387 protein-coding genes, 7 pseudogenes and 1 riboswitch (2 of these 395 running past the window's edge) are annotated in these 461,373 nt (G+C 70.3%); of the genes and pseudogenes, 189 read left to right on the top strand and 205 right to left on the bottom strand.

The window, feature by feature from the left end; all coding sequences use genetic code 11:
- Positions 1-723, top strand: the final stretch of a protein-coding gene (locus tag ACIBH4_RS02445) for a tetratricopeptide repeat protein (RefSeq protein WP_362763355.1). The gene continues 1,263 nt to the left of window position 1, outside the view; 723 of the gene's 1,986 nt are visible here — the last part of the coding sequence; the start codon falls outside the window, past its left edge; its stop codon occupies positions 721-723.
- Here ACIBH4_RS02445 and ACIBH4_RS02440 read toward each other — a convergent pair.
- On the bottom strand, positions 659-1,477 hold the full coding sequence (locus ACIBH4_RS02440; RefSeq protein ID WP_362763358.1) for a hypothetical protein: 819 nt from the start codon (positions 1,475-1,477) through the stop codon (positions 659-661). The genes ACIBH4_RS02445 and ACIBH4_RS02440 overlap by 65 nt on opposite strands.
- A gap of 267 nt (positions 1,478-1,744) precedes the next feature.
- Positions 1,745-2,167, bottom strand: coding sequence for a DoxX family protein (locus tag ACIBH4_RS02435; protein ID WP_362512084.1), 423 nt, complete (start codon positions 2,165-2,167; stop codon positions 1,745-1,747).
- A 77-nt stretch (positions 2,168-2,244) separates the two neighbouring features.
- Between ACIBH4_RS02435 and ACIBH4_RS02430 the strand changes: the two genes are divergently transcribed.
- Positions 2,245-2,739: a MarR family transcriptional regulator gene (locus ACIBH4_RS02430; protein ID WP_362512081.1), complete on the top strand. Its 495-nt coding sequence runs from the start codon at positions 2,245-2,247 to the stop codon at positions 2,737-2,739.
- A gap of 132 nt (positions 2,740-2,871) precedes the next feature.
- On the opposite strand, the gene ACIBH4_RS02425 is transcribed toward ACIBH4_RS02430, so the two are convergent.
- The 6 genes from ACIBH4_RS02425 to gntD form a co-directional block, all read right to left on the bottom strand.
- Positions 2,872-4,197: a glycoside hydrolase family 6 protein gene (locus ACIBH4_RS02425; protein WP_362512078.1), complete on the bottom strand. Its 1,326-nt coding sequence runs from the start codon at positions 4,195-4,197 to the stop codon at positions 2,872-2,874.
- Positions 4,198-4,334: 137 nt separating this feature from the next.
- A complete protein-coding gene (locus tag ACIBH4_RS02420) occupies positions 4,335-5,585 on the bottom strand; it encodes an MFS transporter (RefSeq protein ID WP_362512075.1) in 1,251 nt (416 codons plus the stop codon).
- Positions 5,586-5,593: 8 nt separating this feature from the next.
- Complete coding sequence (locus ACIBH4_RS02415) at positions 5,594-6,967, bottom strand: serine hydrolase domain-containing protein (RefSeq protein WP_362512067.1); 1,374 nt, start codon at positions 6,965-6,967, stop codon at positions 5,594-5,596.
- 2 nt (positions 6,968-6,969) lie between these two features.
- Positions 6,970-19,593, bottom strand: a complete 12,624-nt coding sequence (locus ACIBH4_RS02410; protein ID WP_362763361.1) for an amino acid adenylation domain-containing protein — start codon at positions 19,591-19,593, stop codon at positions 6,970-6,972.
- Positions 19,594-19,625: 32 nt separating this feature from the next.
- Positions 19,626-29,477, bottom strand: coding sequence for an amino acid adenylation domain-containing protein (locus tag ACIBH4_RS02405; RefSeq protein ID WP_362763365.1), 9,852 nt, complete (start codon positions 29,475-29,477; stop codon positions 19,626-19,628).
- Positions 29,478-29,641: 164 nt separating this feature from the next.
- Positions 29,642-30,670, bottom strand: coding sequence for a guanitoxin biosynthesis L-enduracididine beta-hydroxylase GntD (gntD, locus tag ACIBH4_RS02400; RefSeq protein ID WP_362512058.1), 1,029 nt, complete (start codon positions 30,668-30,670; stop codon positions 29,642-29,644).
- Between the two features lie 324 nt (positions 30,671-30,994).
- Here gntD and ACIBH4_RS02395 point away from each other — a divergent pair, with 324 nt between their 5' ends.
- Positions 30,995-31,987, top strand: coding sequence for a hypothetical protein (locus ACIBH4_RS02395; RefSeq protein WP_362763368.1), 993 nt, complete (start codon positions 30,995-30,997; stop codon positions 31,985-31,987).
- Positions 31,988-32,096: 109 nt separating this feature from the next.
- On the opposite strand, the gene ACIBH4_RS02390 is transcribed toward ACIBH4_RS02395, so the two are convergent.
- The 3 genes from ACIBH4_RS02390 to ACIBH4_RS02380 form a co-directional block, all read right to left on the bottom strand.
- Positions 32,097-33,026 (bottom strand): TauD/TfdA family dioxygenase, encoded by a 930-nt coding sequence (locus tag ACIBH4_RS02390; RefSeq protein WP_362763370.1) that lies wholly within the window; start codon positions 33,024-33,026, stop codon positions 32,097-32,099.
- Positions 33,023-33,241 (bottom strand): MbtH family protein, encoded by a 219-nt coding sequence (locus tag ACIBH4_RS02385; protein ID WP_362512049.1) that lies wholly within the window; start codon positions 33,239-33,241, stop codon positions 33,023-33,025. Before ACIBH4_RS02385 ends, ACIBH4_RS02390 begins: the two co-directional genes overlap by 4 nt.
- A gap of 81 nt (positions 33,242-33,322) precedes the next feature.
- Positions 33,323-34,240, bottom strand: coding sequence for a winged helix-turn-helix domain-containing protein (locus tag ACIBH4_RS02380; protein ID WP_362763373.1), 918 nt, complete (start codon positions 34,238-34,240; stop codon positions 33,323-33,325).
- A 636-nt stretch (positions 34,241-34,876) separates the two neighbouring features.
- Between ACIBH4_RS02380 and ACIBH4_RS02375 the strand changes: the two genes are divergently transcribed.
- Together ACIBH4_RS02375 and ACIBH4_RS02370 are read left to right on the top strand one after the other, a co-directional pair.
- The gene (locus tag ACIBH4_RS02375; RefSeq protein WP_362512043.1) at positions 34,877-36,463 is read left to right on the top strand and encodes a tryptophan halogenase family protein; all 1,587 of its coding nucleotides are present in this window, start codon (positions 34,877-34,879) and stop codon (positions 36,461-36,463) included.
- Positions 36,464-36,665: 202 nt separating this feature from the next.
- A complete protein-coding gene (locus ACIBH4_RS02370; RefSeq protein WP_362512040.1) occupies positions 36,666-37,283 on the top strand; it encodes a flavin reductase family protein in 618 nt (205 codons plus the stop codon).
- On the opposite strand, the gene ACIBH4_RS02365 is transcribed toward ACIBH4_RS02370, so the two are convergent.
- The 3 genes from ACIBH4_RS02365 to ACIBH4_RS02355 all read right to left on the bottom strand — a co-directional run bounded on the left by ACIBH4_RS02365 (position 37,276) and on the right by ACIBH4_RS02355 (position 40,747).
- Entirely contained in the window at positions 37,276-38,523 is a 1,248-nt protein-coding gene (locus tag ACIBH4_RS02365) for an MAB_1171c family putative transporter (RefSeq protein WP_362763376.1), read from the bottom strand. The genes ACIBH4_RS02370 and ACIBH4_RS02365 overlap by 8 nt on opposite strands.
- 21 nt (positions 38,524-38,544) lie before the next feature.
- Positions 38,545-39,075, bottom strand: coding sequence for a hypothetical protein (locus tag ACIBH4_RS02360; protein WP_362512034.1), 531 nt, complete (start codon positions 39,073-39,075; stop codon positions 38,545-38,547).
- Between the two features lie 148 nt (positions 39,076-39,223).
- Positions 39,224-40,747 carry a glycosyltransferase family 39 protein gene (locus ACIBH4_RS02355; protein ID WP_362512031.1) on the bottom strand — a complete coding sequence of 508 codons (1,524 nt, stop codon included), beginning with the start codon at positions 40,745-40,747 and terminating at the stop codon, positions 39,224-39,226.
- Positions 40,748-41,164: 417 nt separating this feature from the next.
- Between ACIBH4_RS02355 and mppP the strand changes: the two genes are divergently transcribed.
- The 5 genes from mppP to ACIBH4_RS02330 all read left to right on the top strand — a co-directional run bounded on the left by mppP (position 41,165) and on the right by ACIBH4_RS02330 (position 45,404).
- Entirely contained in the window at positions 41,165-42,298 is a 1,134-nt protein-coding gene (mppP, locus tag ACIBH4_RS02350) for an enduracididine biosynthesis enzyme MppP (RefSeq protein WP_362512028.1), read from the top strand.
- Entirely contained in the window at positions 42,295-43,530 is a 1,236-nt protein-coding gene (locus ACIBH4_RS02345) for an aminotransferase class I/II-fold pyridoxal phosphate-dependent enzyme (RefSeq protein WP_362512024.1), read from the top strand. The genes mppP and ACIBH4_RS02345 overlap by 4 nt, the downstream gene beginning before the upstream one ends.
- Before the next feature lie 3 nt (positions 43,531-43,533).
- On the top strand, positions 43,534-44,376 hold the full coding sequence (gene mppR / locus ACIBH4_RS02340; protein WP_362512021.1) for an enduracididine biosynthesis enzyme MppR: 843 nt from the start codon (positions 43,534-43,536) through the stop codon (positions 44,374-44,376).
- A gap of 348 nt (positions 44,377-44,724) precedes the next feature.
- The gene (locus ACIBH4_RS02335; protein ID WP_362512018.1) at positions 44,725-45,162 is read left to right on the top strand and encodes a helix-turn-helix domain-containing protein; all 438 of its coding nucleotides are present in this window, start codon (positions 44,725-44,727) and stop codon (positions 45,160-45,162) included.
- Positions 45,159-45,404, top strand: a complete 246-nt coding sequence (locus ACIBH4_RS02330; protein ID WP_362512014.1) for a hypothetical protein — start codon at positions 45,159-45,161, stop codon at positions 45,402-45,404. Before ACIBH4_RS02335 ends, ACIBH4_RS02330 begins: the two co-directional genes overlap by 4 nt.
- A 149-nt stretch (positions 45,405-45,553) precedes the next feature.
- Here the strand turns inward: ACIBH4_RS02330 and ACIBH4_RS02325 are convergent, their stop codons facing one another.
- The 8 genes from ACIBH4_RS02325 to ACIBH4_RS02290 all read right to left on the bottom strand — a co-directional run bounded on the left by ACIBH4_RS02325 (position 45,554) and on the right by ACIBH4_RS02290 (position 53,999).
- Positions 45,554-45,691, bottom strand: coding sequence for a hypothetical protein (locus ACIBH4_RS02325; protein ID WP_362512011.1), 138 nt, complete (start codon positions 45,689-45,691; stop codon positions 45,554-45,556).
- A 308-nt stretch (positions 45,692-45,999) separates the two neighbouring features.
- Complete coding sequence (locus tag ACIBH4_RS02320) at positions 46,000-46,779, bottom strand: hypothetical protein (RefSeq protein ID WP_362512008.1); 780 nt, start codon at positions 46,777-46,779, stop codon at positions 46,000-46,002.
- Positions 46,779-47,696: a DUF692 domain-containing protein gene (locus tag ACIBH4_RS02315; RefSeq protein ID WP_362512005.1), complete on the bottom strand. Its 918-nt coding sequence runs from the start codon at positions 47,694-47,696 to the stop codon at positions 46,779-46,781. Before ACIBH4_RS02315 ends, ACIBH4_RS02320 begins: the two co-directional genes overlap by 1 nt.
- A 397-nt stretch (positions 47,697-48,093) precedes the next feature.
- Positions 48,094-49,251: an acyl-CoA dehydrogenase family protein gene (locus tag ACIBH4_RS02310; protein ID WP_399171357.1), complete on the bottom strand. Its 1,158-nt coding sequence runs from the start codon at positions 49,249-49,251 to the stop codon at positions 48,094-48,096.
- A 2-nt stretch (positions 49,252-49,253) separates the two neighbouring features.
- Complete coding sequence (locus tag ACIBH4_RS02305; RefSeq protein WP_362511999.1) at positions 49,254-50,204, bottom strand: hydroxymethylglutaryl-CoA lyase; 951 nt, start codon at positions 50,202-50,204, stop codon at positions 49,254-49,256.
- Positions 50,204-50,377: a hypothetical protein gene (locus ACIBH4_RS02300; RefSeq protein WP_362511996.1), complete on the bottom strand. Its 174-nt coding sequence runs from the start codon at positions 50,375-50,377 to the stop codon at positions 50,204-50,206. Before ACIBH4_RS02300 ends, ACIBH4_RS02305 begins: the two co-directional genes overlap by 1 nt.
- Positions 50,374-52,344, bottom strand: a complete 1,971-nt coding sequence (locus tag ACIBH4_RS02295) for a biotin carboxylase N-terminal domain-containing protein (protein WP_362512329.1) — start codon at positions 52,342-52,344, stop codon at positions 50,374-50,376. Before ACIBH4_RS02295 ends, ACIBH4_RS02300 begins: the two co-directional genes overlap by 4 nt.
- Before the next feature lie 86 nt (positions 52,345-52,430).
- Entirely contained in the window at positions 52,431-53,999 is a 1,569-nt protein-coding gene (locus tag ACIBH4_RS02290; protein WP_362511993.1) for a carboxyl transferase domain-containing protein, read from the bottom strand.
- Positions 54,000-54,117: 118 nt separating this feature from the next.
- On the opposite strand from ACIBH4_RS02290, the gene ACIBH4_RS02285 reads away from it, so the two are divergent.
- Positions 54,118-54,732, top strand: a complete 615-nt coding sequence (locus tag ACIBH4_RS02285) for a TetR/AcrR family transcriptional regulator (RefSeq protein WP_362511989.1) — start codon at positions 54,118-54,120, stop codon at positions 54,730-54,732.
- On the opposite strand, the gene ACIBH4_RS02280 is transcribed toward ACIBH4_RS02285, so the two are convergent.
- Both ACIBH4_RS02280 and ACIBH4_RS02275 read right to left on the bottom strand, forming a co-directional pair.
- Complete coding sequence (locus tag ACIBH4_RS02280) at positions 54,722-55,588, bottom strand: universal stress protein (RefSeq protein WP_362511986.1); 867 nt, start codon at positions 55,586-55,588, stop codon at positions 54,722-54,724. The genes ACIBH4_RS02285 and ACIBH4_RS02280 overlap by 11 nt on opposite strands.
- Before the next feature lie 385 nt (positions 55,589-55,973).
- On the bottom strand, positions 55,974-56,585 hold the full coding sequence (locus ACIBH4_RS02275) for a hypothetical protein (protein WP_362763379.1): 612 nt from the start codon (positions 56,583-56,585) through the stop codon (positions 55,974-55,976).
- A gap of 482 nt (positions 56,586-57,067) precedes the next feature.
- Here ACIBH4_RS02275 and ACIBH4_RS02270 point away from each other — a divergent pair, with 482 nt between their 5' ends.
- Both ACIBH4_RS02270 and ACIBH4_RS02265 read left to right on the top strand, forming a co-directional pair.
- Positions 57,068-59,284 (top strand): thiamine pyrophosphate-dependent enzyme, encoded by a 2,217-nt coding sequence (locus ACIBH4_RS02270; RefSeq protein WP_362511980.1) that lies wholly within the window; start codon positions 57,068-57,070, stop codon positions 59,282-59,284.
- A gap of 144 nt (positions 59,285-59,428) precedes the next feature.
- Positions 59,429-59,896, top strand: a complete 468-nt coding sequence (locus ACIBH4_RS02265) for a DUF16 domain-containing protein (protein WP_362511977.1) — start codon at positions 59,429-59,431, stop codon at positions 59,894-59,896.
- 47 nt (positions 59,897-59,943) lie between these two features.
- Here the strand turns inward: ACIBH4_RS02265 and ACIBH4_RS02260 are convergent, their stop codons facing one another.
- Together ACIBH4_RS02260 and ACIBH4_RS02255 are read right to left on the bottom strand one after the other, a co-directional pair.
- Positions 59,944-61,089: a magnesium and cobalt transport protein CorA gene (locus ACIBH4_RS02260; RefSeq protein WP_362511974.1), complete on the bottom strand. Its 1,146-nt coding sequence runs from the start codon at positions 61,087-61,089 to the stop codon at positions 59,944-59,946.
- Between the two features lie 10 nt (positions 61,090-61,099).
- Positions 61,100-61,576, bottom strand: coding sequence for a nuclear transport factor 2 family protein (locus ACIBH4_RS02255; RefSeq protein WP_362511971.1), 477 nt, complete (start codon positions 61,574-61,576; stop codon positions 61,100-61,102).
- A 326-nt stretch (positions 61,577-61,902) separates the two neighbouring features.
- On the opposite strand from ACIBH4_RS02255, the gene ACIBH4_RS02250 reads away from it, so the two are divergent.
- From ACIBH4_RS02250 to ACIBH4_RS02210, 9 genes are all read left to right on the top strand, one after another.
- A complete protein-coding gene (locus ACIBH4_RS02250; protein ID WP_362511968.1) occupies positions 61,903-62,616 on the top strand; it encodes a M50 family metallopeptidase in 714 nt (237 codons plus the stop codon).
- 230 nt (positions 62,617-62,846) lie between these two features.
- The gene (locus tag ACIBH4_RS02245; RefSeq protein ID WP_362763382.1) at positions 62,847-63,602 is read left to right on the top strand and encodes a histidine kinase; all 756 of its coding nucleotides are present in this window, start codon (positions 62,847-62,849) and stop codon (positions 63,600-63,602) included.
- Positions 63,603-63,720: 118 nt separating this feature from the next.
- Positions 63,721-66,369, top strand: coding sequence for a class III lanthionine synthetase LanKC (lanKC, locus tag ACIBH4_RS02240; RefSeq protein ID WP_362763385.1), 2,649 nt, complete (start codon positions 63,721-63,723; stop codon positions 66,367-66,369).
- 4 nt (positions 66,370-66,373) lie between these two features.
- Positions 66,374-66,505 carry a SapB/AmfS family lanthipeptide gene (locus ACIBH4_RS02235; protein WP_362511959.1) on the top strand — a complete coding sequence of 44 codons (132 nt, stop codon included), beginning with the start codon at positions 66,374-66,376 and terminating at the stop codon, positions 66,503-66,505.
- Positions 66,506-66,559: 54 nt separating this feature from the next.
- Entirely contained in the window at positions 66,560-66,694 is a 135-nt protein-coding gene (locus tag ACIBH4_RS02230) for a SapB/AmfS family lanthipeptide (protein WP_350944088.1), read from the top strand.
- 51 nt (positions 66,695-66,745) lie between these two features.
- Positions 66,746-66,880, top strand: coding sequence for a SapB/AmfS family lanthipeptide (locus ACIBH4_RS02225; protein ID WP_350944088.1), 135 nt, complete (start codon positions 66,746-66,748; stop codon positions 66,878-66,880).
- A gap of 133 nt (positions 66,881-67,013) precedes the next feature.
- Positions 67,014-68,732, top strand: a complete 1,719-nt coding sequence (locus ACIBH4_RS02220; protein WP_362763388.1) for an ABC transporter ATP-binding protein — start codon at positions 67,014-67,016, stop codon at positions 68,730-68,732.
- Entirely contained in the window at positions 68,729-70,444 is a 1,716-nt protein-coding gene (locus ACIBH4_RS02215) for an ABC transporter ATP-binding protein (RefSeq protein WP_362511952.1), read from the top strand. Before ACIBH4_RS02220 ends, ACIBH4_RS02215 begins: the two co-directional genes overlap by 4 nt.
- Before the next feature lie 106 nt (positions 70,445-70,550).
- Positions 70,551-72,551, top strand: coding sequence for a prolyl oligopeptidase family serine peptidase (locus ACIBH4_RS02210; protein WP_362511949.1), 2,001 nt, complete (start codon positions 70,551-70,553; stop codon positions 72,549-72,551).
- 63 nt (positions 72,552-72,614) lie between these two features.
- Here ACIBH4_RS02210 and ACIBH4_RS02205 read toward each other — a convergent pair whose 3' ends face one another.
- Positions 72,615-73,658 carry a hypothetical protein gene (locus ACIBH4_RS02205; protein WP_362763391.1) on the bottom strand — a complete coding sequence of 348 codons (1,044 nt, stop codon included), beginning with the start codon at positions 73,656-73,658 and terminating at the stop codon, positions 72,615-72,617.
- Positions 73,659-73,799: 141 nt separating this feature from the next.
- On the opposite strand from ACIBH4_RS02205, the gene ACIBH4_RS02200 reads away from it, so the two are divergent.
- Entirely contained in the window at positions 73,800-74,423 is a 624-nt protein-coding gene (locus tag ACIBH4_RS02200) for a TetR/AcrR family transcriptional regulator (protein ID WP_362511943.1), read from the top strand.
- A 72-nt stretch (positions 74,424-74,495) separates the two neighbouring features.
- On the opposite strand, the gene ACIBH4_RS02195 is transcribed toward ACIBH4_RS02200, so the two are convergent.
- The 4 genes from ACIBH4_RS02195 to ACIBH4_RS02180 form a co-directional block, all read right to left on the bottom strand.
- Complete coding sequence (locus ACIBH4_RS02195; protein WP_362763394.1) at positions 74,496-75,407, bottom strand: oxidoreductase; 912 nt, start codon at positions 75,405-75,407, stop codon at positions 74,496-74,498.
- Between the two features lie 145 nt (positions 75,408-75,552).
- A complete protein-coding gene (locus ACIBH4_RS02190) occupies positions 75,553-76,992 on the bottom strand; it encodes a carboxylesterase family protein (protein WP_362511937.1) in 1,440 nt (479 codons plus the stop codon).
- A 65-nt stretch (positions 76,993-77,057) separates the two neighbouring features.
- Positions 77,058-77,543 (bottom strand): MarR family winged helix-turn-helix transcriptional regulator, encoded by a 486-nt coding sequence (locus ACIBH4_RS02185; protein ID WP_362763396.1) that lies wholly within the window; start codon positions 77,541-77,543, stop codon positions 77,058-77,060.
- A 51-nt stretch (positions 77,544-77,594) separates the two neighbouring features.
- On the bottom strand, positions 77,595-77,963 hold the full coding sequence (locus tag ACIBH4_RS02180; RefSeq protein WP_362512323.1) for a MerR family transcriptional regulator: 369 nt from the start codon (positions 77,961-77,963) through the stop codon (positions 77,595-77,597).
- Positions 77,964-78,089: 126 nt separating this feature from the next.
- On the opposite strand from ACIBH4_RS02180, the gene ACIBH4_RS02175 reads away from it, so the two are divergent.
- The 6 genes from ACIBH4_RS02175 to ACIBH4_RS02150 all read left to right on the top strand — a co-directional run bounded on the left by ACIBH4_RS02175 (position 78,090) and on the right by ACIBH4_RS02150 (position 84,372).
- Positions 78,090-79,163, top strand: coding sequence for an alkene reductase (locus tag ACIBH4_RS02175; RefSeq protein WP_362763399.1), 1,074 nt, complete (start codon positions 78,090-78,092; stop codon positions 79,161-79,163).
- A 374-nt stretch (positions 79,164-79,537) separates the two neighbouring features.
- A complete protein-coding gene (locus ACIBH4_RS02170) occupies positions 79,538-80,068 on the top strand; it encodes an EF-hand domain-containing protein (protein ID WP_362763402.1) in 531 nt (176 codons plus the stop codon).
- Positions 80,069-80,405: 337 nt separating this feature from the next.
- Positions 80,406-81,809 carry an RNA-guided endonuclease IscB gene (iscB, locus tag ACIBH4_RS02165; protein ID WP_362763405.1) on the top strand — a complete coding sequence of 468 codons (1,404 nt, stop codon included), beginning with the start codon at positions 80,406-80,408 and terminating at the stop codon, positions 81,807-81,809.
- Between the two features lie 27 nt (positions 81,810-81,836).
- Positions 81,837-82,907: an isocitrate/isopropylmalate family dehydrogenase gene (locus ACIBH4_RS02160; RefSeq protein ID WP_362763408.1), complete on the top strand. Its 1,071-nt coding sequence runs from the start codon at positions 81,837-81,839 to the stop codon at positions 82,905-82,907.
- On the top strand, positions 82,904-83,527 hold the full coding sequence (locus ACIBH4_RS02155) for a cysteine hydrolase (RefSeq protein ID WP_362763411.1): 624 nt from the start codon (positions 82,904-82,906) through the stop codon (positions 83,525-83,527). Before ACIBH4_RS02160 ends, ACIBH4_RS02155 begins: the two co-directional genes overlap by 4 nt.
- Positions 83,497-84,372, top strand: coding sequence for a class I SAM-dependent methyltransferase (locus ACIBH4_RS02150; RefSeq protein ID WP_362763414.1), 876 nt, complete (start codon positions 83,497-83,499; stop codon positions 84,370-84,372). The genes ACIBH4_RS02155 and ACIBH4_RS02150 overlap by 31 nt, the downstream gene beginning before the upstream one ends.
- Here the strand turns inward: ACIBH4_RS02150 and ACIBH4_RS02145 are convergent.
- Positions 84,307-86,733, bottom strand: a complete 2,427-nt coding sequence (locus ACIBH4_RS02145) for an AAA family ATPase (protein ID WP_362763417.1) — start codon at positions 86,731-86,733, stop codon at positions 84,307-84,309. The genes ACIBH4_RS02150 and ACIBH4_RS02145 overlap by 66 nt on opposite strands.
- A 932-nt stretch (positions 86,734-87,665) precedes the next feature.
- On the opposite strand from ACIBH4_RS02145, the gene ACIBH4_RS02140 reads away from it, so the two are divergent.
- From ACIBH4_RS02140 to ACIBH4_RS02120, 5 genes are all read left to right on the top strand, one after another.
- On the top strand, positions 87,666-88,508 hold the full coding sequence (locus ACIBH4_RS02140) for a sugar ABC transporter permease (protein ID WP_362511909.1): 843 nt from the start codon (positions 87,666-87,668) through the stop codon (positions 88,506-88,508).
- On the top strand, positions 88,505-89,365 hold the full coding sequence (locus ACIBH4_RS02135) for a carbohydrate ABC transporter permease (RefSeq protein ID WP_362763420.1): 861 nt from the start codon (positions 88,505-88,507) through the stop codon (positions 89,363-89,365). The genes ACIBH4_RS02140 and ACIBH4_RS02135 overlap by 4 nt, the downstream gene beginning before the upstream one ends.
- Before the next feature lie 55 nt (positions 89,366-89,420).
- The gene (locus ACIBH4_RS02130) at positions 89,421-90,770 is read left to right on the top strand and encodes an extracellular solute-binding protein (RefSeq protein WP_362763423.1); all 1,350 of its coding nucleotides are present in this window, start codon (positions 89,421-89,423) and stop codon (positions 90,768-90,770) included.
- 49 nt (positions 90,771-90,819) lie between these two features.
- Positions 90,820-92,016, top strand: a complete 1,197-nt coding sequence (locus ACIBH4_RS02125; protein ID WP_362511901.1) for a glycoside hydrolase family 43 protein — start codon at positions 90,820-90,822, stop codon at positions 92,014-92,016.
- Between the two features lie 127 nt (positions 92,017-92,143).
- Entirely contained in the window at positions 92,144-94,171 is a 2,028-nt protein-coding gene (locus ACIBH4_RS02120) for a beta-galactosidase (protein WP_362511898.1), read from the top strand.
- 43 nt (positions 94,172-94,214) lie between these two features.
- On the opposite strand, the gene ACIBH4_RS02115 is transcribed toward ACIBH4_RS02120, so the two are convergent.
- The 3 genes from ACIBH4_RS02115 to rhaI are packed head-to-tail and all read right to left on the bottom strand — an operon-like array spanning position 94,215 to position 98,921.
- Positions 94,215-95,681, bottom strand: coding sequence for a rhamnulokinase family protein (locus tag ACIBH4_RS02115; protein WP_362512320.1), 1,467 nt, complete (start codon positions 95,679-95,681; stop codon positions 94,215-94,217).
- 8 nt (positions 95,682-95,689) lie between these two features.
- Entirely contained in the window at positions 95,690-97,738 is a 2,049-nt protein-coding gene (locus tag ACIBH4_RS02110) for a bifunctional aldolase/short-chain dehydrogenase (RefSeq protein ID WP_362763426.1), read from the bottom strand.
- Between the two features lies 1 nt (position 97,739).
- Positions 97,740-98,921, bottom strand: coding sequence for an L-rhamnose isomerase (gene rhaI / locus ACIBH4_RS02105; protein WP_362763428.1), 1,182 nt, complete (start codon positions 98,919-98,921; stop codon positions 97,740-97,742).
- A 448-nt stretch (positions 98,922-99,369) separates the two neighbouring features.
- On the opposite strand from rhaI, the gene ACIBH4_RS02100 reads away from it, so the two are divergent.
- From ACIBH4_RS02100 to ACIBH4_RS02085, 4 genes are all read left to right on the top strand, one after another.
- Positions 99,370-100,401, top strand: coding sequence for a LacI family DNA-binding transcriptional regulator (locus ACIBH4_RS02100; RefSeq protein ID WP_362511889.1), 1,032 nt, complete (start codon positions 99,370-99,372; stop codon positions 100,399-100,401).
- 517 nt (positions 100,402-100,918) lie between these two features.
- A complete protein-coding gene (locus ACIBH4_RS02095; protein ID WP_362763430.1) occupies positions 100,919-101,488 on the top strand; it encodes a GNAT family N-acetyltransferase in 570 nt (189 codons plus the stop codon).
- A 378-nt stretch (positions 101,489-101,866) separates the two neighbouring features.
- Positions 101,867-102,415, top strand: coding sequence for a hypothetical protein (locus ACIBH4_RS02090; protein WP_362511883.1), 549 nt, complete (start codon positions 101,867-101,869; stop codon positions 102,413-102,415).
- A 114-nt stretch (positions 102,416-102,529) separates the two neighbouring features.
- Positions 102,530-103,450 (top strand): endonuclease/exonuclease/phosphatase family protein, encoded by a 921-nt coding sequence (locus tag ACIBH4_RS02085; RefSeq protein ID WP_362763433.1) that lies wholly within the window; start codon positions 102,530-102,532, stop codon positions 103,448-103,450.
- A 165-nt stretch (positions 103,451-103,615) separates the two neighbouring features.
- Here ACIBH4_RS02085 and ACIBH4_RS02080 read toward each other — a convergent pair whose 3' ends face one another.
- Complete coding sequence (locus tag ACIBH4_RS02080) at positions 103,616-103,798, bottom strand: hypothetical protein (protein WP_362763439.1); 183 nt, start codon at positions 103,796-103,798, stop codon at positions 103,616-103,618.
- 42 nt (positions 103,799-103,840) lie between these two features.
- Positions 103,841-104,473 (bottom strand): hypothetical protein, encoded by a 633-nt coding sequence (locus ACIBH4_RS02075; RefSeq protein ID WP_362763442.1) that lies wholly within the window; start codon positions 104,471-104,473, stop codon positions 103,841-103,843.
- Here ACIBH4_RS02075 and ACIBH4_RS02070 point away from each other — a divergent pair.
- Entirely contained in the window at positions 104,448-105,053 is a 606-nt protein-coding gene (locus tag ACIBH4_RS02070; RefSeq protein WP_362511871.1) for a helix-turn-helix domain-containing protein, read from the top strand. The genes ACIBH4_RS02075 and ACIBH4_RS02070 overlap by 26 nt on opposite strands.
- Positions 105,054-105,060: 7 nt before the next feature.
- Here the strand turns inward: ACIBH4_RS02070 and ACIBH4_RS02065 are convergent, their stop codons facing one another.
- From ACIBH4_RS02065 to ACIBH4_RS02055, 3 genes are all read right to left on the bottom strand, one after another.
- Complete coding sequence (locus ACIBH4_RS02065; protein ID WP_350944124.1) at positions 105,061-105,738, bottom strand: response regulator transcription factor; 678 nt, start codon at positions 105,736-105,738, stop codon at positions 105,061-105,063.
- Positions 105,739-106,155: 417 nt separating this feature from the next.
- Complete coding sequence (locus ACIBH4_RS02060; RefSeq protein WP_362763444.1) at positions 106,156-106,539, bottom strand: hypothetical protein; 384 nt, start codon at positions 106,537-106,539, stop codon at positions 106,156-106,158.
- A gap of 174 nt (positions 106,540-106,713) precedes the next feature.
- On the bottom strand, positions 106,714-107,568 hold the full coding sequence (locus ACIBH4_RS02055) for a helix-turn-helix transcriptional regulator (protein WP_362511864.1): 855 nt from the start codon (positions 107,566-107,568) through the stop codon (positions 106,714-106,716).
- A gap of 549 nt (positions 107,569-108,117) precedes the next feature.
- Between ACIBH4_RS02055 and ACIBH4_RS02050 the strand changes: the two genes are divergently transcribed.
- The 5 genes from ACIBH4_RS02050 to ACIBH4_RS02030 all read left to right on the top strand — a co-directional run bounded on the left by ACIBH4_RS02050 (position 108,118) and on the right by ACIBH4_RS02030 (position 116,493).
- Positions 108,118-108,459, top strand: a complete 342-nt coding sequence (locus ACIBH4_RS02050) for a metalloregulator ArsR/SmtB family transcription factor (RefSeq protein ID WP_362511861.1) — start codon at positions 108,118-108,120, stop codon at positions 108,457-108,459.
- 68 nt (positions 108,460-108,527) lie between these two features.
- Positions 108,528-110,153: a SulP family inorganic anion transporter gene (locus tag ACIBH4_RS02045; protein WP_362512318.1), complete on the top strand. Its 1,626-nt coding sequence runs from the start codon at positions 108,528-108,530 to the stop codon at positions 110,151-110,153.
- A 149-nt stretch (positions 110,154-110,302) separates the two neighbouring features.
- On the top strand, positions 110,303-111,520 hold the full coding sequence (locus tag ACIBH4_RS02040) for a hypothetical protein (protein WP_362511858.1): 1,218 nt from the start codon (positions 110,303-110,305) through the stop codon (positions 111,518-111,520).
- On the top strand, positions 111,510-112,850 hold the full coding sequence (locus ACIBH4_RS02035) for a hypothetical protein (protein ID WP_362763447.1): 1,341 nt from the start codon (positions 111,510-111,512) through the stop codon (positions 112,848-112,850). Before ACIBH4_RS02040 ends, ACIBH4_RS02035 begins: the two co-directional genes overlap by 11 nt.
- 508 nt (positions 112,851-113,358) lie before the next feature.
- Positions 113,359-116,493 (top strand): chromosome partitioning protein ParA, encoded by a 3,135-nt coding sequence (locus ACIBH4_RS02030; protein WP_362763449.1) that lies wholly within the window; start codon positions 113,359-113,361, stop codon positions 116,491-116,493.
- A 114-nt stretch (positions 116,494-116,607) separates the two neighbouring features.
- On the opposite strand, the gene ACIBH4_RS02025 is transcribed toward ACIBH4_RS02030, so the two are convergent.
- Positions 116,608-117,534, bottom strand: coding sequence for an NmrA family NAD(P)-binding protein (locus ACIBH4_RS02025; protein ID WP_362763452.1), 927 nt, complete (start codon positions 117,532-117,534; stop codon positions 116,608-116,610).
- Between the two features lie 104 nt (positions 117,535-117,638).
- Here ACIBH4_RS02025 and ACIBH4_RS02020 point away from each other — a divergent pair, with 104 nt between their 5' ends.
- The 4 genes from ACIBH4_RS02020 to ACIBH4_RS02005 all read left to right on the top strand — a co-directional run bounded on the left by ACIBH4_RS02020 (position 117,639) and on the right by ACIBH4_RS02005 (position 121,273).
- A complete protein-coding gene (locus tag ACIBH4_RS02020; RefSeq protein ID WP_362511846.1) occupies positions 117,639-118,208 on the top strand; it encodes a TetR/AcrR family transcriptional regulator in 570 nt (189 codons plus the stop codon).
- A 271-nt stretch (positions 118,209-118,479) separates the two neighbouring features.
- A complete protein-coding gene (locus ACIBH4_RS02015) occupies positions 118,480-119,271 on the top strand; it encodes a carboxypeptidase regulatory-like domain-containing protein (RefSeq protein ID WP_362511843.1) in 792 nt (263 codons plus the stop codon).
- A gap of 290 nt (positions 119,272-119,561) precedes the next feature.
- A complete protein-coding gene (locus tag ACIBH4_RS02010; protein WP_362763455.1) occupies positions 119,562-120,725 on the top strand; it encodes a cytochrome P450 in 1,164 nt (387 codons plus the stop codon).
- Positions 120,726-120,928: 203 nt separating this feature from the next.
- Positions 120,929-121,273, top strand: coding sequence for a VOC family protein (locus ACIBH4_RS02005; protein WP_362763458.1), 345 nt, complete (start codon positions 120,929-120,931; stop codon positions 121,271-121,273).
- A gap of 153 nt (positions 121,274-121,426) precedes the next feature.
- Here ACIBH4_RS02005 and ACIBH4_RS02000 read toward each other — a convergent pair whose 3' ends face one another.
- The 3 genes from ACIBH4_RS02000 to ACIBH4_RS01990 all read right to left on the bottom strand — a co-directional run bounded on the left by ACIBH4_RS02000 (position 121,427) and on the right by ACIBH4_RS01990 (position 124,564).
- Positions 121,427-122,932 (bottom strand): serine/threonine-protein kinase, encoded by a 1,506-nt coding sequence (locus tag ACIBH4_RS02000; protein ID WP_362763461.1) that lies wholly within the window; start codon positions 122,930-122,932, stop codon positions 121,427-121,429.
- 104 nt (positions 122,933-123,036) lie between these two features.
- Positions 123,037-123,684 carry a response regulator transcription factor gene (locus tag ACIBH4_RS01995; RefSeq protein WP_362511828.1) on the bottom strand — a complete coding sequence of 216 codons (648 nt, stop codon included), beginning with the start codon at positions 123,682-123,684 and terminating at the stop codon, positions 123,037-123,039.
- Positions 123,685-123,799: 115 nt separating this feature from the next.
- On the bottom strand, positions 123,800-124,564 hold the full coding sequence (locus ACIBH4_RS01990) for a histidine kinase dimerization/phosphoacceptor domain-containing protein (protein WP_362763464.1): 765 nt from the start codon (positions 124,562-124,564) through the stop codon (positions 123,800-123,802).
- 111 nt (positions 124,565-124,675) lie between these two features.
- Here ACIBH4_RS01990 and ACIBH4_RS01985 point away from each other — a divergent pair, with 111 nt between their 5' ends.
- Positions 124,676-125,737, top strand: coding sequence for a DUF418 domain-containing protein (locus tag ACIBH4_RS01985; RefSeq protein ID WP_364230377.1), 1,062 nt, complete (start codon positions 124,676-124,678; stop codon positions 125,735-125,737).
- A 141-nt stretch (positions 125,738-125,878) separates the two neighbouring features.
- Here the strand turns inward: ACIBH4_RS01985 and ACIBH4_RS01980 are convergent.
- Positions 125,879-126,610, bottom strand: a pseudogene (locus ACIBH4_RS01980) (EamA family transporter); the annotation flags it as partial.
- Positions 126,611-126,685: 75 nt separating this feature from the next.
- Between ACIBH4_RS01980 and ACIBH4_RS01975 the strand changes: the two are divergent.
- The gene (locus tag ACIBH4_RS01975) at positions 126,686-127,201 is read left to right on the top strand and encodes a MarR family transcriptional regulator (protein ID WP_362763469.1); all 516 of its coding nucleotides are present in this window, start codon (positions 126,686-126,688) and stop codon (positions 127,199-127,201) included.
- Between the two features lie 200 nt (positions 127,202-127,401).
- On the opposite strand, the gene ACIBH4_RS01970 is transcribed toward ACIBH4_RS01975, so the two are convergent.
- Complete coding sequence (locus ACIBH4_RS01970; RefSeq protein ID WP_362763472.1) at positions 127,402-131,628, bottom strand: AAA family ATPase; 4,227 nt, start codon at positions 131,626-131,628, stop codon at positions 127,402-127,404.
- Positions 131,629-132,756, bottom strand: coding sequence for an exonuclease SbcCD subunit D (locus tag ACIBH4_RS01965; RefSeq protein ID WP_362763475.1), 1,128 nt, complete (start codon positions 132,754-132,756; stop codon positions 131,629-131,631).
- A gap of 83 nt (positions 132,757-132,839) precedes the next feature.
- On the opposite strand from ACIBH4_RS01965, the gene ACIBH4_RS01960 reads away from it, so the two are divergent.
- The gene (locus ACIBH4_RS01960; RefSeq protein WP_362511812.1) at positions 132,840-134,417 is read left to right on the top strand and encodes a prolyl oligopeptidase family serine peptidase; all 1,578 of its coding nucleotides are present in this window, start codon (positions 132,840-132,842) and stop codon (positions 134,415-134,417) included.
- 1,480 nt (positions 134,418-135,897) lie between these two features.
- Here the strand turns inward: ACIBH4_RS01960 and ACIBH4_RS01955 are convergent.
- The 6 genes and pseudogenes from ACIBH4_RS01955 to ACIBH4_RS01930 form a co-directional block, all read right to left on the bottom strand.
- Positions 135,898-136,866 (bottom strand): annotated as a pseudogene (locus ACIBH4_RS01955) (S8 family serine peptidase); the annotation flags it as partial.
- Positions 136,867-137,481: 615 nt separating this feature from the next.
- Positions 137,482-137,811 (bottom strand): hypothetical protein, encoded by a 330-nt coding sequence (locus ACIBH4_RS01950; protein WP_362763478.1) that lies wholly within the window; start codon positions 137,809-137,811, stop codon positions 137,482-137,484.
- A 16-nt stretch (positions 137,812-137,827) separates the two neighbouring features.
- Positions 137,828-138,118 carry a hypothetical protein gene (locus ACIBH4_RS01945; protein WP_362763481.1) on the bottom strand — a complete coding sequence of 97 codons (291 nt, stop codon included), beginning with the start codon at positions 138,116-138,118 and terminating at the stop codon, positions 137,828-137,830.
- Positions 138,115-139,170, bottom strand: coding sequence for a CU044_5270 family protein (locus ACIBH4_RS01940; RefSeq protein WP_362763484.1), 1,056 nt, complete (start codon positions 139,168-139,170; stop codon positions 138,115-138,117). Before ACIBH4_RS01940 ends, ACIBH4_RS01945 begins: the two co-directional genes overlap by 4 nt.
- Entirely contained in the window at positions 139,163-139,783 is a 621-nt protein-coding gene (locus ACIBH4_RS01935) for an RNA polymerase sigma factor (RefSeq protein ID WP_362511806.1), read from the bottom strand. The genes ACIBH4_RS01940 and ACIBH4_RS01935 overlap by 8 nt, the downstream gene beginning before the upstream one ends.
- Positions 139,784-139,847: 64 nt before the next feature.
- Positions 139,848-140,786: an alpha/beta hydrolase gene (locus ACIBH4_RS01930; RefSeq protein WP_362763487.1), complete on the bottom strand. Its 939-nt coding sequence runs from the start codon at positions 140,784-140,786 to the stop codon at positions 139,848-139,850.
- 369 nt (positions 140,787-141,155) lie between these two features.
- Here ACIBH4_RS01930 and ACIBH4_RS01925 point away from each other — a divergent pair, with 369 nt between their 5' ends.
- Positions 141,156-142,664, top strand: coding sequence for an LCP family protein (locus ACIBH4_RS01925; RefSeq protein ID WP_362763490.1), 1,509 nt, complete (start codon positions 141,156-141,158; stop codon positions 142,662-142,664).
- A gap of 181 nt (positions 142,665-142,845) precedes the next feature.
- Here ACIBH4_RS01925 and ACIBH4_RS01920 read toward each other — a convergent pair whose 3' ends face one another.
- On the bottom strand, positions 142,846-143,859 hold the full coding sequence (locus ACIBH4_RS01920) for an enolase C-terminal domain-like protein (protein ID WP_362511797.1): 1,014 nt from the start codon (positions 143,857-143,859) through the stop codon (positions 142,846-142,848).
- A gap of 267 nt (positions 143,860-144,126) precedes the next feature.
- Positions 144,127-145,668 (bottom strand): MFS transporter, encoded by a 1,542-nt coding sequence (locus tag ACIBH4_RS01915; RefSeq protein ID WP_362763493.1) that lies wholly within the window; start codon positions 145,666-145,668, stop codon positions 144,127-144,129.
- A gap of 223 nt (positions 145,669-145,891) precedes the next feature.
- Here ACIBH4_RS01915 and ACIBH4_RS01910 point away from each other — a divergent pair, with 223 nt between their 5' ends.
- Both ACIBH4_RS01910 and ACIBH4_RS01905 read left to right on the top strand, forming a co-directional pair.
- Positions 145,892-146,521: a TetR/AcrR family transcriptional regulator gene (locus tag ACIBH4_RS01910; protein ID WP_362511792.1), complete on the top strand. Its 630-nt coding sequence runs from the start codon at positions 145,892-145,894 to the stop codon at positions 146,519-146,521.
- Positions 146,522-146,962, top strand: a complete 441-nt coding sequence (locus tag ACIBH4_RS01905; protein WP_362511789.1) for a thioesterase family protein — start codon at positions 146,522-146,524, stop codon at positions 146,960-146,962.
- A gap of 198 nt (positions 146,963-147,160) precedes the next feature.
- Here ACIBH4_RS01905 and ACIBH4_RS01900 read toward each other — a convergent pair whose 3' ends face one another.
- From ACIBH4_RS01900 to ACIBH4_RS01880, 5 genes are all read right to left on the bottom strand, one after another.
- On the bottom strand, positions 147,161-148,312 hold the full coding sequence (locus ACIBH4_RS01900) for a VWA domain-containing protein (protein WP_350944177.1): 1,152 nt from the start codon (positions 148,310-148,312) through the stop codon (positions 147,161-147,163).
- On the bottom strand, positions 148,305-150,857 hold the full coding sequence (locus ACIBH4_RS01895; protein WP_362763496.1) for a DUF5682 family protein: 2,553 nt from the start codon (positions 150,855-150,857) through the stop codon (positions 148,305-148,307). The genes ACIBH4_RS01900 and ACIBH4_RS01895 overlap by 8 nt, the downstream gene beginning before the upstream one ends.
- Before the next feature lie 87 nt (positions 150,858-150,944).
- The gene (locus tag ACIBH4_RS01890) at positions 150,945-152,012 is read right to left on the bottom strand and encodes an AAA family ATPase (protein ID WP_362763499.1); all 1,068 of its coding nucleotides are present in this window, start codon (positions 152,010-152,012) and stop codon (positions 150,945-150,947) included.
- Entirely contained in the window at positions 152,012-153,424 is a 1,413-nt protein-coding gene (locus tag ACIBH4_RS01885; RefSeq protein WP_362763502.1) for a DUF5691 domain-containing protein, read from the bottom strand. Before ACIBH4_RS01885 ends, ACIBH4_RS01890 begins: the two co-directional genes overlap by 1 nt.
- Positions 153,421-154,953: an SWIM zinc finger family protein gene (locus ACIBH4_RS01880; protein WP_362763505.1), complete on the bottom strand. Its 1,533-nt coding sequence runs from the start codon at positions 154,951-154,953 to the stop codon at positions 153,421-153,423. The genes ACIBH4_RS01885 and ACIBH4_RS01880 overlap by 4 nt, the downstream gene beginning before the upstream one ends.
- Positions 154,954-155,172: 219 nt before the next feature.
- Between ACIBH4_RS01880 and ACIBH4_RS01875 the strand changes: the two genes are divergently transcribed.
- Positions 155,173-155,604 (top strand): cupin domain-containing protein, encoded by a 432-nt coding sequence (locus ACIBH4_RS01875; protein ID WP_362763508.1) that lies wholly within the window; start codon positions 155,173-155,175, stop codon positions 155,602-155,604.
- Between the two features lie 225 nt (positions 155,605-155,829).
- Positions 155,830-157,371, top strand: coding sequence for an aldehyde dehydrogenase family protein (locus tag ACIBH4_RS01870; RefSeq protein ID WP_362763511.1), 1,542 nt, complete (start codon positions 155,830-155,832; stop codon positions 157,369-157,371).
- Between the two features lie 5 nt (positions 157,372-157,376).
- Here the strand turns inward: ACIBH4_RS01870 and ACIBH4_RS01865 are convergent, their stop codons facing one another.
- On the bottom strand, positions 157,377-157,811 hold the full coding sequence (locus tag ACIBH4_RS01865) for a hypothetical protein (RefSeq protein ID WP_362511767.1): 435 nt from the start codon (positions 157,809-157,811) through the stop codon (positions 157,377-157,379).
- 175 nt (positions 157,812-157,986) lie between these two features.
- Here ACIBH4_RS01865 and ACIBH4_RS01860 point away from each other — a divergent pair, with 175 nt between their 5' ends.
- Positions 157,987-158,796, top strand: a complete 810-nt coding sequence (locus ACIBH4_RS01860; protein ID WP_362511764.1) for a methyltransferase domain-containing protein — start codon at positions 157,987-157,989, stop codon at positions 158,794-158,796.
- A gap of 158 nt (positions 158,797-158,954) precedes the next feature.
- Here ACIBH4_RS01860 and ACIBH4_RS01855 read toward each other — a convergent pair whose 3' ends face one another.
- Together ACIBH4_RS01855 and ACIBH4_RS01850 are read right to left on the bottom strand one after the other, a co-directional pair.
- A complete protein-coding gene (locus tag ACIBH4_RS01855; protein ID WP_362511761.1) occupies positions 158,955-160,790 on the bottom strand; it encodes a M14 family zinc carboxypeptidase in 1,836 nt (611 codons plus the stop codon).
- 158 nt (positions 160,791-160,948) lie between these two features.
- Positions 160,949-161,317 (bottom strand): ATP-binding protein, encoded by a 369-nt coding sequence (locus tag ACIBH4_RS01850; protein ID WP_362511758.1) that lies wholly within the window; start codon positions 161,315-161,317, stop codon positions 160,949-160,951.
- 231 nt (positions 161,318-161,548) lie between these two features.
- Here ACIBH4_RS01850 and ACIBH4_RS01845 point away from each other — a divergent pair, with 231 nt between their 5' ends.
- Positions 161,549-162,373 (top strand): helix-turn-helix transcriptional regulator, encoded by an 825-nt coding sequence (locus tag ACIBH4_RS01845; protein ID WP_362763516.1) that lies wholly within the window; start codon positions 161,549-161,551, stop codon positions 162,371-162,373.
- An 18-nt stretch (positions 162,374-162,391) separates the two neighbouring features.
- A complete protein-coding gene (locus ACIBH4_RS01840) occupies positions 162,392-162,637 on the top strand; it encodes a DUF397 domain-containing protein (protein ID WP_386208349.1) in 246 nt (81 codons plus the stop codon).
- Between the two features lie 217 nt (positions 162,638-162,854).
- Here the strand turns inward: ACIBH4_RS01840 and ACIBH4_RS01835 are convergent, their stop codons facing one another.
- Both ACIBH4_RS01835 and ACIBH4_RS01830 read right to left on the bottom strand, forming a co-directional pair.
- On the bottom strand, positions 162,855-165,821 hold the full coding sequence (locus tag ACIBH4_RS01835; RefSeq protein WP_362511752.1) for an AAA family ATPase: 2,967 nt from the start codon (positions 165,819-165,821) through the stop codon (positions 162,855-162,857).
- A 14-nt stretch (positions 165,822-165,835) separates the two neighbouring features.
- A complete protein-coding gene (locus tag ACIBH4_RS01830; RefSeq protein WP_362511750.1) occupies positions 165,836-166,528 on the bottom strand; it encodes a hypothetical protein in 693 nt (230 codons plus the stop codon).
- Positions 166,529-166,986: 458 nt separating this feature from the next.
- On the opposite strand from ACIBH4_RS01830, the gene ACIBH4_RS01825 reads away from it, so the two are divergent.
- Genes ACIBH4_RS01825 through ACIBH4_RS01780 form a run of 10 tightly spaced genes read left to right on the top strand, consistent with a single transcriptional unit; the run spans position 166,987 to position 172,950 of the window.
- Positions 166,987-167,688, top strand: coding sequence for a hypothetical protein (locus ACIBH4_RS01825; protein ID WP_362763519.1), 702 nt, complete (start codon positions 166,987-166,989; stop codon positions 167,686-167,688).
- Positions 167,689-167,693: 5 nt separating this feature from the next.
- The gene (locus tag ACIBH4_RS01820) at positions 167,694-168,878 is read left to right on the top strand and encodes an SRPBCC family protein (RefSeq protein WP_362763522.1); all 1,185 of its coding nucleotides are present in this window, start codon (positions 167,694-167,696) and stop codon (positions 168,876-168,878) included.
- 36 nt (positions 168,879-168,914) lie between these two features.
- Positions 168,915-169,346 (top strand): gas vesicle protein GvpJ, encoded by a 432-nt coding sequence (gvpJ, locus tag ACIBH4_RS01815; RefSeq protein WP_362763525.1) that lies wholly within the window; start codon positions 168,915-168,917, stop codon positions 169,344-169,346.
- 1 nt (position 169,347) lies between these two features.
- Positions 169,348-170,238: a GvpL/GvpF family gas vesicle protein gene (locus ACIBH4_RS01810; RefSeq protein WP_362511739.1), complete on the top strand. Its 891-nt coding sequence runs from the start codon at positions 169,348-169,350 to the stop codon at positions 170,236-170,238.
- Between the two features lie 31 nt (positions 170,239-170,269).
- The gene (locus tag ACIBH4_RS01805; protein WP_362511736.1) at positions 170,270-170,491 is read left to right on the top strand and encodes a gas vesicle protein GvpG; all 222 of its coding nucleotides are present in this window, start codon (positions 170,270-170,272) and stop codon (positions 170,489-170,491) included.
- A 45-nt stretch (positions 170,492-170,536) separates the two neighbouring features.
- Positions 170,537-171,007, top strand: coding sequence for a gas vesicle protein GvpO (gvpO, locus tag ACIBH4_RS01800; RefSeq protein WP_362763528.1), 471 nt, complete (start codon positions 170,537-170,539; stop codon positions 171,005-171,007).
- 13 nt (positions 171,008-171,020) lie between these two features.
- Positions 171,021-171,425, top strand: a complete 405-nt coding sequence (locus ACIBH4_RS01795) for a gas vesicle protein (RefSeq protein WP_362512314.1) — start codon at positions 171,021-171,023, stop codon at positions 171,423-171,425.
- Positions 171,418-172,212: a GvpL/GvpF family gas vesicle protein gene (locus ACIBH4_RS01790; RefSeq protein WP_362511730.1), complete on the top strand. Its 795-nt coding sequence runs from the start codon at positions 171,418-171,420 to the stop codon at positions 172,210-172,212. The genes ACIBH4_RS01795 and ACIBH4_RS01790 overlap by 8 nt, the downstream gene beginning before the upstream one ends.
- Positions 172,202-172,477: a gas vesicle protein gene (locus tag ACIBH4_RS01785; RefSeq protein ID WP_362511727.1), complete on the top strand. Its 276-nt coding sequence runs from the start codon at positions 172,202-172,204 to the stop codon at positions 172,475-172,477. Before ACIBH4_RS01790 ends, ACIBH4_RS01785 begins: the two co-directional genes overlap by 11 nt.
- Positions 172,474-172,950 (top strand): gas vesicle protein K, encoded by a 477-nt coding sequence (locus tag ACIBH4_RS01780; RefSeq protein WP_362763530.1) that lies wholly within the window; start codon positions 172,474-172,476, stop codon positions 172,948-172,950. The genes ACIBH4_RS01785 and ACIBH4_RS01780 overlap by 4 nt, the downstream gene beginning before the upstream one ends.
- A gap of 127 nt (positions 172,951-173,077) precedes the next feature.
- On the opposite strand, the gene ACIBH4_RS01775 is transcribed toward ACIBH4_RS01780, so the two are convergent.
- Together ACIBH4_RS01775 and ACIBH4_RS01770 are read right to left on the bottom strand one after the other, a co-directional pair.
- Entirely contained in the window at positions 173,078-175,741 is a 2,664-nt protein-coding gene (locus ACIBH4_RS01775; RefSeq protein ID WP_362511721.1) for an exo 1,3/1,4-beta-D-glucan glucohydrolase, read from the bottom strand.
- A gap of 470 nt (positions 175,742-176,211) precedes the next feature.
- Positions 176,212-177,060, bottom strand: coding sequence for an MFS transporter (locus tag ACIBH4_RS01770; RefSeq protein ID WP_362763533.1), 849 nt, complete (start codon positions 177,058-177,060; stop codon positions 176,212-176,214).
- Here ACIBH4_RS01770 and ACIBH4_RS01765 point away from each other — a divergent pair.
- Positions 177,029-177,274, top strand: coding sequence for a hypothetical protein (locus ACIBH4_RS01765; protein ID WP_362763536.1), 246 nt, complete (start codon positions 177,029-177,031; stop codon positions 177,272-177,274). The genes ACIBH4_RS01770 and ACIBH4_RS01765 overlap by 32 nt on opposite strands.
- 27 nt (positions 177,275-177,301) lie before the next feature.
- Here ACIBH4_RS01765 and ACIBH4_RS01760 read toward each other — a convergent pair.
- From ACIBH4_RS01760 to ACIBH4_RS01750, 3 genes and pseudogenes are all read right to left on the bottom strand, one after another.
- A pseudogene (locus ACIBH4_RS01760) lies at positions 177,302-178,336 on the bottom strand (RNA-guided endonuclease InsQ/TnpB family protein); the annotation flags it as partial.
- A 35-nt stretch (positions 178,337-178,371) separates the two neighbouring features.
- Positions 178,372-178,539, bottom strand: coding sequence for a helix-turn-helix domain-containing protein (locus ACIBH4_RS01755; protein WP_399171416.1), 168 nt, complete (start codon positions 178,537-178,539; stop codon positions 178,372-178,374).
- A 586-nt stretch (positions 178,540-179,125) separates the two neighbouring features.
- Positions 179,126-179,791, bottom strand: a pseudogene (locus tag ACIBH4_RS01750) (BTAD domain-containing putative transcriptional regulator); the annotation flags it as partial.
- A gap of 238 nt (positions 179,792-180,029) precedes the next feature.
- On the opposite strand from ACIBH4_RS01750, the gene ACIBH4_RS01745 reads away from it, so the two are divergent.
- Positions 180,030-180,356 carry a carboxymuconolactone decarboxylase family protein gene (locus ACIBH4_RS01745; protein WP_362511712.1) on the top strand — a complete coding sequence of 109 codons (327 nt, stop codon included), beginning with the start codon at positions 180,030-180,032 and terminating at the stop codon, positions 180,354-180,356.
- A 189-nt stretch (positions 180,357-180,545) separates the two neighbouring features.
- Here the strand turns inward: ACIBH4_RS01745 and ACIBH4_RS01740 are convergent, their stop codons facing one another.
- The gene (locus ACIBH4_RS01740; protein ID WP_362766033.1) at positions 180,546-181,805 is read right to left on the bottom strand and encodes a nucleotide sugar dehydrogenase; all 1,260 of its coding nucleotides are present in this window, start codon (positions 181,803-181,805) and stop codon (positions 180,546-180,548) included.
- 645 nt (positions 181,806-182,450) lie between these two features.
- Between ACIBH4_RS01740 and ACIBH4_RS01735 the strand changes: the two genes are divergently transcribed.
- Complete coding sequence (locus ACIBH4_RS01735) at positions 182,451-184,556, top strand: DUF4082 domain-containing protein (protein ID WP_362511706.1); 2,106 nt, start codon at positions 182,451-182,453, stop codon at positions 184,554-184,556.
- Positions 184,557-184,600: 44 nt separating this feature from the next.
- Here ACIBH4_RS01735 and rfbB read toward each other — a convergent pair whose 3' ends face one another.
- The 3 genes from rfbB to ACIBH4_RS01720 all read right to left on the bottom strand — a co-directional run bounded on the left by rfbB (position 184,601) and on the right by ACIBH4_RS01720 (position 187,240).
- Positions 184,601-185,578, bottom strand: a complete 978-nt coding sequence (rfbB, locus tag ACIBH4_RS01730) for a dTDP-glucose 4,6-dehydratase (protein ID WP_362766036.1) — start codon at positions 185,576-185,578, stop codon at positions 184,601-184,603.
- Positions 185,575-186,642: a glucose-1-phosphate thymidylyltransferase gene (locus tag ACIBH4_RS01725; RefSeq protein ID WP_362511700.1), complete on the bottom strand. Its 1,068-nt coding sequence runs from the start codon at positions 186,640-186,642 to the stop codon at positions 185,575-185,577. Before ACIBH4_RS01725 ends, rfbB begins: the two co-directional genes overlap by 4 nt.
- A gap of 133 nt (positions 186,643-186,775) precedes the next feature.
- Entirely contained in the window at positions 186,776-187,240 is a 465-nt protein-coding gene (locus ACIBH4_RS01720; protein WP_362511697.1) for a GtrA family protein, read from the bottom strand.
- A gap of 35 nt (positions 187,241-187,275) precedes the next feature.
- Between ACIBH4_RS01720 and ACIBH4_RS01715 the strand changes: the two genes are divergently transcribed.
- On the top strand, positions 187,276-188,325 hold the full coding sequence (locus ACIBH4_RS01715) for a glycosyltransferase family 2 protein (protein WP_399171354.1): 1,050 nt from the start codon (positions 187,276-187,278) through the stop codon (positions 188,323-188,325).
- Between the two features lie 31 nt (positions 188,326-188,356).
- Here the strand turns inward: ACIBH4_RS01715 and ACIBH4_RS01710 are convergent.
- The 3 genes and pseudogenes from ACIBH4_RS01710 to ACIBH4_RS01700 form a co-directional block, all read right to left on the bottom strand.
- Positions 188,357-189,067, bottom strand: a pseudogene (locus ACIBH4_RS01710) (GNAT family N-acetyltransferase); the annotation flags it as partial.
- Positions 189,067-190,221, bottom strand: a complete 1,155-nt coding sequence (gene rffA, locus ACIBH4_RS01705) for a dTDP-4-amino-4,6-dideoxygalactose transaminase (protein WP_362766042.1) — start codon at positions 190,219-190,221, stop codon at positions 189,067-189,069. The gene rffA and the pseudogene ACIBH4_RS01710, both read right to left, overlap by 1 nt.
- Before the next feature lie 79 nt (positions 190,222-190,300).
- Entirely contained in the window at positions 190,301-192,637 is a 2,337-nt protein-coding gene (locus ACIBH4_RS01700; protein ID WP_362766045.1) for a hypothetical protein, read from the bottom strand.
- 373 nt (positions 192,638-193,010) lie between these two features.
- Here ACIBH4_RS01700 and ACIBH4_RS01695 point away from each other — a divergent pair, with 373 nt between their 5' ends.
- Complete coding sequence (locus tag ACIBH4_RS01695; RefSeq protein WP_362766048.1) at positions 193,011-194,303, top strand: hypothetical protein; 1,293 nt, start codon at positions 193,011-193,013, stop codon at positions 194,301-194,303.
- A gap of 2 nt (positions 194,304-194,305) precedes the next feature.
- Here ACIBH4_RS01695 and ACIBH4_RS01690 read toward each other — a convergent pair whose 3' ends face one another.
- Positions 194,306-198,016 carry a DUF4082 domain-containing protein gene (locus ACIBH4_RS01690; protein ID WP_362766050.1) on the bottom strand — a complete coding sequence of 1,237 codons (3,711 nt, stop codon included), beginning with the start codon at positions 198,014-198,016 and terminating at the stop codon, positions 194,306-194,308.
- A 383-nt stretch (positions 198,017-198,399) separates the two neighbouring features.
- Here ACIBH4_RS01690 and ACIBH4_RS01685 point away from each other — a divergent pair, with 383 nt between their 5' ends.
- The 8 genes from ACIBH4_RS01685 (at position 198,400) to ACIBH4_RS01650 (ending at position 207,788) form a co-directional block, all read left to right on the top strand.
- Complete coding sequence (locus ACIBH4_RS01685) at positions 198,400-199,515, top strand: glycosyltransferase family 4 protein (RefSeq protein ID WP_362766052.1); 1,116 nt, start codon at positions 198,400-198,402, stop codon at positions 199,513-199,515.
- Positions 199,512-200,600 carry a glycosyltransferase gene (locus ACIBH4_RS01680; RefSeq protein WP_362766055.1) on the top strand — a complete coding sequence of 363 codons (1,089 nt, stop codon included), beginning with the start codon at positions 199,512-199,514 and terminating at the stop codon, positions 200,598-200,600. The genes ACIBH4_RS01685 and ACIBH4_RS01680 overlap by 4 nt, the downstream gene beginning before the upstream one ends.
- 3 nt (positions 200,601-200,603) lie before the next feature.
- On the top strand, positions 200,604-201,935 hold the full coding sequence (locus ACIBH4_RS01675) for a hypothetical protein (RefSeq protein ID WP_362766058.1): 1,332 nt from the start codon (positions 200,604-200,606) through the stop codon (positions 201,933-201,935).
- A 251-nt stretch (positions 201,936-202,186) separates the two neighbouring features.
- The gene (locus ACIBH4_RS01670; protein WP_362508306.1) at positions 202,187-203,368 is read left to right on the top strand and encodes a glycosyltransferase; all 1,182 of its coding nucleotides are present in this window, start codon (positions 202,187-202,189) and stop codon (positions 203,366-203,368) included.
- On the top strand, positions 203,365-204,330 hold the full coding sequence (locus tag ACIBH4_RS01665; protein ID WP_362508308.1) for an NAD-dependent epimerase/dehydratase family protein: 966 nt from the start codon (positions 203,365-203,367) through the stop codon (positions 204,328-204,330). The genes ACIBH4_RS01670 and ACIBH4_RS01665 overlap by 4 nt, the downstream gene beginning before the upstream one ends.
- Positions 204,331-204,389: 59 nt before the next feature.
- The gene (locus ACIBH4_RS01660) at positions 204,390-205,379 is read left to right on the top strand and encodes an NAD-dependent epimerase/dehydratase family protein (protein ID WP_362508311.1); all 990 of its coding nucleotides are present in this window, start codon (positions 204,390-204,392) and stop codon (positions 205,377-205,379) included.
- Entirely contained in the window at positions 205,376-206,413 is a 1,038-nt protein-coding gene (locus ACIBH4_RS01655) for an MraY family glycosyltransferase (protein ID WP_362508314.1), read from the top strand. Before ACIBH4_RS01660 ends, ACIBH4_RS01655 begins: the two co-directional genes overlap by 4 nt.
- A 4-nt stretch (positions 206,414-206,417) precedes the next feature.
- Positions 206,418-207,788, top strand: coding sequence for a polysaccharide biosynthesis tyrosine autokinase (locus ACIBH4_RS01650; RefSeq protein WP_362508317.1), 1,371 nt, complete (start codon positions 206,418-206,420; stop codon positions 207,786-207,788).
- Here the strand turns inward: ACIBH4_RS01650 and ACIBH4_RS01645 are convergent.
- The 5 genes from ACIBH4_RS01645 to ACIBH4_RS01625 all read right to left on the bottom strand — a co-directional run bounded on the left by ACIBH4_RS01645 (position 207,766) and on the right by ACIBH4_RS01625 (position 213,199).
- On the bottom strand, positions 207,766-208,458 hold the full coding sequence (locus ACIBH4_RS01645) for a hypothetical protein (protein ID WP_362766061.1): 693 nt from the start codon (positions 208,456-208,458) through the stop codon (positions 207,766-207,768). The two genes, ACIBH4_RS01650 and ACIBH4_RS01645, sit on opposite strands and share 23 nt — an antisense overlap.
- Positions 208,459-208,595: 137 nt before the next feature.
- The gene (locus tag ACIBH4_RS01640) at positions 208,596-210,323 is read right to left on the bottom strand and encodes a DUF4012 domain-containing protein (RefSeq protein WP_362766064.1); all 1,728 of its coding nucleotides are present in this window, start codon (positions 210,321-210,323) and stop codon (positions 208,596-208,598) included.
- 22 nt (positions 210,324-210,345) lie between these two features.
- Entirely contained in the window at positions 210,346-210,741 is a 396-nt protein-coding gene (locus ACIBH4_RS01635) for a hypothetical protein (protein ID WP_362508325.1), read from the bottom strand.
- Between the two features lie 309 nt (positions 210,742-211,050).
- Positions 211,051-212,250: a PQQ-dependent sugar dehydrogenase gene (locus ACIBH4_RS01630; RefSeq protein WP_362766067.1), complete on the bottom strand. Its 1,200-nt coding sequence runs from the start codon at positions 212,248-212,250 to the stop codon at positions 211,051-211,053.
- A gap of 313 nt (positions 212,251-212,563) precedes the next feature.
- The gene (locus ACIBH4_RS01625; protein WP_362508330.1) at positions 212,564-213,199 is read right to left on the bottom strand and encodes a TetR/AcrR family transcriptional regulator; all 636 of its coding nucleotides are present in this window, start codon (positions 213,197-213,199) and stop codon (positions 212,564-212,566) included.
- 58 nt (positions 213,200-213,257) lie between these two features.
- Between ACIBH4_RS01625 and ACIBH4_RS01620 the strand changes: the two genes are divergently transcribed.
- From ACIBH4_RS01620 to ACIBH4_RS01605, 4 genes are all read left to right on the top strand, one after another.
- Entirely contained in the window at positions 213,258-213,554 is a 297-nt protein-coding gene (locus ACIBH4_RS01620) for a hypothetical protein (protein WP_362508333.1), read from the top strand.
- Positions 213,551-214,414, top strand: coding sequence for a methyltransferase domain-containing protein (locus ACIBH4_RS01615; RefSeq protein WP_362508336.1), 864 nt, complete (start codon positions 213,551-213,553; stop codon positions 214,412-214,414). The genes ACIBH4_RS01620 and ACIBH4_RS01615 overlap by 4 nt, the downstream gene beginning before the upstream one ends.
- Before the next feature lie 55 nt (positions 214,415-214,469).
- Positions 214,470-214,868, top strand: a complete 399-nt coding sequence (locus ACIBH4_RS01610; protein WP_362508339.1) for a hypothetical protein — start codon at positions 214,470-214,472, stop codon at positions 214,866-214,868.
- Between the two features lie 185 nt (positions 214,869-215,053).
- A complete protein-coding gene (locus ACIBH4_RS01605; protein ID WP_362508342.1) occupies positions 215,054-215,785 on the top strand; it encodes an HAD family hydrolase in 732 nt (243 codons plus the stop codon).
- 124 nt (positions 215,786-215,909) lie between these two features.
- Here ACIBH4_RS01605 and ACIBH4_RS01600 read toward each other — a convergent pair whose 3' ends face one another.
- Both ACIBH4_RS01600 and ACIBH4_RS01595 read right to left on the bottom strand, forming a co-directional pair.
- Entirely contained in the window at positions 215,910-216,122 is a 213-nt protein-coding gene (locus tag ACIBH4_RS01600; protein WP_362508345.1) for a DUF397 domain-containing protein, read from the bottom strand.
- Positions 216,101-216,931 (bottom strand): helix-turn-helix transcriptional regulator, encoded by an 831-nt coding sequence (locus ACIBH4_RS01595; RefSeq protein WP_362508348.1) that lies wholly within the window; start codon positions 216,929-216,931, stop codon positions 216,101-216,103. The genes ACIBH4_RS01600 and ACIBH4_RS01595 overlap by 22 nt, the downstream gene beginning before the upstream one ends.
- Before the next feature lie 313 nt (positions 216,932-217,244).
- Here ACIBH4_RS01595 and ACIBH4_RS01590 point away from each other — a divergent pair, with 313 nt between their 5' ends.
- Both ACIBH4_RS01590 and ACIBH4_RS01585 read left to right on the top strand, forming a co-directional pair.
- Positions 217,245-217,649 carry a hypothetical protein gene (locus ACIBH4_RS01590; RefSeq protein ID WP_362766070.1) on the top strand — a complete coding sequence of 135 codons (405 nt, stop codon included), beginning with the start codon at positions 217,245-217,247 and terminating at the stop codon, positions 217,647-217,649.
- Positions 217,646-218,302: a hypothetical protein gene (locus ACIBH4_RS01585; RefSeq protein WP_362508354.1), complete on the top strand. Its 657-nt coding sequence runs from the start codon at positions 217,646-217,648 to the stop codon at positions 218,300-218,302. The genes ACIBH4_RS01590 and ACIBH4_RS01585 overlap by 4 nt, the downstream gene beginning before the upstream one ends.
- Before the next feature lie 382 nt (positions 218,303-218,684).
- Here ACIBH4_RS01585 and ltrA read toward each other — a convergent pair whose 3' ends face one another.
- The 3 genes from ltrA to ACIBH4_RS01570 form a co-directional block, all read right to left on the bottom strand.
- Positions 218,685-219,932 carry a group II intron reverse transcriptase/maturase gene (ltrA, locus tag ACIBH4_RS01580; protein ID WP_362509216.1) on the bottom strand — a complete coding sequence of 416 codons (1,248 nt, stop codon included), beginning with the start codon at positions 219,930-219,932 and terminating at the stop codon, positions 218,685-218,687.
- Between the two features lie 101 nt (positions 219,933-220,033).
- Complete coding sequence (locus tag ACIBH4_RS01575) at positions 220,034-220,327, bottom strand: hypothetical protein (protein ID WP_362766073.1); 294 nt, start codon at positions 220,325-220,327, stop codon at positions 220,034-220,036.
- A gap of 10 nt (positions 220,328-220,337) precedes the next feature.
- Positions 220,338-221,303 (bottom strand): DNRLRE domain-containing protein, encoded by a 966-nt coding sequence (locus ACIBH4_RS01570; protein ID WP_362766075.1) that lies wholly within the window; start codon positions 221,301-221,303, stop codon positions 220,338-220,340.
- A gap of 631 nt (positions 221,304-221,934) precedes the next feature.
- On the opposite strand from ACIBH4_RS01570, the gene ACIBH4_RS01565 reads away from it, so the two are divergent.
- On the top strand, positions 221,935-222,690 hold the full coding sequence (locus ACIBH4_RS01565; RefSeq protein WP_362508363.1) for an SDR family oxidoreductase: 756 nt from the start codon (positions 221,935-221,937) through the stop codon (positions 222,688-222,690).
- 130 nt (positions 222,691-222,820) lie between these two features.
- On the opposite strand, the gene ACIBH4_RS01560 is transcribed toward ACIBH4_RS01565, so the two are convergent.
- Positions 222,821-224,041 (bottom strand): sn-glycerol-3-phosphate ABC transporter ATP-binding protein UgpC, encoded by a 1,221-nt coding sequence (locus ACIBH4_RS01560; RefSeq protein ID WP_362766078.1) that lies wholly within the window; start codon positions 224,039-224,041, stop codon positions 222,821-222,823.
- A gap of 177 nt (positions 224,042-224,218) precedes the next feature.
- On the opposite strand from ACIBH4_RS01560, the gene ACIBH4_RS01555 reads away from it, so the two are divergent.
- Complete coding sequence (locus ACIBH4_RS01555; RefSeq protein ID WP_362508369.1) at positions 224,219-225,217, top strand: substrate-binding domain-containing protein; 999 nt, start codon at positions 224,219-224,221, stop codon at positions 225,215-225,217.
- Here the strand turns inward: ACIBH4_RS01555 and ACIBH4_RS01550 are convergent.
- Complete coding sequence (locus ACIBH4_RS01550) at positions 225,189-225,674, bottom strand: glutathione peroxidase (protein WP_362508372.1); 486 nt, start codon at positions 225,672-225,674, stop codon at positions 225,189-225,191. The two genes, ACIBH4_RS01555 and ACIBH4_RS01550, sit on opposite strands and share 29 nt — an antisense overlap.
- A 221-nt stretch (positions 225,675-225,895) precedes the next feature.
- On the opposite strand from ACIBH4_RS01550, the gene ACIBH4_RS01545 reads away from it, so the two are divergent.
- Positions 225,896-226,288 (top strand): transglycosylase SLT domain-containing protein, encoded by a 393-nt coding sequence (locus ACIBH4_RS01545; RefSeq protein ID WP_362508375.1) that lies wholly within the window; start codon positions 225,896-225,898, stop codon positions 226,286-226,288.
- Positions 226,289-226,628: 340 nt separating this feature from the next.
- Complete coding sequence (locus ACIBH4_RS01540; RefSeq protein WP_362508378.1) at positions 226,629-227,123, top strand: transglycosylase SLT domain-containing protein; 495 nt, start codon at positions 226,629-226,631, stop codon at positions 227,121-227,123.
- A 107-nt stretch (positions 227,124-227,230) separates the two neighbouring features.
- Here ACIBH4_RS01540 and ACIBH4_RS01535 read toward each other — a convergent pair whose 3' ends face one another.
- From ACIBH4_RS01535 to ACIBH4_RS01525, 3 genes are all read right to left on the bottom strand, one after another.
- A complete protein-coding gene (locus ACIBH4_RS01535; RefSeq protein ID WP_362508381.1) occupies positions 227,231-227,563 on the bottom strand; it encodes a DUF202 domain-containing protein in 333 nt (110 codons plus the stop codon).
- Positions 227,564-227,570: 7 nt separating this feature from the next.
- Positions 227,571-227,912, bottom strand: coding sequence for a DUF202 domain-containing protein (locus ACIBH4_RS01530; protein WP_362766081.1), 342 nt, complete (start codon positions 227,910-227,912; stop codon positions 227,571-227,573).
- 163 nt (positions 227,913-228,075) lie between these two features.
- Positions 228,076-228,477 carry a hypothetical protein gene (locus ACIBH4_RS01525; RefSeq protein WP_362508387.1) on the bottom strand — a complete coding sequence of 134 codons (402 nt, stop codon included), beginning with the start codon at positions 228,475-228,477 and terminating at the stop codon, positions 228,076-228,078.
- A gap of 200 nt (positions 228,478-228,677) precedes the next feature.
- On the opposite strand from ACIBH4_RS01525, the gene ACIBH4_RS01520 reads away from it, so the two are divergent.
- Positions 228,678-228,953, top strand: a complete 276-nt coding sequence (locus ACIBH4_RS01520; RefSeq protein WP_362508390.1) for a UBP-type zinc finger domain-containing protein — start codon at positions 228,678-228,680, stop codon at positions 228,951-228,953.
- Positions 228,954-229,058: 105 nt separating this feature from the next.
- Here ACIBH4_RS01520 and ACIBH4_RS01515 read toward each other — a convergent pair whose 3' ends face one another.
- Together ACIBH4_RS01515 and ACIBH4_RS01510 are read right to left on the bottom strand one after the other, a co-directional pair.
- Positions 229,059-230,642: a Na+/H+ antiporter gene (locus ACIBH4_RS01515; RefSeq protein WP_362508393.1), complete on the bottom strand. Its 1,584-nt coding sequence runs from the start codon at positions 230,640-230,642 to the stop codon at positions 229,059-229,061.
- 267 nt (positions 230,643-230,909) lie between these two features.
- Entirely contained in the window at positions 230,910-232,358 is a 1,449-nt protein-coding gene (locus ACIBH4_RS01510) for a hypothetical protein (RefSeq protein WP_362766084.1), read from the bottom strand.
- Positions 232,359-232,623: 265 nt separating this feature from the next.
- Between ACIBH4_RS01510 and ACIBH4_RS01505 the strand changes: the two are divergent.
- Positions 232,624-234,708: pseudogene (locus ACIBH4_RS01505) on the top strand (ATP-dependent DNA helicase); the annotation flags it as partial.
- Positions 234,709-234,767: 59 nt separating this feature from the next.
- Here ACIBH4_RS01505 and aroQ read toward each other — a convergent pair.
- The 5 genes from aroQ to ACIBH4_RS01480 all read right to left on the bottom strand — a co-directional run bounded on the left by aroQ (position 234,768) and on the right by ACIBH4_RS01480 (position 239,094).
- A complete protein-coding gene (aroQ, locus tag ACIBH4_RS01500) occupies positions 234,768-235,202 on the bottom strand; it encodes a type II 3-dehydroquinate dehydratase (protein ID WP_362509219.1) in 435 nt (144 codons plus the stop codon).
- A gap of 64 nt (positions 235,203-235,266) precedes the next feature.
- A complete protein-coding gene (aroB, locus tag ACIBH4_RS01495; protein ID WP_362508399.1) occupies positions 235,267-236,343 on the bottom strand; it encodes a 3-dehydroquinate synthase in 1,077 nt (358 codons plus the stop codon).
- Positions 236,340-236,843, bottom strand: a complete 504-nt coding sequence (locus ACIBH4_RS01490) for a shikimate kinase (protein ID WP_362508402.1) — start codon at positions 236,841-236,843, stop codon at positions 236,340-236,342. The genes aroB and ACIBH4_RS01490 overlap by 4 nt, the downstream gene beginning before the upstream one ends.
- Before the next feature lie 64 nt (positions 236,844-236,907).
- Positions 236,908-238,086: a chorismate synthase gene (gene aroC / locus ACIBH4_RS01485; RefSeq protein WP_362508405.1), complete on the bottom strand. Its 1,179-nt coding sequence runs from the start codon at positions 238,084-238,086 to the stop codon at positions 236,908-236,910.
- A 258-nt stretch (positions 238,087-238,344) separates the two neighbouring features.
- Positions 238,345-239,094 carry an A24 family peptidase gene (locus tag ACIBH4_RS01480; RefSeq protein ID WP_362766087.1) on the bottom strand — a complete coding sequence of 250 codons (750 nt, stop codon included), beginning with the start codon at positions 239,092-239,094 and terminating at the stop codon, positions 238,345-238,347.
- Positions 239,095-239,481: 387 nt separating this feature from the next.
- Between ACIBH4_RS01480 and ACIBH4_RS01475 the strand changes: the two genes are divergently transcribed.
- The gene (locus ACIBH4_RS01475; protein ID WP_362766089.1) at positions 239,482-240,030 is read left to right on the top strand and encodes a hypothetical protein; all 549 of its coding nucleotides are present in this window, start codon (positions 239,482-239,484) and stop codon (positions 240,028-240,030) included.
- A 123-nt stretch (positions 240,031-240,153) separates the two neighbouring features.
- On the opposite strand, the gene ACIBH4_RS01470 is transcribed toward ACIBH4_RS01475, so the two are convergent.
- Positions 240,154-240,549 (bottom strand): MerR family transcriptional regulator, encoded by a 396-nt coding sequence (locus tag ACIBH4_RS01470; RefSeq protein WP_362766176.1) that lies wholly within the window; start codon positions 240,547-240,549, stop codon positions 240,154-240,156.
- A 443-nt stretch (positions 240,550-240,992) separates the two neighbouring features.
- Between ACIBH4_RS01470 and ACIBH4_RS01465 the strand changes: the two genes are divergently transcribed.
- Positions 240,993-242,474: a SulP family inorganic anion transporter gene (locus ACIBH4_RS01465; RefSeq protein ID WP_399171413.1), complete on the top strand. Its 1,482-nt coding sequence runs from the start codon at positions 240,993-240,995 to the stop codon at positions 242,472-242,474.
- 37 nt (positions 242,475-242,511) lie between these two features.
- Here the strand turns inward: ACIBH4_RS01465 and ACIBH4_RS01460 are convergent, their stop codons facing one another.
- Genes ACIBH4_RS01460 through ACIBH4_RS01450 form a run of 3 tightly spaced genes read right to left on the bottom strand, consistent with a single transcriptional unit; the run spans position 242,512 to position 246,327 of the window.
- Positions 242,512-242,907 carry a DUF6262 family protein gene (locus tag ACIBH4_RS01460; protein ID WP_362766092.1) on the bottom strand — a complete coding sequence of 132 codons (396 nt, stop codon included), beginning with the start codon at positions 242,905-242,907 and terminating at the stop codon, positions 242,512-242,514.
- Positions 242,897-245,221, bottom strand: a complete 2,325-nt coding sequence (locus ACIBH4_RS01455; protein WP_362766095.1) for a tyrosine-type recombinase/integrase — start codon at positions 245,219-245,221, stop codon at positions 242,897-242,899. The genes ACIBH4_RS01460 and ACIBH4_RS01455 overlap by 11 nt, the downstream gene beginning before the upstream one ends.
- On the bottom strand, positions 245,218-246,327 hold the full coding sequence (locus tag ACIBH4_RS01450) for a tyrosine-type recombinase/integrase (RefSeq protein ID WP_362766098.1): 1,110 nt from the start codon (positions 246,325-246,327) through the stop codon (positions 245,218-245,220). Before ACIBH4_RS01450 ends, ACIBH4_RS01455 begins: the two co-directional genes overlap by 4 nt.
- Positions 246,328-246,420: 93 nt before the next feature.
- On the opposite strand from ACIBH4_RS01450, the gene ACIBH4_RS01445 reads away from it, so the two are divergent.
- Both ACIBH4_RS01445 and ACIBH4_RS01440 read left to right on the top strand, forming a co-directional pair.
- Positions 246,421-246,984 carry a hypothetical protein gene (locus ACIBH4_RS01445; RefSeq protein WP_362766101.1) on the top strand — a complete coding sequence of 188 codons (564 nt, stop codon included), beginning with the start codon at positions 246,421-246,423 and terminating at the stop codon, positions 246,982-246,984.
- Positions 246,963-247,982, top strand: coding sequence for a cation:proton antiporter (locus tag ACIBH4_RS01440; RefSeq protein ID WP_362508414.1), 1,020 nt, complete (start codon positions 246,963-246,965; stop codon positions 247,980-247,982). Before ACIBH4_RS01445 ends, ACIBH4_RS01440 begins: the two co-directional genes overlap by 22 nt.
- On the opposite strand, the gene ACIBH4_RS01435 is transcribed toward ACIBH4_RS01440, so the two are convergent.
- From ACIBH4_RS01435 to ACIBH4_RS01415, 5 genes are all read right to left on the bottom strand, one after another.
- Positions 247,903-248,466, bottom strand: a complete 564-nt coding sequence (locus ACIBH4_RS01435; protein ID WP_362508416.1) for an SseB family protein — start codon at positions 248,464-248,466, stop codon at positions 247,903-247,905. The genes ACIBH4_RS01440 and ACIBH4_RS01435 overlap by 80 nt on opposite strands.
- Positions 248,467-248,677: 211 nt before the next feature.
- Positions 248,678-249,769, bottom strand: a complete 1,092-nt coding sequence (locus ACIBH4_RS01430) for a ring-opening amidohydrolase (RefSeq protein WP_362508419.1) — start codon at positions 249,767-249,769, stop codon at positions 248,678-248,680.
- 27 nt (positions 249,770-249,796) lie between these two features.
- Positions 249,797-250,705: a carbamate kinase gene (locus tag ACIBH4_RS01425; RefSeq protein ID WP_362508422.1), complete on the bottom strand. Its 909-nt coding sequence runs from the start codon at positions 250,703-250,705 to the stop codon at positions 249,797-249,799.
- An 88-nt stretch (positions 250,706-250,793) separates the two neighbouring features.
- Positions 250,794-251,522, bottom strand: a complete 729-nt coding sequence (locus ACIBH4_RS01420) for an alpha/beta fold hydrolase (protein WP_362508425.1) — start codon at positions 251,520-251,522, stop codon at positions 250,794-250,796.
- A gap of 33 nt (positions 251,523-251,555) precedes the next feature.
- Complete coding sequence (locus ACIBH4_RS01415) at positions 251,556-252,116, bottom strand: TetR family transcriptional regulator (RefSeq protein ID WP_362508428.1); 561 nt, start codon at positions 252,114-252,116, stop codon at positions 251,556-251,558.
- An 80-nt stretch (positions 252,117-252,196) separates the two neighbouring features.
- On the opposite strand from ACIBH4_RS01415, the gene ACIBH4_RS01410 reads away from it, so the two are divergent.
- Complete coding sequence (locus ACIBH4_RS01410; protein WP_362508431.1) at positions 252,197-253,783, top strand: MDR family MFS transporter; 1,587 nt, start codon at positions 252,197-252,199, stop codon at positions 253,781-253,783.
- 205 nt (positions 253,784-253,988) lie between these two features.
- Here ACIBH4_RS01410 and ACIBH4_RS01405 read toward each other — a convergent pair whose 3' ends face one another.
- From ACIBH4_RS01405 to ACIBH4_RS01395, 3 genes are all read right to left on the bottom strand, one after another.
- On the bottom strand, positions 253,989-254,489 hold the full coding sequence (locus ACIBH4_RS01405) for an RICIN domain-containing protein (RefSeq protein ID WP_362508434.1): 501 nt from the start codon (positions 254,487-254,489) through the stop codon (positions 253,989-253,991).
- 226 nt (positions 254,490-254,715) lie between these two features.
- The gene (locus tag ACIBH4_RS01400) at positions 254,716-255,633 is read right to left on the bottom strand and encodes a tetrahydrofolate dehydrogenase/cyclohydrolase catalytic domain-containing protein (RefSeq protein ID WP_362508437.1); all 918 of its coding nucleotides are present in this window, start codon (positions 255,631-255,633) and stop codon (positions 254,716-254,718) included.
- Between the two features lie 161 nt (positions 255,634-255,794).
- Positions 255,795-256,991: a pyridoxal phosphate-dependent aminotransferase gene (locus ACIBH4_RS01395; RefSeq protein WP_362508440.1), complete on the bottom strand. Its 1,197-nt coding sequence runs from the start codon at positions 256,989-256,991 to the stop codon at positions 255,795-255,797.
- Between the two features lie 219 nt (positions 256,992-257,210).
- Here ACIBH4_RS01395 and ACIBH4_RS01390 point away from each other — a divergent pair, with 219 nt between their 5' ends.
- From ACIBH4_RS01390 to ACIBH4_RS01365, 6 genes are all read left to right on the top strand, one after another.
- A complete protein-coding gene (locus ACIBH4_RS01390; protein ID WP_362508443.1) occupies positions 257,211-259,226 on the top strand; it encodes a VWA domain-containing protein in 2,016 nt (671 codons plus the stop codon).
- 167 nt (positions 259,227-259,393) lie between these two features.
- The gene (locus ACIBH4_RS01385) at positions 259,394-260,725 is read left to right on the top strand and encodes an extracellular solute-binding protein (protein WP_362508446.1); all 1,332 of its coding nucleotides are present in this window, start codon (positions 259,394-259,396) and stop codon (positions 260,723-260,725) included.
- A gap of 88 nt (positions 260,726-260,813) precedes the next feature.
- Positions 260,814-261,803, top strand: a complete 990-nt coding sequence (locus ACIBH4_RS01380) for a DUF418 domain-containing protein (protein ID WP_362508449.1) — start codon at positions 260,814-260,816, stop codon at positions 261,801-261,803.
- The gene (locus tag ACIBH4_RS01375; RefSeq protein ID WP_362508452.1) at positions 261,800-262,594 is read left to right on the top strand and encodes a carbon-nitrogen hydrolase family protein; all 795 of its coding nucleotides are present in this window, start codon (positions 261,800-261,802) and stop codon (positions 262,592-262,594) included. The genes ACIBH4_RS01380 and ACIBH4_RS01375 overlap by 4 nt, the downstream gene beginning before the upstream one ends.
- 10 nt (positions 262,595-262,604) lie before the next feature.
- A complete protein-coding gene (locus tag ACIBH4_RS01370) occupies positions 262,605-263,066 on the top strand; it encodes a hypothetical protein (RefSeq protein ID WP_362508454.1) in 462 nt (153 codons plus the stop codon).
- On the top strand, positions 263,063-263,494 hold the full coding sequence (locus tag ACIBH4_RS01365; RefSeq protein ID WP_362508457.1) for a hypothetical protein: 432 nt from the start codon (positions 263,063-263,065) through the stop codon (positions 263,492-263,494). The genes ACIBH4_RS01370 and ACIBH4_RS01365 overlap by 4 nt, the downstream gene beginning before the upstream one ends.
- Positions 263,495-263,587: 93 nt before the next feature.
- Here ACIBH4_RS01365 and ACIBH4_RS01360 read toward each other — a convergent pair whose 3' ends face one another.
- The 3 genes from ACIBH4_RS01360 to ACIBH4_RS01350 form a co-directional block, all read right to left on the bottom strand.
- Positions 263,588-265,084: a carboxyl transferase domain-containing protein gene (locus ACIBH4_RS01360; RefSeq protein WP_362766104.1), complete on the bottom strand. Its 1,497-nt coding sequence runs from the start codon at positions 265,082-265,084 to the stop codon at positions 263,588-263,590.
- A 49-nt stretch (positions 265,085-265,133) separates the two neighbouring features.
- Positions 265,134-266,291: a CoA transferase gene (locus ACIBH4_RS01355; protein ID WP_362766107.1), complete on the bottom strand. Its 1,158-nt coding sequence runs from the start codon at positions 266,289-266,291 to the stop codon at positions 265,134-265,136.
- Between the two features lie 731 nt (positions 266,292-267,022).
- Positions 267,023-268,621, bottom strand: coding sequence for a hypothetical protein (locus ACIBH4_RS01350; RefSeq protein ID WP_362766110.1), 1,599 nt, complete (start codon positions 268,619-268,621; stop codon positions 267,023-267,025).
- 217 nt (positions 268,622-268,838) lie between these two features.
- Between ACIBH4_RS01350 and ACIBH4_RS01345 the strand changes: the two genes are divergently transcribed.
- Positions 268,839-269,411, top strand: a complete 573-nt coding sequence (locus ACIBH4_RS01345) for an ATP-binding protein (RefSeq protein WP_362508469.1) — start codon at positions 268,839-268,841, stop codon at positions 269,409-269,411.
- A 77-nt stretch (positions 269,412-269,488) separates the two neighbouring features.
- Here ACIBH4_RS01345 and ACIBH4_RS01340 read toward each other — a convergent pair whose 3' ends face one another.
- The 5 genes from ACIBH4_RS01340 to ACIBH4_RS01320 form a co-directional block, all read right to left on the bottom strand.
- Positions 269,489-270,136 (bottom strand): histidine phosphatase family protein, encoded by a 648-nt coding sequence (locus tag ACIBH4_RS01340; protein ID WP_362766112.1) that lies wholly within the window; start codon positions 270,134-270,136, stop codon positions 269,489-269,491.
- A gap of 112 nt (positions 270,137-270,248) precedes the next feature.
- On the bottom strand, positions 270,249-270,452 hold the full coding sequence (locus ACIBH4_RS01335; protein WP_068904148.1) for a cold-shock protein: 204 nt from the start codon (positions 270,450-270,452) through the stop codon (positions 270,249-270,251).
- Positions 270,453-270,779: 327 nt separating this feature from the next.
- Positions 270,780-272,849 carry a hydantoinase B/oxoprolinase family protein gene (locus tag ACIBH4_RS01330; RefSeq protein ID WP_399171353.1) on the bottom strand — a complete coding sequence of 690 codons (2,070 nt, stop codon included), beginning with the start codon at positions 272,847-272,849 and terminating at the stop codon, positions 270,780-270,782.
- A complete protein-coding gene (locus ACIBH4_RS01325) occupies positions 272,842-274,989 on the bottom strand; it encodes a hydantoinase/oxoprolinase family protein (RefSeq protein WP_362766115.1) in 2,148 nt (715 codons plus the stop codon). The genes ACIBH4_RS01330 and ACIBH4_RS01325 overlap by 8 nt, the downstream gene beginning before the upstream one ends.
- 209 nt (positions 274,990-275,198) lie before the next feature.
- On the bottom strand, positions 275,199-275,645 hold the full coding sequence (locus tag ACIBH4_RS01320; protein ID WP_362508479.1) for a hypothetical protein: 447 nt from the start codon (positions 275,643-275,645) through the stop codon (positions 275,199-275,201).
- 335 nt (positions 275,646-275,980) lie between these two features.
- On the opposite strand from ACIBH4_RS01320, the gene ACIBH4_RS01315 reads away from it, so the two are divergent.
- A complete protein-coding gene (locus tag ACIBH4_RS01315) occupies positions 275,981-276,619 on the top strand; it encodes an SRPBCC family protein (RefSeq protein WP_362508482.1) in 639 nt (212 codons plus the stop codon).
- A 285-nt stretch (positions 276,620-276,904) separates the two neighbouring features.
- Positions 276,905-277,537: a thymidine kinase gene (locus tag ACIBH4_RS01310; protein ID WP_362508485.1), complete on the top strand. Its 633-nt coding sequence runs from the start codon at positions 276,905-276,907 to the stop codon at positions 277,535-277,537.
- A gap of 37 nt (positions 277,538-277,574) precedes the next feature.
- Here the strand turns inward: ACIBH4_RS01310 and ACIBH4_RS01305 are convergent, their stop codons facing one another.
- The 3 genes from ACIBH4_RS01305 to ACIBH4_RS01295 form a co-directional block, all read right to left on the bottom strand.
- Positions 277,575-278,273, bottom strand: a complete 699-nt coding sequence (locus ACIBH4_RS01305) for a DsbA family oxidoreductase (protein ID WP_362508488.1) — start codon at positions 278,271-278,273, stop codon at positions 277,575-277,577.
- Between the two features lie 373 nt (positions 278,274-278,646).
- Positions 278,647-279,099, bottom strand: a complete 453-nt coding sequence (locus ACIBH4_RS01300) for an ATP-binding protein (protein ID WP_362766117.1) — start codon at positions 279,097-279,099, stop codon at positions 278,647-278,649.
- A gap of 404 nt (positions 279,100-279,503) precedes the next feature.
- Complete coding sequence (locus ACIBH4_RS01295; protein WP_362508494.1) at positions 279,504-280,823, bottom strand: LysR substrate-binding domain-containing protein; 1,320 nt, start codon at positions 280,821-280,823, stop codon at positions 279,504-279,506.
- Here ACIBH4_RS01295 and ACIBH4_RS01290 point away from each other — a divergent pair.
- Both ACIBH4_RS01290 and ACIBH4_RS01285 read left to right on the top strand, forming a co-directional pair.
- Positions 280,822-281,703 carry a serine hydrolase gene (locus tag ACIBH4_RS01290; RefSeq protein WP_362508496.1) on the top strand — a complete coding sequence of 294 codons (882 nt, stop codon included), beginning with the start codon at positions 280,822-280,824 and terminating at the stop codon, positions 281,701-281,703. The genes ACIBH4_RS01295 and ACIBH4_RS01290 overlap by 2 nt on opposite strands.
- Before the next feature lie 307 nt (positions 281,704-282,010).
- Positions 282,011-282,976: an MBL fold metallo-hydrolase gene (locus tag ACIBH4_RS01285; protein WP_362766119.1), complete on the top strand. Its 966-nt coding sequence runs from the start codon at positions 282,011-282,013 to the stop codon at positions 282,974-282,976.
- Between the two features lie 8 nt (positions 282,977-282,984).
- Here the strand turns inward: ACIBH4_RS01285 and ACIBH4_RS01280 are convergent, their stop codons facing one another.
- From ACIBH4_RS01280 to ACIBH4_RS01240, 9 genes are all read right to left on the bottom strand, one after another.
- Positions 282,985-283,884: a hypothetical protein gene (locus ACIBH4_RS01280; protein WP_362508502.1), complete on the bottom strand. Its 900-nt coding sequence runs from the start codon at positions 283,882-283,884 to the stop codon at positions 282,985-282,987.
- A gap of 25 nt (positions 283,885-283,909) precedes the next feature.
- Entirely contained in the window at positions 283,910-284,242 is a 333-nt protein-coding gene (mnhG, locus tag ACIBH4_RS01275) for a monovalent cation/H(+) antiporter subunit G (protein ID WP_362508505.1), read from the bottom strand.
- Positions 284,239-284,499: a monovalent cation/H+ antiporter complex subunit F gene (locus ACIBH4_RS01270; protein WP_362508508.1), complete on the bottom strand. Its 261-nt coding sequence runs from the start codon at positions 284,497-284,499 to the stop codon at positions 284,239-284,241. Before ACIBH4_RS01270 ends, mnhG begins: the two co-directional genes overlap by 4 nt.
- Positions 284,496-285,056: a Na+/H+ antiporter subunit E gene (locus ACIBH4_RS01265; protein ID WP_362508511.1), complete on the bottom strand. Its 561-nt coding sequence runs from the start codon at positions 285,054-285,056 to the stop codon at positions 284,496-284,498. Before ACIBH4_RS01265 ends, ACIBH4_RS01270 begins: the two co-directional genes overlap by 4 nt.
- A complete protein-coding gene (locus ACIBH4_RS01260) occupies positions 285,053-286,660 on the bottom strand; it encodes a Na+/H+ antiporter subunit D (RefSeq protein ID WP_362766122.1) in 1,608 nt (535 codons plus the stop codon). The genes ACIBH4_RS01265 and ACIBH4_RS01260 overlap by 4 nt, the downstream gene beginning before the upstream one ends.
- Positions 286,660-287,481, bottom strand: coding sequence for a Na(+)/H(+) antiporter subunit C (locus tag ACIBH4_RS01255; protein WP_362508517.1), 822 nt, complete (start codon positions 287,479-287,481; stop codon positions 286,660-286,662). Before ACIBH4_RS01255 ends, ACIBH4_RS01260 begins: the two co-directional genes overlap by 1 nt.
- The gene (locus tag ACIBH4_RS01250) at positions 287,478-290,270 is read right to left on the bottom strand and encodes a Na+/H+ antiporter subunit A (protein ID WP_362766124.1); all 2,793 of its coding nucleotides are present in this window, start codon (positions 290,268-290,270) and stop codon (positions 287,478-287,480) included. The genes ACIBH4_RS01255 and ACIBH4_RS01250 overlap by 4 nt, the downstream gene beginning before the upstream one ends.
- 209 nt (positions 290,271-290,479) lie before the next feature.
- Positions 290,480-291,196 (bottom strand): carbon monoxide dehydrogenase subunit G, encoded by a 717-nt coding sequence (locus ACIBH4_RS01245; protein WP_362508523.1) that lies wholly within the window; start codon positions 291,194-291,196, stop codon positions 290,480-290,482.
- Between the two features lie 223 nt (positions 291,197-291,419).
- Positions 291,420-292,487, bottom strand: a complete 1,068-nt coding sequence (locus ACIBH4_RS01240) for a fatty acid desaturase family protein (RefSeq protein ID WP_399171352.1) — start codon at positions 292,485-292,487, stop codon at positions 291,420-291,422.
- 290 nt (positions 292,488-292,777) lie between these two features.
- On the opposite strand from ACIBH4_RS01240, the gene ACIBH4_RS01235 reads away from it, so the two are divergent.
- The 3 genes from ACIBH4_RS01235 to cydB all read left to right on the top strand — a co-directional run bounded on the left by ACIBH4_RS01235 (position 292,778) and on the right by cydB (position 296,569).
- Positions 292,778-293,650 carry a polysaccharide deacetylase family protein gene (locus ACIBH4_RS01235; protein WP_362508526.1) on the top strand — a complete coding sequence of 291 codons (873 nt, stop codon included), beginning with the start codon at positions 292,778-292,780 and terminating at the stop codon, positions 293,648-293,650.
- 490 nt (positions 293,651-294,140) lie between these two features.
- Positions 294,141-295,616, top strand: coding sequence for a cytochrome ubiquinol oxidase subunit I (locus tag ACIBH4_RS01230; protein ID WP_362766127.1), 1,476 nt, complete (start codon positions 294,141-294,143; stop codon positions 295,614-295,616).
- An 11-nt stretch (positions 295,617-295,627) separates the two neighbouring features.
- Positions 295,628-296,569, top strand: a complete 942-nt coding sequence (gene cydB / locus ACIBH4_RS01225) for a cytochrome d ubiquinol oxidase subunit II (RefSeq protein WP_362508531.1) — start codon at positions 295,628-295,630, stop codon at positions 296,567-296,569.
- Between the two features lie 40 nt (positions 296,570-296,609).
- On the opposite strand, the gene ACIBH4_RS01220 is transcribed toward cydB, so the two are convergent.
- Positions 296,610-298,217: an LLM class flavin-dependent oxidoreductase gene (locus ACIBH4_RS01220; protein WP_362766130.1), complete on the bottom strand. Its 1,608-nt coding sequence runs from the start codon at positions 298,215-298,217 to the stop codon at positions 296,610-296,612.
- Positions 298,218-298,368: 151 nt separating this feature from the next.
- On the opposite strand from ACIBH4_RS01220, the gene ACIBH4_RS01215 reads away from it, so the two are divergent.
- A complete protein-coding gene (locus ACIBH4_RS01215) occupies positions 298,369-298,923 on the top strand; it encodes a MarR family winged helix-turn-helix transcriptional regulator (RefSeq protein ID WP_362766133.1) in 555 nt (184 codons plus the stop codon).
- Between the two features lie 160 nt (positions 298,924-299,083).
- On the opposite strand, the gene ACIBH4_RS01210 is transcribed toward ACIBH4_RS01215, so the two are convergent.
- Entirely contained in the window at positions 299,084-299,617 is a 534-nt protein-coding gene (locus tag ACIBH4_RS01210; RefSeq protein ID WP_362508540.1) for a hypothetical protein, read from the bottom strand.
- Between the two features lie 430 nt (positions 299,618-300,047).
- Between ACIBH4_RS01210 and ACIBH4_RS01205 the strand changes: the two genes are divergently transcribed.
- The 3 genes from ACIBH4_RS01205 to ACIBH4_RS01195 all read left to right on the top strand — a co-directional run bounded on the left by ACIBH4_RS01205 (position 300,048) and on the right by ACIBH4_RS01195 (position 301,848).
- On the top strand, positions 300,048-300,947 hold the full coding sequence (locus tag ACIBH4_RS01205) for an LLM class flavin-dependent oxidoreductase (RefSeq protein WP_362766136.1): 900 nt from the start codon (positions 300,048-300,050) through the stop codon (positions 300,945-300,947).
- Positions 300,948-301,159: 212 nt separating this feature from the next.
- On the top strand, positions 301,160-301,543 hold the full coding sequence (locus ACIBH4_RS01200; protein WP_362508546.1) for a type II toxin-antitoxin system RelE/ParE family toxin: 384 nt from the start codon (positions 301,160-301,162) through the stop codon (positions 301,541-301,543).
- Positions 301,540-301,848, top strand: a complete 309-nt coding sequence (locus ACIBH4_RS01195) for a helix-turn-helix domain-containing protein (protein ID WP_362508549.1) — start codon at positions 301,540-301,542, stop codon at positions 301,846-301,848. Before ACIBH4_RS01200 ends, ACIBH4_RS01195 begins: the two co-directional genes overlap by 4 nt.
- A 164-nt stretch (positions 301,849-302,012) precedes the next feature.
- Here ACIBH4_RS01195 and ACIBH4_RS01190 read toward each other — a convergent pair whose 3' ends face one another.
- Positions 302,013-302,432, bottom strand: a complete 420-nt coding sequence (locus tag ACIBH4_RS01190; protein WP_362766139.1) for a PPOX class F420-dependent oxidoreductase — start codon at positions 302,430-302,432, stop codon at positions 302,013-302,015.
- Positions 302,433-302,601: 169 nt separating this feature from the next.
- Here ACIBH4_RS01190 and ACIBH4_RS01185 point away from each other — a divergent pair, with 169 nt between their 5' ends.
- Complete coding sequence (locus ACIBH4_RS01185; RefSeq protein WP_362766142.1) at positions 302,602-303,237, top strand: PadR family transcriptional regulator; 636 nt, start codon at positions 302,602-302,604, stop codon at positions 303,235-303,237.
- A complete protein-coding gene (locus ACIBH4_RS01180; RefSeq protein ID WP_362766145.1) occupies positions 303,234-304,025 on the top strand; it encodes a hypothetical protein in 792 nt (263 codons plus the stop codon). Before ACIBH4_RS01185 ends, ACIBH4_RS01180 begins: the two co-directional genes overlap by 4 nt.
- A 581-nt stretch (positions 304,026-304,606) precedes the next feature.
- Here the strand turns inward: ACIBH4_RS01180 and ACIBH4_RS01175 are convergent.
- The 7 genes from ACIBH4_RS01175 to ACIBH4_RS01145 form a co-directional block, all read right to left on the bottom strand.
- Positions 304,607-304,822 (bottom strand): hypothetical protein, encoded by a 216-nt coding sequence (locus ACIBH4_RS01175; RefSeq protein WP_362766148.1) that lies wholly within the window; start codon positions 304,820-304,822, stop codon positions 304,607-304,609.
- A 32-nt stretch (positions 304,823-304,854) separates the two neighbouring features.
- Positions 304,855-307,245: an aerobic carbon-monoxide dehydrogenase large subunit gene (cutA, locus tag ACIBH4_RS01170; RefSeq protein ID WP_362508600.1), complete on the bottom strand. Its 2,391-nt coding sequence runs from the start codon at positions 307,243-307,245 to the stop codon at positions 304,855-304,857.
- Complete coding sequence (locus tag ACIBH4_RS01165) at positions 307,242-307,718, bottom strand: (2Fe-2S)-binding protein (RefSeq protein WP_362508603.1); 477 nt, start codon at positions 307,716-307,718, stop codon at positions 307,242-307,244. Before ACIBH4_RS01165 ends, cutA begins: the two co-directional genes overlap by 4 nt.
- The gene (locus ACIBH4_RS01160) at positions 307,711-308,580 is read right to left on the bottom strand and encodes an FAD binding domain-containing protein (RefSeq protein ID WP_362766151.1); all 870 of its coding nucleotides are present in this window, start codon (positions 308,578-308,580) and stop codon (positions 307,711-307,713) included. Before ACIBH4_RS01160 ends, ACIBH4_RS01165 begins: the two co-directional genes overlap by 8 nt.
- A complete protein-coding gene (locus ACIBH4_RS01155) occupies positions 308,577-309,965 on the bottom strand; it encodes a solute carrier family 23 protein (protein ID WP_362508608.1) in 1,389 nt (462 codons plus the stop codon). Before ACIBH4_RS01155 ends, ACIBH4_RS01160 begins: the two co-directional genes overlap by 4 nt.
- Positions 309,966-310,176: 211 nt before the next feature.
- Complete coding sequence (locus ACIBH4_RS01150) at positions 310,177-310,458, bottom strand: RNA-binding S4 domain-containing protein (protein WP_362508611.1); 282 nt, start codon at positions 310,456-310,458, stop codon at positions 310,177-310,179.
- Between the two features lie 15 nt (positions 310,459-310,473).
- The gene (locus tag ACIBH4_RS01145) at positions 310,474-312,045 is read right to left on the bottom strand and encodes a PucR family transcriptional regulator ligand-binding domain-containing protein (RefSeq protein ID WP_362508614.1); all 1,572 of its coding nucleotides are present in this window, start codon (positions 312,043-312,045) and stop codon (positions 310,474-310,476) included.
- Between the two features lie 189 nt (positions 312,046-312,234).
- Here ACIBH4_RS01145 and ACIBH4_RS01140 point away from each other — a divergent pair, with 189 nt between their 5' ends.
- From ACIBH4_RS01140 to ACIBH4_RS01120, 5 genes are all read left to right on the top strand, one after another.
- Positions 312,235-313,146 carry a DUF2877 domain-containing protein gene (locus ACIBH4_RS01140; protein ID WP_362508617.1) on the top strand — a complete coding sequence of 304 codons (912 nt, stop codon included), beginning with the start codon at positions 312,235-312,237 and terminating at the stop codon, positions 313,144-313,146.
- Entirely contained in the window at positions 313,133-314,590 is a 1,458-nt protein-coding gene (locus tag ACIBH4_RS01135; RefSeq protein WP_362766154.1) for an FdrA family protein, read from the top strand. Before ACIBH4_RS01140 ends, ACIBH4_RS01135 begins: the two co-directional genes overlap by 14 nt.
- A 130-nt stretch (positions 314,591-314,720) precedes the next feature.
- Positions 314,721-316,130, top strand: coding sequence for a DUF1116 domain-containing protein (locus ACIBH4_RS01130; protein WP_362766157.1), 1,410 nt, complete (start codon positions 314,721-314,723; stop codon positions 316,128-316,130).
- Positions 316,131-316,345: 215 nt separating this feature from the next.
- Positions 316,346-318,433, top strand: a complete 2,088-nt coding sequence (locus tag ACIBH4_RS01125; RefSeq protein WP_362766159.1) for a protein kinase — start codon at positions 316,346-316,348, stop codon at positions 318,431-318,433.
- 243 nt (positions 318,434-318,676) lie between these two features.
- Entirely contained in the window at positions 318,677-319,984 is a 1,308-nt protein-coding gene (locus tag ACIBH4_RS01120; protein ID WP_362508629.1) for an MFS transporter, read from the top strand.
- A gap of 82 nt (positions 319,985-320,066) precedes the next feature.
- On the opposite strand, the gene ACIBH4_RS01115 is transcribed toward ACIBH4_RS01120, so the two are convergent.
- The 3 genes from ACIBH4_RS01115 to ACIBH4_RS01105 form a co-directional block, all read right to left on the bottom strand.
- Positions 320,067-321,662, bottom strand: a complete 1,596-nt coding sequence (locus tag ACIBH4_RS01115) for a bifunctional 3'-5' exonuclease/DNA polymerase (RefSeq protein WP_362508632.1) — start codon at positions 321,660-321,662, stop codon at positions 320,067-320,069.
- Positions 321,663-321,697: 35 nt separating this feature from the next.
- Positions 321,698-323,206: a metallophosphoesterase gene (locus ACIBH4_RS01110; protein ID WP_362766162.1), complete on the bottom strand. Its 1,509-nt coding sequence runs from the start codon at positions 323,204-323,206 to the stop codon at positions 321,698-321,700.
- Positions 323,207-323,423: 217 nt separating this feature from the next.
- Positions 323,424-324,998: an FAD-binding oxidoreductase gene (locus tag ACIBH4_RS01105; protein WP_362766182.1), complete on the bottom strand. Its 1,575-nt coding sequence runs from the start codon at positions 324,996-324,998 to the stop codon at positions 323,424-323,426.
- Between the two features lie 46 nt (positions 324,999-325,044).
- Between ACIBH4_RS01105 and ACIBH4_RS01100 the strand changes: the two genes are divergently transcribed.
- The 4 genes from ACIBH4_RS01100 to ACIBH4_RS01085 all read left to right on the top strand — a co-directional run bounded on the left by ACIBH4_RS01100 (position 325,045) and on the right by ACIBH4_RS01085 (position 328,673).
- Positions 325,045-325,647, top strand: coding sequence for a TetR/AcrR family transcriptional regulator (locus ACIBH4_RS01100; RefSeq protein ID WP_362508638.1), 603 nt, complete (start codon positions 325,045-325,047; stop codon positions 325,645-325,647).
- Complete coding sequence (locus ACIBH4_RS01095) at positions 325,644-327,179, top strand: glycerol-3-phosphate dehydrogenase/oxidase (RefSeq protein ID WP_362508641.1); 1,536 nt, start codon at positions 325,644-325,646, stop codon at positions 327,177-327,179. Before ACIBH4_RS01100 ends, ACIBH4_RS01095 begins: the two co-directional genes overlap by 4 nt.
- Before the next feature lie 126 nt (positions 327,180-327,305).
- On the top strand, positions 327,306-328,253 hold the full coding sequence (locus tag ACIBH4_RS01090) for a sucrase ferredoxin (RefSeq protein WP_362508644.1): 948 nt from the start codon (positions 327,306-327,308) through the stop codon (positions 328,251-328,253).
- Between the two features lie 105 nt (positions 328,254-328,358).
- Positions 328,359-328,673, top strand: a complete 315-nt coding sequence (locus ACIBH4_RS01085; protein ID WP_012893126.1) for a WhiB family transcriptional regulator — start codon at positions 328,359-328,361, stop codon at positions 328,671-328,673.
- Between the two features lie 182 nt (positions 328,674-328,855).
- On the opposite strand, the gene rsgA is transcribed toward ACIBH4_RS01085, so the two are convergent.
- The 6 genes and pseudogenes from rsgA to ACIBH4_RS01055 all read right to left on the bottom strand — a co-directional run.
- Positions 328,856-329,983 carry a ribosome small subunit-dependent GTPase A gene (gene rsgA, locus ACIBH4_RS01080; protein ID WP_364230188.1) on the bottom strand — a complete coding sequence of 376 codons (1,128 nt, stop codon included), beginning with the start codon at positions 329,981-329,983 and terminating at the stop codon, positions 328,856-328,858.
- A gap of 346 nt (positions 329,984-330,329) precedes the next feature.
- The gene (gene glyA / locus ACIBH4_RS01075; protein ID WP_362508652.1) at positions 330,330-331,586 is read right to left on the bottom strand and encodes a serine hydroxymethyltransferase; all 1,257 of its coding nucleotides are present in this window, start codon (positions 331,584-331,586) and stop codon (positions 330,330-330,332) included.
- 32 nt (positions 331,587-331,618) lie between these two features.
- A riboswitch (ZMP/ZTP riboswitch) is annotated at positions 331,619-331,697 on the bottom strand.
- A 200-nt stretch (positions 331,698-331,897) separates the two neighbouring features.
- Positions 331,898-333,445, bottom strand: a complete 1,548-nt coding sequence (locus ACIBH4_RS01070) for an MFS transporter (protein ID WP_362508655.1) — start codon at positions 333,443-333,445, stop codon at positions 331,898-331,900.
- On the bottom strand, positions 333,442-334,143 hold the full coding sequence (locus ACIBH4_RS01065; RefSeq protein WP_362766165.1) for a hypothetical protein: 702 nt from the start codon (positions 334,141-334,143) through the stop codon (positions 333,442-333,444). Before ACIBH4_RS01065 ends, ACIBH4_RS01070 begins: the two co-directional genes overlap by 4 nt.
- Positions 334,140-334,427 (bottom strand): hypothetical protein, encoded by a 288-nt coding sequence (locus ACIBH4_RS01060; RefSeq protein ID WP_362766185.1) that lies wholly within the window; start codon positions 334,425-334,427, stop codon positions 334,140-334,142. Before ACIBH4_RS01060 ends, ACIBH4_RS01065 begins: the two co-directional genes overlap by 4 nt.
- A gap of 185 nt (positions 334,428-334,612) precedes the next feature.
- A pseudogene (locus ACIBH4_RS01055) lies at positions 334,613-334,681 on the bottom strand (winged helix-turn-helix transcriptional regulator); the annotation flags it as partial.
- A 186-nt stretch (positions 334,682-334,867) separates the two neighbouring features.
- Here ACIBH4_RS01055 and ACIBH4_RS01050 point away from each other — a divergent pair.
- A complete protein-coding gene (locus ACIBH4_RS01050; RefSeq protein ID WP_364230182.1) occupies positions 334,868-335,551 on the top strand; it encodes a DUF998 domain-containing protein in 684 nt (227 codons plus the stop codon).
- 77 nt (positions 335,552-335,628) lie between these two features.
- Here ACIBH4_RS01050 and ACIBH4_RS01045 read toward each other — a convergent pair whose 3' ends face one another.
- From ACIBH4_RS01045 to ACIBH4_RS01035, 3 genes are all read right to left on the bottom strand, one after another.
- Positions 335,629-335,928, bottom strand: coding sequence for a hypothetical protein (locus ACIBH4_RS01045; RefSeq protein WP_362766167.1), 300 nt, complete (start codon positions 335,926-335,928; stop codon positions 335,629-335,631).
- 74 nt (positions 335,929-336,002) lie between these two features.
- Entirely contained in the window at positions 336,003-337,013 is a 1,011-nt protein-coding gene (locus ACIBH4_RS01040) for a YihY/virulence factor BrkB family protein (RefSeq protein ID WP_362508670.1), read from the bottom strand.
- Between the two features lie 92 nt (positions 337,014-337,105).
- Positions 337,106-337,504: a YccF domain-containing protein gene (locus tag ACIBH4_RS01035; RefSeq protein WP_350946724.1), complete on the bottom strand. Its 399-nt coding sequence runs from the start codon at positions 337,502-337,504 to the stop codon at positions 337,106-337,108.
- Positions 337,505-337,693: 189 nt separating this feature from the next.
- Between ACIBH4_RS01035 and ACIBH4_RS01030 the strand changes: the two genes are divergently transcribed.
- From ACIBH4_RS01030 to ACIBH4_RS00995, 8 genes are all read left to right on the top strand, one after another.
- Positions 337,694-337,819 (top strand): hypothetical protein, encoded by a 126-nt coding sequence (locus tag ACIBH4_RS01030; protein ID WP_350946723.1) that lies wholly within the window; start codon positions 337,694-337,696, stop codon positions 337,817-337,819.
- Positions 337,820-337,930: 111 nt separating this feature from the next.
- Positions 337,931-338,065: a putative leader peptide gene (locus tag ACIBH4_RS01025; protein WP_399171351.1), complete on the top strand. Its 135-nt coding sequence runs from the start codon at positions 337,931-337,933 to the stop codon at positions 338,063-338,065.
- A gap of 148 nt (positions 338,066-338,213) precedes the next feature.
- On the top strand, positions 338,214-339,896 hold the full coding sequence (locus tag ACIBH4_RS01020) for a nitrite/sulfite reductase (protein WP_362770364.1): 1,683 nt from the start codon (positions 338,214-338,216) through the stop codon (positions 339,894-339,896).
- A 58-nt stretch (positions 339,897-339,954) separates the two neighbouring features.
- Entirely contained in the window at positions 339,955-340,098 is a 144-nt protein-coding gene (locus tag ACIBH4_RS01015) for a hypothetical protein (RefSeq protein ID WP_012893136.1), read from the top strand.
- Positions 340,095-340,271, top strand: coding sequence for a hypothetical protein (locus tag ACIBH4_RS01010; protein ID WP_362508679.1), 177 nt, complete (start codon positions 340,095-340,097; stop codon positions 340,269-340,271). The genes ACIBH4_RS01015 and ACIBH4_RS01010 overlap by 4 nt, the downstream gene beginning before the upstream one ends.
- Positions 340,268-340,996 carry a phosphoadenylyl-sulfate reductase gene (locus ACIBH4_RS01005; RefSeq protein WP_350946719.1) on the top strand — a complete coding sequence of 243 codons (729 nt, stop codon included), beginning with the start codon at positions 340,268-340,270 and terminating at the stop codon, positions 340,994-340,996. Before ACIBH4_RS01010 ends, ACIBH4_RS01005 begins: the two co-directional genes overlap by 4 nt.
- Positions 340,993-341,796: a sirohydrochlorin chelatase gene (locus ACIBH4_RS01000; RefSeq protein WP_362770366.1), complete on the top strand. Its 804-nt coding sequence runs from the start codon at positions 340,993-340,995 to the stop codon at positions 341,794-341,796. Before ACIBH4_RS01005 ends, ACIBH4_RS01000 begins: the two co-directional genes overlap by 4 nt.
- 164 nt (positions 341,797-341,960) lie before the next feature.
- Positions 341,961-343,202, top strand: coding sequence for an RNA-guided endonuclease InsQ/TnpB family protein (locus ACIBH4_RS00995; protein WP_399171411.1), 1,242 nt, complete (start codon positions 341,961-341,963; stop codon positions 343,200-343,202).
- 115 nt (positions 343,203-343,317) lie between these two features.
- Here ACIBH4_RS00995 and ACIBH4_RS00990 read toward each other — a convergent pair whose 3' ends face one another.
- From ACIBH4_RS00990 to ACIBH4_RS00980, 3 genes are all read right to left on the bottom strand, one after another.
- Entirely contained in the window at positions 343,318-344,112 is a 795-nt protein-coding gene (locus ACIBH4_RS00990; RefSeq protein WP_362770360.1) for a hypothetical protein, read from the bottom strand.
- 1 nt (position 344,113) lies between these two features.
- Entirely contained in the window at positions 344,114-344,611 is a 498-nt protein-coding gene (locus ACIBH4_RS00985; protein WP_362508687.1) for a SigE family RNA polymerase sigma factor, read from the bottom strand.
- 107 nt (positions 344,612-344,718) lie between these two features.
- Positions 344,719-345,477, bottom strand: coding sequence for a DUF1707 domain-containing protein (locus ACIBH4_RS00980; protein WP_362770362.1), 759 nt, complete (start codon positions 345,475-345,477; stop codon positions 344,719-344,721).
- Between the two features lie 162 nt (positions 345,478-345,639).
- Between ACIBH4_RS00980 and ACIBH4_RS00975 the strand changes: the two genes are divergently transcribed.
- From ACIBH4_RS00975 to glgX, 4 genes are all read left to right on the top strand, one after another.
- Positions 345,640-347,097, top strand: a complete 1,458-nt coding sequence (locus ACIBH4_RS00975; protein WP_362508693.1) for an ankyrin repeat domain-containing protein — start codon at positions 345,640-345,642, stop codon at positions 347,095-347,097.
- Between the two features lie 293 nt (positions 347,098-347,390).
- On the top strand, positions 347,391-349,010 hold the full coding sequence (locus ACIBH4_RS00970; protein WP_362508697.1) for an isovaleryl-CoA dehydrogenase: 1,620 nt from the start codon (positions 347,391-347,393) through the stop codon (positions 349,008-349,010).
- A 106-nt stretch (positions 349,011-349,116) separates the two neighbouring features.
- Positions 349,117-349,545, top strand: coding sequence for an OsmC family protein (locus tag ACIBH4_RS00965; RefSeq protein WP_329083919.1), 429 nt, complete (start codon positions 349,117-349,119; stop codon positions 349,543-349,545).
- 339 nt (positions 349,546-349,884) lie between these two features.
- Positions 349,885-352,005: a glycogen debranching protein GlgX gene (gene glgX, locus ACIBH4_RS00960; RefSeq protein WP_362508700.1), complete on the top strand. Its 2,121-nt coding sequence runs from the start codon at positions 349,885-349,887 to the stop codon at positions 352,003-352,005.
- 112 nt (positions 352,006-352,117) lie between these two features.
- Here the strand turns inward: glgX and ACIBH4_RS00955 are convergent, their stop codons facing one another.
- Positions 352,118-352,504, bottom strand: coding sequence for a hypothetical protein (locus tag ACIBH4_RS00955; RefSeq protein WP_362508703.1), 387 nt, complete (start codon positions 352,502-352,504; stop codon positions 352,118-352,120).
- Between the two features lie 145 nt (positions 352,505-352,649).
- On the opposite strand from ACIBH4_RS00955, the gene ACIBH4_RS00950 reads away from it, so the two are divergent.
- The 4 genes from ACIBH4_RS00950 (at position 352,650) to ACIBH4_RS00935 (ending at position 355,399) form a co-directional block, all read left to right on the top strand.
- Positions 352,650-353,390: a pyrimidine reductase family protein gene (locus ACIBH4_RS00950; protein WP_362508706.1), complete on the top strand. Its 741-nt coding sequence runs from the start codon at positions 352,650-352,652 to the stop codon at positions 353,388-353,390.
- Between the two features lie 215 nt (positions 353,391-353,605).
- Positions 353,606-353,977, top strand: coding sequence for a hypothetical protein (locus ACIBH4_RS00945; protein WP_362508709.1), 372 nt, complete (start codon positions 353,606-353,608; stop codon positions 353,975-353,977).
- Between the two features lie 206 nt (positions 353,978-354,183).
- Complete coding sequence (locus ACIBH4_RS00940) at positions 354,184-354,573, top strand: hypothetical protein (RefSeq protein ID WP_362508711.1); 390 nt, start codon at positions 354,184-354,186, stop codon at positions 354,571-354,573.
- Positions 354,574-354,589: 16 nt separating this feature from the next.
- Complete coding sequence (locus ACIBH4_RS00935) at positions 354,590-355,399, top strand: hypothetical protein (protein ID WP_362508714.1); 810 nt, start codon at positions 354,590-354,592, stop codon at positions 355,397-355,399.
- Positions 355,400-355,561: 162 nt separating this feature from the next.
- Here ACIBH4_RS00935 and ACIBH4_RS00930 read toward each other — a convergent pair whose 3' ends face one another.
- Both ACIBH4_RS00930 and ACIBH4_RS00925 read right to left on the bottom strand, forming a co-directional pair.
- Positions 355,562-356,014 (bottom strand): YbaB/EbfC family nucleoid-associated protein, encoded by a 453-nt coding sequence (locus ACIBH4_RS00930; protein WP_362767751.1) that lies wholly within the window; start codon positions 356,012-356,014, stop codon positions 355,562-355,564.
- A 153-nt stretch (positions 356,015-356,167) separates the two neighbouring features.
- Positions 356,168-356,656, bottom strand: coding sequence for an NUDIX domain-containing protein (locus tag ACIBH4_RS00925; protein ID WP_362508717.1), 489 nt, complete (start codon positions 356,654-356,656; stop codon positions 356,168-356,170).
- Positions 356,657-357,159: 503 nt separating this feature from the next.
- Between ACIBH4_RS00925 and msrB the strand changes: the two genes are divergently transcribed.
- Positions 357,160-357,561 (top strand): peptide-methionine (R)-S-oxide reductase MsrB, encoded by a 402-nt coding sequence (gene msrB / locus ACIBH4_RS00920; RefSeq protein WP_362508721.1) that lies wholly within the window; start codon positions 357,160-357,162, stop codon positions 357,559-357,561.
- A 175-nt stretch (positions 357,562-357,736) separates the two neighbouring features.
- Complete coding sequence (locus tag ACIBH4_RS00915) at positions 357,737-357,871, top strand: hypothetical protein (protein ID WP_362508724.1); 135 nt, start codon at positions 357,737-357,739, stop codon at positions 357,869-357,871.
- Here the strand turns inward: ACIBH4_RS00915 and ACIBH4_RS00910 are convergent.
- The 3 genes from ACIBH4_RS00910 to hemG form a co-directional block, all read right to left on the bottom strand.
- A complete protein-coding gene (locus tag ACIBH4_RS00910) occupies positions 357,853-358,386 on the bottom strand; it encodes a hypothetical protein (RefSeq protein ID WP_362508727.1) in 534 nt (177 codons plus the stop codon). The two genes, ACIBH4_RS00915 and ACIBH4_RS00910, sit on opposite strands and share 19 nt — an antisense overlap.
- Positions 358,387-358,737: 351 nt before the next feature.
- Positions 358,738-359,439 (bottom strand): hydrogen peroxide-dependent heme synthase, encoded by a 702-nt coding sequence (gene hemQ, locus ACIBH4_RS00905; RefSeq protein ID WP_362508730.1) that lies wholly within the window; start codon positions 359,437-359,439, stop codon positions 358,738-358,740.
- A 2-nt stretch (positions 359,440-359,441) separates the two neighbouring features.
- The gene (gene hemG / locus ACIBH4_RS00900) at positions 359,442-360,884 is read right to left on the bottom strand and encodes a protoporphyrinogen oxidase (RefSeq protein WP_362767748.1); all 1,443 of its coding nucleotides are present in this window, start codon (positions 360,882-360,884) and stop codon (positions 359,442-359,444) included.
- A 154-nt stretch (positions 360,885-361,038) separates the two neighbouring features.
- Between hemG and ACIBH4_RS00895 the strand changes: the two genes are divergently transcribed.
- A complete protein-coding gene (locus ACIBH4_RS00895; protein WP_362508736.1) occupies positions 361,039-362,091 on the top strand; it encodes a DUF4349 domain-containing protein in 1,053 nt (350 codons plus the stop codon).
- Positions 362,092-362,163: 72 nt separating this feature from the next.
- On the opposite strand, the gene hemE is transcribed toward ACIBH4_RS00895, so the two are convergent.
- Positions 362,164-363,201 (bottom strand): uroporphyrinogen decarboxylase, encoded by a 1,038-nt coding sequence (gene hemE / locus ACIBH4_RS00890; protein WP_362767745.1) that lies wholly within the window; start codon positions 363,199-363,201, stop codon positions 362,164-362,166.
- Between the two features lie 699 nt (positions 363,202-363,900).
- Between hemE and ACIBH4_RS00885 the strand changes: the two genes are divergently transcribed.
- Both ACIBH4_RS00885 and ACIBH4_RS00880 read left to right on the top strand, forming a co-directional pair.
- Entirely contained in the window at positions 363,901-364,494 is a 594-nt protein-coding gene (locus ACIBH4_RS00885; RefSeq protein ID WP_362508742.1) for a DUF3000 domain-containing protein, read from the top strand.
- Complete coding sequence (locus ACIBH4_RS00880) at positions 364,491-365,717, top strand: HRDC domain-containing protein (RefSeq protein WP_362508745.1); 1,227 nt, start codon at positions 364,491-364,493, stop codon at positions 365,715-365,717. Before ACIBH4_RS00885 ends, ACIBH4_RS00880 begins: the two co-directional genes overlap by 4 nt.
- Positions 365,718-365,833: 116 nt before the next feature.
- On the opposite strand, the gene ACIBH4_RS00875 is transcribed toward ACIBH4_RS00880, so the two are convergent.
- Positions 365,834-366,304 carry an ATP-binding protein gene (locus tag ACIBH4_RS00875; RefSeq protein WP_362508748.1) on the bottom strand — a complete coding sequence of 157 codons (471 nt, stop codon included), beginning with the start codon at positions 366,302-366,304 and terminating at the stop codon, positions 365,834-365,836.
- Positions 366,305-366,702: 398 nt separating this feature from the next.
- Positions 366,703-367,347, bottom strand: a complete 645-nt coding sequence (locus ACIBH4_RS00870; protein ID WP_362508751.1) for an HNH endonuclease family protein — start codon at positions 367,345-367,347, stop codon at positions 366,703-366,705.
- A gap of 471 nt (positions 367,348-367,818) precedes the next feature.
- Between ACIBH4_RS00870 and ACIBH4_RS00865 the strand changes: the two genes are divergently transcribed.
- The 4 genes from ACIBH4_RS00865 (at position 367,819) to ACIBH4_RS00850 (ending at position 371,814) form a co-directional block, all read left to right on the top strand.
- Positions 367,819-368,961, top strand: a complete 1,143-nt coding sequence (locus tag ACIBH4_RS00865) for a Gfo/Idh/MocA family oxidoreductase (protein WP_362508754.1) — start codon at positions 367,819-367,821, stop codon at positions 368,959-368,961.
- Positions 368,961-370,100 carry a dihydrodipicolinate synthase family protein gene (locus tag ACIBH4_RS00860; RefSeq protein ID WP_362767742.1) on the top strand — a complete coding sequence of 380 codons (1,140 nt, stop codon included), beginning with the start codon at positions 368,961-368,963 and terminating at the stop codon, positions 370,098-370,100. Before ACIBH4_RS00865 ends, ACIBH4_RS00860 begins: the two co-directional genes overlap by 1 nt.
- On the top strand, positions 370,097-370,942 hold the full coding sequence (locus tag ACIBH4_RS00855; protein WP_362508760.1) for a sugar phosphate isomerase/epimerase: 846 nt from the start codon (positions 370,097-370,099) through the stop codon (positions 370,940-370,942). Before ACIBH4_RS00860 ends, ACIBH4_RS00855 begins: the two co-directional genes overlap by 4 nt.
- 125 nt (positions 370,943-371,067) lie before the next feature.
- On the top strand, positions 371,068-371,814 hold the full coding sequence (locus ACIBH4_RS00850; protein ID WP_362508763.1) for a hypothetical protein: 747 nt from the start codon (positions 371,068-371,070) through the stop codon (positions 371,812-371,814).
- 147 nt (positions 371,815-371,961) lie between these two features.
- Here the strand turns inward: ACIBH4_RS00850 and ACIBH4_RS00845 are convergent, their stop codons facing one another.
- Entirely contained in the window at positions 371,962-372,954 is a 993-nt protein-coding gene (locus tag ACIBH4_RS00845; RefSeq protein WP_362508766.1) for a LacI family DNA-binding transcriptional regulator, read from the bottom strand.
- 201 nt (positions 372,955-373,155) lie between these two features.
- Between ACIBH4_RS00845 and ACIBH4_RS00840 the strand changes: the two genes are divergently transcribed.
- Complete coding sequence (locus ACIBH4_RS00840) at positions 373,156-374,355, top strand: thiolase family protein (protein ID WP_362508769.1); 1,200 nt, start codon at positions 373,156-373,158, stop codon at positions 374,353-374,355.
- Positions 374,352-376,436 carry a 3-hydroxyacyl-CoA dehydrogenase NAD-binding domain-containing protein gene (locus tag ACIBH4_RS00835; protein WP_362767738.1) on the top strand — a complete coding sequence of 695 codons (2,085 nt, stop codon included), beginning with the start codon at positions 374,352-374,354 and terminating at the stop codon, positions 376,434-376,436. The genes ACIBH4_RS00840 and ACIBH4_RS00835 overlap by 4 nt, the downstream gene beginning before the upstream one ends.
- 55 nt (positions 376,437-376,491) lie before the next feature.
- On the opposite strand, the gene ACIBH4_RS00830 is transcribed toward ACIBH4_RS00835, so the two are convergent.
- Positions 376,492-377,952, bottom strand: coding sequence for an amino acid permease (locus ACIBH4_RS00830; RefSeq protein ID WP_362508774.1), 1,461 nt, complete (start codon positions 377,950-377,952; stop codon positions 376,492-376,494).
- Positions 377,953-378,102: 150 nt separating this feature from the next.
- Here ACIBH4_RS00830 and ACIBH4_RS00825 point away from each other — a divergent pair, with 150 nt between their 5' ends.
- Positions 378,103-378,765: a VTT domain-containing protein gene (locus ACIBH4_RS00825; protein WP_362767735.1), complete on the top strand. Its 663-nt coding sequence runs from the start codon at positions 378,103-378,105 to the stop codon at positions 378,763-378,765.
- Positions 378,766-378,885: 120 nt separating this feature from the next.
- Here the strand turns inward: ACIBH4_RS00825 and dxs are convergent, their stop codons facing one another.
- Positions 378,886-380,805, bottom strand: a complete 1,920-nt coding sequence (gene dxs / locus ACIBH4_RS00820) for a 1-deoxy-D-xylulose-5-phosphate synthase (protein ID WP_362508780.1) — start codon at positions 380,803-380,805, stop codon at positions 378,886-378,888.
- A 185-nt stretch (positions 380,806-380,990) separates the two neighbouring features.
- Here dxs and ACIBH4_RS00815 point away from each other — a divergent pair, with 185 nt between their 5' ends.
- The 4 genes from ACIBH4_RS00815 (at position 380,991) to ACIBH4_RS00800 (ending at position 383,468) form a co-directional block, all read left to right on the top strand.
- The gene (locus ACIBH4_RS00815) at positions 380,991-381,818 is read left to right on the top strand and encodes a neutral zinc metallopeptidase (protein WP_362508783.1); all 828 of its coding nucleotides are present in this window, start codon (positions 380,991-380,993) and stop codon (positions 381,816-381,818) included.
- Between the two features lie 146 nt (positions 381,819-381,964).
- The gene (locus ACIBH4_RS00810; protein ID WP_362767732.1) at positions 381,965-382,222 is read left to right on the top strand and encodes a hypothetical protein; all 258 of its coding nucleotides are present in this window, start codon (positions 381,965-381,967) and stop codon (positions 382,220-382,222) included.
- A gap of 15 nt (positions 382,223-382,237) precedes the next feature.
- Entirely contained in the window at positions 382,238-382,747 is a 510-nt protein-coding gene (locus ACIBH4_RS00805) for a neutral zinc metallopeptidase (RefSeq protein ID WP_362767729.1), read from the top strand.
- A gap of 283 nt (positions 382,748-383,030) precedes the next feature.
- Positions 383,031-383,468, top strand: coding sequence for a hypothetical protein (locus ACIBH4_RS00800; RefSeq protein WP_362767727.1), 438 nt, complete (start codon positions 383,031-383,033; stop codon positions 383,466-383,468).
- Here ACIBH4_RS00800 and ACIBH4_RS00795 read toward each other — a convergent pair.
- Positions 383,411-384,058 (bottom strand): methyltransferase domain-containing protein, encoded by a 648-nt coding sequence (locus ACIBH4_RS00795; protein ID WP_362767724.1) that lies wholly within the window; start codon positions 384,056-384,058, stop codon positions 383,411-383,413. The two genes, ACIBH4_RS00800 and ACIBH4_RS00795, sit on opposite strands and share 58 nt — an antisense overlap.
- A 366-nt stretch (positions 384,059-384,424) precedes the next feature.
- Here ACIBH4_RS00795 and ACIBH4_RS00790 point away from each other — a divergent pair, with 366 nt between their 5' ends.
- Entirely contained in the window at positions 384,425-386,479 is a 2,055-nt protein-coding gene (locus ACIBH4_RS00790; protein ID WP_362767721.1) for a glycoside hydrolase family 44 protein, read from the top strand.
- A 377-nt stretch (positions 386,480-386,856) separates the two neighbouring features.
- Here ACIBH4_RS00790 and ACIBH4_RS00785 read toward each other — a convergent pair whose 3' ends face one another.
- The 6 genes from ACIBH4_RS00785 to ACIBH4_RS00760 form a co-directional block, all read right to left on the bottom strand.
- Positions 386,857-388,065 (bottom strand): ROK family transcriptional regulator, encoded by a 1,209-nt coding sequence (locus ACIBH4_RS00785; protein WP_362767719.1) that lies wholly within the window; start codon positions 388,063-388,065, stop codon positions 386,857-386,859.
- Positions 388,066-388,100: 35 nt separating this feature from the next.
- Complete coding sequence (locus ACIBH4_RS00780; RefSeq protein WP_362508798.1) at positions 388,101-389,348, bottom strand: ABC transporter permease; 1,248 nt, start codon at positions 389,346-389,348, stop codon at positions 388,101-388,103.
- Positions 389,345-390,109 carry an ATP-binding cassette domain-containing protein gene (locus ACIBH4_RS00775; RefSeq protein WP_350946676.1) on the bottom strand — a complete coding sequence of 255 codons (765 nt, stop codon included), beginning with the start codon at positions 390,107-390,109 and terminating at the stop codon, positions 389,345-389,347. Before ACIBH4_RS00775 ends, ACIBH4_RS00780 begins: the two co-directional genes overlap by 4 nt.
- 198 nt (positions 390,110-390,307) lie before the next feature.
- Positions 390,308-391,417, bottom strand: a complete 1,110-nt coding sequence (locus ACIBH4_RS00770; protein ID WP_362508801.1) for a substrate-binding domain-containing protein — start codon at positions 391,415-391,417, stop codon at positions 390,308-390,310.
- 673 nt (positions 391,418-392,090) lie between these two features.
- Positions 392,091-394,886 (bottom strand): aconitate hydratase AcnA, encoded by a 2,796-nt coding sequence (acnA, locus tag ACIBH4_RS00765; protein ID WP_362508804.1) that lies wholly within the window; start codon positions 394,884-394,886, stop codon positions 392,091-392,093.
- Between the two features lie 190 nt (positions 394,887-395,076).
- Entirely contained in the window at positions 395,077-395,802 is a 726-nt protein-coding gene (locus ACIBH4_RS00760) for a metal-dependent hydrolase (RefSeq protein WP_362767716.1), read from the bottom strand.
- A 688-nt stretch (positions 395,803-396,490) separates the two neighbouring features.
- Between ACIBH4_RS00760 and ACIBH4_RS00755 the strand changes: the two genes are divergently transcribed.
- Positions 396,491-397,273 carry a PadR family transcriptional regulator gene (locus ACIBH4_RS00755; RefSeq protein WP_362767714.1) on the top strand — a complete coding sequence of 261 codons (783 nt, stop codon included), beginning with the start codon at positions 396,491-396,493 and terminating at the stop codon, positions 397,271-397,273.
- A 7-nt stretch (positions 397,274-397,280) separates the two neighbouring features.
- The gene (locus tag ACIBH4_RS00750) at positions 397,281-397,874 is read left to right on the top strand and encodes a DUF1707 domain-containing protein (protein WP_362767711.1); all 594 of its coding nucleotides are present in this window, start codon (positions 397,281-397,283) and stop codon (positions 397,872-397,874) included.
- A gap of 108 nt (positions 397,875-397,982) precedes the next feature.
- On the opposite strand, the gene mug is transcribed toward ACIBH4_RS00750, so the two are convergent.
- From mug to ACIBH4_RS00730, 4 genes are all read right to left on the bottom strand, one after another.
- The gene (gene mug / locus ACIBH4_RS00745; RefSeq protein WP_362509234.1) at positions 397,983-398,534 is read right to left on the bottom strand and encodes a G/U mismatch-specific DNA glycosylase; all 552 of its coding nucleotides are present in this window, start codon (positions 398,532-398,534) and stop codon (positions 397,983-397,985) included.
- A 247-nt stretch (positions 398,535-398,781) separates the two neighbouring features.
- Entirely contained in the window at positions 398,782-401,280 is a 2,499-nt protein-coding gene (locus tag ACIBH4_RS00740; RefSeq protein WP_362767708.1) for a polynucleotide kinase-phosphatase, read from the bottom strand.
- Positions 401,273-402,988: a 3' terminal RNA ribose 2'-O-methyltransferase Hen1 gene (locus ACIBH4_RS00735; protein WP_362767705.1), complete on the bottom strand. Its 1,716-nt coding sequence runs from the start codon at positions 402,986-402,988 to the stop codon at positions 401,273-401,275. Before ACIBH4_RS00735 ends, ACIBH4_RS00740 begins: the two co-directional genes overlap by 8 nt.
- Positions 402,989-403,205: 217 nt before the next feature.
- The gene (locus tag ACIBH4_RS00730) at positions 403,206-404,129 is read right to left on the bottom strand and encodes an LLM class F420-dependent oxidoreductase (protein ID WP_362508823.1); all 924 of its coding nucleotides are present in this window, start codon (positions 404,127-404,129) and stop codon (positions 403,206-403,208) included.
- Positions 404,130-404,280: 151 nt separating this feature from the next.
- On the opposite strand from ACIBH4_RS00730, the gene ACIBH4_RS00725 reads away from it, so the two are divergent.
- From ACIBH4_RS00725 to ACIBH4_RS00715, 3 genes are all read left to right on the top strand, one after another.
- Entirely contained in the window at positions 404,281-405,342 is a 1,062-nt protein-coding gene (locus tag ACIBH4_RS00725) for a hypothetical protein (protein WP_362767703.1), read from the top strand.
- Between the two features lie 65 nt (positions 405,343-405,407).
- Positions 405,408-406,199, top strand: a complete 792-nt coding sequence (locus ACIBH4_RS00720) for a Clp protease N-terminal domain-containing protein (protein WP_362767700.1) — start codon at positions 405,408-405,410, stop codon at positions 406,197-406,199.
- A 2-nt stretch (positions 406,200-406,201) separates the two neighbouring features.
- Positions 406,202-406,444: a hypothetical protein gene (locus tag ACIBH4_RS00715; RefSeq protein ID WP_362508831.1), complete on the top strand. Its 243-nt coding sequence runs from the start codon at positions 406,202-406,204 to the stop codon at positions 406,442-406,444.
- 144 nt (positions 406,445-406,588) lie between these two features.
- On the opposite strand, the gene ACIBH4_RS00710 is transcribed toward ACIBH4_RS00715, so the two are convergent.
- From ACIBH4_RS00710 to ACIBH4_RS00700, 3 genes are all read right to left on the bottom strand, one after another.
- Complete coding sequence (locus tag ACIBH4_RS00710) at positions 406,589-407,947, bottom strand: HAMP domain-containing sensor histidine kinase (RefSeq protein WP_362767757.1); 1,359 nt, start codon at positions 407,945-407,947, stop codon at positions 406,589-406,591.
- A gap of 204 nt (positions 407,948-408,151) precedes the next feature.
- On the bottom strand, positions 408,152-409,189 hold the full coding sequence (locus ACIBH4_RS00705) for a TerC family protein (protein ID WP_362508834.1): 1,038 nt from the start codon (positions 409,187-409,189) through the stop codon (positions 408,152-408,154).
- A gap of 283 nt (positions 409,190-409,472) precedes the next feature.
- Complete coding sequence (locus ACIBH4_RS00700; protein ID WP_362508837.1) at positions 409,473-409,715, bottom strand: hypothetical protein; 243 nt, start codon at positions 409,713-409,715, stop codon at positions 409,473-409,475.
- 159 nt (positions 409,716-409,874) lie between these two features.
- On the opposite strand from ACIBH4_RS00700, the gene ACIBH4_RS00695 reads away from it, so the two are divergent.
- Both ACIBH4_RS00695 and ACIBH4_RS00690 read left to right on the top strand, forming a co-directional pair.
- Positions 409,875-411,131: a histidine kinase gene (locus ACIBH4_RS00695; RefSeq protein WP_362508840.1), complete on the top strand. Its 1,257-nt coding sequence runs from the start codon at positions 409,875-409,877 to the stop codon at positions 411,129-411,131.
- 1 nt (position 411,132) lies between these two features.
- Positions 411,133-411,795: a response regulator transcription factor gene (locus tag ACIBH4_RS00690; protein ID WP_362508843.1), complete on the top strand. Its 663-nt coding sequence runs from the start codon at positions 411,133-411,135 to the stop codon at positions 411,793-411,795.
- Positions 411,796-411,814: 19 nt separating this feature from the next.
- Here the strand turns inward: ACIBH4_RS00690 and ACIBH4_RS00685 are convergent, their stop codons facing one another.
- Positions 411,815-413,062: a class I SAM-dependent RNA methyltransferase gene (locus ACIBH4_RS00685; RefSeq protein WP_362767698.1), complete on the bottom strand. Its 1,248-nt coding sequence runs from the start codon at positions 413,060-413,062 to the stop codon at positions 411,815-411,817.
- A 67-nt stretch (positions 413,063-413,129) separates the two neighbouring features.
- On the bottom strand, positions 413,130-415,172 hold the full coding sequence (locus tag ACIBH4_RS00680; protein WP_362508849.1) for an APC family permease: 2,043 nt from the start codon (positions 415,170-415,172) through the stop codon (positions 413,130-413,132).
- Between the two features lie 116 nt (positions 415,173-415,288).
- On the opposite strand from ACIBH4_RS00680, the gene ACIBH4_RS00675 reads away from it, so the two are divergent.
- Positions 415,289-415,954, top strand: a complete 666-nt coding sequence (locus tag ACIBH4_RS00675) for a TrkA family potassium uptake protein (protein WP_362508852.1) — start codon at positions 415,289-415,291, stop codon at positions 415,952-415,954.
- On the top strand, positions 415,954-416,625 hold the full coding sequence (locus ACIBH4_RS00670) for a TrkA family potassium uptake protein (protein WP_350946653.1): 672 nt from the start codon (positions 415,954-415,956) through the stop codon (positions 416,623-416,625). The genes ACIBH4_RS00675 and ACIBH4_RS00670 overlap by 1 nt, the downstream gene beginning before the upstream one ends.
- Positions 416,626-416,790: 165 nt before the next feature.
- Here ACIBH4_RS00670 and ACIBH4_RS00665 read toward each other — a convergent pair whose 3' ends face one another.
- From ACIBH4_RS00665 to valS, 7 genes are all read right to left on the bottom strand, one after another.
- Positions 416,791-417,453, bottom strand: coding sequence for a DUF3159 domain-containing protein (locus tag ACIBH4_RS00665; RefSeq protein WP_362509240.1), 663 nt, complete (start codon positions 417,451-417,453; stop codon positions 416,791-416,793).
- Positions 417,454-417,486: 33 nt separating this feature from the next.
- Positions 417,487-417,879: an OB-fold nucleic acid binding domain-containing protein gene (locus tag ACIBH4_RS00660; RefSeq protein ID WP_362508855.1), complete on the bottom strand. Its 393-nt coding sequence runs from the start codon at positions 417,877-417,879 to the stop codon at positions 417,487-417,489.
- Between the two features lie 49 nt (positions 417,880-417,928).
- Positions 417,929-418,603 carry a DUF3710 domain-containing protein gene (locus ACIBH4_RS00655; RefSeq protein ID WP_362508858.1) on the bottom strand — a complete coding sequence of 225 codons (675 nt, stop codon included), beginning with the start codon at positions 418,601-418,603 and terminating at the stop codon, positions 417,929-417,931.
- A 133-nt stretch (positions 418,604-418,736) separates the two neighbouring features.
- Positions 418,737-419,180: a dUTP diphosphatase gene (gene dut, locus ACIBH4_RS00650; protein ID WP_362508861.1), complete on the bottom strand. Its 444-nt coding sequence runs from the start codon at positions 419,178-419,180 to the stop codon at positions 418,737-418,739.
- Positions 419,177-419,731, bottom strand: coding sequence for a PaaI family thioesterase (locus ACIBH4_RS00645; protein ID WP_362767695.1), 555 nt, complete (start codon positions 419,729-419,731; stop codon positions 419,177-419,179). Before ACIBH4_RS00645 ends, dut begins: the two co-directional genes overlap by 4 nt.
- A gap of 11 nt (positions 419,732-419,742) precedes the next feature.
- Positions 419,743-421,026 (bottom strand): AI-2E family transporter, encoded by a 1,284-nt coding sequence (locus ACIBH4_RS00640; RefSeq protein WP_362767692.1) that lies wholly within the window; start codon positions 421,024-421,026, stop codon positions 419,743-419,745.
- Positions 421,027-421,565: 539 nt separating this feature from the next.
- Positions 421,566-424,166 carry a valine--tRNA ligase gene (gene valS, locus ACIBH4_RS00635; protein ID WP_362767690.1) on the bottom strand — a complete coding sequence of 867 codons (2,601 nt, stop codon included), beginning with the start codon at positions 424,164-424,166 and terminating at the stop codon, positions 421,566-421,568.
- A gap of 83 nt (positions 424,167-424,249) precedes the next feature.
- On the opposite strand from valS, the gene ACIBH4_RS00630 reads away from it, so the two are divergent.
- A complete protein-coding gene (locus ACIBH4_RS00630) occupies positions 424,250-424,546 on the top strand; it encodes a DUF4235 domain-containing protein (protein ID WP_362508873.1) in 297 nt (98 codons plus the stop codon).
- A gap of 135 nt (positions 424,547-424,681) precedes the next feature.
- On the opposite strand, the gene ACIBH4_RS00625 is transcribed toward ACIBH4_RS00630, so the two are convergent.
- From ACIBH4_RS00625 to ACIBH4_RS00605, 5 genes are all read right to left on the bottom strand, one after another.
- Positions 424,682-426,112: a trehalose-6-phosphate synthase gene (locus ACIBH4_RS00625; protein WP_362508876.1), complete on the bottom strand. Its 1,431-nt coding sequence runs from the start codon at positions 426,110-426,112 to the stop codon at positions 424,682-424,684.
- 55 nt (positions 426,113-426,167) lie between these two features.
- Entirely contained in the window at positions 426,168-427,088 is a 921-nt protein-coding gene (locus ACIBH4_RS00620; protein ID WP_362508879.1) for a hypothetical protein, read from the bottom strand.
- Positions 427,089-427,169: 81 nt separating this feature from the next.
- Positions 427,170-427,469, bottom strand: a complete 300-nt coding sequence (locus tag ACIBH4_RS00615) for a DUF4193 domain-containing protein (RefSeq protein WP_030914836.1) — start codon at positions 427,467-427,469, stop codon at positions 427,170-427,172.
- Between the two features lie 272 nt (positions 427,470-427,741).
- Positions 427,742-429,142, bottom strand: a complete 1,401-nt coding sequence (locus tag ACIBH4_RS00610) for a HAMP domain-containing sensor histidine kinase (protein ID WP_362508883.1) — start codon at positions 429,140-429,142, stop codon at positions 427,742-427,744.
- The gene (locus ACIBH4_RS00605; protein WP_350946642.1) at positions 429,139-429,792 is read right to left on the bottom strand and encodes a response regulator transcription factor; all 654 of its coding nucleotides are present in this window, start codon (positions 429,790-429,792) and stop codon (positions 429,139-429,141) included. Before ACIBH4_RS00605 ends, ACIBH4_RS00610 begins: the two co-directional genes overlap by 4 nt.
- Positions 429,793-429,999: 207 nt before the next feature.
- On the opposite strand from ACIBH4_RS00605, the gene ACIBH4_RS00600 reads away from it, so the two are divergent.
- Positions 430,000-430,182 carry a hypothetical protein gene (locus tag ACIBH4_RS00600; protein ID WP_350946858.1) on the top strand — a complete coding sequence of 61 codons (183 nt, stop codon included), beginning with the start codon at positions 430,000-430,002 and terminating at the stop codon, positions 430,180-430,182.
- A 100-nt stretch (positions 430,183-430,282) separates the two neighbouring features.
- Here ACIBH4_RS00600 and ACIBH4_RS00595 read toward each other — a convergent pair whose 3' ends face one another.
- Both ACIBH4_RS00595 and ACIBH4_RS00590 read right to left on the bottom strand, forming a co-directional pair.
- Complete coding sequence (locus tag ACIBH4_RS00595; RefSeq protein ID WP_362508887.1) at positions 430,283-431,101, bottom strand: inositol monophosphatase family protein; 819 nt, start codon at positions 431,099-431,101, stop codon at positions 430,283-430,285.
- 161 nt (positions 431,102-431,262) lie between these two features.
- Positions 431,263-433,296, bottom strand: coding sequence for a prolyl oligopeptidase family serine peptidase (locus ACIBH4_RS00590; protein WP_362767687.1), 2,034 nt, complete (start codon positions 433,294-433,296; stop codon positions 431,263-431,265).
- Positions 433,297-433,377: 81 nt separating this feature from the next.
- Between ACIBH4_RS00590 and ACIBH4_RS00585 the strand changes: the two genes are divergently transcribed.
- A complete protein-coding gene (locus ACIBH4_RS00585) occupies positions 433,378-434,340 on the top strand; it encodes a ferrochelatase (protein WP_362508893.1) in 963 nt (320 codons plus the stop codon).
- Positions 434,341-434,482: 142 nt separating this feature from the next.
- Here the strand turns inward: ACIBH4_RS00585 and ACIBH4_RS00580 are convergent, their stop codons facing one another.
- Positions 434,483-435,838: a lytic murein transglycosylase gene (locus ACIBH4_RS00580; RefSeq protein WP_362508896.1), complete on the bottom strand. Its 1,356-nt coding sequence runs from the start codon at positions 435,836-435,838 to the stop codon at positions 434,483-434,485.
- A 125-nt stretch (positions 435,839-435,963) separates the two neighbouring features.
- On the opposite strand from ACIBH4_RS00580, the gene ACIBH4_RS00575 reads away from it, so the two are divergent.
- From ACIBH4_RS00575 to sepH, 3 genes are all read left to right on the top strand, one after another.
- On the top strand, positions 435,964-437,160 hold the full coding sequence (locus ACIBH4_RS00575; RefSeq protein ID WP_362508899.1) for an MFS transporter: 1,197 nt from the start codon (positions 435,964-435,966) through the stop codon (positions 437,158-437,160).
- Between the two features lie 136 nt (positions 437,161-437,296).
- A complete protein-coding gene (locus ACIBH4_RS00570; protein ID WP_362767684.1) occupies positions 437,297-438,610 on the top strand; it encodes a D-arabinono-1,4-lactone oxidase in 1,314 nt (437 codons plus the stop codon).
- A gap of 593 nt (positions 438,611-439,203) precedes the next feature.
- Positions 439,204-441,099, top strand: a complete 1,896-nt coding sequence (gene sepH / locus ACIBH4_RS00565; protein WP_362508905.1) for a septation protein SepH — start codon at positions 439,204-439,206, stop codon at positions 441,097-441,099.
- 252 nt (positions 441,100-441,351) lie between these two features.
- Here the strand turns inward: sepH and ACIBH4_RS00560 are convergent, their stop codons facing one another.
- Positions 441,352-443,187: a PH domain-containing protein gene (locus ACIBH4_RS00560; protein ID WP_362508908.1), complete on the bottom strand. Its 1,836-nt coding sequence runs from the start codon at positions 443,185-443,187 to the stop codon at positions 441,352-441,354.
- A 188-nt stretch (positions 443,188-443,375) separates the two neighbouring features.
- On the bottom strand, positions 443,376-443,975 hold the full coding sequence (locus ACIBH4_RS00555; protein WP_362508911.1) for a PH domain-containing protein: 600 nt from the start codon (positions 443,973-443,975) through the stop codon (positions 443,376-443,378).
- 177 nt (positions 443,976-444,152) lie between these two features.
- On the opposite strand from ACIBH4_RS00555, the gene ACIBH4_RS00550 reads away from it, so the two are divergent.
- The 9 genes from ACIBH4_RS00550 (at position 444,153) to ACIBH4_RS00510 (ending at position 455,897) form a co-directional block, all read left to right on the top strand.
- Entirely contained in the window at positions 444,153-445,139 is a 987-nt protein-coding gene (locus ACIBH4_RS00550; protein WP_362508914.1) for an ATP-binding cassette domain-containing protein, read from the top strand.
- The gene (locus tag ACIBH4_RS00545; protein WP_362508917.1) at positions 445,136-445,945 is read left to right on the top strand and encodes an ABC transporter permease; all 810 of its coding nucleotides are present in this window, start codon (positions 445,136-445,138) and stop codon (positions 445,943-445,945) included. Before ACIBH4_RS00550 ends, ACIBH4_RS00545 begins: the two co-directional genes overlap by 4 nt.
- An 85-nt stretch (positions 445,946-446,030) precedes the next feature.
- Positions 446,031-449,273 carry a DEAD/DEAH box helicase gene (locus tag ACIBH4_RS00540; protein WP_362767681.1) on the top strand — a complete coding sequence of 1,081 codons (3,243 nt, stop codon included), beginning with the start codon at positions 446,031-446,033 and terminating at the stop codon, positions 449,271-449,273.
- Position 449,274: 1 nt separating this feature from the next.
- A complete protein-coding gene (locus ACIBH4_RS00535; RefSeq protein WP_362767678.1) occupies positions 449,275-449,508 on the top strand; it encodes a hypothetical protein in 234 nt (77 codons plus the stop codon).
- A gap of 203 nt (positions 449,509-449,711) precedes the next feature.
- Positions 449,712-450,266, top strand: coding sequence for a YbhB/YbcL family Raf kinase inhibitor-like protein (locus ACIBH4_RS00530; RefSeq protein ID WP_362508926.1), 555 nt, complete (start codon positions 449,712-449,714; stop codon positions 450,264-450,266).
- A 183-nt stretch (positions 450,267-450,449) separates the two neighbouring features.
- Entirely contained in the window at positions 450,450-452,078 is a 1,629-nt protein-coding gene (locus tag ACIBH4_RS00525; RefSeq protein WP_362508929.1) for a hypothetical protein, read from the top strand.
- Positions 452,079-452,150: 72 nt separating this feature from the next.
- Positions 452,151-454,400 (top strand): bifunctional SulP family inorganic anion transporter/carbonic anhydrase, encoded by a 2,250-nt coding sequence (locus ACIBH4_RS00520; RefSeq protein WP_362767675.1) that lies wholly within the window; start codon positions 452,151-452,153, stop codon positions 454,398-454,400.
- A 67-nt stretch (positions 454,401-454,467) separates the two neighbouring features.
- Entirely contained in the window at positions 454,468-455,460 is a 993-nt protein-coding gene (locus ACIBH4_RS00515) for an NAD-dependent epimerase/dehydratase family protein (protein ID WP_362508935.1), read from the top strand.
- Positions 455,451-455,897 (top strand): VOC family protein, encoded by a 447-nt coding sequence (locus ACIBH4_RS00510; RefSeq protein ID WP_362508938.1) that lies wholly within the window; start codon positions 455,451-455,453, stop codon positions 455,895-455,897. Before ACIBH4_RS00515 ends, ACIBH4_RS00510 begins: the two co-directional genes overlap by 10 nt.
- Positions 455,898-456,052: 155 nt before the next feature.
- Here ACIBH4_RS00510 and ACIBH4_RS00505 read toward each other — a convergent pair whose 3' ends face one another.
- The gene (locus ACIBH4_RS00505; RefSeq protein ID WP_362508941.1) at positions 456,053-456,508 is read right to left on the bottom strand and encodes a hypothetical protein; all 456 of its coding nucleotides are present in this window, start codon (positions 456,506-456,508) and stop codon (positions 456,053-456,055) included.
- Positions 456,509-456,719: 211 nt separating this feature from the next.
- Between ACIBH4_RS00505 and fxlM the strand changes: the two genes are divergently transcribed.
- The 3 genes from fxlM (at position 456,720) to ACIBH4_RS00490 (ending at position 460,222) form a co-directional block, all read left to right on the top strand.
- On the top strand, positions 456,720-457,892 hold the full coding sequence (fxlM, locus tag ACIBH4_RS00500; protein WP_362767672.1) for a methyltransferase, FxLD system: 1,173 nt from the start codon (positions 456,720-456,722) through the stop codon (positions 457,890-457,892).
- Positions 457,893-458,305: 413 nt separating this feature from the next.
- Positions 458,306-459,298: an ATP-binding cassette domain-containing protein gene (locus ACIBH4_RS00495; RefSeq protein WP_362509243.1), complete on the top strand. Its 993-nt coding sequence runs from the start codon at positions 458,306-458,308 to the stop codon at positions 459,296-459,298.
- A 165-nt stretch (positions 459,299-459,463) separates the two neighbouring features.
- On the top strand, positions 459,464-460,222 hold the full coding sequence (locus tag ACIBH4_RS00490; RefSeq protein ID WP_386198043.1) for an ABC transporter permease: 759 nt from the start codon (positions 459,464-459,466) through the stop codon (positions 460,220-460,222).
- 144 nt (positions 460,223-460,366) lie between these two features.
- Here ACIBH4_RS00490 and ACIBH4_RS00485 read toward each other — a convergent pair whose 3' ends face one another.
- Together ACIBH4_RS00485 and ACIBH4_RS00480 are read right to left on the bottom strand one after the other, a co-directional pair.
- Complete coding sequence (locus ACIBH4_RS00485; RefSeq protein WP_362508947.1) at positions 460,367-460,969, bottom strand: hypothetical protein; 603 nt, start codon at positions 460,967-460,969, stop codon at positions 460,367-460,369.
- Positions 460,970-461,357: 388 nt separating this feature from the next.
- Positions 461,358-461,373 carry the 3' portion of a glycosyl hydrolase family 28-related protein gene (locus tag ACIBH4_RS00480; RefSeq protein WP_362767666.1) on the bottom strand. 2,048 nt of this gene lie beyond the right edge of the window, so only the last 16 of its 2,064 coding nucleotides appear in the window; its start codon lies beyond the right edge, outside the window; it ends in the stop codon at positions 461,358-461,360.

Raw genomic sequence — 461,373 nt, 5'->3', positions numbered from 1 at the left:
GAGGCGGTCCGCGCCTCGGGGAACGGCGAGACGTGGGTGCGTGCCGAAGCCCTGTTGATCCTGGGAGAGGTGGCGTCGGCGGAAGGTGAGGTGGAGAGCGCACGCGGCCGGTTCGAGGAGGCGGCCGACCTGTTCGCGACGCTGCAGCGGTTCAACGGGGTGGCCTCCGCGCTGACCGGGGAAGGACGGCTCCTGCTGGCGCTGGGACACTACGACAGCGCCGTCGAGCGGCTGCGCGCCGCCCTCTCCTGGGTTCCCAACGACCTGCCGGCGCATCTGGCGCTCGGGCAGGCCCTGTGGCATCTGGGACAGCCGCGCGCCGCCCTCGCCCTGCTCAACGGGGCCTTGGCGCTCGCGGACAAGCCTCCCGCCGAGGCACTCGCGCTGCGCGGCGAGATCCTGGCCGACCTCGGAAAGCCCGCGGAGGCCCTGCGCGACCTGGATCGGGTACGCAGGCACCAGCGACCCGGCACGATCGCCGCCAGGGCGCTCGCCCTCGCCCTGGAGCAGCGGTTCGACGCCGCCCAGCAGGAGATCCTCGACGCCCTCGCCGGCGACTCCGACAGCGGCCCCCTCCTGGTGCGGGCCGCACGCGTCCACGCCCTGCTGGGGCGGCCCGCCCTGTCGGAGGAGTTCGCCTCGCGGGCGCTCGGCGCGGTCACTCCCGGGCTTCCCGCGCATCTGCGGGCGCAGGCCGAGGAGCTTCTACGGAGGACGGCGTGACGTCGTCCGCTCTCGCCGCCTCCCACATGTGGTCGAACTGGCTCACCCAGTAGGTGTACCAGCGTTCGTCGCGGCCACGGGTCAGCTCCAGGTGCATGCGTGAGGAGGTGGACGCGTTGTGGAAGCCGTGAATCTCCACGATGACACGGCCCCTGGGGGTTTCCGGGTCGACAAGGACGAGGCTGAATCCCGGGCTGTAGGAAAGAAGGCGGTATTCGAACCGGCCCGCCGTTTTCCAGCCGCTCATCAACCGTAGGCGTTCCATCGTGCTCTCCAGCGCGGCGGGAAGCCGCTGGACGGGAAACTCGACCGAATCGTCCAGCTGTTTCGCGGCCTGCCGGACCGCCGCCTTCTCCGTGGGGTCGAGAACGACGATCCTGGCGGTTCCCCGCTCCCTCGCGAGGACCGTGTTGCGTATCAGCTCGCAGGTCTGCGCCGACAGCAGGTTGACCGCGGAGGGCGCGAACACGCGCACGTCACGGGCCTGGGCGAGCAGCGAGGAGAGCGGCACCCTGTCGTACACGGAACGGTCGTGCAGAAGGTCGGTGCGCGATTCCGCGGGCTCATCGGTCAGGGTGAGCCGGTAGAGGAGCAGCCCGACCCCGGAGAACAGGGCCGCCCATCTGAGGTCGTCTTCCAGCTTGTCGGCGAATATCGAGAGAAAGGCGAAACCGAAGAGGACGACGGTGAGGGCATACGCGTCGATATGCTGCCGGGCCTTGAAATCCCTGCCGATTCTCTGGATCAGACGCACACCGACCCCCAACTCTTGGGCGCTGTCGAGAACAGCTATGCCCATTGTCCGGGATCGGGACCTCGTAATGTTCGATGTCGTTGGTTCCGGTCGGCCGGGCCTTCCCGCTGGGGAAAGACCCGGCATCCGTAATTCCGGCGACCGGCCGAACCACCCGGAGCGGTGACCGCTCCAGGAGCCGGCTCCGTACGACGGCCGGTCGGATGTGACGGCGGTGTCGGACAGGGTCCGACGGTGTCCTACAGGGTCCTACAGGGTCCTACAGGGTCAGACGGTGGCCGGCTGGCGGCGGCGCTGCCAGAGGGCGTCGACGGCGAGGGCTCCGCCGCCGCTGAGGGCGATGACCATGGTGCCCGCGGTGAGGGCGAGCACGTACTCGTAGCCGCCCTCGCTCACCGAGAAGCCGTTGGAGAGGTGAACGAAGACGAGGGCACCGAGCATGACGAGCGTGAGCAGGAAGCCGAACACGGGCAGGGCCGCGCCCAGGATGAGCGCGATGCCACCCACGACCTCGATGATGGCGACCGCCGGTGCGGAGACGACCGCGAGGGGGATCCCCATGGCGTCGAAGGCCGCGGTGGTCTGGGCCAGTCCCGAGGTCAGGAATTTCTGCGAGCCGTGAAACACGAAGATTACGCCGAGAGCGATCCTCGCCACTAACAGGACATACGGTCTTAGCTGGTCAAGCATTCTGACTCCTCCTGTCATTCGAATTTGTACAAACCATAGCGGTTAGTTCAAATTTGAACAAGCAGTAGAATGTTCCGGTGAGCGACGTGAAATGGCTCAACGAGAGCGAGATGGCCGCATGGATGGCTTATGTGGCCGCGACACACCTCCTGGAGCGACGCGTCGAGGACCAGCTGAAAGTCGATGCCGATCTGACCCACGCCCAGTACGAGATCCTGGCGAAACTCTCCCAGGACCCCGGCGGGCGGATGCGGATGACCGAGCTGGCCAACCGGTTGATCGTTTCGAAGAGCGGCCTCACCTATCAGATCGGCCAGCTGGAGCGGAGAGGGCTCGTCACCAGGGAGGCCTGTCCCTCCGACGAGCGGGGCGTGCTCGCCGTGCTCACCGAGGAGGGCAAGCGTTGCCTGAAGCGGACCGCGCCGGGGCACGTGGCCGTCGTGCGCGCCTTCCTGATCGACCAGCTCACTCCCGAGGAGGTCGAGAGCATGCGACAGATCATGACGAAGGCCGCCGCGGCCATGCGGGCGGCCCCTGCGGGCCCGCTCCGGCCGGGCAAAATCCCAGGGTAAGGCGCGGAACGGACCCATGAGACCGGTTCTCCCTTTCGGCTACGCGGTCGGAGGGAAGACGGAAGAATCCGGTACGGCTCGCGCGGGGGGCATACCGCGCGAGCCGTACCGGATCAGGGCCGCATCACCGGGTCAGGCGGCGGTGCAGCTGACCGAGGAGGGAGCACCGTTACTTCCTGACCAGTTGCCGGTGAACCCGAAGTTCGCCGTGGCCCCCGCGGAGAGGTTGCCGTTGTGGGACACGTTCCGCACCGAGACGCTCGCGCCGCTCTGGGTGTGCTGCCCGTTCCAGAGCTGGGTGATGCTCTGGTTGTTGGGGAAGGACCAGTTCACCGTCCAGCCCGTGAGGGCCGCGCCGCCCGAGTTCCGCACGATCACCTCGGCCTGGAAGCCGCCCTGCCAGGAACTGACCAGCTGGTAGGTGGCCGTGCAGGCCTTGCCGCCGCCCGGAGTGGGAGTCGGCGTCGGCGTCACCGTGGGGGTCGGTGTGGGATCCGGGCCGGGCGGAGCGGCCATGGCCAGGTCGTAGGCGCGCTGCGCGACGAACTGCCCGGCCGCGGCGATACAGCCGTCGGCCTCGCCCGGCAGCTTGATCCACAGGAAGGCGTCGATCATCGAGTCGCCGGTGGCGTTGGTGCTCGGCGTGCCGATCGCCCGTCCCGGCGGGTCACACCACTCGCTGCCCTGCGGGCCGTTGCCGTTGCGGCTGGTGTCGATCACCGCGCGGAGCCTGGAGATCCCGGTGGCGGAGATGATGTTCTTGGCGTAGGGGACCTCGGTGGAGCTCCACCGGTAGTTGGAGACGTTCAGCGAGATACCGTCCGCGCTGTTCGCGATGTCCGCGGCCCTCAGGCGGTTGGCGGCCTCCGACGCCGACAGCCATCCCGAGTGCCCGATGTCGAAGTAGACCTTCGCCGAGGACGAGCCCGCCTTCAGCTTCTTGCCCGCGTACGCCATGGAGGCGTTCGTCTCCTGCTGCTGGGAGGAGTTCATGCAGCTGGTCATGATCGGGAGGACGTCGGGCTCCAGGATGATCGTCGCCGGGCGTCCCTGCAGACCCGCGGCCACCTCGTCGACCCACTGACGGTAGGCCGTGTGGTTGGGCGCGCCACCTGTACTGGCGCCGCTGCAGTCTCGGTTGGGGATGTTGTAGACGACGAGGATGGGGATCTTGCCCGCCGACGCCGCCGCTCCGACGAACGACGACACCTGACCGCGCACGGTGGAGGTGTTGGTGGTGGTGAACCACCGGGCCTGCGGCACGGAGGCGATCCGGGTCCGGATCACCTGCGCCTTGGAGTCGTTGGGATTGGCCGCGACCCACTTGGCGGCACCGGTGTCCGGGTCGACGTAGAACGGGGAATCGGCGGCGGACGCGCCGGAGGCGCCGGCGATCGCCGCACCTGACGCGATCACCAAAGCCGCGCAGAGCGTGGCCAGGATTGATCTTCTTGGCATGGATCGGCTCCTTCGAGGGAGGCATGGGAGCGCTCCCACCATAGGTGGCGCGCCCGTCCCGCTGTAGTCCCCGTCACCGACGCCTCACTTCCCGAGGCGCTGACCTGTGCGAACACCTGTCGTACCGGATGAAAATTTCAGCGCTTCCCCGCCGGGAACCGGCGCAGCGTCGGGCTGAGCACCGTACCCGCCGCGACGAGAGCCAGGCCGATCGCGCAGACCAGTACGGCGGTCGAGCCACCGGCCGTCATGAGGAGGCCTCCGACCATCGGTCCCAGGGCTGCGGCCCCCCCGGAGAAGAGCCCCGCGATGCCGGAGAGACGGCCGCGCAGGTGGTCGGGGGTGACCGTGAGCTGGTAGGTGAGAACCGTGGTGTTCGCGACCGGGGCGAGGAACGCGGCACCGCCGAGGAGCACCCCGAGAAGGATGCCGTTCGGCACGACCGCCATCAGTGCGGTCATCACGGCGGCGACGAGCGGAAACCCGATGATGGTCACGGGCGCCGGGAGTGCCGCGTGCAGGCGGGCCGCGGACAGGGCTCCCAGCAGGCCGCCCGCGCCGATGCACGCCATCGTCAGGCCCACCTCTCCCGCGCTCACCCCCTCACCCGTCATCGCCAGGACGATGATGACGAGCGCGCCGAAGACGAGGTTGGACAGGCCCATCCACACCAGCGTCATCCTGATGACCCGGTGTCCCAGCACCCAGCGGAACCCCTCGGCGACACCGCTCCCGGCCCCCCATCCGCTCGGCGGACCCGCCGCGACCGCCTGTCGCGGCAGGCGCAGGAACAGCAGTGTGAAGAAGGAGGCTCCGAGCATGATCGCATCGACGCCGAAGGGCACCGTGTGGTGCAGGGCGAACAGGAAGCCCGCCAGGGCGGGACCGAGCAGGGTGGCGATGAAGGGCCGCGCGGTGTTGCGGGCGATCGCCAGCGACAGCTGTGACTCGGGCACCACCTGGGGGAGCGCGGCCTGCTCGGCCGGCTGGAAAACCGAGCTGAAGAAGCCCTCCACGGCGGCGACCAGCAGGATGTGCGGGAAACTGTACGTGCCCAGCAGCAGCGTCACGGCCACGCTGCCCATCGCGAGGGCACGGACGCCGTGGCACAGCAGCATGACCTTCTTGCGATCCCACCGGTCGGCGACCACCCCGGCAGGCACGTTCGCCACCATGTGCGCCGTCGCGAGCACCGACGACGCCAGGCCCATGTCCAGCGGCGAGCCCGACATGGCCAGGATGAGCAGCGGGAAGGAGACGAAGGTGATCTCGCTGCCCAGCTCGGAGAACAGCTGACTGGTCCACAGGATGTTGTAGTTCCGGTTGCGGGACAGGCGGACCGGCCCGCCACCGCCCACGTTCCCCGCCGGTACCCGTACGGTCCCCATCTGCGGTGTCAGCCCCCCTCGCCGGGGGCGGCGAGGGCGGCGAGAGCGCTGCCGTCGTCACGCGCCCGCCTGGCCAGCCGACCGGCGACCTGGACGAGATCGACCCCTCCCGTCTCCGGGTCGCGCAGGAACCGGCCGGTGTAGGTGGTGCGCCCGCCCGTGGGTTCTCGCATCGTGAAGCGCAGTCCCTCGAAGCAGGTCAGCTCGAACCGCTCCGCCGCGTTCGTCGTCAGACCGAGCCCGCCCGCGCCGTCCGCGACGACCGTGAACTCCATCTCCCCGTTGACGTACCGGCCCGCGCACTCCGGCGACCCCGGCGTCCGCGGCCCCGGCTCCGGAGGCCGAGACAGGCCACGGCCTCCCACGGCCCGTCCTGCCGGACGCAGCTCTTCCAGCAGGTCCTCCCAGAGCGCCACTCCGGTGGCCGCGTTCGTCGTCAGCGCGACCACGGTCCCAGCGGCCTCTTCGAACCGCAGGTGGCAGGAGGTTCCCTCACCCGTGCCGTCGTGTCCGAACCAGTCGGTCCCGGCGTCGCGGTATATCGCCCAGCCGAGCCCCCAGGAGTCGGCCATGCCGAACGGCCCCGCTTTCACGTCCGTGAGCTGGTCGCGGCGCATCTCGCGGGCGCAGTCACGGTCGATCGCCGCTTGGAGCGAGAGGGCGCCGAGATGCGAACGTGCGAACGTGACCAGGTCGGCGGCGCCGAGGGCGAGCCCCGCGCTCGGCGCCGCCACCTTCGGCAGGGTCTGCCCGGTGACCGGCAGTGGCCGGTCGCGCCCCTGCCGCACGGTGTGCCCGGTCGCCTGCGGCCGGAACCCCGAGGGCGGGCCGACGACGAACGCCGGCGCGATGTCCAACGGCTTCAGAAGGATCGCCTCCGTCGCCTCCCACCAGCTCATCCCGGTGACCACCTCGACGAGGTGTCCCGCCAGGATGTAGCCGATGTTGGAGTAGGAGAAGACGGTCCCCGGCGGATGCACGGCAGCGGACTCGCGGCAGTGCCGGGCCACCCAGCGGCGCCGGACCTCGGAGTGCTCCCCGCCCTCGTCGATGTTGGAGGCCAGCCCGCCGGTGTGGCTGAGCAGTCCCCGCGGCGTCATCCTCCCGCCGGGTCCCACCTCGGGGACGTATTCGGCCAGCGGCGCGTCGAGGTCGATGTCCCCGCCGCCCGCCAGCGCCATCACCAGCGTCGCGGTGAAGGGCTTGGTCAGCGAGCCGAGCGGGAAGGCCGACCTGCGGGTGACCGGTTCGCCGGACCCGTACGTCTCCTCGCCGATCTCGGCGGTGACGGTCTCGCCCGCGTGGTGCACGGCGAGTTGCGCCCCCGGTACGCGATGCTCGCGGGCCAGTCCCGCCAGCAGCGCGGGAAGGTCGATGTCCATGTTCACTCCCCTTCCATCTGGCCGGCGACCCGGTCGAGATGTACGGCGACGGCGCGCAGCGCGGCCACGAGGTCCTCCGCCAGTCCCGTGACCGTGGCATCGTCGTACGCGCCGGCCGCGTGGCTCCAGTCGAACCTCAGCCTGCCGTCCGCCACCGAGGCGGCGACCTCCAGCGGTCGGGCACCCGGCCCGTCGGCGGGCGACGCCGAAAGAAACGAGCGATACAGGACGCTCTCGCCGGGATCGGGCTGCTCGTGAAAGGCGAAGGCCACCCCTCGCCGGTTCCCCCCGGAAGGTTCGGGGGCCGGTGATCCCGCCGGGGTGAGATGGCGCAGCGCTCCATAGCCCAGGCCGTCGCCGGGAACGGCGCGGAGCCGTGCGCGGACGGCCCTGACGATCGCCGGCCAGTCGGGGCTGCCCTCGCCGGCGACACCGGGGACGTCCCTGCGGCCGGAGCCGCCGGGAGAGTCCGGGACCGCGGAGGCTGCGGGAACGCCGCGCGCGCCGAGCACGACGGGGAAGGTGGTGGCGAACCGGCCTGCGGTGCGGGACAGGTCGGCCTCGTCGAAGATCTCCCCTCTGCCGTGGCCCTCCAGCTCGATCAGCACACTGTCACCGCCCGTCCAGCGGCACAGCACCCACGTCAGCGCGCCGAGCAGCACCTCCCCGATCCCCGCGCGGAACGCCGAGGGCGCCGTGCGCAGGAGCAACCGGGTCTCATGCTCCTCCAGGGAGACGGACACGCGCCCGGAGGCCGCGGGCGGCGACGTGGGGACGGGCAGCGGCACGGCCTCGGGCAACGTCGTCCAGTACGTCATCTCCTCGGTGAATCCTCCCTCGGAGGTGTATCCGGCCAGCAGGCCGGCCCAGCGATGGAAGGGGAAGGGCTCCGGCCCCAGGTCCACCGGCGTTCCGGCCGCCCACTGCCGGTAGGCCCGCTCCAGGTCGTCGAGCAGGATCCGCCAGGATCGCGCGTCGACCGCCAGCGGGTGGACCGTGAGGCACAGCCACGGCCGCCTTCCCGGCCCGAGATCGAGCAGCGAGGCCCGTAGCGGCGACCCGCCCGGATCGAGGCCGCGAGCGGTCTCACCGGCCGCGAACCGGTCCACGACCTCTCGCGCGTCCACACCCCGTCCCCCGTCCGCCGCCATCCGCCCACCGGACCTCGTGACCGCGCGCGCACCGGGCCTCTCCGCCTCCCGTGTTCCGGGTCCCGCGACGTCGGAGAGGTCGAACCGGCGTAGCGGGTCGCCGCCGGCCTCCGGTGGCGCGGCGTGCTGCCACCAGGAACCGTCCGCGTACCCGAAGCGCGAGCGCAGCGCGTCGTGCCGTGCCACCAGCGCGGCCAGGGCCGCGCGCAGTCCCTCCTCCGCGGTGTCCTCGGCCAGTTCGACGAGCAGGGGCCGGGCGAGGCGGTGCGGGGACGGCCCGTGCGTCTGGACGAACTCGCGCTGGCCGGGGGTGAGGGGAGCCGGGCCCGACACCCGCGCGCCGGCCGCCTCCCCCGGTCCCGTCGCGGTCGCGAGCCGCGCCACGGTCTGGTTCAGGAACAGGTCCCTCGGTGAGACGCGCAGCCCGGCTCGTCTGGCCCTGTGGATGACCTGCATGGTCAGCAGCGAGTCACCGCCGAGGTCGAAGAAGTTGTCCTCCACTCCGATCCGGTCCACCTCGACACCGAGGACCTCGGCCCAGATCCCGGCCAGCGACAGCTCGGTCGCGTCGCGCGGGGCGACGCGGCCGGCGCTTGAGGCCACCTCCTCGGGAGCGGGCAGCGCGCGCCGGTCGGCCTTCCCGCTCGACGTCAGCGGAAGCTCCTCCAGCGGGACGAAGAAGGCGGGCACCATGTAACCCGGCAGGGACCGACCGGTGTGTTCGCGCAGTTCAGCGGCGGTCGGCGGCGTCTCCCCCGCGGGCACCAGGTACGCCGCCAGCCGCCGGTCGCCCGGTCTGTCCTCCCTGACCACCACCACCGCGGACGCGACGCCCGGGTGTGCGAGCAGGACGCTCTCGATCTCACCGAGCTCGATCCGGAACCCGCGGATCTTCACCTGGTCGTCGACCCTGCCCACGAACACCAGCACGCCGTCGGCCCGCCACCGGACCACGTCGCCCGTGCGGTACATCCGCGCGCCGGCGGGGCCGAACGGGTCGGCCACGAACCGCTCCGCGGTCAGCGCGGGGCGACCCAGGTAGCCGCGGGCCACACCGTCCCCCGCGATGTACAGCTCCCCGGGCACGCCGGGAGGCACCGGCTGGCAGAAGCGGTCCAGCACGTACACCCTGGTGTTGGCGATCGGCACGCCGATGGCCGCCGCCGCGTCCCCGGCCTCGACCGCCGCCGCGGTGGACCAGATCGTGGTCTCCGTCGGCCCGTACAGGTTGGTCACCGACCGCGCCGACCCCGCCAGCGCCCTCGCCAGGTCCGGCGGCAGCGCCTCCCCGCCGACGAGGACGCGCACGTCCCCGAGGACCTGACCGGCCTCTTCGACGGCCGCCCGCCACAGGCTGGGCGTGGCCTGGATGACCGTCACGGACTCCTCCGCGACGACCCGCCGCAGCCGCCGCGGGTCGTGGACCAGGTCGCGCCCGGCCAGGACCACGGCCGCACCGCTGATCAGCGGCACGAACAGTTCCAGGCCCGCGATGTCGAACCCGACCGTCGTCATCGCCAGCAGGCGGTCGCGGGAGCCGAGACCGAACCGATCCCGCATGTCCACCAGGAAGTTGCGCAGGTTGCCCCGGGAGACCACCACTCCCTTGGGCCTGCCGGTGGAGCCGGAGGTGTAGATGGTGTAGGCCGCGCTGTCCGGGTGGAACTCGGGGCGGAACCCGCCGGTGGGGCGGGTGTCCGGCGCGGCGAGGACCTCGGGGTCGTCGAGGGAGACCCGGGGCACCGCCTCGAAGATGTCCGCCAGGGCCTCGGGCTCCGGGCCGCCGGTCAGCAGCAGCGCCGGAGCGGCGTCGCCGAGCACGAACGCCACACGCTCACGTGGGTGTTCCAGGTCGAGAGGCAGGTAGGCCGCGCCCGACTTGAGCACCGCGAGCATCGCCACCACCAGGTCCGCCGTCCGGGGTAACGCCAGCCCCACCAGGGTCTCGGGGCCGGCGCCCCGCGAGCGCAGCAGGTGGGCGAGCCGGTCGGCGCGCTCGTCCAGATCCGCGTACGTGAGCGTGACGTCCTCGCAGACCAGCGCGGTCGCGTCCGGGGTGGCCGCCGCCTGGTCCTCGAAGAGGCGGGACAGGTCGGCGAAAGGCATCTCGCGGTCGGTGTCGTTCCACTTCACCAGCGATCGCTCGCGCTCGGCGCTGGTCAGCAGACGCACCTCGGAAAGCCGGCGTCCAGGGTCGGCCGCGACGGCGTCGAGGAGCATCGCCAGGTGCCTGGTCATGCGCTCGATCGTGGTCTCGTCGAACAGGCCCGTGCTGTAGGCGACGGCCACGGTCAGCGCGCCCCGCTGCTCGTAGAAGTTCACGATCAGGTCGTGGCTGACCTCCCCGCTCGTGACGGGCAGCGCCTCGACGTGGATTCCCGGCAGGTCCGTCTCCCCCGTCGGGGTGTTCTCCAGCACCACCATGACCTCGACCAGAGGGGTGCGGCTGGGGTCCCGCTCGGGCCGCATGACCTCCACGAGCCGCTCGAACGGGACGTCGTCGTGGGTGAACGCCTCCAGCACCGTCGCGCGGACCTGCGAGAGCAGCTCGCCGAAGGAGGAGGACTCCTCCACCCGGGACCTCAGCACCACGGTGTTGACGAAGAACCCGACCAGTCCCTCCAGCTCGGTCCTGTTACGGCCGGAGGTCGCCGTTCCCACCGCGACGTCCTGCTGGCCGCAGTAACGGGCGAGCAGCACCTGTGTGGCGGCGGTCAGGACCATGAACAGGGTGGCGTCGTGCCCGCGCGCGACGGCCCGCAGCCGGTCCACGACCTCGGGCGGTATCTCCATCGTGTGCGTCGCGCCCGCGGAGGCGCGTACGGCGGGCCGCGGCCGGTCCACGGGCAGCGCCGGCGAGACCATCCCGTCGAGCCGCCGCCTCCAGTAGCCGAGGTGCTCGTCGAGTGCCGGCCCCTCCAGCCGTTCCCGCTGCCAGGCGGCGAAGTCGGCGTACCGTACGGGAAGCGGTGCCGGCTCCCTTCGCTCGCCACCGGATCCGGCGGAGCCGTTCGTCTCGATGGAGTAGAAGGCGGCGAAGTCCTCGGCGAGCACTCCCATCGACCAGCCGTCGGTCACGATGTGGTGCATGAGCAGCGCCAGTACCTGGTCGGCGTCGTCGAGACGGATCAGCACGGCACGGAACAGCGGACCCCGCCGCAGGTCGAAGGGGCGTGACGCCTCCTCCTCCAGGCGCCGCCACATCCCGGCCTCGCGCTGCCCCGTCGGCGTCCCCCGCAGATCGACCGATTCGAGGACCGCCCCCGAGGCCGCCCTGGAAACGGGTTCGGAGAGCGGGTGGATCGTCTGGAAGCCCCGGCCCTCGACGTCGCCGAACGTGGTGCGCAGCGACTCGTGCCGCCGCACCAGCCTCCGCAGGGCGGCCGACGCCGCGTCGAGGTCCAGCTCGCCGCGGAGCCGCAGCGCGAGGACCGTGTTGTATCCGGTGCCCTCTGGATCGAACGCGTCGAGGAACCACAGGCGCTGCTGGGCGAACGAGAGCGGGAGGTCGTCGTCGCGGTCCACCACCCCGATCGTGTCCGGCCCGTCGCCGGGGACCCCGGCACGGAGCAGCGGGGCGAGCGTCGCGACGGTCGGCGTGTCGAAGAGCTGCCGGGGTGGCGGCGCCGAGCCGAAGGCGGCCCGGACCCGCGAGATGATCTGGATGCTGAGGATCGAGTCGCCGCCGAGGTCGAAGAAGTTGTCGTCCACCCCGACCCGGGCGAGGTCCACCTGGAGCACCTCGGCCCAGATGGCGGCCAGCGTGCGTTCGGTCGCGTCGCGCGGGGCGACGTACACCGTGCCGGTGTCGGCGGCCCTGCCGGGGTCGGGCAGCGCCCGGCGGTTCACCGTCCCGCTCGGGTTCAGCGGCAGCGCCTTCAGGGTCACGAACGCGGACGGCACGGCGTGCCCGGGAAGGATTCCGGTGAGGAAGGCCTTGAGCTCCGCCGCGTCCACCTCCTCCCCCGAGGGCACCGCGTAGCCGACCAGTCGGAGACGTCCCGGGGCGTCCTCCCAGGCGGCGACCGCCGCGGCGGCGACGCGGGGGTGACGGGCCAGGGCCGACTCGATCTCGCCCAGTTCCACACGGAAGCCCCTGATCTTGACCTGGTCGTCGACCCGGCCCAGGAACTCCAGGTTCCCGTCCGCGCGGCGGCGCACCAGGTCTCCGGTGCGGTACATCCGGCCCTGGCCGCCGGGGGCGAACGGGTCCTTCGTGAACCGCTCCGCGGACAGCTCCGCGCGGTTCCAGTAACCCCGCGCCACCCCGTCGCCGCCGATGTGGAGCTCTCCGGCGACACCGAGCGGCACCGGACGCATCTCCCCGTCCAGCACGTAAACGGGGGTGTTGACCAGCGGGCGCCCGATGGGCACGAAGGCGGCGTCTCCCACGGGGTCGCCGCCGAGCTGGAAGACCGTGGAGTCCACGGTCGTCTCGGTGGCGCCGTAGGCGTTGACGACCACGGTGTCCCGCCCCACCCCGCGCAGCACCTCCTCGGCGTCTCCCGCGGGCCAGCCTTCGGAGCCGACCATGAGGACGCGCAGCGAGTCGAGCCGCACTCCGCGCCGCCCGGCCTCCTGGACGAGGGCTCTGGCCAGCGACGGGACCGTCACCAGGATCTCCGCGCCGGTGCGGGCCAGGATCTCCAGCAGGACGGGCGGGTCCGCCACCGCCTCGGCCGGGCACACTTCCATCGTCCCGCCGAACAGGGCGGACAGCAGGAAGTCGCCGAAGAACAGGTCCACCGACAGGCTCGACACCGACAGGGAGCGTGGCCGCGTACCGGACAGGCCGTAGCGGGCGTCCCAGGCGCGCACCATGTGGTGGACGTTGCGGTGCTCGACCATCACGCCCTTCGGGCGGCCGGTGGATCCCGAGGTGTAGACGACGTAGGCCAGGTCGGCCGGTGTCACGGCGACGTCCGGCGGCGACGCGGGCAGCCGGTCGAGGGCGGCCCGGTCCCGGTCCAGGCACACGACGGACATCGGGTGCGTCTCAGCTGCGAACGAGGACGAGGTGGACGGCGCGAGCCGCTCCAACAGCCGCTCCTGGGTCACCACCACCGGCGCCGACGCGTCCCGCAGCATCGTCGCCAGCATCGCGGGCGGGTATCCGGGATCGAGCGGCACGAACGCGCCCCCCGCCTTCAGCACCCCCAGCAGCGCGACCATCGCGTCCACGCCGCGCTCGACGCACACCCCCACCAACATGCCGGGAGCCACCCCCGTCTCCACCAGGCGGTGGGCCAGCCGGTTGGCCCGCCCCTCCAGATCGGCGAAGGTCAGCGCGTCCTCACCGCAGCTGACGGCGACGGCGTCCGGGGTGAGAGCGGCCCTCTCGGTGAACAGTTCGTGGACGCACCCGGCGGGCGGGAACTCCACGACGGGGCCGTTCCACTCCCCCAGGAACCGCTCCCTCTCGGACGCGGTGAGCAGGGGCAGGTCCGCCACCGGGCTCGCCGGGTCCGCGGCGATCGCGCCGAGGACCGTCTCCAGGTGACCGGCCATGCGTTCCACGGTGGGCTCGTCGAACGAGGCGGGGTCGTACCCCAGTGCCAGGGTCAGCTCCTCCGCCGCGTGGGCGGTGAGGGTGAGCGGGTAGTTGGTCTGCTCGTCACCCCGGTGGTCACGCACGCGCAGCCCGTGCCTGGCCGCCGCGTCGGGGTCGTACGGGTAGTTCTCGAACACCACGACGCTGTCGAACAGGTTGGTGCCCCTGGGCACGTCGGCGCACGCGTGGATCTGCGCCATCGACAGGTACTCGTACTCGCGGGATCCGGCCTGCGCGTCCTGGAGACGCCGCAGCCAGGACGTCACCCGTTCGGCGCCGTCCACGTCGATCCTGACGGGTATGACGCCGACGAACAGCCCGATGATCGACTCCGAGCCGGGGAGCCCGGCGGGGCGGCCGGAGACCGTCGCCCCGAAGCAGACGTCCCGACCTCCGCCGTAGCGGGACAGCAACAGCGCCCACGCGCCCTGCACCAGGGTGTTGACGGTCAGCCGGGCGTGCCTGGCGCACTCGTACAGTCTGCCGGACAGTTCCCTCGGCAGCCGCAGCCGGATCTCCCTGGAGGAGCGCGCTCCGTGTGCCCGCGCCACCGGCCGGTCGAACGGCAGCGGGGTCGGCGCGGTCATGCCCGCGAGCACCTCCCGCCAGTGCCCCTCCGCCTCGGCCCGGTCCTGGCGCGCCAGCCACCCGACGTAGTCCCGGTACGGCGGGCGGGACGTCACCGCCCTCGCGTGCCCGCCGACGAGGGCCGCGTACTGCTCGAACACCTCCGACAGCACGTGCGAGGAGCTCCAGCCGTCCAGCGTCATGTGGTGCGCGGCCCACAGGACCTGCACCTCGGTGCCCGACAGCCGTACGAGGTCCAGCCGGGTCAGCGGAGCGACGCCCAGGTCCAGCCGCCGCTCGGCACGGCTTTCCCACAGCCTCCGCACCGCTTCCCGCCGCTCGGGTTCCGGCAGGTCGCGAAGGTCGTGATGGGTGACGGGGACCCGCACACCCCGGCGGACGACCTGCACGGGCTCGGGGACACCCTCCCAGATCACCGCCGTACGCAGGGCGGGCGTGCGGTCGACGACCCGCTGCCAGGCCTCGGCCAGCCTCTCCGGGTCGGTGACCCCCTCCAGCACCATCGAGAAGTGACCGGCGTAGATGTCGGCGTCGGGCTCGGCCAGCGAGTGGAAGAGCATGCCGCTCTGCATGGGGGTCAGCGGGTAGACGTCCTCCACGAACCGGCCGTCCCCGGCCAGCCTGTCCACCGTGGCCTGGTCGAGCGCGGCGAGCGGGAAGTCGGAGGGAGTGCAGCCGCCCGCGCCCGGCTCCGCGCAGTGTCCGACGATCCCTTCCAGGGCGGACGTCATCCGCGCCGCCAGCGCCTCGACGGTCTCCTCGTGGTGGACGGCGGCGGAGTAGGTCCAGCGGAACTCCAGCTCGTCGCCGTCGACGAACCCGGTGATCTCCAGCAGATGCCGCCTGACCTGCTCGGGGCTCCGCTCGGCGCCAGGGTGGGGAAGCCGCCCGGCGACAAGCCCTCCACGCCCGCCGGACCCGGTGTCGAGCCGCCCAAGGTAGTTGAACCCCACCTCGGGGCCGCGGCCCGCGCCCGGCACGCGGCCGGGCGCGCCGAGGTGGCGCAGCGCGCCGTACCCCAGTCCGTGGCCCGGCACCGCGCGAAGCTGCTCCTTGACCGACTTGAGCGTCTCCCCCCAGCCGGGCTCCGCGGGGAGGCTCAACGCGACGGGGAAGACGGTGGTGAACCAACCGACGGTCCGTGAGAGATCGACGTCGGGGAACAGATCGGCGCGGCCGTGCCCCTCCACCTCGACCAGGGCGGTGTCCTCGCCGGTCCACTCGCACAGCACCCTGCCCAGCGCCGCGAGCAGCACGTCGTTGATCTGGGTCCGGTAGACCTCGGGAACGTCGCGCAGCAGGGCCCGGGTGCTCTCCGCGCCCAGGCGCGCGGTCACGGTGCGCATGGACGCGACAGTGTTTTCAGCGTGCCCGGCGTGCCCGGCGTGCCCGGCGTGCCCGGTGTTCCGGTCGGCGATGTCCACCGGCAGCGCGGCGCCCCCGGTCGCGGCCTCGTCCAGGCGGGTCCAGTGGTCCAGCTCGTGGTCGAGGCCACCCGCCGCCACGTGGTCGGCGAGACGCCGTGCCCACTCCTGGAAGGAGGTCGTCTTGGCGGGGAGCCGGACGTCGTGGCCCGCCTCGGCCTGCCGGTAGGCGTCCTCCAGGTCGGGCAGCAGGATCTGCCAGGAGACGGCGTCGACCACGAGATGGTGGGCCACCAGGAACAGCCGGGGACGGCGCCCCTCGCCGAGCACGAAGAGCAGCGCCCTGAACAGGGGGCCGGTGTCCAGCCGGAATCCCTCCTGCGCGGCCAGCACGGCCTCGCGCATCCGCGCCTCCCGGTCGGCGTCGCCGATTCCCGACAGGTCGATCCGCCGCAGCGGGTCGCCGTCCTGCGCGGTGGCGTTGTACTGCCGCCACCGGCCGCCCTCGCGCACGACGCGCAGGCGCAGGGCGTCGTGGTGGGCGAGCAGCGCGGTCAGGGCCGCGCGCAGCGCCTCCTCGTCGGGTTCCTCGGCGAGTTCGAGGAACACCGCCTGGTTGAACCGGTCCACACTCTCGGTGAGGTTCTCGAAGAACCAGTGCTGGACGGGGGTGAGCGGTACCTCCCCCGACACCGTTCGCCGCTCGGCGCGCCGCGGTTCCTCCGCGACCGCCTCCGCGGCCAGCTCGGCGACGGTCTGGCGCAGGAAGGTCTGCTTGGCCGTCACGCGCAGCCCGGCCTCGCGGGCGCGGGCCACGACCCGCAGGCCCAGGATGGAGTCGCCGCCGAGGTCGAAGAAGTTGTCCTCCACACCCACCCGGTCCACACCGAGCAGTTCGGACCAGACCTCGGCGAGGATCCTCTCGGCGGGCGTGCGGGGCTCGACGTAGCGGGTCCCGGCCTCGCGATCCCCGGTCGGCGCGGGCAGCGCCCGCCGGTCCACCTTGCCGTTGACGGTCACCGGCAGGCGTTCCAGTACGACGAACGCCGAGGGCACCATGTGCTCGGGCAGCGTGGCACGCAGGAAGGCGCGCAGCTCCGCCAGGTCGGGGGCGCCGGAGGGGGCGGGAACGAGGTAGGCGACCAGACGCCGGTCGTCCCGGGCGCCGGACCTGACCGCCACCGCCGCCTCCTCCACGCCGGGGTGCCCGGCGAGGACGGCCTCGACCTCGCCGAGTTCGACCCGGAAGCCTCTGATCTTGACCTGGTCGTCGGTGCGGCCCGCGTACTCCAACTCGCCGCCGGGCAGTCGGCGCGCACGGTCGCCGGTGCGGTACATGCGGGTGCCCGGCGGGCCGTACGGGTCGGCGACGAAACGTTCGCCGGTCAGCCCGGGGCGGCGCAGGTACCCGCGGGCCAGGCGGGGCCCGGCGAGGTACAGCTCGCCGGGGACCCCCACGGGCACCGGCCGCAGCCGCTCGTCCAGCACGTAGGCGCGGACGCTGCGAAACGGGCGGCCGATGGGCACCGTCCCCGTGCGGCCGTCACCGGGGGTGAGCGCCTGGGTCATGGTGGCGCCGATCGTGGACTCGGTCGGTCCGTAGCCGTTGAACATCCGCCGTCCGGCCGACCAGGTCCGCACCAGCCCCGGAGGACAGGCCTCGCCCGCGACGACCAGGACCGTACCGTCGGGGACGGCGTCGCCGGGCAGCACGGTCAGCGCGGTCGGGGGCAGGGTGAGGTGGGTGAGCCCCTCCCTGGCGATCAGCTCGGCGAGCGGAGGCCCGGGCGCCCGCTCCTCGGAGGTGGCGACGACCAGCGTGCCACCGGACAGGAGAGCGAACATCAGCTCCCAGAAGGCCCCGTCGAAACTGAAGGAGGCGAACTGCAACACCCGCGTCCCCGGGCCCGCGCCCAGTCGCTCGCGCTGGGTGAGCACCATGTCGTACAGGCCGGTGTGGGGGACCGCGACCGCCTTGGGGCGGCCGGTGGAGCCGGAGGTGTAGATCACATAGGCGGGATGCGCGGGGTTCTGGCGGATCTCCCCCGTCCGGTCCGGAGGAGCCGCGTGCGCCAGGGCGAGGGCGGTCTCCGGCGCGTCCAGCACGAGAAGGGGAGTCCCCGCCGGCAGCCGGTCCACCTCCTCCGCGGTGGTCAGGGTGAGGATCGGCTCGGCGTCCTCCACCATCGTCCGGACGCGTTCCGCGGGGTAGTCCAGGTCGAGCGGCAGGTACGCGGCACCGCTCTTCAGGACGGCGAGGATCGCGACGACGGTCTCGGCCGACCGGGGAACGGCGACCCCGACGATGCGTTCCGGCCCGGCGCCCCGGCTCGCCAGCAGCCGGGCCAGCCGGTCCGCCCGTTCGTCCAGTTCGCCGTAGGTGAGGCTCCGCCCGGCGTGGACGACGGCGACGGCCGAGGGGTGAGCCGTGACCTGCTCGGCGAACATCTCGGAGACCGTACGCGGCTCGGGACCGCCGCCCTCGCCGCACCACGTGTCGGTCAGCAGGCGGTACTCGGCGGCGTCCAGGAGGGGAAGGTCGGCGATCGGCCGCTCGGGAGCGTCCGCGATCGCCGACAGGAGCGTCAGCAGATGAGCGGCCATCCGCTCGGCGGTCTCCGCCTCGAACAGGTCCGTACCGTACCCGAGGTGGGTGACGAGCGCGCCGTCGCGCTCGTAGAAGTCGAACGAGAGGTCCATGGGCGCCACCAGCACCGGCGGGCGGATCTCCTCGACCTGTACGCCCGGCAGCTCGACCCTCCCCCCGGGCGCGTTCTGCAGGTTGACCGCGACCTCGGCGAGCGGGAGCCGGCTGGGGTCGCGCTCGGGCCGCAGGGCCTCCACGAGTCGCTGGAAGGGCACCTCGTCGTTGTCGAAGGCGTCCAGCACGGTGGAACGGGCCGTACCGAGGAAGGTGGTGAACGGCACGGACTCGTCGACCTGGCAGCGCAGCACCAGGGTGTTGACGAAGAAGCCGATCAACTTCTCCAGTTCGACCCGGTTACGGCCGCTGGTCGCGGTGGCGACCGCGACGTCCCGCTGCCCCGAGTAGCGCGCGAGCAGGATCTGCACCCCGGCGACCAGGGTCATGAACAGGGTGGCGCCGTGCCCGCGGCCCACCTCCCGCAGCCGCGACACCACGTCGGAGGGCACCTCGAAGACGTGGGCCGCGCCCGCGGAGGACCTGACCGGCGGCCGCGGCCGGTCGGTGGGCAGGTCGAGCGGGGCGAGCCCGTCGAGCCGCTCGCGCCAGTGGGCGATCCGGCCGTCGAGCGCCGTGCCGGACACGCGGTCCCGCTGCCAGGAGGCGAAGTCGGCGTAGCGCAGCGGCAGCGGCGGCAACGGCGACGGCTCGCCCCTGATCTCGGCCGCGTACAGCGCGTTCAGCTCGTCGGCGAAGACGCCCATGGACCAGCCGTCGGTGGCGATGTGGTGCGTGCTGAGGGCGAGCACGTGCTCGTCGGGGCCGAACCTGAGCAGGCCGGCCCGGAACACCGGCCCCCGGCGCAGGTCGAAGGGGCGCCCCGCCTCCCGCAGCAGCCACTCGCGCAGCGGGGCCTCGCGGTCGCCCCCGTGAGGTACGCGCGCCTCGGTGACCTGGATCGGCACCGGCGCGGCGGGACGCACGGTCTGCACGCCCAGGCCGTTCACCGAGTCGAAGGTGGTGCGCAGCGACTCGTGCCGCTCCACCAGGCGGTCGACGGCGAGCCTGAGCACGCCGACGTCCAGGTCGCCGGTGAGCCGGAGCACCAGAGGGACGATGTACTCGGCGCTCTCCGGCTCCATCTCGTACCTGAACCAGAGCCGCTGCTGGGCGGGTGACTGCGGCGACGTCCCTCCGGGCGGGGTGCGCGGGATCTCCTCAACCTCCGGGGAGGCCGGGCTCTCACCGGCCAGCCGCCGTCGCATCGCCTCGCGCAGGTGCGCGGGCAGGGCGGCCACGCGGCCGTCGCGCGAAGAAGGGGCGTTCATGGCGTTCTCCCTTTCGGGGTCGGCTGGCCTGGTCACGAGTTCCGGCTCTGGGCGATCTGTTCGAAGGACGCCAGGATCCTGTCCTGAAGGACCTCCGCCAGGGCGGCGACGGTCGGGGCGGCGAAGAGCTCCCTCGGGGAGATCTCGACGTCGAACGCGCGCCGCGCCCTGGAGGCCACCCGCAGGCTGGTGATGGAGTCACCGCCCAGGTCGAAGAAGTCGTCGTGCACCCCGACCCGCTCGACCGCCAGCACTTCCGCCCAGATTCGGACAAGGGCCTCCTCGGTCGGGTCGCGCGGAGCCACGTAGCCGGCGCTCGCGCCCCCCCTCGCCTCCGGCTCCGGCAGCGCCCGGCGGTCCACCTTGCCGTTGGCGTTCAGCGGCAGCCGCTCCAGGGAGACGAACGCGGAGGGGACCGCGTAGGAGGGGAGCCGCTCGGCCAGCGCCCCTGCCAACTCGGCCGGGGAGGGCGGGGTGTGTCCTGCGGCCGGCACCACGTAGCCCACGAGGTACCTGCGCCCGGCGGCCTCCTCACGGGCGACGACCACCGCCTCGGCCACGTCGGGGCGGGCGTGCAGCGCGGCCTCGACCTCGCCCGTCTCGATGCGGAACCCGCGGATCTTCACCTGGTCGTCGGCCCGGCCGAGGAACTCGATGTCCCAGCCGTCACCGCCGTCCCCTCCCCCGCCGTTCGCGCTCCAGCGGACCCTGTCGCCGGTGCGGTACAGGCGGCCCCCCGTACCGAACGGGTCGGCGACGAACCGTTCCGCGGTGAGCGCGGGCCGGCCGAGATATCCCCTGGCCAGGCCGCTTCCCGCGAGATACAGCTCGCCGGGAGCGCCGGGCGGCACGGGCGCGAGGTCGTGGTCCAGCACGTAGACGCGCATACCGTCCATCGGGCGGCCGATCGGCGCGGCACCCGCGCCGGCGAGCCTCGGCGTCATCTCGCGGCAGGTGGCGAAGGTCGTGGTCTCCGTGGGGCCGTAGACGTGGTGGACCGCCGTCTCCGGGCAGTGCTCCATCACCCGCAGGAACGCCGCCGGCGAAGCGGCCTCACCTCCCGTCCACACCTCACGCAGCCCGGCGAAGCATCCGGGCAGCTCCTCGGCGAAGAGGTTGAACAGCGCCGTGGTGAGGAACATCCCGGTGACCCCGTGCGCGGCGACCAGCCGCGACACGCTCCTCGCGTCCAGTTCGCCCTCGGCGACCACCACCCGGCCACCGGCCAGCAGCGGTACCCACATCTCGTAGGTGGCGGCGTCGAAGGCGTGCGGGGAGTGGAACAGGACACGCTCGTGCCCTCCCGAGCGCCACCGGCGGTCCGCGGCCAGGCTCACGATGTTGCGGTGGGTGACCGCCACGCCCTTGGGCACCCCGGTCGAGCCGGAGGTGTACATCACGTATGCCAGCCGGTCGGGGTCCCCGACGGCCCGTTCCCCGAGCGGGGGTCCGTCCAGGACCTCGTCGCCGTCCACCACGACCACCGGGGGAACCTTGTGGATCGTGTCGCCGCCCGCGGACCCCGGCCCGGTGATCCCGGCGGTCTGCGAGACCGTCGCCCGGTCCGTCAGCACCGCCACCGCCTCGGTGTCCCGCAGGATCCAGCGCAGCCGGTCGGGCGGGTAGCTCGGGTGCAGCGGGACGTAGGCGCCCCCGGCCTTGAGCACGGCGAGCATCGAGACCAACGCGTCGGCCGAGCGGACCTGGAACACCGCCACCCGCGACTCCTCGGCCACCCCCAGGGACGCCAGGTGACGCGCCAGCCTGTCGGAGCGCTCGTCCAGGTCCGCGTACGTGAGAGTCTCGCTCTCCGACACCACGGCCACCTCGTCGGGGACCGCGCGCGCCCGGTCGGCGAACAGCCGGTGAACGCACGATCCGGGGACGTCTCCGGCCGTGTCGTTCCACTCCACCAGCATCCGGCGGCGCTCGCGCGGCGACTGCGAGGGCAGCGACCGGATGTTCCGCTCCGGGTCGGCCGCGATCTCCTCCAGCAACGCGGCCAGGTTCTCCCCGAGGCGCCGCACCGTGGCGGGGTCGAACAGTGCCTCGTCGTGGAGCAGCACGAAGGACAGCTCCTCCCCCGGGTAGACGACCAGGTTGAGGGGGTGGCCGTTCACCTCGGCGGCGTCGACGTCGCGCAGCCGCACTCCGGCGGCGGTGGCCGGGGCGTGGTCGACCGGGTAGTTCTCGAAGACCACGATGCTGTCGAAGAGTCGCGCGCCGGGCGGCAACTCACTCCAGGAGCGCACCTGGGGCAGCGACACGGCGTCGTGCTCGCGCGCCCGCGCCTGTTCCTCCTGCAGCTCGCGCAGCCACGGCACGAGGGGCGCCCTCTCGTCCACGACGACCCGGACCGGCAGCGTCTCGATGAAGATGCCGATCATTGACTCCGCGCCCGCCAGGTCCGCGGGACGGCCGGAGACCGTCGCGCCGAAGCAGATGTCGGGGGCGCCGCCGTAGCGGGACAGCAGGATCCCCCAGGCGCCCTGCACGAGGGTGTTCAGCGTGATCCCCCCGTGCCTGGCGTGTTCGGCGAGCCTCCGCGAGACCGCGGCCGGCAGCCTCACGTTCACCCGCCCGGCCGCGCGGGGCCGGTGGTCCGGGGTGGGCGGGCGGTCGTACGGCAGGGGTGTCGGCTCGGTGAACCCGGCGAGCGTCCCGCGCCAGTACGTCTCGGCGGCCGCCTCGTCCCGGCCGAGTAGCCACTCGACGTGGTCGCGGAAGGGCCGGCGCGCCTCGGGCCGCCAGTCACGTCCCTCGACGCGCGCGGCGTAGCAGGAGAGCACGTCCGCGAGCAGCCGGTGGACGCTCCACCCGTCCAGCAGGATGTGGTGCAGGGTCCACAGGACCCGTACCCGGGTGTCGTCGAGCCGGATGATCGCCAGCCGGGTGAGCGGGGGCGCGGTGAGGTCCAGCCCGGCCTCCCTGTCCCGGGTGAGCAGCCGCTCCAGTTCGAGCCGCCGCTCCGCCTCCGGCAGGTCGCGCCAGTCGTGGTGGGCCACCGGAGGCCGCGCCCGCCGGTGGACGATCTGTAGCGGATGGTCGAGCCCCTCCCACGCGACGGAGGTGCGCAGGACCGGGGTCCGCTTCGCGACGAGCCGCCATGCCTCGCCGAGCGCCTCGGGGTCGGTGACCCCCTCGACCACCATCTCGAACCGGGCCGTGTAGACGTCCGAGCCCGGTGCCATCAGACCGTCGAAGAGCATGCCGCTCTGGGTGGGGGTCAGGGGGTAGACGTCCGTCACGGTCCGGCCGGTGCCGACCAGCGCGTCGAGGCTCGCCTGGTCGAGCCGGGCCAGCGGGAAGTCCGAGGGGGTGCGTCCGCCCGCGCCCGGCTCGGCGCAGTGCCGGACGATCCGTTCCACGGTCGCGGCGAACTCGTGGGCCAGCCGCTCGACGGTGGCGGGCCGGTGCAGATCGGGCGAGTAATACCAGGTGACCTGGAGTCGCCCGGATCTGACGGAGCCGACGACGTCGAGTACGTGCGGGCGGTTGTCGCGCGGGTCCTGGAACAGCTCGATACCGGAGATCTCGCGGTAGAGGTCGTCTTCCGCGGCCTCGGTGTCGAACCGGCCGAGGTAGTTGAGGCAGATCTGGGGGACCGGGTCTCCCGCGAGCGGGGAACCGTCCCGGTAGCGCAACGCGCCGTACCCCAGCCCGCGCCGGGGGACCGCCCGCACCTGCTCCTTGATCGCCTTGAGGAGAACGCCCGGTTCGTCGTCGCCGGGGACCTCCAGAGCCAGGGGGAAGTAGCTGGTGAACCACCCGACCGTGCGCGTGAGGTCCACGTCGGGGAGGATCTCCTCGCGTCCGTGGCCCTCCAGCCCGAGCAGGAGGCGGTCGCGCCCGGTCCATCCGGAGACGACGCGGGCGAGGGCCGCCAGCAGCACGTCGGTGATCTCGGTGCGGTAGACGTCGGGGACCTCGCGCAGCAGGGCCCGGGTGGTGGCCTCGTCCAGCTCGACGGAGACCTCACGGGTGCTCTCCACGGTGTTGAGCCCGCGCCCGCCCCCGGGAGGCGCCTGCCGCGCCTCGCCGAGTTGTCCTGCGGAGGGCGTCTCGGAAGGGCTGCCGCCGGAGGGACGGGCGAGGAGTTCGCGGAAGGACCCGCCGAGGGGCCCGTCGAGAGGCAGGTCCGCGGCGGTGCCCTCGCGGCTCACCTCGGCCCAGTGGTCCAGTTCGTCGTCGAATCCACCGGCCCGGACATGCTCGGCCAGTCGCAGGCTCCAGTCCTGGAACGAGGTCGTGACGGGGCCCAGGTCGACGCTCTCTCCCCGGAGCACCTGGCCGTACGCGGTGCGCAGGTCCTCCAGCAGGATGCGCCACGACACACCGTCCACCACGAGGTGGTGGACGGTCAGCAGCAGCCGCGGCCCGCGCCCGGTCCTGAACAGCACGGCGGCGACCAGCGGTCCTGCGCCGAAGTCGACGCGGGCCTGCGCGGACGCCGTCTCCCGCTCCACCGCGGCGTCCAGCTCCGCGCCGGTGAGGCCGGACAGGTCCGCCAGGCGCAGGATCTCCCCGTCCTCGGCGGGGACGACCCGCTGTGACCAGCCGCCCCCGCCTCCTGTGGAGGTCTCGAAGCGTGCCCGCAGCGCGTCGTGCCGCTCGACCAACGCCGCGACCGCCGCCCGCAGCGCCGTCTCGTCGACGTCGCCGGCGAGTTCCACGGTGACGAACTGGTTGAACACCTCGGGGACGGTGAATCTCTCGAAGAGGAAGTGCTGGATGGGCGTCAGCGGTGCCCTACCGCCCGCGGTGGCGCCCGCCGCGTTCCCAGGCCCGCCGATGGTCGTGGTGCCGCGCGCCTCGGTCACGTGCGGGCTCAGCGCGGCGATCGTCTGCCGGCGGAACAGGTCCCTGGAGGTGAATCGCAGCCCGGCCGCGCGGGCCCTGGACACGAGCTGGATGGCGAGGATGGAGTCGCCGCCGAGGGCGAAGAAACCGTCCTCGACACCGACCCGGTCGACGCCCAGCACCTCGGCCCAGATCACGGCAAGTTCCCGCTGCACGGGGTCGCCCGGCGGGACGTAGCCACCGTTCTGGCGCCCGGCGGCGCCGGGCTCCGGCAGTGCCGCGCGGTCCACCTTGCCCCGCGCGGTCAGCGGGAACTCCTCAAGGACGACGATCGCGGCGGGCACCATGTGGTCCGGCAGGATCGAGGCCGCGAAGGCGCGCAGCCCGTCCGGGTCGGGCCGGGCGTCTCCCGCGGGGACCACGTATCCCGTCAGCGCCAGACGATCGTGGCCCGGCCTGGCCGTGGTGGCCACGACGACGGCCTCGGCCACGCCGGGGTGACCCTGCAGCGCGCTCTCGATCTCCCCGGGCTCCACCCGGAAGCCCCGGATCTTCACCTGCTGGTCGGTGCGGCCGAGATACTCCAGGTCGCCTCCGGGCAACCGGCGGACGAGGTCCCCGGTACGGTACATCCGGCCGCCGGGGGCCCCGAAGGGATCGGCGACGAACCGCTCGGCGGTCAGGTCCGGCCTGTTCAGATAGCCCCTGGCCAGTCCCGCACCCGCGAGATAGAGCTCCCCCGCGACCCCCACGGGCACCGGGTTGGCGTAGTCGTCCAGGACGTACGCCGCGGTGTTGGCGACGGGCGAGCCGATGGGGGGCAGCGCCCCGGCTCGCCCGGCGTCGCGGTGCGCGACCTCACCCGCGGTGGCCACGACCGTGGCCTCGGTGGGACCGTAGTTGTTGACCAGCCGGTACGTCGTCCCGTGACGCGGGCGGCGGCGGAGAACGTCCCCGCCGGTCAGGATCGTGCGCAGCCGGGTGCCCGTGAGGGCGGTCTCGTCCAGGACCGCGTCCAGTCTGGGGGTCGGCAGGAAGCAGATCGTGGTGCCCATCCGGGCGAACCACTCCACCAGTGCGGCCGAGTCGTCCAGCGTCTCCCGGTCCGGCAGCGCCACCCTGGCACCGGCGCAGAGGTAGGGCCACAGTTCCCACACGGCGGCGTCGAATCCCAGCGACGCGACCTGGGAGGCCCGGTCGCCGGGGACCACCTCGAACGCCTCGTTGTGCCAGGCGCACAGGTCCGCCAGGTTCCGGTGTTCGACCATCACGCCCTTGGGACGGCCGGAGGAGCCGGAGGTGTAGACGATGTAGGCCAGGTCCGCGCCGTCCACCACGGTGTCGGGCTCGGTTGGCGGCTCGGTGACCGGCCGGTGGGCGTCACCCGGCCCTCCGGTGTCCGGCCGCGCCGCGACGACGTCCAGCGGCACGGTCACGGCGTCGAGGGCGTCCAGGTCACGGGCCGTGGCCGCCGTCGCGCGGTCGACCAGTATGACCCGCGCGCCGGTGTCCGCCACCACGTAGCCGAGCCGACCGGCCGGAGTCTCGGGGTCGAGCGGCACGTACGCGCCACCGGCCTTCAGCACGCCGAGGAGGCCGGCGACCAGTTCCGGGCCGCGCTCCGCGCACACCACGACGGGCACTCCGGGACCGACCCCGAGCGCGCGCAGGCGGCGGGCCACCCGGTTGGCACGTCCGTCCAGTTCGGCGTAGGTCAGCGTCCCGCTCCCGTGCTCCAACGCGACGGCGTCCGGCGCCAGCCGCACCCGCTCGGCGAACGCGCGGTGGACGGGGAGGTCCGCGCCGCGCTCCCTGAGCACGCCTTTCCACCCGGCCGCGGACCGCCGCTCGGCCTCGGTCAGCAGCGGCAGCCGGGCGAGTGGCCGGTCGGGATCCTCGGTCACGGCGGTCAGCAGGACCTGCAGGTGGCCGGCCATGCGCTCGACGGTCGCGCGGTCGAACAGGTCGGTGCTGTACTCGATCATCACGTCGAGCGCGCCGTCGCGCTCGACGAACTCCAGTGTGAGGTCGAAGATCGACGACACGTGGGGGAGCCGGAAGCCCTCGGTGCGCACGCCGGTGAACTCCAGCCGCCTCTCCGGTACGTTCTGCAGCGCCACCATCGCCTGCACCAGCGGGGTACGGCTCGGGTCACGCCCGTCGCTCAGCTCGTCCACCAGGCGCTCGAACGGGACGTCCTGGTTGCCGAAGGCACCGAGCACCGTCTCACGCACCCGGCCGAGGAACTCGGTGAAGGACACCCGCCCGTCGACCGCCGACCGGAGCACCAGGGTGTTGATGAAGCATCCGATGAGCGGTTCCAGTTCGGGGCGGTCGCGTCCGGAGATGGGGGTGCCGACCGCGATGTCCCGCTGGGAGGAGTGGCGGGCGAGCAGCACCTTGCAGACCGCGGTCAACGTCATGAACAGCGTGGCGTCGTTGCGCGCGCCGAGCCCGTTGAGCGCGGCGGTGAGCTCGCGGGACAGGGTGAAGCGGTGGGCCGCCCCGGCGGAGGATCGCACCGCCGGACGTGGCCGGTCGGTGGGCAGTTCGAGGGGCGACAGCCCCGCGAGTTGCTCCCTCCAGTAGCCGAGTTGCCCCTCAAGGGCCTCGTCGGTCCACCGCTCCCGCTGCCAGACGGCGTAGTCGGCGTACTGGACGGCCAGCGGCGCCGGCCCGGCCCGGCCCGCATCCGCGGCATCGTCCGCGGCGGCACTTCCGGCACCTTCACCTGCGGCGTTTCCTGCGGCCTCGTACAGCGCGCTCAGCTCGTCGGCGAGCACGCCCATCGACCAGGCGTCGATCACCGAATGGTGCACGGTCAGCACCAGCAGGTGCTCGCGCTCGGCCCTGCGCAGCAGGACCATCCGGAGCACGGGTCCGCGTGCCAGGTCGAAGGGCCGGCTCACCTCGCGACGCAGCAGGCGATCCAGTTCCTCCTCCCCCAACCCTGAGGCGTCCATCGTGACCAGCGGGACCGCGAGACGCCCGGCGGGGTGTACCACCTGCAACGGCTCGCCGCCGGTCGAGGAGATGGTCGTGCGCAGCGACTCGTGCCGCGCGACGAGCCCGCGCAGGGCCGCCTCCAGCGCGGAGGGATCCAGCTCGCCGAGCAGCCGGTAGCCGAACCGGACGTTGTACTCGGTGGCGTCGGGGTCGAACTCGTGGAAGAACCAGAACCGTCGCTGGGGGAAGGACAGCGGCAGGTCCCGGTCGCGGGACACCGGCACGACGGAGCCCTCCGTCGTGCCCAGGCCACCCGCCTCTCCCCCGCCCGAGGTGACCGACGCCGCCAGCGCGGCGATCGTCCGCGACTTGAAGACGGCGCGGGCGGGAAGCTCCGCGCCGAGGGCCGCCCTGATCCGCGGGAGCACCCGGAAGGCGAGCAGGGAGTTGCCGCCGAGTTCGAAGAAGTCGTCCTCCACTCCGACCCGGTCGAGGCCGAGCACCTCGGCCCAGATCTCGGCGATCGCCCTCTCCTTGTCGTCGCGCGGTGCGCCGTAGCCGGCGTCGGTGCCGTCCTGCCGTGTCGGCGCCGGCAGCGCCGCGCGGTCGAGCTTGCCGCCGGCCGCCAGCGGCAGCCGTTCCAGGGCGAGGAACACCGAGGGGATCATGTGCTCGGGAAGGGTCCGTGCCAGGAACTCGCGCAGTTCCGCCGCGGGAACCGTCTCACCCGCCGGGACGAAGTAGGCAAGCAGGCGCGTGTCCGGCGAGCCCTCCCCCGAGGGCACCACGGCGACCTGGGCGACCCCGGGGTGCCCGGCCAGCGCCGACTCGACCTCACCGGGCTCGACACGGTGCCCCCGGATCTTGACCTGGTCGTCGGTGCGCCCCAGGTACTCCAGGTCCTCTCCGCGCAGGCGCCGCACCAGGTCGCCGGTGCGGTACATCCGCTCGCCGGGCCCGCCGTACGGGTCGGCGACGAACCGCTCGGCGGTCGCGTCCGGCCTGCCGTGGTAGCCGCGGGCCAGCCCGGCACCGGCCACGTACAGCTCTCCGGGCACACCCTCGGGAACGGGCCTCAGGAAGCGGTCGAGCGCGTAGGCACGCGTGCCGCGCATCGGCCTGCCGATCGCGACGGGTCCGGACAGCGGCCCGGCCCCCGGTTCGACCCTGAAGGAGACGCAGCCGACGGTCGCCTCGGTCGGGCCGTACTCGTTGACCACCGTCACGCCGGGATGCCGCGTCCGCCACCGGTCGAGCACCTCGCCCCACAGCGCCTCCCCGCCGATCACCAGTTCCGCGACCGGTGAGCGGTCCTCGGGCAGGCTCTCCAGGATCGGCAGGTGGCTGGGGGTGATCTTCAGGAAGGACGGCCGCTCCCGGACCTCGCCGGGACGACCGCCGTCCAGCTCGCCCACCTCGACCCTGCCTCCGGCCGCGAGAGGCCCCCACAGCGTGGTCACCGTCAGGTCGAACGACGTCGACGTGTGCAACAGCGCCGTTCCCGCCAGTCCCGGGTAGTCGCGCTCGCAGCATGCCAGGTAGCTCGCGAGCTGGCGGCGCTCGACCAGCACACCCTTGGGACGGCCGGTGGAACCGGAGGTGTAGATCGCGTACGCCAGGTTCGCCGGACCCGCCTCGCAGCCGGGAGCGGTGACCGGCTGCGACGCGATCAGTGGCCCGTCGCCGTCCAGGCAGACCACTCGCGCGGACGTCGTGGGCAGCCGCTCCCGCAGGTGCGCCTGGGTCACGACGGCGGCGGCGCCCGCGTCGGCGAGGGCGAACGCCAGGCGACCTGGCGGGTTGTCCGGGTCCAGCGGCAGGTAGGCGCCACCCGCCTTGAGCACGCCCAGCAGCGCCACGACGAGCTCCACGCCACGCTCCGCGAAGACACCGACGAGCGTGTCAGGGCCGACACCGCGGGCACGGAGGTGGTGCGCGAGCTGGTTGGCGCGGGCGTCGAGCCGCCCGTAGGCGAGCGACTCCCCGCCCGAGGCGACGGCCGTCGCCTCGGGGGCGCGGCGCACCCGCTCGGCGAACAACTCCAGCAGGTCCCGGTCTCCCGGCTGCCCGGCGGTGTCCGGGAACGGCTGTGCGGCGGCGCCCTCGGGCGCGCGTACGGACGATGCGTCGTGAGTCACGCTGACTCCTGCCTTCGAAGACGTGTCCGGTGGCGGTCCGGCGGTGGATCGACGTTGGATCGAGGGTGGGGCGAGGGCGTCCGGTGACGGTCCCGCGGCGGATCGGCGGTGGTCCGGCCGCGACCGGGTGGCGCCCTCGGCGGCCCGGTGACGGAGCCGACGGGCTAGTAGATGACTCGGGAGGAGGCGCTCAGCCTGAACTCCCGCGATTTGCGCAGGTCCCTCGTCACGTTCAGCCGGCGCAGCCAGCGGTCCGTCCCGTCGAAGCGCGCACTGAAGGGCTTACGACCGTGGACGGCCTTGTAGTTGTCGATGAGGCAGATGTCACCGGGCTTGAGGACGACACCGGTCATCGTGGAATCGATCGCCGCGCCGAACGCCTCGAGCGCTTTCCCCGCGTCCTCGTCCTGAATCCCGTCCATATAGTGCGGGTCGACGCGGATATACGGCTCGTCGGGGTCGCCGAAAAGAACCGCCACCGGCTCCGGATTATCCAGGGCCCGATCGACCTGACGATAACTGCGTTTCCGCAGATCCGCGACTTTCGCGTCGTCGTCGGTCACCGGAGCTCGATTGGCGGGACGGTGGGAGTCGTCCGGAAGAATATAGAAGCGTTCCTGCGCGAGAACGGTGCGGACATCATCGTCGATACGCACGTCGGAAACGTCGGCATAGGTCGTCTCGACCCCGTCGGGATTGCGCAGGCACATCAGTGCGAGATAGTCGGTGCGCAGCGGGTGGAAGGCGTCCTCGGTGTGCCACACGAGCGTTTCCTCGCTGCTCCAGCCGATCTGCTCGTGCTCGTACCCCTTGATGGGGAAGACATCGTGCATGATGTATCCGCCCTGCTGCGTCGCCCACCCGATGGGGTCCCCCAGCAGGGACGCGATGAGGAAGAACGCGATGTCCTGCCCGATGGTGGGCGAGGGCACCGGCTTGTTCTTCCAGTCGGCGGGGGTCGGGCCGATCCCCGCGTCGTCCACGGGAAGCCCGGAGATCACCAGGATTCCCGACGGCTCGGTGAGGCGGAAATCGTTGAGCGCGGCGCGAAGACGCCGGGGAAGCTCGTCGGCGTACGTCCGGCTCTCTCGCTGGAAATCGACGGACTCGACCGTCTCGTAACGCCGGGAGAGCTCGCGGACGACTTCTTCGATCGCCATTACGTCGTCGTTTCGCAGGTGTAGTGCCAGCACAAGTAACTCCCTCTGCCAACGGCAATCGCTTGTTGAGAATCACCGCGCCCGGCGACGGCTATTCGTCCCCGGCCCTAATCGAGCCTCCATCACCGTGAGGGCCGGGTTCAACGTCTTTGACTTGGAGGCTAAACAGCACAGTCAGCGCGGTCCTCGTGCTACGGTCATGGGAGGTTCTATTCTCCGGATCGGCCTTCCCCCACGTCGCCGTGCTTTCCATCCGCCGACGCGGAGCAGCGGAGGTCATATCTCTCCGGGTATGAGGCCGTCACCTTTTCGGCCAGCCGTTTCCAGAACGTCACCGGCACGACGAGGAGATTCACAGTGCGCCTGTCAGGTTTGACGCGGGTGACCAGCGCCGCCGCACATCTGCAGGTATTCGCGATATCCGGGATCAGCGCGGTGCTGGTCACCAGGGCCTATCTCCAACAGGCCGGATATCCCCAGCTCGGCGGCGGGAACCTGCACATCGCACACGTCCTGTGGGGCGGCCTGCTGATGATGGTGGGCCTGGGCGTCACGCTCGCGTTCCTCGGTCAGGCCGCGCGGACATGGGGCGCGGTCCTCGGCGGGGTCGGGTTCGGGCTGTTCGTCGACGAGGTCGGCAAGTTCGTCACCCAGACCACCGACTACTTCTACCGGCCGGCCGCGGGCATCATCTACCTGGTCTTCGCCACGCTGGTCACGCTCTCCCAGTGGTTGAAGGGCCGGACCGACTACTCCCGGCAGGAGCGCACGGCCAACGCCGTCTACGCGGCGCTCATCGGGGTGACCTCGGGGCTGACCGTGGAGCAGCGGCACGCCGCCGTGCGACTGGTCCAGGGTTCCGACGACGCGCTTGACGCGGCGGCGGTCCGGCTGCTCGGCATGGTGCCGGCCCGAGAGGCGGCTCCCGGGCGGATCCGGACCTGGTGGGCCCGAGCCCGCGCCACCCTCGACGGCTTGACCCGCCGTCCCCTGCTCGTCGCCCTCGTAGTGGTCTACCTCGTCGTCCAGGCGCTCCTCCCCCTGGTGGGCCTCGCCCTGGAGAACGCCCACGACTCACTCGACGGCGAGCAGGAGTGGGGGGCGGTGATCGGTATGGCGGCCTCGGCGACGGCCACGGTGGTGCTGGCACTGTGGGGAGCGGTGCGGCTGCGCGGGGACCGCGCGGCCGCCTTCCGGCTGTTCGGCACCGCGATGCTGATCGACATCCTCTTCGGCCAGGCTTTCGCGTTCGTCGTGAACCAGTTCTCCGCGCTCCCCGGCCTTGGAGCCGACCTGCTGATCCTGGCGGTCGTCTCCGCCGAGTCGCGGCGGCTGCGCACACTGGACTGACGAAAAAGCCCGGTCCCGGTCCGGTTGAACCGGACCGGGACCGGGCTCGGAGATACGAGGCTCCGGTCGGGGGACGTGACAGGGGATCGAACGACAGCAGGCGCGGGCATCAGGCCGAGGACGGCTCCGCCATCGCCACGGCGATCTTCCGCGGTCCCGTGAACGGCTCACGGCCGTGCGAGGCCAGCATGTTGTCGACGACCAGCAGATCGTCACGACGGTAGTCGAACCGTACGGAAGCCGCCCGGTAGCGCTCCCTCAGGTGGTCGGTGACGTCGTCGGGAATCGTCCCGCCGTCGCCGTAGTAGGTGTTGCTCGGCAGGTTCTCCTCCCCGCACATCTCCAGCAGTCCCAGCCTGACTCCCTCGGGGAGGGTGCTGATGTGGAAGAAGGTGGCGTGGTTGAACCAGACCGGGGCCCCGGTGACCGGGTGGTGGTGCACGGCCCGGCGAACGGCCCTGGTCCGCAGCCGGTCGCCGTCGAGCCACTCGGTCTCCACGCCGTTGCGCCGGCAGTAGTCCGTGACCTCGTCCCGGCTGTCGGTGTTGAACACCTGGCGCCACGACATGCCGAGCTCGTCACCGTAGTTGCGGACCACCATCCACCCACGCCGCTCGAACTCCTCGCGGACCTGCGGGTCCATCGTGTCGTGGACGGCACGGGTGGAGGCCAGCGGCGTGGCCCCCTGGGTCGACGGCGGCTCCAGGCAGTAGAAGTAGAGCACCATCGGCCAGACCGCCTGATAGGAGTTCTCGTTGTGCAGGAAGATCTCCTCCTGCGGCGGGTAGTCGGTCGAGGTGTAGACGTTGCCCTTGATCACGCTGCGCGGGGACGAACGTTCCTCGTAGGTCAGCGGCGCCCCGGACAGCTCGCGCACGACCTCGTCGAAGCCGTCGACACCGCCGACCTCGAAGTCGCGGAACAGCACGGCTCCGTGCACGGTGAGGCTCTTGCGGATCTGCTGCCGGTCGCTCCTCACCCGGTCGGTGATCCGGGTACCGCCCCCCTCGATGACGAGGGGCAGTTCGTGGCCGGTCATGCCTGGTTCCGCATCGCCTCGGCCAGGGTCTTCGGGCGCATGTCGGTCCAGTTCGCGGTGATGTGGTCCAGTGCCGCCTGCCGGTCCGTCTCAGGCAGGACGATGGTCCATCCGTCGGGCACGTCGATGAACGAGGGCCACAGGGAGTGCTGCCCCTCGTCGTTGACCAGCACGAGGTAGGTGCCTTCGGGATCTTCAAAGGGGTTCGAGCTCATGTTGCTCTCCTTTCCGGGATTCTGCGTCCGCGAGGTGTTGTCAGGAAGCGACGCGAAAGGGCGCGGGAGACGGCACCGAGGTCAGTTGCGCTGGGGCTGGGGGGCTGTGAAGGGCTCCCCGTGCAGCAGCGCCATGCCCAGGGACGTGAGAGTGTGCAGGGCCGTGTTGCGGTTGCGCGCGGTGGTGATCAGACCTGCCTTGCGCAGTACGGTGGCGTGTTTGCTGGCCCCGGCCAGGGAGATCCCGAGCCGCTCGGAAAGCCCTCCCGTGGTGCAGCTCTCGGTGAGTGCCTGGAGCGCGGCGGCCCTGGTGTGCCCGACCAGTGCGCCGAGCGCCTCGTCGTCGGGCGCCGGCGTCTCCATCAGGTCGGACATGACGGCCGAGGTGCACGGCGCCGAGACCACCAGGGCGGGCAGCCCTGTCTCGTTCTCCCTGTCGAGGAATAGGTGGTTCCTGCCCTGCAGGAACAGCGAGGGACTCAGCAGCAGGCCGCGCCCGTTCAGGTGGACGTCGCGGTCCTCCGCGTCGGGGATCTCCAGCACCGGAGGGTTCCAGCACAGCCTGGGATGCAGCGTCTCGAGCAGGCACTCGACACCGTTGGTGATCGCTATCCGGCCGTACACCTCGCGTTCCGACTCCAGGTGCCCGCGCACCCTGCTCCAGTACGGCAGGACGGCCACCTGGCAGAACCCCAGCATGGTGGCGGTCACCCGCCTGCTGGTCCACTCCTCGGCAGGAGAGCGCGGTGCGGCGCGGTCCGGCGAGCGTCCGGCCATTTCCAGCAGTTCCGCCGACGCCCGGCGTTCGCGGATCAACTGCTCCACGTTGCGGACGCCCTCTCCCAACCGGTCGCGTACGTGCCTGCGCCACACGTTGAAGAACGCGCCACCGGTGCGGCCGAAGAGGTCGAGCGCGAACACGCTCTCGGCCACCGGTCCGAGACTCGCGACCATGCGCAGGCGCGCCAGATCCTCAACAGTGAAATGAATCCTCAACACCGCGCCCCCAGCGTTGTAGAAAGATTAGTTGTTCTTCCTGTTGGAAGTGGTCGGCGCCTCCAAGGGGAAGGCGCCATCGAATAATGGTCCCCTACGCCCCGGAACCTGGCCCGTTTTGATCTCGTCGAGCGCCGGCCGACACTCGAGGCCACCCGAGAGAATCCAATCGGAAACCGAGAGTGACATTCTCACCACTCCGAAATGGCCCGTTAACAACCTAACTGCGACGTCGAGCGGAAGTCAACTCTCGTTAGAGGAGAGGGGAAACTCCATACACGCCAGCTTATGCACCTCAACCGAATAGCCCCTGACCTGCGACATTGCCCCTAAGTTTCGGGCCCCTCCTCGGCCACGGGCTTCGGGTCGGATGGGTGAGCACACCGGAAGGCGGGCGGGCAAGCGGCGGCAGGCCCCTTACCGGTTCGGCCGCCGACCCGCCGCACAGCGCACGGAACGCGCGCCTGACCCCACTGTTTAGCTACCGAGTCAATGATGTGGAATCTACCCGCTCTTTCGGTGCAGGCTTTTCGAAAGGCTGGGGCGGGTAACGCCATCGGGCCAAATCTTCCGCACTCCCCGGCGTCTCGCGGTCTTCTCCCGATGTTCCATTCTCACGCGCAGGGATAAGGGTTCAGAATGGTCAAAAGCGTAGTTATCGTCGGAGGTGGCACGGCGGGCTGGATGACCGCCTCGTACCTGCGGGCGGCCTTCGGCGACCGGATCAGCGTGACGCTGGTCGAGTCGAAGAACGTCCCCACCATCGGGGTCGGTGAGGCGACCTTCAGCACGATCCGCCACTTCTTCGACTATCTGGGCTTGGACGAACGCGAGTGGATGCCGGAGTGCCAAGCCACCTACAAGCTGGCGATCCGGTTCGAGAACTGGCGTGCCCAGGGCCACCACTTCTACCACCCGTTCGAGCGTCTGCGCACGGTGAACGGCTTCCCGATCACCGACTGGTGGCTGAACGAGCGTTCCGGCGACCGGTTCGACAAGGACTGCTTCGTCATCGCCTCGCTCTGCGACGCGAAGAAGTCTCCCCGCTATCTCTCCGGCGCCCTGTTCGAGCAGGACTTCACCGAAGCCGGCGGCGAGCGCGGCTACCGCACCACGCTGACCGAGCAGGACACCCAGTTCCCCTACGCCTATCACTTCGACGCCGCGCTGCTGGCGAGGTATCTCACGAAGTACGGCACCGACCGCGGCGTCCATCACGTCCTCGACGACGTCGTGGACGTGAACCTCGACGAGCGCGGCTGGATCGCCGACGTCGTCACCAAGGAGAGCGGCACGCTGCGGGGCGATCTGTTCATCGACTGCACCGGCTTCCGCGGAATGCTGCTGAACAAGGCGCTCTCCGTGCCCTTCAGGTCCTACCAGGACGCACTGCCCAACGACAGGGCGGTGGCACTGCGGGTGCCGGTGAACATGGCCGAGCGGGGTATCCGTCCCTGCACCACGGCCACGGCGCAGGACGCGGGATGGATCTGGACGATCCCGCTGTTCGGCCGTGTCGGCACCGGCTACGTCTACGCCGGCGACTACTGCACACCTGACGAGGCCGAGCGGACCCTCCGCGAGTTCGTCGGCCCGGCCGCGGACGACCTGGAGGCCAACCACATCCGAATGCGGATCGGCCGGAGCGAGAACTCCTGGATGAACAACTGCGTCGCCATCGGACTGTCGAGCGGGTTCGTCGAGCCGCTGGAGTCGACCGGCATCTTCTTCATCCAGAACGCCGTCGAGCAGCTGGTCAAGCACTTCCCCGGCGAACAGTGGGACGACCGCTTGCGCGAGTCGTACAACCGCCAGGTCGCCAACGTGATGGACGGCGTACGCGAGTTCCTGGTGTTGCATTACCATACCGCGGCGCGCGCCGACAACGACTACTGGAAGGACGCCACGACCCGGCCGGTCCCCGACGGGCTGGCCGAACGCCTGGAGCAGTGGCAGGTCAAACTGCCCGACTCCGAGACGATCTTCCCCCATTACCACGGGTTCGAGCCCTACTCCTACACCGCCATGCTCCTCGGGCTGGGTGGCCTCCCCGTACAGGCCCCCCCGGCGCTGAAGCTCTTCGACGGCACCGCCGCCGCCAGGGAGCTGCGCCTGGTCCGCGAGCAGGCCAGGGAACTCGTCGAGAAACTGCCCAGCCAGTACGAGTACTTCGCGCACCTGCACGACCTGTCCTCCGAAGGGCGAAACGCGTTCAGCACGGCGTGACGAACCACGCCGCGGCGACGGGCCGGGCGGCGGACGGCGGGGCACGCCGGTCCTGCGCCGACGCCGCCCGGTCCGGGCCCATGAGCCGCGGCCACACCGCAAGCGACGCCGGTGACCGCGACCAGCCCGTCGTAAGCCCCGATCGAGCGAACTACGAGGCGCCGGGTCCCGAGGGCACGGCCGCCGGAAAAGGAGCGCCGCGGTGAAGGACCCACTCCTCGGCCTTTCTCCCTTTGACACCCCTTTCGAGCCCCCCTTCGGCGCCCCCTTCGAACCTCCCCCCACGACGCCGCCGGTCGAGCCCGCGCTGTTCAGGTCACTGATGTCGGCCTTCCCCAGCGGGGTCGCCATCGTGACGACGGCGGAACCCGACGGCCGGCCGTGGGGGATGACCTGCTCCTCGGTGTGCAGTGTCGCGCTGGACCCGCCGACGCTGCTCCTGTGCGTCCGCAGGCGCAGTCCGACACTGCAGGCGATGCTGAAGCTGTCCACCTTCACCGTGAACCTCCTGCACGACCGCGCGCGGTACGCCGCGGAACTTTTCGCCTCGGGAGCGGAGGACCGCTTCGAACGGGTCCGATGGCACGTGGAGCCCTCCTTCGGCGGGCCACACCTCGTGGAGGAGGCCCACGCGTTCGCGGACTGCCAGGTCACCCGCACGGTCGAGGTGGGCGACCACACGGTGGTGTTCGGTGAGGTGTTCCGGGTGGAACAGCGCACGCGGGCGGTGCCCCTGCTGTACGGGCTCAGGCAGTACTCCTCCTGGTCGCCCGCCCCCCGGCCCGAGGAACCGCGACCGGCCGGCGGCATGCTCACCTGAGGCGCCGCGGGAGGCGCGCGCCTGGCAGCCGGGACAACCTCCACGCCCACAGCGAGCGGCGGTAGGCACGGGCGACGTCGCACAGGAAGGCGATGTCGCTGGCCAGGTCGTCGCCGCCGGGTACGGCAACCGAGGGCGGCTCCCCGGCCCGCGCCTCGCCATCGCCGGCGTCGCCGGCCGCGTCGGCGTTGCCGACGGCGCGCAGCGCGGCCGACAGCGTCGCCGCCTCCACGACGGCGTCCAGCATGCGGCCGGTGACCCCCACCCGCACGGCCCGCTCTCGCGCCGCGGCCGCGACGTCCGGATCGAGGCGGTGCCGGAGGATCATCCGGCCGTCCCGGATCTCGATGACCCGCCGGTACAGGCGCAGGCCGAGGTCGCGCGGCGTCAGCAGGTCCGCCAGGAGATGCGGCGGCCGCACGAGGGCGATCTGGGGGTTGGCCCGGTACAGCCCTCTCCACAGCGGGCGGAGCACGAGGTAGACGCGGTAGCGCCGCAGCCACTCCAGCAGCGCGGGCAGCCGCAGAAAGGGTGCCCACGCCGACATGGTGGCGCCCAGCAGGATGAGAACGGGAACCGCGAGAGGCAGCAACGCGTCCAGCAGGCGTCCGACCCCCGGGGCCCGGTCATACCCCAGGCGGTCCACGGCGAGCAGCAACGCCTTGTTGACGTGGTGGACCAGGGCCGCGATCACCCCGGCGGCGACCAGTCGCAGCCCGACCCGGACGAAGACGTTGCCGCTCAGGCGGGAGTAACGCCACGCCATCCTGCCCATGCTGTGGAAAGCCGGCACGAGGTACGCGCCGAGGATGACCCAGTACTCCAGAACCCAGAGTTCGCCCCCGTAGCGGCCGGTGAACGACCGGTCGTTCACCGGCGTGTCGGCGAGCGCGAAGGCGAGGGCCATCGCCGCCAGGACACCCGCCGCCCACCACCCCTGGCGTCTGAACCGCGCCCGGGGATCATCCACCGCCGGGTCCAGATACAGCAGGAACACCTGCCCCATCAGGGCGGCCTCCAGCAGCGCCGCGTGCCCGAGGAACCTGGCCAGGTTCGGCACGCCCGTGAACCGCGCGACGGCGTCGTAGGGGGCGGGAGCGAGCACCGTGAAGGAGAGTGCCAGGGCGAGCAGGACCCTCAGAATCGCCCGCCTCGCCGGGTCGCGGGCGCGCAGGTCCGACTTGAGCAGCGCGAACACCAGGCAGATCCACGCCAGCAGCGGCGGGACGTACAGACCCATGCGACCACCTCGGCCGGCGGGCTATCGGGGAGAGTCCTCTGGCGTCCAGCCGAACGCGGCGTCTATTCGGCCGGCCGCCACCCCGCCGAGTCGCACGGGAGCGGTTGCCCGGCTGAACCGCTGCAGGATGAGCGAGGCGAGGAGTTCCGCCTCCTGTTCCTCGGCGGCGGAGTAGGAGGTACGTCCCAGAACCGTGCGCACCATCCGCGGGTCCAGGCCGGGCATGAGCGGCAGCGCGTACTCGGCGACCGGCAGCTGTGCCTTGTCGTGCCCGCACAGCAGGTGGCCCAGCTCGTGGAGGATGATGTGCTCCTGGTGCGGCGGCGTGGTCGCCTCCTCATAGAAGATCATGTCGACGTCGCCCACGGCCGCCCACAGGCCCATCACACCGAACCCGTTCCTCATCGGCGCCAGCCGGATGGCCCTGCCGCGCCTTCGCGCCACCGTTTCGCACAGTTCCACGGCGTCGAACGGCGTGGGCAGCGGGAGATCGCGCAGTATCTCGTCGCAGCGACGGCGTATCCGCTTGAAACTCGCCCCCGGACGGGTCATCGGGAGGCTCCAAGCCATTCACGCGGTCGAATATGGTTTCCGGGAAAAGTCCGGCCACCGCGCGTGAACATCTCCATCGACCCACCCCCGTGAGGTCTTGGTATTGTCTCCGCACCGAGCCTAGCAGGCCGGAGATCAAGTCGCGGTGTCAGAATGTCCCCAGCCAGCGCAATTCAGCCCAGGTCCGCGACCACGGTTCGTGAGGGTCACGGCACACCAGGATCTCCCTCCCCTGCTCGAAATGGGGAAACTCGAAAGTGAGCTCGCCGCGGGGCTCGCATTGGCCGAACAGCCTGGAGAACGAGGACCGGTCCACACCGACGGCCACCATGACCGTTTTATCATTTGCCGGAAGACCGAAATCGGCGTAGGAATTGTGGGCGCTGTATTCTCGCGGCAGCCCGTAACCGGGCCCGTACAGATTGAGAGCTCCCGCCTCACCGTAGTTGTGGCCGTAGACGACGGCTCGCGCCCGGTCCGCCTCGGGCAGAGACCGATAGACCTCGGCCACCTGGGCCGCCAGGCCGTCCCAGCCCGTCTGGCCGAACTGCTCCTCACCGAGCGCCGCCAGCACGGGGTCGCGGGCGTAGACCTCGGCGGGCAGGACCGGCAGCACCATCACCATGGCCAGCAGCGCGTTTCCGGCCAGCGCCGCCCAGACCAGGACCCGGCGCGAGATCGTCGCCGCCCAGCCGTCGGCCCTGACGCACCCGGCCACCAGCAGCACGGTCAGCAGGCCCTCGGTGTAGCGGGGGGCGCCACCGGCAAGGAGCAGGACGGGAACCATGACCAGGTAGGCCACGCCGAGCGAGCGGTAGGCGCGCCACTCGGGCCGGCGCATCAGTGCCAGCAGTCCCACGACCCACACCGGGGTCAGGAACGGGCCGATCATCAGCACCTGCCCCACGACGAAGTTGATCACGCTCGCGACCCCGAACGGCTCCGACAGGGTCCCGGTCATCGCGATCTGGGGCCAGCCGTTCAGCGCCTGCCAGATCAGGCCAGGCGCGGCGACCAGCGCGGCGACCGCGACGCCCGCCAGGAGGTGCCGGTCACGCAGCACCCGTCTGGGCCCCGCGACCAGCAGTCCCGCCACGAGACAGATCACGAGCAGCACCACGAGGTACTTGGCGAGCAGACCGACCCCGGCCACCAGTCCGGCGATCGGCCACCACCTTCGCTCGCCGCTGCGGATGACACGAATCACCGCCCAGCACACCGTCACCCAGACGAGGTGGTCCACGGCGGTGGGGTGGAGCACGTGTCCGGCGGCGAACGACGCCAGCGAACCGGCCGTCGCGCACGCCGCGAGCACCTGGGCTCTGCCGCCCCCGCCCAGTTCGCGGGCGATGAGCCCGGCGACCAGCACGGCGAGCCCGGCCAGCAGCGCGGGCACGACGCGAATCGCGACCAGGTTGTCCCCGAACAGCGCGATCTGCACGCGTGCCAGCAGCGGAATGAGGGGCGGCTGGTCCGCGTACCCCCAGTCGAGATGTCCCGCGGCGACCCGGAAATACAACTCGTCGACGTAGTACCCCTGTCCGCCGGAAAGCAGCAGGAACAGGGCCGTCACCCCGCCGGACACGGCCGCCAGTGGCCCTCGGCGCACCGGCGTGACCGGTGCCGCGCCTTTTTCCGAATACGGTTCTTGAATGGCCGTCACGGTCGACATGGAAGGGCACCTCTCATTCTCGATCCGCGACCCGCCACGACAGGAAGAACCTGCTTATGCTTTAAATAGGCGTTCCGCGTGAAATCACCGAGCCGGCAGGACGGCCGCTGGTGACAGCATGACGGCGGGTGCCCGAGAGGGCAACGACATTGAATCCTCGGGAAAATATGCAGCTCGCGTATTGAGCAACAAGGCGCTTGCGCCCATTCTTTTTTTGCATTATTTTTCCATCAATGCCCTGTCGTTGTCGCGTTACCCGATCCCGTATTTCGACGGAGCCGGCGCACCGGCGGTTCACAAACCGCTACCCCCGCATTCGACAGGGAGTTTTCGAATGCCGGAAAACAGGTTGACCCGGCCGCCCCCACACGATCGAACCACCCATGCGAGGTGAACGGAATGCAGGAAACCCGGACGATGCCTGCCAGTTCTGGCCTGGACGTCGGCAATCTCACCCAATTCGAGTATCTGGCCCTGAACAGCCCGCTGAACATCGCCGACGCGCACGCCCGCCAGGCGCTCACCGCAGGACAGGCCCGGATCATCGACGACCTGCCCAACCTGTTCGCCAAGGCCGCCGAACTCCCGATCGACGAGGTGGAGCGAGAGTCGCACCGCGCCTACTTCGGGCTTCTCGGCCAGCACAGTTACCCGGGTGACGACAACGGCCGCGTGCTGGCCTGCTACTCCTCCTCCGTGGCCATGGAGATCCTCGCCCGCTCCCTGGCCGGCGCGATGGACTCGGTCGCGCTGATCCACCCCACCTTCGACAACATCCCGGACATCCTCCGCGGTGTCGGGCTCACCCTGGTCCCGGTGGCCGAGGAACGGCTCGGCGAGGACGAGCTCGATGACGTCCTGGGCTCGGTGGGCTGCGTCTTCGTCACCACGCCGAACAACCCGACAGGCCGGGTGCTGTCGGAGGAGGGCCTGCGCAGGCTCGCCGGGCAGTGCGCGGAGCGTGATCTGGTCCTGGCTCTGGACACGTCGTTCCGCGGGTTCGACCCCGCCGCCCACTACGACCACTACCGGGTGCTGCGGGACAGCGGGTGCCGCTGGGTCGTCATCGAGGACACCGGCAAGCTGTGGCCGACACTCGATCTCAAGATCGGCTGGCTGGTGACGGCCGCCGACCTCGGCCTTCCCGTGGCCAAGGTCTACTCCGACATCCTGCTCGGCGTGTCCCCGCTGGTCCTCGCGCTGGTCCAGAGATTCTCCGAGGACGCGGCCGACGGTGGTCTCGCCGACCTGCACCGCTTCGTCGCGAGCAACCGCGCCCTGGTGAGGGAAGGTCTGGCCGGAGTGCCGGGAATCCACTTCCCCGACACGCTCAGCAGGGGAAGCGTGGAACGGGTGAACGTCGGCGAGCGATCGTCGCTGGAGGTGTGGTCCAAGCTGCGCGACCACAACGTCTACGTGCTGCCCTGTCACAAGTTCCACTGGGCGAACCCGCAGGAGGGCGACGACACCCTCAGGATCGCCCTGGCCAGATCCGTCGCCCCCCTCGAAGAGGCGACGCGCGCGCTGCGTTCCGTACTGCTCGGACGATGAGAAGCGCCCCGGGCGAGACCACGTCGATCGAGGCGGGACCGGCGAAGGCCGCCGGTCCCCTGTCGCACGCGCGGCTCTGGCGGGCGGGAATCGTGCAGTCGGTCTCCGCTCCCGGCGTGTTCGACCTCGGACCCGGCTACCTGGAACCCGGCCTGCTCCCGGTCGACCTGCTGAAAGCGGCCTACGCGCGGGCGATGGAGGAGTACGGCTCGGCCGCCCTCGGCTACGGCGACGACCGGGGCGCGCTCGACCTGCGCGCCGCACTGGCGGACCGGGCCGCCGTGGCCGACGGCATCGCCTGCGAGCCCGGCAACGTGCTCGTCACCGCGGGCATCTCACACGCCCTTCAGTTGATCGCCACCACCCTGGCGGCCCCGGGGAGCCTCGTCCTCGTCGAGGAGACCTGCTACGACCTGGGACGCCTGATCCTCACCGACTGCGGGCTGCGACCGCGCGAGGTGCGCTCGGACTCCGAGGGCATGGACCCGGACGCGTTGCGCGACGCTCTGGCCGAAGAGCAGGCGGCGTTCGTCTACCTGAATCCCACCTTCCACAACCCGACGGGCCGGGTCGTCCCCGTCGAGCGGCGGCGCGAACTGCTCGCCGTCACCGCCCGCCACGGGACACCGGTCATCGAGGACGACGCCTACGCCGAACTGAACCTCGACGGGAAACCCACTCCGCCCTCCATGGCGGGGCTCGCGGGCTACCACGGAGTGATCCGGTTGCGGACGTTCTCCAAGACGCTCGCCCCCGGGCTGCGCCTGGGCTGGTTACTCGCCGGGACCCCGATGATCGACCGGCTCGCCGGGCACGGGCTGTTCCGCAGCGGCGGCTGCCTGAACCACACCTCGGCGCTCGCGATGGCCGCCCTGTTGCGGGCAGGCGACTACGACAGACACCTGGGCTGGTTACGGGAGCGGCTGCGGGAGCGGCGGGACACACTCGTCGACTCCCTGCTGGCCGGCCTGGGCGACGACTTCGAGCTCGACCGGCCGGACGGCGGCTTCTTCGTCTGGCTCCGCGCCCTTCGCCGATACCGCGAGTGCGACCTGCTCGCCGCGGCGAGCGGGGCGGGGGTCGAGGTCGCGGCGGGCTCCCGCTTCGGCGGCACGGTGCGTCCGGCCGTCCGGATGGCCTACAGCTTCAACTCCCCCCCGCGGCTGGCCGCCGCCGCCCAGCGGCTGACCACGGCCTGGCACGCGGTACCGGCGCACACGGATCGGACCTAGCTCATGCGATCAACCGTCACGACGGGCGAGACGCCCGCTGCCTCCACACGGGCGGCGGGCCCTTCCGGTTACTCCCTGCCGCTGTCCCCCTCCGGTAACTCGGCGATGGTCACTCCCCCACCCTGGCACTTCTCTGGCGACGTCATCATGGTCGACTACCGCGTGGACCCGGCCTCGGCCGGGCGCTTCCTGCCACCCGAGCTGGATCTGGGGCCCGACCCCGGTGCGGCCGCGGCCATCTTCGCCGAGTGGCAGTGGTGCTCGGACTCCGGAGCCGAGCTGGCAGACCCGGCACGGTGCCGGTTCTCCGAGTTCCTGATCCTGATCGCCTGCCGGTACGAGGGGCGGCAGCTGGCGCGCTGCCCGTACGCCTGGGTGGACAGCCCGGTCCCGCTGATGCGCGGCTGGATCCAGGGGATGCCCAAGCAGTTCGGCGCCGTCCACCAGATCCGGCCGGCGAAGGTCGGCCGGGCCGGTCCCCGGCTGGCGGGCGGGGGGCGGTTCGGCGGGGTGTTGTCGGTGGACGGCCGGCGTACCGCCGAGGCGACCGTCACGCTGGAAGGACGGATCGATCGGCCGCCGTTCCTGCACACCGTCCCGCTCGTGCACACCCGGCTGTTCCCCTCCTGGGTACCGTCGGAGCCGCCGCTGAACCAGCTCGTCGTCTCGGAGGTCACCGACATCGAGTTCTCCGACATCTGGACGGGCTCGGCCGACCTCCGCCTCCTCGAGGGACCGGACGTCGACCTGGCCGGCCTCGCCCCCGTCGAGGTGGGCGCGGGCTACGTGTTCTCCTACGCAGAGACGCTGCACCACGGCCGACCGCTGATCGGTGACACCATGTGACGACGGCTCCGCGCTCCCGCGGCGCCGAGGCCCGGCAGGCGGCAGGCGGCAGGCGGCAGGCGGCAGGCGAGGGGGCCTCTCCACGTTCCAGGTTTCCCGCCCCCACCGACACGAAGAATATTTCCCAGACAACCACCGTCCTGCGGGAAAATATGGCGGCATTTCACTCGACGCCTCACCCGGAAGATCATTCACCCTCTCGCCTGACATGCCTCCCAACAACCAATTCGCGAAGGTGATAAACTGGTATTGATACAAAAAAACACCGCCAGCCATCCCAGTTGACGCTCTGGTATTCTGCGACCAGTGATCCGATCACGCCCGGGCCGGTTCACATGGGAAGGACACATGCCAGACACCCCGCCGGATGCGAAGCGGACCCTCGCGGCGAAACTGGATCATCTCTTTCGCACCGTCCATCCGCGAGACGGCGGTGAGTACAGCTTCGAGGAGGTCGCCGAAGCCCTCCGCGCATCCGGCAAGCCGACCATCTCGGCCACCTACATCTGGCAGTTGCGAAAGGGTATTCGCGACAACCCGACTAAACGCCACCTTGAAGCCCTGGCGGAATTCTTCGGCGTCCCACCGGCCTACTTCTTCGACGACACCGCCGCCGAGCGGATCGACGCCGAGCTCGCACTGCTGACCGCCATCCGGGACTCCTCCGTCCGGCAGCTCGCACTCCGCGCCGCCGGACTCTCGCCCAAGAGCCTGAACGCCATCACCGAGATGATCGAGCGGGTACGCGAGCTGGAAGGACTTCCCGACACCACGGAAAGACCGTGAGCGCCCGCCCCGAGCCCGGGACACCGGTCAGGGCGCGAAGACCGCGAGACGTCCGCTTCGTCGGCGACCTCACCGTGAACGGCGAGGTCCGCCTGAGCGGCGGCGACGCCACCGCCCGGCTCACCGTCGCCGGTGGCGACGGCGGATCCCGCGCGTGGAAGCCCTTCCTCACCGAGGACGACACCGCCGTCTCCGGCACCTTCGCGGGGCGCGGCTTCACCACGACGATCCCCTCGCGCTGACACCCCGGTCGGACCCGGCGATCTCGCGAGGCCGAGACGCCCTGCGGCGGGATCGCCGCAGCCGGTGTCCGCGAAGAGGGCGGGAGGCGAGGGAGGGCCACGAGAGGCCGTACTCCCCCGCCTCCCACCGTCCGTCTCAGACGGCCGGCTCACACCTCGGGGTCGTCGTGGCCGCAGCGACCACCGCCGCAGCACGAGCGGCCCGTGCTCTCCCGGTCGTCGGGTCCGGTGACGGCCTCGAACACGAACTCGGGTCCCCTGTCCTCGCGAGTGGTGTCATCGTTCACGATGTTCCTCCGTTCGCCGACGCCTGCCGGAAGCAGGCCGGGATGACGACCCGATGCCGGGCCGACTTCTCCGCGATCCGGCACATCGGGTGCCCGGACGCGGAGGATCGATGGCGGCCGCCCGCGGGCGGCCGCGCCCCGAGGTCGGGGCGGAGACCGGTATCGGCGGAACGGGAAGCGGGATCCGCACGCGCATCTCGTCCAGCCCGGTCGGTCACGACCGGCACCGCCTTCCACCTCGCGGTGACGACCCGTCGCGATCCCGCGAGAGTGGATACGAACCCTCCCGCCGGGCGACGCGTGAGGAGTCAGGATCGCGGCCATACCAGACCGGCCACTACCAGCTCGGCGAGCGTTTCCGCGGCTCGGCCGCGGTCGCCGCCCACCGCCGCCGCCGCGATCACCTGAACGGCGTCGCGGCTGCCGTCGCAGCGGGCGAGCAGCGTGGCGGTGCCGTCCCCGATCCGGTAGGCACGTAAGAAGGGCGCCCGCCATCGGCGCTGCAACAGCACCCGCGTCGCCGCGGCGGGCAGCTCACCGATCGGTGGCCCCGCGGTGACGTCATGGGTGTACGTCCCGATCCGGACAGCGGCCGACAGCCGCAGCGCCCCGGTCACGGCCCGGCCGCCGGGTTCCGCCATGGTGGCGGCCTCACGGGCGGCCAGCGCCGCGTCGCGGTCGTGGACCAGTGCGGCGCGCGCCAGCTCGTAACGGGCGTACGCGGTCAGCCGCGGTGTCGCGTGGATCGCGAGCCAGGCCGCGAGCCGTTCGGACTCCCAGATGCCGAACGGCCGCTCCACCGGCTGCGGGTGGCGTACGACACCTCGGGCGAACTCCTCCCACAGGGCGCGGTGACCGCCGACGAGCTCGGCGACCGTTTCCGGCAGGCAGGTGGCGATCGCCGACCGCAGCTTGCCCAGCACGCCGGCGCGCGTCACCCGGTAGCCGCCCGCCGCGGCACCGGCCAGCATGGCCAGCTCGGCCTCGCTCAGCCCGTAACGGAGCCGCAGCCTCTCGGGGTCCTCGCGCAGCAGCGCGGCCTCACCCTCGCGGGTCAGCATCGCCGCGAGCGCGTCCTGCACGCCCATCAGGCGCCTCCCGCCGGTTGTGCCGCCCCTCGGGCGATCCGTCGTCGGCCGGCCGGATCGCCGGCGGGGCGGGAGCGCAGGACGGTTCGCGCGCGGTCGATCTCGGCGAGCAGGTCATCGAAGTCGTCGGGGAAGTTCTGGTCGCGTTCGACCAGGGTGGCGTTGACGTGCGTGCGTGACACCAGCTCCGCCAGCAGCCCCCACACCCGGGCCGGGATCGCGGCGCCGTGACTGTCAAGGGACAGCCGGCCCCCGTCATTGTCGACGTCATTGTCGACGTCCTCGTCGACGCCTCCGGCCAGATGCACCTGGACGACCCGTTCGACCGGGATGGCGTCGAGGAACTCCAGCGGGTCGAAGCCGTGGTTGCGCGCGTTGATGTCGAGGTTGGCCAGATCCAGCAGCAGGCCGCACTCGCAGTGCTCCATCACCTCGGTGATGAACTGCGCCTCGGTCAGCGGGGTCGCCATGTCCACGTAGTAGGTGATGTTCTCCAGCAGGAACGGCCGCCCCACCGCCTCCCGCACCCGCTCCGCCCTGCGTCCCAGCCGCCGGGCGACCTCCCTCGTCCTCGGCAGCGGCACCAGCAGCCCCACGTCGACGCTGTCGGTGCGGGTGAAGGACAGGTGGTCGCTGAACCACGGCGCGTCGACGTCGGCCACCAGCGCGGCCAACGCCTCCACGTACGCCGCGTCCGGCTCCCGCTCCGAGCCGATGGACAGCTCCAGCCCGTGCGGCACGACCGGGAACCGGTCGGTCAGCCCTCTCAGCCACTCACGCTCGTCGGCCGGGGCGAACAGAAAGCGCTCAGTGATCACTTCCAGCCAGTCGATCCGGCCGGCGTGCGCCTCGATCGCCTCGGCCAGCTCCACGCGATGTCCCAGCCCTGATCCCAGTGCGGGCAACCCTGTCAGCATGTGGTTCTCCCATCACTTCGCAGTGATGTTCACGAACACTTCACAACCGCTGTACCCGCAGCGTGCCCGACGGGATCCGGAGCCACGCCGGGCCGCCTCGTCAAACTTCCGCAAAGCGACGGCCGGTCCCCCACACCGACGAAATCCGCGAGGCGACGGCCCGGCCCCCTGCACCGGTGAAACCGGTGGACCCGGCAGTGGGGCGTCTCCCATCCCTGGCCGGGTTTCCCTCGGCGACGGCTGCTCCCCGCCGAGGCTTTCCCGGTCGACGTTCGGTGCGGGGCCACAAGACCTGCCCCCGGCGCGGCCCAGTCGGGGCGACCCCCTGCTCACCTCACGTCACTTCGCCGGGTGCGGTCGCGGTCTCCCTCCGTGGGCCCGTGCGACGCCAACGGGGTCAGAGGCCGGAAAGCCCCATCTCCCGCGCGATCAGCATCCGCTGGACCTCGCTGGTGCCCTCGCCGATCTCCAGAATCTTGGCGTCGCGGTAGAAACGGCCGACCGGGTACTCGTTCATGAACCCGTAGCCGCCGAAGATCTGGGTGGCGTCGCGGGCGTTGTCCATCGCGGCGTCGCCGGCGACGAGCTTGGCGATCGCGGCCTCCTTCTTGAACGGCTCGCCCGCGAGCATCTTCTCGGCCGCGTGGTAGTAGGCGAGGCGGGCGGTGTGGGTGCGGACCTCCATGTCAGCGATCTTGAACTGGATCGCCTGGTAGTGGCCGATGGGGTGACCGAACGCCTCGCGCTCGCGGACGTAGCGCAGCGACTCGTCCACGCAGCCCTGGGCCAGGCCGGTGGACAGGGCGGCGATCGCGACGCGACCCTCGTCGAGCGTCTGCAGGAACTGCGCGTAACCGCGTCCGCGCTCGCCGAGCAGGTTGCCCGCGGGGACGCGGCAGTTTTCGAAGGAGAGCTCACGGGTGTCGGAGCAGTTCCAGCCCACCTTGGAGTACTTCTTCGAGACGGTGAGGCCCGGCGTGCCGGACGGCACCAGGATCGTGGAGATCTCCTTCTTCCCTCCGGCGCGCTCGCCGGTGATCGCGGCCACGCCGATCACCCCGGTGATGTCGGTGCCGGAGTTGGTGATGAACGCCTTCGTACCGTTGATCACCCATTCGTCGCCGTCCAGCACCGCGGTGGTCCGCATGCCGCCGGGCACGTCGGAGCCGCCACCGGGCTCGGTGAGGCCGAAGGCGCCGAGCATCTCGCCCGACGCCAGCCGGGGCAGCCACTGGGCGCGCTGCTCGGGCGTGCCGAACCGGTAGATCGGCATCGCGCCCAGCGACACCGCGGCCTCGACGGTGATCGACACGCTGGAGTCGACCCTGGCCAGCTCCTCCAGAGCCAGGCAGAGCGCGAAGTAGTCGCCGCCCATGCCGCCGTGCTCCTCGGGGATCGGCAGCCCGAACAGGCCCATCGCGCCCATCTGCCGCACGATGTCGTAGGGGAACTGCTCACGCTCGTAGAGGTCCCCGATCACCGGGGCCACCACGTCGCGGGCGAACGCCTCGACGGTCTTGCGAAGCTCCTCGTACTCCTCGGTCAGCTTGGGCATGATCACTCCTCGGCGTTCTCTGCGGTGGTGCGGGACGGGTTCTCGCCCAGGGCCTGGACGACCCGCGACGGGCTGGGGCGGCCGAGCCTCGCGGCGAGCCAGGTGCTGGTCTCCACCAGCGCGGCGAGGTCAAGGCCTGTCTCGACGCCGAGGCCGTGCAGCATCCAGACCAGGTCCTCGGTGGCGAGGTTGCCGGTGGCGCTCTCGGCGTACGGGCAGCCGCCGATGCCTCCGGTGGAGGCGTCGACGACGGTTACGCCCTCGCGCAGGGCGGTGAGGGTGTTGGCGAGGGCCTGGCCGTAGGTGTCGTGGAAGTGCACCGCGAGCCGGTCGGGGCCGCCGAACGCCTCGATCAGCGCGGCGACGTGACCGGGGGTGCCGACACCGATGGTGTCGCCGAGCGACAGCTCGAAACAGCCCAGATCGAGGAGCCTGCGCCCGACGGAGACGACCTGGGCGACGGGCGTCGGCCCCTCCCACGGGTCGCCGAAGCACATCGAGACGTACGCCCTCACCTTCAGGCCGTGCTCCAGCGCCCGCGCGACGACCGGCTCGAACATCGCGAACTGCGACTCCAGCGTCCGGTTGAGGTTCCTGCCCGCGAAGGTCTCGGTGCCGCTGGCGAAGATCGCGATCTCCTCGACGCCGTGTTCGAGCGCGCGGTCGAGGCCGCGCTCGTTGGGGACGAGCACCGGGTAGCGCACGCCGGGAACCCGTTTCATGCCCGCCAGCAGCTCCGAGGCGTCGGCGAGCTGGGGCACCCACTTGGGGTGGACGAAGCTGGTGGCCTCGATCACGCGGTGCCCGGCGGCGGCGAGCCGGGCGATGAACTCGGCCTTGACCTCGACGGGAATCACCGCGGCCTCGTTCTGCAACCCGTCGCGCGGCCCGACCTCGTAGATCGTGACCCGTTCCGGCAGCCCTTCGGCCTTGACCCTCTGTGGCTCGCGCATCACGCCCTCCTCACCGGTTCGTGCCTCGCGGTCCCCGTAGCCGGTGGCCCGATCTCGGCGACCCATCCGGCCGTGACTCCGCCGTCGTCGTGCGTCACGACCCATCTGGCCGCCTGTGTCGCGATCTTCCCGCGTTCCCGTGCGGCCTCCGCGACCGGAGCGGAGATTGTCACGGCTCCTCCTCGCGGACCACGGCGAGCACGGCGTCCATCGCGACCGCCTGGCCCGCACGGACCCGCAGCTCGGCGACGACCCCGCCGATCGGGGCGGTCACGGTGTGCTCCATCTTCATCGCCTCCACGATGAGAAGCGGCTGCCCTTCGGCGACCCGCTCCCGCAGGCCCGCCTTCACCACGAGGACGGTGCCCGGCATCGGGCTGCGGACCAGCCCGTCACCCGGGCCGCCCGCGCCGGCCCGGTCACCGGGGTCTCCCAGGTGGTGGCGGGTGAGCGCCCAGGCGTCGCCGTCGCGGCCGAGCCAGACGACGTCGCCGTCCCTCGCGACCGCGTAGCGTCTCGCGGTCTCGCCGAGGGTGACGAGCAGGTCGCCGCCCTCGCCGCCGCTCTCTTCGGTGAGCCGCGCCCGCACGGCCTCCGCGCCGGGCAGGCGGACCTCGGCTCCCGAGGCGGGCAGGCCGCGGACCCTGATCTCGCAGACCTCGTCGCGGCTCTCCAGCCGGTAGACGGTCCAGGCCGCCTCGCCCAGCCGCCAGCCGTCGGTGACGTCCCACGGATCGGCGGGCGTGCTCGCGGGCGCGTGCTCGCGGTGCAGGACCAGGGCGGCGGCGGCGAGGACGTCGGCGGGGGCGTCCTCGCGGGAGACGAGCTCGCCGAGGTGGCGCTCCACGAGACCGGTGTCGAGGTCTCCGGCGAGGACGGCGGGGTGACCGACCAGGGCCCTCAGGAAGGCGATGTTGGTGGGCACCCCGAGCACGGCCGTCGCCGCGAGCGCGCCGTCGAGCCGCCGCAGGGCGGCCGTCCTGTCCTTGCCCCAGGCGATGACCTTCGACAGCATCGGGTCGTAGTCGCTGCCGACCAGGCCCCCGGCCATCAGTCCCGAGTCGACCCGCACCCCCGGCGGCTCGCGCAGCGCGAGGACCCGGCCGCCGGTCGGCAGGAAACCACGGGAGGGGTCCTCGGCGTAGACGCGGGCCTCGACGGCGTGGCCGACGAGGCGCACCTCGTCCTGGGTGAGCGGGAGGGGCTCACCGGCGGCGACCCTGAGCTGGAGCTCGACGAGGTCCAGTCCGGTGACCAGCTCGGTGACGGGGTGCTCGACCTGCAGGCGGGTGTTCATCTCCATGAAGTAGTAGTCGCCGGTCGCGCCCTGGACGATGAACTCGACCGTCCCCGCGCCGGTGTAGCCGACGGACCTGGCGGCCTCGACCGCCGCCGCGCCCATCGCGGCCCTGGTCTCGGCGTCGAGGAGCGGCGACGGCGCCTCCTCGACGATCTTCTGGTGGCGGCGCTGGAGGCTGCACTCGCGCTCGCCCAGGTGGATGACGCCGCCGTGGGCGTCGGCCATCACCTGGATCTCGATGTGCCGGGGGTTCTCCACGAACCGCTCGATCAGCAGGGTCGCGTCGCCGAACGCGGCGGCGGCCGTGCGGCGGGCGGACTCCAGTGCCTCCGGCAGTTCCGCCGCGGAGCGCACGAGCACCATGCCCTTGCCTCCGCCGCCCGCCGAGGGCTTGATCAGCGCGGGGAAGCCGACCCGCCCGGCCGCCTCGGCCAGGTCGTCGCCGGGCTCGGCGCCGCCGGGGACGACCGGCACCCCGGCCGCCGAGACGGTGGCCTTGGCTCGGATCTTGTCGCCCATCGCCTCCACGGCCTCCGGCGGCGGGCCGACGAAGACGAGCCCGGCCTCCGCGCAGCGCCGGGCGAAGTCCGCGTTCTCGGCGAGGAAGCCGTATCCGGGATGCACCGCCTGGGCGCCGGTCGCTGCGGCGGCGGCGAGAATGCCGTCGGCGTCGAGGTAACCGCCGGCGAGCCGCACCGCGACGTCGGCCTCGCGGACGTGCCGCGCCCCGACGTCGGCGTCGCTGTGGACGGCGACCGAACGGATGCCCAGCCTCCGGAGGGTGCGGGTGATCCGCAGGGCGATCTCGCCGCGGTTGGCGACGAGGACGGTGTCGAACATCCGTCCCTCGCGCGGTGGCGACATGTGCGCCGAGGAGACCGGACGGCTCGAGTGGGCCGGGTGGGTTGAGTGGGTCATGGGTGCGGTCACATCCGGAAGACGCCGTAGCCGACGGGTTCGAGGGGGGCGTTGGCCGAGGCCGAAAGGGCCAGGCCCAGGACGGTACGGGTGTCGAGGGGGTCGATGACCCCGTCGTCCCAGAGGCGGGCGGTGGAGTAGTAGGGGTTGCCCTGCTCCTCGTACTGCGCGCGGATGGCGTCGGGGTCGGCGTCGCCCACGGTGGACAGGACGTTGGCGGCCTGCTCGCCGCCCATCACCGAGATGCGTGCCCCCGGCCACATCCACAGGAACCGGGGCGAGTAGGCACGCCCGGCCATCGCGTAGTTGCCGGCCCCGAACGAGCCGCCGACGACCACGGTGAACTTGGGCACCCGGGCGCAGGCGACGGCGGTGACCATCTTCGCACCGTGCTTGGCGATGCCCCCCGCCTCGTACGCCCTGCCGACCATGAAGCCGCTGATGTTCTGCAGGAACACCAGCGGGGTGTTGCGCCGGTCGCACAGCTCGATGAAGTGGGCGCCCTTGAGCGCCGACTCGCCGAACAGGATGCCGTTGTTGGCGACGATCCCGACGGGGTGGCCGTGGATGCGGGCGAACCCGGTGACGAGCGTGGCGCCGTACTCGGCCTTGAACTCGCCGAACCTGCTGCCGTCGACGATCCTGGCGACGATCTCGCGGACGTCGTACGGGGTGCGGGTGTCGGCGGGGACGATGCCGTACAGGTCGCGGGGGTCGTGCACGGGCTCCTCGGAGGGCACGCGCTCCCAGGGGGCGGGCGTGCGCGGCGCGAGGGTGGAGACGATGTCGCGGACGATCCGCAGCGCGTGGCGGTCGTCGTCGGCGAGGTGGTCGGTGACGCCGCTGACGCGGGCGTGCAGGTCGCCGCCGCCCAGTTCCTCGGCGGTGACCTCCTCGCCGGTGGCGGCCTTCACCAGCGGCGGGCCGCCGAGGAAGATCGTGCCCTGGTTGCGGACGATCACCGCCTCGTCGCTCATCGCCGGGACGTACGCTCCGCCCGCGGTGCAGGAGCCGAGGACCGCGGCGATCTGCGGGATGCCGCGCGCGGACATGGTCGCCTGGTTGTAGAAGATCCGGCCGAAGTGCTCGCGGTCGGGGAAGACCTCGTCCTGTTTGGGCAGGAACGCACCCCCCGAGTCGACGAGATAGACGCACGGCAGGTTGTTGTGGAGGGCGACCTCCTGGGCCCGCAGATGCTTCTTGACGGTGATCGGATAGTAGGTGCCGCCCTTGACGGTGGCGTCGTTGGCGACGACCACGCACTCGCGCCCCGAGACACGGCCCACCCCGGTGATGATCCCTGCGGCGGGGGCCACGTCGCCGTACATCCCTCCCGCGGCCAGCTGGGAGAGCTCCAGGAAGCGCGAACCGGGGTCGAGCAGCGAGTCGACGCGGTCGCGGGGCAGCAGCTTGCCCCGGGAGACGTGCCGGGCGCGCGACTTCTCGGGGCCGCCCAGCCCCGCCACGGCGAGGCGCTCCCGGAGGTCGGCGACCAGGCGCTCGTTCACCTCGGCGTTGCGCTTGAAGCCCTCGCCGCCCGGATCACAGGCACTCCGCAGCACCGGCCAGCCACTCATACGAGCCTCCCCGTCCGCTCCGCCCGGACCATCCGATCTGCCCCGGCGCTGCCACCGCCGGGGCACCGATGCCCGACTTCACCGCAGATGTTAGTCATTATTAACGTTACCGTCTACCATGCGAGAGGTGACGACTGCTCAGTCCCCTGCACGCACCCGTGGCTCCCGGCGCGCGGAGATCCTGGACGCCGCGGCGGAGCTGTTCGCCGCCCGCGGCTTCCACGGCGTCTCGATCGAGGAGATCGGCGGCGCGGTCGGTACCTCGGGCCCGGCCCTGTACCGCCACTTCAGCGGCAAGGACGCCCTGCTCGCGGAGATGCTGCTGGATGTCAGCGAGCGCCTGCACACCTCGGGCGCGCGCCGCGTGACCGAGGCCGCCGACGCCGAGCAGGCACTGGACGCCCTGCTCAGCTGTCAGATCGAGTTCGCGCTCAGCCACCCCGCACTGATCACCGTGCACGACAGGGAGCTCGGCAACGTGCCCGAGCCCGCGCGCCGGCGGATCCGCCGGCTGCAGCGGCTGTACGTCGAGGAATGGGTCACCGTGCTGAGCGAGCTCTACCCCGCGCGTTCCCAGGCCGGGCTGCGCGCCGCGACCCACGCCGTCTTCGGACTGCTCAACTCCACCCCGCACAGCGCGGGCGAACTGTCGCCCGCGGCGATGGCCGACCTGCTGCGCGGTATGGCACGCGCGGCGCTGGCCGCCCCAGAGTTAGGGATCGCTAACCCCTGACGTACAGTTCCGATCGGGTGGACGGGCTCCACGCCTGCGAGGGGGTCACCACGACCGTGCACGGCGCCTCGCTCAGCATCACCCGGCAGACCGGGCCGATCGCGGGATCCAGCGGATCGTGGTGCTCCCGGTCGGCGACGACCAGAAGGTCCGAACGGTCGGCCGCGCGACGGAGCACCTCGACATGAGGGCGTGTCTCGATCATGGTCTCCACCACGACCGTGGGATACCTCTCCTCCCACACCGCGACGCTGGTGTTGAAGTGGACGGCCACCGACCTGAGATCGCCGGTGTCCTCGGAGCAGAGGCAGATGATGAGCAGCGCCGCCCTGCGCAGCCTCGCCTCCTCGAAGGCGATGGCCAGCTCCTGCGAGTCGACGGCGGCGTCCTCCACCGCGATCGCCACGCGGCCGGCGCGCGGGTGGCCCGGTCTCCTGACGACGGCCACCGGGCAGCGGGCGTGCGCGGCGACCTCGACGGTCGAGCCGATCCGCAGTTCCTCGGAGTCGCCCGCGCCACGCGGGCCGATCGCGATCAGATCCGCGTCGTTCGACAGGCCCACCAGGGCGACGGCCGGAGTCCCCTCCACCAGTCGCCCGTGTACGGGCACCTTGGGCGCCAGTTCACGCGCGGTCATCAGCCCGCTCTCCAGGACGCGCCTGCCCATCCGCCGTACGACCTCGGTGGTCTCGGGGGCGAGGGAGAGCCTGGGGTAGGGCCACTGCCAGGCGTGGCAGACGAGCAGCGGGAGAAATCTCAGGCGGGCGTCCTCGATGGCCCAACGCAGGGCCAACCGGCTCTCCGCCGAGCCGTCGTATCCGACGACCACCGATCGCCCTTCGTCCCTTACCGGCATGGCGGCTCCTCTCCCGCGTCGCTCCTTTCCATCCTTCTCCGAGTCCGTCCGCTAAAAGGGGAGCGCTTTCACAAGACTCTTCCTGTTTTGCGGCGCGCATCGGCAAAGATGCCTTCTCCCGCCCAGGGGCGGGAGGGCGCTTGAAGACCGGCCGGGGCCGGGAGGGGTTTCGCGCGGGCCGCACGGCCGCGCGAATCTGCCGGAGTGGCGCGACGGCCGGTCACCGGCACGGTCGTCGAGGCGATCATCCGTAACGTCGCCGTGTCTTATCCGCCTCTCATCCGCGTCTCCCTCGCGCGGGACGGTCACGGGCATGGGACCGTCGCCGGCGCGAGCCGATCACAGGTGCGGGCACGGGACGGTCACGAGCACCGGCGCGAACCGGTTACAGACACGAACCGGCCACCGCCACGACGCCGGTCGGCGCACAGAACGTTCCCGCCCATGCGGCGACGGCCGACGTGACCGCGAGCGGCGTGCCCGGCGCGGCGAAGATCACCGGCGTCGATACGACCTGGACCGGCGGGGCGGTCACGGGCGGGACGGTCACGGGCGGCGCGACGCCGACCGGCGGGGTGGTGCCGGGCGGGGTCGTGTCGACCGGCGGAGTCGTGCCGGGCGGGGACGTGCCGACCGGCGGAGTGGAACCGGGCGGGACGACACCGGGCGGGGTCGTCCCGGGCGTGAGCGACTCGTCGGGCGGAGGCGGAGTCCCGGGCACCGCGGCCGCGGGCACCGGAGCGGTTCCCTGCGCCGGTGCGGGCGGAGGCGGCGTCGCGACCGAGGGCGACAGCGCGGACACCGGTGCGGACACCGGCACCGACGGGTTTCCGTACGCCGACGCGCTCCCGATGGCCGTTATCCCGGAAACCGGCGTGTCACCGGAAAGCGCCGTGACGGACCGCGCCGTATCCGGAAACGGTCCGGCGGCGTGGGCGGCGGCCGGCAGCATGACGACCGCCCCCACCGCCCCGGTGAGAATCAATTTTCCAAGCATGCGCGTCTCCACTCATGTCACTGATGCGATGGACGTGAACTCCGAAGATGCTGGCAGCCGCAGTACCCGCCGATGGCAAAGAGACCCTCCGCGAGAAGTCCGCAGGAGGAACGGCTTGTGGCAACAGGTGCGCGAGATACCCATGGATCGGAACACAAGGCCGGAAACGAATACGCTCACACCGTTCGGGGCTTCCGCCCTTCTGACCCGACTCATCCTGCCTGGGAGGTCCGGCGTCGAATTCCCGTGTCAGAGCCCTGCGCCGGAGTGTCGCGCCGGGGTTCCGGCACCAAGGCCTCGACTTGGGGACCGGCGTGGAGTACCCGGCCCTGACGTTCCTGTTCATTCGTCGAACGGGCCGTGAAATCACACCTGACAAGCTGTCATGAATACTGGTTAAGGGTGATCGGTCCGCCATCTCGCACCCATCAAAGATGTCAAGGTTGGGGACGGCGTCCGTCGATGGGGGACATAATCGGGCTGTGGCGCGCGAAACTGTTGAGACCCATTTCACCGACGCCGTGAGTGCCCTTTCCCCCGGCGCACCGCGCGACCCCGGCCTGCCCGTGCGGGAGGACACCACCCTGACCGGGGCCAGGTGCCGCGAGCTGTTTCAGTTCCAGCTCGGCAGCAGGCTGCTGGACGTCACCGCCCGCTGGCTGCGCGAGCAGGGCGAGGGGTTCTACACGATCGGCTCGGCCGGGCACGAGGGCAACGCCGCGGTCGCCGCCGCGTTGCGCGTCACCGACCCGGCCCTCCTGCACTACCGGTCAGGCGCCTTCTACCTGACCAGGTCGGCGATGGCGGGACGGCTGCCCGAGGAGGGGCTGCGCGACGTGCTGCTCGGCCTGACCGCCTCGGTCGAGGAGCCGATCGCGGGCGGGCGGCACAAGGTCTTCGGCCACCCGGACCTCGCGGTGATCCCCCAGACCTCCACGATCGCCAGCCACCTGCCCCGTGCGGTGGGCGTGGCCTTCGCCATCGAGCGCGCCCGCCAGCTCGGCGTGCCGGGGCCGTGGCCGAGCGACGCGATCGTGACCTGCAGCTTCGGCGACGCCTCGACAAACCACGCCAGCGCCCTGTCGGGCCTCAACACGGCCGCCTACGGCTCATACCAGAAGCTGCCGCTGCCGATCCTCTTCGTCTGCGAGGACAACGGCCTGGGCATCAGCGTGCGCACCCCCGACGGCTGGGTCAAGGCCGCCCGCCACCCGCTGATGAGGTATTTCGAGGCCGACGGCTGTGATCTGGCCGACGTCCACGACATGGCACTGGCCGCCACCGACCACGTCCGCACGCACCGCGCACCCGCCCTGCTGCGGGTAAGCACCGTCCGGCTGATGGGCCACGCGGGCTCGGACGTGGAGCTGTCATACCGGACCAAGCGGGAGATCGACGCGGACCTGGCGCGCGACCCGCTCGTGGCGACCGCCAGGCTGCTCGTCGAGGCCGGCCTGACCACTCCCGACGAGCTGCTGCTCCGGTACGAGACGACGCGCGAGCACCTGTTCAAGATGGCGATGGAGAGTTCGCGGCGCCCCAGGCTGATCTCCGCCTTCGACATCGTGGAGCCGCTCGCCCCGCGCACCCCCGCGGCCGTCGCCGCGGCCTGCACCAAAGTGGCGGCCCCCGACGTCAGGTCGAGGTCCTTCGCCGGCAGGCTCCCCGAGCGGGAGGGCCCGCTGACCTTCTCCCAGGCCGTCAACCGCACCCTCGCCGACTCCCTGGCCGCCCACCCCGACGTGCTCGTCTTCGGCGAGGACGTGGCACGCAAGGGCGGCGTCTACGGCGTCACGCGCGGCCTGCAGAAGCGCTTCGGCTCCGGCCGGGTGTTCGACGCCCTCCTCGACGAGCAGTCCGTGCTCGGCCTCGCGCTCGGATCGGGGATCTCCGGCCTGCTGCCGGTGCCCGAGATCCAGTATCTGGCGTACCTGCACAATGCCCTGGACCAGATCCGGGGCGAGGCCGCGACGCTCCAGTTCTTCTCCCAGGGGGCCTTTCGCAACCCGATGGTGGTGCGCGTCGCCTCCTACGCCTATCAGAAGGGCTTCGGCGGCCACTTCCACAACGACAACTCCATCGCCGCCCTGCGCGACATACCCGGCCTGGTCGTGGCCTCTCCCGCCCGGCCCGACGACGCCGCCTCGATGCTGCGCACCTGCCTCGCCGCCGCACGCGTCGACGGCAGCGTCTGCGTCTTCCTTGAGCCCATCGCCCTGTACAACACCCGTGACATGTTCGAGGAAGGTGACAACGGCTGGCTCGCCCCGTACGCCCCTCCGGCGCGATGGGCGGAGACGCACATCCCGATCGGACGCGCCCGCAGCTACGGCGACGGCCGCGACCTGACCATCGTGACCTTCGGCAACGGGCTGCGGATGAGCCTGCGTGCCGCGGTGAGGCTCACCGCGGAGGGACACAGCTGCCGGGTCCTGGACCTGCGCTGGCTCTCCCCCCTCCCGGTCGAGGACCTGATGCGAGCCGCGGAGCTGACCGGCCGGGTGCTGATCGCCGACGAGACCCGCCGCACCGGGGGCGTCTCGGAGAGCATCGTCGCCGAGCTGCTCGACGCGGGTTTCACCGGCAGGATCGCCCGGGTGACCTCCTCGGACAGCTTCATCCCACTGGGCGAGGCGGCGAGGCACGTGCTGCTGTCGGAGGCCGAGATCGAGGCGGCCGCCCGCAAGCTGCTCGGCTGACCGCCCTCGTTTTCGAAATCCCGGAATCGACCCCACCACTCCAGCGGAGCGTGTTCAATTGGTCGCACGCCGTCACAGATCGCGCCTCTGGTTCGTCGGCAGGTCAGCCCCTCGTTCCCCCGACCAGGAGATAACATGCCCGACGTGGCGACGAAGAGCACCGGTCAGCGCGTGGTGGACCTGGAGGCCTGGGCCTTCAGGACAGGCGCGGACCTGGCGGACATCAAGGGGACCTTGAACGATCTCCCCAGGCTCATCCGCGAGGAGGTCATGACCTACACCACGCCGATGTTCGAAGAGATCATGAACCGGATGGCCACGAAGGATGATCTCTCCGCCCTCGCCGTCAAGGTCGACATCTTGGAAACCAAGGTCGACAACCTCGACACCAAGGTCAACGCCCTGGACACCAAAGTCGACAACCTGGAAGCCAAGGTCGACAACCTGGACACCAAAGTCGACAACCTCGACACCAAGGTCAATGCCCTGGACACCCGGATGGAGTCCTTCGAAAGCCGGATGAAGTCCATGGAAGGCCGCATGGACTCGTTTGAGGGCCGGATGGATTCCATGGACGGCAAGCTGGACCTGATTCTGACCAAGCTCGGCTGAGCCTCGCCGATGAGCCTCGGGCCGATGGTCCGGGGCTCACGACGGGTTCACAGCCAGTCTCGGCGTTTGAACACCAGATAGAGGGTGAGGCAGACGCCCGCCATGAGCATGACCGCGAAGGGATAGCCCCACGCCCAGTGGATCTCGGGCATCACGTCGAAGTTCATGCCGTAGATGGTGCCGACGAGGGTGGGGGCGAACAGGATCGCGGCCCACGCGGAGATCCGCTTGACCTCCTCGTTCTGGGCGTTGCTCGCCTCGGTGAGGTTGGTCATGTGCTCGTTCTGGGCCTGGGCGACCATGGTCGAGTTGACCACGAGGATGTCGTGAAGCATCTGGCGGAAGCCGCTCACCCGCTCGGCGACGGTGATCACGTGGTCGGCCACGTCCCGCAAATATCTCTGCAGCTCCTGGTCCACCCCGTACTTGTCCGCGCCCGCGATGAAACCCTCGATCATGCCCAGGAGCGGCTGGGTGGCCCGCTGGAACTCGATCACCTCGCGCGACAGCTCGTAGATGCGGCGGGAGACCCCGGGCTCGTTGCCGAAGACCTGGACCTCGATCTCGTCGATGTCGTTCTGCAGGCCGGCGACCACGGGGGCATAGCCGTCCACGACCGCGTCGAGGATGGCGTAGAGCACCGCCTGCGGCCCCTGGCCGAGCAGTTCGGGGTCGTGCTGCATGCGTCGGCGGACCTGGGACAGGTCGGGCGCCTCACTGTGCCGTACGGTGATCACGAAGTTCTTGCCGACGAAGACGTGCAGCTCGCCGAAGTCGACCTCCTCGGCCTCGTCGAGGTAGCGGGCCGGGCGCAGCACCACGAACAGGGTGTCGCCGTAGCGGTCGGCCTTGGGGCGCTGGTGGGCGACGATGGCGTCCTCGACCGCCAGCTCGTGCAGGTCGAACTCCTCGGCGACGTTGAGGATGACGCCGTCCTCCGGCCGGTAGAAGCCGATCCAGGCCATGCCGTCCGGGGTGTTCTTCAGGCGTTCGAACGCCTCGGGCAGCGACTCGGGGGTGGCCGCCCGATGACCGTTGACGTAGATCGCGTTGTCGATGACGCGCGAGCGGGGTGGGGCCGGCCGCTCCTCGCCAACGGATCTGGGGTCCATCGATCGCTCGGGCGACTCCCGACCGGTGCCGGAACGCCCGCGCATCAGGCTCCGCAGGCCTCGCATTCGCCGGTCGGTCACACGTCTCTCCTCATCGGGCGCTCATGAACTCCTGCAGCGACCGCATCGCGGTGGCACGGATCTTCGCCCTCAGCATCGGGGTCCAGCCGAGGACGATTCCGACCGGCCGGCCCATCGCCATCTTGGACCAGCGCCTGAGGTCGAAGTCGTCGTGGTGGCGGACGATCAGTCCGTCCTCGAAGCGGAAGAGGGCGTCGACCTCGTTGACGACCCTCCTGCCCCTCTCGCCGAAGGTGTAACGACCGGTCCAGTGCGCCGTGCCCTCGTACGGGCGCGCGGTGATGTCGCGTACGGTCACGGCGAGGTCGGGGCTGCGGCTCAGCAGCATCCGCCACATGCCCATGACCTTGTCTCGTCCTTCGAGGTCCTGGAAGACGGGGTCACCGAAGGTGACGTCAGGGTGGTAGCAGAGCTCCATCGCGTCGGCGTCGCGGCGCGCGAATGCCTCGTAGAACGTCTTGATGAGCTCGGCGTTCCGATCGTTCACGAGTTTCTCCCGACCATCAATATCCTGCCGACCGAGTGTAGTGCGCGGAGGAGCCAAGGAGATTGTCCGCGTTTTGCCAGTACAGCGCGTGGATCCGGTCGTCGCCGGGCCCACCGGGTGTGCGGGGCCGACGGGCGTACGGATGGGGATGTTCGGGAGGTCGCCGACGAGCGGGATCTCGCCGGTCCGGCCCGGTCCTCGTCGGCGGGCGAAACCGCCCGCGTTCGCGAATTCCGGCATCATATTCGGCACGGTTCCGACTTTATCCCCAGCACACCGGCAGTCGTGGGACGCTTTACTCTCACGCCGCGAAGGAGAAACGAGCGTTGTCCGACCTCTGGGTGACCCTGACCACGTCCCGTTCCGGGCCGCCCCTGTGGGTTGTGCTGCTGTCCGCTCTGGCCGCCCTGGGCGTGGTGTCGTGGTCCACCTCGTGGCAGCTGTCGCGAGGGCTGATCACCATCGCCCACGAGGGCGGGCACGCGCTGGTGGCGCTGCTCACCCGGCGCAAACTGGAGGGCATCCGGCTGCACTCCGACACCTCGGGTGTCACCCTGACCAGGGGAAAGCCCCGAGGGTTCGGCATGATTCTGACCGCCGCCGCCGGATACGTCACCCCGTCCCTGCTCGGACTGGGCGGAGCGTGGCTCACCTCCTCCGGCTATGTGGCGGTGCTGATCACGATGGTGATCGGGTTGCTGTTCTGCATGCTGCTGCTGATCCGCAACCTGTTCGGTGTGGTGAGCCTGCTCGCCACCGGGGGCGCGATCTTCGCCTTCACCTGGTACGCGGCGCCCGACATGGACGCGGTCCTGGCCTACCTGGCCGTGTGGTTCCTGCTGCTGGGCGGTATCCGGCCGATCGTGGAGCTCCAGCGCAAGCGGCGCCGCCACCAGGCGCCCGACTCCGACGCCGACCAGCTCGCCAGGCTCACCTTCCTGCCCGGCGGATTCTGGGTCTTTCTGTTCCTCGTGGTGGCGGGCGCGTGCCTGGTGGCCGGAGCGTACCTGCTGCTGCCCTCGGCGCTCGGGCTCATCTGAGCGATCCCGCGCGACACTCCGTGCCCGTCGTCCGCCCCCGCGCGGGGAAGCACGGCGATCACGATTCACCGATGAAGCATTAGACGGGCTATATCGCCGCATTTCATGCTGATTTTACGGCGGCCCTCCGCCTGCCGCATCGCGTCGCGGGACCACGCCTCTTGATTGACATTTAACAACTTTTTTGAGTTTATTAGCGGGAATATCATTTCTCCTGCGAGAGGCGCTCCATGCCCCACCCCGCTTACCTCGTCGGAGCGGTCGGAACGGGCATCCTGCTGGCCTCACTGGGCGTGACACTCGTCCTCGCCCTGCGGATCAGACGGCTCCACGCCGAGCGGGAGCGGGCACTCAGCAGAGCGTACGAGAGATTCGCCCGCGACATGCACGACATCGTGGGGCACTGGCTCTGGCTGGCGTCCATCAAGGGAGAGCTGGCCCACAGGAAGGCGAACGGCGACGCGCGCCTGCGCGAGGAGCTGGAAGAGGTGCTGCAGGCGGTGCGGCAGGCCGCGCACGCCGTACGGAACGTGTCGGAGGCCGTCCACCGGCTGTCGTTCTCCGGCGAGGTCACGCGGGCCAGGACCCTGATGGAGGGCTTCGGGGCCTACTGCTCGGTCCGGGTCGACGTGGACGAGCTTCCCAAGGTCGTGAGCACCGCGCTGGGCGCCGTGGTCCGCGAGGGCGTGACGAACATGCTGCGGCACAGCCGGGTGAAGCGGTGCGCGATCGAGCTGGTCGAGTACGACGGCCGGCTACGCCTCACCGTCGTCAACGACGGGGCTCCCCGGCAGGAGACATCCTCCGGAGGCACCTTCGGGACCGCCTCCACCGGCAACGGCGTGGACAACCTGGGTCACCGCGTGGGCGAGCTGGGCGGCACGGTGCGGGCGGTCGGCGGCACGGACGGGTGGTTCACCCTGATGGCCGAGGTTCCCACCAATTTTCCCGAATCATATTCACGTTTACCGCGAAAGCGCAGGTAGCGCACATCGTCATGGTTGACACTGTGAGTTTCGCATATACGACTGGTTTAGTTTGTAACTAGTGGTTTCTCGGGTTATCCGTAATTCTCTCTTCTGGAAGACAGCAGGGGAGAATGTGGTGGATGACCAGTATGAGCTTTATTGCCTGGCCGACCCGCTTTTTTATGACACGCTTGACGGCCGCCGGGGTGATCATCCCGATTTCGCGCTCGCTGCCCGGAATGTCCCGGACGGCTGGCAGCACCAGGCGACCGACACCTGGATGCACTACGCGCCGCTCGGCGGTCGCACACCCGCCCAGGGCTGGAAGATCCACGTCTCCGCTCGCACCGAGGACGCCGACCGCGCCATAGAGGCGGTCTGGGACTACTGCGTCCCCCGCGACATCGCGTTCAAGTTCCTGCGCAGCCTGCCGGTCATGACCATGCTGAACTCCAAGGCCGCCCCTCGTGGCTCCAGCGGGAAGCTCGTGACGATCTACCCGGTGGACGAGGCGCAGCTGGAGCTCACGCTCAAGGAGCTCGACGAGCTGCTCACGGGCATCGAGGGGCCCTACATCCTCAGCGACCTCCGCTACGGCCAGGGACCGCTCTTCGTACGGTACGGCGGCTTCGCCGGACGGCGCTGCCTGGCCGACAACGGCGAGCTGGTGCTGGCCATCGAGGACGGCGAGGGACGGCTCGTCCCCGACGTGCGGGAGCCCGCCTTCGGCGTGCCGTCCTGGGTGACGCTGCCCGCCTTCCTCGAACCCCACCTCGCGGCCCGCAACGCGGTCACCACCGAGGGGCTGCCGTACCGGGTCGAGAGCGTGATGCAGTTCTCCAACGGCGGCGGCGTCTACCTGGGAGAAGACCTGCGCACCGGGGAGCGGGTCGTGCTGAAGGAGGCCCGCCCGCACGCCGGCCTGGACGCCGCCGGCCGGGACGCGGTGGCGCGGCTGGCGCACGAGCGCGACATGCTGGAGCGCCTGTCCGGGCTGGACGCGGTACCCGCACTGATCGACTACTTCACTCTGGGCGGGCACCATTTCCTGGTCGAGGAGTTCGTCGACGGCAACCCGCTCCAGCGCCAACTCGTGCACAAATACCCGCTCACCAGGGCGACCTGCGACGACGCGGCCATCGCCGAGTACACCGCCTGGGTGCTCGACATACTTCCCAAGGTGCGCCGGGCGGTCGAGTCCCTGCACGAGCGCGGGGTGGTCTTCGGTGACCTGCACCCGAACAACATCCTCCTGACCGAGGACGGCCGCCTGGTCCTGATCGACTACGAGGTGGCGACCCTCACCGAGGACCGCGGCCGCGCGGCGCTCGCCCACCCGGCGTTCGGCGCGCCGGCCGACCGGCAGGGCGTCGACGTCGACCTGTACGCCCTGTCCTGCCTCTGCCTCGGGCTCTTCGCCCCCCAGCTCACGATCATGCTGTCGCTCGACCGTGCCAAGGTGACCGAACTGGCCAGGCTCATCGGCGAGACCTTCCCCGTGCCGCGCGAGATGCTCGACGAGGCGGTCCGCACCGTCGCGGGCCCCGAACCCGCGGCGGCCACGCCCTACCCGAAACCGGGACGCGACAGCTGGCCCCGGCTCAAGGAGGCGATGACCCGGGCCATCCTGGCGAGCGCCACCCCCGAGCGCGAGGACCGGCTCTTCCCCGGCGACGTCGCCCAGTTCCAGCCCGGCGGCGGCGTCAACCTCGCGTACGGCGCGGCCGGCGTGCTCTACGCGCTGGCGAGCACCGGAGCCGAGCGCCGTCCCGAGCACGAGGACTGGCTGCGCGCGAAGGCGCTCGCCCCCGCCCCGGGGACGGGGATCGGGTTCTACGACGGCCTGCACGGTGTGGCCTACGTCCTCGACCTGCTCGGGCACCGCCAGGACGCGATCGACACCGCCGACCTGTGCCTGCGCCAGAAATGGGAGGCGCTGGAGCTCGGGCTGTTCAGCGGCCTGGCCGGCATGGGCCTGAACCTTCTCCACCTGGGCCGGACCACCGGCGAGCGAACCTTCACCGAGGTGGCCCTGCAGATCACCGGCATCTGCTCCGACAGGCTGGGCGGGCCCGAGGACGTACCCGAGGTCAGCGGCGGCGTCCACCCCCGGGCCGGGCTGATGTACGGCTCCTCCGGGCCCGCTCTTCTCTTCCTGCACGCCTACGAGCAGACCGGCGACACGTCGCTGCTCGACAGGGCGGCCGTGGCGCTCCGGCAGGACCTGCGGCGCTGCGTAACCGGCGAGGACGGAACCCTCCAGGTCGACCAGGGCTGGCGCACGCTGCCCTACCTGGACGAGGGATCGGTGGGCATCGGCATCGTCCTCGCCCGCTACCTGGCCCACCGGGAGGACGAGGAGCTGCGCGCCGCGCTCGACGGCTGCCGGCGCGTCACCCGGGGACGCTACTTCGTGCAGTCCGGCCTGTTCACCGGCCGGAGCGGCATGATCGGCGCCCTCGGCTGGGGTCTGGGACCCGAGCCGAACGCCTCCCTTACCGACCACACCGACGTGGCCGAGCAGCTCCGCGGGCTGGCCTGGCACGCGCTGCCCCACGGCGGCGGGCTCGCCTTCCCCGGGAACCAGCTGCTCAGGCTCTCCATGGACTTCGCGACCGGCACGGCCGGAGTCCTGTTCGCGATGAGCGCCGTGCTGCACGACCGGCCGGTGTTCCTCCCCTTCATCGAGCCGCCCGGCGGCACGAGCACCCCGTCAGGGGTGTCCGCGCACGAACCCGCCGGGCGGTTTGGCCCCCACGACACATCGACATCGAAGGAGGTGTAACGACATGGTTCTTCTCGACCTGCAGTCCCTGGAGGCCCCCACCGGCGGTGGTGGCGGTGGCGGCGGCAGCACGCTGACGGTCCTGGGCTGCGAGTCCGGCAAGCCCAGCAACCTGAGCGTCGTCCTCTGCCACTAGGCATCCCGGTTTTCCCGATATCGGTTCGGTTCCCACCAGAAGTGAGGAAATTCCATGGTCCTTCTCGACCTGCAGTCCCTGGAGACCCCCGGCGGCGGCCACGGCGGCGGCGGTGGCGGCAGCACCCTCACCGTCCTGGGCTGCGAGTCCGGCAAGCCCAGCAACCTGAGCCTCCTGCTCTGCCACTAGTCCTCCCCGTTCCACACAACCCGTAGAACCCGTAGAAACGGAGCAACTTCGATGGTCCTTCTCGACCTGCAGTCCCTGGAGACCCCCGGCGGCGGCCACGGCGGCGGCGGTGGCGGCAGCACCCTCACGGTCCTGGGCTGCGAGTCCGGCAAGCCCAGCAACCTGAGCCTCCTGCTCTGCCACTAGTGAGACCCGTGCCCGGGACGGCCAGCGACGGCGGCCGTCCCGGGCACTCCCGTTCCGGGAGGGGCCGGAACACCGAGAAAGCCCGGGACCTCAAGGAAACCCGGGAAGCCGGGCGGTTCAGGAAGGTGCGAACGTGCGAGCAGCGGATCGGCTGGTGGCCGACACCGTACGGCGTGGCGGACCCTGGCTCGCCGTCCTCGTGGCCACCTCCGTCCTGGGCGCCTTCGCGCAGCTCGCGCTCCCGCTCGTGCTGGGCAGGACGGTCGACGAGCTCGTCACCGACACGCCCGGCGGCACCGGAGCGGCGACCTGGCTCGGTGCCTGCGCCGCCGCCGTGACCCTCACCGTGCTCTGCGACGCCCTCGGCGTCTGGGCCTCGGGATCGAGCGGCGCGCGCTCCTCGGCCTGGCTCAGGAACCGGGTCGTGCGGAACGTGCTCGGCGTCGGGCCGATGATCACCCACCGGTTCCCCGAGGGAGACCTGGTCACCCGGATGGGCCTGAACACCGAGGAGATCGGACGCGCCCCCGAGTCGATCGTCACCGGGGCCGCGCTGGTCATCCCCACCGCGGGCGGCATCGTGGCCCTCACCCTCATCGACCCCCTGCTGACCGTGACACTGGTCGCCGGGATCGTCCTCATCGCCCTCGTCCTACGGGCCTTCCTCACCGTGAGCACCTCGATAGCGGGCGACTACCAGGCGGCACAGAGCGACATCGCCGCCCGCCTCGTCGACGCCCTCGCCGGGGCCCGTACGATCGCCGCGGCCGGTACCGCCGACCAGGAGCGGGCACGGGTGCTGACCGCCCTGCCCAGGCTGCGCGGCCACGCCATGGACATGTGGCGGGCCAACGCGCGGGCCGGCGTACAGGCGGGAGCGGTGGTCCCGCTGCTGGAGGTGGCCGTGCTCGGGGTGGGCGGGCTGCGCCTGGCCGCCGGGGACCTCACGGCCGGAGAGCTGTACGCCGCCGCCCGCTACGTCGTGCTCGGCGCGGGTCTCGGCTCGGCGCTGGGCTACGTCGGCCGCCTGGCCAGGGCGCGGGCCGCCGCGGCCAGGGTGGAGGAGCTGGTCTCCGAGAGCCCGCGGGCCTACGGCAGCCGCCCGCTGCCCGCCGGCCCCGGCACGCTTGAGCTTCGCGGAGTCGACGCGGACGGCCTGCACGATATCGATCTCGTCATCCCCGGCGGGCAGGCGGTGGCCGTGGTCGGCCGCTCGGGGGCGGGAAAGTCCCTGCTCGCCGCGGTCGCCGGACGGCTGGTGGACCCGCGCCACGGCACGGTACTCCTCGACGGCGTCCCGCTGCCCGACCTCTCCCGCGAGGCGCTGCGCCGCGCCGTCGGGTACGCGTTCGAACGCCCGGCGCTGCTCGGCGAGACCGTCGGCGCCGCCGTCGCCCTGGGGCTCGACGCTCCCACCCCCGGCACCGGGTGCGACGGCCGGCCGGGCGAGAAAGGCGAGGTCGTGCGGGCGGCGGCGCGGGCGGCCCGCGCGGACGCCTTCGTCAGGCGGCTCCCCGGGGGGTACGACACGCCGCTGGAGGAGGCGCCCATGTCCGGCGGCGAGCGGCAACGGCTCGGCCTGGCCCGCGCCTTCGCGCAGGGAGGGCGCCTGCTCATCCTGGACGACGCCACCTCCAGCCTCGACACCGTCACCGAGCGCCAGGTCGCCCGCGCGCTGTCGCGGGAACTGCGCGACCGTACGCGGCTGATCGTGACCCACCGGGTGGCGACCGCGGCGGCGGCCGACCGGGTGATCTGGCTGGACGAGGGCCGGGTACGGGCGTGCGGCGGTCATCGCGCGCTCTGGGCCGACCCCGCCTACCGCGCCGTCTTCCAGGCGGACGCGTCGTGAATCCCACGGACGGACACGTCGCCGGCAGGCCCCTGCGGCGGGCGCTCAGGAGGGACCCGTACCAGCTGGTCAGGCTCGCGGGCTGGTCCGTCGCGGAGACGGCGCCCTCGCTCGTCATCGGCCTGGCCATCGCGCGGGCGATCGACGACGGCTTCGGCACGGGACGTCCCGCGACCGGGTTCGCCTGGCTCGCGCTGCTCGGCGGCGCGTGGCTGCTCGCCGCGGTCGGCGCCCGGCAGGTGGTGATGGCCGTCGCCTCGATCGTGGAGCCGTTCCGCGAGGAACTGCTCGCGCACGTCGTCGACGACGCGCTGCGCCACTCGGTCATGTCCGGGCAGGGGCCGGGAGCGGCTGCGGTGGCCCGCTCCAACCTCCAGGTCGAGCTGGCCCGCGACGCCTTCGCCTCGGTCATCACGGTGGTGAGGTCGTTCGCGTTCACCGTGGTGAGCGTCGTCCTCGGGCTCGCGACCCTCGTGCCCGAGGTGCTCGCGCTGGTGCTCCCCCCCTTCGTCGTGGGCCTTGTCGTCTTCCTGCTGTCGCTGCGCGCCCTGGCCAGGCGGCAGCGGGACTTCATCCTCGCCGACGAGCGCACCGCCGAGGCGCTGGCCACCACGGTGGGCGGGCTGCGCGACATCACCGCCTGCCGGGCCGAGGAGCGGGTGGCGGACGATGTCGGCCTGCGGGTGGCGGAGCAGGCCCGCGCGGCCCGGTCGCTGGCGCGGGTGACCGCGCTGCGCACGCTGTCGCTCGCGGTGGGCGGCTGGTTGCCGGTCCTGCTGGTGCTGTTCGCGACCCCCCGGCTCGTGGGCGAGGGCGCGGGCGCCGGGGTGATCCTGGGCGCCCTCGCCTACGTCACGCAGTCGCTCGCGCCCGCGCTCGGCAACCTCGTGGAAGGGCTGGGCATCAACGGGGTCCGGCTGCGGGTGGCGCTGGGCAGGCTCCTGCGCGACGGCGAGCCGCCCGCGCGGGCGCGCGGGCGGCTCGCGGCGCGGGGCGGAGGGGCCGAACTACGCGGCGTGACGTTCGCGTACGGCCCGCACGCGGAGCCGGTGATCGACGGTCTGGACCTGGTGATCCCGGAGGGGGACCACATCGCCGTCGTGGGTCCCAGCGGCATCGGCAAGTCCACACTCGCCGCGCTCCTGACCGGTGTGCTCCCGCCGGGGGCGGGCGAGGTCCTGGTGCGCGGGGTACCCGCGGACCGGCTCGACCCCGCCGACCGGGTACTCATCCCGCAGGAGGCGTACGTCTTCCGCGGCTCCCTGCTGGAGAACCTGACCTACCTCGCCGACGCCTCGCGGGAGGCGGTGGACGACGCCGTGACCGCGGTCGGCCTGACGAACCTGGTGGCGCGGCTGGGCGGATACTCCGCCGAGATCCACTCGGGGTCGCTCTCCCCCGCGGAACGGCAGCTGATCGCCCTGGCCCGCGCCTATCTCGCCCCGGCCCGGCTGGTGATCCTCGACGAGGCGACGTGCCACCTGGACCCGGCCGCCGAGGCCCGCGCGGAGGAGGCGTTCGCCCGCCGTGGCGGCACGCTCCTCGTCATCGCCCATCGGCTCACCTCCGCCCTGCGCGCCCGGCGGATCCTCGTCATGGACGGCACCAGCGTCCGGCTGGGCACGCACGAGGAGATGCTCGCCACCTCCCCGCTGTACGCGGACCTGGCCGGACAGTGGGACCCGTCGAACACACAGGAGCTGGTGCCTTGACCTCCCCGCCCTCCTTGACCTCCCCGCCCCTCGCGACCTACTCCCCCTGCTCACCGTGTTCCCCGCCCAGGGCCGAGGCCCGGGGACCTCGCACCGGAGGAATTCGATGATCTACCCTCCCGCGGAACGGCACCCGGTCGTCGACCACCTGCACGGTCACGCGGTTCCCGACCCGTACCGGTGGCTGGAGGACCCCGACAGCCCCGCGACGCGAAGTTGGACGGCCGCCCAGGGGGAACTGTGGCGCGAACACGCCGGCACGCTGCCGGGACGCGACCTGTGGCACTCGCGGGTGGCCGCGCTGACCGGGGCCGGAACGGTCGGCACGCCGATGTGGCGCGGCGGGAGCCGGTTCTTTCTGCGTCGTACGGCCTCCCAGGAGCACGCGGTCCTCTACCGCACCGCCCCCGACGGGGCGGAGGAGGCACTGATCGACCCGATGGAGCTCGACCCGAGCGGGCTCACCACGCTCGACCACTGGCAGCCCGACCTGGACGGCAGGCTGGTGGCGTACCAGCTGTCCAGGAGCGGGGACGAGCGGTCGGAACTGCGGGTCATGGACGTCGCCACCCGCCGGGTGGTGGACGGTCCGATCGACCGCTGCCGGTACGCGCCCGTGGCGTGGCTGCCCGACGGCAAGGCGTTCTTCTACGTCCGTTCCCGCCAGGTCCGCCTGCACCGGCTCGGCACCCCCGCCGAGGACGACGCGGTGATCATGGGTGAGGAGCGCTCGTACGGCCTGGGGATCAGCTACAACGGGCGCTGGCTCACGGTCTCGGCGATGGCGGACGGCGGCAACGACCTCTGGCTCGCCGACCTGTCGTCCTCCTCCCCCGAGCGCCCCGACCTGCGGGTGATCCAGCGAGCGGCGGGCGCGATGACGGCGCCCGCCGTCGGCCGCGACGGGCGCCTGTACCTGCTCACCACCCTGGACGCGCCACGGGGACGACTGTGCGTGGCCGACCCGGCCCGACCGGGCCCCGAGCACTGGGTCGACCTGGTCGAAGAGGACCCCGAGGCGGTGATCGGCGAGTTCGCGATCGCCGACCAGACGCTCCTCGTGAGCTGGACCCGGCACGCGGTCAGCGAGGTCAGCGTCCACGACGTGGTGACAGGAAACCGGCGCGGCCTGGTGCCGCTGCCCGGCCTCGGCTCGGCGAGGGAGATGACCACCCGCCCCGAGGGCGGCCACGAGGTCTGGTTCACCTACACCGACAGCGTCACGCCCCTGGGAGTGCACCGCTACGACACGCGCACCGGGCGGACGTCGCTGTGGAGCCCCGCACCCGGCGCCGTGGAGGTGTCCGAGCTCGAAGCCCGCCAGGTGGTCTGCGTCTCCGCGGACGGCACACCGGTGCGGATGGTCGTGCTGGCCCGCCCAGGCTCGGGTCCCAGGCCGACGATCCTGTACGGCTACGGCGGTTTCGGGCTCTCGCTCACGCCGTCGTACTCCAGCTACATCCTGCCCTGGGTCGAGGCGGGCGGGGTCTTCGTCCTCGCCCAGCTGCGCGGCGGCGGCGAGGAGGGCGCGGCCTGGCACCGCGACGGCATGCTGGAGCGCAAGCAGAACACCTTCGACGACTTCGCGGCGGCGGCCGAGAAGCTCGTCTCCGACGGCTGGACCACCCCCGCGCAGCTGGCCGCCTGCGGCGAGTCCAACGGCGGGCTGCTGGTGGGCGCCGCGCTGACGCAGCGCCCCGACCTGTTCGCCGCCGCCGTCTGCTCGGCGGCGCTACTCGACATGGTCAGGTACGAGCGCTCGGGCCTCGGCCCCGTCTGGAGGTCGGAGTACGGCTCGGCCGACGATCCCGAGCAGCTGGGATGGCTGCTCGGCTACTCCCCCTACCACCGGGTCACCGACGGCGTCGACTACCCCGCGACGCTGCTGACCACGTTCGGCGGTGACTCCCGGGTGGACCCCATGCACGCGCGCAAGATGTGCGCGGCGCTGCAGGCGGCGACGTCGGGGACGCGGCCGATCCTGTTGCGCCACGAGGGCGACGTCGGCCACGGCCCCCGCTCGGCGGGCCGCGCCGTCGACCTCGCCGCCGACATGCTCACCTTCCTCGCCGCCCACACCGGCCTGGAGGTTTTCGAGACGCGGTAGACGATCCCGTCCCCCTCCGATCCGGTGTCGTGCGAAGACCGGATCGCCTCGGTATCGGCGCCCTCAGTCGCGGTAACAGTCGGCGAGGGCGGCGAACGCCGCCTTGGGCTCCCACGGCATGTCGGGGTAGGTCCGGCCGGGACGGTCTTCGAGCACCTTGACCAGGCCGTAGCTCGCCATGTCGAAGTCCTCGCGAGGGTCGTCGCGGTGCGGCAGGTTGTAGGACGCGAAGGTGCACCAGAACGCGGTGTCGACACCCTCGGCGGCGAAGACCTCCAGTGACTCCCTCAGGTATGTGACCTGCTCGGCCTCATCACGGATGTAGTCGCCCTTCAGGCCGATCGCCTTCGCGCCGTCCCATTCGACCATGAACATGCCACGCGCGCCCAGGTCGGCCGCGCCCCGGTGGGTCGTGCACCCGAACTCGGTGATCGCGACGGGCTTCCCCCGCGCGACGAGGGAACGGATCGCCTCGGCATACTGATCGGCCACCTCGATCGACGTGTAGGCGTCGACCGAGACGATGTCGAAGGGCGTCCAGTCGATCTGCTCGGACGGCAGCGCGGCGTAGGTGACCTTTCCTCCGAACCGGTCGCGGACCACGCTCACCGTCTTGGCGAGGAAGTCGTTGAGGAGGGCGGGGACCGGCGCCATCACCTCGCGCAGGCGATGCGGCTCGGCCAGCAGGGTGAGCCGGTCGGCGAGGGTGTCGCCGGGCAGGAACCCCTTGGTGAACAGGGTGAGTTCGGCGCCGGTGACGAGGACGACCTCGGCTCCCCGCCCGCGTAGCCGCTCGGCGCGTTCGGCGCAGTCGGCGAGGAAGGTGAGCAGTTCGTCGGTGGTCAGGTCGCAGGTGAACGGCGAGAACCAAACCTCCAGTCCGGCGTCGGCGGCGTGGACGGCGGCGATCTCCAGCCGGTCCGGGTCACCGCCGGTGATCCGGACCGCGTTGCAGTGCAGGTCCTCGCGGATGACCCACATCTCCCGCTTCACGACGTCGGGGTCGAACGGTTCGCGGGTGCTCGGTCCCGCGTCGGCGAGACCGGTGTCGATGAAGCCGGTGTCGTAGGTGATGCCCTTGCCTCGCATGACTCGTACCCTTCTCAATGCCGATTGGATACCGCCGCACGTCAGAGCACGGACTCTCCAACGGGGAGGTATTTACGGTACTCATCGTACCTTAATCGAATGTCAGCGCCGTGTTTCACGAAAAAACAAGGTACGCAGAGTACCTACCAAGGAGGGAAGATGGCCGAGGACCCCGCGGAGCGACAGGTCGCCGCCCCGACCAGGCGGCGCGGCACCGCACTGGAGCAGGCGATACTCCGTGCCGCGGTCGACGAACTCCTCGAATCCGGATATTCGGGTCTAAATATGGATAAAGTCGCCGCCCGGGCCGGTACCAACAAGAACGCGATCTACCGCCGCTGGCCGAACCGGGCCGCGCTCAGCATCGCCGCCTACCGGCAGCTGAGCGCGGCCTCCGCGCCACTGCCCGACACCGGCGAACTGCGCGGCGACGTGCTTGAGCTGCTGCGTGGCGCGAACCGCCACTGGTCCTCGCCCACCGGCGACATCCTGCGCAGCCTGCTGTCGGGCGTCGCCGACGATCCGGAGCTACTCGCGCAACTCCACGAACAGTCCGGCGACGCCGGGTCCGGCATGTGGCTGACGATTCTCGGGCGTGCGGTGGCCCGCGGCGAGGCTCCGCCCGAGGTCCTCCACCCCCGGGTGGCCACCGTCGCCGTCGTCCTGCTGCGCAACGAGTTCGTCACGCGCGGAGTCCCCACCGTGCCCGACAGCGTCCTCGTCGAGATCGTCGACGAGGTGTACCTGCCCCTGATACGCGGACATCGCCGGCCCCCGGACTGACCTTTCGTCACCTCACCCCCCGTCGCGGGGCCGTACCGGATCCAGGCCGTCGCGGACCCCGGCGAGGGTGCTTCAACGTCCACTCCTCTGGACAGAGTCGAGACGGGTCATCTCCTCCGCCGAGAGCCGCAGGGCGCCGGCGGCCACGTTCTCGGCCAGGTGGTCGGGGTTGCCGGTGCCGGGGATGGCCAGCACGTGCGGCCCGCGCTGCAACGTCCAGGCCAGCCGGACCTGCGCGGCCGTCACGCCGTGCGCGCGTGCGACGGCGAGCACCTCCTCGCTCTCGGCGACACTCGCCCCCGCCTCGCGCCCGGTCCCGGCGATCGCGAAGAAGGGGACGAACGCGATGCCCTGTTCCCCGCAGGAGCGCAGGAACTCGTGGTCCTCGGGCCGTGCGCCGATGCCGTAGGCGTTCTGCACGCAGACCACCGGCGCGATGGCCTGGGCCTCGGCGAGGTGCGCGGGCGTGACGTTGGAGATGCCCAGATGCCGGATCATCCCGGCGTCGCGCAGGTCGGCCAGCGCACCGAAATGCCCGGCGATCGAGCTGGACGCCATGTTCTGCGGGATGCGCAGGTTCACCACGTCGAGGTGGTCCCGGCCGAGCTGGCGCAGGTTCTCCTCGACCTGGCCGCGCAGCTGCTCCGGCCTGGCCCACAGCCACTCACCCGACGGATCCCGGCCAAATCCGACCTTGGTGACGATGACCAGGTCATCGGGGTAGGGCGCGAGCGCGCTGTTGATCAGCTCGTTCGCCGAGCGCAGCGCGGAGAAGTAGAAGGCCGCGGTGTCGATGTGGTTCACCCCGAGCTCGACCGCGCGGCGCAGCACGCCGATCGCCCGGCCCCGGTCACTCGGGACGCCGTTCCCGAACGCCGCACCGCTCTGCGTCAGGCGCATCGTGCCGAACCCGATCCGGTTGACCGGCAGGTCGCCGAGCTCGAAAACGCCCGCGGCCGAAGCGGTGATCGTCTTTGTGGTCATCGAATCTCCTCGCGTGTGAAGACCCCGCCTTCGAGTGTGAAGGAGGTGGGGTCGAAGTCCGCCGGTTCCATGGCGACGGTACGGAACTTCAATGATCTACCTCAGGCTCGATGAGCCGGCTGGCGAGAAGGTCCTCTTCGCCCCCTCACCTCGACGGTGCGGGAGACGACTGTGTCCGGCTCCAGATGCGGTGGGAGTCCGGCACGGGATAAGAGGTGGTGGTGGGGGTGATGTCCCAGACGCGGGTGGAGCCGAGCCGGGTGTCGAAGGCCGACCAGCCGGGGTTGCCGGTGGCGGCGAAGGAGGTCCACGCGGTGCGGACCTGATGGGACAGGGCGGCGAAGTCGGCGGGAGGCGGGGAGCCGAGGAAACGGGCGGCGTAGCGGGTGTGCGGCAGGCCGAAAACGAACGGAACGTCGATGCCGTGAGCGGCGCCGAGCGGCCCGCGCCAGGCGAAGTCGTACAGCCAGGTGCGCCCACCCGTCCTGGCGTGCGCTTCGGCGGTGAAGGTGGTCGGCATGCGCACCAGGGCGTCGGACATCAGCGTGGTGAACAGTTCGGTGACGGTGCTGTCGGGGTAGGCAGCCCGGTAGGCCGTATCGGCGTCGGGGGCGAGGCCGAAGCGGGTGGCAACGACCGCCAGATCGATCCGCTCCGGATCCGCCTGAGGTGGGAAGCCGCGGTATTCCTCGTGAGTGAAACCGCAGAGCAGGTCGATGTGGCGAGCACACCCGTCGGCGAGAGCCTGCCAGGGAGGTGCGGTGACCAGGTCGCCGTCGATGACGGGAGCGAACGCGCCACCGGGACGCCCACCGGTCAGCCGGGCGTCCGGCACCTCCAGGAGCGCTTGAGCGGGCAGCGCGGCCAGACCGTCCCAGGTAGGGGCGGTGCCGACGGCTGCCGCAAGCCGTTCGGTGACCCGCTGGGCCTCGGGGACTTCGAGATGGCCCGCGGGGAGGCTCTGGACGACGCACCGCCGAAACAGGCTGGCGGCCGACGGTGCCGCGGCGAGCAGGGCTGCGGACGCACCGCCGGCGGACTGGCCGAAAACGGTGACGTTTCCGGGGTCACCGCCGAAAGCGGCGATGTTGTCCTGCACCCAGGCGAGCGCGGCGAGCTGATCCAGCAGGCCGCGGTTGTCCGGTATACCGGGCAGGTGACCGAAGCCCTCGAAGCCGGTGCGATAGTCGAAGGTCACGACGACCACTCCGGAGCCGGCCAGGACCGAGCCGTCGTAGTGCGGCATCGACGCGGCGCCGTGAGTCCACCGGCCACCGTAGATCCACACCATCACCGGCAGGCGCGTACCCCCGGGGGCGGGGGTCCAGACGTTCACTTTCAGGCAGTCCAGGCCGTCGCCGGGCTGCCACACCGCCGGAACCCCTGGCGCCGGCGGTCGTTGCGGCGGCGCGCCACCGAAAGCGTCGGCCTCCCGCACCCCGTTCCAGGACGCCGCCGGTCGCGGCGGCAGGAAACGCCGCGCGCCATCGGGTGCGGCGGCGTACGGGATGCCCTTGAACGAGACGACGCCCTCGCGGGTACGGCCGCGGACCAGACCCTGTTGGGTCCGCACCGTGTCGTGCATGTGTTCCTCCTGACGAAATCCCAGGCGTCGATCGGCTCTGAGGGGTCGGTATCGAGGTGCTTTTGTCAGCGCGGGGACTGCCAGGCATCGGCGGGGCCGTCCTTGGCGAGCTTGGCGAGCAGGCCGTGCAGAGTCTGTTGCTCCTCGAAGGTGAGCGGGCCGAAGAACTCCGCCGAGGCCTGCTCGCTGAGCCGCTCGACCTCCCTGACCTTGTCCAGGCCCGCGGAGAGGATGTGTACCTCCGTCGCGCGGCGATCGCCGATGTGCGGCCGCCGCTCCGCCAGATGCATCGCCTCCAGCTCGTTCACCAGGGTGACCATGACGGGCTTGAACACCTTCAGCCGATCGCTCAGCCGAGCCTGGATCATCGGACCGTGCTGAATCTGGATGAGGACCCCCAGATGCTGTGGTTTCAGCCCGACCTGCGCCACGACCTGCTCATAAGCCTCGCGGGCATGGGCTGCGACCCAGTTCAGCAGGAAGCCGGTCCACTTGGTCAGAGCTTCGGGCGGCCCGTCCGCGGCTTCACCCATGGATTCGTTAACGTTCATAACGTTAACGACTTTAACGGTTTTGCCGGGGGGAGGAAAACCGCACCGAGGTCAGCGAGTCGTCAGTCGATCGCGGTGCGCTCGATTGGCGTCGATGAGCCGGTCGAGGGCGTCGCGGGCACTGAGGATCTCCTTGATGTGCTGGTCGATCCGGCCTCGCTCGTGCACCAGCCGCTCGAACGCCTCCTCGGAGTTCTGCTCGCTGGGCGAGTCGACGCACGGCAGCAACTCGACGATCGTACGGCTGGAGAGCCCGGCGGCGTACAGGCGCTGGATGAACACCACCCGCTCGACCTCGTTGTCGGTGTAGTGGCGCTGGCCGCTGGAACTGCGCGTGCTGGTGAGCAGGCCCTGCTCCTCGTAGTAGCGCAGAGAACGGACGCTCACCCCGGCCTTCGACGCCAACTCGCCGATCCGCATCGCGCCTCCCATCGAAAATCCTCGGCCGAACACTTGCCTCTGACGTCAGTGTCAGGTTCTAGCGTAATGGTCGCGTCCAGCCGACGGACGCGACCATTCGCAGGAACCTCGGAAAGGCGTACGCAGATGACGACCCTGTTCGACCGCTACCGGTTCGGTGCGCTGACCCTGCCCAACCGCGTGGTGATGGCCCCGATGACGCGGGTCCGCGCGGGTGCGGGCGGCCTGGCGACACCCTCGATGGCGACCTACTACGCCCAGCGCGCCACCGCCGGGCTCATCGTGACCGAAGGAGTGCAGCCGAGCCTGGTCGGGCAGTCCAATCCGGGCACCCCAGGGCTGTACACCGACGCGCAGGTCGCGGCCTGGCTACCGGTCACCGACGCGGTCCACACCAACGGCGGGCGCATCTTCGCCCAGATCATGCACGGCGGCCGGGTCTCCCACCCCGACACCACGGGGACGCGGCCGGTGGGACCCTCGGCCGTTCCCGCCACCGGGGAGGTGTTCACCCCGACAGGCCCCAAACCGGCGCCCGTGCCGCGGGCGCTGGAGACCGCCGAGGTGTCCGAGCACGCCCGGTCCTACGCCGAAGCCGCCCTCCGGGCCGTCGACGCCGGCTTCGACGGCGTGGAACTGCACGGCGCGAACGGCTACCTCATCGCCCAGTTCCTCTCCAGCAACGCCAACCTGCGCACCGACGCCTACGGCGGACCGATCGCCAACCGGATCCGATTCGCCGTGGAGGCGGTGTCCGCGACCGTCGACGCGGTCGGAGCGCACCGGACAGGCATCCGGCTCTCCCCCGGCGCGGGCATCTGGGGCGCGCAGGACACCGACGTCCCCGCCCTGTACGGCGCGCTGCTCGCCGAACTCGCCGCCCTGGATCTGGCGTACGTCCACCTCGAGGCCAGCACCGACGAGGACGTGCTCGTCGGGCTGCGCAAGGCCTGGCCCGCCACGCTCATCGTCAACCCGGTCTTCCCGCTGGGCCCCCGGCAGACGGACAGGGCCGCCGCCGACCACTGGCTCGGCCTCGGCGCCGACCTGATCAGCTTCGGCCGCGCCTTCATCGCCAACCCCGACCTGGTGGAGCGGCTGCGCCAGGGGCTCCCGATCGCGCCGCACGACGAGTCCACCTGGTACCAGGGCGGCGATGCCGGCTACCTCACCTACCCCGCCTACCGGCACACGGCCTGAACCGAGCCGCCTCAGTCCTGCGCGAACAGCCACGCCCGCAGCGCACGCGGCACGGCCTGCGTTCGGCCGCCTCGTCCAGCAGCGGCACATCGGCGGGAGACCAGTCGCCGCCGGACAGCACTTCTTGCCCGCGCCCGCACCGCCACCACGCGAGGCCGAACAGCGGGCGGCCAACCAGAACGACCCAAAAAAATGACTGAAACAATTAGGCTATTTAATGCCTTGGCGGCATTCGTTCCATTATCAACATTTGACTTCTTTTGGTCGCAAATCACGACGTAAAAGCGCGAGTCACGGCCCCACATAATCGTGTACAGTCGGGGCCACGATTTCATCCTCCGTTTCGAGTGACGACCAAAGAAAGGTCACGGAATATGCAGAAAGCAGCCATTGATCGAGTAGGTCTTGTCTTCACCCTGCTCGACGCCGACGGCACCGGCTTCCTGGAGGCCGACGACTTCGAGCTCATGGCGAACCGGGTCATCGCGGCGGCCTCCGACTCCGACGACGCGGCCAAAGCCGCCATGCTGGCCGCCTTCCGGGGCTACTGGGCGGCCCTGTCCTCCGAACTGGACGCCAACGACGACGGCCGCATCAGCTTCGAGGAGTACGCCGCGTGCGTCCTCTCCCCGGAGCGTTTCGACGCGGCGATCAGCGACTTCGCCGAGGCGCTGGCCGAGCTGGGCGATCCGGACGGCGACGGGCTCATCGAACGGCACGTCTTCATGGCGCTCATGACGGCCATCGGCTTCGAGCGCGCGAACATCGACGCGCTCTTCGACGCGTTCGGGCCCTCGGAGACCGACCAGATCACGGTCTCGGTCTGGGCCGCCGGCATCAAGGATTACTACCGCCCGGAGAAGGCCGGAATTCCGGGCGACCATCTGGTCGGAGGACTGATCTGATCGAGACAACGGCAGCCTGACACCTCTGGCCTTCGGTCAACGACCCCCTCCTGAAGGAGGGGGCTTGAGGTGCCGCCTGGTGCCTTGAGCCCGTATTGACCAGCCCCAGCCATCACGAACAGGAGGTGCATCCTCGATGGCTACGTTCACCGCAAGACAGCAGACCCACCAGCCCGTGCTTCCTCAGCGGGCTGCTCTGGAATCCGTGGGAGCAGACAACCCGGGTCAGGACGAAACGGCTCACGGACGCGGCTTCGCCGCACCTGGCGGTGGACATGGGCGAGGGGAGACCGTACGGCACGCACCGGCCGTTCGGCGTCACCCCCAGGACACCGCGGTGTCCGAGGGAGCGAACCGTGAGGTTCACCCGGCCGTGTTCGTCCTGGACGCTCACGGCCACCCGCTCGACCCGTGCCACCCCGCCCGTGCCCGCCGCCTGCTGGCGGCCGGTCGGGCGGTGGTGGTGCGCCGCACACCGTTCGTTATCCGCCTCAAAGACCGGCTCGTCGCCGACTCCACCCTAAAAGGCGTGCACGTCGGTATCGACCCCGGCTCCCAGCACACCGGCATCAGTGTGTTCGCCGACCATGACGGGAGCCGCACCGGCCTGTTCGGCATTCAGCTCGACCATCGGGGCGGGCGGATCCGCGACAGGCTCAGCACGCGGGCCGCGTTGCGCCGTGGCCGCAGGTCGCGGAACCTGCGCTACCGCGTCCCCCGCTTCAACAACCGCACGAAACCTCAAGGGTGGCTGGCGCCGTCGCTGCGCCACCGCGTGGACACGACGATGTCGCAGGTGGCGCGGCTGGCCCGGTGGGCGCCCATCACCGCCGTCCACGTGGAGAAGGTCTCCTTCGACACCCACGCCCTGTCGGCCGGGAGGCCGCTCGAAGGAGCCGAATACCAGCGGGGCACCCTCGCCGGGTACGAGGTCCGCGAATACCTGCTCGCCAAGTGGGGGCGCACCTGCGCCTACTGCGGCGCGAGCGGTGTGCCGCTGAACCTCGACCACATCCATCCCCGCAGCCGGGGCGGCTCCGACCGCGTCAGCAACCTCACCCTGGCCTGCATCCCGTGTAACCAGGCCAAGAACGCCACCCCGATCGAAGAGTTCCTCCAGGCCAAGCCCGCACTCCTGGCGAAGATCCTCAAGCAGGCGAAAGCGCCGCTGCGCGACGCCGCCGCCGTCAACGCCACCCGCTGGGCGCTGTGGCGGGCACTGCAGGCGACCGGCCTGCCGGTCGCGACGGCCTCGGGCGGGCGCACCAGGTGGAACCGGTCGCGTACCGGCGCCGCCAAGTCGCACACGTTGGACGCCCTGCACGTCGGCCACCTGGAGACCGTGACCGCCTGGCCGTCCACGATCCTGGTGGTCACGGCGACCGGGCGCGGCACCTACGCCCGCACCACCCCCGACCGCTACGGCTTCCCCCGCCTGGTGCGGCCACGAATCAAACGCCACCACGGCTTCCAAACCGGCGACCTGGTCCGCGCGGCCGTCCCGACGGGCAAGAAGGCCGGAGCTCACACCGGGCGAGTCCTGGTCCGCTCTTCCGGCTCGTTCGACATCACCACCCGGCACGGCCGCATCACCGGGATCAACCACCGCCATGTCCGCCATCTTCAACGCGCGGACGGCTACGGCTACACGACCAAGAAAGAAGCCGATCTCAATGACCGACCGATCAGGACACGCTCGGGCCTCGGCGGCACTCCCGCCCCCGATTCCTCCCCAGCCTGAAGGCCGGAGCATCCCCGGGAGGTTCTGGTGAAACTCGTTGTCGGACTTTCCGTCGGCCGGGGAACGGGCCCCGAGCTCGCGACCGTCTTCGAGCGGGTGCTGGCCGGAATCGCCGATGCGTATTCGGTTGAAATCGGTGTCACCCGGTCACAAAGGCTCTACCACTCCTACTCATCACTGAGGGCCGGTGCCGACATCGAGCGGGTCCGTGAACTCACCGGGGAGGACGCCGATCACTACACGGACTTCTGCCGCACGCTGGCCGCTCTCGGCGTTCCCGCCGTCTTCCGCACGGCTGTCAACGCCCAGTCGCTCTACCTGGTCCGCCGACGCCTGCAGGCGGTGAAGGTCGACGTCATGACTACCCCGGACGCGTCACTGCTGCTGGTCCGGGACGAGGCCCAGGGCTTCTACACCGGGGAGAACACCCACGTCCCGGGCGCGCTGATCCGCACCATGGCGTTCAGCCGGGAGATCACCGAGAAGGTCATCGCCTTCGCCGTGCGGCGTGCGCGGCAGGAGTGGCCGGACGGCGGAATCGGCCAGATCGTCATGGCGTACAAGTTCCACCTGCTCGACGGGGCCCTCGACGAGTGGGTCGCCGAGAGCGCCGCGCGGCACGGCGTCGAGATCCGTCTGTTCCAGCCGGACACGGTGAACCGCAACCTGATCGAGCACGGCCCGCACCCCCGCACGCTGATCATCGCGAGCAACGAATGGGCCGACATCATGCACGTGGTCCTGCTGGACCGCTTCGGCTCCGAACGCCAGGAGAACCGCTGCACCGAGAACGTCTATCTACATCCCGACGCGGCCGGACTGGTCGAGTACCAGACCGTGCACGGCTCCGCCGACGACCTGGCCGGAACGGACACGGTCAACCCGGTGGCGACCGTACGCGCCGCGGCGGCGATCGCCGAGCGGCACGCGGGCTGCGCCGGGGCGGTTCAGCTGGTAGAACGCGGTCTCGAATCACTCGGCCGCCGAGGCATCGGCACCCCCGACCTCGGCGGACGGCACTCGACCACCGCCATGGTGGACGCACTGCTCGACGCGCTGGAGCCCGCGGGGCGGCCGACCGTGGCGGTGGACTCATGACCACCGCGCTGGTCGTCGTAGACCTGCAGAACGACTTCTGCGTCGGGCCGACCGCTCACGCCCGATACTCCGGCGACCCCGCGACCCTGGAGGCCGTCGCGACGAACACCGCGCTGGCCGTCGACCGGGCCCGTGCCCGCGACATGGAGGTGATCTTCGTCCGGTTCGTCGGCGATGCCGAACATCAGGGTCCGAGCTGGCGGCGCCGGGATCGCACGCAGAACAAGCCGCTCAAGTGTCTGGAAGGTTCGTGGGGCGCGGAGTTCCACCGGGTGTCACCCCTGCCGGGAGAGCGTGTCTTCACCAAGCGAGCGTGCTTCGACGCCTTTCTCAGCACCGGGTTCGAGCAGCACCTCGTCCACCGGGGCGTCGAACGGCTCGTGTTCGCGGGCCTGTACACCGACGTCTGCGTGGACTCCACCGCCCGGACCGCGTTCCAGAAGGGCTTCCACATCACGGTGCTGACCGACTGCACCACCGGCCGGCACCTACCGGACGCGGACGTCCTGCGCTTCATGGCCCGTCTCTATGGCGCTCACCTCAGCACCCACGACCATCCGTGGGTGCCCCCAACCGGAGGGGAGGACGCGTGCCGGGTGTCGAAGACGGCGTCGGCCTGACCGCCCTCATGGTCGCCGCCGCGCGGGCGATCGAGACCCACCGGCCCGACGCTCTGGCCGCCGACACCTACGCCGAGCACTTCGTACGCGCCGCCGAGGCGTCCGCGGCCTGGCCGGTCCGCCCGGCACAGGTTCCGGACGGGGACGCCAACCCCCTGTGGGGCAGGCTGGGGCGCTACTTCGGCCTGCGCACCCGAGTCCTCGACGACTTCCTCATCCGCTCGGTCCACGAAGGCGCCCGGCAGGTCGTGCTGCTCGGCGCGGGCCTCGACACGCGGGCCTTCCGGTTCGGCTGGCCACCGGGCCGAGTCGTCTACGAGATCGACCGCGACGGCGTCCTGGCGTTCAAACACCACGTGCTCGACGACCTCGCCGCCGTCCCGGCGACCACCCGCCACCCGATCGCGGCCGACCTGCGCGAGGACTGGGCCCGGCCGCTGCTGAAGACCGGCTTCGACCCGGCCGTGCCGACCGCGTGGCTGGCCGAGGGCCTGCTGCTCTATCTCCCATCGGCCGCCGAGCGGCGTCTCATCGACACCGTGGACCGCCTGAGCGCCGGGGGAAGCACGCTGGGCTTCGAGGTCAAGCTCTGGACGGAGTCTCCGCAGGTCCGTGCCGGCCCCGTCTACGTCGCGACCAGGCAACAGATCGGCGTCGACCTGCTCGCCCTGTTCGACGGGGAGCCGCGCCCCGACTCCGTCGGCCGCCTGCGGGAGCTGGGCTGGTCCACCGCGATCCACACGCCCTTCGACTTCACCCGCCACCACGGTCGCGGCCCGCTACCCGAACCGAACGACGCCCTGGCGAGCAACCGCTGGGTGTTCGCCGACAAACCCGGCGCGTAGGTCTGACGCGAACAGCCACGCCCGCAGCGCACGCGGCACGGGCCCCGACGGCGTGTGCAACACGCCCAGCCGTTGGGTGGCGCGGGTCAGGGCGACGTAGAGGTTGTTGAGCCCGCGCGGCGACTCGGCCACGATCAGGCCGGGCTCGACCACCAGCACCTCGTCGAACTCCAGGCCCTTGGCCTGCCTCACGTTCAACACGACGACGGGCCGGGGCGCATCGGGGTTCTCGCCGACCGACGCCTCCGGCACGCTCGCCGCGATCGCGAGGCCGAGCGGCTCCAGCAGCGAGTCCGGCGTGATGACCGCGAGCCGCCGATCGACCAGGCCCGCGGCCTCGGCCGCGACGGCCTCGACCAGCCGGTCGGTGAACTCCTCCGGCGACACGCGAAGTGCCCACGGCTCCACCCCGCTCTCCCTTACCGAGACGGGTGCTTCAAGGTCGGCGTCGATCTCCGTCAGCACCTCGGCGGCGACGGCCATGATCTCCGCGGGCACCCGGTAGTTCCTGGTGAGGTTCGCAAGCCGCCAGCGCCCCTTGACGTAGGGGTCGAGCACCCGCCCCCACGACAGGGTGCCGCCCGGATCGCCGCTCTGCGCCGTGTCCCCGACGACGGTCATCGACCTGGCGGGGCATCTGCGCATCAGCAGCCGCCAGGCCATCTCCGACAACTCCTGCGCCTCGTCGACGATCACGTGCCCGAACGTCCAGGTCCGGTCGGCCGCCGCGCGCTCGGCCGAGGTGCGGTGGTCCTCCTCCTCGTGCCGCCCGGCGAGCGTGTCCGCGTCGATCAGGTCGTTGACCGTGAGTATCTCGGCCTCCTGGTCGTCCTCCAGGTCGGTGGCCCGCGACCCCATCGCGACGTCCAGCACTCCCTGGGCGTAGCGGACCCGCTCACGCCGTTCGCGCTCCTGCCGGATCCGCTCCGCCCTGGTGTCCTCCCCGAGCAGTTCGGCCGCCTCGTCCAGCAGCGGCACATCGGCGGGCGACCAGCCTCCGCCGGGCTCCCGCAGCAACACTGCCCGATCCTCGGGGGTGAACCCCGGCGTCGCCGAGGCGATGCGCTCCGGCGAGCCGAACAGATCCGTGAGCAGTCGCTGTGGCGTCAGGTCGGGCCAGAGCTCGTCGAGTGCCGCGAGGACCGCCCCGTCGGTGAGCATCTCCCTGCGGATGCCCTCCACCTGGTCGTCGTCCAGCAGGAGCTCACCGTCGAACGGATCGGTGCCGACGCGTTCGGCGTACTGCTCGGCGAGGGCTTCGCTGATCTCCCGGACCACGATCGGCCTGGCCGGGTTGTGCTGGAGCAGGGAGGACCGCGCCAGGTCGCGTACCCGCTCGCAGGTCCGCCGGTCCAGGCGCAGCGTCTGTCCCTCGTACTCCACCTCAAGGTGGTCCTCGGGCACCCACTCGCGGTCGCGTACCGCGGCGGCGACCACCTCGGCCATCGCCGACCGGCCCTTCACCTCGACGGTCTCCGGCCTTTCCTCCCGTTCCGCGGTCACCCCGGGATACAGCTCGCCGATCGTCGACAGCAGCACGCTCGTCTCCCCCAGCGCGGGAAGCACGTTTCCGACGTAGCGCAGGAACGTGGCGTTCGGTCCGATGACCAGCACCACCCGCCGCGCCAGCTGTCGCCGCCGGGTGTAGAGCAGATAGGCCGCGCGGTGCAGCGCCACCGCGGTCTTTCCCGTCCCCGGTCCTCCCTGCACGACGAGCACTCCGGTGTGCTCGGAGCGGATGACGCGGTCCTGCTCGGCCTGGATCGTCTGGACGATGTCGGTCATCCGGCCGGTCCTGCCTGCGTTCAGTGCCGCCAGCAGGGTGGCCTCGCCCGCCAACCCCTCGTGCCCGGCCTCCGCTGCGGATTCGAGGTCGAGCACCTCGTCGTGGACCTCGACCACCGTGCGGTCGCGGTCCTTGATGTGCCGGCGCCGCCGGACGCCCTCCGAGGTGACCGCGGTGGCGAGGTAGAACGGGCGGGCGGCCGGTGCCCGCCAGTCGATGAGCAGCGGGGCTGTGTCGTCGGCGTCCTCAGCGTCTTCGGCGTCCTCGGTGCCTTTGGCAACGGATGCGGTGGTGACGTCGTCGGCGAGCAGGCCCATCCTGCCGATGTAACGGCGCTCGCCGTCGAGCATGTCGAGCCGCCCGAAGCACAGGCCGTGTTCGGCCGCGTTGAGCTGGGCGAGGCGTTCGGCGTGGGCGGCGTGGGCGGCCTCCCTCTCGACGCGCGCCTGGGCGTTGCCGCCGGTCGTCGCGAGCACCCGGGTCAGCCGCTCGGTGACGTGTTCGCGGAGCTCGTCGAGCCGCCCGTACAGCATCGACACGTACTCCTGCTCCTCGCGCAACGCCTCGATTGACAACAGCACTCCTCATGATATAATTAACCAGTAGACGTGTTTGTTTTTACTTTTCGAGCGGCCAGTAGTGTAGCTTCCGCCGACGCGCCCGTCTACCTTCCTCGCCCCATGCCGGGCAGTGCCCCTTTTTGCGGGCCGATGCCCCAGGGCTGAAAGAGTTCTCCCCTCATGGGACCGAGGATGATCAGCGGTTTGCGGAAGTCGTCGCGCGCCATCGAGTCGGGCAGCCCGGGGAAATTTCACCTCTGGGCTACCCGACTCGATCTCACTACCGCTTCAAGATCGGCTCATGGTCGGTTTTGCCGGCATCTCGGCTGGACGTCGGCACCGTCGCCGGCCGCCGCAGCCGCCCCAGCACCGCGGCCACCGCCGGCAGATCCGGGACCGCACCGATGATCGCCCCCCTCCCGGACAGACCGGCGAACAGGGCGACAGTCAGGTAAGACGCACGCGGTCCGGGGGTGCTTCGGGGCTCCCCTCACCAGGCGGCGGCATGCAAGTGATCCCCTAGCGCAATTGAAACGTTACATTAAGGGGTTTCGGCTTGAACCTTCCAGGGCCGAAACCACTCCAGGTCGTGCCGAATATCCGGCAAACGCCCCTGCTCCAGCCCGCTGGCCTCGAGGTTGAAGATCGACACTCGAACGGCTCGCACGCTCGGTACCGGCGGGAAAACCTCGCGTTAACAAGGCGTCCCTATTTCCGCCGGGCCGAAAGTCCGTTTTGTGATGTCTTGACATGCGGTTGTAGCGCAGAAGATACTCGCACCCTAAGTGAAACGATTCATGGACACGGGAAGAGCGGATGGCGCGGTGGACATGACCGAGGTAGGGAGACCGACCCGAGCTCCGCTACCGGCGGGGCGGGAAGGTGGCGAGGCAGGCACGGACACGCCCCGCACGCCCGCAAGGGGCGGGCACCGGCCGCTCGGCGCGGTGGCCCTGCTGCTCCTGCCCTTCCTCCTGCTGTTCCTGCTCGTCTATATCGCGCCCATCGCCTACGCGGTCTACCAGTCCTTCTTCAAGGTGCAACGGGAGGGCACGTTCGGCCGGCCGAACATCGTCTTCGGCGGCTTCGAGCAGTATGTCAGGGTCTTCGAGAACGAGGCCTTCCGCGACAGCATCGGGCGGGTCCTGCTCTTCGGGGCCGTCCAGGTGCCGGTCATGCTGGGTCTGGCCCTGCTCTTCGCCCTGCTGCTGGACTCCGGCGTGCTGCCCCTGAAGCGCTTCTTCCGGCTCGCCTACTTCGCGCCGTACGCGGTGCCCGGCGTGATCGCGGCGATCATCTGGGGTTTCCTCTACTCGCCGTCCCTGTCACCCTTCGACTGGATCACCGAGCGGATCGCGTTCATGTCGGGACCGATGATCCTCTGGTCCCTGGCCAACGTGACCACCTGGATGTTCACCGGCTACAACATGCTGATCATCTACGCCGCCCTGAAGGCGATCCCGCAGGAGATCTACGAAGCCGCGCGTCTGGACGGCGCGAGCCGGATCCGCATCGCCCTGTCCATCAAGGTGCCCATGGTCCGCCCTGCCATCGTGCTGACGGGTGTCTTCTCGATCATTGGAACGCTTCAACTGTTCACCGAACCGCAAGTCTTCCGGTCGCTGACCACGGCGGTCACCGGAAGCTACACCCCGAACCTGGTCGTCTACAGCACCTCCGTGGTGCCCAACTTCCACCTCGCCGCCGCCTTCTCGGTGGTCCTGGCCCTCACCACGTTCGCCCTCTCGTTCGGCTTCCTCCGGATCACCCAGAGGGGATCGTCGTCATGACCTCGCCCACCCGATCTCCCGCCCGGACGCACGAGAAGCTGCTGCCGCTGCTGATCATGGTGGCGTTCACCGCGTACATGCTGGTGCCGCTCTGGTGGCTGCTGGTCGCGGCGAGCAAGAGCAGGGCCGACCTCAACTCCACCAACCCGCTCTGGTTCGCCGACTTCCGGCTCCTGGACAACCTGGGCGTCCTGTTCACCTTCAAGGACGGGCTCTTCCTGCGCTGGATCCTGAACAGCCTGCTCTACGCCGGGGTCGGGGCGCTCGGCGCGACCGCCATCGCGGGGATGGCCGGGTACGCCCTGGCCAAGTTCAGCTTCCCGGGCCGGGAGCTCATCTTCAACATGGTGCTCGGCGGGGTGCTGCTCCCGGTGACCACCCTCGCGCTGCCGCTGTTCCTCCTGATCAGCGAGGTCGGCATGGCCGACACCTACTACGCGGTGCTGGTGCCCAGCCTGGTCAGCCCGTTCGGGGTCTACCTCAGCCGGGTCTACGCGGCCGGCAGCGTGCCCGAGGAACTTCTGGAGGCGGCCCGGGTGGACGGGCACGGCGAGCTGCGCATCTTCTTCCGGGTCGCGGCGCCGCTCATGACGCCCGGCCTGGTCACCGTGTTCCTGTTCCAGTTCGTACAGATCTGGAACAACTTCTTCCTGCCCCTGATCATGCTGCGCGACGAGTCGTACTTCCCCGTGACGCTTGGCCTGTTCGCGTGGAACAGCCAGGCGACCCAGCAGGCCCCCGAGCTCCGGACGCTGGTCATCGTCGGTGCCGCGGTCTCGGTCGTGCCGCTCATCATCGCCTTCCTCTCTCTCCAGCGCTTCTGGCGGTCGGGCCTGACCGCGGGCGGCCTGAAGTGAGCGGCCGCGGGCCTCGTGTGAAGCCTCGCAAGGAAAGAAAGAAAGAGGATCTCCCGTGAAACCCTGGATCAGACGAGGCGTCGTCGGCGCCGTGACAGCCATACTCGCCCTCGCCTCGGCCGCCTGCGGCAGCGGCGGAAGCACCGGTGAGGCGTCGCAGGCGGCGGCGCCGCCGTCCAAGTGCGCGCCCACCGAGGGCCCGGTCACGCTGGAGTACTACTCCTGGGTGCCGGGGATCGACAAGGTCATCGACATCTGGAACGCCAAGAACCCCGACATCCAGGTGAAGTTCGTGACCGGCCCCGCCGGTCCGGACGGCGCGTACCAGAACTTCTTCAACGGCATCAAGGCCGGCAACGCGCCGGACCTCACCCAGATCGAGTACGACTCCCTGTCCAGCTTCCGCCTCCAGGACGGCCTGCTGAACCTGGCCGACTGCGCGGGCGTGCCGGAGGTCAAGGACAAGTTCGTCCCGTGGACCTGGCAGCAGGTGACCTTCGGGGAGTCCGACGGCATCTACGCGATCCCGCAGGACATCGGCCCGATCGGCATGTACTACCGGGCCGACCTGTTCGAGAAGGCCGGGATCAAGCCGCCCACCACCTGGGAGGAGTACTACGAGGCGGCCAAGGTGATCAGCAAGGAGGGCGGCCACATCCACCACTTCGCCTCCGGCGACGTGAACTGGTTCCTGGGCCAGATCTGGCAGGCCGGGGGCCGCTGGTTCTCGGTGTCGGGCGACCAGTGGACCGTCAGCCTGACCGGTGCGGAGTCACAGCAGGTGGCCACGTACTGGCAGCGGATGCTGGACGAGAAACTGGCCCGGCCGATGGCCACCTGGTCCGACGAGTGGTGGAAGGCGCTGGAGACCGGGGACATCTGGACCTGGGTCAGCCCGTACTGGGCCAACGCCCTCATCGCGCAGAACGCCCCCAAGAGCGCCGGCAAGTGGGCGGTGGCGACGATGCCGCAGTGGACGGCCGGCCAGAAGGCGGCGGGTAACTGGGGCGGCTCCACCACGGCGGTGCTCAGCTCGGCCAAGCACCCGTTCGAGGCGGCCAAGTTCGCGACCTGGCTCAACAGCGACCTGGAGGCCCTGCAGGCCCTCAACGAGAACGGCGGTCTCTACCCGGCCACCGCCGAGGGCCAGCAGATGCCGGCCCTGTCCAAGCCGCTGGACTTCTACGGCGGCCAGGACATCTCCGGCATCTTCTCCGAGGCGGCCGCGAACGTGGACCCCGACTTCCCGTGGGGCCCGACCATGACCCAGACCTACAGCGACGTGCGGGACGGCTTCGCCGCCGCCATCGAAGGCAAGGGCAACCTCGCCGACGCGCTCGGCTCCGCACAGCGGTCCACCATCGACGCCCTCAAGTCCCAGTCGATCCCCGTCGCGGGGGGCTGACGTGAACACCCCCCACCCGCAAGAAGTCAGTAGAAGGAGATCCGAGTCAGTGATCAGACGCATCATCCACGGTAAGTTCCCCCGCGTGCTGGCCAGCGCCCTGGTCGTCATCGGGCTCGCGGTGGCGGCGCCCGGCGCCGCCTCGGCGGTCAGCCCCACCAAGACCGACCTCGTCGCCGGCGCCCCCGGCGCGAAGGTCGCCAAGAGCCTGCCCTGCACGCCCAGCCAGGAGCTGAAGAACATCCGGGTCCACGACCCGTTCATCATGCCCGACCCGGTCAGCGGCATCTACTACCTCTACCAGGGCACCACGGTCCGCCGGAGCATCGACCTGGTGAACTGGTGTCCGGCGGTCACCGTGTTCACCAACCCGACGGGCTCGTGGGCCAACACCTCCGAGGGCGCCTGGGCGCCCGAGGCCTGGTACTACAACGGCAAGTACTACTGGTTCGCCACCCTGCACAACCGCAACCGGGTGCTGGCCACCGCCTCGACCCAGGGTCAGGCCTGTGGCGACTGCGGCCAGATCTGGCAGAACCAGCAGTGGCGGGGCACGGTCATCGCGTCCGCCGACTCCCCGATGGGACCGTTCCAGCTGCTCAACCTGGACTCGCCGGTCGCCCCGTCGAACTTCATGACGCTGGACGGGACCCTGTACGTCGACCCGCAGGGCCAGCCGTGGATGGTCTACGCCCACGAGTGGATCCAGAAGATCGACGGCACCATCGAGGCCATCCGCCTGGAGCGGGACGCGAACGGCAACCTCACCGGCCGCGGCGAGGGTGACCCGATCTACCTGTTCAAGGGCTCGGACGCCCCGTGGTACTACCAGGAGGGCACGGTCAACGCCGTCCAGCTGCCCCCGTACGTGACCGACGGCCCGTCGTTCTTCCGCACCAACAACGGCGAACTGCTGATGTTCTGGACGAGCTACCGCAAGCACAACAACGAGTACGTGGTGACGCTCGCCCGTTCCAAGTCCGGTGACCTCAAGGGCCCCTGGGCACAGGAGGACGTCGTGATCACCGAGAACAAGGGGCACTCCATGCTGTTCCGCACCTTCGCCGACCACCCGGGCGCGCAGGGCGCGATCATGATGGCCCTGCACAACAACATGAACCGCGGCGCCAGCATCCGCACCGAGATCTACGAGATGAAGGCGACCGGCCGCACCCTCGACGTGGCGCGGCAGCGGACCGACATCGACGGCAACCCCGCGTCGTCCTGGGTCTGGCCCCCTTCCTAGCCTGTCCCGACCGGTGACGGCAGAATCTGCCGGACACCGGGACCCATGAGACTCCCGGACCCGGCCGCCCACAGGCGGCCGGGTTCGAGCCGTCTTCCGACACGACGCACCATGAAGGGCCCACACAGTGACTGGATGGTTCCGCTGGCCGACGGATTCCGACCGGCCCCGGCTGGCGTACGGCGCCGACTACAACCCGGAGCAGTGGCCGCGCGAGGTCTGGCTGGACGATGTCGCGGCGATGCGCGAGGCAGGAGTCACCATCGTCTCCCTCGCGATCTTCTCCTGGTCCCGTCTCCAGCCCGCCGCGGACGAATGGGACTTCGGCTGGCTGGACGAGGTCATGGACCTGATGGCCGAGAACGGCATCGCGGTCGACCTCGCCACCGCCACCGCCTCGCCGCCCCCCTGGCTCACCGCCGCGCACCCGGAGATCCTGCCGGTCGACCGGCTCGGCCGGACCGTGTGGCCGGGCGCCAGGCAGCACTGGCGGCCGACCTCCCCGGTCTTCCGCGAGCACGCGCTGCGCCTGGTCCGCGTCATGGCGGACCGGTACGCGCGGCATCCCGCCCTGGTGGCCTGGCACGTGTCGAACGAGCTCGGCTGCCACAACGCCTACGACTACTCCGCGGACGCCGCGCACGCCTTCCGCGCCTGGCTCCAGCGCCGTTACGCCACCCTGGACCGCCTCAACCAGGCGTGGGGCACCGCGTTCTGGTCCCAGCGGTACGGCGACTGGGACCAGATCCTGCCGCCGCGGCTGGCCGCCGCCCACCTCAACCCGACGCAGCAACTGGACTTCAAACGGTTCTCCTCCGACGCGCTCAGGGACTATCTGCGGGCCGAGCGGGACGTGCTGCGCGAGGTCACGCCGGACGTGCCGGTGACCACCAACTTCATGGTCACCGGCCAGGTGAGCGCGCTGGACTACGCCGGCTGGGCGGCCGAGGTGGACTTCGTCGCCAACGACCACTACCGCAGGCCCGGCCCGCAGGACTTCGACGAGCTGTCCTTCTCCGCCAACCTGATCGGCAACATCGCAGGCGGGCGGCCCTGGTTCCTGATGGAGCACTCCACCAGCGCCGTCAACTGGCAGCACGTGAACGTGACCAAGCGCCCCGGCGAGCTGGCCCGCGACGCCCTCACGCACGTGGCGCACGGGGCCGACGCGGTGTGCTTCTTCCAGTGGCGGCAGTCCGGCGCCGGGGCGGAGAAGTACCATTCGGCGATGCTGCCCCAGGCGGGGCGCGACAGCGAGCTGTTCCGGGCGGTCACCGCGCTCGGCCGCACGCTGGAGACGCTCGCCCCCGTGGCCGGGTCCGACCGGCTGCCCGCCCGGGTGGCCGTCCTCTACGACTGGGAGTCCTGGTGGGTGAGCGAGCTCGACTCCCATCCGAGTTCCCTGCTGGACTACCGGCAGGAGGCGCTGGACTGGTACTCCGCCTTCCTGGCGGCCGGCACCCGGGTGGACGTGCTCCCCGTCCACCGCGACTTCGGCGGGTACGACCTGGTGATCGCGCCGGTCCTGCACGTCGTCCCCGCCGGGCTGGCCGAGCGGCTGACGGCGTACGTGGCCGGTGGGGGTCACCTGGTCACCACGTACTTCTCCGGCATCGTCGACGAGCACGACCACTTCTGGCCGGGCCCCTTCCCCGGCGCGCTGCGCGACCTGCTCGGCATCCGGGTGGAGGAGTTCGCGCCGCTGCTGGAGGAGGAGGCCGTGGCGCTGGACGGCGGTCTCACCGGAACCCTCTGGACCGACCACATCGAGGTGTCCGACCCGGCCGTGGCGGTGCTGGCCCGCTATCTCGACGGCGAGCAGGCGGGGCGGCCCGCGATCACCCGGCGGACCTCCGGGGGCGGTTCCGCGACCTACGTCTCGACCCGGCTCGGCGTGGGCGGGCTCCGGCGGCTCCTGGACCCGATCCTCGCGCATGCCGGGGTGCGCGGCGAGGTGGCCGACCTCGACGGCCGGGTCGAGCTGGCGGTGCGCGGTGACGGCGACCACCGGTTCTGGTTCCTGGTCAACCGGACCGACCAGGACGTGACGGCGGCCGGCCTCGACGGAGAGGTGCTCGTCGGGGGGACGACGCCGGGCGGGGCCCCGATCGTGCCCGGCCGCGGGGTTCTGGTGCTGCGCCGACCGGCGAGCTAGCCGCGGCCCGGGCTCGGCCGCCGGTCGGGCGCGGGCCGGCCGGTCAGCCGGCCAGCCCGCGCTCGGCCGCCGCCCAGGCCGCCTCGTGGCCGCGCGGCTCGTACCGGACGATGTCGGCCTTGCGGGCGACCAGCGACCGCAGCTCGGCCAGGCCGCCGTCGATCGCGCCGACGGCCCGCGCCTGTACCAGGACGTTGCCCAGCGCCGTCGCCTCCACCGGTCCCGCCAGTACGGGCAGCCCGCAGGCGTCGGCGGTCAGCTGGCAGAGCAGGGCGTTGCGGGCGCCACCCCCGACCACGTGGATCACGTCGACCTCCTGCCCGGACAGCTCGCAGGCCTGGCGGGCGGTACGCCGGTAGGCCAGCGCCAGGCTGTCGAGGACGCAACGGACGAATTCGGCCGGAGTGCCGGGAACCGGCTGGCCGGTGCGGCGGCAGATCTCGGCGATCCGGGCCGGCATGTCGCCGGGCGGGAGGAACGCGGGGTCGTCGCAGTCGACCACCGAGACGAAGGGCGGCACGTCCGCCGCGGCGGCCAGGAGCGCCGTCAGGTCCTGCCCCGAACCGGCCGCCGCCCAGGTCCGCATCGACTCCTGGAGCAGCCACAGGCCCATGACGTTGCGCAGGTAGCGGATCGTGCCGTCCACGCCGGACTCGTTGCTGAAGTTGGCCAGGCGGCTGGCCTCGGTGAGCACCGGCCGCCGCAGTTCCACGCCCACCAGCGACCAGGTGCCGCAGGAGATGTACAGGAACCGCTCGTCCCGGGCCGGCACCCCGGCGACGGCCGAGGCGGTGTCGTGCGAGCCGACCACGGTGACCGGGATCGGCCGCCCGGGCCCGGCGCCGCCCAGCACCTCCGGCGGCAGCGTCCCTGCGGGCTCGCCCGGCTCCCGCAGGCGGGGGAGCAGGCGGCCCGGCAGCCCCAGCCGTTCCACGAGGTCGCGCGCCCAGCCACGTTGGCGCACGTCCAGGAGCTGGGTGGTGGAGGCGTTGGTGACCTCGGCCCCGATCTCGCCGGTGAGCCAGTAGGCCAGCAGGTCGGGAATGAGCAGCATGGTCCGCGCGGCGTCGAGCAGGCCCAGCCGCTGGGCCGCCACCAGCTGGTAGACGGTGTTGAACGGCAACATCTGCAACCCGGTCACCTGGTACAGGTGGTCCGGGCCGAGTCGCTCGGTCACCTCCGCCATGACGCCGTCGGTGCGCCGGTCCCGGTAGTGCACCGGGCTGCCGAGCAGGCGGCCGTCCCGGCCGAGCAGGCCGAAGTCGCAGCCCCACGAGTCGATGCCCACGCCGACCAGGCCGGGATGGGCGTCCAGGGCGGCGCGCAGGCCCGCGAGCACCTCGCCGTACAGACCCAGGATGTTCCAGTGCAGGGTGCCCCGCACGTCCACCGGTTCGTTCGCGAACCGGTGGACGGCGGTGAGGCCGAGGTCGTTCCTGCCCACCCTGCCCACCATCACCCGGCCGCTGGAGGCGCCCAGGTCCACGGCGGCGACCACGGCCGGCTGCACGACGGCCACTACCGGAGGAACGCGGCGGCGACGCCGGCGTCGACCGGGATGTGCAGCCCGGTGGTGTGGGAGAGTTCCCCGGCGGTCAGGACGAAGACGGCGCCTGCCACGTGCTCCGGCAGGACCTCCCGCTTGAGCAGGGTGCGCTGGGCGTAGTAGGCGCCCAGTTCCGACTCGGGCACGCCGTACACGGCCGCCCGCCTGGCGCCCCAGCCGCCCGCGAAGATTCCCGAGCCGCGCACCACCCCGTCGGGGTTGACGCCGTTGACCCGGATGCCGTGCGCGCCCAGTTCGGCGGCGAGCAGCCGTACCTGGTGGGCCTGGTCCGCCTTGGCGGCGCCGTAGGCCACGTTGTTCGGACCGGCGAAGACGGCGTTCTTGCTGGAGATGTAGACGATGTCCCCGCCCATGTCCTGCGCGACCATGACCCGCGCCGCCTCCCGGGAGACCAGGAAGGAGCCCTTGGCCATCACGTCGTGCTGCAGGTCCCAGTCGTGCTCGGTGGTGTCGAGCAGCGGCTTGGAGATGGACAGACCGGCGTTGTTGACCACCAGGTCCACCCCGCCGAAAGCCAGCACCGCCTCGCGCAGCGCCGCCGTCACCGCCTCGGCGTCGGTGACATCGGCCGCCACGGCGACCGCGACGTCGGTCCCGCCGATCTCCCGCGCCGCCGCCTGGGCGGCGGCGCCGTCGCGGTCGGCGACCACCACGCAGGCACCCTCGGCGGCCAGGCGGCGGGCGGTCGCCCGGCCGATGCCGGACCCGCCGCCGGTCACGAACGCCACCCGCGCGGCCAGCGGCCGGGGCGGGGGCATCCGGCGCAGCTTGGCCTCTTCCAGGGCCCAGTACTCGATCCGGAACTTCTCCCGCTCGTCGATCGGCGCGTACGTGGAGACGGCCTCGGCGCCGCGCATGACGTTGATCGCGTTGACGTAGAACTCGCCCGCCACCCGGGCGGTCTGCTTGTCTGCGCCGAAGCTGAACATGCCGACACCGGGGACCAGCACGATCGCCGGGTCGGCGCCGCGCATCGGCGGCGATTCCGGGTCGGCGTACCGCTGGTAGTAGTCCTGGTAGTCGCGGCGGTAGGCGGCGTGCAGCTCCCGGAGCCGGGCCACCGCCTCCGCCGGCGGGGCGTCCGGGGGCAGGTCGAGCACCAGCGGCCGGACCTTGGTCCGCAGGAAGTGGTCGGGACAGGACGTGCCGAGCGCGGCGAGCCGGGGGTGTGCCTCGCGGGCGAGGAAGTCCAGGACCACGTCGGCGTCGGTGAAGTGGCCGACCTGGGGCCGGTCGGTGGAGGCCAGGCCGCGGATCACCGGCGCGAGCGCCGCCGCCCGCGCCCGCCGCTCCCCGTCGGGCAGCGCGGCGAAGCCGGGCAGCGCCGGCCCGAACGGCTCCGGCCGCCCTCGTTCGGCGAGGAAGTCGCCCGCCCGCTGGATGATCTCCAGCGAGTGCGCCGCGCACTCCTCGGCGGTGGCCCCCCACGCGGTGATGCCGTGCCCGCCGAGGATGACACCGATGGCCTGCGGGTGGGCGCGGGCCGTGGCGGCGATGTCCAGGCCGAGCTGGAACCCGGGCCGCCGCCACGGCACCCAGACCACCCGGTCGCCGAAGATCTCCTTGGTGAGCGCCGGGCCGTCGGCGGCGGTCGCGATCGCGATGCCCGAGTCGGGGTGCAGGTGGTCGACGTGCGCCGCGTCGAGCAGGCCGTGCATCGCGGTGTCGATCGACGGGGCGGCCCCGCCGTGACCGTGCCGGCAGTAGTCGAGCGCGGCGACGCACTCGTCCTCGCGCTCGACGCCGGGATAGTTGCCGGCCAGCGCGCGCAGCCGGTCCAGCCGGAGCACCGCGAGCCCCGCCGGGGTCAGTGTGCCGAGGTCGCCGCCGGAACCCTTCACCCACAGCAGTTCGACCGGATCGCCCGTCACGGGGTCGTCCGCCGAGCCCTTGGCCGAGGTGTTGCCCCCGGCGTAGTTGGTGTTGCGCGGATCGGCGCCGAGCCGGTTCGACCGGGCGATGAGGTCCGCTACCGGTGTCGTCTCAGGCGATGTCGACATGTCAGGCCCCCCAGCCCGCTTGTTCGCCGCCGACCCGCTCGGCCCGCACCTTCTCCAGGTAGCCCGACCGCCGGTAGGCGGCGACCGGGTCGGGGTCCAGGCCCATCTCGGCGCGCAGGTCGCGCAGGAGCGGCCGGACGTCGGTGTGGTAGGCGTCCATCAGCACCGCGTTGGCGTCCAGTACGTCACCGGCCCGCTGCGCCGTGGTCAGCGCGTCGACGTCGACCAGGAGCGCCTTCGCGGTCGCCTCCTGCACGTTCAGCACGGACCGGATGACCGCCTCCACCTTCGGCTCGATGTTGTGGCACTGGTCCAGCATGTACGCGATGCCGTACGACGGGCGGAGCGCGTCCGCCTGCACGATCTCGTGCATGATGCGGAACAGCTCGAACGGGTTGGCGGCGCCCGCCATCAGGTCGTCGTCGGCGTAGAACCGCGAGTTGAAGTCGAACCCGCCCAGCCGCCCGGCCCGGAGCAGGAACGCCACGATGAACTCGACGTTCACGCCCGGCGCGTGGTGGCCGGTGTCGATCACCACCTGGGCCCGGTCGCCCAGCTCCAGGCAGTGCGCGTAGGCGGTGCCCCAGTCGGGGACGTCGGTCAGGTAGAAGGCCGGTTCGAAGAGCTTGTACTCCAGCAGCAGGCGCTGGTCGGCGGCCAGCCGGTCGTAGGCCGCCCGCAGCGCCGCCGCGAGCCTGTCCTGCCGGTCCCGGGCGCTGTCCTGCCCCGGGTAGTTGGTGCCGTCGGAGAACCACAACTTGAGATCCCGCGATCCGGTCGCGTCCATCACGTCGACGCACTCGATGAGGTGGCCGATCGCCTTGCGCCGTATGGCCGGGTCCGGGTTGGTGACCGATCCCAGGCGGTAGTCGTCGTCCTGGAAGACGTTGGCGTTGATCGTGCCGATTCCGACGCCGAGGTCCTTGGCGTACCCGGCCAGGGCCGGGTAGTCGGCGACCTTGTCCCAGGGGATGTGCAGGGCGACGCTCGGAGCCACCCCGGTGAAACGATGCACCGTCGCCGCGTCGGCGATCTTCTCGTACGGATCCCGGGGAACGCCCTGCGGCGTGAACACCTTGAAACGGGTCCCGGAGTTGCCGAAAGCCCAGGAGGGCGTCTCGATACGCTGCGCGCGCAGCGCGGCCAGGACCCGCGCACGCGTGGCGGGGGCGATCTCGGTCATGGTCGGCCTTCCAGTTGGTCGTCGAGGTGGTCATGCCGGCCGGCCGCGTTGAGCGGGGCCCGGGTCCCGGGCCGGATGGCTGCGTGTCGGCGTCGGTCCGCGTCCGGGCGGTTCTCGCCCTGAGGGCGCGGTGGGTCCAGCCCACGCCACCTCTCACACCTGGGTTCATGAAACGTTTCACACAGCATGCTGGGAGAATATGCCGCGCGTTCCGCGGGGTCAAGGACACGCCGCCCTCGCTACCCTTCTCACGAGGGGGAATGGGCGATTAGTCGGCACTCGGACCCGCCATGCCGCATACTCGTACTGTCACTCACCGGAGGCCGTACGGCACCCGCGGCGCCGGTAGGTGCGCGGCCACTGCACTGGTACGTTTCATTTACTGGACCGGCCGGGCAGAGCCATCACTGTCGGCGCGCCAGATTGACGCTTACCGGTTGAGGGGAAAATGGCATCCGCCAACATCAAGGAAGTGGCGAAGTACGCGAGCGTGTCACTCGGGACGGTCAGCAACGTGCTCAACCGGCCCGACATGGTCTCACCCGCTACCCGTCAGCGAGTGCTCGACGCGATCGAGAAGCTGGGCTACGTGCGCAACGACTCCGCCCGTCAGCTGCGGGTCGGGCGTAGCCGTACCATCGCGATCGTCGTCCTCGACGTGTCCAACCCCTTCTTCACCGATGTGATCCGAGGCGCGGAGGAGGTGGTGGAGAACGCGGGCGGGATGCTCATCGTCTGCAACAGCGGGGAGGACGCCGAGCGCGAGGGCCGCCACCTCGACATGCTCAAGGAGCAGCGGGTGCAGGGACTGCTCATCACACCGGTCCCCGACGGCCGACACCCCCGCCTGGACGCCTTCGTGGACCACCGCATCCCCGTGGTGCTGGTCGACCGCGGGTCCGGCCATCCGAGCCGCTGCTCGGTCTCCGTCGACGACATCACGGGGGGCCGGGTGGCCGCCGACCACCTGGCCGACCGCGGCCACCGGCGGATCGTGTACGTCGGCGGCCCGCTCTCGATCCGGCAGGTGGCCGACCGGCGGGCCGGCGCCGCCGCCGCCCTCGCGGAACGGGGCCAGGACGTGAAGCTGGAGACCTACGAGACCCTCAGCCTGTCGGTCGCCGCAGGACGCCAGGCCGCCAACGATCTCGCCGCGCGGCCGGTGGGCGAGCGGCCGACCGCCATCTTCTGCGCCAACGACCTGGTCGCGCTCGGCGTGCTGCAGGGCCTGACCGCGCACGGCATCCGGGTGCCCGAGGACATCGCGCTGGTGGGCTACGACGACATAGAGTTCGCCGCCGCGGCCGCCGTGCCGCTGAGTTCGGTACGCCAGCCGCGCGCCCAGCTCGGCCGCACGGCCGCCGAACTGCTCCTGGAGGAGGCGGAGTCGCTCGACGGGGGGCGGCACAGCCACCGGCACGTCGTCTTCCAGCCGGAATTGGTGATCCGGGCGTCCAGCGACCACGACCGTTCCGTATGAACCACTGAGGCGGAAATATCGCTAGCCGGGCGATGGCACGACCCCGGCACGGATCTTCCAGTCCCCTGGACATGCGAAAAGCTTCGGTGACTTACAGGGCTCGAAGCCATTGATCGAGGGCTGCGAAGTCTTCGCCGGTGAGCCCCCGGTATGACTCCACACGGTGGAGGAGAGCCCGGCCGCCATGGTGCCTGGAGACCCACTCCCTGTCGGCGTCGGTGATCTCGTCGTCGACCCAGGCGAAGGGACGTCCGTTCGCCCAGTCCACCAGGGTCCGGGTCTTCCAGCAGAGCCCGAACCACTGGTCTTCACGTTCATGCCGACCGCTTGACTCCGCCAGTTCACGACGGGCAGCCGTGGCAGCCCGACTCGGGGCGCTATCTCGGCATTCGCCGCGTCTTCCCAGGTCGTCGCCCAGACGAGTTCACAGGGCAGCGCCGCCACCCGCCAAACGTCCGGAAATCCGCGCCGCCTCTCGTCGACCCGCCGCATGATCTCCGGTGGTTAGGATCGCGGCATGCCCGCCTTCCTTGAGACCGAGCGGCTCGTGCTGCGGCCGTTCACCGAGGCCGACACCGAGCACCTTCTCGCGCTGGACAACGATCCCGACGTCATGCGCTTCATCAACGGCGGCCGGCCGACGAGTCTAGAGACGATCCAGACGCGAAGCCTGCCACGGCTCCTGCATGTTCACCCGTGCTTCGGGACCCGTGGCTACTGGGCCGCGGAGGAGAAGATTGGCGGCGTCTTTCTGGGCTGGTTCGAGTTCAGGCCCCTGGTCGACCACAGCCCCGCCGTGGTCGAACTCGGCTACCGTCTGCACAAGGCCGCCTGGGGCGACGGCTATGCCACGGAAGGGTCGCGAGCCCTGATCCACAGGGGGTTCACCGGCCTCGGGGTGGAACGGGTGACCGCGAACACCATGGCGGTCAATACGGGATCCCGGCGAGTGATGGAGAAGGCGGGCCTGTCGTTCGTCCGAAGCTTCACCGGAGACTGGCCGGAGGCCATCGAAGGTTCCGAACACGGTGAGGTCGAGTACGAACTCACCCGGGCCGAGTGGGAGCGACGAGGCCAGGACAAGTAATCATGTGAGCCGTCTTGCCGGTCGCATGATGGATGAACAGGTCGTACCTCGAGGTTTTTCCTCTCGGGTCTGTTCGCGGCAGCTGCTCCTCAGCTGACGGGCGGCTTCCGCCATAGGACCTCCGGAACCGGGGTCGGCGCCATGGCCATCGCCTCGACCCCGGTGCGCGTCTGATCAGCGTCGATCTTCAGGAACGTCGATCTTCAGGAACACGGCACTGATCCGCGGAGCGGAACCTCGCAAGCGGGCGCCTTGTGATCGCGGTCCGCAAGCCTCCGTAGGCGGCGCTCAAGCCTCCGGTAAGCGGGGCGCCGTATCACTGGAGGCACGACGCCCGCAGCGAGCAGAACGGCGGGTCTCACCTTCCAGGAGTCCACCATGAACCGTCGCGCGATCCTCTCGGTGACCACCGCCCTCGCCTCGGCCGCGGCCCTGTCCGTCGCCCTCCCCGCCCACGCCGAGACCACCCGGGCGAGCGGCTGCGGCATCCAGCCGTACGGTCTCATCGGTGCCCGCTGGGCACAGCTCGGCGGCGAGAACGGCAAGCTCGGCTGCCCGACCACGTCAGAACGCGACATCTACCAGAACAACGTCGGCTGGGCAGGCCGCCGCCAGACGTTCGCCCGCGGTCAGATGGCCTGGTCCCCCAAGAACGGCCCCAACCTGGTGGTGGCCGCCTGGTCGAACAACGGCTACGCCTACTTCGACTGGCGCACGACCGATCGTGCCTTCGACAAGTTCCTTGTGCGCTGGACCAGTGCCGCCGACCCGAACGGCGCCCAGGAGGACTTCATCGGCGGCACCCGGGGACGCTCCTACACGCGTATCCGTACCAACAGCGGCTACCGCTGGAACGTCAAGGGCTGCGACACCGGTGTGTTCGGCTCCAGCTGCCAGAAGACCTGGACCATCTCCGTCACCGGCTGACCTCTGAGGGGGATCCTTCGCATCCGCCTGCCGTCGGGGCGGTTTGGTCTCCCACCTCCGTACGGGTGCTGGAATTCCCCAGGTATCCGTCCAAAAGTGCTTCAATGGACAGTCATGATCACAAGGAAGTCGATGGCGACGGCCACCGCTCTGGTGGTCGCGACGATCCCTCTCCACGCGGGGCGGGCGGAGGCTCGCGCGCCGTCCTCCGTCATCTCGGTGATGAGCTGGAACGTCTGCGCGGGTACCAATGCCGGTTGTCCCCTCTACGGCAGGAGCATGAGGGAGGTGGCCGCGCAGGTCGGCCGGTACGCGACCACCCAGCCGATCAAGCCGGATGTGATCTTCCTTCAGGAGTTCTGCTCGGGTGGGACGGCGGTGCTGGAGAGCCTGCTTGAGCAACAGACCGGGCGCGCCTGGACCGTACGGTCGTCGATTCTCACCTTGAGGGACGGCTCATCGAAGGGCTGCGTGCCTGACCGGCAAGGGCTTTCTCGGGGCGATATATCCGTCACCGTCGCGGTCGCCGATCACGCAGCCACCTTCCAGGAGCACGGGCTGACCTCCCCGCCGTGGTACGCCAAGCGCATGGCGCTCTGCGCCATGGTCCCGGCCAGGAGAGTCAACCTCTGCGGCACCCACCTCAGCTCCAGCCTGTCCTACGACGACGCGAAGCCCGAAGCTCCCTTCCGGACCAGGCAGGTCAAGGAGTTGCTGGCGGTGGTGTCCAAGCCCGGTTACCGTACCGTCTTCGGCGGGGATCTCAACCTGGCCCCGCCGGACAGCGGTCAGAGCACCGCTGCGAAGAGACGCGTCCTGGTTCCCGTCTACGCGGCCTACGCCGAGTGCGACCAGCGCGGTCGCCGCGACGGACGGTGGACCGAGAAGCACGTGCGCGAGGACGGCGGCGTCGTGAAGCGCAAGCTCGACTACCTTTTCGCCCCCAAGGGAAGCGTGACCCGGTGTCATGTGGCGCAGGATGCCGCCGTCTCCGACCACAAGCCCATCTATGTCAAGGTGCACCTCGGCCGCTGAGGCCGAAGCCCGGGAGCCGGATCATGACGGGCAGGACCCGTGCGTGTGCGCGGCCGTACGTACGCGGGTGCCGGGTTTCTCTCGTGACCGACTCGTCCGCACGCCAGACGTCCGTACCCGCTCCGTCTCTCGACCACGTCGTCGGTGATCGCGCCTAGTGCCGCGTCAGGCCACATTTGTCCTCTTGACGATCCTGCGTAGCCGCTCGTCGTTGGTGTGGCGGTTGCGCCAGGCGATGTAGCGGCGGATCATGCTGCCCTGCTCGCGGTGGCTGTCGTTGTCGGTGCCGTTGAGGGTGAACTCGCGCGAGCGGACCGGACCGGCGCCCCGTCGGCCGCCCAGAAGCACGCCGTGTGACGCACCTCCTTGAGACCGGCGGGGCTCCGGTGCTCAGTCCGCGTACTCGAGGCCCGTCTGACGCTCGGCGGTGACCTCCAGGCCGACCACGCCCTCACGCGTAGATATGACCTTGAACACGATCCAGTCGCCGCCCACCTGATCCGCGGCCAGTGGTTCGACCGTGTACCCGCCCTCATGGACCACGACGCGGCGGAACTCCGCACTCAGGCCGTGCTTGCCGACCTCGGCCAGCACATCGTCGACGATCCGGCCGCTCACCTTGACGCCGGCCAGCGGCTCTCCGGGACGGGTGGCCGACTGCCGGCTGTTCTCGTAGGGCTCCCCCGGCTTGGCCGGCCTGCCCAGCTCGAAGTGCACCACGTCGGGCGTACCCTTGATCGCCGCCGGGACGGTCACCACCATGAAGCAGCCGCTGTCGGCCAGATCGCAGTCCGCCGGCTCCTTGCGGGCTCCGATGGGCACGTTCACCGGGGCGTTGCCGCCACCCAGGCCCACGATCTCGCCGGCCGCGCTGGGCGAGACCGGGATCACCCTGAGCTCGACGTCGAGGCCGAGGGAACGGAATGCCTCGGAGAACTTCCGCTGGTCCGCGTAGGGGTCCTTGATCCGGGCGACGTAGGTGTCGGCCTCCTCGTGGATGGTGCTGTGGTCGGCGCAAGGCATGACCGTCCAGAAGATCGCGGAGCTGGCCTTCACCAGCAAAGACCGGGTTCGCGATGTGATCCACAACTTCAACGCCGACGGGTTCGACTCGTTGTATCCCAAATACAAGGGCGGGCGACAGCCGAAGTTCACCCTGCCCCAGCGGGTGGAGATCAAGAAGATCGCCAAGTCCGAGCCTGCCGAGCACGGCCTGCCGTTTTCCCGGTGGAGCCTGGTCAAGCTGGCCGACTTCCTGGTGGCAGAGGAGGTGGTCGAGGACATCAGCCATGAGGGCCTGCGCGAGCTTCTACGTGCGGAAATGGTGTCATTTCAAGCCATGAAGACGTGGAAGGGCTCTCGCGATCCGGATTACGCGGTCAAGAAGGCCCGCATCGAGCATCTGTACGCGATCGCTGACGGTCAGGTCATCCCCGACGACGGCGAACCCTCGGTCATCTTCTGTGTGGACGAGTTCGGGCCGCTCAACCTGCAACCGCGCTCGGGCAAGCAGTGGACCGACGTCGGCGGAATCGCCTGGCGCAACCGCCACACCAACGACGAGCGGCTACGCAGGATCGTCAAGAAGGCAAACGTGGCCTGACGCGGCACTAGTTCATCCGGCTGGACGAACCTCCCGTGTCCCGGCAGCGGAGCAGGCCGAGTTCGGTCAGGTCGTCGAACCACAGCCAGCCCGCCTCCCTGGCGATCCTCACCGCCTCGACGCGCGTACGGGCGTCGACCTTGTTGAGGATCCGTGCCAGGTAGTTGCGAACCGTCCCGCCGGACAGGCAGAGACGGTCGGCGATCTCCCCGACCGGCGCCCCCTCGGCCGCGGCCTGCAGGACCTCCAGTTCGCGTGCGGTGAGCGGGTTTCTCTTCGCGTTGAGTGCGGCGACGGCCAGCTCGGGGTCGACGACCCGCTCACCGGCGGCCACGCGGCGTACGCAGTCGGCGAGCTGGTCCGCCGGGGCGTCCTTGACGACGAAGCCGCGCGCCCCGGCGTCCAGTGCCCGGCACAGCGCGGCCGGGGTCGCGAGCCCGGTCAGGATCACCGTCCCGCATTCGGGAAGCCTGCGGTGCAACTCCGCCGTCGCGGTGAGACCGTCGGTGCCCGGCAGTCCGATGTCGACGAGCGCGATGTCCGGGCGGTGGAGCAGGCAGGAGCGGACCACCTCGTCACCGTGACCGACCTCGGCGACGACTTTGATGTCACTCTCCGTGGAGAGCAGGGCGACCATGGCTCCGCGGACGAGATGCATGTCCTCGGCGATCAGGACGCTGATCATGAATCGTCTCCCCTTGCTGCATCACGCGCTCTCACCCGGCCCGGGGACACTACCCAAGGAAGTCGGGTGACTACCGCAAGTCCGAGTTAAACACGAAACACTGGGCGTTGAACCGTGATTCGCGCAGGTAGGAGACTTCAGCGCGCGGAAAATAGGGGTCGGCGGTCATCGGGCGCGCTCTCAAAAAGTACGCGCTACCCGTATGAAACGGCCTAAACGGCCGTGAAGATCAGGGACGGAAAGTGGTACACCTCCTTCCCCGGAGCGGTCGGTTTCGTGTTCGCCGGACACCGGACGCCCACTCCGGGGAAGGGCTTTCGGCTGCGGTCCGTTACCGGAACACCGCCGTGCCGGACACGGTCGGACCGAGACGCCCCCGATGGACGCGGTCAGACCGGTGCACCCCACCGGACGCGCTCAGACCGGCGCCGCGGCCTCGTGATGTTCCAGCAGGACGTCGGTCAGCAGGTAACCGCCGTGGATCAGGTGGGACAGCGGGCGGGTGCGCAGTTCCCGGTAGTGATCGGCGATCCGGACCGCCGCCGCGGCCGGAGTGGCGGCACTCGTCCACAGTGGCCTGTCCCGTTCCTCGGAGACGGGGACGATCCACCAGAAACGGCACGCGTCGTCCAGGCGGGCGACCAGGCCGTAGTAGACGGAGATGACGATCTTTCCGGACGGCAGGCGATGGACGTCCGCCGGAATGTTGTGGGATCGGGCCAGCAGGGCCGCCAGCTCACGAGCCCGGAGTTCGACTGAGGGGCACTCAATGTCTTCTGGGGTTCTGTGATCAACGGTCACGCTGGCGAGGGTAAAGATCCAGAGGCTCCCGCCTCAACGATGTTGCGCGATGTTGCGAGTCCGCTCCTCGCGAAGGATCGCCTCTCACGAGACCTCACTTCTCAAAAGGGTGTATCACAGGGCATCGTTCTCGCGAGACCTCACTTCTCACGAGACTCCGCTCCTCATCGCGCTTCACCTCTCGCGGAACGCACTCGCCGCGGTTCGCAGCAGTTCGCGGGCCTCTTTCCCGTACACCGCGGCGCCGCTCAGCGCCTGGAACGCCTTCTCGTACACGACCACGTCGCCCGGCGCCTTGTGCTGGATCTGGCCCGGCACGGTGTCGACGCGGACGCGGTTGGCGTCGTATATCCAGAAGTTCTCCGGTGGCATAAGGGGCGGCCTGATCGTCGCGGGGACGATGCCGAAGGACACGTTCGCGGTGCCGGAGGTCAGCTCCGCCAGCCGGTCGAGTTGGGCGACCATCTGCTCGGGGCCGACCAGTGGCATGCGGAGCGCCTGTTCCCCGACGACGAACGCGAACCGCTTGCTCCCGTTGCGCATGACCTCCTGCTGTTTCAGCCTCGCCGCGACCGCGGCGTCGATGTCGTCGGGGATGCCTCGGAAGTCGATGACGGCGCGCAGGTGACCGCGGGCGTAGTCGCCGGTCTGGAGCAGGCCGGGGACGGCCGAGTGCTGCCAGACGCGGAACTGGTGGGTCTTGTCGTACAACGGCTGGAACGAGCGCTGGACATGGCCGAGGCCGCTCTCCTCCAGGCGGCGCCACTCGGTGTACATCGCGTCGATGTTCTGGGCGGCCGCGATGAGGTCGACCACCTGCTCGTCCGCGTCGCAGGCCTCACACCAGGTGCGGATGTCCGCCTGGTTGGGCATCTGGACCGCGTTCTCGATCTTGGAGATCTTGGTGTGGTCCAGGCCGGTCTTCGCCGCCAGCGCTCGCCCCGTCAGCCCGGCGTCGGCGCGGAGCGCCCTGAGCCTGGCGGCGAGAATGCCTTTGGCCTCGTCGATGCGTGCTGTGGAGGTCGCCATCTCCATCACCTCGTCACCGCGAAGGGTTGGTGCTCCGACAGTACGGCGGATGTTGCGATCTGTCTCAAATGTTGCAAATAGTTGCGAAAAATCGTGGGCACGCTCCCATCACCCCCCCGGCTCGCCGCCCCCTCCTGCCCCGCCTGTTTCGCCCGGCGACATCGCCGACGGAACGAGCCTCGACCGGGCGGGCCGGTGACGGGCGCAGACCGGCCTGGGCGGTGAGCCAGGTGAGGCGGCGGGACCGTAACCGCGTGCCTGGGGTACCCTGTATCCGTTTCCATGAATTGCGAACTTACGCAATTGGTTACATGATGGTGCCATCAGGTGAGACCGAGATCAGGAGTGTGCCGTGAACGGGTCCTTCGCCGCCACGCTCAGGAAGAGAGCACGCCGGGCGGCCGCGGTGTCGGAGGCGGCCCGCCGCGGCGATGACGTCGACGAGCCGAGGCCGGCCGCAGCGAAGTGGGAGCATGTGCCGCGAATGACCCGTGCACACGGTGTGCCGATCGGGCCGGACGAGACCGGGCCGGACGGGGCCGTTCTGTGATGTCGGTTCCGCTGTACGAGGCCAAGGCGGAGCTGTTCCGGCTGCTGGGCCACCCTGTCCGTATCCGGGTGCTGGAGCTGCTCCAGGAAGGGCCGATGCCGGTACGGGACCTGCTGGCGGCCATCGAGGTGGAGCCGACGGGGTTGTCGCAGCATCTGGCCGTGCTACGTCGTTCAGGGATGGTCACCGCGCACCGTGACGGCTCCACCGTGGTCTACGCTCTGGCCGGCGGTGATGTGGCGGAGCTGCTTCGCGCGGCGCGCAAACTGTTGACGCAGTTGCTCACCGGGCAGCGCGAGCTGTTGAGCGAACTGATCAAGACCGAGACCGGCACCCCGTGATCCCCTTGCTCTCCTCGGGCTGGGGCCGCCTGCGCGACGTGCTGCCCGAGGGCGGAGATTGGGCCGCGATGGGCCGCCGTCCCCGCCGTGACCTGCTGGCCGGTCTCACCGTGGCGATCGTGGCGTTGCCGCTGGCTCTGGGGTTCGGCATCTCCTCGGGCATGGGCGCCGCGGCGGGTCTGGCCACCGCGGTGGTCGCCGGGATTCTGGCGGCGCTGTTCGGCGGTTCGAGCCTGCAGGTGTCCGGTCCGACCGGGGCGATGACAGTGGTGCTGGTGCCGATCATGCATGCTCACGGCGCCTCCGGTGTGCTGATGGTCGGTGTGCTGGCGGGGCTGATGCTGATCGCGCTGGCGTTGAGCCGCGCGGGCAAGTACATGGCACTGGTGCCGGCCCCCGTGGTGGAGGGCTTCACCATCGGCATCGCCTGTGTGATCGGCCTGCAGCAGGTTCCGTCCGCCTTGGGCGTGCCGATCCCGGAGGGGGACAAGGTCCTCGCCGTGGCCTGGCAGGCCGCGCGGGATTTCCTCGTCCGGCCGCTGTGGTGGGCCCCTGCCATCGCCCTGGCGGTGGCCGCGGTGATGCTGTTGGGGGCGCGATGGCGGCCCGCCGTACCCTTCTCCCTCGTCGCCGTGGCCGCCGCCACCCTGTTCACGCAGGTGGTCGATCCGCCGGTGGCGCGCATCGGAGAACTGCCCGCCGGGTTGCCCACTCCCTCGCTGGCCTTCATGGACATGGGCGCGCTGAGCTCGCTGCTCGCTCCGGCGGTCGCGGTCGCGGCCCTGGCCGCGCTGGAGTCGCTGCTGTCGGCCGCCGTGGCCGACGGCATGAGCGTCAACCACAGGCACGACCCCGACCGGGAACTTTTCGGCCAGGGTCTGGCCAACCTCGTCGTCCCGCTGTTCGGCGGCGTCCCGGCCACCGGCGCCATCGCCCGTACCGCGGTCAATGTCCGCTCCGGCGCCCAGTCACGGCTGGCCGCGCTGGCCCACGCGGGCATCCTGACCGTGATCGTGCTCCTCGCCGCCGACCTGGTCTCCCGGATCCCGCTCGCCGCGCTGGCCGGCGTGCTGCTGGCCACCTCGGTGCGGATGGTGGAGGTCGGCTCGGTCAAAGCCATGATCCGCTCTACCCGCCGCGACGCCGTCGTCCTGGTGCTGACCGCGATCGCCACCTTGGCGCTTGACCTGGTCCAAGCCGTCATTCTCGGCCTGATCGTGGCCGGTGCGCTGGCGTTGCGCTCCATCGCGCGCGACGTCCGCCTGGACATGACGCCGATTCATCCCGAGTCGCCCGGCGATCACAGCGAGCAGGAACACGCCCTGCTCTCCGAGCACATCGTCGCCTACCGCCTGGACGGTCCGCTGTTCTTCGCCGCGGCCCACCGTTTCCTGCTGGAGCTTTCCGAGGTCGCCACCGTCTCCGTCGTGATCCTGCGCATGTCCCGCGTCACCACCATCGACGCCAGTGGCGCCCTGGTCCTCGGCGACGCCATAGAACGGCTCCAACGCCGTGGCATCACCGTCTACGTCTCCGGTATCCGCCAGGGGCACCACCAGCCCCTGCACGCTCTCGGCGTCATCGCCCACCTCGACCAGGCCGGCCGCGTCTTCGCCACCACCCCCGAAGCCATCGAGGCCGCTCGTGACCGGCTCCGGCAGGCCGGGGTCCTACCCGCGACCGCCACTCCCTGACCTCGGACCTGGGTGGTCACGGCAGCGGAAGGCCAGAGCGGGCCACCGACACCGGACCGGGACGGCCCGTGTTCGGCCGCGTCTCTCCGTGGAGCACTTCTCGGCGGTCCGGGTCAGGATTGTCGGGCACAAGCCTTACGGTAGGGCGCGTGCCAGAGACGAACCACGAGATCACGCTCGACTCGGCCCTCACCGAGGAGGCCGTGCTCTCGACCTACCGCCGCATGTTCGCGGCGCTCGCCCGCGACAGCGGCGCGGTGGTGGACGACCCCGCGCTGGTCGACATCGCCGAGACGCTGTTCGCGGCGTTCGCCGAGGCGGGCGAGGAGTGGCTGACCCACGAGCAGATGCGCCACGTCTGCCGGGCCTACCCGCTCGACCGGTTCGAGAACCGGCTCAGGGTCCTGCGCGGCCTCGGTGCGATCCGGGAGGTGTTCCCCAAACCCAACCAGCTCCGCTACCGCGCGTCGTTCACCAGCGTGGTGGGGCTGATGTTCATCCGCCGGATGATGGACGACGGCGGCCAGTCGGAGATGCACCGCCTGCTCGCTCTCGAAGACCTCAACGTGGCCGACCCCCGCACGACGATGGAGGAGGCTCGCGCCAGCGCGCAGAACCTGTCGCGCGCCTTCCGGCTGTGGGCGCTGGAGCTGATCACGCTGACCGGCGGCACCATCGAGGAGCTGCGCGAGCAGGCGCCCAAGCTGTGGGGCACCGAGGAGATCGCCAGGCGGGCGCAGAGCCTGCACGGCACCATCCTCACCCGCTGGCCCGACCTCGACCGCACCTGCACCGAACTGCGCGCCGCGATCTACTCCTACAGTGACGCCTCGCGCCGCGCCGCCGGGCGCCTGGCCGACTCGGCGGGCACGACGAGAAACCTGACGCTGCTTCCCGCGGAGACCTGGCGCACCTTCGCGCAGACCGCGAGCAAGGAGCGTCTGGCCTCCGTGCTCGACGGCTTCGTCTTCGACGCCCCCGCCCCCTGGCACGACCCGGCGGCGATCGTCAGAGCCGTGGACGAGAGCCCTCGCCCGGCACCCGCCCAGCCCACTCCCCCGCGTTCGGCCCTGCCCGACCCCGGCACCGCCGACGCCCACGACCCCGGCGTCGACGGCCTCGACCACCTGACCGCGGTGGCCGAGGCCGCGCTCGCCGGGCGCCCCACCGCCCGTCTGGAGGAGTTGCTCACCGCCGACGGCGAGTGGGTCTCCGCTCGCAGGCTGCTCGCAGACCTCGTCTCGGCCGACCTGCGTCCCGACTCCCCGTACCGCCTGCGCTGGTCCGACGGCCTCACCGCCGACCCCGGCGGTGAGCCCGCCTGGCTCTCCCACGGCCATCTCGAAAGGACCGGCGGTGCCGGCTGACCCGCGACACACGTCGCCCCCGACGTCTCCCGCGCACGACCGGGTGGTCGCCACGGGGGCGGCGCACGAGCGGGCGGCGAGACCGGCCGACGTCGAGCCGTCCCGGATGGCGCATGTCCGTGCCAGGGCGGGCGGACCTCTCACGCTCGCGGCAGGCGAGGCGGCTCCCGCCGGGATGGCGCGGCTGGGGCGCGGCGACGGCACAGGGCTCGCGCTGCCGGTCTGGCCCGACGGGGCAACCCCGTCGCTCCTGGAGGAATACCAGGTCGCGCCGGTCGCGGTGGAACGATCCGGGGAGACCCGGCGGGTGCTGGCCGCGGCCCTGCGATGCTGCTGGACCGATCTCGCCTCCGACCCCTGGCCGGGCACCCCGGCCAGGGTGGACGACGTGCTGTCGGCATACCGGGCACTGATCGGGCGCGGCGACGACCTCATGCGTAACTGGGCGGTCGGCGCGCTGCGCCGCCTGCACGACTCGGCCTGGCTGGAGGTCGCCGACGGGCTGGTACGGCTCGGCCCCCGGTGCGCCTCCTGGCCCGCGACGTCTCACGCCCAGTTGCGGGAGCTGATGCGCCGCCTGCCCACGGGTGAGGAGGTTCCCGGCGGTCCGGAGGTGCTCCCTGTCGTCGCGGAGGCTCTCGACGACGCGGAAACGGGAGCCGCTGTCACGATCCCCGAGGAGGTCGACGAGGATCTGCTCGGTCCGTTCGACGAGCGGCGCAGGGCCGAGGTAGTGGCGGCGTTCATGGCGGTGGAGCACGCGGCCGAACCGGTGCACGAGGCCCGTTTTCCCGCGCTGCGCGACCCGGTGCTGCGCCGTACGCTCGCCGAGATGCTGGAGCGTCGCGGCCGGGTCCTGATCCACGACCGCGACGCGTGGATCTCGGGTTACGCGCCCGAGACGCTCGCGGGCCCGTTCCCGGGAGCGGGAGCAGAAGCGAGAACAGGCTCGGGAACGGGAGCGGGCTCGGCTCTGGGTGAGTCCGAGCGGGCGGTTCTGGTCCTCGTGCTGATCCACTCGGTGGCGATCCCTCGGGCCGACGGCCTGCTGCCCGCCGACAGCTGGCTCTCGCCGTTCCCCGCCCAGGTCGACGAGCTTCGGCGGCACACCAGGTTGCCGATCGGTGAGCTGGACGCCGCGCTGCGCACCCTGCGCCACGCGGGTCTGGTGACCCAGGTGAAGGCGGGCGAGGAGGCGGGGGGTTACGTGCCGGGGCCGCAGTTCCACCGGCTCACCCCGCAGGCCAGGCGTCACCTGCAGGAGGAGCTGATCCTCGCGGCGGGACCGCACACCCCGCTGGCGGCGGCCGTACGGGCCAACCGGCGGTGAGCGGACCCGATGACGGGGTGCCGGGGTCCCGCCGGCCCGACCGCCTGGCGGGCGCGAGGAGGCCCTCCCTCATGACGAGCCGAAGCCGGGACGGGGTGCCGGAGATCCGGCGCTCCGGGTGCCGGAAGCCGGATGGAAGAAAGGAACGACGGGGTTGACCGAGCAGCGGAACCAGGCCGCGAAGAGCTCGCGCGAAAGCCGAGCCGGGGGCGCGGAAACCCGCGCCGACACGGCCGGGGCCGAAAACGCCCAGGCTGCAACCTCCCAGGGCGAGGTCACCGGAGCCGCTCGCGTCAGGAAGGTCCGGGCGCAGGGCACTCGGAGCGAGGACGTAAAGGACTCCCGGGGGGAGAGCGGCGGGAAGACCCGGACGCAGAGCACTCGGAGCGGGGAGGCCGCGGTCTCCCAAGGGGAGGGCGGCAGGAGGGCCCGGACGCAGGGCACTCGGGGCGGGGAGATCGGAGGTTCCCGGGACGCGGGCGGGGGGACGCAGGCGACCTTGGTCCCCGTGGAGCCGACTCGCGCCACCGCCCCGAGCGAGAACGTGGTGGGCGACCGGGTGCTGATCGCCGTGCAGCCGGTCAACATCTCGCGGCTCTCGACCCATCCGGTGCCGACCGTTCCCGGCACGCTGATCGTGGTCGCGGGCGCGGGGCCGAAGGACTCCAACGGCGCGGGCAAGTCGTCGTTCATCGCGATGATCACCGCGCTGCTCGGGGACGAGCAGTGGCGTTTCGCCTCGGGCGCGAAGGCGGTCTCCGAGCTGCTGTTCAACGCCGAGCTGGCGGCGGGCGGGGGCGGCCGCACGTGGGCCAGCGCCGACCACGGCTACATCGTCGGCGTTTTCGCACCGGCCGACTCCGTCTCCGTGCACATCGGACGCGACGGCTCCCCGCAGACCGGTTCCGTCCGTACCGGCTCCGGCCACACCGTTGCCGAGAGCGCCGACCCCGTGGACGACACCGCTCTCGTGAACGGCGGCTCCCCGGGCATCGGGCACCCGAACGCCGGCTCCCCCGACGACGCCTCCCTGGACGACGCGGTGACCGTGTGGCTGCGGGTCAACCAGGAGGCCCCGCACCTGGAGATCCGCTGGATCCAGGGGGTGCACCTGGCGGTGGCGGCCTCGGAGGCGGAGCGGGTGACGCGGGCCGACGCACTGTGGGCGGCGCTGCCCCGCTCGGCGGGGCGCCGCGACGTGGTGGCGCGTGACCTGACCAGGTTCCTGTACGGCGACCGCGTCAGGTGCGTGTCGTTCCTGTCGACCTCGGTACGCAGCAAGGTCGCCACCAACCTGCTCTCCCAGCCGCTCAACGAGATCTCCCCCGAGCGGGTCTTCGAGGCGATCGCCGCGCTGACCGGCCTGGACGCCGAGCTCGACCAGGAGCGGGAGGCCCGCCGCGACGAGCACGCCAGGCGGGTGCGGGCGACGCGGGCCGTGGAGCTGCTGCGGGAGTTCGAGGCCGAGTCCCACACGCTCCTGGAGACCTTCGACAGGCGTGACCGTGCCCGCGTCCGGCTGGCCGGCGCGCTGCGCTGCTGGCGGGGGCGGCTGGCGCGCAGGCTCACCGACGCCGGGCAGCGGGACGAGGCGCTCGCGGCCGAGCTGGACCGGGTCCACGCGGCGGGCGCGCGTGCCACCGAGGCGATCGGCGAGGTGAGGGCCGAGATCGCCACGCTCAAGGACGACACGCTGGAGCGCGGGCTGGCCGAGGCCCGCAGGGAGCTGAGCGCACTGCAGGCGCGCGCGGCGAAGCTGGACGCCGACCGGGCGGTGGCGGAGAACTCGGTCGACGAGCTGCGCGGCTGGATCCCCGGTCTTGAGGAGCAGCGCCGCCTGGCCGACGGGCGCGACGTGACGACGGCCGGTGCGGAGCTGACCGCAGCGAGGACGCGGCTGAACGAGGCGCTGAAAGCGCTGGGCGTGGCCGACCGGGAGGCCGAGGGGGCGAAGACCGCGCTGGACGACGCCGAGGGCGGCCCGGCGGCGGCCCAGCTCAACGCGCTCGCCGAGGCGGGTGTCGGCGCGACCGGCCTGCTCGACGCGATCGACGTCGCCGAGCAGGCGCGCGACGACGAGAGCGCGCCGGGTCGGGACGGCCGGGCGGCGCCCGCGCTGGGAGCCCGCGGATGGCCGCACGAGCACACGGTCGTCGTCGACGCGGCCGACCTGGAGGCGGCGGCGCGGGCGCTGGACGCGCTGCCGGGGTCCGTGCTGGTCAGCGCGGCGGGCGTCACCGTGGTGGGATCGTTCGAGGTGGCCGTCACCGGCAGGGAGGCCCGCATCAAGGCGGCCGAGCAGCGGCTGCACCGGGCGCGCGACGCGCAGGAGAGCGCGGCGGCGGTGGTACGGGCCGCCGAGGACGCCGTGGCCGAGGCAGGCAGGAGGCTTGAGGGGGCGAAGGCGTCCGTGCAGCTGGCCGACATCGAGCGGCGGCTCGCCGAGCGCCGAGGCGCGCTCACCGAGCTGTCCGAGGCGCTGGCCAAGATCGCGCCGAAGGTCGACGAGGCCGAGCGCCGGGCGAGCACCCTGGACTTCCGCGCCCGTACGAGAAGCATGGAGATCGAGCGTCTGGAGGGGCGCAGGGCCAGGTACGAGTCCGACCGCGACCAGGCCGCGGCACAGGCGGCGAGGATCGCCGCCGACCGCGACGCGCTCGGGCTGGACGCGCTGGCCGGCGACTGGGGCGGCACCCTCGACGGAGCCCGCGAGTGGCTGGGTGCCCTGGAGGAGCAGGAGCGTCCGCTCACGTCCGAGGAGTGGTGGCGGGCCGCCGAACGCCACCTGGACGAGGCGCTGCGCGACACCTTCCCCACCTTCCCGGGCGAGGACGAGGAGATGCCCGAGGAGCTGCGCTTCCTGGTCGGCGAACGGACCGCGCCCGGTGCCGGGCGCACCGCCCGCGAGCAGGCGACGTTCCCCGGCGTGTGCTCCACACTCGCCTCCTACCTGCGTGGTCAGGAGGAGTACGAGCGGCATCGGCGCCGCCAGATCGAGACGCAGATCGTCACCCGGCAGCGCGACCTGACGGCCGCTGCCAGGGGTGCCGAGGAGGCCGCCCAGTCCACCGCCGTGCACCGGGCCGCGCTGACCGCCGCGATCAAGGCGCGGCTGACCCGGGTGGCCGAGGAGTTCGACAAACTCGACACCTCCTACGGTGGTTACGGCGCGACGCTGGAGTTTCCCGTCCCGCCCGCGCCCGCCGACCCCGAGCAGCGCTGGGCGTGGCGGGTGACGCCCAAGTGGCGCAGGGGCGAGGGGCAGGGCTTTGTGCCGTACAACCGGCGGGCCAACACCGCGCTGATGGACGAGAAGGCGGTGAAGCTGGTCTGCGCGGCGGCGATCGCGTCCTCGGGGGGCGGGCACCTGTGCCTGGTCCTCGACGAGCTGGGTCGCAACCTCGGCAAGGAGCATCGCAGGGAGGCGGTGGCGCTGTTCCGCAGGATCGGCGAGACGTACGGGATCACGGTGATCGGCGCGCTGCAGGACGACATGGAGCCGTACGCCGTCGACGCCTGCGGGCAGTACGTCAAGCTGCGCCGCTCCTCCGACGCCATGCCGTACAACGAGCCGCCGGTCGTCATCGGCCACGACCTGCACGCCGAACGGGTGCGTGCCCTGGCCTCCGCGGTGAGCCGGTGAGCGTCCCGCGGTCGCGGCGCGGACGCGCGCCGCGACCGGGGACCACCCGCCGGAGACCAGGGCCTCCGAGCGGGGACGGTCAGAGCGGCCGTCTCCGGGCGGCGTCAGACGGTGTCAGGCCGCGAGCCGCATGTGTTCGTACGCCCATTTCTCGAAGGTCGTGAGCGGGATGCCGAAGGCCCGCGCGTACTCCGGACGGGCGAGCTGACCGGCCGCGTTGAGGAACTCGTGGGAGGCGACGCCCGCCCACGGCATTCCTGCGGCGACCGCCTCCTCCATGGTCATGTCGGGCGCGGTCACCTCGGTGCCCAGGGTGCGGGAGAGGACCTCGGCGATGTCTGCCATCGTCAGACATTCGCCGGCCAGTTCCAGCTCGACCTCGTGGAAGCGTTCCGGCTCGGCGATGGCCGCGGCGGCGGCCGTGCCGACGTCGGCGGTCGCGACAAGGGAGAGCCGGGTGCCGGGCTTCAGCACGGTCGCGAGGCCGCCCTCGATGCCGCGCGGGAACAGGTACGCCAGGGACGGGAGGAAGTTCTCCATGAAGAAGCCCGGTTTGATGATCGTCCAGTGCGTGAAGCCCGCCTCACGCACCCGGTCCTGTGCGCCGGACTTGGCGGCGAGGCCGGGCTCAAGCGCCGCCCAGCGGCCCTCGGCCCAGCCGGGGGTCTCGACGTGCTGCCCCGCGCCGGTGACGGAGGTGTGCACGAACTGCGGCACGTCCGCGGCCAGCGCCCCTTCGACCAGGTTGACGGCCTGGGTCAGCTCGCCTTCGAAGTCGAAGGCGTCTCCCTTCAGCGCGGGCATCTGCATCGAGAAGACGGCTCGGGCTCCTCGCGCGGCTCTGACCACGGAGTCTCGGTCGTCGAGGTCGCCGGTGACCAGTTCGGCGCCGAGCGCTTCGACCGCCCGTGCCCGGTCGGTCGTGGGGTCGCGGACCAGAGCCCGGACGGGGACGCCGTTCGCGAGCAGGGCGCGGGCGGTGGCGCCCCCCTGCCGTCCGGTGGCGCCGGTGACCAGGACGGGTGCGGGATTGGTGGGCATGAAGCCTCTCCTCGGGTGTGCGTTCACTAAACGGCGGACCCCGCCGTTTATATTCGAGTAAGATACGGCGGACCCCGCCACTTAGCAAATGTTGAGGTGAGACCATGCCCGTCAAGCGGGCGGACGCCCGGCGCAACTACGCGCGCCTGCTCGCCGTGGCCGAGGAGGCGATCGCCGCGTACGGCGCCGACGCGTCCCTGGAGGAGATCGCCCGCACCGCGGGAGTCGGATCCGCCACCGTGCGCCGTCACTTCCCCAGCCGCCACGCACTGCTGCAGGCGGTCTTCCGCGAGCGGGTCGAGGCCCTGTGCGCCCGTGCCCGCGAGTTGACCGAGAGGGCCGACACCCGGGCCGCACTGCTGGAGTGGCTGCGCGCCGTCACCGCGGACGCCGCGACCATCCGGGGGCTGGCCATCGCACTGACCCGCGAGCGGGCGGCCGGCCCCGACGTGGCGCCCGAGAACTGCTGCTCGGCGCAACTCACCGAGGCGGGCGCCCCCCTGGCACGCCGCGCCGCGGACGACGGCGCCCTCGCACCGGGCGTGACCATCACCGACCTGCTCAACCTGATCACCGGCATCGCCCTGGCCACGGAGCACCACCCGGACCCCGCCACCGAGGCGGACCGGCTGTTCGCCCTCACCGTGGCGGGGGTGAGCCCTCCCCGACGGTAAGTGCCACGCTCTGGAGTGAACGCCGGCGCGTGGTCACGGGCGGAAGTCGGCGACGCGTGCGGCCCACGGGCGTTCATGTTGTTTTCTCCGGACCGCGAGGACCGCGAGGACCGCGCCGGACACGACAGGGCCTCGTGGTCCCCTCGATTCGGGCTCCGAGCGTCAGACGATCTTCGCGGCGGCGGCGCGGACGAGGCGGGCGGCGCGCGGACGATCCGCCGGACCGTCACTTCCAAGTGAATTACAAGATCGTGCGCCTAGGGTCACCGGCGTGCGAGAAGTGGTTGTCGTGGGTGTTCTCATCGCGGCCCTGAGCGGCTGCGCGTTCGAAGGCGGGGAGCGGATGACGGGTACGGCCGATGCAGGGCGAGAGACCACCGCGGAGCGGCAGGCCGGGGCGGCGCAGGTTGAGGCCGGAGTGCTCAAGGGACGGGTCGTCGACGCGGCGGGCAGGCCCGTCGCGGGCGCGGAGATCGTCGCCGACAACCGGCTGCTGTACAACAGCAACCTGGTCGTGACGACCGACGAGGACGGCCGCTATCGGGTGAGCAGCGACGTCGCCGCGGCCACCTTCCGGGTGACCGGCATCGTGACCCGCCGCTTCGAGGGCCGCGCCTACACGATGGACCTGACCCCTCACGACGACGCCTCCTTCGTCGGTGCGGACGGTGCGATCCGCGACTTCACCTGGCGGCTCACCGGTGAGCGCTCCGACGGACTGGGTTTCTACGGCAGCATGGTCCTCTTCCACCTGGAGTCCTACGACCCGCAGGACCCGCAGACCTTCCTGCAGGACGAGGACGTCACGCTCACCCTGACTCCGCAGGGACCGTTGATCGACGGCTCGGCCGGCGAGGTCATCACCCGCCGGGCCGAGCGCAGCGGCGACGGCTCGGGGGTGCTGGACGTGCCCATCGGCCGCTACCGGATCACCGCCGAGCATCTCGGACGCCCTCTGAAGATCCGGATTCGCGACACCGGCGAGTACGGCGAGGCCGTCGTCGCCGACTTCGAGCGCTTCCTGACCACCGTCCACCGCATCCAGCTCGACCTCAAGCCTTGACGAGGCGCTCAAGGCGCTGGGCCATGGCCGACCGGGAGACCGAAGGGCGAAGGTCGCGCTGGAGGACGCCGAGGGTGGCCCGGCGGCCCGGCCCGACGCGCTCGCCGAGGCGGCCCGGCTGTCCGCCCTCACCGTGGTGGGGGCGAGCCCTCCTCAGCGGTGAGTACCACGCTCCGGCGGCGGGTGCCCTTGCCCCTCTCGACGACCACGAAGGACACCATCGGCTGGGATTGCACGCTCGTTCCATTGACGAGATCTTGTGGGGGTAGCCGATCCCCTCAGGAGACGACATGCTGCCCCTTCACATGCGCCGCCAGGAGTTTCACCCCGATCCCGAACTCGCCACCGCCCGCGAGGAACCCGGCCTGCGACGCGTTGCCACGCCCTACGGCCAGGATGCCTGGCTGGTCACCCGTTACGACGACGTGCGCACCGTACTCAGGAACGCCGAACTGTTCAGCTACGCCAGCGGCATCAACCTGCCGCCCATGAGTGAGGAGCAGACCAAACGTATCCGCGCGGGCGCGCTGCTGATGATGGATCCACCCGATCACACCCGGTTACGCCGCATGCTGACCCCCGAGTTCACGATGCGCCGCATCCGTCGTCTGGAGCCCCGGGTCCGCGAGATCGTCGCCGACCATCTGGACGCGATGGAACGTACCGGCGCGCCGGCCGATCTCGTCTCCCAGTTCGCCACCCCGATCCCTTCGCTGGTCATCTGCGAACTGCTCGGGGTGCCCTACGAGGACCGAGACGCCTTCCAGGCCAGCAGCGTCGCGGTCCTCGACTTCAACCGCTCGCCCGAGGAGCGCGGGAGGGCTCAGATGGAGTTGATCGCCTACATGACCGGGCTGGTCGGGCGGGCGCGGGCCGAGCCGGGTGAGGACCTGATCGGCATGCTGGTCCGCGAGCACGGCGATGACCTCACGACCGACGAACTGGTCGGCATCGGCGGGTTGTTGCTGGTCGCCGGGCACGAGACGACGGCCAACATGATCGGCCTGGGCACTCTGGCGTTGCTGCGACACCCCGAACAGCTCGGCCTGTTCCGCGAGGACCCCGGCAGGGCCGGCGGCCTGGTCGAGGAGCTGCTGCGGTGGCTGACGATCGTCCACCAGGGCGCCACCAAGGTGGCCATGGCCGACACCGAGATCAGCGGCGTGCCGATCGCGAAGGGCGACGTCGTGGTGGTCTCCCTCCCCGCCGCCAACCGCGACCCGGCACTGACCGAGGACCCGGAGCGACTCGACATCGAACGGCCCGACCTGGCCCACGTCGCGTTCGGTTACGGCGCGCACCACTGCATCGGGGCGCCGCTGGCCCGGATGGAGATGCGCATCGCGTTCTCCGCCCTGTTCGAACGTTTCCCCGGGCTGCGTGAGGCGGGCGAGCCGGAGTTTCGTTCTTTCAACGTCGTGTACGGCCTGTCGGCGTTCCCCGTCGCCTGGTGATCCACCGCCCCGGGGGCCCCGGTGACGGCTGACCCGCCGGGCGGCACAGAGCGCGGGCGACACGAACACCCGCCGGGCGGCACGGGACGCGGGCAGCACGGACACCCGTCGCCCGCGCTCCGTGTCATCAGGGGTTATCCGAACGTCTTTCCGGGCAGCACGCGGCCATGCGTGGACGATCGATTGCTCACAGATGGAGTGTGGTGCTCGACGCACCCGACGCACAGGCACTCGCGCGGTTCTACGCGCGCCTTCTCGACTGGAGGATCACCAAGGACGAAGTCGACTGGGTCACGGTCGCGCCGGCCGACGAGGGGGCGTATCTGGCGTTCCAGACATCCACCGACTACGTACGCCCCGTCTGGCCGTCCGCCGACGGCTCGCAGCAGATGATGATGCACCTCGACCTGGAGGTCGGCGACCTTCACGACGCGGTCGCCCACGCGCTCGGGGAGGGCGCGACACTCGCCGCCTACCAGCCGCAGGACGACGTCCGGGTCCTTCTCGATCCCGCCGGGCACCCGTTCTGTCTCTACACGGACGGGTGACGAACCGCCCGGGGAACAATGCCGGGTGAACACCGGCATGCCGGTGTTCACCCGGGAACCTCCGGCACGGAACGGACGGGCAGGCTCTCTCCGGGAAGCGAACGGGGCGGCGCCTTCGCCTCGTCCGCGAAACGGCCCGCCCGGGGTGCCCGGCTAGTTGCTCTTGCCGTTCCCCCGGTTGCCCTGGTTGCCCTGGTTGTTCCCCTGACCGTTGCCGCGCTGCGCCGGATTCCGGTACTTGTTCGGGTTCGCCTTCTTCGCGACAGGCCCGGACGTGCCGATCCTGGGAGCCCCGGTGGCAGTCCTGGGGGCGACCTCGGTCCGTCCTGCGCGGCGAGACATGACGGTGGAATGCCGTTCGTCGAGCACCTGCCGTGTCTTCGAGGGCTCCGGGGTCTCCGAGGGATCCGGAGTACGGGAGGGTTGCGGCGTCGTGACGGAGGCGGCGCTGGAGGGAGTGACCCGCTCAGGTCCGCCCGCCCCGCTCGTCCCCGAACCGCGCCATTCGGCGGTGACGGCGGCGGCGACGATAATGCCGACGGCCAGGGCCGCGACACCCGCCGACAGGCGCCGACGTTCGGTGTTCCGCTGACGCGCCGGGGTGTGCCGGGCATCCTCACGGGCGCGGTCCCCCGTGGAACGGCGACCGGCGTCCTCGCGAAGGTGCCGACCCGTGTGACGGTCGGCGTCCTCGCGAAGGTGCTGCCCCGTGGAACGGAGGTCGGCCTTGGACTGGCCGGTAGGCCCCTGGTCGAGGGTCGGCTCCGCGACGCGAGCGGCGAGGAGAGGTGCGGCGGCGCTGCCCGCCTCCCACTCCCACAGCGTGGCCACCCCCTCCAGCTGCGTCCTGGCACGGGCGAGGTCGGTGCGCCGGGCGGGATCCTTTTCGAGCAGGCCGGTGATGACGGGTGCCAGGGGGCCGGCGTTCCGGAACGGTTCGGGGTCGGCCGTCAGTACGGCGGCGAGGGTGGCGAGTGCGGTGCCTCGTCCGAACGCGGAACGCCCCTCCACGGCGGCGTACAGGGTGGCCCCGAAGGACCACAGGTCGCTTTCCGCGTTCGATTCGAGGCCGGCGGCACGCTCGGGGGCGATGTAGGCGGGCGTCCCCACCACCATTCCCACACTGGTGAGCGACACATCCTCGTCGACGGCGATGGCGAGCCCGAAGTCGGTCAGGATCGCGTGCCCGTCATCGGTGAACAGGATGTTGGCGGGTTTGACGTCGCGGTGTGTGATGCCGACCTCGTGGGCGGCCTCCAGCGCCGACAGCACCTCCAGCCCGATGCGCGCGGCGGTGGGGGCGAGCAGTGGTCCCTCCTCCGCGAGGATCTCGGCGAGGTTGCGTGAGCGCACGAGTTGCATCACGATCCACAAGCAGTCGTCGTCGGCCCGCACCACGTCGTACACCGCGGCGATGTTGGGGTGGTTCAGCCGCGCGGCGAGGCGAGCCTCCCGCATGGTGCGCTCCAGCAGGACCTCGCGCTCCGGCCCGGTCAGGTGGTCCGGGATCGTGACCTCCTTGACCGCGACCTCACGATCGAGGAGCTCGTCGTGGGCCTGCCACACCGTGGCCATACCGCCTTTGCCCAGGCCTGCCACGAGGCGGTACCGCCCGGCCAGTAACCACCCCTCGTGCCGTGAGGAAGATGAAGAAGCCATGGGGCATGCCTACCCGATGATTGATCCCGCATGTCGCGGTTATCACCGCATCCGATGCCGACCGGTTACCGGATCGTCCTTCAAGGCGCCCCCGGCATTCCGTGTCATCTCGCGTTCATCAGGCGGCTCTCCCAGGCCCAGGCCACGATCTCGACCCGGTTGCGCACACCGAGCTTGACCATGATGCCCGAGACGTACCCCTTGACCGTGCTCAGCGAGATGAACAGCCCGTCGGCGATCTCCTGGTTGGTGCGTCCCCTGCCGATCGCCCGGACGATCTCGGTCTCCCGTGCGGTCAGGGGCTGCGCGGGCACGCGGATCTCGGTCCGGGCTCCGCGGTCGGCGAGGTGGTGCAGCAGTCGCAGTGTGATGGACGGTGAGATGAGCGCGTCGCCGGTGTACGCGGCCCGTACGGCCTCGACCAGCAGGCGGGGGCCCGCGTCCTTCAGCACGAATCCGGCCGCGCCGCAGCGCAGCGCGCCGTGGACGTACTCGTCCAGGTCGAACGTGGTGACCATCACCACCTTGGTCGGGGCCTCCGCCAGGGCGCGGGCGACCTCGATCCCGTCGAGGCGGGGCATCTGGATGTCCACCAGGCACACGTCCGGACGCGTCCTGCGGGCCTGCTCGATCGTTTCGACACCGTCGCCGGCCTCGGCGACCACGGTGATGTCCGGCTGGTCTTCGAGAATGGTCCGCAGACTGGCCCGGATCATCGCCTGGTCGTCGGCGAGCAGCACCCGGATGGTCATCCGTGCCCCCTGCCGGGCTCGGGCGGTGTCGTCTGACGCCGAGGTGCCCTGACGGACACGAACGGCACCGTACGACATCGACGGCACCGACGCCCCCCGGCAGGCAGGGGCGGTGTCATCGGTGCTCGCCGAGCCGTTCGCGGCCCTCGGCGGCGGCGGGAGCGTCGGTAAGAGCGGCGTCGCGCAGGAGACCGACCGCGCGACGGGTGGCGGCCAGGGCCTCCGAGCCCGCCGTTTCGATGTCGGCGAGGGAACCGGTCGCCTTCTCCGGGTGCCTGGCGGTGACGAGCTGGGCGGCCTGGGCCTGGAGCACGATGCTGGTGACATGGTGGGCGACGACGTCGTGCAGCTCTCTGGCCAGCTCAAGGCGTTCGGCACGCCGTATCCGCCCGGCGACGGTACGCCGCCGGGCGGCGAGCGACCGGAGACCGGTCCCGGCCGCCACGGCGACGAGCCAGAGCAGACCGCTCAGCACCGGCACGGCCGAGCCGGGGTTGGCGAGGAGGCCGCTCGCCACCACGGCCAGGCCCCCGGCGCCCACCGCGCAGGCCGCGCGGACGGGCAGCGTCCTGACCGCGGAGCCGACGAGCACCGCGAGCCCCAGGGAGGCGGCGGGGCTGGGTTCCGCGGGCAGGTGGACGAGACGGGTGGCGAGGACGGCGAGCGCGGCCACGGCCAGGCCTGCGACGGCGGTCCACAGCGGGTCGCGGCGGCGCATCAGGGCGAGCGCGCACACCGAGGCCGCGACCACCGCGCCGAACGGCGAGTGCTCGACGCCCCAGCTGTCGGCGACCTGGTACGCCTGGAAGGCCACGGCGACCGCGAACACGACGCCGAGCCCGGCGTCGGCCGCCGTCTTGGACAGATCGGGAACACGCACGGCGTTCAGGCTAGGTGAGGCACCCCATCGGCGAGTACCGGCCGAAAGTACGGTCCTTTCCCTGCTTTCCGCCGATATGGAAGCGAGCCCGGGTCCGCAGGATGAGGTCCCATGCCACACGAAACGCTTCCCCCGACGCCGGAGGCCACCGGGTCGGGACACCCCATGACGACCTCCACCGGCCGGTCGCGGGTCGTCGCGCTCGACGTGCTGCGCGGGTTCGCCCTGTGCGGAATCCTGCTCGCCAACGTCAGGCCGATCGCCCACATGATCCAGACCACAGATGTCATGCGGCCTGTGGTGACGGCGGGTCAGGACGACTCCTGGCTGGGGCTGGGCCTCTTCGTCGACCAACGCTTCTTTCCGATCTTCTCCGTGCTGTTCGGCGTCGGCTTCTCGCTGCTGCTGGACTCCGCGGGGCGCCATGCCCCGCGCCCTCGGGTGCTCCTGCTGCGTCGGCTCCTGGTCCTGCTCGCCGTGGGCCTGGCTCACATGTTCCTGCTGTGGCGGGGCGACATCCTCACCGTCTACGCCGTCGTCGGCCTGGTGGTGCTGCTGCCCTCGACCTGGCTGCCGCGCCGGGCCGTCGCCGGGCTCGCCGCCGTCCTCGTCGCGACGCCGCTGATCCTGGGCGGTAACGGGGTGCCGCTGGTGCCGGGACTGTTCCTGCTGGGCTCGGCGCTGACCCGGTACGGCGTGATCGACCGGATGGAGCGCTCGGTGCGTGTCCCGGCCGCGCTCGCCGTGCTCTTCGCGGCGGGGGCGGTGCCCGCCGTGTGGCTGCAGGTCGGGACACGGGCCGATGAGGCGTACTTCAACACCTGGTTCGGCCTCGCCGGGTTGCTGATGGCGGGTGTCTACGTGTGTGTCCTGCTGCTCGCGCTCAAGACGCCGCTCGGGGCGGCGTTGCGGAAGGTCTTCTCGCCGCTGGGCCGGATGGCGCTGACCAACTACCTGTCGGCCACGCTCCTCGTTTTGGGGGCCGCCCACCTCGTCGGCGGCTCACCGGAGGACTGGTCATCGGCGACGGTGCTCCTGATCTCGGGAGCCGTTCTCGTCCCCCAGTGGCTGGTGTCCACGCTCTGGCTGCGCCGCTACCGCCAGGGCCCGCTGGAATGGCTCTGGCGCTGGGCCACCTGGGCCCGACGTCCGCCCCTGCGCCGCACCCCCTGACCGGCCCGCCCGCGCCGGGCGCGTCCGGTGTTTCCTGCCGGCCGGGACGAACGCGACGAGGCGTGCCGCGACGGGCTGTCCGAGGAGGATCCCGAGGAGGGCCAGCACCAGCCCGCAGAGCTGTTGCGCGGTGAGCACCTCTCGGGCGATCATCGTGCCGAGCAGCACCCCGGTCACCGGGTTCAGCAGCCCGACGAGTCCCACCGTTCCCGCCGACAGGTGCCGCAGTCCGGCGAACCAGGCGACGAAGGCGAGAGCCGTCGCGATGACGCTGAGATAGACGAACCCGAGGATCTCGGGTCCGTCCAGGCTCGGCGGAGCGCCCTCCACCGCGACGGCGAAGGGCAGCAGGACGAGACCTCCGGCGACGAGCTGCCACGAGGTCGAGGAAAGCACGTCGACCTCGGTGCTCCACCTCTTGGCCAGCACGTATCCGAACGACGACATCACCAGGGCCGCGACGGACGCGAGCACACCGAGGGGGGCGACGGCGGCCGCACCGGTGAGCAGCATGAGGCAGACCCCCGCGATACCGACGCCGGCTCCGGCCAGGTGCGGGATCCGCGGGCGCTCCGAGAGCAGTGCCCAGGCCAGGAGCATCATCACGATGGGCGACGTCGCCATGATCGTCGAGGCGACGCTCGTCGGAAGCAGTTGGGCCGCCAGGTAGACGAGCGCGAAGAACGCGCTCATGTTGAGAGTCCCGAGGACCAGGGACTTCCACCACCACGTCCCCCGGGGAAGCCTCCTGCCGATGAGGAGGAGCAGCAGTCCCGCGGGCAGCGCCCTGATGACCGCCCCGTACAGCGGGTAGCCGGGCGGGAGGAACTGGTGGGTGACGAAGTAGGTCGTCCCCCACGCGATCGGCGCCATCGCCGTGACCGACGCCCAGCGAAAATTAGCTTCCATGGAAGACAATATAGCTTCCCTGGAAGCTACACTCCAGACATGAGCGAACCCCTGGACCACGTGGCCCGCATCCAGCAGGAATGGGCTCGCGAACGGCCGGACCTGGATGTGAGCCCGCAGGGTGTGATCGGGCGCCTGCACCGCCTCGCCGGACACCTCACCGAACAACTCTGCGTCGTCTACCGGCGCTACGGGCTCGGCGAGGGAGAGTTCGACGTCCTCGCCACCCTGCGACGCGGCGGCCCGCCTTTCGAGCGCGCCCCCGGAGAGCTCGCCGCCTTCACCATGGTCACCACCGGCGCGATGACCAAACGCATCGACCGGCTCGAACGTGACGGGCTGGTCACCCGCCGCCCGAGCGAGAGCGACGGCCGCGGGCGGGTGGTCGCGCTCACCGGCGCGGGCAGGGAACTGATCGACCGGGCGTTCGCCGAGCACATGCGCAACGAACGCCGCCTCCTCGACGAGCTGACCCCCGAGGAGGCCGCACACCTCGAATCACTCCTCACCACCTGGCTGACCCGCTTCGAAGCCCCTCTCCGGACGGACATCTGAACCGATCGCGGGCGGACGAGAACGGGCCCCCGCTCGAAGAGCGAGGGCCCGGTCGTCGTCCGAGGTCGTTCGGACGGTGGACACGTCCGAGGTCGTTCGGACGGCGGACACGTCCGAGGTCGTTCGGACGGCGGACACGTCCGAGGTCGTTCGGACGGACGACCTCACCGGCCTCCCCCGGGCCATGTCGTCGTCGGGCGTCACTGACGGACCGTCGAGCCCCGGCGTTCCTTGCGGATGTGCAGCTGCGCGGGCACCCGGGTGCGCAACTCGGCGACATGGCTGACGATGCCGACCGCACGACCGCCGTCGCGCAGGCCGTCGAGGATGTCGAGCACCCCGTCGAGGGTGTCCTCGTCCAGGGTGCCGAAGCCCTCGTCGACGAAGAGCGTGCCGATCTCCACTCCCCCGGCCTCCGCGCTCACCACGTCGGCGAGGCCGAGGGCGAGGGCGAGCGAGGTGATGAAGCTCTCGCCGCCGGAGAGGGTCGCCGGGTCGCGGCCCACGCCGGTCCAGCTGTCCAGGATGTGCAGGCCGAGCCCGCCGCCGGACCTGCTCCGGTCTCCGGCGGAACGGTCACGGTTGTGCTCCAGGAGATAACGCCCGCCCGACATGTGGTCGAGCCGTTCGTTCGCCGACGCGACCACCTGGCCGAGGCGCTCGCCGAGCACGTACGACGACAGCCGCATCTTCCACCGGTTGTCGGCGGAGTTACCGCCGGTCAGGGTGGCGAGCCGTTCTGTCAGGCGGTGCCGCTCGTCGGCGGGCTCCCAGCGTCGCAGGCATTCGGCCAGCTCGGTGCGGAGCGCGGCCAGCCGGGCGAGGCGGGCCTCGCCCCGGTCCCGTTCGGACAGCAGGCGGGCGTGGGCGGCGTCGGCCGCGTCCCGCGCGTCGCGCAGCCCGGCGAGGTCGGGTTCCGGCTCGGCCGCCGCGGCGACCAGCTCGGGGTCGGCGAGCATCGCGGCGACCGCGGCGCCCTCCTGGGCGAGCTCGCGGAGCCGGGCGGTCTTCTCCCCCCGCTCGCCGGAAGAGCGGAGGGCCGCGCGGGCGTCGTCGAGCCCGAGGAAACCCACCTCGACGACGGCGCCCAGCGCCTGGTTACGGGCCGTCACAAGCTCCTCGGCGGCGATCCGCTCGTCCCTGACCGCCTCGACGGCCTCCCGCAGCAACTCGGCCTCGTCGGCGAGCCGGTCCAGCCTGGCGACCAGCGTCGGGTCCTCGCCTCGCGCCTCGTCGAGGCGCCCGGCCAGCCGCTCGGCCTCGGCGGCGAGCCTTTCCGCGTTCGTACGACGGGAGGCCAGCCCGACGGCGAGCTCGCGTGAACGCTCCCCGAGCCGTTCGGACTCGGCGGCGACCCGCTCGGCCTCGGCCGCCAGCACCGTCTCGGCCCGCGCCGACTCGCGCAGCGCGGCCAGTGCCCGCTCCGCCCCGGCGAGCTCGTCCGCGGCGTCCCGTACGGCCAGGCCGGTCCTGTCGCTCGCCTCGCGGTGGGCGGCGGCGAGCTCGATCACGCGGGTCGCGGCGGCGAGCGCGGCGGACAGGTGCACGACCTCCCGTGCCAGGCGGTCGCGGCGGGCCCGCACCGTGGGGTCGGCGCCCCGGGCGTCGTCCAGGCGGGCGGTGAGACGCTCGCGCTCGGTCTGCCGGCTCATGCGGTGGGCGTGACCCTCGGCGAGCCGCCTGGCGATCTCCGCCGCCCGGGTCCTCGCGTCCTCCAGCTCGGCGGTGATCCGCTCCACCTCGGCGGCGAAAGTCTCTTCGCCGCTCGCCGCCGAGGTCAGCGCCTCAAGCTTCCTGCCGGTCTCGGCGAGGATCTCCCCAGCTTCCTCCCCGGTCGTCTCACCCGCGACGGCCAGGGCCTCGTCGAGGCGCAAGACCAGCGTCGTGACGGTGTTTCCCGCGGCCTGGCGGCGTTCCATGGCCGCCTCGTAGGCGCTCTGGGCCACGCGCTCGTCGTCGGCGGTGGGTGCCTCGTCGGCCGGGGCTGCGGGAGCGGGGTGTTCGGGTGAGCCGCAGACCGCGCAGGGGTGGCCTGGGGTGAGCTTCGCGGCGAGTTCCGCGGCCATGCCGTCGATCCTGGACTGCCGGATGTCCAGGTGCCGGTCGCGGAGCGTCTGGGCGAAGTCGGCGGCGTCCGTCTGCGCGGCGCGGGCGGACTCCAGTTCGGCGCGGAGAATCTCGCGGCGCCGTGCCGCGGTGAGCACCGCGGTGGCGGTGTCGACGCTCGCCCGCGCCGCCGGGACCCCCGCCGCGGCGGCCCTGGCCTCGCCGAGCCTGGCCGACGCCTCCGCCGACGCGGCGGGCAGCCTCTTCAGGATCTCGCGGACCTCGGCCTCCTCCCGGACCACCTCAGGGAGCTCCGCGTCGAACGCGGCGATCAGCCCGTCGAGCTCGGCCAGCCGGGCCTCCTCGGCCCGCAGTCCCTCCAGCGCGGCCAACTCCCGCCCGCACTCCCTCTCCTGGACGGTGAGAACCTCACGAACCTTCCCGGGGTCGAGGTGTTCACGTATCTCCTTGAGGTCGGGAGCCTTACGGACCTCGTCGGGGTCGAGAGACCCACCGGGCTCCAGGGCTTCACGGACGTCCTCGAGGCCGAGGGCCTCGCCAACCTCGTCGAGGCCCAAGGGTTCGCGAACCTCGGGAGAGAGGGCGGCCAAGCCGGCGGCGAGGTCGGTGCGGGCCGCGGACAGGTCGGCGGCGAGGCGGTCGCGCTGCTCGGCCGCCCGGAGACGGGTGGCGGCGGTCTCCACCGCCGACTCGGCCGCGGGGACGCGGGCCGCGTCCAGGCGTGCGGCGGTGAGGCGTTCGTCCAGTTCACGGCGGAGGCCGGGGAGGACCTCCAGGCGGGCGTCGGCCTCCGCCTGCGCGGCGGCCAGCTCGGCGATCTCGCGAGCGGCCCTCTCACGCTCCTGAACGATTCCCGCCAGGCGTGACTCCTCCGCTCGTAGCTCGCCCAGGCGGGTGATCTCGCTCTGGCGGTCGCGTTCCAGCGCGACCAGGCGGCCGAGCACCGCATGGCGGCGGTCCGCACCGGCATCCGTATGGTCACGGACATCACCGTGAGCGCCTATACCCGCGTGATCACGAGTCTCGCCGTAAACATCGGCGCCCATGTCGGCACGGGTGTCGCCATGAGCGCCACCGCCCGCATGGGCGCGGGTCTCGTCGCCATGGCCCGCACCCGCCGCACCGTCACCGTCGTGAGCGGTGCCGGTGCGGTCGCGGACGACGCCCCACCGGTCGACGGGAGCACCGAGGAGGGGAAGGGCGCGGGCGACGGCGTCGGCGGCCAGCCGATGGGCCTTGGACGCGGCCTCGGCGCGCTGCTCGGCGCTCTGGATCAGCGGCAGCACCCGGTCGGCGGCCGCCGCCTCCTCCAGGATGATCTCCAGGTCCGCGCGTTCCTCGGCCGTCTCCTCCAGCGCCCGGCTCCGGGTCAGCGCCTCGGTGTGACGCCGTCGCCGGTCGGCCAGCGCGGCACCGCGCTCCAGGCTCTCGCGCGCCCGCCGTACGGCGGCCTCACCCTCGGCTCCCTGCCCGTCCAGCCGCGCGGCCTCCAGGCGCGCGAGGTCCTCAAGCGCGCGGGCCCACCCCAGCGGGTCGTCCTCCACGGACTTCGCAGGGATCGCGGAGTCCACGGGGTTCCCGGAGTCCACGAGGTTCGCGGAGTCCGTGAACCCCGCCGATCCCGCCGGCTCCATCGACTCCGCGGGGAGCTCCGAGCCGGGGAGGGCGTCCAGCGCGGCCAGCAGGGCGGGACCCGCGGCCTCCTCCAGTCGCTTGACGGCGAAGTCGACCTCCTTGCGGAGGGCCTGCTGCTCGCGGTACGCCTCGGTGCGCTGCTCGGCGAGCCAGGACTCGGCGGTGGCGTAGACCTTCACCGAGAACAGGCGCTCCAGGACCCTGCGGCGTTCCTCACCGTCGGCGCGCAGGAACTTGGCGAAGTCTCCCTGGGGCAGCATCGCGACCTGGAGAAACTGCTCGGCGTTCATGCCGAGCAGGGTGCCGACGAACTCCCCGGCCTCGTCGACCCTGGTCGTGAGCCCCACCCACTCCCCGGATGGCGCGAGCTCCTGGAGCAGTGCCTTCTCGTTCTCCCTGGTCGTGCCGGTGCCCCTGAGCTTGGGGCGCTGCCAGGCCGGTGACCGGGTGATCTTCAGCCTGCGGCCCCGCACCGTGACCTCCAATGCCACGCTGGGCCCACGCCCGGGGGGCGCGTGGTCGCAGCGCAGGCTCTTGGCGCTGTCGCGCCTGCCGGGCACCCTGCCGTACAGGGCGTAGCAGAGCGCGTCCAGCACGGTGGTCTTACCCGCGCCGGTGGGGCCGTGGATCAGGAACAGCCCCGCCTCGGCGAGAGCGTCGAAGTCGACCTGCTCCTCACCGGGAAAGGAGCCGAAAGCGGTGATCCACAGACGGTGCGGGCGCATCTACGCCTTCGCCTCCTTCATACGGGAGAACTCCACGGCCTCCCGCAGCAGCCGGGTCTCAGCGGGGTCGGCGGCCTCACCGCGCACCTCGCGGACGAAGTCGAGGGCGACGTCGATCTCGGGGCGCCCGGCCGCCCTGACACGGGTCACGATCTCCTCGCCACCGCCCTCGGGCTCGAAGGACAGGGCGAGCGTGTGCGGGAAGCGGGCCCTGAGCCGCTCCATCGCGCCCTTGGGCCTGATCCGGTCGACGAGCGTCACCTGAAGCCAGTGCTCCTCGTGACGGGCGTGCTCGGGAGCGGTCAGCAGGTCGTCGATGCGGCCGGTGAGGCGGCTGACCGGCCGGGGCACCGGGGCCTCGACGAACTCGGCGCCCTCGTACCCGCCGGGGCCGATGTCGACCACCCAGGAGCCCTTCGTCTGACCGGCCTCGGAGAAGGAGTAGGCGATCGGGGAGCCGGAGTAGCGGGCGGTCTCGCTCATCCGCTGGCGGCCGTGCAGGTGGCCGAGCGCGACGTAGTCGACGCCGTCGAAGGCGCGCACCGGAACGTGCGCGACGCCTCCCACGCTGATGTCGCGCTCGCTGTCGCTGCCCCGCCCTCCGGTCACGAACGCGTGGGCGAGGACCACCGACCGGGGACCGCGCCGGGCGAGGTCTGCGCGGACCAGGGACATCGCGTGCTCGATCGCGGCGGTGTGGGTGCGCTCGGACAGCTCCCAGGGGGCGCGTACCAGCTCGGGCTCCAGGTAGGGGATGCCGTAGAAGGCGACGTCGCCGACGACGACCGGCTCGCCGACCCGCCCCGGGTCGGTGCGCAGGTGAACGCCCGCCGCGTCGATGAGGTCGGCGCCGAAGCCGAGGCGGCGGGCCGAGTCGTGGTTGCCGCTGATCAGCACGGTGCGCACGCGGGCGTCGACCAGCCGTCGCAGCGCCTGGTTGCACAGGTCGACCGCGTCGACCGAGGGCAGGGCCCGGTCGTAGACGTCACCGGAGACCGCGACCACGTCGATCCGCTCCGACCTGACCGTCTCGATCAGGTGGTCGACGAAGACGCCCTGGGCCGCCAGGAGGCTCTCCCGGTGGAACGATCGGCCCAGGTGCCAGTCCGATGTGTGCAACACCCGCATGTCGCACGAAGCTAACAGGACTCAGCGACAAATGTGGCCACTCACGTCACGCCGATCCCCCGCTCTGTTCGAGGCTCCCGGCGATGAGTACGCTTGAAGATCGGAAGGAACGATACCGGAGCCAACGACGAGCACGGAGGCGGATCGCCATCGGGGATCGCGGTGACATCCAGGTGGGCCGCGGCGTCCTGAGCGTCGCATCCGGCCTGATCCTGGTGATTCTCGCGACGGTGGGCTACACGCTGCCGCCGCCGTTCGACCCGACCCCTCTGCACGCCGATCCGGTCTTCCAGACCCTTCCCCCCCAGCCGCCGTCCGAGCTCCGGCCGGTCGCCGCGAACAGGCAGATCACCACGCAGGACATCACCGTCACGGCCGAGGACGGTACGCCGCTGGGGGCGACGATCCGCGCGCCGGTCGCCCCGGGGCGGCACCCTGCGCTGGTCTTCGTACAGGGGGCGGGCCCCGGGGTCAGGGGCGAGTTCACCACCCAGGCCGAGTGGCTGGCCAGGTCCGGGATCGTCACCCTCGTCTACGACAAGCGGACCGTGGGCTACGACTTCCTCAAGCGCGACTTCGGCCTCCTCGCCCGCGATGCCCTGCGCGTGCTGAAGGAGCTGCGCTCGCGCGAGGACGTCGACCCGGCCAGGGTGGGACTCTGGGGGGTGAGCGAGGGCAGCTGGGTGGTGCCCATCGCGGCCAACGAGAGCACCGCCGTCGGGTTCACCGTGCTGGTGTCGTCCCCCAACGTCTCCCCCATGCGACAGGTGACGTGGGCGCTGGGCGAGCAACTCCAGCGGCTGTACGCGCCCAGCGGGGTGCGCGAACTGCTCATCCGCGCGATCGGCGCCGTCGACGCGGACTTCCTGCGCTACGACGGCCTGCCCGCGCTGCGCGAGATGCGGCAGCCGGTCCTGGCCCTGTACGGCACGCGAGATCCCTCGATCCCGTTCGTGGAGAGCAGCAAGGCGCTGACCGACGCCCTCACCGAGGGCGGCAACGACGACTACACGATCCGCTACCTCGACCGCGCCGACCACGGCATGCGTTTCCACGGCGGTCCCCTCGTCCCCGACTACCTGCGGACGCTGTCCAACTGGGTGACGGGCCTGCCGGACACGGCCCAGCCCTCGGTGCACATCGCCGGCGCCACACCGGTCCAGCGCCTGGAGGCGAGCGATGTCCCCGCCGCCCCCTGGTACGCCGGGGGCACGATGATCGGCCTGACGCTCTGCCTCGCCGTGGTCGGCTACGTGGTCGGGCCGGTGGCGGAGATGGCCGCGCGACTGCGGGGCCGCGCCACCGCGGCGCAGGCCGACGCCCTGATCTGGCCGCCGATCCGGCGGCGGTTCCGCCGGATGGCGTGGACCGGGGTGGGGCTGCTCGTCTCGGTGGTGGCGTTCATCACGCTGCTCGTGCTGTTCTCGGTCAACCAGGCCGGGGCGTGGCCCGCGGTGCTCGCCGGGTGGCTGGTCATCAGGATCCTGGCACTGCTGATGCTGCTGCAGGAGGTCACGGGCGTGGCGGCCGTCGTGTCGGGACTGCGCGAGGGCTGGCAGCCCTCGCGCCCGCAGAGCTTCGCGGTCGCCGGGGTGCTGGGCGGCACCGGCCTGCTGCTGGTGGCCGCCGCCTACTACGGCCTGTTCTCCTTCCCCTGGTAGGGCCGCTCACCTTTGAGGCCGGGGATCGCGGTCGGGGGACATCGAGGGAAATCGGGGGACGTCGGGGGACGTCAAGAGCGATGCGCGCCTTGGTGGTCGCCGCCCAGCCGACCCGACCGGCCCCGTCGCCGTACGGCGGCACGTTCGCCCAGATCAGGTCGCCGGTGCGGGACATGCCCGCGGAGTCATCGCCCACCGGAGACAGGGCGGGGCCGAAGACGCCCCGGTTCCACGACTCCCGGTAGGTGCGGCCGGGGGTGTAGCTCGTGAGCGGCGACTCGAACCGGGTCTCCCTCCCTTCGGGGCCGTACTCGGCGAGGTAACGCATCCAGCGAGCCCCCGCGTCGGTGTTGACGTGGTGCGTGGAAACCGACGGTGTCGCGATCCTGACGTCCATCAGGTAGACGTTAAGACTTATACCGGCCGGCCGGGCGCCGCTGGCGGCCCTGCCGTAGACGCCGGTCAGGTGGGCGGCGTAGTCGGTGTGAAGGGTGGCGAGGTCACTCCGGGCGACATCGCGCCGAAACCCGGTGACCATTCCGCCCTTGTGGAACCACGCGAGACCGTAGGTGCGGGGACTGTTGTCGGTGCTGCCGCCGGCGTCCGCCTGTGCCCACAGACCGGTGACTCTGGTGAGCGCTCCGTCGTAGGTCCGGTCGGGTCCGAGTTGCGCGGTCGCCATGTTCTCGAACCGGTCGCTCATGTAGGTCCTGCTCGCCATCCACCCGGTAATGGGAGCCGCGTAGGTCACCTGTGCCACGAGCTGCACGGCGGCCGCGTTCGGCACGGTGGCCGAGAGCGGCCGGCCCAGCCGGGCGTCCAACTCCACGGTCTGGTCCCCGGTCAGGTCCAGACCCGGATGGATCAGATGGGTCACGTGGCTGTTCCCCTGGCTTCTGTCGAGAAGGCTGCTCGACAGAAGCCACCTGCCCTTCGGCAGCCGCAAGGTGACGGTCTCCTCACCTTTCTCAAGGAAGATCAGTTCCCGGGTCGGGTCGTCCACACTTTCGAGGACGGTGAAGTAGGAGGCGGTCGGCCTGCCGTCGCGAGCGGTGTGCCGCAGGGTGAGGTCGTAGCTCTCGGCCTCGTTCTCCACTGCGAGCGGGGTGCTGATCCGCAGGTCGTCGTCGCCGGTGGCGACGAGGTGGCCGCCGACGCCGCCTTCCGGGGTCCGGGTGCCGGTGGTGGCGGTGACCGAGACGTCGGCCTGGCCGCCCGCGGGCACCGTGACGGTCGCCGGGCTCGCCGTGAACACGCCGTGCCCGTCCTGCCCCTCGACGGACAGCGCGAGGTTCACCGGCGAGGTGCCCGGGTTGCGGTAGGTGACCTTTCCGGTGATCGGCGTGTCATCCCCGTGTGGCCATTTCTGCAGGCCGAAACTCACCCCGCCGGGTTCGGCGGTCACCGACATCGTCGTGGCCCGCGCCACGTCGACCCGGCCGGCGCCCTGCTCGAAGATCCCCAGCGCCGGGTTGGGGCGTGCCGACCCCATCAGCGCCGCCTTCAGCGTCCCCGGCGTCCAGCCGGGGTGCTGACCTGCCAGGATCGCCGCGGCGCCCGCCACGTGCGGGGTGGCCATCGAGGTGCCCGACATGACGGTGTAGGAGCCACTGCCCGGCGAATCCTTGGAACGGGCAGCGGTGATGTCCACCCCCGGCGCGGTGATCTCCGGCTTGAGCGCGGAGTCACCGACACGCGGACCCCGGCTGGAGAACTCCGCCAGCGCCTCGGCCCCGGTGACGGCGCCGACGGCCAGGGCCGCGTCAGCGCTGGCCGGCGAGCCCACCGACCGCTCGGCGCCGTCGTTGCCCGCGGCGACCACGAAGAGCGTTCCGTAGCGTTCGGTCACCTCGGCCACCGCCAGCTCCAGCGGGTCGGTCTCGGGGGTGTCGGAACCGCCCAGGCTCAGGTTCGCCACCTTGGCGCCCTGCTCACCGGCCCACTGCATGCCTGCCAGGATCGCCGACTCCTCACACCAGACCCTCTCGCAGACCCGGCCGTTGAGGATCTGCGCGCCGGGGGCGACCCCCCGGTATTTTCCGTCGGAGGCGGCGCCACTGCCGGCGATGGTGGAGGCCACGTGGGTGCCGTGTCCGACCGGGTCACCGGTGCCGGGCTCGGCGGTGAAGTTCGCCTGCGCGCCCATCCGGCCGGCCAGGTCGGGGTGGGTGGCGTCCACTCCGCTGTCCAGCACCGCCACCTTCACACCGGTGCCGGTGTGGCCCTTCTCCCAGGCGGCGGGTGCGCCGATCTGCGCGACGCTGGTGTCCAGCGACAGCTTGCGCAGCCCGTCCAGCCATACCTTCGTCTTCGTCGCGCCGCCGGAGCGGGCGCGGGCGCCACTCACCACGTCGTCCCAGAACCGGGCGCGCTCCTTTCGCGGCGCCCGTACGGCCACCCCGTCCACGGCGGCCAGGTCGCGCGTCACCTTCGCACCGCTCGCGGACATCTCGGTGCGCAACGCGTTCCGCGCCCCCGCCCCCCGGCCGGTCACGATGAGCGGCAGGTCGTCCCTGCGGTCGTCGTAGCCGAACTCGGTGAGCGCGCTCACGTCGAACAGCCGGGGATCCAGACGGCCCTCGCGCAGCGGCGCGAACGCGTCACTGGGGAAGACCCTCAGCCGCCCGTCGCGCTCGTTGGTGGTGAAGGAGACGCCCTCCCGGCCCTCGCCCCGTTCCACCAGGACCGCTCCGGAGCCGGTCACCGTCACCCGGTCACCGGTGATCAGCGTCACGGTGACCGGCGCGGCGGACGCCGGGGAGGTCCGGCTCACCGGCGCGGGCCCGCTCGCGGCCCCCGCCGCCGACGGTCCCGTCGATCCCACCGCCAGCATTCCCGCGACCAGCAAGCTCGTCGTTCTTCGTACGGTTCTCACGTCTTCCCCTCGTTGGATGATTCGATGCGCGCTTTTCCACCGGCAGGAAGCCCTCTTCCGCCGGATGGTGGTGTTCGCGCGCCTGTCTCCCCGCGCCGCGTTCCCGGGGTCGCGTGGGCCCCGGGACCGCGAAGGCCCCTTTTTGCGGAGATGGCGGGCGCCGACCGGGTCGGCGTACGGAACGCGGAGTCAGTCCGCGGCCGGGATGGCGGGCTTGTCATCGGTCCAGCCGACCCTGTAGTAGTCGACCCTGCTGCCCTTGTCAGAGGAGTCGACGTAGTGGGCGAGCAGCGTCATCGTGGTGGTGTCCACGACGAACCGCTCGTCCAGCGACCAGCCCTTCTGGTATTTCTGGACGAAGGGCGGCAGGGCGAACCTCTGGCCTGAGCGGTTCAGCGGGTCCTTGGCCCGGCCGAGGTCCTTGACACCCTTGATGGTCTTCAACACCTGGTAGGCGGCGGACCTGACCTTGAACGGCACCGGGTTCCTGTAGAGCAGGTCGATCGCGTCCTCGGCCACGTACCGATCCAGGTTGTCACGAGGTCGGCGACCCGTCGGCCTTCCAGTCCGCCCTGTCCTTCTCGCTCTTGGGCCGGGCGCCCAGCTCGCGGTAGGCGCCCCAGAGCTTGCCGTCGGGCGTCTGCCAGTCGACGCTGACCGATCGTTCCGTAACGGTGTAGCCACTGCCGACCGGACGCGGGTGGTCCCTGGTCCCCACCACCTCGACGCGCCAGTAGTCGGCCTCGGGCGGTGTGGCGGCAACCGCGGGAACGGCGAGCAGACCGGTGAGCAGCAGCCCGGCCAGTACGGACATCGGGTATCTCATTTCTTCTCCTTCAGTGGGTTGTCATCGGCCCAGCGGTTTTCCCGGACGGTGGTGAAATTCAGGAGCATGCCGTCCGCCACGGAGCGGGTCTCGAGGGAAAGGGGTGCTCCGCTGCCCGGATCGACCACCAGCCGCGTCCGCGTCTCCCCGGCGTACGGTCTCGTGGGGAACTCCCCTGAGCGGTACTCGACCGCCTGCCCGGTGCGGCCCAGCACGTCGGTCACCTGTCCGACGGCGTCGGTCTCGGACATCGAGGCCAGCAGCCGGTAGGCGGCGGCCCTGGTCTCGCTCGTCACCGGCGCGAAGAAGAGCAGGCGGACGACGTTGTCGACGGTCGACCGCTCGTCGGTGCCCTTGAGGAGCTCCCGCAGATCCTCGGGGGTGTCGGGCAGTTGCTCCAGCTTGGTCAGCGGTCTGCCCGCCATCACGACGCGGAAGTCCCAGTCCTCGCTCGAAAACGTGTCCGGCTTTCCCGGTGCCGCCCGTACGACGCCCGGCGGCTCGTCGAACGACAGCATCCCCGGGGTGTTTCCCTCGTAGGTCCACGAGGTCGGCGCTCCGTCCGCGCGCCAGGCCTCCTCGTCCCGGGGCGTCGCGGGCTTGACGCCAAGACGTGTCCAGCGATACCAGGTCCTCGCCTCCGGGTCGGCGGGGATCCAGCTCTCCTCCAAACGGGTCTGCCGCAGCGTGTAGCCACCGCCGGGAGAACGGAACTCCTCGCCGCTGACCAGGGTGCTTCCCCACCACGCGCCGTCGTCGGACATGGAGGCCACCGAGGTCGCGGCGGCCAGCAGGAACCGCTTGCCGTCCTGCGCGGCGATCACGCCACGTGTGGCGGGCGGGCTCGGCGGCGCCGCCGAGGTGACGACCGGGGTCGCCGCCGCCGCGCCGGCCAGCCCGAGTCCCAGCGCGCTCCACCAGGCGGCCCGGAGGGGCCGCCGTGCCCGCTTCGTGGCGAACGCGGCGTTCAGTCGTTCGCGTCCCGCCTGTTCCACCTCGGGCGACAGCGGCTGCACGGGCAACAGCTCCCGCACCGCCTGGTAGTCATCCATTGGAACCTCCATGCAGGGGGTTGACGCCGCCCAGGGCGGCGCGGAGCCTCTTACGCACCCGCGACAACCGGGATCCGACGGTGCCGTACGGGATGCCGAGCGCCTTGGACACCTCTTCGTGGCTCAGTTCGCCCAGCGCGCTCAGCATCAGCACGTCCCTGTCGCCGTCGGGCAGCGCCAGCAACTCCCCGGCGAGGCGCCCCTGGGCGTTCAGCGCGTCGACGCGGGTCGCCACGCGCTCCTCGTGGCCGTGCTCCGCGCTGGGCTGTGCCGCGGCACTGCGCCGTAGCGCCGCGAGCCTCCGGGTCTCGGTACGGCGGTGCAGCCCGATCAGGTTGGTGGCGATGCCGTACAGCCAGGGACGTACCTCGCCGCGCTCGGGGTCGAACCGATCGCGCTTCCTGAACGCCGTGAGAAACACCTCGGCGGCGAGGTCGTCGGCGGCCTGCTGGTCGAGTCGCCTGCCCAGGTAGCCGTGGATCTCGCGGAAATGCCGGTCGTAGATCTCACCGAACCGCTCTGGACTACGGAGCGACAGCTCAGGCAGGGCCGCATCGCTGATCTCCCCCGGCGGATCGGCTCGGCCGGCCGGACGTGTCACTTTGGCAGTCACGCCTTCTACTCAACCGATGGGGCATTTCGCTTTCACAGCCCTTTTCACCGACAAGCAGACCTGCCTAGAGACAGCCGTCGAGCCAGCGGTCCATCTCGGCGAGGACGCGCCTGCGGACCGGCTCGGGTGACAGGACCAGGTCGTGTATCCCGCCTCGCACCCGGACGCACGTCACGTGTGACCCGATGCTGGTCGACCAGCGGGCGATCTGGCCCGGGTCGAGCACGACGTCCGCCTCCTGGGCCTCGGGCATGAAGGCGCGCAGCCGCAGGCCCTTCTCCGCGCAGAGCACCAGCACCGGCACGTCCACCCGGAGGCCGTCGTGCAGCCTGCGCTGTGCCCGGCGGATCGCCCCCAGCCAGGCCGCGTGCACCGGGAACCCTCCGATGGGCTTCCAGTCCAGGTCGAAGTCCCACTCGCCGTGGTGGCTGCGGTGCAGGCTCGTGCCGTACGCGGTCGCGCTCACCAGGGGCAGGACCGCGCGGGCGGGCAGCCTGGACAGCTGCCCGCGCAGCAGGTCCGCGGCGATCCGCACGGGAACGGGGACGTTGAGGTCGAGGAAGGGACTGTTGAGCACCAGCGCCTGGACGAGGCCCCGGCCGCGGACCCGGTCGGCCCAGAGCGGGGCGATCAGGCCGCCGGTGGAGTGGGCGTTGAGGACGACGCGATCGTGCCCGTCGCGCTCGCGGATGACGCGTATCGCCTCGTCGATCTCCGGGAAGTGCTCGGTGACGCTGCGCACGAACCCGCGGGTCTGGTGCGGCAGCAGCGAGCGGCCGTACTTGCGCAGGTCGAGGCCGTAGAAGTCGAAGCCCCTCGCGACGAAGTGGTCGGCCAGATGGGTCTGGAAGAAGTAGTCGGTGAAGCCGTGCACGTAGAGCACGGCGCCGCGGGCGGGCTCGGGAGCCCGTCGCCGCACCAGCGAGGCCACCACCGGGCCCTCGTCGTCGTCGGCCATCGGCAGGACTGTGAGCTCGTAGTCGGGACCGAGAACGTCGGGCATGACGGTCAGGGTAGTTCGTGCGGATTGTCCGACCGCATCGGGACCTCCCGAAGGGCACCGGGATCTCTCGAAGGACGTTGGGGCCTCCCGAAGGACATCGGGGCCTCGCGGGGGAAGAGGGCCGGGGCGGTTCGTCAGGGAAGACCATGGCGTCCTCGGTGGCACCGAGTGTGCGTGAGCGGTCGAGGATCACCGTGGCGACGCCGTGATTCGATCTCAGCGAAACCCTGATCGAAACCTATTGCAGTAGAAATGATGCGATATAGGGGTATTAGCTTCTCGGGTTGTTCACCCGCTTGTCGCCCGCGACCTGGTTTCGCCCCCCTACCATCTCCCTGCGGCGGTCAAGCGCGAGGAAACGGGGAGCAATTGCGGGACAGATCAAAGCCGCCCGGCGTCGGTGCGGTCATCGGCTGGACGGCACTGGCCGCCGTCGCCCCGGGCGCCGCGCACCTGCGCGCCGGATGGCGCAGGACGGGACTGGCGATCCTGTGCGCGTACACGGCACTGCTGCTCGCCCTGCTGTGGGTCGCGCTCACCTCCGACCTCGCCGACCTCGCCGGGCGACTGGTCACCTCCTCCTGGCTGACCGTCGTCACGGTGGCCTCCCTCGCGCTCGGCGTCGCCTGGTTCACGCTGATCGTGCACTCGTTCGTGGTGATGAACCCCGGCACGCTGCCCAGTACGGGGCAGGCGATCGCCGGAGGCGTGGCGGGGACGCTCGCGGTGGCCGTGCTCCTGCCGTTCGGCCTGGTCGGACAGTACGCGGCGGTCTCGCAGTCGGCACTGGACGACGTCTTCAACGCCCCGTCCACACCGCGTCCCGCGCGCGACGGGGACGGCCGCGAGGAGGACCCCTGGGCGGGCCGCGACCGGGTGAACATCCTGCTGCTCGGCGGCGACGCCGACACCCATCGGGTGGGCGTGCGGACCGACAGCATCAACGTGGCCAGCATCGACGTCAAGTCCGGCAACACCGTGCTGCTGAGCCTGCCGCGCAACCTGGAGAACGTCCGCTTCGTCCCCGGCTCCCCCATGGCGAGACGCTTTCCCGACGGGTTCCGGCTCCCGGCCAACCCCGACGGCTCGCGCGAGGACCTGCTCTTCGCGATCTGGGAGTACGCCGACTCGCATCCGGAGATCTTCGGGGGCCGGAAGAACCAGGGCACCAGGACGCTCGTCGACACGGTCGGCTACACGCTCGGTCTGAAGATCGACTGGTACGCCCTGGTCAACATGTGGGGGTTCGCCCGGCTGATCGACGCGATCGGAGGCGTGACGCTCACCGTTCCCCAGGACGTGGTCTTCGGCAAGTACGACGAGGGCCTGGTCAAGGCCGGAACCCGCAAACTGCGCGGCGCCGACGCGATGTGGTTCGCCCGCTCGCGCACCAACAGCGACGACTACACCCGGATGGGACGCCAGCGCTGCGTGCTGGGCGCGCTGCTCTCCCAGTCGGACCCGGCGACCGTACTGTCCAGGTTCAACCAGGTCGCGCTCGCCACCAAGGAACTGCTGCGGACCGACATCCCGCGCCCGATGCTGGAGCACCTCGTCCCGCTGGCGTTGAAGGTCAAGAACGCGAAGGTGACCAGCGTCCAGTTCGTCCCACCGCTGATCAACACCGGCTACCCCGACTGGACCAAGATCCGTACGGTCACCGCCAAGGCCCTGCGCGCCTCGGTCGTCACCCGGCGCCCTCTCACCGCCACCGCGGCCCCCGGCGCCACCCCGAAGGCCACGGCCGAGCGAGAGCCCACCCGCACCCCCCAGGCTGCGGCTGAGCGAGGGCCCACCCGCACCCCCCTCCCGGGAACGAGCGCCACGGCGACACCGGATCCGACCGCTCCCAAGGGCATCACCGAAGGCTGCGGCTGAACGAGGGCCCACCCGTCTCAGGACACCGGCTCTCCTGGCGACGGCCCTCCGGACGACGGCCGAGGCGCGACCGGGTTCCCCGGACAGGCCGGGGCGCGGTCGACCTCCCGCACGATCCGTCACCGGGCCCTCGGCCACCACATGGCGGGCCGGTGCTCCGGCTTTCACGCCGGGGAGCGCGTCAAGCCAGGTACGACTCCCTGGACAGGCGACGGACCCGGTCCTCGTCGATGCGGTGACCCAGACCCGCCTGGGTGAGCGGCACGGCCACCACGCCGCCCGAGGCGCCGACCGGCGGGTCGACGATCTGCGCGCTGCGCGGCGGCTCGGCCACGTCGCAGGGCAGGTCACAGCCGGGCAGGCTGGCCGCGGCGACGGTGGCCGCGCGGGCCAGCCCGGTGCCCTTTCCTCCCGCGCAGGCGATCTCCCATCCGGCGCGCACCGCGCGGTCGTGCACCCGCCGCACCTCGCGCAGGGAGCCGAGGGCCGCGGGACGGAGCAGCAGTGCCCGGCCCGCCCTCGCGGTGACCGCCTCGTCCAGTTGCTCGGCCGAGGAGACCTCGAGCAGCACCGGGGCGGCGACGCGCTCCTGCAGGTCGGCGTGGTCGCCGAGACTCGCGAGACCGGCGAAGGGGCGTTCGATGACGGAGAGCGTGTAGGCGTCCAGCGCCTCGAGGGCGTCGATGTCGGTGTAGGCGCCGCGGGCGTCCACGCCGATGCCCAGCGCCGGGTACGCCTGACGGACGGCGCGCAGCGGCTCGATGTCCCAGCCTGGGTGAACATCCAGGGTCACGTGGGCGTACCCGGCGCAGACGTGCCGGTTCACCCGCGCGACCAGGCTCTCCAGATTGCGCTCCGCACCGATCCTGACGGTGGCCATGAGCGAGGTGCGGGTGCCGCCCAGCGCGTGGGCGAGCGGCACCCCGCGCATCTTCGTCCACAGATCCCAGCAGGCCATGTCGGCGGCCGAGCCTCCGGGAACCGAACCCAGCTCGTCGGGATGCTCCCAGTCGACGCCGATCAGCGCCTGCGCGAGCCCTTCCTCCAGCGCGACCCAGGTCTTGGGGTCGGCGTCGACGACCTCGCCCCACCCGGTCATCCCGCCATAGTCGGTGAGCCGGACGAGGATGCTCTCCGGCCGCCTGCCGTACGGCAGTATCAGCCGGAACACCTCAAGCTCACGAATACGCGGCATGGACCCCTCGATCTCTCCGAGCCCGAAGAACCTCGGACTCCGGCGACTTTCAGTGCCCGGAGAAGCCGGGCCAGGAAACGCGAATCCCGCCCGAAGGCGGGACTCCCCCTCAACACCACGAAGAACGGCGTTCTTCCCATGGTGCCACGGCGTCTGGTGAACGCCTCCGGCGCGGAAGGGGATTCGGTGGAGGGGTGGAGAGACTCACCCCCTCCACCTGAGGTGTCGGACGCGCAGGGGGCTTCGAAGCGCAGAGACGAGCAGACCTCAAGTCCTGGGCAGGACCCGGCCGGCGACGAATGCCCCGGTGGCCGCCATCAGCGCCGTCAGCCCGAAACAGAGCACGTAGACGGCGACCGAGGCGCCCAGGGCCGCGAGGAGAGCCCCGGTGATCGCTACGGCGACGACCGTGTAGACCGACTCGGCGACACCGAGCGACGCGCTGTTCTCCCCCTCCTCGCCTGGGGGCGACAGCTCCAGGATGAGCACGGAAAGCGTCGGATAGACGATGCCCATACCGAGGCCCAGGATGATCTCGCCGAGGAAGGCGGTGGCGACCGGGACGACGGCGAAGACGGTCAGGCCCATCAGCGCGAGGCCCGTGGCGATCAGCACCGAGCCGGAACGCAGCACCACAACCCGGTCGAACCGCTTACGCCCCACCACCCAGGATCCGAACGACCAGCTCAGCGCGCCGCCGGTCAGGGTGAGCCCGGCCATCGTCAGCGACAGGCCGCGCTCCTGGTTCAGCATCAGCGGCAGGAACGCCTCGCCGCCGATGGCCGCGCCCGCCGCGATCCCTCGCAGGGAGATCACCGAGGGCAGCCCACGGGCCGCGCGCAGGGTTCCCGGCGGGAGCAGCCGGGGCAGTGCCGCGATCAGCATGGCCAGGCCGGCGGCGAGCAGGACGAACCCGGTGCCGCGCGCCGTGCCACCGTCCCCCGTGAGCGCCGACGCCCCGTACTGCATGAGCGCCGCCCCTGCCGCGACGAGCAGCGCCCAGCCCAGTCGGCGCGCGATCGAGGACCGGGCGCCGGACGGCCGCTCCGTCGCCGTCCCCGGCTCCGTCGCCGCTCCTGCGCCCGCCCCAGACACCGCCGCGCCCACGCCGACCCCCGGCACCGGCTCCATCACCGGCCCCGCGCCTGCCCCCGACACCGGCACTGGCCTCGACACCGACACCGGTTCCGTCTCGGCCTTCTCCGGCCTCGCCATCGGCGCGGAGGCCAGCCCGCGCCAGAGCAGCAGCGCCGCCGGGAGGAGGATTCCCGTCACGCCGATGAAGACCCAGCGCCAGCCCACGTTCTCCACCACGACGCCGGTGATCGCGGGTCCCACCATGGAGGGCACCACCCAGGCGGTCGCGAAGATCGAGAACACCCGGGGATGAAGCTCCGCCGGGTAGGACCGCGAGACCAGCACGTACATCGAGACCTGCAGGATGCCCGCGCCGAATCCCTGCACGAAGCGGCCCACGATGAACACGTCCATCGTCGGCGCCGCACCGGCGACGACCAGCCCGACGGCGAAGATCGCCACCCCGGTCCAGAGCGGCGCGACCGGCCCCCTGCGGTCGCCCCACCACCCGCCCAGCACCGTCGCGACCACCCCGGCCGCCAGCGCCCCGCTGAACGCCAGCCCGTACAGCGCGTGACCGTCCAACTCGTCTGCCACGACCGGCATGGCGGTGGCCACCGCGAGATACTCGAAGGCGGCCAGGAAGATGAGGGCCACCATCCCGACCGTGAGAGCGCGGTGGCTCCGGGCGAATATCCCGGCGGGAGGCTTGTCGGTCATCACGGTGGTCATGGGGTCGACGGTACGGCCACCGCGCGGCGGCAGGCATCGGCCCCCGGATCAGCCCTTGGTCGTAGGACCGGCGTCCGCCGACGCGGGAGGCCAGGCTCGGGGCACCCATACCGTTTCACATCGATTCTGGCCGCTGCCCACGACGCGGGAGGCCAGGCCAAGCGGCGAAGCGGCGAAGAATATTAACGACCGGTCGGTCATATTGTTTGCTAGAGTTCCAGGCATGATCGACGGACGACTCCAGCGCGGGGAGCGCACTCGCCGGACGGTCCTCGACGCCGCCGTCCGGCTCGCCTCGGTCGAAGGACTCGACGGCCTGTCACTCGCCCGGCTGACCGCGACACTCGACGTGAGCAAGTCCGGACTTTTCACTCATTGGCCCGACAAACAATCGCTTCAACTCGCGATCGTGGAACACGCCAGAAAACAGTGGACCGAGCACATCATCGAGCCCGCCCTGCGCGGCCCCCGGGGAGTGCGCAGACTGTGGACCCTGCATGAGCGCCGCATCGACTTCTACCGCGCGAGACACCTGCCCGGCGGCTGCTTCTTCGGCGCCGTCGACGGCGAGTTCGACGACCGCCCCGGCCCGGTCCACGACGCCATCGCCGACGCCGTCGGCAGCTGGATGAACCTGCTGACCCGGCTCAGCGAGCTGGCGATCGAGCTGGGCGATCTGCGACCCGGCACCGACCCCGCCCAGCTCGCCTTCGAGATCGAAGCACTCGGCTCGGTCGTGGTCGTCCACACCCACCTGCTCAAACGCGAGCACAGCTACCGGTTCGCGCGCACGGCCGTCCTCGAACGGCTCCGTTCCCTCTCGACCGACCCCTGCGTCCTCCCGGAGACCTGAATGACGACCGTCCTGCGGAGCGGGCACATCCAGCCCGTCCAGATCCACTTCGACGACCTCGACGCGATGGGCGTCGTCCACAACGCCCGCTACGTCCTGCTTCTCGAGCGGGCGCTGTCCGACTACTGGGCCGAGCGGGGATGGCCCTTCGACCCCGCCCGGTCGCACTTCGCCGAGATCTTCTTCGTGGTACGCGAGTTCTCCATCACCTACCACATGCCGATCAACACCGTGGGCGAGGCCGCGGTGCACTTCTGGCTGGAACGCCTGGGCACCACCAGCGTGGTGTACGGCTTCCGCGTGCTGTCGGCCGACCACACCGTCGTACACGCCGAGGGCCGCCGGGTCCAGGTCAGGCTCGACCCGGCCACGCTGCGGCCGAGCCCGATGAGCGAGCCCTTGCGCGACTCCCTCAAGCAGTTGCTCGCCCCCACGCCCTGACCGCCCCACAAGCCGATCCGCGTCGTTCACGCCACGGACCGCGCCACGAACCGGTCCAGGTCGCTCACATCGCGGATCGCGCCACGGCCCGATCCAGGTTCCTCAGGCCGCGGACCCGCGAACGGCGAGCCGGGGCCGTCCCCTGACGCCCCGGTGAGGGCGGGCCCCCGTGGCCCTACCGCCCTCACCGGGACGGGATCAGGTGGCGGTGCGCTCCAGCCTGCGCTCGGCCCACTGGCCGATGTCGCGGCGCTCGATCGCCGCGGCCATCAGGTCGGGGAAGGCGTCGGGAGTGCAGGCGAAGGCGGGCACCCCCATCGCCGCGAGCGCCGCGGCGTTGTCATGGTCGTAGAAGGGCGCCCCCTCGTCCGAGAGGGCGAGCAGCACGATCACCTGGACACCGGACGCGGTCATCTGGGCGACCCTGCGGAGCATCTCCTCCCGTACGCCCCCCTCGTAGAGGTCGCTGATCAGGATGAAGATCGAGTCATTGGGCCGGGTGATGAGCCCCTGGCTGTAGGCGATGGCCCGGTTGATGTCGGTGCCGCCGCCGAGCTGGGTGCCGAACAGCAGTTCCACCGGGTCGTGGAGCTGGTCGGTGAGATCGACGACCGCCGTGTCGAAGACGACCAGCGAGGTCCTCAGCGAGCTCATCGAGGCGAGCACCGCGCCGAAGACGCTCGAATAGACGACGGAGGCGGCCATCGACCCGCTCTGGTCGATGCAGAGCACGACCTCGCGCTGAACCGCCCGCTGGCGCCTGCCGTAACCGACGAGCCTGGACGGGATCACCGTGTTGCGCTCGGGCAGGTAGTTCTTCAGGTTGGCCCGGATCGTGCGGTCCCAGTCGATGTCGGCGACCCGCTTGGGCCGGTGGGTCCTCGCCGAGCGGTCCAGGGCGCCGGTCACCGCGGCCTTCGTCTTCTGCACCAGTTTCCGCTCCAGCTCGGAGACGACCTTGCGGACCAGCGCCCTGGCCGACTCGCGCGCCTTCTCCGGCATCACCCGGTTGAGTGAGAGGAGCGTGCCGACCATGTGGACGTCCGGCTCGACGGCTTCCAACATCTCCGGCTCCATCAGCAGCCGGGTCAGGTTCAGTCGCTCGACGGCGTCCTTCTGCATGACCTGGACGACGGTCGAGGGGAAGTAGGAGCGGATGTCGCCCAGCCAGCGCGCCACCCTGGGTGCGGAGGCGCCCAGGCCACCGCTCCGCTCCGACCCCTCGCCGCCGCCGTTGTACAGGGCGGCCAGCGCGCCGTCCATCTGGGCGTCGGTCCCGGTGAGCGAGCACCCCGTGCCGTCCGCGTCGCCGCCCAAAACCATTCGCCAGCGGCGGAGTCTCTCATCCATCGGCGCTGCCCGTCCTTCCAGAGATCGCCGGTCCCAGAATCGTCAGCACGGTCCGCACGGCCGCCGCCGCGCGCTCCTCGTCGAAGTCCTCCGCGTCCGGCGCGAGGTCGCCGGTGCCCGCGTCCAGGGAGCGGACGCGCGAGCCGATCGAGCGCCGCTCCGGGGCGGCGAAGGCGCCGAACGTCCTGCGGAGCAGGGGGAGCACATCGACGAAGGTCTCGGGGGCGAGCCCGGTGAGCCACTCGTCGATCAGTCCGAGCAGCCGGGGGTCGTGCACGAGCAGCAGCCCGCCTCCCGACAGGAACCCCTCGATCCAGGCGGCCGCCCTGGCCGGCGGGTGTCCCGCCGACATCGCCCGCGACATCCGTCGCCCGACCTCGGCCGTGTCGAGGTCGGCGGCGTCCAGCAGGATCCTGGTGAGCCGTCCCTCGATGAGCCCGTGCAGGTCGGCGCGGCCGCAGGCCCCGCGCAGCGCCACCAGCCACCGCTCTCGCGGCGCTTCCTCCCCGACCTTCCCGGACTCCCCGGAACCCCACTCGGTGGCACGGGTACCGTCCGGATTGGTGGGGCCGGTGTCGAGCAGGGCGACGGCGGCGTGGACGGCGTCGATGTGCCGGATCAGGTCGCGGGCGGCGTCGTCGTCGAGACCGGTGACGGCGCCACCCAGGCCGACGCAGATCCTGGTGAGCATCGCCTCCACGATGGTGGCCAGGCCGGTGGCCGGGGTGCCGCGCACGTCGCCGTAGCGCTGGGCGCGGACCATCGCCGGGAGCGCGTCCATCAGGTGCGTGACGTCGTTGTCGAGAGCGGCCCGCGCCGAGAGGGCGTCGAGCACGTGCGGCAGCGCTTCCGGCAGGTCGGCGACGAGGCAGCGCTCCACCAGGCCGGTGAGCCCGGCCAGCGTCACACCGCCACCGGCGGTGCCCCGCTTTCCGCCTCCCGGACCGGCCGTCCCCGGAGCACCGCCTCCCGGACCGGCCGCGCCGCCGGGTGCTCCTCCCCCGTCGGCGAGGTCTCGGACGCGCGCGGCGGCGGCGGCCGGGACGGTCGTACCCCAGGAGCTCGCCTCGATCAGGTCGATGTCGAACTCGGGCCGCCAGGCGAGCGACCACGACTCGCGGAAGGTGCCCTTGCTCCGGCTCTCCTGGGGGGTGCCCCAGCCGACGCCGAGCAGGCGCAGCCGGTGCAGCAGCCTGCTGCGCTCCAGGTCGAGCGGTTTGCGCAGGTCGAGGTCGTACTCCCGATCGAGCGCCTCGGGCTTGAGCCTCACCCGCCGCTGCTCCTCGCGCAGGTGACGCTGGAGAGGGACCATCGGGGTGTCGTCGGGCACACTGCCGAGCCGCTCCCCCACGACCATACGCCGCTGGATCAGCTCGACCGGCAGGTCGTCGCCCTCGCACAGCACCGCCCTGACCGCCTCGGTGACCTCGGCCAGCCCGGCCAGCGGCCGTCCCCTGAGCACGGCCAGGCTTTCCGCGAGCCGGACCGCCTCGATGACGTGCGCGGAGGAGACCGGCAGGTCCTCCTCGCGGAGCACCCCGGCCGCCCCGGTCAGCCATCGCTCGACCGGCCGGTCGGGGGAGGCGAACAGGTGGTCGTACCAGCCCGGGGAGGTCACTCCCGCGCCGTACCCGCTCCAGGCGGCCAGCCGCCCGTACGTCCACGGCACCCAGGTCATCTCGGCCTTGACCTTGGGCAGCCCTCTGAGCAGCGCGTCGTCGGCCTTCGCCGTGGGCAGCCCGGCTCCCCAGGGCGCGCCCTCGCGCGATGTGCCCGCCAGCGCGGGGACGTGCCAGGCCCCGCAGACCACGGCGATCCGCTCGAACCCGTCTTTCACCGCTCTGCGGATCGTGCGCCGCATGAAGGCTTCGCGCCGCGCCTCGTACGCGTCGGCGACGTGCCCCTCGCGGACGGCCTCCATCGCTTCGGCGATCATGTGGAACGGGGTATCGCCACGGTGCTCGACCGCGTCCTCCCACCACCGCTCCGGGTCGTCGTACCCGGCGGCGCGCGCGAGGGTCCCGATCGGATCGATCCGTACGGACTCCGGAGCGCCGTCCGCCTCGTCCTCCGTGCCGCCGTCCGTGTCGCCGTCCGCCTCGCCGTCGTGGGCCGCTTCGTCCCGGGTGTCGGGGACCTTGTCGTCCGGTCCTCGCGCTCCGGCGTCCTCCGGTGCCTCCCGCTGCCTGCGCTCCCCTGGCCCGGCGTCACCGGGCTCGCCAGGACGGGAGGCGAGGCCGTGCACGGCCGGCAGGTCACAGAAGCGGACCGGGATGTCCGCCGCGACGGCGTGGCGGATCGCCTGCCACTCGGGGGAGAACACCGCGAACGGCCAGAACGCGGCCCTGGACGGCTCACCCGGTACGTGGGCGAGCAACGCGACCGGCGGCCGCAGGTCGGGATCACGGGCCAGCCTGACCAGCTCGTCCGCCTCGGGCGGGCCCTCGATGAGAACGACGTCCGGCTTGAGGCGTTCGAGCTCGTCGCGCAGGGACCGCGCCGACCCCGGGCCGTGGTGCCGGATTCCCAGCACGGAGACGCTCATCGGCGTCCCCCGCCCGGCAGGGAAGGCGCGACCGGCGGCGTCGCCGGCGCGAAGACCGGGAACGCGCCCGTCTCGGGCGCCACCGCCTCAGCCCGCGTCACGGCAGGCCCGGTAGAAGTCGCGCCAGTCCTGGCGCTCGCGCACCACGGTCTCCAGGTATTCGCGCCAGACGACGCGGTCGGAGACCGGGTCCTGGATCACGGCGCCGACGATGCCCGAGGCCACGTCGGAAGCGCGGAGCACCCCGTCGCCGAAGTGCGCGGCCAGGGCGATGCCGTTGGTGAGGACGGAGATGGCCTCCGCGGTGCTGAGCGTTCCGCTGGGGGACTTGACCTTGGTGCGGCCGTCCTCGGTGACACCGGTGCGCAGCTCCCTGAAGACCGTGACGACGCGGCGGATCTCCTCCAGGCCGGTGAGGGTCTCGGGCAGTTCCAGGGAACGACCGAGCTGACCGACCCGCCGGGAGACGATGTCCACCTCCTCCTCCGCGGTGGCGGGCACCGGCAGCACGACGGTGTTGAACCTGCGGCGCAGCGCGCTCGACAGGTCGTTGACGCCCCGGTCGCGGTCGTTCGCGGTGGCGATGATGTTGAAACCACGCGAGGCCTGGACCTCCCGGTTGAGCTCGGGGATCGGCAGCGTCTTCTCCGACAGGACGGTGATCAGCGCGTCCTGGACGTCGGAGGGCATGCGGGTCAGCTCCTCCACGCGGGCGAGCCGCCCCTCGGCCATCGCCCGCATCACCGGACTCGGCGTGAGCGCCTCCATGGACGGGCCCTCGGCGAGCAGCCTGGCGTAGTTCCAGCCGTAGCGGACGGCCTCCTCCGCGGTGCCCGCCGTCCCCTGCACCAGGAGGGTGGAGTCGCCGCTGATCGCGGCGGCCAGGTGCTCGGACAGCCAGGTCTTGGCGGTGCCGGGCACCCCGAGCAGCAGCAACGCGCGGTCGGTGGCGAGCGTCGCCACGGCCACCTCGACGATGCGCCGCGGCCCGATGTACTTGGGGGTGATCTGGTCGCCGTCGCCCAGAACGTAGGTGGTCACCGCCCAGGGCGACAGCTTCCAGCCCGGCGGACGGGTGCGATCGTCGCCCTTGGCCAGAATCGCCAGCTCCTCGGCGTACTGGGCTTCGGCGTGGGCCCGCAGAACCGTTGTCACTATCTGAGCTCCTTCAACATGTCGTCACGGAAACGCAGGAGGGCGGCGACCTCCTGGATGGGGGGCTCCGGCGAGAGGCGCCCGGCCATGTCGTGCAGGGTGGGGTCGATGCGTTCACCGGCGAGCCTGGCCAGCTCCCCGAGGTTCCACGGCTGGGTGCCGGAAACGTCGATGATCTTCTGGAGGACGGCCGTGGCCAGAACGGGTCCCCAGGGGGCCGCGGCCCCGCCGAGGACCATGATCAGCTGACCGTCCAGGCCGTGCCGCCGAACGAAGTCGGCCGCGACGATCTCCTGCCTGTCGCGGGGCAGCGCGGCCAGCAGATCGGCGAGCGGATCCCAGGCGAAGAGCTCCAGCGCCCACTCCGGGTCGCCCTGGATGACGGAGGCCCTCACCCAACCGGCCATGAGCTCCCGACCCCAGTCGACGATCTTCATCCGGACCAGGTCGCGAGGCGGTCGTCCGAGCAGCCGAGGCCAGACACCGAGCGGGGTGCGGGCCACGGCCTGCTGCAGCCACCAGCTCCGCTCACCGGTCCCCCGGGGCGGTTTCGCCCGGATGCCGTCGCGCTCCATGGTGCTGTCGCAGGCCACCGGCGGGGTGACGTGGATCTCGCCGCCGGAGACGGTGACGTAGCGGGCGACCCGCTCGGCCATGCGCAGGGCCAGGCGCGATCCGGGGAGCCGGGTGAGCAGGTCGGCGGCCTGGTTGCGGACCTCACGGCGGCGGTCGTCGAGCGCGGCCTCCAGGAACGGCTCGTCGTCGGGTGAGAGCCCGGTGACGAGAACCTCCAGGAACGCCGCCCTGTCCTCGGCGGTCTCCTTCTCCCAGCCGGCGGCGAGCAGCTCTCGCGCCCTCGCCGGGTCGGTCGCCCGCAGGGCCCCCAGGTGGACGCGGCGGTCACCCGGGGTGCCGAACTCCCAGATCTCGGAGACCTCGTCGGAGCCGGTGGTGGCGACTCCGGTGACCTCCTCCAGCAGGAAGGCCCACGCCGGGTTCAGCCCGGCCAGCCAGCGTCCTCGGTTTCCCGCGAGGACGCCGAGGTGGGGGCGGATCGACCGGTCCTTGGCCGCGTGGTCGAGAAGTTCGGGCAGCAGGTGCGGCGAGAGGCGGTATCCGCGCGCGGCCGCGGTCTCCAGCCACTCGGTGAGCAGCCTCGGCTGCTCACCGCCGAGGATGCGGGAGAGCCGCTCCCCCGCGGCGCGCGAGACCGCGGGCTGCTCCTCGGGCGCCGCGACGGCCGGTGGCTCACCCGCGGCGACCGGCCGCCGTCCCGCGCGCATCCGCAGCGTGTGCACGGCCGCGCGCCCGAGCAGCTCGACCTCGCTCGCCTCCTGACCCGGCAGAGGGCGCCGGTCGGTCCCGACGAGCGCGGTGGACACCAGGTCCTCCCATTCGGCGGAGGGGCTCACAGGACGATCACCCTGCCTTCCTCGTCCCAGGTCGTGAGGGGGCGCAGTCCCCTCGGGGTCCATTCGGCGGCGACGGTCAACGGGTGTCCGCCGGAGGTGGCGACCAGCCGCCACGGGGTGCCCGCGGACGGATGGAGAGGCAGCCCGCCGGAGGGCCCGGCCAGGAGGCGCGAACCGCTGCCCGCGGGGGTCACCCCCTCCAGCACGAGCGGCCAGGAGTCCAGCCAGGGGTCGCCCGCGAGGGCCTGGGCCACCTCGTCGAGAGCCTGCTCGACGGTGAGACCCGGCGGCCCCGCCGTGGCGACACGGTCACGGGCGACGGCGTGAGGGGCGGGACCGTCGCGAACGGGGTCGCGAAGACCGGGATCGCGGTGGGCCGGGTCATCGTGAGCAGGTTCGCGGTGGGCGGGGTCATGGTGAACGGAGTCATGACGGGCAAAGTCATGACGGGCGGAGTCATCGCGAACGGACCCGTGACGGGCGGCGACCACCGCGCGCAGCGGAGCGGAGCCGGGATAGAACGCCAGGTCGGCGTCGATGGTCGTGCCGGTGACGAGTGAGGCGTCGAGGGCCTGTCCGACCGGGGCGAACGAGAGCACCAGCGCCGCCCGGCCCGTCGCGCGCCCGCGAAGCCAGACCCGGCGCGCGATCAGCCGGTCGTGCTCCTCGTCGCGCCGTCCCAGCACGTCCCACAGGTCGCGCACGGTGCCGCGGGCGAGCACCTCCTCCTTCGTCATCGGGAAGCCGATCCGGTCGCGCACCCTTTCGAGAAGCCCCACGGGAGCCGCTTCCCCGCGTACCTCCTCGCCGTCCAGCGCGTCGGAACGGGCCTCGGAGCCGTCGCCGGCCTGGAGGGGAAGGCTGCGATGGGCCACGCAGAGCAGGTGCAGCAGCGCGTACTCGCTGAGTAGACGTGCGGGCCAGTCGTCGCCGTCCAGCACGGCACCGAGGCGCGACAGCGAACCCGCGACGGCGGGCGCTTGAGCGTCGATCAGGCGTTTGACCAGGTCGTCCCACTGATCGTGGCGCCGCGACTTCGCGATGCCCTGCCTGACCTGGTCGGCGAGCCAGCGCTCCAGATCCGACAGCCCCGCGGTCACCCGCTGCTCGCGCTGCGCGGCCCGGCGACCGTCCGCAGGACCGGGCTCGGCGGCCCTGGCCGCGCGGGCCGTCCCCGCCTCCGCCGCCTTGGCGGCGCGACCGCGCCGCCCTTCGAGCCACTCGGCCACCCAGTCGGCGGGCTCCTCGGCGGCGGGAACACCGTCTGCCGACCACAGCAGCAGCAGGCCGAGGGCGTGTTTGCACGGAAACTTCCGGCTGGGGCAGCTGCATCGGTAGGCGGGCTCCGACAGGTCGACGCACGCCCGGTAGGGCTTGGAGCCGCTGCCCGCGCACTCGCCCCACACCACGTCGGCGGTCACGCCGCATCCCGACCACTTGCCGGGGGAGGAAACGCCCTGGGCCGCTTTCTTGGATGAGGCGTCGGGCGCGAGCGCCAGCACCTGATCCCGGTTCCACCGTTCGATCACGGACCGAACCTAGCCAACCCCGCCGACAAATCCGGACCCGTCCGCGACGGCAGCCCCACAGCACGCCCGACGGAACCGCCTCCTCACGGAAGCACACTTCCAACAGCCCTCCCACAGCACGTCGAACGAAACCGCCCCCTCACGGAAGCACGCTCCCGACGGCCCTCCCACAGCACGTCGAACGAAACCACGTCCCCGGAAGTCCCTAGAATCGGTGCGATGACGACTCCTTCACGCCCTCCGCTCGCCGAGGCCCTCGACCTGCTGCCGCACCCCGAGGGCGGCTGGTTCCGGGAGACCTGGAAGACCTCCGTCGACCTCACCCCGCCCGGGTACGCCGGTGCGCGAGCCACCGCCACCGGGATCTACTTCCTGCTGGAGCCCGGCGAGGAGTCACGCCCGCACGTGGTCACCTCCGACGAGGTGTGGTTCTGGCACCGGGGCGGCCCGCTGACCCTGATCCTCGGCGGCCACGAGGGCCGGCCCTCGAAGAGCGTGACCCTGGGGCCCCGGGTGGAGGACGGGCAGGTCCTCCAGGCCCTGGTGCCCGGCGGCACCTGGCAGGCCGCCCGCCCCGCCGGTGACGAGGGCGTGCTGGTGAGCTGCGTCGTGTCACCGGGCTTCGACTTCGCCGACTTCCGAATGCTCTGACGGAATGGTCTGACGGAGAACATGCTCGGCTCCGCCGCACGACCGGAGCCGAGCTCCGCGTGGCCGGACAGTCCGCGTACGGGTTCCGCCGGTCTTCGCATGCTCCGATGGACGACATGGCGGACGGACCGGCGCGAGGAGATGACGCGAACGGCCTCCCGCCGAGGTGACGGGCTCCCGGATCGCGGGGAGAATGCGGTCAAGGTCCATATCGGGAGGTCGAAGATGACCAGCGAGATCGTCTCCGTCATCGGCGGAAAGGAAACGTCCAACGGCACGGCCTACGAGTCGGTCAACCCGGCTCGGGTGGCCGAGGTGGTCGCGCGGGTCCGGCTGGCGGACGCGAGCACGTTCTCCTCCGCGTGCCGCACGGCCGCCGCCGCGCAACGGGAGTGGACGCGGGTCCCCGCGCCCGTGCGGGGACGGGTGATCGCCTCGATCGGACGCCTGGTGGAGGCGAACGCCGAGGAGCTGGCCCGCCTCGTCACCCGCGAGATCGGCAAGCCGTACGCCGAGGCGCTGGGCGAGGTGCGCGAGATCGTCGACACGTGCGACTTCTTCCTCGGCGAGGGCAGGCGGCTGTACGGGCAGACGGTCCCCTCGGAGATGCCGGACAAGAATCTGTTCACCTTCCGGGTCCCCGTGGGGGTGGCCGCGGTGATCACGGCGGGCAACTTCCCCGTCGCGGTGCCGTCGTGGTATCTGGTCCCGGCCCTGCTGTGCGGCAACACGGTGGTGTGGAAGCCCGCCGAGTACGCGGCGGCCTCCGCGCACGCGCTCTACCGGCTGTTCGTCGCGGCGGGGCTGCCCGACGGCGTGCTGAACCTGGTTCTCGCCGACGGCGACGCGACGTTCCAGGGATTGGAGGCGGCCCTTGCGGAGGGCACGGTGAACAAGGTCGGGTTCACCGGCTCCACCGAGGTGGGCCGCCGTGTCGGCGAGCTGTGCGGGCGCCACCTGCAGTCCCCGTGCCTGGAGCTGGGCGGCAAGAACCCGATGGTGGTGATGCCCGACGCCGACCTCGACCTGGCCGTGGAGGGCGCCCTGTTCGCGGGCTTCGGCACCGCCGGGCAGCGGTGCACGTCGCTCGGCACGGTGATCGTGCACGAGAGCGTCCACGAGGAGTTCCTCAGCCGGTACGCACGCGCCGTGGCCGGGGCAACGATCGGCGACCCCGCGGGGGACGTGCTGTGCGGGCCGCTGCTCGACCAGAGGTTCGCCGCGCGCTACGAGGAGTATCTGGGCTGGATCCAGCCGCACCACACGGTCGTCTCCGGCCCCACCGGCCGCATCACCCCGGACAACCCGCGCGGCGACTTCACCGGGGAAGGCGGTCTCTACTACCACCCGGTGATCGTGGACGGCGTCCGCCCCGGTGACCGGCTCTTCCTGGAGGAGACCTTCGGCCCCATCGTCGGCGTGACGCCTTTCAGCGCGTTGGACGAAGCCGTCGACCTGGCCAATCTCCCCGGCTACGGGCTCTCCTCCTCCGTCTACACCACCGACCCTGCGTCGGCGTTCCGCTTCCGCGAGGGCATCGGCGCGGGCATGGTCAGTGTCAACAACTCCACCTCGGGCGCGGAGGCCCACCTGCCCTTCGGCGGCAACGGCAAGTCGGGCAACGGCAGCCGCCAGTCGGGCATGTGGGTCCTCGACCAGTTCACCCGCTGGCAGGCGATGAACTGGGACCACTCGGGCAGGCTTCAGAAAGCCCAGATGGACGTCGCCGAGATCGTCCCCGACCTGGACTTCCGCCTGTCGACCTGACCCCTTCAGTGGTGTGTCACCACGTACTCGAAGACCTCGAAGCCGGTGAAGAGCACGAGCGCGACGGTGAGGAGGGCGTACAGCAGGACGGGCTGCGCCAGGAGGCGACGCGGCCGGGGTACGGCGGGCGAGGGTCCGGGCTCGGCGTCGGGAACGGGCGTGAGGCCGGCGGCCACGCCGGAGGACATCGCCGCGGACGGCTCGGCGGTGACGCGGGGGTGCGCGCTCGGAGGGAGGGCTCGGACGCCGTCGCGGCCGCAGACGGGACAGCTCGCCCCCGACCAGGGCGACTGGACCACGACACCCGACCGCAGCCAGAGAACGGCATCGTGTCCGTGCCCGTCGCTCAGATGGCGGACGAGGTATTCCTCCTGCCACCGGTGCCCGCAGTGCGCGCACCCCAGCGGCCAGGTCTCGTGAGCACTGAATTCCTCGTGCACGAGGACCCCCTCAGTCGTGTCAACGAATATCCGTCCTGAGTGTGAACTCACTCCCCCGTCACAACAAGTGATGAAACAGTACGAAAACCGTTACGACCACATAGTGAGACTATTCTTCTTGAAATATGAGACTCCTGCTACGGTCCGAAGAGCGCGACGACAAAGGAGGGTTCCCATGACAGGCAAGGACGCCGTCTACACGCACGGGCATCACGAGTCCGTGCTCAGGTCCCACAGATGGCGTACGGCGGAGAACTCGGCGGCACACCTTCTGCCGCACCTGAGACCGGGCATGAGGCTGCTGGACGTGGGGTGCGGACCGGGCACCATCACGGCCGACCTGGCGGAGCGGGTCGCGCCCGGCGCGGTCACCGCGGTCGACATCACCGAGGAGGCGCTCGGGCCGGCCCGCACGGAGGCTGAGCGGCGAGGCCGCTCCGACATCACGTTCGCCGTGGCGGACGTGCACGCGCTGGAGTTCCCCGACGACACCTTCGACGTCGTTCACGCCCACCAGGTGCTGCAGCACGTCGGCGACCCGGTCCAGGCGCTGCGCGAGATGCGGCGGGTCTGCGCACCGGGCGGGGTCGTCGCGGTACGCGACAGCGACTACGCCACGTTCACCTGGTTCCCCGAGACGCCCGAGCTCGACGAGTGGCTGGACCTGTACCAGAGGGTGGCGAGGGCGAACGGCGGCGAACCCGACGCGGGACGGCGACTGCTGTCGTGGGCGCACGCGGCGGGGTTCACCGACGTCTCGGCCACCTCCTCCGCCTGGTGCTTCGCCACTCCCGACGACCGCGCGTGGTGGGGAGGCATGTGGGCCGATCGGGTCCTGAAATCGGACATGGCCCGCCAGGCGCTCGCCTCGGGCGCCGCCACCCAGGAGGACCTGCGCCGCATTTCGGAGGGCTGGCGGTCCTGGGCCGCGGATCCGGACGGCTGGCTGTCACTGCTCCACGGCGAGCTGATCTGCCGCGTCTGAGCCTCGACGCCTCGCGAATCCCGCCTCCCCGAGGCTCCCCGGCCTCTCCGCTCTCCCACACGCCTGTGCGATCCGGCGTTCCCGAAGTTCCCGGATCTCGGGTGAGGGGAAGGCCGGCGGACTCGGGACGCCCCCGGTGGGGGCGCCCCGAGGAAGGGTCAGGGTTGCTGAGTGATCTTGACGTTGTCGATCCCGGCCTCGACCAGGGAGGCGCCCGAGGCGTCACCGGCCTCGATCAGGATGCGGACCGTCTGCCCCGCGAAGGCGGAGAGGTTGGCCGTCGCCACGGCCCAGGCGCCGTTGCGGTTGGAGGCCGCGCCGAGCTGCTGGAACACCTGGGTGGTGGTGGAGCCGACGACCTTCACGCGCAGGTAGTCGGCGCTTGAGGAGTTGGAACCGTGCGCCAGATACCACGACAGCGACAGGTTCAGCGTCCCGGTCGACGGCAGGGTGATGGCCGGGGAGCGGATGCTGGTGATGCCTCCGTCGATGTCGTAGTCGCCGGCCGCGGCGCCCGCGAGCCTCCCGGTGACCAGGTCGTTGGTGCCGCTCACGGTGGTGCCGAGCTGCTTGGCGCCGCTGGAGTTGGTGGCCTGCGGGACGCCTCGCTCCCACTGACCCGAGGTGGCGGTGTCGGTCCCTGAGGGGTTGGTCGTCCAGCCGGTCGCCGTCTCGAAATCGTCGGAGTAGACAGTCACCGGTGGGGTGCCGGTCCCGCAGTACTGCGACTCCTTGCCGATGATCCGGTAGACGCAGTCGGCGTACTCCAGGAAGCGCAGCGTGGCCTCCTTGTTGCGGGTCGTCTGCGGACCGATCTGCTCGTCAGGGGGGTAGAAGCCCGGCGAGGAGCTGACCGGGTACATCTCGAAGGTGTAGCTGAAGATCTTGTAGACGCCCCACAGCCAGTCGTCGATCGTGCCGTCGGTGATGTAGAGGTCGCTGGCCTGCTGAGGGGTGTAGTTGTTGGTGGAGGCCATGTTCTGTCCCAGGGTCGCGTGCGCGTCACGGTCGTCCTGGGTGAGGCCGGGGCCGGTGTCGTTGTAGGTGTAGCCGTACGGCCACAGGATCAGCTCGCCGTAGGTGTGCCAGTCGATGTGCGCCTTGATCTGCTGCACGCCGCCGACGACCCGGCTGCGCACCCAGTTGGACACGGCCCTCACCTCGGGGGCCGATTCGGCCGCCGAACCACGGTAGGTGTCGCTGGAGGCGGAGCCCGAGGAGCCTCCACAGCAGCCCCAGTTGTAGCCCCAGTTGCGGTTCAGGTCGGTGCCCACCGCCGATGAGCCCGAGTTGGGCTGGCGGTTCTTGCGCCAGGAGCGGTAGGAGCCCGCGGCGATGTCGTACTCGCCGCCGTCGGGGTTGAGGTCCGGCATGATCCAGATCTCGCGGCCGTTGACCAGGTTGGTGATGCGGCTGTCGGTGCCGTACTCGTCGGTGAACAGGTTGAGCAGATAGATCGCCATCTCGACGGTCAGATGCTCGCGGGCGTGCTGGTGGTGGGTGAACAGCACCTCGGGTTCGTTCTCGTCCGTGTTGACGTTGTCGCTGATCTTGACGGCGATCAGGTCGCGTCCCTCGTACGAGGTGCCGTAGCTGATCTTGCGGGCGATCGTCGGGTGGTCGGCGACGATCTGGTTCACCGCGGCGGTCATCTCGGCGTAGTTGTGGTAGCCGGAGTCCGCCGTCGGGAAGTCGGCGAGCCGCTCCGGCCCGGTCGGGGATAACGACTTGGGGATCTTCGTGACGGTGTAGCCGAGTTTCTTGATCTCGGCGACCTCCGCCTCGCTGGCGGTGATCACGACCGAGTCGGGGTCGACCTGGTCGATCGCGGCGCCGGTGGCGGCCACCGCACTTCGCTGCTGGGCGGTGCTCGGCCCCTGAACCTTGTACTGGCTGTTCGGTTGCGGCTCGGCCGAGGCTCCCGCCCCGGTCACACCGAGACATAACAGCGCCAGGGCGGCGAACACCACGATCAGACGGCGTCTCACCTGCATCCTCCTCAGGCACGCACTCTAGGGTTTTGTCGCATGCCTCCACTGAGAGTCAAACAGCGGCGTTGATTAGCAAAGGCCCAAATTTTTGCGGCAGCGGTAACTTCGCCGCACGGCCGGACAGAACCCGGGGTGAGATCGGGGTGAAACCCGGCCAGGGCTCAGAAGGCGATCTCGAACCAGAGGATCCTGGACCCCTCGGGGGCGTCGTCCTGGATGCCCCAGTCGTCGGCGAGCAGATCCACCAGGAACATGCCCCGCCCGCCCTCCGCCTCCGGCTCGTTGCGCACGTGCGGCACCGAAGCCCCCGACCCGGCGTCGCAGACCTCGACCAGCACCGCGGTCGATCCCACCGCCACGGTCATCGCGACCTCGCCACCACCTCCGGAGCCGGAGTGGAGCACCGAGTTCGTCACCACCTCGCTCACCAGGAGGACGACGTCGTCGGACGCGGGATGCCCCTCACCGAGCAGCTCCCTGACCCGGCTCCGCGCCACCGACACCGACTCCGGGACTCCTTTGAGGGTCATCGTCGATCCTGGCGAGGCGGCCCGCCGTCCGGTCGTCATCGTTGACCTCGCTCCCCGACGCGCATATTCCATGCACATCGCCCTCTGAGATGGCACACTCACTCACGGTGAACTGTTCTATCAAGGACTGCAATACCTCATGTTGGGATTCCACAGATTTGCTATCAAAGGACGGAGGGAGGTGGATGCGTGGCCTCTCGACACAGCCCCACGGCCCGTCATCGCCGTCTGATGGCTGAGCTGAGCCGTCTGCGAAAGGACAGTGGGCTGACGCGGGGAGAGGTGGCCGAGCGGATCGGCTCCACCGACACCACCGTCTGGAGGTACGAGACGGGCCAGTCCCGGCCTCGCCCCTCGGACGTGTCAGCCCTCACCGAGGTGTACGGCGTGACCGGGGAGGCGAGAGACTCCCTGATCCAGATGGCCGTCGAAGCCAGAAGGCGGAGCTGGTGGCACCCCCACCGTCAGGCTTTCAAACCGGGCTTCGACTCCTACATCGGGCTTGAGGCCGAAGCGTCGCTCGTGCGCTCGTACGAGCCGCTGGTCGTCCCCGGCCTGATGCAGACCGAACCGTACGCACGCGCGGTGATCGAGGCGACCTCAGTAGTCCAGACCCCCTCCACGGTCGAGGAGACGGTCTCCGTGCGCATCTCGCGTCAGCGGTTGCTGCACGGGCCCGGTGACCCGATCCACCTTGTCGCCGTGCTCGACGAAGCGGTGATCCGGCGTCGGATCGGCGGTGGCGACATCATGTCGGAGCAGCTGGAGCATCTCGTCCATCTCGGCACGCTGCCCAACGTGGAGATACGGGTCGTCCCGTTCTCCGTGGGGGCGCACGCCGCGATGGACGGCAAATTCTGCCTGCTCAGCTTCCCCGAACCCGAAGCCCCCGACCTGCTCTATCTGGAGCAGGCCGCGAGCGGGGACGTGCCGGACAACCCCGAGCAAGTCCGCCGATACGCCTCCATGTTCGAGAGTCTCTGCGAGATGGCTCTCAGCGAGGAGGCCTCGGCAGCCTTCATCGCCCAGATGGCGAGAAGGTTCTCCTCCCCCTAGCAGTAGAAGGAAGAAAAAGTGCGAGGGTCCACGATGGATCTGTCCGGCGCCGAGTGGCGTAAGAGCGTCCGTAGCACCAACGGAGGTGACTGCGTGGAGGTCGCGGTCGTCCCCGGTGAGCAGGCGGCCGCCCGGCACAAGGCGAACGCCGATCGGCTGTATCTCGTCCGCGACTCCAAGGATCCGGGCGGCCCGGCGCTGGCGTTCACCCGGAGCGAGTGGGACGCCTTCGTCGGCGGCGTGAAGGACGGCGAGTTCGACTGACGGAGCTCCGGGGGAACCAGCCTCACGGTTCCCCCGGAACCTCCGGCCACAGCCCGCCCGCGGCCTCGGCCCGGCGGGCTGTGGTCGTCGTCCCTCACTCGCTACCCGTCACTCCTTAACCGTCGCCGTTTCCCACCGCCGTCTCCCGGTCTTCGTCACCCGGGCCCTCACTCGCCGGCCGTCGCTCGCCGGAGATCCCAGGACCGGCCGGGAGTCCTCAGTGCGGAGGCCGCTCTTCGGTGCCGTTGTAGCCGAGGATCCGCATCGCGACCTGCGGGTCCATCGCCGCGGCGAGCAGCTGAGCACGCTCCACGGCACTGTCCCGCTGAGCCTCGGCCCTGGCCTTGGCCGCCTGCGCCCCCCTGGTGACCGCGGCCACGATCGCCGCCCCCACAATCGCCGCCAATACGGCGACGAACACCACCGTGAGCGTGCCGGAGTCCGGCGAGCCCGCGCGGCCCATCGTGACCGCCCCGCCGCTGAGCACGTAGGCGCCCAGCGTCGTGAAGACCGCGAGTGCGGCCAGGCTGGCCACGACCACGAACACCATCCGCGACTTCCCGCCACGCGAGGCGGGAGGGGCGAGCGGTGGCGGGGGTGGCGGTGGCGTGGACGGCGACGGGCGAGGCGCCCGGGTGTCGTCGCCCCAGGGCACGAAGTCGGGCCCGGCCGCGGAGGCCGAAGGCACCGGGGGCGCCAAGGCCGACATCGTGCCCGGCAGCGTCGGCACCGGGCTCGACACCGCGTTCGACACCGGGGAACCGTGACCGTTACCCGTGAGCATCGCCCCCTGGACGACCACGGCCGCGGGTTCGAGCACGGGCACGGCCCGCGGGACGGGCAGGGCCCGTGCCACGTGGCTGTGCTCGCGGTGCGCCCGCGCCGCCTCCAGGTGATACTCCTCGATCTCGGCGTAGAAGTCGTCCGAGGCGTAGACGGAGCCGTCGATCAACGGCCCCCGCCTGCGTTCCAGGATCGCGACCACGTCGTCACCGTTGAGCGTCTTGTGCGCCTCCAGCGCGTGCGCCAGGCACAGGACGTCCCGCCGGTGCTCGCGCAGCAGTCGCTCGGTGCGGTCGAGCAGGCCCACCAGGTTGAACTCGATGCGCTCGCCCAGCACGTCGGGGGCGAGCGGCTGGCCGCCCCCCGGCGTCTTGGTGAAACCGATGCCCCCGCCACCCGGCTTGGGCATCGACTTGCCACCCAGGATCTCCAGCTCCTGCAGCGCGGGCACCGAGGTCACCCCGCGCCCCATGCCCCAGTGCGCCTCCATCAGCGCGGTGAGGTACGTCGCGGAGAACAGGTCACCGGAGACCCCTGAGGAGTTGTCCTCGCCGAAGAACATCCGCTCCCCCGCCAGGGAGGCGAGTGAGACCATGATGTCGGCCTCGTGCTCGGACTTCCAGCGGGTGAACTGGTCTTCCGGCTTGATGCTCGCCACCATGCCGAGGTAGTCGGCGCCCTTCTCGATGGTGGCGATGTCGATCTCCAGGTGGTAGCGGGTGCGGTACGCCGCCACGGCGTGGCAGGCCTCGTGCACGGCTACCGCGTGCCGCTCGCGCTCGATGTACTCCACGTCCTCGGGCGGGCCGAGTTGCTTGAGCCGCTTGGCGCGGGTCACGTCCGACCAGGTGATGGTCTCCCTGCCGTCGCGGATCGCGGTGATGAGCGACTCGTTCACCAGGTCCTTGATCGTGGCACCGGTGGCGTAGGGGGTGATCGTCGCCAGCTTGTCCAGCTGCGCTTCGGTGAGCTCGTGGTCGACCTTGTCGAAGTAGCCCCGGTAGGTGCGCACCCGGCCCGCCTTCGAGGGATAACCCACCTTGTAGATGCGGTCGATGCGGCCAGGCCGCAGCAGAGCCTCGTCCAGTGAGTTGGGCATGTTGGTGGCCATCATGACCAGGATCCGGTACTTCGGCGGCGGCTTGGGACGCATGCCGAAGAGCCTTCGCACGTGCCGGTTGACGATGCCTCTCGGCTTCTTCAGGCCCGACAGCTCGGTGAGCAGCGCCTGCAGCGTGCCCGCGTCGCCGCCGCCCCCGCCCATACCGCCCATCATGAAGCGGCTGCGGCCGGTGTCGGGCTCGTTCGGCTCGGCCGCGCCCTTGCGGGTCAGCAGCCACCGGGTGTCCTCGCTGAGATAGCCGAAGCCGTGGCATCCGGCGGCGTGCGGGGAGAACCCGGGAGCGCCCCTGGGGCCCTGCTGCGCCAGCGAGCCGCGTTTGCCGAGGGAGTCGGCCTCGTCGAAGAAGACGATCACGCCGCCGTAGCGCAGCGAGAGCTTGCGGAGCTTCCTGAACAGCGACTTCACCTTCAGGATGCCGATGCCCATGAACATGTTGACGAACGCGCCGGGGTCGACGAACACGTACGGTTTGCCGGTCTCCCCGGCCACGGCCTCGGCCATCAGGGTCTTGCCGGTGCCCGGCGGCCCCCACAGCAGCAGGCCGCTGGGCACGTAGCCGCCGCGCTCCTCGATCGCGTCCGGCCGCTCCAGGAAGACGATGTTCTCCTTGACCCGCTCGACGACGTGGTCCTGGCCCCAGACGTCGGTGAAGCGGGTCTTGATGTCGTCGGGGAAGTACGTCTCCACACCGCCCCGCGACAACAGCCAGAACAGGCCGATGAACTGGAAGGCGATGAAGAAGAACGCGAAGGCGAGCTGCGCCATGTACGGCAGGGCCTGCCAGAGCAGCGCGGGCGCCTGGAACAGGGCGAGCGCCGGAGAGGTGTCCAGCACCTCCCCGAGGATGAGGGCGAGCACCGTGATCCAGAACACCCACTTGATGGCCCGCGCCATCCTGAAGCGGTTCCAGTCGGAGAAACGGCGATGGCTCCAACGTTCGAAGCCACCGAAAACACCGCGCGTCCAGAACCGGTTGTATCCGGCGGAACGCTCGCTGACGAAGAAGTGGAGTTGCCTCAGGAACTCGGCCCCGAGGAGCCAGAAGATCCACGGTGCCGCGATCGCGGTGATGATCATCGCATCCTGGAACGTGATGATGCCCTCGTACGAGGCCATCTCACTCCACACCAGAACGAAATAGATGATCGTGAGGATGAGCAGGAATTTAATCCGGTCCCAGAACGGCATCTTCTTTCGCCTGTCGGGGTGCGGATCTGTCGGGCCGGAGCCGGGAGCCCGGAGTCCTTCGAAGTTGGGGGGCGGTGGAGGTGACTTCATGGACGGGCTTCTCCTCACCCGGTGAGTCGCTTGACCTTGAAGGATTGCGCGATCTTCTCGAGTTCCCCGGCGCGCTTCCGGTAACAGGCGGCCGAACAGCGGATCAGCAGGGTGGAGATCTGCTTGCCGTCCTCGGCCTGATAGGAGGTGAGGTCGAAGGTCTCGATCCCGGCCCCCTGGATCGCGTAGTTGAACCGCACGTGCACCCCGCGCAGGCCGTCTCCGGGCCGGAGCACCTCGTCGGCGAGCAACTCGAAGTCCTGCAACGGGTAACCGGGGATCTTCGCGTACTCCTTGCGCACCGTCTCGGTGACGGGCAGGACGGAGTTGCGCATGGTGTTCAGGGACAACGAGTCCTGCTCGTCGGGGAGGAGCTTGGCGATCCTGGCGAAGACGAACGGCTCGTCTCCGGTGCCGTAGCCGAGAAGGTGGTCTGGAGAGGGCTGGGAGTGGGCGTCGTAGGCGGCCGACCAGATGAGCTGCCTCTGCAGCCGCGCGGTGGCCGATTCGGGATCGGCCCCGATGGTCGCCTTGTCCAGCGCGGCCTGGTCGACTTTCCGCCAGGTTGCCGGAACCTTGAAGTACGTCTGCCCGTCGTCGTGGCGGACGTAGGTGAACTCAGCACGTGCGCATCCCGTGAGCCCGCCGACCATGGCGGAGACGACCGCCACAGTCACCACGGCGAACCCGGCCCTTGATCTTTTCACCAGGGCTATACCTCCGCTTTACGGGTTAACGAGGTGATTGTGCCCGTTTTTTAAGTGACTCTCTCCTGTCCCGGCTCACCGAACTTCGGAAATCTTGACCAAATCTTTCCGGGAAAACAGCCTCACTTGTTACAAAAAGTCGATGTTGGATTCCCGACATCATTGAACCTCCACCCTCCCTCTCGGTACAGGGGCCAAGCGGACCCACTCCACCTTTTCTGCGGACCGGATCCCCGCAAACCACGGGGATCCGGTCCCATTTGTCGTTTTTTTACCTACATATATGGTTATGCACCTTTTTGGGGGTATAAGGTTCATAATCCCTAAAGTGTGACTCTTTCTGCCTTTGCCGAGAAATGGCATTAAACAGCACCGATGCCTCCTTCTTTAGCGATATATCGGCGAAAACCCCTCAGGGACTGAAACGACGACGAAGCAGCCGACAAGGAGTGATTACTGTGAGGAACGAAGTACGCATAGCCCTCGCCGTGGCCGGCGGCTACCTTCTGGGGCGACGCCAGAAACTGCGACTGGCGATGGCACTGGCCGCCGCCGGAGCGACCGGTCGATTGAGCGGCGGCCAGAGCGACCTCCTGCAGCAGGCGCTGAAGGTGATCAGCTCCTCCCCGGAACTGGCGAAGATCACCGAAAGCGTGCGCGGCGACCTCGTCGACGCGAGCAAGGCCGCCGCCAAGGCCGCGGTGAGCAGACAGGTCGACTCGCTCAGCAACAGACTTCACGACCGGGCCGAATCTCTGCGCAACCCCCTGGAGGACCTGGGAGAGGAACCAGAGGAAGGCGAGGAGGGCGAGAAGCCCAAGCGCGGGCGCATGAAGGGCATCCTGTCCCGCAGGAAGGCACGGCGCCGGGCCGAGGAGGAGGAAGAGTACGAACCGGAGACGGACGAGGAGCAGGAGGAGGGCGAGGAAGAAGAAGAGGAGGAGGAGGAGGCTCCGCCCGTCCGCAGGCGTTCCGCCACTTCCGGGCGCCGCAAGCCTGCGGCCAAACCCACCAGGAAGGCGCCTCGGGACTCCGAGGACGAGGAGGAGGACGAGGAAGAAGAAGAGGAGCCACGGGCCAGGTCCAAGCGCCGCCCCCCTTCCCGGAGTGGATCCACCTCTTCCCGCACCAAGCCGACGCCCGCCAGGGCAGGGGGGTGACCTAGATGGCCGAGACCTCGAAGAAGCGTCCTAACAGTGAGGGCGACAAGGAAGCGCCCCCCAACCGACTCAAACAGGAGTTCCAGAACCTCGCCGGAGCCCTTGGGGAGCGGGCTCTGTCATCGGTGAGCGAGAAGGTCCAGGGGGCGACCGGCCGGTTGACCGACTACGCAGAAGGCAGCGGGTCCGGCCTGCTCAGCGCGATGACCGGCTCCAAACACCCCAAAGCGTCTATCGCCGGAAGCATGGTGAAGGGCCTGGGCAAGATGGCGATCGGCGGCCTGACCAAGAAACTGACGGGAGGCGGGGGCAAGGGTGGCCAGAGCGGGAAGCTGAAGATGATCAACATCATCGAGACGATCGACGTCGGCGCCCCCATACGCGTCGTCTACGACCAGTGGACCCAGTTCGGCGACTTCCCGAGCTTCATGAAGAAGGTCGAGGGCGTCGACCAGGAGTCCGACGAGAAGCTCGAATGGACGGCGAAGATCTTCCTGTCCCGCCGGACCTGGGAGTCGACGATCCTCGAACAGCTGCCGGACAAGCGAATCATCTGGCGCTCAAAGGGACAGAAGGGGCACGTCGACGGTGCCGTGACCTTCCACGAGATCACTCCCGATCTCACCCGGGTCCTGCTCGTCCTGGAGTACTACCCGCAGGGCCTCTTCGAGCGCACCGGCAACCTGTGGCGCGCCCAGGGCAGGCGTGCACGCCTGGAGCTCAAGCACTTCCGGCGGCACGTCATGAGCCGGGTGCTCCTGAAGCCCGATGACCTTGAGGGATGGCGCGGCGAGATCCGCGACAGCAAGGTCGTCAAGGACCAGGAGACGGCACTTCGCGAGGAGGAGGAAAGGGAGGAGGCCGAGAAGGGCTCCGAGGAGGAGCCGTCCGACGAGGAACGCACGGAGACCGGCGAGGCCGAGGAGCCGGAAGAGGGCGAGGAGCCGGAAGAGGAGGAAGAGGAGGAAGAAGAGCCCGAGGAGGACGAACTCGAAGAGGAGGAAGAGGAGGAAGAGGAGCCCGAGGAGGAACCGGAAGAGGAGCGCGCGGCCGACGAGGACGAGGAGGAAGAGGAAGAGGAGGAGGAGGAGCCGCCCAGGCGCCCGCAGCGTCGCAGGCCCGCCGCTTCCAAGAGCGCGGAAGAGAAGCCCCAACGCCCCGCCCGCCGCAGGTCGGCCAGTCGTACGTGACCGGGCAGATCTCAGGGACACCGGGGAGGAGACGCCATGACCATCGTTCAACCTTCGGGCGCCGGTGCGAGCGGCCGCGGGTCCTCGTCAGGACTGGCTGACGTCATCGACACGATCCTCGACAAGGGACTCGTGATCGACGCCTACGTCAGGGTCTCCCTGGTCGGAATCGAACTACTGACGATCGACGCCCGCATCGTGGTGGCCAGCGTGGACACCTATCTGCGCTTCGCCGAGGCCGTCAACCGCCTCGACCTCACCCAGACCGGCAACCAGAAGGGGCTGCCGGAACTGGTGGAGGACATGACGCAGGGCGGTAGCAAGGCGAAGGTCAAGGGCGCGACGCAGGGAGTGCTGGACGCGGCAGGGGAGAAGATCAAAGGCCTGACGACCGGCGAGGACGAGTTCGAGGAGGCCGACGAGGAACGTGAGCCGGCGCCCCGCCGTAGACGGCGCAGGGAGGAGTGAGATGCCCGGTTCCACTGGCAAGCGCGGGACGGTCCGGTCGGACAGCCCCAAGACCGACACCCGCAGGACGGCACGGCACGACACCGGTCGCACCGATCAGTCCGCCACGGCTCGATCCGAAGAAAAACCATCCAAGGAACACGGCGCCCCCGGGAGCACGGCCGGCACCTACGTGTACGGGATCATTCCGTCCGACGTCGAGCTGACCCCGGGTACCCGGGGCGTGGGAGATCCACCGAACGTGGTCGAGTTGGTGCGCCACAAGGAGATCGCCGCCCTGGTGAGCGACGTCTTCACCGACCGCCCTCTCGGCAGACCGGACGACCTCATGGCCCACGAGCACCTGCTCGACGCCACCGCCACGCAGGTGCCCGTACTCCCCCTGCGTTTCGGAGCGGTGGTGACGGACGCCCAGGCGGTCGTCGACGAGCTGCTCGCCCCCTACTACGACGAGTTCCTCGCCACGCTGAGCGAACTGGAAGGGCGCGCGGAGTACGTCGTGAAGGGACGCTACGTCGAGCGGGCCATCCTGCGGGAGGTACTCGACGAGGACCCGGAGATCGCGCGGCTGCGTGAGGCGATCCACGGACGCCCCGAGGAGGCGACGTGGGACACGAGGATGCGGCTCGGAGAGCTGATCAACATGTCGATCGCGGCCAAGCGTGAGGCCGACACCGACGCGTTGGTCGAAGCCTTCGACCCGCTCTGCGTCTCCGCCCTCGTCCGCGAGCCCACCCACGAGCGGGACGCCGTCCACGTGGCCCTGCTCGCGGACACCGACCGTGGTCGGGAGATCGAGGAGGCCGTGGACGAGTTCGGGACCCGGTGGGCAGGCCGTGTCGAGCTGCGCCTGCTCGGCCCGCTGGCACCGTACGACTTCGTCAAGACGTAAGGGCCGGGATGTGGAAGGAGGTTGATCGATCGTGGAACCACTGGGGCTCATCTTCGGCCTGCCGCTCGCGCCGCTGCGCGGGCTGATCCGGCTCGCGGAGCTGCTTCAGGAACAGGCCGAGCAGGAACTCCGGAGCCCCGCGGCGGTGAGGCGCCGTCTGGAGGAACTGGAGGAGGCCAGGGCCGCCGGCGAGATCTCCGAAGAGGAGGAGGCCGCGGCCGCGGAGCGGATCCTCGGAGATCTGCTCACCTAGCCGGTAGGACCGCATCGCTGCGGAGACGACGAGGGGAATGATCCCATGCCTGTCAGGCGCGGAACCCGTGAGAAACGCTCCGCCGACGATTCCTACGAGACCGCCGGCGACGAAACCTTCGACGAGGACTTCGACGAGGACGAGGAGTCCCACGAGGACCTCTCTGAGGAGGACCTGGGCGAAGAAGAAGAGGACGAAGACGAGGAGGACGAGGACGAGCCCGCGAAGAAGCCGCGGCGGCGTTCCTCCGCCCTGTCTGCGGCGACCGCCGGAGCGGCAGGGTTGCGGCACATCGCCGATCTGACCTCGAAGGAAACGGAAGGGGTGACGTTGGTACGACGGGCCGAGGACGGCTGGCTGGTCGAGGTCGAGGTCGTCGAGAGCCGCCACATCCCCTCCTCCGGCGACATGCTGTCGCTCTACCAGATCGAGCTGGACGCCACCGGCGACCTGCTGTCGTACCGCAGGGTGAAGCGCTACCGGCGCGGCCGGGCGGACAGTGCCGAGGGGGGCTGACGTGGCCGACGTGATGCGATCCGACGGGTCCTTTCCGCGTTCCTCCGGCGGGCGGGAATCCTCCGCCAACCTCGCCGACATCCTGGAGCGGGTGCTCGACAGGGGTGTGGTGATCGTGGGTGACATCCGCGTGAACCTGCTGGACATCGAGCTGCTCACCATCAAGCTGCGCCTGCTCATCGCCTCGGTCGACACGGCGCGGGAGCTGGGGATCGACTGGTGGGAACACGATCCGTGGCTCAGCTCCCGCGACCGCGACCTGATCGAGGAGAACCGCGTCCTGCGCGACCGGCTGTCCGCCGTCGAGGGCGACGAGGAGATGGAGGGCACCCGGCGCCGTTCCCTCCACAGAGGATCCTCCGATGACGCCCGGGAACTTCGATCGACCGGAAGGTTCAGGGAGGAGCGCGATGGCTGAGGCGGGCACATATCTCTACGCGATCGCCCGGGATGTGGGTCACCCTCTCCCGGAGGACGTGGCGGGCGTGACCGGAGCGCCGGTGCGCGCGATCACCCACGAGGGCCTGGTCGCGTACGTGAGCCCGGTGCCTCTGGAGGAGTTCGGCGAGGAGCCGCTGCGGCGTTTCCTGGAGGACCTGGACTGGGTCGGGGGGACGGCCCGCGCTCACGACCGGGTCGTGGAGGCCGTGGCGAAGGAGGCTCCCACGGCCCCGGTCAGGCTGGTGACGGTCTACAGCAGCGAGGATCAGGTCCGTGACCTGCTCCGGCGCAGGCACGACGACCTCGCCGAGGTGCTCGCCCACGTCACCGGATGCAGGGAGTGGGGGGTGAAGGCGTACGCGAAACCGAGCGAGGAGGCCCCTCCCCCCGAGGAGGCCCCCGAGGAGGCCGACAGCCCGGGAACGGCGTACCTGAAGCGCCGCCGGGCGAGCCTGCGCGGCAGGGAGGACGCCTGGCGTCTGGCGGCACGGCGGGCCGAGGACATCCACATCACCCTCGCGTCCATCTCGGTCGCCTGTCACCGCCATCGGCCGCAGGACCCGCGACTGTCCGGCCGCGAGGAGACGATGCTGCTCAACGGCGCCTACCTCGTCTCCGAGGACCGCCGCGAGGAGTTCGTCGCGGCCGTCGACGCGCTGCGGGGCGAGGAGATCGAGATGCAGCTCACCGGCCCCTGGGCGCCGTACTCCTTCACCTCGGTGGACCTCGGCCCGACCCGTGCGGAGACACTCGATGCCCCGTGACCACCAGCCGAGAGGCGCCGAACTCGCCGCCGCCGGATACATCCCCCCCGAGCGCGTGGCACTGGTGGACCTGCTCGACCGGCTGCTGGCCGGCGGGGTGGTCGTGAGCGGGGACCTCGTGCTGTCCATCGCCGACATCGACCTCGTCCGCATCTCCCTGCGCGCCCTCATCACCTCCGTGCGAGCCTCCGACCCGATCCCGTTCGCCCACCCGCACGGCGCGGTCGCGCTCCCGTGGGACTCCGGCGAGGAGGGAGCGCTGTGACGAACCGCCCCCCTGGCGCCCCTCGGGCGAGCGATGTGAACCGTCTTCCCGGCGTCCCCCGGGCAGAGGACCTCGGCGGCACGGAGGATCCTCGGGTCGCCTGGGAGCGACTCCGCTCTCCCGCGAGGAGACGGTTCAAGGTCACTCGAACCACCCCCGCGGGCAAGGCCGGGACCGCGCGAGGACCGGCGCGGACCGTCCGCTGGAAGGTGAACACCGATCCCGAGGCCGTCGGACGGGACCTGTCCCGCCTCGTGCTCACTCTCGTCGAGCTGATACGGCAGCTGGTGGAACGCCAGTGTGTGCGCCGGATGGACCAGGGGGACCTCTCCGACGAGCAGGTGGAGGTGCTGGGCGTGACGCTGATGCGCCTTGAGGAGGCCATGATCGAGCTGTGCGAGCGCTTCGAGCTCTCACCGTCCGACCTCAACCTCGACCTCGGGCCGCTCGGCACCCTCCTGCCCACCGACTGACACCCGCCGCGTCCGGTGAGCACGGGCGAACGCCTCCCGGACGGAGCCGGCGGATCCCGTCGAAGACAGCGTGGTCGTTCGGAGCGAGAGCCGGTCCACCGGGAGGCGTTCGTCTACATCCCCACTGTCAGGTCAGGTCCTCACATTTCTTCGCGTCGGGATCGTCGGCCGCCTGCGGCACCCAGCGGACGTTCGCGAACGAGGCGGAGAAGGCCCCCTCGGTGTAGACGAGGAACGGGGTGTTGACCACCTCCAGGTCGAGGCCGGCCGCGGCGAAGCAGGCGATGGGGATCTTCACGGTCGACTTCGTGCCGACCGGAAGCCCCTGGAAGAGGGAGGTCGCCACCACCTCGGAAAGGCACGGATAGACACAGTGGACGCTGAGCACGGTCCTCGCGGTCGGGGCCTGGTGGACGATCGTGTCGAAGACCAGCGCCCCCTTCGTGTTGAGGTAGCCCCGCAGGTCCGTACCGCCCGCAGGGTTCTGCAGGTAGATCTGGGCGGGACCGATGCCGGTCCAGGTCGCCTTCAGGGCGTCCTGCTGCACGTTGACGTCGGAGGGCACCACGGCGATCTCGGCGTGCGCCGCCTCGCCGTCGGCGCCGATCTCGGTGCCGCCCCAGTTCTCGGCGGAGCCGATGAAACTCCTGTACGGCGCGATGTCGGTGCGGTTGAAGATCTCCAGGTCCTCGCTCGCCTCGCCACCACCGCCCTGCTCACCGCAGCCGAACGGCGGCGCGGTCTCGTCGAGCTTCCCGACCTGCCCGCTCTGGCCGTCACGCAGGCCGTACCCGAGCGGGAAGAGCGGGTCGTATCCCTCGGCTCCCGGGTTGAGCGGCGACTGGCAGGCGCTCTTCGGCCACGAGTACGGCAGCTTGCCGGTGAAGCCGTCGCGGTGCTTGCCCCGGACGAGCACGTCGGCGACGCCGCCGCCCTCGGTTCCCGGCAGCCACGCCGCGACGAAGGCGTCGGAGCGGTTGAGCTCCTTGTTCATCCAGAGCGGCCGGCCGCCGACGTAGACGGTGACGACGGGCGTGCCCTTACCGGTGACCTTGTCGAGCACCGCGAGGTCGGCGGGGTAGATCTTGGCGGCCTCCAGCGTGCGCCGCGCCAGGTCGCCGATGCCCTCGGCGTACGGGGTCTCACCGATCACCGCGATGACCGCGTCGTACGCCGAGGGGTCGACGCCGTCGCCGGTCTCGCTGAAGGTGACGCGGGCCTGGCCGAGCGTCTCGCGCAGCCCGCCGAGGATCGTCGTGCCCCTGGGGAAGTCGGCGTTGACGTTGTTCGTGCCCTGCCAGGTGAGGGTCCATCCGCCGGTCTGGTTCTGCAGGCTGTCGGCGCTCTTGCCGACCACGAGGACCCTGGAGTTCGCGGCCAGCGGCAGCACCCTGCCGTTGTTCTTGAGCAGGACCTGCGATTTGCGCACGGCCTCCCTGGCGAGCCTCCTCGTCTCCGCCGCGTCGGCGGACCCGGCGAAGGCGCGCTTGGAGGGCTTGGGACCGTCGAGCACCCCGGCGCGCAGTTTCACGCGCAGGATGCGCGTCACCGCGTCGTTGACGCGCGCCATCGGGATCGCGCCGCTCTCGACCTGGGCGATCGTGTTGGTGATGAACGCCTTCCAGTCGTTGGGCACCATCACCACGTCGATACCCGCGTTGATCGCCTGGGGACAGCTCGCGTTGGTGCAGCCGGCGACCTGGCCGATGCCGTTCCAGTCGGAGACGACGACGCCGTCGAAGCCCATCTTCTGCTTGAGGATGTCGTTGACGACACGCTTGCTGCCGTGCAGCTTGCCCTCGTCGATACCGAGGTCGGCGTTCTTCCAGCTGTTGAACGAGACCATCACGCTCTGGGCCCCGGCCGCGAGGGCGCCGTAGTAACCCTGACCGTGCACGTTGATCATCTCGGCCTCGGACGAGGGGTTGACGCCCTGGTCCACGCCCTTGAGGGTGCCGCCGTCACCGATGAAGTGCTTGGCGGTGGCGATGACGCCGTCCTGGCCGATGCCGCGCGGGTGCTTGCCCTGCAGACCCTTGACGGCCTCGTACCCGTACGCCCGGGTGATCCTGGGGTCCTCGGAGAAGCCCTCGTACGTGCGGCCCCACCGGTCGTCGAGGGGGACGGAGACGCTGGGCGCGAACGCCCAGTCCTGGCCGGTGGCGCGCGTCTGCCTGGCGGTCGCCGCCCCGATGTCGCGCACGAGACACGGGTCCTGGGCGGCGCCCAGCCCGATGTTGTGCGGGAAGACGGTGGTGTCGTAGACGTTGTTGTTGCCGTGGACGGCGTCGGTGCCCCAGATGACGGGGATCTTCGCGCGGGTGGCGACGGAGGCGTTCCAGTAGGCGTCGGCGAGGTCGAGCCAGGCCTTCCGCGCGGCGTGCTTGTCGCGGCCGGGCCAGGAGCCGCCGCCGTTGAGCACCGAGCCGATGAAGTATCGCCCGACCTCTTCCGGGGTGATCGCGGCGATCTCCGGCTGGGTCATCTGGCCGACCTTCTCGGCGAGCGTCATGCCCGCGAGGATCTTCGCCACCCGCTTCTCGTCGGACCGGTTCTGCTCGATCCTGCTCTTGACCTTGGGCCACTCGGAGAGGGCGGGCAGCTTCTTCTCGATGCGGGCGCAGCCGTGTGAGTCCAGGGCGGGCTTGCCGATCACCGGCTGCCGGCCGCCCGTCGCGGTCTCGGCGCCCGCGCTCGGAATCCCGGTGACGCCCGCTGACAGGACGGCGAGACTCGCCAGCACCGCGAGTCCGCTCCGGCGGGCGCCCTGTCGGGCGAAGGGTCTGATCATCGAGGATCCGTTCTCGAGGTACTGCGATGGACCGGCGGATCCCCCGAGTCCGCACTTCGCAGATCCTGACGCTGTGACACAGCCGAGTCAATACTCTCGCGAGAGCGCTCTCTCAAGCAAACACGTGATCCACGAGTGGTTTACGGCTCGCGAACCGCTGCCACCAGGCACATCACAACGCACATGCCTTCGGCGCGACATTTAAGTGAGAGCGCTCTCAGCAAACGGAACCCTCTCGCGACGAGACTTCGCGAGAGGGTCGAAGGTCAGGTCACGGTGTCGCCGCCGTTGACGGCGAGGCTCCGCCCCGCGACGAAACGGGCACCCGAGAAAGGAGATCGCCTCGGAGCCCTATTTGGCCGCGCACCTCGGGAAGAAGCTCCCCGGAGTCCGGTAGCCGTGCGCTTCGGGAAGAAGCTCCCCGGAGTCCGGTAGCCGTGCGCTTCGAGAAGAAACTCCTCGGAGTTCGTTCAGCCGCGCACCTCGGGAAGAAGCTCCTCGGGGATCACGTCGGGGACACCGCGCAGGCCGGCGAGCGAGACCACCGCGAGTACGGCGATCATCACCGCGGCGGTGATCGCGGTGACCTGGACCCCGGCGACGAAGGCGAGCCTCGCGGCCTCTGCGACGGCCTCCCCCAGCCGCCCCGGGATCGCCGCGGCCGCCTCCAGGGCGGTGGGCAGCGACTCCGCGACGGGGGCGGCCACCTCGCCGGGCAGCCCCTCGGGGAGCCGGAGATCGCCCCGGTAGACGCCGGTCAGGACACTGCCCAGCACGGCGATGCCCAGCGCGCCGCCCAGCTCGAAGGACGTCTCGGAGATCGCCGCCGCGGCACCCGCCCGTTCCCTGGGCACACTCGCGAGCACGGTGTCGTTGGTGACCGCGAACGTCAGCCCGATGCCCACCCCGCAGACGATCATGGGGGCGAGGAAGTAGAGGTAGGGGGTGTCCAGCGAGACCTGGCTGTAGCAGGCGAAGGCCCCCGCGGCCATCGCCAGGCCGAGCGCCACCACCCTGGCCCGGCCCCATCGGGCGATCAGCCCCGCGGCCAGGACCCCGCCGACCGCCGCCGACAGGCCTCCGGGCAGTCCCGCGAGACCGGCCCGCAGGGGCGACCAGCCCAGGACGAGCTGGAAGTACCAGGCGAAGATCAACGACAGTGCGGACATGCCGAAGATGGCGATGAGGTTGGCGCCGACCGAGGCGGAGAAGGCCCGGCGCCGGAAGAGGCGGACGTCGATCAGCGGCTCGGCCAGCCGGGTCTGCCGCCGGGCGAACAGCGTCAGCGTGGCGATCCCGACCGCGCCCCACCAGGACACCGGTGTCGAGCAGGTCGTCGCGTTCCTCGTCCAGCCTCCGCAGCCACTCCAGCTGCCCGGCACCGCGCAGGTGGGAGTCCGCCGTGGCCGCCAGGTCCGCGTAGTACGCGGCGTGCGCCTCGCGGCGCGTCTCGGTCTCGCCGGTCTCGGCCAGCCGTTCGGCGCAGTACGCGCGGATGGTCTCCAGCATCCGTTGACGCGCTCCCCGGCCTGAAGGGCCGGGGATTCAGTCCGTGCCGCGTCATGCGGCACCTCTGTGGCTACCTGCTTCATCGGCGTCGGCCACCGCGAGCGGTGGTCTTACGTCACCTCCACGGGCGTTTAACGTCTCCGCCTCCCGCCGCCTGTCGGCGGCGGGTTTCCGTCCAGCGGCGACGGTCCGTCGACCCTCGATCAAAATGTTGCGTGCGGCGTTGACGTCACGGTCATGGACCGCCCCACACGGGCACGCCCACTCCCGGACGCCCAGCGGCAGGGCGCTGACCACGGTCGCACACTGCGAGCACCGCTTGGAGGAGGGGAACCACCGGCCGACCTTGGCGAAGGTCCGCCCGTACCGCTTCGCCTTGTACTCCAGCATGTTCACGAACTGCGACCAGCCCACGTCGTGCACCGACCTGGCCAGCCGGGTGCGGGCCAGTCCCTTGACCGACAGATCCTCCACGTAGACGGCTTGGTTGTCACCGATCAACTGGGTGGAGAGCTTGTGGGCGAAGTCCCGGCGCGCATCAGCCACCCGGACATGCGCACGGGCGACCTTGACAACGGCCTTGGCACGGTTGGCCGACCCCTTCACCGTACGACTCAGGGCCTTTTGCGCCTTACGGAGCCTCTTGGCCGCCCGGCGCAGGAGACGCGGGTTGTCGATCTTCCGGCCGTCCGACAACACCGCGAAATGAGTGAGACCCAAATCCACGCCGACCTCGGACGTCGTCTCGGGCAGCGGCTCATCACCGGTCTCGACCGCGAACGAGGCGAAGTACCGCCCGGCCGCATCCTTGATCACCGTCACCGACGACGGCTCGGCGGGCAGTGGGCGCGACCAGCGCACCACCACCTCACCGATCTTCGGCAGGCGCAACCTCCCGCCCGCCGTGACGGCGAACCGGGCGTTGCGGGTGAAACGGATCGCCTGGCGGGCATCCTTGCGTGATCGGAACCGGGGCAGGCCGACCTTCGGCCCCTGGCGCTTACCGGTGATCGAGGCGAAGAAGTTGCGGTAGGCGGCGTTCAGGTCGGCCAAAGCCTGCTGAAGAACCACGCTGGACACCTCGCCCAGCCACGCCCGCTCCGGCGTCGCCTTCGCGACGCTCAGACGCCGGGACAACTCCGCGTCGCAGACATACGCCAGGCCTCCTGACGGGCGCGGAACCCGTCGTTGAACACCACCCGCGCGCACCCGAACGCCCGCGCCAGCGCCTGGCACTGAGCGGCGTCCGGATAGAGCCGATACCGGTAACGAAGCTGCACGGCCCTCATGGTTCCATGAGCTCTGGCCGAACGCATGAGTGTTCGACAACTCCGCGAGGGAACTCAGCAGGTCGACGGCCTCCTCCTCGCTCGGCCCGCACACCCGGGCGGCCGCCTCCAGCGTGGCGCCGCCCGCGAAGACGGTGAGCCGCCCCGCGAGCGACCGCTCGTCGTCGTCGAGCAGGTCCCAACTCCAGGCGACCACGGCGCGCAGCGTCTGGTGCCGGGGCAGCGCGGTGCGGCTGCCGCGCGACAGCAGCCGGAACCGGTCGCCCAGCCGGGAGGCCACCTCGGCCACCGGCAGGGAGCGCAGGCGCGCCGCGGCGAGTTCCAGCGCGAGCGGCAGGCCGTCCAGAGCACGGCAGATGCCCAGCACCTGCTCGACGTTGGCGTCATCGACGCGGAAACCGGGACGCACGGCCGCCGCCCTGTCGGCGAAGGGCCGCACGGCGGGGTAGGCGAGGGCCTCTTCGGCACCGGTGCCCGCCCTCGGCACCGGCAGCGGCGCGACGGGGTGAAGCACCTCCCCGGTGATACCGAGCGCCTCCCTGCCGGTCGCCAGGACACGCAGCCCCGGGCAGGCGGCGAGCAGGTGGCCGGCGAGCTCGGCGACCTCCGCGACCAGGTGCTCGCAGTTGTCCAGCACGAGCAGCACGGGCCGGTCGGCCAGCACCGCGACCAGCCTGTCCAGGGGTGCCGGAACCGGGCGTCCGGGGAGCAGACCGGCGTCGCGGACACCCAGCGCGCCGAGTACGGCCTGGACCGCCTCTCCCGCGCCGAAGACGGCGGCCAGTTCCACGAAGCACACGTCGCCGGGCTCCTTCGCGGCGACCTCGCCGGCCAGCCGGGTCTTGCCCGCGCCACCGGGACCGACGAGGGTGACCAGTCTCGCCTCGCCGAGCAGCGCGTGGAGCCTGGACATCTCCTCCTTTCTGCCGAAAAAACTAGTCAGCGGGGCCCGCAGGCCCGACCTGACGGGCGCGGCGCCTCCGCCCGCGTCGGCGGCACCGGCTGCGGGGACGCCGATGAGGGCGGGGTCGGCCCTGAGCACCGCCAGGTGCACGGCGGCCAGCTCCGCCGACGGGTCCACCCCGAACTCCTCACCGAGAACCCGCCTGGCCCCCTCGTACACCCCCAGGGCCTCGGCCTGCCTGCCCGAGCCGTACAGGGCGCGCATCAACTGCCCGTACAACCGTTCCCTGAAGGGGTGGGCGGCGGTCAGCCCCTGCAACTCGGCGACGAGCTCGCGGTGGCGGCCCAGCTCCAGCTCCGGTCGAACCGCATATCCCGATTATCGTGGCATCCCGCCCACCGCCGATCGGAACCCGCGCGTGTAACGCGGGATGGCCACCGATACGAAATACATCTACATATCTGGACTTTAGGGAAAAAAGATCTTTCCTTGAGACCGGAAGCGGCGGGGGCAGGCGGGGTAGGGACTCCACTGGCCGCTCCCGCCGGGGAACGGCTGCCGGGGGGCTTCCACATGGAGGTATTCGATGAGACAGGTCTACGGCTGGGAACACGGTGAGAACGAACCCGGCGACCTCTTCGGGGTGACCATCGAGAACCTCTTCGCCGAGGTGTGGTCCCGGCAGGGAATCTCGAACCGCGACCGGCGCATGCTGCTGATCGGCCTGCTCGTCGGCCAGGGCATGAACGAGGACGTCGGCCTCCAGCTGGACACGGCGCTGCGGACCGGCGACCTCACCCCCGAGGAGCTCCGCGAGATCGTCGTCTTCCTCACCCACTACGCGGGATGGCCCCGGGGCGGCAGGCTCAACGACCAGGTCGAGGAGCTGATCGCCCGCGTCATGAGGTCCTGACTCGTGCTCCGCGTCGGCGATGGCGCTCGAAACCCGATCGCCCGCGTCATGAGGTCCCGCCCCTCCGGCGCAACCGCCCCCGGCCGGGCCCACCGCTCCCCCACCCCGTCGGATCGCGGCCACCCGGCGCGGGGCGTCCCCGCGGCCGCCGGGACGCCCCGCGGCGCGAGGTCACCGTCTCTCCCGAGGTCACAACCTCTCGACGTTCGGTCCCCGGCAGCGGTTGCGGGTGTCGAAGACGAGGGCGCTCGCCCGCTGGACGAGCTCGTAGTCGAAGCAGTCGTGGTCGGTGAGGACCACCACCGCGTCCGCCGCCGCCAGCTCCCGCTCGGAGAACGCGACGACCTCGATGCCCTGCGGCAGCAAAAAGCAGTCCACGTGCGGGTCGGCGGCTCGCACGTCCGCGCCCAGCTTGCGAAGACCCCTGACCACGTCGATCGCGGGTGACTCGCGGCAGTCTCCGGCGTTCTTCTTGTACGCGAGGCCGAGCGCGAGCACCCGGCTGCCGTTGACCGGCTTGCGCAACCGGTTCAGCGCGAGTCCGATCCGGCGCACGACATGGTCCGGCATGTGGTCGTTGATGTCGTTGGCCAGCTCCACGAACTGGAAGTTGTGCCCCAGGCTGCGCTTGACCTTCCACGACAGGTATGAGGGGTCGATCGGCAGGCAGTGCCCGCCGACGCCGGGCCCGGGGGTGAAGCGCATATATCCGAACGGCTTGGTGGAGGCGGCGTCGATGGCCTCCCAGACGTCGATGCCGAGTTGCTCGGCGAAGATCGAGAGTTCGTTCACGAGGGCGATGTTGACGTGCCTGAAGGTGTTCTCCAGGAGCTTGCACAGCTCGGCCACCTGCGGCGAGGAGACCGGGACCACCTCGTCCACTATCCTCGCGTAGAACGCCTCGACCCTCTCCAGGGACGTCCCGTCGATCCCGGAGACGACCTTCGGCGTGTTCTTCAGGCGCCAGCGCGCGTTGCCCGGGTCGATTCGCTCGGGGCTGTAGCCCAGATGGAAGTCCTGTGGTGCCCGCAGCCCTGAGCCCTCCTCCAGCAGCGGCAGTAGATACTCCTCGGTGGTCCCCGGATAGGTGGTGGACTCCAGAACCACCGTGGCGCCCCGCCGCAGCAGCGGGGCGAGCGACTCCCCCGCCGCGCCGATGTGGCGCAGGTCGGGAACGCCCTCGCGCAAAGGCGTCGGCACGGTTATCACGCAGACGTCGAACCCCTCGGCGGCGGCGTAGTCGGCGCCGGCCAGGTATCGGCCGGACCGGTGGGCCAGGGCCAGCGTCTCGTCGTCGACGTCCTCGACGTATGACTCGGCGGCGTTGAGGCGCTTGACCCGCCACTCGTCCAGATCGATTCCCACGACGTCGAAGCCCGCCATGACGGCCCCCATCGCAAGTGGCAGGCCGACATACCCCTGGCCGATCACAACCAATTTCTCTTTCACGGCAGAACCCCCGTCGATTCGGGACAAGACACAACCTCGACTGTAAGAGTCCCGCTTTCCCGCACCGCCGATCCCACCATCTTCCGGGCGTGTCGCCCAGAGTCCGGGGCCGCTCAAACCCCGCGCACCAGGCCGGGTCGGCCGCCGATAACAGCACCAAAACCTTGAAAAACTACACAATCATTTCAAACATAATTTTATATATTTTATGCCCATACTGTGGAGTGCCGACGGGAGGGACGAGCGGGTACGGGGACGAAACCGGACCACCTCCACCCGCTCTCGGAGACTCCTTCAAACAGGACTGATGCCATTTTAACGTTGAAAATAGGCAATATTCGGAAGTATTAGTGAGTAAATTTTCCATCAGCCGCACACCAACATGCGCTTTTCCCTGCCGCACGCGAGCCCGCGCACGCCAACCGCCACGGCAGAGTCGTCAGCGTGTTACGTGACACCTTTTCAGTGACGTGACGATAATCCGACAATTTCTCTCAACATCCACCTCTAGTCGCCTCTCGCGATTAATGCAATAAATCACAAGGGGCTCGACAAAAAGCTCAATTTTTCATTCATGACAGATCACAGGCGACGGGCAACACCGGACGTCTGACGCATCACGAGATCAGTGAGGAGTTGTGTCGCATGTCCAAAACCGTTCGCGACGCGCTCGACCAGACGGCCGGCACGACCGCGACCATGATCGACACCGGAGGGGCCCGGAGCCGGCCGCTCCTCCGGCTCCGCCCGCCCCGCCCGCGGGGTTCCGCCGGCCGCGTCCTTTTGAAGGCGGCCGTGGCAGCCGTCCTCGCGATGGGCGCGGTCGCCGGCACCCCCGGCGGCGCGAGCGCGGCCGATCCGGTGAACATCGGCAGCGCCGCGCCGTTCGGGGTGCTGGCGGCCGCGGTCACCAACGTGAACTCCACGACGGTCACCGGCAACCTGGGGGTGAGCCCGGGAACCGCGGTGACCGGCTTCCCGCCCGGCACGGTCTCGGGGACCAAACAGATAGGAAACGCCACCGCGGCGCAGGCCAAGGCCGACGCGACCGGCGCCTACAACGACGCCGCCGGGCGCACGCCCGACGCCACGGTGGCCGCCCAGCTGGGCGGGACGACCAAGGGGCCGGGTGTCTACAACTCCGTCACCGGGAGTTTCTCGATCAGCGGGACGCTCGCCCTCGACGCGCAGGGCGACCCGAACGCCGTCTTCATCTTCCAGGCCTCCAGCCTCGACGCGGCGAACATCAGCAACATCAGCCTCCAGCGCGGAGCCCAGGCCGACAACCTCTTCTGGCAGATCAGCGGCTCGGCGACGCTGGGCACGTACTGCACCTTCCGCGGCAACATCCTGGCGCAGGGCACGGTCGCGATCGGCAGCGGGGCCAACGTCAACGGCCGCGTCTTCGCGCTCAACGGCACGGCCGCCATTCAGGGCACCGGTAGCCTGCCGTTCACCCGCGTCACCGTACCGAACGACCCGCCGACCACCACGACCCTGACCTCCTCGGCCGACCCCGCCTGGAGAGGGGACCCGGTCACCCTGACGGCGGCGGTGCACCAGGTCAGCGGTACGGTCGTCCCCGCCGGCGAAGTGGTCTTCAAGGACGGCTCGACGGTCCTCGGTTCGGCCTTTCAGACCGATGGCATCCCCGCCAGGATCACGGTCTCCGATCTCTCCGGGGGAGATCACAGCATCGTCGCCGTCTATCTCGGAGGGGACACCTTCGACAACGAGGCTTTGATCCACTTCGCGCCGAGCACGTCACCACCCGTCATCCAGACCATCTCGGACAGCCTGTGGAACAGCGCCGGGGTGCCCGCGGTCCCCGCGTACCCCGACGCGCAAGGGGTCACCCTCGGCGTCAAGTTCAGGGCGGCGACGAGCGGGACCGTGACCGGCATCCGGTTCTACAAGGGCCCGCAGAACACCGGCACCCACATCGGCAGCCTGTGGACGAGTGGTGGCACCCTCCTGGCCAGCGCCACCTTCACCGGCGAGACCGCCACCGGCTGGCAGGAGGTCAGCTTCTCGACACCGGTGGCGATCACCGCCAACACCACCTACATCGCCTCGTACTACGCTCCGGTCGGCCGCTACGCGACGACCCGCCCCTACTTCACCTCCGCGTACGTCAACGGCCTGCTCACCGCCCTCGCCAACGGCACGGGAGGCGGCAACGGCGTCTACACCTACGGGGCGGCGAACGCCTTTCCGGCCAGCAGCTACCAGCTGACGAACTACTGGGTGGACGTCGTGTTCATCCCGACGGACAGCCTGTGGGACAGGGTGGCGGTGCCCAGCGTCCCGTCGCAACCCGATCCGCAGGGGATCGCCCTCGGTGTCAAGTTCAAGGCGGCGACGAACGGGAAGGTGAGCGGGATCCGGTTCTACAAGGGCCCGCAGAACACCGGCGTCCACACCGCCAGCCTGTGGGGGATCGACGGCACACTCCTGGCCAGCGCCGTGTTCTCAGGCGAGAGCGCCACCGGCTGGCAGCAGGTGAACTTCTCACAGCCCGTCGACGTCACCGGCGGCACCACCTACGTCGCGTCCTACCACACCACATCCGGCAACTACTCGACGGACCGCCCGTACTTCACCTCTCAGTACGTCAACGGCGCCCTCACCGCCCTGGCCGACGGCGCCGTGGGCGGCAACGGTGTCTTCACCTACAACGCGAACAACATCTTCCCGACGAGCAACTACCAGGCGACGAACTACTGGGTCGACCCGATCTTCCACAGCTGACACGATGCTCGCGTGACCGGTGCCCCCGTGGCACGGGTCCGGTGTCAGGGCGTCCGCTCCTTGAGCGGACGCCACCACCGCGGGTTGTCCCGATACCACCGGATCACCTCGGCCAGGCCGTCGCCGAAGTCCTTGCGAGGCTCGTAGCCGATGGCCCGGATCTTCGTCCAGTCGACGGAGTAGCGGCGGTCGTGCCCGAGCCGGTCGGCCACCGGCTCGACCGCCTCCCAGCCCGTGCCGAGCGCGGCCAGCAGCCGCCCGGTCAGCTCCCGGTTGGTCAACTCGACGCCGCCGCCGATGTTGTAGACCTCGCCGGGCGCCCCCTTCTCCAGCACCGTCTGGATGCCCCTGCAGTGGTCGTCGACGTGCAGCCAGTCGCGCACGTTGAGCCCGTCACCGTAGAGCGGGACCTTCTCGCCGCCGAGGAGGTTGGTGACGAAGAGCGGGATCATCTTCTCGGGATGCTGGTAGGGGCCGTAGTTGTTGGAACAGCGGGTCACCCGGACGTCAAGCCCGTGGGTGCGGTGGTAGGCGCGGCAAAGCATGTCGCCGCCCGCCTTCGCCGCCGAGTAGGGCGAGTTCGGCAGCGGCGGTTCGCTCTCGCTCCAGGACCCCTCCTCGATCGAGCCGTACACCTCGTCGGTGGAGACCTGAAGGAACGTGCGGACTTCGCCCTCCAGCGCGGCCTGGAGAAGTCGCTGTGTCCCCAGCACGTTCGTCGTCACGAAGTCGCCCGCGCCGGCGATGGACCGGTCGACGTGGCTCTCCGCCGCGAAGTTCACGACCACGTCGTGGCCGGGGACGACGTCCGCGAGGAGCCGCGCGTCGGTGATGTCGCCCCGCACGAACGCGTAACCGGGGTGGCCGTCGAGGGGGGCGAGGTTGGCGAGGTTGCCCGCGTAGGTGAGCTTGTCCAGAACGGTGACCTGTGTGCCCTCGCAGCCGGGCCAGGAGCCGAGCAGCAGGGACCTGACGTAGTGGGACCCGATGAACCCGGCTCCGCCGGTGACGAGGACTCTCACGCGCGCACCTGGATCCTGCTGTGGTCGCCCACCATGAGCTCGTGGGTGTTGGAGACGCCGGCCGCGCGGCTGACCTCGACGCTGCGCCCGATCAGGGAGTGCGCGATGCGCGAGACGCCCTGCACGGAGGAGCCGTCGAGCACGATGGAGTATTCGATCTCGGCGCTGCCGACCAGGCAGCCGGAGCCGATCGAGGTGAAGGGGCCGACATAGGAGGAGAAGATCTTGGTGTCCGCGCCGATCACGATCGGACCGCGAAGGATCGAGTTCTCCACCACCGCGCCCGGCTCGACGACGACCCGCCCGGTGATCTCACTCAGGTCGTCCACGACGCCCCTGATGTCGGGCTCGACGCGTTCGAGGACGATGCGGTTGCACTCCAGCATGTCCTGGAGGCGCCCGGTGTCCTTCCAGTAACCACTCACAAGATGCGAGTGGACGCGGAAGCCGTTGTCGAGGAGCCACGCGACGGCGTCCGTGATCTCCAGCTCGCCGCGCGCCGACGGGGTGATCGCCCGGACCGCCTCGTGGATCGCCGGGGAGAAGATGTAGACCCCGACGATCGCGAGGTCGCTGCGCGGGTGCTCCGGCTTCTCCTCCAGCCCGAGGATCTCGCCTTCCGGCCCTATCTCGGCCACTCCGTAGAACTGCGGTTCGGCGACCCTGGTGAGCAGGATCTGCGCGTCGTGGTCGGCCAGGCGGAAGGCGTCCACCAGATCGGTGATGCCGTCCACCAGGAAGTTGTCCCCCAGATACATCACGAACGGTTCGTCGGCGAGGAACTCCCTGGCGATCAGGACGCAGTGCGCCAGCCCGAGGGGAGCCTCCTGGGGGATGTACGTGACGTCCAGCCCGAACCGCGAGCCGTCGCCCACGGCGTCCCGGATCTCGTGGCCCGTGTCGCCGACGACGATGCCCACGTCGGTGATGCCGGCCTGCCGGATCGCCTCAAGCCCGTAATAGAGCACCGGTTTGTTGGCGACCGGGACCAGTTGTTTCGCCGAGGTATGGGTCAGCGGGCGCAACCTCGTTCCCTTACCGCCCGCCAGAACGAGTGCCTTCAACGCTCTTCGAGTCCTTCCGCGAAGAACACATGACCGTGTGGCCACATGTCCGCCCGATTTTACAGGAACCCGAAATCGACGCCTCTTCACCGGCTCACACCTTTACTGAAGAGCGTACGGCGTATTGCCGATTTCACACTTTTCCTCGGTCACGGAACACCCACGCCCGGTTTATCGCGTAACTCAGCGGCGGACTCGTCACTATCACCATCCCCTGGGCCACCATGATCGGGACCCCGGCGAGTTCCACCAGAAGCGGGACCCCGATGACGGACGCCGCGAGGAAGCTCAGCCCGACCACGTAGAACCGCAGGTATCCCGCCGGCCAGGAGTACCCGGAGTCGCGGAAGACCACCAGCCTGTACCAGGGGTAGACGATCGCCACGGTCATCAGGTGACTGACCACGACCAGGAAAAGATAGGGAACGCCATCTTCAAAGGCCAGCAATCCTAAGCCGAGGAGAACGTAATAGACCATAGCCGTCATGGCGCCGGCGAACAGATATGTGATGCGGTGGCCACCAAAGGCCGAGATCACAGCCGGCCGCCCGAAATGCGGGTTATTGTCACGGACGGTTCCACCTTCGACTTCAACCATGTGACGGCCGCTCCGGATCGTGGTCAGACATTGGGATGAAACAGGATTGTAGTGGGCGACAAGAAATAATCGGGGGATCAATGTCGGTGTCGGTGATTATTCCGTGTTACCGCTCAGCGCGGACCCTTCCGGCGCTGGTGGACAGGCTCATGCCGGTCCTTCACGGCCTGGCCGTCCGGCACGAGGTGATCCTCGTCGTCGACGGAAGCCCGGACGACACGTGGGAGACCGCCGCGGAGCTGGCCCGCCGGGTCGACGCCGTCCGGGCGATCCGCCTGTCCCGGAACTACGGGCAGCACAACGCGCTGGTCGCCGGCATCAGGGAGGCGGCGTTCGAGGTCGTCGTCACCATGGACGACGACCTGCAACATCCCCCCGAGCAGATTCCCCTCCTCCTGGCCGCGCTCGAAGGCGACCGCCTCGACCTGGTGTACGGCGTCCCGCACGACGAGGAGCACGGGTTCCTGCGAAGTCTCGCGTCCCGGTCGGTCAAGGCCGCCATGGCCGGCGCGCTGGGCATCCGCACCGCGCGTACGATCAGCGCCTTCCGGGCCCTGCGCACGCACATGCGCGACGGGTTCGAGGGCCTGTCGGGACCGCACGCGTCGGTCGACGTGGCCCTGTCATGGGCCACCACGCAGGTGGGCTCCGTCGGCGTGCGCATGAACGAGCGCGACCACGGGCGATCGAACTACACGCCGCGCCTGCTGGTCGGGCACGCGATGAACATGCTTCTCGGTTACAGCACCGCTCCGCTCCGCGCGGCGAGCTATCTCGGATTCCTCGTCGGTATGATCGGCCTGCTGCTGGGGGGCGCCGTCCTGTGGCGTTTCGCCGCGGGCGACACCACGGTGGCCGGGTTCACCACCGTCGCCTCGATGGTCGCACTCTTCTCCTCCGCCCAGCTGGTGTCCATCGGAGTCCTCGGTGAGTACATCGGCCGCATTCACGGAAACGGCATGGGCCGTCCGACGTACGTGGTGCGCGAGCGCGTCGGGTCGTCCGCCGCCGATCTTCCCCTGCGGCCCGGCGGCCCTGGCGTTCCCGCACGCGCAGGAGCCGGTTCCGGACCAGATGAACGGTGAGGAGGGTCTGGACGGGCTCGAATCCGTACCTCGCCCATGCCCTCTGCACCCGCGTGTTGTGTCCCTGGGTGGAGATGACGACCTCCGCCGCGCCGCGCGCCAGCGCGCGCTCCTCGACGGCCCTGAGCAGGTGGGCGTAGAGACCACGCCCCTGTGAGCCGGAGACCACTCCGGCCAGGAGGATCTCCGTCCGGGGACCGTCCTGCTCCAACGTGGCCAGCCCCAGCGGGCGAGGCCCCTCCACTCCCGCGCCTCGATCCTCCAGTGTCAGGCACTCCCCCTCCGCGGACGACCTCAGTGCCCATTCCCGGTAGCCCGCCAGGGCCTCGGCCGCGTCGAACAGCGGATTGGCCAGATAGTGGTTCCCGTACACGCCGAAGATGTCGGAGACCAGCGCCTCCACCGCGGCGGGACCGGCCGGCTCCGACGTCCGCAGCCCGGGTGACGGAGCAGGCCCGCGTCCCTCTCCCGCGCGCAGGCGCCAGTACACGAGGGAGTCCGCGAACACGGCGGTCCGGCCGAGCGCGGTCAGCTTCGCGAACCAGCCGACGTGTTCCGCCGGATACCGGAGCACGACGACGTCCGCGACCGACCCCAGGAGCGCCTCGCGGACCGCGGAGAACGGCGCCCCGGACTCCAGGGGGACGGTGAGGCGCTCCACGGAACATCCGAACCTGGCCGATTCCAGCGGCGACTCCACGGTCCGTACGGCCCGCGCCTCGATCACGTCGCGCCAGGCCATCAGCTCACCTCGTAGGACCGGACGGCGTCGATCACTCGCGCCACGCCCGTCTCGTCCAGGTCGGCGTAGAGCGGCAGCCGCACGAGGCGGTCGGCGACCCTGTCCGCGACCGGGCAGCCCCCCGGGGCCACGCGACCGAACCTCACCCCTGCGGGCGCGGCGTGCAGGGGCTGGTAGTGGAACGTCGCCTGCACGCCTTCCCTCCGGAGATGGTCGATGAAGGCCCGGCGGTTCTCCAGATCCGGGAACAGCAGGTAGTACAGGTGCGCCGGATGCGCGCAGCCGTCGGGGATCGTCGGCCGGGAGATCCCGTTCCCCCTCGCCCAGTCCGCCAACTCCTCGTGGTACCGGTACCAGACGGCGTGGCGCCGGGACTGGATCTCGTGGAACGACTCCAGCTGCGAGGTCAGCTGTGAGGCCAGGACGTCGGACAGCAGGTAGCTGGAGCCGATGTCGACCCATCGGTACTTGTCGACCTGACCGCGGAAGAACCGGCTGCGGTCGCTGCCCTTCTCCCGGATGACCTCGGCGCGCGCGACGAGACCGGCGTCGTTCAGCAGCAGCGCGCCGCCCTCCCCGCACTGCACGTTCTTCGTCTCGTGGAAGCTCTGCGCGGCCATGCTGCCGAACGATCCGAGCGGCCGGCCTCGATAGGACCCGCCCAGGCCGTGGGCGTTGTCCTCGATGAGGGTGAGGCCGTGCCGGTCGCAGAGTTCGGCGATCTCCTCCATCGCGCACGCGATGCCCGCGTAGTGGACGACCACGACGGCCCGCGTGCGATCGGTGATCGCCGCTTCGATCAGCCGCTCGTCCACGTTGAGGGTGTCGGGCCTGCAGTCGACGAAGACCGGGACCGCCCCGCGCAGCGCATAGGCGTTGGCCGTCGACGTGAAGGTGAACGACGGCATGATCACCTCATCGCCGGCCCGGAGATCCAGGAGGATCGCCGACATCTCCAGCGCGTGCGTGCAGGAGGTGGTCAGCAGCACCTGGCCCGCCCCGGTGATCTTTCCGAGGATCTCCGCGGCCCGCCGGGTGAACGGCCCGTCTCCGCAGGTGGATCGCCGGCGCACGGCCTCCCCCAGGTAGTCCAGCTCGTTCACCGAGATGTGCGTCCTGTTGAAGGGGATCGTCTTCAGGTCGGTTGCGTTCACGGCCGAAGTGAACAACGAAAGTACCGGCCGACACGCGTCGCGCCGTCGTTACTTGGCGATCCATTACGCAAGTCTTAGGTCACGCCGATCCGTCCGGGATCCGGTAGACGGCGCAGTCGCCGGAGCGGAACCGCAGTTCCGCGAAGTCCCCGATCCCGGAGGCCGGTCCGGTGCGGCGTTCGTCGACGAAGAGCCAGCGCACCCCGTAACGCTCCCGCAGGTACCGGACGGCGGCCGCCGACGGTTCGCCGAAGGCCGCGTCGTTCGACCGGATCCGTTCCTCGTCCCAGAACGGCAGCCGCTCGGGGAGCAGTCCTTCATGCCAGCGGCTCAGGTTCGTGGCCGTGTACAGCCATCCCTCGACCAGGACATGCCGCTCCGACAGCGCGGCCACCCATGCCTGGCCGCTGTCGCACGGGCTCTCGTACCCCCAGCGGCAATGCGCGTTCGTGGCGATCAGATCGCCGGGATCCGACCGGGCGCGCAGCCATCGTCCGGCCTCCAGAGCGCCTTGGGGAATCTCCCTGGGCTCCGTCACCGTCGCGGCGGCGTTCCCGGCAGCGCCCCCGGCGATGCGGTCCGCGACCGACAGGACGCGTGCGTGCAGATCGGCGGGAAGGCCGATGCCCGCGAGCATGACGGTCACCAGAGCCCACGCGCGAAGAGCCCCCCTCGCGGGGATCAGGACAGCCACCAGCAGCAGGCCGACGACCAGCAGGGCGAGGTAGGGCCGGTACAGGAGGGTGTCCGGCAGGCCCGGTCCGAGCGGAACCCTGACGCCGCACAGGAGGGGGATGAGATACGCGGCGACCGCCCCCGCGCCGGCCCAGCACATCGCCGTCCGGGGCGATATCCGCGCCCGCCGCAGGAGGACGAGGGTCCCGTGGACCGTGACACACGCTAGGTAGGGGTAGGCGCCCCAGAGGAAGAAGAGCTGGCTGCGGCTGGGATGGCCGAGGAGCAGCGTCCCGCCGAACCCCGCCGCGCCGATGCCGAGCATGAGGATCGTCCCGGGACGTACGAGCAGCCGCGGCCTGCTCAGCAGTCCCAGGGCTCCGCACCACGCGACGACCCAGCAGAGCAGGCAGACCAATGTGATCCCCGCTACTGTGGCCGGCGGCGGCTCGGCCCCGTCTCCGAGGCCGGTCAGTTCCCTCCAGATCGTTCGCATGAAGGAGAAGGGGTCCACGCCCAGCCCCTGTTTCGCACCACCGAACAGCACGAACTGCGCGAAGAGGAAACACCCCGCGGTCATCGCGAGCATGCCGGCCGCGGACCACGGCGGTCGCCGTCGCCTGATCGCCTCGACCACGACCACCGCCGACAGACCCGCCCCGAGCAGGGGCAGATAGGTGGCCTTGGCTCCCATCACCGCCGACAGGAAGATCGCCAGCAGGAGCCACCGGCCGCCGTCGCGCCTCCGCTTCTCGAGAATGTCGAGGAAGAGCAGGACGATCGGAGCGAAGAGGAGGGCTCCGAAGGTCTGCGTGGGGCTTGTCCACGCGAGGTCAGGCACGCCTCCCCAGGAGAACGGCCCGTTCGTTCCCAGGTACAGGCTCGGAAACGCCGCGCAGATCGTAGCCGCGACGGTGAGCAGCCCCCCGGCCCACGAGCCGGTGACGCGCCGGCCGGTGGCCCCCGTCAACACGACGAACGCGGCCAGCATCGGCAGCATGCCCAGGCGGAGCAGCAGGACGAGAGGGTCGATGCCGGTGATCCAGCTCGCCGAGGCGAAGTGGGCGTAGACGAACCAGTGGTAGAACAGGGGCTCGCCGTCGACCATGGGGACGGTGAGGGGGAGGTGGTGTCTCGCCTCGCCGATCAGGGCCAGGTGGAAGGGCATGTCGGGAAAGGACGTCCCGGCCTCCGGCCAGGTGAGGGCATGGGTTCTGAAGTGCGACAGCGCACTCCAGACAGTGAGGCAGGCGATGGTCAGGGCCAGCGCCCAGGACCACCGGACGGGTGCCGCCCGGTGGGGACGGCCCTTCCAGTGCCCGCGCAGGCGAGGAACGGTCAGGAAGAGGGTGTAGGTGGCGACGGGCCAGGCCAGCACGAGCAGGGGCAGGCCAAGGGCGCGGGCGGGGATGTAGGTGAAGATCTCCAGGGCATAGCCCAGGGCGGTGCCCAGCGCGATCTCCTCGACCAGGGTGCGGTCACCGGGGTAGGTGGCGCGGATGATCAGCACGCCGGGCAGCGCCAGGCCGAGAGTGAGGTAGGCGGTGAACAGGGCGATGTCGATGGCCGGGACGCCGTACCGGAGCAGGGTGGCCGTGGTGAGGACGGCCACGAAGGCTGCGGGCAGCCAGCGTGAGAGGCGGGCCTGACACCGCTCGCCAGAGGCGGGCGCGTACGTCTGAGCGGTTTTCGCAGGTGATGGGCTCGGCATGGAAGCGGGAGCGGGCGATGTCGTGTCCATGAGCGCAAGCATGCTGGCCTGAGCCTCTCTGGCGATTCCGGACGCAGGCTCTCGGTTGTTTCCTTGCCAGCCCTTTATACGGAGGGCAAAGGCGACCCGCTCGATTACTGCGGCTGTCCGTGACCGCGGGCGGCGACGTCGGTCGGCCGGGCCGATACGCCGTCGTGCCGGTTCGGCGGTCTCGCATTTTTTGCGGGGATTTAAGCAATCGGGCGATGGCGTATCCGGCCGGTGCGATGTATCGGGCCATTAAAGTCGTCGGGCGATGACCACTCCCGCCGCCCGCTTCCCGCATCAAAGAGCCGACCTGCCTTCGGCGTGCGAAACCCCCGCTCCGGCCACGACATCATACGGGTGATTCTCTGTGGAATACATGATCATTGCAATCGCCGCGGTACTGCTCGCCTTTCTCGTTCGGGCGGGTCTCGGCGCACGGGTGGCCCGGCGTGCCCTGTGGATGCTGATGCTGGCCTTCGCCGCGCGACTGCTCATCCATGTCCTCGTGATGCGGTCCAACTCCATCGCGTACGGCGGAGACAACTTCGTCTACGAGGGCAGAGCCCTGGAGATCGTGGCGTACTGGCAGCGTGAGGGCTTCACGTTCGTCACCTCGGAGCAGATCGACAGCCTCTATTCCGTGGCGGTGCCCTGCAACCTCTTTGCGATGATCATATATCTGTGCGATGGACCCGCCCCCCTGGCCTGCACCGCCTTCGTGGCGCTCATCGCCTGCGGACTGTGCGTCGTCATGTACAGGTTCGCACGGCTCATCGGCGCCGACGAGCGCGCGGCGTTCAGGCTCATGACACTGATCGCATTCATGCCGGCGTTCATGCTGCACACCTCCGACACCTTCAAGGACGGATTCAACGCGTTTCTCGTCATAACCTGTCTCAGCCTCACCGCTTCGAACGTCCAGCATTTCGACATACGTAAACTACTTCTTCTCGGGCCGCTGCTGTGGGCGCTCTGGAACGTGCGCCCCTATATGGTTCTCATCTGCGCGATACCGCTGCTTCTCGGCCTGACGGGCCTCCGGCGCGCTTTTCCGCTGTGCGTGCTGGCCATCCTGGCCACACTCCTGACGCCTGTCCTGATATTTCCTGATGTGGTGGAAAGTACGCCACTCGCCGTGGTACAGGAGCAACTGGAGCACGGACAGTCGGAGACTTTCCGCCACGCCAATGCCGAGGGTGGTTCGGGGGTCGTGTTCGACGACGGCGGCGATCCGTGGAGCGCGTTCCTGCCGAAACTGGTCTACACGCTTCTCTCCCCGTTCCCCTGGATGGACGGCAGCCTGGTACTACAGCTGGCGAAGGCCGAGACGGTGTTGTGGTACTACCTGCTGTGGTGCGCGATCTTCGGGGTCCGTCGAATGTGGGGTGAGAACCGCAGCATGCTGCTGATCCTGCTGCTCTTCGCCGTGCCGTGCACGATCGCGTACGCGACCACCATGTCCAACATCGGCCTTATCTTCCGGCAGCGAATGCCGATCGTCATGGTCGTGAGCCTGCTGTCCGCGGTCGCCTGGACCAGGGTCCCCCAGAAGCGGTGGCAGCTCGTCTCCGACGCGGGAACGGGGCCGGACACCGCCGATTCGACGGTGTCCGGCCACCCGTCCGGCACGGCGGGGAGGGCGTCGGCCGGGATCTCGCGAGTGCGGTGAGGCTAGTCCACGGCGAACACCACGTCGACCCAGTAGTTGCTGGCCTGGGAGGTGCTGACCGGGAAGAGATTCGCCGCGCCGTAGGTGTAGACGCCGTTGCCTCCCACCGCGCCGCTGGCCGGCGCGATGAGCGGTTCGCTCGTGTACTGCACATTGAAATACGGTCGAGTCAGCGAATAATTACCAGACAAAGTGTTGTAAGAGACCACATACTTTGTGTTCTCCGTCACCGGGACGGGCGTGTTGAAGTTCACCTGCTGCCACCCGCTCGCCGTCTCGTTGGTGAAGGTCGCGCTGGCGAGCAGCTTCCCGTCACTCGTCCACAGACTCCCGACATGCGCCCCGGTGTTCTTGACGCCCTTGTAGAAACGGACACCCCTGATACTGCCGCTCGTCATCGCCTGGAACTTGACGCCGACGGTGACGGGCTGATTGTCGGGATGGGAGGTGACCGCGGGCGTCGCCGTCTTCTCCCAGAGGCTCGTGAACGGCACGAACAGCACGTCGACCCAGTAGTTGCTCGCCTGGTAGGTGCTGGTCGGGAAGGTGCTCGTCGCACCGTAGGTGTAGACGCCGTTGCCCCCCTCGTCACCGTTGCCCAGCGCGACAAGCGGGCCGTTCGTGTACGGCTGGGTGAAGTACGAGGATGTCAGCGAGTAGAACCCCGAGCTCGTGAAGTACGAGGCGATGTACGTCGCGTGGGCGGTCACCGCGACCGGGGTGCCGAAGCGCACCTGTTGCCACCCGCTCGCCGTCTCGCCTGTGAAGGTCGCGCTGGCGAGCAACTGCCCGTCGCTCGTCCACAGGGCCCCGACATGCGTCCCGGTGTTCTTGGCGCCCTTGTAGAAACGGATGCCCTCGATGTTGCCATCGGTCAGCGCCTGGAACTTGACACCGACCGTCACGGCTTTGGGGTCGTTCTGCGACGGGACCTGCGGAACCGTCTGATCGTCCCACAGGCTCCTGACCGGGACGAACAGCACGTCGACCCAGTAGTTGCTGGCCCGGTAGGTACGGGTCGGGAAGGTGCTCGTCGCGCTGTAGGTGTAGACGCCGTTACCGATCTGCACGCTGCTGGCCGGCACCACGAACGGGCCGTTCGTGTACTGCGTGGTGAAGTAGGGAACCGTTGTCGAGTAGTTCCCGGATGTCGTGTGATACGAGGCGACATACGTCGTGCCGGCGGTCACCGCGACCGGCGTGTCGAAGTCCACCTGCTGCCACCCGCTCCCCGTCTCGCCGGTGAACGTGGCTCTCGCCAGGAGTTGCCCGCTCGCGCTCCAGAGGTTCCCGGTGTGCGTTCCCGTGTTGAGCACGCCCTTGTAGAACCTGACGCCCCTGATGATGCCCGCTGTCGTGGTCTGGAACTGCACCCCGAGCTCGACCGGAACGGGGTCGTTGGCCGAGTTGACGGCGGGCACGGCACTGGGCGGCCAGATGGTGCAGGCGTTACACGACGTGTTGACGGTGACGGTGATCGTGGTCGGGATCACCTGGAGGTTGCCGATGTCGTCGACCGCCCGAACCGCGATCGTCGTGGTTCCCGTGGTCTGGGGCGTCCAGCGGTACTGCCAGTTCTCCCGGCCCGTCGCCGGAAACCACCGGTTACCGCCGTCGATCGAGACCTCGATTCCGGCCACGACGCCGCCCCCGGTGTCGGCCGCCGTTCCTTTGATCACGACGGTCGTCAGCTCGGGCAGGGTGACTCCGTTCGACGGGCTCGTGATCGTCGACGTGGGAGGGCTGGTGTCCGTCGACGCGGTGGCCGGGACCAGCCCCGGCTGGAGGCTGGCGGGCTGGGAGTGCATGTCGGCGAGGAGGTTGACCGTCGCCTGCTGCATCCGGATGTCGGCGGGGGGGCCCGCTCGATCGTGGTTGGCGTCCAGCCCCCACGACCACTGGACGGTCCCCGCGCCGAAGACGAGCGCACCGCTGGAGGCCCGGTAGAGCGTCAGGTTGTGGTTCGCGGTGCCGAGACCGTACGTACTGCCGTAGTCGAGCAGGTATTTGGAGACGAGGTTCATGATCGTGCTTGAATACCTGGCCACGCCCGGCGGTTCGGACCCGTTGCTGGGCGACACATCCCATTCATAGCCGAGCGTCCCTGTGGGGAAGACGGCCGTCTGCCCGGGAGAGAGGTTCGCCACGGAGGTGTTGCGCCAGATTCGCATCTTGCTGAAGTCGGCCGGCACGGTTATCGCGTCGTTGGAGACGCCGTTGACCCTGAACCACGTCCCGTTCAGCGCGTTCTCCGGCCTGCCGCCGTTCGAGGGCGGGGAGAATCGTGGATCACGCCACGATCCGGTCCACTGAGGGCTTGGGTCGATCTTGGCGTTCGCCAGCGTCTCCTTGTAGCAGACGAAGGTTCTGAAGGGGGTCCCGTCGCTCAGGGCCTGCTCCCAGCGCCCCTTCCAGAACCCCTCGTTCCCGGAGAAGAAGGTTATGTTGACGCCGTTGTCCCGGGCGTTCGTGACGTTGTCCCGCATGTCGTCGGACCAGTACTCGTCATGGCCGACGGAGAGAAAGACCCTGTGGTTGAGAATCTGCTGACCGCGCATCGCGGTGTCGATACTGCTGGTGTAGCTGACGTCGTAGCCGTTGGCCTCGATCCATCTGATCATGGGGTATTCGGCGTTGAAGAACCAGCTCTCCACCGAACCGCCACAGCAGCTGGAGACGCGCGTGATGAACGGCCGGTTGTAACTGACCTTGTAGGCCCGCCCCGCCGGAACGCTCGCCGAGTAGAGACTGCTGCCACCGTACTTGTTGTACGCCTGCCAGGTGCTGTCGGAGGTCTGCAGCAGCAGGTCCGACCCGCGTTCGTCGTCCCGGATCACGAATATCATCTGGCTGGCACCGGGTGTCGCGTCATCCCGGATCAGGTTCGCGATGTAGACCCCCGAGACGGCGTCGGCCGGCACGGCCCACGAGGCCGAGACCGCCCAGGTCCCGCAGTCGACCAGTGCGGTCACCGCATCCGTGAGGCAGGGCGGCTGCGCCTGGGGCAGCGGGACCGAGGGAGTGAGCGTTGTGATCTTTCGTGCGCCCATGCCGCCGTAGTAGCCGATGCGGTAGACGTCCACGTGGTAGGCGGTCGCCGTAGTGTCCACCTTGAACTGGACGGTCTCCCCCTTGTCGACGCTCATCTGGGTCGCGTACCCCTGGATGTTGCTGCTGCCGGCTCCCGGTATGTCCCATTCGCTGGACGGGTTGCCGGGCAGGCTGTTCTCCAGACAGATGACAGAGGTCAACGGGCAGTCCGCGTGGAGCGACCGGGAGCGGGACTTCCCCTCCCCCGCGCCTTCCACGGGGTGGCCACGCAGACCGAGCCGAGCGAGCCTCCGCTCCAGTGCGCGGCCTCGGCGAGCGTCCGGCGGCGGTGGCGCCTCGATCTCCGCGGCCCGGTGTCCGGCGGGCCGTGTCCGCTCCGGTCCGGCGGCGGCACCGGGTACGGGAGCGGGCCGCTCGGCCTCGATGCCAGTCACCGGACTGGGAGTGACGTCCGGACCGGCCGGTACGCCTCCGTCCTCGCGGCGCTGGAACTCGACGTCCCACGCGGTGTCCCCTTCCCGCGAGGCACCGATATCGGGCACCGGCGCCCAGCCCGCGCCGAGCAGGCCGATCAGGACAAGGAGACCTGCCCCGAGGACGACTGGTGAGGGCGGCTGCGACCATCGCCGGGCCTTCTTCACATCAGCTGGACCACCTGACATGTGTGACCTCCCGGTAGCACTACCTGTGGCGAACTCTCCGCCCGGGCCAGAGCCGCGGGCAGAGGGAAAGATAATCACAGCCGCCCTTCAGTAGAAATTAAGCTTGAATATCGGCGATTTACCCACAATGCAGACAGTCGTTCTAATATCGCATTTAAAGATCATTTTTGATATGAATTTAAATCAAACTTTGAGAGGTCTACGGCAATTAGCCCGGTTGCCGTTAATCCTCGAACAAAGGACTGTCAAGGAAACAGCCGAGAGCCTGCGTCCGGAATCGCCCGGGAGGCTCAGGTCAGCATGCTTGCGCTCATGAACACGACGTCGCCCGCTCCCGCCCGCACGCCGACCCGAGGAGCAGCAGGCCGGTCAGGAGGACAGGGATGAGGATCCTTCATATCGGGTACCGGCTCCCCCCCGAGCCAGGGGGGAAGGAGCGCTACATCGAGCACCTCACTCATGAGCAGATGCTGCGGGGACACGAGGTGGTCGTCGCCCACCGGCGCGGAGACGTCCCGGACGGCGTCCGGACACTTCCCCTGGCACGGACCGGCGCCAGCCGCGCCGTCTCCAGGAGGTCGGACGTTATCGCCTTCGCCATGGAGTGCGCGCGGGCGCTTCGCCGGGAGCACCGAATCGACATCGTTCACGCGCACGGCGACCACCGTGAGGCGCTCGGTCTCGGCTCCGCCGCACGGCGGCTCGGCATCCCCCTCCTGCTGCACGTCCACGGTGCTCTCACTGTGCGTCACCGGCGGATCATGCCGTGGGCCTTCCGCCACACCGATGGATTCATCGTGTCCGGGGACCGGCCGCAGGAGGACCTGCTGGCGGTCGGCGTACCGGACCGGCGGATGTGGGTCGCACCGAGCGGCCTGAACCTCGACCGCCTCGCCCGGTTCCGGGAGAGTCATCCAGTCGAACCGGGATTGATCGTCAGTGTGGGCTCGCTGGTCGCGGTGAAGAACCACGCGCTGACCATCCAGGCCTTCCACCGGCTACGTGCCGTCCGCCCCGGCGTGCGCCTCATCATCGCCGGGGACGGCCCCGAGCGAGCCCGGCTTGAGCGGCTCGCCCAGCCGGGCCCGGGAATCGAGTTCGCCGGACACCTCCCCGCCGAGGACGTGTACTCGCTGGTGAGCCGGGCCCAGGTGGTCGTACACGCCTCCCACCGGCTTCCCACCATCGGGGAGGGCATTCCCACCGCCCCCCTGGAGGCTCTCGCGCTGGGCACCGCCGTCATCGTCTCGTCCGACGCCTCACTCGGCACGGCTGTGGCGGACAGCTCCGCCTACCGCGTCTTCCGGTCGGGATCCGTGGAGGACCTGGTGACCCACCTGCGATCGGTCCTCGACGACGAGGCGCTGTGCCTCCAGATGATCGAACGCGGTGTGCGGGCCGTGTCGAACCTCGACTGGCGGACGGTGAGCGACCGCATCGAGGAATGGTATGAGACGCTCATCGCCGACCGGTCCCTCGCCCCGGTGAGCGCGTCATGAGCGGCCTGCACGTCTGTGAAGTGATCAAGACGCTGGACGTGGGCGGCGCGGAGGTCCTGCTCGTCGAGAGGCTGCTCTCCGCTCCCCCGACGGGCAAGCGCTACACCGTCGTATGCCTGCGCGCCTCCACCCACGAGCTGAGCGGGCGGCTGCGATCGGCGGGTATCCGGGTCGTCGACCTCACCGCGTGCCCGCGCTGGCTCCGCCTGGCCCGCCTCGCGTGCGTGGTGCGAAGGCTGGAACCCGACGTTCTCAACATCCACTCCCCCCTTCCCGCGTCGCTCCTGCGGCCCGTGTCCCAGCTGTTGCGTCCTCGCCCGGCCCTGGTCTCGACGGTGCACAACGTGCGCTACCGCCTGCCGACGATGTTGCTCGACCGGGCGACGGGATGGCTGGACATCCGGACCGTGGCCGTCTCCCCGGAGGTCGCCCGCGCTCGCACCGGCAGGCGCTCGCGGAACCTGTCCGTTCGCGTGCACGGCGTCCACGTCGCTGAACAGCGCCGTTGGGCGGCTCGATCGGAACAGACGAGGCGAGAGTGGAACGTCTCCCCGGACACCTTCCTGATCGTGCACGTCGCCAACTTCCACGCGCAGAAGAACCACGAGCTACTCGTCGAAGCCGCGGCGAGGGTCGGGGAGCGAGACCCCCGTCCCCTGTTCCTGCTCGCCGGATCCGGTCCCCTGCACGCGCGGGTGGCTCGCCGGGTCGAGGCGCTCGGCCTGGGCAACGTGCGTCTGCTCGGTCACGTGCCCGACGCCGGCCGGCTCATCGCCTCCTCCGATCTGCTCGTGCTCAGTTCCTCCTACGAGGGGTTGCCCGTGGTCGTCATGGAGGCTCTCGCCGCGGGCGTGCCCGTCGTGTCCACCGCCGTGGGCGGAGTGCCCCATCTGATCGAGGACCAGAGGAACGGCCTCCTCGTCAAGCCGGGGGACCCCGCCGCCCTCGCCGAGGGCATCCTGCGGGCGACACAACCGGAGATCCACGCGCGCCTTCGCGAAGGAACGCGGGAAAGCGCGGAGCTCGTGGACATCAGCCGGGCGGCCGCCTGGTTCGACAGGCTCTACGACGAGGTCTGCTCGTAGGACATGGTCACCACTCTCGGACGTGCCGTCCACCGGATGCGCCCGCCTGGCGGGCGCCATCTGCGGACCTTCACATCGCTGACCGCCGCCGGCCTTGGCGAGGCGGTTCTTCCCACTCTCAGCCTGATCGCCCTGGTACGCCTGACGGGGAGTGAGACATCGGGTCAGGTCATCTTCGCCCAGTCTGTGGCGACCGTCTGGTTCCTCCTGTGCGATCCCTGCCTGGAGAACGCCGCCCAGCGATTCGTCCCCATCGAACAGCAGCGGAGCGGGCAGGGCTCCTCGCTGTTCATGCGCCTGATGCACTGGGACGTGGCGATCGGCGTGGCCGCGGCCTGTGTCGGCCTCGTGGCGGTGCTGGCCGCGCGCCTGCTGGGTTCCCTGTCGGACGAGTTCGCGCTCATGTTCGCTCTCGCGATCGTCACACGCGGGTCCATGGCGTCGTACGGCACGGCGGGCGCGGCCTTCGCGCTGACAGACCGGCTGCGCGCTCTGGGCGCGCTCAGGACGCGATGCGCGGTCCTGTCGTTCGGGCTGTCCCTTGGCGGGTTGTTCCTTGGCGGGCCTCTCCTCTACCTGGGGGGGCAGGCCGCGGGTGCGCTGGTGATGGCGGTGGTGTTCTACCTGTCGGCGACCCGAGGGCTCCTCGCACGAATGGGACCGGTCGTCGCACGGGTCCGGCTGCCCTCGGGCATGGTCGCCTTCACCGTGAAGACATCCATGGGCACCAGCGTGGCCGGGATCTCCGACTCGGGCATCCTCACCCTGGCCGGCCTGCTGGGCGGACCGACCCTGGTGACCATCCTCAAGATCGCATCGGCCCCCGGCCGCTTCTACGCCAACCTGGCGATCCCGGTGGCCGCGATGCTCTATCCCCGGATCATCCGGAGTGCCACGGCGGGAGCGGGAAGGGCGCCCATCATCCGGGACATCACGCGCACCACCCTGCTGCTCGCCGCGGCCGGAGCGGTGACCATCGCCGTCGCGCTCCCGGTGACCGACGCCGTCATCGGCATGGCCTACGGCCCCGGCTACGCCCACCTCGGCGTGGTCGCCGTGGTGCTCCTGGGCGCCGCCTGCGTGAAGGGAACGGTCTGCTGGTCCAACGTGCTCCCCCTCGCCCTCGGCAGGCCCGGCCGGCGGCTCGCGTACCTCCTCGCGGAGGGGGGCATGCTCCTGGGCGTGCTCCTCGCCGGCATCCGGACCGCCTCGGGCCCGTTCCAGGCGTCGCTCTGTTTCGCATGGGGAACGCTCGCCGTCGCCACGCTCGGCACGTGTTTTTGGATCGGGTCGTTGCGGCGCATCACCGACCTCGGTTGTCCAGACCGCGAGTGATCTGTCGGCATCGAAACACGGATATATAAACAAGGCTAATTCACCATATTTCCAGCACGGCCACTCGCAAAGCCATCGGCCCCGATGGGGATCATCGGGCGGACTGCGAACACTTGGGACGACCCAGCTAGATCATGCTTAGGTAGGGAATAGGAAAAACATCGCGCAACCACCGTGACGGTGTCGGCGAACAACTCAAAGGGCGAACTAGTTTCTCCAACGTGAACCAGGCCTGTCACCGAGGAGCCCGCATGAAGCCGGACGGCCGGATTCGTGTCATGGAAATCATCGCCCGAATGAACGTCGGCGGCCCCGCCACGCAGGTGTCGGGGCTGTCGGAGGGGTTGGACTCGAAGGAATTCGACCACCGCCTCTACACCGGCTACGTCGATGCCCAAGAGTGCGACCACCTCCGGCTGCACGGGACGGAGACACGGGTCCAGCGGGTCCCCGGCCTCGGACGGTCGGTCAGACCCGGAGACGACTACCGCGCGCTCTTCTGGCTGATCAGCGCCATGCGGGCGTTCCGTCCGCACATCGTCCACACCCGCACGGCCAAGGCGGGCGCCCTGGGCAGGGTGGCCGCCCGCCTGGCCGGCGTCGGCTCGGCCCGGGTGCACGTCTTCCACGGGCATCTCCTGCACGGCTACTTCTCCCCGGTCAGGCGCGAGCTCTACGTACGGTCGGAACGGCTCCTGGCCTCCGTGTCGGACCGGCTCGTGACGGTGGGGTCCCAGGTCAGGGACGATCTGCTCCGGGCCGGGATCGGGCGCCCCTCGCAGTACGTGGTGATCCCTCCCGGTGTCCGGCTGAAACCGATCCCCGACCGCGGGACGGCACGCGCCGCGCTGGGACTGCCGCCGGACGCGCCCGTCGTGGCGTACGTGGGCCGCCTCACCGCGGTGAAGCGGCCCGACCGGTTCCTCGCCGTGGCCGACGCCGTATCCAGGCAGATCCCCGGCTGCCGCTTCGTCGTATGCGGGGGCGGCGACCTGGAGCGGCAGTTCACCCGGGACGTCGAGCCCGTCCGCGACTCCTTTCACCTGCTCGGCTGGAGGAAGGACGTGGAGACCGTCTACGCCGCCGCCGACGTGGTCGTGCTCACCTCCGACAACGAGGGGACCCCGCTCACCCTCATCGAGGCCGGCATGGCGGGCACGCCGGTCGTCTCCACCCGGGTGGGAAGCGTCGCCGAGGTCGTCAGGGACGGCCACACCGGTCTGCTGGCGTCGACCGACCCGGCCGAACTGGCGGCGCACACCGTCCGTCTGCTCCGCGACCCGAGCCTGGCCCGCCAGATGGGCGAGGCGGCCCAGGAGTGGACACGATACGCGTTCGGCGTGGATCGCCTCGTCTCCGATACCGAGCACCTCTACCGGTCGCTGTGCGGGAAGGCCGGCCGACGGCTCGTGGCGGAGGAGAACACACGATGAGAGTGCTGGTGACGGGCGGCGCCGGTTTCATCGGCGCGCACATGTGCCGGGTGCTGGCCGCCAGGCCCGAGGTCGGGCACATCACGGTGCTGGACGATCTGAGCAGCGGGGATCTCACCAATCTCGACGGCGTCGAGGCGACGGTGGTGACGGGCAGCATTCTGGACCGAGACCTGCTGACGGACCTGGTGGCCGGTGCCACGCACGTGATCCACCTCGCCGCCCGGCCGTCGGTGCCCCGCTCCCTGGCCGACCCGCTGGCCTCGCACGCCGTCAACGCGACCGGCACCCTGCACGTGCTGGAGGCGTGCCGCGCGAGCAGACCGCACGTGATCCTCGCCTCCTCGTCCTCGGTGTACGGCGACAGTCCCGAATCCCACAAGCACGAGGACCTGCCCACCAGACCGCTCAGCCCGTACGGGGCCGGCAAGCTCGCCGCGGAGGCGTACGCACTGGCCTACGCGCACAGCTACGGCCTGCCGGTCCTGCCGTTCCGCTTCTTCAACGTCTACGGCCCGCTGCAGAGCGCCGGGCACGCGTACGCGGCCGTGATCCCGGCGTTCGTCTCCGCCGCGCTGCGGGGCGAGCCGGTCCCGCTGCACGGCGACGGCCTCCAGTCGCGGGACTTCACCTACGTGGGCTCGGTGACCCAGGTCCTCGCCGACGCGGCCGCGCGCCGGATGACCAGCACGAAGCCGGTGAACCTGGCGTTCGGGACCCTCGTCTCCCTCCGGCACCTGATGGGCGTCCTCGCCGAGATCCTCGGCCGCCCCGTCGAGGAGACCTGCCTGCCGCCCCGGCCGGGCGACATCCGGCAATCCCAGGCCTCTCCCCGCCTGCTGCGCGAACTGTTCCCCGGCGTGTGTCCCGTCCCGCTTGAGGACGGGCTCCGCACGACGGTGGCCTGGTTCGAGAGAACCCAGGCCCCGGGCATCGGGGCGAAGGTCGCCGGCTACGCGTGATCCACCGCTTCCTCCCGCCAACAGAGATCTCCCTCCAAGCACGTGACGAGGAGAACCCCGTGAGCACGACATCAAGCACCAAATATCTGATAACAGGCGGTAGCGGATTCATCGGATCGCATCTGGCCGACGCGCTGCTCGCGCGCGGTGACTCCGTCATCGCCCTGGACAACCTCTCGACGGGACGGCTGGAGAACCTGCGCCCCCATCCGGGCCTGCGTTTCGTGCACGGTTCGGTGCTGGACGAACTCATGGTCGACGAGTTGGTCCATCGGTGCGACGTCGTCGTCCACCTGGCGGCCGCGGTCGGCGTCAAGCTGATCGTCGAGCAACCGCTGCGGTCGCTGACGACCAACATCCGGGGTTCGGAGATCGTCATCGAGGCCGCGCACCGATACCGGAAGAAGATCCTGGTCACCAGCACAAGCGAGATCTACGGCAAGAACTCCTCCGGCGCGCTGCGCGAGGACGCCGACCGTATCCTCGGCAGCCCCGCGGTGGTCCGATGGGCCTACAGCACCGCCAAGGCCGTCGACGAGATCCTCGCCAACGCCTATCACAAGGAGCGCGGCCTGCCGACGATCATCGTCCGGCTGTTCAACACCGTGGGCCCGCGGCAGAGCCCGACCTACGGCATGGTGATCCCGAGCCTCGTCCGGCAGGCCCTGTCGGCCACGCCCCTGACGGTCTTCGGCGACGGGACCCAGACCCGCTGCTTCGCACACGTCTCGGACATCGTCGACGCGCTGCTCCGGTTGCTCGACGAGGACAGGGCCGTCGGTGAGACCTTCAACATCGGCTCCAGCGACGAGGTGAGCATCATGGAGCTGGCGAAACTCATCATCGAGTTCACCGGGTCCACCTCCGGGGTCGATCTCATCCCCTACTCCCAGGCCTACGAGCAGGGGTTCGAGGACATGACCCGCAGGGTTCCGGATACCGCGAAGCTCCGCGCGCTCACCGGCTGGACTCCGCGGCGCTCTCTCGACCAGATCCTCACCGAGATCATCAGAGAGGCCTCCGGCGATCCCGCGGCGATCCCGCGGTGAGCGGGACGATCGCCCTCATCGCGGGAGCGGCCTGCCTGCTCAGTGTGACGGCCGCCGTGCCACTGAGGCGCCTGGCGCTGCGGTGGGATCTCACCGACCGCCCCGGCGGGCACAAAGCCCACACCCGCCCGACCCCGTACCTCGGCGGTGTCGCGATCACGGTGGGCACGGTCGTGCCCACCGTGATCGCGCTCGGCTTCGCCGATCTGCAGATCATCGCGATCCTTCTCGCCGCCGCCACGGTGTCCCTCCTCGGCCTGATCGACGACATCACCCCCCTGCCCGCGGCCACCAGGTTGATCGTGGAGACCGCGGTGGCGATCGGGGTGGTGTTCTCCGGCGTCCAGGCGACCGTCACCGGGACGTGGCTGGACAGCGTCCTCACCGTGGTGTGGATCATCGTGATGACGAACTCCTTCAACCTGCTGGACAACATGGACGGCGCGCTGGGAACCGTCACCACCGTGACCGCCGGCCTCCTCGCGGCCACGGCCCTGCTCCAGGGCCACACCTCGCTCGCGGTGCTCCTGTGCGCGCTCGCCTGCGCGTGCCTGGGCTTCCTGCCGCACAACTGGGCGCCCGCGAGAATGTTCATGGGAGACTCCGGGTCGCTGTTCCTCGGATTCACGGTGGCCTGCTCGGCGACCGTCCTGGTCATGGGACGGTCCCCGGACGCGGTGATCGCCGGACTGTTCCTGCCGACGTTCATGGCGACCGTCGACACCTGTGTGGTCCTCCTCTCCCGCCTGCTGGCGAACCGCCCGCCGTTGCGGGGCGGTACCGACCACGTGTCGCACCGGCTGCGCCGTATGGGCCTGGGAACCCGTGCGGTCGCCACGACGCTGGGCGCGATCACGGCGTTCACCGGTGCCCTCTGCCTGACGACGGTCTCGGGCCAGCTGTCACCACTCGTCGCGATGGTCGTGGCGGGCGCGATCGCCGTCACTCTCGCCGGCCTGCTGCGGGACACGAACGCCCGCCCGTCGGCCCAGCCCTCCCAGATCCCTCAGAAAACTCACGAAAGGCGGCGTTGATCCCGTGGATCTGCTCTACTACGCACGGCTGGTGCGCAGGAACTGGCTGATCATCCTCCTCTCACTGATCCTGGCGGTGGGCGCGGCACTCGCCGTCACGGCGAACATGCCGCCGAAATACGTCTCGACGATCTCCATGCTGGTGTCGGGCCACGACAAGGAGGGCAGCCTCTCCACCGCCTACCAGGCGGGCATGCTGTCGGCCCAGCGGGTGCAGTCCTACGCCAACCTGCTGTCCAGCCGCCGGGTGGTCGGCCAGATCGTCGAGGGCGAGGACATCGCGCGCGTCCAGGGGAACATCAGCGCCGAGGCCGTCCCCGGCACCGTGCTCCTGCGTGCCACGGTCACCGACACCGACCCCGCGCGAGCCTCCCTGCTGGCCAACGCCCTGGGAGACCGCTTCTCGAAGCTGATCGACCAGATCGAGCGGCCCACTCCGGGCAGCCGCCCCACCATCAAGATCACGATAGTGGACAAGGCGGACATCCCCCGGGAACCGGTCAGCCCCAGGCCACTGGTCAACCTGGCGGTCGCCGTGCTGATCGCGCTGCTCGCCGTCATGGCCGTGATCATCCTCCGTGACCGTCTGGACACGACCCTCACATCCCCCGAGGCACTGCGGGAGGCGTCGGGCAGCTCGGTGCTCGGGGTCATCGGCTACGAGCGGGACGCGCGGCACCACCCCCTGATCCTGCGCGACCGTGGCCGGTCGTCCCGATCCGAGGCGTTCCGCGCACTCCGGACCAACCTGCAGTTCATCGGTGTCGACCGGCAGCCGAAGTCACTCGTGGTCACCAGCTGCCTGCCCGGCGAGGGGAAGTCCTCGACCTCCGCCAACCTCGCGATCACGCTGGCCCAGGCGGGCTGGCGGGTCGTCCTGGTCGACGGCGACCTGCGCCGCCCCAGCATTCCCTCCTACCTCGGTATCGAGGGGGCGACGGGCCTGACGGACGTGCTGATCGACAAGGCGCGCCTGAACGAGGTCATCCAGGTCTGGGGCGATGCCGGCCTGTCCGTCCTGCCGAGCGGTCAGATTCCACCGAACCCGAGTGAGCTGCTCGGCTCGAACGGAATGCGTGAGGTGCTCGCCCAGCTCACCGGAACGTACGACATGGTGATCATCGACGCGCCGCCGCTGCTGCCCGTCACCGACGCGGCGACGATCACCGCGCTCTGCGACGGCGCGCTGCTCGTCGCCCGGTACGGCAAGACCCGCCGGGAGCACATGGCCCGCGCCTCGGAACTGCTGGCGTCGATCAACGCCCGCGTGGTGGGAACCGTCCTGAACTTCTTCCCGGCCGGCAGCGGTACGCACTACGGCTACAACAGCGGGTACGGCTACGAGTCCGAGGTCAAGAATCCGGTGAGTGTGTGAGCAGCCGGAACGGGACGGCGAGCGACCTCGCGATGTCCCGTCCCACCGCCCGGTAGGCCAGCCGGGAGCGCCCGTAGGGGTCGGCGATGTCGAACCGGTCGATCCGGACCAGCCCGCGCAGCGCCCGCGCCTGGTCGACCAGCGCGCGGGCCCGCCGCACGGGATCCCGGTGACGGGTGATCTCCTCCGGCGGCACGGCCCGCACCAGCGTGCCGAACTCGGCGATGGTGAAGGCCCGCGTGACCGCCGAGAGGTGCATGGCCACCGATTCCGCACGGTGCCCGCGGGTGGCCGTGAGTACGAGATCGGCGGCGGCCACCAGGTCGGGGACGAGCGGACGGGAGCCGAAGCCGGCGGGATCGCCGCCGAGCCGGACCAGAACCCGCCGGGCGCGTTCGGTCATCTCCCGTCCCGGCTCGGCGCGGGTGCCCGCGCTGACCACCTGGACCGCCGGGCACGGCCCGAGGGCCGAGCGGGTCAGCCGCTCGGCCAGCGGGGAGCGGCAGACATTGCCGGTGCACACGAAGAGGATGCGAAAGCGGGCACCGTCCCGCGGCTCCCGGACATCCCGCCAGCAGCGCTGCCCGCAGCCCTCGTGCCCGGGCGGGACGCTCTCCCCCGGGATCGCGGTGTCCTGTGCGGTCCCACCGGTCCGCGGTGAAGCCTTCATGGCGCGAGAGTAGATCGCCCCCCGTGCGCAACCGCCCGTGACGCGCGGTTCTTTGCTCTTTTCTGCCGATACGAACAGGCGATACGGCACGGAAGCGCATCTGGTGGCGCCCCCGGCCCCCACCGGAAAGTTCGGCCTCAGGGTGGGCAACCCCTCGGGTCCTGGGTGACGCGAGTCCGCTGGGGACGAACAAGCGGCTGCACCGGGACCCGCGGCGGCTCGCCGGAGGCGAGTTCGGTGAAGTCGAACTCCAGCGTCCTGGACTGTCCGGGGGCGAACTCCAGAAGGACCGAGTAGACGGGGTGGGAGCGTTCGGTCTCCCTGATGACCGCCACCCGGTCGCCGTCGAGGCGGGCCGCGGTCATTCTCGCGCCGAGTCCGCCGTACAGCGACACCCAGAGCAGGTTGGAACCGGGGACGTGGCGGTGCCCCGGGTCGTCGAGCCGTCCGGTGACGTAGGAGGGCAGCGTCCGCCGCGGGACATCGTTGGTGAGCCCGATCCGCACCGTCGAGGAACGCAGCCCGCCCCGGCAGGGGCCAAGCTCGTAGTCGAGGGCGCGCTCCAGGTAGTAGTCGAGCTTGCCACCGGCGGAGTTGTTGACCACCAGGCCCGCGAAAGGTCCAGGCCGCGACGGCAGCACGCCGCTGACCGGTGTGCCCGACAGGCGCCGCTGCTCCGCCTCACGGCGGCTCCAGATTTGGATCCGCCGCTCGCCCACCATGTCGGACAGCACGGGCAGCAGCCTGGCGGGGGCGGCGAGAGAAGCGGGCAGCGCCTCGCCGACGGCACCGGCGATCTCGATGAGGAACCGCTTGCGCGCCGCGGGGTCGGGGTAGCGGGCGTAGGCCTTCCGCTCGGTGAGGTCGACGACGTTCTCCGCGGTGACCCTCCCTCCTCCGGGGAGGGTGACCGGCCCGATCAACCTCAGCAGGTGGGCGAGGCCCACCGGGTCGGTGGCGACGGCGCCGTCCAGCCGCCTTCGGCCCTGCCGCTCCCACAACCCCGTCCAGGTGGCCGCGGCGTACGGAAAGTGCGGGGAGAGGTTCGAGACGGAGAGCATCCTGGTCGCACCTGTTCCATAACGTCCGAGGAAGTCCGGGCCGTGCTCGGCGACGGGGACGGGACTCGTGGCCAGCCCTTTGTTGGCGGAGAGATGTTCGACGGCGACCCTGCCGCGGTCGGCCTTCAGAATGCCGAAGGCTCCGACCAGCCCTCCGGTGCCTCGGGCCTCGGCGTTGGTCTGGAAGGCCAGGAAGTAGTGGCGGGGGCCGTCGCGACCGAGCATCGGGGGCAGCAGGGTGGCGACGTCCGCGGCGTCACCGAGCAGGCCGCGCAGCCGGCCGATCTCGGCCAGTGCCGTGCCGCGCGCCTCGTCCAGCCGGTCCAGGCCGGTATCGCCGGGGGTGGCCGCCAGGCGTGAGAGCGCCCGCCCGAGGCGGGAGACGCCGTCGTCCAGGACCGGTGCCGCGGTGTCGAGCGCGGCCAGCCGGTGGCGCGGGTCATCCAGGGAGCGCGACCCGCTCATCAGGAGGGGGGCGGCGACCTCCCGCACGCCGGCGAGAACGTCGGTCAGCTCCGCGGCGGCGTCGGCGAGCCCGCGCACGGTCGTCGCGGCGTTCCCCACGATCGGAGCGTGGGCGATCGTCCACCACTCCGGGCCTTCGGTGAGCCGCCGGGCCTCGGCCGCGTGCCACCGGGCCTCGGCCAGCGCGGTGACCGCCGGGTGCGGGTCACCCGCACCCACCACCGCGCGCAGCCGGACCAGTGCGGTCCCGGTGGCCTCCAGATGGTCGCGGACGCGCATACCGAGATGGGCCGACCAGCCCCCCGCCAGCACCAGTGCTGCGGAGACCGGCAGGCCCACTACGACTACTCGGCGTCGTCTCCTATTCGACACTGGCGGATCGGCGGCGCCGTACCGAGATCAGCGTGACCACGACTCCGGCGGCCAGCAGCCCACCACCGAGCAGGACCACCGTCGCCACGGGCGTTCCCGTGAACGGCAGTTCCGCCACCGGGTCCGACGACCGGCAGCCCTCTGCTCCGCAGCCGTCGGAGCAGTCCCCCTCGCAGTCGTCCGAGAAGCCGCCGTTGCCCTCCCTGTCCCTCTGGTGGTTGTTCTCCCTGTCCCTCAGATTGATGTTGTTGGCGTTGTCGCTCTCCTGCTTGATGCTGTTGACGCTCTCGTTGGGACCCGGCGGGTACAGCACATCCTCGACCGCCGGCGTCGGCTGAACGGTCGCGGCGGAGGCGCCGAGGGGCAACGCAGCCCCGGCGCTCACCGCCAAAACAATAGATATTAGATAATTTTTTACCATTTTAAACTCCCGGCGGCAGCATTTCAGGCTATGGAAACAGCACCCGTAATTCGGGCCACATGTCCACGGAATCCGTTATATGCACCATCGCCGGGAATGAAGGCGCCGCCTCGCCACGCTTGCCGAACAATCACCTACTTTTCTCCCCCCCGTGACGAGCCGACACGACCTCCGGCGGCGCCCCTTTGGACACCCGTCGCGGCGGGCGGAGCCGGAGGTCGCGCCGGGATCACTCACCCGCCCCTCCCGAGGTGAACGTCCGGAGGGCGGGTTCTAACCGGCGCCCGGCTCCAGGCGGTAGACGGGTCCCGACAGGCTGAGCGCGTACAGCTCGCCGTCGTGGCCCTGGCCGAAGGACGACAGCTGCTTCACCGTGCCGAGGTCGTCGCCGCTCCCCTCCCCTCCCGGGGGCGCGGCCTTGACCCAGCCCGCGCAGAAGTCGCCGTAGACGAATCGCCCCTCAAGGCCGGGGATCTTCTCGCCCCGGTAGACGTACCCGGCGATGACCGAGCAGTTGCCGTCCTCGCGCAGCGGATACTCGATGATCGGGTCCACCGTGTCGGCGGCGTCGCCGCCACCCTCGTCGAAGGGATGGGTGCCCTCCTTGAGGTTCCAGCCGTAGTTGCGGCCCCCCTCGCCCTTCGGCTCGAAGTCGACCTCCTCCCAGGCGTTCTGGCCGACGTCGCCGATCCACATGTCGCCGGTCTTCGCGTCGAAGGTGAACCGCCAGGGGTTGCGCAGGCCGTACGACCAGATCTCCGGCTTGGCGCCCTGCCTGCCGACGAACGGGTTGTCGTCGGGAACCTTGTACGGGGTGCCGCGCGGGTCGATCCTGAGGATCTTGCCGAGCCAGGTGTCCAGTTTCTGGCCGTTGCCCTGCGGGTCTCCCCCGCTGCCGCCGTCGCCGAGGGCGATGTAGAGGTATCCGTCGGGTCCGAAGGCGAGCTGCCCGCCGTTGTGGTTGGCGTACGGCTGCCGCTGGGTCAGCACGTCCCTGCGGTCGGTCGCCTTGCCGCCGGAGAAGGCCCATTCGGTGATGTGGGTGGCCCCTTCGCGGTCGGTCCAGTTGAGATAGAGGAAGTCTCCCTCCGGATGGAAGGCCACCCCGAGCAGTCCCTGCTCGTTGCCCTTGCTGACCTCTCCGGAAAGGTCGACGACGGGCGCCTCGGCGACCTTCCCGTCCTTCACCGCGCGCAGCCGTCCCGTCTGCTCGGCGATGTAGAGCGTCTGGTCGTCCTTGCGCAGGGCCATCGCCACCGGCATGTCGAGCTGGGCGAACTCGGTGAAGCGGACCTTCGGGGCCGCCTGTCCCGCGGATTGCGTCTGGGAGGTCGTGGCGGCGGGCGAGGTGGCGGGTGGGACGGACGCGGAGTCGGCGGACCCGGTGGTCCCGGTGGTCCCGGTGGAGGAGCAGGCGACCAGCGCCGCACTCAGCAGGGCCAGGCCCAGTCCTGTCCGGCGGGAGATCGGCACGGTTTCAGCCTCCTGTGTTCTTCGCCTGCTCAGATGATCGTCTGTACGGGTCTACGCACCGGCCGCCGCAAAGGTTCCGGCCACACCTGGCGATTCCCGCACCTCTGGCCCTCCCCCATCCACGTCCGTCCATTCTTCCGGGCCGCCTTCCCCACTGTCCGCTGGGCGGAGAGATCACGGTGCTTGTGGATGGCGTCCACCTCCACGATGGCTCAAGACGGTGAAAACACCCGGCCGGAGGCTTTCACCCCGCGCGCTCGCCCGGTGAGATGGCATCTGGCGGACAGCTGGCTGCGGAGCCGGACGACAGGACTCAGTCGAACACCGCGCCGGCGACCGTGTCGACGTACCAGCGTTCGAAGCGTTGCACCGGCCAGCCGCGTTCGCGGACCAGCCAGTCGTAGTTGCGGAAGTCCATGGCGAGCCAGAGCACGTCGGCGACGCTGTCGGCGTCGTGGCCGGCGCGCACGGCACCGGTCTCGACCAGCTCGGCGGCGAACATGGTCATGCCGCGGCGGCGTTCCTCGACGTTCTTGCGCCAGATCTCGGCGGCGTCGGAGTCGGCGGTGGCCGCACCGGCCAGGATGATCATTATGGCGGCGTGCCTGGCGTGGACCTCGGAAAGGTGCCGGGCATAGCGGGCCAGCTTGGCACGCGGGTCGGTCAGTGCCTGGATCTCGACGACGAAGGACCGGCTGGGCATGTCCACGGGCTCGTCGTCGCCGGCGATGGACACGTCGACGAGCTGCGACAGCAGTTGCCGTTTGCTGCCGAACACGGCGTAGACGGTCTGAACCGCGACGCCCGCCTCGGCGGCGACGGCGGCCAGCGTGGTGGCGGCGTAGCCCGACCGAACGAACAGCCGGCCGGCCGCGTCCAGGATCGCGCGCCTGGTCTGGCGTGCCTGCTCCTGCCGCCGCTTCGACTCGTACCGCCTCTTGACAACCATCGCCTCACTGTAGTGCTCTATTGGATAGAGTTGAACTTTATTCAAAGGATGTGATCATATGCCATTCGGTGTGCTCCAGGAGATGCCCGGTGTCAGCGAGTCGGAATATCGCCTGGTCGAGCAGCATCTCGGCCCGGACCGCCCGCCGGGCCTGCTCGCCCACGTGGCGGGGCCGGTCGAGGGCGGCTGGCGGATCATCAACATCTGGCAGGACGAGGCGGCGTTCCGGCGCTTTCAGTCGGAGCGGCTGATGCGGGCGGCGGGGCTGGCCGCTCAGGCGGAAGGGTTCGACGCCGGCAAGAGCTCCGGATTCAGATCCATGACGGTCGACGGCACCGAAATGCCGTTCTGTTGAGCGATGTCGGCACGCTACGCGCCCGCAACGTCGCGTTCTGGACGCAGGCCGCGCCGGGATGGGTCCGCCATGCGCGGCGTCAGGACGAGTACGGCAAACCGCTCGGCGCCGTGGCGATGGACCGGCTCGCGCCCCGCCCCGGGGAGAGCGTCCTTGACGTCGGGTGCGGATGTGGCGGCACCACCGCCGAGGTGGCGCTCGCCGTCGGCCCGGCGGGCACGGCCGTCGGCGTGGACCTCGCGGAGTCGATGGTGCGCGCCGCCTCGGCGCGCTTTCCCGTGGATCGGCATCCGGGCCTGAACTTCGTGACCGCCGACATCGAGACCGTTGCGCACATCCCGGGAGCACCGTTCGACGCCGCTTTCTCCCGCATGACGTTGATGCTGCTGGCAGACCCGGTGGCCGGCTGCACCACGATCCGCCGGGCGCTGCGCCCCGGCGGCCGGTTGGCCGCGACCGTATTCCGCGACGGCGGCGCCAACCCGTGGCTGACGCTCGCGGTACTCGGCACCGCACCGCACGTGGGCTCGCTACCGCCGCTGCCGATAGGCGACGAACCCGGCCCGTTCTCCTTCGCCGAACCGGCCCGCGCCACCCGGATTCTCGCCACCGCCGGTTTCACCGAGATCGATTTCGCGCCACACGATGTGGTGATGTCCACACCCGACGAACCCGAACCGGTGGCCGAGTGGCTCATCGAGATCGGCCCCGCCGGCGCCGCCTACCGCTCCACCTCCGCCGAAAAGCAGGCGGCCGCGCGCGCGGCGACGGCCAGACTGCTTGAGCGGTTCCGCGAACAACCCGGCGGATACCGGATCCCGGCCGGCATCTGGCTCATCACAGCACTGCGGGCACCGTGAAGCCACACCGGCCGAACCTCGACGACCATCAACCTTTCAGAACGGCGTCAATGTGTTGACAGGAAGAACGAAGTCGCTTCTGACGGCGACGATGCTGGGCGGCGCGCTGCTCCTGTCCGGCTGCGGCGGTGGCAATGCGGACGATCCGGCTCCGCCACCGACCGGCGCGACGACACAGGCGCCCGAACCCTCCGGCGCCACCTGCGACCAGGCCGCGGACACGGTCAAGAACCACCTGAACAGCCCTGACGTCACCTCGGTCACCGTCGTGGGCCAGTGCACCCTCGTCGTGGTGGAGACCACGCTCGGCGACGACGACACCAGCGCCGCACGGCAGCTGTGCGAGCGCGCGGGCGAGGTCGCGTACACCGGGGACATCAACGGGATCTCGGTGAAGTCCCGATCGGATGCGGAAATCTCCAACGGCATCACCGGCATGAAGTGCCTCCCCTGACTCACGGGGGATCGCCTACGCCGGAAGGTCCCAGCTCGGTCCGGCGGGGTCACCGAGCCAGACGCGCTGGCGTTCCCTCGTGACGGTGAGCCCGAACCCGGATATGACTGGACAACCATTCCGAAAGGAAGATCGCGATACCTGCCTTCTGGCGTCAGGAACCGGCACCACGAGATGATCATTTTATGGCAGGTGTGATTTTCTTCGATCTGGACGGCACCCTGGTCGATCATCGAAGCGCGGTCTTGGAAACGATCGGCGAGATCGTCCAGTCCGCGCCGAACGCGACGGCTCCGCCGGAGGAGCTGGTGACGTTGTGGTGGACGCTGGAGGCACGCCACATGCGGGAATACCTGGCCGGTCAGTGCTCCTTCGCTGAACACCACCGACGCAGGCTCCGTTCCTTCCTGCCTATGCTCGGCGAGCCGGTTCCTGAAAGTCCCGGCCTTCTGGACGCCTGGATCACCGAGCGCTACCTCACCGTATTCGAGGAGTCCTGGCAGAGCTATCCCGATGTCCAGCCCTGCCTGGAGACCCTGAAACAGCTTCCCCGAGGACCGCGTCTGGCCGTCCTCACCAACGGGGATCCCGAGCAGCAGCGCGCCAAACTCGCCCGCTTTGGCCTCGTCGAATACTTCGAAGCCGTCCTGACCCCGACCGAGCTCGGTGCGGCCAAGCCTGTCGCCTACGTCACCGCCTGCCGGTGGATGCGGACGGACCCCGCGCAGGCGGTCAACGTGGGCGACATGCTGGAAAGCGATGTGAACGCAGCCGCCCTCGCCGGGCTCACCGGCATCTGGCTGGACCGCGGCGTCGACTTCGTCACCGGCGGACCATCGCCGACGGCAGACGAGACGGTGCTCCGCATCGAACGGCTCACCGACCTCCCCGACCGCCTGTCACGCACGAACGCCTGACCGGCTCTACGGCGCCAGCACGACAAGCCAGATGCCTGACGTATCTGCCATACGACAGACAAGCTGTACGATCCGACAAGAAGACCCCCGGCCACGAAGCTGGGAGTCTTTCAGTTTGAGGAAGCTAGAAGTCGAACTCGCCTTTCTTGGCGCCGTCAATGAAGGCCGCCCAGACCTCACCCCGCACCACATAAGGGGCCTGGTCAGGAGCCTCGGTGTCACGAATGGCCACACGCCCCTGGGAGAGCGGAGCGACCTCGATGCAGTCACCACCGTTCGTGCCGGAACGATTCGCTTTACGCCAGGTCGCGGTGTTCAGTTCAGCCGTGAGGTCCACTTATCCACCATCTTCCGGATGAGTTCCAGCGACGCGCCCTGAGGGAGGGCATCCGCCCTGAGGGCGTCCAGCTTCATGGTAGCCGTAGCGATGAGATCCAAATTGCTTGATACGACCGGCTGGCCAACCGTTTCCAGGTAGACCGTGTGCCGCTGTCTGTCGGACGCCTGTGCGATGGCGATCGCTCCGTTCAGGCCGGGATTGGCGCCAAGCGGCGTGATCTGGATTGTGATGTGGGGTGCCTCTGCGGCTTTGACGAGGTGACTCAGTTGCTCACGCATAATTTCCGGACCTCCGATGGGGCGACTGAGCACACCTTCGTCGAGGATCACCAGATACATCGGTGGGTTGGTGCGGTTGAGGAGCTCCTGCCGGTCCAGCCGCGCCGCGACCAGGGCCTCGACCTGCTCTTGGCAGAAACCGGGTTCACACCCCAGAAGCACTCGCGCGTACGCTTCGGTTTGGAGCAGTCCCGGCACGACCAACGGCTGCCATGTCTTGAGTGACACCGCCTCCGTCTCCTCGTCCAACCAGGGCCGGAACCACTTGGGCGCCCTGTCCTTGTACTTCGACAGTTCGGCCCACAGCTTCCCCAGCCCCGGCCCGAATACCTCTTCGGATCTCGTTAGGAACTGCGTTGTGGGAGGGCGTTTCCCGATTTCGACCGAACCGATCTGGCTCGATGAATATCCGAGCCGGCGCCCCAACTCCTCCTGAGTTAGACCTGCTTCCAAACGCAATCGCCGTACTTCAGCGCCGAACGCCTGGTTTCTTCCCGCCGTTGGGTCCAGATCACGTGGCGCGGGCATTCCCACCTCCCGGTATCGCATTCGACAACATCTCACGTTTCCGTCAAACAATGAACCGACAACCCGCCGGACGATTGCCCTTCTAACACTGCCCACAAAATACATCTCGGGCTGCAATCTATGAAGCGGAAGCAGGGAGTCGGTAAGCACAACAGATCTCATCCGACAGGGCATCCACCCCTGGCGTAGGACGTGTACGTCGCTTATCGGACACATTGCTATAAGCATAGCGACTTTCACTTTTTGCCATCAAAACGCAGGTGAAAGACCGCTGTTCGCCAGCTCAGCATGGAGGCCGGGAGGGACAGGGCAAGTGATAATCAAGCGGAAAAAATCGGTATTCGCCGCAGGGGAAACCGAAGTGCAAGGCACACCCACGACCGATGCGACAGCGGAGCGCCATGACAAGGCGCTCGCCGTCGTGCAGCGACTGCTGAGGGAGAAGGGTGTTCGTTCCTACAGCGTTCACGCGGTCACCCTGAAGCTGGGCGAGAGCGGCGATCGGTGGCCGCTCGGTCAGCAGACTCGGCGCACCCCTCACCTGGTCGCGCACGACCTCGATGGCCGGGAGGTAGCGAAGGTGACCGTGGGTTCGCGTTCCGGCTGCTATCTGGTCTCCCTGCCCCCGGTAGAGATCATGCCCCAGTTGGTGAACGCCGATCAACCTCACGCGGTCGTGGACCTGATCCTCGCAGCGCTTCCAAAGGACGCGAAGTGACCGGCCTCGCGGCAGCGGGGGCCGCCCTGCGCGAGAAGCCCTACCTCACGCCGTACGCCGAGGAGAGCCTGGATCTGCCGCTCGCCTTCGAGTGGGGTGAAGGAGTGCCCCGGCTGACCTATCGGGACGCGCTTCCGCAGGAGTGGATGTTCGGGGTGCTGTGGGCTCGCTGCGGCACCGCGCGGGAGGGGAAAATCCTCTGGAACATGGTCCACACGCTGCGGCAACGACGGTGCATGCTGAAACGGCTCTGCCGCGTGTGCGGCAGGACGGCCATCGCCCCCGACACCGGACGCGTCTGCTGGGTCCTGCCCTCCGCGTTGGCCGGTGACTTCCGCTCGCCCTGGCCCACGGCTCACCCGCCCACGTGCGAAGCACACGTCGGCGAGGCACTCGCCTCCTGCCCGTACCTGCGCAGAGAAGCGCCGGTCGTCTGCACCGTCGGCGACTACTCCCCGATCGGAGTCCTCGCCAACCTGTACGGCGAGGACGACAGCGGCCGGGTGGTGGAGACTCACCATCAGATCGCCGTCGGCCTGGACGAGTCCCACCTGCTCCCCCGGGCGCTGGCCACCCAACTCATCGTTCAGGTGAGCGACCTCCAACCCGCGCCACATCTGGCGAGTCGGAGGCGGGTCGCGGGAAGACCATGATCCTCGAAGCTCTCAAGGAGAGCCACCGACTCCATCACCGTGACCGTCCTGCGCACCTCGTGGCCGCCTTCTTCATGGAGGACCGACGCGACGGGTGGCGACCACGGCATCCGAACCCGTGGCGCACCTACTGAAACTCCCCCGGTAGGACGCGAATCTTCCCTGGTCAGTCCCCCTGACCGCGCCCTACCGGGGGGCAACGCCCCCTGACTGCAGGTGAGACCCCACACCACCTTCCCTCCTCACCCCCGCGAGGGCAGGAAGCGGTCAGGGGGCACAACTCTTTTTCGGGCGCCGGGTGGCCCGGAGGGATCGCACCTCCGGGCTCCCACAGAACGGAGCGTGACGATCTCTCGTCACTCCGCTCGTCTCATCCAGTCCGTCAGAACTCGGTCATGTAGGCCCAGTGTGCGAACAAAGTCGGCTGCCGTTGCAGGAGCCCTGTCCACCACCGCTGGGCCTTCTTGAACGACCGCAGCCGTTTGAACTTCCGTCGCGCCCATCGCACCAGGTAGGTGTTGACGCGCTTGAGAAAGGCGCTCAGCGCGGTCCGGTAGAACCTGCCGTAATAGTTCATCCAGCCGCGAATGACCGGATTCATCCAGCGGGCCAGTTCTCCCAGATCGCTGGTGGTGCGCAGGTGGATCCGCCAGGATCGCAACTCGCCGCCCATCTTCTTGAGGGCGTCCTTGCTGACCGCGGGCAGGAACGCCGAGAAGATCGCCGTCCTGCCCCGGGTCGGGGCTTTCCTGGCCCGGAAGGTGTAGCCCAGGAACGTGAACGCCGTCTCCTCATGATCGAGACGGCGGTTACGGTCCTTGCAGTACACGATCTTCGTCTTGGCCGGGTGGAGTTCCAGCCCGACCCGTTCCATGCGCTTCTCCAACGCGGCCAGCACTTCTCGTGCCCGCCGCTCGGTCGAGCAGTGCACCACCGCGTCGTCAGCGAACCGCTCGAACTCCACGGCCGGGAACTCGCGTTCCAGCCAGGAGTCGAACGCATAATGCATGAACAGGTTCGCCAAAACGGGAGAAATCGCCGAACCCTGTGGGGTTCCTCGTTCTCGTTCCGCGACTCTGCCCTCGGTGGTGAGGATCGGCGCGGCCAGCCACCGGCGCACATACAGCACGATCCATCGCTGCTCGTGCGTGGTGTTGGCCTCCACCGCCTTGATCATCAGATCCCATGGCACGCTGTCGAAGAATCTGCGGACGTCCAGGTCGATGACCCAGTCCTTCTCCCAGCAGCGCCGGCGGCATCGGGCCAGCACACCCAGTGCCCCGCGTCCGGGCCGGTATCCGAACGAGTCGTCATGGAAGATCGACTCGGTCCGGGACTCCAGCGCCAGCGCGGCCATTGTCTGCGCCACCCGATCCGCCACGGTCGGCACGCCCAACACGCGCATCCCGCCCGGCTTGGGGATCTCCACCGCCTTCACCGGCGGGGGAAAGTAGGTCCCCGACGACATCCGATTCCAGATCTTGTAGAGGTTGTCCCTCAGATCGGCTTCGAACGCCTCGATGGACTGCCCATCCACCCCGGCGGCACCCTTGTTCGCCTTGACCTGCTTCCACGCCTTCCACACCAGGCGCTTGGGTATGTCGAACGGCTTCCCGCCCGGACCCGACATGCTCACTCGTCTCCTCCCGGAGCACTTCCGGTTGCTCGAACGAACATCTCCAGATGAGCCGACCCCTTGGCTCCACCCCGATTACCGGAGCTTCATCGCTACTACGGGCCGGTCCGCCGGCGCGCGCCGCGACGGTACTCAGCACCTCCCGGTTTCCGCCGGTCGGTGCGCTCCCTCTCGCCCACCCCTTCAACACAGGGCCGGCCCGTGTCGGCACACGCCTTCCCACGTTCCACACGAAAGCCGCAGACCGGGCTGTTGAAGTCGGTGTCTTCGGAGGAGGGGAAGACCCGGAAGTTGGCGCTGTTGTTTTCGGTGGGGGACATGAGGACCAGGCCGTAGTTGCCGGCCTCGCCGGTCCATTGGTTCGCGATGGCGGTGATGTTCCAGTTCATCGGAGCGGGATTACATGATCCCGAACGGACGCTGCTGGTGTTGGTGACCGCGCCTACGGTGGTGTTGGTTGGCTGGGGGGGACCAGGTGATGGTGAAGGGGTTCCACGCGCTGGTGACGCGGCGGACCTGAATGCCGGCGCCCACGTTTGTGCCGCAGCTGGGGCCGTCGACGTTCAGTAGGGAAAGTGTGGCATTGCTGACGTTCTGGCCTGTTAGTGGTGAGAGGTCGAACTTCAGGTATGTGCGGGCCTTCTCGCCACCGGATGTGGTTCCCGCCTTGAGGAACGGGCCGTCGACGTTGTTGAAGTCCACGACGCTGTTGACGTCGGTGTCGGCGATGAGTTGCATGCCGAACGCGGAGCTGAGGGTCACCGGATAGGAGGTGGCCGGATCGGCCAGGAAGCCGGGATCAGGCTTGATGAGCAGGGTCTGCTGCCCGTTGTCGGTGCGTACCTTGACGTCCACGGTGCCGCGTTCGCCGTCGTGGGTCTTCGAGGCTGTCTTGGCGTGCAGAGTGGGTTTGGCGGCGATGGCGACGCTCGCGCCGTCCTTGTCGGTCAGTCGCAGTCGGCCGTCGGCCGCTTCGCGCAGGCTGAGCCCTTTGCCCTGCATCGGGATCGTGAGTTCGGGCGCCTTGGCTGGGCGGTCTCGCAGGAGCACGTCGTAGCGGAACCCGGTGGGCAGCGCGGTGACCACCAGGTCGGCGCCCGGTCCGGCCGCGTCGGCGTAAACGGCCCGGCTGCGGTCCAGGGTGGGTTTGGGCAGGTCGGAGGGCCACGACAGGGCCAGGGACTGCTGCGGGGACGGGGCGAACGTGGTAACCGGGTCGTTGCCGTCTCCCGTTGAAAGTGACAGCTCCCCCTTGATGACCTTGGGCTTCACGACGCCGTTCTGCTCGACCAGGGTGGGGTCGATCCACGCCCAATCGCCACGCTGCTTGACGCGAACGGGCCTTGACCAGATCTCCGTGGTCACGTGGCCGTCGGGATGTTTCCAGTACCGGGCGGTCTCTGTCGCCGCGCCCAGCAGTTCAACGGGTGCTTTCGGCGAACCGGCCTGGGGGGACGTGATGGGGGCGGGGTCGGCTGAGGCCGCTGGAGTGACGGTGGCTACGAGGAGGGGTGTGATCAGTAGCCCGGCGGCGACTCCTTTCAAGAAACGGTTCCGGCCGTGGGAGGCCGATGGAGGGGTGGAGGAATTTTACACAAAAGCTCCGATCTGTGAAAAAGATCATCTAGCGCATGGAATCTAACAATCGCTCAACTTTGAGTCAATTGATCTATGTCAATACGCTAAGTGAGGCCTTTTGGCTCCTTGCGCATATTCATCGCATGTGCGGGGTGGCCGAAACATGGCGAAAACTAGCAATATTCTACCGGTCTGCCCGTTTTGGGCACCAATTTTCGAACCGAATCCCGTACCGCAATGAGACGTTCTGCTCCGCTCTTACAGATGTCGGCCAAAGACACATGCCCCTTTCTGTCACCTTCCCTCTTCGCCCCCGCGAGGGCAGGGAGCGGTCAGGGGGCACACAACGCAAAAGGAACTCTCCGTCCGCGCCGGTCGCCTCGTCGGGGTCGCCCGCACCCGTCCCTAGACTGCAGGTATGCCAACCGCACTGATCACGGGGGCGACGGCCGGCATCGGTGCCGCCTTCGCCCGCCGCCTCGCCGCCGACGGATTCTCGCTCGTCCTGGTCGCCCGCGACGAGAAACGTCTCGTCTCCACCGCGGAGGAGCTACGCCTGCGGTACGGGGTGAGCAGTGAGGTGCTCGCCGCAGACCTGGTGACCGAAGAAGGGCTGGAGGCGGTGGAGCGGCGGCTTCACGAGGGGGTCGATCTGCTGGTCAACAACGCCGGCTTCGGCCACCAGGGGCACTTTCTCGACGTGCCCGTGGAGGAGGAGCGCAAGATGCTCAAGTTGCACTGCGAGGCGGTGTTGCGGCTCACGCTGGCGGTGCTGCCGGGGATGAGGGAGCGCGACCGGGGCGCGGTGATCAATGTCGCGTCGGTGGCGGCGTTCTTCGTGCGAGGTTCCTACAGCGCGTCCAAGGCGTGGGTGGTCGGCTTCAGCCAGTCCACGGCCGCCGAGCTGACCGGGAGTCGCGTGCGGGTCATGGCCCTGTGCCCGGGGTTCGTGCACACCGAGTTCCACGAGCGTGCCGCGATCGACAAGTCGGGGATCCCCGGGTTCCTCTGGCTGTCGGCCGACAACGTCGTCCGCGACGCCATGCGTGATCTGGCCCGCGGCGTGTGGGTGAGCGTCCCCGACCCGCGCTACAAGGTCATCGCCGGCCTCGGCAGGGTGCTCCCCGTCTCCCTGGTCGGCAGGCTCTCGCGCGGCTTCGGCCGCCACCGGTAGCGAGCCCCGGCACGACGGAAGGGCCCGCGCCACGGGAGGGGGTCGTGGCGCGGGCCCTTCCGGCCTGCGGTGATGGTCGTGGACGGGCCTTTCCCTTGACGGGTTCCTTTGACGGTGGCCCGTCGGCGGATCAGACGCGGACGTTGGCCTCGTGGCCGATCGCCAGACCCGAGACCGGGTCGAAGAAGTGCAGGTTGTGGGTGTCGACGATCAGCTCGATGTTCTGGCCGGGACGGACGTGGCTGCGGGAGTTGACGCGGGCGGTCCACAGCGACTTGTCGCCCACCAGCGGCAGCGCCGAGTCCTCGTCGCCGTCGTCGGCGGCGGCCGCCACGGTGTCCTGGTGCTGGACCGGCGGGGCGTCGATGAGGAACAGCACGTTGATCTCGGAGCCCAGCTCCTCGGTGACCTCGGCGCGGACCGGCAGGCGGACCCATCCGGAGGAGGAGGCGTTGGCGGCGACCGAGTCGTCGAAGTCGGAGGGGCGGATGCCCAGGATGATCTTCTTGCCGACGTACTGCTCGAGGCCGCGCTTCTCGGCGACGGTCTCGTTCGGCACCGGCAGCCTGAAGCCCGCGAACGCGACGGCGAGGCCGCCGTCACCGCGCACCAGCTCGGCGTTGACGAAGTTCATCGACGGCGAGCCCATGAAGCCCGCGACGAACAGGTTGACCGGCTTGTCGAAGAGGTTCTGCGGGGTGTCGACCTGCTGGAGCAGGCCGTCGCGCAGCACGCAGACGCGGTCGCCGAGGGTCATCGCCTCGACCTGGTCGTGGGTGACGTAGACGGTCGTCACGCCCAGGCGCTCGTGCAGGGTGTTGAGGGAGGCCCGCATGGAGACGCGGAGCTTGGCGTCCAGGTTGGACAGCGGCTCGTCCATGAGGAAGGCCTGCGGCTCGCGCACGATGGCGCGGCCCATGGCGACACGCTGGCGCTGACCACCGGAGAGGGCGGCGGGCTTGCGCTTGAGGTACTGGTCGAGGCCGAGCATCTTGGCGGCCTCGCCGACGCGCTTGGAGATCTCCGCCTTGGGCATCTTGCGGAGCTTCAGACCGAAGGCGAGGTTCTCCTCGACGGTCATGTGCGGGTAGAGCGCGTAGTTCTGGAAGACCATGGCGATGTCACGGTCCTTCGGGGGCAGGTGGTTGACCACCCGGTCGCCGATCGCGATCTCGCCGCCGCTGATGTCCTCAAGGCCGGCGATCATCCGCAGGGCGGTGGACTTGCCACATCCGGACGGCCCCACCAGCACCATGAACTCCCCGTCCTTGATCTCAAGATCAAGGCCGTTCACTGCTTTGACGCCGCCCGCGTAGATCTTGTCGACTTTGCTGAGAACGATGGATGCCATGGATGTCCTTGTCGCCTCGGGCCAACCCCGCGTTCACCCGATATTGGATACGTTTTCATGCATCTCACCGGAAACGGATAACCCTGTCAAGGGTTTGCCCGGTTCTGGCCTGTCAGCACGGCAGTCGTTCTCGCTCCGCGCTGGAACGAACACGGAAAATATGATGGAATCGTTTCCATGAACATGCGTCGTACGACGATCAAGGATGTCGCCGGGGCGGCCGGCGTGGGGGTCGCCACGGTGTCGCGGGTGCTGTCCGGCGGGTCGGCCAGCCCGGAGACCAGGGAGCGGGTGCTGACCGTCGCGGCCCAGCTCGACTACCGGCCCAGCGCACTCGGGCGCAACCTGCGCCAGCGGCGCTCGGGCGGCATCGGACTGCTGCTGCCCGACATCACCGACACCTTCTACGGCCGCGTGGCCGACGGCGTGCTCGCCTGCGCGCGTTCGGCGGGTGAGCCGGTGATCGTGGGCGCGACCGGGGACGACCCGGAGCGCGAGGCCGAGCTGATCGGCATGCTGCTGGAGCAGGGGGTGGACCGGGTGATCGCGATCCCCTCCGGCGACGGCGACGGCTGGGCGCCGACCCTGCGAGCGGGGGTGATCACGGTGTTCGCGCACCGGCTCTCGTCCGGGCGCGACGACATCCCCGCGGTGGTGGCCGACGACCGCGCGGGAGTCAGGACCGCGGTCGACTACCTGACGGGGCTGGGGCACCGGCGCATCGCCTATCTGGGCGGCCCGGGACAGCAGCAGCGCCTGTCGGCCTTCAGGCAGGCGCTGGGCCCTCTCGTCGACGAGGACCTCATCGTCGTCGCCCGGGGCAGCCGCGACTCCGCGTACGCCGCCGCGGCCGGGCTCTTCCAGCACCGGCCGGACCTGACCGCCGTGCTGGCCGGGGGCAACCTGCTGGGTGAGGCGGCCGTGCTGGCGGCGCGGGAGCTGGACCTGCGCATCCCCAGGGACCTGTCCCTGATCATGTTCGACGACGTGCCCTGGGCGGAGCTGTGCTCACCACCGCTGACGGTGATCGCCCAGCCCGCCAGGGACATCGGCTACCGCGCCGCCGAGCTGGTGCTGCGCGGCGGCACCAGGAGGCCGCGGGGTGTGGTGCTGCCCACCGAGCTGATCGTGAGGGGCAGCTGCGCGGCTAGAGGGACTTCTCGATCGCCGCGATGACGGCGGGGTCGTCGGGCTGGACCTTGGGCCGGAACCTGGCCAGCACCTCCCCGTCCCTGGCGACGAGAAACTTCTCGAAGTTCCACTCGACGTCACCGGCCTTGCCCTCGGCGTCGGGGGTGGCGGTGAGCACGTCGTAGAGGGGGTGCCTGCCGTCACCGTTGACCTCGGTCTTGGCCAGCAGCGGGAAGTCGACGCCGTAGGTGGTGGAGCAGAACTCCTGGATCTCCTCGGCGGTGCCCGGCTCCTGACCGTAGAACTGGTTGCACGGCACTCCGACGACGGTGAAGCCCCGCTCGCCGTAGGTCCGCTGCAGGTCGACGAGACCGGCGTACTGAGGGGTGAGGCCGCACCTGGAGGCGACGTTCACCACGAGAACGGCCCTGTCTCCGGCCAGCTCGGCCAGAGTGGTGGGCGTGTCGGCAAGAGTGTCGATGGCGATATCACGGATTCCCATGAGTCGCAGCCTAATCTCCCTGTCACATTTGAGAGTTATGCCGTCCATAAAGTGAAATGTGACTGAGGCCACAGCTGAGACGGCGCCCGCCTCACCAAGGCTTTGATCATTCTCTTACCGATCTTTGACAGGACTCCTGACAGGCACTGTCGACTGGCCCGCCGCCGAATAGCGGGGCATCGTGTCGGCCGTTCCCCGTACCCAACGCACAAGGGAGTCCCATGTCGACGCTACGCCGTACCGGTGTGCTGGTGATCACCTCCGTGCTCGCCCTCGGCACCACCACCACGGTCGCCCAGGCGTCCTCGGCACGAGCGGGCAACCAGGCCGTCGCCAAGCCGCTGGTGTCCGCGCACGGCTGGAACAAGAGCCAGTTCACCTGCCTTCGCAAGCTCTGGACCAAGGAGAGCGGCTGGAACCACCGCGCGCTCAACCGCTCGTCGGGCGCGTACGGCATCCCGCAGGCGCTGCCCGCAGGCAAGATGGCCACCGCGGGACGCGACTGGCGCACCAACCCCAGGACGCAGATCAAGTGGGGACTCGGCTACATCAAGCAGCGCTACGGCTCGCCGTGCCAGGCCTGGAACCACTCCGTGGCGCGGGGCTGGTACTGATCAGGAATCGGTGCTCTGAAACCCCATGGCAGGGTGATTTTCACCCCGTCTCCCGGCATGAGTGATTCGCCGGTCGTAACCGGCCCTTCCTCGAATCACCCGTAAATCACGAAGATCGGGCAAACACCTCCCCTTCGCGTGTCCCTATCCACCGTTCGACGCTCTCTCACGTAATAGAAAGCCGCCTAGAGAGATCGCCGCGGCGTCTCATGCCGGAAACAGGCCGGAGAGACCGCGCGGACGTCCCCGTCCGAGCCACGGACGCCGGATCGTCGGATGAGGCAGGACACTCCGTGTCACTTCCTCGCCTTCCGCACGCGGCCCGAGGACAAGGATCCACGTGAACAGCTACCGCGTTCTGCGCAACACCGTCGCGACCGTTCTGGCAGCATCGACGATGGTCGGCCCATCGGCGACGGGGAAGGCTGAAAGCACCTCCGAGACGTCCAGGAAAGGGACGGTGAGGACGGTGCACAGGCTCACCTGGGCAACCCAGGTGAAGCCAACGGTGAAAGCGGTCGCGAGAACCGCCAAGGGCAGGAACAAGACGATCGCCTATCGTCTGGTGTCCCGCCGAGCATGGCCGCACAGCCAGTTCCGCTGCCTGGACAGTCTCTGGACCAGGGAGAGCAACTGGAACCACCGCGCGTACAACCGCTCATCCGGTGCGTACGGCATCCCGCAGGCGCTGCCCGCGGGCAAGATGGCCGGCAGTGGCAAGGACTGGCGCCACAACCCGGCCACGCAGATCCACTGGGGTCTGCGATACATCAAGAGCCGCTACGGGTCACCGTGCGGCGCGTGGGGTCACTTCCGGTCGAGCAACTGGTACTGACCCAGGAGAGTTTCCAGGGGAAGGGACAACTCTCCTGACGCCCGGGGCATGGGGCCCCATGCCCCGGGCGTCACCCTTTTCGAGCCCTTCGAGCCGCTCCCCGCCCTCTACCTTCCGAAGGTTCCCAGCACGAAGACGACGGCCCCGGCCACGGCGGCGAGGGTGCCGATCCAGACGATGAGGGCGTCGGCCCGGTTGTCGAGGGGGTGGCCCCCGTGCAGGGCCTCCTGGGTGCGCCGGTAGCGGACGCCCGTGTGGGTCAGCAACAGGACGGCGCAGAACACCGCGGGGACGAAGGGGACGACGGCGAGGACGGGCGTTCCCTCGCGCAGGGCGACACCCGCGCCGGCCAGGCTGGTGACGGCCAGCACCGCGGTGGTGCGGACCCAGGCGAGACGAGTCCGCTCGTTCTGCAGTCCTTCGTCCCAGAGCCTGTTCACCGCGGGATCACCTGGACAGCAGGATGAGGATGAGGGCGAGGACGGCGACCGCCGCCACACCGTATCCGAACAGGGGCGCGAGGGCCGGGGGCGGGAGCGGGGCGGAGCTGCGCAGCGCTTTCTGGACGCGGCGCCAGCGAGGGTAGGCCATCGCGGCCGCCAGGGCCGAGAGCGACACCAGGATCACGGCGAGCAGGGTGCGCATCCACGGGACGAAGACGTCGGCGGAGACGGCGGCCATCGCCACGCCACCCGCGCTCAGCGCGAGCGACGTACTCAACCAGGTCAGGTACGTACGTTCGTTGGCGAGGGTGAACCGGGGATCCGGCTCGTTGTCCGGAGAGTTCATGAACTTTCCTGGGTCTTCATAGGAATGACGCTATTTCAGCCCCATTCCCCCTAGAGAACCCGGGATTTCCGGAGGTGCGCTCCGGCACCTCCGGGTCTCATCCGTCCGGCCATCGGGACGAAGGCTCCGGCGGCGGGTGACCTCTACACTCAGGCGGCGAGGACTATCCGCAGGCGTTGGTCAGCTGCTGAACCCAGCGTGCCGAGTCGGTGGCCACCTTCTGGGCGGCGTCGACGGCGCTGTTGGCGTCGGTGACGTTGATGCCCTCCAGGGTGTTGGAGACACCCTCTGCGGCCTCCTTCAGCGAGGTGTTGGCCGCCTTGTCGGCGAGGTCGCCCAGCTTGGCGCCGCCCTCGTTCAGTGCCTGCTCCATCGCGGCGGGGTCGTTGAGCAGCCCGGAGACCTTGGCGACGGTCTCGGTGACGATGCCGGTGGCCTGCACGCACTCCTGCGCCTTGTCGATGCCCTGGCTAACCTCCTGGAGCTCCGAGCAGCCGGTGGTGACGAGGACTGCGGCCAGCACGGAGGCGGCGAGGACGGGAATTCGTCGCGGAAGGGGTCGCATGTCCCGACCCTACCCAACGGGCCGCCACGGCAGGCGCCGCCGTACCGGCTCGTTACCCGCCGAATCCGCGCGCCGAAGCGGGACGCGGGAAGGCCCCGGAATCAGACGCGGAATCAGACACGGGAAGACCGCGGAGCCGGGACGCGGGGAGGCCCCGGATCCGCGACATCGAACTGGCCGTACGATCGACCGGTAGCTACATGAGCGAGGGGGAGACCATGCCGACCTGTGAGCACATCATGAAAGCCCAGGACCCGCCGCCGCGCACGCCCCAGGGATGCGAGGAATGCCTGGCGATGGGCAGTCGCTGGGTCCACCTGCGCAAGTGCCTGTCCTGCGGGCACATCGGCTGCTGCGACTCCTCGCCCAACAAGCACGCCAGCGCCCACTTCCGGGAGACCTCCGACCCGGTCATGGCCTCGTTCGAGCCGGGCGAGGACTGGCGCTGGTGCTACGTGGACAACGTCATCGGCTAGTCCCGATCTCCGCGCGCGCCGTATCGTCGCGGATCATCGGTACGTGATCCGGCACGGCGAGTGGTCACCCCCCGGGTCGGCCCGGGGCGCGTGCGGAACGTCGGGCTAGTCACGCTCCAGGGTGGCCTCTTCGAAGTCGATCTCGTGGAGGACCCTGCGGAGCACCTCGTCGTCGATGCGCCGCTCGTCGCGGAGACGTACGAACACCTCGCGCTCGACCATCAGCATCTCCCTGCGGAGCCGCCGGTAGACGCCGCTCGGCGTCTCCTCCCCCTCGGGTCCCGTACCGCCGCCCAGGCGCTCCCAGGCGGTGAGGGTACGGCGCTCGGCGCGGGTTCTCAGCTGGTCGACGACCTCCGCATGGAGCTCGTCGACGCCCTCGGCCACCAGCTCGTCCAGCCGGGCCAGCGCGGCCGTGGCGGCCGCCTGCTGCGCGGCCGCCTCCGCCAGGTTGTCGGCGTAGATCTCCCGCTCGTTGGAGACCTTCAGCCTGCGGATCAGCGCCGGGAACGTCAGGCCCTGGACCAGGAGCGTGCCGATCACCACGGAGAAGGTGAGGAACAGGAGCAGGTCGCGGCCGGGGAAGGTCGCGGGTATGGCGAAGGCCGCGGCCAGGGAGACCACCCCGCGCATGCCCGCCCAGCTCACGATCGTCACGTTCTGCCAGGTCGGCGCGTGGGTCTCGGCCTGGCGGACCTTCTTGGACAGCATCCGGGGCAGGTAGATGCTGGGCACGACCCAGACCACCCTCGCGACCACCGCGGCGCCGAAGACGGCGAGCGCCATCCCGGCGAGCCTCCACCCTTCGCCCCACTCCAGCTCTTTCATGATCGGCCACATCTGCAGGCCGATCAGCGCGAAGACGATCGTCTCCAGGAAGAAGCCGAAGACCCGCCAGACCGCTTCCGAGAGCAACCGGGTGCCGAAGCCCGCCCTGGGCATGCGGTGGCCGATGTAGAGGCCGACGATCACCACGACGATCACGCCGGAGACGTTCAGGATCTCGGCCGCGAGGTAGACGGCGAACGGGATGAGCAGCATGACGGTGTTCTCGACGAGCGCGTCACGCAGCCGGACCAGCACCCAGGCCAGGACCCAGGCGAGCGCGAGACCCATCGCCACGCCGCCCACCGCGGAACGCACGAAGTCCAGGGCGGCGTCCTGCCAGGTGATGCCGTGCCCGACCGCCGCCGCGATCGCCACCCGGTAGGCGGTGAGCGCGGTGGCGTCGTTGAACAGGCTCTCCCCCACCAGGATGGTGACCACCTTGCGGGGCAGCCCGAGCCTGCGGGCCACGGCGACGGCGGCGACCGCGTCGGGCGGGGCCACGATCGCGCCCAGCGCGAACGCGGCGGCCACCGGCAGCTGGGGCAGGAGCAGATGGGTGACCCATCCGACGACCAGCGTGGTGAACAGCACCAGGCCGACCGAGAGCAGCGCGATCGGCCTGCGCAGGTCCTTCAGCCTCAGGTAGGAGCTGTCGATCGCCGCCGAGTAGAGCAGCGGGGGCAGGAAGACCAGCAGGACCAGCTGGGGGTCGAGATCGTACTCGGGCACGAACGGCGACAGCACCACACCGGCGAGCACGAGCAGCAGCGGCGCCGGCCATCCCCTGCGCCTGGCCACCGCGGCCACCGCGATCCCGACGGCCGACACCGCCAGCATCTGCAGCACCGTCGACTCTTCCACGCCACCCCGTCAGGTAGGGACCGATCGGCCACCGGGCAGCCACCGGGCAGCCGCTGAGCGGCCTAGGTGCCCCGGCACGCCTCGCGAACCGCCCTCCCCTGCGGCCGAGACAACCATACGGCGCGAGCCGCGCCCGGCGGACGCCACACGCTGTCCGCCCGGACTCGAAACCCGCGACGGGGCGCGGCGGAGTGGACGCGGGGACGGGACGACTCAGACCTCACGGCGGGACACGGCGGGACACGGGTGCCACGTCCCGGGGAGAGGTCACCAGTCGCGCTGCTCGTCCCGGTCGCTGCGGCGCCGGCCCTCGCGGCGCCTGTCGTCGTACTGGCGCTCGTCCCGGCGGTGATCGTCGTACCGCTCGTCGTAGCGCTGCTCGGGGCGGAGCCGCTCGCCGGTGGAGTGCGGCGGCGGATCCTGGACGTAGGGGCGGGGCAGTCTCTGGTCGGGCGCGGCCTGACCTCGCAGGCCCAGCGGATCGGACGGGTCGACGTCCTGCTGGGCGTACGCGGGCGGCGCGCCGTACAGGTCGCGCAGGTCGGCGGGATGACCGGCCTGGTGCTGCGGGGCGCCGAAGGCGTAGGGATCGGGCTGTGCGGGGGCCGGGTAGCCGCCGCCGTACTGGTCGCCCTGGGAGGCGCCGTAGGCGGCCTGCTGCTGGGCGGCGAACCCGAAGGGGTCGGTCGAGTTCTGCTGTCCCTGCCCGTAGGGGTCGGGCTCCGCCCGCTGGGCGGACTCGGCGAACTGCCCGGCGAACTGGTCGAGGCGCGGCGTGAACGAGGTGGCCGGCTTCCTGCGGCCCGCCGGGGCCGCGAACGGGTCGACGGGCTGGGGCGGGGACTGGGGCGGCACGCCGTACGGATCGGGCCGCTGGGCGCCGTAGGGGTCGGGCTGGGCGGCGCCGTAGGCGGCCTGCTGCACGGGCGGAGCGTAAGGGTCCGGCGCGGGCGAGGCGCCGTAGGGATCCGGCTGGGCGGGCGGCGCGCCGTACGGGTCGGGCTGGGCGGGCGACGCGCCGTAGGGGTCCGGCTGCTGGGCACCGTACGGGACGGGCGGCGCGGGCGGGTAGCGGTCGCCGGGCAACTGGTAGGCGGCCTCGCCGGTGGCGGGCCCCGAGCCGAGCGGCTCAACCTGCTGCGGCTGCCCGTAGGGCAGGGAGTCGTTCACGATCATGTTCTCGCGCGGCACGACGTCCGGGGAGCCGTACCCCTGGGGCATCCGGTCCTGAGGCCGGTCGGACCGATCGGGCCGGTCGAGAGGGGGCGGCGGCACCGCGCCTCGCGCGACGAGCACGTCGTTCGGACCGAGGGTGGCCGCCTGGCGGGGTTCGTCCAGCGGCGAGGGGGCGTGACCCGCCGGGTCGGAGTACTGCTGCGCCTGGGCGTAGTCCTCCGGGCGGGGCCGGGCGTACTGACCGGTGCCGGGATACTCGCCGTAGGGCGGCGGGGCGTCCTGTGGGGGCTGCTCGGCGTGAACGGGCTCGCCCACCTCGTCGGGGTACTGACCACCGGCCTCGACGAAACCCTCGTCAAGGGTGTCGACCAGGCGTCCCACATCGCTCATGGGCATGCGGAAACTCGCGGTGCACATCTCGCCGCGCCACAGGCTCAGCACCAGCGTGCCTTCGTGCCAGGTGACCCGGAGCACCCGCTCCTGGCCACGCTCGTCAAAGAACACCTCGCCGAACGACGGCAACGGGACAACTTCCGACATGGAGGACATAGTGCTTTAACCAGCCTTTATTCGTCCACTCGACCTCGGGAAACCCTACCGAACCGGTCTTTACGTCCCCATCTTCCGCCTCAGCGGCACCAGAACGATAGACCTTCCCTTGACCTTACGAGGATTGATGAGCCGGGTGATCCAGCCAGTTTGCCATGTGACGTGAACCTCGGGTTCCGGAATACGGGTATGCGTCCACGCCGCGACTCGCCGGAGCAGCCGCGGCTGTCGGGGCGAACGGGTACGGTTGGCTGTCGTGCCGACCGACTCCATCGCCCCATCCGAAGACGTCTCCTCAAAGGTGGATATTCCCCCGGTTGAGGATTTGCTGAGCACCGCCGTCGAGGCGGTCGGCGGGGTCGAGCGCCCCGGTCAGATCACGATGGTGAGGGCGGTGCAGCACGCGATCGAGTCGGGCGACCACCTCGCCGTCCAGGCCGGCACGGGCACCGGCAAGTCACTCGCCTACCTGATCCCCTCGATCAGGCACGCGATGACCTCCAAGGGCGCCGTGGTCGTCTCCACCGCCACCATCGCGCTCCAGCGCCAGCTCGTCGACCGCGACCTGCCCCGCCTCGCCAAGGCCCTCGCCCCGCAGCTGCCGCACGAGCCCGCGTTCGCGATCCTCAAGGGCCGCCGCAACTACCTGTGCCGTTACAAGGCGAGCGCGGGATGGCCGGACGAGGAGCAGGACCAGCTCTTCGACCCCCGGGAGGTCAACGCGACGGGCCGGATGGTCCAGCGCATCCAGGAGTGGGCGAACGAGACCGAGACCGGCGACCGCGACGAGCTCGTCCCCGGCGTCAACGAGCAGGCCTGGCGCCAGTTCTCGGTCAGCGCCAGGGAGTGCCTGGGGGCGACGCGCTGCCCGAGCGGCATGGAGTGCTTCGCCGAGCTGGCCCGCGCCCGCGCCGGTGAGTCCGACGTGGTCGTGACCAACCACGCGCTGCTCGCGATCGACGCGATGGAGGACTTCCCTCTCCTGCCCGAGCACGAGGTGGTCGTGGTCGACGAGGCCCACGAGCTGGTCGACCGTGTCACCTCGGTGGTGAGCGGCGAGCTGTCGGAGACCATGATCACGGTGGCCGCGCGGCGGGTCGGCAAGCTCATCGAGCAGCACCTCGCCGACCGGCTCATGGAGGCCGGCGAGGACCTCAAGGCCCTGCTCGCCGAGGCCCCCGCCGGGCGCCTCGACGAGCTCCCCCAGGTGCTCGGGATGACGCTCGCCCTGATCCGAGACGCGGCGTGGGCGTGCATCACCGCCCTCGGCCCGCGGAGTGGCGACAAGGACGACCCGGAGGGCGCGGGGCTGCGCAGGGCGGCCTTCACCTCGCTGGACGAGGTGCACGACACCGCGCAGCGCATGCTCGACGCCTTCGGCCACGCCGAGGAGATCGACCGGGCCGAGGTGGTCTGGCTGGAGGCGGGCACCGACCGGCGTCCTCCCCTGCTGCGGGTGGCGCCGCTGACGGTGGCGGGCATGCTGCGCGACAAGCTCTTCGGCGACCGTACGGTCATCCTGACCTCCGCCACGCTCGCCCTGGGCGGCGCCTTCGACGGCCTGGCCCGCCAGTGGGGCCTGGGCGGCGGGAAGAACGCCGTGGAACCCGTGGAGGAGACGCGGGAGGACGGGGAGGGCGGAGACAAGAAGCGGAAGAAGCGAGACAGGAGCGGAGCCGGTTGGACCGGCATCGACGTCGGTTCCCCCTTCGACCACCCGCGCAGCGGCATCCTCTACGTCGCCAAGCACCTGCCCCAGCCGGGGCGCGACGGCCTGCCCGAGGCATACCTCGAGGAGATCACCGAGCTGATCGAGGCGGCGGGAGGCCGCACCCTCGGCCTGTTCTCCTCGATGCGCGCCGCCAAGGCGGCCACCGAGGCCCTGCGCGACCGGCTGAGCGTGCCGCTGCTCTGCCAGGGTGACGACTCCACGATGCTGCTGGTCAAGCAGTTCGCGGAGGACGAGCCGACCTGCCTGTTCGGCACGCTGTCGCTCTGGCAGGGGGTCGACGTCCCCGGCCCGTCGCTGCGCCTGGTCATCATCGACCGCATCCCCTTCCCCCGCCCCGACGACCCGCTCAGCTCCGCCCGCCAGCGCCACGTCGCGGCCAAGGGCGGTAACGGGTTCATGTCCGTCGCCGCCACCCACGCCGCGCTGCTGCTGGCCCAGGGAGCGGGCCGCCTGCTGCGCAGCCAGCATGACAAGGGCGTCGTCGCGGTGCTCGACCCCCGGCTCGCGACGGCACGCTACGCCGGGTTCCTGCGCGACTCCCTGCCGCCCTTCTGGCCCACCAACGATCCGGCGAAGGTCCGCAGCGCCCTCAAGCGCCTCAGCTCCTCCTGAGGCCACCGGCCGCCGGGCCGCGCGGGAAGGGGCCGAGGCCCCTTCCCGGCCCGGGATCAGGTGGCGGTCTCGGCGATGGCCTGCAACGCCAGCACGTACGACCTCAGGCCGAAGCCCGCGATGGTGCCGGTCGCCACGGCGGCGACCACCGAGTTGTGCCGGAACTCCTCGCGGGCGGCCGGGTTGCTGATGTGCACCTCGACCAGGGGCGCGGTGCGCTGGGCGATGGCGTCGCGCAGCGCGTAGGAGTAGTGGGTGAACGCGGCGGGGTTCAGCACCACGGGGATCCTGCGGTCGGCCGCCTCGTGCAGCCAGCCCAGCATCTCGGCCTCGTCGTCGGTCTGCCGGACGTCGACCGACAGGCCGAGCTCCCTGCCGGTGTCCCGGCAGAGGGCGGCCAGGTCGGCGAAGGTCTCCGCGCCGTAGACATCCGGCTCGCGGGTGCCGAGCCGCCCCAGGTTGGGGCCGTTGAGCACGTAGACGGGTCTCATCGGGTCACTCACCGCTCCTTGATGGCCGCGCGCCTGCCGCGGCGGCCGACGTCACTCAGCAGACTCACCGGGCGATCTCGTGGTAGGCGGCCTCCAGAAGCTCCTCCGGCGGGTCGACCAGCGGGGACACCTTCGCCAGGTCGTCCAGGAGGACGAAGCGCAACTTGGCTCCGCGGCTCTTCTTGTCGAGGCGCATGTGGTCGCGCAGTTCGGGCCAGGCCTCTCGGCGGTAGGCGGTGGGCAGCCCGACCGAGGTGAGAATGGACCTGGTCCGCTCCACGACGTCGGCGCCGATCCTGCCGTCCAGGCGGGACAGCTCGGCCGCGTAGACCATGCCGATCGCGACGGCCTCGCCGTGGCGCATCCGGTATTCCTCGACGCGCTCGATCGCGTGCGCCAGCGTGTGGCCGTAGTTGAGGATCTCCCGCAGGCCGCTCTCGCGCAGGTCGGCTCCGACGACCTCGGCCTTGATCCGGATCTTCCGTTCGATCAGCTCGCGGGTGTTGCGGCCCTCGGGGAGCCTGGCGCCGTCCGGGTCGTCCTCGATGAGCTCAAGGATCCGGGGGTCGGCGATGAAACCACCCTTGATGATCTCCGCCAGGCCGCCCACGTAGTCGTCGCGGGGCACCGAGACCAGCGTCGCCAGGTCGCACAGCACCCCGGTCGGCGGGTGGAAGGATCCGACCAGGTTCTTGCCCTCGGGGGTGTTGATGCCGGTCTTGCCGCCCACCGCCGCGTCGACCATGCCGAGCAGGGTGGTCGGCACCTGCACGACCTTGACGCCACGCAGCCAGGTGGCGGCGGCGAACCCCGCCAGGTCGGTGGTGGCTCCCCCGCCGACGCCGACCACGGCGTCCGAGCGGGTGACGCCCGCGCGGCCGAAGGCCGACCACAGCTCCGCGACCACCTCGACCGTCTTCGCGCGCTCGGCGTCGGGCACCGGCAGCGCGACGACCTCGTACCCGGCCGCCTCGATCGCGCCGCAGACGGGACGGGCGATCTCCGGCAGGCTCTCCGGGTGGATCACGGCGACGGTGCTCACCCCCGCCCCCAGCAGGCCGGGCAGCTCGCCGAGCACCCCGGTGCCGACCACCACCTCGTACGGGCTCTCGCCGGGCACACCGATCCTGGAGATCGTCACGGCTTCAGGTCCTCCACGATCTGGTCGACGATCTGGCCGGGTTCGCGCTCGTCGGTCGCCACCACGATCGTGGCGAGCTCCTCGTAGACGGGGCGACGGGCGTCCATCAGCTTCTTCAGCTGACTGCGCGGGTTCAGCACGAGCAGCGGTCGCGCCGAGCCCAGGCCCACCCGCTGGACGGCGTTGGAGAGCCCGACCTCCAGGTAGACCACCGGCTGTCCGGCCAGCAACGCGCGGGTGGCCTCGGCGAGGATCGCGCCGCCGCCCAGGGAGAGCACCCCGTCGTGCTCGGCCAGCGCCCGCCGTACGGCGTCGGCCTCCAGCTCGCGGAAGACCTCCTCGCCGTCCTCGACGAAGATGTCGCTCACCGGCTTGCCCGCCACCTGCTCCACGTCGGCGTCGGTGTCGCGGAAGGCGACCCCGAGCCGTTCGGCGAGGAGCTGCCCGACGGTCGACTTGCCCGATCCGGGAGGACCGATCAGCACTGCTCGGGGACTCATGCGATCTCCTTCGACGCCGGCCCGCCCATCGGGGCACCGAGAGCGCCCTCGCCGGGACGCCCGCTCACTTGATCACCAACGAGGAGAGGTAGCCGGACAGGTTGCGGGCGACCTCTTCGACGGAGTCGCCGCCGAACTTCTCGATCGCGGCGTCGGCCAGGATCAGCGCGACCATCGCCTCGGCGACGATCGCGGCCGCCGGGACCGCGCACACGTCGGAGCGCTCGTGGTGGGCCTTGGCGGCCTCGCCGGTCAGCACGTCGATGGTGGCGAGCGCCCGGGGGACGGTGGAGATCGGCTTCATCGCCGCGCTGACGCGCAGCGGCTCGCCGTTGGTCATGCCGCCCTCGACGCCGCCGGCCCGGTTGGTCATCCGGCGTACGCCGTCGGCGGTGTTCTCGATCTCGTCGTGGGCCAGGGAGCCGGGGCGGCGGGCCGTCTCGAACCCGTCGCCGACGCCGACGCCCTTGATCGCCTGGATGCCCATCAGGCCGGCGGCGAGGCGGGCGTCGAGGCGGCGGTCCCAGTGGGTGTAGCTGCCCAGGCCCGGCGGCAGGCCGTAGGCGATCACCTCGACGACGCCGCCGAGGGTGTCGCCGTCCTTGTGCGCCCTGTCGATCTCGGCGACCATGGCCGCGCTGCCCGCGGGGTCGGCGCAGCGCACCGGGTCGGCGTCGATCGCCTCCAGGTCGCCGGGGCCGGGGACGACGCCCGGGGTGGTGGCGGCCCCGCCGATCGAGACGACATGGCTGACGATCTCGACGCCGAGGGCCTGCTTGAGGAAGCTCCGCGCCACCTGTCCGAGCGCGACGCGGGCGGCGGTCTCGCGGGCGCTGGCCCGGTCGAGGACCGGGCGGGCGTCGTCGAAGCCGTACTTCTGCATCCCGGCGAGGTCGGCGTGGCCGGGACGGGGGCGAGAACGCGGCGCGTTGCGCGCCTGGCCCTCCAGCACGGCCGGGTCGACGGGGTCGGCGGCCATCACCGTCTCCCACTTGGGCCACTCGGTGTTGCCAACCCGGATGGCGACGGGACTGCCGAGCGTCCGGCCGTGGCGGACTCCGCCCACGATGGACACGACATCCTGCTCGAACTTCATCCGCGCCCCGCGCCCGTAGCCGAGGCGGCGACGGCGCAGCGCCTCGTCCAGCTGTGCCGTGGTCACCTCCACCCCGGCGGGCAGTCCTTCCAGGATCGCGACGAGCTCGGGGCCGTGGGACTCCCCTGCGGTCAACCAGCGCAACATGGTGACAAGTCTTCCACGTGCCGCCCACTGGAATGGCCTTTGTTCACCGGTTGAGACATCCGCGGGTGATCGTCGAACCGGAGACGGGTGATCCGGAGGCACATACCGTTCGTGGAACGAACGGGTCCAAGGGGCGGACCGCCCAGGAGGCGAACCGTTCACAGGACGGACCGTCCAGGGAGTTCACAGAACACACCGTCCAGGGAACAGCCGTCCGGGGAAAAACCGTCCAGGGGGCGGTCACGAGGACGGGTTCGGTCAAAGGGCGGTGAGGACGGCGGCGAGCGTGCCGACGGCCATGAAGGGACCGAAGGGGATCTCGCTCTTGCGGCCCGCGCGGCGCAGGGCCATCAGGGCGGCCCCGTAGAGCCCTCCGGCCAGGAGGCCGAGGAAGGCCCCGGTGACCAGGGTGTTCCAGCCCAGCCAGCCGAGGGCCGTGCCCAGGCTCGCCGCGAACTTGACGTCGCCGAACCCCATGCCCGCCGGGTTGACCAGGAACAGCACCAGGTAGAAGCCCGCCAGAGCGAGGCCGCCCAGCCCGGCGCCGAGCAGGTCCCCGGGGCGGCCGTCGGCGAGGGCCGAGACGGCGAGCGGGGCGACGGTCCCCAGGTAGGCGGCGAGGGTGAGCCTGTCGGGCAGCCGGTGAACGGCGGCGTCGACGAAGGACAGGACGACGGCGACCACCGCGAGCCAGCCGAAGGCGAGCAGTTCCGCCCCCCTCCCGACCGGCGTGCTCTCCACCCCTTCCGGCACTCCCGGCCAGGCGGCCGCTCCCGCCGCGTCCGGCCACAGGGCCCGCAGCGCGAGGGCGGCCAGCACCGCCGCGGTGACCCCCTCCACCGCCCCGGCCGCGGGCCGGGTGCCCCGCCGCTCCCCCTCGGTCCCTGAGAACTCGGCCCCTGAGAAGCGGGTCACCAGGCGCCGCGTCCCGAGCCCGATCGCGAGCCCGGCCAGAGCCGCCGGGACCGCCGTCGCGGAGAGGGACAGAAGGGTCACCGGGGGACTCATGAAGCCGACCATAATCGGCGCCCCTCTCCCCGCGCCGGGGATCCGGGCACTCCTCCCCTCCCCCTCCCACGCCGGATGTGCCGAAACGGCCCGCACCCGGTGACCGCGCCGCGCACCGACCTCCGTCCCCGCCGAAGGGCCCCGGTGGCCTCCCCGCACGCCGAACCCCACCCCCACCAGAGGGCCGAGAAGACCCGCGTTCGGTGGCCGCCTCGCACCGATCTCCATCTCCGCAGAAAGAGCCCCAAGTGGCGCGCATCCGGTGGCCGCCCCGCACGCCGAGCCCCGTCCACGCCGAAGGGCCGAAGTGACCTCGGAGGTCATTGACGATGACGGCGATGATCACGGAGGCTGTAGGCATCCCTACCCCCCGGAGGTCAGGAACGCGTGGACACGGATCGCTTCAGCAAGCTGCCCGCGGTCATCGCGTCACTCGTTCTGCTGCCCGTGCTGCTCGAACTCCTCGCGTGGTACATCGAGGGCGAGGAGTACGACGTGGCCCGCGCGGCCACAGTGATCACGGTGATCGTGGCGCTCGCCCTCATCGCCACCGTGCTCGGCCGGATCAGGGCGCGGCTGCCGGTGCTGATGGTGGTCGCGCTCACGGTCACCGCGGCGGGCGAGGCGGTGCTGGGGTTCGTGGCGGCGTTCGGCCCCGTGCTCTGGCGGGGCGGCGTACCCGGCGAGCTGCACGGGCTGGTGACCGCGGGGGTGAGCGCGTTCGCCGTGGCCACCGGCCTCTACCTGCTCGTCCAGTATCGCCGGGGCCTCTACCTCCCCTACCTGGAGGCCGGGATGGGCCCGCTGCCCACCGCCACCAAGCGCAGGGTGATCGGCGAGTCGGAGATTATCTGGAGTCGGCGTTTCGCTCGTCTCTCTGACCTGCGGGGTTGCGTTGCGGACGTCGTCCACGAGGGGCTGGGCCGCGGTCGTTGAGCCTGTCCGACCCGCCCGTCACCTGTTGTTCAACCGTTACCATGCGGCGCTTCTCAGGGAGGCGGACCGCGACGCGGGTGAGACGCATTCCGTCATCGTGACACCGGGGTGTGGTGTCGAAGGTCAGGTGCGAGTGGACTCGGCCCGGTCCAGGCGAGCATGGAGGGTGGCGGCGAAGTCCTCGGCGCGTTCCAGCTGGGTCCGCAGGTCGGTGATCCGGTCCTTGGCCACCTGTTCGTAGCCGCGCACGATGTCGAGCAGCCGTTCGCGCTGCTCGGGTTCGATCGGGCCGAGGTCGTCGAGCCGGTCGGTGGCCTCCAGCAGGTCGCGCATCTGGTCCAGGGTGAAGCCGAGCGGTTTCATCCGGCGGATCACCATGAGGCGGGCGACGTCGCGTTCGGTATAGAGGCGAAAACCGCCCTGGGAGCGGGCGGAGGGGATGACCAGCCCGACTTCCTCGTAGTGGCGGATGGTCCGCAGGGACAGCTCGGTGCGGGCGGCGACCTCGCCGATCTGCATGTGCTCGGAGTCCACGCCCGGCGGCCCTTCTGGCTGGTCGACACGCCCTTGGCACCCCAGGAGCGATCCCTACTCTAACGTTAGGGTAGGGTCAGCATATGTGGGGAGCGGCCCTTGGTGTGCCGTCCGCTCACCGGTGCGGGTGTGCACCCGGCCGCGCCCGTGGACGATGAGGTCCCCGGCGAAGACCACCGACACTCAGCAGGAGAGAGCGTGCGCGTAGCCGCGATGCCAGGCGCCGCCTGCCCGCCGTGACCCCTCGCCCGTGACCTCTCACCCCGGCTGAGCAGGACCGCTGCTCTTCGACGACTTCCGCCCGCCGCTGTTGCGGGCGATCCGCGGGTGGCCGCCCTGGTCTCCCGCGTTCTCCTTCCTCGCGCGTCCCGTATCGACAGGGGCGTGCCCGAGCACGACAGGTTCCTTTTCCCTTGCAGACTTCCCTGCTGTCTTCGGCCGCGCGGCTGCGCGGTTTTCGCCCCTCCTGGCTGTCGCCGAAGGTCGCGCGCACCGAGGTGCTGGCCGGCCTGGTGGTGGCCCTGGCGTTGATTCCCGAGGCGATCTCGTTCTCCATCATCGCCGGGGTCGACCCCAGCATCGGGCTGTTCGCCTCCTTCACCATGGCCGTCACCATCGCCGTCGTCGGCGGCCGTCCCGCGATGATCTCCGCGGCGACCGGCGCCATCGCCCTGGTCATCGCCCCTCTCAACCGGGAGCACGGCCTGGGATACCTGGTCGCCGCGGTTATCCTCGGCGGCGTCATTCAGGTGGTGCTGGGCTCTTTAGGAGTGGCCCGGCTGATGCGGTTCGTGCCGCGCTCGGTGATGGTCGGATTCGTCAACGCCCTGGCCATCCTCATCTTCGCCGCGCAGATCCCGGAGATGCAAAACGTCCCCTGGGCCGTCTATCCACTGGTCGCCGCGGGTCTGGCGCTGATGGTGTTCTTCCCGAAGATCACCAAGGCGGTGCCGGCGCCGCTGGTGTCGATCGCGATCTTGACCGTCATCACCGTGGCCGCCGGGATCGCGGTGCCGACCGTGGGCGACAAGGGCGCCCTGCCGTCCTCGTTGCCGCTGCCGGGCCTGCCCGACGTGCCGTTCACCCTGGCCACCCTGACGTTGATCGCCCCGTATGCGCTGGCGATGGCGCTGGTCGGGCTGATGGAGTCGCTGATGACCGCCAAGCTGGTGGACGACCTCACCGATACCCACTCCAACAAGACCCGCGAGTCGATCGGCCAGGGCGTCGCCAACATCGTCACCGGCTTCTTCGGCGGGATGGGCGGCTGCGCCATGATCGGCCAGACGATGATCAACGTGAAGAACGGGGCCCGGACCCGCCTGTCGACGTTCCTGGCCGGGGTGTTCTTGATGGTGTTGTGCATCGTGTTCGGGCCGGTCGTCTCGACCATCCCGATGGCCGCGCTGGTCGCGGTGATGGTCCTGGTCGCCTTCGCCACCTTCGACTGGCACTCCATCGCCCCGGCCACGCTCAAGCGGATGCCCGCCGGGGAGCTCATCGTCATGGCCGTCACCGTCGCGGCCGTGGTCGCCACCCACAACCTGGCCATCGGCGTGGTCCTGGGTTCCCTCACCGCCATGGTCATCTTCGCCCGGCGGGTCGCTCACCTGGTCAACGTCACCGCCGTCGTCGACCCCGAGGGCCACCAGGTCATCTACTCCGTCACCGGGGCGTTGTTCTTCGCCTCCAGCAACGACCTGGTCTACCAGTTCAACTACGCCGGCGACCCCGACAGGGTGATCATTGACCTGACCGGCGCGCACATCTGGGACGCCTCCTCCGTCGCCGCCCTGGACGCCGTCACCACCAAGTACGAGGCCCGCGGCAAAACGGTGGAGATCATCGGCCTCAACACCCACAGCGCCAAGATGCACGACACCCTCAGCGGAGAACTCACCAGCCACTGAACCGGCCGTGATCACAGATCAGGCGAACCCCGCCGGTTCAGCGTAGTGCGCGAAGCTCACCGAGCGCGGCGGCCAGCTGTTCGCGCAGGTCGGCGTTGTCCTTGACCAGCGCGCGGATGCGGTCGTTGGCTGTTTGCAGGCGCTGTCGCAGCGAGGCCTCTGAGGCTCGCTGCCGGGCCGGGACCTCGGCTCGGCCGCCCGTGCCGCCTGGTGCGGCACCGGTGCGGGTGCGCAGCCGGTCGATCTCGGCGCGCAGGTCGGCCTGGCCGTAGAGCCAGGAGCGCGAGACGCCGGCCTGGCGGGCGACCGATTCGATGGTGATCGGCTGGCCGGTGACGTCCAGGCGCCGTAGCGCCCGGACCGCCTTGTCGCGGGTGGCGCGGCTGCGCCGCTTGGCCGCGGCGACGAGGTGGGCGGAGTTGTCAGCTCGCATCGGCCGCCTGCCCGGGCTCGCCACCGGCAACGCCAGCGGCACTATCTCCATCGACGTCACCGGTGGTGGCGGTGGGGTCTTGGTCGGCTTCCAGGGCGGTGATGATCCGGTCCAGGTTGCCCAGGACCCGCTGGTTCATCTCGACCACCCGGGTGTGGCCGGCGTCCTTGGCGGTCTCAATGAGGGTCAGGGTGCGTCGGCGCTGCTTGCGGTGCTCGGGCAAGAATTCGGGGGTGGTGATGAAGACCGGGCAGGTCAGGCAGGCGTTGGCGTGCGGGCAGGTCTGTTTCAGCGGCAGCCCGCAATAGCCGTTGGGCAGCGACTGCTTGGCCCGGGCCAGCCGGTCTTTCAGCCAGGTCGCCTCGGCCAGCGGCCCGGCCGGATCCAGTTCGATGGGGGTGCCAGTGATATCGACCTTGCGCGCGGCCTCCCAGTGCCGGCGGACCGTGTCATCGTGCAGGCGCGCGTAATGCGCGGTCATCGCATGCGACTGGTGGTCCAGCAGCCGCCGCACGACGTCTTGGGGGACGTCGAGGTTGATCAGGCGGGTGGCGAAGGTGTGCCGCCACTGATGCGGTGTCAGGTGAACCGGGCGCCCGTGCTCATCGCGGACGTCGCAGTCCAGCAGCCAGGCGGCCAGATGCTTGCGGTAGGTGCTGCCCGGCATCGGCCAGCGGCCGTCGGGGTTGGCCGTCCAGCGGGGCAGCAGCACGTGCGGCTCAGACCAGCGGTGCAGCACGCGTTGCTGCTGGGCGGTGATCTGGTCGGCGAGATCGTCGTCGATGGGCACCAGCCCCTCGCGTTTCATCTTGTGGTTGCGATAACGCAGGTAAGGGGCGCCTTGGGCGTCATGGACGATGCAGTCGAAGGTCAACTGCTGGGCATCGCCGATGCGCAGGCCGGTGCGGACGAGGATGAGCGTGAACAGGTGCAGGACCGGGTCGGTGAGCCGGTCCAGGTTCTCGGGGCGTTCGATCTGGGCCATGACCGTCTCGGTCAGCGCTCGGGGCAGGGCCTCGGGGAGCTTCGGATAGTCCTCGGGATGCACCACGGCCTCGGCGGGCAGCGTGGCATCCCAGCGATGTCGGCGGATGTCCATCAAGAAGCGGCCCAGCGCGCCGATGGACTGGCGGCGCGACCGGATCGAGGCGTCGGTCGTAGCGATGTGGGCCACGAACCGCTCTATCATTTCCCGATTGACCTGGGCCAGCACTTGAACCTTTCCGCCCTCCTGGAGGAAGGTCGCGAACCTGCCCAGATGGGTCACCGATCGGGCGACGTGGACCGGGCTGACGTCGGTGGTGAGTTTCCACCGCGCCCAGCGTTTGACCAGCTGACGCAACCACGGCTGCGAGATGGCATCGAAACGGACTCGGCGGGACTGGGCGTGGATCCCGACCCGGTGCAGATCCCAGACATCCCGCTCGTATTCGGCCTCCCAGCCCAGGCCATGGGCCAGGTCATCGACTTTCCGGCGGGCGAACCTCAAAAAGCCCAGCGGGATGGCGTTGGCGTTACCGTGCGCGCGGGGGGTGAAGGCGTGGAACTTCTCATCCCAGACCTCCTTGGACCATTGCAGCAAGGAGCGGGCGCCGCTGGCCGCAGCCAGGCGCACCACCAGTTCCAGGTCGAAGGGCTTGGCCCTGCCGCGACGTTCATCGACCCGACACTGCACGGCATATTGCAGCTCCAGTTTGAGCTGGGGTGAAAGCGGGCGAAAGTCGATGCGGGCATCACCGCGGGTCTTGCAGTAGCGCACGAAAGCCTCGATGTCGTCGCTGCCGCTGCGTTTGGCCCACCTGCTCCACCGGCCGCGGTGGGAAGAGCACAGCCCGCTGCGGTGGCCGGCCCACAGCTCACAGTCCGGGATCACGCAGATCGGCCTGTCGGGGTCCGCCACGACGGCCGTGGGGATCCAGAGGTCGAGGTCCGGTCGGCCGGCGCGTTTCCATCCTCGGTCGTGATGGTCACACAAACCTTGGTTCTTGCGCCCGTACTTACAGCCGGCGACCACGCATTCGGGCAACGGTCCTCTGCCCATAACGTGGGGCGTGGTCTGGGTGATGAACGTCGTGATCTCCGGGCGGCCCAGCTGATCCCAGCGCTGGACATGGCCGGTGCACATGCCCTTGTTGCGGCGGACCCGGCCGCAGGCCGGCACCAGGCAGGGCGGAGTGCCCAAGATGGCGTCATCGGTGCCGGGGATCAGCACATCGACGCGAAACTCCGATCGCACCGCGCCGACCAGACGCTCCAGCAGGCCGGACGGCGCCGTCTGCTGCGCCGGCGCCGTCGGGTTTTGGTTCTCGTTCACCAGTTCACCTGCCGCTCGGGCAGCCATCCGGCCGTCTCCAGCGCGCGGCGGGCGTCTTCGGCGGTTAGGTGGCCGTAGATCTCCAGCGTCGTGGTGATCGAGGCGTGGCCGAGCAGGGCAGCCACCGACTCGATCGGGGTCTGGCGGCGCAGCAGCTCGGTGGCATAGGTGTGGCGAAACCAGTGCGGATCGAAGTGCACTCCGCTGCTGCGGCGGATCCGCTCGACCAGGTCGTGGGCGGTGTCGTAGCTGAGCGGCCGGCCGATCACCCCGCCCCAGAGGTTGACGAAGACGTAGTCGCTGTCCAGGTCGCCGTATTCGATTTCCAGGTAGTCGGCATACAGGCGCATCAGCTGCGCGCTGACCGGGATCGCGCGCCGCTTGGCCGACTTGGTGCGCGCGCCGTTGTCGTTGACGCGCGGCACGACCGTCAGCGTCCGACCGGCCACGGCCAGGTCTTCGTGACGCAGGCCGAGCGCTTCGCCGACGCGCACCCCGGCGTCGTGCAGGATCGCGAACAGCAGCCGGTCCCGCAGCCGGGTGCAGGCGTCCAGCACCGCCTGAACCTCATCGGCCGTCAGGACCCGCGGGATCGGTTTGGCCGCCTTGAGCGCGACGGTGCGCCGTCGTTGCGGCTGGTCCTTAGCGATGTGCTGCAGGAACGGCTTCCAGGCCGTCCTGGATCCGGCATAGGGCCGCCAGGTGATCAACAGCTCGCCCAGGTCCAGGCCGTGACGGGCGTGGAACTCATAGAACGAGCTCAGCGCCGACAGCTTGCGGTTGATGCTGCTGTTGGAGCAGTACTGGCCCGCCGACGGCAGGACCAGGACCTCACCGGCCCGCGCGGCGGGCGGAAGCCGCAGCCAGCCGATGAAGCCGCCAAGGTCCTCCAACCGGACCTCGCGCCAGTCGACGTCACGCCCCGCCAGGAAGACGAACCAGTCCTTCAGATCATGGGCATAGCCCTTGACCGTGTTCGGTGATCGCTCTGTCGAGCTCAGATAGGACAGCCACCGCTCGACCGGCTCCACCGGCCGGTGATCGACGCCCAGCAGGGTCCACGACTCCACCACCGAGTCGGGCATTCGTACTCGCTGTACTCGCACCACACCTCCCTGTGACCGCCTGATGGACAACGGAAGATAACCAGTCCACGAGGACTTCCGCAGGCGGTTGAGAGTGCGTGCACTACGTCATGGATGACGGTCTACGGGCTCCAGATAACGGAGATCCTGATCCGCACCATGCCGGACATCGGCCCCTCGGTGGAGAAGGCGCTGGCCAGCTGCGTGTCCATGGTCGACCAGGACGACCTGCACTTCGTGGCCTACTTCGGCGACCAGAGGTGCCGCTTCTACACCGACGTGCTGGAGGACGGCGACCTGGCCCACTTCTTCCACGAGACCGACCAGGAGGAGCGCAGGAAGATCTATCTCAGGGCGGGCAACCAGCTCAACTGGCTCACCCAGCGGCTCAACCAGCAGCTGCGCAGGCTGGAGGGCGGCGTCCTCATCCGCACGGTCCTCGACGTGGAGCGCGGGGCCATGTTCTTCTACTGGGTCGACGAGACCCGCTATCTCATCGGGGTGACCCTGGACCAGCGCAAGGTCGACATCGCCGACGACAAGATGGCCAGGCTCGTGGACACCATCCGCGGGCACTTCACCCTGCCCCCGATCAACCAGCGAGAACGCGCCCCGAAACCCCAGGGGCACCTGCGATCCATCCCAAGGAGCGAACGTTGGCCCGAATCGGGCTCCTGATCGTCGTCGTCGGCTTCGGCTGGCTCGCCGCCGACCTGGGCGGCCTGCGTGATCTGGAACACTCCAGCGCGTACGTGCTGCTCAGCAGCCTGTTGCTCGCGATCGGCCTGTACGGCAGCACACACGGGATCGACCGCGCCGAGGCGAGGGAGCACTCGCGGCTGATCGTGCTCGCGGTCACCGTCGGGGTGCTGCTCAAGACCGCGTTCATCGCCGGGGTCGTCTACCTCGTCTCCGGCGACCCCCGGGCTCTGATCATGGCGGTGGTGGTCGCCCAGATCGACCCGCTCTCGGTCGCCGGCGTGATGCGGGACAGCCGTCTGTCGAACCGGGCGAAGACGATCCTCGGGGCGTGGTCCTCCTTCGACGACCCGGTGACGATCATCCTCGCCGTCTACGCGGCGGCGCTGGTGAGCGGTTCCGGAGGCAGCGGGCAGTCGGCCTCGTACTTCGCCGACCTGGGGTTGAACGTGCTGTTCGCGGCCGCGGTCTATCTGCTGTGGCGGCTGATCAGAAACGCCCCGCCGGTGCTGACCTACCTGACGGCCGCCGGAGCGGTCGTCTCGGCCGCCTGGACCTCCCTCATGCTCGGCATAGCGACCGCCGGGCTCTACCTGCGCCTGCCCGACGCGCGCTGGCTGGGCCGGGCGGTGAGCGCGGCGTTCGCGCTGTCGGCGTTCCTGACGGGCCTGCTGCTCGTCGGCGGGACGAACATGGGGATGGGCGTGTTACTCGGGCTGGCCGCGTACGCCGCGCAGATGGTCGCCGCGCTGGTGCTCACCCACGGCCTGCCGATGATCGACCGGGTGCATCTGGGGCTGGCCCAGCAGAACGGGGTGACGGCGGTGATCCTCGCCCTGGTCTTCGAGCGCGACTTCGGGGGGTTCGTCGCCGTGATCGCCCCGGCGATCCTCACGGTCAACCTCGTCCACGCGGCGGCCAACCGAACCGCCGACGCCTGGGAGGCTCGGCGATCTCTTCCATCCGCGCCACTGTGACGTCGGGGGCCTCGGCCCCCAGTTGGTCCAGGGTGCCCGACTCGACCGCGGCGAGCGCCCGCAGGAGGCCGCCCTCGATCACGAAGGGCACCGGGCCCGCGACGTCGACCACCGCCGCCGCGCTGCCCTCGTGCACCGCGGCCTGGCAGACCTGAAGGATCGTGGCCTGGATGGGCCTGGCGTCGGGGCGCCACCGCCGCAGCGCCTCCGTCCCGGTGAAGGCGAGCACCGCCTCGCGGCCGTCGGCTCCGACGAGCTTCGGGAGGGCCATCTCGCTCTCCTTCTCCTGCCGCAGGCCGTGCTCGCCGATCTCCGACTCCTTGAGCAGGGCGACCACCGGCACGAGCAGCCGGGCCCCGCTCAGCGCGGCGACGACCTCGCCGGCCTGCGCCTTTCCCTCGGCGAAGGCGGCGAGCGCGGATGTCACGGCGGCGTCGGCGGCACCGTCGTCGCCGGGGACCAGGGGTCGCGGAATGCTCGGCACGAACCGGGAGCCTACCCTCGGCCGGGCCAGGGGGGACGATCGCCCCACCCGGCCCGCCCCTGGCCCGGGCGTGACGCGTACACCGAAGTGGCGCACCGGGCCGGGGCACCCCGATGGCACGGGGGTCCGGGAGCCCGGGGGCACGGGGACGCCGGGGGCAGCCAGGGGTAAAGGTGTCCCCGGGCGGTACGCCGGGGGCGTGTGCCGCCTGTCAGCCGAGGTCGGCGACGGCGGCCACCGGGCCGCCGCCGCTGGGGCCCTGGTGGACCGCCGCGACCGAGACGAACACGGCCGGGTCTCCGGTGACGCTCGCCGCGACACCGCCGACGGTGGCCTTGATCTGGCGGTGCCAGTGCACGTCGGAGTCGTCCAGCATGATGTTGCGGCGCCCCCGCACGCTGCCCGACGGGTCGGCCTCGCACTTCATGAAGACGTTGACGAGCCGGTCGCCGAGGTCGGACGGGTGAGGGCGCTCGGGCAGCTCGATGCCGCTGGAGCGGATCGCCTCCCAGATGCCGTCGGCGTCCAGCGCGTCCTTCATGACCGAGTGGCCGATCCGGTACCGGCCGCCGATCCCCCGTACGTTGCCGACGACCACGATCTGGGCGCGGTCCAGCTCGACGCCCGAGGAGCACGACGCGACGGAGGAGTAGAGCGACAGGTCGCGGTGGATCTGGTCGGCGGAGGGCATCTCGATCTCGCCGAGGGCGACGGCGATGCCGAGGGCGGTGGTGGAGTTGGAGATGTCCATCGACGGGCCGGTGTCCTCGATCACCACGTCCTTGCCGCGCGACTTGGCGTCGTTGATCGTGGACAGGGTGAGCAGCGGGGTCTTGGTCTGGACGTAGTGGACGTCGGCGGGGTCGTCGATCCCGGCGAGCTTCATCGCCTCGCGGACTCCGGCTGCGACCTTCTCCACCATCGCGGGGCGGCCGATGTCCTCGGGCAGGATCACGTCGCTCATCGCGATGCCGACGCTCACCCTCGGCTCGTCGCTCGGCTCGGCGTTCGCGGTGGTGGCGAAGACGGTGGCGTGCGGGCTGAGCACGCCGTCGGTGCCGCCCGACCACACCAGGGGCACGCTTTCTGGGGACGGGTGCCCCTTGGCCTGGAGCACCTCGCGAAACGCCCGGTCGGCCAGGATGCGGGTGTAGTCGTTCACGCCGCCGTTGCCCTCGGTCTTGCCGATCACCGCGAGCACCCGGTGCGCCTCGATCACCCCGTCGTCGATGAGCCGGGCCAGCCCGGAGGCGTCGGTCACACTCTCGATGGGCACCTTGCGCACTTCAATGGGTTCGGGCATCTCTGCCGCCTTTCGATCGCGTCCTGTTCACTTTCGCACCACGGTGCCGGTCTCTCCGGTGAGCGCCGCGCCCATGTCCTCCAGGGAGGTGATCACCGACCGGTCGCCGCCCTGCTCGACGAAGCGCAGCGCGGCCTCGACCTTCGGCCCCATACTGCCCCCGGCGAAATGGCCCGCGGCGTGCAGTACGCGCAGCTCGGCCGCGGTGATGTGACCCAGGGGCCTGGCCCGGGGCGTTCCGAACCCGACGACGGCCCGGGGGACGTCGGTCGCGATGATCAGGACCGTCGCCCGGACGGCCCGGGCGAGCACCGCGGCGGCGAGGTCCTTGTCGATCACGGCCTCGACCCCGGCGAGCCGCCCCTGCGCGTCGCGGGTCACGGGCACGCCGCCGCCCCCCGCGGCCACGACGGTGAAGCCCGCGGCCACCAGCGCGGCCACCGCGGGCGCGTCGAGGATCTCCAGCGGCTCGGGGGAGGCCACCACGCGGCGCCAGCCCCGCTCGAAGTGGCGCCAGGTCTGGCCGAGTTCCTCGAACCGGCGTGCCTCGGCCTCGCTGAAGTAGCGGCCGATCGGCTTGACCGGGTCCGCGAAGGCGGGATCGCCGGGGTCGACGAGCGTACGGGTGACCACGACCGCGGCGCGGCCGTCGAGCGCGTTGAGTACGAGGGTGCCGATGGTGGCCTGGGTCTGCGCCCCGCACCAGTCGAGCGGCACCGGGGGCACGACGTGGGCGGCGAGCTGGTTCTTCAGGATCAGGTTGCCGACCTGGGGGCCGTTGCCGTGGGTGAGGGTGACCTGGTGGCCCTCCTCGATGAGCGCGACGACGTGGCGCATCGCCTGCTCGACCGCGCGGTGCTGGTCGGCCGGCGAGGCGCCTCCGTCGGGCCCGGTCATGGCGTTGCCGCCGAGCGCGATCAGTATTCGTTCACCCACCAGGCCGACGTTAACGGCCTGCCCGTCTCGCCTCATGGGCACTCATTGCCCAAGGGGCGCCGGTCCTTCGGCACAACCGGCCAACCTCTCACCCCATGAGCGTACGGGTGATCTCCTCGACCACCGGCACGCGCCGCGGCTGCAGGTAGAAGTGGTCGCCGGGGAAGACCGTGAGGGAGAAGCCGGAGCTCGTACGGGTCTCCCACGACTTGGCCTGTGCCGGGGTGACCACCGGGTCGGCGTCGCCGACGAGGACGGAGATCGGGGTGTGCAGCGGGGGGCCGGGGCGGTGCCGGTAGGCCTCGGCCAGCCGGAAGTCCGCACGGACGTAGGGCAGGATGACCTCGCGCATCGCCCGATGGGACAGGACCTCCGCCTCGGTGCCGCCGAGTTTCGCCAGCTCGGCCACGAAGTCGTCGTCGTCGTACTCCGAGATCGCGGGCCTGTCGCGGGGGTCGTGCGGCGCTCTCGCGCCGGAGACGAACAACCGCGCCGGGGCGATCCCCCTCGCCTCAAGGCGACGCGTGACCTCGTAGGCGAGCGTCGCCCCCATGCTGTGCCCGAACAGCGCGAAACGCCGGTCGAGCAGCGGCAGCATCGATCCGGTCACCTCGTCGGCGAGCGCGTCCATGTCGTCGGGCAGCGGTTCGGCGAACCGGTCGGCCCTGCCGGGCAGCTGCGTCGCGTGCAGCTCGACGGACAGGGGCAGCAGCTCGGACCACGCGCGGTAGGCGTTGGCCGATCCGCCCGCATGCGTGAGGCAGAACAGCCGCGTGGTCGCCCCGGGGCGGGGGAAGGCGCAGCGCAACCAGGTCATGTGACCATGATCCCACGGCGAGGGCCCGGCGCCTCATGCCCTGAGGCAGACCTCGAAGACGGCGGTGAGGCGGGCGATCACGGTCTCGCGGTCGGGGGAGCCGGCCGCGTCGGGGCCGTAGAGCTGGCGCATCGTGCCGGTGCCGGTGACGAGCGCGGTGGCGATCATCGCCCGGAAGGCCGCGTCGGGGCCGGGGAGCCGCGCCGAGAGGGGTTCCAGGATCGCCGTCCTGACCCGGTCGCCGATGATCTCGTGGATCTCCGGGGCGCTGGACGACCGGATGAGCGCGGCCAGTACCACGCTCCCCTGGTCGGATCGGAGCCGTTCGGCGACGTACTCGGCCAGCCGGCGGGGCAGCTCCTCCTCGGGGCCCTCCAGGACGCCGGGGAAACGGCCCTGCATCGCGAGCACCTCGGCGAACAGGTCCCGCTTGCTGCCGAAGTAGCGGTTGATCAGCGCGATGTTGGCGTCCGCCTCGGCGGCGATCATCCGCATCGTCACCTGGTCGTACCCGAGTTCGGCGAACAGCAGTCGGGCGGCGTCGAGGATGCGCCGCCTGGTGCCCTCCCTGTCGCGATGCCGTGTCTCATCCACTTACGGGATCCTTCCAGATTTGACGAGTAAACAAGCGTCTACTAACTTCACATGTACCGTACATACATTGGGGGCGGTTCATGCTGACCGAACAACAGATCCAGGCCGAGGCCGCACCGTCCTTCACCCACAGGCAGGTGCTGGAGATCCTGGCCGGACTGATGCTCGCCATGCTGACGTCGATGATCTCGACGTCCGTGGTGGGCACCGCGCTGCCGACGATCGTCGGCACGCTCGGCGGCCAGGACCAGCTCGCCTGGGTCGCCAGCGCGACCCTGCTCACCATGACCGCCTCCACCCCGATCTGGGGCAAGCTCTCCGACCTCTACGGCCGCAAGCTCATGTTCCAGGTCTCGCTGGTCGTCTTCGTGGTGGCCTCCATCGCCGCCGGGTTCTCCCAGGACATGGCCCAGCTCATCGCCGCCAGGGCGCTGCAGGGCATCGGCGCCGGCGGCCTCGCCGCGCTGCCGCAGATCATCCTCGGCGACGTGGTCGAGCCCCGCGAGCGCGGACGCTACTCCGGCTACATCGGCGCGGTCTTCGGTGTCTCGACCGTGGCCGGCCCGCTGCTCGGCGGGTTCATCGTGGACAACATGTCCTGGCGCTGGACCTTCTGGATCTGCGTGCCGCTCGCCGTGGTCGCCTTCGTCGTCATCCAGAGGGTGCTGAGGCTGCCGCTCGTCCGCCGCGACACGAAGGTCGACTGGTGGGGCGCGACCCTCATCACCGGCGGCACCACCGCGCTGATGCTGCTGCTCTCCCTCGGAGGCAAGGAGTTCGGCTGGAACTCCGCGTGGACCTACGGCCTGGGCGCGCTCAGCCTGGTGATGTTCGGTCTCGCCGTCGTCGCCGAGCGCAGGGCCGCCGACCCGATCCTGCCCCCGCACCTGTTCCGCGACCGCACCTTCGTGCTCACCTCCGTCGCCTCCCTGCTGGTCGGCGCGGCGATGTTCGGCGCGCTGATGTTCCTGCCGCAGTACCTGCAGATCGTCAAGGGCATGAGCCCCACGGGCTCGGGCCTGATGACCCTTCCCCTGGTGCTCGGCCTGCTCACCTCCTCGATCCTCACCGGCCGGTTCGTCACCAGGACGGGCCGATGGAAGATCTTCCCCGTGGTGGGCATGCTGCTGGTCGCGCTCGGGCTGTTCCTGCTCTCGCGCCTGCACGTCGACAGCTCGCTGGTGATCGTCGGCATCGACAACGCGGTGCTCGGCATCGGGCTCGGCGCCTCCATGCAGATCCTGATCCTCGCCGCCCAGAACGCGGTGACCCGCGCGAACCTCGCCTCGGCGACCTCCGGGGTGGCGTTCTTCCGCTCACTCGGCGGCGCGGTGGGCGTCGCGGCCTTCGGCGCGATCCTGTCCAACCGGCTCACCGCGGAGCTGGTCTCCCTCGCGAAGGCGGCGCACCTGCCGCTGAGCGGTGGCGCGGTCCCCAGCCTCGGCTCCCCCGAGGCCATCCACAACCTCCCCGCGCCCGTCCTGGAGATCATCCTGGAGGCCTTCACCCGGGCGATGAGCGCGGTCTTCGTGGTCGGCGTCCCGATCGCCGTCCTCGCCTCACTCGCCGTCCTGATGGTCAGGGAGATCCCGCTGCGCTCGGCGCGGACCCCCGCCCCGGCGGCGGCCGACCCGGCCGCCCCGCCGATCGGCGCGGGCAGGCCGTAACCACCCCCGTGCCGCCCGGGGCCGGCCCGCTCTCCGGCCGGCCCCGGGCCTCCCTCACTCCTCGCCTCGCACATCGACCCTCCCCCGGGCGAGGGCGGCCCCTCGTGGCGGCGCCACGGGGAGTCGCCCCCCTTCCCCGGCCGGGATCAGGCCTCAGCGCGGGCGAACGACGGACATGGCATGTGCCACCGCCCTCGGGCGGCCGTCAGAGCGTCCATTTCTGGTTGGCCCAGCCGTTGCAGTCCCACAGCTGCACCTTGGTCCCGTTCGCGTTGACGGTCCCCAGGTCCGCGTCCAGGCAGCGCCCGTTGTGCATGCTGTAGATCGTGTGGCTCGTCGCGTCGTAGATCCATTTCTGGTTGGTCCAGCCGTTGCAGTCCCACAGCTGTACCTTGGTGCCGTTCGCGTTGACGGTCCCGAGGTCGGCGTCCAGGCAGCGCCCGTTCTCCTTGCTGTGGATCGTGTGAGTGGAGACCTCGTAGCTCCACGACTGGTTGTCCCAGCCGTTGCAGCCCCACAGCTGCACCTTGGTCCCGTTCGGGCCGATGGTTCCGAGATCGGCGTCCAGGCAGCGCCAGTTCTGGTGACTGCGGATGGGCCCCCAGGCGGCGGACTCCGAGTCCGAGGCCGCCGCGCCCGGAACGAATCCCGCGCAACCGAGCGCGACCGCCGCCGCCGACACCAGCACCCTGAATCCCCGTCGCATCGTCGATGCTCTCCTTCCTGCGAATCACGGCGGTGGAGAGCGGCGCGGCAGCGGGAGGAACCCGCCGCCCCACCCGCTCCGCACCGTGCGCGTCACCCCGCGGACACGCCCGTCGATCACTCTCCGCAGCAGAAAGTACACGTACGGGGATCGATCCCGGGTGGACGACACGGCGACCGGCGTTTCAGGGAGGTACAGGCGTCTTCCGGACGGCTACCGGGTGCCCTCAGCCTTCGGAGGAGGCGGAGCCCACGGCGCGCTCGGCCGCCGTGATCGCGTTGCGGAACAGCATCGCGACCGTGGTGGGCCCGACCCCGCCGACCCTGGGGGTGATCGCCCCGGCCACCTCGGCGCAGGACTCGTCGACGTCGGGCAGCAGACGCCTGCCCTCGTAACGCACCCCGCCGCCGATGACGACGGCGCCGGGCTTGACGTGCTCGGGCCGGATGATCCCCGGCACGCCCGCGGCGGCGACCAGGACGTCGGCGCGGAGCGTGTAGCGGGGCCAGTCGCTCACCCCGGTGTGCACGACCGTGACAGCGGCGTTCGCCGTCGGGCGCTTCTGCGCGAGGAGGATCGAGAGGGGACGGCCGAGCGTGGCCCCGCGCCCGAGGATGACCACCTCCCGGCCCGCCACCGGGATGTCGTAGTGCGCGAGCAGCGCCTCGATCCCGGCGGGCGTGCACGGCAGCGGGCCGGGGAGCTCCAGCGCCAGCCGCCCGATGTTGAGCGGGTGCATGCCGTCGACGTCCTTGTCGGGATCCATGACCTGCAGGGCCCGGTCGTAGTCGAGGTGCTTGGGCACGGGGTGCTGCACGAGCAGCCCGTGCACCGCCGGGTCGTCGTTGAAGGCGGTGATGACCGCGTGCAGGTCCGCCTGGGTGGCGCTCGCGGGCAGGTGCTCGTGCGGCGAGGCGAAACCGAGCTCGGCGGCCTGCCGCTGCTTGATGCGGATGTATCCGGCGCTGGCGTCGTCGTCACCGACCAGGACCGTCGCCAGGCTCGGGGTGACACCCCTGCCGGTCAGAGCGGCCACCCGCGCGGCCACGTCGGCGAGGATCCGCTCCGCGACCGGGCCGCCGGGAAGCAACCGGGCCGACGACGTGCTCTCGGAGCTGGAACCGTTCGATACGGGCTGGGACATGCGCTTCCTCCCGGCGTGGGCGCCCAGGCGGTCGACTCCCACGGCGAGCTCCCCGATGGTTGATGCCATCCCTTTGCCGCCAGTCGCGTCATCCCCAAGGATGCCCGATCATCCCCCTCCAGGTCGAACCGCCCCCGCCCCACCGGGCCCGGCCAGGCGAATCATCCCCCTCCACCACCTCGCGCCGCGCCCGCCGCACCGAGCCCGGCCAGGCGGCCCACCGCCTCGTCGATGACCTCGTCCCGCTTGCAGAAGGCGAAGCGGACGAAGTGGCTCCCGCGCTCGGGGCGGTTGTAGAAGACCTGGGTCGGGATGGCGACCACGCCCGCCAGGGACGGCAGCTCGCGGGTGAGGGCGAGGCCGTCGGTGAAACCCAGGGGACGGATGTCGGTCTGCACGAAGTAGGTGCCCGCGGGGCGGTAGACCTCGAATCCCGCCGCCGACAGCCCCGCCATCAGGCGGTCGCGCTTGGACTCCAGGTCCGCCCGCAGGGCGGAGACCCAGGCCGACTCATGACGCAGACCGTGGGCGACGGCGAACTGCCAGGGCGCGGCGGCGGTGTAGGTGAGGAACTGCTTGACGGTCTGCGCGGCCCTGACGAACTCGGGCGGCGCGCAGATCCAGCCCGTCTTCCAGCCGGTGACCGAGAAGGTCTTGCCCGCCGAGGAGATCATCACGGTGCGCTCGCGCATGCCCGGCAGGGTGGCGATCGGCACGTGCTCGACCCCGTCGAAGGTGAGGTGCTCGTAGACCTCGTCGGCGACCGCCACCAGGTCGCGCTCCAGGCACAGCCGGGCGATCTCGTCCAGCTCGGCGCGGGTGAAGACGGTGCCGGTGGGGTTGTGCGGGGAGTTGACCAGGACGACCCGGGTGCGCGGCCCGGCCGCCGCGCGCAACTCGGCGGGGTCGAAGGTGAAGCGGCCGTCGACCGGGCGCAGGGTGACCGGGCGGAGCACGGCCCCGGCGAGGGCGACGGCGGCGGCATAGGAGTCGTAGTACGGCTCGAAGGCGATCACCTCGTCGCCGGGCTCGCACAGCGCGAGGATCGTCGCGGCGACGGCCTCGGTGGCTCCGACGGTGACGAGGATCTCGCCGTCGGGGTCGTAGTCGAGCCCGTAGTGGTCCTTGCGGTGCTCGGAGACGGCCTGGCGCAGCTCGGGCACCCCCGGGCCCGGCGGGTACTGGTTGAGGCCCTCCCGGATCGCCGACACCGCCCGCTCCAGCATCGCGGCGGGCCCGTCGGTGTCGGGAAAGCCCTGCCCGAGGTTGATCGAACCGGTACGCAGGGCGAGCGCCGACATTTCGGCGAAGATGGTCGTACCGAACTCGCGCATCCGCGCCACCAGAGGATCGTTCACGCGCTCCAGCGTAGTCCCGTGCCTCCCCACCACCTCATGGCCTCCGCCGCCACCGAGAGAGCGTCACCCGATCTCCCCCTGTCCTCAAATGCGGTCGACCGTAAACGCCCCGGTGATTAGCTCTATCCCGTAGATCACAGAAAGCCTCTCTCCGTGGTGATGATCCGACGTAGGGTGAACGCGAAGTATCGGAAAACCGCTGGCGGAGACAGCTGACAGATGGTGAACAGCGAGAAGTCTTCGAAGACCCCGCCTTCTTCGGACACCGCCGGATCGGCGAACCGCGCCTGGCAGATGGTGACGGGTTTCTCCAACGCCCTCATCCAGACACTTCTCGTGCTTCTCGCCCTCTCCATTTCCACGGCCTCGAAAGTCGCCCTGGTCCTCGGGATTCTCGCGCTGACGACACTGACCATCTTCCCCGGTCACCTGCTGAAAAGCACCGCCTGGTTGCGCCGCGTCATTCCTGAGCGGTCGTACGGCGTTCTCGCGATGTTCTCCCGGTGGGTGCGCCGGGACGTCTGGTGGCTCCTCTCCACCGGAGTCCTGGTCACCGTCCTCGTCGCCCTCGCGGTCGTTCCCAAGGAGGAGCCGTGGGTCACCTGCCGGGTCCCCGACGAGATCACGCTCCTGGCGTCCGCCGAGACCTCCCCGGTCATCCAGCGGGCGGCCGGGGAGTTCATGGCCGGGAAGATCGACTGGTGGGGCTGCCGACAGGTCAACATCAACGTCAGCGGGCTGCGCGCCGGCGAGGCGCGGGACCGGCTGGGCGACTGGACGTTCCCCGTCCAACCGGCCGTCGGGCCGGCCGCCGGGCGGACGGCGAGGAAACCCCCCGGCGCCCGGCCCGACGGGTGGATCGCCGACTCCCTCCAGGAGATCGACTACGTGGACAGGAACACGGACGGCGTGCCGACGTTCGGCGAGCGGACGGTCGTCGCGACCTCGCCGCTGGTCATCGCCGCACCGGAGAGGCTCGCGGAGGAGCTCACCGAGGCGAACAGGAAGCCCGGAGACCGCGACTGGGCCGACCTGCTGCGGAGCAGGCCGGGCGCCCGGCAGCAGGTCGTGCGCACCCACCCGCTCGCCTCCAACGTCGGCCTGATGGCCACGGCCGCCGCTCCCGGCCCCTCGGAAGGGCTGTCGAGGAAGGTACGGCCGGGCGACACCGTCCGCGACGTGATGTGCCGGTACGCGAACTCCCTCGACACCTCCGCGATGGTCATGACCGAGCAGCAGTTCCACGAGCTCGACGTCGCGCTGTCGGGCACCGCCCCCGCGCTCTCCGTACCGGGCGGCTGCGCCCTTTCCGGCGCGGGAGACGGGCGACCGTCGCCGGGCTCCGTCTCCGTGCCGCGAAGCGCCGGGAAGAAACCGCCGCGACCGGTCATCGTCTACCCGAAGGGCGGCCACGCCATGCGGTACGCCTGCGTCTCCAAGCGGTGGCCCGACCTGAGGCGGCCCCCGGCCGTCGAGCAGACGGTCGAGGAGTTCTGCGACTTCCTGCGGGAGACCCTCCCCCGCTACGGATTCCGTGACGCCGAGGGCCGCCTGGACGTCCAGAGGCTGCCGGTGAAGGCACACCGGCTGAGGAGCGACGCACCGGTGGCGGCCAACTGGAAGCCCGACATCTCCAGGCTGCTGTACAAGCTGACGACCCCCCTCGCGGACCACGTCCTCGTCGTGGTGGACGTCTCCGGCTCGATGGCGCGCAACAAGGTGAACGACGGCAGGTCACGGCTGGAGGCGGCGATCCAGGTGGCCCAGGTCGCCGTCACGTCCAAGCGCGGTGAGCGGACCACGGGAATCATGACGTTCTTCCCCGACGACGGCCACGCCGTTCCCCCCGCACCCGTCGGCGACGAGGGAAACGCCCTCACCGGCAGGCTCACCGCGGTCCAGAACGCCTACCGAGACGGTTCGCGCCCCGACCCCCCGATGCGTCCGATCATCGAAAAGGCGCTCGACCGGTTGGAGAGGACGGGCGACCCGGGAGAGCGGAAGGTCGTGCTCGTGCTCACCGACGGAGGGAACCCGAAGGGGCTGACCGGCGAGGACATCAGGGGCCACGACGGTGTGCGGCTGATGATGCTCTCCTTCGACCTGCACGGCTGCGACACCTCCCCGCTGCCCGTGCTCGGGGACGAGGGCCTGATGTCCTGCTACGACGCGAGCACCGACCCCGACCAGAAGCTGGACGACGCGTTCACCGAACTCCGGGCGGCCACCGGATGAGCCGTCCCACGCCGCCTCCGCCGTCGTCGCCGTTCTCGTCAGGTGGGACAGGCGGACAGAGCACACCGGCTTCGCCAGGTGGAACGGGCGGGCGGGCCACATCGGCTTCCTCAGGTGGGAGGGCCGGGCAGGGAACACCGGCCGCGGCGGAGCCGACCGGCCGCGGAGTGATCCTTCTCCTCCTGCTGCTCGTCTGCCTTCCCTCCCTGGCGGCGAGCACCGCGCCCACCCCTCCCCCGGGACCGCCCAGGCAGGACTGCGTCCTGCGCATCGCCAGTGGCGCCGACGTCTCGGGAGGCGCCCGCGAGCGTGCGCTCGAAGCCGTCTGGAACGGCGTCAAGGGCAGACCCCGGGCGTGCTTCGTGGCGATCTCCTCGGTCGCGGACGAGCAGCGCAGCGCGATGATCTCGGCCGCCCAGTCGAAGGCCGGGCACTACGACGTGTACAACCTCGACATCCAGTGGATTCCCGAGTTCGCCGAGGAGGGCTACCTGCGCCCGATCGACACCACCGCGCACGGCGGGACCAACGACTTCCTCTCCCAGATCTGGTCCGCCGGCGCCTGGAACGGCATCCAGTACGCGGTGCCGTTCAACACCGACGTGGGACTGCTCTACTACCGTGACGACCTGCGGTTACCGGCGAGCTGGCGGGACATGACCGATCTCGCGAAGGCGCGCCGCGCCGGGCCGGACCCCACCGCCCTCGGCCTCTCCGGGCAGTTCGCCTCCTACGAGGGGCTCACGGTCAACGCCCTGGAGGCGATCTGGGCCAACGGCGGGGAGGTGGTCGACGCGGACGGCCAGGTGGCGATCGCCCGGAAGGAGGGCGTGGAGGCCGTCGGACGGCTCATCGAGACGGTGAAGGCCGGCGTGATCTCCGGGGAGACCCTCGGCAGCACGGAGGCGGAGTCGCTGACCGCCTTCCGTAAGAGGCACGCGCTGTTCCTGAGGCACTGGCCCTACGCCCACGAGGTGCTCTCCGGGGAACGGAAGTCGGGCGGAATCGCCTTCCGCGCGGCGCCGCTGCCCTGGCAGGGGGTGCTCGGCGGCCAGTACCTCGCCGTCTCCAGGCACACGCCCCGGCGCGACCTCGCGCAGCGACTGGTGGCGGCGTTGACCGGCGAGGAGGCGGCCGGACTGCTCTACCGGTGCGGCGGGTTCGCCCCGGCCAGGGTCTCGGCCCTCTACACGGAGGCGGGGGCCGGTTGCGACGGCCCGGTCCCGGCGGCCCCGCCCAGCCCTCGCTCTCCCTCCTCCGGTTCCTCAAGCGCGGAACCGGAGTCCGAGAGCGTGCGGCCCGACACGCTGCTGCGCGCGCTGACCCAGGCCAGGCTCCGCCCGCCCTCCCCGTACTACAGCGAGTTCAGCCGGGTCTTCCGCACCGAGGTCCACGAGCTGCTCGATTGCTGGTCGCTCGGGCGCAAGGGGTGCGAGGACGCGAAGACGTTCACGACCGGTCTCGCTCTCAAGCTGAGAAAGGCACTGGCCGGCGGCTGAGCCGGACCGGAAACCTCGGAGGGCTTATGAATGGGGTCGTCTATGCGTAGGCGATTATGGGGTGGTACGTCTATTTGCTGTGACCCGAATGACCCGACCGACCGGACCGGCGGAACCGACAGGACCGAGCGGACCGACCCGGCTCCACGAGCTCGACGCGCTTCGCGGCTTCGCGGTGTGCGGGATCATGGTGGTCAACACCTGGCAGCACACGCGTGAGCACCTGAGGGAGTCCGATCGCAACGCGGTCGACTGGGCGATCGACAACCTGCTGCAGAGCAGGTTCTATCCGATCTTCTCCTTCCTGTTCGGGCTGAGCTTCGTCCTCTTCCTGAGGTCGGCGGCCCGACGGACCGCACACCCCTGGGCCGTGCTGCTGCGCAGGCTGGCGGTGCTCGCGGCACTCGGCGCGATCCACCAGGTCTTCAACCACGGCGAGGTGCTCCTGCCGTACGCGATCTTCGGGGCGGTGGTCCTGCTGCCCGCCTCGTTCTTCCCGCAGCCCGCCGTGGTGGTGCTGGGCGTCGCCCTCACCGCGTGGGCGGTGTACCAGGGCGGCGGGATCATCCTCGTCCCCGGCCTGTTCGTGCTGGGCATGGCCCTGATGGAGCACCCGCCGCCCGAATGGCTGCTGTTCCCCGCGTTCGTCGCGAGCACGGTGCTGGGCGTGACGCTCACCTGGCTCTGGGTGGTCATCGCCAAGGATCCCGCCCTGTTCCACGCGTCCGTCTACCCGGCCGCCGGGCTCGCCGCCGCCACGGCCTACTGCACCGGGCTGCTGCTCCTGCTGCGGACCCGGCTGCGTGACCTCCTGCTGGCGCTTCTGGCCCCGCTCGGCCGGATGGCGCTCACGAACTACCTCATGAGCACCCCGATCATCCTGCTCTTCGTGCCGCTGCTCGTCGCGGACACCACCCGGCTCGCCGGTGTGGCGCTCTCCGCCGCCGTTCTGGTGCTTCAGGTGCTGTTTAGCCGCGTGTGGCTGGGCAGGTTCAGGTACGGTCCGCTGGAATGGGCGTGGCGAAGCCTCACATGGATGGAACGAGTGCCGAACAGACGGATAGGGTCACACCCGTGACGCGCATAGCCCTCTGCCAGATCCCGGTGGCCGAAGATCCCTCCGCCAATCTGAGCCGCGCCCTCGACGCCCTCGCCGAGGCCGCCGCGGGCGGCGCCGAGCTGGCGATCTTCCCGGAGGCCACCCTCACCCGGTACGGCAGGCGCGTCACCGACCTCGCCCAGCCGCTGGACGGGCCGTTCGTCACCGGACTGGCCGCGGCGGCGCGGGAGCACGGACTTTCCGTGATCGCGGGAGTGTTCGAGCCCGTCGAGGGCCGGGTGTACAACACCGCGGTCGCCATCGGCCCCTCCGGCTCGATCGAGGCGGCCTATCGGAAGATCCACCTGTTCGACTCCTTCGGCGCCCGCGAGTCCGAGCTGGTCGCGCCGGGCGACACGCCGGTCGTGGTCGAGCTGGCCGGGCTCCGGGTGGGCCTGGTCACCTGCTACGACATCCGCTTCCCCGAGCTCACCCGGGCCCTCGTCGACCTGGGAGCCGAGGTGTTCGCGGTGATCGCCGCGTGGGGGTCGGGGCCGATGAAGGAAGAACACTGGACCACCCTCGTCAGGGCCCGCGCGATCGAGAACACCACCTGGGTCGCCGCCGTGGGCCAGGCGCCGAACCCTGAGGCCCGCGACGGATTCGGGATCGGGCGGAGCCTGCTGGTCGATCCAATGGGAGTGATACGCACCGATATGGGACCCACGCCGGCCGTGCAGACGTGTGAAATCGACTCGCAGATCACGATTGCCACCCGGAATGCCGTACCGTGCCTGGAACACCGGCGACTCCCTCTCGGCAGATCGTAAAATGCCGATCGTGAGTGAGCCACCTGGGCGTAGAACGCAGATGCAGAAGGTCATACCGCCTCGACTGCTCGTGCCCTATCTGGCCGGCAGACGCACCGTGATCTCCGGATATGTGTACCGGGTTCAGGACTGCGCGCGGCTGACCACCCCCGCGCAGCTCTTCGTCGGCCTCGACCTGGGGTTCGAGGGCTCGGAGCTGACCGCGACGGTCCCGGAGATCTACCTGATGCGCTGGTTCGCCCGCGACATGGACGCCTACATCGTGCCGTACGGACCGCACATGGGCGGTGACTGGAACGATTCACCGCCCTTCGCGGGAAACGGCTTCACCACCTCGCGGGAGCACGTCGTGCCGCAGTTCCACACCACACCCATGCCGATCCCCTCGGGAGCCGAGATCATCCACGTGGTCCCCGGTGAGGAGCGCCTCTTCGGCCTCTACGACGGCCTGAGCTGGCGGCCCGCCTCATGAGCGCCGAGATCGAGCCGGTGGCCTCGGGCTTCGCCGCCCGCTACCTGGGCCGTACGTACGCCGCGGCCCTCGGTCCCGGCGCCTCCGAGGTGGTGCTGTTCAACGAGGAGGCCCAGAAGGGCTTCGAGGCGGCCTCCGGCTACTGGCGGCTCGTCGTCGCCCGCGAGGACCTCGACTGGCTGGTGCTGGTCCGCACGGTCGGCGCGTTCGGCGGGGAGCCGTGCCTGGTCCTCGACGTCTCCGAGGACAACGGCGAGGAGAGCCTGCACATCGCCTACACCGGGCACAGCGGGATGAAGGCCGAGGCGCTGGGTTACTGGATGGTCGACCACGGGGCGTACGAGGTCGTCGTCCCCCGCGACGAGGTCTTCTCCATCAGGATCGAGCGCCTGGCCGTCCCCCTCGCCGCGGAGAGTGCCGAGCCGTAGCCCGCCGCCCTCCTCTCGACCGACGCCTCCTTGGAGGCATCCCTCTCAACCGAGGCCCGCTTCGGCGGGTGTCCCGCTCGGCCGGTGCCTTTCTCAGCCGGTGCCGAGCCGCCGGTAACGGGCCAGCCTGGCGGCGAGGCGGTCGGCGGGGGCCTGGCTCAGCAGCCCCGCGATCTCGTGCTCCAGGGTGCGCGCGACCCGGACGCAGAACGCCTCCGGCTCGTAGGCGGCGTCGGGAAACTCCGGGATGATCCGGTCGACGAGCCCGTTCCCGCGCAGGTCGGTGGATCTCACACCCTGCGCCGCGGCGATCTCCGGCGCGAAGTCGACGCTCCGGTAAAGAAGCGCCGAGGCCCCCTCGGGAGACAGCGGCGACAACCAGCCGTGCTGGGCGCAGAGCACCCGGTCGGCGGGCAGCAGCGCCAGGGCGGCACCGCCCGCCCCCTCCCCCAGCAGCAGGCAGACGGTCGGGGCGTCGAGCATCACCAGATCGGCCAAGGAACGGGCGATCTCCGCGGCGAGGCCGCCCTCCTCGGCCGCCTTCGACAGCGCGGCACCGGCGGTGTCGATCACGGTGACCAGCGGCAGACCCAGCTCGGAGGCGAGATGCATGCCCCGCCTCGCGACCCGCAGCCCGGCCGGACCGAGCGGGGCGTCGATCCGCTGGTGCCGGCGGTCCTGGCCGAGCACGACCGCGGGAGCCTCGCCGAACCTCGCCAGGGCGAGGATCAGCCCGGGATCGTTCTCGCCCGCACCGGTACCGTGCAGCGGGGTGACGTCGGAGGCACCGAGCTTGAGCAGCGCCCGCACCCCGGGGCGGTCGTCACGGCGGGAACGGCTGATCGCGTCCCACGCCTGGATCGCGGGAATCCGCCCGTCGGGTTCCTCCCCCGGATCCAGGCCCCCGCGAGGAGCGCACAGCACGGCGAGCGCCCGTACGGCGATCCCCCGGGCGTCCTGTGCCGACACCACGGCGTCGACCAGGCCGTGGGCGAAGAGGTTCTCCGAGACCTGGACGCCCTCGGGGAACGGATAGCCGTGCAGCGACTCGAACACCCTCGGCCCCAGAAAGCCGATCAGCGCGCCCGGCTCGGCGGCGGTGACGTGCCCGAGCGACCCCCAGGAGGCGAAGACGCCGCCGGTGGTGGGATGGCGCAGGTAGACGACGTACGGCAACCCCGCCGCGCGGTGCGCGGCCACGGCAGCGGTGATCTTCACCATCTGGACGAAGGCCACCGCGCCCTCCTGCATGCGGGTCCCGCCCGAGGCCGGGGCGGCCAGCAGCGGGAGCCCCTCCGCGGTGGCGCGCTCGACCGCGGCGGTGAGCCGCTCGGCGGCGGCCACCCCGATCGAACCGGCCATGAAGGAGAACTCACACGCGACGATCGCCACCCGCCGCCCCTCGAGCAGGCCCTCACCGGAGATCACCGACTCGTCGTACCCCGTCTTGGCCCGGGCCGCGGCGAGTTCCTCGGCGTACCCGGAACCGGGCGCGGCGGGATCGGCGGGCGGCTCGTCCCATGACCGCCACGTCCCCGGGTCGAGGAAGGTGTCGATCAGCGTCCGCGCGTCGGGCCGTGCCGGGGTCATGACCACGCTCCGGGAGACGGCACGCGGGCGTGGGCCGGGAGGGTGCCTGTCATCGCTCGCGCTCCTCCAGCCAGGCGAGGACCTCGTCGCCGTGCTCGCCGAGGGCCGGTGGGGCGGTGTGGCGCGCGGGAGCCTCGCCGTCGAAGCGCAGCGGCGGTCCCGGCAGCTCGATGGTGCCGAGCACGGGGTGGTCCACCTCGATGACCAGTCCCTGGGAGCGGGTCTGGTCCCAGGCGTAGACCTCGTCGATGGACCTGATGGCCCCCGCGGGCACCCCGGCCTCGGCGAGCGCGGCCAGCCAGTGCCCCCTGTCATGCTTGGTGAGCGCCTGCTCCATGTCGGCGATCAGCTCATCCCGATGCGCAAATCTTTCCCTATTAATCGCATATTTCGCGACATATGGGTCTATGTCCAGCAAGGCGGCGACCTTGCGCCACTGCACGTCGTTCGCCGCCGCGATCTGGATCATGCCGTCGGCACAGCGGAAGGCGCCGTACGGGGCGATGGAGGCGTGGTGGTTACCGCCCGCCCCGGGCACCTGCCCGCCGACCGTCCACGCCGTGCCGTGGTAGGAGTGCACCCCGGTCACCGCGGCCAGCAGCGAGGTCCGCACGACCTTGCCCCGCCCGGCCCGCTCCCGCTCGTACAGCGCGGCGACCACCCCGTACGCACCGTGGATGCCCCCGAGCAGATCCGCGATCGAGGCGCCCACCCGGTACGGCTCCTGGGGCGACGGCCCGGTCAGGCTCATCAGCCCCGCCTCCCCCTGCGCGATCTGGTCATAGCCGGGCCTGCCGCCCTCCGGCCCGTCATGGCCGAACCCGGTGATCGACAGGATGACGAGACGGGGGTTGAGCTCGTGCAGCCGCTCGACGGAGAAACCCAGCCGGTCCAGAACCCCGGTGCGGAAGTTCTCCACCAGCACGTCGCTCTGGCGCACCAGCCGCTCGATCAGCGATTTCCCCTCGGCGGACTTGAGGTCGACGGCGATCGACTGTTTGTTGCGGTTGGCCGCCAGAAAATACGTGGAAATATCGTGATCAGGGCCTACGAACGGCGGCCCCCACCCCCGCGACTCGTCACCCCCCACGGGATGCTCCACCTTGATCACCCGGGCACCCAGGTCACCGAGCATCTGCGCGGCGTGCGGACCCGCGAGCGCGCGAGAGAGATCGAGGACGACGATGTCGCCGAGTGCTCCCTGCAAGATCAACCTCCGGTGCGTGGCGGCCGGCCCGGCCGACGAGGGCTCCCCCGCTTCCGACCCGTTTGTCATGAGACCACTTGGCACGATATCCGGACGGAGGGACACCCATGATCTCCCATACCGTCACCGGACGGGACCGGAGGGGAAGATCACGAGAGCGTGTCAGTCACGATCTCCCGTATGACTCCTGCCGAGAGCCCAGGAGCACCCACATATCGGCTCACACAGAAACAATGCCGGACACTCCAGTCAACCCCGCAAACCGAGCACAGCAGGCAGGCCGGCTAAAGATCCGAGAGTCTTTTGTGCTTAATTTTCCCAAATGATAGGAAATTTAACTTACAGGCGAGGGCTCTACGGATACCTGTCACCTCGTTCGGCTTCGTTACAATGTCAACGCCCAGATCACTTCAGAGGGCGAGCCTCTCGACGATGAAGCATCAACCCGCTGACCAACTAAAGATTTTCGCCCCCTTCCCCGCTTAGAACCGCAGGTCAGCAAGTGTCGGCCCCGCGCCTGCGGGATGGTCTGGGTCACCCCGAGTTGGTTGGAGGCTCCGGACGTGACCCCATCGGAGTAGACGTGGCAGCGGCCCAGGTCGACACTGAGCGCGGGGAGGCGGCGGTAGTTGTAAGCCTCGATCCGGGTGATCAACGCGAGCTCCGCAGCGAGATCACGTTAGCCGCCCGGTCCGATACTTCGAGGACGAAACGACGGCGATCCGCTCGATTCATACCTTGACCTGGGAAACGATGCCCAGGGAGCGAAGTTCCTCGTCGAGATGACGGACGTGCTTGTTGCCCGCCCACGGCTGGAGCCGGGTACGCGCCTGCCGTACGGAGTCGGCGAGCCGACCGGAGCTGTGCGAGCCGGTGAGGTGAGCAGCACTACGAATTTTGTCGACGGCGGCTGGGATCTCCCGTTTCTGGGTGAGTGCCTCCGCGCATTGCAGGAGCGTTTGACCGCGTAGGAACTGGGGGGTCGTCCGCAGCGCCAGCACCTTTTCGGCCGAAGTGATCGCTTCGTTCAGATGTCCCCAGGCAAGCAGGCAGTCCGAGGTGCAGCTTTGCACCTGGCTGGCCGTCCACCAGTACAGATAGGCGGGATCCGTCTCATCGCGGGGCTCTTCGGCGAACCTGACCGAGTGCGCCAGCGCACGCTCGCTCTCCCCGATGCTGCCGCTCCGCGCCAGGACGCGGGAGAGTTCCATGGCCTGCACGGAGCGCACCAGATTACTGGGGCCTCGCCGAGCCCACCCCTGGGCGGCGTAGGAGTGATCAAGGGCCTCTCCCATTCGCCCCTGGTAGGCCGCCATGCGGCTCAGCAGGATGTGCAGGTAGGCGATCAGGCGAGCGTCCGCGATCTGATGAGCGGCGGTGAGCGCATCCTGATAGCTCCGTCGCGCTCCCTCGTAGTCCAGCACATCATGATGGACGTACCCGGAGATCTGGCTGAGCTGGGCGTAGGCGTGGGTGAGGCGGTCGCGCAGCGCGGGGAGCAGGGTTTCACCGTGCAGTAGACCTGCGACCAGCTCGCGCTGGGCGTCGACCACGGGAAGCACGACCTCGGGGCCGAAGTCGTCGTCCAGGCGGCGACACCGGGCGGTCAGCTTCTCGATCACCTCGACGGTCCCGGCGTCCACGCGACCGGAGGTGCGCACTACCGCCACCAGCCGGTCCTTCTCCGGTGGGGAGAGATGGCGCAGCAGGGCGACGGCGGGGGCGCCGCCCATCGCCAGGGCGAGCTCGAACAGCAGATCCCGTCGTCTCACGTCGACCTCCTCGGCTCTGAGGGCGCGAAGCAGGGCGGCGCAGTCCTTACGCGTCAGGACAGCGGGAACCGTACCGCTCGCACGCACCGCTTCTGGCTCCATGCTGGCACGAGTGGCCCTCGCGCTCGGGGCGTGGCGAGACCCCTGGGAATCGAGGTGCCGGTGATCCGTACGGTCGATGAGATCGCGGTCGTTCGGGTTGTAGGAGGCGTACGTCTCATCGGTGACCAGACGTCGGGCGGTGGTGTGGTAGATCTGCGCGAAGATCGCCAGTGCTCTGGCGTTGGGACGCCGCTCCGAGTCGGGCCACCCTTCGAAGACGTAGAGCCTGGGTACGCGCATCGCCGCCGTACCGGCCGGGTCCAGGTCGTTGTAGGCGGCCACGGCTTGCGCACCGGTGAGTCCGTTCGCGTACCGGTGCAGCTTCAGCGGGCTGACGTCGTGATGGAGCGTGAAGATGTCCGCGATCTGATCGAAGCTGAAGCCCTTGGCCCGCAGCAGCTCGCTGTGCTTCCGGCAGTCGATCATGATGTGGTAACCGTCCCTGGACATCGTCATCAACCCCCGGCGTACGATGCAGACCAAGCTTCAGTCACGGATAGTACATGATTGACCACGGAAAGACAGGGAATCGGGAATTCGAAAAACAGGACTGCGGGAACGGAAATCACCTGTCCCTGGCCGTACGGACGACGCCCCGGTCGATAATCGGGATCCCTCCGGTCGAAAAACCGGGGATCTTCTTCACGGGTATCTCGCGCCAGGGTTCGGTTTTATGCGTCAACCTTCCGGCCACGGCCACGAGCGACTTCACCCGCCCATCGACTCGAACCCGCCTCTCGGCTCCTCGACCGAGAGCACATCGGCCACGATTTCACTCCCCGGGCGCGGACAGGCCACCACCCCGGCTCGGCCGCGTCCTACCGGCCACCTGGTCTGGGCAAGATCCTTCTCCGGTACGCCGGACCAGGTGGCCCAGGCCCGCAGGCTCGTCCGTTTCCTGCTCACCGACACCCCCTGCGCCGACGATGCCGAACTGATCGTGTCCGAGCTGGCCGGCAACGCGCTGCGTCACAGCCGCAGCGGCGACGCGGGCGGCTCCTTCGCCGTCGAGGTCGTACTGGGCCGCGCGTCGTTCATGCGGCACGGGGGCGAAGCGACCGGCATCCTCATCACCGTGCACGACCAGGGCGGAAACGGTGTCCCGTGGTTTCGCGGGGAGCATCCGCCGGACACGAACGAGGAGAACGGCCGTGGCCTGGCGACCGTCGCGGCCCTCGCCACCCGCGTCGGCTACCAGGGTGGCCCCACCGTCGGCCACCGGGTCTGGGCCTACCTCTCGACGTGAGAAGGCCTCGCGACGCCCCCGGGAATCGACTGATGCGCCGCGACTTCGCAGGACCCCCGCGGAATCCGCTTAGGAAGCTAATCCCGCAAATGGCCTATCTCGTTGAAGATCTCAGGCTTGGAGTCGCGCCACACCGAGAACGAGGCGTTGCCGACCGGGCCGGACTCCCCGACGGAGTTGATCGCGACACCCTCCATCACGTGCCTGAACATCAGCACGACGGAATCGTGCGCGACGACGAGAACCCGGCGATCGGTGTGCCTGGCACGCAACTCCTCGACCACCTCGCGGATCCGACCGGCGAGATCCGGGAAACTCTCCCCGTCCGGGGGCCGGAAGCCGCCGTACAGGCGCGCGATCAAGTTCTCCGACTCGTCTGGAAACCTCTCCCCGATCGCCAGTACGTTCATCCCGGACCAGCGCCCCATGTCGTGGTCCCTGAGTCTCGGCTCCAGCCGGACCTCGGGGTCCGCGTTCAGCTCGGCGGCGACCAGTTCCCAGGTCTGCACGGTCCTGAGGTACGGCGAGCACAGGACGAGCTCCGGCGGATCCCCTGCCGCGAGGTGCCGCCCCAGCCTGGTGGCCTGCTCCCTGCCGAGCGGGGTCAGCTCGGCCTCGAAATCCGGGCGGTCCAGGACGACCGCCCTGCCCGCACGGAGGGCCTCCTCGAAGGCCACGTTGGACTCGCTCTGACCATGTCGAACCACAGTGATCGTCAGCGGCATTCTCGTATGAAAACACTTTTTTGATCAGCGGGAAAGAAGTGCCGGGCACGAAACGAGCCGGGGCCCGCACCTTGGAAAGGTGCGGGCCCCGGCCCGTGAAGTACAGGTGCTACTAGGCGGGAACGATGTTCTCCGCCTGCGGGCCCTTCTGGCCCTGCGTGACGTCGAAGGAGACCTTCTGGCCCTCCTGCAGCTCACGGTAGCCCTGGGCGGCGATGTTGGAGTAGTGGGCGAAGACGTCGGCGCCGCCGCCGTCCTGCTCGATGAAGCCGAAGCCCTTTTCCGAGTTGAACCACTTAACGGTTCCAGTTGCCATGATCATTCTCCTTCGAACAGGGGGCAGAGCCGGGATCCGCACCGCGCGGATCCCGCGTCGCCGCGATGAGCCCATCCGGAGATGACCGGGAAAACAAAATGCACCTGAAGGGTTATCCGTCAGGTGCACACAAAGTTTCATGGGTACCACAACCGCAACTACGTCCAGGCTAGCACCTGTCCGGACCAACACACGAGCCCACCCTGTCCCAAGGCGGACCCATCGACGATCATCCGCCGACAGACCGCTCCTTACACACCGATACCCGCCTGTGATCGGCGTTCAGGAACATTCAGGAACACGGAGAAGGTGGGCCCACCACGGGCGTCAGATGAGGTCCACCTCCGGGTACGGCAGGCCGCCCGACAGGGTGGGGAAGCCGGGCCCCCGGTCGAAGAAGGGCCGATCGGCCGGGAGGGCGGCGCGGAGGCCCGCGCGGCGGGTCGCGGTGGCCTCGGTGTCCACCCGGGGATCGTCGGGGTCGCCGCTCAGGACGACCCCGTAGTCGTCGTGGGCACCCTCGGGTGAGACCTTGCCGTCGCGGACGTCGGCGGCCACCAGGGCGGGGTCGCGGTCCAGCGGGGAGCCCCAGCCGCCTCCGCCCGTGGTGCGGACCCGGATGATCTCGCCCGCGCGGACCGGTGAGTCGTCCACCAGGCCCTCCATCGTTCTTAGCGAGGGGACTGCCAAGTTTACCTGTTGTCTGGATTGCTTCCCTGCTACCGTTCCTGTGTTTGAAACGGTCAGGGCTTGGCCGTCGCCTACCTCAACCGAGGGAAGCGAGAAGCCGCTCTCTTTGGGGAGCGGAGGAGTCACCTCCTTACCCTCGATCTCCACGACGAAGGGCTGCCCGGCCCGGCCGCCGTTCACGCCCCAGCAGGACAGGATCGAGCGGTCGGCGATGGACATGAACGAGGCGTCCCGGAGCATCCGCAGGTGCTTGTCGTAGCCGAGGCCGCCCCGGTAGAGGCCGGGGCCGCCGGAGTCGCGGGCCAGGCCGAGCCGTTCGACGCGGAAGGGCCAGCGGGACTCGGCGAACTCGACCGGGATGTTGCGCGAGTCGGGCACCACGTGGATGGTGTCCTCGCCGTCGGCGTACCACCGGCCGCCCGAGCCGCCGCCGAGGACCTCCCTCATCAGGTACGGGGTGCCGTCGAGGCCGTCGCCGTAGACGCCGGTGTAGCGGATGGTCTCCTGGTCGGCGGGCATCCGGCCGCCGGTCGCCTTGGCCAGCACCCCGGCCAGCACGCCGAGCAGGCGCAGGATCACGAAGGTACGGGCGTTGGTGGGGGCGGGGAAGATCGGGGTGAGCAGGGTGCCCTTCTCGGGGAAGCGCATCTCGATGAGGGGGACGACGCCCTCGTTGACGTCGAGTTCGGCCATCCGCTCGGGGGTGTCGGCGAGGTTGCGCAGGATCGGCGCGAGCCATTTCTTCAGGAAGACCCCGTCGGCGTAGTCGCCCGCGTGGTTGATCGGGCCCTTGGCCTGCGGGGAGGTGCCGGTGAAGTCGATCACCAGCGGCACCGGCGCGGAGTGGTCGACGGTGAGGGTCATTCGCTGGGTGTGCAGGCGGGGGGAGTCCACGCCGTCGTGTTCGGCGTAGTCCTCCCAGACGTGGGTGCCCTCGGGGATCTTGGCCAGCAGTTCCCTGCGGAACGTCTCGGTGGTGTTGGAGATGATCGCGTCGAAGCACGCCTCGACCGCCTCGCGCCCGTAGCGGTCGAACAGCTCGCCCAGCCGCCGCGCGCCCATCAGGCAGGCCGAGCACTCGGCGTCCAGGTCTCCGGCGAGGGAGTCGGGCATCCGGGAGTTTCGCGTCATGATCGTGAGTGCCGCCCGGTTGGGCACGCCCTCGTCCCACAGTTTGATCGGCGGGACCATCAGTCCCTCCTCGAACACGCTGCGCGCGTTGCTCGGCATGGAGCCCGGTACGGCCCCGCCGATGTCGTCGTGGTGGCCGAACGCCTGGACGAAGGCGACGACCTGTCCGTCGTGGAAGACCGGGACCGTCACGCACAGGTCGGGCAGGTGGCCGATGCCGCCCTCGGACAGGTAGACGTCGTTGTGGAAGAACACGTCGCCGGGCTTCATCTCGTCGATCGGGAAGTCCCGCACGATCGGCTGGACCAGCGCCGAGTAGGACCTGCCGGTCAGCTTGCGCAGCCGTACGTCGTGGATGCCCGCGCGGAAGTCGTGCGCGTCGCGGATCATGGGGGAGCGGGCGGTGCGGGCGATCGCCGTCTCCACCTCCATCTCCACCGAGGCGAGGGTGCCTTCGACGATCTCCACCAGCACCGGGTCGGCCCCGCTCGTAGGCCGCCCGCCCGTGCTCACCGGTCGCTCACCGCTCACCGCTCCTCGCTCGTCCGCGATCGTCGGCCGATCCGCGTCATGCACGGCGTACCTCCAGGTTTCCGAACTCGTCCATGGTCGCGGTGAAGCCGGGGTGGAGCGGCAGGGTGGAGCCGTACTCCTCGATCACCGCCGGGCCGGTGATCCTCGCTCCTGCGGTCAGGTCGCGGCGGCGGTGGATGGGTGCGGTGCCCCACTCGTCGTAGAAGACCTCGCGGGAGGCCGTGGGCTCGGGGTGCGGGTCGCCGTGGGGCCTGCGTCCGATGGAGGGCCGGGTGATCGGGCCGATGCCGGAGACGCGGAGGTTGACCCACTCGACGCCGTGCCGGGGGTCGTCGCGGTAGCCGTACCCGTAGAGCTTGCGGTGCTCGGTGTGGAAGCGTTCCAGCACCTCGGCCCGCCATGCCTCGTCGAGCGGTCCTGCGGGGGCGGGCACCCTCACCTCGTAGGCCTGGCCGTTGTAGCGCAGGTCGGCGCTGCGCGCGTAGACGTGCGCGTCTGCGGCGAAGCCCTCGCGGTCCAGGGCGGAGGCGGCCTGTCCCTCCAGGTCGCCGAAGATCTCCTCGGCGTCCTTCGGGGAGAGGTCGCGGGTGACGAAGGTGCGCACGTAGTCGTTCTTGACGTCCACGGTGAGCAGCCCGAAGGCCGAGACGTTGCCCGGGTCCGGCGGGACGATCACCGATGGCAGGCCGAGGATGTCGATCAACCGGCAGACCAGCAGTGGTCCCGAGCCGCCGAAGGCGACCATGGGGAAGTCGCGCACGTCCAGGCCGCGTTTGACGGTGATCTGGCGGATGGCGTTCGACTGGTTGAACGCGCTGATCTCCAGGATGCCCGCCGCTGTCCGTTCCGGGGTCAGGCCGATCTTGCCCGCGAGCGCCTCGATGCCCTCGCGGGCGGCGTCGGCGTCGAGCGGGATCTCCCCGCCGAGCAGGTGCGCCGGGACCCGGCCAAGGAAGACGTGCGCGTCGGTGACGGTGACCTCGGTGCCGCCCCGGCCGTAGCAGAGCGGGCCCGGGTCGGCTCCGGCCGATCTGGGGCCGACCTTGAGCGTGCCCTCGGGTGAGATCCACGCGACGGAGCCGCCGCCCGCGCCGACGGTCACGATGTCGATCATCGGGATCTTGCAGGGGTAGCGGCCGATGCTGCCCTCGGTGGTCAGGGAGGGTTCCCCGTCGACGACCACCGCGACGTCGGTCGAGGTGCCGCCGCCGTCCAGGGTGATCACCGAGGGGTGCCCGGCGGTGGCGGCGATGAGGGCGGCGCCGAGCGCGCCCGCGGCCGGTCCCGAGAGCACGGTGGTGATCGGCTGGTGCACGACCTCGGCCGCGGACAGCACGCCGCCGTTGCTCTTCATGACGGAGAACGGCATGCCGCTCCCCCTCTCCGCGCTCCCCTGCCGCGCGCTTCCCTTCTCCGGGATTCCCTGCTGCGCGCTCCCCTTTTCCGGGTTTCCCGTACGCGTGCTTCCCGCCGCATCCAGGCGTTCGGCCAGGTTCGCGATGTAGCGGCGCATGGTCGGTTTGACCGCCGCGTCGACGAGGGTGGTGACCGACCGCTCGTACTCGCGGTACTCGCGCAGCACGTCGCACGAGAGCGAGACGACGGCGTCCGGGTGCTCCCTTCCGAGCACCTCTCGCATGCGCAGTTCGTGGGCGGGGTTGGCGTACGAGTGCAGGAAGCAGACGCCGATCGCGGTGATGCCGCGGTCGCGGAACCAGCGGGCCGCCGCGACGGCCTGCTCCTCGTCGAAGGGCCGCACCTCCGCTCCGGTGTGGTCCAGCCGTCCACCGACGGTCCTGACCCGGTGCACCGGAACGATGCGGGGTGGTTTCACCCAGAAATAGGAGTTGCCGTAGCCGTCCGGCACGCTTTGGCGGGCGATCTCCAGGATGAACTCGAAGCCCTCGGTGGTGACGAAGCCGAGGTCGGCGATGCGGTCTTCGAGGAGCTGGTTCGTGGCGACCGTGGTGCCGTGCACGACGGCCGAGACGGCCTCCATCGTCACGTCCTCGGCGCCGGCCGCCTTACGCAGGACTTTTCGCACCCCCTCCATGAACCCGTCGGCCGGGTTGGCCGGGGTGGAGGGAGTCTTGGTGGTGGTGATCTCACCGGTCTGTTCGTCCACCGCTACCACGTCGGTGAACGTGCCTCCGGTGTCGACCCCGATACGGACGCTGCGCATGCCCCCGTGTCTACCCAGTCCCGGCGAGTCCACAAATCGGCGGACACTGCCGAAGCTGTGGCCGTTCCTTGTGCAGTGTTGGCGGCAGGTGGCGTGGCAGGTGGCCTCGCCGGAGACGCTCCCACCCGGGAGACGGCCTCACCGAGGACGACGCCCCCGTCCCGGAGACGGCCTCGCCGTCACGGGCCGGGAGGTCGGGGGGTGGGACTCTAGCGGCGGCGGGGACCCATGGTGGTGTTGATCACCGCGTCGGCGTCGTGCGCGTGGATCTTGGCGGCGAGGCGGATCGCCATCTCGTTCGTACGGCGCAGTTCGGCCTCGACCCGGTCCTTGCCGGACTGGCCGACCTGCACGCCGAAGTAGGCGCCGATGATGGCGCCCGAGACGCCGACGAGCCCGGCGAACGGCGCGGCGGTGTCGCCGGCGCGCAGCGCGATCACCACGAAGCCGATCAGGATGACCAGGAGTCCCACGATGACGACGTAGAACCCGTACCGCCAGCGGGCCGCCTCGGCCTGGGCGGCGACGGCCTCGTCCTCGGTCATCATCGCCGCGAGGGCCGTGGGTATCTCGGCGGTTTCCGCGCTGGAGGGGCCTGAGGTCACGACGGCCGGGGTCTTGCCGTGGGGCGGAGCGGAGTTGTTGGTGGTCGTCACAGATTCTCCCACTTTTCGATAGACCAAAAGGAATCTCCCATGGTTTTCGCCGTCAAGCCAAGTCAGACCATGTCAGGTCTTGTCGGGGCTTAGTAGGGGCTTGGTCGGGGCGTGTCGGTCGGGGACTCCCCACCCCTACCAGGACATCGTCTCCCCAAACGTCCTCATACGCCGCACGGCTCACTGTCGCCCGGAGATCGCCCTCTTTTCTGGCGGATGTAAGAAAACGAGCCATCCATGAAACATCGCGATCACGATCCGCCGGCGGTGTACTAAACCGTGATCAGACGAGATACAAGAGATCTACTACTCTCGCCTGGCTCTCAGAGGTATCTGTGACGAAGCTCCTCCGGCTCCTCGTGGCCCCGCTGTCCGCCGTCGTCCTTCTCACCACCGTGTTCTCGGCCCCCGCCCGCGCCGACACCGACCCCGTTCTCGCCGCCCAGTGGCAGATCGCGTGGAACACCTACAGGTTCTACGAGTGCCTCACCGCTCCCCTCCCGATCACGGGGCGCGGCCAGGCCAAGCGCGACGTCTCCATTGAGATCGACGCGCCGGTGGAACACGTGTTCGACGCCTACTCGAACATCAACAACCACCTCGGCGCGCACTCGTTCCTGCAGCGGGTCGTCACCCACGCCGACTGGACCGACGCCGGGACGCGCTACGTCAACCTCACGGCCGTGGAGAACATCCCGGTCGCCGGACTGCCCGTCACCGTCAACACGCACGCGCAGCAGCGCGTTCACCGCGACGCCCTCTACTACGAGACCGACACCTGGACGCTGCCGAACGTCGTCACGCACCAGAAGATCGTCTTTCACGACCTGGGCGACGGGCGGACGCGCGTCACCGAGCATCTCACCTTCGAGGCGAGCGTCCTGCTCCTCGACTTCACCGTGACGAACGGCGTCTCCTCCCACCAGGCGACGCAGGCGGGCCTCAAGGCGGCGATCGAGAGCGGCGAGCTCTGACCCACCGGCCGGGGAGCTCACCGGACCCCGGAGGGCGAGCTCCCCTCGGCCGGTCCCGTCCCGCTCTTCTGCTCCCGTTCCCCGGGCTCGCCGGAGGTCTCTGCCCGGCGAGCCTGGAAACGGCCCGAAACGGGCTGAGAAACCGGAAACAGTCCGGGAAGTCAGGAAGCGGTCCCGCCGGACGAGACAGGAGGCGCCGCGCGCCCCGGCGGCAGGTGGGAGCGGCGAACCGATCATCAGGGGTGGAGATCGCGGAGCGTGGCCGGAGTACTAGGCTGGCCCCCCGTGACCGAATCGTCTGCCCTCTCCGCCGTTCCCGCCGGTTCCCGGGACGGAGTGCTGCGCTTCTACTTCGGGCCGATGGACTGCGGCAAGTCCACGCTGGCCCTGCAGATGAACTACAACCACGGCCGCCAGGGCAGGCGCGGGCTGGTGCTCACCAAGCACGACCGCTCGGGCGCCCCGCAGGTCACCAGCCGGATCGGCCTGGGCAGCGAGGCCGTCGAGGTCGTCGACGACCTCGACCTGGTAGCCCTGGTCCGCGCGCACGACCCCATCGACTACGTCATCTGCGACGAGGCGTGCTTCTACACGGTCGCCCAGATCGAGCAGCTCGCCGATCTCACCGACGACCACGGCGTCGACGTCTACGCCTTCGGCCTCGCCTCGGACTTCCGCTCGCAGATGTTCCCCGCCGCCCAGCGGCTGTTCGAACTGGCCGACGAGATCAACCGCCTGCAGGTCGAGGTCCTGTGCTGGTGCGGGCGCCCCGGGCGCCTGAACGCCCGGGTGGTCGGCGGCAGGATGGTCCGTACGGGTGAGCAGGTCGTCATCGGCGACACGGGTGCCGATCCGATCCGCTACCAGGTCCTGTGCCGCCGACACCACCGCTCCGGCGAGCTCGGCCTGCCCGGCTGACCTCTCCGCGGGGCAGGAGAACTCTCATCAAAACCCGTCAAACCGGGCAGTAGCCCTCGTCGTCGCAGGCGTCGCCACCCGCCGTCGCGGCCTTCACGGCCTTCGCGGCCGGGGACTGGCCGGTGCGCTCGGCGACCTCCTCGAGAGCCGCGAGCAGAGTGTCCTCCGGCTGGGCTCCGGAGACGGCGAACTGGCCCTCGAAAAGGAAGAGCGGCACCGAGCTGACACCGATCGCGCGAGCCTGGGCCAGCTCCTCCTTCACCGCCGCCACGCCGTCCTCCCCGTCCAGGTCGGCCTGTATGCCGATCTCCCCGGCCAGCCCGGCGAGAACCTCCCGGGAACCGATGTCGAGACCGTCGGTGAAGTGGGCGCGGAAGAGGGCGTAGAGCGCCTCCTCCCCCTTGCCCTGCTCTCCGGCGAGCTGGATGAGGCGGTGCGCGTCGAGGGTGTTGGCCTGGATCGCGTGATCGAAGTCCAGCACCAGCCCGTCCTCGGCGGCGACCCCGGACACTCTCGCGAACATCTGGGCGGCCTGTTCGGCCCCGCCGAACTTCGCCGCCGCCCAGGTTCGTGTGAGCTCGCCACTGGATTTCGCGTCCGGAGCGAGCTGGAACGGCCTGAACTCGATCTTCACCTCACCGCCCTTGGCCCGGTAGCGCTCCACGGCGCGGGCGAAGCGGGTGTGGCCGATGTAGCACCAGGGGCAGACAACGTCTGAATAAATTTCAACCTTCACACAACGCTGCAACCGGTACGGGGATCCGCTGATTCCTCCCGTCATCCTTGGGCACGGACACGCGCGCCGCGGGTCCGGTGGGATGAGGGGCGACGCCGGACGGGGTGTTCACGCCCGGCGGCGGGGTCAGTACGGCAGCAGCCTTCCCGACGGGGTCCGCAGGTCCAGCATGCCCTTGATGGGGCGTCGCGGTCGCCTGCGGATCCGGATCTGACGCATCGTTCGGGACTCCTTCGGGTGAATGCGCGGACATGGCCCGCTTTTCTCTTCGCGTACCGCCGTCCGAGCGGCGCGAGTCGTCCGTGTCGTTCATGGGGAGAGGATTTCCTCTCGTGTCGGGTGAGCCGAGTCCCCGAAAGCCCTCTTACCCCTCTCACGCCACTGAACCACCGGAACGCCTGTCGGCCAGTTCGAACCAGCTGACCTTCCCCGTGGGCGTGCGGTCGCTGCCCCACCGGTCGGAGAGCAGCTCCAGCAGCTGCAACCCGCGCCCTCCCTCGTCGTCCTCATGGGCGTCGCGCGGGACGGGCGGGGCGGGATTGGCGTCACCCACCTCGCAGCGCAGCGTTCCGTCCCGGTAGGAGATGGTGAGCCGGATCGGTCCCCACGCGTGGCGCAGCGCGTTGGTGACGAGCTCGCTGACGAGCAGCCGGGCGACCTCGCTCTGGCCGTCGATCCCCCACTGGGCCAGTCGGCCGCCGATCAGCCACCGGGCCCTGGGCACCGAGGCCGCGACGGGAAAGAGCGGCCAGGACGCCCTCTTGGGGCGGGGTCGAGGAAGCGGGACGGCGGCCACGAAGAGGGCGAGATGGATGAACAGTCTCATGCCGACCTCCCGAAAAGCCCTCGATGGACGGGAACGCTTCCGTCTCCCGGCGACAGCGCCCTGGCACGCACCCGCGCCTCCCGCCTCTCAGCGGCCCTCGGCGGTCCCTCGGCACGGCCGGTTCGTGGCGGACGGTTCCGACCGTAACCGGGAACCTCCGTCGTCGACCTCACTCACCCGTTCTATGACCCGTACATGGTGTGGGATCTTCCACCACACTCCCCGGCGAACGCACCGTTGATTTTGTCGCCATTTATGTATCAATTTATCCGTATTTACACCCACATGTATTGAGGGTCGACAGGGATACGGTCTTGTCCTGGTAGAGCATTCTTTGCGATATGGGATTCTCCCCGCGCCGGGTAAAGCTCGTTCCCCCTCACGACCGGCCAGGGGCGAGGAAACTAGGGGGTGTATATGACGGACCAGGGGCGGGGCGTGGGCGACGGTGACGTCCCGGGCACCGCCCGTGGTGTCCCTGCGGCGTCCCGGGTGAGGACCTCGGCGGCCAGGGCGGCGAACCTGGCGGCGGCGGGGTGTGCCGACCGCTCCGGCCAGGCGACGCGGATCCCTCGCGTGAGGGGGTTACCGGCGAGAGGGCGCCAGACCAGACGGGGTTCCCTGCGGGCTATCGCCTCCTGCTCGAACGCCACCCCCTGCCCGGCCAGCACGAGCCCCAGCAGGAACTCCGGGTTGCGGGCGTGCCTGAGGCGTACGGGCGAGAACCCCCCGGCGCGGCAGACATCGAGCATCCGGTCGTACCACGCCGGGGAGGTCTCGCGAGGAAAGACGACGAGGTCGTGCCCGGCGAGGTCGGCCAGCGCGATCTCCCACGGCCGCCCCCTCGGCCGTCGCGACTCCGGCTGCGAGCCCGGCCGTGGGTCCGGCTTGGAGCGCGCCTCGCTCCCGGCCTCCGGCCGGGAACCGAAGGCGGACCCAGGGTCCTGTTGTGGCCACGGGTCCTGCTCCGGCTCGGGTCGCGAGCCCGGCCGCGCCAGCACCAGGGGGGAGGTACGTGGCAGCACCACGCCCAGCGGGAGCTCCACGACGGGGCCGGACCGCAGACCGGGAATCTCGACGGGGTGGTGCACGAGACCCGCGTCGAGGCGGGCGGAGGCCAGGCCGCGCAGCTGTTCCGGAGTGGTGAGCTCGTGGAGTTCCAGGTGCAGTCCCGGTGCCTCCTCCCCGAGGAGCCCCAGCAGAGCGTGCAGCGTCACGGCCGGGATCTCCGGGGGCACCCCGACGCGCAGGGTTCCCAGCTCACCGTCGGCGGCCTGGCGCATCATCGTCCGCAGCCGCTCCTCACCGGCCAGGAACCGTCCGGCCTCCCCGACGAGAAGCCGTCCCGCCATCGTGAGCTCGATCTGCCGGCGCGAGCGGTCGAACAGCTCTGCGCCGAGCTCGCGCTCCAGCCTCTGGATCGACTGGCTGAGCGGAGGCTGCGCGATGCCCAGCACCTCCGCGGCACGGCCGAAGTGCAGTTCTTCCGCGACAACGAGGAAGTGCCGCAGATGCCGGGTGAGGTCCACGGCGTCACGATAGGCGATCGTCCACGGCCCTGCGCACCCGCGTCGCGTCGCAGGTGGGAACAGGCTTCCGGCGGCGGGCCCAGGCGGGCTCAGAACTCCGCTGGCAGGTCCCGGCAGGTTTCCCTGGGCGAGCACGGGCAGGACCCCGGCGGCGGGTCCGGACAGGGGCACGGGACTGGATAGCGTTGCGGGCATGTCGCCAGAGGAACGGATAGCGGAGATCTTCGCGGCCACGGGGGTCGAGGGGCACCTGCACGCGCTGGACATCGCCGAGGGCCGTGAGATCGCCGTACGCGCCGACGAGCAGGTCGTGATCGCCTCGATCTTCAAGGTGCTCCTCGTCCTGGAGTTCGCCCGTCAGGCGGCGGCAGGCCAGCTCGACCCCGCCGAGCGGGTTCTCGTGACGGCGGAGGACAGGCTCGGCGGGTGGGGCACCGCCGGATGCGCGGACGACGTGGAGATGTCACTGCGTGATCTCGTCCACTTCGCCGTGCAGGTGAGCGACAACACCGCCGCCGACCTGCTGATGCGGAGGATCGGCCTGGACACCGTGCGGATGCTCGCCGCGGAGCTGGGACTGGAGCGCACGCGCGTGATCGGCGGGCCCAGGCAGGTGCTGGAGTCGATGTTCGCGGACGTGGGGGCGCGGGACGACGCCGAGTTCGCGCGGATCTTCCCGACGCTGTCCCCCGAGCGGGTTCGGGCGCTGCGGGTCCTCGATCCCGATCGCACGACCTCCAGCACGGCGCGCGACGTGACCGGGCTGCTCGGACTGATCTGGCGCGACGAGGCGGGGCCGCCGGAGGCGTGCGCGGCCGTCCGCGACTACATGACACGGCAGATCTTCTGGACGCGGATCGCCTCGGGTTTCCCGCCGGGTACGCGGGTGGCGGCCAAGACGGGGACGCTGCCGAGCCTGCACATGGAGGCCGGGGTCGTCGAGTATCCCTCCGGTGAGAGCTACGCGGTGGCGGTCTTCGCCCGGAGCGGGGAGTTGCCGACCCGGCGTCTCGACGTCGACCTGGCGATCGGCCAGGCCGCGCGGACCGCCGTCGACGCGCTGCGAGCCGGGTGAGCCCTGCCCGCCGACGCGTCGACGGGCCCGTTGAGTCCCACCGGCACGAGTTCCGGCGACGCGCTGACGAGCCTGGCGACTCCCGCCGTCGACACACCGCGCTCAAGGCGGGTTCTGCCGGCCATGAGTCGCCGACACCCCGTTTCATCTGCTCCGATACGTGTTCGCCTATGGGAGACGACGGTCGCGAATCTTGGACGCGGCCGGTGCGGCGATGGTTGGGTCCTCATCGGGCCGCACGCGGCCGACGGCCGTCCCCGGGATGCCTGGACGACGGCCGTATGTTCACACGCACCCAAGGGGAGACATGTCCCGATTTGATCGAAGAGGTTTCCTGCGTACCGCGACGGCGGGGGCCGCGCTGGTGCCGATGGCCGGAACCCTCCTGTCCCCGTCCCCCACCGGGGCCGCGACCCCGCGTCCGAGTGGGAGGAAGACCTCCGCGACGTTCCGCTGGCTCGGCACGTCGGGCTGGCGAGTGGATGTGGGATCGTCGACGCTCCTCGTCGACCCGTACGTGACACGGTTCGACACCGGCCTGGCGGCGGGTAAGTTCGATCCCGCCACATCGCTCAAGGTCGACACCGAGGCCGTCCGCAGGCACACGGGCACCCCGCAGGTCGTGCTGGTGACGCACGCGCACTGGGACCACTTCAACGACGTCCCGCACATCGCGACCTCGACCGGGGCACGGATGGTCGGCACCGCCACCACCTGCAACCTGGCCCTGGCGTACGACGTGAAGGACAGCCTGCTCAGCCCGGTGAAGGGCGGAGAGGTCCTGGACTTCGGCGACTACGTCGTCGAGGTGGTGGCGTCGTTGCACAGCCGCAACGCCAACTACTCCATGCTCTTTCCCGGTGTCCGGCTGACCAGGCCGAAACGCAGGCCGAAGAACATCTCCGAGTTGCCCGAGGGCGACACCCTGGCGTTCCAGGTGACGGTCAAGGGCGGTCCTTCGGTTTTCTTCATGGGAGGCAGTGACTTCGTCGAGCGTAACCTCAGCGGTCTCGCCCCGGACGTCGCGATGATTCCCACCACCTCCTCGTCGTCCACGTACGACTACGTGCCGCGCCTCCTGAGGGCCCTGGACATGCCGCAGGTGGTCGTACCCGTGCACTGGGACAACTTCGAGGTGGCTCTGCGCAACCCGCCTCAGGCCGACGAGAAGTCGAGGAAGAGCCTCGCCGAGTTCGTCGCGGCGGTGCGCAGGGTGAGCCCCGGGACGAAGGTCGTGATCCCGGACTACCTGACACCGCACACCTTCGGCTGACGCCCGCGCTAGAGGGCGGAGGAGATCTCCTCCAGGCGGGCGGCCAGCTGCTCGGGCTCGCCGTCGACCAGGGCGGACACCCCGCGCCACCAGGCGAACCACTCGCCGCTGCGCCACATCCAGTCGATCCGCTCGATGGAGGCGATGACGTCGCCCCTGTCGCGCCACACCTCACCGGCCTGCTCGGCGGAGGCGCCGTGGCGCAGTGCCCAGGTGTGCAGGGTCGCGGCGGCCTCGGCGTCGACCGGCCGCTCGTACGGGTCGGGGTGCTCGTCCAGCCGGTGGGGGCCGAGCCCGGCGGCGACGCCCCAGCTCCACTGGGCCTCGGCGGGGCGGGAGTAGCGCAGGGAGTCGAAGTCGAGGTTGGAGCCGAGCTCGTCGTCGGGGCGGCGCAGGACCACCGCGTCGAGACGGCCGCCGGCGTCGAAGGAGACCACGACCCGCTGGCCGGGGTGCGCGTCCTTGGGCAGCTCGACCCGGTCCTCGGCCTGCCAGGAGTTGAGGTCGGTGACGGCGGCCGGACGGCCCCAGGCCTCGTCGGCCGCGTCGTCGGCGATCCAGGCGGCGAGCATCTCCAGGACGGTCAGGTCGGTCCACGGTTCGATCGCCGTGGAGGTCCTGAGCGCCTCGTCGGGCGCGGGCAGCTTGTCGCCGCGCTCCTGGTGCCACCACCGCTCGCCGAGCTCGCGGGTGCCGACCAGCAGGCCGGCGAGCGCGGCGAGTTCGGTGGACCTGCGGGTGAGGGGGGCGCCGCGCGCGAGCTCGACGGAACGCGCGACGCGGTCGGCGCCCAGCACCGACCTCGCCTCGCTCAGCAGCAGGGCGGCGTCCGGCCGCTCCTCACCCAGGAGATCACGGATCAGTCGTCTGGCCTCGGTCCTCGCGTCCTCCGCACGTGCATCACGCATACCGACACGGTACGCCGGGAGATCCTTAGGCGCGAGTGTCACCGTGCGGTACGGCCGTGCCGTCGTCCTGTGGCGACTCGGTGAGATGGGCGGTCCTTCCCACCACGTAGGCGGCGACCGCCGCCGTCACCACCTGGTAGACGGCGACCAGGAGGATGACACCGGCGATCTTCCAGCTGGGGTCGCGCAGCCACATGGCGAGCAGGATGAAGTGCAGGCCGAGCACCTGGGGTTTGGTCGCCGCGTGCATGCGCGCCAGGGTGCCGGGGAACCTGACCATGCCGACCCCCGCCGCGAACGCCAGCGTCGCCCCCAGCAGCAGGAAGACGGCCGCGGCCACGTCCATCGCGGCGCTCACCGGGCACGTCCCGAGAAGAACCTGGCCAGCGAGACCGAGCCGACGAATCCCAGCAGGGAGAGCACCAGCAGCACGGGCAGCACCGAGTACTCCCGGTAGACGGCCGCCCCCGCCCCGACCGCGCAGATGACGACGGCGGTGAGCACGTCAAGCGCGACGGCGCGGTCCAGCATCGTCGGGCCGCGCACCAGCCGGTAGAGCGTCATCGCCGCCGCGACGGCGAGCATCCCCAGAACGATCAGGTAAACCGTCGTCATCGCACCTCCTCCTGGTCCGCTCGGGTACCGAAGGCGGCCGCGATGCGCTTCTCCAGCCGGGTCACGTCATCCTGGGTGATCCGGCTGACCGTCTCCAGGTCGCCGGAGATGCCGAGCACGTGGAGCAGGAGCTTCTTCTCCTGGGTGTTCGCCTCCAGCACCAGGCTGCCCGGCAGCGCCGACAGCGCCACCGTCATCAGCACCACGATCGGCTCCGACGAGGTGCGCAACCTCACCTCGACGATCTGGATCGGCGGTGGTTTGCCCAGCCTCAGCGCCCAGAAGATCACTCGGGAGCTGGAGATCACCATGTCCCGCATGAAGCGGACGATGAACGACAGGATGTTGATGGGATGGAACCGGATGCCGGTGTCCTGGAGCGGCAGGGGTAGCAGCCACACGAGGAGCAGCCCGACCAGCAGGCCCCCGAGCACGTTGCCCACGCTCAGGTCGCCCCAGAGCATCAGCCAGATCAGCGTCAGCCAGAGCACCTGCGGCAGCGGCACGGGCCTGCCCAGCAGCTTCAGCACCGTGAACGCCGGACGGGACTCGCTCATCGCCCACCGCCGAGCACCGCGGAGATGTACGGTTCGCGGGCCAGGAGTTCCTCCGCGGCCCGCTCGGACAGGGCGTGCAGCGGACCGGCCAGGACGGTGAAGGACAGGGCGAGCGCCACCAGGGCGGCCGTGGAGGCGAACATGAGCTTCGGCAGGGTGACGGAGGTGACGATCGCCTCGTTCCCCTTCCCCTTCCCGTTCGTGACCGGCGCCCCCTTCGGGTCCTCTCCGTCACCGTTCTCCTGGGTCTCCAGCACGGTTCCACCCTCGGTGACCATTCCCTCGGGCGGCACCCGCCAGAACGCCTTGTTCCAGGTCGTGGCCACCGCGTACAGGGTGAGCAGGCTGGTGACCAGTCCCCCGGCGACCAGGGTCATCGCCATCGGGCTACCGTCGGCCACCCCGGCCTGGATCAGCCCGAGCTTGCCCAGGAAGCCTGATAACGGCGGGATGCCCGCCAGGTTCATCGCGGGCACGAAGAAGAGCACCGCGATGACGGGTGACAGTTTCGCCAGGCCGCCGAGTCTGTCCAGGGAGGTGGTGCCGGTGCGGCGTTCGATCATGCCGGTCACCAGGAACAGGCTCGTCTGCACGGTGATGTGGTGGGCCACGTAGAAGATGGCGCCCGCCATCCCCTGGGCGCTGAACAGGGCGACTCCGAACACCATGTAGCCGATGTGGCTGACCAGGGTGAAGGAGAGCATTCGTTTTATATCGCTCTGCGCCACCGCGCCGAGCACCCCGACGAGCATGGTCAGCAGCGCCGCCCACATCAGCAGGTTGCTCACCGGCCCCCAGGGGAAGAGCAGCGCCTCCAGGCGGATGATCGAGTAGACGCCGACCTTGGTGAGCAGGCCGGCGAAGAGCGCCGTCGCGGGAGCGGGCGCGGTCGGATACGAGTCGGGCAGCCACGCCGACATCGGGAAGATCGCGGCCTTCACCGCGAAGACCAGCAGGAGCATCAACTCGATCAGCAGCCTGACGTGGTCGGGCAGCACCGCGAACCGCTCGGCCAGCTGCGCCATCGACACGGTGCCCGTGGCGCCGTAGGTCACCGCGATCGCGACGAGGAAGAGCAGTGAGGAGGTGAGTCCCACCACCGTGTAGGTGGCGCCCGCCCGGATGCGGGACTCGGTCCCGCCGAAGGTGAGCAGCACGTACGAGCCGCCGAGCAGCATCTCGAACCCGACGAAGAGGTTGAACAGGTCACCGGAGAGGAAGGCGTCCGACACTCCCGCGACCATGATCAGGTAAGCCGGGTGGAAGATCGAGAGCGAGGCCTTGTAGTCCTGGTCCGCCCATGACTGGGAGAGCGAGTAGATCATCACGCAGAGCGTCACCGCGGAGGAGACCGCGAGCATCAGCGTGGAGAGCCGGTCGGCGACGAGCGCGATGCCGATCTGCGCGCTCCAGCCCCCGACATGGGCCACCAGCGGGCCGTCCTGGTCCGCCGCGAACATCAGGATCAGCGAGACGACCAGCACCACCGCGAGCGTGCCCACGCTGATGAGCGCCTGGAGCTTGCGCAGCCTGCTGCCGATGGCCAGCTTGAGGCCGACGGCGAGCAGTGGCAGCACCACGGGCACCGGGATGAGTGCCTCCATCAGTCCTCCTCCCCCTCGAGCTCGGGATCTTGCGCCCTGGCCTGTCGTGCCCGGTCCTCCCGGATCGCGGCGCGCATCTGCCGGCGGGCGTCGCGCTGGCGGACGCGGAGCCGCTTGCGGATCTCGCGCTCGCGCGCGGCCTGCTCGCGCTCTCTGCGGGCGAACTCGGCACGCACCTCACTGAGGCGTCTTTCCCGCTCCTCCTTGGAGAGGTCCTCGGCCTGCTGGGCCTCGGCGAACCGCTCGGCGAGCCGTTCCGCGGACAACTCGTCGTTCTTGTGCGCCTGCAGCCAGCGGCCCAGGTCGGCGTTGACGTCGAGGATCCGCTGCTCCAGCTCTTCCGCCTCCCTGCGCTCCCACTCGTTGTGCTCCTCCTCCAGCCGGGTCATCTCGGCGCGCTGCTCAAGGACGAGCTGCTGGTAGGCCGCCTGACGGTCGAGTACGGCCTGGCTCAGCTCGCCCCGCCTGGCACGCAGCCGCACCCGGCGGTCCTCGGTGTCGTCCTGCACCTCGTCGGCTCCGGTGAGCTGCCAGGACCTGTGGATCATGCCGAGCAGGAAGGCGGTGACGCCCAGCGTGATGACGATGGCGGTGAGCACCATGACCTGCGGCAGCGGGTCGGCCATCCGCTCCGGCTCCACCGTGCCCAGGATCGGCGGCGCTCCCGGCGGCCCGCCCACGGTGAGGATGAGCAGGTTCACTCCGTTGCTGAGCATGATGACGCCGGCGAGCAGCCGGACCAGGCTTCTCTCCAGCAGCAGCGTGACCCCCGCGGCCACGAGCACGGCGACCACCAGGAGCGGCACTACGGGCGCGGTCACCGGCTCTCCTCCTCGTCGATCTGCCGATCCAGCTCGGAGCCCAGGCTGCGCAGGATGTCCCGCACCATGCCGATCACCGTGATGTAGACGCCGATGTCGAACAGGAGCACCGTCGACAGGTGCAGCTTGCCGACCAGCGGGATGTACAGATCGGCGGCGAGCATGTCCAGCGCCCCGGCGCCCGCGACCAGCCCCACCAGCGCGGTGAGCGTGGACAGCAGGAGTCCCAGACCGATCAGCACCCCGGGGGCGGCCGGCACGGCGGCGGCCAGTTCGTGCCTGCCTCCGGCGAGATAGCGCAGGACCAGCGCGAGACCGGCCACGATGCCTCCGGCGAACCCGCCGCCCACCGCGCTGTGCCCGGTGAACAGCAGGAAGATCGAGACCAGCATCACGGTGTGGAAGGTCACCCGGGCGACGAACTCCAGGATCACCATCCGCTGTCCGGCGGGCTGGGTGTTCGCCAGCCAGTACGTCCTGGGCTTCTCCTCGTCGGCCCTCTTCTGCGGGGGCTGCGTCGCGTGCGCCCTGCTGCGCAGGAAGACCAGGCCGGTCATGCCGAGGGTGAGGACGACGAGGACGGAGCTCTCCCCCATGGTGTCCCAGGCTCTGATCTCGACGAGGAGCGCGCTCACGATGTTGGCGGCCCCGGCCTCCTGCGCCGCCTCGGCCATCAGTGTGCCGACCGGTATCGCCTGCCGCGCGTTCATCGCGAACATGCCGGCCCCCGCCACCACGAGACCGCTCACGATGCCGAGGGTGAGCCGCACGCCGAACGACAGCCGGCCCCGGTCCTCCCTCGGCCCGAGGGGAAGTCTCCGCAGCACCAGCACGAACACGACCAGGCTCAGCGTCTCGACGAGGAACTGGGTGAGCGCGAGGTCGGGCGCGCCGTGGACGAGGAAGAGCAGCGCCGTGCCGTACCCCGTCAGGCCGGCCAGCAGCACGAGCACGACGTGCGAGCGCATCCGGAGCGCGACGGCCGCCGCGGCGACGATGAGCACGCCGATGACGGGCTGCTCGATGCGGTCCCAGACCACCGTGTCCAGCCCGAGGTCGGATCCGGGGCCGTACGTCAGCGAGAAGACCCCCACCGCCGCCACCGAGACGAACGCGATCGTGAGGTAGTCGGGCAGCGAGCCGCGCTGGACGACGCCGGTCAGCTGCAGGGAGAAGCGTTCCAGCCCGCGGACCAGTGCCCAGTAGGACCGGCCGGAGTCGATCACGTGCAGGGACTCCCCGACCCGCGCCACCGGTTCCCTGAACCGGAACAGGAGCGCTCCGCCCCCCAGCGCGAGGGCCGAGAGCAGCAGCGGCACCGGGGCGCCGCTCCACAGCGCGAGGTGGGTGCCGTGACCGGGCCCGGCGAAGGTGTCGGTGTAGCTCTCCATCGCCCCGCCGTACAGGGCGGCGAACGGGGCGGCGGCGAGGCCGAGCGCGGAGAGCAGCGCGGGCGGCACGAACTCCGCGGCGCCGAAGGAGCGCACGTCCACCGGCTCGACACCGGGCTTGGCGGCGAAGGCGCCCCACACGAAACGCGCGCTGTAGCCGGCGGTGAGCGCGGAGCCGAGGACGATCCCGGCGAGCACCGCCGTGTCGATGCCCCGCCCGGTCATCAGCGACTCGAAGGCCGCCTCCTTGCCGACGAACCCCAGGAACATCGGGATGCCGGCCATCGAGGCGGCGGCCCCGGTGCCGACCACGGCCAGCCAGGGCGCCGAGCGCCGCAGACCGCTCAGCTTGCGCAGGTCGCGGGTACCGGTGGAGTGGTCGATGACGCCGACGACCAGGAAGAGGGAGGCTTTGAACAAAGCGTGCGCGAGCAGCATCCCGACCCCGGCGATCGCGGCGTCGCGGGTGCCCACGCCGAACAGCACCGTCAGGAAACCCAGCTGGCTCACCGTGCCGTAGGCGAGCAGCTTCTTGAGGTCGTGCTCGCGCAGCGCCCGCCAGGCGCAGAACAGCATGGTGAGCAGGCCAAGGGGTACGGCGGTCCACCACCAGGCGGCGAGCCCTCCGAAGGCCGGGCCCAGGCGGGCGAGCAGGTAGACGCCCGCCTTCACCATCGCCGCGGCGTGCAGGTAGGCCGAGACCGGGGTCGGCGCGGCCATCGCGGCGGGCAGCCACATGCTGAACGGGAAGACCGCCGACTTCGACAGCGCGCCGATCAGGATCAGCACCACCGCCACCGCCGTCAGGCCGCCGGACGGCGGGCTCTGCACGATCTGCGAGATGCGGTACGTTCCCACCGCCTCGCCGAGTATGATCATGCCGCCCAGCATCGCGAGGCCGCCGGTGGTGGTGACGATCAGCGCCTGCATCGCGGCCCTGCGGCTGCTCCTGCTCGCGGGGTCGTGACCGATCATCAGGTAGGAGAAGACCGTGGTCAGCTCCCAGAACACGAACAGCAGCAGCAGGTCGTCCGCGACCACCAGCCCGAGCATCGCCCCGGCGAAGGCGACGAGCACCCCGGCGAACAGGCCAAGCCCCTCGCTGCCCGCGGAGAAGTAACGCGAGCAGTACAGCACGACCAGGGTGCCCACGCCGGTGACCAGGGCCATCATGAGCAGGGCGAGCGCGTCGACGCGGAAGGAGAGTCCCATGCCGAGGCCGGGCGCCCAGTCGTGGTGCGACTCGACGGGGATGCCGGTGAGGGCGATCCAGATCGTGTAGACGAATCCGCAGGCGGGTGGCGCGGCGAGCAGGAAGAACGCGTTCCTGCCGAAGCGGCGCACCAATGCCGGAGCGAGCATCGCCGCCACGGCGTGCAGGATCAGCAGCGGCTCCATGTTCCCCCGTGACCCGTCGTGGCAGACGTACGCCAGGATCCTAGAAGGCCCGACTTTGACAGGTCAAACTCGCGGACCGCCTGGCCGGGGAGCGCCCGCCCTCCACCGAATCATGATCAACTCCAGGAGCATTCCTGCTGGCAGGGCCATTCGCATCTCCGGCGGCGCGGGCGTAGGAAACGATCGCCCCGCTCCTGCTGTGAGCGACATCACCGCTTTCTGCCGCTACGGCCGAGCAGCCAGCCGATCACCGCGCTGCCGAGCGCGACGCCCGCGCCCATGCCGAACGCGGCCAGGAGCGACCAGGCGGGGACTCCGGACTTGGTCTCCCTGAGCGGGGCCGGGCGCTCGAAGACGTGCGCGGCTACGACCTGGCCTGCCCCGGCCGGCGATGCCGGCGTGGCGAGCGAGGGGGCTGCGGCGGGTGCGGCGAGCGAAGGCTCGCCGCCCGGCGCGATTTCGACGAGAGCATGGTCGGCGGGAACCCCTCCGGAGGCGAGATGGCTCTCCACCGCGGAGAAGAACTCCCCCGCGGTCTTCCTCGCGACGGAGCCGAGCATGCGCTGGCCGACGCCGCCGATCATGCCACCGATCACGGCCTCGGCGTCGTAGTCGATCCGGGTGCCGCCCTCGACCTCGCTGAGGCGGATCTCCACGGTGGCGTCCACGGTTCCCGGAGCGCCCTGGCCCCGGGCCCTGAGCACGAACCGTTCCGGCGCCTCGGGCTCAGACAGGGCGACCTCGCCCTGGTAGACGCCCTTGATGGAGGCCACCCCCGCGGTGACGGTCATCCGGTAGGTGTCCGGCCCCGTCTCCTCAAGGCGCTCGCACCCCGGGATCGTGCGTACGAGCACGGCCGGGTTCTGGAGCGCTGACCACACACGATCTCTGTCGATGCCGAGCACGGCACTGCCTTCGAGCTTCACACCAAGCACCATAGGCAATCGCCGGGCGGGCGGATAACAGCAACATCTGCCCGCCGCCGCGCCCCACCCTTGTCAGTGCTGTCCCAGCACCGGTGGACGCCGCCTCGGCGTCCCGGGCCGGCCCTTCGCGTCCACGGAACGCGGGGCCCTGCCCGGGACGGGCGGAACGCGAGCCGCCCGGCCGGCCGGCCGGGCGCGGACCAACCGGGCCGACCGAGCTGGACTAGCTGGGCACGGGACTCTTCGATCGCAGGGACTCGCCCACGTCGTGCAGGTGGCGCAGCGCCTGCGCGTACGAGCTGACGACGCCGGACTCCAGGTAGTCGACCCCCAGTTCCTCGCAGTACGCCCGGACGATCGGCTGGGCGCGGCGCAGGTTGGGCATCGGCATGCTCGGGAAGAGGTGGTGCTCGATCTGGTAGTTGAGCCCGCCGAGTACGACGTCGAGGACCACGCCGCCGCGCACGTTGCGCGAGGTCAGCACCTGGCGCCGGAGGAAGTCGAGCTTGTCCTCGCCCCTGAGCATCGGCATGCCCTTGTGGTTGGGGGCGAAGGTACAGCCCAGGTAGACGCCGAAGATCGCCTGGTGCAGGAGGAGGAAGACCACCGCCTTGGCGGGCGACAGCACCGCGAACAGCGCGCCCACGTACAGGACCGCGTGCACGACCAGCAGCGAGGCCTCCACGGCCCGGTTCTTCATCGTCGGGCGCGACAATGCCCGGACACTGGACACGTGGAGGTTGAACCCCTCGAACGTGAGCAGCGGGAAGAACAGGAACGCCTGCCAGCGGCCCAGGAACCTGGGCAACCCCTTGCTGACGGCGGCCTGCTCCGGTGACCAGAGCAGGAAGTCGGGGCTGACGTCGGGGTCGTGGTCCTCGTGGTTGGGATTGGCGTGGTGGCGGGTGTGCTTGTCCATCCACCAGCCGTAACTCATACCGATGGCGACGTTTCCTGCCACCAGCCCGGCGATCTGGCTGGAGCGGCGGGAGCGGAAGACCTGGCGGTGGGCCAGGTCATGGGCGACGAGCCCGATCTGGGCGAACACCACCGCGAGGAAGGCCGCCACCAGCAGCTGGTACCACGAGTCACCGAGGGCGAAGAAGGCGGCCCAGCCTCCGACGAAGGCCGCCGCGACCAGGCCGAGCCGTACGGTGTAGTAACCGGGGCGCCGGTCGAGCAGCCCGGCCTGGGCGATCCGGCGCGACAGGCGGGCGAAATCACTGCCTCGCTCCCCGTTTCCCGGGATGGCGGGAAGGTCCTCGTCATCGATCGCGGTTGAGTTGGGCACGGTTCTCCTCAGATGGGCCGGATCACTCGACATGACTGTGTCAGTAGGGAACGCCACAGATCGGCGTGTCCCAAACAAGACGACCATCCCAGGATTCCGTGGTCGTTGTGATCGCAAACCCCCGCTCCCACCCCAGCTTGTGGTAGTGCTGACCCTACCCCGGTAAATGTGAGAATTCAGGGGTGATCACAAGATAGCCACCGGAGCAACCCCTCTTCAGCCCCTTCATCCCCCTTGCCTTCTTCGGACCCGCTAGGTCGGGCTCCCGGCTGCTGGCAGGATGGTCGCCCATGGCATCGGGGACATACTGGACGATCAGAACGGCGGCGGCGACGGCTCTGGCGGTGAGCGCCGGGTGTGCCACCGGCCTCGACGGTGGAGGCGACGACGGTGCCACCCCCGCGCCGGGCGCCTCCCGAGCCTCGAAGCCCTCCTCAGGAGAGCAGGCGGCGAGACCGACAGGGCCTCCCGGGGTGAGGCCCAGGCCGGGTGAGGTGGGCAGAATCCCCCGCCCCGGCGACGGCCTGCCTCCGGTGATCAGCTCCATTCCCACCAAAAGGAAGGTCGTCTTCCTCACCATCGACGACGGCTGGGAGCAGGACCCCGGTTTCGTGGCACGGATCCGCGACCAGCGGATTCCCGTGGCGGCCTTCGTCACCCGCGACGCCGTGGAGGCGAAGGGCGCGGCCGACCCGACCGCACAGGGCGGCAGATACCTCGGTGCGGGCAAGTGGGGGTACGTGCGCGACCTGCGCGACGCGGGGGCGACGATCGAGAACCACACGCTGACCCACCCGAACCTGCCGGCGCTCGGTTACGAGGGCCAGAAGGCCGAGATCTGCGGCGTCTCCAAGCTGATCCGCAGGCACACCGGCACCACGCCCACCCTGTTCCGCCCACCGTTCGGCAACCACAACACCCTCACCCGCAGGGCCGCCAAGGCCTGTGGCATCGACGCGCTCCTGCTCTGGACCGCGACCGTGCAACCGGGCGGGAAGATCGCCTACCAGGTGCCCGACAAGAAGCTCCGCCCCGGAGACATCCTGCTGCTGCACTTCCGTCCGAACCTCGCCCGCGACTTCGGGATCCTCGTCGCGAAGATCAAGCGCCGGGGTTTCGAGATCGGCAACCTCGACGCGTATCTGGAGGCCGCGACCCGCTGAGCGATCTCCGGCGCACAGCGGGAAGCCGCGACCCGCCGAGTGATCTCGGCCGCGTACCGGAAGGCGGGTCCGCCGCCCGGCGTAACCCTCCAAGCGATCTCGGCCGCGTACCGGAAGGCGGGTCCGCCGCCCGGCGTACCCGGAAATCCCCCCGGAGACGGACGTCCCGGAGGGGGCGCCCGGCCCATCATTGAGCCACGCCCCGAGGGGAAGCGGGCGCGGGGATCGCCGGGCCCGGCGGAACACATGTCCTCCGCGCGAGGGGCGCCCGAGAGGCGATTCTCGGGGGCGCGAGGAAAATCCGGCGTCGCGAGCCGACAGAGACGATCTTGGTTCGACGGAGAAGTGCGGTCTCCCACCGGGCCGTGTGACAAAGATCGCAGCGGCTCGCGGCGCCCCTCGCTCCCGTTGCTCTACAAGTCGTAGTACTACTAGTAGTAGAACTACGAGTCGTAGAGCTCCTGGCCCGTGAAGGGAACGCAAGGGGAAGATGGACGCACTAGACCTGGCCCGGTGGCAGTTCGGGGTGACCACCGTGTACCACTTTCTGTTCGTACCCCTCACGATCGGTCTCGGCGTCTTCGTGGCCGGCCTGCAGACCGCCTGGCACCGGACGGGCAAGGAGCACTACCTGCGGCTCACGAAGTTCTTCGGGAAGCTCTTCCTGATCAACTTCGCGATGGGCGTGGTGACCGGCATCGTGCAGGAGTTCCAGTTCGGCATGAACTGGAGCGAGTACTCGATCTTCGTGGGCGACGTCTTCGGCGCGCCGCTCGCCCTGGAGGCACTGCTCGCGTTCTTCCTGGAGTCGACCTTCATCGGCCTGTGGATCTTCGGCTGGGACAGGCTCCCAAAACGCGTCCACCTCGCCACCATCTGGGCCGCGGTCATCGGATCCAACCTGTCGGCGTACTTCATCCTCGCCGCCAACGCCTGGATGAAGCACCCGGTCGGGTACGAGGTGGTCGACGGCAAGGCCAGGATGACGGACCTGTGGGCGGTGCTCACCAACTCCGCGGCGCTCGCCCAGGTGCCCCACGTGATCGCCGGGGCCTTCGTCGTGGCGGGTGGCTTCGTGCTCGCGATCTGCGGCTACCACCTTCTGCGCGAGCGCCGCACCGGTGACGGTGTGCTCCCGGGTGCCGGCGTGGCCTCGGCGACGGCGCCGCGGGGCGGCCCGAGCATCTGGCGGACCCCGATGCGGGCCGCGCTGCTGATGACGGCGATCGCCGGGGCCCTCGTCGCGGGCAGCGGCGACATGTCGGCCAAGCTGCTGTACGAGCAGCAGCCCATGAAACTCGCCGCCGCGGAAGGACTGCGGCACGACACCGCCGGCGCGGCGTTCTCGCCCGTCCCCGGGCTCGAGGTGCCCATGCTGCTCAGCTTCCTGTCCACCGGCGACCCGAACGCCGTGGTCCAGGGCACCGAGGACCTGCAGGCGCGGTACGAGGAGCGGTTCGGCCCCGGTGACTACCGGCCCAACCTGCCGGTGGTCTTCTGGTCCTTCCGCGTGATGATCGTCTTCGGCCTGTCCACGGTGGCCCTTTCGGTGCTCGGTCTCTGGCTCACCCGCCGCAGGCGACGCGGCGCCCTCGTCACCCCCCTCGCCCTCCGGGAGATCCCCACCTGGTTCGCCCGGTTCTGTGTGCTCGCGTTGCCGCTGCCGACCATCGCGATGATCGCCGGTTGGCTGCTCAGCGAGATCGGCCGTCAGCCGTGGACCGTCCAGGGCGAACTGCTCACGGCCGCGAGCGTCTCGCCGGGCGTCAGCCTGGCCGAGGTGGCCGTCTCGCTCGCGGTCTTCACGGCGCTGTACGGCGCGCTCGCGCTGGCCGAGGCGGTACTGCTCACGCGCCATGTCAAGGCGGGTCCCGCCCCCGCCGCCCCCGCCGCTCCCCTCACGCCGCCGCCCTCCCGCGACGACGAGGACGCGGACGCCCGGCTCCAGCCGACCCTCATGTACTGAAGGCGACGACCATGGAACTCACCACCTTCTGGTTCGCGGTCATCGCGTTCCTGTGGACCGGCTACTTCGTGCTGGAGGGCTTCGACTTCGGCGTGGGCATGCTGGTACCCGCGCTGGCGAGGAACGAGGCCGAACGCAAGCAGGTCCTGGGCACGATCGGCCCGGTCTGGGACGGCAACGAGGTCTGGCTGATCACCGCGGTCGGCGCCATGTTCGCCGCCTTCCCCGCCTGGTACGCCGGACTGCTCAGCGAGTTCTACCTGCCGATCGTGCTGGTCCTCGTCGGGCTGATCGTGCGCGGCGTCGGCCTGGAGTGGCGGGGCAAGGTCCATCACGCCTCCGACCGCGTCTGGTGCGACCTGGGCGTGCTCGTCGGCAGCGCCCTGCCCGCGTTCCTGTGGGGCGCGGTCTTCGCCGATCTGCTGCGGAGCAGCGCGGCGGCCGCCCTCGTCGGCGGGGTGTTCTCGCTCTCGGTGTGCGTGCTGCACGGGGCGGTGTTCGTCGCGCTCAAGACCACGGGACCGGTGCGCTCCCGTGCCCGGCGCGCCGCCCTGATCGCCTCAGTGGTGGCACTGCCCGCCGCGGTGGCGGCACTGTCGAACATTCCCGTCGCGACCACGGCGATCGGCGCGTGGTCGGCGGCCCCGTGGCTGTGGGCGGGCTCGCTCGCCGCGATGGCGGCCCTCGCCGCCGGGATCGCGCTCACCTGGCGCGGCCGGGACGGCTGGGCCTTCGCCGCCACGGCCTCGTCCATCGCGCTGGCCGGCGCCGCCCTGTTCGGCGCCCTGTGGCCCGCCCCGTTCCCCGGCCTCACCGTCGCCGAGGCCGCCTCAGGCCCGTACACGCTGGGCGTGCTGACCTGGATCGGCCTCATCGCGCTGCCGTTCGTGCTCGGCTACCAGGCCTGGTCGTACTGGGTCTTCCGCAAGCGCCTGGTCGCCGAGGTCTCCTGAGAACACCGGCCACCTCATCCGGTCATCTCGACCGGCCGTCTCAGTGCGAGCCGAGCCGGGCGAGCGGCTCGACGAGTTCCCTCTCCTCATAGGACAGGTGCGACAGGAGCGTGTCGGTCAGCAGGTCCATCGCGTCCCGCAGGGCCTTGTGACCGTCAGGTTCGGAGACGAAGGCGACCAGCGCCCGGTCGATGCCTTCGAGGACCTCGTGGATGACGTGGTGTTCCTGCTCCAGACGGTCGACGACGGGCACCAGCCTGGGGTCCGCGCGGCGCAGATGGGGAAAGAGGCTCTGGTCCTCGATGGTGTGGTGGGTCGTGACGACCCGGCAGTAGGACTCGCAGTACGCGCCGACCGTCCAGTTGTTCTGGCGCATCGTCATCGTGTTGATGTGGGAGCGCGCGATGCCGGGATCCATGGCTCCGGAGGTGACCTCCTCGACGAGCCGCCGTACCTCGGCGAGTTCCTGGCGGAGGTGGTCGTGGACGTCGACGAGATGGCGTCCTGCCGCCTGCTCCCTGGGGGTGTAGGTGCGGGCCGGGTCGGGAGCGGGACCGGTGGGCCGGGTGGTCTCGTCCCAGACCCGGGCGTCGGAGAGCCGGGTGCCGTCGTCCGGGGTCGGCGTGACCCCCAGGGCGGGAGGGACCCCGCCCCCGGGAACGGTGACGGGCGCGGGGTGGGCGGGGGCGTCCGGTGACACGCTCCGCGCGCCCGCCGCACTCACCCCGATGGACTGATCCGCGCCGGTGGACGTGCGCGAACCGGCACGCTCGGCGTCCACGAGTTCGCGTACGGCGGGGACGACCTCGGCGGCGAAACGCCGGATGTCGTCGGGGTCGTCGCTCGCGAGGATGTAGGCGCTCATCCCCTGGTCCAGGGTGAGCTCGGCGAGCTGCTCGGCCCACACGTCCGCGGGCCCCTGGAGGAAGGCGCGGCCGGAGCCGGTGAAGGTGCCGCCGATGTTGTACAGGCGCCGGATGTCGGCGGGTGAGCGGCCCGCGCCGAGAGCGGCCTCGTCGATGATCGCGTTCATCGCCGGGAGTGCGTCCAGGCCGGCGTAGGCGTGGCTGGGCAGCCAGCCGTCCGCGAGCCTGCCGGTCATGTCGAGCATGCGCCTCTTGTAGGCCCCCAGCCAGATGCCGACGTCGTGGACGGGGGCCGGACCGGGGTGTGCCCCCCGGACGCGGTGGTGGCCGCCGTCCACCCGCACGGCTCTGCCCCCTGCCTCCCACATGGCCCGGATGACCTCGATGCCCTCCTCAAGCGCGTCGACCCCCTGGGCCGCGGTCAGCCGCGGGCCACCGAGGGCGGCGATACCGTCCCAGAAGGCACCCGCTCCCAGCCCGAGCTCGACGCGGCCGCCGCTGAGGATGTCCAGGGTCGCGACGCTGCGGGCGAGCACCGCGGGCGGGCGCAGGGGCAGGTTCGCCACGTTCGGCGACACTCGCAGCGTCGAGGTGCCGGCCGCGATGACCGAGAGCAGGGTCCACGTGTCGAGGAAACGTGCCTGGTACGGATGGTCCTGCACGGTCACCAGGTCCAGACCTGCCTGCTCGGTGAGCCTGGCGAGCGCGACGACCCTCTCGGCCTGGTCGGCCACCGGTGTCAGGAATGTCCCGAACAACAACTCGTGCCGGTAGTCGGCCATGTCTCTCCTCGGTGCGTCATCTCGGATGCGCGACACGCGTCCCTTCCGGACACGCGGCACCGTGATGGTGCGGCAGGACAGATCGTATGTAAAACAGATGAATTGTCAAACAGAAGGTCTCACTAACCGTCGATCCTGGTAACCTCGTGACATGCCCGCGCCCCGACCCACCAGCGCCGAGACCCAGGACGCCCTGGACGGCGATTTGGGCTGGACCCTCGGAGTCGTCTTCCGCGCCTACGTCAGGACCGCGAACGCGCTGGTCAGCCACCTCCCCGGCGGCCCGCGCGGTTACCAGGTGCTCGCCGCCGCGGCTCAAGGGCTCCCCGGCGGCCAGGGCGCGCTGGCACAGCGGCTCGGCGTCGACAAGACCGTCATGACCTACCTGCTCGACGATCTGGAGAAGGCCGGGCTGGTCGAGCGCCGCCCCGACCCCGCCGACCGGCGCAACAAGCGCGTCGTCGCCACCGAGCGGGGCAGGGCGACCTGGGTCGACACGCAGGCCCGGCTGGAGCACGCCGAAGACCACGTGCTGGAGCCGCTGGACCCCGCCGACCGCTCGGTGTTCCGGGAACTGCTGCGCAGGCTCGCCGCCCGGGCCGACAGCCTCGCCCCGGAGCACAACACCTGCCGGCTCGTCGAGGAGCTCGCCCCGGAAAGCGTCCCCGCGGCCCCCTCCAAGCCACGACGCTCCCCCCGCCGCTGACCACCGGCCGTCGCGAGCAGCCGTGAGACCGCCAGAGGGTCGGTGGGCACGAAGACCCAGGCCCCGAGAGCCCGCCTAACCGGGGGCGCCGAAGATACGGAGAAGCCGTTCCGGCCCGGGGACGCCCCCACCCCCGGCCCGGAACCGCCCCGGACGCGACTCAACCGACGGACAGGATCAGCGTGGAACTGTAGGCGGAAGACGCTCCCGCACCGAATCGCTGGTTGTTCACCACCGCCCCGTAACCGGCGCCGCTGGCCCAGTGGAACGTCATCACCGGCCGGCTTCCGCTGAAGTCGATGTTGCCCACCATCTCGGTGAAGTTACTGCTGCCACCGATCCGCGACGAACCGTTCGCCGCGAAGACCCAGCTGTTTCCCTGCCTCTGGAACCGGCCTCGCAGCGGATAGAGGTCCGTGCGCACGTTGGTGGTGTTGAAGGCGAACGTGCCGTTTCCCGAGAAGACCCACACCGCGTTCCTGACGCGCGAGAGCGCGCTGTTCGCCCAGGCGGACTGCCCCTTCAGCTGCTGGAACCGGGTGACCCTCGCCGTACGGAAGCGGTAGGGGAAGGCGGCACTCACCACCTGCCCGGACACGGTGGGCACGCTCACCCCGGCCTGTCCCGACGTGGACGCCTGCGCGGCAGGAGCCGACACCACGGCCCCGGCGAGCAACACCCCCGCGGCGAGCACCCTCGCCCCCCTTCCCCTACTCCTCCCGATCCCGGTCCCCCTGCTCCGCGTCCCGTCCTCGTCCGCCCTTGCCCGGATTCGACTCCTCGACCCCATGAAATCCATGCCGATCTCCCTCCCGGCATCCTCTCCCCCCTGTCTCCCACCCGGCGGCAGAAGATGCATTCCTGACTACAGAAGTAGCGTAAAGCGAAATCTTCCTTTTCCGAAAGATGGAAGACAATACGATCTGGAGAAGCATCAAGAATCAGGCGGCGGAAGCCCTATCAACCTCGGACCTCTATCCGAGCAGCGCACTATTTGTCGGTATTATAATTAATTTATCTGACTATATTTTTGTCGCTCTAGCGCATCAAGGCAGAGACTCCCGCGCACATCTCCACGAAAGCGGGATTGACCTCAAGAACACTCGAGGTTGAAGACTGACCCCATGGCCACCCTCATGGACATCGGAGTGATCCTGCCCACCGTCGCCGTACAGCGAGAACAGCGGCTCGACCTGGGCACCGCCGCACGACACGCGGAGCAGGTGGGGCTGGACGGCGTCTGGCACGGCGACCATCTCGCCACCGGAACGGCGTCACTGGACTGCGCCGTGGCGCTCGCCGTCGCGGCGGGGGCGACGGCGCGGATCCGGATCGGGGCGAGCGTGTTCGTCCCGGCGATCCGCCCCCTGGCGTGGGCGGCCAAGCAGGTCGCGAGCCTGCAGCACGTCTCCGGCGGACGGCTGGTCCTGGGCGTAGGGTCCGGCGGCGGCCCCGCTCAGTGGGCGGCGGCCGGAGTGCCGTACGAGGAGCGCGGCAGGCGCACCGACACCGCACTGGAGCTGCTCGCGCGGCTACTGGCCGGGGAGACCGTCGCGCTGGTGGACGAGCCGGGAGAGGTACGGCTCGAACCCGCCGTGACGCCCCCGCCGATCTGGGTCGGCAACGCGTCGGCGGTGGCCGTGCGGCGGGCGGCCCGCCACGGGGACGGCTGGTTCCCCTCGATGATCCCCCCGTCGGAGGTGGCCTCGGGCAGGGCCACGCTCGCCGAGCTCGCCGCCTCCCACGGACGCCCGGAGCCGGTCGTCGCCATCGGCGCCACCGGCGTCCTCGGCACCGCACCCGGGCTGCCCACCCTCGATGCCATCGCCTCGCGCATCACCGGATACGGCATTCCCATGGAGAAGGCCGCGCGTCTGCCCCTCACCGGCAAACCCGCACGGGTGGCCGAGCGGCTCGCCGCCTACCGCGAGGCCGGGGCGCGTCACGTGGTCCTGGGATTCGCGGGAGGCGACTGGCGCGAGCAGTGCGACCTCCTGGCCGAGACCCGCACCCTCCTGCCCTGACCCGCGCGACACAGCCTCCCGCCCCACCAGACCACGCCGCCCCTCATCACCGAACGTCGACCTCCTCACCGCCAAAACCCCTGAGAACTCATCCACGGGACAACCCCTCTGGCGCAAGATCAGCAAAAAATCACACGTTGAATCCAAGCAAAGACTCACCGTCACATCCCTGCTCTTCATAGTACGCCTGCATACTATGAACGGAGTTCGCCGTGGCATGGAACCTGGAGTTGACGGAGGAGGTTCGAGAGTGGTTGCACGCGATACGAGCGAGCGATCGCACGACTTCCAGACTGATCGGCCAGGCCGTCCAGACCCTCGTCGAGATCGGCCCCGCCCTCGGAAGGCCACTGGTTGACAAGATCACAGGTTCCACCCTGCGAAACCTGAAAGAACTCCGCCCCGGATCATCGGGTCGGAGCGAGATCAGGATCCTGTTCGCCTTCGATTCCCGTCGCAACGCCGTGCTTCTGGTCGCCGGCGACAAGGCTGGAGAATGGGATACCTGGCACGAAAAGGCGATACCGCTCGCGGAGAGTCTCTTCACCGAATGGACAGAACGGCTGGAAGCTTCACCGAAGGAGCGTGAGCGATGACCACATTCCACCGATGGGATGACGCCAAGCACGAGATCTTCGACGAGGAGGATATCGCCGCGATCGACGAGGGCGCGGCCGAGGCGGTCACCGCTATAAGGCTGACCGCCGTACGCAAACAACTGGGCCTGCGCCAGGTTGACATCGCGGAGCGGATGCACGTGCGACAGGAGAGGATCTCCGCGATCGAACGCGGAGAACTGGGATCAGCGACACTGGGCACCTTGACGGCATACGTCCAGGCGCTTGGAGGGCGACTCGAAGTGGTCGCCACCGTCGATGAGCACCGCTATCGCATCGCCTGACCGGAGAGAAACGCTTCCCGCAGCGAGCTGCCCTCAAGGTCACTCGAGGTCAACGCGTGAGGCCCGCCCATCAGAGTGATCCCACCCGCCGTCGCCACATGCCGAAGCGGCAACTCGACCCGGGCCCCGCCGCACGGCACGCGGCAGGCGGGGCTGCGTGGTCGTCAGCCGGGCTGGCTGTTGTCCTTGAGCGCGCCCCAGCCGTGCCAGTTCACGATCTCGATCCAGGCACTGACCCGGCCGCGGTCCCGCTGCGGATACGGCTGCCCCGTGTACTGGCGGGCCAGCCTGTCGATGTCGGTCAGATCCTTGTCGTCATATATCTCGGCGACGTTCCCGCTGATGCTGACGTGGGTGTACCAGCCGTTCTCGTCGAGCACGGTGAGGGAGACGCGGGGATCGCCGCGCATGTGGTCGAGCCGCCTGCGGCCCTCGTCCATGTTGACCAGGATCCGGCCGTCGTCCCAGAGATACCAGGTGGCCGTGGACACGGGCCACCCGTCGGGCCGAAGCGTGGTGATGACGGCGGGGTTCGGCTTCTTCAACATCGCAACTGCCTCATCGGGAAGCGGCGGCTTCGACATGATCACTCCTCTTCACCTCGGCGTCCCCACGGTGAAGGTGACGCATGCGGTTCACGAGATGTACACCCACGGTGTCACATCCCGAACGGTGATGACCCGGCAACCCTCCGTAAACACCCCTGACGACCCCCGCCGCAACTCACACCCTCCGCCATACAGGCGCACCACCTTGCCGGATCGGCCACCGACAGGGTCGGGCCGGACACCGCGTCAGCCCGCGAGGGGTGGCGGCGAAGGTGAGCGCGTCCACGGGAATGCCCGGTACCACTTCGCGATCAAGGACGAGATCCCGGCGTTCGCGCTCGAACACGCGCGCCGGCCCGCGGATCACCACCACCTCGAGACCGGCCTCACCGCGAGCGCCCGTACGCGCCGCCAGCCCGGCGATCAGGGCGCGGAGAATCCGGCGAAGACCGGCGGCCAGGGCGATTGTCTCGACTACTACGTTCTGCGATACTACGTGAAACGTACTAATTATCAGGAGGTCGCCATGGGTCTGTCCGAGCTGGGCCGGTTCTCCGAACCGGCGTTGCTGGTGCTGATCAGCCTCGCGGACGGTCCGAAGCACGGTTACGCCATGCAGCACGACATCGCCGAGCTGACCGGTGGCCGCCCTGGGCCCGGCACCCTCTACGGCGCCGTACGGCGGCTGGAGGAGCTCGGGCTGATCACACCGCACGAAACCGACGACGCCCGCCGCCGGCCCTACGAGCTCACCTCCCTGGGACGCCGGCAACTGCAGGCGGAGCTGGAACGCCTGCGGACCGTGGCCCACACCGGCCTGCGCCGCCTGGCCACGGCATGACCGCCCGGGAGCGCCGGACCGGCCGGCTGCACGCCCTCGTCCTCCGGCTGTACCCGCACGACCTCCGGCACCGCTACGGGCCCGAGATCCTCGAACTCCTGGAGACCTCGTCCACCCCGATCCGCGACCTGGCCGACGTGGCGCGCTCCGGCGTGCGGGAGCGCGCCACGTCGGCGCTGGCGCGGCACTCGTCCCGGCATTCCTCGCATCAGACCCTGCGGTGGATGACGACCTCGGCGGCCGTGATCGCGGCGGAGGGGGCGCCGCTGGCCCTGTCCGGTACGGTGCCCTGGGCCGTCCCGGTGGTCGGGGCGGCCGTCGGCCTCATGCTCACCCACCGGTGCGCGGCCAAGCTGCGGCCGACCCTCCTCGTGACCTCGGGTTTGCTGTTCATCTACCTGCTGCCGCACCTGTGGGAGTCGGTGAGCGGCGAGGCGGGCCGTGCGCCCGAACTCGTCAGCACGGTCGCGTTCGGCGTCGCCCTCGCCCTGGCCGCCCCGCTGCTGCGTCGCCGGCCCGGCCGCCGGACGACCGTGGTCGTGGGGGCCTTCGCGGTGCTCGCGCTGCCGTCGCTGGCGACCACGCTGCTCGCCGCCCTGGGACACCTCGCCCATCCCTGGCAGTCGTACTGGCTGGTGATGTCCTCGTACGCCCCGCCCGGGGTCGACGGCGCGCTCGTCTACTACCCGGTCCTCTACACCTGCTGCGCCTTCATGCTCCTCGCCTGCCTGGCGCCCCGGAACCGCCCCGTACCCGCCGAGGGGGAACGCCGGACGGCACCCTGCTGACGAAGGACAAGGGGCCCGCGAACCGGGGGCTCTGGCCGCCTGCTCGTCGAAGGCGTAGCGCAGCGGGTTGGACGGAACCGCCACGGTCGCCGGCGGGATCGAGGCGATGGATGCCCGCCACCCGCACCTCCCCGTCGACGATCTCCAGGTCTATACGACGTCCGGGCGTTCGAAGCCGGTCAGCCCAGCAGGCTGAGCAGCCGTTCTGCCTGACGTTCCAGGGTGCCCCGCGGGTTACGCGCGGAGAAGGGGCCGCCGGGACCGAGCAGGCACATCCATGAGAAGGCGGTCGATCTCGCGCGCGACGGGAAGCGATACGCGCCTGGGACCACGGCGTTCGCGCGCCTCGCCTGTATAGAGGCGCTCGCGTCGGCGGCGATGGGAATGAGGACCGACGCCTTGCGCGCGCTCGGCGGCGCCTGGGATCGTCCGGGTTCTCACGACGAGCTCCCGACGACGTCGGCGGTGAGTTCGGATTCGATCTGGCCAAGCACTCCCATCTCGCCGCCAGCACGCATATTCACCTGCGGTGTCCTGGGAACGCGATCGTTCTGGCCGAACAGGCGATCTCGCTTCATCAGTCAGGGCCGCCGCATCTGCGGGCCTATGGAAACGAGGCGATCGCCTGCTCCGATCTCGCCGTGGGACACCTTCTCAACGGTGACCCGGCCGTTGAAGGCGTCCAGCACGCTCGGGGAGAACGACTTTGTCCCCCCGGCGGTGAACATCATCCATACCGGCAGGTGGGCGGTCTCGATGAGGGGCACCTCGGCGGCGTACGGCATCAGGAAGTCCATGAACGAGGCGTTCAGCAGCTGGCCGTCGGAGGTCAGGTCGTAGCGGCGCGGCGGAGGTCGAAGAGGTCCGACGGGGAGATGGGCATCTTGTCGATCCTGATCCCCTCGGCGTCCTCGATCGCCGAGGCGAGCACCGCCGAGACCGGGATGACCCCCGCCTCGCCCGCCCCCTTGATGCCGAGCGGGTTGAGCGGGGAGGGGGTCTCCAGGTGCGCGGTCTCGATGTGGGGCACCTCGGTGGCGTACGGCATGAGGAAGTCCATGAAGGAGGCGTTCAGCAGCTGGCCGTGGCCGTCGTAGATCATCTTCTCGTACAGGGCGCCGCCTACGCCCTGAGCGACCCCGCCGTGGATCTGACCCTCGACGATCATCGGGTTGATCAGCTTGCCGCAGTCGTGGACGACGGCGTAGCGCAGGATGCGGATCTCGGCGGTCAGCGGGTCGGTCTCGACGATGGCGGCGTGCATACCGGAGGCGAAGGTCGAGCGGATCGGCGAGTAGTAGTCGCGGCCCTCCAGCCCCGGCTCCTCCCCGTCGGCCACCGGCGGCCGGTCGTAGGACGCGGCGCCGGCGAACTGGGTGGCCCGCGCCGCCTCCTCGTCGAAGGCGTAGCGCAGCGGGTTGGACAGCACCGCCACGGTCGCCAGCGGGATCGAGGCGCCGGGGGTGCCCGCCACCCGCACCTCCCCGTCGACGATCTCCAGGTCGCGGGGGTCGGCCTCCAGCGCGTCGGCGGCGATCCGCAGGGCCTTCTCCCGCACCTTCCTGCAGGCCAGCGCGATCGCGTTGCCGCTCATCACCGCGGCGCGCGAGGCGAACGTGCCGACCGCGTAGCCGAACCTGCGGGTGTCGCCGGTGACGACCGAGACCCGTTCCATCGGTACGCCCAGCTCGGACGCGGCGATCTGCGCGAACACCGTCTCGTGGCCCTGGCCCTGGGAGGTGAGGCCGGTGGAGACGTGCACCCGGCCGTCGGAGGTGATCTGGACGTGCCCGCCCTCGTACGGGCCGACGCCGGTGCCCTCGACGTAGCAGCCGACGCCGATCCCGATCGTGCGGCCCTCCTCGGCCGCGCGGGCCTTCAACGCCGGGAAGTCGTCCCAGCCGATCAGCTCCTTGAGCATCCGCAGCGACTCGGGGTAGTCGCCGCTGTCGTAGATCAGCGGGCGGCCGTCCTGGAAGATCAGGCCCTGGTCGTAGGGGAACTCGTCGGGCTGGATGAAGTTGGCCGCGCGCACCGCCGTACGGTCGGCCCCCAGATACTCGGCGATGTGGTCCATCGTCCGTTCCATGCAGAAGACCCCCTGGGGGCGGCCCGCCCCGCGGTACGGGGTGACCTGCACGGTGTTGGTGTAGATCGAGGAGAACTCGACCCGGTAGGCGCCGATCCGGTAGGGGCCGAGCAGCTGGGTGGAGGTGATGATCGGCACGATGATCCCGTACGGCGTGTAGGCGCCGTGGTCGTGCAGGATCTCGACGTCCAGGCCGAGTACCCGGCCCTCGTCGTCGAAGCCGACCCGGACCGACTGCACCTGGGCCCGCTCGTGCGCGGAGGAGACGAAGTGCTCGCGCCGGTCCTCGGTCCACTTCACCTCGTGGCCCAGCGTCATCGCCGCCCACGGGACCAGGATCTCCTCCGGCCACGGGTGGACGATCTTCACGCCGAACCCGCCGCCCACGTCGGGGGCGATCACCTCGACCTTCGGCAGCGGCAGGCCGAGCTTGGCGGCGATGGCCATGCGGACGCTGGTGGAGGTCTGGGTGCTGGAGTGGACGCGCAGGGAGCTGTCGTCGGCGTCCCAGCGGGCGTGCACGCCGCGTCCCTCCAGCGGCATGGACGCGCTGCGCTCGATGTCGAGCCGGAAGGAGAGCGTGTGCGGCGCGGCGTCGATCGCCTCGCGCGCGCCGAGCCCGGCGTCCGAGGGCACCTCCTGGACCAGGTGCGCGCCGACGTTGCCCGGCACATCCTCGTGGACGAGCTGGGCGGACTGCGCGGCCTCCTCCACGCCGACCACCGGCTTGAGGATCTCGTAGTCGACCTGGATGAGCGCGCAGGCGTCCTCTGCGAGGTAGCGGTCGCGGGCGACGACCATCACGACGGGCTCGCCGACGTGCCTGACGATCTCGCGGGCGAGCGGGTACGCGGTGCGGCCGTGGGTGAGCGCCGGGTGCGGGATGAGCAGCGGCAGCGGCTGGGCGAGCGCGCCCGGCAGATCCTCCCAGGTGTAGATCGCCACCAGTCCCTCGACCTCGATGGCGGCCGAGACGTCGATGTCGCGGATCCTGGCGTGGGCGTGCGGGGAGCGGACGAACGCCGCCTCCAGCGCCCCGGCTCCCAGGTCGTCCAGGTACAGGCCCCTGCCGGTGAGCAGCCGGGGGTCCTCGCGCCGGATGACCGGTTCGCCGAACAGTCTCGTGGTCACGGCTCCTCCGCCATGATCTCGGCCGCGCGGTGGACGGACTTGACGATGTTCTGGTAGCCCGTGCACCGGCACAGGTTGCCGGAGATGCCCTCCAGCACCTCCTCGTCGGTCGGCGCCGGGTTGTCGCGCAGCAGCGCGGTCACCGTGCACAGGAAGCCGGGGGTGCAGAAGCCGCACTGCAGGCCGTGACACTCGGCGAAGGCCCGCTGCACCGGCGAGAGCGTGCCATCCTCGTCGGCGAGTCCTTCGACGGTGGTGATGTCGCGCCCGTCCACGGTGACCGCGAACGTCAGGCAGGAGCGGACGGGCTCGCCGTCCAGCAACACCGTGCAGCACCCGCAGACGCCGTGCTCGCACCCGACGTGCGTACCGGTCAGGCCGAGGTCGTGCCGCAGGCAGTCCGACAGCAGCCGCCGCGCGGGGACCTCGGCCTGCCGGAGCACCCCGTTGACGGTCAGCGTGATCTCATGCATCCGCGGCCTCCCTGGCGGCGTCACGGAGTGCCTGCTCGGTGAGCACTCCGGCGAGGTGCCGCCGGTAGGCGGCGGTCGCGTGGATGTCGGCCTCGGGGTCGACCCGGTCCCGTACGACGCGGGCCGCCGAGGCCCAGTCGGCCGAGGCGGCCGGGCGGTGACCGACGGCCTCGGAGACGTCGACGAGCAGCGGCACGGGGCCCAGGCTCACGCACGCCACCGTCGCCGAGGTGATCCTCAGGTCGTCGTCCAGGACGACGAGCGCCGCGATCCCGGCCAGGGCGTAGTCGCCGTGCCTGCGGGCGACCTCGCGGAACGCGGTGCCCGAGCGCGGGGGCGGCGCGGGGAAGAACGCGGAGACGGCCAGCTCGCCGGGGGCGACCGCCGACTCCAGCGGGCCGGTGAAGAAGTCGGCGGCGGGGACGTCCCTGACGGCGCAGGGCCGCGCCAGGCGTACCGAGCCCCGCAGCAGGGCGAGGACGGCGGGCAGTTCGGCGGCGGGGTCGGCGTGGGCCAGGCTGCCGACCACGGTTCCCCGGTTGCGGATCACCGGGTGGGCCACCAGCCGGAGCGCCTTGCCCAGCAGCGGCTGGGCGGCGGCGGCCGATCCGTCGCGTTCCACCTGGGCGTGCCTGGCGAGGGCTCCGACGCGGACGCCCTCCGGTGTGACGTCGACGAACGCCAGCTCCCGCAGCCGGTTGATGTCGACCAGGTGGGCGGGGGCGGCGAGCCGCATGTTCAGCATCGGGATCAGGCTCTGCCCCCCGGCGAGCACCTTGCCGTGCTCCCCGGCCTCGGCGAGGGCGTCGAGCGCCTCGCCGAGGGAGCGGGGAGCGTGGTATTCGAACGGGGGTGGCTTCACCCGGTGGCCTCTCGTTGCGGCTCCGACACCTGCGGACCGGCACCGCCGCCGCTGCCGCCCCGCCCGGCGATGACCCGGAGCAGGTGGTAGCCGGCCACCACCACGATGGTGCCGAGGGCGATGCCCTCCAGCGTGAAGTCCGAGCTGATCATATGCTTGACCGGGCCGATGGCGAGGATGATCCCCGCCCCGATCGGGACGAGGTTGACGGGGTCGGCGAAGTCGACCCGGTTCTCGATCCAGATCTTCGCGCCGAGCAGGCCGATCATGCCGTACAGGATGACGGTGATGCCACCGAGCACGCCGCCCGGCGTGGCCGCGACCAGCGCGCCGAACTTCGGGCAGAGGCCGAACAGGATCGCGATGACGGCGGCGATGTAGTAGGCGGCCGTCGAGTAGACGCGAGTGGCGGCCATGACGCCGATGTTCTCGGCGTAGGTGGTGGTCGGGGAGCCGCCGAAGGTGCTGGCGACGACGGTGGCGGCGCCGTCGGCGGCGACCGCCCGGCCCATGTAGGGGTCGACGTCGGTCTTGGTCATCTCGCCGACGGCCTTGACGTGGCCGACGTTCTCGGCGACCAGCGCGATCACCGCCGGAAGGACGAGCAGCACGGCGGAGAACCTGAAGTCGGGGAAGTGCATGCTCGGCAGGCCGATCCAGTCGGCCGCCGCCACGCCTTCGAAGCTCACCCTGGGGTGCGTGTCGACCGCGCCGGTGCCCGCGTTGAAGGCGGTGATGTTCCCGAAGACCTTGTCGGCCAGCCAGGAGAGCGCGAAGCCGATGATCAGACCGAGCAGGATGGCGATCCTGCCGATGAAGCCCTTGAAGAGCACGATGATGACGAAGGTGACGGTCATCGTGATCAGGGCGATCCACTGGTCCTGCGGCCAGTAGATGTCGGCGACGACGTACGCCAGGCCGAAGCCGATCAGCATGACGACGGCGCCGGTGACGACCGGCGGGAAGACACGGTTGATGATCTGTACGCCGAGGAAGTGGATGGCCACGCCCACGAGCGCGAGGACGAGTCCGGCGACGAGGATGGCACCGGTGACGATCGCGTCGGTGGCGGGGGTGTCACCGCCCATGAGCGCCCGGATCGCGAGCACGCCGCCCACGAAAGACGCGCTGGTCCCGAGGTAGCTGGGGACCTTCCCCTTCACGATGAGCAGGAACATGATCGTTCCGACGCCCGAGAACATGATGGCGACGTTAGGGTCGAGTCCCATCACCAGGGGGAAGACGAAGGTCGCGCCGAACATCGCGACGACGTGCTGCGCCCCGAATCCGACCATCCGCGGCCATGACAGCCGCTCGTCGGGTTTGACCACCTCTCCTGGAGCGAGCGTCCTGCCGTCGCCGTGTTTCGTCCAACCTGCAACCATCGAGCCCCACCTTTCACCGGGCCGTCGGTCGGTGAACCACCCCGCGGGCTTCCCTCCGGCGAATCCCCTTACAGCTGTTGCGGGCACGTTAGGACCGAAAGCATGCCCTTACACCGTCATGATCTGCCAAATCTGCGGGGCGTACCAGTGGACAGCTCGCACACCGCGCACCTGCCGCCCCGGTGAGAGCCGCCCGCGGACCGCGGAGCGGTCACTTCCCGACCACGTGGATCTCGAAGCCGTCGCCGCTCACCACCTGGCCTTCACGGATCTTGCAGGTCTTGCGGAGCTCGACCTCGCCGTCCACCAGCACGTTGCCGTCGGCGATGAAGTGCTTGGCCTGACCGCCCGTCTCGGTGACGCCGCAGTATTTGAGCAGGTCGCACAGCGGGATGTATTCGGTTTCCAGCTCGAAGGTCTCGTTCACGCCGAACAGCTTAGATCCCGGGTACGCGCCCTCCTCGCCGCACCGGGCGCCGTCGTCGGATGCCACCGTCGGATGCCACTGTCAGATGCCGCGCATCCGCAGGACGTGCAGGGCGAGGGTGAGGTTCAGGCGCAGGTGGGCGTCCTCGGTGAAGCCGCCGAGCATGCGCTCCAGCTTGCCGATCCGGTAGCGCAGCGTGTTGTAGTGGAAGTGCAGCCTGCGCGCCGTCTCGGCCACGTTGAGGTTGGTCTCCAGCAGCACCTGCAGCGTACGGCGCAGGTCGGCGTTCTCCGCGTCGTCGTCGGAGGCGAGCGGGCCGAGCGTCTCGCGGACGAAGGCGTGCAGCTCGGCGGTGTCGTTGACCAGCGACAGCAGCCGGTAGACGCCGAGCTGGTCGAAGTTCGCGACCGCGCCGTTGCCGTGGAGCTGGCGGCCCACCCGCGCGGCCTTCAGCGCCTGGCCGTACGCCTCGGGCAGCGCCTCGGCCCCGATGGCGGTGCGGCTCGCGCCGGTGGAGAAGGTGGCGGGCAGGGACTCGGCGAAGGCCGCGGCGGCGTCCTTGGCGAGGCGGCCCGCGTCGACGGACGCGTCCACGATGGTGACGACCTCGTGGGAGAACCCGGCCACCGCGCCGCGGGCGTCGTGGCGGCGCATCGCACCGGTCCAGCAGGTGACGAGGCGATCCTGAGCGGCGCGCTCGTCGCCCTCGGGGTCGAGCTCGGCCACCAGCACGGTGACCGGGCGCTGCAGGTCCCAGCCGAAGGCCCTGGCCCGGGAGGCGACCCGTTCGGAGCCTCCCGCCCTGCCGGTGAGCACGTCGCGCAGGAAGTCGGCACGATACTTGCTCTCGACGGCGTTGACCGCCTCCTGCCGGGTGACCACCAGCGCGGCGACCGTAGCGGCACGTTCCAGAATTCCGACGTCGCTGTCACCGATCGCCCCGACCGGGCCGCAGGCGACGATCCTGCCGTGGTGGTGGCCGCCCGCCACGACCGGCACCGAGGCGTGGCGCCCGTCGGGGCGCTTCGAGGCCTCGCGCAGCGCGGCCACGTGTTCGACCGGCCCCGCCGCGGCCAGCACGTGCCCCGCCCCGTCCAGCACGGCCACCCCCGCGCCCAGCAGCCCGGCGACCTCGGCCGTCACCTCGCGCAGTCCTCCCCCGGCGAGCACGACCTGGACCAGTGCCCGGTGCGCCTCCTCGGCCCTGGCCAGCACCGCGGCCTGGCGGTTGAGGATGTCGGTCAGGACCTGGTTGAGGATGTCGTCGAAGCCGACGTCGTCGGGAAGCTGGATCAGCGGGAATCCCAGCCGGTCGGCCTGCTCCACCATCTCCTCGGGCAGTTCGTCGAGATAGCGGCCGAGTTTGATGGCGAGCGCGGCCAGGCCGCGCTCGTCGAGGTCGGCCACGAGCCTGCCGAGCGACTGGGGCGTGTTGCGCAGCGGGTAGCCGGTGGTGAGCAGCAGCTCGTGCGGCTTGACCCAGGCCAGGACGTCGGGCACCTCCATCACGTTGAGGCGCTGCACGACACGGTCCAGGCCCCGCTCCCCCGCGATCAGCCGGGCTCCCGCCAGTGTCGAGACGCCGAGGACCTCGCCGACGGCGACGCCGTGAATGATCGTTCCAGTGCTCGCCGGGCGTACGGGGGGTTCCATGAGGTGATTGTGACTGATGGACCCGTCTGTCAGGAAGAGCCAACCTTTGAGCGGAGTGTTGGCAGCTTTCTCCGTACGGCCTGCGTTCACGCCCGTTCTACCGTCTGCTCAATGGATGGGGGAGTCCGTGAGCGAGCGAACCGCTGGAGAGAGCACCTTCACACCTACGGGGCCTGCCGAGGAGCGCTCATGACCGTTGGAACACGCCCGAGGACGCCGAGGGCGCCGAAGACGCAGCGCGTACACCCGTGGACGCACGGGACCGGCGCGGCCAGTACGGCCCTGCGCCAGATGCTGGAAGCACCCCGCCGCCCGGCGCGGGTACTGGCGGCCTTCCCGGCCGGCGTCTACCTTGAGGTACGCACGGAGATGGAACCGCAGGTCATCGCGGTGGTGACCGGGGAGGCCACCCGCCTGCCCAACGCGATGGTGGTCACCGACCCGATGCCTCGCGTCGCGGTGGGCGACGAGGCGTCCGTCGGAGACGGCTCGATCGACGTCGGACGGCTCAGCCTGCGGGCCCACCGCTGGTGGAACCCGGCCCCCCCGCTCGGCGCCGTGGAGGCGGCGCGGCTGGCCCGCTCGCTGCCCGCGATGGCGGAGTTGTGCGAGCGGTCGCCGAGGCGTCCCGGGCTGGAGGGCAACGGCGCGGCCGGCCTGCTGGCCCAGGGGTGCGCCGAGGGTTCGTTGCTGAAAAGCGTGATGGCCGCCGAGCAGTTGGTCGGCCTGGGTCCCGGGCTCACGCCGAGCGGCGACGACGTGCTCGCGGGGTTGCTGGTCGCGCTGCGTCACCTGGGCGGGGCGGTGGACGCGAGACGTGCCGTGTGGCTGGCCGACTGGCTCGCCGCCGCGGTCACCTTCGACGTGCGCGGCAGGACCACCCCCATCTCGGCGGCGCTGCTGCACTGCGCCGCCCGGGGCGAGGCGAGCGGTGAGGTGCTGGCCGTGCTGCGGGGTCTGGCGGGCCGGCACTCCCTGGAGCCGGCGCTGCACCGCCTCCTGCAACTGGGCCACACCTCCGGGGCCGATCTGGCGTGGGGACTGCGGATCGGGCTCGCGGCGGTGATCGATTTGGAAGGCGGGGGCAATGGCGAGTACTGACGTGGTCCGGACGCGTACGGGGGTCTACCACGACTCCGTGAGCCTGATGCGGGTCAGCCGCACGGCGAGCGCGCTGCCCGGCGTGGAGGTCGCGGTGGTGGCGATGGCCACCGAACTCAACCTCCAGATCGCCTCCGAGCTGGGCTTCGACCTCCCCCAGGCCGGTCCCGCCGACCTGCTGATCGCGCTGCGCGGCGAGAGTGACGCCCTGGAGGCCGCGTCCGGGGAACTGGACGGGTTGCTGACCGCGCTGTCGGCCCCGTCCCCGTCCGCGGGCGGGGTCGGAGGCGGCGGCACCGCCGAGCTCCCTCCGCGCACCGTCCGCGCCGCGGCCCGCGAGCGCGCCGCCGACCTCGCCCTCGTCTCGGTTCCCGGCCCGCACGCGTTCGCCGAGGCGCTGGACGCGGTCGAGGCCGGACTGTCCGTAATGATCTTCAGTGACAACGTGCCGGTCGAGCAGGAGGTTCTGCTCAAGAGGCGCGCCGCCGAGCGCGGCGTGCTGGTCATGGGGCCCGACTGCGGCACCGCTGTGATCGGCGGGGCGGGCCTCGGCTTCGCGAACGTCCTGAGACCCGGCCCTGTCGGGCTGGTGGCGGCCTCGGGAACGGGCGCGCAGCAGGTGACCTGCCTGCTCGACCTCGCGGGAGTGGGGGTGTCCCACGTGCTCGGCGTGGGCGGTCGCGACCTGTCCGCGGACGTGGGCGGGCTGTCCACCCTGCGTGCCCTGGAGGCCCTCGACGCCGACCCCGCGACCGAGCTGATCGTCCTGATCTCCAAGCCTCCGGCCCCCCAGGTCGCGCGGGCCGTCGAGGAGGCCGTCGCGAGGCTCGGCACGCCGGTCGTGACCGCGCTGCTCGGTCCCGGCCAAACCGACCTCACCTCGGTGACCGAGGCCGCCCTGCGTGCCCTCGGCGTCCCGATCCCCACCTGGCCCTCCTGGCCCGCCCCCGGGACGACCGACGCGCCCCCCGCGCCCCCCGGCCTCCCCGAGACAGATGGCCCGGGCGCGGAAAGGAACGTGCGGGGAATCTACTCGGGCGGGACGCTGTGCGTGGAGGCGAGGCTCATCGCCGGGACCGGCGAGTTCACCGACTTCGGCGACGACGCCTACACGGTCGGCAGGGCCCATCCGATGATCGACCCGACGCTCCGCCTGGAGGCCCTGGCCGAGGTGCCGCCCGGCGACGTCGTCCTGCTCGACGTGGTTCTCGGCCACGGCTCCGACCCCGATCCCTCCGCCAGGCTCGCGCCCGCGATCGCCGAGGCCGTCGCCGGAGGCGTCACCGCGGTGGTGGCGCTGGTCGGCTCGGAAGGCGACCCGCAGGGGCTGGCCGCGCAGGCCGGGGCACTGAACGCGGCGGGGGCCGCGGTGTTCACGTCCAACGCCGAGGCGGCCGGGTACGCCGCGCGGGCGTCCGCCGGGATCACCGCGAACACTCGTTGATCGTTCGCCCTGTCCACACCGTTCGCACCTCCTCCTCGGAGGCGGAGGTTTCCGGGCTCGTTCCGGGCTCGTTTCAGGCTCGGGTCTCCGGGCCCGTTCCCGGCCCGGGTTTCAGCTTCGAGGAGAAGTGATGACGCTGTCCATGCTTTCCGGCGAGCCGGAAGTGATCACGGTGGGGGCCGACGTGCTCGGCGAGGCGCTGGACGCGCAGGCCGTCTCGCGGGTCCGGGTGGACTGGCGCCCGCCGATGCCCGGCACCGAGGCCGACCTGGCCAGGGTGCTGGCCGACCCGCGCAGGGTCCGCGCCAACGAGACGGCCGTGGGCCGCCTGGTCACGGCGCGGCCGCAGCTCGTCGGGGTACGGCCCGCGCACGAGGTGCTCGACCTGCCGAAGGGCACGTTCCTGCACGCCGGCCCGCCGATCGAGTGGGAGCGGGCGTCGGGACCGATGCGGGGCGCGCTCATCGGGGCGATGCTGCTGGAAGGGCTCGCCGCCGACCCCGAGGAGGCCGAGGAGCGGCTCGCCTCCGGGGGTGTCCGGTTCGACTCCTGCCACCACCACCGCGCCGTCGGGCCGATGGCGGGTGTGGTCACCCCGTCGATGTGGATGTTCGAGGTGCGCGACGCCGAGCATGGCGGCACCGCCTACTGCTCGCTCAACGAAGGGCTGGGCAAGGTGCTGCGCTACGGCGCGTACGGGCCCGAGGTGCTGGAGCGGCTGCGCTGGATGGCCGATGTGCTCGGCCCGGTGCTCCAGGCCACCCTGGAGCGGAGCGGGCCGCTCGATCTCAGGTCGCTCGCCGCGCAGGCCCTGCAGATGGGCGACGAGCTGCACAACCGCAACCGCGCCGCCACCTCGCTGATGGTGCGTGAGCTCGCCCCCGACGTGGTGGAGGCCGCGCCCGGCCACGCCGCCGAGGTCCTGCGCTTCGTCAACGGCAACGACCACTTCTTCCTCAACGCGGGCATGGCCGCGTGCAAGGTGAGCACGGACGCCGCGAGGAACGTCCCCGGTTCCACGATGGTCGTCGCGATGGCCCGCAACGGCACGGACTTCGGGATCCAGGTCTCCGGGCTGGGCGACCGCTGGTTCACCGGCCCCGCGGGCGTGCCTGACGGTCTCTATCTGGGCGCCTACGGCCCCGAGGACGCCAACCCCGACATCGGCGACTCGACGATCACCGAGACGGCGGGGCTGGGCGGCTTCGCGATGGCCGCGGCCCCGGCGATCGTGAGGTTCGTCGGCGGGAACGTGTCGGACGCGATGGCGGCCACCCGGTCCATGTACGAGATCACCCTGGCCGAGCATCCCGCGTACCAGATCCCGGGGCTGGACTTCCGGGGCACGCCGGTCGGCGTCGACGTCACGCTGGTGGCCAGGACCGGCCTGCTGCCCACCGTGAACACCGGTATCGCCGGACGGGTCGCGGGAACCGGGCAGGTCGGCGCGGGGCTGGTCAGTCCGCCCGCCTCGGCCTTCACCTCGGCCCTCGCCGCCCTCGCCGCGGCGGCCGATCATGAACACACGGCTACGTATTGATCTTTTGTCTATTAAGATTGGGTAAAGCTGACAATTTCTCCATCCGCCGGTAGCATTCGGCGACGTTCAGAGCGTGGACGCAAGATCAGTGATCTGAAGAGCACCGATCCTGACAAATACCGTCATACGCCTTCTCGGCATGCAAACTTCCATAACCAAATGCCCTCCCGATATCGTGTCCACCGCACAGGGCTGGTTTTGGGGAACGGGGAACGATGACCGATCGCTTGCTCGGGAGAAACCCCCTGGGGCCTGAGGGCGGCGATTCCGCGGGCGGAACACCGGAAGGCCAGGGCCGGCTGGTGGGCAGGCGCTACCGCCTGATGTCACCGGTCGGACGTGGCGGGATGGGCATGGTGTGGCACGCGCACGACGTCCTGCTCGACCGGGACGTCGCGGTCAAGGAGTTGATCCTCCCCTACGGCCTCGACCACGCGGGCAAGCAGGGAGCCCACCGGCGGATGCTGCGCGAGGCCCGCTCGGCGGCCCGGCTCAGCCACCCCGGCATCGTCACCGTCCACGACGTCGTCGAGGAGGACGGCCGCCCCTGGATCGTGATGGAGCTGGTCCGCGCCTGGTCGCTGGAGCAGGCCGTGCGGCAGAGCGGGCCACTGCCCGTGGTCCAGGCCGCGGAGATCGGCGTCCGGGTGCTCGACGCGCTCCGCCACGCCCACGCCGCCGGGATCATGCACCGCGACGTCAAGCCGGGCAACGTGCTGCTCACCTCCGACCGGGTGGTGCTCACCGACTTCGGCATCGCCGCGATCGAGGGAGACGTGACGGTCACCCAGACCGGCCTGATGATGGGCTCGCCCGCCTACATCCCGCCGGAACGGCTGTCGGGCCAGCCGTTCACGCAGGCCTCCGACCTGTGGTCCTTCGGCGCCACGCTTTATGCGGCGGTCGAGGGGCGCCCTCCCTACGAGGGACCGGACGCGGTGGCCGTGCTCGGCGCGATCCTCACCCAGGAGCCCAGCCGCCCGCAGCGGGCCGGTGCCCTCATCGCCGTCATCGAGGGCCTGCTCCGCAAGAACCCCGCCGACCGGATGAGCGCCTCGCAGGTGTCGGACCTGCTCGATCGGGTGCTGCGCAGCCACGGCTCCAGCACCCCGAACCGCGCGCCCAGCCCCATGCCCTCGTCGATGCCGATCCCGGGCGACTCCATGCCGATCCACCTGGTGCCCCCGCTGAACGTGCCGTCGGGGCCGCCCCCCTCCCGGATCATCGAGACGCCCTCGGGGCCGATCCGGGTCCCGTACGCCAACGACTCCTCAGGCGGCGACGCGCTCTCCGGCCCTTCGAGGTCGCACCGCGCGGACCTGCTCTCCTTCCCCGCCTCCGGCTCGGGCGGGTTCCCGCAGGCGGGCGGGGCCACCGGTCTGACCGGCGGGCACCAGCGCGGTTACGACGCGCTGCGCATCCCGGCCACCGGACCCGACGGCGACCCGTTCGACCCGCTGAGCAGTTTCTCCGGCGACCTGCACATCGCACCGTCGCCGGCACTGTCGCCCGCACAGCCGTCCGCGCCGCGTCACGGCGGGCAGAGCGAGGCCTCCAGGGCTCGTGAGGCGACGCTCCGGCCCACCCCCTCGGCGCGGGAACCGTCCTCCCGCACCGCCGTACGGGACTCGCGGTCCGTCACCTCGCCCGGCCGGAGCGGGATGCGCGGGACCTCGCGCCGCGCCCGGGGAAACAGCGAGGGCGGCCCCGACTTCCGCCTGCTCATGCTCGGCGGGGGCGGCGTGCTGGCCATCGTGGTCGCCGGACTGCTCGTCTTCCTGCCCAGTGATACCTCCGACACCCCGGTCTCCACGATCCCGTCCCCGGCGATCTCCGCGGACGCGCCGGCGACGTCCACCGGGCCGAGCGAGGAGATCCCCGAGGGCTTCAAACTGGCGAGCGCCGCCGGCGTCTCCGGCGCGGTGCCCGGCGACTGGACGGTGAAGGCGAGCTCCGGCGGGGCGGTCACCTTCACCGGGCCGAAGAGCGGCGGGCAGACCATCGTCGTCGCCGAGGTGCCGGTCGAGGATCCGATGACGGCATTGGGCAGGGCCAGCAAGAAGGGCCTGGACGAATACACCGAGGTCGGCGTGACGGCGGTGAACTACCGCACGTGGAAGGCCGCGGACTGGGAGTACACCTACGTCCAGCCGAACGGCGTCCCGATGCACGGGCTGACGCGCTACGTCGCCCTCAACGGCCGGACCGCCTACCAGATCACGTTCAAGGTCCAGGACCTGGACTGGGAGAAGAACTCGGACATCCTGGAGACGTTCTTCGCCACCTTCAGCTCCGTCAGCTGATCTCGGCGACCGGCCGTCACCCCCGATCTTCCCGCCGTCCACCATCCTTCGCCTCACCACCGATCCCTCCCGCCGTTCGTCCTCCTTCGTCTCGTCACAGGTCTCATCGGCCGAACCCCGCCCCACCGTCCTTCACCCCCGCCTCACCGCCGTCCCGCCGCCGTCCCGGTCCCGCCCGCCGTCCACCATGCCGCTCCCGAAATGGTCTCGTGGCGCGGTCATGAGTGATGGCAGACTTCGCTCGTGACCGCGAACCCCACGAACACCACGCCCCCCGGCGCCTCCCCCGGCAGGAAGACGCGAGTCGCCGCCGTACAGCGGCGGACGCTCACCGTCCTGTCCGCCGCCCAGATCAGCGGCGGGATCGGAGTCGCCGTGGGGCTCACCTTCAGCTCGGTGACCGTGAGGGAGCTCTCCGGCTCCACGGCGCTCAGCGGGCTGGCCGGCACCGCGACCGTGCTGGGCGCGGCGCTGCTCGCGCTGCCCACCGCGAAATCGTCCGGGAGGAGTGGCAGGCGCGCCGGGCTCACCCTGGCCTACGGCTGCGCCCTGCTCGGCTGCCTGGTCTCGCTGCTCGCGGTCGCCCTGGGCTCCTGGCCGCTGCTGCTCGCCGGGCTGGTGCTGTTCGGCGCGGCCAGCGCGGGCAACCTCGCCTCGCGCTACGCCGCGACCGACCTGTCCCCGCCGGGGCACTCGGCCAGGCACCTCTCGCTGGTGGTGTGGGCCACCACCGTCGGGTCGGTCGCCGGGCCGAACCTGGCGGAACCGGCCGAGCGGTTCAGCACCGGGCTCGGGATGCCGTCGGGCAGCGGCCCGTTCGCCGTCGCCCTGGTGAGCTTCGCGATCGCCCTCGGCATCATCGTGGTCGCCCTGCGTCCCGACCCCCTGCTCCTGGCCCGCTCCGCATCTTCCGACGCGTCCCCCGACTCCGACACCCCCGCGCCAGGACCCGCCCCCTCGGGGAAGGGCGCCGGGACGTTCCGCACCGCCTGGCGGGTGCTGCGCGGGACACCCGTGGCGGCACGCGCGCTGGTCGCGATCGCGGTGAGCCACACCGCGATGGTCTCGATCATGTCCATGACCCCGGTCCACCTCGACCACGGCGGTTCGACGTACACGGTCATCGGGATCGTGATCAGCCTGCACATCGCGGGGATGTACGTCCTGTCGCCCGTGGTCGGCTGGCTGGCCGACCGGGTGGGCAGGACAACGGTGCTGGTAGCCGGGATGGGGTTGCTGCTGGCCGCGGCCGTCCTCGCGGGCGGGGCCGGGGCGCACGACGTCACGCAGGTGGCCATCGGGCTTCTCCTGCTCGGCCTCGGCTGGTCGTTCGGGCTGATCTCCGGCTCGGCGATGCTCAGCGAGGCCGTGCCGCTGGAACACCGCACCCCCGTGCAGGGCCTCTCCGACCTGCTGATGAACGTCTGCGGCGCGGCCGGCACCGTGATCGCCGGCGTGATCGTCGGTGGCCTGTCGTACGGCGTGCTCGGCGCGGCCGTCGCGGTCATGGTGACGGTCACCGGCGCCTGGCTCGCCCTCACCCGCGCCTGAGCCGCGACGGCCCTCACCCCGGTCCGCTCAACCGGCGCCCGGAAGTGTCCAAAACCGTCCGGGACGCCGGTCCCACCGGGCGTCACTTGGCGTCGGCGTAACACCTGACCGGGACGGCCAGCATGGGGAAGCGCACCGGGGTCGATCCGAACAACAACCGGGTCGCCTCCTCCGCGGCCTTGCCGACCGCCGCGACGACCTCCTCCGCCTGCTCGGCCGGGCAGTGCACCATCACCTCGTCGTGCTGGAAGAACACCAGCCTGGCCGGCTCGGGCAGCAGGCCGCGCAGCACGGCCATCAGCACGAGAGCCCACTCGGCCGCGGTCGCCTGGACGACGAAGTTGCGGGTGAACCGGCCGCGGTCGCGAGCCGCGCGGCCTCCCTCGGGGCCGGAGACCAGCTCCCGCCAGCGGGCGGAGGGCGGGGGCGAGGTGCGGCCCAGCCAGGAGCGGACCACCTTGCCCTCCTCCCCCGCCCTGGCGGCGTCCTCCACGAACTGGTAGGCGCGGGGAAAGCGCCGGCGCATCACGGCCAGCAGTTTGGGCGCGTCTCCGCTGGTGCCTCCGTACATCGCCGACAGCATCGCGATCTTGGCGTTGTCGCGCTCGCCGCCGAACGCCTGCGCCAGTGCCTGATAGAGATCTATCTGCCCGGCTGCCCTCGCGAGGCCGACGTCCCCCGCCATCGCGGCCAGCACACGCGGCTCCAGCTGGGCCGCGTCGGCGACGACGAGCGTCCAGCCGTCGTCGGCCACGATGACCTTGCGCATCAGCTTGTGGATCTGCAGGGCCCCGCCACCGTTGGTCGCCCACCGGCCCGTCACCACGCCGCCCACCACGTATTCGGGCCGGAAGCGGTGGTCGCGCACCCACTGGTCGGCCCAGGCCCAGCCGTGGAAGCTGTAGAACCTGGCCATCTCCTTGTAGGCGAGCAGGGGCGCGACGCCCGGGTGCTCGACCTGCTTGATGTCGTGGGCCCTGGTGGAGGCGACGGGCACGCCCGCCGCCTTGAACGCCCTCACGATCTGCTGCGGGGAGTCGGGGTTGAACGGCGTGCCGAACGCCGCCGCCACCTCGTCGGCCAGGGCCTGGAGCTTGGCGGGTCGCATGCCGTGCACAGGACGCGGGCCGAGCAGGCCGGTCAGCAGCTCGTCGTGCACGTCCCGACGCCAGGGCATCCCCTCCCTCGCCATCTCCGCGGCGACCAGCGCCCCGGCCGACTCCGCGGCGACCAGGAGCCGGAACCGCCCGGGGTCGGCGGTCGCCTCCACGCGCCGCAGCTGGTCGGCGTAGACCTCGGCGACCAGGTTCGCGTCCGGCGGGGGCGCCTCCTCCTCGAAAAGGGTGGCCTGCCGCGCCTGGGGTCCGTGGGGATCGTCGGGCACGGGCAGGCCGTGCAGCCGGGCGTAGGCCGCGGGGGCAGACCTCGGCTCGCCGAACCGCCCCTCGTGGGCGAGGAGCAGGCCCTCGGTCAGCGCGAGGTCGTGGCAGCGCGCGAGCCGCACCCCCGCGGCGAGCAAGGCGGGGTAGACCTCCCGCGTGTCGGCCCAGATCCAGCGCGGCCCACGGGCCTCCAGCTCGCGGACGGCCGAGGCCAGATCGGCGACGGCCTCGGCGGGCTCGCCGTCCACACGCAGCACGCCCCCACCCCCGGGAACCGCCGCGACCGACACGTGCATACGCCCACCCTGCCACGCCGGTACGACATTCTCGATCAGACGAGCGGTATGACGATCTCGTCCTCGACCGGGGGTTCGATCTCCTGCCGCAGGCAGCCGGTGGCGGCGAAGCAGCGGATCGTCAGAGCCTCCGAGGTGACCGAGACGTGCAGGAAGCTCTTGAAGAACGGCGGGGTGTCCCAGTCGGACAGCTCCGACAGGTAGCGGTGGAACGTCCTGCCCACCGGCAGCCGCAGCGGCATCGGCCAGCCGCCGAGGATCCTGGCGGCCCACCGCATCCGCCGGGTGATCGGCACGGCGGGGATGTCCCTCACCGGGGTGTTGCCGATCCGCCGGGACATCAGCGCCGCGCTCTCGTCGGGCGTGAGGTAGAGCCACCGCATGCGCAGCCGGTCGCTGTAGAGCCCGCTGTAGAACGAGAGCGAGTCACCGCGCAGCGGGTAACAGCGGTAGTCGTCCTCGTGCACACCGCCCACGGTGACCCTCGGGATGGTGTGGGTGGCGTGCATGAAGGCCCCTGAGCCGCCCGCCACGAGATACTGGATGGTCCGGTCCCCGACCTTGACCGGGAAGCGCTGGTAGTTGTGCACGTCGCCGCCTATCGCCGCGACGTAGTTGTGCGCGGGGTCGGTGACGATGTCGTCGATGGTGCCGCCGCCGGCCAGCTTCGACGGTTTGTAATCGTTACGGCTGTAGATGGGCTTTCCGGTGATCAGCACCTTGGGCCGGGGGTCGCGGGAGACCTCGCGCAGCCAACCGGCCTGCTCGGAGTCGATGTCGCCGCGGATACCGGTGTCCACCCCGACGATGAGCAGCCCCGGGGTCTCCATCGCCCAGTAGGGGGTGGGCTGCACGGCCCGCTGCTCCGGCTTCGCCCGCAGCTCGCGCGCCCTCGCCAGCCGGGCCTCGTCGATCTTCTCCGGCTTGCGCCAGAGCAGGCCGCGCAACCCCGAGGGCGACAGCTTGAACCCCTCGTTCTCGGCCTCCAGCGCCGGGGCCTCGCAGAAGACACGCATGAAACCACCGAGTCCGTCGTACCAGTCGTGGTTGCCGGGGATCGCGTAGATCGGCGCCCGATAGTCCTGGTACGGGCGAAAGAACTTGTCCTCGTACTCGTTGCCCGAGCCGGTGGGGTAGATCACGTCGCTGGCGACGACCGCGAACGCGGTGCCCTCACCGACTTTGAGCATGCCCGGCACCACGGCGTACTGCGAGGCGTCGCCCTCCCCTGTGTCGCCGAGGACGAGGAAGGAGAACTCGGGGCCGACGTCCATCGGGATGCGGAAGGAGGGGTCGACGCCCCGGTCCCGCTGCGAGCCCACCCAGCGCGCCCTCACCTGCCCCGAGGGGTCTCCGAACAGGATCGCGAGGACCTCGTTCCGTGACCGCCAGATGGTGCGCGGGTTCAGCCAGGAGAAGTTCTCCTTACTGGGCAGCAGGTCCTTGAAGGTGCCCGTCTCGGCGCAGGACCAGCCCGCCCCCTCCTTCGACACCCGGGAGGAGACCTCACGCCCGCGCTCCGCCGCCTGTCTTATGTCAACCATGGCCCATATCTTGGCAATGATCTTAAAGAGCCGCATACCTCTCGGGAAAGGCGGCCGATCTCGAAGCCGTCGGGGGCCGTCGGGGGCCGTCGGGGGCCGTCGGGGGCCGTCGGGGTAGGTCCGGGTCGCGGCCTGCGCGGCGGAGCGCCATCGAACGTGCGGGCCGGATCGGAGCCTGCCCTGCCCTTCCGTGCCCCTCTGTTACCCTCTGCGCCCGTTATCCACCCGGCGGGACGAGAACACCGGGGTTGAGGATGCCCTCGGGGTCGAGCCTGCCCTTGATCCCGCGCAGGATCTCCACGCCCAGGTCGCCGATCTCGGTCGCGTAGGCCTCCCGGTGGTCGCGGCCGACGCCGTGGTGGTGCGAGACGGTGCCCCCGGCCGCGACGATCGCCTCGTTGACCGACCGCTTGGCCTCCTCCCACTGCCCGACGGGGTCGTCGCCCTGCGCCGTGACGACCGTGAAGTACAGGGAGGCGCCGGTGCCGTACACGTGGGAGATGTGGCACATGACCAGCGGCGAGCCGAGCGAGGCGTGCAGCGAGAGCCGTACGGCGTCGTAGAGGCGGGGCAGGTTGGACCAGAACCCGGCCGTCTCCAGGGTCTCGACGGTCGCGCCGGCGGCGAGCAGCGAGTCGCGCAGATAGGGCGCCGAGTAGCGTCCGTGAACCCATGACTCCCCCGGATCCGTGCCGAGGGGGACGCCTCCGAGCCCGGACAGCACGGCGGCGACCCGCTCGCGCAGGGCGGGCACCTCGGAGAAGCCCTCGTATCCGGCGATCGCCAGACAACCCGCGCCGGTCGGCGAGGCGCCTATCTCGCCGGGGCGCGCCAGGCCCACCATCGTCTCGGTCTCGTCGGACAGGCGCAGCACGGTGGGCACGACGCCCTGCTGGACGAGGTGTCGCAGCGCGGCCGATCCCTCCGCGAACGATGCGAACCGCCACCCCTCGTAGACCCGTTCCTCGGGCGCGGGCCGGACGCGGAGTCTCAGGGAGGTGATCACGCCGAAGGCCCCCTCCGAGCCGAGGATCACCTGGCGCAGGTCGGGCCCGGCCGCCGACTTGGGCGCCCGGCCCAGCTCAAGGGTCCCGCGCGGAGTGGCCACGGTCATGCCGACCACCATGTCGTCGAAGCGCCCGTACCCGGCCGAGGCCTGCCCGCTGGAACGGGCGGCGGCGAAACCTCCCAGCGTGGCGTACTCGAACGACTGCGGAAAGTGACCTAGGGTGAACCCGTGCCCGGCCAGAAGCCGCTCGGCCCTCGGGGCCCGGAGCCCTGGCTCCATCTCCGCGACCATCGAGTCGGCGTCGACGGCGATCAGCCGGTCCAGACGGGCCAGGTCCAGCGCGACGACACCGGCGAAGCCCTGTCTGCTCGCGACCAGGCCGCCGACCACGGAGGTTCCGCCCCCGAAGGGGACCACGGCGATCCGGCGGGCGGCGCAGACGGCCAGCACCTCCAGCACCTCGCGGTGCGAACCGGGCAGCACCACCGCGTCGGGCGCGTCGGAACCGTCTCCGGCGCGCATGCGCATCAGGTCGGGGGTGGACTTGCCACGGGTGTGCCGGACGCGGGCCTCGTCGTCGGAGCGCACGTGATCGGCGCCGACGACGCCGCACAGTTCCGCGTGCACGGGCGGCGAGAGGGTCACGGCGGGCAACCGCACCTCGCCGAACTCGGCGGCCCGCTCTGGACGCGGACTCACGCCCAGCACGTCGTGGAGCAGTTTTCTCACCGGTTCCGGCAGGTCGGCGGCCTTGCCGGGGTCCCCCCAGCCGGACCAGAGCATGGGCTCGGTGGCACTCGTCTGATTTTCCACGCTTACACTGTGACATATGACGTCTATTCGTCACAATGCGGACGCGGAGAGCGGTGGCCAGGTGCTGGACGCCGCCCGCGAGGTGGTCCTCGCGGTAGGGGTGCGACGCGCCACGCTCACCGACGTGGCACGCAGGGCCGGGCTGTCCCGCATGACGATCTACCGCCGCTGGCCCGACATGCGTGCCCTCGTCGCCGACCTGATGACCCACGAGTGGGTGCGCGTCGCGGACCGGTTCGCGACCGGAGACCCTGTCACCTCCGCGGTGGCGGCGGTACGGGCGCTGCGCGACCACCCGCTCTGGCGAAAGATCGTCGAGGTGGACCCGGAGCTGCTCCTGCCCTACCTGCTGGACCGCAGGGGGGCGAGCCACGAGGCCATGCTCGCGCTCGTCGAGGCGGCGATCGTCCGAGGCCAGGAGGGGGACACCGTGCGGCACGGTGACCCGGCGAGGATGGCCAGGGCCGTGTTGCTCACCGCCCAGTCGTTCCTTCTCTCCGGCCCGACCATGCTCGACCCTGCCGGTCCCGACACCCCGGACGGCACGGTCGGTCCGGTCAGCCTGGACGATCTGGACGCCGAGCTCGCCACGCTCCTGGAAAGGTACCTGCGACCGTGAACTCCTCTCTCAACGCCACCCGCCGCGCACGCGAGCTGACCGAGGTACGCGACCTCGTGGTGGACGTACTGGTGGTTGGGCTGGGCGCGACCGGCGCCGGGGCGGCGCTCGACGCGGCCTCCCGAGGCCTCTCCGTCGCCGCGATCGACGCCCACGACATCGCCTTCGGGACCTCCAGGTGGAGTTCCAAGATGATCCACGGCGGGCTCCGCTACCTGGCCAAAGGACAGGTCGGGGTGGCGTACGAGAGCGCGGTGGAGCGCGGGCACCTACTCGGGCGCACCGCGCCGCACCTGGTCAGCGCCCATCCCTACCTGCTGCCGCTCGCCCCCGAGGTCTCCCGCCGCCAGGCGGCGCTGCTGATGACCGGATACCGCCTCGGCGAGGGGCTGCGGGTCGCGGCACGCACGCCCCGCCACCTCCTGCCCGGCCCCTCACGGATCTCCGCCGCGCAGGCTCTCGCCCTCGCCTCGCCGCTGGACTCGCGCGGGCTGCGCGGCGCCCTGCTGTCATGGGACGGGCGCCTGACCGACGACGCCCGCCTGGTGATCGCTGTGGCCAGGACGGCCGCGGCCCACGGGGCGAGGATACTGACGCGCTGCCGTGCGCTGGAGCTGTCGGGCGACGGCGCGCTGGTCCGTGACGAACTCGACGGGGACATCTTCACCATCCGGGCCAGGACGGTGGTCAACGCCACCGGCGTCTGGGCCGCCGGACTGCACCCGGGCATCCGGCTGAGCCCTTCGCGCGGCACCCACCTGGTGCTGCGACCGGAGACGCTGCCCGGCCTGGCCGCGGGGCTGCACGTGCCGGTTCCCGGGGAGAGCAACCGTTTCGTCCTCGTCCTTCCCCAGCCCGACGGGCGGGTCTACGTCGGGCTCACCGACGAGGCGGTGGACGGCCCCGTCCCCGACGTGCCGCAGGCACCGGAGGAGGACGTGACCTTCCTGCTGTCCATCCTGAACTCCGTGCTGGAGGAGCCGATCCGGCGCGAGGACGTCGCCGGGACCTACGCGGGGCTGCGGCCACTGCTCGCAGGCGCCGGCGGCGGGCGCAGCGCCGACCTGTCCAGGAGGCACACGCTGCTGAGCACGCCGGACGGGCTGGTGACGATCGTGGGCGGCAAGCTCACCACCTACCGGCGGATGGCCGAGGACGCGGTCGACCGGGCCGTGTCACTGGGCCGGCTCGACGCGGGACCGAGCCGCACGGCGGATCTTCCCCTCGTCGGGGCCGGCGGCGCACGCCCTCACAAGGACGCGAACGGCGACGAGCGCGAGGGCCGGGAGGCGGACCGGCTGCTTGAGCGGTACGGGAGCGAGGCGTCCGCCGTACGCTCCCTGATGGCGGAGGACCCCTGGCTGGCCGAGCCCGGGCCGACCGGGGTCACCGGGGCCGAGCTCGTCTGGGGCGTCAGGCACGAGGGCGCCCTGGACGTGGACGACCTCCTGGACCGGCGGACCAGGGTCGGCCTCGTCCTGCGGGACCGCGACGCGGCCCTCCCCCTGGCGCGTGCCGCACTGGCCTACTGACGCCTGCCCGCCGGAGCCGGAAAGGCCACCGGCGTGTCGCCTTCACCCACCCGTGATCGTTTCGTTCCTCGCCACCCTTCTCTCACCATTAGGTTAGTCTTACCTAAGTCAGAGCGAGGAGAGATCGTGAGCACGGGGAGTGTCGTGGGCAGGGCGGACAGAGCCGTCAAGGGGTGCATCCACCCTCCGGGCTGTCATACCGGTGAGCTGCCGGTCCACGCCAGCGCGACCGTCGGAGCCCGCTTCTGGCTGCTCATCGAGCACCCCGGCCCCTGGGCCTCCCACCTGGAAGACTGCGACCTTCCCAAGGAAGTTCACACTCTTATCAAACGGGCCACGCGGCTCGGCATCCGCCCCCAGCTGATCCGCCGCCCGGGGCGCAGAAACCTCGCGGAAACCGGCATTCACGTCATGGTCGCCGACTCCGGGTCGGCCGAACCATGGATCGCCGAAGGCGTCATCGCAGGTCCGGACGATCTTAACCTTGACAGCGTGGTGGCCGGAGTGGTCCCGGAGTCCTGCATACTTGTGAGTGAGCCGGTTTTTCTGGTCTGCACGCATGCCAAGCGCAACGCGTGCTGCGCCCGCATTGGACTACCCCTCGCTCGGTCCTTGGCAAAAACATTGCCGGACACAGTATGGGAAACATCACATGTTGGCGGCGATCGATACGCCGCCAACCTCGTGTGCTTGCCACACGGGCTTTACTACGGCAGCATGTCTCAGGCTGCTGCGATCGCGGCAGCCAACGCGTACCGGTCCGGCGAGGTCATCCTCGACCGTTTCCGGGGACGCGCAGGCATCCCTGAGCCACTGCAGGCCGCTGAGCATTTCATCCGCGTTCATACGGGTGATCTCTCGGTTGGCGGAGTGGCCGTGGAATCCTCCAGGTTGGACGGCGCCGTCACCGAGGCATTTGTGCGCGGTAATGGCACCCGTTTTCGGGTAGTGGTTGAACCCATGACGCTGACAACGCCATGCGGTACGGCTTGCGCCGATACGATCACTACCTACCGGCTGGTCACGCTGGACAGGGTAGCCCCTGTGCGGTACGCCACGTCCGCGCTGACCTGACCTGAGGGAACATCACGGCCAATCCAGGCGTTGTCCTCAGGGACGTCACAAGCGTCCAATGCGGCATCAACCAGAAATACCCTCTCACTATAAGGTGGTTTTCTCATGTCTCAGGTACGTCGGCAGACCGCCCGGCCTCGGCCCAGCTGGGGCTGGCAGGATGACGCCGCGTGCCGGGGCGAGGACCTCGTGCTCTTCTTCGGTCCCGACGGCGAGCGTCAGCCCGAGCGTGACATCCGCGAGCGTAAGGCCAAGGCGATCTGTGCCCAGTGCCCTGTTCGCGCCGAGTGCCTGGACTACGCGCTCTCCCGTCCGGAGAAGTACGGCACCTGGGGCGGTCTGAACGAGGACGAGCGCGCCTCCGAGCGTCGCCGTCGTATGCGCCGCGCCGCCAGCGCCGGCATCAGTGCCGTCGCCTGAGCAGTACCTCCACCCGGCTTCCCCCGCACGTGTGATCTCGCGAACCCCCTGCGAGATCACACGTTGTCGCGTCGGGCCCCGCGCGTGCGGCCCCCCGGAACGGGCGACCGCACGGCGGGTTTCCCCCGCGCTTTCGGTTCCCATCAGGGCCCATCGGTTCCCGTCAGGGCCCTTTTCGCGTTTCAGGGCCTGTTGCGGCCCGCCTTCCGCATCTCCTTGGTGATGCTCTTCCATTTGCCCTGAAGCTCCTTGCGGAGCCGCGCGTCAGTCCTGGACGCCATCCACGCGGCCTCCCGCTGAAGCTTGTTCCAGCTTTCCAGCCGCCGCTCGGGAAGCGTGCCGTCCTCGATCGCGGCGATCACGGCGCAGCCCGGCTCGCTGTCGTGGTGGCAGTCGCCGAACCTGCACCGGGCGGCGAGCTCCTCCAGGTCCGAGAAGACCATGTCCACGCCCTCGCCCATGTCGTACAGGCCGATGCGGCGGATACCCGGTGTGTCGATGATGAGCCCGCCTCCCGCGAGCGGGATGAGCTCGCGGTGCACGGTGGTGTGACGGCCCCGGCCGTCGCCGGCCCTGACCTGCTGGGTCTCCATCACCCCCTCCCCCGCCAGGGCGTTGACGAGCGTCGACTTGCCCGCCCCCGAGGCGCCCAGCACCACTGCGGTGCGCGTGCCCTCAAGGTAGCCGCGGACGATGTCGACGCCCTCGCCCGTGACGGAGCAGACCGGGTGCACGTCCACACCCGGCGCCGCCGAGGCGACCTCGTCCATCAGGAAGCCGAGGCCCTCGCCGATCAGGTCGGACTTGGTGACGAGCACCACGGGGCGCCCCCCGCTCTCCCAGGCGAGCGCGAGCAGCCGCTCGATCCTGCCCAGGTCGGCGGTGTCGGTGGCGTGCAGGGCGGGTTCCGCGACGAAGACGACGTCGACGTTGGCGGCGAGCACCTGGCCCTGGGAGTCGCCGGAGAGCCCGCCCCTGGAGACCCTGGCGACGCCGCCGCGCACGAACGCGGTGCGCCGGGGCAGAAGCGCCTCCAGCTCGAAACGGCCCTCGGCCAGGCGGCGGAGCCCGGCCCAGTCACCGACGCAGGGCAGGGCCACGGGATCGGCGGCGGCGTCGCGCCGCACCCTGGCGCCGTAGTGGGCCCGGAGATGACCGGAGGCCGTCAGCACCTCGGCGGCACCGCGATCGACGCGGGACACCCGGGCGGGGGTCAGGCCTGCGGGAAGCTCGGCGGCGAGAGAGTCGTTCCAGCCGAGCGAGGTGAGAACGGATGAAGAAGAGATGATTGGCGAAGACAACGTAAGCACCCTTGTGGAAGGCCGGGTGCCTCGTCGCGAATCGGCTAGGCGGGCACCCGGAGGTTGATGGACGGCAGGCTCACCAGAACAACCCGCATGCTTCCCACCTCCTGTCGCCTCGTGGCCGCGCGTTTCTCGAACGGCTTCTCCGGGAGAACCCTAGCGCACCGCCTCCCGTCCGGCGCAAACACATTTACCGCCTCCCCCGGGCTGAGCCCGGGGGGTTTCAACCGGCCCGCAGCCGGGGCGCCGCCCGGCGCGGCGCGAACCGGCAAAGATCCCCCCAAGGGCGGTACCGATGATCGCCATCGGGGTGGAGATCACCCCGATGGCGGCCCGCCCTGCGGGGGTACGGTCACAGACCGGGGGCGGGGAAGTGGGAGGTGAGCTCCCTGACCTCTCCGTGGACCCGGGTGATGACGTGCTTGGCCTCGTCCTCGTCCTTGGCCAGGGCGGTGACGACCTGGTCGATCCAGGCGCCGATCTGCCGCATCTCGGCGACGCCCATGCCCCGGCTGGTCACGCCCGCGGTGCCGATGCGGATGCCCGAGGGGTCGAACGGCTTGCGCGTGTCGAAGGGCACGCTGTTGTAGTTGGTCTCCAGCCCGGCCTTGTCGAGGGCCTGGGCGGCGGGCTTGCCGCCGATGCCCTTGGGGGTGAGGTCGAACAGGATGAGGTGGTTGTCGGTGCCGCCGGAGACCAGGTCGAAGCCCCGGGCCAGGAGTTCCTCGGCCAGCGCCCGCGCGTTCAGGACCACCTGGCGGGCGTAGTCCCTGAACTCGTCGGTCGACGCCTCCTTGAGCGCCACCGCGATGGCCGCGGTGGTGTGGTTGTGCGGGCCGCCCTGCAGGCCGGGGAAGACGGCCTTGTTGAGTGCGGTGGCGTGCTCGTCGGAGGTGGCCATGAGCATGGCGCCCCGGGGACCGCGCAGGGTCTTGTGGGTGGTGGTGGAGATGACGTCCGCGTGGCCCACGGGCGACGGGTGTGCGCCACCGGCCACCAGGCCCGCGATGTGCGCGATGTCGGCGGCGAGCACCGCCCCGACCTCGCGGGCGATCTCGGCGAAGGCCGGGAAGTCGATCGTGCGCGGCACCGCGGTGCCACCGCAGAAGATCAGCTTGGGCCGTTCGCGCAGGGCGATCTCGCGCACCTCGTCCATGTCGACGCGGCCGGTGTCCTGCCGCACGCCGTAGCGGACCGGGTTGAACCACTTGCCGGTGGCCGAGACCGACCAGCCGTGGGTCAGATGGCCGCCGAACGGCAGGCCCATGCCCATCACGGTCTCGCCCGGCTTCAGGAAGGCCAGGTAGATGGCGAGGTTGGCGGGTGAGCCCGAGTAGGGCTGCACGTTGGCGTGGTTCACGCCGAACAGGGCCTTGGCCCTGTCGATGGCAAGGGTCTCGATCTGGTCGATGACCTGCTGGCCCTCGTAGTAACGCTTGCCGGCGTAGCCCTCGGAGTACTTGTTGGTCAGGACGCTGCCGGTGGCCTCGAGGACGGCCTTGGAGACGTAGTTCTCCGAGGCGATCAGCTTGACGGTGTCGGTTTGCCGCCGCTCCTCGGCCTTGATGAGTTCGGCGATCTGCGGATCCACGCTGGAAAGAGCACTCATGCGCCTTCACTCCCCTGTCGTCGTCGACATCGCGCGAAGACCCAGGCGCTCGGCCTCCTCGCCCTTTCGCTCCCCGGTGGTCTCTCCCACCTTATGCGCCAGTCGCGGCTTAGACGATAGCGGACTAGGTGGGTGGTGGAGATGGCGCTGTCCTGGCTGATGACGTATCGGCGGCTGGCCCGTGATTATGAGCGTCAGCCGCCGATCAGCGAGGCGATGATCCGATGGGCCGTGACCAACGTGCCGGCACGGCCCATCACCCTAGGTCATCCCGCTCATGTTCCGCTGATCGATGGACGTACGCGGCCCCGTCATCGCGCGTACACCTCGCCAACCTGCTCACCTGGATCGGCTGCCTGGTTTCGCAGCGTGAGGTACGCCAGGACGGCAAGGCCGAGGAACACGCCTGCGGCGGTTCCGCCGACGATGTGCACGGCATGGGCGAAGGCTTCATAGGCGGCTTCCGCGAGCGGGCGACCAGCCGCTTCGGGGAGTGCGGCGGCTGCGGCGAGGGCGCTCTCGAGCCCTGCCAGCGCGCTCTGCGGCTGATCGGGGGTGAGCACGGGCGAGAGGTGGGCTCGGTACGCCAACGTGGCGACACTGCCGAGCGTCGCCACACCGAGCGCCACGCCCAGCTCACCGCTGGTCTCGGAGATCGACGCCGCGGAGCCGGCCTTCTCCTCCGGGGCGGCGGTCATCAGCGCGTTGGCGCCGAGCGACATGGGCGCGGCCACACCGAACGAAGCCAACGACATCCCGATGACCAGCGGAGTGAACTGCCCGACCTGGGCCTGGGTAAGCAGCGTGAAACCGATCGCGCCCACGATCAAACCGGCTGCCATCACCGTCGCGGGCTGCAACTTCTTGGCCAGGACCGGTGCCGTGACGAAGCCGAGGATCATGGTGATGTTCTGGGGGATGAGCCACAGGCCGGCCTCGAAGGGCGACAGCTTCGCCACCGACTGGAGGTAGACCGCGGACACCAGCGAGGTGCCGGACATGACGACGCCCCCGAGGCCCGTCAGTGCCAGCGCACCGCTGAACGCCGCGTTCTTGAACAGGCCAAGGTCGACCAGAGGTTGCGAGAGATGGCGCTGACGCCGAAGGAAGGTGTATCCGACCACCAGGCCCGTGATGACGGAGAGGCAGGGAAAGAGCGTCCAGCCGGTCCGGGCAAGCTCCTTGATTCCCCAAGCCATCGACAGGATGGCGAGCAGGGAGAGGGTGACGCTCGGCAGGTCGATCATGCCGTGGCCGTTGTCCTTGGATTCCGGGAGGAGCCCTGGTCCCACCGCGAGCAGAAGCAGCATCACCGGCACACCGATGAGGAAGACCGAGCCCCAGCCGAAGGTGTCGATCAGGGTGCCGCCGATGATCGGTCCGACGAGCATGCCGATCATGAAGCAGCCGAACCAGACGCCGAGCGCCATCGGCATCGCGCCGGTGTCAGCGAAGATCGTGCGGATGGTGGCCAGCGTCGTCGGCATCAGCGTCGCACCCGCGATCCCCATGAGCGCCCGGGCTGCGATGAGCATCTCCGGGCTGGTCGAGAACGCGGCGATCGTGGAGGCGACGCCGAATGCCGCGGCGCCGATGAGCATGAGTTTGCGGCGGCCGATCCGATCGCCGAGCGAGCCCATCGTGATGAGGAACCCGGCGAGCATGAACGAGTAGATGTCCAGGATCCACAGTTGGTGGGTCGCGGTCGCGCCGAGTTCGCGGGTCAGCGTCGGCAGGCCGAGATAGAGCACGCTTACGTCGATCGACAGTAGCAGTGCGGGCAGCGCGAGGACGAAGAGGCCGGCCCACGCCTTCTTCGTGGGCTTCCTCTCGCTGGCCGCCTGGGACTCGGTCGTCATCGCGCCGCCACCGTCCCGTAGAGGTGCCGCAGCCAGCCGGCCCAAGCGTCCGACGCCTCCTGCTCCGGGCGCGCCTGATCGCCGTACTCGTACGCACCGATCGCGACCGGCGCACCGAAGTGGTTGCGGCCGAAGACCCGCAAGAGCGTGTCCTCGGTGCGTACGCCGATGAAGGTGTCGTTGTGGAAATCCAGCACTCCCTGCTTGGCGTCGGCGCCCGGCACCGGCAGGGTGAGCTTGGAGCCCGCGGGTGTGCTCGGATGGATGCCCCAGGCGGCGCGGACCTTGTCGAGCGCGTCGGTCGTGATCGACGACTCCGGCGCCAGGACTTCGAAGTGCCGGAAGCGCCGGCCGGGGAAGTGCGTGAGGTACTGCACGAGCGTGTGCATGTACAACTCGGTGTGGCGGCGCGCCCCGTCGTACTGGTTTTCCCAGTCATCGGTGAAGATGCCGCTGTGCACGTACCGGATGTAGGAGCCGGTCTGGGTCTGCTCGATGTCGAACTCGATCTGGTTGAACCAGTCGCCAATCTCCATGCGTAGCACGCTCCGGCGCGGCGGCTCCCATACGAGTGCCGTGGTGTCGGTCATGTCGAACGGCATCGACCAGGCATCCGAGTCTCGCGTCACCGCGTCCCAGACATCCTGCGGCATAGCTGACAGGGCACCTTCGTGCTCTATTCGGAAGTCCTTGCTCATGATTCGATCTCCGTGTTCGGGCGCGCAGCGTTGACTGCGGCGACCGGCTTGACTTGCGGGTGAAGTGCGACGACCAGGCGATGGCGGCGGCCGGTGGGGGCGTGTTCGTCGTGGTACTTGCTCACCAGGGTCGCCGTCATCCGGGCGAGTTCGTCGACGAACGAGGCTCGCTCCCGGGCGGAGGCGAAGACGACCTCGCCGTCGATCGCGAACGTGGCCACCTGCTTGTTGGCGCGGGTGGCGCCGCCGATGAGCTGCCCGATGTCGCGAACGAGGCGCACCACGACGGCGAGAAGCCAGCTCGCCGACTGCTGGTCTGGTGAGCGTCGCGGGTCGGTGGTGAGCGTCGCGGGTCGGGGGTGAGCTCGCGGAGCACGTCTGGCGTGATCACGTAACTGAGAGCCGAAGCCTGATAGAGCCTCTCGACCATGTTGCCCTTGCGGCGCTCCTCCACCAGCTCCGCCAGGCCGCGGCTCTCAAGCGTCCGCAGGTGGTAGTTCACCTTCTGGCGAGGAAGGCCGACCCGCTCGGCGAGCATGCTCGCCGACGCGGGGGACGCGAGCTCGGCCAGCAGCCGAGCCCGTATCGGCACGAGCATGACCTGAGCCCTTGCCCGGTCGTCGATCACCTCCACTGCATGCATGGCGCACAGTCTGTTCGCCAATGCCTAGTTTTGTCTAGACGATAATTTTCTGATTGACAAAATAAACTATCGGCTGCTTCCATGCCAGCCAACGCCACCCGAAGGAATCGATCAATGCCCCGCTCCCGATTCGCCCTGGTCCCTGGACTCCTTGCGACCGCCCTGTTCATCTCCGTATCGACGGTCGAAGCGTTCACTCGGCCGGCATTCGATCTGACTCGCCACGCGATTAGCATGCTCAGCCTCGGCGACCGAGGCTGGGTGATGGCGGCCAACTTCGTCATCACCGGGATCCTGGTCGTCGTTCTGGCGATGGGTCTGGCCAGAGAACGCGCCGGCCGACCCGCCGGCCCCACCCTCATCGCACTCTTCGGCGCCGGCCTCATCTTGGCCGGCTTCTTCCCCGCGCCGGCCGGCCTCGGATTCCCGCAGGGCACTCCGCATGACCTGGAACCGGTGATGACGACCACGGCGATCGTGCACGCCATCGCCTTCAACCTCGCGTTCAGCGCCCTGATCGCCGCGACGTTCGTGTTCGGGTACGCCTACGGCCGCGAGCGGAAGCGCGTCTGGCAGACCATGTCGATCGCGACCGGCGCGGCCCTGCCGACCCTCATCTTCTCGGGCATGGCGGTGCTGATCCCGACAGGAGTCGCGTTCTACGCGGCAGCGACCCTCGCCTGGCTCTGGCTCGCGGCGATCACGCTTGAGCACATGAGGCAGGTCCGCGTTCCCGCCAAGCGGCGCCCGCGCGCGACCGTCTGAGGAGCCCAACGCCGGTACCCGCGTTCCAGACTGGACAGGCAGGAATGGCGCATACGCGCCAAAACCAATCGCGCTGGTCAGCGCGATGTACTCCTCGTCGCAGGGGTGCTGGGTGGCGGTGATCGCGGACGAGAAGGCCAGGGTGATGTGCCGATACCAGGCCGTCCAAGGGTGCGCAGGCGCGGGTCTTGGCCGTAGACCTCATCCCCGCTCACCCACCGCGCGCTCAGCCCGGCGTCCGGCGCATCGGCGATCATCTCGACCGCCAGGGCGGGTTCGGCGGCGATGCGGCTCATCAGGTCGTTGAAGGTGACCATCCAGCCGTCAGGATCCACGGTATCGGCCACGGCCATCACGCGATCTTCGGGTGTCTTCACAAACTCCGAGTGATCACGTGGTGGCCGTCTTCATGCCACCTCACCGTCCAAGATCGCAAAGTGCCGCTGGAGTACTAAGCCACGCGCCCGGCGCGACCTGCGCCATCGACAGGCCAGAGCCGGTCGACCTCGGCGTTGAGCGTGGCGCCGATGAGCACGGCCAGCGCGGTGATGTAGAGCCACAGCAGCACGGCGATGGGGGCGGCGAGCGAGCCGTAGATGGAGACGGGCGAGAACCAGGCGGCGAGGACCGCGCGCAGCACGGCGGCGCAGGCGATCCAGATGACGAGCGCGAGCATCGCCCCCGGAAGCTCGCGCCACCAGCGCGTGCGTACGGGCACGCTCACGTGGTAGAGCAGGGTGAGGAAGATCACCGAGCCGATGACCACCACCGGCCAGTAGAGGATGTCGACCAGCACGGTGTAGTCGGCCGGCAGGGCTCCGCGCAGCGCGGCCGGGCCGAGGACGAGCACCGGCATCACCACGAGGCCGATCAGCAGACCCGCCAGGTAGAACCCGAAGGACATCAGGCGGGTGCGGATGATGCCGCGCTCCTCGCCGAGACCGTAGGCGACCGAGATCAGGTCGACGTAGACGAACAGCGCCCGCGAGCCCGACCAGAGCGCGAGCAGGAAGCCCAGGGAGATCAGCGAGACCTGGTTCTCGGGTTTCAGCACGTCCTCGATGAGGGGGGTGACGACGGTGTCCACGGCGTTGTCGGTGAACAGCAGGTGGGCCTGCTCGTCGATCCAGTCGCTGACGTTCTTGACCGTCTCGGGGCCGAACACCCGGGTCAGCTGACCGAGCATGCCGACCAGGCCGAGCATGAACGGCGGCAGTGACAGCAGCGCGAAGAAGGCCGCCTCACCCGCCAGGCCGGTGACGCGGTAGGTGACGCCCGCGTTCGTGGTCGCGACGATCAGGGTCCACACGTCGGTGCCGCGGATCCACGAGAGCAGCGCCCGCAGCCTGCCCCAGACGTCCCTGCGCAACCAAGCGACGCCGGCGCGTAACCGCACCCCGGGCCCGCGCGGGGGGCGCCGCTCGGGCCCGGGCCGATGAGCCGGGGCATCAGTGGACGTCATGCCACACAACGGTATTCCTAGCCGCTCTTGATCACGAGTCAGGCGGGCAACGATCGAATCTCACCCATTGCCCTCGGCATCCGCGGCGAAACCTACCTGCGGTAGAACGCCTCGGCGTCGTCGACGTCGACGATGCGCGCGCCCAGGGGCAGCAGGGAGACCGGGATCAGCTTCAGGTTGGCCAGGCCCATCGGGATGCCGATGATCGACAGGAAGAGCGGGATCGAGGTCAGCAGGTGCCCGATCGCGAGCCAGACGCCGGCCACGACGAACCAGATCACGTTGCCGATGGTCGACAGCGCGCCCGCGTCGGGGTCGCGCACCACGGTCCTGCCGAAGGGCCACAGCGCGTAGGCGGCGATCCGGAACGACGCGATGCCGAACGGGATCGTGATGATCAGGACACAGCACACGATTCCCGCGAGTACGTAGCCGATCGCCAGCCAGATCCCCGCGAAGACCAACCAAATGACATTCAACAGTGTCCGCATATTTACGAGCATGTCAGGTGAAGGGGTGCCTGCTCCATCCGGCGTCTCCCTGGAAAGCCCCTGATCCGGACCCCGACCCGAGTGAGGCGCCCGTTTCGCCCCGACGCTCCGGTGAAGTCCCTGTCGATCGCGGCTCAGGTCCAGGGGAGCCGAGCGATGCCCCGGCAGGAAGGGGCACAGAATGGAGCCATGATCTGCGAGGACTGCAAGGAACGGCGGCACGACGAGTGCCGGGGAGGCTCGTGGTGCGACTGCCAGCACCAGCCCGTCCACGAGCCCCGGGAGTCGGCGCTCGACTGGCCCCGCCAGGGCTGATTCGCACCCCCCGCGTCCGCCACACCCGTCGAGACCCCGCCGGACGGCGGGGTCTCGACGGGTGGCTGCCCCCGCTCCCCGCGCGACTCCCGATACCACGTCCGCGTCCAGATGGTGGACCCCACATTGGACATCCACCGTGCCCGAGGTATCGTCGTAGACATGCCAGCGGACCCCTTGCTCGTCGTGCGACGCCACGTCGACCTCCTGCGTGTCCGTAGCGCCATCTGTTGTGACGTCCGTTAACAGTCGCCCCCTGCTGATTTCACCCAGCTCGGCCGCGTAACAGGCGTCCTCCTCTGAGTAATCGACCCCCGCACTCGACGATGAGGCGGGAGGTGCCGCCTGTGCGCGTCCGGAAATCATTCCATCGAGCCACAAAAAGGACGCGCGCATGACGACCCCAGCCCGGTCGGCGAACCGACATCACAAGCGCCCGCGCGGCGAAGGTCAGTGGGCTCTCGGTTACCGCGAGCCGCTGAACAAGAACGAGGAGAACAAGAAGAACGACGACGGGCTCAACGTCCGTCAGCGGATCATCGGCGTCTACTCCAAGCGCGGCTTCGACTCCATCGACCCATCCGACCTGCGCGGCCGGATGCGCTGGTTCGGGCTCTACACCCAGCGCAAGCCCGGGATCGACGGCGGCAAGACCGCGATCCTGGAGCCGGAGGAGCTCGACGACCGCTACTTCATGCTCCGGGTCAGGATCGACGGCGGCCGGCTCAACCTGGCCCAGCTGCGCGTCATCGCCGACATCTCCAACCTCTACGGCAGGGGCACCGCCGACGTCACCGACCGGCAGAACATCCAGCTGCACTGGATCGAGATCGAGGCCGTTCCCGACATCTGGGAGCGTCTGGAGTCGGTGGGCCTGTCCACCACGGAGGCCTGTGGCGACACCCCGCGCGTCATCCTGGGCTGCCCGCTGGCCGGGATCGACACCGACGAGGTCATCGACGGTTCCGCGCAGATCCAGGAGATCCACGACACCTACATCGGCGACCCCGCCTACTCCAACCTGCCGCGCAAGTTCAAGGCTGCGGTGAGCGGGTGCCCGGCGCACTGCACCGTGCACGAGATCAACGACGTGGCGTTCGTGGGCGTGGTTAACGAGAACGGCGAGCGCGGCTTCGACCTGTGGGTGGGCGGCGGCCTGTCCACCAACCCGATGCTGGGCAAGCGGCTGGGCGTCTTCCTCACCCCGGACCAGGTCGCCCCCGCCTACGGTGGCGTGATCGGTATCTTCCGCGACTACGGCTACCGCCGCCTGCGCCACCGGGCCAGGATCAAGTTCCTGATCAACGACTGGGGCCCGGAGAAGTTCCGCGACGTCCTGGAGAAGGAATACCTGGGATACGTCCTGCCCGACGGCCCCGCGCCCGAGCAGCCGCGCGGCGGCCGCCGGGACCACGTGGGCGTCTTCCCGCAGAAGGACGGCAACTTCTACGTCGGCTTCGCCCCGAAGGTCGGCCGCCTCGACGGCGACAAGCTGAACCTCATCGCCGACATCGCCGAGCGGCACGGTTCCGACCGGGTGCACACCACGGTCGAGCAGAAGATGGTCATCCTCGACGTGGCGCCCGACAGGGTCGACAGCCTCGTCGCCGAGCTGGAGGCGGGCGACCTGCAGGTCAACCCCTCCACCTTCCGCCGCCAGACCATGGCGTGCACCGGGATCGAGTTCTGCAAGCTCGCCATCGTCGAGACCAAGGTCACCGCGGCCAACCTGATCGACGAGCTGGAGCAGCGGCTGCCCGACTTCAAGAGCCCGCTCACCATCAACGTCAACGGCTGCCCCAACTCCTGCGCCCGCATCCAGGTCGCCGACATCGGCCTCAAGGGCCAGCTCGTCGTGAACGACAAGGGCGAGCAGGTCGAGGGCTTCCAGATCCACCTGGGCGGCTCGCTGGGCGTCAACCCCGGCTTCGGCCGCAAGGTCCGCGGCCTGAAGGCCACCTCCGAGGAGCTTCCCGACTACGTGGAGCGCGTGCTCCGCAACTTCGAGAAGCAGAAGGACGAGGACGAGACCTTCTCCGACTGGGTGCAGCGCGCCGACGACGCGGACCTGAAGTGAACGGCCGACACGCCGCCCTTTCGGTAACGGGCCAGATGAGCCGGGCGAGGAGGAGCGGATGAGCGAGCGAGCCGTTCCCTTCCACTGCCCGTACTGCGGTGAGGAAGACCTGGAGCCCTACGAGGGCGACGGTGGCTGGTACTGCCGGTCGTGCGTGCGCGCCTTCAAGCTGAAGTTTCTCGGAATCGGGGTGCGCTCGTGACGCACGGCGAATCCGACGCGGCGAACGTGACGGCCGCGCAGACCTCTCCGACCGGTGAGGTCACCGCGACCGGCACGGCCCGCACGGTGAGTTCCGGCACGACGACGAGCGCGACGGCCCGCGAGGCACGACCTGCCCGCGCGGCGAACGAGGATTGGATGAGCGAGCGATGACACTGGTGGACATCGAAGTCGGGTTACGTCAGCAGCGCGGGACCCTCGACCTGCAGGAGATCGTCGAGTCGGCCGCACGGTTCCTTGAGGACGCCTCGGCCCTTGAGATCATCCGCTGGGCGGCGGCGACCTTCGGCGACCGGCTCTGCCTGACCGCCTCCATGAGCGACGCCCTGCTGATCGACCTGGTCAGCCGGGTCAAGCCCGGCGTGGACGTGCTGTTCATCGACACCGGATACCACTTCGCCGAGACGATCGGCACCCGTGACGCCGTCCGGCAGGTCTACGACGTGAACGTGATCGACGTGAAGCCGTCCCGTACCGTGGCGGAGCAGGAGCGCGACCTGGGTCCGCGCCTGTTCGGGCGCAACCCCGACCTGTGCTGCTACCTGCGCAAGGTCGAGCCGCTCAATCGCGCCCTGGAGCCGTACCTCGCCTGGGTCTCCGGCATCCGCCGCGACGAGGCCGTCACCCGCGCCGGCGTCAAGGTCGTCGAGTGGGACGCCAAGCGTCAGATGGTCAAGATCAACCCGATCGCCCGGTGGACGCAGGACGACGTCGACAACTACATGGCCGACAACGGGGTGCTGATCAACCCGCTGCACTACGACGACTACCCCTCGATCGGCTGCGCTCCCTGCACCCGCCAGGTCGCCCCGGGAGAGGACCCGCGCAGCGGTCGCTGGGCGGGCATGGGCAAGACCGAGTGCGGGCTCCACGTATGACCTGGCGTGCCACCGGCGCCGCTCCCGGGACACCGCTGGTCGCGGTGGCGCACGGGTCCCGTGACCCGCGCGCCGCCGCGACGGTGGAGGCCCTGCTCGACCTGGTACGGGACGCGCGGCCCGAGCTCCTCGTACGCACCGCCTACCTCGACCACGCCTCCCCGACGCTTCCCATGGCGCTGTCGGGGCTCACCGAGGCGGCGGTGCTGCCGCTGCTGCTCACCGAGGCCTACCACAGCCGGGTCGACATCCCCGGCGCGCTGGCCGAGGCGACGGCGCGCCGGCCCCTGCTGCGCGTGCACGCGGGCGCCACGCTCGGCCCGCACCCGCTGCTCGTCGCCGCGCTGGAGCGGCGCCTTGCCGAGGCGGGCGTGGAGCCCGGGGAGCCCGGCACCGCCGTGGTGCTGGTCTCGGCCGGTTCCAGCGACCGGCGGGCCAACGCGACGGTCGCCGGGATCGCCGGAGACTGGGCGAGGCTGCGCGGCTGGCGGTCGGTGACCGCCGCCTACGCCTCGGCCGCCGGTCCCACCCCCGAGGAGGCCGTGCTGCGCCTGCGGCGCTCGGGCGCCTCGCGGATCGTGGTCGCCCCCTACCTGCTCGCCCCCGGCCACTTCGCCGACAGGATCCGCCGCGAGACCCTGGCGGCGGGCGCCGACGCCGTCGCCGACGTGCTGGGCGCCGCCCCCGAGGTCGCCGCGGTGCTGCTCGAACGCTACCGAAATGCGGGCCAGTGCTCCGGCCTTCAGGCCTGGGGTGAAGGCCCGCGCGGGAGTGCCCTCCAGGGCGTGGGCGTGCCCTGACCTTCCTGGTCTTGCCGCTCGGCCCACCAGGTGCAGGACACCGAGGCGGCGCGGGGCTCCCCGTGCGTGGATTCGCCGGTGAAGGGGGCGACGTCGATCTGGCGTCCCAACTGGTCGTGGAGTTGTCGAGCGCTCAGGCGTTGCGTCATGCGACCATCGCCACCGTGCAGCTTCGTTACCGGTATCGGCTCTATCCCGACGCCGCTCAGTGCCAGGCGCTGGCGCGGGCGTTCGGGTGTGCGCGGGTGGTGTTCAACGACGGGTTGCGCGCCCGTCAGGACGCCCACCGGGCAGGCCTGGCGTATGTCTGCGACGCGGAGTTGTCCCGGCGTCTGAGCGTCGCGAAGGCGACGTCGGAGCGGGTGTGGCTGGGTGAGGTGTCGGCGGTGGTGTTGCAGCAGGCTTTGGCCGACCTGAACGCCGCCTACCGCAACTTCTTCGCCTCGATCACCGGTAAGCGCAAAGGGGCGAAGGTCGGCCTGCCCCGGTTCCGGTCACGCAAGGATGCCCGCCAGGCGATCCGGTTCACCCGCAACGCCCGCTTCGCCGTCACGGCGGGTGGGAGGTTGCGCCTGCCGAAGATCGGTGAGGTGGTGGTGCGCTGGTCGCGCCCGCTGCCCGCCGAGCCGTCGTCGGTGACGGTGATCAAGGATGCGGCCGGGCGGTACTTCGCCTCGTTCGCGGTCGAGACCGGTGATGAGCCGCTGCCCGAGACGGTGTCCGAGGTCGGCGTGGATTTGGGTCTCACGCATTTCGCGGTGTTGTCGGACGGCCGGAAGATCGACAACCCGCGTCTCCTGCGCCGGGCGGCCAAGAGGCTCCGTAAGGCGCAAAAGGCCCTGAGTCGTACGGTGAAGGGGTCGGCCAACCGCGCCAAGGCCGTTGTCAAGGTCGCCCGCGCGCATGCCCGGGTGGCCGATGCGCGCCGGGACTTCGCCCACAAGCTCTCCACCCAGTTGGTTCGCGACAACCAAGCCGTCTACGTGGAGGATCTGTCGGTCAAGGGACTGGCCCGCACCCGGCTGGCCAAGAGCGTCCATGATGCGGGCTGGTCGCAGTTCGTGAACATGCTGGAGTACAAGGCGAAGCGGTACGGGCGGACCTTCGCCAAGGTCGGCCGGTGGTTCCCCTCCTCCAAGCGGTGCTCGCAGTGTGCGACCGTGGTCAGCGCCCTGCCTCTGGGCGTCCGGGAGTGGGCGTGCCCGTGTGGGGCGGTCCATGACCGTGACGTCAACGCCGCACGCAACATTTTGATCGAGGGTCGACGGTCCGTCGCCGCTGGACGGCAACCCGCCGCCGACAGGCGGCGGGAGGCGGAGACGTTAAACGCCCGTGGAGGTGACGTAAGACCACCGCTCGCGGTGGCCGACGCCGATGAAGCAGGTAGCCACAGAGGTGCCGCATGACGCGGCACGGACTGAATCCCCGGCCCTTCAGGCCGGGGAGCGCGTCAAGAACTCGCCACCCACCGACACCCCGCCCTCGCCTGAGCGCGACCCCCACCCTCGGGACCCCCGGGGTTCACCCGGGGGGTGCCTTGTCCCTGCCCTCGCAGGTCAGGCGGACTATCTCCCCGGTACGCGGATCCAGCTGACGCACGTTGTCCCGGCAGAGCGGGTAGATCATCTCCCGTACCCTGAGCGACCAGTCGAGAGGGAAGGACTCCGCCGCGGCGAGTTGCTCCTCCCAGCCGTCGAAGAGGCCGTCCATCGCCTGGGCCAACTGGCTCACCGTCCTGCCCGCTGCGTCGATCTCGCCGGGCAGTATGGCCGCGGTCACGACCTGCTCCCCTGCAGGACGGTCGCCGCCCCCCGCCGCACCGCTCGGGTTCTCGGTGAAGACCTCCACGACGTTTCCATCGGGATCGGTTCCGCAGAGACGCCACAGCGCGGGGCCGTCGCCGATCCAGACGACCGCCCGCCGTATCGGCCCGGAGCAGCGGACACTGACCTTCAGCGAATTGTTCCAGGACATGACGCGAAGTTCCTCGCGTACCCCGCCGGTCCTGTAGTCGCCGCTCGCGACCTCGTCTCCCGGAAACGGCCCACCCAGCGGCTGTGACGTCGTCGGGACCGTGGGAGACGGCCGGGCCATGACGCCGGTCCAGATGCCGAGGTCGTCGGCGACGCCGCCCGCAGGGGTGTTGAGGGCCACCACGGCGACGATGACGGCCGCTACCGCACTGCCCGCCGTCCAGCGGCGACGCCTGATCGCGCGGGCGTGCCGGTGGACACCGGCGACGGTCACGCCCCTGTTGTGGCCCTCCCCCTCGTCCTCGTTCAGGATCTCGCGCAACTCGGATTCGGTGATCGTCATCTCAGCTCCCCGTGGTGATCGCGGCGACGGCCGCGGGATCGACGCGCAGCTTGCGCAGTGCTCTGCTGGCCTGGCTTCGTACGGTCGCCACCGAGCAGCCGAGGATCTCGGCGATCCGCTGGTCGGGCAGGTCCGCGAAGTAACGCAGGACGATCACAGCCCGCTGTCTGCCGGGAAGCCCGGCCAGAACCTGCCGGACCGCCTCCCGGTTGGCCACCGCGTCCATCGTGTCGCCGTCCGGCATCTCGGGGAGGACCGCGCTCGGCAGCTCTCCGCGCCATCTGCGGCGCCACCAGGTGGCGTGGGTGTTGACCAGGATGCGGTAGACGTACGGGTCCGGATCGTCGCCCACCCTCCGCCAGGCGAGCCATGCCTTGGCCAGGGCCGTCTGTACCAGGTCCTCCGCCGTGCCCCAGTCGCGGCACAACAGGTGGGCGGCCCGTAACAGGCGCGCCGAGCGCTGCTCCACGTAGTGCTCGAAGTCAGCCCGATCTCGCATCGGGGGATCCTCACTGTCGGTGTATGTCACCGATCACTACGCCCCGGGGATCCCGGGATGTTGCACGTGCTCCGAAGTTGCCCTGGAGCGAGAGGTGAAGCGGCCTCTCAGAGGTGGGGTAGTTGAGGGGGGTGGGGAGGCTGAGGCGGCGCCGGGGGCCACGGGGGCCTCGGACGCTCCTCGTTGGAGGGGTGGATCTGGTGGGGGCCGGGCCCTGCCCGGTGGTGGCCGTATTCGCCGGTGAGTTCGGCGCGCATCTCGTCCCACTGCTTCCGCCAGGCCGCCATCGCCTTCTTGAGTGGCTTGGCCTTGGAGTCCCCGACCACCTTGACGCTTCCCATGAGGGCGTAGGCCGCGACCCGGACGAGCGGCGCGTTCGTGCCCGGGGGTGCCTCGATGACCTGGACCTTCTTGTCTCCCATGATGGCGATGCCGTCGATCTCGACGTCCACCCCGTCCGGAACGATGATCTTCACGTCACCCATGATCGCGGCGGCCATGATGTCGACCACCCCCGTGCGCACCTCCGCCTGGCGCAGGTCGAGCAGCACGTCGCCCATCACGGCGACGGCGCCGAGTGGCTTGTCGATCCGCCAGGTGCCGCGCCGCTTGGAACTGCTCATCACCGCCACGAACCAGCGCCGCACCGGGCCGCCCTCCCTCGCCGAGGGCGGGGGGTAGGCGGGTGCGGGCGCCGGGCGGCCGCCGGGCAGGTCGGAGGTGATCACCGCCAGCTCGGCCTGGGTGACGGCGGTGTAGGCCGCCTCGGTACGCTCGGTCAGCTCCCCGAGGGTGAGACGGCCCTCGACGGAGGCGACCCGCAACCACTCGACGGCGGCTTCCCGCTCCGCGTCCGAGACCCGCATTTCCCCGGGATTATTCATAACTCACAACATATCGCGAGTTGTTCCGGCGTGCGGATCCCCCTGAGGGAGGAAACTCGACAATCAGATCGGATGACGCCTCCCGTCAGGGCACGGGACCGGCGTACGGCCGTGCCGGGGAGGCACGCCATATGATCCGGAGGCATGTACCGAGAACTCCTGGACGCGGTGGCGGCCAACGACGCCGAGCGGGTCGAGCGGCTGCTGCGGAGCGGCACGAGCGCCGACCCCGACGGCACGGAAGAGCCCACCGCCCTTTACCTGGCATCGAACCAGGGCCGCGTGGACATCGTGCGCGCGCTGCTGGCCCACGGAGCCGACCCCAACCGGATCAGTGGCGGCGAGGACGAGGGACTGCCCCTGTCCGTGGCCTCCGCCTGGGACCATGTCGAGGTCCTGCGGGCGCTGCTCGCCGCCGGCGCCGACGTGTCCGGACGGGAGGCCGGCGGATGGACCGCCCTGCTCTGGGCGGCCGCCAACGGGCGGGCGGACGCGGCCGGCGCGCTGCTCGCCGCGGGAGCGAGCCCCGAGGACGCCAACGAGAGCGGCGACACCCCGCTCACCCTGGCCGCCCGGCGCGGCGCCCTGGGCGTCGTACAGACGCTGCTGCAGGCCGGCGCCGAGGCCGACCGGCCCGACGGCGACGGCGACACGCCGCTGTCCATCGCCTACGACTGGCTGGGCACCCAGCTGGAGAGCGCGCTTCTCGAGCAGCTCACCGAGCAGGCCCCAGAGGGCTCGCAGTTCGTCGTGGGCCGCAGCAGGGCGAAGGACGGCACCGACCTGGTGACCGTCGCGGCGGTGGGACCCGACGGGACCCGCGTCGCCGAACTCACCTGCCAGCGCGGGCACGCGGCCGTCGCCACCCTGCTGGAGGACGCCACGGGCGAGCGGCTGCCGTTCGACGAGCTGGTCGAGCGGGCGATGCCCTACCGGGACATCGACGAGGAGGCCGAGACCTGGTGGACCGTGGCGAGCTCGCTGAGCAGGCGCGACGACGGTGAGACCTTCGACGCGACGGCACGGCTGTGCTCGAACGAGGACCCACGCAAGCGGGAGTTCGCCGTCGACGTGATCGCCCAGCTCGGCTTCACCGAGAACGAGAAACCGTTCCTGGAGGAGTCGCTGCCGATTCTGCGCCGGATGGCGGCCACCGAGGGCGACGAGCGGGTGCTGCGCTCGGTGCTCGGCGCGCTCGGTCACCACGCCGACCCGCGTGCCCTGCCCGAGGTGCTGGAGATCATCACAGCCGACGGCTGGACCCGCACCCAGGCCGACCCCGCCGCGCTCGCCGCCGTCCTGCCCCCGGGTCACGCCGAAGGGCTCGCGCTGCTCATCTCCATGACCGAGGATCCCGACGCCGAGGTGCGCGACTGGGCCACCATGGGCCTGGCGGGCCTGACGGAGGACCCCAAGGACAGCGAGCGGATCCGCGACGCGCTCGCCGCCAGGCTCGACGACGAGGACCTGAACACGGTCGCCGAGGCCACGCGCGGCCTCGCCACCCGGGGTGACACGCGAGCCCAGCGGGGCGCGGAGCGCGTGCTCGCGGAGAGCGACGAGGACGACGACTACGTCCGCGACCTGGTCAAGAATCCCTGACGCGCGGGCGGGGGCCTCACCCGGCGGTCCGCCCCCGCCCTCGCCCCCGCTCTCGCCTCGTCCCTGCGCCGTCGGGACGAGCGCGGATCTTCCCGCGTGGTCGAGAGTGGTCCGTACGCGTGCCCGCATGGTCGGCGCCGGACGCGTAGGGCGGGGTGAACTTCCGGAAGCCGGTGTCCAACAGTGGACGTAAATCGGATATAGCACTCAATAAAGGGCAACAGTCCTCCGGCAGGATGCTGAGATGAGCCCAGAGACCGGCGACGAGCCGAATGAGTTACCGGAGGCCGCACGTGACCCATGACGTCTTCAACCAGGCTCACCCGCTCACCGGACACGACGTGTCCGCCGACGCCGCCCTGATGGACGGCGTGCAGCGCGAGGGGGCGGGATGGGCCACCGGGGAACTGCGCCGGCTCGGTCTTCTCGCCGGCTCGGAACAGGCCCAGGAGTGGGGAAGGCTCGCGAACGAGCACCCGCCCGTCCTGCGCACCCACGACCGCTACGGGAGGCGGATCGACGAGGTGGAGTTCCATCCCGCCTGGCACGAGCTGATGACCGTCGCCGTCGACAACGGCATGCACGCCACCCCGTGGGCGAGCGCCAGACCGGGCGCGCACGTGGCCCGCGCCGCCAAGTTCTACGTCTGGAGCCAGGTCGAGGCCGGACACGGCTGCCCGATCTCGATGACCTACGCCTCGATCGCCGCGCTGCGTCACAGCCCGGCGCTCGCCGCCGACTGGGAGCCACTGCTGGCCTCGCGGAGCTACGACTTCGGGCTGCGCCCGCCGCTCGGCAAGCGCGGCGTGCTCGCGGGAATGGCGATGACCGAGAAGCAGGGCGGCTCCGACGTTCGCGCGGGCACCACCCGCGCCGAACCGCTGGGCGACAGGAGCTACGCCCTGACCGGGCACAAGTGGTTCAGCTCCGCTCCGATGTGCGACGTGTTCCTCGTCCTCGCCCAGGCCCCCGGCGGGCTGTCGTGCTTCCTGCTCCCCCGCGTCCTTCCCGACGGCACCCGCAACGCCGTCCACCTGATGCGGCTGAAGGACAAGCTGGGCAACAGGTCCAACGCCAGCGCCGAGGTGGAGTACCACGGCGCGACGGCCTATCTGGTGGGCGAGGAGGGACGGGGATTGCGGACCATCCTGGAGATGGTCAACATGACCCGGCTGGACTGCGTGATCGGTTCGGCGGCCGGCATGCGGTACGGCGTCACGCAGGCCGTCCACCACACCCGGCACCGCGGGGCGTTCGGCAGGAAACTCGCCGACCAGCCGCTGATGCGCAACGTCCTGGCCGAACTCGCCCTGGAGTCGGAGGCGGCGACCGTCCTGATGACGCGGCTGGCCGGTGCCACCGACCGGGCCATCGCCGGCGACCAGGCCGAGGCCGCGCTGCGCCGCACCGCGCTGGCCGTGAGCAAGTACTGGATCTGCAAGCGCGCTCCGGCGCACGCGGCGGAGGCGCTGGAGTGCCTGGGAGGAAACGGCTACGTCGAGGAGTCGCAGATGCCCAGGTTGTTTCGTGAATCGCCGCTGAACGGCATCTGGGAGGGATCGGGGAACGTCGCGGCGCTCGACGTGCTGCGCGCCCTGGGCCGCGAGCCCGAGGCGCGGGAGGCGTTCTTCGCCGAGGTCGCGCTCGCCGCCGGCGCCGACCGGCACCTGGACGCCGCCGCCGACCGCCTGCGCAAGTCCCTGGACGACACCACCGACTTCGAGGTCCGCGCCCGGCGCGTCGCCGAGGACATGGCGCTGGTGCTGCAGGGCTCCCTGCTCGTGCGACTCGCCCCCGCGGCCGTCGCCGACGCCTTCTGCGTCTCCCGCCTGGCCGGGGACACCGGCCGCGCCTTCGGCACCCTGCCCGCCGGCCTGGATCTGGACGTCCTGCTCGACCGCGCCTCCTTCTGACCTCCGGTGCCCGGCCGTGTCCGGGGCGCGCCCCGGACACGGCCGGGCACCGGCGCCGAGTAGGGTCGGTCATGGCCAACGGTTCATGATCGAAAGGACAATCGCCATGGCGACGACACGTACCGCGACGACCCAGTGGAAGGGCGCGCTGCTCGACGGTTCCGGCAGCGTCTCCCTCGACTCCTCCGGGGTGGGCACGTTCGACGTGTCCTGGCCCTCGCGCGCCGAGCAGGCCAATGGTAAGACCTCTCCCGAGGAGCTCATCGCGGCCGCCCACTCCTCGTGCTTCTCGATGGCCCTCTCCCACGGGCTGGCCCAGGCGGGCACCCCGCCCCAGACCGTGGAGACGAAGGCCGACGTGACCTTCCAGCCGGGTGAGGGCATCACCGGGATCGTCATCTCGGTCCGCGCGCAGGTTCCCGGCCTCACGGCCGAGCAGTTCCAGGAGGCGGCCGAGACCGCCAAGGCCAACTGCCCGGTGAGCAAGGCCCTCTCGGGCACGACGATCAGCCTCAACGCCGAGCTGCTGAGCTGATCACAGCCGTACGCGCACGACGCCGATCACGGCCGTAGGCGCGCGATCGGGCTGACCGGGGACCGAACCGCTCCGGCCGGGCACTCACCCGGCCGGGCCTCCTTCAGCGGGCAACCGCCTCGAACCGGTCACCCTGAGTGGTCGGCGGCGGGCCGAGTACGACGTCTTCGCGGCCACGCGTGTCCCCGCCGGACACGCGTGGTCACAGACCATGCACAGAAACGGTAGGTACGGAAAGCACGCCAAACCCTGGATACGAAACTCCTCAATACCACCTTAAAGTGACAGAGGCGAGAACACCCTGCACAGGGGAGCCTTACCAGAGGAGAATAGGGTCACATGCGCGCAGTCTGGCCGGGAGAGTCTTATCCGCTCGGCGCCACCTGGGATGGCGTGGGTGCCAACTTCTCACTGTTCTCCGAGGTAGCGGAGCGTGTCGAGCTCTGCCTTTTCGGAGACGACGACCGCGAGGAGCGCGTCGAGCTGACCGAGGTCGACGGATTCGTCTGGCACGGCTACGTCCCGGGGATCATGCCGGGACAGCGGTACGGCTACCGGGTCCACGGTCCCTACAACCCCTCCCAGGGGCACCGGTGCAATCCTTCCAAGCTGCTCCTCGATCCCTACGCCAAGGCCGTCGAGGGCGACGTGAAGTGGAACGAGGCGATGTTCTCGTACCAGTTCACCGATCCGAGCAACCGCAACGACGAGGACACCGCCCCCTTCATGCCGAAGAACGTGGTGATCAACCCGTTCTTCGAGTGGGGCAACGACAGGTCGCCCCGGACCCCGTACCACCAGACCGTGATCTACGAGGCGCACGTGCGCGGGCTCACGATGCGCCACCCCGCGGTGCCCGAGGAGCAGCGCGGCACCTACGCGGGGCTGGGCCACCCGGCGGTCATCGACCACCTGCTGAGCCTGGGCGTCACCGCGGTGGAGCTGATGCCGGTGCACCAGTACGTCCCCGAGCACGCGATGGTCGCCAGAGGGCTGACCAACTACTGGGGTTACAACACGATCGCCTACCTCGCCCCGCACGCCGCCTACTCCGGCTCGGGCCAGCGCGGTGAGCAGGTGCTGGAGTTCAAGGCGATGGTGCGGGCGCTGCACGAGGCGGGCATCGAGGTCATCCTCGACGTGGTCTACAACCACACCGCCGAGGGTGATCACATGGGCCCCACGCTGGGCTTCCGCGGCATCGACAACCGGTCGTACTACCGGCTGCACGACGGCGACCGGCGCTACTACCTCGACTACACCGGCTGCGGGAACTCCCTCAACGTCCGCTCTCCGCACGCCCTCCAGCTGATCATGGACTCGCTGCGCTACTGGGTGCTGGAGATGCACGTGGACGGCTTCAGGTTCGACCTGGCCTCCGCCCTCGCCCGCGAGCTGCACGACGTCGACCGGCTGAGCGCCTTCTTCGACCTGATCCAGCAGGACCCGGTGATCTCCCAGGTGAAGCTGATCGCCGAACCGTGGGACGTGGGGCCGGGCGGCTACCAGGTGGGCAACTTCCCGCCGCTGTGGATGGAGTGGAACGGCAAGTACCGCGACAGCGTGCGCGACTTCTGGCGCGGGAGCGGGTCCGCGCTGCCCGAGTTCGCCTCCCGGCTGACCGGATCCGCCGACCTCTACGCCATCTCGGGGCGCCGCCCGGTGGCTTCCATCAACTTCGTCACCTGCCACGACGGGTTCACCCTGACCGACCTGGTCTCCTACGACCACAAGCACAACGAGGCCAACCTGGAGAACAACCGCGACGGCACCGACGACAACCGGTCGTGGAACTGCGGGGCCGAGGGCCCGGTGGAGGACCCGGAGATCGTGAACCTGCGCCGGCGCCAGCGCCGCAACCTCCTGGCCACCCTGTTCGTCTCCCAGGGTGTGCCGATGCTGCTGGCCGGCGACGAGTTCGGCAGGACCCAGCACGGCAACAACAACGCCTACTGCCAGGACAACGAGATCTCCTGGATCGACTGGTCACTCGCCAGAAACGAGGGAGACCTCCTCGACTTCGTCAGGAGCCTGTCCAAGCTGCGGCGAGAGCATCCCGTGTTCCAGCGGCGGCGCTTCTTCCACGGCCACAAGGCCGACGACGGGACCCGCGACATCGTCTGGCTCACCCCGGCAGGTGTGGAGATGTCGGCCGGTGACTGGCACACCGGTTACGCCAAGTCGCTCACCGTGTTCCTGAACGGCGACGCCATCACCGAACCGGACACGCGAGGCGAGCGGATCGTGGACGACTCGTTCCTGCTCCTGATCAACGCTCACCACGAGAACATGGCCTTCAGCCTCCCCGAGGCGAAGTACGGCAAGCGATGGCAGCACGTGCTGGACACCGCGGAGGACGGTCCTGACGCGTTTCCCTTCTCCGAGGGGTCCTGGCCGGCCGAGGCCTCGGTGGAGGTGACCGCGCGCTCGGTGCGGATCCTGCGCTGCGCGCGCCTGTAGGGATCCCTCAGGCGCCGATCACGACCAAGGGCGAGAACACCGGGCGGAAACGTCATTCGTGCCTCTTGGACAGCGGACGCCCTCAGAGCCCGGACTCTCAGGCACCGGACTCTCAAGCACCGGACGCAACCGCGGCGGTGAGCAGGACGAGCACGAACGTCACCACTCCCACGGCGCCGTGCAGCAGGACGGCGACCACGGGGAAGCGCTGCTCGGCGCCACGGGCGTGGCGGCCGGCGCCCAGCCAGCGGGTGAACATGGTGAAGCCCAGCAGCGAGGAGGCCGAGAGCACGCCGAACGACAGCCAGGCGAAGAACGGATCCAAGGTGACCACGTGGACGACCCAGCAGGCCAGGGCGGAGACCGCCAGGACCGGATGAGCGAAGATCAGCAATGTCGGAAAGCGGGTGACCTTGGTCGCCTGCTGACGTAGCCCTCCCCCGGAGAGCCACAGGTACAGCAGGTAGATCCCGGCCATCGCGGTGATCAACCATGTCACGATCGTGACAAGCCCCACACGACCCTCCCGTCTCTCCAAGGATGAATCATGTATCGGGAGTCATCCGAAGTCACTACAAGCCACCCCAACCGTTATCGACCATTCCGGGAAAGTTCACAGATCGCCTCCGTGCGAAGGTAGAGCCATGCGCCTCATCCATCCCGAGACCTCCGCCGAGGTCGATCTCGCGCGGGTCTACGCCTATCCGGACGACCCGTGCCTCAGGATCAACATGGTCGCCAGCGCCGACGGCGGGACCTGGCTGAAGGGTTTGTCCGGCGAGCTGTCCGGCAGGGGCGACCGCCAGGTCTTCTGGGTGCTGCGCGGGCTGGCCGACGTCGTCGTGGCCGGGGCGGCGACCGTACGGGCCGAGGGGTACGGCCCTGTACGGGCCAGGCCGTCGTGGCGAGGGCTGCGCGCGGGCCGCCCCGCGGTCCCGCCGGTGGCGGTGATCACCCGCGGGCTCGATCTCGACCTGTCGGGCCCGCTGTTCACCGACGCGGACCCCGAGGCGCGAACGATCGTCATCACCTGCGAGGCGGCCCCCAGGGAACGCCGCGAGGAGGCCGCCAGGAACGCCGACGTGGTCGTGGCCGGGGGCGAGCGGGTGGATCCGGCGCTGGCGGTGAGGGAACTCGCCGAACGCGGCCTGGGCCGGATGCTGTGCGAGGGCGGCCCGAGGGTGAACGCCCAGCTCGCCGCCGCGGACCTGGTCGACGAACTCTGTCTCACGGTGAGCCCGATACTGATCGGCGGAGACGCCGCCAGGGTCCTCGACGGCCCGTCCTCGCTCGCTCGCCTGCGCCTCGCCCACGTCCTGGAGGACGAGGGGTTCCTCTTCACCCGTTACGTCCGGCGACGTGACGAGGAGACCGGGGCCGCCTGAGACCCGACCCCCGCCGCGCCGAGGGCCCAGGGACGTCGAGGGCACCGGGGACACCGAGGATGCTGAGGACGCCGGAAACGCCGGGGAGACGCCGGGGACGCCAAGGACATCGGGGGCTCAGGGGCTCCCGTGACCTCGCCGAGGGGTTCGTAGGTCCACCAGGCCGGACCGGCATTCGCCTGGACTTCCCCACAGAGAAACGATATATCTCGAATATGCCACGAACCCCTTCCTCCGACGACGACCTGCGCGCCTCGCTTGAGGCCCGCAGGCACCTGGGGCCGGAATACGAAGACTCCCTCGTCGAGGGCTTCCTGGAGAAGATGGACCAGGAGATCGACAAACGGGTGGACGACCGGCTCGCCGCCCGCGCCCACCGGGAGAGCCCCGGAGTTCCCCCGTCCTTGGACGCCGGGCAGCGGCTCGCCCTGGCGATCATCTCCCTCGGGCTCGGGGTGCCGGGGACGGTCGCGGTGTCCTACACCGGCCTGAGCGAGTCAACCCTCGTGTTCATCCTGACGCTCATATGGGTCGGGATCATCGGCGTGAACGTGACGTTCGCCGCCGCACGGCGGCGCCGAGGCTGACCCTCGCCCCCGGTTCCCGCCGCGCTTCCGCGCCCGGCACGGTCGAGTCCGCTCGATCGCGCCGGGCTTTTTGATCTTTGTCACAAAGATCGAGAGATACCTGTGATGTTGTTGATTCTCCTGATTTACTCCTCATTCATAGACAGGAAACCAGGAGTCGCGCCACGGGGGTGCGGCACGCGTGACATCCAGGAGGCCGACGCACAGTGGTCGACGTCAACACAGAGGCCCTCAAGGCCGCCACCCAGAACCTGATCAGGGTCTTCCGGCCGATCGCGGAGCAGGTCAGCACCCTGGCCGAGAACACACGGCTCAGCTCCTACCAGTGGGGCGCCATCGGCGCGGTCACAGTGGCCAACAACTACACGCCGTCCCGTGAGTACCAGGCCAAGCAGGCCGCCGACTTCGTCAAATGCCTCGACGGCATCAACGCGGGGCTGCTCAGCGTGGTGCACCACTATCGGGAGGCCGAACTGGCGACCGCCATTCGCGCGCAGGACACGCTGAAGACGACCGACCTCCAGGGCAAGATCGCGCTGGACGTGGCCGACCTCGAAAGGGCGACGAAGGGCAAGGCCCTGGGGCCCACCGACTGAACAGGAAGGAGGCCCCATGGCGGGCGAAGAGGCTTTCACCGGTGCCATAGCCGGGGTCGCCACCATCGGTGGGATGAAGCTCCTGGGCACCTACGGCCCCGCGTGGGCCGCCACCCTGGCGAAGATCCAGCTGGCCGGGACGCTGGCCAAGCCCGCGGCGGGCGCGGCGGCCGTATGGCTGCTCGCCCAGCCGGGGGACGACCAGGCGATCACCGAGGCGTTCAACGACTGGCGCACGGTCAACCTGAAGCTCCTGCACCTGCGGACGAGGGAGTGGGACAACGAGGTCAAGGCGGTTCAGGCCGCCTGGCCCGAGGGCGAGGACCGCAAGGCCTTCGACAGGTTCATGGCGATCGTCTTCCAGGAGGTCCAGCAGCTGGAGACGGCCGCGTCGCAGATGGCCACCGCGGTGCAGGGTGCCCAGTCGGAGATCCATAAGATCGTCAACAACGCCGGGATGATCGTCGACAGCCTCCTGGGCATCATCATCGCCTCGGAGATCGTCGAGCTGATCGGCAAGCAGATGATGGCCTCGGCCGTACCGCCGGTCGCCGCGCAGGGCGCCACGTTGGTGGCGATAGCCAAGGCCACTCAGGAGTCGTCCGGGCTCCTGCTGATGGGCACGACGGTCAACGCGATCGTCGGCGCGACGGCGGCCGTCATCTTCAGCCTGGGCAACCTGACGGCACTGATGGGCGCGGACAACCAGTTCCCCCTGCCGCAGGCCAACCTCGACAGTGACGGCACGGACGGCAAGACGGACTTCGACGACATCGTGCGCAAGAGCGCGACCAGATCGCCGGGGGAAGGCTGGTCCTACACCTGATCGCGCACGCGGGGCGGGGGCACGTCATGCCCCCGCCCCGCGTCGTGTGCGACCGCGTCGGATCTCGTACCCGGCACGCGCGTCGACACGGACGCGACCCGGTGCCCTCGTCGCGCATCGCGTGAACGTCGGCGTCGCCGTGGACCCGGTGCGGGAGCCGCCTCAGACCTGGTACTTGTCGCGCATCTCCCGCAGGTTCCGCAGCGCCTCGGCGACCCGTGGATCCGCGGAGAGACCCCCCTCCGGGTCCAGGGTGGGCATCCGCCCCTGCAGCGCCTCACTGAACCCCGTCATGCCGCCGAGCAGGGGTGCCAGCACCTCGTCCATCCGGGCGGCCGCCATCTTCGAGGCCTCCCCCACGGCCTCCATGATCGCCTCCCCCAGCGCCTCCGAGCCCAGTCTCATCGCCCTGGGATTGATGTCGACGCCGAGCAGTGCCCCGCCGGGAGCGACCTCGACCTTCACCAGCCCGTCGGCCGCCTCGCCGTGGGCCCGCATCTCGGTCAGATCCTCACGCATCCGCTCGTAGCGCGCCGAGAGCTTGTCGAACCCCTCCGCCAGCTGGTCCACCTCAGGATTACCCGTCCGCCCGAAGCGGCCGTCAGCCGTGGTCATCCGAATCCTCCAGGAAACGACTCAAGATCAAAAATGCCATACGCACTCTAATGCCCCATATGGCGATAACGCGGGTAAACAGCCACCATCCGCCTCAAGGAAGCCATGCGAGGACGGACCCGAGCAGGCTCGGCGCTTTCCAGGGGGCGCCGTTCAGGTACGCACGGCCGACCAGCCGATGTGGGGTGCCGCGCGGGCGAGCAGGCTCGGCAGCGCGGGGTGAAGGCCGGTCGGTAGTTCGTCCTCGCCGAACCAGGTCAGGTTCCCGATGCGGTCCGGCTCCGACGGCGTGACCTCGCGCGGGTCGACCAGCACTGCGAACTGGACGGACACCCAGTGGGTCGACACGTCTCCCGAGGTCCGCCTCACGTTGGCCACCCCCACCTGGACCAGGCCCAGGGCGGTGGCACCGAACTCCTCCCCCACCTCGCGCCGCACACACTCCTCGAAGTCCTCGCCGAAACCGAGTTCGCCCGCCCCGGAGTCCCACACCTCGCGGCTGTCTCTCGCCTTGGGGCCGCGCAGGTGAAGAAGGACGCGTCCCTCGCCGTCGTGGCAGACGAAGCTGCAGCTGACCCCGATGTGGGAGCGGCCCGCCGGGCGGGGGTCGACGGGTGCCGTACTGTTGTCGCGGTCGCTCAAGGGAGTCCGTCCTGGGCAGGGGAGGCGCGGGCGGTCGCCCGCCGGTCAGCAACCACCGTAGATCAACCGGCACCCGGGACACACCGCGCGCATCTCCCTCGGGAGCGCCCTCACAGGCGGCGAGCCGGGAACGACGGGCGAAACGGGTGGTCCGCCCCGGAGCCGCCGCGGCGGCGGGACCGGGCACTCGACGGGACGGACCGCATGATCATCTGTCGTACCCACCGACGTCCAGACGCTGGCGCGCCGCCCGGACGGTGGCATCATGGCCGATCCGCAGAGCGTGGAACGGCCGGCAGATGATCTCCCCCTCAGCGGGAAGGTGAAACACCCTCCACATACCTAAAGACGCCAAAACGGCCACAAAAGGATGCTTCGCCCTTCAAGATTTTTCCGGGCGCGCACGACACACGGGAGGCGTCGCCGGACGTACCCCTTCCCGACCGCCCCCGGCCCCGGATCTCCTTCCTCCGCCCGCTCCGGCGACCGCATAGGCTGGTGGAATGGACAAGGTGGTAAAGAGCGACGCCGAGTGGCGCGTCCAGCTCTCTCCCGAGGAGTTCCGCGTGCTCCGCCAGGCGGGGACCGAGCGCGCCTTCACCGGGGAGTACGTCGACACCAAGACGGTGGGCGTCTACAGCTGCCGCGCCTGCGGCACCGAACTGTTCCGGTCCGATACCAAATTCGACAGCCACTGCGGCTGGCCGAGCTTCTACGAGCCATCGAAGTCCGAGGCGGTGACCCTGATCGAGGATCGCTCGATGGGCATGACCCGCGTCGAGGTCAGGTGCGCGACCTGCGACTCGCATCTCGGCCACGTGTTCCACGGCGAGGGTTACGGCACCCCCACCGACGACCGATACTGCATCAACTCCGTCTCGCTGAGACTGGAGCCAGTCGAGTAAGCTACCGGCTCACACCCGTGAAGGCCTCTCCGGAGCACACCTCCGGTGGGGCCTTCAACGCGATCGGACAGTCATGTCGCTCCGTCCGGAAGGTTAACGAGCCGCCAGGAGGGGCAGAGCGAGACAACCCATGGTATTCATGATTTCGCTTAGTGTGATCGTCTAAGGAGTCCTCGTGCATCTCCGCCACAAATGGGAGATCATCGAGACCATCGGCCGGGTGGTCACCCAGCGCTGCTCGATCTGCGGCAGGACCCGGGTCCGGGTGACCCCGGTGGCGCGCCGCGTCGACTATCGCGGACTCGGATAGGTGAGGCGGCAGTCGGGGTCGTCAGGGCCGAGGACGTTGGCCAGGACCGGATTGCCGTTCTCCCCGAACTCGGCCTGGACGAAGACCACGGGGCTGGGCACGCCGAGCTCTCCGACGAGATAGTCGACACCCGCCTCACAGAGCTTGATCGCCTGCTTCGAGTTACTCGCACTCTCCGGCAGGTCCGTATATATCCGCAGATAGCCGCCGACCATTCGGATGTCCTTGACCCGCTTGGTCGCCTTACGGCTCTCGAAGTAGGCCACCGCCTTCTTGTCGGTGTGCTTGGACGGCCCCGAGGCCTCGGCCTCCCTGTCTTTCTGCCGCTTCTTCTCGGCTTTGGACCGCTTCGCGGTCTCCTCCTCGCTCTTCGCCCCCTTCCCGTCCACCTCGGCGGCCACCACCGCGCCCGACACGGGGGACCGCGGCGGTGCGGCGTGGGGAACGGCACTCGGGACCGGCGCCGGGGCCGCCCCGCCCGCCGGGGCCTGATCACCGGAAAACCACCCGCTCACCGCGAGAACCCCCACGGCGAAGGCGGTGACGGCCGCCGAGACCTCAAGAACGCGTGAGCGAGACTTCTTTCTCCGGCGCCCCCGAGCACGTCGCCTGGATCGTGCCAGATCTTCGCCCCTCTTCACCTTTGGCCTCACATAGACGGGTGATTTTCCCCGAGTATGACAAAGCCAAGGGACGGTAAAGAGACCTTCAGAGGATTATTTTCCGCCGGGTCGTCACAGGAGACACTTCCCTCACCTCACGAAACTTCCGAACCTCGCGGGTTTCGAGAGGTTTACGGAGTGTGCCGGCGACGCCTCCCCTGCGCCGCCGGGTCGCAGCCCCGCGGCGAGGGGGAGACGCGGAGGCTACGGCAGCGCCGCGATCAGTTCGCTCGTCGGCTTGCGGACCCCCGTGTAGAAGGGCGTCTCCTCGCGGGTGTGCCGCCGGGCCTCGGCGCCTCGCAGGACGCGCATCAGGTCGACGATGCGGTGCAACTCGTCGGCCTCGAAGGCCAGCATCCACTCGTAGTCGTTCAGCGAGAAGCAGGCGACGGTGTTGGCCCGCACGTCGGGGTAGTCGCGGGCCATCCTGCCGTGCTCGGCGAGCATCCGGCGGCGGTCGGCGTCGTCCAGGAGATACCACTCCAGGGAACGCACGAACGGGTAGACGCTCACGTACGCCCGCGGCTCCTCCTCGGCCAGGAAGGCCGGGATGTGTGACTTGTTGAACTCGGCCGGGCGGTGCAGCGCCATGGCCGACCAGACCGGCTCGGCCAGCTGTCCCAGGCCGGTGCGGCGGAAGCGCGAGTAGGTCTCCTGCAGGTCCTCCGCCGTCGGAGCGTGCCACCAGAACATGAAGTCGGCGTCGGCGCGGAAACCCGCCACGTCGTACAGGCCGCGGGTGACCACGTCCTTGCGCCCCATCTGGGCCATGAGCTCCTCGACCTCGGCGGCCATGCCCTCCCGGTGGCCCGGACAGCGCTCCTTCATCCTGAAGACCGACCACATCGTGTAGCGGATCACCTGGTTCAGGTCGCGCGCCTTGGGGCGCGGGTTAGCGTCCGTCATCGTCACCCCTTTGTCAACGAATCGGTGCTGTCCCGCCATTCTCTCGCGGGATCGAGGTGGTCGAGAATCCGGGCCGCCGCAGTACGGGCGGTGGCGACGCAGGCGGGAATGCCGAGACCGTCGTAGGCGGCACCGCACAGGGCCAGGCCGGGCTGGTCCGCCGCGGCCGACCGGATGCGGGCCACCCGGTCGAGGTGGCCCACCTCGTACTGCGGCAGAGACCCTCCCCACCGGGTCACCCGCGAGTCGCGGGGCAGCCCGCGCACGCCCATGACCTCGACCATCTCGGCGATCGCCAGCGCGACCAGCTCCGCGTCGTCGCGCTGCAGCACGCTCTCCTCACCGATCCTGCCGATCGAGCAGCGCAGCAGGACCAGACCGGAATCGCTCTCGGTCAGATGCGGCCACTTGACCGAGCTGAACGTGGTGGCCTTGATCGGCCGCCCGTCGACGGCCGGGACCAGGTAGCCGCTGCCGGTCGGCAGGGAGGGGAACGCCTCGCGCGGGTAGGCGAGAGTGACGATGGCCATACTGGCGTACTCGATCCTGGCCAGCTCCGCGGCGGCCCGGGGCACCTCCCCGGCGAGCAGGCGGCTCGCCGCGGGGGCGGGAACGGCGATGATCACCGCGTCGGCCTCGACGGTCTCCGGGGCGGGGACGGGTCCGGTGACCAGCAGCCAGCCGTCCTCGGTCCGCCGCAGCTCCCTGACCGTGACGCCGGTCCTGATCTCGGCCCCCGAGGCGGCGGCGACGGCCTCGGGCAGGCTGCCCATCCCTCGCCTCAGGGTGGTGAAGACGGGGCCGGCGTCCTTGGGGGTGTCGGCGACGATCTCCCTGGTCGCGGCGAGCAGTGACCGATCCGACCTGGCAGCGATCGCGATCCTCGGCATGGTCGCGTCCAGCGACAGCCGCTCGGCCCGGCCCGCGTAGACGCCGCCGAGCAGCGGTTCGACGAGCCGGTCGACCACCTCCTCGCCCATCCTGGCCCGGATGTACGCCGCGACCGACACGTCGGTGGTGACGCGCGTGGCCGGAAGGATGTGGTCCAGGGGCACCCGGGCGAGGCCCGCCGGGCTCAGGATGCCCGACCTGGCCAGCGCGAGGACGTCGGAGGGAACGCCCATGACGTGGCCCTCCGGCATGGGCCGCAGCGACCCCCTGGTCAGGATGCCCGCCTTGACGGTGCCGGGAGACATCAGCTCGTCGCCCAGCCCGGCCAGCCCGGCCAGCTCCTTGCCCTCGGGCCGCCGGGCGAGCATCGCCTCGGCACCCGCGTCCATCATGACTCCCGCCACCTCGGTGGCGTGGAGCTTGCCACCGATCCGCGAGGCGCCGTCGAGAACGGTCACCCTGAGGTGCTCGCCGCGCCCTCGCAGGTGCCACGCGGCGGCCAGCCCGGCGATCCCGCCGCCGACGACCACCACATGCCTCCGCTTGCCTTCCATGACTCCCGACCGTATCGCCCCCTCCCCGCGCCCGCGTATCCCGCTCACGCCCCCGGTACCTCCGTGACCCGGCGGCGCGAAGAACGTGACGCCATCGTGACTGCCCGCGTCGAACCGCCTCACCGCGCCGGGCGTCAGGAGGTTCATGAGATCAGTGAGCAGAATCCGGTGTGGTCCGCGCCTGGCCGCCCCCCTGGTGGTCCTGGCGCTGTTGGTGTCCGCCTGCGGAGGGGGGGTCGAGTCGCAGAGCGCGTCCGACGCCGTGGCACCCGCCGCCGGCTCCGGCGCGCGGGGGGACGTCCAGGTCGGCGAGGCGGCCCCGCAGGACGCCTCGGGCAGGGACACCGCCCCGAAGAACGAGGCCCAGAAGACCGCCCAGGTGAAGGTCGTCCCGCAGGACCGGGCCATCATCTACACGGCGGAGATGACGGTCAGGGCCAAGGACGTCACCGCCGCCGCCGAGCGGGCACGGCAGATCGTCACCGCCGCGGGCGGCTACCTGGCCATGGAGAGGTCGGACGCCCACTCCGGCGGCGAGGGCTCCGCGACGCTGGTCTTCAAGATCCCGCCGGGGAACTATCCCGGCGCGCTCGACCGGCTGGGCAAGGATCTGGGCACGCGCGAGTCGCTGCAGCAGAACACCGAGGACGTCACCGAGCAGGTGGCCGACGTGGAGAGCCGGCTGAAGTCGGCGAGGGCCGCGCTCGACTCGCTGCGCACGCTGCTGAAGCGGGCCAACACCATCGGCGAGGTGCTTGAGGTGGAGCGGGAGGTCTCCAACCGCGAGAGCGAGCTGGAGTCCCTGCAGGCGAGGCAGAAGACCCTCGCCTCACAGACGAGCGTGGCGACGCTGACGCTGAACCTGGTCGGCCCCGCGACGGTGGTTCCGCAGGAGGATGACGAGCCGTCCGGTTTCCTCGGCGGCCTGCGGACGGGGTGGAGCGCCTTCGTCACCGCCGTCAAGGTCGGCCTGACGCTCCTGGGCGTGCTGCTCCCCTGGCTCGTCCTCATCGGCCTGGTCTGGCTCGCGGTGGCCCTCCTGCGCCGCGGACGGCGCTCAGGACGTGGCGGCGGGCCGCTCGACCCCTCCCCCGCGGCCGCCGAGCCGGACCGCTACGACGAGGCGGAGGACGACGAGAACGCAGAGGAGAGCGAGGGCGAAGGGCCCGTTCCCATGAGCCCAGGGAGGGGAGGCGCCCCCGGGTGAACGCCCGGGGCGCGCGGGCCGGGCACCCGATCGCCCGCGATGGGGCGTCTGCGGTCGGGGACCCGGGTCCGGTCAGCGGGCCGAGGTCTCGTGGACGAAGTCGGTGAGGCGGGCCAGCTGGTCGGGGTCGGTGCCGGGCAGCACTCCGTGGCCCAGGTTGAACACGTGGCCCTCGGTCTCGGCCGCGCGGGCGAGGATCTCGCCCGCGCGGCGCTCGACGACCTTCCAGGGGGCGAGCAGGATCGCCGGATCCAGATTGCCCTGCAGCGCCTTGCCGGGGCCGACCCGTGAGGCGGCCTCGTCGAGCGGGACCCGCCAGTCGACGCCCACGACGTCGGCCCCCGCCTGGCCGAGCAGGCCGAGCAGCTCGCCGGTGCCGACACCGAAGTGGATGCGCGGGACGTCCAGGTCTGCCAGGCCCTCGAAGATCCGGCTGGTGTAGGGGAGGACGAACTCGCGGTAGTCGTCGGGTGACACCGCGCCGACCCAGGAGTCGAAGAGCTGGACGGCGGAGGCCCCGGCGGCGAGCTGCACGCGCAGGAAACCCAGGGTGATCTGGGTCAGCCGGTCCATGAGGGCGTGCCACAGCTCCGGCTCGCCGTACATCATGGCCTTGGTGTGGTCGTGGTTCTTGGAGGGGCCGCCCTCGATGAGGTAGGAGGCCAGCGTGAACGGCGCTCCCGCGAACCCGATGAGGGGGGTCGCGCCCAGCTCCTTCGTCAGCGCCTGGACGGCCTCGGTGACGTAGGAGACGTCGTCCGGCTCGATCGGCCGCAGCGCCTCGGCCGCCTCGGCGTCCCTGATCGGCGCGGCCACCACCGGTCCGATGCCCGGCTTGATGTCGAGGTCGATGCCGATCGCCTTGAGCGGGACCACGATGTCACTGAAGAGGATGGCCGCGTCCACGCCGTAGCGGCGGACCGGCTGCATCGTGATCTCCACGACCAGCTCGGGGGTGGCGCAGGCCGTGAGCATCGGCACTCCCTCGCGAAGCGCCCGATATTCGGGCAGCGAGCGACCGGCCTGGCGCATGAACCACACCGGCGTGTGAGGAACGGGCCGGCGGCGGCAGGCGCGCAGGAAAGCGGAGTCGACGAGCTCGGAAGTCACCCCACCAGGGTGCCATGCCGACAGACCGCTCGGCTCACCAAGGCCCTCGGCCGATGAGTTCAATACGAAATCACCGACTATTCAATGAGATCGCACGTCACACCCCACAGACACTGTCAAGCGATGACAACGATCGCGTCTTACCGGTTTTGAGAGCTTCGTCCACTGAAATCCGATGTTGACACGCGGCAGGTGACAACAGGCGGAGCGAGGCGATCATGTTTCCGGGTACAGTTCCTCTCATCGGCGATCCTGGCCCGGCCCTCGGCTGGTCCAAATGTTCGCCAAGTCACCGCGCGGCATCGATTCCCGCACCACTTTGGGGACACGCCGAGCACGCTGCGCGGAAATGTCGGCGCGACGTGCCAACGTCGGACCACGACCCGACGAAAGGCCCGTGCGATGTCCACCATGTGGAGTTCACCCGAACGTCGCGGTGAGCACCGTGCCTCCTGCGCCCGCGGGCGGGGTCCCCAGCAACGATCCCATCCCCGCGGTCACGACCGGGGCGAGCGTCACAAATGGGCCGGCACGGAACGGGTCCGCGCCGGGCGCGGTCACGAGCTCCTCCCGGAAGTTCCCGTCGGCGGGCTCACCCTCGCCCCTCGCAGGCCGTCGGCAACGGCTTGATCGGTTTCAATGGCTCCTATACGCACCCCAGTGGTCCCCATGCGATCAGTTTCGACCTACGCTTCCGATATGACCGTCGGTGACGCGCCGCCCGCTCCCGCCGCCTTCAGGCGCGCGGTGGCGAGCATGCACCCCGCGGAGGTCAGGCCCGAGATCGAGCTGGAGGACATCCCGGCCCCGCAGCGCCTGGCCCCCTACTCGGCCGCGATCGGCGCGTCGGTGTACCGCGACGACGACGAGCTCGCCGTCGGCCGCCTCATCGTGCTCTTCGACCCCGACGGCCAACGCGGCTGGGACGGCCAGTTCAGGCTCGTCGCCTACGTGCGAGCCGACATGGAGCCGGAGATCACCGAAGACCCGCTGCTCGGACCCGTCGCGTGGAGCTGGCTCACCGAGTCGCTCGACGCCCACGGCGCCGACTACGCCGCCGCCGGAGGCACCGTCACCCGGGCGGTCTCCGAGGGATTCGGCAACAAGGCCGAAGACCCGGTGACCACGGAGCTGGAGCTGCGCGCATCCTGGTCGCCGCTGCAGGAGGACCTCTCCGGCCATGTCGCCGCCTGGTGCGACCTGATGTGCCTTGCCGCGGGCATGCCACCCCTGCCACCCGACGTGGCGGCACTGCCGCGCCGTCGCGAAGATCCGGAGCCCTTCAGAACGTGACCGATGAGACGACCGTAGTCCCGCTGCTGGAACCTCGTGAGGGAATCCCACCCGTCGTCGAGGACCCGGCGGCTCTCGCGCGCGTGGTGCGCGCCTTCGCCGAGGGCACAGGCCCCGTCGCCGTCGACGCCGAGCGCGCCTCCGGCTACCGCTACAGCGGCCGCGCCTATCTCGTCCAGCTGCGCCGCGCCGGCGCGGGAAGCGCCCTGATCGACCCCATCCGCTGTCCCGACCTGTCGGAGCTCGACGCGGCGCTCGCCGACGCGGAGGTGGTGCTGCACGCGGCCTCCCAGGACCTGCCGTGCCTGGCGGAGGTGGGCTTCCACCCGCGAGAGCTGTTCGACACCGAGCTGGCCGGTCGGCTGCTCGGCCACGAGCGGGTCGGGCTCGGCCTGATGGTCGAGAACGTCCTCGGATTCAGGCTGGAGAAGGGCCACTCGGCCGCCGACTGGTCCACCCGCCCCCTGCCGGAGGACTGGCTGCGCTACGCCGCCCTCGACGTCGAGGTCCTGATCGAGCTCCGCGATGCCCTGCACGAGGAGCTGATCTCCAGCGGCAAGCTGGCGTGGGCACGGGAGGAGTTCGCCGCCGTGCTCGCGCACAAGGCCCCCGCCCCGCGCTCCGACCCGTGGCGGCGCACCTCGGGGATCCACAAGGTCCGCTCGCTGCGCGGGCTGGCGGTGGTACGGGAGCTGTGGACACTCCGCGACGAGCTCGCCCGTCAGTCCGACGTCGCTCCCGGCCGGGTCCTGCCCGACTCGGCGATCGTGACAGCCGCGCTGGAGCTGCCCCGCACCACCAAGGCGCTCACCGACATCCCCCCGTTCACCGGCCGCAGCGCCCGGCGGCACCTGCGCGACTGGCTGGCCGCGATCGGCACCGCCCGCTCGCTGCCCGACTCGGAGCTGCCGCAGCCCAGCGCCCCCGGCGACGGGCCGCCGCCGGCCAACCGGTGGATGGACCGCGACCCGGTGGCCGCCCGCCGGCTCGCCGCCGCCAGGGCCGTGGTGGCCGCGCTCGCCGACGAGCACCACATGCCCGCGGAGAACCTGATCCAGCCCGACGCGATACGCCGCCTGACCTGGGAACCACCCCCGGTCATCAACGACGAGAGCGTAGTCGCCCGACTGCGCGAGCTGGGTGCCAGGGAGTGGCAGATCGGGCTGACGGCGCACCCGATCGCCAAGGCCCTGCTCCGCTTGGAGATCAAGGGCCAGGCGTGAGGCCTCCGCCCTTTACAAAGTAGATTACTTCCCGTTCCATCCCCGGGACCGGGGATCCGGGCCGGACACGTCCGCCCCGGCCCGGATCCCCGGTCCCGGGAACGCTCCAGACCGACTCAGTTCCGGCAGGTCACGGAAAGACGCTCCGCCTCGTCGCTCTCGTCACCGGCCGGCTCCGGCCGCACGTAGGGGATGGCGCACCACACCGTCCGGCCCAGCCCGCGACCGTGCTCGCGGGTCCCCCAGCGTCCACCCGAGAGCCGGTCGACGATGAGCAGGCCCCGACCGCGTCTGGCCTCGAAAGGCCGGTGCCACGAGATGTGCGGCATGCGGGAGGCGGAGCCGGGGTCGGAGACCTCGACGTGGACGGAGTCGTGGGTGGCGGTCAGGGTGAGGCCGATCAGGTCGTCCACCAGGCCGCGGTCGGCATGCTCCACGGCGTTCGCCAGCAACTCGGAGACCACCTGGACGACATCGGACAGCAGGACGTGGTCAGGACCGAGGGCCTCACGCGTCTCATGGCGTGCCCGTCCGACCGATTCATAGGCGCTGTCCAGAAATACCTCCGTGAGTTTTCCCGTCTTCATGCCCGAAGCCCTCCACCTGGTTTCACGAATCGCCGTCTTCACATCCACCTTCGCGGGGAATCCCTTCGAAGAACGACTACCCTTCGTGTGCGGCTCGACACGTGACGGCCCCGCGCTTTCGGGCGTTTTCCGCGCGGCCGTCGAATAACCCGGGGCATTCACCCGCACCGGTCTCGATGTCGCCCTTTCATGAGGAATGTGATCCGATATGGAGTTCGGCGGACATTCGGTGCCACGGAATATCACGTAACCAAGATGATCACCCTCCTCGCGACGTCACGACTCCGAGGGCCGGGCACCCCACCGCCACCGCCCCCGGAGGACGCGGGGACACCGGCCCCGGGCGGCACGGGGACGTCACGGGGACGGCGGGGCGGCGGGGCGGCGGGGCGGGAGGCTCAGCAGGTCGCGAGCATGCTCTGCAGGGCGCTCTTCTCCGAGCTCTGCAGGGTCAGCTTCCAGTAGTACTTCACCTGGATCCACGCCCTGGCGTAGGTGCAGTTGAAGCTCGCCAGCGGCGGCCGCCACGTCGAGGGGTCCTGGTCGCCCTTGGCCTGGTTGACGTTGTCGGTCACCGCCCACAGTTCGGGCCCGCCCAGATCGTTCGCGTAGTCCTGGCGCTGCGCGCTGGTCCACGCATAGGCGCCCGAACGCCACGCCTCGGCCAGCGGCACCATGTGGTCGATGTCGACGTCACTCGCGGCGGTCCAGGTGGCGCCGTCGAACGGGGAGTACCACCGGCCGGAGGTGGCCGCGCAACCGGAGTCGACGACCACTCCCGTACCGTCCCTTTTGAGGACCGTCTCCCGGGTGTTGCAGGAGCCGCTGATGGTGATCCAGTGGTTGAACAACGACCGGCTGTAGGAGGACTGGTTCGTCTCCGCGGCGACGGTGAGCGTCGCGAGCCTGCTCGCGGCGGTGGCCGCGGAGGGAATGTTGGGCGGGGTCGCCGACGCCGCCCCTGTCGTCAGGGAGCTTGCCAGGGAGACGGTGAGGAGAATCGGCGTGAGGGCAGCGGAAATCGCGGTGACGACTCGTTTCACGAGTGGCCCCTTCTGTCGCTCCATCTCGGCCAGTCGGGGGGCCTGGGCACGGCGAGAGGAGGACAGACGGAACGTCTCAACTCATGACAAATACGGAAATGTCATGCTTTGACGACGAGTCAGGACGCGCTTGGTCGGATACTGCCCTGATGCACGCTCGGACGCGTTTCATCTGCGATGACGTGGAACGCGGAAAACGCGAGGCTCTCTTTCACCCGCCTTTTCTCGCGAACGCGCTGTAAAGATCTCGTGAACGCCGGAATATCTCCGGGAAACGCCGGGAACCCTCCGATCCGGACCTCAGGACCACCTCGACGAGCTCACCCCGGCCCCGGCCGGCGTTCCCGCTCCGTAGCCCCGAGGAGCACGGGCCGACATCCCGCCCATCCGGACGTCTCCCGGCGCTTGCCGCAGGTGGGACGGCTGTCGTACGGTGGAAAGGAAAGCGCTTTCCTCAGAGGTCGGAGAAAGATGTCCCCGCAAAGCATCGGTGTGGTGATGAACGGCGTCACAGGCCGCATGGGCTACCGCCAGCACCTGGTCCGCTCTGTCCTGGCGATCAACGAGCAGGGCGGCGTGACCCTGTCGGGCGGCGAGAGGGTCCTGCTCAGACCGGTGCTGGTGGGCCGCAACGCCGAGAAGTTACAGAGGCTGGCCGAGGAGCACGGCATCGAGTCCTGGACCACCGACCTCGACGCCGCCCTCGGCGACGACGCCAACCTGATCTATTTCGACGCCCAGGTCACCCAGGCCCGCGTGAAGGCCGTGCTCGCGGCGATCGAGGCGGGCAAGCACGTCTACGCGGAGAAGCCGACCGCCGAGACGTACGAGGACGCGCTGGCGCTCGCCGAGGCCGCGACCGCCAGGGGCGTGAAGAACGGCGTCGTGCAGGACAAGCTCTTCCTTCCGGGCCTGCTCAAGCTAAGGCGCCTGATCGACGGCGGCTTCTTCGGCAGGATCCTGTCGGTGCGCGGCGAATTCGGCTACTGGGTGTTCGAGGGCGACTGGCAGGAGGCGCAGCGCCCGTCGTGGAACTACCGCTCCGAGGACGGCGGCGGCATCGTCCTCGACATGTTCCCGCACTGGGCCTACGTGCTGGAGAACCTGTTCGGCCGGGTCACCTCGGTCTACGCCCAGGCGGTCACCCACATCCCCGAGCGGGTGGACGAGCGGGGCGAGACCTATCGGGCCACCGCCGACGACGCCGCCTACGGGGTGTTCGAGCTGGAGGGCGGGATCATCGCGCAGATCAACTCCTCCTGGAACGTGAGGGTGAACCGCGAAGAACTGGTGGAGTTCCAGGTCGACGGCACGCACGGCAGCGCCGTCGCCGGCCTGCGCGACTGCCGGATCCAGCACCGCGCCGCCACTCCCAAGCCGGTGTGGAACCCCGACCTGCCCGCCACCGCCCGTTTCAGGGACGGCTGGCAGGAGGTGCCGGACAACACGGAGTTCGACAACGGCTTCAAGATCCAGTGGGAGCGGTTCGTCCGCCACGTGGCCGAGGACGCGCCCTTCCCCTACGACTTCGCCTCGGGAGCGCGCGGCGTCCGCCTCGCCGAGCTGGGCCTGCGCTCCTCCGCGGAGGGCCGCCGCCTGCCGGTGGAGCCATGATGGCCGCACCGAGGATCGCGCTGCCCGGCGGGGAGCACACCCTGCGCGAGCCGGTCACCTGGACCAGACCCGCGGGCCCCGCCGTGAGCCGCGTCGTCTACGCCGCCGCTCACGTGGTCGCCGATCCCCTCGGCGACAACACCCCGGGCTCCCCCGCCGCCGTCGACTGGGACGCCACCCTGCGTTTTCGCCACCATCTGTGGTCGTACGGGCTGCGCGTCGCCGACGCCATGGACACCGCCCAGCGCAACATGGGGCTCGACTGGACGGCCACCCGCGAGCTGATCCGGCGCAGCGCCACCGAGGCGAAGGCCTTCGGCGACCCGGCGGAACTGGTGGCCTGCGGCGCGGGCACCGACCAGGCCCCGCACGCCCGGACCCTGGACGAGATCGTGGCGGCCTACACCGAGCAGATCGAGACCGTGCGGGACGCGGGCGCCGGGGTCATCGTGATGGCGAGTCGTCGGCTGGCCGCGCTCGCGCGGAGTCCTGAGGACTACCACCGGGTCTACGGCGAGCTGCTCTCCGGGGTCGACCGCCCGGTGATCCTGCACTGGCTGGGCGAGATGTTCGACCCGAACCTGGCGGGCTACTGGGGCTCGCGCGACGTGGCCGAGGCGACCGCGTCGTTCCTCTCCCTGATCCGCGACCACGCTGCGAAGGTGGACGGGGTCAAGGTCTCGCTGCTGGACGCCGAGCACGAGATCGAGTTGCGCGCGGCACTGCCCGAGGGCGTACGGCTCTACACCGGCGACGACTTCAACTACCCCTCGCTGATCGCGTCGGGCAGCCACGCGCTGCTGGGGATCTTCGACGCGATCGCCCCCGCCGCCGCCGCGGCTCTGGAGGCACTCGACGCGGGCGACCTGCGACGATACGACGAGATCATGGAGCCCACGGTCCCGCTCTCGCGGAAGATCTTCGAGGCGCCGACGTACAACTACAAGACGGGCATCGTCTTCATGGCGTGGCTCAACGGCCACCAGGACGCCTTCAGCATGGTCAACGGCGCTCAGGCGGCCAGATCCCTGCCCCACCTGGCCGAGGTGTTCCGGCTGGCCGACCGGGCCGGGCTGCTGGCCGATCCCGAGCTGGCGGTCTCCCGGATGCGCTCCCTGCTGGCGGTGAACGGCCTGTGATCGCGCGAACGAGCCGTCTCTCGCTGAACCAGTGGACCACGAAACGGTGGTCGGTGGCCGAAGCCGTCGACGGGTGCGTGCGGCACGGTGTCGAGGCCATCGGCCTGTGGCGGCAGGACGTCGCCGCGGCGGGTCTGGAGGAGGCCGTGAAGCTCGTCGCGGACGCCGGGCTGCGGGTGTCGTCGCTGTGCCGGGGCGGTTTCCTCACCTCGGGCGGGCAGAAGGCCCTGGACGACAACCGCAGGGCGATCGACGAGGCAGCGGCGCTGAACGCCGCCTGCCTGGTCATGGTGGTCGGCGGCCTGCCCGGCGTGGTGCCCGGCGAGCCGCTCGGCACGATCTCCCGTGACCTGCCCGCGGCGCGGGAGCGGGTCGCCGAGGCACTGGCCGTGCTGGCACCGTACGCGGGCGAACGCGGGGTGAGGCTCGCCCTCGAACCGCTGCACCCGATGTACTGCGCCGACCGGGCCGTGCTGTCCACCCTCGCCCAGGCACTCGACCTCGCCGAGGCGCACCCCTCGGAACAGGTGGGCGTCGTCGTCGACACCTTCCACGTGTGGTGGGACCCGCGGGTGCTTGAGCAGATCGCGAGGGCCTCGGACCGGATCGCGAGCTACCAGGTGTGCGACTTCCTGTCGCCGCTCCCGGCCGACGTGCTGCTCGGTCGGGGGATCATGGGCGAGGGCGTCATCGACTTCGCCCCGATGACCCGGGCGGTGGCCGAGGCGGGCTACACGGGGGACGTCGAGGTCGAGATCTTCAACGCCGAGGTGTGGGCGGCCGACCCTGACGAGATCCTGTCCAGGGTGAAGGCCGCCTTCTCCGAGTTCGTCGAGGGATGACGGGTGCTCTCCCGCCATGATGTTTCCGTGCGGAGGACCGTTCCAGTGGGAGGAAAACGTATTCGCCGAGCCCGGATTACCGCTTCACGTTGGAGTGACGTGTCAGGTACTCGTACGGTAGGGGTATGACGACCGCAGAAAGCGAAGCCCGCCCCGCCATACAGCGGCCGCCGGAACACGTGATGGCCGTACTGGAGGCGATCAGGGAGTGGGAGACCGCCAACCCCGACTCCGCCCCCTCAGGCCAGGGAGAGGCGATTCTCTGGGCACTGGGAAAGCGGGAGCAGGCGCCGATCAGCGGTCGTCCCTCCTCGGGATCCCCGCCCACCCTCGCCGAGGCGCGCGCCGAGATCGACGCCGCCGAGCGAGTTCCGCGCGAGGGCCGGGTCCTGCCGGCCGACGGGGTGATCAGCACCCTGAACTGGTTGATCGGCGCCAAGGACGGCCTGCCCATCCCCGGCCGCCGCTCCTCGGAGGGCTGGGGGCACCTGGTCGGCGGGCGCGGGGTGATCCTGCGCACCGAGGCCGAGATCGCCGCCGTCGCCGAGCTGGCCCGCCAGGGCCGGCCCAACGCTGCGGGCGAGTGGGAGAAGGAGTGGTGCGCGGGCACCGCCGCCGTGTGCGAATGGGTGCTCGGCACCCGCAGGAAGTCCCCGGTCCGCAACACGCCTCGCCCCATGCACGGACCGACCGGCCTCAACCTCGGCATGGAGGAGAGCGCGGCCGAGGACGTGTCCCGGCAGCTCGGCCGGGGGCGCCAGCACTCTCCCGGATACGGTGACGGGGTCATCAGGACGATCCGCTGGCTGCGCGGGCAGATCATGGTCCCGCCGATCAACGAGCAGGGAAACCCCGTTCCCGGCATGCGCTGACCCTCCTCCCCGGCGTCCCCTCTTTACCGCGTTCCCCTGTGACACACGATCGGCCCGGACCACCCCAGGGGTGTCCGGGCCGCCTGTCGTGTCACCCCTGGCCGTGGCCGCCTGTCGTGTCATCCCAGACCCCGGCCGTCTGTCATGTCATCCCAGGCCGCGGCTGCTCTCCCGGAGGATCACCTCGCCGACCACGGCCTCGGCCCTGACCTCCTCGGACGGGCCGAGGGCGAGCTCCAGCGCACGGGCGCCCATGTCGGCGAGCGGCAGCCGCACCGTGGACAGCGAGGGAACCAGGTCGCGCAGGGTGGAGATGTCGTCGAACCCGGCCACGGACATGTCCTCGGGCACCCGGACGCCCCGGTCTCTGAAGGAGGCGAGGGCGCCCACCGCCATCACGTCGTTGACGGCGAAGACGCACGTGACCCCGGAGGTCCGGGTGGCCGCCGCGTAGCCGCCCTCCCGGTCGAAGGTGCCGTGCAGGACGCGCGGCGCGGGCAGGCCGAGCTCCTCCAGCGCGCCGGTGAAGCCCTCCACCCTGTCCCTGGGCGCGATCAGCCAGTCGGGCCCGGCGAGTATCGCGAAGTTCCTGTGTCCCAGCCCGGCGAGAGCGCGGGCCAGCTCGGCGGCGCCCCGGCGGTTGTCCGGCACCACCGTGTCGACGCCGAGCAGGTCCTGACCCACGCAGGCGACCCGGCCCCCGGACTCCCGGTAGCGGTCGAGCTCCGCCCGGAGCCTCTGGGTCGTCCGCGGGTCGGTGACCCGGGAGCCGACGAGCAGCACGGCACGGACCCGCTGGGCGTTGAGCGTCGAGACGTAGGCGATCTCCCGCTCGGGATCGCGGTGGGTGGTGCCGATCATGACCATGAGCCCCTGGCTCTCGGCGACCCGCATCGCCCCGTCGGCGATCGCGGCGAAGTAGGGGTCGGTGAGGTCGTGGACGACCAGGCCGATCACGTTGCTCGCGCCCCTGGCGAGGGTCTGCGCGGCCACGTTGGTGCGGTATCCCAGCTCGGCGGCGGCCAGCTCCACCTTGGCCCGCAGGGGTGCGCCCACCTGCCGGGTGCTGCCGTTGAGCACCCGCGACGCCGTGGCGAGCGAGACGCCCGCGTGCCGGGCGACATCCTCAAGCGTGACCACCGACAACCTCCTGGAAAGCGTTTTCCAAAGTCTGTCAGAGTTATCCCCGCCCCGCACCCCGGACACGGGCCCGCGAGGTGGGGCGTGAGCCCGCACACTCCTGGGGACAACTTACCCACCTCCCACCCGCCCGGCCGCACCAAACCTTGTTACTGACGAGTAGCATGGTGGGGAAGCCATCCAGCAACGAGGAGCGAATCCGTGCCTTCGTCTCGTGACGTCGTATTCGTCGACGGTGTGCGCACACCATTCGGCAGGTCGGGCCCCAAGGGCCTGTACGCCGAGACACGCGCCGACGACCTGGTGATCCGCGTCATCCGCGAGCTGATCCGGCGAAACCCGAATCTGCCTCCCGAGCGCGTCGACGAGGTGGCCATCGCGGCCACCACGCAGATCGGCGACCAGGGCCTCACCCTCGGCCGCTCCGCCGCGATCCTGGCCGGGCTGCCCAAGACCGTGCCCGGCTACTCGATCGACCGTATGTGCGCGGGCGCGATGACCGCGGTGACCTCGGTCGCCGGCGGCATCGCCTTCGGCGCCTACGACGTCGCCATCGCCGGTGGCGTCGAGCACATGGGCCGCCACCCCATGGGCGAGGGCGTCGATCCCAACCCCCGCTTCCTGGCCGAACGGCTCGTGAACGAATCCGCCCTCGTCATGGGCATGACCGCGGAGAACCTCCACGACCGCTACCCCTCCATTACCAAGGACCGCGCGGACGCCTTCGCCCTCGCCTCCCAGGAAAAGGTCGCCAAGGCGTACGCCGACGGCAGGATCTCCGAGGACCTGGTCCCGATGGCGACCAGGTCCGCCGAGAAGGGCTGGGGGCTGGCCACGGCCGACGAGGCTCCCCGCCCCGGTACCACGCTGGAGGGCCTCGCCGGACTGAAGACCCCGTTCCGCCCGCACGGCCGGGTCACCGCGGGCAACGCCTCCGGCATCAACGACGGCGCCACCGGCTGCGTCATGGCCGCCGCCGACGTCGCGGAGGAGCTCGGCCTCGCGCCGAAGATGCGCCTCGTCTCGTACGCCTTCGCGGGCGTGGACCCGGAGGTGATGGGCGTCGGGCCGATCCCGTCCACCGAGCGGGCCCTGCGGCTGGCCGGGCTCTCCATCTCCGACATGGGACTGTTCGAGATCAACGAGGCGTTCGCCGTGCAGGTGCTGGCGTTCCTCGAGCACTTCGGCATCGCCGACGACGACCCCCGGGTGAACCCCTACGGCGGCGCCATCGCCTTCGGCCACCCGCTCGCCTCCTCCGGGGTGCGTCTGATGACGCAGCTCGCCCGCGAGTTCGGGGAGCGCCCCGACGTCCGCTACGGCGTGACCACGATGTGCGTGGGCCTGGGCATGGGCGGAACGGTCATCTGGGAGAACCTCGGCTGGGAGGGCGAGAAGTGACGGACAGCAAGACGGACATCACGGAGCTCTTCGCCGACGAGGTCGTCACCCGGGCGGCCGTGCGCGACGTGGAACTGCCCTACGGGGCGGGCACCATGGCACTGATCACGCTGGACAACGGCTTCGACCACACCAAGCCTTCGACGTTCGGCCCCGCCGGGCTGACCTCGCTGGGCGAGGCCCTGGACGCGGTCGCCGGGCGCGGCGACCTGGCGGCCGTGGGTGTCGTCGGCAAGCCGTTCGTCTTCGCCGTCGGCGCCGACCTCAAGGGTGCCGCGCTGGTCTCCGAGCGGGAGCAGGCGCTGCGGATCGGCAGGCTGGGGCACGACGTGTTCCGCCGCCTCGGCGAGCTGGACGTGCCCTCGTTCGCGTTCGTCAACGGCGCGGCCATGGGCGGCGGCCTGGAGGTCGCGCTGCACTGCACCTACCGGACCATCTCCTCGGGCGTGGCCGCGGTGGCGCTGCCCGAGTGCTTCCTCGGCCTGGTCCCCGGCTGGGGCGGCACCCAGCTGCTGCCCCGGCTGATCGGCCCGGCCGCGGCCGTCAAGCTGATCGTCGAGAACCCGCTCGCGCAGAACCGCATGATCAAGGGCGGGGAGGCGTTCGCGCTCGGCGTCGCCGACGCGATGTTCGAGCCCGCCGACTTCCTGGAGGAGTCGCTGCGATGGGCCGCCCAGGTGCTGCGCGGCGAGGTGACGGTCTCCCGTACCGACCACACCGGGGACGACTGGGCCAAGACGGTCGCCGACGCGCGCTTCCTGCTCGACATGAGGCTGCACGGCGCCTCCCCGGCCCCCTACCGGGCGCTGGAGCTGGTCGAGCTGGCCCGCACCGCGTCGCGCGACGAGGGGTTCGCCGCCGAGGACGAGGCTCTGGCCGACCTCCTCATGGGCGACGAGCTTCGCGCCGGCCTGTACTCCTTCGACCTGGTCCAGCGACGGGCCAAGAAGCCCGCGGGCGCCCCCGACAAGGCGCTGGCCCGCAAGGTGACCAAGGTCGGTGTCGTCGGCGCGGGCCTGATGGCCTCGCAGATGGCGCTGCTGTTCGCGCGCCGCCTGGAGGTCCCGGTCGTGCTGACCGACCTCGACCAGAACCGCCTCGACAAGGGCGTGGGATACGTCCACGCCGAGGTGGACAAGCTGCTCGGCAAGGGGCGCGTCTCCGCCGACCAGGCCAACCGGCTCAAGGCCCTGGTGACCGGCTCGCTGACCAAGGACGCCTTCGCCGACGCCGACTTCGTCATCGAGGCGGTCTTCGAGGACATGGAGGTCAAGCGGAAGGTGTTCGCCGAGGTGGAGGAGGTCGTCTCCGCCGAGTGCGTGCTCGCCACGAACACCTCCTCGCTGTCGCTGACCGAGATGGCCTCGGGGCTGCGTCACCCGGAGCGTGTCGTGGGCTTCCACTTCTTCAACCCGGTCGCGGTGATGCCGCTGCTGGAGATCGTACGGGGAGCGAAGACCGACGACGCGACGCTCGCCACGGCCTTCTCCGTCGGCCGGTCGCTGAAGAAGTCGTCCGTGCTGGTCAAGGACGCGCCCGCGTTCGTGGTCAACCGCCTGCTGACGCGCTTCATGGGCGAGGTCATCGGCGCCGTCGACGAGGGCACCCCGCTTGAGGTCGCCGACCACGCGCTGGACGGGCTGGGCCTGCCGATGACCCCGTTCGCGCTGCTGCAACTCGTCGGCCCCGCCGTGGCGCTGCACGTCGCCGAGACGATGCACGAGGCCTTCCCCGCCCGTTACGGGGTGTCGGAGAACCTCGCCCGGCTCGTCGCGGCGGGCAAGCCCGGCGTCTACGCGCCGGACTTCTCGCTGGACCCCGAGGCGGTCGCCCTCTTCGGTGGCGGCACCTCCCCGTCGACGGCGGAGGAGGTGCGGCTGCGGGCGCTGCGGGCGCTGGCCGAGGAGATCCGTCTCATGCTCCAGGAGGGCGTGGTCTCTGCTCCCCAGGACATCGACCTGTGCATGATCCTCGGCGCGGGCTGGCCGTTCCACCTGGGCGGCGTCACCCCGTACCTGGACCGGACGGGCATCGCCGAACCGCGCTTCCTGCCGCCGGGCGTCGCCTCGGTCCCCGCCTGACGTCTCCCTCTCTCGGCCCCTTCCTTCGGGAACGGAAGGGGCCGAGAGAGGGAGGTCACCGCGAGCGCTCCGACAGCCTGCTGTGCCGGTAGCCGTACCCGAAGTAGAGCAGGATCCCGAGCAGCATCCACGCCACGAACCTGAGCCAGGTCTCCACGGGGAGGTTGAGCATCAGGTAGACGCAGGCGAGCACCGACAGGACGGGAACCACCGGAACCAGCGGGGTGCGGAAGGAACGCGGCAGGTCGGGACGGGTGCGGCGGAGGATGACCACCGCGATCGAGACCACCACGAACGCGAAGAGCGTGCCGATGTTGACCAACTCGGCGATGGTGGACAGCGGCACCAGCCCGGCCAGGGCCGCGACGACGACACCCATCATGATGGTGATGACGTACGGGGTCCGATATTTGGGGTGCACCTTGGCCAGCCCGCCCGGCAGCAGGTGGTCGCGGCACATGGCGAACATCACCCGCGACATGCCCATCATGAGGATCATCACGACCGTCGTGAGGCCGGCCAGCGCGCCGACGCTGATCAGCGACGCGGCCCACGTCTGGCCGACCGCCTTGAACGCGTCGGCGAGCGGCGCCGCCTCGCTGAGTTGGCCGTAGGGCTGCATTCCGACGACGACCAGGGAGACCACGACGTACAGCGCCGTGCAGATGGCGAGCGAGGACAGGATGCCGATGGGCAGGTCCCGCTGCGGGTTGCGCGTCTCCTCCGCCGCGGTGGCGACCACGTCGAAGCCGATGTAGGCGAAGAACACGATGGCCGCTGCGCTGAAGATGCCCAGCACCCCGTACGCCACCGGGCTGATCCCGAACAGCACCTGGATCAGCGGCGCGGACAGGCCCTCCACGGCCGGGGTCGACTTCGACGGCGGGACGAACGGCGAGTAGTTGGCGCCCCTGACGAAGAACAACCCCGCCACGACGACCAGCAGGATCACCGCGAGCTTGATCGTGACGATGATCAGGTTTAACCGGGACGACAGCTTGATCCCGACGACCAGGATCGCGGTGAGAACCAGCACGATCAGCGCGGCGGGCAGGTTGAACGCCGCCCCCTCCCCCGCGATCGTCTCCGGCAGTGTTATCCCCAGGGACGCCAGCAGCGAGGTGAGGTATCCCGACCAGCCGACCGCGACGACCGCGGCGCCGAGCATCATCTCCAGCGTGAGGTCCCAGCCGATGATCCAGGCGGGGAACTCACCGAGGGTGGCGAACGCGAAGGTGTAGGCGGACCCGGCCACCGGGACGGTGGAGGCGAACTCGGCGTAGCAGAGGGCCGCCAGCGCGCAGACGATGCCCGCGACCACGAAGGACAGGGCCACCGCGGGCCCTGCCATCTCCCTGGCGACCCGGCCGGTGAGTACGAAGATGCCGGTGCCGATGACGACGCCGATGCCGAAGACGGTGAGGTCCAGCGCGCTGAGATCCTTGCGCAACCGGTGTTCCGGCGCCTCGGTGTCCGAGATCGACTGCTCCACCGACTTGACGCGCAAGACCCCCATGGCCCCTCCTCGACCGCCGGTTCTGTGTCGCAGGTCACATGCCCATTGGATCGGCGGCCGAACGGCGAACTTAAAGTTGTTTGAAAGTCGGGGTTGTCTAGGGGAAGGCCCCCGATGCCGTCCGCCGCTCCCGACCGCGATTCTGGGGACATGCTCCTGGACATGCTGCAGTCGTCGTCTCCGTACCTGGTCGGCTCGATACTCCTCGCGGTGCTGGCGGTGGCGGGCTCGCTGATACCCGGGGTCGCGGCGGTCCTCGTGGCGGGGGCGGCGCTGGCGGGTCCGTGGGAGATCGCGGCGGTGGCGGTCGCCGGGTGCGCCGGGTACGCCCTGTACGCCACCGGCGGCTGGCTCGTCGGCCGCCGGTACGGATCGCGGCTGCGCCTGAGCGGCGTCGGACGCAGAATCGGCGAGCGGCGCTGGTCGCGGGCCGAGCGGCTGGCCACGGGCACCGGCGCCGGCAACGGCCCGGCCCTGGCGGCCGCCCCCTTCCTGCCTGTGGCCGGCTCGCTCACCCCGATCGTCGCCGGGGCCCTGAGCGTGCCGTACGTGCGCTTCATCCGCTGGACCCTCGCGGGCGGCGCGGCCTGGGTGACCGTCTACCTGTGGCTGGGCTCCCTCGCGGGTGAGGCCCTGCAGCAGAACCGGCACCTGCTGGTGCCGATCCTCGTGTGCGTGGCGGTCGTGGTCGCAGGCCTCGTCGTGATCAATCACCGTACCCGCCCGACGCTCGAGGCGGCGGGCGCGGGTGACGCCGACGGCTCGGGTCACACGGCCGGCTCCGGCGACGCGAGCGAGAGGATCCCCGGTTGACCCGGATCGGCGCGGGCTACCCGGGCCCGCGCGAACGAAAGGGGCCGCGCGGTCGGGGGTACCGCGCGAACGAAAGGGGCCGCGCGGTCGGGGGTACCGCGCGGACGGAAGGGACGCGATTCAGCGGCTCGGGTGGTTCTCCAGGTCCGCGGAGCGCTTCGCGATCGCCTCGGTGATCTGACGGGCGATGTCCTGCGAGGTCAGGCCGATCTCGCTGAGGATCTTCGGGCGCTTGGCGTGGTCGAGGAAGCGCTGCGGGATGCCGTACGTGCGGACCGGGACGTCCACGTCGGCGTCGCGCAGCATGCGGGCGACCGCGTCGCCGACCGCGCCGACCCGGCCGTTGTCCTCGACCACCACGACCAGCTTGTGAGCGCGGGCGGCCGGCACCAGGGCCTCGTCCAACGGCTTGACCCAGCGCGGGTCGACCACCGTGGCGGAGATGCCCTGGGCGTCGAGGAGGTCGGCGGCCTCCAGGCACAGCTCGGCCATCGGCCCCACGGACACGAGCAGCACGTCGGGGTCGCCCGCGCGCAGCACGTCCATCTCGCCGAGGCGTCCGACCGCCTCGGTCTCGGTGGCCACCGCCCCCTTGGGGTAGCGCACAACGCTCGGGCCGTCGTCGATCTCCACGGCCTCGGCCAGCAGCTCGCGCAGGCGGGGCTCGTCGCGGGGGACGGCGACCGACAGGCCCGGGACGACCTGCAGGATCGACAGGTCCCACATGCCGTTGTGGCTGGCGCCGTCGTCGCCGGTGACGCCCGCCCGGTCGAGCACGACCGTGACCGGGAGCCGATGCAGGGCGACGTCCATCAGGAGCTGGTCGAAGGCCCGGTTGAGGAAGGTGGCGTAGACGGCCACCACCGGGTGCAGACCGCCGAGCGCCAGACCGGCGGCGCTGGTCAGGGCGTGCTGCTCGGCGATACCGACGTCGTAGAGACGGTCGGGGTAGGCCTCGGAGAACGGGATGAGGCCGGTGGGGCCGAGCATCGCGGCGGTGATCGCCACGATGTCGCGCCGCTCGGCGCCCAGGCGCACCATCTCCTGGCCGAAGACGTTGGTCCAGCCGTGCGGCTTCGGCTTCTCCTCACCGGTGAGCGGGTCGAAGACACCCGGCGAGTGGAAGCAGTCCTCGTCGTGGTTCTCCGCCGGGGAGTAGCCGAAGCCCTTCTTGGTGAGCACGTGCACGATGACCGGGCGGCGGAAGTCGCGGGCCCTGCGCAGTGCGGACTCCACGGCCTGCTCGTCGTGGCCGTCGACGAGGCCGATGTACTTCAGGCCGAGGTCCTCGAACATGACCTGCGGGGCGAGGACGTCCTTGAGACCCTTCTTGACGCCGTGCAGGGCGTCGTAGACGGGGGCGCCGACCACGGGGACCCTCGTCAGGTTGCCCTTGACGAACTCGAGCACGTCCTCGTAGCGCTGGTCGGTGCGCAGGGAGGCCAGGTGCGAGGCGAGTCCGCCGATGGTCGGCGAGTAGGAGCGGCCGTTGTCGTTGACCACGATGATCAGCGGCAGGTCCTTGCGCGCCGCGATGTTGTTGAGCGCCTCCCAGGCCATGCCGCCGGTGAGCGCCCCGTCCCCGATCACCGCGACGACCGTGCGGTCGACCTCGCCACGCAGCCGGTACGCCTTGGCCAGGCCGTCGGCGTACGACAGCGCGGTCGAGGCGTGGGAGTTCTCGATGATGTCGTGCTCGGACTCGGCCTGGCTCGGGTAACCCGACAGGCCGCCCTCCTGGCGAAGCGTGTCGAACTGCCCTGCCCGGCCGGTGAGCATCTTGTGGACGTACGCCTGGTGACCGGTGTCCCACAGGATGCGGTCGTGCGGCGAGTCGAAGACCCGGTGCATCGCGATCGTCAGCTCGACGACGCCGAGGTTGGGACCGAGGTGGCCGCCGCTGCGGGCGGTGGAGGCGATCAGGAGGTCCCTGATCTCGGCGGCGAGGACCGGTAGCTCGTCCGCCGCCAGGCGCTTGAGGTCCCCTGGCCCCTTGACCGACTCCAGAAGATTTCCAGGCTGCCCGGTCCGCTCGCTCACGGAATCATCCCCTCTGTCCAGTCAACGTCACGACGAGTCTAGTTGCGATGGGGGACGCACCCCCCAGGAGCGGCGATTCTGCACGTTTTATCCACAGTTGCAATAACCTTTGCCTCACCATGAAAACTCTCCCCTTTAGGCAACTATCATCGCTTGTTGCCGTCTCGTTGACGTTTGCCCTGGTGATGACCCTGGATACAGCCGGCGCCTCCGCCTCGTCGGCCACCGCGACCTTGACCTCGCAGCAGGTCGCGCCGACCGCCGAGACGGCACTGGGCACGGCCACCTCCGCGGGGAGGCAGGCGCCTCCGCGCGGCCGGGCCGCCGCGACGGCGAGCCCTCTTTACCGCACCGGCACCCTGCCCACGATGCGTTGCCAGGCCGGACAGATCCGCGCGGGGAGCGCGGCCTCCTACCGGACCTTCGTCACCAAGACGGTTCGCTGTCTGAACCGGGCCTGGAAGACCCAGTTCAGGAAGACCAACCTGTCGTTCTCCCACCCCAACCTGCGTTTCTCCTCCACCACCAAGGTGACCACCCCCTGTGGTCGGTGGCCCAGCAGCGCCGGAGGGATGTACTGCTCCAGCAACCGCACCATCTACATCGGTGTCACGCGTGAGGTCCTGAAGAACCCCTTCGTGCCCAACCACGCCCAGTTCATCGCCCACGAGTACGGCCACCACGTGCAACACCTCGCGGGGATCATCAACTACTACAGCAGCAGCATCTGGCGGGCCTCCTCGTCCACCAAGCTCGCCTTCTCCCGCCGCCTCGAACTGCAGGCCGACTGCCTCGGCTCCGCCTTCCTGCGTCAGGCCGCCGACGACCTGCCGGTCGATCCGGCGCACTGGGACGCGATGGTCAGCTGGGTCAGCGCCAACGGGCACAAGAACTGGCCCAAGAACGACCACGGCAAGGGCCGCAGCCAGGCCTACTGGATGGAGCGCGGCTTCAACGCGGGCTCTCCTTCCGCCTGCAACACCTGGTCGGCCCCGACCGGCCGCGTCGCCTGACCCCGGCACACCCCGCACCACCTGATCTTCAGCGCCTCCCACACCTCTGATCCTCGGCACGAACCCCGCGATATGCGGCCACGCTTTCCAAGCGTGGCCGCATATCGGCTTTACCCCCTCTTGAACCTTCCCTAGGGTTGGGAATCATGCGCATCCCCCTTATCGCACTGCTCTCCGGCGTGCTCGTGAGCACGCTGCTCGCCGGTACGGCGGGCGCGGAGATCAGCGGCGGGCGGCTCGCGCCCGTGCCCACGGGCAAGGCCGCCCTGACCGCCAACCCGATCTACAAGACGGGCAAGCTCGAACCGGATGCCTGCCCTGAGCAGCCGGTCTACAACGACGACCGGGAGAGCGCGGAGATCTATCTCGACTTCGCCCTGGACTGCCTCAACGAGGGCTGGTAGTACCAGTTCGCCAAGGTGAGACTGCCCTTCTCCAAGCCCAGGTTCGCGGTCACCTCGCGCATCGGCGTCCCGACCGGCTGCGGCAAGTTCCCCAAGGACGCCCAGGCGGTCTACTGCCCGGTGAACAAGAAGATCACCTTCTACCTCAACAAGGAGATCCTCTCCCAGGCGACCGAGCTGTTCCTGCTGCAGACCCTGGCCCACGAGTACGGCCACCACGTCCAGCAGCTCTCCGGGATCATGACGGCCTTCGCCTCCCGGGACTACAAGAACGAGAAGGCGGTGCTGCGCGAGCTGCGCAAGATCGAACTCCAGGCCGAGTGCCTGAGCGGCGCCTTCATCGGCAGCATCTGGCACTCCCTGAACCGTGAGGAGTCGGACTTCAAGTACGTCCTCAGCGCCGCCTACAGCACGGCCACCCACGGGACCGCCAAGAACGTCGCCTACTGGGTGACCCGCGGTTTCGATCAGGAGACCCCCGGCTCCTGCAACACCTTCTCCGCCCCCAGGTCCAAGGTCGCCTGACCCCTCCCCTGCTTCTCGCGACCACCCGCCGCCGTTCCCGCGAACACGCGACGGGTGGTCGTTCTTTTCCACCCGGTGCAAGCCACATCCTCCCGGGGTGCGAAACCCACCCCCGCCACCGGCCGACGCGAGACAACCGCAGAACGCGAACACGGGCGGCGACGAATCCATGACAGTCAGTAGTCTGGCGACGCCGCCTGAACACCTCTCCCCGTGAGCGCCCTCCACGCCACGGAGCCAGGGCCGGTCCCCCCGCTGGTACAAGGGCAAGGAGAAAGACAAGTTGGACACGCCCGACATCCACTTGCGCGTCCTGGAGACAGACGTCGCCGCGCTCCGCGCGCAGAGCCAGGAGAGCAAGGTGATCAACGCAGGGATCCTGGATGTCCTGAAAGACCTGCGAACCGTGACCACGGAACTCTGGACGGAGATGACCGGTTTCCGCACGGAGATGACGGGCTTCCGTACAGAACTCACGGGTTTCCGCACGGAACTGGACAAGCTCCGCACCGGCCAGGACAGCCTCCGGGCGGAGATGACCGAACTCCGCACGGAAGTGAACGAACTCCGCACCGGACAGGACCCGCACCGCCGCCGGCACCCGTGGCCCCGGGTGTCGGCGGCCCGACTTCCTTGCCCACATCGGATTACACGACCGGCGCCCTACCCTTTGCGGGCGAGCAGGTGGATCTCCTGGAATTGCCGTCGGTCGGTGGGCTGAGGCTGACGCACCATCCGGCCCACCTCGGCGAGCCCGGACTCGCGCAGCATCGCGGCGAGGTGATCCGGCCACCACCGGTACGCCGGTGCGACCGAGTGGTCGAAGACCTGTGTCGGGTGAGACGGATCATCGCTCGCCGAAAAGCCGATCAGCAGGTGACCTCCGGGTGCCAGTACGCGGTGAAACTCCGCCAAGATGACGGGAAGCTCTCGCGGTGGGGTGTGGATGACGGACCACCGCGATAGTACGCCGCCCAGCACGCCGTCGGCGATGTCCAGCGCGGCCATCGAGCCCATCTCGAACCGCAGACCCGGATAGGCCTGCCGAGCCAGTTCGATCATCGCGGGAGACGCGTCGACGCCGGACACCGTCAGCCCAAGCTCATCCAGATAAGCGGTGATATGGCCGGGTCCGCACCCCAGGTCCGCGACCCGACCGTCGCCACCCGCGCTCACGACCTCGGCGAAGGCACCCAAGATCGCGCGATCCATGGGCCTGTCACGCAGTTCCTCGCGGAACAACTGCGCGTACAGGGGGGCGGCGGCATCGTAGGCCTCACGGGTGGCATCGAGGACATCGTGTTCAACCATGCCCGCGACAGTAGTTCCTGACATCGAGACAAGTCGGAAGAATCACGACACATGCTGATACGAGGCTCCCGGTTCCTGTGCTCTGTCGGCTCCTTCGCCCTGGCGGTTCCTTCGCGGAGCGCGCCCGGTTTCCCCGTGACACCGGGCGGCGACTCCCCCGCGAGGGCGCGCCGAGGCCCTCACGGGGCCCGGTGACGGTTTCCCGGCAGTTCGGATGAGACCGAAAGTTTCAGTACCGTCCTGGCGTTTCCCCGCCCCGGAAAGCGCTTGCTTGACACCTCGGACCCCGGACCCAAAGCTGCGCGGAGCGCTCCCATGGTGTGTGGGGGCGCGCATGAGCTCCCACACTCACCGGAGGGAACCAACGTGCGCCACAGAAAAGCGCTGCTGTCGGCCACGGCCGGGGTGCTGGTCGCGGGCCTCGGCCTGGGCCACCTCACCGGCCTCGCCGGCGCCGCCGTCACGGGCCCGGCCTTGAGCGTCGACCTGACCGACCAGCACGCGATCAGCCCCGATATCTACGGCATGAACTTTGCCGACGAGTCGCTCGCCCGCGACCTGCGGCTGCCGGTCCACCGCTGGGGCGGCAACGCCACAACCCGCTACAACTTCCGCAACGACACCACCAACCGGGCCTCGGACTGGTACTTCGAGAACATCCCCAACGACAACCCCAGCCCCGGCGACCTGCCGGACGGCTCGGATACGGACAGGTTCGTCGAACGGAACAAGGCGACCGGCACCCAGACCATCCTCACCGTGCCACTATCAGGCTGGGTGGCCAAGGAACGGGCCAAGGCGTGCGGGTTCAGCGTCGCCAAGTACGGCGAACAGCAGTCCGTCGACCCGTGGGCCACCGACTGCGGCGACGGCAAGAAGCCCGACGGCACGCTGATCACCGGAAACGACCCGAAGGACACCAGCGTCGAGGTCGGCCCGCAGTACGTCAAGGACTGGATCGCCCACCTCAAGGGCAGGTACGGCTCCGCCACCACCGGCGGGGTGAAGTACTACAACCTCGACAACGAGCCCGACCTGTGGCACTCCACCCACCGGGACGTGCGCCCCACGGGACTGGGCTACGACGAGCTGCGCGACCGCACCTACGAGTACGCCGCCGCGATCAAGGAGGCCGATCCGGGCGCCAAGACCCTCGGCCCCGTCGGCTGGGGCCTGAACTCGATCTTCTACTCCGGCCTCGACCAGGACACCTGCAGCAGGACGGGCTGCTGGAACAACCCACCCGACCGGGCGGCACATGGCGGCGTCCAGCTGGGCCCGTGGTACCTGCAGCAGATGAGGGCCTACGAGCAGGAGCACGGCACGCGCATCCTCGACTACTTCGACATCCACATCTACCCGCAGCAGGCCGGCGTGCACAACCAGGACGCCGGTGACGCCGCCACCCAGGAGCGCCGGCTGCGCTCCACCCGGCAGCTGTGGGACCCGGCCTACGTCGACGAGAGCTGGATCAACCAGCCGGTGCGGATGATCCCCCGGATGCGCGAGCTGACCGACCAGCACTACCCGGGCACCAAGGTCGCCATAACCGAGTACAGCTGGGGCGCCTACGGCCACATCAACGGCGCACTGGCCCAGGCCGACATCCTGGGCATCTTCGGCCGCGAGCGTCTCGATCTGGCCACGCTGTGGACGGCGCCCGAGCCCACCGAACCGGTGGCGCACGCCTTCCGGATGTACCGCAACTACGACGGCGAGGGCGGCGCGTTCGGAGAGACCTCGGTCAGGGCGGCCAGCGCCGACCAGGACAGGCTGGCCGTCTACGCCGCCGAGCGCGCTTCCGACGAGGCGCTCACCCTCGTCGTGGTCAACAAGACCGGCGAGGAGCTGACCAGCGACGTCGCGATCGCCGGCCGCACCGGCTCGTCGAACGCCCAGGTCTACCGTTACGGCGCCGCCAACCTGACGGCCATCGAGCGGGCCGCCGACCAGCCCGTGGGCGCGGACGGCTTCACCGGCACCTTCCCGGCCAACTCCATCACCACCGTCGTCATCCCGCCGGGCGGCACCGACCCCGACCCCACGCCCACCCCGACCCCAACCGCGACCCCCACGATCACCCCGACCCCCTCGGCCTCCTGCAATGTCACCTACACCGTCGTCAACCAGTGGCAGGGCGGCTTCCAGGGCGGTGTGAAGATCACCAACCTGGGCACCACCCCGGTCAGTGGCTGGAAGGTCGGCTGGACCTTCGCAGGAGGCCAGCGGATCACCCAGTCCTGGAACGGCACCCACGCCCAGAACGGCGCGGCCGTCACCGTCACCAACACCTCCTGGAACGGCACCCTCGCCGCGGGCGGCGGCAGCGCCGAGTTCGGCTTCCTGTCGAGCCTGACCGGCACCGCCAACGACAGACCCACCGCCTTCACCCTCAACGGCACCCCCTGCTCCACCGCCTGACCAGCTAGTCCTCCGCGCAAAGGATCCGTCGGCCGATCTCGCGTCGATCATGGCGGAATGGCGGAATCCAGGGGTTTCACCGTCATTTCGTCATGATCGACAGAAGGAGTACCTCCACGGGGGCGCTTCTTTCCTCCGGGTGCGAAACGCGGGATCCCCGGGCCGCGCAGGCTCTCCCCATGCCGACCCGCGAGCGGGAGATGCGCGAGCCTCTTGCACTTGGGCTTCGCCTTCTTGGCGGCCTTCTTGACGGTATTGGCGGTCTTCTTGTCCGAGGCCGTCGTAGGCGAAGATCCCGGTTCCGGCGCGGGTCCGGTTGCCGAGGTGTCCCACTCGTAGGTGGTGACGTTCGATCGAAGAGGGGAAACCGCGCGGGGTCAGGAGCCGGTGCGGGCGAGGACTTCGAGGGGGTCGGCGAGGACCTGGGAGAAGGCCAGTTCGGCGGCGCCGACGAGAGTGGCGTCATCGCCGAGGGCCGAGGTGCGCAGGCGCAGCTGCTCACGGCACGGAGGCAGGGCGTCGAGGGCGAGGCGGCTGCGGACCTGTGCGGCGGAGCCGAGGTAGATCTCCCTGAGCGTGCCCCCGAAGACGACCATGTCGGGGTTGAACAGGTTGACGAGGTTGGAGACGCCCAGGCCGAGCCAGTCGCCGACGCGGCTCAGCGCCGCCTGCGCGACGACGTCTCCGCGGTCGGCGGCGTCGACCGCGGCGCGGACGGCGTCCCTGCCGACCTGGGAGCCGAAGCGGCCGGCGGCCTCCAGAAAGGCACGCTCTCCGACCTCCGCCTCCAGGCACCCGTGCGAGCCGCACCCGCAGAGACGGCCCTTGTCGGGGTTGACGATCATGTGTCCGACCTCGCCGCCGAAACCCAGGTGACCGCCGAGCAGCTGACCGTTGACGATCACTCCCCCGCCGATTCCGACGTCACCGTGAAGGTAGACGAGGTCGCGGCAGCCGACACCGACGCCTCGGGTCTGTTCGGCGAGGGCGGCGAGGTTGGCGTCGTTGCCGACGGTGACCGGCAGGCCGAGGGCGAGCCGGCGGGCCATCTCGTCGGCGAACGGCACGTCGTCCACGGTGACCATGTTGGGGCCGAACCTGACGACCCCGTCGCCGCGGCCCACTCCCCCGGAGAACGCCGCCGCCACCCCGACGCACACCGTGTCCGGCCGTGTCCTGCGGTGCATCTGCCGGGCGAAGGCGGCGAGCGGAGCGACGATCTCCTCAAGGGAGAAGTCCCCGCGTCGCCGTACCGTCTCGCGGCGGTCGAGGATGGTGCCGCCCAGACCGACGCGGGCGGCGACCAGCCGGTCGACGCCCACGTCGAAGGCGAACACGTAGACCCGCGCCGACTCGGGGCGGACCACCAGGGACGGACGTCCCGCCCTGCCCGTCTCCCTGGGGAGCTCCTCCCTGACCAGCCCGGCGGCGGTCAGATCGGCGGTGAGGGCCATGATGGTGCTGCGGTTGAGACCCATCCGGTTGGTGAGTTCCGCACGCGAGGTGGGCCCGCTCAGATGGACGTGCCGGAGCAGGGCCCCAAGGTTGTGACGCCTGATCTCCTCTTGGGAGGGACCTGCCCGCATGGCGTGGTGTTCCTTCGGTTAATCGGAGTCGCTGGTCACCTTAGGCCGGTGGCGGCCGCCCGCTTGCGGGACAGGGCGTCCACCACGGCGGCGAGCAACAGGACCGAACCGGTCACCATGAACTTCACACCGGAGCTGTAGCCCATCAGGCCCATACCGTTCTCGATGACCGCGACCACGGCACCGCCGAGGATGGCGTCCAGCACCCGGCCCTTGCCGCCGAACAGGCTGGTGCCGCCGATGACGGCGGCGCCGACAGCGTAGAGCAGCACGTTGCTGCCGCCGGTGTTGGGGTCGACGGAACTGGCCCGCGAGGCGGCGATGACGCCGCCGACCGCGGCCATGGAGGAACAGATCATGAAGGCGCTGATCTTCATCCGGTCGACGTTGATACCCGCCCGGCGCGCGGCCTCGGCGTTACCGCCGACCGCGTACAGATGCCGGCCGTACGCCGTGCGGCGGAGCACGAACGTCAGGACCAGCAGCAGGACCACGATGATGGGGACCACGAGCGGCATGCCCGCCAGGGAGACGACGGCGACGTTGCGACTGCGCTCGATGTTGAGGAAGTAGACGGCGAGACCGCCGAGCAGCGCGAGGGCGCCGACCCTCACCGCGATCAGCGAGATCGGGTCGGAGGTCAACCCTCGGGCGGCACGCTTCTGGGAGCGCACCAGTTGGAGTCCGGCGTAGGCGGCGACGCCCACGGCCAGCAGGATCCAGCCCAGCGTGGGCGGCAGGTTCTTGTTCGCGATCGAGAGGATGGTCTCGTCGCGGATGGCGATGATGGTGCCGCCCTTGACAAGCAGCAGGACCAGTCCCTGGAAGGCGAGGAAGGCCGCGAGCGTCACCACGAACGACGGGATGCCGAGTTTCGCGACGATGGAGCCGATCGTGGTGCCGATCACCACACCGGTGAGGATCGCCGCGCCCACCGCCACGTACCAGGGCAGCCCCTGGCTACTGAGCATGATCGCGAGCACCGCGGCGCAGACCCCGCTGGCGAAGCCCGCCGACAGGTCGATCTCACCGAGGAGCAGCACGAACACCAGGCCCATGGCGATCACGGTGACCGCGGCACCCTGGGTGAACAGGTTGGCGAAGTTTCCCGCGGTCAGGAAGGCGGGGCGCAGGATGGCGAAGACCGTGCAGAGCACCACGAGGCCGAACACCGCGGGCAGCGCGCCCATGTCGCCCCCGCGCACCCTTTCGGCGTAGCCGCGGACGTTGCTTCTGATCGAGGGTGCCTCGTGTACGGTCTTCTGCGAGATCGTGGCGGTCATACGGTGACTCCGTTGGTGAGGCCGAGGTCCCCGCTGCGGCCAGAGGTGATCAGTTCGACGACCTGCGCGTGAGTCACGTCCGAGGTCTTGACCTGGGCCGCCATCCGGCCGAGGTAGAGGGTGGCGATCCGGTCGGACACGGCGAAGACGTCGTTCATGTTGTGGGAGATGAGTACGACGGCCAGGCCCTGGTCGGCCAGGCGCCGGACCAGTTCCAGCACCTGCGCCGTCTGGGCGACACCGAGGGCGGCGGTCGGCTCGTCGAGGATGACGACCTTGCTGTTCCACAGCACGGCCTTGGCGATCGCCACCGTCTGACGCTGGCCGCCGGACAGGCTGGCGACGAGCTGGCGGATGGACTTGACGGTCCTGACCGACAGGCTCTCCAGGGTCTTGGCCGCCATCTCCTCCATCGTGTCCTCGTCGAGGACGATGCCGCGCTTGTGCTCGCGGCCGAGGAACATGTTCTGGACGATGTCGAGGTTGTCGCAGAGCGCGAGGTCCTGGTAGACGATCTCGATGCCCAGTTCGGCCGCGTCACGCGGGCTGCCGATCTGGATCGGCTTGCCGTCGAAGAAGTACTCACCGGAGTCGATCGGGTGGATGCCGCCGACGCACTTGACGAGAGTGGACTTTCCTGCGCCGTTGTCGCCGACCAGCGCGGTCACCTCTCCGGCGTACGCGGAGAGGGAGACGTCGTGCAGGACCTGTACGGGACCGAAACTCTTGTCGATCCCGCGGAGTTCCAGTGCGGGGGTCATGGGGTTGTGCTCCCTGTGTTCATTTCGCGCGGCGAAGTTCGCGCGGGTCGGGCGCCTGCGAGCGGCGCCCCGCCCTGTCGCCGTCGCCGGGAGACGCTTCGCATGCCGCGTCTTTTCGGTGTCACAGGGTGGGGGGGTGCCGCGGTCGAGCGCGAAGGTGCGGCCGGCCGGAGGACGACCGGCCGCACCCTCCATGCCCTACTGGATTCCGGCCTCGGTGCACTTGGCGGCGAAGTCGCCGGTGCACAGCTCGTCCTTGGTCACGAAGCCGTCGGCGACGACGTCCTTGACGCTGTCGAAGAAGATCGGCTGCGGGTCGAGGAGGACGGCGGGCACGTCGGCGCCGCTCTCGGTGTCCTTGACCGAGCCGGTCGCCGCGGGCTTCTCACCCTTGGCCAGGCCGATGGCGAGCTCGGCCGCCGCGTCGGCCTCCTTCTTGATCGCCTTGTAGACCGTCATGCACTGGTCACCGGCGAGGATGTTCTGCAGGCCCTGCACGGTGGCGTCCTGGCCGGTGACCGGGACCTTGCCGTTCAGGTTGTTCTTCTTGAGTACCGAGATGGCGGCGTTGCCGAGACCGTCGTTGGCGGCGAGGACGCCGGCGATCTTCGGCTGCTCGGTGAGCATCTGCTCGAAGATCGTGCCCGCCTGGGCGTTGTCCCAGTCGGGGACCGACTGGTCGGGACCCTTGACGTAGTCACCCGAGTCGTACTTGGGCTTGAGCACGCCGTCGTAGCCGTTCTTGAACAGCGTGGCGTTGTTGTCGGTCGGCGAGCCGTTGAGCTCGGCGACGATCGGCTTCTCGGCCTTCTTGTCGGTCAGGCACTTCACCAGGCCCTCACCCTGCAGGGTGCCGACCTTGGTGTTGTCGAAGCTGACGTAGTACTGGGCGCCGCCGTTGAGGGTGAGGCGGTCGTAGTCGATCGTGGCCACGCCCTGCGCCTTGGCCTTGTCGAGCACGGCCTTGCCGGTGCCGCTGTCAAGGTTGACGATCATCAGGACCGTGGCCCCGTTGGTGATCATCTGGTCGGCGATGGTCTGGAACTGGTTCTTGTCGCCCTGGGCGTTCTGGATGTCGTAGGCGACACCCGCGGCCTTGAAGGCCTCCTCCAGGTACTTGCGGTCCGCGGTCTCCCAGCGGGCGGAGGACTTGCTGTCAGGAAGGATGACGCCGACCTTTCCCTCGGCGGCGGGCGCCGTGCTCTCCGCAGGGGCGGCGCTGGTGTCGGGGCTGTCGCTCCCGCAAGCGGTGAGGCCGAGGGTCATCGCCGCGGCGGCGGCGGTAAGGCTGAGGATCCCCTTGCGCATGGTGCACGGGTCCTTTCTTCTCTTCGAAAGACGGGGGGTACGGACGGGCGGCATGCCGAATTCGCGGGTACGGCTGTGCCGGGTCTCGGCTCACCATTCCGTTGAATGTTGTTTGCGGCAACGTATTCCGCCGTTGGCCTGGAGCGCCAGACCTTCCAGAGGTAAAGTTTGTTGTGGCCGGTAACAATCCAGAAACGCACCCTTAACCGTCTCGGGACCGTGTGCGACCCGCCAAGCCAGAGATCACCTGACCACGATCGTTGCCGTCAAACCGCGCCGGGTCGCGCCGTGGCCCGCGACGGAGAACACCCCCACGGTTCACGCGTAACGGCCGCGAAGGCACTTGATCGTCTGTGCTTGCCGCGGATCGCGTTCGCGGCTCGCCCGTCGGTTCGGTCGGCTCGGGTGAGCAAAGGAGCCGAGGTCTGCCGGAGATCGTCCGAGGCGGCTCTCCTGGCGACGGCGGTACTCACCGCCCTGCCCGCACGCCTGGCGGCCCGCCGGCCCGTGGCGCGGTCGCTCAGCACGGAAACGGCATGACCGGCCCCGCTCAGCAGTGGAACCCCTCAAAAAAAGCACGGAACCGCCCGGCGGGATGGTGTCCCGCCGGACGGTTCTCGTCCGGGGTGTGCCCCCGAGCGGGCGAGGCCGGCGTGCGGCCCCGCCCCCCTGCTCAGCTCTTGGCGAGCAGGGAGCGCAGGACGTACTGCATGATGCCCCCGTGCCGGTAGTAGTCGGCCTCTCCGGGAGTGTCGATGCGCACGATCGCCTGGAACTCCTTGTCGTCGGCCCTCACCGTCACGGTCTGCGGAACGCCACCCTCGTTGAGTGCCTCGACGCCGATGACGTCGAAGGTCTCCTCGCCGGTCAGGCCCAGCGAACTCGCCGTCTCCCCTTCGGGGAACTGCAGCGGCAGCACGCCCATGCCGATCAGGTTGGAGCGGTGGATGCGCTCGTAGGACTCCGCGATGACGGCGCGGACGCCGAGCAGGGCGGTGCCCTTCGCCGCCCAGTCGCGCGAGGAGCCCGAGCCGTACTCCTTGCCCGCGAGGACGACGAGCGGGATGCCTGCGGCCTGGTAGTTGGCCGAGGCGTCGTAGATGAAGGACTGCGGACCGCCCGGGGCGGTGAAGTCGCGGGTGTAGCCGCCCTCCACGCCGTCGAGCAGCAGGTTCTTCAGCCGGATGTTCGCGAAGGTGCCGCGGATCATGACCTCGTGGTTGCCGCGGCGCGAGCCGTAGGAGTTGAAGTCCTTGACCCCGACGCCGTGTTCCTTCAGGTAGTCGGCGGCGGGGGTGCCGACCTTGATCGCGCCCGCCGGGGAGATGTGGTCGGTGGTGACCGAGTCGCCCAGCTTCGCGAGCACCCGGGCGGCGGAGATGTCGGTCACCGGCTCCGGCTTGGGCGGCATGCCCTCGAAGTAGGGGGCCTTGCGGACGTAGGTCGAGTCCGGGTCCCACTCGAAGGTGTTGCCGGTCGGGATCGGCAGCGAGCGCCAGGTCTCGTCGCCCTTGAACACGTCGGCGTAGTCGTGCAGGAACATCTCCTGGTCGATCGAGGAGGCGACGACCGCCGCGATCTCCTCGGGCGCCGGCCAGATGTCGGCGAGGAACACCGGCTCGCCGTCCGAGCCCACACCCAGCGGCTCGTTGTTCAGGTCGAGGTCCATGGTGCCCGCGAGGGCGTAGGCGACGACCAGCGGCGGCGAGGCCAGGTAGTTCATCTTGACGTCGGGGTTGATCCGGCCCTCGAAGTTGCGGTTGCCCGACAGCACGGCGGTGACCGCGAGGTCGTTGTCCTGGATCGCGGCGGAGATCTCCTCCTGCAGCGGGCCCGAGTTGCCGATGCAGGTGGTGCAGCCGTAGCCGACGAGGTTGAAACCGATCTTGTCGAGGTACGGCTGCAGGCCGGAGCGCTCGAAGTAGCCGGTGACGACCTGCGAGCCGGGGGCAAGGGAGGTCTTGACCCACGGCTTGCGGGTCAGGCCCTTCTCGACCGCGTTCCTGGCGAGCAGTGCGGCCCCCATCATGACGTATGGGTTGGAGGTATTGGTGCAGCTGGTGATGGCGGCGATCGTCACCACGCCGTGGTCGATCTCGAAGTCGGTGCCGTCGGCGAGGGTGACCCGCACCACCTTGTGCGGCCGGTCTCCGTTGAGCTCGGCCGGGTTCGGCTTGTCGCCGTTGCTCTGGTGGGAGACGGCCGGGGGGTCGGAGGCGGGGAACGACTCGCCGGACGCCTCGTCGAGCGGGCCCTGGACGCTCGACACGTAGTCCTTGACGGCCGCGCGCCAGGCGCTCTTGGCGTCCGACAGCGCGATGCGGTCCTGGGGGCGCTTGGGGCCGGCGATCGACGGGACGACCGTGGACAGGTCAAGCTCGATGTACTCGGAGAAGACCGGCTCGGTGGCCTCGGGGTCGAGCCACATGCCCTGGGCCTTGGCGTAGGCCTCGACGAGGGCGACCTGCTCGGCGGAGCGGCCGGTCAGCGTGAGGTAGTCGGTCGTCTGGCCGTCGATCGGGAAGATCGCGCAGGTCGAGCCGAACTCGGGGCTCATGTTGCCGATCGTGGCCCTGTTGGCCAGCGGCACGCTGGAGACTCCGTCGCCGTAGAACTCCACGAACTTGCCGACGACACCGTGCTTGCGGAGCATCTCGGTGATCGTGAGGACCAGGTCGGTGGCGGTGGCTCCGGCGGGAAGCTTGCCGGTCAGCTTGAAACCGACCACGCGCGGGATGAGCATGGAGATCGGCTGGCCGAGCATCGCGGCCTCGGCCTCGATGCCGCCGACGCCCCAGCCCAGGACGCCGATGCCGTTCTCCATGGTGGTGTGGGAGTCGGTGCCGACGCAGGTGTCGGGGTATGCGGCCAGCACGGTCCTGCCGTCGATCTCGACGCTTCGCGTCATCACGACCCGGGCGAGGTGCTCGATGTTGACCTGGTGCACGATGCCGGTGCCCGGCGGGACGACCTTGAACTCGTCGAAGGCGGTCTGGCCCCAGCGCAGGAACTGGTAGCGCTCGCGGTTGCGCTCGTACTCCCGTTCGACGTTGCGCTGGAAGGAGTCGGCCCCGCCGAAGAAGTCGACGATGACCGAGTGGTCGATGACCATCTCGGCCGGGGCGAGCGGGTTGATCCTGGCCGGGTCGCCGCCCAGGTCGCGGACGGCCTCGCGCATGGTGGCCAGGTCGACGACGCACGGGACGCCGGTGAAGTCCTGCATGATCACGCGGGCCGGCGTGAACTGGATCTCCACGTTCGGGTTCGCCTTCGGGTCCCACTGGCCGATCGCGCGGATGTGGTCGGCGGTGATGTTCGCGCCGTCCTCCGTGCGGAGAAGGTTCTCCAGAAGGATCTTCAGGCTGTACGGGAGACGCCCCGAGCCCTCCACGGCGTCCAGCCGGTAGATCTCGTATTCCGCGTCACCGACGCGGAGCGTGTCACGGCTGCCAAAGCTGTTCGCGGACACGGTTCGCCTCCCTCATCACCTGATGTCTGCCGCGCCGGCACATAGGGCGCGATTGAATCCTGCCGCACCGCCTGAGCGCCCCGAACTGTTAGGTCTGCCTAACTTCCAGGTCACCGACAGGCCGCGACAAATGTCTCGATATCAAGATATCCCTCCGGGTATCTCGACATCAAATTACCCCCCAGTATGATCACTGTGGAGCGAGCCGGAGGTACAGCAGCCCGAGAACGACGACGGAAAGTACCGGAGCGAGAAACTTCTGCTCGAAGGCACGCCCCGTCTTGATGCCGATCTTCCACGGCAGCAGCCACTTCTGCCGCATCGGCCAGAGCACCGGACACCCCTTCTCCGTGCAGCAGTCACCCACGACGTGGGTGAGGCATCCGATCGCGACCGCCAGCCCCAGCCAGGCGTATCCCACGTTGTCACTGCGGAACACCACGAACAGCCCGGCCGTCATACCGATGTTGAGCATCGCCGAGGCGAACTTCTTGCCCGGGATGCCGATGCCGATCGCCCGCAGTGCGAGGCCGATGAGCAGCACCACCAGGATGTCACGGCCGATCGGATAGGTGTTGGCCAGGTAGTGGGCGCCGAAACCCGCGGCGACCGCGAAGACCAGCGAGTGGGTGGCGTTGCGATGGCCACCGGCGAGCCAGGAGACCGCCTTGCTCAGCCCCCAGGTGACCGGCCCGAACGTCTGCGCGATCGTCGCACTCGGATGGTCGAGGTCCGGCAGCATCGCGGCACCGGCGCAGATGATGGCCCCGGCGACGAACTCGGCCGGGTTGAGCGCGTTCACCATGACGCCGGTCTCGATGAACCTGGACGTCTCGGTCAGCAAGGGCAGCGCGGCCAGCGCGGGCGCCACACCCAGCCAGGCGATCGCACCCGTCAGCGCATGCGTATGCCCCATCATCGGTCAAACACCCCCATCAAGATCACCTTGGGAGACTGTACGTCAAAGCCTCCTCCAGATGGAGGACCGTGCCATTGCACACCATCGGCGTGTCGCAGGGGCGGAACGGCCCCGGCACGCGAACACTGATCGTTTTCCGCCGACTCCAGGGTCGCCCGAAGGCGACGATGGCCCGTTTCGATCTCTCCGCCCCTTCACGAAAGATGACCGCCATCCGCATCTTCCTACGAATGAGCAACGGATGGAACGGGCGAACAGTGCCTGGAACGGCGAACGGGGAGCTCGCGGTGGAGTGGTCGCCCTCATGAGGCGGGTCTCGCGCGGGGAGTCCTCCGGGGAGTCTTCACCGGAGATCGGGACGCGCACCCGGGAGGGTCGCGATGAAGCGCGGACATGCGAAAACGACAGACGGGACCGTTCCGTACCGAAAGCACCCCCCAGCCCTTCCGGTACGGAACGGATCCCGTCTACGTCCTTTGTAACGTGCAGGTCTCAGGACTTGTTCCAGAATCCGGCAAGAATTACGTGATCTGCCTCACTTCTACTTAGAGTAATCAAAAATTACTCTACGCGATCATGGATCAATGCCCCTATTTCATGACACGGGGTTGTCGTCAGAATGTTCTCGATATATCTTTGAAGCATCGAGAGCGATCAAAAGACGATCGCGGTACGGAGGTACGACATGACACCGTCGAACGCGATGGGCGGCCCCTGGGCCGGATTCGGATCCCACGAGGTCAGGCGCGAGATGAAGCGCGCGGCCAGGGAGGCATGGCGGCAGATGGCCGCCGGATGGCACGAGGGCGGCCCGGAGCACGGCCCTCGCACGCCACACCACGGACACCACGAGGGCGGGCCACGCGAGCACCGGCACCGCGGCCACCGCGGCGGCCCCTTCCCCTTCGGCCCCGGATTCCCCTGGGACCTCGGCCGGGGCGGCAGGGGGGGCAGAGGCCCGTTCGGCGGGGGCCCCTTCGGCGGCGGGCCGCCGTTCGGACGCGGACGCAAGGCGAAGCGCGGCGACGTCCGCGCCGCGATCCTCGCCCTGCTCACCGAGTCCCCCCGCAACGGCTACCAGATCATCCAGGAGATCGAACGGCGCAGCGAAGGCGGCTGGAAGCCGAGCCCCGGAGCGGTCTACCCGGCCCTGCAGCAGCTCACCGACGAGGGCCTCGTCCTGGCCGAGGAGAACGAGGGCCGCAAGACCTTCAGCCTCACCGACGCCGGACGCGCCTACGTGGCCGAGCACTCCGAGGAGGTGCGCGCCCCGTGGGAGGAGATGACGCCCGAGGTCGACGACAGCACCTGGGAGCTGATGGACATCACCCGCCAGTCGGGGTTCGCCATGCTCCAGATCCTGCAGACCGGCAGCGACGCGCAGATCCGGCAGGCGAAGCAGACCCTGATCGAGACGCGCCGCAAGCTCTACCAGATCTTGGCCGACGGCGACACCGGCGAGGAGTGACCTGACCATGATCCCCCGAGACGACCTCCGCATCGGAGACGCCGAGCGTGACGTGGCGATGGAGTCCCTGCGCGAGCACTACGCGCAGGGCCGCCTGACCCGTGAGGAGCTCGACGAACGCCTCGAACTGACCCTGTCCGCGCGGACGGGCGGCGAGCTGGCCCGGGTGAGCGCGGACCTTCCCGGCCCGCACGCCTGGCGGCAGGAGGAGCCCGAGAGCTCCCGGGGTCCCTGGGGCGCGGGAGCCCCCTGGGGCCCCGGATCGCCCTGGGGGCCGGGCGGAGGGCCGTGGGGGCCGGACGGAAGGCCGGGTGGGCGCCGCGGGCATGCCCACTCCTGGGGCCCTCCCCGGCCCGGGGGCCACCGCCACCCCGGCTGGAGCCACCACCGCATGGGCCGCCACATGGGCCACCGTGGCGGGCCTCCGCTCTTTCCCCTCATGTTCCTGGTGCTGGTTGCCGGGGTGCTGATCGGCGGATTCGGGGTGCTCAAGTTCGTCTTCCTCGCCTGGCTGGTGATCGCCGTGCTGGGAATGCTCCACCGCGGACGGGGGCGCTCCAGAAGGCGCCACGACCGGGTCGGCCCCCCTGCCTCGTTCTGATCTCCTCCCGGGTCGCTTCCGCCCCTGCCCCGATCGGCTCTGGGCGAGCGGTCGGCCCGCCGTTCCCCGGAGCCTCTCGTGCCGGCCGGTACGAGAGGCTCCGACCCGTCAGGTGAGGGACTCCCGCAGCCGCCGCATCTCCTGCGCGATCCCGTCCAGCGTCCAGTGCGCGTTCAGACCACTCGGGTTGGGCAGCACCCACACCGCCGCGCCGCCGATCCGGGACTCCTGCGGCCCGATCACCGCCTTGGGAACGCCGAACGCCTGCCGGTAGGCGGTCACCCCCGCCACCGCCAGCACCTTCGGCCGGACCTCGGCGACCAGCCTCCCCAGCCGTTCCCCGCCCGCGCGAAACTCCTCGGCGGACAGCTCCGCCGCCCGCGCGGAGGGCCGCCGCACCACGTTGGTGATGCCCAGCCCGTAGGAGGGAAGCAGGTCCTGCTCGGCGGGGGACAGCAGCCTGGGGGTGAAGCCCGAGCGGTACAGCGCGGGCCAGAAACGGTTGCCGGGCCGGGCGAAGTGGTGGCCGGTGGCGGCGGAGTACAGGCCGGGATTGATCCCGCAGAACAGCACCTCCAGAGCGGGCCCGAGGACGTCCTCGATCGTCGCCTCCCCCGCCGCCTCAAGCTCGGCACGGCTCGGCCGCGCGGCGGCCCGCACTCCGGAGGGCACGCGTCCCGCGGGCGGGGCACTCCGCTGTTTCCTGGACGGCACGATGTGAACCTAACCCATCTCCTCCCCCGCCCCAGCAGAAAAGCCGAGTGGTTCGTCCTTTCCGCGTCCTCCGGAGGCGAGGGCTATCGGAACGCGGGGGGGTAGGGGCGGGGGAGTACCCGGTCCGTGAAGCGTCAACCCCGCCCCGCGCAACCGCGACGGGAGAACTCCGGCCCTCACCCCGGGGAGAGAGTCAAAGACGGGGATCGACCGGTTCGGACTCCAGCGCCAGGACGGCGAAGACCGCCTCGTGCACCCTCCACAGCGGCTCCCCCTCGGCCAGTCGGGAGAGCGCCTCAAGACCCAGCGCGTGCTCGCGCAGGGCGAGCGAGCGCTTGCGGCCCAGGAAGCGGCGGCGCAGGACGTCCAGACTCTCGGTGTAGTCGGGACCGTAGATGATCCGCAGGTACTCCCGCCCGCGCACCTTGATCCCGGGCTGTACCCGGCTGCGCCCGTCCGGCGGGTCCACCGGCTTGACGACCATCCCCTCGCCGCCCTCGGCGGTCAGCGCCGACCACCACGCCGTGGCCGTCTCCGTCGACTCCGGCGAGGTCGGATCCGCGAACACGTGCCGGGTGGGCGCGATCAGCGGATCGTCGAGCCGGGACAGCAGGTCCAGGTGCCAGGAGTGCGGCTCCTGGATCGCGGTCGCCCGGCCCTCGCAGGCGAGGATCTGGAACGGTGCCAGGCGAAGGTCCTCCACCCCGGAGACAGGCCAGCAGTAACGCGCATATGCCTGCCTGAAACGGGCAGCGTTGGTGGAACGGCGTCGGGTGCGGTCCAACAGATCGCCCACATCCAAGCCGCGCCCGGCCGCCGCTTCCAGCACGGTGACCGCCTCGGGCAGCACCGCGCGGGCCGCGGCGCCCACCGACGCGTACTGGCCGCGGATCAGCCCTTCGGCCTTGGCCGACCAGGGCAGCAGCTCGCAGTCGAGGACGAGCCAGTTCGATCCCAGCTCCTCCATCAGCGGCGCGCACACCCGCCTGAGCCTGTCGACCAGTTCGGTGGTGTCGGGGAAGAACGACCTTCCCGTACGGGTGTAGACCGTTCCGGCGGTGCCGTCGGTGATCCCGAACCGCGCCGCCGCCACCTCGGGGTCGGCGGCCAGCACGGCCACCGCCCGCGAGCCCATGTGCTTCTCCTCGCACACCACCCGGGTCACCCCTGCCGCGGCGAACTCGGCGAACGCCTCGGCCGGGTGCTCCAGGTAGCCGTCGAGGCGGGAGGTCTCCGGGGGCGCCATTGTCGGCGGCAGGTAGACCAGCCAGCGCGGGTCGACCGCGAACCGGCTCATGATCTCCAGGGCCGCGGCCGAGTTCTCCTCCCGGATCTTGACGCGGCCACCGCCGTGGCGCACCTCGATGTGGCGGGTGCCCCGCACGTCCTCGACGGAGAGCAGGCCGGGGTCGCGGTGGCCGGGGGCGGTGAGCGGCCTGACCGGCTTGTACCAGACGCGCTCGGCGGGTACCGAGACGATCTCCCGCTCCGGGTAGCGCAGCGCGGTCAGTCGCCCGCCGAAGACCACCCCGGTGTCCAGGCAGAGCGTGTTGTTGATCCACTCGGGCTCGGGAACCGGCGTGTGACCGTAGACGACCATGGCCGACCCTCGGTACTCGCGTGCCCAGGGGTAGCGAACCGGCAGGCCGTACTCGTCGGTCTCACCGGTGGTGTCGCCGTACAGCGCGAAGGAGCGGACCCTGCCCGAGGCACGGCCGTGGTACGCCTCCTTGAGCCCGGCGTGGGCGACGACGAGCCTGCCCCCGTCGAGCTGGTAGTGGCTGATCAGCCCGTCCATGAAGGCGAGCGCCTCGCGCCTGAACTCCTCCGGCTCGGCGGCCAGTTGGTCCAGCGACTCCTGAAGGCCGTGGGCCACCCTGACCTTGCGGCCGTTGAGCGCGCGGGCCAGCTTCTGCTCGTGGTTGCCCGACACGCACAGCGCGGTCCCGGCCGCGACCATGCCCATGACCAGCCGCAGTACGCCCGGCGAGTCCGGCCCCCGGTCCACCAGGTCGCCGACGAACACCGCCGTCCTGCCCTCGGGGTGTACGGCCCCCGCGCCGCCGGGGTCGATCTTCCAGCCGAGGTCGCGCAGCAGCGCCTCCAATTCGGCACGGCAGCCGTGCACGTCGCCGATGATGTCGAACGGGCCGGTCAGCTCTCGCCTGTCGGTCCACGCCTTCTCGGTGACGACCGTGGCGGCCTCGATCTCCTCGGCCCCGCGCAGCACGTGGACCCGGCGGAAGCCGTCACGCGAGATCCTGCTCATGGAACGGCGCAGCTCCTTGCGCTGCCTGACGACCACGCGCGCCCCGAAGTCCCTGTCGGGCCTGGTCTCGTTGCGCGCGATCGCCAGCTCCTCCGGCACGTCCAGGACGATCGCGTCGACCAGCACGTTGTGCGACTTCGCGAGCTCGACCAGCTGCTTGCGCGCCTCCCACTGGACGTTCGTGGCGTCCACGACCGTCAGCAGCCCGCGCCGCAGCCGGGTGCCGACGATGTAGTGGAGCACGTCGAAGGCGTCGGGGGTGGCGGCCTGGTCGTTCTCGTCGTCGGAGACCAGGCCCCGGCAGAAGTCGGAGGAGATCACCTGGGTCGGCGCGAAGTGCCTGGCGGCGAAGGTCGACTTGCCGCTGCCGGACACCCCCACGAGCACGACCAGCGACATCTCCGGTACGGCGATCTCAGTCATCTCCACCTCCCGCGTCTCCCGCGCCCGCGTGCCCGTCCGTGTTCACGCTCACGGGGCCTCTCACGCTCGTGTGGCCCGCCGCGCTCACGACCCCGCCCGTGCCCGCTGAACCTTCGGTGCCTCCGGAACCGCCCGACGCGCCCGCGAGGCCGAACAGGGCCATCTGGGTGGGTGGGCCCACCTCGGGGTCGTCGTCGCCGATCGGCAGGAACTCGACGCGGTAGCCGTACTCGCCGCACACCTTCGCCGCCCACGCGCGGAACTCGGCGCGAGTCCACTCGAAGCGGTGGTCGGGGTGGCGCATGCCGTCCAGGGACTCGTAGCGGACGTTGTGCTCGACGTTGGGGGTCGTGACGATCACGTGTCCCGGCCGCGCCGCTCCGAAGACCACCCGCTCCAGCGCGTCCAGGCGCGGTGGATCGACGTGCTCGACGACCTCCATCAGCACCGCGGCGTCGTATCCGGCGAACCGGGCGTCGGTGTAGGTGAGCGCCCCCTGGAACAGCTCCAGCCGCTCTCGCCGTCGCTCCGGCATCCGGTCGAGTTTCAGCCGCCTGGCCGCGAACGCCAGCGCCCGGGAGGACACGTCCACCCCGGTCACCCTGGTGAAGCGGGGCCGTTCGAGCAGCGCTCCGACCAGCCGGCCGGAACCGCAGCCGAGATCGATGACGGTGCTCGCGTCCAGCCCTTCCAGGGTGGCGAGCACGGCCTCCAGACGCAGGGTGTTCAACGGGCGCCTGACGGCACCGGCGGGCGAGGAACCTTCTTGGGAGGCCCCACTCGCGGGACCGCTCCGCCCGGCGTACTCCTTTTCGGCGAGGTCCTCCCCGATGGAACTCCCCCCGACGGAGCCCTCCTCGGCGGCCCTCTCCGCGGCGGTGTCCTCCCCGTCTTTCCTCGCGTGATCCCCTGTGGCGACCTCGGCCGCGGGATCCTCCTCGACCGGGGGTTCGAGGTCCTCCTCCACGTCGTCGCCGATCTCGGCGAGGCGGGCGAAGGCCGTACGGGTGAGGGCCCAGCGACGGCCGAGGTAGCGGCGGGTGATCAGACCCCGGTCGGGGTGGGAGGCGAGCCACGACCCGCCCGCCCTGATCAGCTTGTCCACCTCGTCGGGGGCCACCCAGTAGTGCTTGGCGTCGTCGAGCACAGGGAGCAGCACGTAGAGCTGGTTGAGCGCGTCGGCCAGGCGCACCTCCCCGCGCAGCACCAGCCGCACGTAGCGCGAGTCGCCCCACTCGGGAAACTCCTCGTCGAGCGGGAGTGCGGTCGCCTCGACCCGCCAGCCCAGCGGCTCGAACAACCGGTGCGCGAGCCCGGGACCGCCCCTGCACGGCAGCACGGGCAAGGTGATCTCCAGTGGGATCGGCCCGGCGGCCAGCTCGGGACGGCTCGCACAGCGCCCGGTACGCGCCGTACGGAACACGTCGGCCAGCGCCACGGCGAGCAGTGAGGATGCGGCGTAGGGCCGGTCGTTGACGTACTGGCCCAGCGTGTAGTCGGGCGTGGCGCGGTCGCGCGAGCGCACCAGGCGGATCGGGTCGACGTCGAGCATCAGCGCCGCCGTGCAACGCTCCTCGCCCGCCTCGGGGTAGAGGACACGTGCCACGCCGTACGACTGCCCGAACTCCTGGACCCGGTCGGGATGCTTGTGCAACAGGAAGCCGAGGTCCGTGGCGGGCCGCACGGTGGTGGAGATCGTCAGTAACACCCGGCCCAGTGTGCCGCACGCCCTCCTGGACGGCCATCGGTTAACGGGCGGGCCGGTCCGCGGCCGACCCGCCCGTGAACGGCGCGCACCCCGCCTCCCGTGAGCCGCGCCCCGCCCCGGTCGTTCCGCCGGTGACGCGGTGACCTCGGGCGCCAGAAAGGAGCGGACCCCGTCCACGAGCGGTGACGTGGATGTGGATGACGCGAAGGCCCGCGGCCTACACGCGGAACAGGATCTCGTCCGCGATGAGCTCAAGGTGGTCGAGATCGTCCAGGTCCAGCACCTGCAGGTAGATCCGCTCGGCGCCCAGCTCGGCGAACCGGCCGATCTTCTCGGCAACCTCGGCGGGGGTGCCCGCCAGACCCGCCGCCCGCAGCGCGGCGAGGTCCTGCCCGGTCGCCGCGGCCCGCCGCTCGATCTCCGCGTCGTCGGAGCCGACGCAGACGGTCTGCGCCACGGACAGGATCACCGGCTCCCTGCCCTCCACCTCACACGCCTTCCTGACCCGGTCGAAGGCCTCCGAGGTGTCCTCGGGAGTGCGGAACGGCACGTTGTACTCGTCGGCGAACCGGGCGACCAGACGCGGGGTGCGCCTGGCGCCGGTGCCGCCGATGATGATCGGCGGCTTCGGGCTCTGCGCGGGCTTGGGCAGCGCGGGCGAGTCGGCCAGCCTGTAGTGGGCGCCCTCGAAGGAGAAGGTCTCGCCCACCGGCGTGGTCCAGAGCCCGACAAGTATCTCCAGCTGCTCCTCGAACCGCCCGAACCGCTCGCCGACCGGCGGGAACGGGATGCCGTACGCGATGTGCTCGGCGTCGTACCAGCCGGTGCCCAGGCCCAGCTCGACCCGCCCGCGGCTCATCTGGTCGACCTGGGCCACACTGATCGCGAGCGGGCCCGGCAGCCGGAAGGTGACCGGCGTGACCAGGGTGCCGAGACGGATCGTGGAGGTGTCCCTGGCCAGGCCCGCCAGGGTCGTCCAGGCGTCGGTGGAGCCGGCCCCCGCGTCGCCGGGGCCGAGTCGCATGTAGTGGTCGGAGCGGAAGAAGGCGTCGAACCCCAGCCGCTCCGCGGCCAGCGCTACCGCCAGCAACTCGTCGTAGGTGGCACCCTGCTGCGGTTCAGTGAAGATCCTCAACTTCATGAGAGCCATTATCCGGGCACTCCGGACGGCATCCGCTGAAAGCCCGCGCCACGGCGGGAACGCTTGCTAACGTTCTGGCCTCTGACGCAACGGGTAGCGGGTCGACCACTCACAGCGATCACCCCCCCTTGGTCGTCGAGGAGGGGATCACATGTCTGTGGCGACCGAACGCCCCGGCACCCGCAGGACCCGCGAGCCCGGCACTCCGCCCCGGCCCCTCGTGGTGCTCGCCTCGATCGCGCTCGCCACGGGCACCGGGACCGCGATCTGGCTGCTGCCCTCCAGGGCGCACGGCGAGTGGGCCGTCGTCGGGCAGGCCGGGCCGAGTGCGACGTCCTCGGGGCCGGTCCCGGGACCGACGGCCACGCCGTCGCCCACACCTGCCGTCGTCCGCCCGTCGGGCTTCGTGACGTTCGTGGACGCGGCCCGCGGGCCGCGTTTCAACCTGTCGAGGGAGATGAGGAGGGGCCATGTGCGCTGGTTCACGCTGGGCCACCTCACCGCCGGGCAGAAGGGCTGCGTGCCCAGGTGGGGAGGGCTCGGGGCGCGGGTCGGCGACCCGCTCCCCGATCGGCTCGCCCCGCTGCGCGCCGCGGGCGGGAACGCGGGAATCGCCTTCGGCGGCCCCGAGGGGCGCGAGCTCGCCGCTGCCTGCTCCGATCTGGCCAGGCTCACCGCCGCCTACCGCCGGGCTATCGGTGTCTTCGGCGCCGACTACATCGACTTCGAGGTTCACGACCTCGGGGATGACGCCGTCGTGCTGCGGCGGGCCAGGGCGATCGCGGCCCTGCAGCGCGAGGCCGCCCGCGAGGACCGTTTCCTCACCGTGAGCTTCACCCTGCCGGTCACGAGGGCGGGCCTGTCCCCGGGCGACCAGGAGATGCTCCGGGCCACCCGGTCGGCGGGCGCCGAGATCGCCGCCGTCAACCTCCTGGCACCCGTCGGCACCGCCCCGGGCACCGGGAGCCGCCTGCGCCCGATCGCCTCGGCCGTTCGTGCCGCGCATCCGCAGATAGCCCGTTCCCTGGGCGAGAGCGCCGCCTGGCATCGGATCGCCCTCACGCCCGTGCTCGCCAGGTCCGGCGACCTCACGCGACTGGAGGCCCGCAGGCTCGCCGCCTTCAGCAGCCGCAACCACCTGGCGTGGATCTCCGCCAGGGGCGCGGCCCTCTCCCCCGGCATCGCCAGGTTCCTCATCGGCGCGACGCGCTAGACAAGCGCCTCCTTTGGGGTTATGAATGGGTTATAACCCTTCTGTAACCCCAAGGGGGCGACCTAATGCCGAAGATCAATGTCTACCTGCCGGACGAGCTGGCCGAGGCGGTGAAGAAGGCGGGCGTGCCGGTCTCCGCCGTCTGCCAGCGGGCTCTGGAGCAGGCCGTACGGCGGGTGACCGCCATCCGCGAGACGGCGCTCGGCGCCTCCGGCCTCGACGACCTGACGGCGCGCCTCACTCACTTCACTCCGCGGGCCAGGGAGGTGGTGAAGCTCTCGGTGGAGCAGGCGAGGGCCCTGGGCGCGACGGAGGTCGGCACCGAGCACCTGCTGGGCGGCATGCTCGCCGAGGGAGGCAATCTAGCGCTCCAGGTTCTCGGCGCCCTGGAGATCGGCCCCGAGGAGGTGCGGCGCCGCCTGGACCGGCTCGGCCTCGACGCCCCGGCCCCTGTCGCCGAGACCACCTCTTCCGAGTCCGACCTCACCTTTGGCGCTCCGGCGGCGGCGGCCCTGGAGATGACCGTCACCGAGGCCACCTCGCTCGGCCACAACTACGTCGGTTGCGAGCACCTGCTCCTCGGGCTGGTCGCGGAACCGGACGGCGCGGCCGGGCGCATCCTGCGGGAGCTGGGCGCCGAGCACCGGCTGACCCGCCACGCGGTCTCGGCCGCACTCGCCGGATACGTCCACCTGAGAGCGCAGACCCGGACCGCCACCACTCCCCCGGTCACCCCCCCGGTCCTGCCCGCCGACGCGGCGAGCGCCCTGTCGGCGGCCGTACGCGAGGAACTGCGCCCCGTCCTGCTCAGGCTCGAACGACTGGAGGAGCGCCTCGGCCCGGCGGACGAGGCGTAGTCGTGGACGCGCCCACCCACGCGACCACGTCCCCGCCCGTACCCACGCCCACTCCCCGTTCCGTACACCCGGTCCTGTGCCTGGCCGCGGGCGTGATCGCACGGCTGGTCACGGGGGTGACCGTCGGCGTGCTCGTGGGGATGGGTTCCGGCGTGTTCGCCGGGGTGCCGGCGGGCATGATCGCGGGCATGATCGTGCGCCTCCCGTGCGCGGGGAGGGCACGGCACCAAAGATCCCTTCCATGACCGGCCGACCGGCATCGCTCACACCTGCGCACACCTGGCGGGATGCTCGCGACTTCACCTCTGCCCGCGCACGAGCCAACGGAGTGACACCGTCGAAGGGCCGTCCCCGGAGAGAGGCGAAGGTGCACCGGTGACAGGGGACCGCTACCCGCTCTCCTCTGTCTCGTCTGGGTCGCGGATGGGGATCCTGGCCACGAAGCGCGCGCCGCGTTCGGAGTCCTCGATGGTCAGCGTCCCGCCGTGGCGCTCGGCGATTCCTCTGGCGATCGCGAGGCCGAGTCCGGTGCCTCCCTGGTCCTTGCTGCGGGCGGCCTCCAGCCGCGCGAAGCGCTGGAACACGTACTCCCGCTGGTCGGGAGAGATCCCGGGCCCGTCGTCGCCGACCTCCAGCACGGCGTCGCCCCCCTCTCGGCGGACCGAGACCGTGACCGTGGAGGTGGCGTGCCGCTCGGCGTTGTCCAGGAGGTTGGCGATCAGCCGGGCGAGCTGGAGCCGGTCCGCGGTGACCACCACGTCCGGCTGGGGGTCGGCCACGACCCTCGCCCGGCGGACACGGCGGGCGAGTTCGGAATCGGCCAGTTCACTCAGGTCCACCCGTTCCCCGAGGTCGACGCCGCCCGCGTCGACCCGGGCGAGTTCGAGCAGGTTGGTGACGATCGCCTGCAGCCGGTGGAGGCTGTCCAGGAGGGCGTCCGCCGTGGCGGGCCAGTCGGCCTCCTCCGGATGCAGCAGCGCCTCCTCCACCTGGGTGCGCATGGCGGTGATGGGACTGCGCAAATCGTGGGAGGCGTCGTAGGCGAACCGCCGTTCCCGCTGGAGCGCCGCCTCCAGCCGGTCCAGGGTCTGGTTCACGATCTCGGCCAGTTGCCGGATCTCGTCGTGGTGCTCGGGCACCGGCACCCTGCGGCCCGGGTCGGTCGAGGTGATCTCGGCCAGCTCGGCGCGCATCGCCTCGATGGGGACGAGGGTCTTGCCGACCGTGCGGTAGGTGCCGACCGCCGTGACTCCGACCAGCAACGCGGATCCGCCCAGCAGCGCGGCCAGCAGGAAATGGTGAACATACGGCGGGACGACGGGCTCGGCACCGTAGATGATCCAGTGGTCTCCGTGCGCGTGGACCCGCAGGCCCACGACGATCACACACGCGTCGGGTTTCGGCGTGCCGCAGACGACCCCGCCCTTCGGCGAGAACTCCTCCGGAGGGACGAAGGAGGCCATGCGCGGCTTGCCGGTCATCCGGGAGTTCGCCGCCACGACCCGGCCGGTCGGTCCCACCACCTGAAGGGCCACGATGCCCAGTTCGGGGAGCACCGGGGGCAGCCGGTCGCGCAGGAGGAGAGGAAGCACGCGCAGCTTCACGCGAAGGATTCGGTCGGCACGGTCCTCCGTCGCGTCCTGGTAGGCGCCCACCAGGATCAACGCGCAGAAGGTCGTGCACAGCAGCGCCATCACGACACCGGCCAGCACCGTCATCCGGGCCCGCACGGACCAGTCGCGCCGCATGTCCACCGTCCCCCACCCCTGACGATCACGCTAAACGCGCGTCGCGCGAGGGAGCGGCGGTCGCCGGGCAAGGAGGCGCAAACTGTGGATCAAGAGAACGGAGCGGACGGGAAGACGCGGTCGCCGCCCCCGAAACCCACGACGGCCACGCTCGAACAGAGGCTCGAGAACGTGGCCGTCGTGGAGGCGGAAAGAGCGGTGTGCCTAGGGTTTCGGCCCCGGCTGGGGTTCTCGTTCGGCGGGTGGGGGGACGGGCTTCGGCTCACGGCGGTTGGCGTACATGCTCGTGATCGTGACGGTGGCCAGAACCCCGACGATGACCCCCAGCGAGAGCGGGGTGGGAATCTCCGGGACCCATGACCAGACGCCGTGCGCCCAGTGCAGGACGAGCTTGATCCCGATGAAGGCCAGGATGATGCTGAGCCCGTGGTTCAGGTGCCGCAGCTTCGCCAGGACGCCCTGGAGCACGAAGTAGAGCGCCCGCAGGCCCATCAGGGCGAAGGCGTTGGTGGCGAAGACGATGAAGGGGTCCTCGGTCACGCCGTACACGGCGGGCACCGAGTCGACGGCGAAGACGATGTCGGTGGCGAAGACGGCCACGATGGCCAACGCCAGCGGAGTCAGGGCGCGGCGGCCGTTCTGGCGAACAACCAGGTGGGAGCCGTGGTAGTCGTTGGTAACCGGCATGAAGCGCCGTAGCAGCCGCACCGAGCGCATGGAGGAGACGTCGATCTTGTGCTCCTCCCCGCTCAGCGCGTCCTTGAAGATCTTCCATGCGGTGAAGAGCAGGATCCCGCCGAAGAGCAGGAACGCCCACGTGCCGCTCTGCAGGACGGCCGCCCCCAGCGCGATGAAGATCGCGCGCAGCACCAGCGCCCCGATGATGCCGTACAGCAGGACTCGCTGGGCCAGCGCGGGCGGGACCGCGAAGGCGGACAGCAGCAGCATGAACACGAACAGGTTGTCCACCGACAGCGACTTCTCCACCACGTAGCCGGTGAAGAACTCCACCGCCACACCGGACCCGAAGGCCCCCCACACGTAGAAGCCGAAGATCAGAGGGAGCACCAGGTAGAAGACCGACCAGCCCACCGCCTCGCGCATCCGCACCTCGTGCGGGCGCCGGGTGATCAGGAAGTCCACGGCCAGCAGCAATATCAGGGCGGCTACGGTGATCGCCCACAGTTGCGGCGAACCGATGGTTTCAAGACTGGCTACCGACAGGACTGTCTCAGCGGACATGACCCTCCTCGAACGCGCGCTCGGCTGTTCGAGGTCTCCTTCGCCTGTTTTCGCAGGCGGCCGCCCGGGGCCGTTATGAAACGTCCGTATTGACCGGGTCGGCTCTTGGGAAGTACTCCCCTCGTCGTCCTAGGTTAGACCGTTTCTCGAGCGGTGCTCTACCCGGGGTTTGAGCGATCTCTGAGCTACGCGGATTTTCGGGCCGGCAAGAAACCCCCACCCGCCGAGGGCGTGCAGGGCCGCCACGGAGGGCCGGGGGCCGTCGTTTCTCCTCTCCGCACGGTCATCCGCGGCCTCGCCGGGTGACCGCGTCACCGGCCGCGCCCACCGCGAGACCGAGGACGATCATGATGACGTAGCTGTAGATCTCGTAACCGCCGGGGGCGAGAAAACGGAGGAATCCCATGAAGTGAATCCAGCCGAACCATTCGTGCAGGAGGCCGCTCGCGCCGCCGGCGACGAGGACGAAGCAGATCAGGCCGGACAGTGCCGCCAGCGGGGACTTCGGCGGGGTGGTGAAGGTCATGCCTCGACGGTAGGCATGTGGTGCCGGGCTCGGGATCGGGCTCAGGATGGCCGGGCGGTGACCAAGGATGGCCGTCGGCGGGCCCTTCGGTCGTACTTAAGTATCCGGTCGCGGCGCGGACGCCGGGACACGGGCGGGAGCCGCGTAAATTTCCGGAGTATGCGCCGCATCCACCGCACCCGCCGCGACTGGGTCACCGACGTGGCGCTGTTCCTCTTCGCCGCCTGTTTCGCCGCTGTCAGCTCGCAGTCCATACCGGTTCCCGAGTCCCTCGACCCCGTGTGGCGGAACGTCGATCAGATGGTCGGAGGACTGGGGTGCGCGGCGGTGTTGTTGCGGCGGCGTCGGCCGGTACCGCTGGCGGTGGTGCTGCTGCTGGCGGGCACCTGGGCGCACTACCTGACCGGTCCGGCGATGGTGGCGGTGTTCACGGTGGCCGCGACCCGTCCGTGGCGGGTCACGGCGTGGGTGGCGGCGCTGGCCTTCGCACCGCTGCCCGTCTTCCTGTGGCAGGTGGCGGAGCTGTCAGGGGAACGTGCGGGATCGGCGCTGACGTACTTCGCGCTGATCGCCGGGGCGATCGGGTGGGGATTGTTCCGGCGCTCCCGGCAGCAGCTGATCGCCTCGCTGCGAGAGCGCGCGGAACTGGCCGAGGCGGACGCGGAGTTGCGGGCCGAATGGGCACGGCGGGAGACGCGGGAGGAGATCGCCCGCGAGATGCACGACATACTCGGTCACCGGCTGTCACTGCTGAGCGTGCACGCCGGAGCGCTGGAGTTCAACCCGGGCGCGCCCCGGGAGGAGATCGCGCGGGCCGCCGGAGTGATCAGGGAGAGCGCCCACCTCGCCCTGCGCGACCTGCGCGAGGTGATCGGGATACTGCGGGCCGGACCGGAGGAGGGCGAGCGACCGCAGCCGGAACTGGCGGACCTGGCCCGGCTGGTGGCTGAGGCACGGGCGACGGGCGGCCGGATCGAGCTGACCGGGCCGCCTGACGGGCAGGTACCGCCGCCCGTGGTGGGGCGCACGGCGTACCGGATCGTGCAGGAGGCGCTGACCAACGCGCGCAAGCACGCGCCCGGCGCGGCGGTGGCGGTGGCGGTGAGCGGGTCCCCTGACGGCCGACTCACGGTGGAGGTCCGTAACACGCCGCCACCGCCACCGGGACCGGCTTCGGTCCGTGGCCTAGGTGAGGGCGGAAGCGGGGACGGAATCGGAGATGGGAGCGGGAACGGGAGCGGAAGCGAGGGCGGGCGGGGGTTGATCGGGCTCGCCGAACGGGCCAGGCTGGCGGGCGGCGAGCTGACGGCCGGCCCCGCCGACGGCGGGTTCCTGGTCCACGCCTGGCTGCCCTGGTCCACGGCGGGCATCGCGTCCACCGCGTGCCGGAGTTCCGCGGACGGGAAGGGGGGATGAGGTGATCCGCGTCCTGCTGGTCGACGACGACGCGATCGTACGGGCCGGGCTGCGCCTGATGCTGGGCGGCGCCCCGGACATCGAGATCGTCGCGGAGGCCGCCGACGGGTCCGAGGTACCCGCCCTGGTCACCGCGCACGGCCCCGACCTGGTGCTGATGGACATCCGGATGCCGGGCGTCGACGGGCTGGCCGCCACCGAGAGGCTCCGGGCCAGGCCCGGTGCTCCGGAGGTGCTGGTCCTGACCACCTTCCACACCGACGCGCACGTGCTGCGGGCGCTGCGCGCCGGCGCGGCCGGGTTCCTTCTCAAGGACACCCCGCCGCAGGACATCGTCACGGCCATCCGGACGGTGTCCGCCGGAGATCCGGTGCTCTCCCCCGCCGTCACCCGCCGGCTCATCGAGCAGGTGGCGGACGGCTCGGGGCAGGGCGACCGGGCCGCCGCCGCCCGTGCCCGGCTGGCGCTGCTGGCCGAACGGGAGCGACAGGTGGCCCTCGCGGTCGGACGCGGCCGCTCCAACGCCGAGATCGCGCGGGAGCTGCATCTGGCGCTGCCGACGGTGAAGACGCACGTGTCGCGGATCCTGACCCGGCTGGATCTCAACAACCGGGTCCAGATCGCGCTGCTGGTCCACGACGCGGGCGCGCCGGAGCACCCGTGAGACCGCCGCCGGTCAGAGCCTAGATCGACTCGCCGACCAGCAGCGCCACGCACTCCACGTGGTGCGTCATCGGGAAGGCGTCGAAGGCCCGCAGGTCGGCGAGGCGGTAGCCTCGCTCGGCGAACCAGGCCAGGTCGCGGGCGAGGGTGGCCGGGTCGCAGGAGACGTACACGATCCGGGTCGCCTGGAGGGTGGTCACGTTCTCGACGACGTCGCGGCCCAGACCCGCCCTGGGCGGGTCGACGACGACCAGGTCCGCGCGCTCGATGCCGAAGCGGTCGAGGGCGTTCTCCACGCGTCCCCTGGCGAAACGGGCCTGGGGCAGGTCGCGGAGGTTGCGCTCCGCGTCGCGGACCGCAACGGACTCGGACTCGACACCGAACACGGCTCCCTCGGGACCGACCGCCTCGGCCAGCCCTGCGGCGAACAGGCCGACGCCGCAGTAGAGGTCGAGGGCCCACTCGCCGGGGCGCGGGGCGGCGAACTCCATGACGGCGTCGAGGAGGGTGGCCGCGGCACCGGGGTGCACCTGCCAGAAACCGCTGCCGGTGACCTGGAAGTCGCGGCCGGCGACCCGCTCGACGAGATGGTTGCGTCCGTGGACGACGCGGCTGCGGCCCTTGCCCTCGTCGACGAAGACGGCCACGCTCGTGTCGAGGTCGGGGATGGCCACCGTGCGCCGGGGCTTGGGGGCGACCACGACCGCCTGGTCACCGGCGCTGGAGGCGATGACCTCCACCGAGGATGCGTTGCGCCAGTTCATCACCTCGGCGCCGACGTTCTCCACCTCGGGGTGGGCGATCAGGCAGGCGTCCACCGGCTCGATGTCGTGGGAGCGGTGGCGGCGCAGGCCCAGGCTCCCGTCTCGCTCGACGGCGAACTGGACGCGGGTGCGCCAGCCGAGCCCGTCGGGGGCTCCGGGGACCTCCTCGACGATGCCCTTCCAGTCGATCGAGGCCAGTCGCTTGAGCTGCTCGGCCACCACGTCGGCCTTCAGTCGGCGCTGGGCGTCGAGGGAGGCGTGCTGCCAGTCGCAGCCGCCACAGCGGCCGGGGCCCGCGAAGGGGCACGGCGGGGTCACCCGGTCGGCGGAGGGCTCCAGGATCTCGACCGCGTCGGCCCGCAGGAACCGGGAGGTCTCCTCGGTGATCTCGGCGACGACGCGCTCGCCGGGCAGCGCGTGCCGCACGAAGACGACCCGCCCGTCATGGCGGGCGACACACCAGCCACCGTGCGCAACCGGTCCCACCGTCAGTTCGATCGTCATGGCCGTCGCCCCCAAGAGAAAATCGTCGTCGGTCGAGCCTCCTCGCGTCAGGAGCACCTACGAAAGGTTATGCCTTGACGTCCTCGTCCCGCGCCGCCTCCTGACGCGGACGGCGTACGGCGCCCGGCGCGAGGGGCTCGGGGCGGCCCTTGAGCCGGTCGGAGGAGTGCAGCTGCCAGGGCACGCTGATGACCATCACGCCTGGCTGGAACAGCAGGCGGCCCTTCAGGCGCAGCGCGCTCTGGTTGTGCAGGAGGTGCTCCCACCAGTGGCCGACGACATATTCGGGAATGTAGACACTCACCACGTCCCGGGGGGAACGGCGGCGCAGCGACTTGACGTACTCCAGGATCGGCCTGGTGATCTCGCGGTAGGGCGAGTCGAGCATCTTCAGCGGCACCGGGATGCCGCGCCGCTCCCACTCCTCCTGCAGCGCCCTGGCCTCCGGTCCCTCCACGCCCACGGTGATCGCCTCCAGCGTGGAGGGACGGGTGGCGCGGGCATAGGCGAGAGCGCGCAGGGTCGGCTTGTGGATCTTGGAGACCAGGACGATGACGTGGTTGCGCGCGGGCAGCATCGTCTCGTCCACCTGGGAGTCCTCGGCGACGGCGAGTTCGGCCGCCACGTTCTCGTAGTGGCGGTGGATGCCCTTCATCATCAAAAAAAGCACCGGCATGGCCACGCAGACGATCCAGGCGCCGTGGGTGAACTTGGTGACCAGCACCACCACCAGCACCAGGCCGGTCATGACGCCGCCGAAGAAGTTGATCGTCCGCGAGCGGTGCATCTGGTGGCGGACCCTGGGGTCGGTCTCGGTTCTCAGGTGCCTGCTCCAGTGCCTGACCATGCCGATCTGGCTCAGCGTGAACGACACGAAGACGCCCACGATGTAGAGGTTGAGCAGGCGGCTGACGTCGGCGTCGAAGCCCCACAGCAGCAGGCAGGCCCCGGCGGCGAGGATCACGATGCCGTTGGAGAAGGCGAGCCGGTCACCCCTGGTGTGCAGCTGGCGGGGCAGGTAGCGGTCCTGGGCCAGGATCGAGCCGAGCACGGGAAAACCGTTGAAGGCGGTGTTGGCGGCGAGGAACAGGATCAGCGCGGTGACGGCGGCGATGAAGAAGAAGGGAAGCGAGCCGTTCCCGAAGACCGCGTCCGCCACCTGGGCGATGATCGGCTGCTGGTAGTAGCCGGGCCCGGCGGGCCGGCCGTCGATGAGGACGTCGCGGTAGGCGACGGCGGGGTCGGCGACCTTGACGTCCGAGGCCAGCGCGAGGGTGATGATGCCGACGAACATCGTCACCGAGACCAGGCCCATCATCAGCAGGGTGTTCGCGGCGTTCCTGCTCTTGGGCTTGCGGAAGGCGGGCACGCCGTTACTGATCGCCTCGACGCCGGTGAGCGCGGCACAGCCTGAGGAGAACGCGCGCAGGATCAGGAAGGCCGCCGCGAAGGAGGTCAGGTTCGTCTGCTCGGCGATGATCTCGTACCCGGCGGTGGGCGCGTGCAGCTCGTCACCGAGGATCAGCACCCGGAATCCGCCCCATGCGATCAGGCCGAGGACCGCGAACATGAAGGTGTAGGTGGGGATCGCGAAGGCCGCGCCCGACTCGCGGATGCCGCGCAGGTTGACCACGGTCAGCAGCACGACGATGACGATCGCGACCAGCGTCTTGTGCTGGGCGACGTACGGGATGGTGGCGCCCACGTAGTCGACGCCGTTGGCGACCGAGACCGCGACGGTGAGCACGTAGTCGACCATCAGGGCGCTGGCGACGGTGAGACCGGCGTTCGGGCCGAGGTTGACGGTGGCGACCTCGTAGTCGCCACCCCCGCTGGGGTAGGCGTACACGTTCTGCCGGTACGACGCCACGACGGTGAGCATCACCACGACGACGGCGACGGCCACCCAGGGGCTGAAGTGGTAGAAGGAGAGTCCCGCGAGGGAGAGGATGACCAGGATCTCCTGCGGGGCGTACGCGACGGAGGAGAGGGCGTCACTCGCGAAAACGGGGAGCGCGATGCGCTTGGGGAGCAGTTGCTCGTGTAGCTGCGTGCTACGCAGCGCCCGCCCGATGAAAAGGCGTTTGACAAGGTCCGTCACCTTCGACACGTCTGCAGATGCTAGCCGTTATTACTCGGCCCCACTCACGCGGCACTCCCGGGGCGGTCCATACTGGCTGAATACATCGGGAACAAGATCCGCCTCACAGCGACCGGCGGGGGAGCATGCATATCGTGATCATGGGGTGTGGGCGGGTCGGTTCGACCCTGGCGCACATCCTTGAGGACAGCGGCCACTCGGTCGCGATCATCGACCAGGACCCGCAGGCGTTCCGCCGCCTGCGGGCGGGGTTCAGGGGTCGCAGGGTGACCGGGGTCGGCTTCGACAGGGACGTCCTGGAAGAGGCCGGCATCGAGGCCGCGGGAGCCTACGTGGCGGTGAGCAGTGGAGACAACTCCAACATCATCTCCGCCAGGGTCGCCCGCGAGACGTTCGGCGTGGACAACGTCGTGGCCAGGATCTACGACTCCCGGCGCGCCGAGGTCTACCAGCGGCTGGGCATCCCCACCGTGGCCACGGTCCGCTGGACCGCCGACCAGATCCTGCGCCGCGTCCTGCCCGAGGGCGCCGAGCCGCTCTGGCGCGACCCCAGCGGGCGCGTGGTGCTGGCGGAGGTGGCCTACCACCCCGGCTGGATCGGCACCCTCACGAGGGACCTGGAGGCGGCGGCGGGCACCCGCCTGGCGTTCGTCAACCGGATCGGCGACACCCTGCTGCCCAGGAACGACTCGGTGGTGCAGGAGGGCGACATACTGCACGTCATGGCGGTCGAGGCCGACATGGACCGCATCAACAAGGTGTTGTCCGGAGCGCCGGAGAAGGAGCACTGATGCGCGTCACCATCGCCGGCGCGGGGGCGGTCGGCCGGTCGATCGCCGCCGAGCTCCTGGAGAACGGCCACGAGGTCCTGCTCGTCGACATCGACCCCAAGGCCATCAAGATCGATACCGTGCCGCGGGCGGAGTGGCTGCTCGCCGACGCCTGCGAGATCTCCTCGCTGGACGAGGCGGGCCTCGCCGACTGCCACGTGGTCATCGCCGCCAGCGGTGACGACAAGGTCAACCTGGTGGTGTCACTGCTCGCCAAGACGGAGTACGGCGTGCCTCGCGTGGTCGCCAGGATCAACCACCCCAAGAACGAGTGGCTGTTCAACGAGTCGTGGGGCGTCGACGTGGCCGTCTCGACCCCGCGCCTGCTGAGCGCGCTGGTCGAGGAGGCGGTGAGTGTCGGCGACCTGGTGCGGCTGATGACCTTCCGCCAGGGCCAGGCCAACCTGGTCGAGCTCACCCTGCCCGAGGACGCGCCGGTCGTCGGCCAGCGCGCCGGCTCGGTTCCGTGGCCCAACGACACCGCCCTGGTCGCGATCCTGCGCGAGGGCCGGGTGCTGGTGCCCACCGCCGACGACCCGCTGGAGGCCGGCGACGAGTTGATGTTCGTGGCCAGCCAGGAGGTCGAGGAGGAGCTGGCCGAGCTCCTGTCCCCGCACCGCACGCCCCGCTGAACCCGCGCTCCCTCGCACCGGGCGAACCGGTCCTCCCGCACCGCGTGCCGGGGGATCGGCGCCGGGTCCAGGGCCGGGAAGCCGTATGTGACATCCGGAGGGGCCGGACGGGTTGCCGCCCGGCGGACCGAGAAGCTCTTCGCGAAGACGAAGGCGGCGCGGCGGTCAGGAGACCGCGGGCCGCACCGGGGTCCTGCCGCGGGCGAGGAGCCACACCATGGCAGCGAGCGCCGCGACCTGGAGCGGCCAGCCCATCGCGATCTTGAGGATGCCCAGCTGGGCGACCGCGTCGTCCCTGCCGATCAGATAGACGGGGAGTTGCACCGCCACCCGGATCACGCACGGGATCATCAGCAGCCAGGTGAGCCTGATGCACAACTTCACCACCGCCGGATCCGCGCGCCACGCGGTCGGGTCGCCGGTGACGGATCCGATGAGAAAGCCCACGACCGGCCATCGGGTGATGATCGACAGCAGCATGACCACGGAGTATCCGGCGTTGTAGAGGATGCCCGGCAGGAAGACATCCTCCGCCTGGCCGGTACGGGAGGCGAAGAAGGCGCCGATGCCGATGCCGATCAGGCTGTTGATCACGAACTGCGGCGTCGAGCGTTGCAGCAGCCGCACGACGAGCAGTAGCACCGCGGCCGAGATGCTCACGATCAGGGACGGCCTCAGCTCCGAGGTGGTGATCCACATGCCGGTGAAGGCGATGGTGGGCACGGCGGCCTCGATCACGCCTCGCACTCCGCCGAAGGCCTTGGCAAGCTGGCTGCGGATCACGGCCTCGACCGTGTCGTGCGCGGCGGTCTCACCGGTGGTGGTCATCTTCTCGCTCACCGTCTTGGGATCGTCAATCACTCACGCACCGCCCGCTGGGCGCAGCTCGTATCTCGGATTGAACATGACTTTGCGGCCATCCTGCACGCTGACGAGCCCTTCCGCCAGCACCAGGCGTCCCGGCTCGATACCGGCGATCTTCCTACGGCCCAGCCATATCAGGTCAATCACATCGGAACCATCGTAAAGCTCCGCCTCCAGCGCCGGAGCGCCCCCGCGAGGGCGCAGCGTCACCGTCCGTAGGGTGCCGGTGACGCAGAAGCGGCGGCGCGTGCCGCAGGAGACGATGGGTGTGGCGCCGTGACGATCGAGGTCCTGCTGGAGCTCGTCGGCCTCCAGTTCGGCCTGGCCTGCGGTCAACCGGCGGAAGAATCCCCGCAGACCGCCCTGTTTGTGCGGCTCCTGAGAACCCACGGACCTCTCCTTCACACCCGAGTCGAACCAGCGTACGCGATCGGGCCCGTCAGCGAATCTCGGCGATCTCCGGTCCCCGGTCGAACGGTTTGAGATCGGGCACCTCTCCCCCGGCGGCCTGCTGCTCCGCGGCCTGCTTGGCCTCGGGCGGCAGCCGGAGCTCGATGGCCTCCTTGGGAGCCATGGGCTCGTCGCCGCGTACCACGACCATGTCCCTGACGACACCCTCCAGCGTCTCGGCGGCCCCGGCGTCCTCCGCCGCCTTACCGCTGATCACCGCGCGCAGGAACCAGCGCGGCCCGTCCACCCCGATGTAGCGGACCGGCTGCTCGCCGCCCTCCGCGGGGATCCTCGCGCTCAGCTCGACACCGAACGCCCCCTCCCGCTCCTCGGCGGTGCCTCCGGCGCCCTTGACCCCCTCGGCCAGCTCGGCCCTGACCTCGTCCCAGATCCCGCTCCGCTTGGGCGCCGCGAAGGCGTGCACCTGCAGGGCACTCCCCTCGAACAGCACCACGGCACCGACGATCTGATCGCCGGCCAGATTGAGCTGCACCTCGAAACCGGCGTCCACCGGCAGGCGCATGCCTCCGAGGTCGACCCGTTCGCGCTCGGGGTGGGGCTCGTCCGCGTCCCACGGCCCCGACTCCCGCGACGGTACCCGCTCGACCTCTTCCACCGCGGCCTTGGCGGCCGGGGACTTCTCACGACGGCTACGTCCGAACACTTCTCTCACGCTCCTTGAAGATTCACTCGTCACTCGTCACCCGCCGGGCGCGGCGGCCGCTCTCCGGGGCCGGGAGGATGCCCCGCCCTCGGATCGCCGGCCGTTCCGTCCACCTCGCCGGGATCACTTCCTGTCAGCGGCCGGTGGACCCGAACCCACCGGCGCCTCGCACCGAACCGGGCAGCCGGTCCACCTCGTGGAACGCCGCCTTCTCCACCTTCTGGATCACCAGCTGCGCGACCCGGTCTCCTTTGCGCAGCCGTACGACGCTCTTGGTGTCGGTGTTGATCAGCGTCACCTTGATCTCCCCCCGGTACCCCGCGTCGACGGTGCCGGGCGCGTTGACGAGCGTCACGCCATACCTGGAGGCCAGGCCCGAACGCGGGTGGACGAACGCGGCGTACCCGTCGGGCAGGGCGATCGCCAGCCCCGTGCCGACCACGGCTCGCTCACCGGGGAGGAGCTCGACGTCCTCGGCGGCGTGGAGGTCGGCGCCCGCGTCGCCCGGATGGGCGTACGAAGGCGGCGGCAGGTCGGGGTCGAGCCGGTGGATCAACACCTCGACGGTGTGGGTCACGGGTTCACCTCGTACTCGTGGTGCTCGTCGGCGATCTTCTGAATGTCACCGTGCTTGGCGAAATGCTCCATGCCCACCTCGACGAAGAGGGCAGCGGCCCGCACGGCGACCGGGCCGTCCGGGGAACCGATCCGGCCCTCAGCCTCAAGGTACGCCTTCCTGCCGGACATGCCGTTGCACCAGGCGCGCAAATGCAGGGCGGTGCCCACGGGAACCGGCGCGAGATAGTCGGTCTCCAGCCGGGCGGTGACGTAGGGGCGCTGGAAGAGCCACACGGACATACCGATTACCTCGTCCATCGCCGCGGCGAGCACACCACCGTGCGCCAGGCCGGGCGCGCCCTGGTGGGTCTCCTCCACGGTGAACTCGGCGACCACCGTGATCCCGTCGGGGCTGAGAGCGGTCAGGCGCAGGCCGTTCGGGTGGTCGGCACCGCAGCCGAAGCAGCGGCTGTAGTGGGAACCGAGCGGGGTGCCGGGAGCGGGAGCGCCGGGATGCGGCGTCGGGCGGGTCGCATCCGGCGGAGGGGTGGTCAGGGCGGAACGGGTCACGGGGCAGAACGTTACCGCCTGGGCTGCGGTGATTCCTCATTCGCCGGTTTTCCCTCCGCACCGGCCCGCGGCCCGCCGGAACCGCTGCTCGGCCCCTCGGGACCACCGGGACCACCGGGACCACCGGGACCACCGGGACCACCGGGACCACCGGGACCACCGGGACCACCGGGACCGCCGGGGCCGTGAGGTTCTCCGGGATCGGGGCGTGGCGGGGCAGGTGGCAGGGCAGGCCGGGAATCACCCCTGAGGAGCTCCGGCAGCGCGCGGTAGATCACCGCGGCCACCGGCACCGCCACGGCGGCCCCGGCGATGCCCGCCAGGATGCCGCCCACCGCAAGCACCAGAATGATCGCCAGCGGGTGGAAGTGCAGCACCCTGCCGACGATCAGCGGCTGGAGCACGTGGTTCTCCAGCTGCTGCTCCACGACCAGGACGCCGAGGAAGATCAGAGCGTAGATCGGGCCCTTGGCACCGAGGGTGACCAGGGTGGCCACGGCCCCGGCGAAGAAGATTCCGACGATGGGGATGAAGCTGGCCAGGAAGATCAGCACCGCGAGCGGCGCCCAGAGCGGCACGCCCATCCCCGCGAGCACGATGCCCATGATCACACCGTGCACGGCGGCCACCGCGACCGTACCCTGCACGTAGTGCGAGAGCGTCACCCAGGCGGCCCTGCCGGCCCTGTCGACGCGGGGCGCGACGTCACCGAAGCCCTTCAGGAACCACGACCAGATCTGGTCGCCGTCCTTGAGCAGGAAGAACGTCACGAACAGCAGCAGCACGATGGAGGCGAGCACCTCCAGTGCCACCGTGGCGCCGGTGAGGACCGTCTGGGTGATCTGGTTGCGCTGGGTGGTGATCTGCCGCCCGATCTCGTCGACCCAGCTGGAGATCTGGGTCGGCTGCAGGTGCAGGGGGCCGGTGTAGAGCCAGTTCTCGACGCTCTTGACCGTCACGCGTAACTGGTCGAGGAGACCGGGGAACTCGTCGTTGGCACGCACCCCGATGATCCAGCCGGTGCCGCCGAGCACGGCGAGCGCGATGATCATCGTGAGCCAGGTGGCGTAGATGGGCCGCATGCCCATCGCGCCGAACCTCCGGGTGAGCGGGAACAGCAGCGCGGTCAGCAGGAGCGCGACGGCCACCGGCAGCGCCACGATGCGCAGCGTCGCGATGAACTGCGCGAAGTAGAGGACCGCCCAGCCGATGATGATCAGGCAGAGGCTCCACATCGCGATGCGCAGCAGCGTGCGAGGCACCAGGTTGGTGAGGCGTTCCCGGTCGGAGATCACATGTTCAAGACTGTCACGCCGGGAGTATGAATGCGCGGGGGTTATCGCAGGAACACGAAACGCGGTGGTTCGTCCGTGCGTCGGGCGCCGGCGCCCGTCCCGCGCCCACCCGGCAGGGATGCCGGCGCCCATCCCGCCGGGGTGGCACCCACCCTGCCGGGTCGGTGGCACACCCCGGCGGGATCGACACCCGCCCGTGACCGGGAACCGGCGCCCCTGGTCACGGGCCGATGCTCACCGATCCCGAGCCGAGGCCCACCGGTCACCACTCACCGGATGAGCGCTCACCCGGCAGGGGTCAGCGCTCATCCGGCGGGCGCGAGATCACCCTGTCTTCGAGGTAGCAGCTGCAGTTGCCACATCCTGGCGGCATGCCTGTCCTCCTCTCACCTGTCCTGCCTCGACCGTACGGCAGGACGCCCCGACGGGAAGGACAGATTCGCGTGCGCGCCCGGAGCGCGGATCCCGCCCGGGACACCTCGGCCGGGCGAGGAGCCGGACCTCACCGGGAGGCGTACCTCCGCGCCTCGGGCCCACCGTCAGGTGAGAGCGACCTCCACGAGAAGATCTCCCTCGCCCTCGTGGAGCACGAACTCGTCGATGACGCCCGCGCCGCACAGGTCGTCCTGCGCCTGGCGCACGAGGGCGGCCCGCGCACCGGTGACGGTCAGCCGGGAGACCTCCGCGCGCATGGAGAGGCGCGCGTCGGACTTGGCCTTGCGGACCCGGCCGAGGACGGCGGCCACCACGGGCAGCAACTCGGGGTCGCCTCCGCGCTCACGCGCCTCTGGCCAGGCGGCCCGGTGCACCGAGCCCTCACGCCACCAGGACCAGACCTCCTCGGTGACGAAGGGCAGGAAGGGGGCGAACAACCGGAGCATGACGTCGAGCGCCTCGCGCAGCGCCGCGTGCGCCGAACGCGCCGCTGTGTTTCCGCCGTTCCCGCCGTTCCCACCGTTCCCGCCGTTTCCGTCGCCTCCGGTCGCGGTGTTCGCGTCGTCGTAGGCCCTCGCCTTGACCAGCTCCAGGTAGTCGTCGCAGAACTCCCAGAAGAACCGCTCGGTCCGCTCCAGCGCGCGGGTGTAGTCGTAGCCCTCGAACGCCTCGGTGGCCTCGTGGACCACCTCCGACAGCCGGGCCAGCATCGACAGGTCGATCGGCTCGGTGACCTCCCCGCCCCCCTCACCCAGGCCAAGGACGAACCTGGAGGCGTTCAGGATCTTGATGGCCAGGCGGCGGCCGACCTTGATCTGACCGGTGTCGAACGCCGTGTCGGTGCCGGGACGGCCGCTCGCCGCCCAGTAGCGAACCGCGTCGGAGCCGTACTGCTCCAGCAGACCCAGCGGGGTGACCACGTTGCCCAGGGACTTGGACATCTTCTTGCGGTCGGGATCGAGGATCCACCCGGAGATCGCGACATCGCTCCAGGGCAGGGTGCCCTGCTCCAGGTGCGCGCGGACCACGGTGGAGAACAGCCAGGTCCGGATGATCTCGTGGGCCTGCGGGCGCAGGTTCATCGGGAAGACCCGCTCGAACAGGTCCTGGTCGCGCTCCCAGCCCCCGGCGATCTGCGGCGTCAGCGAGGAGGTGGCCCAGGTGTCCATCACGTCCTGGTCTCCGATGAAACCGCCTGCCTTGCCGCGCTGGTCCTCGGTGTAGCCGCGCGGAACGTCGGTGGACGGGTCGATCGGCAGCGCGGACTCCGGCGGCATGATCGGCGCGGAGCGGTCGGGCTCGCCCTCGTCGTCCAGCGGGTACCAGACCGGGATGGGCACGCCGAAGAACCTCTGCCGGGAGATCAGCCAGTCGCCCGCCAGGCCCTGCACCCAGCTGTCGTAGCGGACCCGCATGTGCGGCGGGTGCCAGGACAGCTCCGCGCCGCGCGCCAGGAGCGCGTCGCGCAGGGCGAGGTCGCGCCCGCCGTTGCGGATGTACCACTGGCGAGTGGTGACGATCTCCAGCGGCCGGTCGCCCTTCTCGTAGAACTTCACCGCGCGCCTGGTGGGCCGCGGCTCGCCCTCCATGTCACCCGACGCGCGCAGCAGCTCCACGATCCGCTCACGGGCGCCGTGCACGGTCCTGCCCGCCAGCTCCGCGTACGGCTCCTCCGGCACGCCCTCGGGCGCGTCCGGCAGCAGCCTGCCGTCCCAGCCGATGACGGCGCGGGTGGGCAGGTCGAGCTCGCGCCACCAGACGACGTCGGTGACGTCGCCGAAGGTGCAGATCATCGCGATGCCCGAACCCTTGTCCGGCTCGGCCAGGTGGTGGGCGAGCACCGGCACCTCGACGCCGAACAGCGGTGTCCTGACCGTGGTGCCGAACAGGGGCCGGTAACGCTCGTCGTCCGGGTGGGCGACGAGCGCGACGCAGGCGGGAAGCAGCTCGGGGCGGGTCGTCTCGATCCAGACCCGGTCGCCGAACCCCCGGGCCCGCTGCTCCTCCGACAGGCCGAAGCCCAGCCGGTGGAAGGCGCCGGGCCACTCCCGGTCCTCCAGCTCGGCCTGGGCGACGGCGGTGCGGAAGGTGACGTCCCACAGCGTGGGCGCCTGCGCCACGTACGCCTCACCCCTGGCGAGGTTGCGCAGGAAGGCGCGCTGGGAGGCGGCCCGCGCGGCGCCGCCGATGGTGGCGTACGTCAGTGACCAGTCGACCGAGAGGCCCAGGCGACGCCAGAGTTCCTCGAAGACCTTCTCGTCCTCGACGGTGAGCCGCTCGCACAGCTCGATGAAGTTTCCGCGGGAGATCGGGATCTGCCGCTTGGGGTCGGGTCTGGCCGGAGGCTCGAACGAGGGGTCGTAGGCGATGGAGGGGTCGCAGCGCACGCCGAAGTGGTTCTGCACCCGGCGCTCGGTGGGCAGGCCGTTGTCGTCCCAGCCCATGGGGTAGAAGACCTCGCGCCCGCGCATGCGCTGGAAGCGGGCGACGGTGTCGGTGTGGGTGTAGGAGAAGACGTGGCCGACGTGGAGGGAACCGGAGACGGTCGGCGGCGGGGTGTCGATCGAGTAGATCTCCTCGCGCGTGCGTGACCTGTCGAAGCGGTAGATCCCCTCGGTCTCCCAGCGGCCCGACCATACGACTTCCAGGCCGTCGAGAGTCGGTTTCTCGGGCATGGAAGCGGGGCGCGGACGCTGATGTGTCATGCCTCCCTATGGTATGGCTTCACGCGATACGACGCTCGGGGAGACTAGTGTTCTTGGGGCGAGCCACGAAACGGGAGGACCCTATGGCCGACAAGAGCGAGAAGCAGGACATGGCGTGGAGGGCGATCGGCGGCCTCCTGGGGCTCGCCACCGCGTGGGGGGCGAAGAAGGTCATCGGGTTCGCGTGGGAGAAGACCACCGGTAAGAAGCCTCCCGTCGACAACGAGTCCCTGGAGATCAGCCTCGGCGAGGCGATCGGCTACGCCGTGGTGATGGGGGTCGGCATGCAGGTGACGCAGATCGTGGTCGCCCGCACCGCCAAGAAGCGCTACAACGCCTGGAAGGCCATGAAGGACGCGGCCAAGGACGTCACCACCTGACGGTGAGGCCGTGCCTCGCCGGTGACCCCGGCCGGGGTCACCGGCGTTGCCCCGGTGTTTCAGGACCCGTCGTCCCCGACCGCCGTCAAGGACCCGCCGCGCCGCTCGCCCCGCCCGAGGGCGGCGAGGTCGAGGTCAGGAGGACTCCGAGACTCCGGAGGGTTCCGGTGAGTCCTGGGAGCCGGGTGCGCCGGATGACTCCAGCGAGGTGAGAAACTCCTTGGCCCAGCGGTCCACGTCGTAGGTGGCCACCCTGCGGCGCAGCGACCGCATCCTGCGCGACAGATCGTGCGGGGTGGCCCGCATCGCGGTCAGCATCGTCCGCTTGAGACCGTCGACGTCGTAGGGGTTGACCATGAACGCCTGGCGCAGCTCGTCGGCCGCCCCGGCGAACTCGCTGAGCACCAGCGCGCCACGCAGGTCGTTGCGGCAGGCGATGTACTCCTTGGCGACCAGGTTCATCCCGTCGCGCAGCGGCGTCACCATCATCACGTCCGCCGCGAGATAGAGCGCGGCGAGCTCGTCCCTGCCGTACGACTGGTGCATGTACTGCACGGGTTGCTGGCCGAGTTCCCCCTGCTCCCCGTTGATCCGGCCGACCTGGAGTTCGATCGAGTCGCGCAGCCGTACGTACTCCTCGACCCGTTCCCTGCTCGGCGTGGCGATCTGTACGAACGCCGCCTCGCCCGGCTTGATCGCTCCCTCGGAGAGCAGCTCGCCGAACGCCTTCAGGCGCTGGCCGATGCCCTTGGTGTAGTCGAGCCTGTCGACGCCGAGCAGCAGGCACTCGGGATCACCCAGCTCCGCGCGGATCTCCCTCGCCCTGGAGATGATGTGCGGCTCCCTGACCAGGGAGTCGAGCTCGCCGAAGTCGACGGAGATGGGGAACGCCCCGGCGCGCACCACCCGGTCGCCCACGTAGATCTCGTGCTTGTGGTGCTGGAGGCCGAGCAGGCGGCGGCAGAGCCGGATGAAGTTGGACGCGCCGCCGGGGCGCTGGAACCCCACCATGTCCGCGCCGAGCAGCCCTTCGACGATCTCGCGCCGCCACGGCATCTGGGAGAACAGCTCGACCGGCGGGAAGGGGATGTGCAGGAAGAAGCCGATGCGCAGGTCCGGGCGGAGCTTGCGCAGCATGGCCGGGACCAGCTGGAGCTGGTAGTCCTGGATCCACACGACGGCGTTCTCCGCGGCCTCCTCCGCGGCGGCCTCGGCGAAGCGCTCGTTGACGGTGCGGTAGGCCTCCCAGGTGACCCGGGAGTAGACGGGCGTGGCGACCACGTCGTGGTAGAGCGGCCAGAGGGTGGCGTTGGAGAAGCCCTCGTAGTAGAGCTCGACCTCGGACCTGGAGAGCGGGACGGGGACGAGCTGCATCCCGTCGTGCTCGAAGGGTTCAAGGGTCTCGTCGGGAGCGCCGTGCCAGCCGACCCAGGCCCCCTCCCTGCGCTGCAGGACGGGGGCGATCGCGGTGACGAGGCCGCCGGGGCTACGCCTCCACATGTCCTCCCCGACGCGGTCGACGGGCAGGCGGTTGGCGACGATCACGAATGCGCTGCGGCCCAGCACAAATTCCTCCAGGTAGTCGGGGGCTTACTGAACTAACTACCCGTTTGCGAGGTTTCTATGGCTTACCAGGTGGAAGGGCTCGGTGGACCCTCAGATCGGCCCGTACGACCTCGCCGAGCTTCTTCGTGGCGGCCCGGTTGAGGAACCCTCCGGCCACGGCGCCCGTGAGGAACGGGCCGAAGGTGGTGAGGTGGCGTCCGAGGGTGCGCATCAGCCTGTTGCGCAGGGCCGTCTTCGCCGCGGTGCCCAGGGCGACGGTCATCGTCCCCGGCGCCATGGGGTCGACACCGCGCTGCTTGGACCAGGCCATCGCGAAGGCCATGGCGCGCTGGGAGCCGGTGCCCGGCACCTGGATCCCGTACACCTCGTGGAGTTCGGCGATGAGCTTGACCTCGATCGCGGCCACGACAAGGGTCTCGGCGACGAGCTGGGCGGGGGCGGAGAGCAGGAGAGGGGGAGCTGCGAACTCGGCGGCGGCGACGGCCCCGCCGATCGCCCCGACCGTCATGGTTCCCTTGGTCGCGGTACGTACCAGGTCGTCGGCGAGCGCCTCGGAGGTGAGGCCGCGGTGATGCTCGGAAAGGGTCTGCAGGTCGCGGATGGGGATGCGGGGCGCCACGGCCATGAACACGTCGGTCAGCCAGCGGCCTCGATTCTCTCCCGATGCCTTGGCCCTCTTCGCCCCTCGCGCCAGTGATCTCGTGAGGCGGCCGAGCAGCCTTCGCCGCTCGGCCGCGTCCATGTCGCCCGGCTCGGCGAGCCTGCCGACGATCTCGGCCACTTCTTGATCAGAACCGTCGTCCGCGGCCGCTCCGTGATCGGGACGGCTTTCCGGGGTAGCCCTGCGATCGGGACCGCCTTCCGGGGTCGCCTCCCGCTTGGTCTCGGGGGCCGTTTCGTGATCAGGCGCGCCGTCCGACTCCTCGGCCGTGGAGTCGTCCGGCGCGGCACCGCTCTGCCTGTTCTCTGACGTCATGTCTCGGAACCTCCTCAAGGCTGTCCTGGGGCCCTACCCGTACTTGGAAGAGCACACCTCGGACAGGCCATCGGAATCATCTCAAGCCGCGCATTCCCGGCATATCTGCTGGCCGTTCTTCTCAACGGCGAGTTGACTGCGGTGGTGCACCAGGAAGCAGCGCGCGCAGGTGAACTCGTCGGCCTGACGAGGGATCACCCGAAGCGAGAGTTCCTCGTTCGACAGGTCCGCGCCCGGCAGTTCGAGCGACTCGGCGAGATCCGTCTCGTCGATGTCGATACTGCCCGAGGACTTGTCGGTACGGCGGGCCTGCAGTTCCTGAAGACTGTCCTCACTGAGGTCGTCGTCGGTCTTGCGTGGGCTGTCGTAATCGGTAGCCATCGGTCTGATCCATCCCCCTCATCTATCTGTCTGCGCTGACTCGCGCGTGTGTAACGCTTGGGAGGCACGACTTGTGCCCGATCCGCCAGAGAGATTCCTGCTTCGGTACCCCGCCGGAATGGTCACTGAACCTCCCTACACGTGAGGGACGTACTGCCAATGGCCACGGTTAGCCAAATATGGCGTAAACCACAGCATCGGCGGCATGCACCACCGTGTTCGACGGCACATCCAACCACATGTACGGCGTGAACGAGACGCCCCCCGCCGGATCAACGTGGCTGAAGTCGCACGGTGACCACGAGACCCCCTCCGTCCCTGGGTACGGCGGTCACGTTGCCCCCGTGGGCGCGCACGACCGCGCGCACGATGGAGAGTCCGAGCCCCGCCCCCTTGTCCGAGTCGACCCGGTCGGCATTGAGCCGCCTGAACGGCTCAAAAAGGCTGTTCACCTCGTACGCGGGCACATGCGACCCCGTGTTGGCCACCTGAACAACCAACGCACCCTCCACCATTCCCGTCCTCACCCATAGGCGTCCGGAATCGGAGAGATTGTGCTTTATAGCGTTCTCCACCAGGTTGGCCACGCACCGCTCAAGCAACACCGGATCGCCGACCGTCTCGGCACTGCGAAGCTCCGGGATCACGGTGACCCCGGCCTCCTCGGCCCGCGCGGCGAGCTGTTCGACGACGGTCTCGGCCACGTCCTTCATGTCCACCGGCTTGCGCACGCTCAGCTCGCGCTCGCTGCGGGCGAGCAGCAACAGGCCCTCGATCAGGCGCTCGTTGCGGGCGTTGACCTCCAGGAGCGTGCGGCCCAGCGCCTTCAGGTCGCCCGAGGCCTCCGGATCGCCCAGGGCGATCTCCAGGACCGTCCGGTTGATCGTCAGGGGGGTGCGCAGCTCGTGCGAGGCGTTGGCCACGAATCTTCGTTGTGTGTCGAAGGCCACATTCAGCCTGGTGAGCATCGCGTCGAAGGTGTCGGCCAGCTCCTTCAGCTCGTCGTCGGGGCCCTTGAGGTCGATCCGCTCGTGGGCGAGCGTGGAGCCCGACAGCTTGCGTGCCGTGGCGGTCATCTGCTGGATGGGCTTGAGCGCCCGGTCGGCGACGATGTACCCGATGATGACGGCGAGGATGCCGACCCCCAGCAGGGCGAGCAGCGAGCGGGCCAGCAGTTCCCGCTGCGCCCCGGTGATCGCGACGTGCTGCTGCCAGTACCACTGCCGCTTGATCTCGGCCGCCAACTGCGGCCCCACAAGCCCGTCCAGGTCGGACGGGAAGGGCGGCCACGCCCCGTAGAGCGCCCAGCCCACCAGGAGGTAGATCACGGCCAGCAGGAGGGCGCCGGCCGTGAAGAACAGCACGGCGTAGGTGATGGTGAGCCGCCACCGGATGCTGATCCGGTCGATGATCGACCTCAGCCGCTCCAGCGGGGTCCTCTCCATCGGGGCGGCGCCCGCCGGGGGCGGCCCGTCCCAGGCGGGCGGGCCGGTCGGCGGCGGGGGCCCGTCCGGCTTCCGCTCTCCGGCGGGCCCGGACTCCAGCCGCTCGCTCTTCCAGGCGCCCCGCTCGGAGTGAGGACTGATCATCGGATGGGTCGGCACCGTGTCGCGGTTCTCTCCCACCGGGACGAACGTCGGGCGTTCCTCTCCCCCACCTGCCGGAGCGTTCACAGCTTGTACCCGACCCCTGGCACCGTCTCGATCACCTGGGGCTCGCCCAGTTTCTTCCTCAGCGTCATCATGGTGACGCGCACGACGTTGGTGAACGGGTCGATGTTCTCGTCCCACGCCTTGTCCAGCAGGTCCTCCTGGCTGACGACCGCGCCCTCGGCGCGCATCAGCTCCTCCAGGACCGCGAACTCCTTCTTGGTGAGCGCGACCTCCGCGCCGTCCCTGGTCACCAGCCGCTTGCCCGGATCCAGACGCACCCCGGAGCGCTCGAGCACCGGCGGCAGCGCCGGGGCGGAACGACGGCCGAGCGCCCGCACCCGCGCCACCAGCTCGACGAACACGAAGGGCTTGGCCAGATAGTCGTCGGCCCCCAGCCCCAGCCCCTCCACCTTGTCGTCGACGTCGCCGGAGGCGGTCAGCATGAGGATCCTGGAGGCGGTGCGCGAGGCCACCAGGCGACGGCAGACCTCGTCGCCGTGGACCTTGGGCAGATCCCTGTCCAGGACGATCACGTCGTAGTCGATGTAACCCGTCCGCTCCAGCGCCCCCGCACCGTCGTAGGCCACGTCCACGGCCATCGCCTCGCGCCGGAGCCCGGTCGCGATCGCGTCGGCGAGCACCCGCTCATCCTCGACCACAAGCACTCGCATGGCCTATGGCACCTCCCGTCACATTCCCAGAGCAGCCGCTGGGACGGCCTCCCCATTCTCCCCTCACCACCTGTAAGCACACGGTAAGCCCTTCACAAGAGGGGGCACTCCATGTGATGTCGGAAACACGCAGGTTTAGCGCGTGGTTCACCCTGGGTACAGCCGGTTCCAGTCTCCATAGCGGTATCCTCCGTTCCCCATGAGCCCGTGAGAAAGAAGGTGAAGATGGGCGAGTTCACCGCCACAATCGAACACCGCCTCGACCAGGCATACAAGAACTTGCAGGAGGCCAGGTCCTCCGGCGACGACTACCTCGCCGACACCTTCACCGCCGAGATCGAGGATCTCCGCCGTCTGGCCACAGACAACGGCGTCCCCGTTCAGCGCTGATGGGAGGGAGCCCCCCGGCCGACCGCCGGGGGGCTCTTTCACGCCCTCGCCCGCCCTCTCATCCGTGAGGACGGGCGAGGCGCACGGGCCCTCGTGAAGGTCAGGCGTCGCGTTCCGGGTCGAGCAGGAGCAGCAGGTCGTGCAGCTCCTCGAACAGGCCGGGGGCCGCGCACAGCAGGAGGCCGGGATTGGCCGGCCTGCCCTCGAGCCCGCCGACCCTCGCCCCGGCCTCCGCGGCGATGAGACCGCCGGCCCCGTAGTCCCAGTACTGAGGACCGCGCTCGTAATAGCCGTCCACCCGCCCCGCCGCCACCGAACACAGGTCGGAGGCCGCCGAGCCGCCCCTGCGGATGTCGCGCACGCGCGGCAGCACGTGGCGGAGCACCTCAGCCTGCACCTCTCGCCGCCCGCTCTCGTAGCCGAACCCGGTGGCGATCAGCGCCCGCTCGAGCGGCACCCCGGTGTTGCAGCTCAGCCGCTCTCCGGCCAGCCACGCTCCCCCGCCCTTGACAGCGGTGAACACCTCGCCGCGGGGCACGACGTTGACCGCTCCCGCGATCACCTCGCCGTCCACCTCGACCGCGATGCTGACCGCCCACTCGGGCACCCCGTACAGGAAGTTGACCGTCCCGTCGATCGGGTCGACGATCCAGCGGATCCTGCCCTCGCCGGTGGCGCCGCCCTCCTCGCCGAGGATCGCGTCGTCGGGCCTGACGGCCTTGATCCTGTCTCGGATGAGCTCCTCCGAGGCCCGGTCGAGGGCGGTCACCACGTCGGTGGGGCTGGATTTGGTGACCAGCACCTCGGGCCGGGCCGGTCGCTTGGCCAGCAGCATCTCACCGGCCTCTCTGGCGATCTCCTCCGTCAGCCGCCCGAAGGTCACGGCGCTGTCCACGATCCCCTCACCACTCTCGCTCATTCGGGCGGGTCCTCCTTGACGGGACCCGCCCTCCCCATGCCCGGCCGGACGTACGGCAGTCCTCGCCCGCCCCACCGAAGTCTGGGTCCATCCTCGTCGTTTTCGGTACGGTGGGCGGTCACCGCCCACCGTGCCGTGTTCACGACGGGATCACGACGGGATCACGACAGTGACTCCGGGCGCTTCCACTCGCGTCCGAGGACATGCTGGTCAAGGAAGGCCAGGACTGTTTCATACCAGGCAACCGCATTACCCGGTTTGAGCACCCAGTGGTTCTCGTCGGGGAAGTACAGGAACTTCGACTCCACCTCCGAGCGCTGCAGGTCCCACCACAGGCGCAGCGCCTCCCCGATGGGGACCCGGTAGTCCTTGTCGCCGTGGATGACCAGCATCGGGGTGGAGATGTTCTCCAGTGACCGGTGCGGGGAGAGTTTCGCGTACAGGCCGGTGCCCGGGGAGCCGAACTCCCGCTGCCAGTACATGGACGCGTCGGTGGTCCCCGCGAACTGGTCGAGGTTCCACAGCGAGGCGTGGGTGACGATCGCCCTGAACCTGCCGGTGTGCCCGGCGACCCAGTTGGCCATGTAGCCGCCGAACGAGCCACCCATCGCCGCGGTCCTGGTGGGATCGAGCTCGGGGAGTTCCAGGGCGGCGTCGGTGATCGCCATCAGGTCGGCGTGGGTGCGCGGACCCCAGTCGGCCCAGCCGCGCCGGATCATGTCCGGCCCGTAGCCGGTGGACAGGCACGGATCGGGCAGCAGTACGGCGTACCCGTGCTGGGCCATGATCCACGGGTTCCAGCGCCAGGACCAGTCGTTCCAGCTGCCCAGCGGGCCACCGTGGATCCACAGCAGGAGCGGTGCGGGGTTCTTCGCGGAGGCCTCCTCGGGCAGCACCAGCCAGGCCCTGATCTCCGCGCCGTCGTCGGCGGTCGCGGTGACCTCGGTGAGCGTGCCCGGCAGCTCCAGGTCTGGGACCGGAGAGGCCAGCTTCTCCACGGTCCCGTCCCGCGCCACCCTGACCGGGGCCGCGGGCGCGTCCACGGCCCCGCGCAGCGCGTAGACGGCGCCGTCGGGCGCGACGTTGAGCGAGCTGTAGGCGGCGTTGTCGAGGGTGAGCCGCTCCGGCGCGCCCCCGTCGGCCGGGACGCGGAAGATCGGACGGCGGCCGTGGTCGTCGGCGACCACGAACAGCGAGCGGGAGTCGGGCGCCCAGACCATGTCGGACGGCCAGAGCCCGCCACCCGCCGGGCGCCCCTCCCCGGTGGCCAGGTCGACGATCCACAGGGTGCTCTCGGGGATCCGCTCGGTGTCGGCGTGGTTGTTCCTCACGCAGGCGACCAGACGCCCGTCCGGAGAGATCTTCACCGGCCCGTCGAAGTCGTGGTCGTCCGCGGCGGCCAGGACCCGCCGGGCGCCGCCGTCGGCGGTGTCGATGGCGACCAGTTCGAAGCGGAGCTCGCCCTGCGGCATCGACACGCCCCAGGTCGTCACGACCGTGGAGCCGTCCGGCGCCACGTCGCAGGCGCTGTGGCTCGACAGCGCCTTGCCCGGCTGCGGGGTGAGGTCCCTCACCTCGGTCAGCCGCTCGCCGTCGCCCAGGGTGCCGGCGAACAGCCGCGGCTCTCCGGGTCCGAGATCGTGATCCCAGTAGCGCACCGGGTAGCTCTCGTGCAGGATCGCGCTGATTCCCGCGTCCTTGCGTGTCTTGCGCCGCTCGGCCTCGCCCGCCTCGTCACCGGGGAGCACGTCGGAGCAGAAGACCACGGTCCTGCCGCCGATCGCGAATCCGGCGACGCCTCCTGGCCTGGAGGCGATCTGGCGGGCCTCTCCTCCCGTCGCGGGCAGCAGCCAGAGGGCGGGAACCTCCTCGTCCGCCTCCTTCACGGTCGGGTCGGGACGGCGCGAGGCGAAGAGCAGGTCGCCCTCTCGCGTGAACTCGGCCCCGGTCTCGCCCTTGACGGATCTGGTCAGCCGGTACGGCCGGCGGCCGTCGAGAGGGATCTCCCACAGGGAGGTCCCGTAGGATCTTCCGTCGGGATTAAGCGCCTGCACCACGCTGACCAGGCGCACTCCATCGGGGGATAGCCGCAGGGATGTCACCCGCGGTACGCCGACATAATCGCGGATGTCGTTAAATGGGGTCACGGTTTCGAACTTACCTCGGCGATCGTCTCCGAACACGCCTCCGAACATGCATCCACAAACCTTGTTGATAACGAAGTCCTCAAGGTGACCATGCAAGAGGACACCCCGGCATGCGGTTTGATAAATGCCATGGGGAATTACGACGCGCTTCTCGTCGTCTCGTTCGGGGGGCCCGAGAAACCAGACGATGTCATGCCGTTCCTGGAGAACGTGGTCAGGGGCAGGGGGATCCCGCGCGAGCGGCTGCTGGAGGTCGAGGCGCACTACCAGCGCTTCGGCGGCGCCAGCCCGATCAACCAGCAGTGCCGTGACCTGATCGCGGCCGTGGAGCCGACGATCGACCTTCCGGTCTACTGGGGCAACCGCAACTGGCATCCCTACCTGGAGGACACGCTTCGCCAGATGGCCTCGGACGGGGTGCGCAGGGCCGCGGCCTTCGTCACCGCCGCCTACAGCTCGTACTCGGCCTGCCGTCAGTACATCGACGACATCGCGCTCGCCAGGGCCGCGGTCGAGGGTGCCCCGGAGGTCGTCAAACTCCGGCACTACTTCGACCATCCCGGGTTCGTCGCGGCGATGGCCGACCACACCCGTGAGGCCCTGGACCGGCTGCCCGCCGAGCTCAGGGATCCCGCGCGGCTGGTCTTCACCGCCCACAGCATCCCGACCTCGATGGCCGCGACAGCCGGTCCAGGCGGCGGCGCGTACGAGGCGCAGCTGCGCCGGGCCGCGGCGCTGGTCACCGCCGAGGTGGGCGGCGGCAGAGAGTGGGACCTGGTCTGGCAGAGCCGGAGCGGTGCCCCGCACATCCCGTGGCTGGAACCCGACGTCTGCGACCACCTGCTCGCGGTCGACGCCCCCGCGGTCGTGCTGGTGCCGATCGGCTTCGTCTCCGACCACATGGAGGTCGTCTACGACCTCGACGTGGAGGCTGCGGAGACGGCGAAGAAGATCGGCCTGCCGCTGGTCAGGGCCACCACGGCCGGGACCCACCCGCGCTTCGTCTCGATGGTCGGGGAGCTGCTCGCCGAGCCGGAGCCGGTAGCGTGCGCGGCCACCTGCTGCCCGGCCCCGCCGCGCCGCCGCGGGTAGCCGCGAGGGCGCGGGCGCGAGCCGATCGCGGACGGCCGCGAAACCCCGAAGATCACCGGTGCGGGCCTCCACGGGATGGCCGACGATCACGGGCGTGGACGTCCGCGGGGCCGCGGCCGGTCACGGGTGCCTCGCCGGGGCCTCAGGGGTAGGCGGCGGCGTAGCCGCGGGAGATGCCCATGACCTTGGCGACGTACGACCAGGAGTGGTTGTAGAACCAGATGGCCTTCTCCAGTTTCTTGCCGCCCTTGCCCGCCCCGTTGGCGCACAGGTAGTTGGCCGCGCCGGGGACCGCGTCGTACGGGTTCCAGATGTCGGCGACGCCGTCACCGTCTCCGTCCACGCCGTAGGCCTTCCAGGTCGCGGGCATGAACTGCATCGGTCCCAGCGCGCCCGCGGAGGAGGGGCCGTTGTTTCGCCCGTGTGAGCTCTCCACCTGGCCGATCGCGGCCAGGACCGTCCAGGAGAGCCCCGGGCAGACCTCGGCCGCCTTGCGGTAGAGCTCCAGGTAGCTGCCTGGCCTGCCGACCGTGACCTGCCGCACCTTGCCGGTTCCCGCCGTCTTGGCGCCGGCGGCCTTCGCGGCGGGCTCGCGGGCGGCCTTCCGGGCACCGCCGACGGCGACCACCTGGGAACCCGGGCTCAGCAGCCTGCCCACCCGTGTCCTGAGGACGGTGGAGGCCTTCTCGGGGCCGTGCACGAGCAGCGCCACACCGGGCAGCAGACCCAGCCTGCGGCCGGTCTCCTCCCCTACGATGCCGTCCACGCCGGGCAGGCCGAACGAGGCGGAGGCCGCGGCCCGCAGCCGGGGACCGCCGTCCACCTGGTACTCCGAGCCGAGGACCAGGCCGAGGCGGCGCGCCGCCGAGTTGTCGGCGACGAGCTCCCCCTTGGCGAGGGCGTCCCAGATCCCCTGCTGGTCGGCGACGATCCTGGGTGCCCACGTGCGAAAGCGGGCGGGGTCGACGGCGATGAGGTTGAGCCCGATCCCGGACACCTTGACCGCCCCGCCGTCGAAGGAGTCGATCTTCTGGACGTACTTGAGCCGGGAGATGTCCTCCTTGGTCTGCTCGGTCAGCGTCGAGGGGGAGATGACCAGCAGCCGAGGCGGGGTGAGGGTGAGACCGGAGGCGCCCGTCGCACCCGGCTCGGGGGCGGAACTCTGTCCGCCTCCCGTCCCCTGGGAGACGGGGTCGCGCGGGGCCTGATCGTCCCCCACGGGAGCGGCCGGGCTCGCCGGGCCGGGATCCGCCGGGCTCACCGGGCTCGTCGGATCGGGGTCCGCCGGGCTCACCGGGATCGCGGGAGGGCTCGCCACCGGCGCGATCGCCGCCAGGTCGCGGACGCGGGACTCCACCACGGCGCTTCCCGCCGAAGTGGCGGGGGTGGCGGGGCGACCGGCGTTGATCATCGCGAGAGCGACGCCGCCGAGGGCGAGGAGAGCGGTCATGGCGACCACTACTGGGACAAACAACCGCAACCCGGGAAGACGTGACACCGCGCTCACGTTAGCTCCAACGGACCGCTCCGTGAGCCATTGCCTGGAAAATCACTTGCCGACCGGCGGTTCTGTGCGAAATCGTCGGCATGTTCCACGCACGGAGATCAGCAAGGGGATTATCGGTGGTCGGGCCGTACAGAGGGCTCTTCAGCATGCCCGGCGCCAAGGGGTTCGTCATCGCCGGGTTCTTCGGGCGGATGCCCATGTCGATGCTCGGCATCGGCATCGTGCTGCTCATCAAAGAACTCACCGGCTCCTACGCGACGGCGGGCGCGGTCGCGGCCACCGTCAGCGTCTCCTTCGCCGTCGCGGCCCCGCTGTCGGGACGCCTGGTGGACAGGTTCGGCCAGGCCAGAATAGTCATCCCGTTCACGCTCGCGCACGGCGCCACGCTGACCGCGATGATGCTCTGCGCCGAGTACGGTGCTCCTCTCTGGACGCTCTTCGCCACCGGCGTCATGGTCGGCGCGACCGCGCTGTCGCTCGGCTCGCTCGTGCGCGCCCGCTGGTCGCACCTGCTGTCCGGGTCGGGGAGGCTGCACACGGCGTTCTCCTTCGAGTCGGTCGCCGACGAGATCATCTTCGTCGCGGGCCCGGCGCTGGTCACCGCCCTGGCCACCATGATCAACCCGTACGCGGGCCTGATCGTGGCTCTGACCTGCACGGTCTTGGGCACCATCGCCTTCGCCCTGCAGCGCGGCACGGAGCCGCCCATCCGCCGCAGGGAGGCGCGCTCCGGCACCCCGATCACCATTCCCGGCGTGGCCCTGATGTCGTGCGCCTTCCTCGCGATGGGTGCGGTGTTCGGCTCGGTCGACCTGATCACGGTCGCGTTCGCCGAGGAGCGGGGTTCCAGGGCCGCGGCCGGGCTGCTGCTCGCCTCGTTCGCCGGCGGGAGCCTCGTCTCCGGCCTCTGGTACGGCGCACGGCAGTGGAGCATCCCGCTGAGCAGCAGGTTCGTCCGCTCGCTCGCGGCGTTCGCGGCCGGCCTCACCCCGATCATGCTCATCGGCGACATCAGGGTCATGGCGGGCGCGCTGTTCCTGGCCGGGCTGGCCATCTCCCCGACCGTCATCACCGGCTACAGCCTGACCGAGCAGCTGGTCCCGGCCGGCCTGCTCACCGAGGGCATGGCGTGGATCTCGACGTCGGTCGGGTTCGGCGTGGCGATCGGCGCGTGGGCGGGGGGCAGGCTCACCGACACGTTCGGCGCCTCCAACGCCTACGGGTTCTCCTTCGCCTGCGCCCTGCTCGCCGTCGCGGTCGGCGTCGGCGGCTCCGCCTGGCTGCGAACCCCTGTCGCCCAGCAACAATCGTGAGTATCGTTCATATTCGCTGGAGAAGCACGCGAACACGAACCGGTGACGGCCCACCTGACCGTGGGCGGGACTCCCCCGCGAGCGGGGCGTCGGCGCCCCCGGACGGCGGGGTGCCGCCCGCCGGGCAGGAGTGAACATGGGCGAGACCTTCCGCAACTGGGCCCGCAACCAGGCCGTCACCCCCGCGGAGGTCCGGGCGCCCTCCTCGGCCGAGGAGGTCTCGCGGGCCGTGCGGGACGCGACCGCGGCGGGCCGCCGGGTGCGCATGACCGGCAGCGGCCACTCGTTCACCGCGGTGGCGCTCACCGACGGCCTCCTGCTGCGGCCCGACGCGCTGACCGGGATCCGCGAGACCGGGGACGGCTGGGTGACGGCCGAGGCCGGGACGACGATCGGCGCGCTCAACCGGGAGCTGCACCGGATGGGCCTCGCCCTCGCCAACATGGGCGACATCGACGCCCATACCGTGGCAGGGGCGATCCAGACCGGCACCCACGGCACCGGCAGGGACGTCGGCGGGCTCGCCGACCAGGTGCTGGCGCTGGAGATGGTGCTCGCCGACGGCGAGATCGTCACGGTCCGCGGCGACGGCGAGGGGAAGATCCGGGGGGTGGCCGAGCGGGACCTGTTCGACGCCGCCAGGGTGAGCCTGGGCGCGCTCGGCGTGGTGACCGCGGTGACCTTCCGGGTCGAGCCGGCCTTCCTGCTGCGCAGCGTGCGGGAGCCGATGGCGCTGACCTCGATCCTCGACTCCCTGGAGGCGCTCGTCACCGGCAACGAGCACCTGGACTTCTTCTGGCTGCCGCACACCGACACCTGCCTGACCAAGCGCAACAACCGCAGCCCCGGACCGGCCAGGCCGCCGAGCGCGCTGAAGTACTGGCTCGACAACCACCTCATGGAGAACACCCTGTTCGGCGCGGTGTGCGGCGTCGGCGGACGCTACCCGCGCGCCATCCCCCGGCTCAACGCGCTCTCGGCCGCGACGCTCTCGGCCTCGTCCTGTGTCGACGCCTCGCACAAGATCTTCACGAGCGTGCGGGAGGTGCGCTTTCTGGAGATGGAGTACGCCATCGCGCGCGAGCACCTCGGCCAGGCCCTCCACGAGGTTCGTGACCTGGTGGAACGGCGAGATTGGAAGATCAGCTTTCCCGTCGAGGTGCGGGTCACCCCGGCCTCGGACGCCTGGCTGTCCACCGCCTACGGCAGGGACTCGGCCTATGTCGCCTGCCACGTCTACCGGCCGACTCCAAACCCCGCCTACTTCGAGGGCGTCGAGGAGATCATGACCAGGCTCGGCGGCCGCCCGCACTGGGGCAAGCTGCACACCCGTGACGCGTCCTACCTGGCCGCGGCCTATCCCCGATTCGGTGACTTCCTCGCGATACGCGACACCCTCGACCCGGGGCGCGCCTTTTCCAACGACCATCTCGACACCGTGCTGGGGTGACCTGCCCCGGACCTCTCGCGGCCGTACGGCCGTCGGCCCGGCACCGTTCCCCCCAATCGGCCGCTTCTCTCCGGCTTTCGGTAAAGGATGTCGCAAAGGCTCGCTCGAAGAGTGACGCGTCCGCGTGTCCCGTCGTTCCCCTGAGGCGTACGAGGGGCAGATTCGCAGACACCCGCGCCGCTCGACCCCGAGGGAGTCCGCCGGAGATGACCTTCTCCCGCCGTCCATGCCAGCCGCCGCCGCGTCCCGTCGTCACGGAGCGCGACGACCGGCTCCCGCACAACACCGCAATCGCGGCATATCCCACCCGAACCGGCGGACCGGCCTCACCGCCATCTCCCGGTTCTTGGTGGAAGTCCGCAGCGGTTCCCGGAGTTATCCGTGAGAATCCCTTGAGGACCCGGAAGTCGCTGCTCCAGACCGGTGCCCTGTAATAGATGAATGGAGCAAATGTGACCGGCGTCACATCGCTGCGAGCCCCATCCAGGAAGGCGATGTTCGGACATGCCGGGTACGGTGCTGGCAGGCAACCGGCACACGCGAGAGACTCAAGGGTCCGGGGGAAGATTGAGCACGACGACGAAGGGACTCGCATGCAGGAGCTCCGACTCGTCGCGGTGAGTGAGGACGGGACCTATCTCGTGCTGGCGACAGCCGGCCGGGGTACCCGGTTCACGCTGCCCGTCGACGACCGGCTCCGTGCTGCCGTCCGCGGCAACTTCTCCCGTCTCGGCCAGTACGAGATCGAAGTGGAGAGTCCGTTGCGCCCCAAGGAGATCCAGGCCCGGATCCGTGCCGGCGAGACCGCGGAGGAGATCGCCAACACGGCGGGCATCCCGGTCGAGCGCGTGCGGTGGTTCGAGGGCCCCGTGCTCCAGGAACGTGAGTACATGGCACAGCAGGCGCAGCGCTGCGCCGTACGCCTGCCGGGCGACTCCGCTCCAGGTCCCACCCTCGGCGACCTGGTCGCCGAGCGGCTGACCCGCCGAGGCGTCCCCGCCGACGAGATCGAGTGGGATTCGGCCAAGCGGGACGACAACATGTGGCGCATCAAGCTCGGATTCGTGTGGAACGGCCACACGCGCAACGCCGAGTGGCTCTTCGACCCGCGCCGGCGCCACATCACGCCCCACGACGACGAGGCGCTGCGACTGTCCAGCGGCGAGGACGTCGAGCCGTTCGCGGACACCACGGTCACGCCGTTCGTCCCGCGCGTGGCCAAGCTCGCTCCGGTGCCGTCGCTGGCGCCGGAGCCGCTGAACCAGCCTCCGGTGGCCTTCCCCTCGGTTCTGCGGCACGAGACCCCGGCCCAGCCCCGGCCCGCCTACGCGCAGGCCGATCCCACCGTCTCCCCGGCATCCCCGACACCTCAGGCGCCTCAGGCATCCCCCTCGCCCGCGGCCCCTGCCCTGCCCTCGGCGTCCCCTGCCGCCTATCAGCAGCCGCCCATGCCCCCGCTCCCCGCCGGATACGAGGCTCCAAGGGTGTCGGTGCCGCCGCTGCGCGCTCCCGACCCTGCCGGATACCAGCAGGAAAGGGCGCCGGAGCCCACGGCCCAGGACTCCGACCCCGTCACACGGGTCAAGCCTCCCGAGCCCGTGCTGCCCGAGCCTCCCGCTCCGTACCCGGCTCCGTACGAGCCGGTCGCGCCGGCTTCGTACGAGCCGCTTTCCTCTCCGGAGCCGGAGCCCCCGGCACCCGTCGCGCCACGGCCCGCCGTCACCTCCCAGCCCTCCGTGACGGCGTCCGAGCCGTCTACGGCGACCACGCCGGAGCAGGCGACCACCGCGCGCGGATCCGCCGCCGCGCGGGGAGACCTCCTTCCCCAGGGGCCCGAGGAAGCGATTCCGGGGCAGGACGGTGCGGCCGGGCCCTCCGCGGCCGCCGAGGCCGAGCGGGCTCCGGAGACGGCGAAGGAGTCGCAGGTCACGCCGCCTCCGGAGGCGGCGAAGGCTCCGGAGGCCACGAAGGCCGAAGAGACCGAGGGGGCCGCGAAGGCTCCGGAGGCCCCCAAGAGCACCGAGAGCACCGAGAGCGCGAACCCCCCGCCTCCCGCCGCGGCCGCGCCGGAACCGGCCGCGACCGCTCCGGCCGATGCCCTGTCCGACCTCGCCGACCAGCGCTCCCCCGAGACCGGCAAGGCCACCGAGCAGGCTCCCGCGGAAGCGGAGAGGACCGTCGCGGAGAAGGAGACCCCCGCCTCCGAACCCGTTTCCGAGACCGGAGCGGCCCAGGAGGGTTCGATAGCCGTACCCGCGGCGCGCGTCAGCGTGGACAAGCGGGCCAAGACCACGCCTGGCAGGCAAGAGACACAGGGGGACACGGGGGCGATGCAGGAGACCAAGGCCGACAAGCCCGCCGCGGAGAAGCCCGCGGAGCCGCCGAAGCCCGCTCCGGCTCCGGCTCGGCCCGCCAAGAAGTCCAGGGGGCGGCGCGCGTCCGTGCCCACCTGGGACGAGATCATGTTCGGCGCCCGCCGCCAGGACTGAACCGCACCGCACCAGGCGGGGGTGACCGGGGTTCCCGGTCACCCCCGTCTCGTCGTCGCCGGCCCTGGGCGCGAGGGGCCGTCCACGACCTCGGCGGACCCAGAACGTGAGATGCGTGAGGCCGCCCCCACGACCTCGACGATCGTGGACATGAGGGTGTGCGGAGTCCCCGAGAGGTGGGCACCCTGGGTTTCGGCGCCGCGAGGCCCCGGCCTGCCGCAAGAACGAGGAGGCCTCAGAAAGGCGCACCCCTCAGGGCGAGAGCCGCCCGCCGGGCGCGGAGGGCTCCGGACTGCCGGAGGTCCCCGGAGTCGCGGGCGCGTGCGGGATGAGGAACGGGGCGAGCCAGGCGGGAGTGACCTCGACGGCGAAGGCCGGTCCCTCCGCCTCGCCGACGTCGATGGCCGCGTAGCCACCGGTGCCCGCCCCCACGCCCGCGATCACGGTCAGCAGACCGGCGCGACGCTGGAACCAGGTCTGCCTCAGGGTCCAGCCGACCACGGCCCGCTGCTCCACCACCGCCTGGGAACGCCGCAGCGACCCCGACCGGACCGACAGACGGCTCCCGTCGTACGTGTGTCCGAGGGAACGGTAGCGATCGAGACCGAGCGGGACGCCCAGCAGCGCGAGAAGCAGGGCCGGCACCGCGAGCGCCCACCAGAACCCGGACCACGTCCAGGCGGCCGTCACCGCACACGTGGCGATCACCAGCCACGGGAAGATCGCCCTGAACAGCCTGCGCCTGCGCGCCGCCGGCGGGTGTGGCCGCAGCCCTGAGGCGATCGGGCCGATCGCCTCGCCCACCACCTCGAGCACGGTGTCCCTCGGGGCCACGGGCATCAGCTGGCCCCTGGTCTCCGAGTCGCCGAGACCGGTCACGATCGCCCACGCGCGGCCCAGCCCCGCCCAGCGCTCGGCCGGCCCCTCGACGAACTCGAACCCCCGCACCCTGCGCCGCTCCAGGGAGACGTTCCTGTGCGTGACCAGACCGCGCCCGGCGATCAGGTATCCGTCGGCGGCGCGGAGGGTGAAGTTCCAGTTGAACACCGCGTACATGATCGCGGCGATCACCGGCATCGCCAGGAACAGCAGGATCAGGGCCGCGACGAGCAGGAGCGGATGCCCCCAGAGCCACTCCCCGAAGTCCAGCACGACCCGTCTGTCGACTCTGAGCTCGCTGCCCCACTGGAACGCCGCGCCCACGGCACCGGCCACCAGTGCGAAGGGGGTGAGCAGGTAGGCGCCGGAGAGAGGGCCGTACACGAGCCACTTCCTCGGCATCACGAAGAACACCCGCTCGGGGGTCGTGTCGCCCACCTCGTGGCGGGTGGAGGATCCGGCGGACTCCTCCCGCGCCCCGACGGGCATACCGGATGAATCGGGCGCACCGGCCGCGAGCTCATCGGAGCCGGAGGCGGCACCGGCCACCGGCGCCGCTCCACGCGCCTGGACGCGTCTCGCCGTCCGGGCACGGGCGTGCCAGAGCAGCACGGCCTTGAGCCGCTCCCCCTCCTCGACGGTGACCCCGTCGAGTTCGCCCTCCTGCTTCTCGTCGCCGCTCGCGCCGGTGTCGATCCTGAGAACGGCGATGCCGAGCAGGCGGTGCAGCGGCGGGGCGCTGACGTCGACGCCACGGATCCGCTCCAGAGGGATCGTCCGCACCGACCTGCTGATCAGTGACCGGGTGAGCTCCAGCCGGTCACCGACGATCTGGTAGGTGAAGGTGAGCCAGCGCGCGGCCGCGAACACGACGGAGCCGACGACCGCCGTCCCGGCCCACCCGAAGGATCCCAGGGAGAAGCCGCCGAGGAACAGGAGACCGGCGAGTGGCAGGAGCAGCGAGGGCAGCATCCGGATCGGATCGGTCAGCAGGACCTTCGGGCTGAGCCTCAGAGGTCTCTCCGTCGGCGGGCCTCCCGGTCCGGCTCCCGGTCCGGCCATGTCGCCGCCCGGCCCGCGCGGGAAACCCGGGCCGCCGCCGGCCCAGCCGTGCGGGGCACCCCCCTGGACGTGCGGGACATCCGGCCCGGCACCGTCTCGGCCAGGTGGGACGCCTGCCACGCAGGCGTCCATGCCACCGTCGGGCACACGTGGATGCTCCGGTCCTGCGCCGGTTCGGACGGGCGGCGAATGCGGCGCATCCGGCTCGCCGCCTCCGTCGGGCGCGACCCACGCGCCCGCCTCTGGACCACCCGGCCCGATCCGCGGACCGGATCCGGCCGGTGGGCGCTCGCCGGGCGTATGCCCTGCCGGTGGACGATCGGAGGAGGAATCGGTCACGTCGCGTCGTCCCTGAGCTCCTCGGCGCGCCGGGCGAGGCCCTCGGCCAGCTCGGCGGCGACCCCGTACTCAAGACCCTTGATCGTGGACGAGCCCGCGTGCGAGGCGGTGCGGATCTCGACCGTGGCCAGTCCCAGCATGCGCTCGAACCAGCCCTGTGCCTTGTCGACCGTCTGGATCCTGCTGACGGGGACGAACACCCACTCCCTGCTGAGCCACCCGGAACGGGCGTAGACGACGTCCCCGCTGAGCTCCCAGCGGTGCACGGCGTACCGCCAGAACGGCTCGACGAGCGTGCCGGGGATCAGAAGCAACACCATCAGCCACGGCAGCCACCCGATGTTCTCGAGCACCCAGCCTGGTAGCCAGGACCACCGGTCGTCGGCGATCCACCCGGCCAGGGTGAAGGAGCCCACGACCAGGAGAACGGACCAGAACAGCCCGTCCAGCAGCCACAAAACGATGGCCTTGCGGGAGACCGGGTTGGCGGGGGCGCGCAGGGGAACGCCCGTGCGGCGCCCACCCGGCGGATCGCCCGCCTCGGCCCTCTCGCTTCCCCCGAGGGCCGCGCTGTGCTCATCGACTCGGTCGCTCACGCTGTCAGCCTAAACGCTCCTGTCCCGAAGGGCGTTCCGGTCGTGTCACGGAACGGGCTCCCGCGGACACCGTGGCGAAGGCGGGGCGATTCACCGCCTTCGCCCCGGCCGGAGGTCGAAGAAGTGTCGGTGGCGCAGGGCATGCTGGAGATCCGTGACTATGGAAAGGCGTGAACGATGACCTACGCGATCCAGGCCGAGGGCCTGGTGAAGCATTACGGGGAGACCCGCGCGCTCGACGGGGTGGATCTCGTCGTGCCGCAGGGGCGCCTGCTGGGTGTGCTCGGCCCCAACGGGGCGGGCAAGACCACCGCGGTGCGCGTCCTGGCGACGTTGCTGCGTCCCGACGCGGGCACCGCCAGCGTCGGAGGCTACGACGTGACGCGCCAGGCCCACCAGGTGCGCTCGCTGATCGGCCTGACGGGGCAGTACGCCGCCGTCGACGAGATGCTCACCGGCGTCGAGAACCTGACGATGATCGGCCGCCTGCTGGGCCTGACGCGTGCCGAGTCCCGGGCGCGCGCCGGCGAGTTGTTGAAGCGCTTCGACCTGTCGGACGCGGGAGGACGTGCCACCAAGACCTACTCCGGCGGCATGCGCCGCCGCCTTGACCTCGCCGCCAGCCTGGTCGGCCGTCCTCAGGTGCTCTTCCTCGACGAGCCCACCACCGGGCTCGACCCGCGCAGCCGCACCGATTTGTGGAACGTGGTGCGCGGCCTGATGGCCGACGGCGTCACCGTGTTGCTCACCACCCAGTATTTGGAGGAGGCCGACCAGCTCGCCGACGACATCGTCGTCTTCGACCACGGCAAGGTCATCGCCTCCGGCACCTCCGACGAGCTCAAGGCGACCACCGGCGCCCAGGTCCTGGAGGTGCGCCCCCTGCTCGCCGAGCACCTCCAGCTCGTCGGCACGATCATGGCCGACGTGCTCGGGGAGACGCCCGACCTCGGCGGGGGCAAGGCCACCGCCCCCGTTCACGACCCCGCCGTCGTCCCCGCGATCGTGCGCCTCCTCGACGACCAGGGCGTCACCGCCTCGGAGCTCGCGCTGCGCAAGTCCAGTCTGGACGAGGTGTTCCTGTCCCTCACCGGCCACCTGCCGGACGAAGACGGTGCCCCCGACGGCGAGGACACCACGCGCAAGGAAGAGGCCTTCGCATGACCACGCTGACGACGACCATCCCGCAGGTGGCCGCCAAGCGCGTCACGCCCCTGGCCACGCTGCAGCAGACCATGACACTCGCCTGGCGCAGTCTGGTCCAGATCAAGCACAACCCGTGGGAGCTGCTGGACCTGAGCATCCAGCCCATCATGTTCCTGCTGTTGTTCACCTACGTCTTCGGCGGCGCCATCTCCGGGTCCACCGGCGACTACCTGCAGTTCGCCCTGCCTGGCCTGCTCGTGCAGAACGCCCTGTTCTACACGCTGTCCACCGCCATCGGCCTCAACACCGACATCACCAAGGGTGTCTTCGACCGGCTGCGCAGCCTGCCCATCGCCCGCACCGCGCCGCTGTCGGGGCGCATCATCGCCGACACCGTCAAGCAGATGTGGGCGTTCGCCCTGCTGATCGGTTTCGGCATGGTGCTGGGTTTTCGGGTGACCACCAGCGTCTTCGGCCTGCTGGGTGCCCTCGCCCTGCTGGTCGTGGTCGCCCTGGCCATGTCCTGGATGTCGGTGCTGATCGGCCTGAAGGCCTCCAGTCCCGAGAAGGTGCAGATGATCGCCTTCTCCACGATGATGCCGCTCACCTTCACCAGCAGCGCGCTGGTGCCCTCCGCCACCTTCCCGTCCTGGCTGAAGACCTGGTCGGACATCAACCCCGTCACGCACCTGGCGGACGCCATCCGCGGCCTTCTCATCGGTGGCGACATCGGCCAGGCCGCCCTCTTCTCGCTGCTCTGGGCCGCGGGTTTCGCCCTGGTCTTCGCGCCTCTGGCGATCCGCGCGTTCCGCAGCCACGTCTAATCTGTCGGCAGGCCGGGCTCGCGGGGGCGTTCGCGTCCGCCACATGGTGACGAACCGGAATCGGAAGAACCAGAGGTGTGGTCAGGTGCTCGTGGTCCATGGCGCGTGGGTGAACGGGCTCGTGGGTGTCTGGGCGGAGGACACCGCCCAGACCTCGACGTCCGTTTCCCGCGCCGCTCTTCGCCCACATCCCTTCGCGGCGTCCACGGCCGCGCTGGCCGCGGCCCTGGGCGGAACTGGTGAAATTTCAGGTGATCATTACGGAGAGGCCCTAAATGCCGCTCTAAGCGAGGTTTCGGACGCCCCCCTTCCCCGAGGTGCCGACGGGGCCCGCGGGGGCGGGACGGCACCCCAGGGGGCCGCCCCGGGCATCGCGGGCATCCCCGCCGTCGCGGGCGTCCCCGCTGTCGCACACCTCCCAGGCGCCACGAGCACCGGGACCGTCACGGTCCTGACGAACACCACGGCCGTCGAAGGGGAGCTCGTCGTCCTGCTTCCCGGTTCGGCCTCGGGCCCTCTGCCCTCTCCCGACTCCGGCCTCGCGAGCCGGGCGCGGAGACCCAGGATCTCCGCCTGGCGGGTGCCCGCCCTGCTCTTCCATCCGGCCGACGCGCTCCGTCTGCTCGGCTCGCTGCCCGATCCCGGCCCCACACCTCCCGATCTCGTCTCCGGGAGCGGACGCGGCGCGGAGGACCTCACGTGGGAGCCCGCCCTCTCCCTGCGCTACCTCGCCGTGGTCGCCGAGCACGCTCGCGGCCTGGTCAGGCGCGGCCGGATCCTGCCCCAGCTCGCCTTCGAGGGTGACGTCCACGCGGCCCGCTGGCGCCCGGTGCTGACCGGCGCCGACCTGGCCGCGCTGCCCGGCCTCGCCGACGCGATGCCGCCGGTGTGCAGGGCCGTGGCCCAGGAGAGACCGCCGAGGGAGGTGCTGGACGAGGCGCTGGACGGCCTGGTCGACGGCGCGGCGCGGCTGTCGCTGCCCGGCCGGCTCATCCTCGGCAACCGCCCCGGCCCCAAGACCGCCCTGGCCGATCGCTGGCTGTACGCGCTGACCGCCGAGGACGCCTCACTCCCGGGTGCGAGGCCGGACGAGGTCGCGGCGCTCGGCGAGGCCCTGACCGGCTGGTTCGACGCGGCACACGAGCTGGGCGGACCGGTCAGGGTCTGTTTCCGGCTGATCGAGCCCGTCGGCGACGGCGACTCCTGGAGAGTCGAGTTCGGCCTCGCACCGACGGACGAACCGGACGCCTACCTGCCGGTCGAGCGGATCCGCGCCGGCGAGCGGGCGCCGTGGCTGCCCGAGCGGCCCGAGGAGCTGATCCGCGCCGACCTCGGCCGGGCCGTGCGTCTCCACCCCGACCTCCACATCGCGCTGCGCGCACCCGAGCCGGTCACCCTCACGGTCGAGACGGCGTGGGCGTTCTCGTTCCTCCGCAACGGCGCGCCCATGCTCAGGGCCGCGGGATACGGCGTACGACTGCCCTCCTGGGCCGGGCGCCAGGGGCTGGGCCTGAAGCTGACCACCCGCGCGCTCACCGGCGGCGAGAACGAGGGGGCCGGGCTCGGCGGGCGGGTGAGCGTCCGGCTGGACGTCGCCGTCGGCGACCATACGATCGGCGCGGAGGAGCTGGCCGAGCTGGCCGGGCGCCGCATCCCCCTGGTGCGGGTCGAGGACCGCTGGGTGGAGCTGGACGACCAGCAGGTCAAGGCGGCCCTGAAGGTGATCGAGGAGCGCGGCGGCGGTGAGAGGACCGTCGGCGAGGTGATCCGCGAGGTCGTGGAGGGCGGCGACGAGAGGCTGCCGCTGATCACGGTCGACGCCGACGGCCTTCTGGGTGATCTTCTCTCCGGCGAGGCCGACCGCCGTCTCACCCCGGTGCCCACGCCGCGGGCGCTGCGCGGGTCTCTCCGCCCCTACCAGGAGCGCGGCCTGTCCTGGCTGAGCTTCCTCTCCGGGCTCGGCCTGGGGGGAATCCTCGCCGACGACATGGGGCTCGGGAAGACCGTCTCCACCCTCTCGCTCCTGCTCTCCGAGCGCGAGAGCGGTACGCCCGCCCCGACGCTGCTGATCTGCCCGATGTCGCTGCTCGGCAACTGGCAGAAGGAGGCGTCCAGATTCGCCCCCTCGCTGCGTGTCCACGTCCACCACGGCGGCGCGCGCAGGCGCGACGAGGAGCTCGCCGCCGCCGTACGGGAGGCCGACCTGGTCGTCACCACGTACGGCACCGCGCTGCGGGACCTGGGGGCGCTCGCGGGTCTGGGCTGGGAGCGGGTGGTCTGCGACGAGGCGCAGGCGATCAAGAACAGCTCGGCGCGGCAGTCCAGGGCGGTGCGCTCCATCCCCGCCCGCACCCGGCTCGCGCTGACCGGCACGCCGGTGGAGAACCATCTGGCGGAGCTCTGGTCGATCATGGAATTCTGCAACCCCGGCCTGCTCGGCCCGGCCAGGCGCTTCAGGACCCGTTACCAGGAGCCGATCGAGACGCGGCGTGACCCCGACGCCACCGCGGCGCTGAAGCGGGCCACAGGCCCGTTCGTGCTGCGGCGTCTCAAGACCGACCGTTCGATCATCTCCGACCTGCCGGACAAGCAGGAGATGAAGGTCTGGTGCACGCTCACCCCCGAGCAGGCCGAGCTGTACAGGGCCGTGACCGGCGAGATGCTGGACAGGATCGACGCCTCCAGGGGCATCGAGCGGCGGGGCAACGTGCTCGCGACCATGACGAAGCTCAAACAGGTCTGCAACCATCCTGCCCAGCTGCTCAAGGACGGCTCACGGCTGGCGGGCCGGTCGGGAAAGCTCGCCCGGCTGGAGGAGCTCGCCGAGGAGATCGTCCAGGAGGGCGACAAGGCCCTGGTCTTCACCCAGTACGCCGCGTTCGGCGCCATGCTGCAGCCCTATCTCGCCGCCCACCTGGACCGGCCGGTGCTGTGGCTGCACGGCGCACTGCCCAAGAACAGGCGTGAGGCGCTCGTCGAGCGCTTCCAGAACGACGACGAGCCGATGCTGTTCCTGCTCTCGCTCAAGGCCGCCGGCACCGGCCTGAACCTCACCGCCGCCACCCACGTCGTCCACGTCGACCGCTGGTGGAACCCCGCCGTCGAAGACCAGGCCACCGACCGGGCCTTCCGGATCGGCCAGACCAGAAACGTCCAGGTCAGAAAGTTCATCTGCCTCGGCACCCTGGAAGAACGGATCGACGAGATGATCGAACGCAAGAAGGCCCTCGCCCAGAGCGTGGTCGGCACCGGCGAGGACTGGATCACCGGTCTGTCCACCGACCAGCTGCGCGAGTTGTTCCTGCTCGGTCCCGGGGCGGTGAGCTGACATGGACGACTCCGGATCCGGCGACAGGCCGTTCGACGGGCGGACCTTCGAGGAGCGGATCGGGGACTTCTACTCCCCCGCCGTCTCCCTGAACCGCCTGCGCCCCCGGCCCGACAGCACCGGAGCCTCCGCCGACCTGCTGCTGCGGGCCCTTGAACCGCCCGCGATCAAGGTGCGGCACATCCCGCTGGTCGACCTGCTCAGGAAGCCCTACCGAGAGCTAGGCGGCGACTGAGGTCCTCGGGGCTCACCTCGGGCCACTGACGGGTCACTGATGGATGGGTCCCTGTGGCCCCCGCGCGGTCCGGCGAAACTCGTTTTGGAAGTCACTCCAACCCCTTCCATCCCTCGATTTACCCTGATTTCCGACTTTTTTCCCGCCGCCGAACCTCGCGATCCGGTCTGCGCATCTTCCAGACACGCGTAGCATCATCGGGCATGGGGCAGCCGAAAACGTCTACGCGCCGCCCGTGGCACACCCCGAGAGTGGCGGTGGCCACGGCGCTCGTCGTCATGTCCTCGGGCTGCGGGATGGCCTCGGCCGAACGGTTGCAACTGGAGCCGATCAGCGTCTCCAGTCCTCAGGTCAGAGACGGTGGCCCCCTGCCGTCCGACTACTCGTGCAAGGGTTCGGTCGGCAACCCGCCACTGCGCTGGTCACGCGTGCCGGAGGGCACGAAGTCCGTCGCGATCGTGGTGGACAGCAACTCCCGGACGGGCGGCGAGGTGAACTGGGTCGTTTTCGACATCGATCCGCGCACCAACGAGTTACCAGAGGGTAGCGTTCCGGTGGGCGCCATCGAAGGGAGCACGACGAGCGGCAAGGTGGGCTATAGCCCTCCGTGCGACGCCCAGGAGAACTATCGTTTCACTGTCTACGCGCTCACCGGCAAGGTCGAGCTTCGCAAGGGAGCCCTCCTCGAGGAGACCTTGAAGAGCATCGCGGACAAGACGATCGCCTGGGGACGGCTCACCGCGGCGCACATCGAGTAACCGGCCAAACACCGGAGGTAGTAATGGTTACCAATTCTTCACTTAGGGTGTGACAACGCTCATAGTGGTCCGACACAATCAGATCCAATGTCCAAGCGCAGGTGATGCATGGGGGAAGGTCGCGTCGATGGCCGCGCGACCTCACCGGCGCCGCTGTAAGGCCATGGCCTTGAGGGTGGTGCAATGATCGCGGTCGTAGTAAGCCTGGTCGCCGTCGTGCTCCTCGTGCTCGTCGTCGTGGCACTGGGAATGCGGTCGATGAACCGCAGAGAGAGCGCCCTTCCCCCGGAGCGTCTGCGGGAGATGGCGGAGAAGGAGGCGCTGACCCAGACCATGTCCAGCGACGACTTCGCCACCAGAGAACCGAAGATGAACCACTTCACCCCCGATCTGACCCCGTTCGACGAGCCGAAGCCACCGCGCCAGCCGCGGCCGCCGAGCTCTCGGGGCAAGCGAGGGATGAACGAGTTCGGCCAGGTGGACGACTATGACGACGACTACTGGACGCGACTCCAGGCCGACGAGGGTGGTTTCGGAGGATCCCTGGCGGCCCGGATGGGCGCGAGCCGTCCCGTCGAGCAGGAGGATCAGAAGGCCGATGCCGACGCGGTGACCGTGCAGGCTCCGCTGCCGACCAGGCCCCAGCCGTCCCGCAACACCCCGCAGCGGCCCCCGGCCCCACCGGCCAGGCCCGCCCCCGAGCCGGCCATCGCCTCCTCCTCCCTGCCCTCCGGCCTCTCCGACCTGGTCGCCCCGGTCCAGCCGAACCCGGCTCCGACGGCCGCCTCGCTCGCCGAGCAGAAGACCGTGACCTTCGCGGCTCCCACCCCCGGCGCCTTCGGCGATTCCCGCTCCTCCCGGTCCGGCTCCCGTCGCGGCGGCAGCAGGACGTCCTCCCAACCGGCGGCCCAGTCCGCCCCGGGTGGCGGCTCGCCCCGGCCCACCCCGGGCGGCGGCACATCCCGGTCCACCCCCGCCGGTGGCCCGTCCCGGCCCGACCCGCTGAACGACCCTCTCGGCGGCTCCTACTCCCGCCGTGGCGCGGGCTCCACGGCGAACGCGGCCTCCCGGCCCAGCGACGCCGGTTCTCCGGCTTCCCCGGCGAACGGCACCGGCACCTCCGGCGCCCGCCGCCCCGGTCCCGCCGGTGGCCGTCCCGCCGGTGGCGGCGTCCCGACGCCTCCCCCGATGCCCCCGATGGGCCCCACGACCAGCGGCGGCTTCCCCGCCGCGACCGACCCGCTCGCCGCCTCCTACCGCAACCCGCCGCAGCCGCCCAAGCCCGACGACAACGCGACGGACAACGCGTGGGCGCAGGCCACCAACCCCTCCTCGGGGGGCTGGCCGGCGGTCAACACCGCCGACATCCTCGACGACCCCGCCCCGTCCTACTCCTCGTACCAGACACCGGTATACGGCGCTCCGCCCGCGGGCTCGTACGAGGTCAGCTCGGGCTGGGCCACCTTCGAGGACGACGCGGTCACCGGCCCGAGCCCGGCGGTCTCCACCTCGACCGGCCCTTCCAGGACCTTCTCTTCCACCCCTGAGCGTCCGGCCGACGCGCGGGGCGGGGCGGGGGGCGGATACGGCTACGAGCCCCGGCCCGCCACCCCGGCCAGCCCGGCCGCGTGGCCCGAGCCCGGCACCCCCAACGGGAGCGACGCGACGAGCTGGCCGAGCTACGGCGAGCTCTACGGCACGGCACCGGCCCCCGAGGCCGCGGCCACCGGCACCGACGCACGAGGCCGGGCGAGCTCGCGCGGCAACCATCACCGGGTCCAGGAGCCCGACTACCCCGACTATTACCGCTAATTCTTTCCGTCCTCCGTAAAGGCCTCGGGTAAACGCCCAGGTGCCGAGGGGCAGCACCGTATGGTCTGCCCCATGGAGACGGACACGAAGAGCGACGGTGTTCTGACAAAGAGTGGTCTCACCGCTGTGCTGAGGCACGATCTGCCCGCCTCCCTGGTGGTCTTCCTGGTGGCCCTGCCCCTCTCGCTGGGCATCGCGGTCGCCTCGGGAGCGCCACTGGCGGCGGGCCTCGTCGCCGGCGTGGTGGGCGGCGTGGTGGCGGGTTTCCTGGGCGGCTCCGTCGTGCAGGTGAGCGGGCCCGCGGCGGGGCTCTCCCTGGTGGTCGCCGATCTTGTGGTGACGTACGGCTGGCGGGCCACCTGCATGATCACTTTACTCGCGGGCGTCCTGCAACTGCTGCTGGGTCTCTGCCGGGTCGCCCGTTCCGCGCTCGCGGTCTCCCCCGCCGTGGTCCACGGCATGCTGGCGGGGGTGGGGGTGGTGATCGCCCTCGCCCAGTTGCACGTGGTGCTCGGCGGGAGCCCGCAGCGCTCCGCGATCGAGAACCTGATCGAGCTGCCCCAGCAGATCATCCACAACCACACGCACGCCGTCTTCGTCGGCCTGCTCACCATCGCGGTCCTGATCGCCTGGACGCGCCTGCCGCAGCAGCTGCGGACCATACCCGCACCGCTGGCGGCCCTGCTCGCCTCCTCGGTGACCGCCTGGGCGCTCGACTGGGAGGTCACCAGGATCGACCTGTCGGCCAGTCTGGACGCCTGGGCCGGACCCGCCTGGCCCAGGGGCGACTGGCACGGGATCATCGGGGCGGTGCTGCTCGTGGCCCTGCTGGCCGGGGTGGAGTCGCTGCTGTGCTCGGTGGCGGTCGACAAGCTGCACGACGGCAGGCGCTCCGACCTCGACAGGGAGCTCACCGGCCAGGGCGTGGCCAACATGGTGACCGGCGCGCTGGGCGGGCTGCCCGTGGCCGGGGTCATCGTCCGCAGCACCACCAACGTCCGTGCCGGTGCCCGAAGCCGCTGGTCCACGATCATGCACGGGTTCTGGATCCTGTTGTTCGCGGTCGGGCTGGGATGGATGATCGCGCTGATCCCGATGGAGGCGCTGGCCGCGCTGCTGGTCTTCATCGGTGTGCAGATGGTCAACATGGGGCATCTGCGCAACCTGCGCGGCCACAGCGAGGTTCCGGTGTACGTCGTCACGATGGCCGGGGTGGTGTTGCTCGGCCTCGCCGAGGGCGTGCTGGTCGGTTTCGGCCTCGCCGCGCTGTTCGCGTTGCGTCGCCTCACCCGGGTGACCGTGCGGGCGACGGCCGAGCCGGACGGCCGCTGGCACGTGGTGATCGGCGGCTCTCTCACCTTCCTGGGGGTGCCCACGCTCACCTCGGAGTTGCGTGCCATCCCCGCGGGAACCACGGTCGACCTCGACCTGAACATCGACTTCATGGACAACGCGGCCTTCGAGGCCATCCACAACTGGCGGAACGAGCACGAGCGCGGCGGCGGGACCGTGGACATCGACGAGATCCATGACGAGTGGTATGCCATGGCGGCCAGCGGGGCCAGGGTGTTCCCGGCCAAGACCCCGCCTCGCGCCCCCGACCGGTGGTGGTTGCCCTGGTCGCACCGGCGCAACGGGCAGGGGGCGGGCCGCAGGCCGCAGGCGGTCGCCCGGCAGGCGCCCCGCGACGACAGTCCCGCCGTGCCCAATCTGCTCGCCGGGGCGCGTGAGTTCCACCGGCGTACGGCACCGCTGGTCCGCCCTCTCCTGCACGACATGGCCCGCGGGCAGGAGCCCTCACATCTCTTCATCACCTGCGCCGACTCCCGCATCGTGCCGAACCTGATCACCGCCAGCGGCCCCGGCGACCTGTTCACCGTCCGCAACATCGGCAACCTGGTGCCCCGGCTGGGGTCGGTGCCGGCGGACGACTCGGTGGCGGCGACGATCGAGTACGCGACGAACGCGCTCAACGTCCGCACCATCACGGTCTGCGGGCACTCGGGCTGCGGGGGGATGGCCACGCTGCTGAGCGGTGGTGAGAAGGCGGCGGACCTGCCCGCGCTCGGCCGCTGGCTGCGCCACGGCAACCACACGCTGGCGCGGTTCATCGCGGGCGAGAGCGCCGGTGAGGACGAGGGACCGCTGGACCGTCTCTGCCGGGTCAACGTGCTCCAGCAGTTGGAGAACCTGCGGACCTATCCGCAGGTGGACCGGCTGTTCCGTACCGGGCACCTGGAGCTGGTCGGCCTGTACTTCGACATCGGCACCGCCCGGGTGCACCTGCTGGAGCATCCCCCGATCGCGAGCCGTCCGCTCTGAGCGGACGGCTTGCGCCGGGGGTGAACGCCGGTAGCCGCGCATCTGCCGGGCGCCCAGGATGGGGCGCATGAGAATCCTGATCATCGGTGGCTCGGTCTTCCTGGGCCGGGCCATCACACAAGAGGCGCTGCGGCGCGGGCACGAGGTCACGACGTTCAACCGAGGGCGCAGCGGGGTGGACCTGCCGGGTGTGGAGGCGGTGAGGGGCGACCGCGAGGTGCCGGAAGATCTGGACCGCCTGGTGGAGGGCCGGGAGTGGGACGCCGTCGTCGACGTCATGGGCAGGGTCCCGAGGGTGGTCGGCGAGTCGGTGCGCAGGCTCAACGGCCGGGCGGGCGTCTACACATACATCTCCAGCATCTCGGCGATCGCCGACTTCCCCGTGCGGGAGTGTGACGAGAGCTCGCCCCGATACGAGTGCGCCCCGGACGCCGGCCCGCAGGACGGCGACTACGGCACGCTCAAGGCGGGGTGCGAGCGGGCGGTGGAGGAGGGCTTCGAGGGCAAGGCGCTCATCGTCCAGCCGGGTCTCATCCTCGGCCCGTACGAGGACGTGGGCCGCCTGCCCTGGTGGCTGGACCGGATCTCCCGGGGCGGGCGGGTGCTCGCGCCCGGCGACCCGGACCGCGCGATGCAGGTCATCGACGTCCGTGACCTCGCCGCGTTCGTCCTCGACCGCACCGAGGCCGGCAAGGCCGACCGCTTCCTCGCCTCCGGGGTGCGGGGCAACATCACCTACGGCGACTGGCTGGCCGAGTGCCGGGCGGCGACCGGCTCGGACGCCGAGTTCGTCTGGGTCGACGACCGGTTCCTGCTCGACCGCGAGGTGGCGCCGTGGAGCGAGTTCCCGGTTTGGGTACCGGCCGGCCCCGACTTCGCCGCGGTCTGGCTGCCGTCGTCGGCGAAGGCCATCGCGGCCGGGCTGACCTGCCGCCCCGTCCCCGAGACCGTCCGCGACACCTGGGCGTGGCTCCGCGACGTCCCTCCCGCGGAGCGCTCGTTCCGCAACCACGGCATCGATCCCGAGAAGGAGGCCAGGATCCTCGCCGAATGGGCATAGGGGTCCCCATGGAGATCCAGATCACTTTCGACGCCAACGATCCGCCGTCGCTCGCCGCCTTCTGGGCCGAGGCCCTCGGTTACCGCCTTCAGCCGCCCCCCGAGGGGTTCGGCAGCTGGGAGGCCTGGGAGGAGGCCGAGGGCATCCCCGAGGAGCGGCGCTCCAACTGGTCGGCCATCGTGGACCCGGCCGAGGGACGACCTCGCTTCTACTTCCAGCGCGTGCCCGAGGGGAAGACCGCCAAGAACCGCGTCCACCTGGACGTCAACGTGGGTGGTTCACCCGGCACGTCGCTGGAGGAGCGCCGCGAGCGTGTGAAGACGGAGGCGGGACGGCTCGCCGCTCTGGGCGCCGTCGAGGTTCGCACGGCGGAGGAGAACGGCGAATACTGGACCGTCATGACCGATCCGGAGGGCAACGAGTTCTGCCTGCAATAAGCGTGCATTTCTACGCATACATCATGCCGGTGGACGCATAGATTCATGGCTGTCCGGCTCCGTCCCCCGAATGCCGGACGGCGGTCCACGTTTCCAGGGCCACAGGTGGAGGGCGGCCGATTCCGCCCTCCACCCACCCCTTCACCCGTGCCGTGTCATGCGCGGCGGGTGTGCCTCATCGTCCAGTTGGTCTCCCAGGTCTTCTCCCCGTCCGCGGAGAACGCCTGCTCCCACAGGGCCGAGTTCGGCGTGATCTCCGACCAGGTGTATCGCATCCGGACGGGTGTGCCCTCGTAGGTTTCGTCGCCGCAGAACACGCCCTTCCCGTCGGTGAACCGGCCGAAGACGGGATTGTGGAGGACTCCGGTCTCGCTGCTGATCCAGTAAATCGCCCACAGTTCGCGTTCGACGTCAAAGGTCCGTATCGACGCCCCTTTGAAGCCCTTCGTGGGGAAGGTGATCTCGTCGAAAACGCCCGCGCCGTCGAAAAAGCCGTGGCAGACGGCGACGCTGGGAAACTCCTCCCACTCGTCGTCTCCGCTCAGCGGTTTGAGGAGCCTGCGGTTGTCTATGTCCCAGGTGCCGTGCAGGAAGTCGAAATCACTGTTCATGCAGAGATGTTAAAGCCGTTTCACGACATTCCCAGCCGGTCGGGCACCAGAATTTCCCGTCCGCGCGGACGTTGCGTGGCTCCCATATGCGAGGTACCGTCACGGCCCGCAGGCTTCGTTTTCTCATACGACATCTAACATACGGACGTTTTTCGCCTGACGGGGCATATGGCTCAGGCCGCCACATACGCATACGGCACGGAGGTCAACGATGACTGGGTGGCACGTGTTACGGGAGGAAATGGTCTCGCAAGTACGCGCCCGGGGGATCAGCCAGGCCGTGGCCGACGCGTTTCTGGCGGTGCCACGGCACGTCTTCCTGCCCGAGCTTCCCGCTCAGGCCGTCTACCAGGACGACGCGATCGTGACCAAGCGCGACGCGGACGGCCTTCCGATCAGCTCCTCCTCCCAGCCGGCGATCATGGCTCTGATGCTGGACCAGCTCGAGGTGGAGCCGGGACAGCGGGTGCTGGAGATCGGGACCGGGACGGGATACAACGCCGCCCTGCTCGCCCACCTGGTGGGGCCGGAGGGAGAGGTCGTGAGCGTCGACATCGACCCCGACCTGGTGGCACTCGCCGGAGAGCACCTGTCGGCCGCGGGGCACCCCGAGGTGAGACTCGCGTGCGGCGACGGATCCGAGGGGTTCGCACCGGGAGCGCCCTACGACCGGGTGATCGCCACCGTGGGCGTGTGGGATCTCGCCCCGGCCTGGCTGGAGCAGCTCGCGCCCGGCGGGCGCCTCGTCGTCCCGCTGGACCTGCGTGGGGTGCAACGCTCGGTGGCGATGGAACGAGACAACGGACACTGGACGAGCCGCTCGGTGCTGCCCTGCGGGTTCATGCGGATGCGCGGCCCCTTCGCGGGCCCCGAGACGACCCTGGTGCTGGACCGGGAGTCCGACCTGATGATCTCACTGCCCGAGGCGGGCGAGATCGGCGACGTGCTGGGGGCGCTCGACGGGCCCGTGGTCGAGCTGTCCACCGAGATCAGCGTCAGCCTCTCCCAGCTCCTCGACGGGTTGAGCCTGTGGCTCGCGGTGCACGAGCCCCGCTGGTGCACGATCTCGGAGGCTCGGCCCGGGTGGCTGGCCTCGCCCCCGCTCGACACGACGGGGTTCAGGATGGCCGTCGGCATCGTCGAGGGCGACAATCTCTGCCTGCTGGAGCCGTCACCGGACGGAACGCTGATCGCGCGCGGCCACGGGCCTGACAGGGTGCGGCTGGCCCGTGAGATGGTCGCCCACATCCAGGCGTGGGACATGGCGGACAGGCCCATGACGACAGGGCTCCACATCGACGCCTACCGGGACGCCCCTCCGCCCGGCGTACTGGTTCTGCGCAAGCGCCACACCACCCTCGCCCTGTCGTGGCAGGACTCCTGACCTTCGCGTCCCGCGGGCCCCGGCTGACGGCCCACGACCGCGCGGTGGCCTGACCACCGAGCCCTGGGCGCCGATCCGGCGCCCAGGGCTCTTTCGCGTTCCCGAGACTCGGAGGGCGTCACCGCGTCCGGGAATCTCCGGCGGAAAGAAAAAAATCACATCGTTTCCCGTCGCTCCGGCCCGATATGAAAAAGCCCAGGTCAGCCCGTGGATCCCAATTCCGGGGAGTTTCGGAAAGGACGTTCCCATCGGTCGGGTGAGCGCGCGTTTCCGCAGGTCAGAGCAAATGTGAATGTACGTTTCACGTTTGCCTCGCCCGGATCCCATGGGTAAGGATGAGTCATCTTCCAGCCGGGCCCCCGACCAGGGGTTTCTTCGGCATGCCACCGACCGCCCACCCCGAGGAGGGGACGATGATCCATGCCCGAGGGCTGACCCGGCGATTCAAGGTCGGGAAAGGAGTCGTCGACGCCGTACGCGGCCTCGACATCGATGTGGAGGAGGGCCAGTTGGTGGCCTTCCTCGGTCCGAACGGCGCGGGCAAGTCCACCAGCCTGCGCATGCTGACCTCCCTGCTCCCGCCGACGTCGGGAACCGCGACCGTCGCGGGCCGCGACGTCGTGTCGGATCCGGCGGGGGTCCGCGCCCGCATCGGGTACGTCGGCCAGAAGAACGGCTCGGGCGAGAACTTCCGGGTCCGCGACGAGCTGGTGACCCAGGCGCGCTGCTACGGCCTTCGCCGGTCCGAGGCGCACCGGCGGGCCGACGAGGTCCTCGGCCTGCTGGACCTGGAGTCCCTGGCCACCCGCAAACCCGGCACCCTCTCGGGCGGCCAGCGCCGCCGCCTCGACATCGCCCTGGGGCTCATCCACCGGCCCGGCCTGCTGTTCCTGGACGAGCCCTCGACCGGCCTCGACCCGCAGAGCCGCGCCAACATCTGGGAGCACATCCTGCGGCTGCGCGCGCTGCACGGCACGACCCTCTTCCTCACCACCCACTACCTGGAGGAGGCCGACACGATGGCCGAACGGGTGGTGATCATCGACCACGGCCGGATCATCGCCGACGGAACCGCCGATCGGCTGAAGGGTGATCTGGCCGGTGACCGCGTCACGGTCACCGTCCACGACGAGCCACAGGCGGTGAGGGCCGCCGAGGTCGCCGCGCGGATCGCGGGATCGGACGCGGTCACCGTCGCCGGGACGACGGTACGGCTGCGGGTCCCCCACGCGGGCGCGGCGCTGCCGGAGTATCTGCGCTCCCTGGAGGCCTCGGGGGTGAAGGTCGCCACCGCCGAGACCGCCCGGCCCACCCTGGACGACGTGTTCCTCGCGCTGACCGGCCGCAGCCTGCGCGAGAGCGACGAGAGCCCTGGCGCAAATGCGGCCGGTGCGCACGACGCCTGACCGGTGGCAGCGCACCCCGCACGCCGACCGGCCACGCCCAACGACCACGGCCCGCACACCTCCTGCCCACACAGCCCCGCACGCCGACCGGCCGCGCCCAGCGACCGCGGCCCGCGCGGCACCTACCCGCGCAGCCCCCTCCCCACCGGTAAGAAAGGCCGCCCCGTGCGCGTACGATCCTTCCTCCGCGACACCGTGACCGTGTTCTCCCGCGAGTTCGCCCCCGTGCCGCGCGAACCCCTCGGCCTCCTGTTCACCATGGGCCAGCCACTGCTCTTCCTGTTCCTGTTCGGCCCGCTGCTCGGAGGAACGTGGAGCTTCGAGGGCTCGCCGTGGCAGTGGTTCGTGCCCGGTATTTTGATCATGATGTGCCTGTCCGGGCCGATGATGGCCGGATACTCGCTGCTGGTGGAGCTGATCGGCGGCTCGATGGAGCGCATGCTGGTCACCCCGCTGAACCGCACGGCGATGCTCGTCGGCCGGACGATGAAGGAGTTCGTGATCCTGCTCGCCCAGGCCGTGCTGATCATCGTTCTCGCGGTGCCGCTGGGCTTCCGCCCGCACCTGCCGGGGGTGCTGACCGGACTGGCGATACTGGCCGTGTTCGGGATCGGCCTGGGCGCGCTCTCCTTCACCCTCGCGATCGCCTCCGCTCCGAGCGGCAACCTGTTCTACGGCGTCACCCAACTGGTGTTGTTTCCGCTGATGTTGCTCTCAGGCGTGCTGCTGCCGATGGACTTCGGCCCGGCGTGGCTCCAGGTCGCCGCCACACTGAACCCGGTCACCCACATCGTGGACGCGGAGCGGGCACTGTTCGCCGGCCGTTTCGCGGACGCCTCGGTGCTGTACGGAACGCTCTGGGCCTGCGCCGTCGCCGCGGCGGGCCTCGCGATGGGCACCAGGTCGATGCGCCGCGGCATCTGACCTCGGCGCCCTCGGGAGCGTGCAGCGAGGTCGGGGCGGTTCCCTGCGCGTGGGTCGGGAGCGGGTCGCTCCGCCCTCAACCCACGTGGAAAGCCGAAGAGCCCCGTCTTCGAGATGAAGGACGAGGCTCTTCGCGGTGCGCGGCTACTGGGGGGTGGGGGTGTGCGAGGGCGAGGCGGTGGCCGTCGGAGTGGGGGCGGAGCGCTCCTTCGCCGGCTCCCTGGTGACCTTGCAGTCGTAGGCGGCGATGGCGTACCCGGGCAGCAGCTTGCAGGTCGTCCACACCGGACCGACCTTGTACGCGTAGATGGCGGGAAGTCCGCCGTCCTCCCCCGCGGGGCCCTGGGGCCCCTCAGGGCCGGTCTCACCGGGGGCGCCCTTCGGGCCGGCCGGACCGGCGGGTCCCTGCGGGCCGGTCTTCCCCTGGTAGCCGCGAGGTCCGGCCGGCCCCTGGGTTCCGACGCCGTCCTTGCCGTCCTTGCCATCACGCCCGGCGGGTCCCTGGGGGCCGGGGCCCGCGACCGTGCTCTGGCCCTGGGCGGACTGCTTGGCCCACCACGTCTTGACCTCGGTCGGCTTGCACTTCGTGGTGGCGGAGACCAGACGCACCAGACCGGTGCTCTTCAGCTTGCACGCATAGATGAGGTCGGCGCCTGAGGTCTGGGCGGCGGAGGCGGTGGTGATGCCGGACATGCCGACCGCGAGAACCGCGGTAGCCGCTATCGCCAGAGGCGTCTTGAAACGCATATGGAACTCCAGAAAAGAAGGGAAGGCCGTGATGCGGCTCGACAAGAGTGCCAGGTGGGAACGATCCACGCTGCCATATCGGATCATGTGATGAAAAAGAGACCGACTTCCACTCCCGACCCTCTAGTTTCCGGAACTTTCGCCATTAAAGACACTTTTGTCGAAAAGTACACTTATTGTCTTGGGCGCGCCTTTCGGTATTCGGCCGGCTCCTGTGGCCACCGTCCGTACGGAACCCGGACCGCGGGGAGGGACCTCCCCGCGGTCCGACGGCCCCGCGAACCGCGGCACCGGCCGTCCGGCCGGTGCCGCCGTGACACCGGCACCCGCTATGGAGAGGCCGGTGGTTTCGAAAAGCGACGTACGCTCTGTCGGTACGACCGGACGATCACCACGGGGAGGGC

The sequence above is a fragment of the Streptosporangium sp. NPDC050284 genome, from assembly GCF_044459525.1.
Lineage (GTDB): Bacteria > Actinomycetota > Actinomycetes > Streptosporangiales > Streptosporangiaceae > Streptosporangium.
This window is presented reverse-complemented; position numbering and strand designations above follow the sequence as displayed.

What these genes read in the sequence shown, in the direction of transcription:
- ACIBH4_RS02435 (WP_362512084.1), bottom strand. Translation starts at nt 2,167, where the DNA reads ATGCTTGACCAGCTAAGACCGTATGTCCTGTTAGTGGCGAGGATCGCT.
- ACIBH4_RS02425 (WP_362512078.1), bottom strand. Translation starts at nt 4,197, where the DNA reads ATGCCAAGAAGATCAATCCTGGCCACGCTCTGCGCGGCTTTGGTGATC.
- ACIBH4_RS02420 (WP_362512075.1), bottom strand. Translation starts at nt 5,585, where the DNA reads ATGGGGACCGTACGGGTACCGGCGGGGAACGTGGGCGGTGGCGGGCCG.
- ACIBH4_RS02415 (WP_362512067.1), bottom strand. Translation starts at nt 6,967, where the DNA reads ATGGACATCGACCTTCCCGCGCTGCTGGCGGGACTGGCCCGCGAGCAT.
- ACIBH4_RS02410 (WP_362763361.1), bottom strand. Translation starts at nt 19,593, where the DNA reads ATGAACGCCCCTTCTTCGCGCGACGGCCGCGTGGCCGCCCTGCCCGCG.
- ACIBH4_RS02390 (WP_362763370.1), bottom strand. Translation starts at nt 33,026, where the DNA reads ATGACCGGCCACGAACTGCCCCTCGTCATCGAGGGGGGCGGTACCCGG.
- ACIBH4_RS02385 (WP_362512049.1), bottom strand. Translation starts at nt 33,241, where the DNA reads ATGAGCTCGAACCCCTTTGAAGATCCCGAAGGCACCTACCTCGTGCTG.
- ACIBH4_RS02375 (WP_362512043.1), top strand. Translation starts at nt 34,877, where the DNA reads ATGGTCAAAAGCGTAGTTATCGTCGGAGGTGGCACGGCGGGCTGGATG.
- ACIBH4_RS02365 (WP_362763376.1), bottom strand. Translation starts at nt 38,523, where the DNA reads ATGGGTCTGTACGTCCCGCCGCTGCTGGCGTGGATCTGCCTGGTGTTC.
- ACIBH4_RS02360 (WP_362512034.1), bottom strand. Translation starts at nt 39,075, where the DNA reads ATGACCCGTCCGGGGGCGAGTTTCAAGCGGATACGCCGTCGCTGCGAC.
- ACIBH4_RS02355 (WP_362512031.1), bottom strand. Translation starts at nt 40,747, where the DNA reads ATGTCGACCGTGACGGCCATTCAAGAACCGTATTCGGAAAAAGGCGCG.
- mppP (WP_362512028.1), top strand. Translation starts at nt 41,165, where the DNA reads ATGCCTGCCAGTTCTGGCCTGGACGTCGGCAATCTCACCCAATTCGAG.
- ACIBH4_RS02345 (WP_362512024.1), top strand. Translation starts at nt 42,295, where the DNA reads ATGAGAAGCGCCCCGGGCGAGACCACGTCGATCGAGGCGGGACCGGCG.
- mppR (WP_362512021.1), top strand. Translation starts at nt 43,534, where the DNA reads ATGCGATCAACCGTCACGACGGGCGAGACGCCCGCTGCCTCCACACGG.
- ACIBH4_RS02335 (WP_362512018.1), top strand. Translation starts at nt 44,725, where the DNA reads ATGCCAGACACCCCGCCGGATGCGAAGCGGACCCTCGCGGCGAAACTG.
- ACIBH4_RS02320 (WP_362512008.1), bottom strand. Translation starts at nt 46,779, where the DNA reads ATGGGCGTGCAGGACGCGCTCGCGGCGATGCTGACCCGCGAGGGTGAG.
- ACIBH4_RS02315 (WP_362512005.1), bottom strand. Translation starts at nt 47,696, where the DNA reads ATGCTGACAGGGTTGCCCGCACTGGGATCAGGGCTGGGACATCGCGTG.
- ACIBH4_RS02310 (WP_399171357.1), bottom strand. Translation starts at nt 49,251, where the DNA reads ATGCCCAAGCTGACCGAGGAGTACGAGGAGCTTCGCAAGACCGTCGAG.
- ACIBH4_RS02305 (WP_362511999.1), bottom strand. Translation starts at nt 50,204, where the DNA reads ATGCGCGAGCCACAGAGGGTCAAGGCCGAAGGGCTGCCGGAACGGGTC.
- ACIBH4_RS02295 (WP_362512329.1), bottom strand. Translation starts at nt 52,344, where the DNA reads ATGTTCGACACCGTCCTCGTCGCCAACCGCGGCGAGATCGCCCTGCGG.
- ACIBH4_RS02290 (WP_362511993.1), bottom strand. Translation starts at nt 53,999, where the DNA reads ATGAGTGGCTGGCCGGTGCTGCGGAGTGCCTGTGATCCGGGCGGCGAG.
- ACIBH4_RS02285 (WP_362511989.1), top strand. Translation starts at nt 54,118, where the DNA reads ATGCGAGAGGTGACGACTGCTCAGTCCCCTGCACGCACCCGTGGCTCC.
- ACIBH4_RS02280 (WP_362511986.1), bottom strand. Translation starts at nt 55,588, where the DNA reads ATGCCGGTAAGGGACGAAGGGCGATCGGTGGTCGTCGGATACGACGGC.
- ACIBH4_RS02275 (WP_362763379.1), bottom strand. Translation starts at nt 56,585, where the DNA reads ATGCTTGGAAAATTGATTCTCACCGGGGCGGTGGGGGCGGTCGTCATG.
- ACIBH4_RS02245 (WP_362763382.1), top strand. Translation starts at nt 62,847, where the DNA reads ATGCCCCACCCCGCTTACCTCGTCGGAGCGGTCGGAACGGGCATCCTG.
- ACIBH4_RS02235 (WP_362511959.1), top strand. Translation starts at nt 66,374, where the DNA reads ATGGTTCTTCTCGACCTGCAGTCCCTGGAGGCCCCCACCGGCGGTGGT.
- ACIBH4_RS02230 (WP_350944088.1), top strand. Translation starts at nt 66,560, where the DNA reads ATGGTCCTTCTCGACCTGCAGTCCCTGGAGACCCCCGGCGGCGGCCAC.
- ACIBH4_RS02225 (WP_350944088.1), top strand. Translation starts at nt 66,746, where the DNA reads ATGGTCCTTCTCGACCTGCAGTCCCTGGAGACCCCCGGCGGCGGCCAC.
- ACIBH4_RS02210 (WP_362511949.1), top strand. Translation starts at nt 70,551, where the DNA reads ATGATCTACCCTCCCGCGGAACGGCACCCGGTCGTCGACCACCTGCAC.
- ACIBH4_RS02200 (WP_362511943.1), top strand. Translation starts at nt 73,800, where the DNA reads ATGGCCGAGGACCCCGCGGAGCGACAGGTCGCCGCCCCGACCAGGCGG.
- ACIBH4_RS02195 (WP_362763394.1), bottom strand. Translation starts at nt 75,407, where the DNA reads ATGACCACAAAGACGATCACCGCTTCGGCCGCGGGCGTTTTCGAGCTC.
- ACIBH4_RS02190 (WP_362511937.1), bottom strand. Translation starts at nt 76,992, where the DNA reads ATGCACGACACGGTGCGGACCCAACAGGGTCTGGTCCGCGGCCGTACC.
- ACIBH4_RS02185 (WP_362763396.1), bottom strand. Translation starts at nt 77,543, where the DNA reads ATGAACGTTAACGAATCCATGGGTGAAGCCGCGGACGGGCCGCCCGAA.
- ACIBH4_RS02180 (WP_362512323.1), bottom strand. Translation starts at nt 77,963, where the DNA reads ATGCGGATCGGCGAGTTGGCGTCGAAGGCCGGGGTGAGCGTCCGTTCT.
- ACIBH4_RS02175 (WP_362763399.1), top strand. Translation starts at nt 78,090, where the DNA reads ATGACGACCCTGTTCGACCGCTACCGGTTCGGTGCGCTGACCCTGCCC.
- ACIBH4_RS02170 (WP_362763402.1), top strand. Translation starts at nt 79,538, where the DNA reads ATGCAGAAAGCAGCCATTGATCGAGTAGGTCTTGTCTTCACCCTGCTC.
- ACIBH4_RS02155 (WP_362763411.1), top strand. Translation starts at nt 82,904, where the DNA reads ATGACCACCGCGCTGGTCGTCGTAGACCTGCAGAACGACTTCTGCGTC.
- ACIBH4_RS02135 (WP_362763420.1), top strand. Translation starts at nt 88,505, where the DNA reads ATGACCTCGCCCACCCGATCTCCCGCCCGGACGCACGAGAAGCTGCTG.
- ACIBH4_RS02110 (WP_362763426.1), bottom strand. Translation starts at nt 97,738, where the DNA reads ATGTCGACATCGCCTGAGACGACACCGGTAGCGGACCTCATCGCCCGG.
- rhaI (WP_362763428.1), bottom strand. Translation starts at nt 98,921, where the DNA reads ATGACCGAGATCGCCCCCGCCACGCGTGCGCGGGTCCTGGCCGCGCTG.
- ACIBH4_RS02100 (WP_362511889.1), top strand. Translation starts at nt 99,370, where the DNA reads ATGGCATCCGCCAACATCAAGGAAGTGGCGAAGTACGCGAGCGTGTCA.
- ACIBH4_RS02095 (WP_362763430.1), top strand. Translation starts at nt 100,919, where the DNA reads ATGCCCGCCTTCCTTGAGACCGAGCGGCTCGTGCTGCGGCCGTTCACC.
- ACIBH4_RS02090 (WP_362511883.1), top strand. Translation starts at nt 101,867, where the DNA reads ATGAACCGTCGCGCGATCCTCTCGGTGACCACCGCCCTCGCCTCGGCC.
- ACIBH4_RS02085 (WP_362763433.1), top strand. Translation starts at nt 102,530, where the DNA reads ATGATCACAAGGAAGTCGATGGCGACGGCCACCGCTCTGGTGGTCGCG.
- ACIBH4_RS02070 (WP_362511871.1), top strand. Translation starts at nt 104,448, where the DNA reads ATGGTGCTGTGGTCGGCGCAAGGCATGACCGTCCAGAAGATCGCGGAG.
- ACIBH4_RS02075 (WP_362763442.1), bottom strand. Translation starts at nt 104,473, where the DNA reads ATGCCTTGCGCCGACCACAGCACCATCCACGAGGAGGCCGACACCTAC.
- ACIBH4_RS02065 (WP_350944124.1), bottom strand. Translation starts at nt 105,738, where the DNA reads ATGATCAGCGTCCTGATCGCCGAGGACATGCATCTCGTCCGCGGAGCC.
- ACIBH4_RS02055 (WP_362511864.1), bottom strand. Translation starts at nt 107,568, where the DNA reads ATGGCGACCTCCACAGCACGCATCGACGAGGCCAAAGGCATTCTCGCC.
- ACIBH4_RS02050 (WP_362511861.1), top strand. Translation starts at nt 108,118, where the DNA reads ATGTCGGTTCCGCTGTACGAGGCCAAGGCGGAGCTGTTCCGGCTGCTG.
- ACIBH4_RS02045 (WP_362512318.1), top strand. Translation starts at nt 108,528, where the DNA reads ATGGGCCGCCGTCCCCGCCGTGACCTGCTGGCCGGTCTCACCGTGGCG.
- ACIBH4_RS02025 (WP_362763452.1), bottom strand. Translation starts at nt 117,534, where the DNA reads ATGCCCACCAATCCCGCACCCGTCCTGGTCACCGGCGCCACCGGACGG.
- ACIBH4_RS02020 (WP_362511846.1), top strand. Translation starts at nt 117,639, where the DNA reads ATGCCCGTCAAGCGGGCGGACGCCCGGCGCAACTACGCGCGCCTGCTC.
- ACIBH4_RS02010 (WP_362763455.1), top strand. Translation starts at nt 119,562, where the DNA reads ATGCTGCCCCTTCACATGCGCCGCCAGGAGTTTCACCCCGATCCCGAA.
- ACIBH4_RS02000 (WP_362763461.1), bottom strand. Translation starts at nt 122,932, where the DNA reads ATGGCTTCTTCATCTTCCTCACGGCACGAGGGGTGGTTACTGGCCGGG.
- ACIBH4_RS01995 (WP_362511828.1), bottom strand. Translation starts at nt 123,684, where the DNA reads ATGACCATCCGGGTGCTGCTCGCCGACGACCAGGCGATGATCCGGGCC.
- ACIBH4_RS01985 (WP_364230377.1), top strand. Translation starts at nt 124,676, where the DNA reads ATGCCACACGAAACGCTTCCCCCGACGCCGGAGGCCACCGGGTCGGGA.
- ACIBH4_RS01975 (WP_362763469.1), top strand. Translation starts at nt 126,686, where the DNA reads ATGAGCGAACCCCTGGACCACGTGGCCCGCATCCAGCAGGAATGGGCT.
- ACIBH4_RS01970 (WP_362763472.1), bottom strand. Translation starts at nt 131,628, where the DNA reads ATGCGCCCGCACCGTCTGTGGATCACCGCTTTCGGCTCCTTTCCCGGT.
- ACIBH4_RS01965 (WP_362763475.1), bottom strand. Translation starts at nt 132,756, where the DNA reads ATGCGGGTGTTGCACACATCGGACTGGCACCTGGGCCGATCGTTCCAC.
- ACIBH4_RS01960 (WP_362511812.1), top strand. Translation starts at nt 132,840, where the DNA reads ATGAGTACGCTTGAAGATCGGAAGGAACGATACCGGAGCCAACGACGA.
- ACIBH4_RS01945 (WP_362763481.1), bottom strand. Translation starts at nt 138,118, where the DNA reads ATGAGATACCCGATGTCCGTACTGGCCGGGCTGCTGCTCACCGGTCTG.
- ACIBH4_RS01940 (WP_362763484.1), bottom strand. Translation starts at nt 139,170, where the DNA reads ATGGATGACTACCAGGCGGTGCGGGAGCTGTTGCCCGTGCAGCCGCTG.
- ACIBH4_RS01930 (WP_362763487.1), bottom strand. Translation starts at nt 140,786, where the DNA reads ATGCCCGACGTTCTCGGTCCCGACTACGAGCTCACAGTCCTGCCGATG.
- ACIBH4_RS01920 (WP_362511797.1), bottom strand. Translation starts at nt 143,859, where the DNA reads ATGCCGCGTATTCGTGAGCTTGAGGTGTTCCGGCTGATACTGCCGTAC.
- ACIBH4_RS01915 (WP_362763493.1), bottom strand. Translation starts at nt 145,668, where the DNA reads ATGACCACCGTGATGACCGACAAGCCTCCCGCCGGGATATTCGCCCGG.
- ACIBH4_RS01910 (WP_362511792.1), top strand. Translation starts at nt 145,892, where the DNA reads ATGATCGACGGACGACTCCAGCGCGGGGAGCGCACTCGCCGGACGGTC.
- ACIBH4_RS01905 (WP_362511789.1), top strand. Translation starts at nt 146,522, where the DNA reads ATGACGACCGTCCTGCGGAGCGGGCACATCCAGCCCGTCCAGATCCAC.
- ACIBH4_RS01900 (WP_350944177.1), bottom strand. Translation starts at nt 148,312, where the DNA reads ATGGATGAGAGACTCCGCCGCTGGCGAATGGTTTTGGGCGGCGACGCG.
- ACIBH4_RS01895 (WP_362763496.1), bottom strand. Translation starts at nt 150,857, where the DNA reads ATGAGCGTCTCCGTGCTGGGAATCCGGCACCACGGCCCGGGGTCGGCG.
- ACIBH4_RS01875 (WP_362763508.1), top strand. Translation starts at nt 155,173, where the DNA reads ATGACGACTCCTTCACGCCCTCCGCTCGCCGAGGCCCTCGACCTGCTG.
- ACIBH4_RS01870 (WP_362763511.1), top strand. Translation starts at nt 155,830, where the DNA reads ATGACCAGCGAGATCGTCTCCGTCATCGGCGGAAAGGAAACGTCCAAC.
- ACIBH4_RS01860 (WP_362511764.1), top strand. Translation starts at nt 157,987, where the DNA reads ATGACAGGCAAGGACGCCGTCTACACGCACGGGCATCACGAGTCCGTG.
- ACIBH4_RS01855 (WP_362511761.1), bottom strand. Translation starts at nt 160,790, where the DNA reads ATGCAGGTGAGACGCCGTCTGATCGTGGTGTTCGCCGCCCTGGCGCTG.
- ACIBH4_RS01850 (WP_362511758.1), bottom strand. Translation starts at nt 161,317, where the DNA reads ATGACCCTCAAAGGAGTCCCGGAGTCGGTGTCGGTGGCGCGGAGCCGG.
- ACIBH4_RS01845 (WP_362763516.1), top strand. Translation starts at nt 161,549, where the DNA reads ATGGCTGAGCTGAGCCGTCTGCGAAAGGACAGTGGGCTGACGCGGGGA.
- ACIBH4_RS01835 (WP_362511752.1), bottom strand. Translation starts at nt 165,821, where the DNA reads ATGAAGTCACCTCCACCGCCCCCCAACTTCGAAGGACTCCGGGCTCCC.
- ACIBH4_RS01820 (WP_362763522.1), top strand. Translation starts at nt 167,694, where the DNA reads ATGGCCGAGACCTCGAAGAAGCGTCCTAACAGTGAGGGCGACAAGGAA.
- gvpJ (WP_362763525.1), top strand. Translation starts at nt 168,915, where the DNA reads ATGACCATCGTTCAACCTTCGGGCGCCGGTGCGAGCGGCCGCGGGTCC.
- ACIBH4_RS01810 (WP_362511739.1), top strand. Translation starts at nt 169,348, where the DNA reads ATGCCCGGTTCCACTGGCAAGCGCGGGACGGTCCGGTCGGACAGCCCC.
- gvpO (WP_362763528.1), top strand. Translation starts at nt 170,537, where the DNA reads ATGCCTGTCAGGCGCGGAACCCGTGAGAAACGCTCCGCCGACGATTCC.
- ACIBH4_RS01795 (WP_362512314.1), top strand. Translation starts at nt 171,021, where the DNA reads ATGCGATCCGACGGGTCCTTTCCGCGTTCCTCCGGCGGGCGGGAATCC.
- ACIBH4_RS01790 (WP_362511730.1), top strand. Translation starts at nt 171,418, where the DNA reads ATGGCTGAGGCGGGCACATATCTCTACGCGATCGCCCGGGATGTGGGT.
- ACIBH4_RS01785 (WP_362511727.1), top strand. Translation starts at nt 172,202, where the DNA reads ATGCCCCGTGACCACCAGCCGAGAGGCGCCGAACTCGCCGCCGCCGGA.
- ACIBH4_RS01775 (WP_362511721.1), bottom strand. Translation starts at nt 175,741, where the DNA reads ATGATCAGACCCTTCGCCCGACAGGGCGCCCGCCGGAGCGGACTCGCG.
- ACIBH4_RS01755 (WP_399171416.1), bottom strand. Translation starts at nt 178,539, where the DNA reads ATGAGGGCCGTGCAGCTTCGTTACCGGTATCGGCTCTATCCGGACGCC.
- ACIBH4_RS01745 (WP_362511712.1), top strand. Translation starts at nt 180,030, where the DNA reads ATGAGACAGGTCTACGGCTGGGAACACGGTGAGAACGAACCCGGCGAC.
- ACIBH4_RS01735 (WP_362511706.1), top strand. Translation starts at nt 182,451, where the DNA reads ATGTCCAAAACCGTTCGCGACGCGCTCGACCAGACGGCCGGCACGACC.
- ACIBH4_RS01720 (WP_362511697.1), bottom strand. Translation starts at nt 187,240, where the DNA reads ATGGTTGAAGTCGAAGGTGGAACCGTCCGTGACAATAACCCGCATTTC.
- ACIBH4_RS01715 (WP_399171354.1), top strand. Translation starts at nt 187,276, where the DNA reads ATGAAACAGGATTGTAGTGGGCGACAAGAAATAATCGGGGGATCAATG.
- ACIBH4_RS01700 (WP_362766045.1), bottom strand. Translation starts at nt 192,637, where the DNA reads ATGGACACGACATCGCCCGCTCCCGCTTCCATGCCGAGCCCATCACCT.
- ACIBH4_RS01695 (WP_362766048.1), top strand. Translation starts at nt 193,011, where the DNA reads ATGATCATTGCAATCGCCGCGGTACTGCTCGCCTTTCTCGTTCGGGCG.
- ACIBH4_RS01690 (WP_362766050.1), bottom strand. Translation starts at nt 198,016, where the DNA reads ATGTCAGGTGGTCCAGCTGATGTGAAGAAGGCCCGGCGATGGTCGCAG.
- ACIBH4_RS01685 (WP_362766052.1), top strand. Translation starts at nt 198,400, where the DNA reads ATGAGGATCCTTCATATCGGGTACCGGCTCCCCCCCGAGCCAGGGGGG.
- ACIBH4_RS01680 (WP_362766055.1), top strand. Translation starts at nt 199,512, where the DNA reads ATGAGCGGCCTGCACGTCTGTGAAGTGATCAAGACGCTGGACGTGGGC.
- ACIBH4_RS01675 (WP_362766058.1), top strand. Translation starts at nt 200,604, where the DNA reads ATGGTCACCACTCTCGGACGTGCCGTCCACCGGATGCGCCCGCCTGGC.
- ACIBH4_RS01670 (WP_362508306.1), top strand. Translation starts at nt 202,187, where the DNA reads ATGAAGCCGGACGGCCGGATTCGTGTCATGGAAATCATCGCCCGAATG.
- ACIBH4_RS01665 (WP_362508308.1), top strand. Translation starts at nt 203,365, where the DNA reads ATGAGAGTGCTGGTGACGGGCGGCGCCGGTTTCATCGGCGCGCACATG.
- ACIBH4_RS01645 (WP_362766061.1), bottom strand. Translation starts at nt 208,458, where the DNA reads ATGAAGGCTTCACCGCGGACCGGTGGGACCGCACAGGACACCGCGATC.
- ACIBH4_RS01625 (WP_362508330.1), bottom strand. Translation starts at nt 213,199, where the DNA reads ATGGTTGTCAAGAGGCGGTACGAGTCGAAGCGGCGGCAGGAGCAGGCA.
- ACIBH4_RS01620 (WP_362508333.1), top strand. Translation starts at nt 213,258, where the DNA reads ATGCCATTCGGTGTGCTCCAGGAGATGCCCGGTGTCAGCGAGTCGGAA.
- ACIBH4_RS01605 (WP_362508342.1), top strand. Translation starts at nt 215,054, where the DNA reads ATGGCAGGTGTGATTTTCTTCGATCTGGACGGCACCCTGGTCGATCAT.
- ACIBH4_RS01595 (WP_362508348.1), bottom strand. Translation starts at nt 216,931, where the DNA reads ATGCCCGCGCCACGTGATCTGGACCCAACGGCGGGAAGAAACCAGGCG.
- ltrA (WP_362509216.1), bottom strand. Translation starts at nt 219,932, where the DNA reads ATGTCGGGTCCGGGCGGGAAGCCGTTCGACATACCCAAGCGCCTGGTG.
- ACIBH4_RS01575 (WP_362766073.1), bottom strand. Translation starts at nt 220,327, where the DNA reads ATGAACTGGAACATCACCGCCATCGCGAACCAATGGACCGGCGAGGCC.
- ACIBH4_RS01565 (WP_362508363.1), top strand. Translation starts at nt 221,935, where the DNA reads ATGCCAACCGCACTGATCACGGGGGCGACGGCCGGCATCGGTGCCGCC.
- ACIBH4_RS01560 (WP_362766078.1), bottom strand. Translation starts at nt 224,041, where the DNA reads ATGGCATCCATCGTTCTCAGCAAAGTCGACAAGATCTACGCGGGCGGC.
- ACIBH4_RS01555 (WP_362508369.1), top strand. Translation starts at nt 224,219, where the DNA reads ATGAACATGCGTCGTACGACGATCAAGGATGTCGCCGGGGCGGCCGGC.
- ACIBH4_RS01550 (WP_362508372.1), bottom strand. Translation starts at nt 225,674, where the DNA reads ATGGGAATCCGTGATATCGCCATCGACACTCTTGCCGACACGCCCACC.
- ACIBH4_RS01545 (WP_362508375.1), top strand. Translation starts at nt 225,896, where the DNA reads ATGTCGACGCTACGCCGTACCGGTGTGCTGGTGATCACCTCCGTGCTC.
- ACIBH4_RS01530 (WP_362766081.1), bottom strand. Translation starts at nt 227,912, where the DNA reads ATGAACTCTCCGGACAACGAGCCGGATCCCCGGTTCACCCTCGCCAAC.
- ACIBH4_RS01525 (WP_362508387.1), bottom strand. Translation starts at nt 228,477, where the DNA reads ATGCGACCCCTTCCGCGACGAATTCCCGTCCTCGCCGCCTCCGTGCTG.
- ACIBH4_RS01520 (WP_362508390.1), top strand. Translation starts at nt 228,678, where the DNA reads ATGAGCGAGGGGGAGACCATGCCGACCTGTGAGCACATCATGAAAGCC.
- ACIBH4_RS01510 (WP_362766084.1), bottom strand. Translation starts at nt 232,358, where the DNA reads ATGTCGGAAGTTGTCCCGTTGCCGTCGTTCGGCGAGGTGTTCTTTGAC.
- aroQ (WP_362509219.1), bottom strand. Translation starts at nt 235,202, where the DNA reads ATGAGACCCGTCTACGTGCTCAACGGCCCCAACCTGGGGCGGCTCGGC.
- ACIBH4_RS01490 (WP_362508402.1), bottom strand. Translation starts at nt 236,843, where the DNA reads ATGAGTCCCCGAGCAGTGCTGATCGGTCCTCCCGGATCGGGCAAGTCG.
- aroC (WP_362508405.1), bottom strand. Translation starts at nt 238,086, where the DNA reads ATGTTGCGCTGGTTGACCGCAGGGGAGTCCCACGGCCCCGAGCTCGTC.
- ACIBH4_RS01480 (WP_362766087.1), bottom strand. Translation starts at nt 239,094, where the DNA reads ATGAGTCCCCCGGTGACCCTTCTGTCCCTCTCCGCGACGGCGGTCCCG.
- ACIBH4_RS01470 (WP_362766176.1), bottom strand. Translation starts at nt 240,549, where the DNA reads ATGCAGATCGGCGAGGTCGCCGCCCGCACCGAGCTGTCCCTGCGGACC.
- ACIBH4_RS01460 (WP_362766092.1), bottom strand. Translation starts at nt 242,907, where the DNA reads ATGCGAGCTGACAACTCCGCCCACCTCGTCGCCGCGGCCAAGCGGCGC.
- ACIBH4_RS01445 (WP_362766101.1), top strand. Translation starts at nt 246,421, where the DNA reads ATGACGGTCTACGGGCTCCAGATAACGGAGATCCTGATCCGCACCATG.
- ACIBH4_RS01430 (WP_362508419.1), bottom strand. Translation starts at nt 249,769, where the DNA reads ATGCCCGAACCCATTGAAGTGCGCAAGGTGCCCATCGAGAGTGTGACC.
- ACIBH4_RS01420 (WP_362508425.1), bottom strand. Translation starts at nt 251,522, where the DNA reads ATGACCTGGTTGCGCTGCGCCTTCCCCCGCCCCGGGGCGACCACGCGG.
- ACIBH4_RS01410 (WP_362508431.1), top strand. Translation starts at nt 252,197, where the DNA reads ATGCTGACCGAACAACAGATCCAGGCCGAGGCCGCACCGTCCTTCACC.
- ACIBH4_RS01405 (WP_362508434.1), bottom strand. Translation starts at nt 254,489, where the DNA reads ATGCGACGGGGATTCAGGGTGCTGGTGTCGGCGGCGGCGGTCGCGCTC.
- ACIBH4_RS01400 (WP_362508437.1), bottom strand. Translation starts at nt 255,633, where the DNA reads ATGTCCCAGCCCGTATCGAACGGTTCCAGCTCCGAGAGCACGTCGTCG.
- ACIBH4_RS01390 (WP_362508443.1), top strand. Translation starts at nt 257,211, where the DNA reads ATGGTGAACAGCGAGAAGTCTTCGAAGACCCCGCCTTCTTCGGACACC.
- ACIBH4_RS01380 (WP_362508449.1), top strand. Translation starts at nt 260,814, where the DNA reads ATGACCCGACCGACCGGACCGGCGGAACCGACAGGACCGAGCGGACCG.
- ACIBH4_RS01365 (WP_362508457.1), top strand. Translation starts at nt 263,063, where the DNA reads ATGAGCGCCGAGATCGAGCCGGTGGCCTCGGGCTTCGCCGCCCGCTAC.
- ACIBH4_RS01360 (WP_362766104.1), bottom strand. Translation starts at nt 265,084, where the DNA reads ATGACCCCGGCACGGCCCGACGCGCGGACGCTGATCGACACCTTCCTC.
- ACIBH4_RS01350 (WP_362766110.1), bottom strand. Translation starts at nt 268,621, where the DNA reads ATGACGATGTCCAGGGACGGTTACCACATCATGATCGACTGCCGGAAG.
- ACIBH4_RS01345 (WP_362508469.1), top strand. Translation starts at nt 268,839, where the DNA reads ATGCGTCAACCTTCCGGCCACGGCCACGAGCGACTTCACCCGCCCATC.
- ACIBH4_RS01340 (WP_362766112.1), bottom strand. Translation starts at nt 270,136, where the DNA reads ATGCCGCTGACGATCACTGTGGTTCGACATGGTCAGAGCGAGTCCAAC.
- ACIBH4_RS01335 (WP_068904148.1), bottom strand. Translation starts at nt 270,452, where the DNA reads ATGGCAACTGGAACCGTTAAGTGGTTCAACTCGGAAAAGGGCTTCGGC.
- ACIBH4_RS01325 (WP_362766115.1), bottom strand. Translation starts at nt 274,989, where the DNA reads ATGCGCAGCGTCCGTATCGGGGTCGACACCGGAGGCACGTTCACCGAC.
- ACIBH4_RS01300 (WP_362766117.1), bottom strand. Translation starts at nt 279,099, where the DNA reads ATGAGACTGTTCATCCATCTCGCCCTCTTCGTGGCCGCCGTCCCGCTT.
- ACIBH4_RS01290 (WP_362508496.1), top strand. Translation starts at nt 280,822, where the DNA reads ATGTCGCCAGAGGAACGGATAGCGGAGATCTTCGCGGCCACGGGGGTC.
- ACIBH4_RS01295 (WP_362508494.1), bottom strand. Translation starts at nt 280,823, where the DNA reads ATGCCCGCAACGCTATCCAGTCCCGTGCCCCTGTCCGGACCCGCCGCC.
- ACIBH4_RS01285 (WP_362766119.1), top strand. Translation starts at nt 282,011, where the DNA reads ATGTCCCGATTTGATCGAAGAGGTTTCCTGCGTACCGCGACGGCGGGG.
- ACIBH4_RS01280 (WP_362508502.1), bottom strand. Translation starts at nt 283,884, where the DNA reads ATGCGTGATGCACGTGCGGAGGACGCGAGGACCGAGGCCAGACGACTG.
- ACIBH4_RS01270 (WP_362508508.1), bottom strand. Translation starts at nt 284,499, where the DNA reads ATGACGACGGTTTACCTGATCGTTCTGGGGATGCTCGCCGTCGCGGCG.
- ACIBH4_RS01265 (WP_362508511.1), bottom strand. Translation starts at nt 285,056, where the DNA reads ATGAGCGAGTCCCGTCCGGCGTTCACGGTGCTGAAGCTGCTGGGCAGG.
- ACIBH4_RS01260 (WP_362766122.1), bottom strand. Translation starts at nt 286,660, where the DNA reads ATGGAGGCACTCATCCCGGTGCCCGTGGTGCTGCCACTGCTCGCCGTC.
- ACIBH4_RS01250 (WP_362766124.1), bottom strand. Translation starts at nt 290,270, where the DNA reads ATGGAGCCGCTGCTGATCCTGCACGCCGTGGCGGCGATGCTCGCTCCG.
- ACIBH4_RS01235 (WP_362508526.1), top strand. Translation starts at nt 292,778, where the DNA reads ATGGCATCGGGGACATACTGGACGATCAGAACGGCGGCGGCGACGGCT.
- ACIBH4_RS01230 (WP_362766127.1), top strand. Translation starts at nt 294,141, where the DNA reads ATGGACGCACTAGACCTGGCCCGGTGGCAGTTCGGGGTGACCACCGTG.
- cydB (WP_362508531.1), top strand. Translation starts at nt 295,628, where the DNA reads ATGGAACTCACCACCTTCTGGTTCGCGGTCATCGCGTTCCTGTGGACC.
- ACIBH4_RS01220 (WP_362766130.1), bottom strand. Translation starts at nt 298,217, where the DNA reads ATGGCCGACTACCGGCACGAGTTGTTGTTCGGGACATTCCTGACACCG.
- ACIBH4_RS01215 (WP_362766133.1), top strand. Translation starts at nt 298,369, where the DNA reads ATGCCCGCGCCCCGACCCACCAGCGCCGAGACCCAGGACGCCCTGGAC.
- ACIBH4_RS01205 (WP_362766136.1), top strand. Translation starts at nt 300,048, where the DNA reads ATGGCCACCCTCATGGACATCGGAGTGATCCTGCCCACCGTCGCCGTA.
- ACIBH4_RS01195 (WP_362508549.1), top strand. Translation starts at nt 301,540, where the DNA reads ATGACCACATTCCACCGATGGGATGACGCCAAGCACGAGATCTTCGAC.
- ACIBH4_RS01190 (WP_362766139.1), bottom strand. Translation starts at nt 302,432, where the DNA reads ATGTCGAAGCCGCCGCTTCCCGATGAGGCAGTTGCGATGTTGAAGAAG.
- ACIBH4_RS01180 (WP_362766145.1), top strand. Translation starts at nt 303,234, where the DNA reads ATGACCGCCCGGGAGCGCCGGACCGGCCGGCTGCACGCCCTCGTCCTC.
- ACIBH4_RS01175 (WP_362766148.1), bottom strand. Translation starts at nt 304,822, where the DNA reads ATGGACTTCCTGATGCCGTACGCCGCCGAGGTGCCCCTCATCGAGACC.
- ACIBH4_RS01165 (WP_362508603.1), bottom strand. Translation starts at nt 307,718, where the DNA reads ATGCATGAGATCACGCTGACCGTCAACGGGGTGCTCCGGCAGGCCGAG.
- ACIBH4_RS01155 (WP_362508608.1), bottom strand. Translation starts at nt 309,965, where the DNA reads ATGGTTGCAGGTTGGACGAAACACGGCGACGGCAGGACGCTCGCTCCA.
- ACIBH4_RS01145 (WP_362508614.1), bottom strand. Translation starts at nt 312,045, where the DNA reads ATGGAACCCCCCGTACGCCCGGCGAGCACTGGAACGATCATTCACGGC.
- ACIBH4_RS01140 (WP_362508617.1), top strand. Translation starts at nt 312,235, where the DNA reads ATGACCGTTGGAACACGCCCGAGGACGCCGAGGGCGCCGAAGACGCAG.
- ACIBH4_RS01135 (WP_362766154.1), top strand. Translation starts at nt 313,133, where the DNA reads ATGGCGAGTACTGACGTGGTCCGGACGCGTACGGGGGTCTACCACGAC.
- ACIBH4_RS01130 (WP_362766157.1), top strand. Translation starts at nt 314,721, where the DNA reads ATGACGCTGTCCATGCTTTCCGGCGAGCCGGAAGTGATCACGGTGGGG.
- ACIBH4_RS01125 (WP_362766159.1), top strand. Translation starts at nt 316,346, where the DNA reads ATGACCGATCGCTTGCTCGGGAGAAACCCCCTGGGGCCTGAGGGCGGC.
- ACIBH4_RS01115 (WP_362508632.1), bottom strand. Translation starts at nt 321,662, where the DNA reads ATGCACGTGTCGGTCGCGGCGGTTCCCGGGGGTGGGGGCGTGCTGCGT.
- ACIBH4_RS01110 (WP_362766162.1), bottom strand. Translation starts at nt 323,206, where the DNA reads ATGGTTGACATAAGACAGGCGGCGGAGCGCGGGCGTGAGGTCTCCTCC.
- ACIBH4_RS01105 (WP_362766182.1), bottom strand. Translation starts at nt 324,998, where the DNA reads ATGCTCTGGTCCGGCTGGGGGGACCCCGGCAAGGCCGCCGACCTGCCG.
- ACIBH4_RS01100 (WP_362508638.1), top strand. Translation starts at nt 325,045, where the DNA reads ATGACGTCTATTCGTCACAATGCGGACGCGGAGAGCGGTGGCCAGGTG.
- ACIBH4_RS01085 (WP_012893126.1), top strand. Translation starts at nt 328,359, where the DNA reads ATGTCTCAGGTACGTCGGCAGACCGCCCGGCCTCGGCCCAGCTGGGGC.
- glyA (WP_362508652.1), bottom strand. Translation starts at nt 331,586, where the DNA reads ATGAGTGCTCTTTCCAGCGTGGATCCGCAGATCGCCGAACTCATCAAG.
- ACIBH4_RS01070 (WP_362508655.1), bottom strand. Translation starts at nt 333,445, where the DNA reads ATGACGACCGAGTCCCAGGCGGCCAGCGAGAGGAAGCCCACGAAGAAG.
- ACIBH4_RS01065 (WP_362766165.1), bottom strand. Translation starts at nt 334,143, where the DNA reads ATGAGCAAGGACTTCCGAATAGAGCACGAAGGTGCCCTGTCAGCTATG.
- ACIBH4_RS01050 (WP_364230182.1), top strand. Translation starts at nt 334,868, where the DNA reads ATGCCAGCCAACGCCACCCGAAGGAATCGATCAATGCCCCGCTCCCGA.
- ACIBH4_RS01040 (WP_362508670.1), bottom strand. Translation starts at nt 337,013, where the DNA reads ATGACGTCCACTGATGCCCCGGCTCATCGGCCCGGGCCCGAGCGGCGC.
- ACIBH4_RS01035 (WP_350946724.1), bottom strand. Translation starts at nt 337,504, where the DNA reads ATGCGGACACTGTTGAATGTCATTTGGTTGGTCTTCGCGGGGATCTGG.
- ACIBH4_RS01030 (WP_350946723.1), top strand. Translation starts at nt 337,694, where the DNA reads ATGATCTGCGAGGACTGCAAGGAACGGCGGCACGACGAGTGCCGGGGA.
- ACIBH4_RS01025 (WP_399171351.1), top strand. Translation starts at nt 337,931, where the DNA reads ATGGTGGACCCCACATTGGACATCCACCGTGCCCGAGGTATCGTCGTA.
- ACIBH4_RS01020 (WP_362770364.1), top strand. Translation starts at nt 338,214, where the DNA reads ATGACGACCCCAGCCCGGTCGGCGAACCGACATCACAAGCGCCCGCGC.
- ACIBH4_RS01015 (WP_012893136.1), top strand. Translation starts at nt 339,955, where the DNA reads ATGAGCGAGCGAGCCGTTCCCTTCCACTGCCCGTACTGCGGTGAGGAA.
- ACIBH4_RS01005 (WP_350946719.1), top strand. Translation starts at nt 340,268, where the DNA reads ATGACACTGGTGGACATCGAAGTCGGGTTACGTCAGCAGCGCGGGACC.
- ACIBH4_RS01000 (WP_362770366.1), top strand. Translation starts at nt 340,993, where the DNA reads ATGACCTGGCGTGCCACCGGCGCCGCTCCCGGGACACCGCTGGTCGCG.
- ACIBH4_RS00990 (WP_362770360.1), bottom strand. Translation starts at nt 344,112, where the DNA reads ATGACGATCACCGAATCCGAGTTGCGCGAGATCCTGAACGAGGACGAG.
- ACIBH4_RS00985 (WP_362508687.1), bottom strand. Translation starts at nt 344,611, where the DNA reads ATGCGAGATCGGGCTGACTTCGAGCACTACGTGGAGCAGCGCTCGGCG.
- ACIBH4_RS00980 (WP_362770362.1), bottom strand. Translation starts at nt 345,477, where the DNA reads ATGCGGGTCTCGGACGCGGAGCGGGAAGCCGCCGTCGAGTGGTTGCGG.
- ACIBH4_RS00975 (WP_362508693.1), top strand. Translation starts at nt 345,640, where the DNA reads ATGTACCGAGAACTCCTGGACGCGGTGGCGGCCAACGACGCCGAGCGG.
- ACIBH4_RS00965 (WP_329083919.1), top strand. Translation starts at nt 349,117, where the DNA reads ATGGCGACGACACGTACCGCGACGACCCAGTGGAAGGGCGCGCTGCTC.
- glgX (WP_362508700.1), top strand. Translation starts at nt 349,885, where the DNA reads ATGCGCGCAGTCTGGCCGGGAGAGTCTTATCCGCTCGGCGCCACCTGG.
- ACIBH4_RS00950 (WP_362508706.1), top strand. Translation starts at nt 352,650, where the DNA reads ATGCGCCTCATCCATCCCGAGACCTCCGCCGAGGTCGATCTCGCGCGG.
- ACIBH4_RS00945 (WP_362508709.1), top strand. Translation starts at nt 353,606, where the DNA reads ATGCCACGAACCCCTTCCTCCGACGACGACCTGCGCGCCTCGCTTGAG.
- ACIBH4_RS00935 (WP_362508714.1), top strand. Translation starts at nt 354,590, where the DNA reads ATGGCGGGCGAAGAGGCTTTCACCGGTGCCATAGCCGGGGTCGCCACC.
- ACIBH4_RS00930 (WP_362767751.1), bottom strand. Translation starts at nt 356,014, where the DNA reads ATGACCACGGCTGACGGCCGCTTCGGGCGGACGGGTAATCCTGAGGTG.
- msrB (WP_362508721.1), top strand. Translation starts at nt 357,160, where the DNA reads ATGGACAAGGTGGTAAAGAGCGACGCCGAGTGGCGCGTCCAGCTCTCT.
- hemQ (WP_362508730.1), bottom strand. Translation starts at nt 359,439, where the DNA reads ATGACGGACGCTAACCCGCGCCCCAAGGCGCGCGACCTGAACCAGGTG.
- hemG (WP_362767748.1), bottom strand. Translation starts at nt 360,884, where the DNA reads ATGGAAGGCAAGCGGAGGCATGTGGTGGTCGTCGGCGGCGGGATCGCC.
- ACIBH4_RS00885 (WP_362508742.1), top strand. Translation starts at nt 363,901, where the DNA reads ATGACCGTCGGTGACGCGCCGCCCGCTCCCGCCGCCTTCAGGCGCGCG.
- ACIBH4_RS00875 (WP_362508748.1), bottom strand. Translation starts at nt 366,304, where the DNA reads ATGAAGACGGGAAAACTCACGGAGGTATTTCTGGACAGCGCCTATGAA.
- ACIBH4_RS00865 (WP_362508754.1), top strand. Translation starts at nt 367,819, where the DNA reads ATGTCCCCGCAAAGCATCGGTGTGGTGATGAACGGCGTCACAGGCCGC.
- ACIBH4_RS00860 (WP_362767742.1), top strand. Translation starts at nt 368,961, where the DNA reads ATGGCCGCACCGAGGATCGCGCTGCCCGGCGGGGAGCACACCCTGCGC.
- ACIBH4_RS00850 (WP_362508763.1), top strand. Translation starts at nt 371,068, where the DNA reads ATGACGACCGCAGAAAGCGAAGCCCGCCCCGCCATACAGCGGCCGCCG.
- ACIBH4_RS00830 (WP_362508774.1), bottom strand. Translation starts at nt 377,952, where the DNA reads ATGGGGGTCTTGCGCGTCAAGTCGGTGGAGCAGTCGATCTCGGACACC.
- ACIBH4_RS00825 (WP_362767735.1), top strand. Translation starts at nt 378,103, where the DNA reads ATGCTCCTGGACATGCTGCAGTCGTCGTCTCCGTACCTGGTCGGCTCG.
- ACIBH4_RS00815 (WP_362508783.1), top strand. Translation starts at nt 380,991, where the DNA reads ATGACCCTGGATACAGCCGGCGCCTCCGCCTCGTCGGCCACCGCGACC.
- ACIBH4_RS00810 (WP_362767732.1), top strand. Translation starts at nt 381,965, where the DNA reads ATGCGCATCCCCCTTATCGCACTGCTCTCCGGCGTGCTCGTGAGCACG.
- ACIBH4_RS00795 (WP_362767724.1), bottom strand. Translation starts at nt 384,058, where the DNA reads ATGGTTGAACACGATGTCCTCGATGCCACCCGTGAGGCCTACGATGCC.
- ACIBH4_RS00785 (WP_362767719.1), bottom strand. Translation starts at nt 388,065, where the DNA reads ATGCGGGCAGGTCCCTCCCAAGAGGAGATCAGGCGTCACAACCTTGGG.
- ACIBH4_RS00780 (WP_362508798.1), bottom strand. Translation starts at nt 389,348, where the DNA reads ATGACCGCCACGATCTCGCAGAAGACCGTACACGAGGCACCCTCGATC.
- ACIBH4_RS00775 (WP_350946676.1), bottom strand. Translation starts at nt 390,109, where the DNA reads ATGACCCCCGCACTGGAACTCCGCGGGATCGACAAGAGTTTCGGTCCC.
- ACIBH4_RS00770 (WP_362508801.1), bottom strand. Translation starts at nt 391,417, where the DNA reads ATGCGCAAGGGGATCCTCAGCCTTACCGCCGCCGCCGCGGCGATGACC.
- ACIBH4_RS00760 (WP_362767716.1), bottom strand. Translation starts at nt 395,802, where the DNA reads ATGGGGCATACGCATGCGCTGACGGGTGCGATCGCCTGGCTGGGTGTG.
- ACIBH4_RS00755 (WP_362767714.1), top strand. Translation starts at nt 396,491, where the DNA reads ATGACACCGTCGAACGCGATGGGCGGCCCCTGGGCCGGATTCGGATCC.
- ACIBH4_RS00750 (WP_362767711.1), top strand. Translation starts at nt 397,281, where the DNA reads ATGATCCCCCGAGACGACCTCCGCATCGGAGACGCCGAGCGTGACGTG.
- ACIBH4_RS00740 (WP_362767708.1), bottom strand. Translation starts at nt 401,280, where the DNA reads ATGACTGAGATCGCCGTACCGGAGATGTCGCTGGTCGTGCTCGTGGGG.
- ACIBH4_RS00730 (WP_362508823.1), bottom strand. Translation starts at nt 404,129, where the DNA reads ATGAAGTTGAGGATCTTCACTGAACCGCAGCAGGGTGCCACCTACGAC.
- ACIBH4_RS00725 (WP_362767703.1), top strand. Translation starts at nt 404,281, where the DNA reads ATGTCTGTGGCGACCGAACGCCCCGGCACCCGCAGGACCCGCGAGCCC.
- ACIBH4_RS00720 (WP_362767700.1), top strand. Translation starts at nt 405,408, where the DNA reads ATGCCGAAGATCAATGTCTACCTGCCGGACGAGCTGGCCGAGGCGGTG.
- ACIBH4_RS00710 (WP_362767757.1), bottom strand. Translation starts at nt 407,947, where the DNA reads ATGCGGCGCGACTGGTCCGTGCGGGCCCGGATGACGGTGCTGGCCGGT.
- ACIBH4_RS00705 (WP_362508834.1), bottom strand. Translation starts at nt 409,189, where the DNA reads ATGTCCGCTGAGACAGTCCTGTCGGTAGCCAGTCTTGAAACCATCGGT.
- ACIBH4_RS00700 (WP_362508837.1), bottom strand. Translation starts at nt 409,715, where the DNA reads ATGACCTTCACCACCCCGCCGAAGTCCCCGCTGGCGGCACTGTCCGGC.
- ACIBH4_RS00695 (WP_362508840.1), top strand. Translation starts at nt 409,875, where the DNA reads ATGCGCCGCATCCACCGCACCCGCCGCGACTGGGTCACCGACGTGGCG.
- ACIBH4_RS00685 (WP_362767698.1), bottom strand. Translation starts at nt 413,062, where the DNA reads ATGACGATCGAACTGACGGTGGGACCGGTTGCGCACGGTGGCTGGTGT.
- ACIBH4_RS00675 (WP_362508852.1), top strand. Translation starts at nt 415,289, where the DNA reads ATGCATATCGTGATCATGGGGTGTGGGCGGGTCGGTTCGACCCTGGCG.
- ACIBH4_RS00670 (WP_350946653.1), top strand. Translation starts at nt 415,954, where the DNA reads ATGCGCGTCACCATCGCCGGCGCGGGGGCGGTCGGCCGGTCGATCGCC.
- ACIBH4_RS00665 (WP_362509240.1), bottom strand. Translation starts at nt 417,453, where the DNA reads ATGACCACCACCGGTGAGACCGCCGCGCACGACACGGTCGAGGCCGTG.
- valS (WP_362767690.1), bottom strand. Translation starts at nt 424,166, where the DNA reads ATGACACATCAGCGTCCGCGCCCCGCTTCCATGCCCGAGAAACCGACT.
- ACIBH4_RS00630 (WP_362508873.1), top strand. Translation starts at nt 424,250, where the DNA reads ATGGCCGACAAGAGCGAGAAGCAGGACATGGCGTGGAGGGCGATCGGC.
- ACIBH4_RS00620 (WP_362508879.1), bottom strand. Translation starts at nt 427,088, where the DNA reads ATGACGTCAGAGAACAGGCAGAGCGGTGCCGCGCCGGACGACTCCACG.
- ACIBH4_RS00615 (WP_030914836.1), bottom strand. Translation starts at nt 427,469, where the DNA reads ATGGCTACCGATTACGACAGCCCACGCAAGACCGACGACGACCTCAGT.
- ACIBH4_RS00605 (WP_350946642.1), bottom strand. Translation starts at nt 429,792, where the DNA reads ATGCGAGTGCTTGTGGTCGAGGATGAGCGGGTGCTCGCCGACGCGATC.
- ACIBH4_RS00595 (WP_362508887.1), bottom strand. Translation starts at nt 431,101, where the DNA reads ATGAGCGAGAGTGGTGAGGGGATCGTGGACAGCGCCGTGACCTTCGGG.
- ACIBH4_RS00590 (WP_362767687.1), bottom strand. Translation starts at nt 433,296, where the DNA reads ATGTTCGGAGGCGTGTTCGGAGACGATCGCCGAGGTAAGTTCGAAACC.
- ACIBH4_RS00585 (WP_362508893.1), top strand. Translation starts at nt 433,378, where the DNA reads ATGGGGAATTACGACGCGCTTCTCGTCGTCTCGTTCGGGGGGCCCGAG.
- ACIBH4_RS00570 (WP_362767684.1), top strand. Translation starts at nt 437,297, where the DNA reads ATGGGCGAGACCTTCCGCAACTGGGCCCGCAACCAGGCCGTCACCCCC.
- sepH (WP_362508905.1), top strand. Translation starts at nt 439,204, where the DNA reads ATGCAGGAGCTCCGACTCGTCGCGGTGAGTGAGGACGGGACCTATCTC.
- ACIBH4_RS00550 (WP_362508914.1), top strand. Translation starts at nt 444,153, where the DNA reads ATGACCTACGCGATCCAGGCCGAGGGCCTGGTGAAGCATTACGGGGAG.
- ACIBH4_RS00545 (WP_362508917.1), top strand. Translation starts at nt 445,136, where the DNA reads ATGACCACGCTGACGACGACCATCCCGCAGGTGGCCGCCAAGCGCGTC.
- ACIBH4_RS00535 (WP_362767678.1), top strand. Translation starts at nt 449,275, where the DNA reads ATGGACGACTCCGGATCCGGCGACAGGCCGTTCGACGGGCGGACCTTC.
- ACIBH4_RS00530 (WP_362508926.1), top strand. Translation starts at nt 449,712, where the DNA reads ATGGGGCAGCCGAAAACGTCTACGCGCCGCCCGTGGCACACCCCGAGA.
- ACIBH4_RS00525 (WP_362508929.1), top strand. Translation starts at nt 450,450, where the DNA reads ATGATCGCGGTCGTAGTAAGCCTGGTCGCCGTCGTGCTCCTCGTGCTC.
- ACIBH4_RS00520 (WP_362767675.1), top strand. Translation starts at nt 452,151, where the DNA reads ATGGAGACGGACACGAAGAGCGACGGTGTTCTGACAAAGAGTGGTCTC.
- ACIBH4_RS00515 (WP_362508935.1), top strand. Translation starts at nt 454,468, where the DNA reads ATGAGAATCCTGATCATCGGTGGCTCGGTCTTCCTGGGCCGGGCCATC.
- ACIBH4_RS00510 (WP_362508938.1), top strand. Translation starts at nt 455,451, where the DNA reads ATGGGCATAGGGGTCCCCATGGAGATCCAGATCACTTTCGACGCCAAC.
- ACIBH4_RS00505 (WP_362508941.1), bottom strand. Translation starts at nt 456,508, where the DNA reads ATGAACAGTGATTTCGACTTCCTGCACGGCACCTGGGACATAGACAAC.
- fxlM (WP_362767672.1), top strand. Translation starts at nt 456,720, where the DNA reads ATGACTGGGTGGCACGTGTTACGGGAGGAAATGGTCTCGCAAGTACGC.
- ACIBH4_RS00495 (WP_362509243.1), top strand. Translation starts at nt 458,306, where the DNA reads ATGATCCATGCCCGAGGGCTGACCCGGCGATTCAAGGTCGGGAAAGGA.
- ACIBH4_RS00485 (WP_362508947.1), bottom strand. Translation starts at nt 460,969, where the DNA reads ATGCGTTTCAAGACGCCTCTGGCGATAGCGGCTACCGCGGTTCTCGCG.